365 protein-coding genes, 1 tRNA gene and 9 pseudogenes (2 of these 375 cut by a window edge) are annotated in these 461,373 nt (G+C 71.3%); 185 read left to right on the top strand and 190 right to left on the bottom strand.

Going from position 1 to position 461,373, the window contains the following annotated elements:
• Positions 1–278 carry the 5' end (the start) of a short-chain fatty acid transporter gene (locus tag WMF39_RS48620; RefSeq protein WP_437743248.1) on the bottom strand. It extends 1,060 nt beyond the left edge of the window, so 278 of the gene's 1,338 nt are visible here — the first part of the coding sequence; the start codon lies at positions 276–278; the stop codon falls past the left edge of the window.
• A gap of 121 nt (positions 279–399) precedes the next feature.
• Between WMF39_RS48620 and WMF39_RS48615 the strand changes: the two genes are divergently transcribed.
• Positions 400–1,053, top strand: a complete 654-nt coding sequence (locus WMF39_RS48615; RefSeq protein WP_437743247.1) for a DUF4291 domain-containing protein — start codon at positions 400–402, stop codon at positions 1,051–1,053.
• A 24-nt stretch (positions 1,054–1,077) separates the two neighbouring features.
• Here WMF39_RS48615 and WMF39_RS48610 read toward each other — a convergent pair whose 3' ends face one another.
• Positions 1,078–1,674, bottom strand: a complete 597-nt coding sequence (locus tag WMF39_RS48610; RefSeq protein ID WP_437743246.1) for a hypothetical protein — start codon at positions 1,672–1,674, stop codon at positions 1,078–1,080.
• Between the two features lie 339 nt (positions 1,675–2,013).
• On the opposite strand from WMF39_RS48610, the gene WMF39_RS48605 reads away from it, so the two are divergent.
• The 4 genes from WMF39_RS48605 (at position 2,014) to WMF39_RS48590 (ending at position 4,964) form a co-directional block, all read left to right on the top strand.
• The gene (locus WMF39_RS48605; RefSeq protein ID WP_437743245.1) at positions 2,014–2,937 is read left to right on the top strand and encodes a DMT family transporter; all 924 of its coding nucleotides are present in this window, start codon (positions 2,014–2,016) and stop codon (positions 2,935–2,937) included.
• A 270-nt stretch (positions 2,938–3,207) separates the two neighbouring features.
• Complete coding sequence (locus tag WMF39_RS48600; protein ID WP_437743244.1) at positions 3,208–3,927, top strand: hypothetical protein; 720 nt, start codon at positions 3,208–3,210, stop codon at positions 3,925–3,927.
• Between the two features lie 19 nt (positions 3,928–3,946).
• Positions 3,947–4,462, top strand: a complete 516-nt coding sequence (locus WMF39_RS48595) for a hypothetical protein (RefSeq protein WP_437743243.1) — start codon at positions 3,947–3,949, stop codon at positions 4,460–4,462.
• Between the two features lie 4 nt (positions 4,463–4,466).
• Entirely contained in the window at positions 4,467–4,964 is a 498-nt protein-coding gene (locus WMF39_RS48590; protein ID WP_437743242.1) for a hypothetical protein, read from the top strand.
• Between the two features lie 15 nt (positions 4,965–4,979).
• Here WMF39_RS48590 and WMF39_RS48585 read toward each other — a convergent pair whose 3' ends face one another.
• Positions 4,980–5,408: a MarR family winged helix-turn-helix transcriptional regulator gene (locus tag WMF39_RS48585; RefSeq protein WP_437743241.1), complete on the bottom strand. Its 429-nt coding sequence runs from the start codon at positions 5,406–5,408 to the stop codon at positions 4,980–4,982.
• Positions 5,409–5,501: 93 nt separating this feature from the next.
• Between WMF39_RS48585 and WMF39_RS48580 the strand changes: the two genes are divergently transcribed.
• The 9 genes from WMF39_RS48580 (at position 5,502) to WMF39_RS48540 (ending at position 15,526) form a co-directional block, all read left to right on the top strand.
• Positions 5,502–6,587: an aldo/keto reductase gene (locus WMF39_RS48580; protein ID WP_437743240.1), complete on the top strand. Its 1,086-nt coding sequence runs from the start codon at positions 5,502–5,504 to the stop codon at positions 6,585–6,587.
• 93 nt (positions 6,588–6,680) lie between these two features.
• Complete coding sequence (locus WMF39_RS48575; RefSeq protein ID WP_437743239.1) at positions 6,681–8,519, top strand: DUF459 domain-containing protein; 1,839 nt, start codon at positions 6,681–6,683, stop codon at positions 8,517–8,519.
• Between the two features lie 1,207 nt (positions 8,520–9,726).
• Positions 9,727–10,437, top strand: coding sequence for a hypothetical protein (locus tag WMF39_RS48570; protein WP_437743238.1), 711 nt, complete (start codon positions 9,727–9,729; stop codon positions 10,435–10,437).
• A gap of 123 nt (positions 10,438–10,560) precedes the next feature.
• A complete protein-coding gene (locus tag WMF39_RS48565) occupies positions 10,561–11,484 on the top strand; it encodes a hypothetical protein (RefSeq protein WP_437743237.1) in 924 nt (307 codons plus the stop codon).
• A complete protein-coding gene (locus WMF39_RS48560; protein WP_437743236.1) occupies positions 11,484–12,191 on the top strand; it encodes a class I SAM-dependent methyltransferase in 708 nt (235 codons plus the stop codon). Before WMF39_RS48565 ends, WMF39_RS48560 begins: the two co-directional genes overlap by 1 nt.
• Before the next feature lie 106 nt (positions 12,192–12,297).
• Entirely contained in the window at positions 12,298–13,053 is a 756-nt protein-coding gene (locus WMF39_RS48555; RefSeq protein WP_437743235.1) for an iron-containing redox enzyme family protein, read from the top strand.
• A gap of 1 nt (position 13,054) precedes the next feature.
• The gene (locus WMF39_RS48550) at positions 13,055–13,933 is read left to right on the top strand and encodes an NmrA/HSCARG family protein (protein WP_437743234.1); all 879 of its coding nucleotides are present in this window, start codon (positions 13,055–13,057) and stop codon (positions 13,931–13,933) included.
• A 254-nt stretch (positions 13,934–14,187) separates the two neighbouring features.
• The gene (locus WMF39_RS48545) at positions 14,188–14,802 is read left to right on the top strand and encodes an RNA polymerase sigma factor (protein WP_437296736.1); all 615 of its coding nucleotides are present in this window, start codon (positions 14,188–14,190) and stop codon (positions 14,800–14,802) included.
• Positions 14,789–15,526 carry a hypothetical protein gene (locus tag WMF39_RS48540; RefSeq protein WP_437743233.1) on the top strand — a complete coding sequence of 246 codons (738 nt, stop codon included), beginning with the start codon at positions 14,789–14,791 and terminating at the stop codon, positions 15,524–15,526. Before WMF39_RS48545 ends, WMF39_RS48540 begins: the two co-directional genes overlap by 14 nt.
• 121 nt (positions 15,527–15,647) lie before the next feature.
• Here WMF39_RS48540 and WMF39_RS48535 read toward each other — a convergent pair whose 3' ends face one another.
• The 3 genes and pseudogenes from WMF39_RS48535 to WMF39_RS48525 all read right to left on the bottom strand — a co-directional run.
• Positions 15,648–16,148: a VOC family protein gene (locus tag WMF39_RS48535; protein ID WP_437743232.1), complete on the bottom strand. Its 501-nt coding sequence runs from the start codon at positions 16,146–16,148 to the stop codon at positions 15,648–15,650.
• Between the two features lie 209 nt (positions 16,149–16,357).
• Positions 16,358–16,963 carry a Uma2 family endonuclease gene (locus WMF39_RS48530; protein ID WP_437743231.1) on the bottom strand — a complete coding sequence of 202 codons (606 nt, stop codon included), beginning with the start codon at positions 16,961–16,963 and terminating at the stop codon, positions 16,358–16,360.
• Positions 16,964–17,176: 213 nt separating this feature from the next.
• A pseudogene (locus tag WMF39_RS48525) lies at positions 17,177–17,314 on the bottom strand (transposase); the annotation flags it as partial.
• Between the two features lie 132 nt (positions 17,315–17,446).
• Here WMF39_RS48525 and WMF39_RS48520 point away from each other — a divergent pair.
• Positions 17,447–18,340 (top strand): annotated as a pseudogene (locus tag WMF39_RS48520) (PA4780 family RIO1-like protein kinase); the annotation flags it as partial.
• A 318-nt stretch (positions 18,341–18,658) separates the two neighbouring features.
• On the opposite strand, the gene WMF39_RS48515 reads toward WMF39_RS48520, so the two are convergent.
• From WMF39_RS48515 to WMF39_RS48500, 4 genes are all read right to left on the bottom strand, one after another.
• The gene (locus WMF39_RS48515; RefSeq protein WP_437743230.1) at positions 18,659–19,000 is read right to left on the bottom strand and encodes a hypothetical protein; all 342 of its coding nucleotides are present in this window, start codon (positions 18,998–19,000) and stop codon (positions 18,659–18,661) included.
• Positions 19,000–19,953, bottom strand: a complete 954-nt coding sequence (locus WMF39_RS48510; protein ID WP_437743229.1) for an esterase/lipase family protein — start codon at positions 19,951–19,953, stop codon at positions 19,000–19,002. The genes WMF39_RS48515 and WMF39_RS48510 overlap by 1 nt, the downstream gene beginning before the upstream one ends.
• 277 nt (positions 19,954–20,230) lie before the next feature.
• The gene (locus WMF39_RS48505) at positions 20,231–21,439 is read right to left on the bottom strand and encodes a winged helix-turn-helix domain-containing protein (protein WP_437743228.1); all 1,209 of its coding nucleotides are present in this window, start codon (positions 21,437–21,439) and stop codon (positions 20,231–20,233) included.
• A gap of 382 nt (positions 21,440–21,821) precedes the next feature.
• Complete coding sequence (locus tag WMF39_RS48500) at positions 21,822–22,136, bottom strand: hypothetical protein (protein ID WP_437743227.1); 315 nt, start codon at positions 22,134–22,136, stop codon at positions 21,822–21,824.
• 360 nt (positions 22,137–22,496) lie between these two features.
• Here WMF39_RS48500 and WMF39_RS48495 point away from each other — a divergent pair, with 360 nt between their 5' ends.
• The 3 genes and pseudogenes from WMF39_RS48495 to WMF39_RS48485 form a co-directional block, all read left to right on the top strand.
• Positions 22,497–22,691 (top strand): DNA-binding protein, encoded by a 195-nt coding sequence (locus WMF39_RS48495; protein ID WP_437743226.1) that lies wholly within the window; start codon positions 22,497–22,499, stop codon positions 22,689–22,691.
• A 2-nt stretch (positions 22,692–22,693) separates the two neighbouring features.
• Positions 22,694–23,089 carry a type II toxin-antitoxin system death-on-curing family toxin gene (locus WMF39_RS48490; RefSeq protein WP_437743225.1) on the top strand — a complete coding sequence of 132 codons (396 nt, stop codon included), beginning with the start codon at positions 22,694–22,696 and terminating at the stop codon, positions 23,087–23,089.
• A 132-nt stretch (positions 23,090–23,221) separates the two neighbouring features.
• Positions 23,222–23,869, top strand: a pseudogene (locus tag WMF39_RS48485) (hypothetical protein); the annotation flags it as partial.
• A 422-nt stretch (positions 23,870–24,291) separates the two neighbouring features.
• Here WMF39_RS48485 and WMF39_RS48480 read toward each other — a convergent pair.
• Entirely contained in the window at positions 24,292–25,488 is a 1,197-nt protein-coding gene (locus WMF39_RS48480) for a glycosyltransferase (protein ID WP_437743224.1), read from the bottom strand.
• 351 nt (positions 25,489–25,839) lie between these two features.
• Here WMF39_RS48480 and WMF39_RS48475 point away from each other — a divergent pair, with 351 nt between their 5' ends.
• Positions 25,840–26,952: a hypothetical protein gene (locus tag WMF39_RS48475; RefSeq protein WP_437743223.1), complete on the top strand. Its 1,113-nt coding sequence runs from the start codon at positions 25,840–25,842 to the stop codon at positions 26,950–26,952.
• Positions 26,953–27,253: 301 nt separating this feature from the next.
• On the opposite strand, the gene WMF39_RS48470 is transcribed toward WMF39_RS48475, so the two are convergent.
• A complete protein-coding gene (locus tag WMF39_RS48470; RefSeq protein WP_437743222.1) occupies positions 27,254–27,418 on the bottom strand; it encodes a hypothetical protein in 165 nt (54 codons plus the stop codon).
• Between the two features lie 248 nt (positions 27,419–27,666).
• Between WMF39_RS48470 and WMF39_RS48465 the strand changes: the two genes are divergently transcribed.
• Together WMF39_RS48465 and WMF39_RS48460 are read left to right on the top strand one after the other, a co-directional pair.
• Positions 27,667–28,515 (top strand): SDR family oxidoreductase, encoded by an 849-nt coding sequence (locus WMF39_RS48465; protein ID WP_437743221.1) that lies wholly within the window; start codon positions 27,667–27,669, stop codon positions 28,513–28,515.
• Between the two features lie 33 nt (positions 28,516–28,548).
• Positions 28,549–29,127: a hypothetical protein gene (locus tag WMF39_RS48460; protein WP_437743220.1), complete on the top strand. Its 579-nt coding sequence runs from the start codon at positions 28,549–28,551 to the stop codon at positions 29,125–29,127.
• A gap of 37 nt (positions 29,128–29,164) precedes the next feature.
• Here the strand turns inward: WMF39_RS48460 and WMF39_RS48455 are convergent, their stop codons facing one another.
• Positions 29,165–30,655, bottom strand: a complete 1,491-nt coding sequence (locus tag WMF39_RS48455) for a HEAT repeat domain-containing protein (RefSeq protein WP_437743219.1) — start codon at positions 30,653–30,655, stop codon at positions 29,165–29,167.
• A gap of 647 nt (positions 30,656–31,302) precedes the next feature.
• On the opposite strand from WMF39_RS48455, the gene WMF39_RS48450 reads away from it, so the two are divergent.
• Positions 31,303–32,340 (top strand): hypothetical protein, encoded by a 1,038-nt coding sequence (locus WMF39_RS48450; RefSeq protein WP_437743218.1) that lies wholly within the window; start codon positions 31,303–31,305, stop codon positions 32,338–32,340.
• A 62-nt stretch (positions 32,341–32,402) separates the two neighbouring features.
• Here the strand turns inward: WMF39_RS48450 and WMF39_RS48445 are convergent, their stop codons facing one another.
• Positions 32,403–33,815 carry a CotH kinase family protein gene (locus WMF39_RS48445; protein WP_437743217.1) on the bottom strand — a complete coding sequence of 471 codons (1,413 nt, stop codon included), beginning with the start codon at positions 33,813–33,815 and terminating at the stop codon, positions 32,403–32,405.
• Positions 33,816–34,030: 215 nt separating this feature from the next.
• Between WMF39_RS48445 and WMF39_RS48440 the strand changes: the two genes are divergently transcribed.
• Positions 34,031–35,716 (top strand): DEAD/DEAH box helicase, encoded by a 1,686-nt coding sequence (locus tag WMF39_RS48440; protein WP_437743216.1) that lies wholly within the window; start codon positions 34,031–34,033, stop codon positions 35,714–35,716.
• Positions 35,717–35,842: 126 nt separating this feature from the next.
• Positions 35,843–37,225: an AAA family ATPase gene (locus WMF39_RS48435; protein WP_437743215.1), complete on the top strand. Its 1,383-nt coding sequence runs from the start codon at positions 35,843–35,845 to the stop codon at positions 37,223–37,225.
• Between the two features lie 88 nt (positions 37,226–37,313).
• Here the strand turns inward: WMF39_RS48435 and WMF39_RS48430 are convergent, their stop codons facing one another.
• Positions 37,314–37,895: a hypothetical protein gene (locus tag WMF39_RS48430; protein WP_437743214.1), complete on the bottom strand. Its 582-nt coding sequence runs from the start codon at positions 37,893–37,895 to the stop codon at positions 37,314–37,316.
• 195 nt (positions 37,896–38,090) lie between these two features.
• On the opposite strand from WMF39_RS48430, the gene WMF39_RS48425 reads away from it, so the two are divergent.
• Positions 38,091–39,287, top strand: coding sequence for an FAD-dependent monooxygenase (locus WMF39_RS48425; RefSeq protein WP_437743213.1), 1,197 nt, complete (start codon positions 38,091–38,093; stop codon positions 39,285–39,287).
• 10 nt (positions 39,288–39,297) lie between these two features.
• On the opposite strand, the pseudogene WMF39_RS48420 reads toward WMF39_RS48425, so the two are convergent.
• A pseudogene (locus tag WMF39_RS48420) lies at positions 39,298–39,932 on the bottom strand (LLM class flavin-dependent oxidoreductase); the annotation flags it as partial.
• A 521-nt stretch (positions 39,933–40,453) separates the two neighbouring features.
• Between WMF39_RS48420 and WMF39_RS48415 the strand changes: the two are divergent.
• The gene (locus WMF39_RS48415; RefSeq protein WP_437743212.1) at positions 40,454–41,371 is read left to right on the top strand and encodes a class I SAM-dependent methyltransferase; all 918 of its coding nucleotides are present in this window, start codon (positions 40,454–40,456) and stop codon (positions 41,369–41,371) included.
• A gap of 352 nt (positions 41,372–41,723) precedes the next feature.
• Here WMF39_RS48415 and WMF39_RS48410 read toward each other — a convergent pair whose 3' ends face one another.
• Positions 41,724–44,168 (bottom strand): cellulose binding domain-containing protein, encoded by a 2,445-nt coding sequence (locus WMF39_RS48410; RefSeq protein WP_437743211.1) that lies wholly within the window; start codon positions 44,166–44,168, stop codon positions 41,724–41,726.
• 675 nt (positions 44,169–44,843) lie between these two features.
• Between WMF39_RS48410 and WMF39_RS48405 the strand changes: the two genes are divergently transcribed.
• Positions 44,844–45,200: a hypothetical protein gene (locus WMF39_RS48405; protein WP_437743210.1), complete on the top strand. Its 357-nt coding sequence runs from the start codon at positions 44,844–44,846 to the stop codon at positions 45,198–45,200.
• Between the two features lie 31 nt (positions 45,201–45,231).
• Here WMF39_RS48405 and WMF39_RS48400 read toward each other — a convergent pair whose 3' ends face one another.
• The gene (locus WMF39_RS48400; protein ID WP_437743209.1) at positions 45,232–46,479 is read right to left on the bottom strand and encodes an MFS transporter; all 1,248 of its coding nucleotides are present in this window, start codon (positions 46,477–46,479) and stop codon (positions 45,232–45,234) included.
• On the opposite strand from WMF39_RS48400, the gene WMF39_RS48395 reads away from it, so the two are divergent.
• From WMF39_RS48395 to WMF39_RS48360, 8 genes are all read left to right on the top strand, one after another.
• Positions 46,452–47,504 carry a LysR family transcriptional regulator gene (locus WMF39_RS48395; RefSeq protein WP_437743208.1) on the top strand — a complete coding sequence of 351 codons (1,053 nt, stop codon included), beginning with the start codon at positions 46,452–46,454 and terminating at the stop codon, positions 47,502–47,504. The two genes, WMF39_RS48400 and WMF39_RS48395, sit on opposite strands and share 28 nt — an antisense overlap.
• Before the next feature lie 646 nt (positions 47,505–48,150).
• Positions 48,151–49,119 carry a tetratricopeptide repeat protein gene (locus WMF39_RS48390; protein WP_437743207.1) on the top strand — a complete coding sequence of 323 codons (969 nt, stop codon included), beginning with the start codon at positions 48,151–48,153 and terminating at the stop codon, positions 49,117–49,119.
• Positions 49,120–49,414: 295 nt separating this feature from the next.
• Entirely contained in the window at positions 49,415–49,687 is a 273-nt protein-coding gene (locus tag WMF39_RS48385) for a hypothetical protein (protein ID WP_437743206.1), read from the top strand.
• 131 nt (positions 49,688–49,818) lie between these two features.
• Positions 49,819–50,658, top strand: coding sequence for an N-acetyltransferase (locus WMF39_RS48380; RefSeq protein WP_437743205.1), 840 nt, complete (start codon positions 49,819–49,821; stop codon positions 50,656–50,658).
• 58 nt (positions 50,659–50,716) lie between these two features.
• Entirely contained in the window at positions 50,717–51,313 is a 597-nt protein-coding gene (locus WMF39_RS48375) for a DUF4291 domain-containing protein (RefSeq protein ID WP_437743204.1), read from the top strand.
• Between the two features lie 138 nt (positions 51,314–51,451).
• The gene (locus WMF39_RS48370; protein ID WP_437743203.1) at positions 51,452–51,982 is read left to right on the top strand and encodes a hypothetical protein; all 531 of its coding nucleotides are present in this window, start codon (positions 51,452–51,454) and stop codon (positions 51,980–51,982) included.
• Between the two features lie 115 nt (positions 51,983–52,097).
• Complete coding sequence (locus WMF39_RS48365; protein WP_437743202.1) at positions 52,098–52,781, top strand: aspartate/glutamate racemase family protein; 684 nt, start codon at positions 52,098–52,100, stop codon at positions 52,779–52,781.
• Positions 52,778–53,836, top strand: coding sequence for an AraC family transcriptional regulator (locus WMF39_RS48360; protein WP_437743201.1), 1,059 nt, complete (start codon positions 52,778–52,780; stop codon positions 53,834–53,836). Before WMF39_RS48365 ends, WMF39_RS48360 begins: the two co-directional genes overlap by 4 nt.
• On the opposite strand, the gene WMF39_RS48355 is transcribed toward WMF39_RS48360, so the two are convergent.
• The 11 genes from WMF39_RS48355 to WMF39_RS48305 all read right to left on the bottom strand — a co-directional run bounded on the left by WMF39_RS48355 (position 53,812) and on the right by WMF39_RS48305 (position 70,283).
• Positions 53,812–55,107 carry a tyrosinase family protein gene (locus tag WMF39_RS48355; protein ID WP_437743200.1) on the bottom strand — a complete coding sequence of 432 codons (1,296 nt, stop codon included), beginning with the start codon at positions 55,105–55,107 and terminating at the stop codon, positions 53,812–53,814. The two genes, WMF39_RS48360 and WMF39_RS48355, sit on opposite strands and share 25 nt — an antisense overlap.
• Positions 55,108–55,333: 226 nt before the next feature.
• Complete coding sequence (locus WMF39_RS48350) at positions 55,334–56,164, bottom strand: DUF4328 domain-containing protein (RefSeq protein WP_437743199.1); 831 nt, start codon at positions 56,162–56,164, stop codon at positions 55,334–55,336.
• A gap of 126 nt (positions 56,165–56,290) precedes the next feature.
• Positions 56,291–57,301, bottom strand: coding sequence for a UDP-glucuronic acid decarboxylase family protein (locus WMF39_RS48345; RefSeq protein WP_437743198.1), 1,011 nt, complete (start codon positions 57,299–57,301; stop codon positions 56,291–56,293).
• A 69-nt stretch (positions 57,302–57,370) separates the two neighbouring features.
• A complete protein-coding gene (locus tag WMF39_RS48340; RefSeq protein ID WP_437743197.1) occupies positions 57,371–58,570 on the bottom strand; it encodes a CgeB family protein in 1,200 nt (399 codons plus the stop codon).
• Positions 58,561–59,751, bottom strand: a complete 1,191-nt coding sequence (locus tag WMF39_RS48335; protein WP_437743196.1) for a glycosyltransferase family 4 protein — start codon at positions 59,749–59,751, stop codon at positions 58,561–58,563. The genes WMF39_RS48340 and WMF39_RS48335 overlap by 10 nt, the downstream gene beginning before the upstream one ends.
• A complete protein-coding gene (locus tag WMF39_RS48330; protein WP_437743195.1) occupies positions 59,738–61,030 on the bottom strand; it encodes a TIGR04295 family B12-binding domain-containing radical SAM protein in 1,293 nt (430 codons plus the stop codon). Before WMF39_RS48330 ends, WMF39_RS48335 begins: the two co-directional genes overlap by 14 nt.
• Positions 61,027–62,115: an SDR family NAD(P)-dependent oxidoreductase gene (locus WMF39_RS48325; protein ID WP_437743194.1), complete on the bottom strand. Its 1,089-nt coding sequence runs from the start codon at positions 62,113–62,115 to the stop codon at positions 61,027–61,029. The genes WMF39_RS48330 and WMF39_RS48325 overlap by 4 nt, the downstream gene beginning before the upstream one ends.
• Before the next feature lie 641 nt (positions 62,116–62,756).
• Complete coding sequence (locus tag WMF39_RS48320) at positions 62,757–64,097, bottom strand: hypothetical protein (protein WP_437743193.1); 1,341 nt, start codon at positions 64,095–64,097, stop codon at positions 62,757–62,759.
• A gap of 288 nt (positions 64,098–64,385) precedes the next feature.
• Positions 64,386–65,486: a hypothetical protein gene (locus WMF39_RS48315; protein ID WP_437743192.1), complete on the bottom strand. Its 1,101-nt coding sequence runs from the start codon at positions 65,484–65,486 to the stop codon at positions 64,386–64,388.
• 116 nt (positions 65,487–65,602) lie between these two features.
• Positions 65,603–67,924, bottom strand: coding sequence for a substrate-binding domain-containing protein (locus WMF39_RS48310; protein WP_437743191.1), 2,322 nt, complete (start codon positions 67,922–67,924; stop codon positions 65,603–65,605).
• Positions 67,925–68,048: 124 nt separating this feature from the next.
• A complete protein-coding gene (locus WMF39_RS48305; RefSeq protein ID WP_437743190.1) occupies positions 68,049–70,283 on the bottom strand; it encodes a substrate-binding domain-containing protein in 2,235 nt (744 codons plus the stop codon).
• Positions 70,284–70,539: 256 nt separating this feature from the next.
• On the opposite strand from WMF39_RS48305, the gene WMF39_RS48300 reads away from it, so the two are divergent.
• Positions 70,540–71,733, top strand: a complete 1,194-nt coding sequence (locus tag WMF39_RS48300) for a hypothetical protein (RefSeq protein ID WP_437743189.1) — start codon at positions 70,540–70,542, stop codon at positions 71,731–71,733.
• Between the two features lie 485 nt (positions 71,734–72,218).
• Here WMF39_RS48300 and WMF39_RS48295 read toward each other — a convergent pair whose 3' ends face one another.
• Positions 72,219–72,551: a hypothetical protein gene (locus tag WMF39_RS48295; protein ID WP_437743188.1), complete on the bottom strand. Its 333-nt coding sequence runs from the start codon at positions 72,549–72,551 to the stop codon at positions 72,219–72,221.
• A 535-nt stretch (positions 72,552–73,086) separates the two neighbouring features.
• Between WMF39_RS48295 and WMF39_RS48290 the strand changes: the two genes are divergently transcribed.
• The gene (locus WMF39_RS48290) at positions 73,087–73,500 is read left to right on the top strand and encodes a hypothetical protein (protein WP_437743187.1); all 414 of its coding nucleotides are present in this window, start codon (positions 73,087–73,089) and stop codon (positions 73,498–73,500) included.
• A 9-nt stretch (positions 73,501–73,509) separates the two neighbouring features.
• Here the strand turns inward: WMF39_RS48290 and WMF39_RS48285 are convergent, their stop codons facing one another.
• Together WMF39_RS48285 and WMF39_RS48280 are read right to left on the bottom strand one after the other, a co-directional pair.
• The gene (locus WMF39_RS48285; RefSeq protein ID WP_437743186.1) at positions 73,510–74,175 is read right to left on the bottom strand and encodes a hypothetical protein; all 666 of its coding nucleotides are present in this window, start codon (positions 74,173–74,175) and stop codon (positions 73,510–73,512) included.
• Positions 74,172–74,636, bottom strand: coding sequence for a hypothetical protein (locus WMF39_RS48280; RefSeq protein WP_437743185.1), 465 nt, complete (start codon positions 74,634–74,636; stop codon positions 74,172–74,174). Before WMF39_RS48280 ends, WMF39_RS48285 begins: the two co-directional genes overlap by 4 nt.
• Before the next feature lie 725 nt (positions 74,637–75,361).
• Here WMF39_RS48280 and WMF39_RS48275 point away from each other — a divergent pair.
• The gene (locus WMF39_RS48275; RefSeq protein ID WP_437743184.1) at positions 75,362–76,273 is read left to right on the top strand and encodes a PAS domain S-box protein; all 912 of its coding nucleotides are present in this window, start codon (positions 75,362–75,364) and stop codon (positions 76,271–76,273) included.
• Between the two features lie 64 nt (positions 76,274–76,337).
• Here WMF39_RS48275 and WMF39_RS48270 read toward each other — a convergent pair whose 3' ends face one another.
• The gene (locus WMF39_RS48270) at positions 76,338–77,186 is read right to left on the bottom strand and encodes a DUF2267 domain-containing protein (RefSeq protein WP_437743183.1); all 849 of its coding nucleotides are present in this window, start codon (positions 77,184–77,186) and stop codon (positions 76,338–76,340) included.
• A 274-nt stretch (positions 77,187–77,460) separates the two neighbouring features.
• Here WMF39_RS48270 and WMF39_RS48265 point away from each other — a divergent pair, with 274 nt between their 5' ends.
• Both WMF39_RS48265 and WMF39_RS48260 read left to right on the top strand, forming a co-directional pair.
• Positions 77,461–78,141, top strand: coding sequence for a phosphoribosyltransferase (locus WMF39_RS48265; RefSeq protein WP_437743182.1), 681 nt, complete (start codon positions 77,461–77,463; stop codon positions 78,139–78,141).
• Positions 78,142–78,278: 137 nt separating this feature from the next.
• Entirely contained in the window at positions 78,279–78,686 is a 408-nt protein-coding gene (locus WMF39_RS48260; RefSeq protein ID WP_437743181.1) for a hypothetical protein, read from the top strand.
• Positions 78,687–78,829: 143 nt separating this feature from the next.
• On the opposite strand, the gene WMF39_RS48255 is transcribed toward WMF39_RS48260, so the two are convergent.
• Genes WMF39_RS48255 through WMF39_RS48245 form a run of 3 tightly spaced genes read right to left on the bottom strand, consistent with a single transcriptional unit; the run spans position 78,830 to position 80,939 of the window.
• Positions 78,830–79,231 (bottom strand): SPW repeat domain-containing protein, encoded by a 402-nt coding sequence (locus WMF39_RS48255; protein WP_437743180.1) that lies wholly within the window; start codon positions 79,229–79,231, stop codon positions 78,830–78,832.
• A complete protein-coding gene (locus tag WMF39_RS48250; RefSeq protein WP_437743179.1) occupies positions 79,231–79,863 on the bottom strand; it encodes a vitamin K epoxide reductase family protein in 633 nt (210 codons plus the stop codon). The genes WMF39_RS48255 and WMF39_RS48250 overlap by 1 nt, the downstream gene beginning before the upstream one ends.
• A complete protein-coding gene (locus tag WMF39_RS48245; protein ID WP_437743178.1) occupies positions 79,860–80,939 on the bottom strand; it encodes an NAD-dependent epimerase/dehydratase family protein in 1,080 nt (359 codons plus the stop codon). The genes WMF39_RS48250 and WMF39_RS48245 overlap by 4 nt, the downstream gene beginning before the upstream one ends.
• 183 nt (positions 80,940–81,122) lie before the next feature.
• Between WMF39_RS48245 and WMF39_RS48240 the strand changes: the two genes are divergently transcribed.
• Positions 81,123–81,815: a hypothetical protein gene (locus WMF39_RS48240; RefSeq protein WP_437743177.1), complete on the top strand. Its 693-nt coding sequence runs from the start codon at positions 81,123–81,125 to the stop codon at positions 81,813–81,815.
• A gap of 21 nt (positions 81,816–81,836) precedes the next feature.
• The gene (locus tag WMF39_RS48235) at positions 81,837–82,424 is read left to right on the top strand and encodes an archaemetzincin family Zn-dependent metalloprotease (protein WP_437743176.1); all 588 of its coding nucleotides are present in this window, start codon (positions 81,837–81,839) and stop codon (positions 82,422–82,424) included.
• A 315-nt stretch (positions 82,425–82,739) separates the two neighbouring features.
• On the opposite strand, the gene WMF39_RS48230 is transcribed toward WMF39_RS48235, so the two are convergent.
• Positions 82,740–83,216: a DUF6184 family natural product biosynthesis lipoprotein gene (locus WMF39_RS48230; protein ID WP_437743175.1), complete on the bottom strand. Its 477-nt coding sequence runs from the start codon at positions 83,214–83,216 to the stop codon at positions 82,740–82,742.
• A 690-nt stretch (positions 83,217–83,906) separates the two neighbouring features.
• Here WMF39_RS48230 and WMF39_RS48225 point away from each other — a divergent pair.
• Together WMF39_RS48225 and WMF39_RS48220 are read left to right on the top strand one after the other, a co-directional pair.
• A complete protein-coding gene (locus WMF39_RS48225; protein WP_437743174.1) occupies positions 83,907–85,169 on the top strand; it encodes a sodium:calcium antiporter in 1,263 nt (420 codons plus the stop codon).
• Positions 85,170–85,276: 107 nt separating this feature from the next.
• Complete coding sequence (locus WMF39_RS48220; protein ID WP_437743173.1) at positions 85,277–86,020, top strand: BON domain-containing protein; 744 nt, start codon at positions 85,277–85,279, stop codon at positions 86,018–86,020.
• A gap of 103 nt (positions 86,021–86,123) precedes the next feature.
• On the opposite strand, the gene WMF39_RS48215 is transcribed toward WMF39_RS48220, so the two are convergent.
• A complete protein-coding gene (locus WMF39_RS48215) occupies positions 86,124–86,618 on the bottom strand; it encodes a DUF2267 domain-containing protein (protein WP_437743172.1) in 495 nt (164 codons plus the stop codon).
• Positions 86,619–87,008: 390 nt separating this feature from the next.
• Here WMF39_RS48215 and WMF39_RS48210 point away from each other — a divergent pair, with 390 nt between their 5' ends.
• From WMF39_RS48210 to WMF39_RS48200, 3 genes are read left to right on the top strand one after another with little or no spacing between them, the layout of a single operon-like run.
• On the top strand, positions 87,009–87,533 hold the full coding sequence (locus WMF39_RS48210; RefSeq protein WP_437743171.1) for a dienelactone hydrolase family protein: 525 nt from the start codon (positions 87,009–87,011) through the stop codon (positions 87,531–87,533).
• Positions 87,530–88,657 (top strand): DUF2795 domain-containing protein, encoded by a 1,128-nt coding sequence (locus WMF39_RS48205; RefSeq protein WP_437743170.1) that lies wholly within the window; start codon positions 87,530–87,532, stop codon positions 88,655–88,657. The genes WMF39_RS48210 and WMF39_RS48205 overlap by 4 nt, the downstream gene beginning before the upstream one ends.
• 22 nt (positions 88,658–88,679) lie before the next feature.
• Positions 88,680–89,243, top strand: a complete 564-nt coding sequence (locus WMF39_RS48200; protein ID WP_437743169.1) for a DUF2795 domain-containing protein — start codon at positions 88,680–88,682, stop codon at positions 89,241–89,243.
• 140 nt (positions 89,244–89,383) lie between these two features.
• Here WMF39_RS48200 and WMF39_RS48195 read toward each other — a convergent pair whose 3' ends face one another.
• Complete coding sequence (locus tag WMF39_RS48195) at positions 89,384–89,593, bottom strand: hypothetical protein (RefSeq protein ID WP_437743168.1); 210 nt, start codon at positions 89,591–89,593, stop codon at positions 89,384–89,386.
• A gap of 408 nt (positions 89,594–90,001) precedes the next feature.
• Here WMF39_RS48195 and WMF39_RS48190 point away from each other — a divergent pair.
• The 3 genes and pseudogenes from WMF39_RS48190 to WMF39_RS48180 all read left to right on the top strand — a co-directional run.
• Positions 90,002–90,253, top strand: a pseudogene (locus WMF39_RS48190) (DUF3175 domain-containing protein); the annotation flags it as partial.
• Between the two features lie 203 nt (positions 90,254–90,456).
• Complete coding sequence (locus WMF39_RS48185) at positions 90,457–91,860, top strand: RNA polymerase sigma factor RpoD/SigA (RefSeq protein ID WP_437743167.1); 1,404 nt, start codon at positions 90,457–90,459, stop codon at positions 91,858–91,860.
• A 152-nt stretch (positions 91,861–92,012) separates the two neighbouring features.
• A complete protein-coding gene (locus WMF39_RS48180; protein ID WP_437743166.1) occupies positions 92,013–92,837 on the top strand; it encodes a hypothetical protein in 825 nt (274 codons plus the stop codon).
• Positions 92,838–93,073: 236 nt separating this feature from the next.
• Here the strand turns inward: WMF39_RS48180 and WMF39_RS48175 are convergent, their stop codons facing one another.
• Together WMF39_RS48175 and WMF39_RS48170 are read right to left on the bottom strand one after the other, a co-directional pair.
• On the bottom strand, positions 93,074–94,294 hold the full coding sequence (locus WMF39_RS48175; RefSeq protein ID WP_437743165.1) for a leucine-rich repeat domain-containing protein: 1,221 nt from the start codon (positions 94,292–94,294) through the stop codon (positions 93,074–93,076).
• 114 nt (positions 94,295–94,408) lie between these two features.
• Positions 94,409–95,242, bottom strand: coding sequence for an alpha/beta fold hydrolase (locus WMF39_RS48170; protein WP_437743164.1), 834 nt, complete (start codon positions 95,240–95,242; stop codon positions 94,409–94,411).
• 266 nt (positions 95,243–95,508) lie between these two features.
• On the opposite strand from WMF39_RS48170, the gene WMF39_RS48165 reads away from it, so the two are divergent.
• Together WMF39_RS48165 and WMF39_RS48160 are read left to right on the top strand one after the other, a co-directional pair.
• The gene (locus tag WMF39_RS48165) at positions 95,509–96,561 is read left to right on the top strand and encodes an alpha/beta hydrolase family esterase (RefSeq protein ID WP_437743163.1); all 1,053 of its coding nucleotides are present in this window, start codon (positions 95,509–95,511) and stop codon (positions 96,559–96,561) included.
• 77 nt (positions 96,562–96,638) lie between these two features.
• Positions 96,639–97,904, top strand: coding sequence for a DUF3237 domain-containing protein (locus tag WMF39_RS48160; protein ID WP_437743162.1), 1,266 nt, complete (start codon positions 96,639–96,641; stop codon positions 97,902–97,904).
• 80 nt (positions 97,905–97,984) lie between these two features.
• On the opposite strand, the gene WMF39_RS48155 is transcribed toward WMF39_RS48160, so the two are convergent.
• The 3 genes from WMF39_RS48155 to WMF39_RS48145 form a co-directional block, all read right to left on the bottom strand.
• The gene (locus WMF39_RS48155; RefSeq protein WP_437743161.1) at positions 97,985–99,016 is read right to left on the bottom strand and encodes a hypothetical protein; all 1,032 of its coding nucleotides are present in this window, start codon (positions 99,014–99,016) and stop codon (positions 97,985–97,987) included.
• Positions 99,013–99,681, bottom strand: a complete 669-nt coding sequence (locus WMF39_RS48150) for a hypothetical protein (protein ID WP_437743160.1) — start codon at positions 99,679–99,681, stop codon at positions 99,013–99,015. Before WMF39_RS48150 ends, WMF39_RS48155 begins: the two co-directional genes overlap by 4 nt.
• A gap of 236 nt (positions 99,682–99,917) precedes the next feature.
• A complete protein-coding gene (locus WMF39_RS48145; RefSeq protein ID WP_437743159.1) occupies positions 99,918–101,009 on the bottom strand; it encodes a phosphotransferase family protein in 1,092 nt (363 codons plus the stop codon).
• A 49-nt stretch (positions 101,010–101,058) separates the two neighbouring features.
• Here WMF39_RS48145 and WMF39_RS48140 point away from each other — a divergent pair, with 49 nt between their 5' ends.
• Complete coding sequence (locus tag WMF39_RS48140) at positions 101,059–102,258, top strand: acyl-CoA dehydrogenase family protein (protein WP_437743158.1); 1,200 nt, start codon at positions 101,059–101,061, stop codon at positions 102,256–102,258.
• A gap of 132 nt (positions 102,259–102,390) precedes the next feature.
• On the opposite strand, the gene WMF39_RS48135 is transcribed toward WMF39_RS48140, so the two are convergent.
• From WMF39_RS48135 to WMF39_RS48115, 5 genes are all read right to left on the bottom strand, one after another.
• Positions 102,391–104,025, bottom strand: a complete 1,635-nt coding sequence (locus WMF39_RS48135) for a DUF1592 domain-containing protein (RefSeq protein WP_437743157.1) — start codon at positions 104,023–104,025, stop codon at positions 102,391–102,393.
• Positions 104,022–105,410: a DUF1552 domain-containing protein gene (locus WMF39_RS48130; RefSeq protein WP_437743156.1), complete on the bottom strand. Its 1,389-nt coding sequence runs from the start codon at positions 105,408–105,410 to the stop codon at positions 104,022–104,024. Before WMF39_RS48130 ends, WMF39_RS48135 begins: the two co-directional genes overlap by 4 nt.
• A gap of 234 nt (positions 105,411–105,644) precedes the next feature.
• Entirely contained in the window at positions 105,645–106,820 is a 1,176-nt protein-coding gene (locus WMF39_RS48125; RefSeq protein ID WP_437743155.1) for a glycosyltransferase family 4 protein, read from the bottom strand.
• On the bottom strand, positions 106,817–108,187 hold the full coding sequence (locus WMF39_RS48120) for a phenylacetate--CoA ligase family protein (protein WP_437743154.1): 1,371 nt from the start codon (positions 108,185–108,187) through the stop codon (positions 106,817–106,819). The genes WMF39_RS48125 and WMF39_RS48120 overlap by 4 nt, the downstream gene beginning before the upstream one ends.
• A gap of 308 nt (positions 108,188–108,495) precedes the next feature.
• Positions 108,496–112,437 (bottom strand): protein kinase domain-containing protein, encoded by a 3,942-nt coding sequence (locus WMF39_RS48115; protein WP_437743153.1) that lies wholly within the window; start codon positions 112,435–112,437, stop codon positions 108,496–108,498.
• Between the two features lie 128 nt (positions 112,438–112,565).
• On the opposite strand from WMF39_RS48115, the gene hisC (WMF39_RS48110) reads away from it, so the two are divergent.
• Positions 112,566–113,648: a histidinol-phosphate transaminase gene (gene hisC, locus WMF39_RS48110; protein ID WP_437743152.1), complete on the top strand. Its 1,083-nt coding sequence runs from the start codon at positions 112,566–112,568 to the stop codon at positions 113,646–113,648.
• Positions 113,649–113,664: 16 nt separating this feature from the next.
• Here the strand turns inward: hisC (WMF39_RS48110) and WMF39_RS48105 are convergent, their stop codons facing one another.
• Positions 113,665–114,384: a hypothetical protein gene (locus WMF39_RS48105; RefSeq protein ID WP_437743151.1), complete on the bottom strand. Its 720-nt coding sequence runs from the start codon at positions 114,382–114,384 to the stop codon at positions 113,665–113,667.
• 502 nt (positions 114,385–114,886) lie between these two features.
• Between WMF39_RS48105 and WMF39_RS48100 the strand changes: the two genes are divergently transcribed.
• Positions 114,887–116,068 (top strand): hypothetical protein, encoded by a 1,182-nt coding sequence (locus WMF39_RS48100; RefSeq protein ID WP_437743150.1) that lies wholly within the window; start codon positions 114,887–114,889, stop codon positions 116,066–116,068.
• On the opposite strand, the gene WMF39_RS48095 is transcribed toward WMF39_RS48100, so the two are convergent.
• A complete protein-coding gene (locus WMF39_RS48095; protein ID WP_437743149.1) occupies positions 115,990–117,261 on the bottom strand; it encodes a cytochrome P450 in 1,272 nt (423 codons plus the stop codon). The genes WMF39_RS48100 and WMF39_RS48095 overlap by 79 nt on opposite strands.
• A gap of 42 nt (positions 117,262–117,303) precedes the next feature.
• On the opposite strand from WMF39_RS48095, the gene WMF39_RS48090 reads away from it, so the two are divergent.
• Together WMF39_RS48090 and WMF39_RS48085 are read left to right on the top strand one after the other, a co-directional pair.
• Positions 117,304–118,050 (top strand): helix-turn-helix domain-containing protein, encoded by a 747-nt coding sequence (locus WMF39_RS48090; RefSeq protein WP_437743148.1) that lies wholly within the window; start codon positions 117,304–117,306, stop codon positions 118,048–118,050.
• A gap of 100 nt (positions 118,051–118,150) precedes the next feature.
• The gene (locus WMF39_RS48085) at positions 118,151–119,323 is read left to right on the top strand and encodes an aminotransferase class V-fold PLP-dependent enzyme (RefSeq protein WP_437743147.1); all 1,173 of its coding nucleotides are present in this window, start codon (positions 118,151–118,153) and stop codon (positions 119,321–119,323) included.
• A gap of 61 nt (positions 119,324–119,384) precedes the next feature.
• Here the strand turns inward: WMF39_RS48085 and WMF39_RS48080 are convergent, their stop codons facing one another.
• The 7 genes from WMF39_RS48080 to WMF39_RS48050 all read right to left on the bottom strand — a co-directional run bounded on the left by WMF39_RS48080 (position 119,385) and on the right by WMF39_RS48050 (position 130,186).
• Entirely contained in the window at positions 119,385–120,425 is a 1,041-nt protein-coding gene (locus WMF39_RS48080) for a hypothetical protein (RefSeq protein WP_437743146.1), read from the bottom strand.
• 67 nt (positions 120,426–120,492) lie between these two features.
• Positions 120,493–121,764: a phosphatase domain-containing protein gene (locus tag WMF39_RS48075; protein WP_437743145.1), complete on the bottom strand. Its 1,272-nt coding sequence runs from the start codon at positions 121,762–121,764 to the stop codon at positions 120,493–120,495.
• A 210-nt stretch (positions 121,765–121,974) separates the two neighbouring features.
• Complete coding sequence (locus tag WMF39_RS48070; protein WP_437743144.1) at positions 121,975–123,315, bottom strand: PAS domain-containing protein; 1,341 nt, start codon at positions 123,313–123,315, stop codon at positions 121,975–121,977.
• A 194-nt stretch (positions 123,316–123,509) separates the two neighbouring features.
• Entirely contained in the window at positions 123,510–124,565 is a 1,056-nt protein-coding gene (locus WMF39_RS48065; RefSeq protein WP_437743143.1) for a poly(ethylene terephthalate) hydrolase family protein, read from the bottom strand.
• A 129-nt stretch (positions 124,566–124,694) separates the two neighbouring features.
• Positions 124,695–126,095, bottom strand: coding sequence for a c-type cytochrome (locus WMF39_RS48060; protein ID WP_437748129.1), 1,401 nt, complete (start codon positions 126,093–126,095; stop codon positions 124,695–124,697).
• Between the two features lie 5 nt (positions 126,096–126,100).
• Complete coding sequence (locus tag WMF39_RS48055; RefSeq protein WP_437743142.1) at positions 126,101–128,449, bottom strand: PKD domain-containing protein; 2,349 nt, start codon at positions 128,447–128,449, stop codon at positions 126,101–126,103.
• Positions 128,450–128,452: 3 nt separating this feature from the next.
• The gene (locus tag WMF39_RS48050) at positions 128,453–130,186 is read right to left on the bottom strand and encodes an Ig-like domain-containing protein (RefSeq protein ID WP_437743141.1); all 1,734 of its coding nucleotides are present in this window, start codon (positions 130,184–130,186) and stop codon (positions 128,453–128,455) included.
• A gap of 412 nt (positions 130,187–130,598) precedes the next feature.
• Here WMF39_RS48050 and WMF39_RS48045 point away from each other — a divergent pair, with 412 nt between their 5' ends.
• On the top strand, positions 130,599–131,918 hold the full coding sequence (locus WMF39_RS48045; RefSeq protein ID WP_437743140.1) for a glycoside hydrolase family 43 protein: 1,320 nt from the start codon (positions 130,599–130,601) through the stop codon (positions 131,916–131,918).
• 300 nt (positions 131,919–132,218) lie between these two features.
• Positions 132,219–133,319: a hypothetical protein gene (locus tag WMF39_RS48040; RefSeq protein WP_437743139.1), complete on the top strand. Its 1,101-nt coding sequence runs from the start codon at positions 132,219–132,221 to the stop codon at positions 133,317–133,319.
• Positions 133,320–133,457: 138 nt separating this feature from the next.
• On the opposite strand, the gene WMF39_RS48035 is transcribed toward WMF39_RS48040, so the two are convergent.
• From WMF39_RS48035 to WMF39_RS48025, 3 genes are all read right to left on the bottom strand, one after another.
• On the bottom strand, positions 133,458–134,405 hold the full coding sequence (locus tag WMF39_RS48035; protein ID WP_437743138.1) for a hypothetical protein: 948 nt from the start codon (positions 134,403–134,405) through the stop codon (positions 133,458–133,460).
• Entirely contained in the window at positions 134,402–134,992 is a 591-nt protein-coding gene (locus WMF39_RS48030) for an RNA polymerase sigma factor (protein ID WP_437743137.1), read from the bottom strand. The genes WMF39_RS48035 and WMF39_RS48030 overlap by 4 nt, the downstream gene beginning before the upstream one ends.
• Before the next feature lie 329 nt (positions 134,993–135,321).
• Positions 135,322–135,561: a helix-turn-helix transcriptional regulator gene (locus tag WMF39_RS48025; RefSeq protein ID WP_437743136.1), complete on the bottom strand. Its 240-nt coding sequence runs from the start codon at positions 135,559–135,561 to the stop codon at positions 135,322–135,324.
• A gap of 301 nt (positions 135,562–135,862) precedes the next feature.
• On the opposite strand from WMF39_RS48025, the gene WMF39_RS48020 reads away from it, so the two are divergent.
• Entirely contained in the window at positions 135,863–136,642 is a 780-nt protein-coding gene (locus WMF39_RS48020; protein ID WP_437743135.1) for an HAD family hydrolase, read from the top strand.
• Between the two features lie 99 nt (positions 136,643–136,741).
• Here the strand turns inward: WMF39_RS48020 and WMF39_RS48015 are convergent, their stop codons facing one another.
• Positions 136,742–137,371 (bottom strand): RNA polymerase sigma factor, encoded by a 630-nt coding sequence (locus tag WMF39_RS48015; protein ID WP_437743134.1) that lies wholly within the window; start codon positions 137,369–137,371, stop codon positions 136,742–136,744.
• A 372-nt stretch (positions 137,372–137,743) separates the two neighbouring features.
• Between WMF39_RS48015 and WMF39_RS48010 the strand changes: the two genes are divergently transcribed.
• Together WMF39_RS48010 and WMF39_RS48005 are read left to right on the top strand one after the other, a co-directional pair.
• Positions 137,744–139,039 carry an ATP phosphoribosyltransferase regulatory subunit gene (locus WMF39_RS48010; protein ID WP_437743133.1) on the top strand — a complete coding sequence of 432 codons (1,296 nt, stop codon included), beginning with the start codon at positions 137,744–137,746 and terminating at the stop codon, positions 139,037–139,039.
• A gap of 112 nt (positions 139,040–139,151) precedes the next feature.
• Positions 139,152–140,435 carry an adenylosuccinate synthase gene (locus WMF39_RS48005; RefSeq protein ID WP_012241506.1) on the top strand — a complete coding sequence of 428 codons (1,284 nt, stop codon included), beginning with the start codon at positions 139,152–139,154 and terminating at the stop codon, positions 140,433–140,435.
• An 85-nt stretch (positions 140,436–140,520) separates the two neighbouring features.
• Here WMF39_RS48005 and WMF39_RS48000 read toward each other — a convergent pair whose 3' ends face one another.
• A complete protein-coding gene (locus WMF39_RS48000; protein WP_437743132.1) occupies positions 140,521–141,072 on the bottom strand; it encodes a hypothetical protein in 552 nt (183 codons plus the stop codon).
• Between the two features lie 429 nt (positions 141,073–141,501).
• On the opposite strand from WMF39_RS48000, the gene WMF39_RS47995 reads away from it, so the two are divergent.
• From WMF39_RS47995 to WMF39_RS47985, 3 genes are all read left to right on the top strand, one after another.
• Positions 141,502–142,500: an SDR family oxidoreductase gene (locus tag WMF39_RS47995; protein ID WP_437743131.1), complete on the top strand. Its 999-nt coding sequence runs from the start codon at positions 141,502–141,504 to the stop codon at positions 142,498–142,500.
• 195 nt (positions 142,501–142,695) lie between these two features.
• Positions 142,696–143,499, top strand: a complete 804-nt coding sequence (locus tag WMF39_RS47990) for a class I SAM-dependent methyltransferase (RefSeq protein ID WP_437743130.1) — start codon at positions 142,696–142,698, stop codon at positions 143,497–143,499.
• A gap of 482 nt (positions 143,500–143,981) precedes the next feature.
• Complete coding sequence (locus WMF39_RS47985) at positions 143,982–144,827, top strand: DUF4142 domain-containing protein (protein ID WP_437743129.1); 846 nt, start codon at positions 143,982–143,984, stop codon at positions 144,825–144,827.
• An 18-nt stretch (positions 144,828–144,845) separates the two neighbouring features.
• Here WMF39_RS47985 and WMF39_RS47980 read toward each other — a convergent pair whose 3' ends face one another.
• Complete coding sequence (locus tag WMF39_RS47980; protein WP_437743128.1) at positions 144,846–145,514, bottom strand: hypothetical protein; 669 nt, start codon at positions 145,512–145,514, stop codon at positions 144,846–144,848.
• A gap of 186 nt (positions 145,515–145,700) precedes the next feature.
• Here WMF39_RS47980 and WMF39_RS47975 point away from each other — a divergent pair, with 186 nt between their 5' ends.
• The 4 genes from WMF39_RS47975 to WMF39_RS47960 all read left to right on the top strand — a co-directional run bounded on the left by WMF39_RS47975 (position 145,701) and on the right by WMF39_RS47960 (position 149,807).
• A complete protein-coding gene (locus tag WMF39_RS47975) occupies positions 145,701–146,864 on the top strand; it encodes a hypothetical protein (protein WP_437743127.1) in 1,164 nt (387 codons plus the stop codon).
• Positions 146,861–147,895, top strand: a complete 1,035-nt coding sequence (locus tag WMF39_RS47970) for a tetratricopeptide repeat protein (protein ID WP_437743126.1) — start codon at positions 146,861–146,863, stop codon at positions 147,893–147,895. Before WMF39_RS47975 ends, WMF39_RS47970 begins: the two co-directional genes overlap by 4 nt.
• Before the next feature lie 181 nt (positions 147,896–148,076).
• Positions 148,077–149,234 (top strand): hypothetical protein, encoded by a 1,158-nt coding sequence (locus WMF39_RS47965; RefSeq protein ID WP_437743125.1) that lies wholly within the window; start codon positions 148,077–148,079, stop codon positions 149,232–149,234.
• Between the two features lie 120 nt (positions 149,235–149,354).
• Positions 149,355–149,807 (top strand): hypothetical protein, encoded by a 453-nt coding sequence (locus WMF39_RS47960; RefSeq protein ID WP_437743124.1) that lies wholly within the window; start codon positions 149,355–149,357, stop codon positions 149,805–149,807.
• Positions 149,808–149,819: 12 nt separating this feature from the next.
• On the opposite strand, the gene WMF39_RS47955 is transcribed toward WMF39_RS47960, so the two are convergent.
• The gene (locus tag WMF39_RS47955; RefSeq protein WP_437743123.1) at positions 149,820–155,168 is read right to left on the bottom strand and encodes an AAA family ATPase; all 5,349 of its coding nucleotides are present in this window, start codon (positions 155,166–155,168) and stop codon (positions 149,820–149,822) included.
• Positions 155,169–155,409: 241 nt separating this feature from the next.
• Here WMF39_RS47955 and WMF39_RS47950 point away from each other — a divergent pair, with 241 nt between their 5' ends.
• Positions 155,410–158,052, top strand: coding sequence for a hypothetical protein (locus WMF39_RS47950; protein WP_437743122.1), 2,643 nt, complete (start codon positions 155,410–155,412; stop codon positions 158,050–158,052).
• A 28-nt stretch (positions 158,053–158,080) separates the two neighbouring features.
• Here WMF39_RS47950 and WMF39_RS47945 read toward each other — a convergent pair whose 3' ends face one another.
• The gene (locus WMF39_RS47945) at positions 158,081–160,033 is read right to left on the bottom strand and encodes a protein kinase domain-containing protein (protein WP_437743121.1); all 1,953 of its coding nucleotides are present in this window, start codon (positions 160,031–160,033) and stop codon (positions 158,081–158,083) included.
• A 77-nt stretch (positions 160,034–160,110) separates the two neighbouring features.
• Entirely contained in the window at positions 160,111–161,988 is a 1,878-nt protein-coding gene (locus WMF39_RS47940) for a sigma 54-interacting transcriptional regulator (RefSeq protein WP_437743120.1), read from the bottom strand.
• A 394-nt stretch (positions 161,989–162,382) separates the two neighbouring features.
• Here WMF39_RS47940 and WMF39_RS47935 point away from each other — a divergent pair, with 394 nt between their 5' ends.
• Positions 162,383–163,024 (top strand): mannan-binding protein, encoded by a 642-nt coding sequence (locus WMF39_RS47935; protein ID WP_437743119.1) that lies wholly within the window; start codon positions 162,383–162,385, stop codon positions 163,022–163,024.
• Between the two features lie 51 nt (positions 163,025–163,075).
• Here WMF39_RS47935 and WMF39_RS47930 read toward each other — a convergent pair whose 3' ends face one another.
• Complete coding sequence (locus tag WMF39_RS47930; RefSeq protein ID WP_437743118.1) at positions 163,076–163,918, bottom strand: Uma2 family endonuclease; 843 nt, start codon at positions 163,916–163,918, stop codon at positions 163,076–163,078.
• An 804-nt stretch (positions 163,919–164,722) separates the two neighbouring features.
• Here WMF39_RS47930 and WMF39_RS47925 point away from each other — a divergent pair.
• The gene (locus WMF39_RS47925) at positions 164,723–167,209 is read left to right on the top strand and encodes a beta-propeller domain-containing protein (protein ID WP_437743117.1); all 2,487 of its coding nucleotides are present in this window, start codon (positions 164,723–164,725) and stop codon (positions 167,207–167,209) included.
• Between the two features lie 64 nt (positions 167,210–167,273).
• Here the strand turns inward: WMF39_RS47925 and WMF39_RS47920 are convergent, their stop codons facing one another.
• Positions 167,274–168,002 (bottom strand): glutathione S-transferase C-terminal domain-containing protein, encoded by a 729-nt coding sequence (locus WMF39_RS47920; protein ID WP_437743116.1) that lies wholly within the window; start codon positions 168,000–168,002, stop codon positions 167,274–167,276.
• Positions 168,003–168,087: 85 nt separating this feature from the next.
• On the opposite strand from WMF39_RS47920, the gene WMF39_RS47915 reads away from it, so the two are divergent.
• Positions 168,088–168,816, top strand: coding sequence for a helix-turn-helix transcriptional regulator (locus tag WMF39_RS47915; RefSeq protein WP_437743115.1), 729 nt, complete (start codon positions 168,088–168,090; stop codon positions 168,814–168,816).
• Between the two features lie 304 nt (positions 168,817–169,120).
• Here WMF39_RS47915 and WMF39_RS47910 read toward each other — a convergent pair whose 3' ends face one another.
• The 4 genes from WMF39_RS47910 to WMF39_RS47895 form a co-directional block, all read right to left on the bottom strand.
• The gene (locus WMF39_RS47910) at positions 169,121–169,816 is read right to left on the bottom strand and encodes a hypothetical protein (RefSeq protein ID WP_437743114.1); all 696 of its coding nucleotides are present in this window, start codon (positions 169,814–169,816) and stop codon (positions 169,121–169,123) included.
• 429 nt (positions 169,817–170,245) lie between these two features.
• Positions 170,246–171,550, bottom strand: coding sequence for a DUF1552 domain-containing protein (locus WMF39_RS47905; protein WP_437743113.1), 1,305 nt, complete (start codon positions 171,548–171,550; stop codon positions 170,246–170,248).
• 9 nt (positions 171,551–171,559) lie between these two features.
• Positions 171,560–173,221, bottom strand: coding sequence for a DUF1592 domain-containing protein (locus WMF39_RS47900; RefSeq protein ID WP_437743112.1), 1,662 nt, complete (start codon positions 173,219–173,221; stop codon positions 171,560–171,562).
• A 621-nt stretch (positions 173,222–173,842) separates the two neighbouring features.
• Complete coding sequence (locus tag WMF39_RS47895; protein WP_437743111.1) at positions 173,843–174,313, bottom strand: hypothetical protein; 471 nt, start codon at positions 174,311–174,313, stop codon at positions 173,843–173,845.
• An 822-nt stretch (positions 174,314–175,135) separates the two neighbouring features.
• On the opposite strand from WMF39_RS47895, the gene WMF39_RS47890 reads away from it, so the two are divergent.
• The 3 genes from WMF39_RS47890 to WMF39_RS47880 all read left to right on the top strand — a co-directional run bounded on the left by WMF39_RS47890 (position 175,136) and on the right by WMF39_RS47880 (position 177,351).
• A complete protein-coding gene (locus tag WMF39_RS47890; protein ID WP_437743110.1) occupies positions 175,136–176,491 on the top strand; it encodes a hypothetical protein in 1,356 nt (451 codons plus the stop codon).
• A gap of 114 nt (positions 176,492–176,605) precedes the next feature.
• Positions 176,606–176,770 (top strand): hypothetical protein, encoded by a 165-nt coding sequence (locus WMF39_RS47885; RefSeq protein ID WP_437743109.1) that lies wholly within the window; start codon positions 176,606–176,608, stop codon positions 176,768–176,770.
• Complete coding sequence (locus tag WMF39_RS47880) at positions 176,767–177,351, top strand: transposase (protein WP_437743108.1); 585 nt, start codon at positions 176,767–176,769, stop codon at positions 177,349–177,351. The genes WMF39_RS47885 and WMF39_RS47880 overlap by 4 nt, the downstream gene beginning before the upstream one ends.
• Before the next feature lie 165 nt (positions 177,352–177,516).
• Here the strand turns inward: WMF39_RS47880 and WMF39_RS47875 are convergent, their stop codons facing one another.
• A complete protein-coding gene (locus WMF39_RS47875) occupies positions 177,517–178,380 on the bottom strand; it encodes a helix-turn-helix transcriptional regulator (RefSeq protein WP_437743107.1) in 864 nt (287 codons plus the stop codon).
• 158 nt (positions 178,381–178,538) lie between these two features.
• Here WMF39_RS47875 and WMF39_RS47870 point away from each other — a divergent pair, with 158 nt between their 5' ends.
• Entirely contained in the window at positions 178,539–179,303 is a 765-nt protein-coding gene (locus WMF39_RS47870; protein ID WP_437743106.1) for an SDR family oxidoreductase, read from the top strand.
• A gap of 54 nt (positions 179,304–179,357) precedes the next feature.
• On the opposite strand, the gene WMF39_RS47865 is transcribed toward WMF39_RS47870, so the two are convergent.
• A complete protein-coding gene (locus WMF39_RS47865) occupies positions 179,358–180,146 on the bottom strand; it encodes a Uma2 family endonuclease (RefSeq protein ID WP_437743105.1) in 789 nt (262 codons plus the stop codon).
• A gap of 120 nt (positions 180,147–180,266) precedes the next feature.
• On the opposite strand from WMF39_RS47865, the gene WMF39_RS47860 reads away from it, so the two are divergent.
• Entirely contained in the window at positions 180,267–181,052 is a 786-nt protein-coding gene (locus tag WMF39_RS47860) for an HAD family hydrolase (RefSeq protein ID WP_437743104.1), read from the top strand.
• Between the two features lie 18 nt (positions 181,053–181,070).
• Here WMF39_RS47860 and WMF39_RS47855 read toward each other — a convergent pair whose 3' ends face one another.
• Genes WMF39_RS47855 through WMF39_RS47845 form a run of 3 tightly spaced genes read right to left on the bottom strand, consistent with a single transcriptional unit; the run spans position 181,071 to position 182,874 of the window.
• A complete protein-coding gene (locus tag WMF39_RS47855; RefSeq protein ID WP_437743103.1) occupies positions 181,071–181,310 on the bottom strand; it encodes a hypothetical protein in 240 nt (79 codons plus the stop codon).
• Positions 181,311–181,340: 30 nt separating this feature from the next.
• Complete coding sequence (locus WMF39_RS47850; protein ID WP_437743102.1) at positions 181,341–182,282, bottom strand: hypothetical protein; 942 nt, start codon at positions 182,280–182,282, stop codon at positions 181,341–181,343.
• Positions 182,283–182,316: 34 nt separating this feature from the next.
• Positions 182,317–182,874: a glycine cleavage system protein R gene (locus WMF39_RS47845; RefSeq protein WP_437529497.1), complete on the bottom strand. Its 558-nt coding sequence runs from the start codon at positions 182,872–182,874 to the stop codon at positions 182,317–182,319.
• A gap of 220 nt (positions 182,875–183,094) precedes the next feature.
• Between WMF39_RS47845 and hisC (WMF39_RS47840) the strand changes: the two genes are divergently transcribed.
• The 3 genes from hisC (WMF39_RS47840) (at position 183,095) to WMF39_RS47830 (ending at position 186,931) form a co-directional block, all read left to right on the top strand.
• Positions 183,095–184,189, top strand: coding sequence for a histidinol-phosphate transaminase (hisC, locus tag WMF39_RS47840; protein ID WP_437743101.1), 1,095 nt, complete (start codon positions 183,095–183,097; stop codon positions 184,187–184,189).
• Positions 184,190–184,415: 226 nt separating this feature from the next.
• A complete protein-coding gene (locus WMF39_RS47835; protein ID WP_437743100.1) occupies positions 184,416–186,005 on the top strand; it encodes a DUF4832 domain-containing protein in 1,590 nt (529 codons plus the stop codon).
• A gap of 113 nt (positions 186,006–186,118) precedes the next feature.
• Positions 186,119–186,931 carry an alpha/beta hydrolase gene (locus WMF39_RS47830; protein ID WP_437743099.1) on the top strand — a complete coding sequence of 271 codons (813 nt, stop codon included), beginning with the start codon at positions 186,119–186,121 and terminating at the stop codon, positions 186,929–186,931.
• A 70-nt stretch (positions 186,932–187,001) separates the two neighbouring features.
• Here the strand turns inward: WMF39_RS47830 and WMF39_RS47825 are convergent, their stop codons facing one another.
• The gene (locus tag WMF39_RS47825; protein WP_437743098.1) at positions 187,002–187,934 is read right to left on the bottom strand and encodes a LysR family transcriptional regulator; all 933 of its coding nucleotides are present in this window, start codon (positions 187,932–187,934) and stop codon (positions 187,002–187,004) included.
• A 185-nt stretch (positions 187,935–188,119) separates the two neighbouring features.
• Here WMF39_RS47825 and WMF39_RS47820 point away from each other — a divergent pair, with 185 nt between their 5' ends.
• Positions 188,120–189,127, top strand: coding sequence for a zinc-binding dehydrogenase (locus WMF39_RS47820; protein WP_437743097.1), 1,008 nt, complete (start codon positions 188,120–188,122; stop codon positions 189,125–189,127).
• Here the strand turns inward: WMF39_RS47820 and WMF39_RS47815 are convergent.
• From WMF39_RS47815 to WMF39_RS47805, 3 genes are all read right to left on the bottom strand, one after another.
• Positions 189,066–189,845 (bottom strand): helix-turn-helix domain-containing protein, encoded by a 780-nt coding sequence (locus WMF39_RS47815; RefSeq protein WP_437743096.1) that lies wholly within the window; start codon positions 189,843–189,845, stop codon positions 189,066–189,068. The two genes, WMF39_RS47820 and WMF39_RS47815, sit on opposite strands and share 62 nt — an antisense overlap.
• Positions 189,846–189,920: 75 nt before the next feature.
• Positions 189,921–190,937, bottom strand: coding sequence for an aldo/keto reductase (locus WMF39_RS47810; protein ID WP_437743095.1), 1,017 nt, complete (start codon positions 190,935–190,937; stop codon positions 189,921–189,923).
• Positions 190,938–191,062: 125 nt separating this feature from the next.
• Positions 191,063–191,713: a glutathione S-transferase family protein gene (locus WMF39_RS47805; RefSeq protein ID WP_437748128.1), complete on the bottom strand. Its 651-nt coding sequence runs from the start codon at positions 191,711–191,713 to the stop codon at positions 191,063–191,065.
• 120 nt (positions 191,714–191,833) lie between these two features.
• On the opposite strand from WMF39_RS47805, the gene WMF39_RS47800 reads away from it, so the two are divergent.
• Positions 191,834–192,724: an AraC family transcriptional regulator gene (locus WMF39_RS47800; RefSeq protein WP_437743094.1), complete on the top strand. Its 891-nt coding sequence runs from the start codon at positions 191,834–191,836 to the stop codon at positions 192,722–192,724.
• Here the strand turns inward: WMF39_RS47800 and eutB are convergent.
• From eutB to WMF39_RS47785, 3 genes are all read right to left on the bottom strand, one after another.
• Positions 192,714–194,915 (bottom strand): ethanolamine ammonia-lyase subunit EutB, encoded by a 2,202-nt coding sequence (gene eutB / locus WMF39_RS47795; protein WP_437743093.1) that lies wholly within the window; start codon positions 194,913–194,915, stop codon positions 192,714–192,716. The genes WMF39_RS47800 and eutB overlap by 11 nt on opposite strands.
• 39 nt (positions 194,916–194,954) lie before the next feature.
• The gene (locus WMF39_RS47790; RefSeq protein WP_437748127.1) at positions 194,955–196,367 is read right to left on the bottom strand and encodes an ethanolamine ammonia-lyase reactivating factor EutA; all 1,413 of its coding nucleotides are present in this window, start codon (positions 196,365–196,367) and stop codon (positions 194,955–194,957) included.
• 79 nt (positions 196,368–196,446) lie between these two features.
• Positions 196,447–197,124: a DUF4336 domain-containing protein gene (locus WMF39_RS47785; RefSeq protein WP_437743092.1), complete on the bottom strand. Its 678-nt coding sequence runs from the start codon at positions 197,122–197,124 to the stop codon at positions 196,447–196,449.
• 50 nt (positions 197,125–197,174) lie between these two features.
• Between WMF39_RS47785 and WMF39_RS47780 the strand changes: the two genes are divergently transcribed.
• Complete coding sequence (locus WMF39_RS47780) at positions 197,175–197,681, top strand: MarR family winged helix-turn-helix transcriptional regulator (protein ID WP_437743091.1); 507 nt, start codon at positions 197,175–197,177, stop codon at positions 197,679–197,681.
• On the opposite strand, the gene WMF39_RS47775 is transcribed toward WMF39_RS47780, so the two are convergent.
• Entirely contained in the window at positions 197,617–198,270 is a 654-nt protein-coding gene (locus WMF39_RS47775) for an exonuclease domain-containing protein (protein WP_437743090.1), read from the bottom strand. The genes WMF39_RS47780 and WMF39_RS47775 overlap by 65 nt on opposite strands.
• Before the next feature lie 119 nt (positions 198,271–198,389).
• Here WMF39_RS47775 and WMF39_RS47770 point away from each other — a divergent pair, with 119 nt between their 5' ends.
• Positions 198,390–198,770, top strand: coding sequence for a hypothetical protein (locus WMF39_RS47770; RefSeq protein ID WP_437743089.1), 381 nt, complete (start codon positions 198,390–198,392; stop codon positions 198,768–198,770).
• A gap of 18 nt (positions 198,771–198,788) precedes the next feature.
• On the opposite strand, the gene tam is transcribed toward WMF39_RS47770, so the two are convergent.
• Complete coding sequence (tam, locus tag WMF39_RS47765; protein WP_437743088.1) at positions 198,789–199,559, bottom strand: trans-aconitate 2-methyltransferase; 771 nt, start codon at positions 199,557–199,559, stop codon at positions 198,789–198,791.
• Between the two features lie 185 nt (positions 199,560–199,744).
• Here tam and WMF39_RS47760 point away from each other — a divergent pair, with 185 nt between their 5' ends.
• Together WMF39_RS47760 and WMF39_RS47755 are read left to right on the top strand one after the other, a co-directional pair.
• Positions 199,745–200,662, top strand: coding sequence for a class I SAM-dependent methyltransferase (locus WMF39_RS47760; protein ID WP_437743087.1), 918 nt, complete (start codon positions 199,745–199,747; stop codon positions 200,660–200,662).
• The gene (locus WMF39_RS47755) at positions 200,659–201,186 is read left to right on the top strand and encodes a hypothetical protein (protein WP_437743086.1); all 528 of its coding nucleotides are present in this window, start codon (positions 200,659–200,661) and stop codon (positions 201,184–201,186) included. Before WMF39_RS47760 ends, WMF39_RS47755 begins: the two co-directional genes overlap by 4 nt.
• A gap of 27 nt (positions 201,187–201,213) precedes the next feature.
• On the opposite strand, the gene WMF39_RS47750 is transcribed toward WMF39_RS47755, so the two are convergent.
• Positions 201,214–203,550, bottom strand: coding sequence for a PAS domain S-box protein (locus WMF39_RS47750; protein WP_437743085.1), 2,337 nt, complete (start codon positions 203,548–203,550; stop codon positions 201,214–201,216).
• Positions 203,547–203,678, bottom strand: coding sequence for a hypothetical protein (locus WMF39_RS47745; RefSeq protein WP_437743084.1), 132 nt, complete (start codon positions 203,676–203,678; stop codon positions 203,547–203,549). Before WMF39_RS47745 ends, WMF39_RS47750 begins: the two co-directional genes overlap by 4 nt.
• Before the next feature lie 232 nt (positions 203,679–203,910).
• Between WMF39_RS47745 and WMF39_RS47740 the strand changes: the two genes are divergently transcribed.
• Both WMF39_RS47740 and WMF39_RS47735 read left to right on the top strand, forming a co-directional pair.
• Complete coding sequence (locus WMF39_RS47740; RefSeq protein ID WP_437743083.1) at positions 203,911–204,522, top strand: NADPH-dependent FMN reductase; 612 nt, start codon at positions 203,911–203,913, stop codon at positions 204,520–204,522.
• A gap of 35 nt (positions 204,523–204,557) precedes the next feature.
• Entirely contained in the window at positions 204,558–205,985 is a 1,428-nt protein-coding gene (locus WMF39_RS47735) for a sigma-54-dependent transcriptional regulator (RefSeq protein WP_437743082.1), read from the top strand.
• On the opposite strand, the gene WMF39_RS47730 is transcribed toward WMF39_RS47735, so the two are convergent.
• The 4 genes from WMF39_RS47730 to WMF39_RS47715 are packed head-to-tail and all read right to left on the bottom strand — an operon-like array spanning position 205,978 to position 210,483.
• A complete protein-coding gene (locus WMF39_RS47730; protein WP_437743081.1) occupies positions 205,978–207,312 on the bottom strand; it encodes a sensor histidine kinase in 1,335 nt (444 codons plus the stop codon). The two genes, WMF39_RS47735 and WMF39_RS47730, sit on opposite strands and share 8 nt — an antisense overlap.
• Positions 207,309–208,508 (bottom strand): FtsX-like permease family protein, encoded by a 1,200-nt coding sequence (locus WMF39_RS47725; protein WP_437743080.1) that lies wholly within the window; start codon positions 208,506–208,508, stop codon positions 207,309–207,311. Before WMF39_RS47725 ends, WMF39_RS47730 begins: the two co-directional genes overlap by 4 nt.
• On the bottom strand, positions 208,505–209,761 hold the full coding sequence (locus WMF39_RS47720; RefSeq protein ID WP_437743079.1) for an FtsX-like permease family protein: 1,257 nt from the start codon (positions 209,759–209,761) through the stop codon (positions 208,505–208,507). Before WMF39_RS47720 ends, WMF39_RS47725 begins: the two co-directional genes overlap by 4 nt.
• Complete coding sequence (locus WMF39_RS47715) at positions 209,758–210,483, bottom strand: ABC transporter ATP-binding protein (protein WP_437743078.1); 726 nt, start codon at positions 210,481–210,483, stop codon at positions 209,758–209,760. Before WMF39_RS47715 ends, WMF39_RS47720 begins: the two co-directional genes overlap by 4 nt.
• Positions 210,484–210,632: 149 nt before the next feature.
• On the opposite strand from WMF39_RS47715, the gene WMF39_RS47710 reads away from it, so the two are divergent.
• From WMF39_RS47710 to WMF39_RS47695, 4 genes are all read left to right on the top strand, one after another.
• Complete coding sequence (locus WMF39_RS47710; RefSeq protein WP_437743077.1) at positions 210,633–211,592, top strand: GlxA family transcriptional regulator; 960 nt, start codon at positions 210,633–210,635, stop codon at positions 211,590–211,592.
• A gap of 266 nt (positions 211,593–211,858) precedes the next feature.
• A complete protein-coding gene (locus WMF39_RS47705; protein ID WP_437743076.1) occupies positions 211,859–212,575 on the top strand; it encodes a DJ-1/PfpI family protein in 717 nt (238 codons plus the stop codon).
• Between the two features lie 336 nt (positions 212,576–212,911).
• Positions 212,912–213,226 carry a DUF3817 domain-containing protein gene (locus WMF39_RS47700; protein WP_437743075.1) on the top strand — a complete coding sequence of 105 codons (315 nt, stop codon included), beginning with the start codon at positions 212,912–212,914 and terminating at the stop codon, positions 213,224–213,226.
• 243 nt (positions 213,227–213,469) lie between these two features.
• Positions 213,470–215,389 (top strand): ATP-binding protein, encoded by a 1,920-nt coding sequence (locus WMF39_RS47695; RefSeq protein ID WP_437743074.1) that lies wholly within the window; start codon positions 213,470–213,472, stop codon positions 215,387–215,389.
• Positions 215,390–215,474: 85 nt separating this feature from the next.
• On the opposite strand, the pseudogene WMF39_RS47690 reads toward WMF39_RS47695, so the two are convergent.
• Positions 215,475–215,792 (bottom strand): annotated as a pseudogene (locus WMF39_RS47690) (glutathione S-transferase N-terminal domain-containing protein); the annotation flags it as partial.
• A 250-nt stretch (positions 215,793–216,042) separates the two neighbouring features.
• Between WMF39_RS47690 and WMF39_RS47685 the strand changes: the two are divergent.
• Both WMF39_RS47685 and WMF39_RS47680 read left to right on the top strand, forming a co-directional pair.
• The gene (locus WMF39_RS47685) at positions 216,043–217,419 is read left to right on the top strand and encodes a hypothetical protein (RefSeq protein WP_437743073.1); all 1,377 of its coding nucleotides are present in this window, start codon (positions 216,043–216,045) and stop codon (positions 217,417–217,419) included.
• Between the two features lie 10 nt (positions 217,420–217,429).
• The gene (locus WMF39_RS47680; RefSeq protein ID WP_437743072.1) at positions 217,430–218,740 is read left to right on the top strand and encodes a hypothetical protein; all 1,311 of its coding nucleotides are present in this window, start codon (positions 217,430–217,432) and stop codon (positions 218,738–218,740) included.
• A gap of 28 nt (positions 218,741–218,768) precedes the next feature.
• Here WMF39_RS47680 and WMF39_RS47675 read toward each other — a convergent pair whose 3' ends face one another.
• Positions 218,769–219,671 carry a PfkB family carbohydrate kinase gene (locus WMF39_RS47675; protein ID WP_437743071.1) on the bottom strand — a complete coding sequence of 301 codons (903 nt, stop codon included), beginning with the start codon at positions 219,669–219,671 and terminating at the stop codon, positions 218,769–218,771.
• Between the two features lie 391 nt (positions 219,672–220,062).
• On the opposite strand from WMF39_RS47675, the gene WMF39_RS47670 reads away from it, so the two are divergent.
• Positions 220,063–220,524, top strand: a complete 462-nt coding sequence (locus tag WMF39_RS47670) for a CoA-binding protein (protein WP_437743070.1) — start codon at positions 220,063–220,065, stop codon at positions 220,522–220,524.
• A gap of 27 nt (positions 220,525–220,551) precedes the next feature.
• Positions 220,552–221,175, top strand: a complete 624-nt coding sequence (locus tag WMF39_RS47665) for a DUF4389 domain-containing protein (RefSeq protein ID WP_437743069.1) — start codon at positions 220,552–220,554, stop codon at positions 221,173–221,175.
• Positions 221,176–221,218: 43 nt separating this feature from the next.
• Here the strand turns inward: WMF39_RS47665 and WMF39_RS47660 are convergent, their stop codons facing one another.
• On the bottom strand, positions 221,219–221,782 hold the full coding sequence (locus WMF39_RS47660; RefSeq protein WP_437743068.1) for a hypothetical protein: 564 nt from the start codon (positions 221,780–221,782) through the stop codon (positions 221,219–221,221).
• A gap of 311 nt (positions 221,783–222,093) precedes the next feature.
• Between WMF39_RS47660 and WMF39_RS47655 the strand changes: the two genes are divergently transcribed.
• Both WMF39_RS47655 and WMF39_RS47650 read left to right on the top strand, forming a co-directional pair.
• The gene (locus WMF39_RS47655) at positions 222,094–222,753 is read left to right on the top strand and encodes a siderophore-interacting protein (protein ID WP_437743067.1); all 660 of its coding nucleotides are present in this window, start codon (positions 222,094–222,096) and stop codon (positions 222,751–222,753) included.
• Positions 222,754–222,845: 92 nt separating this feature from the next.
• Positions 222,846–223,340, top strand: a complete 495-nt coding sequence (locus WMF39_RS47650) for a hypothetical protein (RefSeq protein ID WP_437743066.1) — start codon at positions 222,846–222,848, stop codon at positions 223,338–223,340.
• Positions 223,341–223,381: 41 nt separating this feature from the next.
• Here the strand turns inward: WMF39_RS47650 and WMF39_RS47645 are convergent, their stop codons facing one another.
• On the bottom strand, positions 223,382–223,780 hold the full coding sequence (locus WMF39_RS47645; protein WP_437743065.1) for a TetR/AcrR family transcriptional regulator C-terminal domain-containing protein: 399 nt from the start codon (positions 223,778–223,780) through the stop codon (positions 223,382–223,384).
• A 5-nt stretch (positions 223,781–223,785) separates the two neighbouring features.
• Between WMF39_RS47645 and WMF39_RS47640 the strand changes: the two are divergent.
• Positions 223,786–223,926 (top strand): annotated as a pseudogene (locus tag WMF39_RS47640) (VOC family protein); the annotation flags it as partial.
• 135 nt (positions 223,927–224,061) lie between these two features.
• Here the strand turns inward: WMF39_RS47640 and WMF39_RS47635 are convergent.
• The gene (locus tag WMF39_RS47635) at positions 224,062–225,711 is read right to left on the bottom strand and encodes a 5'-nucleotidase C-terminal domain-containing protein (protein ID WP_437743064.1); all 1,650 of its coding nucleotides are present in this window, start codon (positions 225,709–225,711) and stop codon (positions 224,062–224,064) included.
• A gap of 151 nt (positions 225,712–225,862) precedes the next feature.
• Positions 225,863–226,726, bottom strand: coding sequence for a LysR family transcriptional regulator (locus tag WMF39_RS47630; protein WP_437743063.1), 864 nt, complete (start codon positions 226,724–226,726; stop codon positions 225,863–225,865).
• Between the two features lie 83 nt (positions 226,727–226,809).
• Between WMF39_RS47630 and WMF39_RS47625 the strand changes: the two genes are divergently transcribed.
• Both WMF39_RS47625 and WMF39_RS47620 read left to right on the top strand, forming a co-directional pair.
• Entirely contained in the window at positions 226,810–227,613 is an 804-nt protein-coding gene (locus WMF39_RS47625) for a hypothetical protein (protein WP_437743062.1), read from the top strand.
• On the top strand, positions 227,600–228,406 hold the full coding sequence (locus tag WMF39_RS47620) for a hypothetical protein (RefSeq protein WP_437743061.1): 807 nt from the start codon (positions 227,600–227,602) through the stop codon (positions 228,404–228,406). Before WMF39_RS47625 ends, WMF39_RS47620 begins: the two co-directional genes overlap by 14 nt.
• A gap of 149 nt (positions 228,407–228,555) precedes the next feature.
• Here the strand turns inward: WMF39_RS47620 and WMF39_RS47615 are convergent, their stop codons facing one another.
• Both WMF39_RS47615 and WMF39_RS47610 read right to left on the bottom strand, forming a co-directional pair.
• Positions 228,556–229,533, bottom strand: a complete 978-nt coding sequence (locus WMF39_RS47615) for a hypothetical protein (RefSeq protein ID WP_437743060.1) — start codon at positions 229,531–229,533, stop codon at positions 228,556–228,558.
• A gap of 109 nt (positions 229,534–229,642) precedes the next feature.
• Positions 229,643–230,287, bottom strand: coding sequence for a glutathione S-transferase N-terminal domain-containing protein (locus WMF39_RS47610; protein WP_437743059.1), 645 nt, complete (start codon positions 230,285–230,287; stop codon positions 229,643–229,645).
• A 385-nt stretch (positions 230,288–230,672) separates the two neighbouring features.
• Here WMF39_RS47610 and WMF39_RS47605 point away from each other — a divergent pair, with 385 nt between their 5' ends.
• A complete protein-coding gene (locus tag WMF39_RS47605) occupies positions 230,673–232,817 on the top strand; it encodes a cytochrome C peroxidase (protein WP_437743058.1) in 2,145 nt (714 codons plus the stop codon).
• Between the two features lie 88 nt (positions 232,818–232,905).
• Here the strand turns inward: WMF39_RS47605 and WMF39_RS47600 are convergent, their stop codons facing one another.
• Positions 232,906–233,868, bottom strand: a complete 963-nt coding sequence (locus WMF39_RS47600) for a hypothetical protein (protein WP_437743057.1) — start codon at positions 233,866–233,868, stop codon at positions 232,906–232,908.
• 163 nt (positions 233,869–234,031) lie between these two features.
• Entirely contained in the window at positions 234,032–234,772 is a 741-nt protein-coding gene (locus WMF39_RS47595) for an SDR family NAD(P)-dependent oxidoreductase (RefSeq protein WP_437743056.1), read from the bottom strand.
• Between the two features lie 108 nt (positions 234,773–234,880).
• Here WMF39_RS47595 and WMF39_RS47590 point away from each other — a divergent pair, with 108 nt between their 5' ends.
• Positions 234,881–235,498, top strand: coding sequence for a TetR/AcrR family transcriptional regulator (locus WMF39_RS47590; protein WP_437743055.1), 618 nt, complete (start codon positions 234,881–234,883; stop codon positions 235,496–235,498).
• Between the two features lie 34 nt (positions 235,499–235,532).
• On the opposite strand, the gene WMF39_RS47585 is transcribed toward WMF39_RS47590, so the two are convergent.
• The 3 genes from WMF39_RS47585 to WMF39_RS47575 all read right to left on the bottom strand — a co-directional run bounded on the left by WMF39_RS47585 (position 235,533) and on the right by WMF39_RS47575 (position 238,232).
• On the bottom strand, positions 235,533–236,258 hold the full coding sequence (locus tag WMF39_RS47585) for an SDR family oxidoreductase (RefSeq protein ID WP_437743054.1): 726 nt from the start codon (positions 236,256–236,258) through the stop codon (positions 235,533–235,535).
• Positions 236,259–236,331: 73 nt separating this feature from the next.
• Complete coding sequence (locus WMF39_RS47580) at positions 236,332–236,877, bottom strand: hypothetical protein (protein WP_437743053.1); 546 nt, start codon at positions 236,875–236,877, stop codon at positions 236,332–236,334.
• Positions 236,877–238,232: an AAA family ATPase gene (locus WMF39_RS47575; RefSeq protein ID WP_437743052.1), complete on the bottom strand. Its 1,356-nt coding sequence runs from the start codon at positions 238,230–238,232 to the stop codon at positions 236,877–236,879. The genes WMF39_RS47580 and WMF39_RS47575 overlap by 1 nt, the downstream gene beginning before the upstream one ends.
• A gap of 122 nt (positions 238,233–238,354) precedes the next feature.
• Here WMF39_RS47575 and WMF39_RS47570 point away from each other — a divergent pair, with 122 nt between their 5' ends.
• The 3 genes from WMF39_RS47570 to WMF39_RS47560 all read left to right on the top strand — a co-directional run bounded on the left by WMF39_RS47570 (position 238,355) and on the right by WMF39_RS47560 (position 240,894).
• Positions 238,355–238,501, top strand: a complete 147-nt coding sequence (locus tag WMF39_RS47570; protein WP_437743051.1) for a hypothetical protein — start codon at positions 238,355–238,357, stop codon at positions 238,499–238,501.
• 12 nt (positions 238,502–238,513) lie between these two features.
• On the top strand, positions 238,514–239,665 hold the full coding sequence (locus tag WMF39_RS47565) for a methionine aminotransferase (protein ID WP_437743050.1): 1,152 nt from the start codon (positions 238,514–238,516) through the stop codon (positions 239,663–239,665).
• Between the two features lie 104 nt (positions 239,666–239,769).
• Positions 239,770–240,894, top strand: coding sequence for an acyl-CoA dehydrogenase family protein (locus WMF39_RS47560; RefSeq protein ID WP_437743049.1), 1,125 nt, complete (start codon positions 239,770–239,772; stop codon positions 240,892–240,894).
• A 63-nt stretch (positions 240,895–240,957) separates the two neighbouring features.
• Here WMF39_RS47560 and WMF39_RS47555 read toward each other — a convergent pair whose 3' ends face one another.
• From WMF39_RS47555 to WMF39_RS47535, 5 genes are all read right to left on the bottom strand, one after another.
• Positions 240,958–241,314 (bottom strand): response regulator, encoded by a 357-nt coding sequence (locus WMF39_RS47555; RefSeq protein ID WP_437743048.1) that lies wholly within the window; start codon positions 241,312–241,314, stop codon positions 240,958–240,960.
• Between the two features lie 88 nt (positions 241,315–241,402).
• The gene (locus WMF39_RS47550) at positions 241,403–242,137 is read right to left on the bottom strand and encodes a response regulator (RefSeq protein ID WP_437743047.1); all 735 of its coding nucleotides are present in this window, start codon (positions 242,135–242,137) and stop codon (positions 241,403–241,405) included.
• A 22-nt stretch (positions 242,138–242,159) separates the two neighbouring features.
• The gene (locus WMF39_RS47545) at positions 242,160–243,740 is read right to left on the bottom strand and encodes a sensor histidine kinase (RefSeq protein ID WP_437743046.1); all 1,581 of its coding nucleotides are present in this window, start codon (positions 243,738–243,740) and stop codon (positions 242,160–242,162) included.
• Between the two features lie 25 nt (positions 243,741–243,765).
• Positions 243,766–244,500 (bottom strand): sensor histidine kinase, encoded by a 735-nt coding sequence (locus tag WMF39_RS47540; RefSeq protein WP_437743045.1) that lies wholly within the window; start codon positions 244,498–244,500, stop codon positions 243,766–243,768.
• 46 nt (positions 244,501–244,546) lie between these two features.
• Positions 244,547–245,158 carry a response regulator transcription factor gene (locus tag WMF39_RS47535; RefSeq protein ID WP_437743044.1) on the bottom strand — a complete coding sequence of 204 codons (612 nt, stop codon included), beginning with the start codon at positions 245,156–245,158 and terminating at the stop codon, positions 244,547–244,549.
• Positions 245,159–245,872: 714 nt separating this feature from the next.
• On the opposite strand from WMF39_RS47535, the gene WMF39_RS47530 reads away from it, so the two are divergent.
• The 5 genes from WMF39_RS47530 to WMF39_RS47510 all read left to right on the top strand — a co-directional run bounded on the left by WMF39_RS47530 (position 245,873) and on the right by WMF39_RS47510 (position 249,039).
• Entirely contained in the window at positions 245,873–246,364 is a 492-nt protein-coding gene (locus WMF39_RS47530) for a GreA/GreB family elongation factor (RefSeq protein ID WP_437743043.1), read from the top strand.
• A 168-nt stretch (positions 246,365–246,532) separates the two neighbouring features.
• Positions 246,533–247,603, top strand: a complete 1,071-nt coding sequence (locus WMF39_RS47525) for a Spy/CpxP family protein refolding chaperone (RefSeq protein WP_437743042.1) — start codon at positions 246,533–246,535, stop codon at positions 247,601–247,603.
• A 29-nt stretch (positions 247,604–247,632) separates the two neighbouring features.
• Entirely contained in the window at positions 247,633–248,199 is a 567-nt protein-coding gene (locus WMF39_RS47520; RefSeq protein WP_437743041.1) for an RNA polymerase sigma factor, read from the top strand.
• On the top strand, positions 248,192–248,581 hold the full coding sequence (locus tag WMF39_RS47515) for a hypothetical protein (RefSeq protein ID WP_437743040.1): 390 nt from the start codon (positions 248,192–248,194) through the stop codon (positions 248,579–248,581). Before WMF39_RS47520 ends, WMF39_RS47515 begins: the two co-directional genes overlap by 8 nt.
• A complete protein-coding gene (locus tag WMF39_RS47510; protein ID WP_437743039.1) occupies positions 248,578–249,039 on the top strand; it encodes a hypothetical protein in 462 nt (153 codons plus the stop codon). The genes WMF39_RS47515 and WMF39_RS47510 overlap by 4 nt, the downstream gene beginning before the upstream one ends.
• Before the next feature lie 40 nt (positions 249,040–249,079).
• Here WMF39_RS47510 and WMF39_RS47505 read toward each other — a convergent pair whose 3' ends face one another.
• Entirely contained in the window at positions 249,080–250,003 is a 924-nt protein-coding gene (locus WMF39_RS47505) for an NAD(P)/FAD-dependent oxidoreductase (RefSeq protein ID WP_437743038.1), read from the bottom strand.
• Positions 250,004–250,127: 124 nt separating this feature from the next.
• Between WMF39_RS47505 and WMF39_RS47500 the strand changes: the two genes are divergently transcribed.
• The 3 genes from WMF39_RS47500 (at position 250,128) to WMF39_RS47490 (ending at position 254,230) form a co-directional block, all read left to right on the top strand.
• Positions 250,128–251,141 (top strand): DUF4349 domain-containing protein, encoded by a 1,014-nt coding sequence (locus WMF39_RS47500; RefSeq protein WP_437743037.1) that lies wholly within the window; start codon positions 250,128–250,130, stop codon positions 251,139–251,141.
• 446 nt (positions 251,142–251,587) lie between these two features.
• Positions 251,588–252,439: a hypothetical protein gene (locus WMF39_RS47495; RefSeq protein WP_437743036.1), complete on the top strand. Its 852-nt coding sequence runs from the start codon at positions 251,588–251,590 to the stop codon at positions 252,437–252,439.
• A gap of 447 nt (positions 252,440–252,886) precedes the next feature.
• A complete protein-coding gene (locus WMF39_RS47490; protein WP_437743035.1) occupies positions 252,887–254,230 on the top strand; it encodes a PAS domain-containing protein in 1,344 nt (447 codons plus the stop codon).
• A 1-nt stretch (position 254,231) separates the two neighbouring features.
• Here the strand turns inward: WMF39_RS47490 and WMF39_RS47485 are convergent, their stop codons facing one another.
• The 6 genes from WMF39_RS47485 to WMF39_RS47460 form a co-directional block, all read right to left on the bottom strand.
• The gene (locus WMF39_RS47485; RefSeq protein WP_437743034.1) at positions 254,232–255,251 is read right to left on the bottom strand and encodes a hypothetical protein; all 1,020 of its coding nucleotides are present in this window, start codon (positions 255,249–255,251) and stop codon (positions 254,232–254,234) included.
• A 26-nt stretch (positions 255,252–255,277) separates the two neighbouring features.
• A complete protein-coding gene (locus WMF39_RS47480; RefSeq protein ID WP_437743033.1) occupies positions 255,278–256,411 on the bottom strand; it encodes a tetratricopeptide repeat protein in 1,134 nt (377 codons plus the stop codon).
• Between the two features lie 31 nt (positions 256,412–256,442).
• Positions 256,443–258,008 carry a serine/threonine-protein kinase gene (locus tag WMF39_RS47475; protein ID WP_437743032.1) on the bottom strand — a complete coding sequence of 522 codons (1,566 nt, stop codon included), beginning with the start codon at positions 258,006–258,008 and terminating at the stop codon, positions 256,443–256,445.
• 330 nt (positions 258,009–258,338) lie between these two features.
• Positions 258,339–259,085, bottom strand: a complete 747-nt coding sequence (locus tag WMF39_RS47470; protein WP_437743031.1) for a cyclase family protein — start codon at positions 259,083–259,085, stop codon at positions 258,339–258,341.
• Positions 259,086–259,211: 126 nt separating this feature from the next.
• Positions 259,212–260,606 carry a pyridoxal-phosphate dependent enzyme gene (locus WMF39_RS47465; protein ID WP_437748126.1) on the bottom strand — a complete coding sequence of 465 codons (1,395 nt, stop codon included), beginning with the start codon at positions 260,604–260,606 and terminating at the stop codon, positions 259,212–259,214.
• A gap of 173 nt (positions 260,607–260,779) precedes the next feature.
• Complete coding sequence (locus tag WMF39_RS47460; protein WP_437743030.1) at positions 260,780–262,507, bottom strand: helix-hairpin-helix domain-containing protein; 1,728 nt, start codon at positions 262,505–262,507, stop codon at positions 260,780–260,782.
• A gap of 223 nt (positions 262,508–262,730) precedes the next feature.
• Between WMF39_RS47460 and WMF39_RS47455 the strand changes: the two genes are divergently transcribed.
• The gene (locus WMF39_RS47455; RefSeq protein ID WP_437743029.1) at positions 262,731–265,925 is read left to right on the top strand and encodes an esterase-like activity of phytase family protein; all 3,195 of its coding nucleotides are present in this window, start codon (positions 262,731–262,733) and stop codon (positions 265,923–265,925) included.
• Between the two features lie 134 nt (positions 265,926–266,059).
• On the opposite strand, the gene WMF39_RS47450 is transcribed toward WMF39_RS47455, so the two are convergent.
• On the bottom strand, positions 266,060–266,764 hold the full coding sequence (locus tag WMF39_RS47450; RefSeq protein WP_437743028.1) for a helix-turn-helix domain-containing protein: 705 nt from the start codon (positions 266,762–266,764) through the stop codon (positions 266,060–266,062).
• Between the two features lie 321 nt (positions 266,765–267,085).
• Here WMF39_RS47450 and WMF39_RS47445 point away from each other — a divergent pair, with 321 nt between their 5' ends.
• Positions 267,086–267,958: an NAD(P)-dependent oxidoreductase gene (locus WMF39_RS47445; RefSeq protein ID WP_437743027.1), complete on the top strand. Its 873-nt coding sequence runs from the start codon at positions 267,086–267,088 to the stop codon at positions 267,956–267,958.
• A 107-nt stretch (positions 267,959–268,065) separates the two neighbouring features.
• Here WMF39_RS47445 and WMF39_RS47440 read toward each other — a convergent pair whose 3' ends face one another.
• Positions 268,066–269,148, bottom strand: coding sequence for a formylglycine-generating enzyme family protein (locus tag WMF39_RS47440; RefSeq protein WP_437743026.1), 1,083 nt, complete (start codon positions 269,146–269,148; stop codon positions 268,066–268,068).
• 323 nt (positions 269,149–269,471) lie between these two features.
• Here WMF39_RS47440 and WMF39_RS47435 point away from each other — a divergent pair, with 323 nt between their 5' ends.
• From WMF39_RS47435 to WMF39_RS47405, 7 genes are all read left to right on the top strand, one after another.
• Positions 269,472–269,987 carry a hypothetical protein gene (locus tag WMF39_RS47435; RefSeq protein ID WP_437743025.1) on the top strand — a complete coding sequence of 172 codons (516 nt, stop codon included), beginning with the start codon at positions 269,472–269,474 and terminating at the stop codon, positions 269,985–269,987.
• Positions 269,987–270,709 (top strand): hypothetical protein, encoded by a 723-nt coding sequence (locus WMF39_RS47430; protein ID WP_437743024.1) that lies wholly within the window; start codon positions 269,987–269,989, stop codon positions 270,707–270,709. The genes WMF39_RS47435 and WMF39_RS47430 overlap by 1 nt, the downstream gene beginning before the upstream one ends.
• Positions 270,706–272,043 carry an SLC13 family permease gene (locus WMF39_RS47425; RefSeq protein WP_437743023.1) on the top strand — a complete coding sequence of 446 codons (1,338 nt, stop codon included), beginning with the start codon at positions 270,706–270,708 and terminating at the stop codon, positions 272,041–272,043. Before WMF39_RS47430 ends, WMF39_RS47425 begins: the two co-directional genes overlap by 4 nt.
• A gap of 1,216 nt (positions 272,044–273,259) precedes the next feature.
• Positions 273,260–273,556, top strand: a complete 297-nt coding sequence (locus WMF39_RS47420; protein ID WP_437743022.1) for a hypothetical protein — start codon at positions 273,260–273,262, stop codon at positions 273,554–273,556.
• A gap of 4 nt (positions 273,557–273,560) precedes the next feature.
• Positions 273,561–274,775, top strand: a complete 1,215-nt coding sequence (locus tag WMF39_RS47415; protein ID WP_437743021.1) for a YcaO-like family protein — start codon at positions 273,561–273,563, stop codon at positions 274,773–274,775.
• Positions 274,772–275,878 (top strand): TfuA-like protein, encoded by a 1,107-nt coding sequence (locus WMF39_RS47410; RefSeq protein WP_437743020.1) that lies wholly within the window; start codon positions 274,772–274,774, stop codon positions 275,876–275,878. The genes WMF39_RS47415 and WMF39_RS47410 overlap by 4 nt, the downstream gene beginning before the upstream one ends.
• Positions 275,868–276,659, top strand: coding sequence for a trypsin-like serine peptidase (locus tag WMF39_RS47405; protein WP_437743019.1), 792 nt, complete (start codon positions 275,868–275,870; stop codon positions 276,657–276,659). The genes WMF39_RS47410 and WMF39_RS47405 overlap by 11 nt, the downstream gene beginning before the upstream one ends.
• On the opposite strand, the gene WMF39_RS47400 is transcribed toward WMF39_RS47405, so the two are convergent.
• Complete coding sequence (locus WMF39_RS47400) at positions 276,586–276,783, bottom strand: hypothetical protein (RefSeq protein WP_437743018.1); 198 nt, start codon at positions 276,781–276,783, stop codon at positions 276,586–276,588. The genes WMF39_RS47405 and WMF39_RS47400 overlap by 74 nt on opposite strands.
• Before the next feature lie 25 nt (positions 276,784–276,808).
• Positions 276,809–277,519: a hypothetical protein gene (locus WMF39_RS47395; RefSeq protein ID WP_437743017.1), complete on the bottom strand. Its 711-nt coding sequence runs from the start codon at positions 277,517–277,519 to the stop codon at positions 276,809–276,811.
• Positions 277,520–277,814: 295 nt separating this feature from the next.
• On the opposite strand from WMF39_RS47395, the gene WMF39_RS47390 reads away from it, so the two are divergent.
• On the top strand, positions 277,815–279,635 hold the full coding sequence (locus tag WMF39_RS47390; protein ID WP_437743016.1) for a hypothetical protein: 1,821 nt from the start codon (positions 277,815–277,817) through the stop codon (positions 279,633–279,635).
• 66 nt (positions 279,636–279,701) lie between these two features.
• Here WMF39_RS47390 and WMF39_RS47385 read toward each other — a convergent pair whose 3' ends face one another.
• The 8 genes from WMF39_RS47385 to WMF39_RS47350 form a co-directional block, all read right to left on the bottom strand.
• The gene (locus tag WMF39_RS47385; protein WP_437743015.1) at positions 279,702–281,282 is read right to left on the bottom strand and encodes a hypothetical protein; all 1,581 of its coding nucleotides are present in this window, start codon (positions 281,280–281,282) and stop codon (positions 279,702–279,704) included.
• Positions 281,279–284,359 carry a hypothetical protein gene (locus WMF39_RS47380; protein WP_437743014.1) on the bottom strand — a complete coding sequence of 1,027 codons (3,081 nt, stop codon included), beginning with the start codon at positions 284,357–284,359 and terminating at the stop codon, positions 281,279–281,281. Before WMF39_RS47380 ends, WMF39_RS47385 begins: the two co-directional genes overlap by 4 nt.
• Before the next feature lie 116 nt (positions 284,360–284,475).
• Complete coding sequence (locus WMF39_RS47375; protein WP_437743013.1) at positions 284,476–284,907, bottom strand: hypothetical protein; 432 nt, start codon at positions 284,905–284,907, stop codon at positions 284,476–284,478.
• Positions 284,908–285,226: 319 nt separating this feature from the next.
• Positions 285,227–286,636, bottom strand: coding sequence for an SIR2 family protein (locus tag WMF39_RS47370; RefSeq protein WP_437743012.1), 1,410 nt, complete (start codon positions 286,634–286,636; stop codon positions 285,227–285,229).
• A gap of 69 nt (positions 286,637–286,705) precedes the next feature.
• A complete protein-coding gene (locus WMF39_RS47365) occupies positions 286,706–287,830 on the bottom strand; it encodes a hypothetical protein (RefSeq protein WP_437743011.1) in 1,125 nt (374 codons plus the stop codon).
• A gap of 205 nt (positions 287,831–288,035) precedes the next feature.
• Entirely contained in the window at positions 288,036–290,162 is a 2,127-nt protein-coding gene (locus tag WMF39_RS47360) for a biotin carboxylase N-terminal domain-containing protein (protein WP_437743010.1), read from the bottom strand.
• A gap of 217 nt (positions 290,163–290,379) precedes the next feature.
• A complete protein-coding gene (locus WMF39_RS47355; protein WP_437743009.1) occupies positions 290,380–291,693 on the bottom strand; it encodes a FecR domain-containing protein in 1,314 nt (437 codons plus the stop codon).
• Positions 291,690–292,442 (bottom strand): RNA polymerase sigma factor, encoded by a 753-nt coding sequence (locus WMF39_RS47350; RefSeq protein WP_437743008.1) that lies wholly within the window; start codon positions 292,440–292,442, stop codon positions 291,690–291,692. The genes WMF39_RS47355 and WMF39_RS47350 overlap by 4 nt, the downstream gene beginning before the upstream one ends.
• A 330-nt stretch (positions 292,443–292,772) precedes the next feature.
• Between WMF39_RS47350 and WMF39_RS47345 the strand changes: the two genes are divergently transcribed.
• Together WMF39_RS47345 and WMF39_RS47340 are read left to right on the top strand one after the other, a co-directional pair.
• Entirely contained in the window at positions 292,773–292,988 is a 216-nt protein-coding gene (locus WMF39_RS47345) for a hypothetical protein (RefSeq protein ID WP_437743007.1), read from the top strand.
• Positions 292,989–293,275: 287 nt separating this feature from the next.
• Positions 293,276–294,361 (top strand): hypothetical protein, encoded by a 1,086-nt coding sequence (locus WMF39_RS47340; protein WP_437743006.1) that lies wholly within the window; start codon positions 293,276–293,278, stop codon positions 294,359–294,361.
• A 66-nt stretch (positions 294,362–294,427) separates the two neighbouring features.
• On the opposite strand, the gene WMF39_RS47335 is transcribed toward WMF39_RS47340, so the two are convergent.
• Positions 294,428–295,582, bottom strand: coding sequence for a ferritin-like domain-containing protein (locus WMF39_RS47335; protein ID WP_437743005.1), 1,155 nt, complete (start codon positions 295,580–295,582; stop codon positions 294,428–294,430).
• Positions 295,583–295,833: 251 nt separating this feature from the next.
• Entirely contained in the window at positions 295,834–297,318 is a 1,485-nt protein-coding gene (locus WMF39_RS47330) for a serine/threonine protein kinase (protein WP_437743004.1), read from the bottom strand.
• 293 nt (positions 297,319–297,611) lie between these two features.
• On the opposite strand from WMF39_RS47330, the gene WMF39_RS47325 reads away from it, so the two are divergent.
• Positions 297,612–298,340 carry a hypothetical protein gene (locus WMF39_RS47325; RefSeq protein ID WP_437743003.1) on the top strand — a complete coding sequence of 243 codons (729 nt, stop codon included), beginning with the start codon at positions 297,612–297,614 and terminating at the stop codon, positions 298,338–298,340.
• Positions 298,341–298,347: 7 nt separating this feature from the next.
• Complete coding sequence (locus tag WMF39_RS47320; protein ID WP_437743002.1) at positions 298,348–302,622, top strand: serine/threonine-protein kinase; 4,275 nt, start codon at positions 298,348–298,350, stop codon at positions 302,620–302,622.
• Positions 302,623–302,650: 28 nt separating this feature from the next.
• On the opposite strand, the gene WMF39_RS47315 is transcribed toward WMF39_RS47320, so the two are convergent.
• From WMF39_RS47315 to aceB, 6 genes and pseudogenes are all read right to left on the bottom strand, one after another.
• Positions 302,651–306,598: a serine/threonine-protein kinase gene (locus WMF39_RS47315; RefSeq protein WP_437743001.1), complete on the bottom strand. Its 3,948-nt coding sequence runs from the start codon at positions 306,596–306,598 to the stop codon at positions 302,651–302,653.
• A gap of 11 nt (positions 306,599–306,609) precedes the next feature.
• The gene (locus tag WMF39_RS47310; RefSeq protein WP_437743000.1) at positions 306,610–307,344 is read right to left on the bottom strand and encodes a hypothetical protein; all 735 of its coding nucleotides are present in this window, start codon (positions 307,342–307,344) and stop codon (positions 306,610–306,612) included.
• Positions 307,345–307,637: 293 nt separating this feature from the next.
• Positions 307,638–308,044: pseudogene (locus WMF39_RS47305) on the bottom strand (hypothetical protein).
• Between the two features lie 58 nt (positions 308,045–308,102).
• On the bottom strand, positions 308,103–308,438 hold the full coding sequence (locus tag WMF39_RS47300) for a hypothetical protein (protein ID WP_437742999.1): 336 nt from the start codon (positions 308,436–308,438) through the stop codon (positions 308,103–308,105).
• Positions 308,439–308,528: 90 nt separating this feature from the next.
• Positions 308,529–309,827 carry an isocitrate lyase gene (gene aceA / locus WMF39_RS47295; protein WP_437547590.1) on the bottom strand — a complete coding sequence of 433 codons (1,299 nt, stop codon included), beginning with the start codon at positions 309,825–309,827 and terminating at the stop codon, positions 308,529–308,531.
• A gap of 75 nt (positions 309,828–309,902) precedes the next feature.
• Positions 309,903–311,525 carry a malate synthase A gene (gene aceB, locus WMF39_RS47290; protein ID WP_437742998.1) on the bottom strand — a complete coding sequence of 541 codons (1,623 nt, stop codon included), beginning with the start codon at positions 311,523–311,525 and terminating at the stop codon, positions 309,903–309,905.
• Positions 311,526–311,735: 210 nt separating this feature from the next.
• Between aceB and WMF39_RS47285 the strand changes: the two genes are divergently transcribed.
• A complete protein-coding gene (locus WMF39_RS47285; RefSeq protein WP_437296514.1) occupies positions 311,736–313,166 on the top strand; it encodes a helix-turn-helix domain-containing protein in 1,431 nt (476 codons plus the stop codon).
• A 72-nt stretch (positions 313,167–313,238) separates the two neighbouring features.
• Here the strand turns inward: WMF39_RS47285 and WMF39_RS47280 are convergent, their stop codons facing one another.
• Genes WMF39_RS47280 through WMF39_RS47270 form a run of 3 tightly spaced genes read right to left on the bottom strand, consistent with a single transcriptional unit; the run spans position 313,239 to position 315,767 of the window.
• Complete coding sequence (locus tag WMF39_RS47280; RefSeq protein ID WP_437529195.1) at positions 313,239–313,610, bottom strand: response regulator; 372 nt, start codon at positions 313,608–313,610, stop codon at positions 313,239–313,241.
• The gene (locus WMF39_RS47275; RefSeq protein ID WP_437742997.1) at positions 313,610–314,302 is read right to left on the bottom strand and encodes a histidine kinase; all 693 of its coding nucleotides are present in this window, start codon (positions 314,300–314,302) and stop codon (positions 313,610–313,612) included. The genes WMF39_RS47280 and WMF39_RS47275 overlap by 1 nt, the downstream gene beginning before the upstream one ends.
• Before the next feature lie 37 nt (positions 314,303–314,339).
• The gene (locus tag WMF39_RS47270) at positions 314,340–315,767 is read right to left on the bottom strand and encodes a sigma-54-dependent transcriptional regulator (RefSeq protein ID WP_437742996.1); all 1,428 of its coding nucleotides are present in this window, start codon (positions 315,765–315,767) and stop codon (positions 314,340–314,342) included.
• An 838-nt stretch (positions 315,768–316,605) separates the two neighbouring features.
• On the opposite strand from WMF39_RS47270, the gene WMF39_RS47265 reads away from it, so the two are divergent.
• Positions 316,606–317,085, top strand: a complete 480-nt coding sequence (locus WMF39_RS47265; protein WP_437742995.1) for a hemerythrin domain-containing protein — start codon at positions 316,606–316,608, stop codon at positions 317,083–317,085.
• A 236-nt stretch (positions 317,086–317,321) separates the two neighbouring features.
• On the opposite strand, the gene WMF39_RS47260 is transcribed toward WMF39_RS47265, so the two are convergent.
• From WMF39_RS47260 to WMF39_RS47245, 4 genes are all read right to left on the bottom strand, one after another.
• Positions 317,322–317,606: a hypothetical protein gene (locus WMF39_RS47260; RefSeq protein ID WP_437742994.1), complete on the bottom strand. Its 285-nt coding sequence runs from the start codon at positions 317,604–317,606 to the stop codon at positions 317,322–317,324.
• A gap of 15 nt (positions 317,607–317,621) precedes the next feature.
• Positions 317,622–317,840, bottom strand: a complete 219-nt coding sequence (locus WMF39_RS47255) for a hypothetical protein (protein WP_437742993.1) — start codon at positions 317,838–317,840, stop codon at positions 317,622–317,624.
• Positions 317,841–317,890: 50 nt separating this feature from the next.
• Positions 317,891–318,448 carry a hypothetical protein gene (locus WMF39_RS47250; protein WP_437742992.1) on the bottom strand — a complete coding sequence of 186 codons (558 nt, stop codon included), beginning with the start codon at positions 318,446–318,448 and terminating at the stop codon, positions 317,891–317,893.
• A gap of 228 nt (positions 318,449–318,676) precedes the next feature.
• Positions 318,677–318,841, bottom strand: coding sequence for a DUF1328 domain-containing protein (locus tag WMF39_RS47245; RefSeq protein ID WP_012241326.1), 165 nt, complete (start codon positions 318,839–318,841; stop codon positions 318,677–318,679).
• Positions 318,842–319,439: 598 nt separating this feature from the next.
• Here WMF39_RS47245 and WMF39_RS47240 point away from each other — a divergent pair.
• The 3 genes from WMF39_RS47240 (at position 319,440) to WMF39_RS47230 (ending at position 324,412) form a co-directional block, all read left to right on the top strand.
• On the top strand, positions 319,440–322,286 hold the full coding sequence (locus tag WMF39_RS47240) for a PAS domain-containing hybrid sensor histidine kinase/response regulator (protein ID WP_437742991.1): 2,847 nt from the start codon (positions 319,440–319,442) through the stop codon (positions 322,284–322,286).
• Between the two features lie 75 nt (positions 322,287–322,361).
• Positions 322,362–322,778 (top strand): response regulator, encoded by a 417-nt coding sequence (locus WMF39_RS47235; protein WP_437296506.1) that lies wholly within the window; start codon positions 322,362–322,364, stop codon positions 322,776–322,778.
• The gene (locus WMF39_RS47230; protein ID WP_437742990.1) at positions 322,775–324,412 is read left to right on the top strand and encodes an ATP-binding protein; all 1,638 of its coding nucleotides are present in this window, start codon (positions 322,775–322,777) and stop codon (positions 324,410–324,412) included. Before WMF39_RS47235 ends, WMF39_RS47230 begins: the two co-directional genes overlap by 4 nt.
• A gap of 6 nt (positions 324,413–324,418) precedes the next feature.
• Here the strand turns inward: WMF39_RS47230 and WMF39_RS47225 are convergent, their stop codons facing one another.
• The 11 genes from WMF39_RS47225 to WMF39_RS47175 all read right to left on the bottom strand — a co-directional run bounded on the left by WMF39_RS47225 (position 324,419) and on the right by WMF39_RS47175 (position 348,217).
• On the bottom strand, positions 324,419–325,042 hold the full coding sequence (locus tag WMF39_RS47225) for a methyltransferase (RefSeq protein ID WP_437742989.1): 624 nt from the start codon (positions 325,040–325,042) through the stop codon (positions 324,419–324,421).
• Positions 325,039–328,233 (bottom strand): efflux RND transporter permease subunit, encoded by a 3,195-nt coding sequence (locus WMF39_RS47220; RefSeq protein ID WP_437742988.1) that lies wholly within the window; start codon positions 328,231–328,233, stop codon positions 325,039–325,041. Before WMF39_RS47220 ends, WMF39_RS47225 begins: the two co-directional genes overlap by 4 nt.
• Positions 328,234–328,249: 16 nt before the next feature.
• Positions 328,250–329,659 carry an efflux RND transporter periplasmic adaptor subunit gene (locus WMF39_RS47215; RefSeq protein ID WP_437742987.1) on the bottom strand — a complete coding sequence of 470 codons (1,410 nt, stop codon included), beginning with the start codon at positions 329,657–329,659 and terminating at the stop codon, positions 328,250–328,252.
• On the bottom strand, positions 329,656–330,912 hold the full coding sequence (locus WMF39_RS47210) for a TolC family protein (protein WP_437742986.1): 1,257 nt from the start codon (positions 330,910–330,912) through the stop codon (positions 329,656–329,658). The genes WMF39_RS47215 and WMF39_RS47210 overlap by 4 nt, the downstream gene beginning before the upstream one ends.
• Before the next feature lie 164 nt (positions 330,913–331,076).
• Positions 331,077–331,466: a hypothetical protein gene (locus WMF39_RS47205; RefSeq protein ID WP_437742985.1), complete on the bottom strand. Its 390-nt coding sequence runs from the start codon at positions 331,464–331,466 to the stop codon at positions 331,077–331,079.
• Between the two features lie 765 nt (positions 331,467–332,231).
• Positions 332,232–332,313: transfer RNA gene (locus WMF39_RS47200), tRNA-Leu, on the bottom strand.
• 223 nt (positions 332,314–332,536) lie between these two features.
• Positions 332,537–333,772 carry an ATP-binding protein gene (locus WMF39_RS47195; RefSeq protein ID WP_437742984.1) on the bottom strand — a complete coding sequence of 412 codons (1,236 nt, stop codon included), beginning with the start codon at positions 333,770–333,772 and terminating at the stop codon, positions 332,537–332,539.
• Positions 333,773–333,829: 57 nt separating this feature from the next.
• Positions 333,830–335,605: a carboxypeptidase-like regulatory domain-containing protein gene (locus tag WMF39_RS47190; protein ID WP_437742983.1), complete on the bottom strand. Its 1,776-nt coding sequence runs from the start codon at positions 335,603–335,605 to the stop codon at positions 333,830–333,832.
• Between the two features lie 483 nt (positions 335,606–336,088).
• Positions 336,089–344,077, bottom strand: coding sequence for a hypothetical protein (locus WMF39_RS47185; RefSeq protein ID WP_437742982.1), 7,989 nt, complete (start codon positions 344,075–344,077; stop codon positions 336,089–336,091).
• A gap of 161 nt (positions 344,078–344,238) precedes the next feature.
• Entirely contained in the window at positions 344,239–346,098 is a 1,860-nt protein-coding gene (locus WMF39_RS47180; RefSeq protein ID WP_437742981.1) for a S49 family peptidase, read from the bottom strand.
• Positions 346,091–348,217 (bottom strand): zinc-ribbon domain-containing protein, encoded by a 2,127-nt coding sequence (locus WMF39_RS47175; RefSeq protein WP_437742980.1) that lies wholly within the window; start codon positions 348,215–348,217, stop codon positions 346,091–346,093. Before WMF39_RS47175 ends, WMF39_RS47180 begins: the two co-directional genes overlap by 8 nt.
• Positions 348,218–348,716: 499 nt before the next feature.
• On the opposite strand from WMF39_RS47175, the gene WMF39_RS47170 reads away from it, so the two are divergent.
• The 3 genes from WMF39_RS47170 (at position 348,717) to WMF39_RS47160 (ending at position 351,057) form a co-directional block, all read left to right on the top strand.
• Positions 348,717–349,844, top strand: a complete 1,128-nt coding sequence (locus tag WMF39_RS47170; protein WP_437742979.1) for a hypothetical protein — start codon at positions 348,717–348,719, stop codon at positions 349,842–349,844.
• A 190-nt stretch (positions 349,845–350,034) separates the two neighbouring features.
• Positions 350,035–350,352 carry a YtxH domain-containing protein gene (locus WMF39_RS47165; RefSeq protein WP_437742978.1) on the top strand — a complete coding sequence of 106 codons (318 nt, stop codon included), beginning with the start codon at positions 350,035–350,037 and terminating at the stop codon, positions 350,350–350,352.
• 294 nt (positions 350,353–350,646) lie between these two features.
• Positions 350,647–351,057, top strand: coding sequence for a hypothetical protein (locus WMF39_RS47160; protein ID WP_437742977.1), 411 nt, complete (start codon positions 350,647–350,649; stop codon positions 351,055–351,057).
• Positions 351,058–351,272: 215 nt separating this feature from the next.
• Here WMF39_RS47160 and WMF39_RS47155 read toward each other — a convergent pair whose 3' ends face one another.
• From WMF39_RS47155 to WMF39_RS47140, 4 genes are all read right to left on the bottom strand, one after another.
• Entirely contained in the window at positions 351,273–351,584 is a 312-nt protein-coding gene (locus WMF39_RS47155) for a hypothetical protein (RefSeq protein WP_437742976.1), read from the bottom strand.
• 10 nt (positions 351,585–351,594) lie between these two features.
• Positions 351,595–351,804 carry a hypothetical protein gene (locus WMF39_RS47150; protein ID WP_437742975.1) on the bottom strand — a complete coding sequence of 70 codons (210 nt, stop codon included), beginning with the start codon at positions 351,802–351,804 and terminating at the stop codon, positions 351,595–351,597.
• A gap of 302 nt (positions 351,805–352,106) precedes the next feature.
• Complete coding sequence (locus tag WMF39_RS47145) at positions 352,107–352,820, bottom strand: HAD family hydrolase (protein ID WP_437742974.1); 714 nt, start codon at positions 352,818–352,820, stop codon at positions 352,107–352,109.
• A gap of 3 nt (positions 352,821–352,823) precedes the next feature.
• A complete protein-coding gene (locus WMF39_RS47140; protein ID WP_437742973.1) occupies positions 352,824–354,602 on the bottom strand; it encodes an AMP-dependent synthetase/ligase in 1,779 nt (592 codons plus the stop codon).
• A 355-nt stretch (positions 354,603–354,957) separates the two neighbouring features.
• Here WMF39_RS47140 and WMF39_RS47135 point away from each other — a divergent pair, with 355 nt between their 5' ends.
• Entirely contained in the window at positions 354,958–356,928 is a 1,971-nt protein-coding gene (locus WMF39_RS47135; RefSeq protein ID WP_437742972.1) for a serine/threonine protein kinase, read from the top strand.
• A gap of 23 nt (positions 356,929–356,951) precedes the next feature.
• Here WMF39_RS47135 and WMF39_RS47130 read toward each other — a convergent pair whose 3' ends face one another.
• From WMF39_RS47130 to WMF39_RS47115, 4 genes are all read right to left on the bottom strand, one after another.
• Entirely contained in the window at positions 356,952–357,647 is a 696-nt protein-coding gene (locus WMF39_RS47130) for a hypothetical protein (RefSeq protein WP_437742971.1), read from the bottom strand.
• 117 nt (positions 357,648–357,764) lie between these two features.
• A complete protein-coding gene (locus WMF39_RS47125) occupies positions 357,765–358,124 on the bottom strand; it encodes a YXWGXW repeat-containing protein (protein ID WP_437742970.1) in 360 nt (119 codons plus the stop codon).
• Complete coding sequence (locus WMF39_RS47120; protein ID WP_437748125.1) at positions 358,121–359,083, bottom strand: prepilin peptidase; 963 nt, start codon at positions 359,081–359,083, stop codon at positions 358,121–358,123. Before WMF39_RS47120 ends, WMF39_RS47125 begins: the two co-directional genes overlap by 4 nt.
• A gap of 10 nt (positions 359,084–359,093) precedes the next feature.
• A complete protein-coding gene (locus tag WMF39_RS47115; RefSeq protein ID WP_437742969.1) occupies positions 359,094–359,369 on the bottom strand; it encodes a hypothetical protein in 276 nt (91 codons plus the stop codon).
• 74 nt (positions 359,370–359,443) lie between these two features.
• On the opposite strand from WMF39_RS47115, the gene WMF39_RS47110 reads away from it, so the two are divergent.
• Positions 359,444–360,730, top strand: a complete 1,287-nt coding sequence (locus WMF39_RS47110) for a formylglycine-generating enzyme family protein (protein ID WP_437742968.1) — start codon at positions 359,444–359,446, stop codon at positions 360,728–360,730.
• 42 nt (positions 360,731–360,772) lie between these two features.
• Here the strand turns inward: WMF39_RS47110 and WMF39_RS47105 are convergent, their stop codons facing one another.
• The 5 genes from WMF39_RS47105 to WMF39_RS47085 all read right to left on the bottom strand — a co-directional run bounded on the left by WMF39_RS47105 (position 360,773) and on the right by WMF39_RS47085 (position 365,955).
• Positions 360,773–361,258 carry a YbjN domain-containing protein gene (locus WMF39_RS47105; RefSeq protein ID WP_437742967.1) on the bottom strand — a complete coding sequence of 162 codons (486 nt, stop codon included), beginning with the start codon at positions 361,256–361,258 and terminating at the stop codon, positions 360,773–360,775.
• Between the two features lie 54 nt (positions 361,259–361,312).
• Complete coding sequence (locus WMF39_RS47100) at positions 361,313–362,503, bottom strand: hypothetical protein (RefSeq protein ID WP_437742966.1); 1,191 nt, start codon at positions 362,501–362,503, stop codon at positions 361,313–361,315.
• A complete protein-coding gene (locus WMF39_RS47095) occupies positions 362,500–363,564 on the bottom strand; it encodes an alpha/beta fold hydrolase (RefSeq protein WP_437742965.1) in 1,065 nt (354 codons plus the stop codon). The genes WMF39_RS47100 and WMF39_RS47095 overlap by 4 nt, the downstream gene beginning before the upstream one ends.
• Positions 363,565–363,607: 43 nt before the next feature.
• Entirely contained in the window at positions 363,608–363,838 is a 231-nt protein-coding gene (locus WMF39_RS47090) for a TIGR04563 family protein (RefSeq protein WP_012241296.1), read from the bottom strand.
• A gap of 134 nt (positions 363,839–363,972) precedes the next feature.
• Positions 363,973–365,955, bottom strand: coding sequence for an aconitase family protein (locus tag WMF39_RS47085; protein WP_437742964.1), 1,983 nt, complete (start codon positions 365,953–365,955; stop codon positions 363,973–363,975).
• Between the two features lie 250 nt (positions 365,956–366,205).
• On the opposite strand from WMF39_RS47085, the gene WMF39_RS47080 reads away from it, so the two are divergent.
• From WMF39_RS47080 to WMF39_RS47065, 4 genes are all read left to right on the top strand, one after another.
• Positions 366,206–367,543: a protoporphyrinogen/coproporphyrinogen oxidase gene (locus WMF39_RS47080; RefSeq protein WP_437742963.1), complete on the top strand. Its 1,338-nt coding sequence runs from the start codon at positions 366,206–366,208 to the stop codon at positions 367,541–367,543.
• A complete protein-coding gene (locus WMF39_RS47075) occupies positions 367,540–368,283 on the top strand; it encodes a glycosyltransferase (RefSeq protein WP_437742962.1) in 744 nt (247 codons plus the stop codon). The genes WMF39_RS47080 and WMF39_RS47075 overlap by 4 nt, the downstream gene beginning before the upstream one ends.
• A 94-nt stretch (positions 368,284–368,377) precedes the next feature.
• Positions 368,378–370,159, top strand: coding sequence for a glycerol-3-phosphate dehydrogenase/oxidase (locus WMF39_RS47070; RefSeq protein ID WP_437742961.1), 1,782 nt, complete (start codon positions 368,378–368,380; stop codon positions 370,157–370,159).
• Positions 370,138–371,385, top strand: a complete 1,248-nt coding sequence (locus WMF39_RS47065; RefSeq protein WP_437742960.1) for an FAD-binding protein — start codon at positions 370,138–370,140, stop codon at positions 371,383–371,385. Before WMF39_RS47070 ends, WMF39_RS47065 begins: the two co-directional genes overlap by 22 nt.
• 45 nt (positions 371,386–371,430) lie before the next feature.
• Here the strand turns inward: WMF39_RS47065 and WMF39_RS47060 are convergent, their stop codons facing one another.
• A complete protein-coding gene (locus WMF39_RS47060; protein WP_437742959.1) occupies positions 371,431–372,768 on the bottom strand; it encodes a S41 family peptidase in 1,338 nt (445 codons plus the stop codon).
• Between the two features lie 367 nt (positions 372,769–373,135).
• On the opposite strand from WMF39_RS47060, the gene WMF39_RS47055 reads away from it, so the two are divergent.
• The 4 genes from WMF39_RS47055 (at position 373,136) to rpsT (ending at position 375,786) form a co-directional block, all read left to right on the top strand.
• Positions 373,136–373,723, top strand: a complete 588-nt coding sequence (locus WMF39_RS47055) for an RNA polymerase sigma factor (RefSeq protein WP_437742958.1) — start codon at positions 373,136–373,138, stop codon at positions 373,721–373,723.
• Positions 373,720–375,225: a hypothetical protein gene (locus WMF39_RS47050; RefSeq protein WP_437742957.1), complete on the top strand. Its 1,506-nt coding sequence runs from the start codon at positions 373,720–373,722 to the stop codon at positions 375,223–375,225. The genes WMF39_RS47055 and WMF39_RS47050 overlap by 4 nt, the downstream gene beginning before the upstream one ends.
• 74 nt (positions 375,226–375,299) lie before the next feature.
• Positions 375,300–375,488: a hypothetical protein gene (locus WMF39_RS47045; RefSeq protein ID WP_044967265.1), complete on the top strand. Its 189-nt coding sequence runs from the start codon at positions 375,300–375,302 to the stop codon at positions 375,486–375,488.
• Positions 375,489–375,501: 13 nt separating this feature from the next.
• Positions 375,502–375,786 (top strand): 30S ribosomal protein S20, encoded by a 285-nt coding sequence (gene rpsT, locus WMF39_RS47040; protein ID WP_437742956.1) that lies wholly within the window; start codon positions 375,502–375,504, stop codon positions 375,784–375,786.
• A 300-nt stretch (positions 375,787–376,086) separates the two neighbouring features.
• Here rpsT and polA read toward each other — a convergent pair whose 3' ends face one another.
• From polA to WMF39_RS47010, 6 genes are all read right to left on the bottom strand, one after another.
• Positions 376,087–378,789 (bottom strand): DNA polymerase I, encoded by a 2,703-nt coding sequence (polA, locus tag WMF39_RS47035; protein WP_437742955.1) that lies wholly within the window; start codon positions 378,787–378,789, stop codon positions 376,087–376,089.
• Positions 378,790–378,822: 33 nt separating this feature from the next.
• Positions 378,823–380,160, bottom strand: coding sequence for a carboxypeptidase regulatory-like domain-containing protein (locus tag WMF39_RS47030; RefSeq protein WP_437742954.1), 1,338 nt, complete (start codon positions 380,158–380,160; stop codon positions 378,823–378,825).
• A 19-nt stretch (positions 380,161–380,179) separates the two neighbouring features.
• Positions 380,180–380,386 (bottom strand): hypothetical protein, encoded by a 207-nt coding sequence (locus WMF39_RS47025; protein ID WP_437742953.1) that lies wholly within the window; start codon positions 380,384–380,386, stop codon positions 380,180–380,182.
• 84 nt (positions 380,387–380,470) lie between these two features.
• Entirely contained in the window at positions 380,471–382,405 is a 1,935-nt protein-coding gene (locus WMF39_RS47020; protein WP_437742952.1) for a S8 family serine peptidase, read from the bottom strand.
• Between the two features lie 496 nt (positions 382,406–382,901).
• Entirely contained in the window at positions 382,902–384,437 is a 1,536-nt protein-coding gene (locus tag WMF39_RS47015; RefSeq protein WP_437742951.1) for an aminopeptidase P family protein, read from the bottom strand.
• 97 nt (positions 384,438–384,534) lie between these two features.
• Positions 384,535–385,275: an SDR family oxidoreductase gene (locus tag WMF39_RS47010; RefSeq protein ID WP_437742950.1), complete on the bottom strand. Its 741-nt coding sequence runs from the start codon at positions 385,273–385,275 to the stop codon at positions 384,535–384,537.
• 105 nt (positions 385,276–385,380) lie between these two features.
• On the opposite strand from WMF39_RS47010, the gene WMF39_RS47005 reads away from it, so the two are divergent.
• On the top strand, positions 385,381–386,229 hold the full coding sequence (locus WMF39_RS47005; protein ID WP_437742949.1) for a hypothetical protein: 849 nt from the start codon (positions 385,381–385,383) through the stop codon (positions 386,227–386,229).
• Between the two features lie 35 nt (positions 386,230–386,264).
• Here WMF39_RS47005 and WMF39_RS47000 read toward each other — a convergent pair whose 3' ends face one another.
• The 3 genes from WMF39_RS47000 to WMF39_RS46990 all read right to left on the bottom strand — a co-directional run bounded on the left by WMF39_RS47000 (position 386,265) and on the right by WMF39_RS46990 (position 390,156).
• Positions 386,265–386,810 (bottom strand): HdeD family acid-resistance protein, encoded by a 546-nt coding sequence (locus WMF39_RS47000; protein WP_437742948.1) that lies wholly within the window; start codon positions 386,808–386,810, stop codon positions 386,265–386,267.
• A gap of 252 nt (positions 386,811–387,062) precedes the next feature.
• The gene (locus WMF39_RS46995) at positions 387,063–388,409 is read right to left on the bottom strand and encodes a DUF1552 domain-containing protein (RefSeq protein WP_437742947.1); all 1,347 of its coding nucleotides are present in this window, start codon (positions 388,407–388,409) and stop codon (positions 387,063–387,065) included.
• Positions 388,410–388,452: 43 nt separating this feature from the next.
• Positions 388,453–390,156: a DUF1592 domain-containing protein gene (locus WMF39_RS46990; RefSeq protein ID WP_437742946.1), complete on the bottom strand. Its 1,704-nt coding sequence runs from the start codon at positions 390,154–390,156 to the stop codon at positions 388,453–388,455.
• A gap of 630 nt (positions 390,157–390,786) precedes the next feature.
• Between WMF39_RS46990 and WMF39_RS46985 the strand changes: the two genes are divergently transcribed.
• From WMF39_RS46985 to WMF39_RS46915, 15 genes are all read left to right on the top strand, one after another.
• Complete coding sequence (locus tag WMF39_RS46985; RefSeq protein ID WP_437742945.1) at positions 390,787–393,048, top strand: bifunctional salicylyl-CoA 5-hydroxylase/oxidoreductase; 2,262 nt, start codon at positions 390,787–390,789, stop codon at positions 393,046–393,048.
• Positions 393,049–393,211: 163 nt separating this feature from the next.
• Positions 393,212–393,931, top strand: coding sequence for a MerR family transcriptional regulator (locus tag WMF39_RS46980; protein WP_437742944.1), 720 nt, complete (start codon positions 393,212–393,214; stop codon positions 393,929–393,931).
• Between the two features lie 296 nt (positions 393,932–394,227).
• Positions 394,228–395,241: a YihY/virulence factor BrkB family protein gene (locus tag WMF39_RS46975; RefSeq protein WP_437742943.1), complete on the top strand. Its 1,014-nt coding sequence runs from the start codon at positions 394,228–394,230 to the stop codon at positions 395,239–395,241.
• Between the two features lie 71 nt (positions 395,242–395,312).
• Positions 395,313–395,651 (top strand): hypothetical protein, encoded by a 339-nt coding sequence (locus WMF39_RS46970; protein ID WP_437742942.1) that lies wholly within the window; start codon positions 395,313–395,315, stop codon positions 395,649–395,651.
• Between the two features lie 71 nt (positions 395,652–395,722).
• Positions 395,723–396,673: a diacylglycerol/lipid kinase family protein gene (locus WMF39_RS46965; RefSeq protein WP_437742941.1), complete on the top strand. Its 951-nt coding sequence runs from the start codon at positions 395,723–395,725 to the stop codon at positions 396,671–396,673.
• Between the two features lie 79 nt (positions 396,674–396,752).
• Complete coding sequence (locus tag WMF39_RS46960) at positions 396,753–397,934, top strand: AAA family ATPase (protein WP_437742940.1); 1,182 nt, start codon at positions 396,753–396,755, stop codon at positions 397,932–397,934.
• Entirely contained in the window at positions 397,931–398,632 is a 702-nt protein-coding gene (locus WMF39_RS46955; protein WP_437742939.1) for a hypothetical protein, read from the top strand. The genes WMF39_RS46960 and WMF39_RS46955 overlap by 4 nt, the downstream gene beginning before the upstream one ends.
• A gap of 157 nt (positions 398,633–398,789) precedes the next feature.
• Entirely contained in the window at positions 398,790–400,106 is a 1,317-nt protein-coding gene (locus WMF39_RS46950) for a ketopantoate reductase family protein (RefSeq protein WP_437742938.1), read from the top strand.
• Positions 400,107–400,320: 214 nt separating this feature from the next.
• Complete coding sequence (locus tag WMF39_RS46945; RefSeq protein ID WP_437742937.1) at positions 400,321–402,267, top strand: hypothetical protein; 1,947 nt, start codon at positions 400,321–400,323, stop codon at positions 402,265–402,267.
• Between the two features lie 2 nt (positions 402,268–402,269).
• Entirely contained in the window at positions 402,270–404,096 is a 1,827-nt protein-coding gene (locus WMF39_RS46940) for an acetyltransferase (RefSeq protein ID WP_437742936.1), read from the top strand.
• Between the two features lie 29 nt (positions 404,097–404,125).
• Entirely contained in the window at positions 404,126–405,613 is a 1,488-nt protein-coding gene (locus WMF39_RS46935) for an OmpP1/FadL family transporter (protein WP_437742935.1), read from the top strand.
• A 99-nt stretch (positions 405,614–405,712) separates the two neighbouring features.
• A complete protein-coding gene (locus tag WMF39_RS46930; RefSeq protein ID WP_437742934.1) occupies positions 405,713–409,585 on the top strand; it encodes a protein kinase domain-containing protein in 3,873 nt (1,290 codons plus the stop codon).
• Positions 409,586–410,044: 459 nt separating this feature from the next.
• Positions 410,045–410,326, top strand: a complete 282-nt coding sequence (locus WMF39_RS46925; protein WP_437742933.1) for a hypothetical protein — start codon at positions 410,045–410,047, stop codon at positions 410,324–410,326.
• A 194-nt stretch (positions 410,327–410,520) separates the two neighbouring features.
• On the top strand, positions 410,521–413,592 hold the full coding sequence (locus WMF39_RS46920) for a tetratricopeptide repeat protein (RefSeq protein WP_437742932.1): 3,072 nt from the start codon (positions 410,521–410,523) through the stop codon (positions 413,590–413,592).
• A 252-nt stretch (positions 413,593–413,844) separates the two neighbouring features.
• Entirely contained in the window at positions 413,845–416,775 is a 2,931-nt protein-coding gene (locus WMF39_RS46915; protein WP_437742931.1) for a Kelch repeat-containing protein, read from the top strand.
• 226 nt (positions 416,776–417,001) lie between these two features.
• On the opposite strand, the gene WMF39_RS46910 is transcribed toward WMF39_RS46915, so the two are convergent.
• The gene (locus tag WMF39_RS46910; RefSeq protein ID WP_437742930.1) at positions 417,002–418,531 is read right to left on the bottom strand and encodes a sigma-54-dependent Fis family transcriptional regulator; all 1,530 of its coding nucleotides are present in this window, start codon (positions 418,529–418,531) and stop codon (positions 417,002–417,004) included.
• Between the two features lie 593 nt (positions 418,532–419,124).
• On the opposite strand from WMF39_RS46910, the gene WMF39_RS46905 reads away from it, so the two are divergent.
• Complete coding sequence (locus tag WMF39_RS46905) at positions 419,125–421,599, top strand: AAA family ATPase (protein ID WP_437742929.1); 2,475 nt, start codon at positions 419,125–419,127, stop codon at positions 421,597–421,599.
• A 195-nt stretch (positions 421,600–421,794) separates the two neighbouring features.
• Here the strand turns inward: WMF39_RS46905 and WMF39_RS46900 are convergent, their stop codons facing one another.
• Positions 421,795–423,246: a peptidoglycan-binding domain-containing protein gene (locus tag WMF39_RS46900; protein ID WP_437742928.1), complete on the bottom strand. Its 1,452-nt coding sequence runs from the start codon at positions 423,244–423,246 to the stop codon at positions 421,795–421,797.
• Positions 423,247–423,755: 509 nt separating this feature from the next.
• Between WMF39_RS46900 and WMF39_RS46895 the strand changes: the two genes are divergently transcribed.
• Positions 423,756–424,856: an LLM class flavin-dependent oxidoreductase gene (locus WMF39_RS46895; protein ID WP_437742927.1), complete on the top strand. Its 1,101-nt coding sequence runs from the start codon at positions 423,756–423,758 to the stop codon at positions 424,854–424,856.
• A 185-nt stretch (positions 424,857–425,041) separates the two neighbouring features.
• On the opposite strand, the gene WMF39_RS46890 is transcribed toward WMF39_RS46895, so the two are convergent.
• On the bottom strand, positions 425,042–426,685 hold the full coding sequence (locus tag WMF39_RS46890; protein ID WP_437742926.1) for an ATP-binding protein: 1,644 nt from the start codon (positions 426,683–426,685) through the stop codon (positions 425,042–425,044).
• Between the two features lie 262 nt (positions 426,686–426,947).
• On the opposite strand from WMF39_RS46890, the gene WMF39_RS46885 reads away from it, so the two are divergent.
• The 7 genes from WMF39_RS46885 to WMF39_RS46855 all read left to right on the top strand — a co-directional run bounded on the left by WMF39_RS46885 (position 426,948) and on the right by WMF39_RS46855 (position 435,025).
• Positions 426,948–427,169, top strand: a complete 222-nt coding sequence (locus tag WMF39_RS46885) for a hypothetical protein (protein WP_437742925.1) — start codon at positions 426,948–426,950, stop codon at positions 427,167–427,169.
• Between the two features lie 248 nt (positions 427,170–427,417).
• A complete protein-coding gene (locus WMF39_RS46880) occupies positions 427,418–428,824 on the top strand; it encodes an endo-1,4-beta-xylanase (protein ID WP_437742924.1) in 1,407 nt (468 codons plus the stop codon).
• A 335-nt stretch (positions 428,825–429,159) separates the two neighbouring features.
• Positions 429,160–429,408 (top strand): AbrB/MazE/SpoVT family DNA-binding domain-containing protein, encoded by a 249-nt coding sequence (locus WMF39_RS46875; RefSeq protein ID WP_437742923.1) that lies wholly within the window; start codon positions 429,160–429,162, stop codon positions 429,406–429,408.
• Entirely contained in the window at positions 429,396–429,737 is a 342-nt protein-coding gene (locus tag WMF39_RS46870; RefSeq protein ID WP_276596792.1) for a type II toxin-antitoxin system PemK/MazF family toxin, read from the top strand. The genes WMF39_RS46875 and WMF39_RS46870 overlap by 13 nt, the downstream gene beginning before the upstream one ends.
• Positions 429,738–429,823: 86 nt before the next feature.
• Positions 429,824–430,588 (top strand): ABC transporter ATP-binding protein, encoded by a 765-nt coding sequence (locus WMF39_RS46865; protein WP_437742922.1) that lies wholly within the window; start codon positions 429,824–429,826, stop codon positions 430,586–430,588.
• On the top strand, positions 430,589–432,709 hold the full coding sequence (locus tag WMF39_RS46860) for an FtsX-like permease family protein (protein ID WP_437742921.1): 2,121 nt from the start codon (positions 430,589–430,591) through the stop codon (positions 432,707–432,709).
• 681 nt (positions 432,710–433,390) lie between these two features.
• Positions 433,391–435,025 carry a right-handed parallel beta-helix repeat-containing protein gene (locus WMF39_RS46855; RefSeq protein ID WP_437742920.1) on the top strand — a complete coding sequence of 545 codons (1,635 nt, stop codon included), beginning with the start codon at positions 433,391–433,393 and terminating at the stop codon, positions 435,023–435,025.
• A 29-nt stretch (positions 435,026–435,054) separates the two neighbouring features.
• On the opposite strand, the gene WMF39_RS46850 is transcribed toward WMF39_RS46855, so the two are convergent.
• The gene (locus tag WMF39_RS46850) at positions 435,055–435,771 is read right to left on the bottom strand and encodes an RNA polymerase sigma factor (protein WP_437742919.1); all 717 of its coding nucleotides are present in this window, start codon (positions 435,769–435,771) and stop codon (positions 435,055–435,057) included.
• Positions 435,772–436,235: 464 nt separating this feature from the next.
• Between WMF39_RS46850 and WMF39_RS46845 the strand changes: the two genes are divergently transcribed.
• Together WMF39_RS46845 and WMF39_RS46840 are read left to right on the top strand one after the other, a co-directional pair.
• Entirely contained in the window at positions 436,236–438,182 is a 1,947-nt protein-coding gene (locus WMF39_RS46845) for a YgiQ family radical SAM protein (protein WP_437742918.1), read from the top strand.
• Positions 438,157–439,389, top strand: coding sequence for an aminotransferase class V-fold PLP-dependent enzyme (locus WMF39_RS46840; protein ID WP_437742917.1), 1,233 nt, complete (start codon positions 438,157–438,159; stop codon positions 439,387–439,389). Before WMF39_RS46845 ends, WMF39_RS46840 begins: the two co-directional genes overlap by 26 nt.
• Positions 439,390–439,738: 349 nt before the next feature.
• Here WMF39_RS46840 and WMF39_RS46835 read toward each other — a convergent pair whose 3' ends face one another.
• Positions 439,739–441,139 (bottom strand): hypothetical protein, encoded by a 1,401-nt coding sequence (locus WMF39_RS46835; RefSeq protein WP_437742916.1) that lies wholly within the window; start codon positions 441,137–441,139, stop codon positions 439,739–439,741.
• 109 nt (positions 441,140–441,248) lie between these two features.
• Positions 441,249–441,947, bottom strand: a complete 699-nt coding sequence (locus tag WMF39_RS46830) for a hypothetical protein (RefSeq protein ID WP_437742915.1) — start codon at positions 441,945–441,947, stop codon at positions 441,249–441,251.
• Between the two features lie 1,383 nt (positions 441,948–443,330).
• Between WMF39_RS46830 and WMF39_RS46825 the strand changes: the two are divergent.
• The 4 genes and pseudogenes from WMF39_RS46825 to WMF39_RS46810 form a co-directional block, all read left to right on the top strand.
• Positions 443,331–444,329 (top strand): annotated as a pseudogene (locus tag WMF39_RS46825) (aminotransferase class V-fold PLP-dependent enzyme); the annotation flags it as partial.
• Between the two features lie 330 nt (positions 444,330–444,659).
• Entirely contained in the window at positions 444,660–444,845 is a 186-nt protein-coding gene (locus WMF39_RS46820) for a hypothetical protein (RefSeq protein WP_433930775.1), read from the top strand.
• Positions 444,842–445,261, top strand: a complete 420-nt coding sequence (locus tag WMF39_RS46815; protein WP_437742914.1) for a type II toxin-antitoxin system VapC family toxin — start codon at positions 444,842–444,844, stop codon at positions 445,259–445,261. Before WMF39_RS46820 ends, WMF39_RS46815 begins: the two co-directional genes overlap by 4 nt.
• 450 nt (positions 445,262–445,711) lie before the next feature.
• On the top strand, positions 445,712–448,294 hold the full coding sequence (locus WMF39_RS46810; protein WP_437742913.1) for a hypothetical protein: 2,583 nt from the start codon (positions 445,712–445,714) through the stop codon (positions 448,292–448,294).
• A gap of 6 nt (positions 448,295–448,300) precedes the next feature.
• On the opposite strand, the gene WMF39_RS46805 is transcribed toward WMF39_RS46810, so the two are convergent.
• Positions 448,301–448,882, bottom strand: a complete 582-nt coding sequence (locus WMF39_RS46805) for a hypothetical protein (protein ID WP_437742912.1) — start codon at positions 448,880–448,882, stop codon at positions 448,301–448,303.
• 39 nt (positions 448,883–448,921) lie between these two features.
• A complete protein-coding gene (locus WMF39_RS46800) occupies positions 448,922–449,800 on the bottom strand; it encodes a hypothetical protein (RefSeq protein ID WP_437742911.1) in 879 nt (292 codons plus the stop codon).
• A gap of 92 nt (positions 449,801–449,892) precedes the next feature.
• On the opposite strand from WMF39_RS46800, the gene WMF39_RS46795 reads away from it, so the two are divergent.
• From WMF39_RS46795 to WMF39_RS46780, 4 genes are all read left to right on the top strand, one after another.
• Positions 449,893–451,758, top strand: a complete 1,866-nt coding sequence (locus tag WMF39_RS46795; protein WP_437742910.1) for a bifunctional homocysteine S-methyltransferase/methylenetetrahydrofolate reductase — start codon at positions 449,893–449,895, stop codon at positions 451,756–451,758.
• Positions 451,759–451,833: 75 nt separating this feature from the next.
• Positions 451,834–454,497, top strand: a complete 2,664-nt coding sequence (locus WMF39_RS46790; RefSeq protein WP_437742909.1) for a M1 family aminopeptidase — start codon at positions 451,834–451,836, stop codon at positions 454,495–454,497.
• A gap of 44 nt (positions 454,498–454,541) precedes the next feature.
• Positions 454,542–455,330 carry an enoyl-CoA hydratase-related protein gene (locus WMF39_RS46785; RefSeq protein ID WP_437742908.1) on the top strand — a complete coding sequence of 263 codons (789 nt, stop codon included), beginning with the start codon at positions 454,542–454,544 and terminating at the stop codon, positions 455,328–455,330.
• Positions 455,331–455,443: 113 nt separating this feature from the next.
• Positions 455,444–456,319 carry a hypothetical protein gene (locus tag WMF39_RS46780; protein ID WP_437742907.1) on the top strand — a complete coding sequence of 292 codons (876 nt, stop codon included), beginning with the start codon at positions 455,444–455,446 and terminating at the stop codon, positions 456,317–456,319.
• Between the two features lie 81 nt (positions 456,320–456,400).
• On the opposite strand, the gene WMF39_RS46775 is transcribed toward WMF39_RS46780, so the two are convergent.
• Positions 456,401–456,604, bottom strand: a complete 204-nt coding sequence (locus WMF39_RS46775) for a hypothetical protein (protein ID WP_437742906.1) — start codon at positions 456,602–456,604, stop codon at positions 456,401–456,403.
• Between the two features lie 56 nt (positions 456,605–456,660).
• A complete protein-coding gene (locus tag WMF39_RS46770; protein WP_437742905.1) occupies positions 456,661–457,812 on the bottom strand; it encodes an FAD:protein FMN transferase in 1,152 nt (383 codons plus the stop codon).
• Positions 457,813–457,995: 183 nt separating this feature from the next.
• Here WMF39_RS46770 and WMF39_RS46765 point away from each other — a divergent pair, with 183 nt between their 5' ends.
• Positions 457,996–459,183 carry an amidohydrolase gene (locus WMF39_RS46765; RefSeq protein WP_437742904.1) on the top strand — a complete coding sequence of 396 codons (1,188 nt, stop codon included), beginning with the start codon at positions 457,996–457,998 and terminating at the stop codon, positions 459,181–459,183.
• A gap of 106 nt (positions 459,184–459,289) precedes the next feature.
• On the opposite strand, the gene WMF39_RS46760 is transcribed toward WMF39_RS46765, so the two are convergent.
• Positions 459,290–459,874, bottom strand: a complete 585-nt coding sequence (locus WMF39_RS46760; protein ID WP_437742903.1) for a hypothetical protein — start codon at positions 459,872–459,874, stop codon at positions 459,290–459,292.
• A gap of 227 nt (positions 459,875–460,101) precedes the next feature.
• Here WMF39_RS46760 and hemE point away from each other — a divergent pair, with 227 nt between their 5' ends.
• The gene (hemE, locus tag WMF39_RS46755; RefSeq protein WP_437547498.1) at positions 460,102–461,151 is read left to right on the top strand and encodes a uroporphyrinogen decarboxylase; all 1,050 of its coding nucleotides are present in this window, start codon (positions 460,102–460,104) and stop codon (positions 461,149–461,151) included.
• Between the two features lie 216 nt (positions 461,152–461,367).
• Positions 461,368–461,373 carry the beginning of a class II glutamine amidotransferase gene (locus WMF39_RS46750; RefSeq protein WP_272096333.1) on the top strand. Its footprint extends 780 nt past the window's final position, so only the first 6 of its 786 coding nucleotides appear in the window; it begins with the start codon at positions 461,368–461,370; its stop codon lies beyond the right edge, outside the window.

The raw sequence follows: 461,373 nt of genomic DNA, 5'->3' as shown, positions 1-461,373 counted from the left end.
GCGAGCGCGGCGATCTTCTCGAGCGCGGCGCGGACAGGGGCGGTGAGCGCCAGGAGATAGCCGCTGAACATCACGAGCGCCATCTGCATGGAGAACGAGAGCAGCTCCCAGAAGCCGCCGCCCCAGCCCTTCACGACCTCCATCGGCGCCGCGCCCGCCCACGTGAGCCCGAGCGCGAACGCGAGCAGCGTGAGCAGCACCGCGATGGCGAAGGCCGAGGGCACGTACCGCGCGCTGAATCGCCCCAGCGCGTCCGCGATGCGAACGAGGGTTTCCATGGGATCCTCCCCAGCCGGTCCGGTCTCCCTGCGGCGTAGCACGGGCGAGCTATGCTGGGGAAGGCCTCGGACAAGGGGAGCTGGCTCGAGTTGAGCCCGAGGAGGGAGCGATGGAGGAGCGATGAAGAAGCTGGAGCTCACGTCGTATGCTGCGCAGGCCGCCCGCTGGCCCGCCGCGGGGCGCCACATCCTCGCGCAGTTCGACGCCGAGACCATCGTGGTCTATCAGGCGTACCGCCCCTCGATCGCGCGGCACGCTGCCCTGCACCAGCGGCTCGGAGGGCCGGAGTTCAGCTTTGGCCGCATGAGCTGGATCAAGCCGAACTTCCTCTGGATGATGTTCCGCTCGGGCTGGGGCACGAAGCCCGACCAGGAGGCGGTGCTGGCCATCCGCATCCAGCGCGCGGGGTTCGACGCGATCCTGGCGGCCGCGGTGCCGTCGGGCTTCGTGCCCGAGCTGCACCCGAGCGAGGAGGCGTGGAAGAGCGATCTCCAGCGCTCGGACGTGCGGCTCCAGTGGGATCCGGACCACCATCCGTCGGGCGCGCCGGTCGCGCGGAGGGCGATCCAGCTTGGTCTGCGGGGCGCGATGCTGCGACGGTTCGCCGACGAGTGGACGGTGGGCGTGGAGGACATCTCGGAGCTCGTGGCGGAGCAGAGGGAGGTGCTGCGCGGCCGGGGTGTCGGAGAGCTCGAGATCCCGCGGGAGGAGGTGTATTGGCCGACAGCGGCGGAGGGAGCGAGGCGGGTTGGGATAGCGCGCTGGGGGGTGTAGCGGGACGGGTGCGCGCGCGAGCCCCTATGCGGCGCGCCGCACGAGGGCGCGGCGGCCGCGGTCGGTCAGGGCGAAGTGGCCATCGACGAGCCCCTCGGCGACGAGCTCGTGCGCCCAGCGCCAGGGCGGCTCAGCGCCCGGGCGCTCGACCCAGGCGCGCAGCGCGTCGAGCGCCTCGACGGGTAGCTCGAAGCGCTCACGGAAGGGCGGGAGCGTGCCGACCCGGAGCACGGCGCCCGCCCGATCGGCCGCGAGATCGAGGCCGGGGCGCCGATGGTAGACGGCGCCGTCGACCTCGATGTGCGTATCGCCGGCCTTCTCGCGCGCGACGACCTCGGATCCGACGTCGGATCGGCCGCGGAAGACCAGCGGCGACACCGGGGCCGGCTCGCTCGGCGCCGGCGCGCGCCAATGCAGGTGATCGCGCCAGGCTTGCCGGAGAGCCTCGTCGGAGATCACCTCGGCGAGCTCGCGCTCGAAACGCCCCTCGATCTCGAGCATGCGCGCCTCGAGCTTGCGCCGCACGGACTCGGCGGTGGCCCGCTGGTGCTCGTTATGCACGTGATTGTGCTCGTGGACGATCGCCAGCAGATCGTCGCGGCTGGGCGGTGGCTTGATCATGCGTGCCTCCGCTCCCCTCCCTGGGGCCGACGATCGCGCGGCGCGAGGGATGGATGCATGAGAGCAGGAGACGGAGGTTCCAGCATCCCTTGTGGCTCCAGCCTCCGTCGAAGCGCGGTGACGCGCTCACCGAGCGGGCCGCGCCGGCGGGCTCGCAGCGCGCATGGCGAGCGAGCGACCGCGAGGAGAGGAGATTGACCCGAGGATGCGCCATGTCGTGCCCGAGAGCCTCGGTGGCTTGCGGGCCGTCACGCACGGACGTCGTGCTCCGGACACGGCCCGGCGGCGTCAGGGGCAAGCCCTGGCCATGGTAGCGGCGCTTCCCTACCTTCCTCGCCAATGGCTTCCAGCTCTCTCGGCTTCGCCGAGTCCCGCCAGCAGCGCGTCGCCCACGTCCTGCTGTTCGTCACCCCGGCGCTGTTCACCACCAACATGCTGCTGGCGCGCGCCACGGCGGATTTCATCCCGCCCGTGGCGCTGGCGGAGCTTCGATGGTTGGGCGTCGCGCTGGTGCTGCTCCCCTTCTGCGGCCGTGAATTGTGGCGCAACCGCGCCGCGCTACGGCGCGACTGGGCCCGATATGCCCTGCTCGGCCTGCTGGGCATGGGCATCTGCGGCGCCGGCGTCTATTACGGCGCCGCCACCACCACGGCCACCAATATCGGCCTGATTTACGCCGTCTCGCCGGTGATCATCATCCTGCTGTCACGGGCCATGTTCGGAGAGCGGCTCAGCCGGCGCCAGGGCCTGGGCGCCGCGCTGGCGCTGACCGGCGTGCTGGTCATCGTGCTGCGCGGCGACCCGGCGGCGCTGCTGGCGCTCCGCTTCAGCACCGGTGACCTGATGATCCTTGGCGCGGCGATCTCCTGGGCGCTTTACACGGTGCTGCTGAAGCGATGGCCCGATCCGCTGGGGGTCCAGGCGCGGCTCACCGCGATCGCGCTGGCCGGGGCGATCCTCCTTTTGCCGCCGCTCGGCTGGGAGCTGGCCAGCCGCGGCGCGCCGCATTTCGACCTGCGCACCATCGCCACCGCGGTGACCCTGGTCCTGGTGCCAGGCGTCGGCGCCTATGCCACGTACAGCTATATCACCGAGCATCTCGGCCCCAGCCGCACTGGCCTGCTGCTCTACCTGTCGCCGGTCTATACCGCCGTGCTGGCGTGGCTGCTCCTCGGCGAGGCGTTTGCCCTCTACCATTGGCTCGGCGCGGCGCTCGTCTTGCCGGGCCTCTTCTTCGCCACGTACAAGCCGAAGACGACCTGAATACCCCGCGCTTGGCGACCCGACCCCTGCCCGAGCGGCTGCGCTCGGCCGAGCTGCCGCCGCCCGGCGGCCCCGGGGGTCGCTCCGGCCGGCGCGCGCGCTGACGCGTCGCGCCCTCCATGATCTTGCCGCGCCTTCCATGATCTTGCGGATCTTGCGTGGCGCCTCCTCGTGCGCAGGTTCTCTCCCGGCGTCTGCGGGCTCCCGGTGCTGGGCTCGGCGCCTGCTTGACAGAATCCTCCAACAGCACCAGACAGATTCCTCCAGATGATGACGAAGACCACCCTGCCCGTCGTGCTCCTGACAGCCCTCGCCGTCGCGACCGCCGGCTGCGATTCCAGCGGCAGCGGCGGGCGGTCCAGGGAGCGCTGGGCGACCACCGAGAATACCAGCGTCGAGCTCGACTTCGACAAGGTCAACGAAGCCTTCAAGGCGGCCGAGGGGCCCGAGGACTTCGAGCAGCGCGTCAACGAGATCTACCAGGGGAGCGAGGTCATCAGCGTCGCCGTACAGGACCTGGACGCCAAGACGCAGGTCGTCACCGGGTTCTTCGACAAGAACAGCGACGGCGGCGTGCAGGACCCCGAGAAGGTGTTCACGATCCGCCGTGACGTCTCGGGCGAAGGCGCCGCGCAGATCCAGACGTCCGGGTTCGGCCCCTACGGGTACTACCACTCGCCGGTGATGAGCCTGGCGTCGGGCATGCTCCTCGGCGCCATGGTGTCGTCGGCGCTGCGCCCGAATTACGTGCCGGTGTACACGCAGCCGTACACCACGCCGCCCGGCCGCGCGCCCGATCTGCGATCCCACCGCGAGGCGTACCGCGCCGCGAACCCGTCCAGCGTCGACCACAGCAAGTCGTCGCAGACCGGGCGGCGCTACAACAACGCCGGCGGCAGCCGCTTCGGGAGCGGCAAGTCCGGCGCCGGCTCGCGCTTCGGCGTCCGCCGCAGCGAGCGAGGCCGCAGGCCCGAGCGCCTGGTCGCGTAGCCGCGCGCCAGCCGCCGCGATGCAGCCCCTGCGAAGCATCTCCGAGCTCCCGTTCCGCTGCCGTCCCGCGCTGGAGCTGCTGAACCTCGAACAGCACCGCGACGAGCCGGACGTGGAGTCCACGCAGTTCGGCTGGTGCCGGGTGGACGCGCTCTGGCTGGATGGCCGCGCGGATCGAGGGCCGCTACGGCTGACCGACGCGCTCGTCGTGGCGGTGCACTCCGCGGACGAGCCGGAGGTGCTGCCCGATGACGTGGAGCTCGAGTTCTTCGTCGAGGAGGTCGCCGAGGACTACTCGGTGACCGTGCTCCTGTCGGCGTTCCTCGAGCGCTGGCTGCCGGCCGCGCTCTCCGGCGAGCGCGCCATCGTGCTCGCCATGTGCAACCCCCACGCCGCGCGCATCCGGCGGCCGGAGGCGGCGGGGCGCACCCCCGTGTATTATGCCGACGGCGACGTCGACGCGTGGCTCGACACCGACGCAGACGGTCGCCGGCATATCCGCCTCGAGGCAGAGGCCTGGCGCATCGCGGAGTGAGACGATGTTCGAAGGACGCAGACAGCCGATCGTGTCGCGCGAGCAGAAGCTGGTCTATGCCGGCATCTACGTGCTGAAGAAGATGGACCTGAAGCCCGCCGATGGAGGCATGGAGATGCCCCTCGTGCTGCCGTCCGAGCTGAGCCCGCTGGAGGACGTCCTGCAGGAGCTCGTGAACGCGGACCTCGTCGAGGTCAACCGCCGCAAGGCGCGGTTCGAGCTCACCAAGAAGGGGCTGGCCTACCTCGGCGAGATCATCGACGAGGCGGAGGCGCTTGTCGACGAGTTCGACGACGAGTCGCTCGAGGACGCGGTGGCCGAGCTCCGCAGGCGAAACGTGGACGTGCTGCGGGCCCGGTTTCTGTGGGGCTGGTACGACGGCGAGCTGGACGATCTGGTGCTCTTCCAGCAGCGCCGGGGCGCGACGCCGGTCGAGCAGTGGTGGGCAGACTACCTCATGAGCGACGCGTTCTACGAAGCGCTGAGGGGCGACTACGAGTGAGCGCGAGGGCGGCCGTCAGCGCGGGCGGGCACGCTCCCCCGTCAGCCGCGTGAGGAGCCGCGCCAGCTCGGCGCGCTCGCCTGCCGAGATCCGCGCGAGCCTTCGCCCGAAGGCGTCGTCGAGGATCGCCCGCGCCGCCTCCATCGCCTTGCGCCCCGAGCGGGTGAGCGTCAGCCGAAAGCGCCGCAGATCGCCCGCCTCCGTCTCACGCTGGACGAAGCCGGCCGCCTCCATCCGCTTCACCATGAAGGTGATCGAAGGCTTGGGCGTGATCAGCGCGCGCGCCAGCTCGGCAGGGTAAGGGTGGTCGTCGAGCTTGCCGAGGAGGAAGAACTCCTTCATCTCGAGCCCCAGCGCGCGCACCTCGGGCTCCACCTCGGCCATGACCGCCATGCTGAACTCGAAGTTCAGCGTCCAGAGCTCCCAGGGCGACGGCTTGTCCATGTTCTCTCTGCTCGCGCTTGACGATGGAGCGGTGCGGCGCTACTAGTTCAATATTGAACTGTTCGAAACGGAACAAGTTCCAGAGGTGATGCGATGCCGCTCGATCATTATGTCACGCTCGGTCGCTCAGGTCTGCGGGTGAGCCCCTTTTGCCTCGGCGCCATGACGTTCGGCGAAGACCTGGGCTGGGGGAGCAGCGTCAAGGACTCCGAAGCCATCCTCGACCGCTTCATCGAGCTCGGGGGGAACTTCATCGATACGGCGAACCTCTACACCAAAGGACACTCGGAGAAGATCATCGGGGATCACCTCGGCCACGACCGGCAGAAGCGCGACCGGCTGGTGATCGCCACGAAGTTCAGCGGAAACCTGTACGTCGGTGATCCCAACGGCGGCGGCTCGAACCGCAAATCGATCCTCGCCGCCTGCGAGCAGTCGCTCCGCCGGCTGCGCACCGACTACATCGATCTCTACTGGCTGCACAACTGGGACAAGTTCACGCCGATCGAGGAGACCATGGCGGCGCTCCACGATCTCGTCCAGTCGGGGAAGGTGCGTTATATCGGCGTGTCCGACACCCCTGCGTGGAAGGTGACGCAAGGGCAGCTGATCGCTCAGTTCCGCGGATGGGCGCCGTTCATCGGGCTGCAGATCGAGTATTCGCTCCTCGAGCGGACGGTCGAAGGGGAGCTGATCCCCATGGCCCAGGAGCTCGGGCTGGGGGTGACGCCGTGGTCGCCCTTGCGGAGCGGGATCCTGAGCGGCAAGTACACGCGGAGGAACGCCGCGACGGTCAAGCCGGAAGGGCGGCAGTGGGCCGCGGGCTACCTCGACGAGAGGAGCTACACGGTGATCGACGAGCTCGAGCGGATCGCCAAGCAGCTCGAGACCACCGTCGCGCGCGTCGCCCTCAGCTGGGTGCAGGCGCGCCCGACGGTGTCGTCCACGATCATCGGGGCGCGCACGCTGGCGCAGCTCGACGACAACGTGAGGGCGCTCGAGGTGAAGCTCACGCCGGAGCAGACGGCGGCGCTCGACGCGCTCACCGCTCCGAAGCTGAACTTCCCGGCCGAGTTCCTCGATCTGGCGCACATGATCCAGGCCGGGGGGACGACGATCAACGGTCAACCGTCGCAGCTCATCCCCTTCGGCGTCACGAAGAAGGGCGATCATTACTGACGAGTGACCTCGACCACGGCGCGATCCGCGTGACGCGAGCGCGCGGCAGGGGAGGCGCCGCCCGGGCGTTTTGATAGTCTCGCCCCTCGCCTCGTGGACACGCCCGCCCGTCGCCCGCTCTTCCCGCACCTGCCCGCGCTCGACGGGCTGCGCGGGCTCGCCCTGCTCGGCGTCCTCTTCTTCCACGCGAACGGGATGCTGCGCGGCGGCTTCCTCGGCGTCGATCTCTTCTTCGTCCTCTCGGGCTACCTCATCACGTCGCTCCTCCTCGCGGAGCACGAGGCGCGCGGCGTGATCTCGCTCAAGGACTTCTGGATCCGCCGCGCGCGCCGGCTCCTCCCGGCGCTCCTCGCGCTCGTCCCGGTGGTCGTGCTCCACGGGCGCCTCTTCGGGCCGCCGAGCGCGCTCGCTGGCCTCCGCGCCGACGTGCTCGCGACGCTCGGCTACGTCGCGAACTGGCGCGCCATCTACGCGCACAAGAGCTACTGGGAGATCTTCACGTCGCGCTCGCCGCTCGAGCACACGTGGAGCCTGGCGATCGAGGAGCAGTTCTACGTCGTCTGGCCGCTCGTCATCGTCTTCGTGCTCTCGCGGTGGTCGCGCCGCGGCGTGCTCGTCCTCACGCTGACGCTGGCCGCGCTCTCCGCGATCGCGATGCTCGTCCTCTTCGCGCCGGAGAGCACGACGCGCGTGTACATGGGCACGGACACGCGCGCCTCCGGCATCCTCCTCGGCGCCGCGCTCGCGACGGTGCTCACGCCGCGCGCCGAGCTCTCCGCGGGCGCGGTGCGCCTCCTCGACGGCGCCGGCGTCGCCTCGGCGATCGGCCTCGCGATCGCGTGGTCCGTGTTCGACGGCCAGTCGTGGCTCCTCTACCACGGCGGGTTCTGGCTCACGGAGCTCGGGGCCCTCGTCCTCATCGCGTGCGCGGTGCAGGGCTCGCGGAGCCTCGTCGCGCGCGCGCTCGCGTGGCGCCCGCTCGCGTGGGTCGGCACCATCAGCTACGGCGTCTACCTCTGGCACTGGCCGGTGCACGTGTTCGTGTCGAGCGATCGCCTGCACGGCCCCGCCCTCACCGCGCTCCGCTTCGCGATCACCTTCGCGGTCGCGCTCGTCTCCTACCGCTTCCTCGAGAGGCCGATCCGCGAGCGCGGGCTGCCGAAGGGGCGCTCGTTCTGGGCGGTGCCGGCCGGCGTCACGCTCGGTCTGCTCATCGCCGTCCGCGCGACCCACGCGCAGGACGGCGAGGCGCCGAAGGGCTCCGCGATGTTCAACGCGCTCGTCACCGCGGTCGTGAAGGACGACGTCACGTTCCGCGTCGTCGTCGTCGGCGACTCGACAGCGAACACGCTCGGCTGGGCGCTCCGCGGTCTGCACGAGCGCGGGCTCGCGGTGGACCTCCACGGGCGGGACGGCTGCACCATCATGGCGGACCTCTGCGGCATGACGGAGTGGCCCGCGCTCCTCGCGCAGGCGAAGCCCGACGCCGCGGTCCTCTACCTCGGCGGCGCCTTCATGCACGGCATCACGGCGAACGACGAGTGGACGAAGGCGTGCAAGCCGGCGTGGCACGAGCGCTTCGAGACGAACCTCGTCACGAACCTCGACAAGCTCCGGAACCCGCACGGGCGCGTCTGGATGGCGACCGTCCCCTACGCGCTCGGCGACTGGGAGACGAAGGACGTCCGCGAGCAGGTCACGTGCATCAACCGCTCGATCCGGAAGGTCGTCGCGACGCTGCCCGACGTCGCGCTCCTCGACCTCCAGGAGAACATCTGCCCCGGGGGCGAGTGCCGGCGCATGTACGAGGACGGCGCGATCCGACCCGACGGCGTGCATTTCACGATCGACGGGGCGCGCGGCGTGGCGCAGTGGACGCTCGCGGAGCTCCGCGCGAAGCCGCGTGCGGCGGCCCCCGGGCCGCCCCGCTGAGCGGGCAGACGCCCCGCCGACCACGAGCGCAGCGACCCCGCCGGGCACCGACCCGGCCATGACGACAGCGATCACGAGCGTGGCTGGCGCGGCTACGCGCTCCACCGGAAGACCGATCTGGAGCAGGTCAAGGCCGAGTTCACCGAGCTCAAGCACCGTGTTTACCGGCGCAAGAGCGAGAAGGTGCCGTCCATGGAGCGTGAGGTTCACCGCGGCAGGAAGAAGGATCCGTCGGAGTCACTCCGCGAGCGGCGCGAGAACGCGCTCGCGAAAGAGAGGCTCGTCGTCGATCAGCTGAAAGTCCACGTACCGACGCCGAGCGCTCCTGTCCTCACTACAAGCGATGCGACCTGCGCTTTGCCGGCGAGGGGAAGACATCGACGGGATGCGACCACGTAACTGGGCACTTCAGTGCGTCGCGTGACGGCATGTGAAACGCTCGCATGCTTACGCGGCGAGTACGTCGCCGTTTGCTTGGCTGGATGAGCACGCGGCTTTGGCTTGTACCCCTCGCGCCGCGCGAACTTCTCGGCACGCAGCCCGCTCCGTTCTCATCGCTCGACCCGCTCGGCCCACTCCGCCCTCGTCGCCGTCGCTTCTCCTTTGTCGCGATGGAATCAGGTAGCCGGCACCACGCGAACGATCGCGATGCCCTTGGCTGGTCGGATAGGGCTGCGAGACAACGGCCATTGACGCGGACACGCGCTCTTGCACCGCGCCACTCCAGGAGATCTTTGTGCCGAAGCATACCCGTCAGGGCCAGCAGCAAGCGGATGCGATCAAACGCCACACGAGCCAAGAGACTCACCTGGCACGCGATGTAGACGACGTGCGTCCCACCGACACGGTGACGTGCACCGCCACCTCGGATGCCCGGACAGCGGAGATGGCGGAGCGCGATCCTCGGATCGCGCTCCGCGACGCTGGCCATTTGTATATCCATGCGGATCTCCATTCGTCGATCGGGACGCCCGAGAGAGCGAGCCAGAGATGTAAGCAGGCCACCTCCCGCGAGAGCCTCGCGCGAGCGCTCGACCTCACGCTGCAGGGCTGCGAGCTCGCGCTTCAGCTCGCCGATCTCTCCACCTTCGTTCAGCTCGAAGCCGAGCACCACGACCGCGAGAGCATTCGGGCGGCCGACCTGCCGGGGTGCACGGCGCTCCTCCGCGACAGCGCCTCCGACCTCGCGGGGTGGTGCCGAGGTTACATGGAGATCGTCAGCGCGGCCACCCGCGGCCTCGTCGAAGTAACCCAGGACCGCTTCTCCCTCGCCGAAGGGCACCTGGCGCACGCGAGGCACCTGGCCGAGGAACAGGCCGACGTCGTACGCTCTGGCGTCCTTGCCGAGCTGCTCGATGGCCTACTCGAGCTCACTCGCGCCCGAAAGGCCCACGCCAGCGGGCAGGAAGTCGACGCTCGGGCGCACCATCGGGGAGCTCAGCAGCGCTTTGCTCGCCTCGTGCAGCTGCGCGAGGGCAAAGGCTCGCCGGCGGCCCGCCCCACCGGATCGGACGTCAAAGCCGAAGACACAGGCACGACTCCTCGCGCCAACGGACGCGCACCGGCGGCGCCCGCAGCCGAGTGGACTGCAGATCTCGAGCTGGGTCCCGACGGCATGTGGTTCCGCGCACACGGCGGAGCGAGGGTGAGCATGCGGCGGCGCCACGCCATGCGACGGATGCTCCTTCGCCTGGTGGAGCAGCTGGCCAGGACACCGGGACAGCCCGTCGCGACGTCGGCGCTGATCGAGGTCGGCTGGCCGGACGAGCGGATCCTCCCCGGCGCGGCGATGAACCGCCTCTACAACACGATCGCGGTGCTGCGCAGCCTGGGCCTCGGCGAGATGCTGCATACCGCCGAGAGAGGGTATGTGCTGGAGCCCTCGCTCTCGCTGAGCCTCCACCCACGCAAAGCCTGAGACAAACTAAGGAACTCTAAGATCCTCCCATGACGGATTGCCAATACCGTCGACTCCAGAGCGCCGAATAAGACCGGACTCGGCCGGTGGCCGTAGGTCTCGTGATGTGCGCCAAGGAGTTTCATGTCCACCCAGTGTCAGAGACTCATCTCGGACTCGATGCCACCGGACGTGAGCAGGTACATCGCTCCGCACCACGCGCTCGGCGACGACCGCGGAGCTTCCCGCGTGTGGCAGCGAACGATGGCAGCCCACACGGCGATGCTCGACGAGCTAAGGGACCACGTCGATCCGGCGTATCTGAGGGGGTTCGCTCGCCTCGACCTGGATCCCCTCCGGGTCCCGTCCATCCAGGAGATCAGCCGCCGCGTCGAGGAGATCGGGTGGACGGCGACCTGCGTGGACGGCTATGTCCCATCGCGCGTATACGCCACTCTCCTCGCGAGGAGAGTGTTTCCGATCGCCACCTTCATGCGCAGCGAGCACCACATCGATCACGCGCCGGCGCCCGACTTCGTGCACGACGTGCTGGGACACCTACCGATGTTGTTCTGCGCTGCGTACCGCACTTACCTGCAGCGCCTCGCGCAGATGATGATCGTGGCCGGCGGAAACGACTACGACCGCTGGCTCTACGAGGCGAACCGGCACATGTCCACGCTGATGAGCCAGTCGGCGTCGCCGGAGGAGATCGCCCTGGCAGAGGCGTCGGCCCGCCGCGCCGGGATGGCCGCGAGCGCGAATCCCTCGGAGCAGTCCGAGCTCAACCGAATCTTCTTGTGGAGCGTCGAGTTTGGCCTCCTCGGCACGTTCGACGAGTTCCGGCTGTTCGGCGCAGCGCTTCTCTCGTCGCACCGGGAGGGCCGCCTCGCGTGCAGGGGCGACGCGCAAATCCGCCCGTATTCGATGGATGTCATCGGATACGACATCGAGTTCTCCAGCCTGCAATCCATGTATTTCGTCGCCAGCGACTACGACGTTTTCCACGAGGTTCTTACCGGCTACGAGTCCCGCATGGCGTCCCGGCGCTCGGTGGAGCGCCTGTGATGCTACCTCGAATCCTGGAGCCAGAAGCGATGGACACCGAGGAGGACGCCGCCGAGTACGCGGCGATCTCCAACGACGTCGTCAACGAGGCCTTCGCTCGGCGCGCCGTCCAGCTCGCGCCCGCCCAGGGCCGGCTGATCGACATCGGCACCGGGCCTGGCGACATCGCGATCCGCATCGCCGAGCTGTCCAGCCTCGAGGTCACGGCGATCGACCTGGCCGAGGCGATGCTCGCGATCGCGCGGCGACGCGCTGGTGCGTCGCCTGCGCGCCGCCGCATCCAGGTCGCGCGCGGCGACGCGAAGGCCACGGGGTTTCCCGAGCGCGCCTTCGATGCCGTGGTGTCGAACAGCCTGGCTCATCACCTGGCGGACCCGACCACTCTGTTCGCAGAGGCACAGCGCGTGGGCAGGCAAGGCGCGGCCATCCTGATCAAGGACCTGCTGCGACCGGCGACCCTCGGGGACCTCGAGGACCTCGTCCAGCGCTATGCCGGCGGCGACACGCCCTACCAGCGCGCGCTGTTCCGGAACTCGCTGCACGCAGCGATGACGCTGGACGAGGTTCGCGCTTGCTGCCGAAGCGCTGGGCTCGCTGAGGTCGACATCGCCCAGGTGTCCGATCGCCACTGGGTGGTCGAGCGGGCATCTAGCCCTGAGCTGATCCAGAGCCGGGCTCACCCGCGTCTGGTGCAGTCTCCCGAATGATATAGACCGCCAAGGACGTCAGGAGGACCCAGGGGGTTCATCTCGGCGCACCTGGTGTGCTCGTATCACGCTCGTCTGAGCACCGCTCTGATGCAACAAGGAGAGCATGAACGTGACCAGTGCAATTGAAATACGTACCGAGGATACAACTCTTTTACCGGCCACACGCATCGTCGACGAATACGAGGCACGGGACGTCTCGGCGCACCCGCTGTTCGTGTCGCTCAGGGAGAACCCCGTCGATCTGCGGGCGATCTGGTTCCTGGTGGCGAACACCCACGCCGGCATCTCCCCCCATTTCGTCCGCTGGCTCGCCCAGACGATCGCCCGCATCGACGACCGCCGCATCGCCTCACTCATGGCGAAGCAGTTAAACGACGAGCTGGGCAACGGCGATTGCAAGAAGATCCACAGTGATCTCCTGGATCGGTTCGTGACTGGCCTCGATGGTTGGCGTCCGAGGGACGCCCGAGGCGACGTGCTCAGGCCCGGAAAACGCCTCGGTGAGCGATCCACGGCGCTGTTCGAGGCTGAAGATCCCTACGAGGCCGTGGGTGCGCTGATCGTCGCAGAGATCTTCGCGAAGAAGATGGATCGCTGCCTAGGCGACGAGATCCGGCGCCAGAGTGCGATCTCGCCGGACGCGCTCGCCTGGCTGACCATTCACGAGGTGCTCGAGGTCGATCACGCCGAGGATTCCGGCGCGCTCGCGGCGTTGGTCAAGGAGCGCGGCCCATCGCTCGCAGCCACATGGCGCGGAGCGATCGCGCAATGGGCCGCGCTGTGGGAGTTCCTCGACGGCGTGGCTGCGCTGGCCCTCCCCCGCAAGGCCGCTCAGGCGTATGGTCATGGAGGTGAATGACGTGGCTTGGAACCGTACTGGACTGACAGTGCTCGTCACGGGGGCGAGCGGGTGGCAGGGCGGCGCTGTCGCTCGAACCCTCCTCGCCCGAGGGCACCATGTGCGCGCGTTCACGAGGAGCGCCGATGGCCCCCAGGCCTCGCAGCTCCGCCAGCTCGGCGCGGAGCTCACGGTAGGGTCCTTCGACGATCAAGGATCGATCGAGCGCGCTGCAGCAGGTTGTGACGCCGTGTTCGCGATGGCCCCGTCCGAGGCGGGGGCCGACCTGGAGATCCGACAGGCGCGCGCGGTGCTCGACGCCGCCAAGGCCGCCAGGGTCGGACACGTCGTCTACTCCTCCGTCGCGAGCGCCGACCGTGGCACCGGCGTGCCGCTCTTCGACAGCAAGTTCCAGGTGGAGGGGCACCTGCGGTCGCTCGATGTCCCCTTCACCATCATCGGCCCGGCGTTCTTCATGGAGAACTTCTTGCGCGTCTTTCTCCTGCCCGGCCTCCGCGAGGGCAAGCTCCTCATCGCCATGTCAGGGACGCGGACGCTCCAGCAGATCGCGGTCGCCGACGTCGCCCTGTTCACCGCCTTGGTCCTCGAGCAGCGCGAGCCGTTCCTCGGCGTGCGAATCGACATCGCCTCGGACGAGGTCTGCGCGCTGGACGCAGCGGTGGCGATCACCCGCGCGTCCGGCAAGAAGATCCAGTACGTGGAGCTCCCGCTCGACGCCGTGCGCGCCGGCAGCGAGGCCATGGCCAGAATGTTCGCGTGGTACGAGCGCGCGGGCTTCTCGGCCGATATCGTCCGGCTCCGGCACGATTACCCCGAAGTCGGGTGGCATTCGTTCTCGACGTGGGCGGCGGAGCAGGACTGGACGGTGCTCGACACCTGAAGCACGGCGACGAGAAAGGGCCTCTTCCTCGGGACCCCTGGATCGAGAGATCCGATCGTCCGGGGGCTCGCGACGCCGCTCTTGCCGAGCGCCGACGGGGTGCTCGTCGACGCGCTCGATCCCGAACGGGCGAGCCGGACCATCAAGGCCTTGCTGGCGCGCCGTCGCCGAGCGGTCGCCCAGGGCCCCCGAGGAATCGACCGCTCGCCTGTCACCTTCTGGCGCCTCTGCCGTAGAGGAGGGTGAGCCCCGCGATGAGCTTCCTCTGGCCCTCCCGCGATGACCATCTCTGCGAGCTGATCGAGGCGTCCCGGCGCGGCGATCGCGGCGCGTTCCGGGCGCTCTACCAGGAGCTGTACGACCCGGTGGCGCGCTTCGTTTCGCGACGCGTGGGCCGGCGGGAGGACGCGGAGGATCTCGTCGCGCGGGTCTTCCACAGGCTGCTGGAGCGGCTGGGAGAGTTCGATCGGCGCAAGGGGACGCCGCGGATGTTCGTGCTGGCCATGGCCAGGAACCTGGTCATCGACCACGCGCGGGCGGCGCGGCACGAGGCGCCGATCGACGATCTCGCGGGCGTGCTCGCGGACGAGGCGGGGACGCCGCTCGACGCGCTCGTGCGGGGCGAGGAGCTCCGCGCGGTCAGGGACGCGCTGGAGGCGCTCGGGGCGGAGGCGAGGGAGGTGCTGGCGCTGCGGTACGGCGACGGGCTGAAACACCAGGAGATCGCGGAGCTCCTCGGGCTCCGTGCGGACGCGGTGAAGCAGCGGGCGTCGCGGGCGCTGCGCGAGCTGAAGGCGCGGCTCGAGGCGCGCGCCGAGCAGGACGCGGGCGAGTCCCGCGGAGAGGGTGTTTCCAATGCTGGGCTTTGAGGTGCGACGAAAGCTGCGCCGGCTGTTCGGGGAGCCGGCGCCGCTCAGGCCAGCGCACGCGCGCGAGCTCGAAGGCGAGCTGATGGCGGCGTTCGGCCAGCTCTACCCCGAGCAGGAGGTGGTCCCGATGAAGCGGCTCTGGTTGCGCAAGGCGCTGGTGGTGGCGGCGGCGGCAGCGGTGTGCGGGGCGGCGGCGTGCGTGGCGCCGGCGGACGTGGAGGTGCCCGTGGGACGGAGCATCCGCATCCAGGTGGCGGACGGCGCGGAGCTGCCCGAGCCCGAGGCGCTCATGGCGGCCGTGCGCGGCGAAGGGAAGACGGAGCGGAGGGCGCGGGTCCTGGTGCGGGGGCGGCGCGGGGACGGGGCGACGACGCTGACGCTCGACGTGTGGGGCGACGACGTGCCGGAGGGCGACGTGGCCGAGCGGATCCGGGCGGCGTTCCCGGCGCTCGCCGGCGCGGAGATCCGGGAGGACGTGCTGGCGGGGACCGTGCGCGGGACGCTGGGAGCAAAGCTCGGGCACGAGCTGCTCGATCTGGACGTGCTCGACAAGGACGACGTGGAGGCGGCGCGGCGGCAGGTGATGGAGCAGCTCGCGGCGCAAGGGGTCGAGGGGAAGGTCGACGTGCAGATCGAGGGGGACGGAGAGAAGCGGAAGGTGAAGGTGCAGATCAAGCTGGAGGGCCCCCCGCAGGACGAGGCGGAGATGGGGCCTCCGCCGTAGCCGAACGAGGCGGAGATGGCGCCGCCGTGCCCGAACGAGGCGGAGGGGGCGTCCGCGGAGCTCAGCAGCGCGCGAGGCAACGCGCTCGTCGCCTGATGAAGGCGGAGAAGACAGCGCCGCCTCACGCTTGCTCGGGCACGCCCCCCGGGACGCGCGCAGGCAGCGGAAGCTCGACGCCCTCGGACAGGTTGCCCTTGCCGGGGACGTGGTTGATCTCGAGCCGGATGCCGTCCGGATCCTCGAACACGATAGAGTAGTAACCTGCCGCCCACGCACCGTCCTGCGGCGCCTGCACGAGCTTGCCGCCGAGCGCGGCCAGCGTGCTCTCGAAGAACTCGTGGAATGCGTCGATATCCTCGCGGCTGCGGGCGCGGAAGCACAGGTGGTGCAGCCCGGGCTTGTACTGGTGAAAGCGGGCGCCGGCGTGCTCCGGGTTCACGGGGCGAATCAACAGGCCGGTCTTGCCGCCGATGTAATAGAGCATGGGCCGTTCGCTCTCGCTGCCCGGATCGTCGTACTGGCACTGCATCTCGAAGTGCTCGCACAGCGCGCGGTAAAACGCGCGGCTGCGCGGGAAGTCCGTGACCGAGAGCTGGATATGGGCGATTCCGGCGAGGTTCATGGCGATCACGGTAGCCCAGCTCCGGTCGTTCGAGCGCTCTTCGTGATCGGACAGCGCGTCTGCCCGTCCATTGTGTCGAGGCGGGCGAGGTCGACCTGGAGCTCCGGGGGCGCGTCGTCCCAGGCGGGGAGCAACCGAGGCTCAGCGCGCGCAGCACCACGGGCTCGATCGATGTCCACTCCCGATGGGACGCGCTGGCCTGCGATCGATCATCTGATCCAGATCGCCGCCAGATCGAGCTCCACCGCATCGAAGGGCTCGGCCCTCACCTTCGCGTCTTCCTCGTAGGTCTCGAGCAGCACCCACCGTCCGCCCTCGAGTCGGTACACCTCGAGCGTTCGCAGCAAGGGGCTGAGCAGCCACACGTGCCCGACACCTTCGCGCCGGTAAATCCGCATCTTCTTCCCCCGGTCGACGCGCTCTGTACGCGGCGAGATCACCTCGCACACCCAGTCCGGAGGGACGTCGTAGTGCGCCGGCGTGTCCTCGTCCCCGAGGGCGTCCGGCATGCGCTCCCGCTTCCACCCTGCGAGATCGGGCACCACCTTGTCAGGCCGCGGCCCAAGGTGGAGCTCCGGCTCATCCAGGAGCACCCAGCCGCCGGGCCCTCCATCGCCGAGATCGAAGGCGCTGCCGAGCTTCATCGTCAGGCGTGACGCGCTGCGCGTGTGGGGGCGACCGGGCCGCGGAAAGGTGAAGAGCTCCCCGTCGAGGATCTCTGCCACCTGCTCGGGCGGCACCGCCGCGAATGCTGCCTCGACCTCCGGTGCGTTGCGGGCGGGATCCAGGTGGTGCGGCAGCACGCCGGTGCTCATGGCCGACCCTACCACGAGAGCGCGGTTGCGGCCGGGGCGAGGGCCTGCTCCTGCGCCGTCCGAGGTCGGGCGCCTGGCTCACGATGCCGGGGCCCAGGTGAGGGCGAGGACGCCGGCACGCAGGCGGTCGCCGGATGCCGCGCGTGGGTGCAGGTCGGCAACTTCGCAGCTGTTGCCCCTGCTCCCCGCGATCGTCCTTGTTCGTCTTATCCCCTCCGCGCGCCTGATCCAGCCGCGCAGCGCCGTCTCGGTCAGGTCGAGGTCCGTCGCCACCTGGCCGATGCTCCGGTCGCCCACCTTCACCAGCCGTAACACCTCCGCCTTCGACTCGGGCGTGAACGCCCTCCTCTTTCACCGTCCCATTCCTGCTCCCTGGTGTGGTCCGGGGTGTCCGCGGAAGCGGGAGGACCAATCCAGTTGCGGCGTCCCAGGGGGTGTGGCTAAAAGGCCGCGAACGATCCCCGGCGGAGAAGCAAGAACGAGATGCGAATTCCCAGCAGCCTGATGTCTCTGGCCGACGAAGGGCTCATCGAGGAGGTCGTGCGCCCGCTGATGAGCGGCAAGGAAGCGGAGGTCTTCCTGGTGCGCTCCGGCGGCGAGCTTCGGGTGGCCAAGGTCTACAAAGAGGCGCAGGACCGGACCTTCAAGAACCGGGCGGAGTACACGGAGGGGCGCAAGGTGCGCAACAGCCGCGATCAGCGCGCGATCAACAAGCGCTCGCGCCACGGTCGCGCGCAGGACGAAGCCGCCTGGAGATCGACCGAGGTGGACATGATCTTCCGCCTGCGCGACGCGGGGGTGCGCGTCCCGGTACCCCACCATTTCATCGACGGTGTGCTGATCATGGAGCTCATCACCGGCGCCGACGGCAGCCCGGCCCCGCGGCTCGCCGAGGTGAGACTGAACCCCGACGACGCGGTGAGGGTCTTCGACCGATTGCTGGCAGAAGCGGTCCGGATGCTGAGCGCCGGGGTCGTGCACGGCGATCTGTCCGACTTCAACGTGCTGATGGGGGCGGACGGGCCGGTCATCATCGATTTCCCGCAGGCAGTGGACGCTTCCAGCAATCAGAACGCGCGAAAGCTGCTGCTGCGCGACGTCGACAACCTCCAGCGCTTCCTCTCTCGGTTCGCTCCCCATCGACAGCCCCGCCCTTACGCGCAGGAGATGTGGGAGCTCTACGCGTGCAGCCAGCTCACGCCCGAGACACGGCTGAGCGGCCGTTTCCGGGCGTCTTCGGGGCGGGTCGATACCGAAGCGGTCCTGGGGCTCATCAGCGATGCCAACCACGACGAGCGCCGCCGCCGTGAGACGCAGGGGCTGAGCATGCGGGGCGTGTCGTCCCAGCCTCGCAAGGTCGAGGTGGTGATTCTACCGAGCGGCCCGCGAGACCGCGCGCGCCGGAACGCTCAGGGAGCACAGGCGGGCGGCGCGGCGAACACGCGCCCAGCACAGGCGGGCGGCGCGGCGAACACTCGCCCAGCACAGGCGGGCGGCGCGGCGAACACTCGCCCAGCACAGGCGGGCGGCGCGGCGAACACTCGCCGGACTTGACGTCTTCGAGCCGCCTGCGGGTGTTCATGGCGAAAGCTCCCAGACCAGGTTCAATGTTAAGAACAGCTGCACCGGCATGATCTCGGCAAGCCGCGGGAGCTGGGTGAAGTTCGCCGGCGACATCCGCGTCCGATGCCGGGCTCAGATCACCTTGTCGTCCGAGCTCCCGGAGGGCGCGTCCGGCGTGGCGTCCGCGCTGCCGGCCGGCGACTCCCCCGGCCGTGCCTTCTGCTCCACGAGAAAGAGGGCCACATCCACCGCGCCCCCCACAGCGCGGTTGACGAGGCGGATCGCCCCGTGCACGCCGGACAGCGTCGTATCGTGGATGAGCCGGATCCCCCTCACGGGCGCCTTGATCGGGGGAATCTGCTCCAGCAGGTCGAAGGGCAGCTTCGCCGCGTGCTTCTGGAGGCGCTCCACGCGCCGGGAGCCGTGGTCGACCGCGTCCTCTACGAGGTCCTTCAAGCCGCGCCACCGGTCCATCACACCGCCTCCTCGCACCACGCGCGGATCTGCGCGTAGACGTCCGGGTCGTGCGCCAGGCGCAGGTGTCCGAGCGACGGCATGATCCGCGCGTGCTCCTGAGGGAAGGGCGAGCACCGGTCCTCGACGACCGCCCGCCCCGTGGCGCTCCGCAGCGAGACCATCGCGTCCCCGAACAGGAGGGAGAGCCTCGGGTCGGCCGTGAGCGCGCCGGCGATGAGATGATGGCGAATGTGGGGGAGCAGGGGCACGGGATGGCGACGATTCTGGAGCAGGGCGTTCGCGCTGGAGCCCTCCCAGTCCTCGCGGCGGAGATTGGCATACGCCAGGTCTTTCATCCCGCCGCTGCGGAGGTCGACGATGTCGGCGATGAGCTTCGTGTACGGATTGTCGATGCTCGCGAGCGCCCACGTGACCACGTTGCCAAAGCGCTCCAGCGGGGCGCCGAGGTGCGGTGTGCCGAGATAGAAGGCCCGCTTGACGAGGGGCAGCCACCGTCGATCCTTGTCGCTCGCCGCGTGCGCGGCGCTGCGCGCGACGAGGCCGCCCATGCTGTGGCCGATGAGGACCAGCTCCTCCACGGCAACAGGATAGGCGCAGACGAGCTGTTCGAGGAGGGCATCCAGGGCCTCGCCGTTCTCGGAGACACGGAGGCCGCTGTTGTACCGCACATAAAACGGCGTGTAGCCGATGTCGCGCGCAAGGAGCGATCCGTAGGTCTCGCCGTCCGGCATCGTCCAGACTTCCTCGGTGCTCATCAACCCGTGCACGAGCACGACGACGCGGGGCATGGCCTGGGCAGAGACGGCCGCGGGAAATGCCCTGGCAAGCGGCACGGGGTGCCCGTCGCGGACGAGCTGCATCGCGGTCGCGAGGCCGTTGCTTGTCCGCTTCAGGTAGTCGCCGAGGACGCCGTTGAGCACCCCGACGACCCGCTCCAGGTGGTTTCCCATGCGATGATCCGGCCGCATTCTGGCACGGATCGGCGCCGGGGGCGACGCCGGGCCCCGCTGCGCCGGACGGTGGCCCTCGGTGGCCGACATGCTGGGCGTGACGCTCCCGCGGCTGGCAGGGAAAGGACGGTCCCTGCCGCCACCGACGACGATCCGGCGGGGCGGTTCGTCCGCGACGTCGTGGCGAACGTCATCCGATCACTGGAGGGGGAGAGCGCAAAGCCGCTCGCCCGCTCCGGCGCGGTGAGGCGCACGCGGTGAAGGATGTTGTTCGTGGCTATCTGCCCGACAGCGCCCCCGCCAGCCGCTCGGCCAGGTCGCCTTTCGGCTCCACCCGCAGGCGCTCCAGCCCCAGCCACGCGGCCATGGTCCGCAGCTCGCCCGCCAGCCGCTCCGGCGTCTGCGCGCCCGCCCAGGGCTCGGCGTGGCTTGCCTGCACGATCAGCACGCCCGCCTTGCGATCGGCCTTCAGGTCCACCCGCGCGGTGATCGCGTCGCCCTCGAGGAACGGCAGCACGTAGTAGCCGTGGGTCCGCTTCGCCGCGGGGGTGTAGATCTCGAGCCGCACCCGCACGCCGAACATCCGCTCGGTGCGCTCGCGAAACCAGATCAGGTTGTCGAAGGGCGAGAGCAGCGCGCAGGCCTCGATCCGCCGCGGCCGCCGGGCGGCGGGATCGAGGAAGGCCGGCTCCCGCCAGCCCTTCACGCCCACGGGGATCAGCTCACCGGCCTCGGCGAGCTCGGTGACCCGCGCCTTCGTCTCGGCGACCCCCATGCGGAAATGGTCCCGCAGGTCCCGCTCGGTCGCCACGCCCAGGGCCCGGGCGGCGATGCGGATCAGCGCGCGCTGGGCGTCCTCGCGCGCAGGCGTCGGCGCCTCGATCACCGCGCTGGGCAGCACGCTCTCCGGCAGGCCATACACCCTCTCGAAGGTCCCCCGCCGGGTGGCGGTCGTCAGCTCGCCGATCCAGAACAGGCACTCGGCCGCCCGCTTGGCGTCGCTCCAGCCCCACCAGCCGCCCGGCCCCTTCTTGCCAATCTCGAGCTCGGAGGCGGCCAGCGGCCCGCGCTCGCGGATCTGTTCCAGCGCCCCGTCCACCACCGGCCGGTGCTCGCGCAGGAAGCGCGCCACACCCTTCCAGACGCCCACCCCGTCGTGCGCGTCGGCCATCCGCCAGCGCAGCAGCGGCTGGGTGGTGAGCGGCAACAGCGAGGCCTCGTGCGCCCAGTACTCGAACAGCGGCCGCTTCCTCGCCCACGCGAGCTCCTCCAGCATCGGCCGCGGATAGGCCCCCAGCCGCGAGAAGGCCGGCAGGTAATGGGTGCGCGAGACGACGTTGACGCTGTCGATCTGCACCACGCCCAGCCGCTCGATCAGCCGGGTCAGCTGCTGCTTCGTCGTCGCCGGCCCGGGTCGCTCCGCCCGGAAGCCCTGCGCCGCCAGCGCGATGCGCCGGGCCTCCGCCGCCGACAGGGTGTCCTTCATCCGCGCCTTCCGTCCGTTGAGGCCCGCACCCTAGCTGGCCCAGCTCACTTGGCAACAGATCATCGACCCCCTCCTGACATCTGATCCCGGTGCGTTCTTCCGCGTTCCGCTGGAGCTCACGCTGACCGTCGCCGACGAGCCGCGCTGGTCACCCTCGACGTCGCGGAAGGCGGCGAGCGCAGAGGGCCAGGGGCGCATATCTCGAGCTGGGGACGCTCTGGCTGTGTCTGGAGCTGGACGCGCGCGCCGCGCGGCAGGTCGACGACTCACACCTCGACGTTGAGATTCGACGCACGGCTTTGGCCGGGCGCTGGCGCGAGATCGGGTCGATCGCGCGCCAGCGCACCGCGGCCAACAGCCCGCGCTGACGTCCGGCGCTCGCTCAGCAGCGCCAGCAGATGACCCCGTAGTCCCCCGCCGTTCCGCAGCACAGCTTCACGCCAGGGGCATTGGGACGATCGGAGCGCGCGGCGGTGCTCATCAGAGAGGTGTCGTCGGCGTCGGTCACGTCACCACCGGAGCACGCCGCATCGTCCGCAGCGCCCCCGAGCTCCGCCGAGGCGTCCACGGCCGTGGACTCGAGCTGCACGGCGCTCGCGGCAGAGGTCGGGCCGGTGTCGGCCGCCGAGATCGCGGGGACGGCAAAGGCGGCGAGCATGAGGGGGAGAGAGCAGAGCGCGAATCGGATCGTCTTCATGGTCATTGTCTCCTTCGGGCCTCGTGGCCCACGTGAAGGCGCCAGGGGCGCCGGCCGAGCAAAGCCCGCTGCGGGCAGAAGCGCCCACAGCCAGGCGTCTCCCCGCGCCGCAGCGGTGAGCGGTACGCCTGCGAGCGACCCGTATGGCGCTGCTTTCGGCGTTGGCGGCGCGGAGATGCCACCTCTACGCGGCAGCGGGCGGGTGGTTTCACGGAAGCTCATCATCCCGTCGTTCGCCCTCCCATCGGCCGCTGCGCTCCCGGGACGGATGGGACCGCGTTTCTCCGCCGGGGCTCATCGCTCGCCGGCCACCCGTATGCCGGGTGACGAGCCAGGGTCGCCCGAGGTACACTGCGCCCCATGAAGCTCGCCATCGACCTGTCGCCCGCGCAAGCCGACCGCCTCCAGGAACGCGCAAAGAGCCTCGGCTTGCAGCCGGAAGAGCTGGCGCGGGCCGCCGTGGCGGATCTGCTGACGACGCCGGACGACGAGTTTCGCGCTGCAGCCGAGGCTGTCCTCGTGAAGAACGCAGAGCTGTACAGGCGGCTCGCCTGAGCGTGCGCTACTTGACCTTGGCGGAGGTCTTCTTCCTCCACGAGCGGGTTCTTGCGGCGAGCGGTGGCGCCGCAGGCGTTCGCGACCTCCGCGCCGTCGAGGCTGCTGTGGCCCAGCCGAAGGCGACCTTCGGAGGTGAAGAGCTCTATCCTACCGTGATCGCCAAGGCAGCAACTCTCTGCTTCTCGCTCGTGCAAGGCCACCCATTCATCGACGGTAACAAGCGTGTCGGTCATGCGGCGATGGAAGTCTTCCTGATGCTGAACGGCTACTCCCTTGATGCCCACGTCGATGTTCAAGAGCGCATCATGCTCTCGCTTGCTTCCGGCGCGCTCTCACGACACGAGCTCCTCGCTTGGCTCGAACAGCATGTCCGGCGACGGGAGCCCTCCGTCTAGCAGGAGTTTACGCACGCCGGTTATCAGACGCCCTCGCGCGCCGCGGCGCCCCTCGGGAATTCCGTCGTCGCGCCCCTGCAAAATTTCGCCCCCAATACAACAGCGAGCCAGAACGGCGCGACGGCGGCGTGCGTGGGCGGTTGCGACAGCGACGATCAGTGCCAGGTCGCCTGCAACGGCGAGACGCAGCGCTGCTCCCTCGACGAGGCGTGCGACAACGACGAGGACGACGACGGGGACGTCCTGCAGGACTGCGAGGAGCTCGACTGTTCCAAGCACGAAGCGTGCGTGGACGGCATTGCCGCGGCGTGCGCGGGGGCGATCGACGTGTCGGCGGGCGGCGCGTTCACGGGCAGCACCAAGGACGGCACGAACGTGTTCGCCACGATCTGCTCTGCCTCCAACGGCACATATGCGGTCGGCGTGGGTGTGAAGGAGAAGGTCTTCCGGTTCGTGGCGCCGGCCAAGGGGGCGGTCGTCTTCGCCCCGAGGTCCGCCGCGGGCGGCGGCTACGACTGGTACGTCCGGACGGGCTGCGACGACTCGTCGACGCTGCTCGGCTGCTCGGTCGCGCTCGGCCCGGATGAGCTTGCGGTCGAGCTCCTTGTCGAGGCCGGGGAGACGCGCTTCCTCTTCATCGATGACACCGGTGAAAGGGACCCGGAGTATGCGCTCGAGGTGACCTTCGCGGAGCAGGCCTGCCGCGATGGGGTGAGGGTGGGCACGGAGGAGTGCGACGACGGCAATGCCGCGGACGGCGACACGTGCTCGAGCGCGTGTGTGCTCGACCCGGAGGCGGCGTGCGCGGGCGCGGCGCCGGTGACGGCCGCGGCGGTGACGGGCGACACGTCCGAGGGCACGCGCGGCTTCACGGCGACATGCGCGGGCGACGGCCCGGAGCTCGTGTACCGCTATTCCCCCGAGGCGGACGGCAGCGCGACGATCACCGTGACGCCGACGGGATCCGCCGATCTCGTTCTCCACGTGCGGACGGACTGCGGCGAGAGCGCGACCGAGATCAACTGCCTGGACGCCGGCTACGCCGGAGACCCCGAGTCGGTCACGCTGGATGTGGCTGCGGGGACTCCGCTCGACATCTTCGTCGACAGCTACAACAATGTCTCTGCCGGCTCGTTCGAGCTGAGCATCACCCTGGGTCGACCTGCTGACACGGCCGGACGAACGCGGCCATCACCCGAGCTTCACATGGAAGCCCGCTCGATGAGGTCGGCGGCGACGGCCGTTCCATCCACCGCCACGGCGCCCGCGCTCGCGGCCGCGCGGGCAGCGACCCCGTGGTCGAGGGCGCCCTCCAGCGCGGCCAGAAGGGACTCCGCGCTCAGCGCTCCATGGGCCACGGACGTCCCGAGCCCGAGCGCCCGGACGCGCGAGGCCCAGTAGGGCTGATCGGCGAACATCGGGACGATCACCTGCGGGACGCCCGCGCGCGCCGCCGTCGTTGTCGTACCCGCCCCGCCGTGGTGCACCACCGCGGCGACCCTCGGGAACAGCGCCTGCTGGTTGACGTCGCCGATCGCGATGCCGTCGGGAGCGTCGTCGACGAGACCGAGCTCGGCCCACCCCTGCGACAGCACGACCCGGCGCCCCGCAGCCCGCACGGCCTCGATGACGACACGGCCCGTCTGCTGGTCGACAGGCATGCTGCCGAAGCCGATGTAGACGGGCGGCTCGCCGGCGGCGAGGAACGCTTCCAGCTCGGGTACGAGCGGTGCCTGGTCGGGAAGGAGCCAGGCTCCCGTCTGCGTGACCTGCAGGCCGGGCGTCGCCGGCAGCGGCCCAAGGACCGAGTCCGTCGCGAGCCACGGCGCCTTGCCCAGGATGTGGCTGAAGACGTCGCTCAGCGGACCCAGGCCAAGGCGCTCTCGATTGGCGTTGAGCCGCTCGAGGAGGCGCTCGTTCCAGCTCCGCGATTCGTCCTGCCAGCGTCGGAGGTTCGATTCCGGGTCGCCCCCGGGCTCACCGCCGGGCGCATGGTCCGGCGACGGCAGGACCACCGGCGCGTACACGGCGACCACGGACGGGATGCCCAGCAGTTCCGCGATGGACCGCGCGGCGTACTGGTGCGCTCCGCCGGCCACGATCACGTCGCACCCCTCGGCGGCCGACGCGGTCGCGTCGAACTGGTCTCTCGCGAGGTGCTCGACCAACGCGCGGACCTGCTCCGGCGTCGGCGGGGCGGCCGGCGCGGCGGCCCCGCTCGGTTGCCGCATCGCGATGCCTATCGGGGTCGCCGTGAAGCCCAGGCCGCCCACCCAGTCGATGAAGTTCGGCGGAACGCACAGCCTCACATCGTGCCCCCGACGCCGCATCTCGACGGCCAGGGCCACCACGGGTTGCACGTCACCGCGAGTCCCCACTCCCGTCAGCACTACTCGCATCGTCTCTCTCCTTCCACCACGCGGGCCGCGTGGATGACGGAGGCGACGATGGCACCGCAGACGCGTTTTTTCATCGTATCAACGCCTGAGTTCCGGTATACATGCTGAGACGGGAGGCAGGGCGAGGACGCCCATACAACGGATCATCCGTTCAGGCCCAGACGGCCGGGGCCTCCTGGAGCTGAGTTGGCTCGTCGAGCCGTGTGAGCGGAAGGTGCTCTCCTGCTCGGTGAGGGAGCAGGTGAATCCTTGTCGGCCCGACCAAGGCGATGGCCGATCTCGGCAGGGCTGCGAACGGGCTCGGCCTCGGCGCCCGCGGGGCGCGGAATGCATCTTGAACCGCCCTGATCCATGGGCGACGAGGCTGCGCATCCTGGTGACGCAGCGGGGGCCGCGGCGCTCCCGCTGAGCGAGGCGACGAGCGAAGCAGGCGTGCGCGGGCGCCCTGTCGATGCATGGCTCGAGGAGCTCTTGTCCCGCGCGGTGCGCCGCTACAACCGGCGGCCTCGCCCCGCGATCATCGCAGAGTCGACCGGCGTGACGGAGTCGACCGACGCGCGCGCGGTCATCCGGCGCGCCTGCATCCGCTCGGCGCTCGCGGGCGGCGCGACCGGGGCGCTCTCGACCGGCGCGGCCGTGGCCACGGCCGAGACCAACGGGCTCGGCGGGCTCGTCGCGATCCCTGCGGCCATGCTCGCGATCGGCGCTGAGACGGTGCTCCGGCTGCTCCTGCACGTGCAGATGCTCTGCGAGCTCGCGGATCTCTTCGGGCTCCGGTTCGATCCGGACGAGCCGGCCGACGTGTGGGCGCTTCTCGCCCTCGCGTTCGGCGTCGCGGAGCACCCCCAGGACACGGACGATCCAGCGGGCGTGCTCGTGCGCGCGGCGCGCGAGCGCGGCTCGGACGTGGCCAAGCAGCTGGCGGCGCGGCTCGCCGGCGAGAGCGTGGCGCGCAACCTGGTGCCCGTGCTCTCGGTCGCCTCGTCGTCGATCACGAGCTGGGTAGTCACCCGGCGCCTCGGGGATACCGCGCGTCGATACCTGCGTTACCGGTGCGCGCTCGACGAGGCGCTCTGCGACGAGACGCTGCGCCCGCACCTCGATCGGCTGTTCGACGGGCTCTGGTTCATCTTCACCGCCGACGGCCGCCTCACGCCGGAGGAGTCCGCGCTGCTCGCGGCCGTGCTGCGGCGGCTGCCGGCCCCGGCGCGCGCTGGCCTGAACGAGCGCCTCGCCGACGACATCACCTGGATCGAGCGCCTCCGCGACGTGCCGGAGGGCGCGCGCGCCCCGCTGCTGCGCGCGCTCGAGATCGCGGCGGCCGTGGACAAGGTCGCGTCGCTGCGGGAGCGGAAGCTCCTCGTCCACGCCGCGGCGGCGCTCGGCCTCCGCGTCGACGAGGGCGGGCTCGATCGGATGATCCGCGAGTTCGAGGAGATCGGCACCCTCGGTGTGGCCGCGTAGCGCGGGCCGCCCGTCGCCGCGCCGCGGGGCCTCGGTCCTCGACGCGAACCTTCGACCGCTTCGTCCGGCGGCTGGGCTGCACAGCCGCCGGCGCGCGCAGCGCGCTCGGGATCATTCGACTCGCGCCAGAACTCCAGGTACGAGGTGCGCTGCAAATCGGCGATGACGGCGATGCGGCCGCTCGTGGTCGGAAGCGCCACATCGAGGCTCCCCGCGAAGAGACGCGGCGCGGGCAGCGGCGCGCACGCGGCGAGCAGCGCGCTCGCGGCGGCGAGCAGCGCGGCCCGGAAAACCCGCCTGCTCACGGCCCTGGCGCTCGGCGGAGGGCGGGTCGGCCCTTCAGAAAGACGCCGACGAGGACGCCGAGGTCGAAGAGCGCGCCACAGGCGCCCGCGGCCAGCGCGCCAGCGAGGATGGCCAGGTACTCGCGAAGACGGGAGGGCGAGGCGGGTGGGCTAGGCCGCACGACGCCCACGATACGACAAACGGAGGTGATCGCGGCAAGCATGCCGGGCGATTGATCTCGGCCGACAGAGCACTTCCCGCTCGGAAGCGCACGGTGGGCAGGCGACAAACGAGCAGAGTTATTCCAACACATTGGCGTGAGATCCGACATACAGGAGGCTCCGTTGCACGCTGCTCTTCGGGCGCGGCCCGCCGACGAGGCGAGCGCGGTGCGCCATGGAAGGTGAACGCGATGAAAGGGAGCGGCAGATGATCCTGGTGACCGGAGCGACAGGGAATGTTGGCGGTGCGGTGCTCGAGCAGCTCGTCGAGGCGGGCCAGCCGGTCCGCGCGCTCGTGCGCGATCCGGCGAGGCTGGGGGCGCTCGGCGGCGACATCGCCGTCGTGAAGGGCGATCTCTCGAAGCCCGAGACGCTCGACGCCGCGTGCGCGGGCGCGGACAGGGCGTTCCTGGTCTGCGCGGGCGGCGACCTGCCGAACCTCGCCGGCAACGCGGCCGACGCGGCGAAGAGGGCGGGCGTGAAGCACATCGTGCTGCTCTCGTCGTCGAGCGTCGCCCGCGCGCCCGACGTCCAGATCGCCCGCTGGCACCGCGAGGCCGAGGCGAGGGTCAAGGCGTCGGGCGTCGCCTGGACGATGCTCCGGCCGGGAGGGTTCGCCTCGAACACGCTCCGGTGGGCCGCGTCCATCAAGGCGCAGGGCGCGGTGTTCCAGCCCCTGGGCGACGCCAGAACGAGACCCATCGACGAGCGCGACATCGCGGCGGTCGCGGTGAAGGCGCTGACCTCGCCGGGGCACGAAGGCAAGGAGTACGAGCTCACCGGGCCGGAGGCGCTGAGCGCAGCGGAGCAGGTGGCGAAGATCGGCGCCGCGATCGGCAGACCGCTCAGGTACGTCGACGTGAGCGAGGACGCCGCCCGCGAGGCGATGGTGAAGGCGAGGCTCCCCGAGGGCTTCATCCGCGCCTTGCTCGAGGCGTTCGCGTTGATCAGGTCCGGGAAGGGAGAGGAGCCGTCGTCCGCCGTCGAGCAGCTCCTCGGGCGCAGGGCGCGGACGTTCGACGAATGGCTGGAACGCCACGTGAAAGCGTTCCAGTAGGGCGCGGCGGCAGATCGCCAAGGAGGAAAGAGCATGGCATCGAGAGCGATCAGGATCCTCGTCATCGGCAAGAGGGCCGATATCCTCGAGCGGAGCGTGGCAGCGCTGAACAAGCAGGGGCACTCGGCTGTCGGCACGTTGAGCGCGTCGCCGGACACGGAGTTCCACGCCGGCGACTTCGACCTCATCACGCTCGGCGGCGGCGTGGACGGCGCCACCCGGGCGCGCCTCCACGCGCGCTTCAAGGAGCAGAACAAGGACGTGATGGTGCTGGACGTGTACGCCCCGATCGCCAGCCAGCAGATCGCCTGGGCGCTCAGGAGATCTTCCGTCGAGGGCGAGCTCGGGAGCGCCTTCTCGGTGACGGAGGCCAATGACACCTTCGTCGCGCGCGCGACGATCGAGCGCGCCTGCACGCTGCGCCTCGACATCTACAGCTACCCCGGCGGCGCCCTGGAGCCGGAGGTCGCGCGCATCGTCGACACCTCCGTCCCCCAGGGAACACACGAGCTCAGGATCGAGAAGCAGCTCGCGCGTGACGGGTTCATGGCGGTGCTGACCTTGAACGGCGAGGAGCACCACCTGCACCGCCTGCAGCAGCACCCGGGTTGAGCCTCCCCGGCCGCTTCGCGCCACGAAGCCGCGATCGCTACGCCTTGGCGCGGCGCTCGATCGCCTCGAGCGCCATCCGGGCCGTGTCGCACACGCGGTAAATGTTGGTGCGGGTGCCGGTCGCGGTGCGCTCGAACGGCTTGGTCTCGTCCTCGAGCAGCCGCTCGAGCGCCGGCCGCACCCGCGCGTCGCCGAGCTCACCCAGCGTGCGCGCGGCGTCCTGGCGCACGAACGGATCGGCGTGCCGCGTCAGCTCGGCCAGCGCATCGAAGCCCGCGGCGCGATCCTGCCGCACGAGCGCCCGGCACGCGCTCAGCCGGTGAGAGGGCTCCTCGCCGAGCGCGAACGCCCGCAGCCGCTCCACGAGCTCCGGCGCGTCCACGTGCGCGAGCACCTGCAGGCCGTGCATCGCCACGCGCGGCTCGGCGCGGTCGAGCATCGCCGTCGCGGCGGCGGCGAACACCGCCGCGTCCGCCGGCGACACGCCCCGGCCGGCCATCGCCGCGAGGCGCCGGCCCGCATCCGCCGCCACGCCCTGCCGCGCATCGCCCAGGCGCGGCAGGAGATCGGCCAGCGTCATCACCTTCGCGTCATCCAGGGCGCTGAGGGCCGCCGCTGCGATCGAGCCGTCGGCGTCGTCGAGCATGGCGCGGGCATCGGGGGCCCAGCGCGCCGTATCGCCCTTGCACACGCAATCCAGGGCCGCCCGGCGCGGCCCCGGCTCCGGATCACGCAAGAACGGCCGCGCCCGCGCCCCCGCATCGCCGTCGAAGTCCCCGAGCACATGGAGCGCCCCCTCCCGGACGCGAGCATCGGGGTGATCGAGCCGCGCGATCACCCGATCGAGCGTGCCCTCGCCGATCCGCGGTAGTCGCCTCATTGCCACCAGCGCATCCGCGATGCGCTCGCCCCGGCGCAGCGCATCGGCCAGCTCGGGCTCAAAGCCCGGCATGCTGGTGCCAAACCAATGGATCTTGCACCCGGCCAGGAGCTCGTCGAGCCACCGCTCGTACCAGTCGAGGAAGCCCGCGTTCTCCGGGAAGTACGGGCGCCCGCCGTCGAGGTCGATGTACACGACCCGCCCGCGCGCAGGCCCGGTGACCACGAGCTGCGTGTAGTAGCTGCAGCCCTGCGAGCCGAGGCTCAGCGTGCCCCACAGCGCGCGGTCCATCGCCTCCTCCTCGCCGGGCAAGAGCGCCTCGAGCCAGCCCTCGCCCGGAGGCAGCGTGTCGGGGTGCAGCGGACACTCGGCGTCGAGGTCGTCGAGCGCCTCGTACCGCGCGTCGTCCCATTTTGCGAGCGTCATGAGCCCGTAGAACGGCCCGGCCCCGCCGTGCCCCGCGTGCAGGAGAAACGCACGGTAGTCCTCGGGCAACCGCACCCGCCGCGCGGCCTCAAAGGCGGCGACCTCGGCCTCGGCGGCCGGCGGCCGCAGCTCGAAGCGATGGGCGTCGCTGCCGAAGCACTTGAGCCCCCGCTCACGAACGGCGGCCAGCTTGGCGATGATCGCGTCGAGGCGCTCGCGCATGGTCCCACGCTAGCACCCGCGCGCGGGCACTGTCGTGCGCCGCCGGAGCGCGGCGCCACGCACTCGTCCAGGTGGCTGTCCGACCGCCACGTCGCTGCGAGCGCACAGGGGTCGGGACGCAGCAGGCCGTCATGGGCCCCGGCCATCGTGGGGACGTAGCACCTGCATTGGCAGCGGAGAACCATTTTCATGCCTTCTTGCGCCCTTGCATTGAAATTCTCCTCCTCGCCGCCAGGCAGATCCCCGGCGCGCTCAACGTGCACGGGAACGAGCGGTCGCCCGGTGCAGGCGCTCGACCAGGTGGATCTCGAGCAATTCTACGGATATCTCTTCTCCCAATGGTCGAGATGACACAGGGCGGCCGGCACAGGTTGACACCACGGTCATGCGCGACACGCGCTGGGACCCACAAGGACCTCGCGGTGCTCGGGCGAGTCGCGGTCGGCACGGCGTCTGCATACCGGCGCGGTCCCTGCAAATGCCCGCGCGGAGCTGACCCGCGTCGGGTCGCTCGAGGAGGAACTTCGATGCCTTATTCTCGTTTCACCGCGTTGACTCTCGCCGTCATGGGAGGCCTTGGCGCTCTCGGTATCTCCCGTCCAAGCTCTGCCTGCACGCCTGTGCCGGACGGGCGCTATTTGTCCGGGGTGTTTGGCGTCGTGCCGATCGACGGGGTCATCGTGGCCCGGGTCAGCTGCTACTCCAACTGTCCGGAGAGCGCCCCCGTGCTTCTGGTGAAGGACAAGGACACGGGCGAGGCCATCAGCGGCACCCAGGAGGAGGTCGCCGACGTCGCCGTCGGCGAGCGCGAGAGCGTGCTCGCCTTTCGCCCCGCGGCCCCGCTCGTCGACGGCCACACCTACCAGGTCGAGATCGAGGGTCAGGACCTCAGCGCCGGCATCTCGGAGATCTACGCCAGCACCGCTGTCGACATGGACGTGGGCGCCATCCCTGTCCAGAGCCACGTCATCGTGCAAGAGCGCTGGCACGGCAAGATGAGCTGCTGCACCGTCGATCAGCTCCCGGGGACCTGCGGTCCGGAAGAGCGCTGCGTGGCGGAGGAAATGGAGCGTTATGTCACCGTCTTCCTCACTGTGAGCGGGGGAGTCGACGCCGGCGAGAGCCAGTACGTGCAAGTCGTCACCTTCTCGAGCCCGGACGGGGAGGAGCTCGGCAAGAAAACGGTCTGGAATGAGTCCCCGAGCCAGACGTACGACGTCGCGGCCACGGAGTACTGCTACCAGCTCACGTACAGGAACCTCATCGACGGCACGACCGTCGAGAAAGAGCGCACCTGCGTTCCGCACGGCGACGCGGGCGAGACGGCCGTCTTCCCGGCCGACCCGGCGCAGATCGCCGCGAACATCGCGGCGTGCTCTTCTCCGCCCCAGGGCTTCGAGGAGGCCTGGTGCAGCGCGAGGGCGGCGTTCTGCGAGGAGGCCCCCCACCTCTGCGCCGACAACGACGTGAGCTCCTGCGAGGCCCCCGATACGGGTGCCGGCGGCTCGGGGGGATCCGGGGCGGGTGGTGGCGGTGACTCTCCGGAGGACCCGGATGGCGATCACGTCAGCGTCGGCTGCTCGGTCGGCGCGGGCAGCGGCGCTTCGTCCGGCTGGGCGTTGCCCGCGATCGGGCTCGCTCTGTCCCTCGCGAGCCGCGCGCGGCGGCGTCGCGACCGCCGCTGAACGGACCAACCGCGCCGTCGCAATCGGCCCGGCGCGGCGCGAAGCCGCCCGATCCGGCGGCGTTACCTGGCCAGATCCGCGCGCAGCGCGTCCGGGCGCTCGCGGATGGTGTCGAGCAAGCTCTGGAAGCCCCGCTCGAACTCTCTCTGGGAGTATTCCTTGCGCGGGTCGGCGGCGACCTGCTCGCGGATCTGCTCGTAGTAGCTGTTGGCGAGCCCTTCGAGGTCGGCGCTCTCGTACGCCTCGATGATGCTCTCCACCGCGCCGCGATAGGCGGTCACGCAGCTTGGGCTCTCCAGGCAGCGCCGGAAGATGAGCCCCGTCGAGATCGCGCCGTTCGCGAGGTCCCCCTGGCGCGCGAGCTCGAACAGGGCGATGTGGGGCTTGCCCGAGTCGCGGAAGGGCTTCATCGAGAGGTCCATCCCCCACGGCAAGAAGACGAACTTCCCGGAGGCGGGGTCGTTGTAGATACGAAAGTTGTTCGGATAAAAGACCGTGTAGGCGTACATGTCCCACTGGTTCACCGCAGCCTCGGCCGCGGTGAAGCGCAGGAAGTGATCGGTGTCGAGCGAGCCGCCGATGTCCTCGAGGAACGTCGCGCGCTTCGCCGTGTCCACGGCGGCGATCAGCGCAGCGAGGTCCGTGCGGTCGTTCGCGGCCTCGTTGGTCTCGAGATCGAACTCCGCTTCGGCGCCCGGCACGAAGTCGACCTGCCCTTCCTCGTACAGGTTTCCGTCGTTGCTCGCGAACCAGCGCGAGAGAAAGGTCGTGTCCTCGGCTTCGACGTTCGCATACACGCCGTAGAACTCACCGTTGACAACCACGAGCGCGCTGTTGCAGCGCGGGGCGGGCAAGCCGGCGTGGCGGAAGAGGTCGTACGCCAGGCGCTCCGCGAGGAAAGACGGATCTTCGACCATGTTGTTGAGCGTCATGCGCTCGAGGCCGAGGAAGGTCTGGTCGTCCACGAACTCGTCGAACTTGAGCTTGAACGGCGCCTTCTCGTCGAGGCCGCGGAAGCTGCCTTCGCCCTTGATGCGCAGCCCGATGTTCGAAACGGTGACCGCCCCGTAGCGCAGCGTGGCCGAGACGTACTCGTCCTGGAGCGGATCGTCCGGGCCCGACACCTGCTGCAGGGCTTGAACCGACTCCGGGGGTAATTCGATGTCGAAGCGCGGCAGGTTGGTGCGGTCGTAGATCTCGGCGCTGAGATCAGGACCGCCTCCTGCTCCGCCCGACCCGTGCCCACCCGCCCCCGTCTGGCCCGTCCCGACGCCGGCCCCTCCGCTCGAGCCCGCCTGGCCCCCGCTGCCGCCCGTCGTCCCGCTGTCGCTGGCGCCAGCGCCGGCTCCGCTGCTCCCCTCTCCCGCTCCGGCCGCTCCGGGTCCCGCGGGCTCGGAGCAAGCGACGACAAGGCCGCACAGGGCCGACGCTAGCAGTGCTGTCGACTCACAGCCGACGAAGGTCTCGATGCGCATGACGACACATCCAGGGCGAAGACAAAGGAAACCGTTCGTGAAATGTGTTCGCTCACATGGTCGATGTCAATTCCAATCGGCCCGGCCGCGGGGCTCCTCGGGGGCGCCGCGTCGAGAGGGGGTTCCCTCGTTGCATGGCGTGCGGGAGCTGCCGATCGCCGAAGAGCACGGACAGGGGTTCCGGGCTATGGTGCGCGACGCCCGCGCGAGCGCTCATGACGACCACCACCACCACCGCCTCAGCACCGATGAGCCCCGGCGCGCCCGCCCTTCGCCCTTACCAGCGCGCCGCCGTCGACGCCGTCCTCGCGGCCCGCAGGCGCGGCATCCGGCGCATGGTCGTGTGCCTCCCCACCGGCGCTGGCAAGACGGTCATCTTCTCCCATCTCGCCCGCCTCGCCAGGCGGCAGGTCCTCGTCCTCGCCCACCGCGAAGAGCTCCTCTTCCAGGCCAAGGACAAGATCGAGCGCGCCCTCGCCGGACAGGCCATGGTCGCCGTCGAGCAGGGCGAGCTCCGCGCCCCGGCGGACGCGCGCGTCATCGTCTGTTCCATACGCTCCCTCCACGAGAAGCGGCTCGAGCAGGTCACCGGCGGCCGCGATATCGGCCTCGTGATCTACGACGAATGCCACCACGCCCCCGCCGACGACAACCGCCGCGTCCTCCGCCAGCTCGGCGCCTTCGACCCCGCGTGGACAGGCACCCTGCTCGGGTTCACCGCCACGACGGCCCGCGGCGACGGCAAAGGGCTCGACGATGTCTTCGAGGCGATCGTCTACAGCCGCTCCCTCACCGAGATGATCGCGGACGGCTACCTCGCCCCCCTCACCGGCTACCGCGTCGCCACCGCCACCGACCTCTCCCCCCTCGACGCCGGCGGCCTCGACTTCTCCACGGACGAGCTCGAGGAGGCCGTGGACCTGGAGGAGCGCAACGCGCTCGTCGCCCGCTCCATTCAAGAGCTCGCCCGCGACCGCCGCACCATCGCCTTCTGCGTCACGGTCGCGCACGCCAGGAACCTCTCGAAGGCGCTCAACCACCTCGGCGTCCGATCCGCCTATGTCCACGGCGACATGCCCTCCGACCTCCGCGGCCGGATCCTCGCCGATTTCCGGGAAGAGCGCGTCCAGGTCCTCACCAACGTCGCTGTCCTCACCGAGGGCTTCGACGACCCTGGCGTCTCTTGCATCGCGATGGCCCGCCCCACCCGCTCGGATGGGCTCTATGCCCAGTGCGTCGGGCGCGGCACGCGCCTCCATCCAGGCAAGAAGGATTGCCTCATCCTCGATTTCGTCGACCTCTCCTCGCTCCAGCTGTGCACGCTGCCCTCGCTCTTCGGCATGCCCCGCGACCTCGACCTCGAGGGCAGGGACGCCTCGGAGGCGAGCCGCTTCTTTCGGCAGGTGACCTTCGACTACCCCGGGTTCGAGGTCGAGGCGGGCCGCATCACGCTGCGCGAGATCCAGGAGCGCGCCGCGCACTTCGATCCGCTGAGCCTCCGCGTCGACCCCGAGGTGATGGCCATCTCGCGCAATGCGTGGGCCTCTCTCGGCCGCTTCGGCCTCGCGCTCCATTACGAGAGGAAGCCCGGCGCGATCAGCGAGGTCGTCGTCCTCGCCCGCGGCGGTCGGGGAAAGCGGTGGCACGTCCTGCTGGATGGCAAGCTGGTCGAGCGCTTCTCCACCCTCGAAGAGGCGGTGGCCGCGGTCGATTACGAGGTCGCGCGCCGCGGCCCCGCGGCCGGGGCCTCGGCGCGCCACGACGCGGCATGGCGCAGGGCAAAGGCCCCTGTGCCCCTGCCGGCCGAGCCCCCGAGGGGTTATCCCCCGCCGAGCACCATGGAACAGGTGATGATCCTCGCGGTGTGGGCGAGGGTCACCGCGCCGCGCGAGGAGCGCTGACCAGGAGCTGCATCGCGACGCCAAGATTCCCTCCTCGCCGTCGCGTTCCCGGCCCTCGTCGCCAGCGCCTCGCCCCATTTCCGCCTCGGCCTTTCAACGCCCGACGGCATGACGTAGCATGCGGTCATGTCATTCGGCATGAACGTCCTCCGGAAGCTCATCGAGCTCGCCCACGAGCGCGTCAGCAAGGACGAGTCCGTCCTGAGAAAGAAGCTTCGTGATCACTTCGAGCTGGACCCCGCGGCGCTTCCCATCGTGGAGGCGAGCTTTCCGGAGTACGACCGTCCGAACGTCCAGGTCGCGCTCGACGCGATGCTGGGAGAGGGGGGACGATCGCACGCGCTCCTCGGGCTCATCGGACGCGACTCCTACAACCGCATTCGGCTCGGGCAGCTCGCCACCGCGACGGAGTCGGGCCTGTTCGAGGGTGGTCCCACCATCGGCCCCGTCGAATACAAGACCGTCGATCTCGATGCAGGCCAGAAGGTCTCATGCCTGCGATGCGGCCTTCTCCTCGTACACACCCCCGAACGCCTCGCCGTGCTCGTCAGCGGCAGCGAGAGACCATGGGACGGTGGCCTCACGGTGAGCGTCATGGCGCCGGAGCGCGAAGCGGGAGAGCGCTTCCTCGCAATGCTCCGCCGGACGATGCTCGAACGCAACGTCTACCGCGGCAAGGTGGTGTCGCTCGACCAGGTGGACCGCAGCACCATCGAGGTGAGCTTCCGTCCGTTGCGAGAGGTCGGAGCAGGGGACCTCATCCTGCCGGGAGACCTGCTCCGGCGCATCGAGCGCTCCACGATTCGCATTTCAGAGCACGCGCGCCCCCTCCTCTCCGCTGGCCGGCACCTGAAGCGCGGCGTTCTGCTGCACGGGCCTCCGGGGACCGGGAAGACGCTCACAGCCATGTATCTCGCGAGCCGCATGGAGGGGCGGACGGTCATCTTGCTGACGGGCCGTTCCCAGGGCCTCATCCGGCAATCGTGCGCCATGGCGCGCTTCCTCCAACCCGCCACCGTGGTGCTCGAGGACGTGGATCTCGTCGCGGAAGATCGCACGCGGCCAGACCAGTCGTGCAATGGGGTGCTCTTCGAGCTCCTGAACGAGATGGATGGCCTCGGGGAAGACGCTGACGTCCTGTTCCTCCTGACCACGAACCGTCCGGATATCCTGGAGCCCGCGCTTGCATCTCGACCGGGCCGCGTCGATCTCGCCATCGAGGTGCCGCTGCCGGATGGCGAGGGCCGCCGCAGGATGTTCGAGCTCTACGGACGCGGGCTGACGCTCAAGGGGGTCGATCTGCCCCGGTGGATCGCGCGCACCGAGGGGGCGAGCGGCGCCTTCATCCGCGAGCTGCTTCGCAAGGCGGCGGTCTTCGCCGCTGAAGAGGGGCAGGAGATCGTGGTGGACGATCGGCACCTCGACGACGCGATCCGGGAGCTCGTGCTGTGCGGAGGCGGTCTCACGAAGAGCCTGCTCGCGGCGCAGAAGATGATCGAAGGAGGGTGATCGCCCAGCCATCGCCATGGGCACGGCCGCTCGCAGCTCGCGATGATGACCGACAGCTACCTGGCGAAGGAACTCGGGCCGCGGGCGCTCAAGATCCCCTCTTTGCGGTCGCCTTCTCGCCCCTCTTCGCTGCCGCCTTCTTCGCTGGCGCCTTCTTCGCCGGCGCCTTCTTCGCCGGCGCCTTCTTCACCGCCTTCTTCGCCGGTGCCTTCTTCGCCGCCGCCCTCTTCGCCGGCGCCTCGCCCCGCTTCCGCCGCTCTCCCGGCACCTTCCCGATGCGCGGATCGCCCGCCTCGATGAGCGCGCAGGCCCGCAGCGCGGCTTCCTCGAAATCGGGCGCCTCCGCCGGGAGCACCTGCCAGCCCGTCACCCCGCTCCCGAGCACCTCGATGCTTCGCATGCTCGGAAACTCAGGGCGCAGGGCCGCGTGGTGCTCCTCCGTCGTGGCGAGCCAGACGCCGTTGTCCTGCGCGGGCGCGGGCTTGTCGCGCAGGATGAGGACGATCTTGTCCTCCACATAGACCGCCAGGCAGCCGAACATCGGCCGCGTCTCGGGCCCGAGCGGGGCGAGCGCGTCGAGCACGAACTCGTGCGGTACCGGCTTGCGCTTCCTCGCGGCGAACACGTCGTCCGCCGGCGCGACTCGGCTGCTCCCGCTGCGCTTGATCATGGCGACCAGGATAGACGAAGCGGCGGCCGAACGCACCGCCAGGCCGGCGCCCGCACGACGCCCCGAGGATACCCGAGGGCTCGAGCCCCGCCGAGCGGACCGCGACGCGACAGCCCGGCGATGATCCAGCCGCGGTGAGGATCGGGTCGGACCGGACGGGGTTGACACCTGCCCCCGCCCGGTGACACTCCACCGGTGGAACATCGGACGGCCTTGATCTCGGGGGCGAGCATCGCCGGTCCCGCGCTCGCCTTCTGGCTTGCGCGCTACGGATTCCGACCCGTCGTCGTGGAACGCGCCGACGCACTCCGGCTCGGCGGGCAGAACATCGACGTCCAGGGCGCGGCGCGGAAGGTTGTGCGCCGCATGGGCATCGAGGGCGACATCCGAGCCGCCACGACGGGGGAGCTGGGACTCCGCTTCGTCGACGAGCACGACGTGACCAGGGCCGAGTTCCCCGCGGAGAGCTCGGACACCGGTGGGTTTACCAAGGAGCTCGAGATCCTCCGCGGTGACCTCGCCAGGATTCTCTACGACCGCACCCGAGACACGACGGAGTATGTTTTTGGTGACCAGATCACGGGCCTCCGGGACCACGGCGACCGGGTGACTGTCTCCTTCGAGCATGGCGCGGCGCGCGAGTTCGAACTCGTGGTCGCTGCCGATGGCATCCGCTCGCGAACCCGTACGCTCATCGTCGGCGATGAGCCGAGGATTCGCCCGCTCGACCTGTATGCCAGCTACTTCACGATTCCCCGCGGAGCATCCGACAGCGCCTGGGCTCGCTGGTATCACGCCCCCGGCGGGCGATCGATACTCCTGCGTCCAGACAATACGGGTACCACCCGGGCGTCGCTCTGGTTCCTGTCGCCCCCACGCGGCTATGAAAGGCTGAGCGTCGCGGAGCAGAAGGCGGTCATCGCGCGCGTCTATGCCGGCACCGGCTGGGAGTCGCCGCGGGTGCTCGCGGCGCTGGCAGACTCCGAGGACGTCTATTTCGACGCGGTCAGCCAGGTCATGGCGCCACGCTGGTCACACGGTCGCGCCGCGCTCGTGGGTGACGCTGCGTATTGCCCGTCGCCGGTCAGCGGGATGGGCGCGAGCCTCTCTCTCGTCGGCGCTTACGTGCTCGCGGGAGAGCTGTCGCGGCACGCCAGCCATCGAGACGCCTTCGTGGCCTATGAGAAGCTCATGCGCCCCTATATCGACCTGGCCCAGAAGCTCCCGCCAGGCGTCCCCTGGATCGCGCACCCGAAGTCGAGGCTCGGGATTTCGCTCCTCCACCGGGTCCTCTGGCTCGCTTCCACTCCCCTGTTGCAACGCCGCGAGGGGTGGTTCGGCTCCTCCGCGGCCGACAAGATCGAGCTCCCCGAGTACTCGAATGGAGGCTGACAGCCGCATGACCCTGGCGGCGCTCGGGGACCACCAGGGTGATGAAGTCGGTGAGCCCGCCGGGCAGGTGGGCGGCATCACGTTGAAGCCGTCGGCGGCGTCGTTCAACAGCCACTCTTCCGTCAGGTCGGCGATCGTCTCCGGGGTGCCCACGAGCTGCTTGTGCCCGCGTGCCCCGGCGATCCGGAGATAGAGCTGGCGGATGGTGAGGTCCTCGCGCCGGGCGAGTTCCAGGAGCAGGGCCTGACGGCTCTTGCCGCCGTTGCTGGCGGGGAGCTCCGGTATCGGCCCGTCGACAGGGTACTTCGAGAGGTCGAATCCCCCGATCATCCCCGACAGCAGCGCGAGCCCCACGGTCGGATGGACCAGGTCCTGGAGAGCGTCGAACTTCGCCTGCGCCTCGGCCTGGGTGCGCCCGACGACGGGGAAGAGGCCGGGCATGATCTTCAGGTGCTCGGGGCTGCGCCCGTACTTGGCCAGGCGTCCCTTCACGTCCGCATAGAAGGCCCGGGCGTCCGCGAGGGTCTGCTGGGCGGTGAAGATCACCTCCGCTGTGCGCGCCGCCAGCTCCTTGCCCGGCTCCGACGAGCCCACCTGCACGCGAACCGGGTACCCCTGCGGCGAGCGCGCCACGTTGAGTGGCGATGAGTCCGATATGCTCCGTGACCGACGAGAGGGCGGACAGGAGGATGATGGGCTCGAAGGGGACGTGGCTCTGGCGTCACGAGAGAGCGGCACGACGGGCGAGGCGCGACCAGGCCATGCTATCTCATGAGCGGAAACTTCAACGGAGGAATCAAGGCCACGAGCCGCAGCAATGGTTCTTCGGGCGAGCCATCGGGACACGCGGCGACGGGTGATTTCGAGCGCGCTCCAACCGCCGCGATCCGCATAGCGACTGTCCCATCCTACGGCCCGGCCGCATACGGTGTTTGGCGTACATAGCCCCGCGCCCCCCTCCTGGGGACGATCCTGAACACAAGCTTACCTCGGGGCAGGGCTGGCCCTCACTCCCCGACGTGAAGAGCCTCCGTGCTGGCGCAGACCGGAACTCCAGGTAATCTTCGTCGCTCGTGGTCGGGCGACCGGCGAAGTTTATGCCGATGGCGTACGCCGTGTCACCGCGCCAGTACGGAACATAACGCTCGAGGAAAAGGTCGAACGAAATGGATCTCCAGACTGAGCCAGGTGGCCTGAACCATCAGGCATGGCAAAACTTCTGTGCTCTGGTCCGCCGGGGCGCTGGCGTCTCGGACGAGGCGCAGGCCGACAGCAGCGACGTCCCGCCGCCTACCTGCGCGGACGCTGCGTTCCTGATGGGCCTCGTTGACCACCACCAGAGCAATATCATTCCGTTCTTGGTCGAGCGCTGCGGCATAGCAGGCAAGTCGGTGCTCGATTTCGGCTCCGGCACGGGCGGGCTCTCGCTCGCGATGATCGGGGCCGGCGCCGCTGCCGTCACGGGCGTCGAACCGAACCTCCTCAATCACGAGGCCAGCGACTGGCGCAGGCGCGCCCATCGCATGGACGGCCGCGTCCGCTTCCATTACGTACCGGACACCTCCCGGCTCCCATTCCGGAACGACAGCTTCGACATCTGCGTCTGCAACTCCGTCATGCAATACGTCCCCGATCGCCATCTGCGCCGGGTGTTGCTCACCGAGATGTACCGCGTGGTGAAGCCTGGCGGCAATATCATCGTCTCGGGCTCCGGCAATGGCATCTTCCCCTGCGGCCCCCACACCACCCGCTGGTGGTCCAACCTCGCGCCGGACCGCGCGGCGCGGCTCGGCCACAAGCGCGGCATCACCTTCTGGGAGGTCCAACGCACCCTCGCCCCTCTGGGCGCCACGCTCATCCCCCCTGCCGGCCGCGATGACCGCGCGCTCGCCCGCTGGCGCCAGCGCGTGCGCACGCGAGCCCTCGCGGGCCGGCGTGGCGGCGCTCATCAGCTCGTCTTCGCGGCGTATTCGTTATGCGAGGCTACCCTGTGCCGCTGGCTGGACACGCCCATCGAGGCCTTCCTGCCCTACGTCGAGATCGCACTCCGCAAGGATCCCCCTCGCACCGCCAGGGCAGCGTAGTACTACAGTTGTACTTACGGCGGCCGAGCACCACGGCGCCGGTAGTGACAGCTGCGCACCAGCGCCTGATGATGTCGCCGCTACCAGGACCAGCGCAGGACCGCGTCGGGATCGGCCGGCGCGGTCCACTGCAACGCGCCGCGCTTGGCGAGCGGCGAGCACGAGCTGTGCGCCATCAACGATGGCATCCGCTCAGGACGGCACTCTATCCGTCGCTGCCCGATATTGCGATGGCCCAGTGCCCGCATGGGCGACGAGAGCGACGACGTGGGAATGAGCCTCGGCGCGTGTGAAGTGGCGGCGGCGCGCCCCGGCTGGTCCTCGATGCGGGCCAGGGCGCGCCGTCGTCGGCTCAGGGAGCGAGCGCTGTCTTGTCGAGGTGCCCGAAGTCCCAGGCCACGGAGGAGCCTGGACCGTAGTCGACCCTCACCGGCTCCTGCGCGCCGAGGCGGTCGAAGGCGGCGCGCGGGAGCAGGAATTGAACGGTGTGGAGATCGCCGTTCGGATGGCGAGCCGCGGTGCTTCGCTCGGCGCCGACGGTGAGCACCAGGTTGGTGGCGCGGAGGTCGAAGAACTCGGCGCTGGTGAGCGTGAGCTCGACGGCGTCGGCCCCGCTGCGCCTCACGCTCTGGATGGCATTGCCCGCCGTGATCCGCCGCTGCTCGGGGAGGGTCGCGCCGGCGGCGCGCTCACGGGCGCTGGGCGGCGCCGCGCTCGACGCGACGGAGGCGAGCTGCCCCGAAGCCGCCAGGGCCTCGGTGGTGGCACGGGTGGCGCGGATGTTCGCCAGGTACAGGCTGTTTCCGTTGAGCGGGGTGGTGAAGGTCAGACGAACCCCGCGCACCGACGCGAGCGTGGCGCCGCTGAACGAGGACAGCGGAATGCGCGCGGTCGGCAGCGTGGTGCCGGCGCGCGGCGGTGGACCGAGCTCCAGGAATTCATCGATGGCGACGGCGCTCGACCGGGTATCGTCGGCGTTCACGAGCTCCACAAGGAACGACGCCTCGGTCGGGTCGGAGCCCCAGCCGCGGTCGGCGCGAAGATCGAGGGTGTCGTACCCCGTGAGATCGAAGCCCGTGCCGGCGGCGGACCAGTTCGACTGGAAGAACGTCGCGCTGCCCGCGGCCACGTCGTGGATCCAGGCGCCCGAGAGCGAAGGGTCGTGCCCGCTCAGGGCCGTGTGCTCCACCGAGAGGGTGCCGCCGGTGGTGTTCGGCAGGCCGTAGGAGCTCGTGCCCGTCGGATTGATGAAATCCTCGAGCAGCAGGCTGTCGGCGGCGTCTCCGCCCGGATGGTAGCCGCGGCGGACGCGGTACGGGACGTCCGGAAAGGGGAAGGCGGGGTCGAACAGGGCGTTCGCGGCCTCGTCGCGCTCCGCGCCCACATTGGCGGTGAAGAACTGAACGGCCGCCAGGCGACCCGTCTCGCGCTGCGCCGGCGAGCCGTACTCCAGCGGATCGAAGAGCTCCTCATGGTCGATGCAGCCCTGGATCCCGCCGCTGTTCCCGTCCGCGATCTGCCACTCGCTGTTGTAGTAATTGTGATTGGCGCCCCACACATGATAGAAGGACTTGGAGAGGGGCTCCGGCTCGGCGATGCTCATCATGCGATCGAACGGGCGCATCCCGGGCAGATCGCTCAGGTCCCAGTCGCAGGCCGGCAGGATCACGTTCCAGGCCGTCTGGTCAGCGTTCAGGTGCTGGCCGTTCTGGCCCTGATCGGTCGGACCGATCTCGAAGATCCCGCGGATGCCCACCGGGCTCTCTATCAGCGCAGGCCAGGGGCTGCCGCTCCGGCGGTACTCGTTGTAGGCGAACCGCACGGCCTCGCCGCCGCGCGAGTGCCCCAGCAGGCCCACCTGATCGAAATCGATGCGATCGAGCAGATCCACGCCGAGCTCCGGGGGCGTCGGCTCGGCGCCGCTGTCCCAGCGGCTCAGCCGCTCCAGGTGGCGGAGCAGCAGGCGTCCGCGTGGCCCGATGACGAACTCGTCGCTGGGCGAGCCCGACGCGGCATGGATACCCCGGTTCGTGTTGATGGACACCACGAAATAGCCGCGCGCGGCGAGGTCCTCGGCCATGTAGTCGTAGCCGCGATGGTTGGGGACGACGACATAGTTCGCCGGGCACGTCCCCGTCGTGGCATACTGGTTGTTGTTGTCCGTACGAGGATTCACGCCCGTGCCACACGTCGGGTGGTTCCCGTGCATGAACACGAGCAGCGGATACTGCCTGCCGGCCTCGAGGCTCGCCGGGCGGTAGAAGGACGCCCAGAGCTCGGTCGCGTAGTCAGGGCTGACCATCGCGTCGATCGCGGCCGGGAGCTTGTACTCCGCGATCGCCACGCCGCTGCCCATCGGCGGCAGGTCGCTGCTGACCGACAGCACGACCGGCTCGATTCCCTGGCTCGGGATGCTGGCGCAGAACCCGAACTGGCGGCTCTCCGACGGGGGGATCGCCGCATTGCTGCCTTGAGGCGTGACCGTGATCTGACCCGTGCTCCCGCTGAACGTGCCATCCCAGGACGAGAAGATGGCGCCCGGGCCGACGTCGAGCGCGACGCTCCACGTCCCCGTCGTGGCGCTCGGGTGCTGGTTGCTCACGACGATGTGCGCGCAGTACCCCTGAGCCCACTGCGAATCCATCACGCGATCCGCGCTGATCCCGTTCGCGCCCTGCAGCGCGGCCTGCGATGTGCCGACCGGCTCCGCCGAGCCGTCGCTGCATGCCGGCAGCAGCGCCAGCGCTGCTGCGGCCGCCCACATGTCCCATCTGCTCTGGAAGCTGAAGTTGTGCATAGATCTTACCCAAGTTGGTGATGAAGCGTCCTATCGTCGCGCCTCGTTCGGCAGGGCGACGAACCACCCCGTGCGCCACGCAGATCTGCTGACACTCGAACCGATCTAGCGTCCGGATTCATGGCCTGGCAAGCGCTGGGGATGACCCGATGCGCATGCGCGATGCCGTGATTCGGCGGTGATGCCGGGGCACACACCTGACGACGCACGCCGCGCGCTCGTACCGGCGCGGCGGGCGGTCGCTCTCGGTGTGACGAACGCTATTGGCAAACAAAGGAGCCTTGTCAAGCTCAGCAGTACGAAATCATTTCTCCCATCGCCGGACGGCCGATGACGGCGCATTGCATAGTCGCTTTTCGACGCCTGCGCCAGTAGGGTTCTTCCGGACTTCAGCACGGATCCTCATGCGCCTGGCGCACCACCCACCCTCGGCGACATGGCTCCACGTGCGAGGAGAACTCTCGTTGTTTAATTTCGAAAACTATCGTGTGAAGTAATGTAAAAAAGCATGAAGCTCATTGCGTCCGGGCGTCTGCCGGCGGCGCGACGCGCCGTGAAGGGGCGAGGCCGCGCCGGGGCTCGGCGCTCGCCCTCCCCGCACCTGTCCGTCGACCGGGTGCTCCGAGAGATCGAGCACTCCCGCACGGGCCCGTTGTCGCCTATGCTGCCGGAGCCATGGCGATCGGGGACATCAACCACGTGACCCTCGCGGTTCGAGCTCTCGACCGACGCCGGCGCAGTGAAGGCGCGCACCGGCGCGATCGCGACGATCAGGATCTGGAGGCAGCGATGAGCCGAAAGTCGATTCAGGTGAGCGTTCTGAGGCAGGTCGTGGCAAGCGCCGGCCAACACTTCTCTACCAATGACATTTCGGAGGACGACCGGATGCTCGCGGCCCACCCTGAGCTCGCGAGCCACAGCCACTATCACGCGTTCGTCGGCGGCGCGCTGAGCGATCACCACGTGGCGCTCGCCATTGTCGAGGTACAGAAGGGGACGTCGCGCGGATCACGCTGGCAGAAGCAGGGCTGAAGGAGAGGAGCACGTCGACTGTCGTGAGCCGTCACGCGCTCGGAGACGGGCGCGTCGCGGGCCAGAGTCGGACGAGGAGCGCGCTGGCCGCCGCCGACGAGGCGAGGGCCGTCACCGCCAGCCAGCCCCACCGGGCGAAGAGCACGCTGCCCAGCGCGGCGCCGGAGGCCATACCGACGAACATGCCGACGACGAGCACGGCATTGACACGGCTGCGCGCGCCGGGCTCGATGCCATAAACGATGGTCTGATGCGCCACCAGCGCGGCCTGGATGCCGAGGTCGAAGGCGACGGCGCTGGCGCCGAGCAGCCACAGCCGTCCATGCGCCGACAGCATGGGTGACAGCGCCATGGCGGCGAAGGCCACGAACGAAAGGGCGGCGCCCATGCGCGTCACCCGTTCGGGCCCGCTGCGGTCGGCGATGCGGCCGGCCAGGGGCGCCGCCACCGCGCCGGCCGCCCCGGCCAGGCCGAAGGCGCCCGCCACCGCGCTGCCGAGGTGGAACGGCGCGCCGTGCAACATCACGGCGAGCGTGGACCAGAACGCGCTGAACCCCACCGACAGCAGCCCCTGGGCCAGCGTCGCGCGGCGCAGGGCGCCGTGGCGCTTCCACAGCTCGGCCAGGGAGCCGAGCAGCGCGGCGTAGCTCAGCTGCGTGGTCGGCTCGAAGCGCGGCAGGCTGCGCCACATCGCCGCGCCGAGCAGGGCGATGCTGGCCGCGGCGGCGACGAACACCGCGCGCCAGCCGAAATTCTCCGCCACGAAGCCGCTGATCACGCGGGACAGCAGGATGCCCAGCAAGAGGCCGGTCATCACGGTGCCGACCACCTTGCCCCGATGCGCCTCCGGGGCCAGCGTCGCGGCGGCGGGCACGATGTCCTGCGCCAGGGTCGCGGCCAGGCCGGTGACCAGGCTGGCAACCAGCAGCGTGCCGATCGCGTGCGCGGCGCCGCCGAGCAGCAGCGCGGCCGCCAGCAGGGCAGCCTTGGCCAGGATGATGCGCCGCCGGTCGTAGCGGTCGCCGAGCGGCGCGAGCAGCAGGATGCCCAGCGCATAGCCCAGCTGCGTGAGCGTGGGCACGAGGCCGAGCGCGCGGTCGGAGGCGCCGATCTCGGCCCCCAGCACGCCGAGCATGGGCTGGCTGTAGTAGATCGAGGCGACGGCCAGGCCCGCGCCGGTGGCCAGCAGCAGCACCAGGGCGGCGGGCAGGGGCGGCGCGGACGCGGCGGGCAGCGGCTGGGTGGCGGGGGGTGTATGCGTCAACGGAATGGCGTGCATGGTACACCGAGGTTGGGAAGCATCGCTCCAGCGCTGTAGTGGCATGGAGCGCACGATGGTTATACCTTCGGCGTATGACCAGGCCGGCACCTCCTTCGCCCTCGTCGCTGGACGACATCGGCTTGCTGCAGACCTTCGTGAAGATCGTCGAGGCCGGCAGCCTGTCGGCGGCGGCCACCCTGCTGGGGACGACGCAGCCCACCGTGAGCCGGCGCTTGCAGGCGCTGGAGCGCTCGCTGGGCCTGCCGCTGCTGCAGCGCTCCACGCACACGATGAAGCTGACCGAGGACGGCGAACGGTGCTTCGAGCGCGCCAAGGCGCTGCTGGCCAGCCTGGAGGCGTTCGCGTCGGACATGCGAGGCGACCGCGACCAGCCCGACGGGACGCTCCGCGTGGTCGTGCCGCACGCGTTCGGCCAGCACCAGCTGGTCAAGCCGCTGGCCGACTACCTGCGCCGCTACCCGCGCGTCTCGGTCGAGTGGCTGCTGCACGACAGGCAGCCGAACTTCATCGCCGACGGCATCGACTGCGCGATCCTGGTCGGCGCGGTCGCCGATCCGGCCGTGGTGGCGATCCGCCTGACCGAGGTGCCGCGCATCGTGGCCGCCGCGCCCTCGGTGCTGGGCCGGGCCGCGCGGCCGGCTCATCCATCGGACCTGGCCGACATGCCCTGGCTGGCCTTGCGCACCTACTACCGCGACACGATCACGCTGACCCACGCGTCGGGCGGCGAGCGGGTCGAGCTCGCGATCCGCCCGCGCATGAGCACCGACAGCCTGTATGCCCTGCGCAGCGCCGCGCTGATGGGGCTGGGCGTCTGCGTGGCCTCGTCCTGGCTGTTGACTGACGACCTGGCGCAGCGGCGGCTGCTGCACCTCGCGCCGTCGTGGCAGGCGGATCCGCTGCCGGTCCACCTGGTGTATCCTCATGCCCGCTTCTATCCGGCCCGGCTGCGTCGCTTCATCGAGGTGATGCGGGAGTCCGTGCCGGCGGTGGTCGACGGCGCGGCGGCGCGGCGCGGCTGATCGATCGGTGCGTGCCCAGGCCCGAGCGTCGAGCAGGCTGCCCTCGCGCGTCGATCAGTCGCGGGTCTCTGCACGCGGCGACCTTGGAGCGACGGGTTGGCCATGGCCTCCGAGCAAAAGTCACCACCGGTGTATTCACCTGACACCGCCGAACAAGCCGATGAAACTGACCCGAACGAAGTAGAAGACACGCGGGAAGCCGGAGATAGGCCATGCGCCACGCTCGATCGCGACGCTCGGCCGACGAGCACGGATGCGATCTTGCCGTGCCGCACGGGCAGAGGTAACAGGTCCACCACGTCCTCTCCTTCGTCCCCGTCGAGCCCTGTCGTCGAGACACTCCTTTATGCCCTCATTGATCTCACTCTGGAGTCGCGTTCTTGCCGCTTTCGGCATTTACACGAGCACGGGAGACGTCGCGTTCGAGGAGGACCGAGTTATCCTGCGAAATCTCCATCGTGCGAAGGCGTTTCCGCAGGAGCCGAGAGAGCCAGGCCGCAGGGAGATAGCGGCATGCGAGCGGTGCGACAGGCCGCTCCGTCAGGTGGTGTTCACGACCGCGGGTCGTGGTGCTCAGGCCGAGATCTGGCGAAAGTACCCGCTGGCTATCGATGGGTGGATGTGCCGAGGGTGCGGGTGGTCGGCGATGCCGCGGTTCCTCAGCGCCGAAGAGTCAGTCCAGTATGGGCGAGAGGCGGCAGCCCACGCGTCGAACGGGCAGTTCGACGACGCGGAGTTCTGGCTCCGGCGAATCATCGGCTCATGGCCAGGCTGCGCGCCAGGCTACGCAGAGCTGGGTCAACTCTCGTCCGCGCGCGCCGAGGCGGCTACAGGTCCGGAAGCAAAGGAACGCCATCGGTCTGAGGCCGAAACCTGGTTTCGGCGCGCGGTGCTTGCCGACCCCGACCGCAAGCTCGCAGGAGTGCGCGTTCCTCTGGCGCGGACCCTCGCTCTCAACGGCAAGGAGCGCGACGCGTTCGAGGTGCTGGACGGGCTCCTGTGCGACGCGGCGCTTCCAGCGTCGGTCCGCACCGAAGCGGAGACGCTCGCGACCGATCTCCGCGACGGAAAGGCGCTCTTCTCCCGGGCTGCCGAGATGAGTCGATGCCTCGTGCTCGAACCGCCATCAAAACCCCTGACAACGGCGGATCGAGACGCTCTGGAGCGAGCCCGGGCGCTGCTCCGGCAGGCGGTCGAGCGAAAAAGCACGTTTCCGACGCTCTGGTTTCTCGGGAAGGTCGAGATGCGACTGGGCGATATGGACGCCACGCTTGCCGCCTTTCAGCGCGCGCACGCGATCGATCCCGAGCAGCCGGACGGATGTCGCGAGCTCGGCGCCGTCTACCTGGAGCTCGATCGCGCGCACGACGCCCTGCCGGTCGCCCGACGCGCGATCGAGCTCCGGCCCGATGATGCCGGACTGCACTGCAACCTCGCCCTGATCCTCCTGCTGACAGGAGACGTCGAGGGCGCGCTCGCCAAAGCGACCTCCGCACTGTCGCTCGATCCCACCGACGCCATCACGCGTGACCTGCTGAAGCTGATCGACGACGTCGTCACGGGTCGCCGCCAGCGACCGCGCTCCCTCGCAGAAGCAGAAGGCCGAAAGCGGTGAACAGCTCATCCGTGACGCGAAAGCCCGGCGGTGATCCAGCCGCGGAGAGCATGCGGGCGGGACCAGCCGGGGTTGACACCCGTCCTCCCCGGCGACACTCGATCTGACCTACGACAACAACCCGAGTACCGCCTCACACGACCGAACCGTCAGGGAGGAATCCAGAACGTGGGTAGCTGGAGCGTCGTGGGTGTTCTAGGATGTTCCGCGCCTCCGAGAGGTTCGCTCTATGTCCAAGCTTCGCCTTGTAGCGCACGTTGGTCCCCTGCGGGGTGAGCCTGGCACTTGCCACGCCATGGGCACGCTCGGAGGCGCAGGCCACCTCATGCCACCGGCTGAAGTCGTCTTGATGGAGGTCCTCGACGACGGACCAGCGCTCCTCTACCGCTTCACACGGGACGGCGTCTTCGCTGGCGACACATGGCACGAATGCCGGGAGAACGCTGAAGACCAGCTAGCGTTCGAGGTTGGCGATGCAGTCGGCGCCTGGACTGCTGTGCCTTTGGACGTGGAGGATGCCCAGGCCTATGCGGTCAACTGGGCACAGCGCACGCATCCAGAGCGCTGAACGTACACCTCTGACGCGGAGCGCTCGATCGAGGTCGTCGAGGTCCTGTTCGGGCGAACCAGCACGATGCCGCCGAACCGCCGGGCCGCAGTGAGCGTCCGCGCCGCCGTCTCCGGCGCTATCCTTCCCGCATGACGCCCCGACCCGTCTTCGTCGATCAGGCCCTGTCCGCCCGGCTCGAGGCCACCGAGGCCGCGAAAATCGAGGCGCTTGCGCGCGAGGTCGCCGCGCGGGTCCCGGCCCGGCGCGCCGCCGTCGCCTCCATCGCCGGCGGTCGCGCCGCGTTCGTCGCCCCGCACGCCCGGCTCTCGCGCGCGGTCGGCCTCGGGTTGAGCGGCCCGGTCGAGGCGCGCGACGTCGAGGCCCTCGAGGACTTCTTCGCCTCGCGAGGCACCGCGGCGCGCATCCTGGTCTCTCCCTTTGCCCACCCTTCGCTGCTCGCGCGGCTCGGGGAGCGCGGCTTCCGCCTGGACTCGCTCGACACCGTGCTCGTGCGCCACCTCGCCCCCGCCGTCGACGTCCACGCGCCTGAGCCGGCCGCGCACGGCGGCGTGGTCGTGCGGCGCGCCGAGCGCGAGGAGGCCTCGGCGTGGGTCGCGGCCTCGCTCTCCGCCTTCGCCGCACCGGGTGAGCCTCCGTCCGATCGGGCCGACATCTTCGAGGCGGGCTTCCACGTGCCGGGGGCGGCGTACTTCCTGGCATCGTCAGCCGCCGGCGCCGTCGCCGGCGTCGGCGCGGTCTACGTGCACGAGCGAGTCGCCCTCCTGTTCGCGGGCGGCACGCTCGCGGCCCACCGCGGCCGGGGCGTGCAGCGCGCCCTCATCGACGCCCGCCTCCCGTACGCCCGCGACGCGGGGTGCGACCTCGCCTACTCGGTGGCCGAGGCAGGGAGCACCTCGCAGCGTAACCTGGAGCGCGCGGGCCTCGTGGCCATCTACTCGCAGGCGACGCTCATCAAGTCCTTCGCCTGAGCGCCGTCTTCGGGGGTAGCCTCCCGTCAGATCCTACCGATCGCGAAGAGTGGACCGCATGCCGAAGCTTCACGAGATCCGAGCGGACTACGACGCGGAAACCATCGTCATGTACCAGGCCTACGCGCCGGCCATCGCCGAGCCGGTGCTCGCTGCCCAGCGCTTCGTCGCCCCGTTCTCGTTCGGTCGCATGACATGGATCAAGCCGTCGTTTCTCTGGCTCATGCACCGCAGCAACTGGGGGCGCAAGGCCGGGCAGGAGCGGATCCTCGCCGTCCGCATCCGGCGGACAGGCTGGGAGCAGGCGCTCTCCCTCGCCGTCCTCACCTCGCCGGAAGCGACGGTGTTTCGCTCGCCGGACGAGTGGAGCAAGGCGTTTGCCGAAGCCAAGGTCCACATTCAATGGGATACCGAGCGGAACCTGCGAGGCGGCCCGCTGCCTTGCTACAGCATCCAGGTCGGCGTCGGCCGCGATCTCATTCGCGAGTACGCAGAGCGCTGGGTCGTCGCCATCGAGGATCGAACTCCCCTGGTCCGGAAGATGTACCAGCAGATTCAGGCCGGCCACGCGGACAGCGCGGCGAAGTCGCTGCCGCGTGAGAGGCCCTACGCCGTTGACGAGAGGATTGCCAGGCGGCTGCTCATCGACCCATGACGACACACGCCGCCGAGCAAGGCAACGCAGCCGACGCGTGCTATGCCAAGCGAACCAGGCCTGCGCACGCGCCATGGATGAACTGGATCATCGAGCGAACGGGAGAGCCGGATGGATTGGCGAGCGGAGCACCAGATCTTGATCGACGCGGGTGTCACGATTGCCCCCGGTCTGACGGAACCCGAGATCGACCGAGCCGAGTCCGTCATCGGCGCCAGGTTTCCGCCTGATCTGTGCTCCTTTCTCTCGGAAGGGCTCCCGGTGGGCGAGCGCTTTCCCGACTGGCGGGAGCCAGACTCGACGGAGGTTCGTCGGCGGCTCGACTGGCCCTTCGAAGGCATCGCGTTCGACATCGAGCACAACGTGTTCTGGTTGGATGCGTGGGGCGCTCGTCCTTCAGAGCTACCAGAAGCGTTACAGATCGCTAGGACCGCGGTCGCAGAGGCGCCCCGCCTGATTCCAGTCGCGGGCCACCGCTACATTCCAGCGGAGCCGGCGCTCGCCGGAAACCCCGTCTTCTCGGTCTACCAGACCGACATCATTTACTACGGCGACGATCTCGCGACCTACCTGCGCCGCGAGTTTCGCCGACCGCCTCGCGTCGACGCCGTCAGCGGAGGAGCGCGCAGGATCCGGTTCTGGAGCGAGCTCGTCGATGCCAACGGATAGCGGGCCGCCAACGCCGGACGGCGTGACGTTCCAGCAGCGGGATGTACTGGCTGCTCATCCACGAACACGGGTCCCTCGGGCAAGCGAGCCCTGGACCTTCCGGACACCGAGAAACATGCTCGCATTTCTTCATACAGCCCACGTCCACGTCAAGACGTTCAGCCGTCTTGTCCAGGACGTAGACCACGCGATTCCGGTCCGGCATGAGGTTCAGGAGAGCCTCCTTGCGGATGCGCTTGCGGCCGGTGGGATCACGGACGGCATCCGCTCGGCCACTGCCACGGTCGTTCAGGCGCTCGCGAACGAGGGCGCGAGGGTCATCGTGTGCACCTGCTCGACCCTCGGCGGCGTCGCGGAGGCGGTCGCCGTCTCGGACTGTCTCGTGATGCGGATCGATCGCCCGATGGCCGAGCAAGCCGTCGCGAGCGGCCGCCGGATCCTCGTCGTGGCCGCGCTCCAGAGCACCTTTCAGCCCACCGGGGCGCTGCTGCGTCAGATAGCCTCCGACGCGGGTCGCTCGATCGATGTCGTCGAGGTCCTGTGCGGGCGAGCATGGCGGCTCTTCGAGAGGGGTGACTCTCCTGGCTATGCCGGCGAGATCGCCAGGACGATCGAGGCGACGGCGCTCCCGGGCGATCTCGTGCTTCTGGCCCAGGCGTCGATGGCCCCCGCGGCCGAGCTGGTCCGCCACCTCGGGATCCCCGTTCTGAGCAGCTCGAGATCAGGCGTGGAGGCTGCCGTGTCGAGGTATCGTTCGAGAACGCAACTCGATGCCACCCAGCTCCGCGGAGAGCCATGAGCGACATCTCCGTGAAGGTCTTCCAGGCCGTCGTCGCGGGCGCGGCGGCCGACGGCGTGGCGCCCGCGGAGCTGCTCGCCGCCGCCGGGGTCGATCCGGGGGACCTCGCCGATCCGGACATGCGCTTTCCGCGGGCAATCGAGGCCCGGCTCTGGAGCGAAGCCGCCCGGCTCGTCCGCGACGACGGCTTCGGCCTGCGCCTCGCGCAGAGGCTGCCGGTGGGCAGCCTCGGAGCGCTCGGGTTCGCGGTGCGGAGCAGCGCCACCCTCGGGGAAGCCTACGCGCGCGTGGCTCGCTACCTCCGCGTCGTGGCCATCGGCCCCTCCCTCGAGATCCAGATCGACGGCGATGTCGCCCGCCTCCGCCACGAGCCGCCCCGGAGCAGCCCGGCGCCCTCACGCCACGCCGTCGAGTTCTTCCTTGGCAACCTCGTCGTCCTCGCGAGGCGGGGCGCGGACCCGGCGTTCACCCCGCGCGCGGCGCGGTTTCGCCACGCCGCGCCCGCGCGCGTCGACGAGCACCGCCGCCTCTTCGGCGCCGGCCTGCGCTTCGGGGAGGCCCACGACGAGCTGGTGATCGAGCGCGCTTTCCTCGCGAGGCCCCAGGCGCACGCCGAGCCCCTGCTCTGCGAGGTGCTCGACCAGCACCTCGCCTCGCTCGCCGCCGCGCTGCCGGCCGAGGCGAGCTTCCTCGCGCGCGCGCGCGCCGCGATCGCGGCCGAGCTCGCCCACGGCGAGCCGGCGCTGCCGGCGATCGCGGCGCGACTGCGCATGAGCCCGCGCAGCCTCCAGCGGCGGCTCAAGGAGGAGGGCACATCGCTCTCGTCCGTGCTCGATCGGCTGCGCGCCGATCTCGCCGCGCGCTACCTGAGCGAGTCGCGCGACGCGATCTCGGAGATCGCGTTCCTGCTCGGGTTCTCCGAGGTGAGCACGTTCCACCGCGCCTTCAAGCGCTGGACCGGCGTGACGCCGGCCGCCTACCGCCGCGGCGCGGGGCGCCCGCCGCGAGAGCTCCCCCGCGCGGCGACGCGTCACCCGTCGAACAGCACATCGTAAACGTACGGCAGCGCGTCGTGCGCGGTGAGATCGTCGAGCGTGTACGTCGTTCCGCCGCCGTACCAGGCGCCCTCGCTCGCGGTGAGCGGGTTGAAGCTCCGGTCGTCGCCCTGGAGCGGCGGCGCGTCCGCGTGCGTCTTCTCCCATGTGTACCAATAACGATCGAGCTCGCCGTGGAGCATCCAGAACACGGGATCGACCGTCAGCTCGTTGAAATACGTCACGGTGCCGCGCACGTCCGCGTTCGCAGGATCGAGCCCGCCCGCCCACAGGTGCATCCGGACGTGGGGCATGAAGTTGAAGAGGCCATAGACATCCTTGACGGCGCCGACGAGCTCGGTGTCGGGCGCCGCCTTCTGCGCCTCGACGGCTCCGATCCAGCCGATCTCGAAGAGGGCGTTGGTCGTCTCCGCGCCCTGCTGCGAGCTGCTCGGAGATCCGCCGAAGGCATCGACGAGCGTCTGTACGGCCGCGCTGTCCGGCAGCTTCGCCTCCAGCACCTCCAGCGCCGACAGCGCCTTTGGATAGTTCTCGATGCGGAGCTCGGGGGTGACGTCGAGCGCATCGTAGAAATCGGCGAACGTGCGTTCGGCAAGGATGCGCCCGACGTGATCGGGCGCCTGCAGCGTATCGAAGACCAGGTTCTTGCCCGGCCAGCGCCCGAAGACGATGTCGTAGCGCTCGCCCACCGCCTTGCCGTACCCGGCGTGCCCCTTGGGCAGGCCGGGCGGCACGACGGCCGTCCCGCCCTTGGGCTCGAAGCCGTGGACCCAGTGCGGCAGGTCCTGATCGTGCGCCGCGTCCCAGTACGGAATGAACAGGAGATCGGCTTCGCTCGGGTCGACGCCCTCTTCCTGGTCTCGCTGGCGGAGGGCAGCGCGGAGCATCTGCTCCGCCTCGAGGAGGAAGGCGCGGTGCCAGGGCAGGAGCCGGTGTCCCGACGTTTCGTCCATGACCAGGACGGTCATCGGCGAGGTGGCCTGGAGGTCGGCGCCGTGGTGGCGATGCCGGTGGTGATCGTAGTGCTCGTCGTTGAAGACGTCGAAGAAGCCGTTCGCGACGGCGTACTCGTAGGCTCGCTTGAACCTGTCGATCTCTTCGCCGGTCATCGCCGACGCGCTCCTGCGGACGATCCGCTGGGCTTCCGGGCTCGCGTCGCCGGCGTCCACCGGGGTGTCGGCGCCGCAGCCGAGCGAGAGCCCGAGCCACGCCGCCGACGCCGCCGCGATGATCCCACGCACGAACGCTCGTCGATGCAACTCACGTGTCATGTCCTGCCTCCTTCGGACGGGAGCTCCGTCGTTCATGAGGCTTTTATAAAGACGCGAGCGCGCCCTCACATTGGCCGAGCGCGACGAAAGCGTTGACCTACCGCGCCAGCGGGCGGTCACGTCGCCGCGTGGGCGCGTCGTGCTCTCTCGAACGAGCAAATCGAATGGATAGATGGTCGCCGACGGCCAGCACGCCGAGAGAGATCTCGGCCAGGAGGCGCGGGCCCTACTCGGGATCGTCGAAGTCGGCGATCTTCGCCATGTCCCGCCGCAGCTGGAGATCACGCTCCACGAGGAGCTGGTCGAGCTCCTCTTCGGAAGCGTACGCCAGCCGTCGATGGCGCTCCGCGACCCGGCTGTCGATCGCCCGGATCATCCGCACCGCGAGCCACGCAGCAGCGATCGACGCCGCGTCGGACGCAATGAACGCAACCCGGGACCGGATGAACTCCGCCACGGTCAGATCCGGCATGGTAGAGGCCAGCCACCCGAGGCCGCGGCTCGCGACATAACACCCCCACCACGCGCCGAGCGCGGCATGGTGCACCGCGCCCGCCCGCGGGGCGTGCGCCATCTCGACGCGCCGGTAACCACCCCCGCCGTCGAGGAGAGGGCGCGGCGCAGGCTCGGGCACGCCCTCCGGGGCAAAGCCGTCATGGAGATCGCGCAACACCCTGTACGGCTGCACCAGGTTCACGACGGGAATGAAGAATCCCAGGACCGCCTCGGACGGCGTCCAGGAAAACCCCCGCACGGGATCGAGCTCACCCGCCAGCGCGACCGCCCGGGCGAGCCAGCGCAGGAACACAACGCCAGCAACGAGCCCGAGCCCCAGCTCGAGCAACCCCCCGACCTCACGGAGCGTGTTGGCAAGCCGCCACGTCGATGCCGAGACGTCCGTCGAGCCGAGCAACACAATGTGCCAGGCGCCGGTCAGCGCCGTGAACGCCGCCACCGCCCCCATCGCGATCAGCCCGGCAATCGCCACGCGAGCGCGCCGGCGCACGACGCGGACGTCGCGGCTCCACCCCTCCCGAGCTTCGGCCCAACCGCTCACGACGAGCGAGGCTATCAGCGCAACACGCCGCATCGCAAGCGACGTGGCCGAGGAGCACACGTGGCAATCGTGCGCTTCGAGGCGCCCGCTCCGCCCCCGACAGCGCGATCGCAGGGCGGCAATCCGTCAGCTCGCCATCGCCGGCTCCCCTCGCCGCGCGCATTCGTCGAGCCCCGCCAGCGCGCGCCGGAAGCTCTGGATCGTCGCATAGAGCCCCTTCCGGAGCGGCACCCGCGGCTCGAACCCCAGCGCCCGCCGCGCCAGATCGATCGCCGGGCGCCGCCGCATCGGATCGCCCTCCGGCAGCGGGCGGTACGCGATCCGGCTCGCGCTCCCCGTGAGCCGCGCGATCTCCTGCGCCAGCTCGAGCACCGTCACCTCCACCGGATTCCCCAGGTTGACGGGCCCCACCTCCGACGGGTGCTCCATCAGCCGCAAACACCCCTCCACCAGGTCGTCGACGTGACAGAAGCTCCGCGCCTGCGACCCATTCCCGTAGACCGTCAGCTCCTCTCCCCGGAGCGCCTGGGCGATGAAATTGCTCACCACGCGCCCGTCGTCGATCGCCATCCGCGGCCCGTACGTGTTGAAGATCCGCGCGATCCGAACCGACGCCCGCCCCTGGCGGTGAAAGGCCATCACCAGCGACTCTGCGCAGCGCTTGCCCTCGTCGTAACAGGCGCGCACCCCGACCGGGTCCACCCGCCCGAGGTAGCTCTCCGGCTGCGGGTCGACGTCGGGATCGCCATACACGTCGCTCGACGACGCCAGCAAGAGCCGCGCGCCGTGCCGCTCGGCGCACAGGAGCGCGTGCAGCGTGCCCATCACGTTCGTGATCGTGGAGCGCACCGGATCGCCCCGCCAGCGCGCAGGGCTCGCCGGCGACGCCAGGTGGTAGACCCTGTCGACCTCGTAATCGAACGGCAGGGCCACGTCGTGCTCGACCAGCCAGAACCGGCTGCTGCGCATCAAGTGAGCCACGTTGGCCGGCGAGCCCGTCGAGAAATCGTCGAGCGCAATGACCTCGTGGCCGTCCGCGAGGAGCCGCTCGCACAGGTGCGAGCCGATGAAGCCGGCGCCCCCCGCCACCAGGACGCGCATTCCGCTCCCCACCGTCCTCCCGTTCGCGTCACCCATCGGAACACCTCCGTCGTCGCAACACCGCGCCTCGTGAACCGCCGAGACCCCCCCGCGCCGCGCAGCACCTCACGCGAGCGGGCTCCGGTAGCGGCCCGGGTCGCGGCGGCGAACGCCGGACGCAGGGCCGCTCCGCTCCACGTCGTCCTCCGCCGCCTCGCCGAGCCGGTAGCACGGCCGCAAGAGCAGCTCGTCGATCAGGTCGAGGAGCGTGTCCACGCGGTGCGCGCACGTGTGGCGCGCGAGCACCGTCCGGCGCCCGTGCTCGGCGACGCCGCGCGCGAACTCCGGGTCCGCAAGCAGCGCGCGGAGGTGCTCCGTCATCTCCGCGCCCGTGCGCGCGACGAGGTAGTCCCGGCCAGGCGAGAAGAGGCGCTCGACGTCGGTCCACGGCGCGCTCACGAGCGGGATCCCGCACGCGAGCGCCTCGAACGGCCGGATCGTGGGGATGCCGGGGAGCCACGCGGCGTACGGCCGCCGCGGGACGTGCACCGTGATCCGGGCGCGCGCGTAGGCGTCCGGGACGCGGTGGTTGGGGAGCCAGCCGGCGTACTCGATGCCGGCGTCCGCGAGCGCCGAGAGCGCGCGATCGGGGTAACGCACGCCGTGGACCCGCGCGCGGAGCCCGAGCGCCCTCACGGGCTCGACGAGGAACTCGTGGAGCTCCGCCGTGCGCTCGCCGTCCCCCCAGTTGCCGATCCACACGAGATCACGCTCCTTCTCGACCTCGGGCAGCGGCCGGAACAGGCGCGCGTCCGCGGCCTCGTGCCACACCACCGCGCGCCGCGCGACGCCGCGGCTCAGGTAGAGATCGCAAACGCTCTTTCCAAAGCCGAGCACGCAGTCGTACCCCGAGAGATCGCGCCGCACGATCGCGGCCGGATCGGTGATGAGCCCGTGGTGCGTGTCGTGGAAGAAGAGGCGATAACGATCCGCGCGCGCGCGGTGCTCGCCGAGCCGCCGCACGAGCTCCGGGTCGCTCCGCTCGTGGACGAGCACGACGTCGACCCCCGCGAGCGCGGCGTCGAGGTCCAGCGTGGAGAGCGCGTAACGGCGCGGGCGGAGGCGCGGATAGACGGCGGCGGCCTCGCGCAGCGCGTCCGGGCCGTACGCGGCGACGAGGCCCAGGGCGCTCCAGGCGTCCTCGGGCTCGAAGGCGAGGACGTCATGGCCGCGCGCGTCGAGCTCGGCCGCGATCCCGCGGAGGAAGTGCGCGTCCGCGTGATCCCAGTCGGAGAGCAAGGAGTGGCAGAAGAGGGCTATTCGCATGGTGTCCCGCAGGGTGAAGGCGACGAAGGAGGGCAGACCCGCCGGGGGGCCGGCGGGCGGGCGGCGAGCGCGAGGGCGTAGACGTCGAGGTAGCGGCGGGCCATGGCGCGCGGGCTGAAGCGCACCGCGCGCCGGCGGGCGAGCGCGCCGAGCGCCTCGCGGCGCGCGACGTCCCGGATGAGGTGGTCGAGCGCGGCGTGGAGCGCGCGCGGATCGTCCGCGGGGACGTAGAGGGCGGCGTCGCGCCAGACCTCGCGCAGGCTCGGCAGATCGCCGAGCACGAGCGCGCAGCCGGAGAGGGCGGCCTCCAGGGTGGCCATGCCGAACGGCGCGTACCGCGCCGGGGAGGCGTAGATCGCGGCGCGCGACATCCACCACGTGAGCTCCGGCTCGTCCACCCACCCGAGGGAGCAGAGGCTCTCCCCGGCGCGGCGGCCGACGCCGCCCGCCGCGACGTCGCTCCCGGCCACGAGCACGGGCCACGCGAGGTGGGGCGCGACCTTCTCGAGCGCCGCGAGGTTCTTGGCCTCGTCCCAGAGCCGGCCGGCCGCGAAGACGAACGGCTCCTTCGGCGCCGGCGCGAACCGCCTGCGGTCGCGCGCGTGCGGGATGACATGGCCGCGGCCGAGGCCGAGCGCGCCATACTCGCCCGCGAGGGCGCTCAGCATCGCCGCGCTCGGCGCGACCACAGCGTCCGCGGCCCGGAGCCCCTCGGCGACCCGCGCGCGGTAGCGCTCGTAGCGGACCGGCGCCGGCCGGCGGTGCACCGCGCGCCACCACGACAGCACGCAGGCGTGCGCCACGACGACGCGGGGCGCCCGGAACGGCAGGGCCGCGTGGCAGTAGCCGTTCAGGTGGACGAGGTCCGGCCGCGCCCGCTCCTCGAGGTCGAGCAGCCAGTCGCCGGCGGCCGCGACGTCGTCCCACGGGTCATCCATCCATTCGAGCCGGTAGGCGCTCTCGACGAGCTCGAGGCCCGGCACCGCGGCGGCCGCCGCGCGCGCCGCGGGCGACAGGGGCCCGCCCATGATCGCGAGCACCGTGGCCACGCCGGCGCGGGAGAGCGCGCCTGCGAGCTCGAGCGCGACCGTCCACACGCCGCCCTGCGTGTCGGCCGTCATCAGCACCCGGCCGGGCCGCGGCGCCGCGGCGCCCGGGGATCCGCGGTCAACGCGCGCCATGCTCGAGCTCCGTGAGCGGCAGCGGCCGGCTGTCTGGCAGGTCCCCGAACGTCCGGTGCTCGGCGATATAGTGGGCGTGCGCCCGCTCCCAGGCGCCGTCGTCCGGCGCCCCCCATCGCCGGGTGTACGCGGGCGAGCCAGGGTACGGGAACGCCGGGACAGGCTCGTTGGCCCACACGCCGAGCCCGAGGAGGCGCTGCCGCCACGACGCCGCCTCGGCCGGATCGCCGGGGCCCGCGTCGCTCAGGTTGGCCTGCACGAAGGGCACGCTGCGCCGGGCGTGGACGAGCAGCGCGGTGAGCTCCTCGGCCGACGCGCTGCACCGCCTGGCGAGCGCGTCCATCCCCTCGATCGACGGGCGCTCGACGCTGGCCTCGATCGAGACGCAGCCAGCGCGGCCGAGGAGATCGAGCATCTCGCGCGACCAGCTGTCGATCCTGAGCTGGACGCCGAACACCACGTCCCGCGCCCAGAGCTCCTCGAGCAGGGCCCGGTCGGGCAGGAAGCGCTCGTCGATGAAATAGACGTGGCGCACGCCCTCGGCGAGGAGCGCGTCGAGCTCCTCGAGCACCGTCGCGAGCGGGCGCTTCCGGAGCCTGTCGCGCGCGCCGTCCCTGGCGCAGGAGGCGCAGCGGCAGGGGCTGCCGCGCGAGGTCTCCATCTCGGCGCTCGGCCCCTCGGGCACGGCGTCGAAGCGGTGGTGGTGGTGGACGTGCCGCGCGATCGTCGCGCCGTCCCACCGCAGGGCCGGCAGCGTCCTCAGGCAGGCGGCGTAAGGGCCTCCTTGCACGTGGTCGATGCCGTTCCTGCGGTAGGCGATCGAGGGGATCTGCCAGAAGCGCGACTCGGTCGCGCCGGCGAGCATGACGAGGATCTCCTCGCACTCGCCGAGGACGACGACGTCCACGCCGAGCTTGCGGAGCGCCGCGCGCGGGGTCGCGGAGCCGTGGGGCCCGACGGCGACGAGGAGGCCGCCGTGGCCCCGCAGCGCGGCGACCGCCGCCATGGGCACGCGCAGCTCGGGCGGGGGGCTGCGCCAGGAGAGGTAGCTCGGCGCCGTGGCGATCACCGTCATGGCCGGGCGGAGCGCCGCGACCTCGTCGCGCAGCGCGATGAGGTCGATCCCGCGCGCCTGGGCGTCGATGAGGGCGGCCTCGTGGCCCGCGCGCTCGAGCAGCGCCCTGGCGTACCCGAGCTCGATCGGCAGGTGCGGCTCGCGGCAGCCGAGGTAGACGCTGCCGTGGAAGGTCCAGGGCGGGTTGACGAGCGCGACCTTCACGAGGCGGCCTCCAGCCGGTCCATCCGGACAGACGAGGGGATGTCGGCGTAGACGGCCCCGAGTCGCGCCTCGACGCCGAGGCGCCATTGATAGAGCGCGCGCAGCCCGTCGCGCAGGGCGACCCGCGGCGCCCAGCCGGTGAGCGCCTGGAAGGCGCGGCAGTCGGAGACGTAGTACCGCGGATCGCCCCGCCTCCACGCGGCGAGCGAGACGACCGGGCGGCGCCCGTCGAGCTCCTCGAGCAGATCGAGCAGCTCGACGAGGCTCACCGCCGTGTCCGGGCCGCCCCCGATGTTGAAGGCGCGGCCCGAGGCGGGCTTGAGCGCGCGCCGCGCGCGCAGGAGGGCGTCGACGAGGTCCTCGATGAACAGCGCGTCGCGGACCTGCAGCCCGTCGCCGTAGAGGGTGATCGGGTCGCGGCGGATGGCGCGCGCGACGAAGTGGGCGATCCACCCCTGGTCCTCGTTGCCGAACTGCGGGGGGCCGTAGACGCAGCTCACCCGGAGCACCACGGCGTGGAGGCCGAAGGTGCGGGCGTAATCGAGGACGTACTGGTCGGCGGCGCCCCGCGAGCACCCGTAGGGGCCCCGGAGATCGAGCGGCTGACTCTCGGAGATGCCGTGCTCGCGCGCGCTCTCGCACAGGGGTCGATACCGCTCCTCGCCGCGCTCGATCGGCAGATCGGGCAGCGCGCCATAGACCTTGCTGGTGGAGGCGAAGAGGAGCGGCGGAGGGCGGTCGAGCCGCCGGAGCGCCTCGAGCACGTTCAGCGTGCCGCGCGCGTTCACCTCGAAGTCGAGCGCCGGGTCGGCGACGCTCCTCGCGATGGCGACCTGCGCGGCGAGGTGGAAGACGAACGAGGCGCGCCGCACGGCGTCGCTCACGGCCTGCTCGTCCCGGACGTCGCACACCCGGACCTCCACGCCAGCGCCGTGACGCCCCTTGAGGCGCTCGACGTTGCGCTCGACGAACCCGCGCGAGAGGTTGTCGAGGACGAGGACCGGCTCCCCCTTTCGGAGCAGCTCGTCGGCCAGGTGAGAGCCGATGAACCCGGCTCCCCCCGTGATCAGGACATGGTCAGGCATAGGATGCTCCGTTCCGGTCTGGACGAGCGGCGGGCGAGCGGGTGATGAGAGAGAGCGCCTCGCGAGCGGACGGCGCACGACGGCGCAGCGCGGCAGGCAGACCGAACGCCCGCCCGCCGCGCGATGTCCCCCCCGGCTCCGCGCCTCGCTGCGCGGGAGTCCCTGAGGAGACACCGATTAACATGCGATCTGGAGAGCCGCAATCGATCGAAGGAGCTTTGTTTGACGATCGGTATCGCGCCTTCCGCGCCTCCTGGAGAGGGTACGGCGCCGCCGGATGGCAGCGGAGACTCGATGTGTCGCAAAGGGGGTTTGTGGCGAGGAGCGCCGCTCGGACAGGCGATGAGAGCGGTCGGGGACGGGGGTGAGAAGGGAGGGGCGCGCTCGGCGCGGGGCGGAAATGGAGGGGGGAGAGGGAGGTCTGAAGCTTCTCCTCGAATTCTTCGGAGAAATTCACAGGGAGGCGTGGAGACGGGGAGGAAAATCCCACCAATCTCCCCGCCTCCCCGCCTCCCTGTTCAATCTCCCGCTAAAATGAGGGGATCTGCCAGGCGGGAGATGCGAGGCGGCGCGACGATGGCGCGCGGGAGGGGCTCGGCTTGCAGGGAGGAGGGCAGCGCGGGAGCGCGCCCTCGGGAGGCTCAGCTCGCGGTCGGCTGGCCCGTCAGACGCAGGTAGATGAACGCAAGCCCGATGGCGGCGACCGGCGCGGCCACGAGCGTGCCGAGGCAGCAGGCGAGCACGCCCGCCAGCACGAGCGCGCAGGCGAGCAGGGCATAGACGAGGAGGCCCCCCTTGTGGCCGGTCGTGATTCGCCAGCTCTCCTTCATGGCGTCGATGGCGCCCAGGTTCTTATCGACGATGCACAGCGTCGTCATGCTCAGGCCGAGCGCGACGATGACGCCGGGGACGATCAAGAGGAGCATGCCGGCGCCGACAGCGAGACCGGTCAGGAGCTGGGCGCCCAGGATGGACAGGAACCACCGCCCGCCGCCAAGGACGTCGCTGAAGGAGTACGGCTCGCCGCGCGCGACCTTCAGGAGGAGGTTGTTCATGCCTCCGGCGAAGTAGGCGCCGACCACGAGCGCGACGGCCTGCATCAGCAACTGGATGGCCGCCCCCGCGGAGGGCGCGTCCTTCGCGAGCGCCGCCTGGATGCCTCCGCCGATGCCGTTGGGGACGCTCGACGCAAGCCCGACGACGACCATGGCGCCGATGAGGACAGCCGGGTCGCGCTTCAGGCGCTCCCAGCCGAAGGACGCCGCATCTCCCGCTCCCCACGGCGCCGCGACGCCCGTGCCCGGGGGTGAGCCATAGCCCGCGCCGCCGCCCGGGGGCTGGTAGGGGTTGGCCCCACCCCAGCCGGCGCCGCCACCCGGAGGCGGGCCGTAGCCGCCGCCACCGCCCGGAGGCTGGCCCCAGCCGCCGCCTCCTCCCGGGGGCGGGCCGTAGCCGCCGCCGCCCGGAGGCTGCCCCGGAGGCTGGCCCCAGCCGCCACCGCCCGGCGGCTGCCCCGGCGGCTGGCCATAGCCGCCGCCCGGCGGCTGCCCCGGCGGCTGGCCGTAGCCGCCGCCCGGCGGCTGCCCCGGCGGCTGGCCATAGCTGCCGCCCGGAGGCTGCCCCGGCGGCTGACCGTAGCTGCCGCCCGGAGGCTGCCCCGGCGGCTGACCGTAGCTGCCGCCCGGAGGCTGCCCCGGCGGCTGACCGTAGCTGCCGCCCGGCGGCTGACCGTAACCGCCGCCCGGAGGCTGCCCGTAACCACCGCCCGGCGGCTGTCCCGGAGGCTGGCCGTAACCACCACCCGGCGGCTGTCCCGGAGGCTGGCCGTAACCACCACCCGGCGGTTGACCAGGGCCAGCGCCCCCGGGTGGCTGTCCGTAACCACCGCCCGGCGGCGGGCCGTAGCCACCCCCCGGCGGTTGCCCGTAACCACCACCGCCCTGACCGCCCCCTGATCCCCCGCCCCAGCCACCTTGGCTCATCTTGTCTCCACTGGGTGTGAATACCGACTACCCCCAACCAACTACCCCCCACTATACGTGGAGGGCGCCGGCACGGAACAACTAACTTCCGGCGCGCGGCGCCCCCGTGCGCGCTCGCACCGCGCCGCCGCGCGCCGCGCGCCGCGCAGAGGAGCGACGGCCGAACGCCGCGCGCGCTCCGCGATTGCGGACAGCGCAGCAATCGCGGAGCCCGCGCCGAATGCGGCGATCAACAGCGATTGAGCGCTCGACGTCCATTGCCGGACGCGGGCGCGAAACACGCGCAGATCACCTCGGCGGCGGGCCGCTCAGGCACAGGCCGGCGATGCTGCTCGTGAACGACGTCCCCTCCTCGCGCCGGACCTCGACGGAGTTGCCCGTGAGCGGCGACGAGAACACCCCCTGAACGACGCCTTCCCCCTGCTTCGCCGTCACGGAGCGGCCGACGAGGGACCCGGGCGACACGGCCTCGATCGGCGCTCCCGGCGCGATCGCCTGCTCCTCGGGCAGCTCCGCGCGCCGGAACCCGCCGAACCGCACCGCCGTGCCGCCGCCCTTTCCCGGCATGATCTTTCCGATGCACTGCCCGAGCGGCGTGCCGACGACCGCGTACGTCACGGCGGCGTCCACCGGCGACCGCCTCGATTCGCCCACCAGGGTGACGGCGACGGCGAGGACGAACGAGGCGACCGGGACCGCGAGCGCGGTCGCCACGACGACCGCGGCGGCGCCGGACGTCGCCCGGCCGAACGAGGCGAGCTCGGCGCTCACGGCCTGCTCGAACGACCGCAGGATCACGACCTGGCGCGCGCGCACCCGCTCGAGGACGGCCGCGGCGACCAGGTTGTCGGCGGCGCAGAAGCCGCACCGCGCGATCGCGCCGTCACCCGCGCCGAGCGGCGCGCCGCACACGTGGCACGCCGCCGGCTCGCCCGGGGCCGCCGGGGGGCGCGCGGCGCACGCCTCCTCGAGCCGCCGCTGCCTGCTGCGCATGACCGCGAGCACGGCCGCGCCGGTCCCGACGGTGCCGAGCCACGCCGCCACCGTCATGCCGCCGGTGATGACGTTCCCCTCGGTGTCGGGGCTGACCCAGACCCCCAGCACGATGAGCGCGCCGAGCAGGGTGATCGGCACCGACGCGAGCGCGAACACGACAAGCAGCCGCGCGTGCCGCTGGGACGCCGTGACCAGCCTCCGCCGCAGCGCCTCCGAGAGCTGGCGGCGGCGCACGTCGGTCTGGAAGACCACGTGCGCCGCGGCGCGCAGGCCCTGCGCCGCCTCCCCGGGCAGCGGGCCGCGGTACTGGCACGCCGCGCAGGCCATGAGATCCGGGCTGGCGAGGGACACAGGCGCGGGTCGCCCGCAGCGCGGGCAATGCACGGCGAGCATGGACCGATTCTACGCCAGCCGCGTCTCGGCAGGTCAAGGCGCCTCGCCGCGCGCCACTTCTTCCACACCGGCGCGAACGACAGGCGCCCGTGCCTACGAGGCAGCCTCGTCGCGGCTCACCGCGCCCCCCGCCTCGCCTTGCGCGCGCGCCGCCCCGCCGGCGCGAGCTCGTGGAGCGCCGCCGACAGCGAGGAGAACGTGCTCAGGACGCCGAGGTCGACGCCGACCAGGCTCATCGCGATCTCGGGGCGCACGCCGACCAGATAGACCCGCGCCCCGAGCAGCGCGGACGCGCGGCTGGTCATGCCCACCGTCTCGGCGACCCGGGCGTCCACGAACGGCACGCCCGTGAGATCGAGCAGCACGGAAGATGCTCTGTGCCGGCTCACCCCCTCAGACACCTTCTCGAGCACCTGCCTGGCACGGCCACCGTCGATCATCCCGATCAGCGGCACGAGCAGCACGCCGGGCAGGAGCGGGATGAGCGGACAGCCCAGCTCGCGCACCGTCTCCGAGAGCGCGCGCTCGATCTCGTACGCCTTCTGAAGGTCGGCGTGCTGCGACGACAGCGACTCCACCAGCGCGTCGCGCTCCAGGGCCGCACCGAGCAGCGTCCCCCAGATCGCGACCGTCCCCTCGTCTCCGGCCATGGCAACGAGGGTCGGGCCGACGAGCACCAGGATCCCCCAGTCGCGCCGGGCAGAGCGTATCGGCAAGAGCAGCACCATGTGCGTGCCGTCCTCGGCCGACGGCGGCAGCGTCGCCGCCGGCAGAAACGCCTCCGGCCGACAGCGGCGGCCGATCGGCGGGGTCGGGCTGCCGTCGCGGCTGTAGGCGCCGGCGACGACGAGGCGGGAGCGCGCCTGCGGGTCATCCCACAGCGCGAGGCAGCCCCAGACCACCGTGGTCGTCTCGAGCCACGAGAGCGACCGCGTCGCCTGCTGGGTGCCGCCGAGCAGGGCAAAGCTCACATCGTAATTCGTCCTCGCGAGCACCCCGAGCTGGCGGACATACTGGCTCTCGGCCTCGAGCCGGGCCCGCGCGATCGCGAGGCGCACGAGCTCCAGGAACGCGTCCACCCGCCGCCTGGCCGTGTCGTCCAGGGACGCGCCGCGCCGCTCGTGAAACTGGCCCAGCAGGCGGATCGTCGCCAGCAACGTCCCCACATCCATCGTGATGTCGACCGCCTGCCGGCAGGCGCCCCCGAGCTCGGTCGCCGAAGGCAGCGCGGCGCCCCGAAGCGCCGCGAAATAGCCGTCGATCAACGACGTGACCGCCGGCCATACCTCGGTCGGCGGGAGGCCGGGCGGGAGCGGCTGGGGCAGGAGCAGGAGCTCGACCATCTGCCGGGCCAGGGCGCCGCCGGCGTCCTCCTCGGGCACCGCGTCCTCCCTGTCGAGAAACTCCTGGATCGTGTTGCACCCGCACGAGCTCCGCACGGCGAGGGAGTTGGCCGTGCGCACGCCCTCGGCCGGGAAGGCCTCGCCGGCGATCATCGACGCAAGGAGATCGCACGCGGCGCTCCCCATCATCTCGAACCGCTGGCGCACCGTGGTCAGCGGCGGATCGGCGCCCTCCGCGTCCGCGATGTCGTCGAAGCCGATGATGGCGAGATCCTCGGGGATGCGGACGCCCGCCGCCTTCAGCAGGGGCATCATCCCGAGCGCGTTCTTGTCGGTCCCGAAGACCGCCGCCGTGCACCCAGGCAGCTGCGCGAGGAGCGCCGGCGCGGCGCCCTGGCCGCCGCTGTACCAGTTGTTGTCGCTCCGGATGACCAGATCGGGGTCGAAGGGGATGCCCGCCTCGGCGAGCGTGTCCTTGTAGGACGCGAAGCGCTCGCGCACGTCGTACGCGTCGAAGTAGCCGACGAACGCGATGCGCCGGTGCCCGTGCTCGATCAGGTGGCGCACCGCGCTCCGCATCCCGCCGTGGTTGTCCGGGATCACGGCTGGACAGGCGACATCGGCGGCGCGCGTGCCGACGGTGATGAACGGGACCCGGCCGCGCGCGAGCGCCTCGATGCCATGCAGCTCGATCAGGACGAGCCACCCATCCACCTGCTCCCCGGCGAGCGACGGCGCGTGGACCTCGAACGGCGTACCGCGCAGCACCAGCGTGCGAAACCCGCGCTGCTGGGCCGAGTCATGGATGCCGAGCAGGACAGGGTTCCAGAACGAGCCGTCGAGAAAGGGGGAGATCACCCCGAGGGTGCGAGGGCGGGCCGCGGCGCCGGCTGCCGGGACATGGAGCGGCGGGGCGTCGGTGCGGCGCGCCGGAGGCAGAGAAGAGCGGCGCCCCGGTGGGAAAGATGAGCGGCGCCCCGGTGGGAAAGAAGAGCCGGTGCTGCGCCCCGAGCCCGCCGCCTGCCCCGGTGCGCCGGAAAGCTCGCCCCACTGCTCCGGCACCACGATGCCGCTGTCCCGGCGCCCCTGACCCATCCTCGCGCTCCCTCCCGCCCTGCTCGCCCACGTCCGGCCGAGCCTCGCCACTTCCGTGGCCAGCGCCATCCTTAATCGATTTCGGGCCGGAGGTGAGGAAAGCGACAGTGCCCCGGCGCGCCCATCACCTCGCCCTGTGCGCGCCCCCCGCCGCCGGCGCGAGCTCGAGGAGCGCCATCGCGAGCGAGGAGAACGTGGCCAGCTCGCCGAGATCGACGTCGACGAGGCTCTCCGCCATCTCGGGGCGCACGCCGACCAGGTAGACCCGCGCGCCGAGCAGGGCAGCCGCGCGGCTGGTCATGCCCAGGAAATGGGCGACCTGGATGTCCACGAACGGAACGCCCGTGAGATCGAGCAGCACGGACAGCGCCTCGTGCCGGCTCACCCCCTCGGCCACCTTCTCGAGCACCTGCTGGGCGCGGCCGCCGTCGAGCATCCCGATCAGCGGCACGAGCAGCACGCCGGAGAGGAGCGGGATGATCGGGCAGCCCAGCTCCCGCACCGTCTGCGACAGCGCGCGCTCGCTCGCGAACGCCTGCTGCAGGTCGGCGTGCCGCGCCGACAGCGACGCCAGCAGCGCGTCGCGCTCGAGGGCCGCCCCGAGCAGCGTCCCCCAGATCGCGACCGTGCCCTCGTCCCCGGTCATCGCGACGACGGCCGGGCCGATGAGCACGAGGATCCCCCAGTCGCGCTCCACGGAGCGTATCGGCAGGAGCAGCACCATGTACGTGCCGTCCGCGGCCGAGGGCGGCAGCATCTCCGCCGGCGGGAACGCCTCCAGCCGATGGCGGCTCCCTTTCGGGGGGACCGGGCTGCCGTCGCGGCTGTAGGCGCCCGCGACGACGAGGCCCGCGCGCTCCGCCGGATCATCCCATAACGCGAGGCAACCCCAGACCATCGTGGTCGTCTCGAGCCACGAGAGCGACCGGTACTCCTGCTGGGTGCCGCCGAGCAGGGCGAAGCTCACGTCGTAGTTGGTCCTCGCGAGCACCCCGAGCTGGTGGACGGAGCGGGTCTCGGCGTCGAGCCGCGCCCGCGCGCACGCGAGGCGCGCCAGCTCCACGAAGTCCTGGACCCGCCGCCTGGCCGCGGCGTCCAGGGCCATGCGGCGCCGCTCGGGGAGCTGATCCATCAGGCGGGCCGTCGACAGCAGGGCCCCCAGATCGGGCGTGATGGCGACGGCCTGGCGGTAGGCTCGCTCGAGCTCGGCCGCCGGGGCGGACGCGGAGCCCCGGAGCGCCGCGAAATACATGTCGACCACCCGCGTGACCGCCGGCCAGACCGCGGCCGGCGGGGTATCCGGCGGGAGCGGGCGCGGCAGGAGCAGCTGCTCGACCATCTGCCGGGCCAGGGTGTCGCCGGCGTCCTCCTCGGACGCCGCGTCCTCCGTGTCGAGGAAGTTCTGGACCACATTGCAGCCACACGAGCTCCGCAGGACGAGCGCGTTGGCCGTGCGCACGCCCTCGGGCGGGAAGGGCTCGCCGGCGATCATCGACGCGAGCAGCTCGCACGCCGCGCTCCCCATCATCTCGAACCGCTGGCGCACCGTGGTCAGCGGCGGGTCGGCGCTCTGCGCCTCCACGACATCGTCGAAGCCGATGATCGCGAAATCCTCGGGGATACGGACGCCCGCCGCCTTCAGCTCGGACATCGTCCCGAGCGCGTTCTTGTCGGTCCCGAAGACCGCCGCCGTGCACGCGGGCAGCTGCGCGAGGAGCAGCGGCGCGGCGGCCCGGCCTCCGCTGTACATGTTGTTGTCGCACGGGATGACCAGATCGGGGTCGAAAGGGATCCCGGCCTCGGCGAGCGTGCTGATGTAGGCGTCGCGGCGCTCGCGCACGTCGTATGCGGCGAAGTTGCCGACGAACGCGATGCGCCGGTGCCCGTGCTCGATCAGGTGGAGCACCGCGTTCCGGATGCCGCCGTGGTTGTCCGGGACCACCGCGGGACAGCGAAAGCCGGCGGGGCGGGCGCCGAGCGTGATGAACGGGACCCCCGCATCGGCGAGCGCCTCGAGGCCGCCGAACTCGATGATGACGAGCCACCCGTCCACCTGCTCTCTGGCGAGCGAGGGGGCCAGGACCTCGGATGGCGTGCCGCGCAGCACCAGCGTGCGGATCCCGCGCCGCTGGGCCGACTCATGGATGCCGAGCAGGACAGGGCCCCAGAACGCGCCGGAGAGAAACGGGGCGACGACGCCGAGGGTGGGAGGGCGGGCCGCCGCGTGCGCGCCCTCGGACCGGCGCGGATCAGGGCCGGAGACGCCGGCCTTTCCCCTGGCCTTCCGCTCCGCTGCGCCAGGCAGCTCGCCCCACTGCTCCGGCAACGGTACCGAACTGCCCTGGCGACCCTGACCCATTCCCGACGGCCTCCTGCTCCACAACCTGACCGCCTTTCCCACGGCCGCTGCGGACCGGCTACATCGTATACGCTGCGCCGCCGGCCCGGGCGAGAAGTCTCGTGTCCTGCCGTGGAATCCGGAGCGTAGCGTCAGACTGCGGACATGGCCGCCCCACACGCGGCGTGTGTGTCGACGCGCTTCGACGCGCTCCGACGACCGGCGCGCCGCCGGCGCCTGGCGTCGCTGGCGAGCTGGTCGGTGGTATCGTCGAGCAATGCAATACCGCGACGAACGAGACGCGCTGCGGGGGCGTGTGGACAGCCTCGAGGAGCAGCTCGCGGCGGCCAGGAAGGAGCTCGAGGAGCACCGCGACGACGATCGGGCCGCGCGGGTCGAGCAGATCGAGCGCCAGATGGCGGAGGCCCGCCGCGTGCTCGACCAGCTCGGCCGGGAGCTCGCCGCGGTGCGCGGCCGGCCGAAGCGGTCGTCGGCGGTGCCGCTCCTGGTGACGATGGCGGGCGTGGGGCTCTGCGCGATGATCGCGAGCTACCTGCTGGCGCGGCCCGCGCGCGAGACGATGGCGATCGTCCAGCAGCCGGCCCTGCCCCCGCCTGCCCCTCCCCTCCCGGAGCTGCCGGCGCCGGTCCCCGAGCCAGCGCAAGCGCCGCCGGAGCCGGCCGCGCCTGCGCGCGAGGCGCCGTCGCGGACCGCGACCGCGACCTGGAGGGCGACCGTCACGCGCGCCACGGGGCTCCCCCTCGCGGCCGGCGCGGCGTGCACGGTCGAGGCGGAGCTCGCGAGCTCGGGCGACGACATCCGCGTGCCCGCGCTCCGGATCCTCTGCGGCGGCAAGCCGATCTACCGGTCGAGCGATCCGCTGAACGGCATGTCGATGTTCAGCAGCGGCGTGGAGGAGGACTCCGGTCCTGAGCCTGGCACCTATGTTTATGCCCTCTCGTACCAGGACAAGGGCTCGCGCGCCGGGGAGCGGGCCGAGGTCTCGCTCGACAGCATCCGCAAGGCGGGCGCCGTCTGGCGCGACTCGGCGCCCGCGTACCGCGTCGAGTTCACGCTGGCTTACCAGAGCCTGCCCGTCGCGGGGGAGGCGCTCCTCGACGCGACCCGGAAAGCGCTGCGCCGGTCCGCGCGCGTCACCGAGTCCACGGGACCGAGCCCGGTGAAGGTGGGCCAGAGGTGCGCGCTGCTCGTCTCGCCGCTCCCGCGCGGCGGCAAGTGCCTCACGCGCCTCGCGTGCGCCGGCCGCATGCTCTACGGCGCGGGCACGACCGGCGTCTCCGAGTGCACGGTGGAGGGAGACAAGGTCGTCCGCGTCCACGACGGGAACACGACCCCGAACGGCGGAGACCCGGCGCTCGAGCTCGACGCCGCGACGGGGCGCATCACCGTGAAGGACGACGTGGGCGGAGCCGCGTGGACCGTCGGCGTGCAGCTCGATCCGAGCGGCTAGAACAGCGCACGCCCTGAAGGAGGCAGGGTCGGCCGAGGCGGCAACCTTGTACAAATTGAGGCGCCCAGGGTCGGCCGAGGCGGCAACCTTGTACAAATTGAGGCGCCCAGGGTCGGTCGGAGGCGCCAACCTTGTACAAATCGAAGGCGCCCGGGGTCGGCCGAGGCGGCAACCTTGTGCAAATTCGAGGCGTCCGGGTCGGCCGAGCCCCTCATCCCGGCTGAGCCGACCAGGAGCCGGTCCTCCGCGTCGGTGATCCTGAACGAGCCGAAGGGATCCGAGGTCGTCCAAGGCCTCAACCCGGGTGGCGCTGAGCTGGTGGACCCGGAGAGTGCGGCGGGAAGGGCTGGAAGGGCGGCGGGCCCTGGAGGCGCCAGCATCGGGATCGATGCACCAGGGCTCGACCGGCCTTCACCCTGCGAGCGCTGCTGCGGCGGCCACGAGCAAGAGCGAGCGGCGCCGCCGGCTCCGTTCGAACGGGGCGGCTACTGCGGCACGTCCGGGACCGGCGCGTCGGGCTCGATCTCGGGGAGCGCCTCCTCGTCGTCGTTCTCGGCGGGCTCGCCCTTGCCGCTCTTGCCGGCCGCCCGCCGGGCGGCGGCCTGGCGCAGGCGGTCCAGCGGGGCGAGCGCCGCGCGCGCCGACTGGACCGTCTCCGGCCTCTCGCGATCGACGCTGGCCACGACCTGAAGCAGGTAATCGCCGATCGCGCTCACGAGCTCCCGGAGCGGCTCGCGCAGGGCCGCCACGTCCGCCGGTGTCTCGTGCGCCTTCGTGATCCCCAGGACCTCGCCATAGGCCTCATGGGCGGCGCGCACCTCGGCCAAGAACTCAGGACCCGCGATGGCGACAAGGTCCTTGCCGAGCGCGTCGTCCTCGGCGATCCGGCCGAGTAGGGCGTTGCTCTCGGCCCACTCGAGATCCTACGCAGTTGACGTACAGCTCCAGGGGGCTCGCGCTCGCGACCTCGATGCCGCGGCCCCGGAGCTCGACCAGGCGGACGCCGGCGCGCATCTCACGCCGCGCCCACGCTGGAGCGAAGGGGGCCGCGCCGAGGTCGCCCTGCTCGGGCGTCATGTAGCGTGGGCCGACCCGGTGCTGGGTGCGCCGCCGTCCGCCTGGTCGAGCTCGCGCTCAGCGAGCGGCTCGGCGTGTCCGCGGCCGTTCTGCGCCCTGTGGCCGCTCGCCTGAGGGGCCGCGGAGCAGCAGCCGGCACGCGCCTCAAGGCCACGGGGGGGGCGACGCGAGCTGACCTCACGCCCTCACCGCTGGCTGCGTTCACGGGGGCGCCTGGCGACGTGGTCCCGGCTCCCCCCGCTGACAGCCCCTAGGAACGGAAGTACAGTCCATGCCATGACCGACGAGGAGCGGACCGACGCGGAAGAAGACCTGGAAGAAGAGCTCGCATGGGCGGTCTATGCCCAGGTCTACGCCCTTGGCTATACCTATCTTCTTGCCTGTGCGCTGAAGCGCGGCGACGCCGATCTTGGGGTTGATTCATGCGCGTGGGAGAACACTATGGGCGCCGCCGAGTGGGCGATGATGGAGCATGTAGCCGGGCGCATTCAGGGCCCCACAACCATCACCGTGGAGGACGTCGAGCGGATACGCCGGCTTCACACGGTGGGCTCCGCAGCGCTGGCCGGAGGAAAGCGGCCGCCGGAGCTATACAATCTATCGATCCAGTGCATGGAGAGTCTGTTCGGCTCGGATTGGGAACGAGCCGCGCAAGAAGCTCTTCGCGGCTTGGGTGATCCCGGTCAATAACCTTCGCCATCAGTCGTTATCAATGCGACAAAACGACCTCCACAGGACGAAGACACAAAACTGGCCATTGGGGTAGTAATACCAACAACTGCCGACAGCGCCTAACGTTCTGCACTGCCCGAGCTCTCCGTATCCGACGTCGCGGTCTTCGGGATGAGGTCGCTTCGACGCACACGAGATCCCAGCGTTTGCACACTGCTTCATGCATGGAATGCCACGGTCGGCTTTCTTGCAGCGGATGATTTTGAGACTACCGATTGCATCCGCCGATTCTTCCACGGATTCGTCCATAGCCTCGCCGTCCATCATCTCGTCCGCATCTGGAACGCTCGTGACGCCTTCCTCCGATCGCGCCATCACGGCAGCTTCCGGCTCGTCCGCGTGCGTTCGGTCTCCGGAATCGCCTCCGATGGTGGCATCCAGCATGAGGCGACACAGAGAGCGAGCCACGGGAGCGAAGCAACCGCGGAAATGAGCCGACCGATTTGCATGGCTTCCGAGCGTGCGAGCCGCATGCCAAATCCGGTTGAGCGTGGGTGGACCACGCGGTGGTAGTTCCGGGAATTCGGCGATGAGCACTTCGAACTCGAGGTAGGACTGCCATTCTCCTGGATCCTTGGTCATGAACAGGCTGGACCCAAGGACCGCCTCGTGCACGGCGATCTCAGGTCTCATCGATGATCGCCGCCCGTGGGGGCCGTGGATTGACCGCCCGTGGGGATCGGTCCTGCCGCTTCGTCTGATCCATCCCACGTATCCCAGATTTCGTCCCGCGGGTCGGGGAAGCCGAGCCCAGCGAGGAAGCGCCGTGACTCCTCCGCGATCTCGGGCGGAACGTCGAGGGACGGTGTCCATTCGCTGAAGAGCTCGCGAAGCCTCACGGCATGTACCCACGACATCGTCTTTTTAGGTTGCGGCCCAGGCTCTCTCGTATCGTGTTCCCGTGCAATCGGCAGATAGGCGTCCAGATGATGGAGGACGTGCACGCGGGTCGGCGCGCCAGTCGCTTTCGCCCTGAGTTTAGGGAAAGCACAGAATGACGCGATCTCCATCAGGCACATGAGGTGCATCACGAAGTTCTTCATGGCAGCTTGCCCGGAGGGGTCCGACTCGTCGCTGCTCAACTGCGTGTCCATTCCCATCCATATACTTCAACGAAATCTGAAACCCACGCAAGGCCGTCCATCGTGCTCCCCGCCAGACAGGCGGAGACGAGCATCGAGGATTCCAGCTACTCGGGGAACCGCAGCGTCTGGGCGACGGTGCCCTCCTCGCCCGTGAGCTCCTCTTGCCCCGAGTTCAGTCACCCCGCCCAAACGCACCTGCGCGCCGCAATCGAGGTCGACCCGGATGGACGCGATCGTCGCGTCCTGGAGCTTTCCGCCCGGAGGCATCGCGCCCTCCGAGACCACCGCGTAGATCTCGGCCTTGCCACCGCGCACATGGTCGAGGTCGTCAACGTTGATGCCTTCGAGTGCGCCGCCGCGCGCATCGCCGGTCTTGGTCGTGGTGCGACAGGCGGCGCAGCTCTGCTGGAGCGACTGGGCCCCTTCCGCCTGCTGCGCGCTGGAGTCGGGCGGGCATTCCCCGAGATCGCCCTCGTCATCGCCGCACCCTGGGAATGCGCCGAGGGTCTCGTGCCCGGCCGCCCGAATCCGCCGATCGGAATCGCTGGGAGATCTCGAACTGCCGCGACGGCGGGACGTGCTGGGCGCTCGAGGGGTCCGGCGCACCGCGCGTCCGTCGGATCGACCTATGCTAACCTACCCTGCGGGAGGGCCCGAGATCCTCAGGGGCGGCGCGGCCGCGTGGCCAGCCCGGGGGGAGCATGGTTCTACAAGCGCTGCGGATCACCGTCGCCGTGCTCGCAGCCTTGGAGTTCCGCGCGTGGTACGCCCGCGCGCAGGCGGCGCGCGTCGAGGCCGATCGGGCGCTGCTCCGGCTGCGCCAGGTGGAGGAGGCGCTCCGGCACGAGCGGGACTTCAGCGCCGCGGTGCTCAATACGGTGGCCGCGTTGATCGTCGTCCTCGACCGGGAGGGCCGGGTGGTGCGCTTCAATCGGGCCTGCGAAAAGCTCACCGGCCTCTGCTTCGACGAGGTGCGCGGCCACGTGTTCTGGGACCTGTATCTCGCGACGGAGCAGAAGGCGAGCCTGCTGGCGACGTTCGCGAAGAGCAAGAGGGGCGAGCCGCTGCCGTACCACGAGAACGACTGGATCGCGAAGGACGGCAGCAAGCGCCGCGTCGTCTGGGCGCATGCGTTCCTGTACGACGAGGACGGGGAGGTGGAGTTCATCATCGGCACGGGCATCGACGTGACCGAGACCCGCGAGGCCGAGGCTGACAGGACGCGGCTGTACCACGAGGCGCTCGACGCGGTGCGGCTGCGCGACGAGTTCCTCTCCATCGCCTCCCACGAGCTCAGCACGCCGCTCACCCCGCTCGAGCTGCAGGTCGGCAGCGTGCAGCGGGCGCTGCGCGGCGACGCGGCGCCCCTGCCGCCCGAGCGGCTGCTGGACAAGATGGACGTGGTCGCGCGGCAGGTGGAGCGGCTGAAGCGGCTCGTGGACGATCTGCTCGACGTCTCGCGCATCACCGCGGGCAAGGTCCAGCTTCGCCACGAGCAGGTGGATGTCGCGGCCGCGGCGCGGGACACGGCGCTCCGGTTCCGCGAGCGGCGGCACCATCCGGGTCGAGAGCGCGCCGGACCGGGGCTCGACGTTCACCGTCGAGCTGCCGCGCCGCGCGCATGCGCCCGGCGTGGAGCGGCCTGAGTTTCAGGTGCAATGAGCGTGGATCCGATGCCCCCCTGCCTCGAAGCGCCGATTCGAGCGAGCGTCAGGCTGCCCGGCGGTGGCGACCCCAGAGATCCTTCAGATCGCCCGGGAGCTGCACCTCGACCGCCGTCACCTCGTCCATCGGCATCTCCGCCTCGACGGCGGCGAAGACGGCGCGCGCCAGCGCTTCGGCCTGCTCGCTCGACGTCTGGAGGTGCTGCGCCAACACCTGCACGAACTCGCCGCGGCCGAAGGTGTCCGGCAGCTCGGCCCGGTGCAGCGCGCACGGCTCGACGATCTCCCTGAGCGTCGGCGGCAGGGCGCCCGCCATGTCCCGCGCCTCGCCGCCGCTCACCCGCAGCGACAGCACGCACAGCACGGCGCCGACCGCCTCCGGGGCGCGCAGATCCTTCGGCAGCGCCCCGCTCTGCTCGATCCGCCGGAAGACGCGCTCGGACTTCACGTCGATCGGCCTCGCTTCGCGCGCCGGCTCGGCCCCGGGCGCCGCTGGGGCTTCCCGCATGGCCGTCGCGCGCAGCAATCCCGCGGCCCTGTCATCGGGCTCGCTCCTGGCGATGTCGGAGAGGCTGATCACGCCGACCAGGCGTCCCTGCGCGTCGGTGCACATGATGCGCGACTTCTGGGCCTGCCGCATCCGCTCCTCCGCCTGCTGGATGTCCTCGTCCGCCCCGCAAGCGACCACCTCGCACGTCATCACGTCGGCGACCCGGATCGTGGCGGGGAGAGCCTTCGCCACGACGCGGATAGCAATATCCCGGTCCGTCAGCGCACCGAGCGCCTTGCCCGAGACGTCGCAGACGGGGAGAAATCCGATGTTCTCGTCGCCCATGCGCTGCGCCGCCGTCTGCACGGTGGTGTCTGGCAGCACGCAAACGGGCTCACTCTTCATCAGCTGGCTACAGAGCATGTCGCGCCTCCGTTGCTTTTCGCAGTGCTTTTCGTTGGGTCGAATTTCCCCATGGCAATGGGGCGGCGCATCGAGAGTCCACCGGGCCCCGTTCGGCTGCTCATCCGTATGCCGTCGTTCCTGGGCTCTTGAATCCACTACAATTCTACTATCGGCTGGTAGGGGACTGACGCTTTCGAGGACCCTCCCGTACATTTCGAGCGAACAAATTTCGAGCGGACAAGAGGTCCGTCCCCGCAGCCTGGCAGGAGGGCTCATGTTGTTCCATGACCGTTTCCATGACCGTTCGGATGCAGGCGAGCGCCTTGGAGCGCAACTCGACCACTACGCCCGTCGAGCGGACGTTGTGGTGCTGGGGTTACCGCGGGGAGGCGTCCCGGTGGCGTTCGAGGTTGCCCGCCGGTTGGGGGCGCCGTGCGACGTCTTCGTCGTGCGCAAGCTCGGCGTTCCCGGGCAGGAAGAGCTTGCGATGGGGGCGATCGCTTCGGGCGGCGTGCGCGTGCTCAACGAGGATGTCGTCGACGCGCTCGGGTTCACGGAAAGGGAGATCGCCGACGCCGAGCTGCTGGAGCGGGAGGAGCTGGAACGTCGCGAGCGCGAATATCGCGGCGGCCGGCCTCCGCTCGACATCCGCGGTCGCGTGGTCATCCTCGTGGACGACGGCCTGGCGACGGGCGCGACCATGCGGGCGGCAGTGAAGGCTCTGCGGCGCCTGTCGCCCGCTCGAATCGTCGTGGCCGTCCCCGTCGCGGCCCCCCCGACATGCGAGGCCCTTCAGGGGGAGGCGGACGAGGTCGTCTGCGCCGTCACGCCGGAGCCCTTCGTGGCCGTCGGGCTCTGGTACCAGGACTTCTCGCAGACCACGGATGAGGAGGTCCGGGCCCTTTTGGAGCGCGCCGCGAGGCCGACGTCGCGTAACGCGCAAGAGGCCGCTTGACGGGTCGGTGCAGTGGCGCTCCGGCTCATCCCTCTCAGGCAACCGGGGCCGACATCGGACGCGCGCTGGTGGGGCCCCGCGTGGGAACGCGGCGCCGCACACTCCCGGTGCCGGATCGCCCGACGCAAGCTGAGCTCATGGAGACGGCCAAGAAGACCCTGACGTGGGCCAAGGAGCGGGTCGATCGTATCGTCCGGCGCCTCGCCGGGTTGCGGTGGATCCGACGTTCACGCGTGCTCCGCGGTGTCCGGAGCCTGCGCGATCGCGTTCGACCCGAGATCGCACCCCCGCGGCGCAGGCCCCCAGAGCACGCCGACGAGCGCACGATGCGCAGGACGGCCGAGCGGGACGCCGGCGGAACGAGCTCGGCCGAGAGCGCGGCGCGCTATGCCGGCGGCGCTCACTTGGGCGGCACGCACGGTGGCGAGGCCGTGCCCCGCGAAGGCCCCGAGCACCAGCGGCCCGAGCTGGAGGAGCCGCAGGCACGAAGAGAGCGGACGCCGGGCGGCGAGGACCACATCCCGGAGAAGCGGAGCGGCGCGTAGCCACGACTCGGCCGGAACGGTCCGCGGCGCGATCGAGGTCTCGGCGAAGGATGCGAGGGTCACGCTCGGCTGCTCGGTGCGGCCGAGCTCGCCCCGGCGCACGCACCACGCGGCCTGGCGGTTGGGGGACCGGATCGAGGGACTCACGAATCGGAAGCAGGCCGCTGAATCGACGCCGCGCCGAGATCTCCAGCGATGGCCCTTTCCCTCGCGCGCCTCCACGGGGTCGGCGGTTGAGACGCGTCGTTCGGGACGATCGCAAACATGAGGAGCAGTAGCCCCGTCAGGATGTCATTCTGAGCGGCGGCGGGCGGCGGAGAGCCGCACCGGAAGTAGCCGAACGCCACGAGCCAGATGGCGACCACGGCGATTCCACCATGCGCGTAGCGCATCGGACGCCAGAACGAGGCGAGCGCGAGGGTCATCACGATCGCGGCGCACCCGAGATCGCTGACCCACAGCTCTGTTCGGCTTCCGTGACGAAAGATGAAGGGGCTCACCGCCAGCCAGCACGCGAGCATCACCTCGACGACGCGCGCCCACATCATGCCCTCCCGCCGATCAGCGCCGCGTCGTCCCCCCCAGGCGACGGACGCCCCCAGAACGTGCGGGACACGGCGCGACGCTGGTGCGTGTGACGCCAGACCCTCACGAGATAGGAGAGACTGGACCAGACCTCGTCGTACGCGAGGAGGATGAGTACCAGCGAGACGATGGCGGTGGCGATACAGAGCGAGCACCACGCTCCAACGACCGTGCCTTGGAGCACGACGAGGACGACGCTGACCGCGCCGAGCGGGATGACGTCGAGCCCGAAGAGCACGACCAGCCACGGCCGGTACTGCCACCGACGCGTGCAGCCCGCTAGACCGAATATCGCGTCGCCCAGATAGGCGATCGCGCCGAGCGCGGCGTCGGGAACACCGAACCAGCGACGCATCTGGTGGGACACGTCTGAATCGAGCACGCGCAGCGTCTGTTCACCGAAGAACGGATCCCACACGCTCGAGATGAGGCGCCATTGGTAGAGCGCCATGTACGACGAGAGGACGAAGCCCACGGCCGCGAGGAGACAGATCGGCACGCGCTGCCCCCAGGAGGACGGGTTGTAATGCCACGGCGGCGCGGGGACATTCAGGCTCGTCGGATCGGAGGCGAGGTGGGTGCGAGGCGTCATGCGGCGCTCGCCTTCCCCTCGGGGAACGGGAGCTTGTTTTTCGCATACCAGCCCTTCGGGTCGTCCTTCAGCCTGCGAACCATCTCGCCCAGCGTGTCGCGCAGTCTCCGCACGGGATTCCAGCCGAGCCGGCCCTGAGCATGCTTGATATCGACGGCGTACTGAGCATCCGCGAGATCGATCATCCACGGCTTGATGAATGCGCCCTTGCCGCCCTTGAGCTTGACCTGGACCCATGCACCGGCCTTGGCAATCGGCTTCGGGACGACGATGGTGGGCCACTCCTTGCCGTGGATCAGCGCCCCCAACACGTCCTGCAGCTCCGCGTAGCTCATGACGTCCGGCTCGGCGATCAGGAACACCTCGTCGCGAGCGAGCTGGTCGCGAAGCTGGACCACCCTGCGGAAGCACGCCACGAGATCATCCATGTGCACGAAGGCCTGGCCGTGGGACGGATCCCCCGGGAAGAAGTAGCTCTCGAAGCTCTTCTCGTAGATGCGTCGAATCTGCTGGGCGATCGGAATCGACTCGCAGTCTTCCGTGTAGACGCCGGCGATGCGCAGCAGCACCGCGGGAATGTCTCGATGCTGCTCACGAATGAGCTCTTCCGCCTCGAGCTTCGAGCGGGGATAGTCCCACGATGCTTCTGTGGCCGATGATTCTTCGATTCGCTCTCCCTCTTCCGCCGGCTTCATCACGAGGAGGCTGCCCGAGAAGACGAGCTGCTCGACCCGAAAGTCCCGGAGAGCATCGAGAAGGTGCTCGGTTCCCCCGAGCGTGAGGTCGTGGTACAGCGGGCTCGGCTCGCCAGCGAAGTCGTAGTACGCCGCGAGATGGAGGACACTGGCGAGCTCGCTCCCTTCTCGCTCTCGCACGGCGCTGAGCGACTCCTGCACGCTCCCCCGGTCTGTCAGGTCGCATTCAAGGAACCGGGTCCCGGCCGGGACTTGGGTCGGGGTCTTCTGATCCATGCCAAGGACGGCGTAGTCGGAGGCGAATGCCTCGACGAGCTTGGATCCGATGAGCCCGCTACTGCCCGTGATGAGGACGACCGGTTTTTTCGTCTCGTTTCCCATGGATCACCGCGGTCGAGTGAGGCAAAGGGCACGCCACGCCGGGTGCACCGCACCCATTGCGGAGGAGCGAGCACAGCGCTGTTCTTCTTCTTCAATGCTCGGTGCAGCGCGTGCGCCAGTGCGTGCGCGTGCGACGGCGCGACGAACTTGCGCCTCGGTCCTCGGCGTCCCAGGTTCATGCGCATGGCGGTAGAAGTTCGGCTGGTAGAGAAGGGTCGCAAAGAGCCACGGCACGGCCTTGTCGAACAGGGGCGCGTACACATGGAGCTCGCGCGGCGGTTCTCGGCAGAGCTGGCTGACAATGGTTGGGCGCGAGACAAGACGCTCGCGCTCGAGCAGACGGTCGCGGAGCTATCCGCGTCGCCCGGGCCAGCCATTTCGCAAGGAGAGGCGCGCGACGCCGACGCCGCGGAGTGGAGCGCCATCGGCCGGGCGAAGGCCTTGCTGCGGCGATTGCGAAACGCGGTGCCAATGGCGCTGCGCGAGACAGCGGCCACCTGGCCGTCCTCTGTGCCGCTGCACACGGGACCGCTCGGTCGATCTGCCGCGGGGCTGTCGGCCCACTTGAGCCAGCTCCGCCCAGGCGTTATCGCTCTGGACGGGGCGCTCCGAAAGTACTTCAAGAGCCGAAGCGCCGCAGAAGAGCTCGATGCCGTGCAGCGCGAGCTCGACGCCGCCAGCGCCCGCGAGCAGGCACAATTGGGCGATCTGCCTGAAGACGCGCTCTTCGTGAGCGAGGCAAAGGGGCGGCTGCTCGAGCTGATCGAGGACCTGAACCGTGTGGGGCGGATCGCGTTCGACGGGCACGCCGAGATCATGTGGCAGTTCAACAAGGATGTTCTCCTGAGGGCGAGAGCGGTGGGAGGGCCCGGCTGAAGCATCACCGGACGGGTCATCTTGATCTTCGGCATTCTGCGCGCAACCGAGGACGGGGCGACGGAGCCGCCGCCCTCGGCGGTCATCGCGGTCGCACCGTTGGGTTCGGTCGAGCCGGGGGCGATCGCCAGGCTGATACCGCTGCTGGGGGGCGCATTTCGGTCGGAGGTGGTCGTGGTGTCGCCCCTGCCGCTCCCCGATCGTGGCTGGAACGCGCGCCGCCGGCAGCACCTGTCGACCGCGATCCTCGATGAACTGGCGCCCGCCCGCCGGCCGGAATGGGAACGGCTGCTCGGCGTCTGCGACGTGGACCTCTACGCCCCGGACCTGAACTTCGTCTTCGGCCAGGCCGACGCCGCTCGCCAGGTCGCCGTGTTCTCGCTGCGGCGGATCCATCCGGACGGAGCTGGCACCGAGGCGCAACAGCTCTTCGAACGTCGAGCGGCCACCGAGGCGATCCATGAGCTGGGACATACGTACGGCCTCGGCCACTGCGACGACCCGCGCTGCGTGATGTGGTTCTCGAACACGCTCGCCGAGAGCGACCGTAAGGGAACCGGCTTCTGCTCGCGGCATGCCGTGGCGCTGGCTCGCGCCCGAGGCCCATGACGCCGCTGCGCCCTTCGGTTCGCGGAGAGCAGTGTACGACCCGCGGGGCACGCGCGTAGCCTCGCGGGTCGATGGAGCCTTCGATACCGCTCATCCGCAAGATCCTCGTTCCGATGCGCTCAGCGGCCTGTTCGATCGCCGCGCTCGAGTGCAAGAGCAGGCTCGACAGACCGGCCCGCGTGGCACAGCCCGGACGATGACGATGGGGCGATCAAGGTCATGATGACCGGCTCCGCGTCCGCCCCGTCGCACTGGCAGCCTCACATCCCATGACCGCTCTGCGTGCCCCGCTCGCCTCCGCGCGCGAAAGCGCAGCTATTGAGTGGCTTGGCAGAGGTCGCTCGAGCGGCAAGCGACGATCCGGCCGAGGGTGTCGAACGGATTGTTGCAGTCGTCATTTCGGATTTCCTGCAGGCACTCGGTCAGCTCCTTGGAATCGATGCCGCCTGGGCACTCGGCGAAGTTGAGGTCGTCACGCCATTCGGCTCGAATCCTGGTGGCGCAGGCCTCCTGGCTCGCATATTCCCGGTCGGCGCCGATATTGTTGCACCGTGCCTCGCGGTCACACCGCGCCGCCACGATGCTGTCAACCGCGCTGACGGTCGTCGCCCGCGGTTCGACCTGAGGGGCGCCCGGCGGGGGCGTGGTCCCGAGCGCCCTCTCTTCTCGCGTGCACGCCGCCATGAGCAGGGGCACCCCCGCCGCGAGGAGGAGGCCCATCATCGATCTCCCATGGTTCGTTCGCATCATCTCTTCCTCCCGATCAGCCCGATCGTGCAGATCGGGCGCCATCCAACGCGCCTAGGTCGCGCGATGGGCGTCGCCCTCGACCGTCTCGCCGTCGGCTGCGTCGAACACCGACCGGCCCGGCACGCGGATCGGAACGTCCGCGTGCTGTCTTCTCGCAAGTTGCCCCAACACCCTTGCGATTAACGTGCCTCTGCCGGCGCCGTGCTCGGCTGTCATCGCGCCGGACACCGCGGTGCGATCTGCGGGGCAGGGATCGACCGGCAGGGGGCGCCGGACCGCGGACGCCGCCACAGCCTCGAACTGCGATGAGGTATGTGCCTCCGTTGCCGCCATGCAAGCCGGGCGTGACGAGCGACGGAGCGATGCTGCAAGCGGGAGATGCTCCCCCGATGACGACGTAGTCAGACGCCAATGCCTCGACGAGCTGGATCCGATGAGCCCGCTGCTACCCGTGATGAGGACGACCGTTTCTTGCGCTTCGTTTCCCATGGAGCACCGCGGTTGAGTGAAGCAAAGGACGCGCCGCGCCGGGTACCCCCCATTGCGGAGAGGCGGGCACGGCGCTGTTCGAGGCTCGGTGCGGTGAGCGCGATGGCGTGACGAGCTTGCGCCTCGGCCCTGGGCGTCCGAGGTTGATGCGCGTGGCGGTGGCCGCACGGCTTTCGGGCGAGCGAGGCGGGAGGGCCCGGCTGAAGCACCACCGGACGGGTCGTCTCGCGACGCAGAGGCGCGATGGATCTGCGAAACCTCCAGCACAACCCCGTGGGGTTCAACTTCGCGCTGTTCGCTCTGAGCGCGGCGGTCGTGTGGCTCGCCGGCACGCGCCTAGCGCGCTACGGCAAGATCATCGCCGAACGAACCGGCGCGGGACAGGCGCTGGTTGGGGTCGTCCTCCTCGGCGGCACCGTCTCCCTGCCCGAGCTCACGACGACGGTCACGGCGACTTCGATGATGAAGAGCGCGCCGCTGGCGATCACCACCCTGCTCGGTGGGATCACCTTCACGATGGCTTCGCTCGCCGTGACCGATGCCGCTGTCGGCTCCGAGCCGCTGTCGATGGACGTCAGAAAACCGGTCGTCCTCGTACAGGGCGCGCTGGTCACCCTCGTGCTCACAGTCACCGCTCTGGGGTTGGCCGTCGGCGATATCGCCGTGTACGGCGTCGGCGCCTGGACGACGGCGCTCCTTGCGCTCTACTCGTATTCAGTCGTGCTCATCAAGCGCTCTCAATACAAGGAGCCGTGGCATCCCGAGCTCCCGCGTGTTCAAGCTTCAGACTCCGTGCGTCGCGAAGTCCCCCCGGACCCCCGCGATGGCCGTCGCGCAGAGCACAAGTCGACCCGCGCGATCGCTCTCTCCACGATCGGTTCCGGGGCGGCGATTTTGGTCGCTGGATTCATGCTGACGCGGACCGCCGATGCCCTCGGCTCGCAAACGGGCGCTGGCGCCAGCTTCGCCGGCCTGCTTCTCGGTGGTCTCGCAACATCGCTGCCTGAGATCAGCTCAACTATCTCCGCCGCCCGCTTGGGACAGTACGAGATGGCGTTCTCCGACGCGTTCGGAACGAACCTCTTCTCGACGATGCTCGTTTTTGTCGCCGACGCGATCTATCCCGGCGGGCCCGTGCTCAATGAGGCGCCACGATTCTCGCTCGTTGCCACCTTGCTGGCGATCGTCGTGACGTCGATATACATGGTTGGGCTCCTCCAGCGATCGAAGCGGTCGATCGCGCGGATGGGCCTCGATTCCATCGCGGTGCTTCTCGTGACGATCGCCGGATTCGGGCTCCTCTATCGGCTCAAGGAACCGCACGCGCGAGGCTCTTCTGGGAGTCAGGCAGCCCGCGTCGAGGAGTCAAGGCCGCATGTGTCCCCTCTGCGCATGCGTCCGCTCTGCACGATGGTGGCTGGCCCGGGCGTGGGGGGCACGATCGCGCACATCGCCGTCCTCGGCCGGTGCGTTCGGCGCGACCGTTGCCTCTCCCGGAGAAGGTGATCTGCGACGAAAACCAAGCTGATCCATGATGGCCGGCAGAAATTGTTCTGAACGCGGCGCTGACCGGAGGCCGACGGCCGCCGTGATGTGATGAGGAGCGGAGGAGCATGAACGACGACAAAAGGCGGCTTGCGCAGGTCCGCGCCGCCCTCGGCAGAGCGCTGCGCTGCGACCCCGATCGCTTCGCGATCCGCATCGAGGACGTTGACGGCGTGCTCACCTTGCAGGGCGAGGTCCCGGACATCGCAGCGAAGAAGCGTGCTCTGAAGGAAGCCGCGGCGGTGACCGGGGTCCGCTGGGTGGACGACCAGCTCCGCGTCCGGCCCGCCGCGCACATGAACGATGACGCGATCCGCGTTCACGTGAAGGACGCGATGCTCGCAGAGTGCGCGTTCGAGGAGTGTGCCGTACGCACCCGCGAGGGGGTTGTCGTCGAGACCGCGCGCATCCCGGCCGGAACGGCCCGCGGCACGATCGAGGCATCGGCGAAGGATGCGGTGGTGACGCTCGACGGCTCGGTGCCGAGTCTGGCCCACAAGCGCCTCGCCGGGCTACTCGCGTGGTGGGTGCCGGGCAGCCGCGACGTGGTCAATGCCCTCGAGGTCGTTCCGCCGGAGGAGGACAACGACGATCAGATCACCGAGGCGATCCGGCTCGCGCACGAGCGGGATCCTCTCGTTGATGCCGTCGCGATCGGCGCCAGGACGCAGAGCTCGGTCGTGACGCTGTACGGCACGGCGGCGAGTGAGGCGCAGAAGTCTGCGGCGGAGCGCGACGCCTGGTGCATGCTGGGCGTGGAGGACGTCGAAAACCAGATTCAAGTCGTCCCGCCCTCCGCCCTCGTGCCGTAGACCCTCCGCGACTCCATGGATCCCGTGGGAGGCCCCCCATACGGCCGTGCCCGACCTCTGCTGTCTTCCACGCCTTCGCGTCGCAGGGCACCGGCATCGGACTTCAGGCCGCGCGGTTCCCGGCCGGGTTGTGCTTGCGTCGCGCCGGCCCCGCTCTCCAGATGTTCTTCAGGTCGTGCGGCAGCTGCGACTCGACCTGCGCGACCTCCTCGTTGGATAACGTGCGGTGCACGGCGGCGATCACGCCGCCGGCGACCTGCCGGGCCTCGTCAGGGGTTACGCGGAGGCGGTCGCCGATGCGCCGGAAGAGTTCGTCCGCGCCGAACGCCTCACCCTCCTCGCCCCGGCTCGACATTGCCGGCTCGAACCGACGGCGGACGGACTCGGGGAACGTGGCGAGCAGGGCCCGAGCTTGGCCGCGGCTCAGCCGGGCGAGCAGCGGCTCGAAGACGGCCTGGAGCGCGTCCGACACGTCAATCGCCGGCGCGAGCTCGGTCACGTCGACGATCTCTCGCAACAGGCGTTGCTCCGCGCTGTCCAGGGGTGCGTTGCCCTTCGCGTCGATGGGGGGAGCGGCAGTGGGTTCTCGGCTGGACACGACAAACCTCCTTTCGATCACAGGTCACATGAGGCACAGGTCACATGAGGCTGTCCCGAGGGGGCGTCATCCCGGGCCGTGCCGATTTCGAGGGTGCGCTCGCGCCGTCCGGGCCATCGATGAGTCGGGCGGCGGCGGCCGCAGCAAACCTTGGCGAGCGGGCTTGCGTTCCAGGGCGTTGGGTCCAGGTAGGGCAGAGGGCAGAGGACGGAGGGAACCATGAAGACGAGCTCAGACGGCGATGCGCTCGAGAGGGAGGTCGTCATCCTGGCCGGCGGGGCGACACTCGCCGGGAGCTGGAGCGTCCCTCCAGACGCTCGTGGCGCCGTACTGTTCGCGCATGGCAGCGGGAGCAGCCGGTTCAGTCCGCGCAACCGCTTCGTCGCCGCGGTGCTGCGCGACGGCGGGCTGGCGACGCTGCTTCTCGACCTGCTCACCCCGGCGGAGGAGGAGGTCGACGAGGAGACGGCGCACCTGCGCTTCGATATCGGCTTCCTCGCGAACCGCCTGCTCGGCGCGGCCAGATGGCTTCGCCAGGATGCCGAGGGGAGCCGTTTGCCTTTCGGCTACTTCGGCGCCAGCACCGGGGCCGCGGCTGCCTTGGTCGCGGCAGCCGAGGACCCCGATCTCGTGCGGGCCATCGTCTCCCGTGGCGGTCGGCCCGACTTGGCGGGCCCGGCGCTGGCGAGCGTACACGCGCCGACGCTGCTCATCGTCGGGGGGCGTGACAACATGGTGATCGAGCTCAACCGCCGAGCCTCGGCCGAGCTCGCCTGTGAGAAGCGGCTGGAGATCGTGCCTGGTGCCACCCACCTCTTCGAGGAGCCGGGCGCGCTCGATCGGGTGGCCAAGCTCGCGCGCGATTGGTTCGGGCAGCACTTGGCGCGGGAGCGCATCGAGCGCGCCGCCTCATGATCGATTCGGCGGCTACGCCTTCCAGAGCAGGCGCCCACATCCTGGAGCAGGGCGACATCTTCTTCTTCTACCGGCCGCGCGTGGGGGCTGAAGAAGTGCGGGGCCGCGGCGACGTCCAGCGGTTCTACATGGTGCTCGCGCCCGAGCGGCCGAGGAGGGTCTACCGGCTCTTCGTCGTGGGGAGCAAGAGGCTGCCCGAGATGGAGCGGGGCGCGCGGCACCCGCGCGGGCGCAACTGGGCGTTGAACGTCCTCACGTCGAAGAATCCCCAGGACATCCGGCGCGGGCTCGGCGCCGTCGAATATGCGAGCGAGACACGCGGCGAGCGGGTCGTCGGCGCGGCCACCCCCGTGGGCGAGGGCAAGTACCAGCTCCTCAAGTACAAACGCCACACCGAGCTCGCCTATGCGCTCGAGCTGCCGAAAGAGCCGGGTCCTGCCCAGGAAGAGTTCGAGATCAAAGAAGAGGCAGGTTACGTCGTTGCGGTCAAGAACCCCGAGGTCGCGACGCCCGGAGCTCCGTCGGCGCACGCGCCTCCTGCGTACCCGAAGCACCTTCGAGGCAAGTTCGGGGCGCGGCGGTGGATCGACGTCGAAGAACCGGCGCTCCTCGACTATGAAAACACGCAGATCCTGCTCCTCGCCGCCCATGCCGAGGACGTCGAGGAGGAGCTCGGCGTCCGGATTGACACCGAGGACAAGAAGCTGAGTACGGCCGAGGTCTGCCGGGAGCTCCGGCTCCACTGCGAGCGCGAGCGCGTGAAGCCGCTGCTCACGGGCGATTTCCCTTCGATGGTCGATGTGCCACCCGCTGAGACGGGGGACGGCGGGGAGCGCGCGGGCGGCGAGGAGGTGCGCCGGCTGCCGCCTTCGACGTCACCCTCCAAGGCCGGCAAGCGCGGCGGTGCCGCAGCGGCGAAGCGCGCGCCCTCCGCGGCGGCCATCACCAAGCTGCTCGCCGGGATCGACTTCCCGAAGAACCGGGCCGGCATCGTCGCGTACGCCCGACAGCACGGCGATCGGATCGACAACCCCGAAGAGGCGATCGCGGTCCTGAGCCATCTCCCTGATCGCCGGTACGAGAAGATGGCGGACGTCGCCGCTGGCCTCGGCCGGGTTCGCTGACCGCGCTTGAAGGAGGTCTCCAATGGCCCAGTTCGTCTGCAAGCTGTGCGGCGAGGGCTTCGAGCAGAAGTCCCGCTACGAGCGGCACATGGCCGCCTCCCACCCGCCCCGCGCGACGAGCGCAGCCGATCTCGAAGAGGCGCTCACGGGCATCGAGTTCCCCAAGCCGAAGCCCGAGCTCCTTGCGTACGCCTCGCAGCGACTCCCTCCGGGGTCGGCGGTGCTGGACGCCCTCGCTATCCTCCCTGACCGCGTCTACCGGGACGCCGCCGAGGTCGGGGTGGCTTTCGGAGAGGCCATGGCGCCGGGACGTCCCCGGTCGGCCGAAGACGTTGCTGCGTCGGAGCCACCCGGGCGACGCGGCGGGCGCGCGGCTGCGACCGAGGCCGTCTCCGCGGCGGCGGTGGCGAAGATGCTCGGGGGCATCGATTTCCCGAAATCCAAGGCCGAGCTGCTCGCACACGCCGAGCACAACCACTCCCGCCTCGCCGATCCCGAGGGGATCCTGCGGGTTCTCCAAAAGCTCCCACAGCGTCGCTACACGAACATGGCAGATGTCGAAATGGAGGTCGGGAAGATCCTGTAGCGCCACCCAAGCGTTATCCACCTCGATCGGATGCCGAGCCGTCCATGTCGGAATGGATCGGGTGTGGGCACGGGGAACGGACACGGCGGAGGAACATCGGAAACGTGGCCGGGAAATCCCCTGGGCAGCGCTCCAGCCGTTCAGCCGGACCGGAGCGCGACGACGACCAGCCCGAGCTTCTGCTCCAAACCCGTCAGGCACTCGATCTGGCTCGGCGTGAGCTCGGTCGGGGTCACGTCGCGCCGCTCGAAAGCGAGGAGCACTCCGCTGTTCAGCGCCCCCTCCGCCTCCTTGAGCAGCCGCTCCTGTTCAGGAGTCAGGCTCGCCAGGGTCCAGATCGCCTGTTGCATCGGAATCGCCTTCGCACCAAGATCTCATGTCGAGCATCCGCCGTGCCAGATCCGACCTCGTCGAATCGTGAGCCTGCTCGGTGCTGCTTCGGCGCCGTCCCTCGGTCCGGTCGCGCCCGCCGCGCGGCTCTTGCTCACCCTGAGGCGCCCCTTTGGGCACGTGGGTCGATCTCTCGCCGGGCGGCGCGGGCGAGCGGTCCTTCTCGGCCTTCGGCATCTGCTCTCGATCATCCCGCGCAGGCACACCCTGGGAGGGCTCGGCGCAACGTCTCTCAGAGGGCTGCGTAGGTGCTTTGGCCGTCTCTTCTCGGGCGGCTTGGCGGCCTCTTGCGCCATGGCTGCACCTGACGCTGCCGTTTGATGCAAGCAGGGCGCCACCGCGCACGAAGCTTGCGCCTGGCGACGACGATGGCAGTCAAGTCGACCCGCAGAACGCAATCATCGAGCGGCCCGACGCGTGCACCAGCTCATCGGTGGTCACGCCGGGTGACCGAGACCAGCCACGCGCTCGATCTCGAACCCGGTGTCTTCAAGAAGCGCAGCCCGCGTGCGATTGCCGAATCGTTGAAGCGCTCCGCGGACCGGAGCCGCCGTCGCAAGGCGGACCCGTTCCGCTCGGCGATGGCCATGCTCACGTTCTACATCAACCGCGCGGGCAGGGCGCCTCGTCCCATTGCCATCCGAGGACCTGACCCCCAGAAACGACCTTGGGGGTGCTGGGGGTGCGCGGTGTTGTGGCCGTCCGCTTGCGCAGCGGTCGCCGCACACCTCGCTCGCGCCCACCGCGCAGGGGCCTTTCGCGAGGCGTTCACGTGGTTATCATGCATTGCGGCGTAGAGCGTCGGACGAGAGAGAGCCCGCGCATGCTCCGCCGCAACCTCGACGCTGCGCATGCGTGCAAACTACCCACGATGAGACAGCCCGTTTCCATTTTCGACACCGACAACAGCCGTATCCGACGTATCCGACGTGAAGCATCCGGCGAGCCGCGCCGACGCACCCCCGCCGCGCCGCGCTCGCGAAGCACCATGGATGTGGCCCGGCCGCGCCGCGCCATGACGCCCTCGCGCGAGGGCGCGAGCCTCTATCTCGGCGGCTTCGGCAGGCGTGCCGCCCTCACGCGCGAGGACGAGGTCGCGCTCGCCCGCCGTATCGAGGAGGGGGAGGCAGTCATCCTGCGTGCGCTGGTGGGTTCGTCCGTCGCGCTCCGCGAGCTCGCCAGGATCGGCGAGGAGCTCGCAGCGCACAAGCTGCGCACGCACAACGTCCTCCGCACCGCCGACGAGGAGGAGGACGCCGCCAGCGAGCAGACCGGGCCCTGGCTCGCCGCCCTGATCGAGCGCGCCGGCACGCTTGCCAAGGAGCTCGAGGCTGGCCGGTCGCGACAGCGCGACCGCAATGCGCTCGCCTCCGGGCTCGAGCGCGCTCGGCTGCGCCGCCGTGTCCTCGACCGGGTCGTCGGCGCCCTCCGGGCAGCCCCGGCGACGGGCGGGGCCGGGCGTGCCCCCCTCGAAGCCATCGAGGAGGGTCGGCGGATGGCCGACTTCGCCAGGGCCGAGCTGGTCGCGTCGTGCCTGCCGCTCGTGGTCAAGCTCGCGACCAGGTACCCGCACGCGGGCCTGTCGCTCCACGACCTCATCCAGGAGGGCAACATCGGCCTGATTCGCGCGGCCGATAAGTTCGACTTTCGCCGCGGCGTCCGGTTCTGCACCTACGCCGCGTGGTGGATCAAGCAGCAGCTGGCGCGTGCGATCTCCGATCAGGCGCAGACCATCCGCGTGCCGGTGCACATGGAGGAGAGCCGCCGGAAGCTCCTCCGCGCGCGGCGCGCGCTCGTCCAGGAGCACGGATGCGAGCCCGAGAGCGATGAGCTGCTCGAGCGGACCGGCCTCTCGCGGGCGAGGATCGAGCTCGTCGACGGGCTCGCGCCCGCGCCGATCAGCCTCGACGCCCCCGCCGGTGAGGACCGCGACACGTGCGTCGGCGACTTCGTCCCCGACCCGAGCGCGCCGGCGCCTGACGAGCAGGTCGCCGAGAGCCGGATGCGCGCGCAGACGACGGAGCTGCTCGACGAGCTCACGCCGCGCGAGCAGGACGTGCTCCGGCGCCGGTTCGGGCTCGACGGCGCGCCCGAGCTCACTCTCGCGGAGATCGGCGCGTCGATGTCGCTGTCGCGCGAGCGCATCCGCCAGATCGAGGCGAACGCGCTGCGCAAGCTCAAGGCCAGGTCGAAGGAGAGGCAGCTCGGATGCTATCTCGCCCAGTGAGGATCGGGGCGCACGGCCTCTGACACGGGGGGGGCCGACAACGGCGCTCCGGGCCGGTGTTGTCATGCCGTGACGCGCTGCGGTCGTGCGCCTCTCGCAGCGGTCGGCAAACCTCCTGTTCGGACACCACCCTCCGGCGGAGCGCGCGTCGGGTGCCCGAGCCAGCGCAGGCGCCGCCGGAGCCGGCCGCGCCGGCTCGCGAGGCGCCGGCGCGGGCCGCGACCGCGACCTGGAAGGCGACCGTCACGCGCGCCACGGGGCTCCCCCTCGCGGCCGGCGCGGCGTGCACCGTCGAGGCGGAGCTCGCGAGCTCGGGCGACGACATCCGCGTGCCCGCGCTCCGGGTCCTCTGCGGCGGCAAGCCCATCTACCGGTCGAGCGATCCGCTGAACGGCATGTCGATGTTCAGCGCCGGCGTGGAGGACGACTCCGGCCCTGAGCCTGGCACCTATGCTTATGCCCTCTCGTACCAGGACAAGGGCTCGCGCGCCGGGGAGCGGGCCGAGGTCTCGCTCGACAGCATCCGCAAGGCGGGCGCCGTCTGGCGCGACTCGGCGCCCGCGTACCGCGTCGAGTTCACGCTGGCTTACCAGAGCCTGCCCGTCGCGGGGGAGGCGCTCCTCGACGCGACCCGGAAAGCGCTGCGCCGGTCCGCGCTCGTCACCGAGTCCACGGGACCGAGCCCGGTGAAGGTGGGCCAGAGGTGCGCGCTGCTCGTCTCGCCGCTCCCGCGCGGCGGCAAGTGCCTCACGCGCCTCGCGTGCGCCGGCCGCATGCTCTACGGCGCGGGCACGACCGGCGTCTCGGAGTGCACGGTGGAGGGGGACCAGGTCGTCCGCGTCCACGACGGGAACACGACCTCGAACGGCGGCGATCCGGCGCTCGAGCTCGACGCCGCGACGGGGCGCATCACCGTGAAGGACGAGGTGGGCGGCGCCGCGTGGACCGTCGGCGTGCAGCTCGATCCGAGCGGCTAGGAGTGAGCTGTTCGATGTGAAGGGTCACACGACCTGCAGCGTCGGCTTCCCTCGCTTTCGCACGGCTTCTGGGATCTGCGCGAGCTGCTCACCATCCAGGTGAAGCCACGCTCGCTTCGAAAGAGCCCATAACTCTTCGGGCAGAACCGAAAACGGATTGTCGACTTCGCCAGGTCCTATCTCTCATCGGCCCCGAGCGCGACGGCGATCTGGCGGCCTCCCCGCTTCGCGCGCCCTCAACACCACTGCCCGCCTCGAGCGACCGCGCGATACACGGGGTTGCCGAACCACACCTCGCCCACGGGCGGCAGCCTCGCGATCTGGCCACGCACCGACGCGCCCGTGAGCGCGCCCTGCGGGAGCTCCAGCCGGGAGAGCCTCGAGAGCGCGCTCAGGTCCGCCGGCAGCCTCTCGAGCGGGTTGCCCGTCACGTCGAGCCGCTCGAGCCTCGTCAGCGCGTTCACGCCCGCGGGCAGCTCGGAGATCCGGTTGTTCATCAAGAACAGCCTGCGCAGCGAGGTCATCGCGAACACCGCGGAAGGCACGTGGTCGAACGCGTTGCTCTCCAGGCGCAGCTCCTCCATGCCGGTGAGCGCGGCCATCTCCGGCGGCAGCGACGTGAGCGCGTTCTTCTCGAGCTCGAGCAGCGTCAGGCGCGTGAGCCCGCCGAGCCAGGAGGGGACCTCGGTGAGCTTCGCGCCCCACAGGTACAGCGTTCGAAGGCTCGTGAGCGGACGGATCGCCCCCGGTACCCGAGGAAACGGGTTGTTCCCGACCGCGAGCACCTCGAGCCGGTCGAGCTTCGCGAGGCTCGCGGGCAGGTCGGCGAGCTTGCAGCTGCGCAGGCCGAGGGTGCGCAGCGCGGAGAGCTCTCCCGCGGGCGCTGCGTCGATGCGCGCGTTCTTGTCGAGCGCCAGCGCGTCGAGCGCGGCGAGGCGGCCGAGCTCGCGAGGCAGCGCGGTCAACCGGTTGGTCTCGAGGGACAGGTCACGCAGCTTCGGCAGGCGGGTGATCTCGTCGGGGAGAGCGCCGAGCAGGTTGTTGCCGGCGGACAGCGTCTCCAGCGAGGCGAGCTCGGAGATCTCGGCGGGGAGCGAGGTGAGCGCGTTGCCGTCGACGTAGAGCGAGTCGAGGCGCGGGAGTTGACCTATCTCGCGCGGCAGCGCGGCGATGCGGTGACCGCGGACGTCGAGCTTCTTCAGCCCCGCGCAATTCGCGATCTCGGGCGGCAGGCCGGTGATCGAGCGGCCGCCCACGGTCAGGTGCGTGAGCCCCGGGATCCGGAAGACCTCGCGCGGGATCTCCTCACCGGTGACGGAGATCTCGAGGAGCACGAGGTCCGGCAGGCGCGAGATCCCCGCGACGTCGGCGTCGCCCGAGACCTTGGTGAGCTTGAGGCTCCGGACCCCGGAGGGGCTCTTCAACGCCGCGCGCAGCGACTTCGCGATGCCTGCCATCGGCCGCGATGGTACCGCGGACCGAACCGCTGGAGATCAACCGCGCGGACGAAGCCGCTGCACGAAGGTCGAAGGCGCCTCGTGCGCGTCCTCCCTCTCGCTGCGCCGTCCCCGTCAGGGATGCGCCATGGTCCCGCTCACCCGCTCCATCCACTCCTTCACGGCCGCCTCGAACAGCGCCGGCTGCTCGGTCTGCAGGTTATGGCCGGCCAGGTCGAGCAGCACGAACGACGCCCGCGGGTACGCCTCGAGGATACCCCAGAGATCGCGGTAGCCGACCACGCAGTCCTGGCGCCCCACCAGCATCAGGGTCGGCCCGGGGAACGGCACCTCCAGGCGGTCGACCGCGAAGCTGAAGGGGACCTTCCGGCTGAGGTGCTGCTCCAGGAAGACCGTGTCGGCCGCGCGCAGGCCGGGGAGGATCTCGTCCTGGAACCGCTCCCAGACGGCGTGCACCTGGCGCACGTGGATCGCCTCGAACGCGCGACGGTCCTCGCCGGACAGGGTCCCGAGGAACGCCTCGTCGCGCTCCAGCACCCGCAGCGGGGGCGCGTTGGCCTCCCGCGTCTCCTGCACGGCCACCGGGCACACGAGCAGCAGGCCCGCGACGCTCCGCGGCCGCTCGTGGACCACGCCCCGGGCCAGATAGCCGCCGTACGACTCGCCGGCGACCAGGAACCGCTCGCCGGGGAGCACCTGATCGATGATCCCGAGCACCACCTCCAGCATGCGGTCCGACCCGTCGATCCACGGTCGCCCCGGGGTCCTTCCCATGCCCGGCAGGTCGAAATAGATGCGCCTCCAGCTCCCCGGCGCCGACCGGAACACCGGCTCCATGCACCCCTTCATCAGCCTGTGGTCGGGCCCCCAGCCGTGGAGCATCAGGATGGGCGTCCCGGAGCCGATCTCCTCGACCTCGATCTCGAGGTCCTTCACCTTGCATCGCATGGGCGCACTCTAGCCACGCCACCCCGCGCCCTCCACGTCGGCCTGCGCCTCCGCGGCCGGAGGCCGGCCGCGCTGGTCTGGACGCTTCCAATTCGACCCTCGCCCGCGTCGTCCAGTCCACCAATCCGGGCGCGACGCCTCGCATCAAGGCATAGGCAAATATGCCTATGCCTCGCGCCAGAGGCCTCGGATACGACGTCGTTGCGGTCACCATCACCGGTGATGCGAGGACGGACGGCGATCTTGGAACAGAGAGGCGAGGACGAATGAAAACGCTTCGCAATTTCGGCGCGATCGCTCCAGGGCTCGTTGCGCTCGCGGCGTTCGCGGCGCTGGGCTGCTCCAGCCAGGGAGAAGCAACGACCGAGGCATCTTCCGGCGGCAGCGCCGGAGGGCCCGCTGGGCCCGGATCCAGCGCCTCCGGCGCCACGGGGAGCACGTCGGCAACCGGTGGCTCGTCGGCAACCGGCAGCTCGTCGGGGGCGGTCAGCGGCGCCGGCGGCAGCGGCGGGCGCCCGGACTCGGGGGAAACTGGCGCGGGCGGCGGGGGCGCAGCCGGCTCCGGCTCGAGCGGCGCTGGAGGAGAGGCGCAGAGCGCCGGCTGCGGCAGCGCGACCGCGCCGAAGAGCGGCCGTTTCAGCGTCGATGTCGGGGGCACGACGCGCGAGTACATCCTCGCCGTGCCGGACAACTACGATTCGGGCCGCCCTTACCGGCTGATCTTCACCTGGCATCCCCGCGGCGGCTCGGCCGAGCAGGTCGCGACCGGGTTCGGCGGCGGCTACTACGGGCTCCAGAGCCGCGCCAACGGCTCGGCGATCTTCGTCTCGCCCGAGGGCCTCGACCAGGGCTGGGCGAACACGGGGGGCCGCGACATCGCGTTCCTCCGCGCCATGCTCGACCGCTTCCGCGGCGAGCTCTGCATCGACGAGAGCAGGATCTTTTCGACGGGGTTCAGCTACGGCGGCATGATGTCCTACGCGATCGGCTGCGCGATGGGCGACGACTTCCGCGCCATCGCCTCCATGTCCGGCGCGATCTACAGCGGCTGCGAGGACGGCGACCATCCCGTGGCCATGTGGGGCGCCCACGGCAAGAGCGACAACGTGGTTCCGCTCGAGAACGGTCAGAGCGCTCGCGATGTCTTCCTCGAGCGAAACCACTGCGGTCAGCAGACCACACCGGTCGAGCCGAGCCCCTGCGTCAGCTACGAGGGCTGCGACGCGGGCTATCCCGTCGTCTGGTGCGAGTTCGACGGGGGCCACGCCCCGCAGAACAACTCCGGCGAGTCGATCTGGAGCTTCTTCTCGCAGTTCTGAATCGGGCGTTGCTTGAACCAGCGCCACGTTTCAGGGTGCATCGAATCGCAGCATGGATTGAATGGATGGGTCCGGCGATGGTGTTCAAAAATCTGCCAGCGAAGCTCTTGATAACTGGAATCCTGGGCATCTGCTCTGGAGGGTGTGGTTCGTCGACCGACGATACCAGCGGAGGGACGACGAGCAGCAGCTCCGGCGGCGCGGCGTCGAGCGGTTCCGTCGGAGCGACCGGCACGGGCGGCGACGCCGGCACGGGCGGCGCGGGCAGCGGAACCACCGCGGGCAGCGGAACCACGGGAGCCGGCGGCGCTGAGGAGACGGGCAGCGGCGGCGGCGGCGGCGCAGGCGGGACGCCCGGCACCGGCGGCGGCAACAACGGCAGCGACGAGGCGACGATCGTCCCCGATCCGTCGTGGACCTGCGGGATGCCGGACGGCATTCCGATCCCCACGCGCGGCGAGCTCGTCTTTCGGGCGACGCTCCAGCTCGGCGAGACCCACGATGTCGGGACCACCCAGTTCGGACACCGCCGCCTCCTCGACGTGAAAGGGGGCACGCTCACGGGCGACGAGATCCAGGCCACGTTCCTCACGGGCGGCATGGACCTCGAGCTCACGCTGTCGAACGGATCCGTCGAGCTCGAGGAGATCAACATCCTGAAGGCGAGCGACGGCAGCTCCATCTTGCTGCGGACCTGCGGCGTCGCCGCCGCCGGCGATGACGTCGTCCGGATCGTCCCGGACTTCGAGGTCGCCACCTCGAGCTCGCTCGCGTGGCTCAACACCGGGAAGTTCGCGGGCACCCGTGTCGTCGACGCCGCGGCGGGCACGATCCAGCTCGACGTCTACGACATCAGCAAGGTGGACGCCGGAGAGCCGAAGATCCAGCTCAAGGATCCCGCGGGCGTCCCGAACCAATCGTGGGAGTGCTCGAAGGCGACCGGGGCGAGGGGCTCGAGCGTGTTCACCGAGTCCGTCACGCTCGGCTCTTCGGTGTCTGTCGGCGCGAGCAAGCGCGGCACGCGCAACATCATTCCCATCACCGGGGGCACGGTCACCGGCGGAATGCTGCTGAGCGGCCTGTCGGGCTCGGTGCTCCCCGGAGGCGCGGATTACCAGCTCATCGGGTCGACCACGGTGCTGGACGCCCGGTACGCGCTGTCCTCGAAGGACGGCGAGGTCATCGTGGTGAGGAACTGCGGACCGTTCGGCGCGCTCATTCCTGTCTTCGAGACGCGCGCGGACGGCCCCTATGCGATCCTCAACACGAAGTCCTATGTGAGCTCCGACCCGGGTGGCGCGGCGGGGGGCGGGGTGAGCCTCACCTTCTACGAGCGCAAATAGAACAGCAGAGCCGCGGTGACGCCGGCGCCTCCGGGTTGCAGGGGCCACGACGACCACGGCGCCGGGCGTCTCGGGTAAAGCTACCAGGGCCTCGGGATGTGGTCGGCCATCTCCGCCAACGTCTTTCGCGCGGCGCGGACCGCCGCAAGCCAGTGGACCTGGTTCGGGTCGCCGTCCCACGGCGGCACCTCGCGCCAGCGCGCGTCCCAGTACTCGCGCGCGGCCGCCTCGGCCGTCGCGAGCTCGCTCTCGTCCTCGGGCGCGTCCTCGACGCGATCCGCGAAGGCCAGCCATGGTTCCGCGTCGTCGTGCAATGGCCGCAGCGAGGGTGGCGCAGGCTTCCCGTCGAGGAGTCCGTCGCTGCTCCGGAGATAGGCCTCGTAGGCGCTCTGCGCCACCGCGTCGCGCCGGTGGACGGTGACCCAGTGCGCGCACGACTCGCGGTACGCCTCGGCCCACGCGCGATCCTCCTCAGGCACATCATCGCGCCAGGCGCTCGCGTGGAGCTCGCGCAGTGCTCGCTGGCTCGCCTCCACGTCCTCGCGACTCGCGCCGCTCGCGCGCCATGCGGCCACGAGGGCTCGCTCGCGAGCTGCGCTCGGTCCCAGCAAATTCGCCTCCGCCTGCTGGCGGTACCAGTGATAGGGAGGATCCACCATCCGGGGGATGTTCCTCTTCGTGGAGAAGGGTCTCTCGCTTCGTCCCAGCCGGAAGCCCCGCTGGAAGGCGCGGAGCGCCTCGGGGCCGTGGCCCTGGGCCACATCGTCGGCCGTCAGCAGCTTCCAGAGATAGGTCGTGTCCAGGCGCGCGAGCGCCTCGGCCTCCGTGGGGGGCTTTCGCGCGAGAGCCCCATAGCCGGCAACGAACGCGCGCTTCACGGCGGCGATCAGCATCGGCCACGGCGGGGCGGCTCTGCCGTCGACCCAGTGGTTGAACTCTTTCCGGTGCGCCTCGGCCCACGCGCGATCCTCCTCCTCTGACAGATCGTCTCGCCATGCCGTGCCGCATACCTTGCCCAGATTCTGGAGGTAGGACTTCCATTTTCGTGGATCCTTGGTCGTGAACATGACCGACCCATTGCCCGCCTCGTGCACGACGAGATAACGTTTCACGGTTGATCCCCGCCAGGAGGGTCTGTGGGCTCTCCGCCCGTAGGGAACGAGTCGGACGGTCTGGGAGGGCATCCCCAGCCCTCCCCTGCGCCAAGCGGGCAGAGGAGCGGCGCGAACCGAGGAATGGCCCACCCTGGAGGCGGCCCCGGAAGGGTGATCATGGCTTGGATGATATCATCCGACTCGATCGCATCTATATCGACCATCTTCGGATCCACCTTCTCGGGGTCGTATCGAAAATCCCACACGTACTTGCACTCGATGTCGGTGTACGCGGGCAGCAACTTCTCGATCTCCTTCTTCGCGTCAGGGACGACCCACGACGCAAATTCTTCAGCGCAAAAGAGATAGCTCGGCAGGTTGGCCTTCTTTCTGAGACAGGTAAGCATATCGTCCACGGTGATGTACTTATTCGGACGATCGTACCATCCGCTCCATAGCCCCCCCTCGTTGTCGCGGCACACTACCTTGCCCACCTGGTCGTTCTCGTCCCTTGTCAGCAACCATTCCTTCGCCAGCTCGTGCATGGTCCAGCGCTTCATCTCCGTCAGATTGTCGTTCGGCAGCATCGCGATCTGACGTCTCAGCTCCGCGCGATCTTCTGGGTCCAGGATCGAGCAGCCGACGACCAGCGGAACGAGCACGGCGACACGCAGACGTCTCATACGCCTCCCCCTCCTGAGCGTGACGCACGCTACACCGCGCCGCGTCGCCGGACAAGACGTCCCCCGGGGCCGTGGAGCACGACCGACAAGGCATCCCGTGTGCATGGCGTCCGCAACGTCGACCCTCGTGGTTCTCTCCCTTGCGGCGACGACGGCAATCACCAGGCTCAGCGGCGGGTCATCCCAGCGCACCACAGCCACTGCTTATCGCAGGGACGAAATCGAAATTCGAGCGTTCACCTGGCCTTGCGCGGAGAGATCCCCGCAATACCGCAGGCGAGCTCCGAGAGCACGGTCACGGCCGCGCCGTACCCGCCGGCGTCCTCGGAGCTCGCGTTGCCCTGCAGGCTCCGCCGGTAGACACCCTGAGCGATCGCGGCGAGACGAAAGACGCCGAAGGCCATGAAGTACGGCCACGCATCGATGCCGCTGCGACCGGAGAGCTCGCAGTAGGAGGCGACCATCTCGTCCTCGGTCGGGATCCCGAGCGACGCGACATCGACCCCGGCAAGGCCGCCACGGCCAGGGAGGTTGATGCGGTAACCCATGCAAGCGTACGCGAGATCGCTCACCGGATGTCCGAGCGTCGAGAGCTCCCAGTCGATCGTCGCGATCGCCTCGGGCGCAGCGCCGGTCGAAAAGATGATGTTGTCGATGCGGTAGTCGCCATGGACGAGCGTCGTCTCGTCGTTCGCCGGGACATTCGCGGAGAGCCAGCGCATGAGCGCCTCCATCGCCGGCACCTCGCCCGTGCGCGACGCCTCGTATTGCTTCGACCAGCGGTCGACCTGTCGCGCGACGAAGCCGCCCACCTTGCCGTAGTCCGCGAGCCCCACGGCGGCGTAGTCGACGCGATGGAGCGCCGCGAGGAGACGGATGTACGCTGCATAGATCGCGCGGCGCTCTTCGGAGGTCCCGAGCTCAGGCAACGTCGGATCCCAGAAGATCCGTCCGGCGGCGTACCGCATGACGAAGAACGGCGCGCCGAGCACGGAGCCGTCCTCGCAGAGGGCGAGCGCGTCCGGGACGGGCACCTCGGTGTCGCGGAGTGCGCGCATGACCCGGTACTCGCGCTCGACGGCGTGCGCGGAGGGAAGGAGCTTGCCGGGCGGCTTCTTCCGCAAGACGAGCTCGAGATCTCCGCCGGCTCCGCCGTCGACGCCCACCCAGTATGTCGGGTTCGACTGACCGCCCTTGAACTGGGCGACGGTCACGGCGCCTCCCGCGCAGCCTTCGACGTGCGCGGTGAGCCAGCGGCCGAGGGCCGCTTCGTCGATCCGGTGCGCCTCGCGGGGCGCGCGTGTGTTGGTCGGCGGCGTGAGGGCCATCGCAGGTCAGACGCTATCACGCAGCCCTTCGGCCTCCTATACTGCCGCTGTGACGATCTCCTTCGATCTGCCCCCCGATCTGGCCGATCTCCGCGGCCGCGTACGCGCGTTCGTCGACGCGCATGTCATTCCGAACGAGACGTCGATCCTCGACGAGGATCGCGCGGGACGGAGGGATACGCTCACGGCGCTCCGCGAGCGCGCGCGGGCCGAGGGGCTGTTCGTCCCGCACCTGCCCGCGGAGCACGGCGGGCTGGGGCTCGGCGTCATGGGCATGTGCGCGCTCTTTCGCGAGATGGGCCGCTCTCCGCTCGGCGCGGCCTGCTTCAACTGCGACGCGCCGGACCAGGGCAACATGGACCTCCTGCACAAGGCGGCGTCGCCCGCGATCCGCGCGAAATACCTCGCGCCGCTCGCCCGGGCCGAGATCTCGAGCGCCTTCTCGATGACCGAGCCCGCCCCCGGCGCCGGCGCGGATCCATCGAATCTGCGCACGAGGGCGGCCAGGGTCGGCGGCGGCTGGATGATCGATGGCCACAAGTGGTATACGACCGGCGGCGGTGAGGCGGCGTTCCTCATCGTGATGGCGCGGACGTCCGACGATCCTCGCACCGGCGCGACGTTGTTCGTCGTCGATCGTCACGCCGAAGGCGTCGAGCACGTGCGCGACATCCCCGTGATGAGCCCGCCAATGCTCCAGCACCGCGAGGCCGAGCTCCGCTTCCACGCCGTGCGCGTCGGCGACGACGCGGTCCTCGGCGGCGTCGGCGAGGGGTTCCTCCTCGCGCAGCGGCGCCTCGTGCCGGCGCGCCTCACGCACTGCATGCGCTGGCTCGGCTGGGCCGACCGCGCGCTCGGGATGTGCCGCGACTACGTCCTCACGCGGGAGAGCTTCGGCAAGACGCTCGCTCACCACCAGATGATCCAGAAGAAGATCGCCGACGCAGCGTCGGGCATCCACGCCGGCAACCTGATGACGCTGCACTGCGCGGCGATGCTCGAGCAAGGCAAGGAGAAGGAGGCGCGCCCCTACTCCTCGATGGCGAAGAACCACGTCGCCCGGCTCCTCTGCCAGGTGCTCGACGACGCGATCCAGATGCACGGCTCGCTCGGATACAGCGAAGACATGCCGTTCTCGCTCTGGTACCGATTCGCCAGGTCCGCTCGCATCGCCGATGGTCCGGACGAGGTGCACGACGTCGTTGTCGCGCGCGACTTCTTGCGAGGGGCGCTGACGACGCTGATCTGAGCGGGCGCCCGCTGAGAGGCATCCGAGCGGCCTCAAGCGAGCCCTCCGCCCTCGCCCTGCTCACGACCCCTCGACTCCTCCGCCGGGCTGCCGGCCTGAGGAGGCGACAGCTCCTCTGACACGGGGGGCGATTTACTCGCGGCGGACGCGGGCGCGCATGTGCTCGGTGCCCGCGAGGCGTGCGAAGAACTCGAGCAGGCCGATCTGCCCGCTCATCAGGCTCTGCTGGACCTCCTCGATGGCGCACTCGGCCCCGAGCGCCCCGCCGTACGTATACGTCGAGCCGAGCTTGCTCACGCACTCGGTCACCTCGGGCGCGCTGGCGAGCGCCTCGGCCAGGCCCTTCGCGCCGGTGACAGGCCGCTTCTCGCCCGCGACGGCGATGTAGCCCGAGTCGTCGATGGGGAGGCCCCCCTCGTCGGCACGGTAGCGCCCCATCTCGTCGAAGTGCTCCAGCGCGAAGCCCGTGGGATCGAAGCTCGCGTGGCACGTGTTGCAGCCGTCGGCCGAGATGTGGATCTGCTCGTAGCGCGCGCGTGTGGTCGTCTGCCCCGGATCGGGCTTGGTGATCGCCGGAATGTTCGCCGGCGGCGGGGGGATATAGCCGCAGAGGAGCCGCTCGAAGACGAGCAGGCCACGGTGGGTCGGCGACGAGCTGTCCATGCGCGAGTTCCCGGCGAGGACGGAGCCCTGGGCGAGCAGCCCGACGCCCCAGTCCAGAGGCCGCTCCACGCGCTGGAAGCCCTGTCCGGTGACGCCGCCGTATCCGTAGAACGTCGAGAGCTGGGCGTTCAGGAAGGTGGTTGGCGCGGTCAAGAGCTCGGTGACGCCGGCGCCGCGCGTGTAGATGACCTCCTCGAGGAAGAGGCGCGTCTCCTCCTGCATGAGGGCGCCATACGTGCTGAAGTCGGGGATCTTCTCCTTGGCGATCCCGTTCACCTTCCCGTAGCGGAGCCACTGCTGCAAGAAGCGGCTCATCGCCTCGTGGCCGCGCGGCGTGCTCAGGAGCGCGCGCGCCTCCTCGACGAGCGCCTCCGGCGAGCTGAGCTCCCCGCGCGCCGCCTTGTCGAGCAGCTCGGGCGTGGGCGTCGAGCCCGTGGTGTTGTAGGCCAGCGCCGTCGCGATCTCGTGCTGTGTCAGCTCGTAGCGCCCGGCGCTCGGCGCGCCGATCTCCGAGCGGTAGAACGCCTGGGGCGACTGGATCATCGACACAAGCGTCCACTTGAGCCCGACGCGGAAGTCGGACTTTCCGCTCACCGAGGTGTGGAGCGCCAGGAGCTCGCCCTTCTCCTCCTCGGTCACCGGGCGGCGGAACAGCCGCAGCCCGTGCCGCGTGACGAACTCGGCAGCGCACTCGGGGCCGGGCTGGGCCGCTGCGCACGGGAGCGAGGCGGCCAGCGCGGCGTCGGCGGTCACGATGTCAGCGACCTCCTCCGCCGTGCTCAGGAGCTCTTTCGCGGTCTGGGCGCCGACCTGCAGCGCCTGCGCGTCGTTGGTGAAGCCGAGCTCCGATGTCGGGTCCGTGCCCAGCCGGACCCCGGACCAGGCCGCCGTGCCGAGCTCGGGGAAGACGTCGCGGAGGCTGTTTTCCAGCTCCAGGGCGGAGAGCCGCCGCAGCACCGGAGCGCCGACCTGAGCCTGCTCGCACGAGCTGCCGTCGATGACCGGACCTTTCACGGGGTCGTCCTCACCGCCGATGCTGCCCGCGCCGCACGCGAGGAGCGAGGACGAGAGCCCGGCGAGCGCCCACGTTTGCCAGCGCTTCATGACTTCAGCTCCTGGATCGGCTGCGCGCTTCGCGCGCCGAACCTGTTGATCGAGACGCCCATGGCGTCGCCGAGCGTGGCCAGCATGTTGACGTGGTCGGTGTCGACGTCGACGACGCCGCGGCTCGCGATGCGGCCGCCGGCGTTGCCGATCAGGATCGCCGGGAGGTACGAGTGGACGATCTGGCTCCCGAGATAGACGTCGTGGACGTTGGAGTTGTGATCCGCGCCGTCGCCGATCTCGCTGCACACATAGATGAGCGAGTTGTGGAGGACGGTGTTGCCGGGATCGAGCGGATCCGGCTGGTCGAGGAGGGTGAGCAGCTTCTCCGCGAGCCGCGCGAAGAACCAGCTCTGGACGGTCGCGAACTCCATGCGACCCGGCGGCTCGCGGGAGTGGGACGTGGCCCCGTGGTAGGGGCTCGCGCTCCCAGGGCCATCGGTGAAGTCCATGGGGAGATCGCAGTTGACCCACAGGTTCTGCATCGTGACGACGCGCGCCGTGCCGCACACCATGGCGTTCGCGGCGACCTCGAGGTGCGCGTCGACGACGCGCCGCAGGTTCTCTTGCTCGAACACGCTCTTGCCCGCCAGCGCGTCGAGCGCCGGCAGCGCCGGCTTGCTGCTGCAGCCGTTCATGACCGGCCTGTCGGCCGCGGCCTTGATCGAGCGCACCGACTCGAGGTGTACGGCGAGCTTGTTCTGCTCCTTCGTGAGGCCCGAGAGCGAGCGCTGCATCCTCTCCAGCTGGCGCTCGGTGAGCCCCAGCGCCTCGTTGCGGAACGCAGCCTCGTCGGCCTCTGGCCCGCTCCCGCCGCCCTGCTGCCCGCCGCCGACGGCCCCGAGCATGGCCGCCGCCGCGGCCGCGGGGTCCTCCGTGGGGCGCACCCACACGCCCCCGTGCTGGATCAGGTACGAGTTCTTGTCGAACCCGGTCCCGTCCTGGTTCCTCGGATAGGGGTTGGCGCCAAGGTTGTAGGCCTCGACACCCAGCGCCTGCGCGATGGTGTGATCCACCGAGTCGACCCCGGCGCCGTCCTTGACGCCGGTGAGCACGCCGGAGACCGCCTCGTGGTTGTTGAAGCCGTTGATGCCGAGCCCGCGGCAGACATTGATGTACTTGCCGAAGGGCGCGAGCGGCGAGAGGACCGTGGAGCCTTTCAGGAAGTCCGCTCCCGATCCGTAGGGCTCGGCATACTCCATGGGCATGCCATGGGGGACGAAGTAGATGAACAGCCGGACCGGCGCGGAGCTCGGCTCGGCCAGCGCCAGGTTGCTCATCCGGAAGGCCAGCGGCGCCGCGATGCCGGCGCCGAGCGCCTTCAAGAAGATGCGCCGTCCCAGCGCGAGCTCTCTCTTTTTGTACCCAGTCTCAAGAAAACGCATCTCGTCCCTCCATTCGGGTAAGCAAGCACGCCCCGTGGATGACCGTCGTAGTCTTGCTATGTTGTTGCTTCGTCAAGCAAGCAAGCGTGGTATCCCGAATTATCTCACAGCTGGCATACGAAGCAACCCACGACGAGCGGGCGCGATACACCAGCCGCTGCTCGTCGCGGGGACGTAATCGAAGACCGAGCCTTCACATGGGGAACCGACGTTCGCTGTCGTGCGCCGCGGGGGCTACCGCCCGAGCACCTCGTCATAGAGGTCCTCGTACGCGCGCGCCATGCGGTCGATCCCGAACCGCTCCATCACCCGCGCCCGCCCGCGCAATCCCATCTCCGCGCGATCGTCCCGCACTGCCACCGCCTCGAGCGCGGCCGCCAGGGTCTCCTGCGCTGCAGGCGGCACCAGCAGCCCTGTCTCGCCATCCACCACGATCTCCGGATTGCCCCCCACCCGCGTCGCGACGATCGGCAACCCCGCCGCCGCCGCCTCGATGAGCGTCAGCGAGATCCCCTCCGTCAACGACGCGAGCGCGAACACATCGAACGCCGGCAAGAGCTCCGCCACGTCCCCGCGCGTCCCCGTGAACGTCACCGCCCCGCCGAGCCCGAGCCGCGCCGCCTGCGCCTCGAGCGCAGGCCGCCGCGGGCCGTCGCCGATCAGCGTCAGATGCGCGTCGGGCCGCGTCGCGCGGAGCCGCGCGAAGGCGTCGAGCAGCGTCGCGTGATCCTTCTCCGGAGACAGCCGCGCGACACACCCCACGTGGTAGCCCGTCGCCGGCACCCCGAGCCGCGCGCGCGCCGCGCCGGCGTCGCCCGGCCGGAACACGTCCGTGTCCACGCCGTTCAAGATCGTCACGACCTTGGCCGGGTCGACATGCTCCACCTCGAGCGCGACCGCCCGCGTGTCGTCGCTCACCGCCACCACCCGGTCCGTGAGCGCCGCGGCCAGCCGGTTGACCAGCACCTTCCGCTTCTGCTTCGGGTAGTTGCGCCCGTGCTTCGTGTGGATGACGCGCGGCCCGCCTCCGCCAGGGAGCGCCGCCGCCCGCAGGAGGCCCGCCGCGAGCGCGCCATAGAGGTGCGGCCCCGGGTTGTGCGTGTGCACGAGCCCGATCCCCTCGCGCCGCAGCCACGCCGAGAGCCGCAACGGCAGGCCCGGGTCGAGGCCGGGCTTCCGCGAGAGCACCACGAGCGGCACGCCGAGCCGCGCCAGCTCCTCGGCCAGCGCGCCGGGCTCCTGGAGCGCGCACACCACCGGCGCGAACCGGTCGCGCGCCATCCTGTCGAGCAGCCGGAGCACCACCCGCTCGAGCCCACCCACGTTGAGCGAGAGCACCACGTGGGCGACCTTCGCGGGCCGGCCCGGCGCGGCGGACGGCGCCGGCCGGACCCCGGGCGCTCCGATCATGCCGCGGCCCCGCGGCCGAACTCGATCGGCACCTCGGTCATGGTGAAGCGGAACTTCCCCCCCGAGGTGACCGGGATGTCGCTGACGAGCTGCACCCGGATGTCCGCCCGCTCCCCGAGGAACCGGCGCAGATCGCGCTCGATGGCCTGCGACGTCTCCGGCCCGTACCCCTCGCCAGGGATGATCTTGATCGTGATCGCCCGCGTCTTGTCCTGGTGGACCTGATACCGCTCCACCGTCGGGTTGTCCTTGAAGAAGTAGGGGAAGAACACGGACGAGAGGAGCTGGCCGTCCGTCCCGACGATCATGTCGAGCACCCGCCCCTCGACCGAGGCGAGCAGCGGCAACCCGCGGCCGCACGAGCAGGCCTTGTCGGCCGCGACCACCACATCCTCGTTCTTGTAACGCAGCAGCGGCATCGACCGGCACACGAGATCGCTCAGGATCACCTCGCCCGGCTCGCCGGGCCGCGCATGCCGGCCGCCGCGCACCACCTCGAGGAAGACGTTCTCGATGTTGAGGTGCTTGCCCTCGTGGCGCTCACACTCCGCGCCGATCAGCATCATCTCCCTGCACCCATAGCGGTCGTAGACCGGCGCCTGGAACGCCCGCTCGATCACCTCGCGCTGGTGAGGGAAGAGCCGCTCCGCCGTCGCGATGATCCCCCTCGGCGTGGGCAGCCGGTGCCCCGTCTCGAGCGCGTAGCGCGCCGTGTAGTAGAGAGGGCTCGTGTACCCCACGACGAGGTTCGGCTGGTAGCGCCGGATCTCGTCCACCACCCCCGCGAGCCGCTCCTCCGCCAGGTTCCACGCGCTGACCGTCTTCTTCCGGATCAGCGCCTCGTGCAGCGTGCGCTTCGCCTTCTTCCAGCGGGGCTCCAGGGTCGGAATCCCCCAGATGTACAGCTCCTTGTCCCCGATCCGGCCGCCGGCCCACGCGTCGGAGCGCAGGGCCGCGGCGCTTCTACACTCGTACGTCGCGTGATCGTAAAAGAAGCGCGCCGGCTCTCCGGTCGATCCGCCCGTACCGCTCCTGAAGAGCTTGCCGCGCCACCCATCCGCGATGAGCTCGCTGCCGTGCGCGCGGAGATCGGCTTTGGTCAACACCGGAAAGCGCGCGAGATCCTCGGGCGCGTGCACGTCCTTGACCCGCACCCCGTATTCGGCGAAGCGGCGCCGGTAGAAGGGCACGCTCTGCTCGGCAAAGCGGAGGGCCGCCAGCATCTTTCTCCAGTTGAGCTCCCTGAGCTCGCGCTCCGGACGCCACTGGGACCGCTCCAGCTCCCCCAGGTAGGCCAGCGTGGCTCTCCCTCGGAGTTTCGTCTCGTAGAACGGAAAGAGGACGTTCCGAAAGAGGGCTGAATACATGGCTGCTGAGGATTCTTTCGAACCTCGGCCACACAGTCAAGCAGCCGCGGCCGGGTCGCCGCTTCCCCACGCACGCGCCACCCACGCCCCCCATGTTGCGCACGCCCCGCCACCCGCGGCCACGATTGGTTACCGCGGAGATGGCGTGAGTGAACTCCTCATGACAGCGGCGCGGCTCAGCTCGATCCGCTCACCGCGGCGCGGTGACACGCGCGCTGCGCATCCCCCTCGCCCTCGCCCGCCGGCGCAGCCGGGCGAGCCAGCACACATGAGCTCTTCCGTCCGCAGCGCGGCCGCGACTCGGCGCCTCACTGCAGCGTCGGCTCCGCTTCTTGCTGCCAGAGCGCCGCCAGCGCGAACGTCTTGGCGTTCTCCGGCACGGCCTGGCAAAAGCTCTGCCGCCGCGCCGGGTCCTGAATCCATTGCGCCCGCGCGACGAGCCGCTGCATCGCCACCGTGATCGCCTCGCGCGCCGCCTCGTGGTGGCCGCAGGCGCGGAGCGACTCGGCATACACGAGCCGGATCTGCGCCTCGCCCTCCTCGGTCCCGCCGACCGACACGAGCAGCCCGAGCCCGCGCCGGGCCGCCTCGAGCGCCTCCTCTGCCCGGCCTTGCTCGAGAAGCACCCGCGCGCGCACCGAGAGCGCGTGCGCCTGGAGCGTCGGCACGTGCGCCAGCATCGCCACGGCCGCGCCCGCCTCGTTGTCCGCCGCGTCGAGGTCGCCGAGCCGCGTCAGGATCGCGGCGAGGTACGCCCGCGACCGCGCCTCCTGCCGCCGGTTCGCCTGCGCCACGAAGGCGTCGATCGCCTCGGCCGTGGCCGCGCGCGCCGCGCCGAGATCGCCCTGCTGGATCCAGAGCAGGCCCTGGTTCTGCTTGGCGAACGCCGCCACGTTGTAGAGCCCGAGCCGCCCCGCCTCCGCGAGCGCGTCGCGCAGCTCGGCCTCGGCGCGGCCGTAGACCCCGAGCTGGAGCAGGCAGTGCGCCGCGTTCACGCGGCTCAGGCACGCGTTCCTGAGATCGCCGGTCTGGAGGTAGGCGGGGATGCTCTGCTCCGTGCACGCGAGCGACGCCGCAGGGTCGCCGTAGCAGAGCGCCCGCGACGCCCGGAGCGCGTGGATGCGCGCGGCCACCGCCGCGTCGCGCTCGGCGAGCGGCATCGCCACCCGGGAGAGCTCCTGCACGATCTCCTCCGCCGCGGCGTACTGGCCCCCGTGCAGGAGCGACCCGGCGATGCGCGCCAGCGCGCTCACGGAGGCGCCGGTCGCCTCCGCGACGTCGACCCACGAGCCGCGGTCCCCGCTGCCCGGGCCGGCCCCCCGGAGCTCCTCGACGAGATCCGCGAGCCGGTCGCCCATGCCGAGGCGCACGCGCATCGACGCGGCCTCCCCGGCCGCCGCGTACCAGAGCGCGCTCTTCCGGGGGAAGCCCCGCATCGCCATGACGGCGCACCGCTCGGCCTGGGAGGCCTCGCCGAGCCACTTGTGCGCCTCGGCCTGGACGAGGCGCAGCGCCGCGAAGAACTCCCCGTCCACGTCGGCGCTCGCGGCCCCCTGCTCGGCCCGCTGGATCGCGGCGCGGAAGTCGTTCGCCCCGAGCGCCTGCTCCGCCGCGCGCCGGAACCAGACGACCGCGCGCTCGGCGTCGCCGCCGCGCTCGAAGTGGTCCGCCAGCAGCGCCGCGTCGCGCTCGCCGGCCGCGTCCAGCCACTCGCCGGCGAGCAGGTGGCCGAGCGCGCGATCCTCGTCCGTGAGCGTCGCGTACGCCGCCTCGCGCACGAGCGCATGCCGGAACGCGTACTCGTGCTCGCTCCGGAACTTGCCCTCGCCCCGCCGCGCGATGAGCTCGCGATCGACCAGCACCGCGAGCCACCCGTCCACCTGGGGGGCGCGGCGCTCGCCGCCGAGCAGCGCCATCAGCCCGCCGCGCCAGAACTTCTGGCCGAACACGCTCGCGGCCCGGAGCACCCGCCGCGCCTCGCCGTCGAGCGACTCGAGGCGGGCCTGCACCATCGACAGCACCGTCTCGGGGAGCGCCTCGGTCCGGCCCGAGGCGGCGGCGCGGATGAGCTCTTCCAGGTAGAACGCATTGCCCCCTGCCCGCTCGCACAGGCGCGCGCAGAGGTCGGGCGTCACGGCGTCGCCGAGCACCTCGCGGACGAGCCGCTCGCTCCCCCGCCGCCCGATCTCGCGCAGCCGGAGCTCCTGGACGCCGCGCGAGACCCACACCTTCGGGAAGATGGTCTCGACCTCCGGCCGCGCCAGCGCGAGCACCATGAGCGGCTGGTCGCGGAGCGCGAGGGCCGCGTCGATGAGCTTCACCGTGGGCACGTCGCCCCACTGGAGATCCTCGAGCACGAGGAGCACCGGCTCGGCCCGGCACTCGGCGAGCACGAAGTCCTCGAAGGCGCGGCGGATCTGGTCGCCCATGAGCATCGGGTCGCTCCGCGCGGCGCGCAGCTCCACCCGGCCCTCGTCGGAGAAGCGGATCCGCGCCACCTCGCCGAGGAACTCGGTCACGCGGTCGAGGTCGGCGCCGTTCAGGTACCGGCCCACGCGGGCGCGGAGGCGCTGCTCGCGGACCTCCTGCGGCTCGCCGCCCGAGAGCCCGGCCTCGCGGCGGAGCATCTGGCGCAGCATCCCGAAGGGCGACCCGGCGCTCATCGGGTCGGCGTGGCCGAGCCAGACCTGCACCCGCTCCTTGCGCTCCTCGACGCGGCGCAGAAACTCGTAGCGCAGCCGGCTCTTGCCGAGCCCCGCGGGCGCCGTGATGAGCACCGCGCGCGCCGTCGGCTCGGAGAGGCACTCGTCGAGCACGGCGTCGAGGATGGCGAGCTCGTGGTCGCGCCCGACGAACGGCGTCGTGCGCCCGAGCAGCGTCCGCGCGGCCTCGACGAGATCGCGCTCGGCGCGGAGCACGAGGCCTGTCGCGTCGCCGCCGACCTCGAAGCGGGCGTCGAGCAGGCCGGCCATCACCTCGTCGAGGCGGATCGACCCGCCGTCGGCGCGGTCGAGCAGCCGCACGGCGCGGTCGATGGTGGGCCCCATCGGGAGCTGGTCGTCGGCGGAGCCGCGGCCGGCGACCAGCGCCATCTGCATGCCGGGCAGGAGGTCCCGCACCTCGAGCGCGCACCGCGCCGCGCGGGCGGCCTGGTCCGTGATGAGGCCGCGCCCCTCGAGCGTGATGAGCAGGAGCCCGTCCGCGAGCGTCTGGAGCGCCCCGCCGAAGCGCGACGCCACGCGCTTCACCTCGTCCTCCGGGACGGTGCGCGCGAGGGGCATCGTCATCGGGAGCGTCATCGGCATGGTGGGCCCCTGCCACGAGGGGACCTCCGGCGCGCCCACGCGCGCGAGCATCAGGCACAGCGTGCGCCGCTCGCCGGTCGTGAGCGCGCTCGCGCGCCGGCTCGCGGGCGCGGGGGGGGTGCTCTTGATCTCGCCGACGCGGAGCAGCTCGAGGGCCACGGCGGCGCCGTTCGCGGGCCGGTCCGCCGGGGCCTTGGCGAGCATGCGCGCCACGGCGATGTCGACGTTCTCGGGGACGTCGGCGCGCAGGTCGCGGAGGCGCGGCGCCTCGTCGAGCACGACGCGGAGGAGGGCTGTGTGGATGTCGTCGCCGACGAACGGCGGGCGGCCGGTGAGGCAGTGGAACAGGACGCAGCCGAGCGCGAACACGTCGGCCTGGGCGCCGACGTCGCGCTCGCCGCGCGCCTGCTCCGGCGCCATGTAGAACGGCGTGCCCATCACGACGCCCGTCATCGTGAGGGGCGCGAGCGACGTGAGGCGGGCGATGCCGAAGTCGAGGAGCTTGACCTGCTCGGCCGACTTGTCGACGAGGTACAGGTTGCTCGGCTTGAGGTCGCGGTGGACGACGTTGTGGCGGTGCGCCTCGGCGAGCGCCTCGGCGACCCGGAGGCCGAGCGTGACGCTCTCGGCGATGGTGAGCCCGCGCCGGCGCAGCCGGTCGCCGAGGCTCTCGCCCTCGAGCCACTCGAGCGCGAGCCAGGGCTCGCCGCTCTCCGTGGCGCCCTGCGCGATGTACCGGACGATGCCGGGGTGCCGCAGCTCGGCGAGCACCTGCGCCTCGCGCGCGAAGCGCTCGCCGTGCTCGAGGCCGCGGCCCGACATGACCTTGAGCGCCGCCGTCTCGCCCGTGTGCCGGTCGAGGGCGCGGTAGACGGAGCCCATCCCGCCCGACCCGGCGAGGCGCTCGATCAAGAAGCGGTCGGCGACGATGTCCCCGGGTTTCATCGGGACGGCGAGTATCACACGGAGCCCCGTGGGAGAGGCCAGATCCCGGCAATCCCGGCGACGAACCGCGGCAGGGCGCCGGCGAGCCGGCTCACTCCCCACGGCCAAGGTGTGATAGGGTGCGCGCTATGTCTGCGCTAGTTCTGCCCTCCGTCGAGCTGCTTTCGCCGTACGAGACGGGGAAGCCGCTCGATGAGCTCGCGCGCGAGCTCGGCGTGACGGACGCCGTGAAGCTCGCCTCGAACGAGAACCCGCTCGGCCCGAGCCCGCGCGCCCTCGAGGCGGCGCGCCAGGCGCTCGCGAACGTGCACCTCTACCCGGACGGGGCGGCGTACCGGCTCCGCGAGCGGCTCGCGGCGGTCCACGGCGTCACGATGGAGGAGATCGTCCAGGGAAACGGCTCGAACGAGCTCCTCGACCTGATCGTGCACACGTTCGCGACGCCCGGGTCGCACATCGTGTTCGCCGACCCGGCCTTCGTGATCTACAAGCTCGCCGCGCTCGCCTACGGCGTCCCGTTCACGGCCGTGCCGCTGCGCGACCTGCGGCACGACCTCGAGGCCATGGCCGCGGCCGTCACGCCGAAGACGCGCCTCCTGTTCATCGCGAACCCGAACAACCCGACGGGCACGCACGTGGGCCGCGCCGCGGTCGAGCGCCTGCTCAAGGAGGTCCCGCCCGAGGTCATCGTGGTCATGGACGAGGCGTACATCCAGTACGCGGACGCGGCGGACTTCCCGGACTCCATGCGCCTCCGCGGCCTCCGCGAGCGGCTGCTCGTGCTCCGCACCTTCTCGAAGATCTACGGCCTGGCGGGCTTCCGCGTCGGCTACGCCGTGGGCCCGACCCAGCTCATCGACTACCTGAACCGGGTGCGCGCGCCGTTCAACGTGAGCGCGCTGGCGCAGGCGGCCGCCGTCGCGGCGCTCGACGACGCCGAGCACGTCGAGAAGAGCCGCGCGCTGAACCTCCGCGAGCGCGACCGGCTCACGCGCGAGCTCACGCGGCTCGGGCTCTCGGTGGCGCCGAGCCAGGCGAACTTCGTGCTCGTGGACGTCGGGCGGCCGGCGCGCCCGGTGTACGACGCCTTGCTCCGGAAGGGCGTCATCGTGCGGCCCTTCGGCAACCTGCCGACCAGCCTTCGGGTCACCATCGGCACCGAGCGCGAGAACCAGCGATTCCTCGACAGCCTGTCCGCAGTGCTGGGCTGACCCGGCGAGCGGCGCGCTACCAGCGCCTCGCCTCCGGCGGTGCGCAGCGCGCTGCGGCGCGCAGCATGCCGCCGAGGCGCAGCGGCACGAGCGTGATGAGCTCGCGCTCCTCCGCGGCGCCGGGGCGCGCCGATGGGTTCTCGTAGACGTGCAGGAAGTCGCAGCCGCCCGCCGGCTCGGCCGCCGTCTGCCCGACCTCGAAGACGAACGGGCTACCTCGATCGTTCACCTCCGGGTCGAATGAGGAGGCGAGCCTGGACATGAGCTCGTCCGCGCCCTCCGGCGGGCTCGTGCGCGCGATGTCAACGAAGCGCGAGAACAGCGCATAGCTCGACGGGTGAGCCATCGAGCACAGGCAAAACACGGGTCGACCCGGGTGGGCGAGCATGTACCGGATCAGGCGCAAAAGGACGTGGCGGAGGACGACATCGTCGCCGACGTGCTCGCCGAGCGCCCCGGACTCGCCGCGGAAGATCGCGATCTGCGCGCCGGAAGGCTCCGGATCCATGATCTGAGCCGCGAAATAGCCGGTGATCTGGCCGCCAGCGCCCCTGTGGACCACGACGGCGCCGTGCTCCGCGCCAGCGTCGATGACGTGGGTGGCGAAGCTCTTCTCCCTCTGCGCGCCCTCGAAGATCACGCGGCGTAAGCCATAGAGCTCGTCGATGAGGCGCTGTCTCTGATCCGGCGACATCTCACGTGGAACAAGAACCTCGACGGAGGTCTGGTCATTCATCGAATCCTCCATGCCTGCCCATCCCGATCGCCCACCAGGGCCGCGGGACGGCGGTCCGCTGGGCGCCGTCGGCGTCGTTCATGCGGTCGGCGCCATCAGCGCCATCAGCGCCATCAGCGCCATCAGCGCCATCCCTTTCAGCAATGGTGGTGCCACCGGTGCGAGGAGCGGCGATGACGCCACGGTCCTCCCCTCACCGCCGGCCGTGCGCCACGCGCGACGCGCCAGCCCGGCCCCGACGGGCTCGTCGGCGCGGCGCCGCCGCGAACCTGACGGTCGATCGCGGCGCGTCCGCTGGCTTCGCCGGACCGCACAGCGGGACGGGTGAGGCAGGCGGGCATCAGTCCAGCAGGCATCACGAACGCCGGATGACCGCGCGACCGAGCGATCCATGCCACGAGACGCTCGCGGCGCGCGCCGCCCTCAGCGCCTCGTGCCACGCGGCCGCGAGCGCGATTGCCCGCTGGCAAACGGTGCTTTACGGTCGCGCTCCATGCGCCGCATGCGTCGAGCCCGCCTCTCCCGCCTTCCCTCCGCGCTCGCGCTCGCCTGCGGAGCCCTCCTCGCCTGCGCCGCGTGCTCCGGCAGCGGCGGCGCGCCGGTCAAGGCGCCGGCCAGAGCGCAGGGCGAGGCGCCCGCGCCGCAGCGCGAGGCGCCCATCGCGCCGACCCAGGCCTCGCCGGGGCCCGCAGCGCCCTCGCCCGACTTTCTGGGCAAGCGGCCGGCCACCTCGCTGCTCTCGGGTCGCCTCGCGGTGCGGCTGCCCGAGGGGGCGCGGATCGAGGCGCGCGCGCGCTCGATCATGGCCGCGGCGGAGCCGGACGAAGAGGAGACCCGCGTGGTGCTCGACGCCGGCGACGAGCGCTTCGTGATGATGGCCTCCGAGCTCTTCGCGCTTGGCGGCAAGGATCCCGAGGGCGGCGTGCGCGCCGCGATGGCCGCGGACTTCCCCGGGGGCAGCGCCACGGCGGAGCCGCTCCGCCTGTCCGACGAGCAGCTCAGGGCCTGGGCCGTGTTCCCTGGGAGCACGAATCGCGGCAGCGTCGCGATCCCGGTGCTCGGCCTGTACGTCCTGCACCCGGACGGCTTCGTTCAGAGGCTCGCCTTCTACGTGAATCCTCCGGCCGCGAAGGACGCGGCGGGCTGCAGCGCGCTCGCGGCCGGCGCGGGCGATCTGCCGGAGGCTCCCGGCGAGCTGCCCCGCTGCACGGCCTTCGCGCGCGCGATCGCCGCCACCGTGAGCGCGGGACCGCGGCGCATCGACGCGGGCGGAGGAGAGCGCGCCATCAAGGGACAGGGCAGCGAGGACAGCTTCCTCGTGAAGGTCCCGGCAGGCGCGAGCACCGCCCTGCAGCGCGGCCCGGACTTCACGGTGCACCGCGTGCGATTGCCCGCGGAGCTCGGCGCGCCGCAGTCCGCGATAGGCATCTATGTCGGTGACCACCCGTCGTTCCAGTACAACCAGAACGAGGCGAAGGTGACCCCCACGCTCAGGCCAGGCAAGGTGTTCGGAAAGGCGATGAGCTGGCAAGTCTGGCCCATGAGCCCCACGCGCGTCATGGCGGAGGCGATCGTGCCGCACCCGAAGATCAAGGGCCTGATGGTTCACCTCTTCGCCGGCGCCGCGGACGACAAGGCGCTCGCGCCGCTGCTCGACGTCGCCGCCTCGCTGCGGGCGCCCTGACGGCCCGGGGCGCCGCCGAGGCGCGGCCCCGGCGTGAAGCGGATCGGCAGGCGGGTCGGGCCGTGCACGTGGATCGCCCGGCGCGGCTCCCACGGCGCGTCGCTCGCGAGCTCGAGGCCGCCGAGCCGCGCGACGAGATCCGCCAGCGCTACCCTGGCTTCGAGGCGCGAGAGCGGCGCCCCGATACAGAAGTGAATGCCGTGCCCGAACGCGATGTGCGGGTTGGGATCGCGCGCGATGTCGAAGCGGTCGGGGTCGCAGAATTGCTGCGAATCTCGGTTGGCTGAGCCGATCATCGCCAGCACCGCCTTGCCGGCCGGGATCACCTGGCCGTGCATCGGGACATCGCGCCTCGTCACGCGGAACATCGCCTGGACTGGCGAGCGGTAGCGCAGGACCTCCTCGATCGCGGAGGGCAGCAGATCGGGCGCGGCCCGGAGGCGGGCGAGCTCGTCCGGATTCTCGAGGAAACACAGCATCGCATTGCCGATCAGGTTCGTTGTCGTCTCGTGGCCGGCCACGAGGAGGAGCTGGAAGAAGCCCAGGATCTCGTCCTCGTTCAGCCGCTCTCCGTCCACCTCGGCCTCGACGAGCCTGGTCAGGAGGTCATCCTCGGGCGCCGCCCGCCGCTGCTCGATGAGGCCTCTCAGGTAGGCCTGCATCTCGGCCGTCACCGCGGTGAACTCGTCGAGCGCCCGGGCCGCCTGCTCGCTGCCGGAGACCGTGGTGCTGAGGTCCAGGATCGCGTCGCTCCAGCGCTTGAACCGCGGCTGGTCCGCTACGGGGGCGCCGAGCATCTCGGCGATCATCAGGAGGGGGAGCGGGACCGTGTAGTCCTCGGCGAGGTCCATCTGGCCGCTCTCGATCGTCCGGTCCAGGAGCTCGCGCGACAGCCGGCGGATGCGCGGCTCGAGCCCCGCGACCGCGCGCGGGGTGAAGGCCCGCATGACGATTGCGCGCAGCTTGGTGTGGCGCGGAGGGTCCGAGAAGATGAGCCACTCGGCGGTCCTGGTGCCCGGCGGCGACACGACCGAGCTGAACGCCTCGTGATCGTGGAGCGCCCGCTTCACGCCGTCGTAATCGAAGATCATCCACGCGTCGGACGGCGGGTAGTGGAGCACGGGAGAGCGGCTCCGGAGCTGGTCGTACACGGGGTAAGGGTTGCGGCGCATCTCTTCCGAGAACAGGTTCATCGCTCACGACCTCCAGCGGGGGCCAGGGTAGGATCAGGGCACGTGGGCCGCTTGAACGAATCCCGGATCGGCGCCGTGATCGCGGACGCCTTCGCGGTGCGCGCCTCGACGGCGATGAGGTCGACCCTCCACGCCGAGCACGGCGCGGCGATCCTGGTGGGGATCGAGCGCGAGGTGACAGTGACCGAGCCGGGCGGCGCGGTCGTGCGCGGGCGCGCGGTCGTGGTGCCCCCCGACCTGTGGCACGCCGCCGCGAGCCCCGGACCGACGCTCGGGTTCCTGTACGACCCCCAGGAGATGCCGCACGTGGCGGCTCAGGCGCGCTTGCGCGGCGGCCCCTGTCCGCTCGAAGGCCGGCTCCTCTCGCGCCTCGACGGGGCCGTGGCGGCGCACCGCGCGTCCCTGTCGCGCCCCGACGTGCTCGGCGGCCTCGCGCGCGAGGTCGCGTCCTGGCTCGCGAGGGAGTCGCCGCGCATCGCCCTGGATGGGCGGGTCGCCCGCGTCCTCGAGGCCCTGCGCGATCCGGCCGCGGACCGGCGCCTCGCGTTCTCGCGCGCCGGGGTCTCCGAGGCGCACCTGCAGGCGCTGTTCGTGCGCGACGTGGGGCTGCCCATCCGCACCTTCCAGCTATGGCGCCGGCTGCTCGTCGCGCTCGGGGCGTTCGCGCGCCTCGACGCGACCGGCGCCGCCCACGCCGCGGGCTTCGCCGACCTCGCGCACTTCTCGCGGACCTGCCGCCGCATGCTCGGCTACTCCCCGAGCGAGCTGCGCAGCGGGCTGATGGAATAGCCCTCACCGCGCTTCACCGGCGAGCTGCCGCCGGCGGCCGCCGCGATTGACGTGGAGCTGCCCAGCCGGCAGCGTGTCGGCCTCTCCAGGAGACGACGTCATGACGATGGATATCGCCGCGCTGCGCCGCGACACCCCAGCCTGCGCCAGCGTCCTTCACTTCAACAACGCGGGTTCCTCGCTGCCTCCGGCCGTGGTGGTCGACACGGTGGTCGAGCACCTGCGCCGCGAGGCGACCCTCGGCGGCTACGAGGCCGAGGCGGAGGCGGGCGAGCGGCTCGAGGCGGTCTACGGCGCGATCGCCCGGCTGATCGGCGCGGCGCCCGGCGAGATCGCGCTGGTCGAGAACGCCACGCGCGCCTGGGACATGGCGTTCTACTCGCTCCGCTTCGGCCCTGGCGATCGCATCCTGACCGCGCGGACCGAGTACGCCTCGAACTACATCGCGTTCCTGCAGGTCGCGCGGCGCACCGGCGCGGAGATCGTCCCTGTCCCGAGCGACGAGCGCGGCGCGGTATCGCTGCCCGCGCTCGATCGCCTGCTCGACGAGCGGGTCAAGCTGATCGCCATCACCCACGTCCCCACGAACGGCGGGCTGGTCAATCCGGCGGAGGAGATCGGCCGCCGCGCCCGGTCGGCGGGCGTGCCCTTCCTGCTCGATGCTTGCCAGTCGGTGGGGCAGCTGCCGATCGACGTCGAGGCGATCGGCTGCGATCTCCTGTCGGCGACCGGGCGCAAGTACCTGCGCGGGCCGCGCGGCACCGGCTTTCTCTATGTCCGGCGCGCGCTGCTCGACCGGCTGGAGCCGCCGTTCCTCGATCTCCACGCGGCGCGCTGGACGGCGCCGGATCGCTACGAGCTGCGGCCCGACGCCCGGCGCTTCGAGAACTGGGAGAGTTATGTGGCCGGCCGGCTCGGGCTCGGCGCGGCCGCGGAGTATGCGCTCCGGCTGGGCCTGCCCGCGATCCGCGACCGGGTGGGTGCGCTGGCCGAGCGCCTGCGCGCGCGGCTCTCCGAGATCCCCGGGGTCACCGTGCGCGACCTCGGCGAGCAGCGCTGCGGCATCGTGACCTTCACCCGGGCCTGCGAGGACGCCACGGCCATCAAGGAGCGGCTCGGCGCGCAGGCGATCCATGTCAGCGTATCGACCGCCGCGGGGACGCTGCTCGACTTCGAGGATCGCGGGATTCCCGATCTGGTGCGCGCCTCGGTCCATTATTACAACGACGACTCCGAGATCGACCGCTTCGTCGCCGCGCTCGCCGCGGCCTGAGCGAGGGGGAGGCTCGGGGCGGTCCTTCGCGCGGCCTCCGCGAGGGCGACGCGGCCCGGGATCAGCCAGCCTGCGACGCGCCGCCGCCGAGCGCCTTCGCCAGGGCCGCGAGGACGCCCTCCAGCCGCGGGGCCGCGCCGCGGATCGCGCGAAAGAAGGTCACCACATCGCGCGCGAGCAAGAGCGGAGGGGAGCCATAGGCCTCGTCCGTCAGGTAGATCTCCGCCGTTCCGACGCGGAACGCGAGATACAGGTTCACGGTGAACTCGACGCCGCGCTCGGACTCCCTGGGCAGCATGCGCTCTGGCAGCCGGGCAAGCACGAGGAGCTGCATCTCGCCCATCGCGCTCGATGAGCTCGATTTGCGGACGGCGCTCGCCCACGCGAGCGGCGACACGAGGACAAGCGCCCCCGGCGGGAGAGCGGCGGGCCACGGCACCCGGGACGGCGGAGAGGCCGAATCAAGGAGCGCCAGGCCGTCGATGGCGGCGTAGAGCGCCTCGATCTGCGGGTGAAATGCCCCGTGGCGCGCCTCGACCTCGGCCACGTCGCGAAGGCGATCCGGAGAGGGGGTCTTCACCGCGACGGAGCGGCCGGCGCACGGCGAGGAGGCGTCCCGCAGCGCCATGGCGCCACGGAGCGTGTCGCCGAGCCGGTCGTCCGCGGGCGCCGCGCCCGGCCCGTCGGCGCGCGGCGCGGCGTGGCGCGGGTCGAGGCAGGCGTCGATGAGCCCCGCGAGCGCCTCGTCGACGCCCGCGTCGGCGCGGAGGGGGCCGCGGTCGAGGAACGGCGTGTAGCGGAGTGCGGCGGCGATACGGGCGACCTCCTGGCGCCCGCGCGCGCCATGACGTCGCTCGAAGTACGCGCGCCAGGCCAGCGCCGCGTCCGTGAGCGCCGGGAGCGCAGCGCGCACGACCGCATCGGCGTGCTCGCCGGAGAGCACCCACCCGAACACCATCCCGCCGCCGCGCTCCACTGCGATGAGGCCCTTCAGCACCGAAGTGAAGTTCGCCTGTGCTTCTGTGAACGAGAGCGCGTCGTCCGGCTGATGGCGCGCCATGGCCTCGAAGAACCACGCAAGCAGACGTCCCTCGCCGCCCATGATGCCCGTCAGTCTACCATTTCGAGGCCCGGGCGGCTCTCGGCGCGGCTAGCCGGATACCCTCGCTTCACGGCTGTCCTGTCCGCAGCGAAGGCGGCAGCGCCTCGTTCAGCCGCGCGACGTCGCGCACCATCTCGAGGCGGCGCGGCTCCTGGTCCGCGTGCGACGGGAACGGGATCGCGGCGAGCGCCGCGAGCGTGGCCTCGGCCACGCGCGCCGCGCCCTCGGGGCCGACGAGGCCGAGCTCGAGGGCCACGAGCGCGGCGCCGATGTACGTATCGAACAGGTGAACGCCGGAGGTCGCGAGCTCCCTCCGCGCGAGATCGGGTGTCGCGACCACGTCGTGGATGAAGATCGCCCTGACCACTTCCGGCGCGAGCTCGAGCATGCGCTGGCCGAAGTGGATGTCGCCCTGCCCGCTGTCGCCGACGAAGACGAAATCGTACTCCGGGTACAGCCGCCGGTACTCGAGGAAGTTCTCGAGCTTCTTCTCCGCGATCGTGCGGTTGCCGATGAGGCGGGTGAACGAGCCCGCGAGCACGGTCGCGGTGAGCTGACCGCGCTCGGCGAGCGCCTTGATCGTCGCGTCCTCCACGAGGCCGAGGCGGTCGCCCGGCCGGGCGGTGACGAAGGTCAGATCGCCGGCTCGCCCGGGCACGGGGCCAGGGCCGCGGTCGAGCTCCGCATAGAACTGCAGGACGCCGGGATAGACGGTCTTCTTCGGGTACCGGGCGTCCTTCCAGTTCGCGTAGAACGTATCGTCGATATCGGACAGGACCTTCACCTCGCGCACCGAGACGGAACCTGAACCCGAAAGGGAGCCAGACGCCGAGACCGCCTCTCGCGCGAAGTGCGCGAGGAGCTCCTCGCGCAGGGAGTCGTCGTCGATATCGTGGTAGAAGAGCTGGTGAAGGTCGCGGTAGCCGCCGCGGCCGTCGAGCGCGTTCTTGAGCCGCGTGACGTCCGCGCCGCGCGTGCCGAGCCAGAGGCGGCGCAGCGCCTGCTCGTCGAGGCTACCCGTCCGGCCGCGCTGCAGCGCCGAGATGAGCGCCGCGCGCGCCGGGATCCCGAGGTCGCCGAGGCGCTCGGCGGTCAGGAGATCGAGCAGCGCCGTACGGTTGTCGGGGCCGATGAGGCGATCGTCGATGTCTCCGAGCAGCGCGGGCAGATCGAGCTGGAGGAGCAGCTGGTCGAGCTCGACGACGGTCGAGCCCGCGAGGATCTCCAGGACCCGCCGCTCGTCGTCCCGATCGGTGTGGGAGGCCATGCGCTGCCGGATCTCGTCGAGCTTCGACAGCACCGACGGGATGGGCGCGTCGGGAGAGGTGTCGATCGTCATGGGGTCCTGACAACGTAACCGATCCGGCGGGCGCTGGTAGCCTCCCGGCCAGCTCCCGCCGACCGACCACGCGCATTGCCGCCCGCCCCTCCGGCGGCGTCCGCGCAGCAGCCTACATCGCACTGCGCGTTCACCTCGACGGTCGCACCATGGCTCCAGACGACGCGCACGGCTGCCAGGCGGTCCGAGCTACTGCTCTTTCCGACGGACTCAACCCGCTGACCGCTGGTGCCCAGAGTGGCGGAGGGCGTGCGCGATGCCGCTTTGCAGGGTGCCCAGGGTGGTGATACCGGACAGATCCACGCCGAGGGTGACCAGCGTCTGCGCCACCTCCGAGCGCACGCCGGTGAGCACAACGCGCGTGCCGAGCAGCTGGGCGGCGCGCGCGGTCCGCGTCAGCGCATCGGCGACGTGCGCGTCGACCGCGCGCACGCCGGTGACGTCCAGGATCGCGGTGTGTGCGCTCTGACTGCTGATGCCGGAGAGCAACGTCTCCATGATCTGCGCTGCGCGCGCGCTGTCGATCGTCCCTACGAGCGGCATCGCCACCACCCGGTCGGCGATCGGGATGAGCGGCGTGGACAGCTCCCGGAGGGCCGCCTGCTGGGCGACGATGATCTTCTCCTGCAGCGCGGCCCGCTCGGCCTCCGCGTGCCTCAGCGAGGTGGTGTTGGTGACGACGCCGCCGAGGCCGATCGGCTCGCCACGCCCGTCGAGGATCGGGAACTTGACGGTGGAGAAATGAATACTCGTGTCGCCGAGCAGCAGGACCTCTTCGTACTGCATCGCCTTTCCCCCGGCCATCACGTCGTGCTCTCTCGCCACGAGCTCCTCGATGGCCTCGGGGGCCAGGGGGCTCAACTCGTATTCATCCTTGCCGATGACCTCGAAGACGTGCCTCTGGAGGACCTCCGCGTGAGCTCGGTTGACGAAGACGTAGCGACCGCCTGTGTCCTTGACGAAGATGGAATTGCGCGAGTGGTCCAGCAGCTGAAGGAGCAGCTGAAGCCGCCCGAGCAGCACGTGCTCCCTCCACGGGGGGTCGCCGGCGTCCTCGACGATCGCCGCGATCTCACGCGCGCCGCCGCGGTCGTCGCGCAGCACCGCGTGGGTCCACCGGAAGAGGCGCGCCTGCCCGTCTTTCGTCCTGCCCTCGCTCGTGGCCGAGGCGAACCGGTTCTCCGTCCAGTCGAGCATGAGCGCACGCACCGCGTCCGGGGACACGGGATCTGCGCCCACGAGCTCGGAGAGCCTGCGGCCGACGGCCTCGCCCTCGCTCCAGCCGAAGACACGTTCGGCGCCATCGCTCCAGCGCGTCACCATGCCATCGGGACGCCAGTGGATCAGCGCCGGCGCCGGTGTGAGCAGCCACGCGAGCGCGCCGAAGGCGGCGTGAGCGTCCGCGCTCACCGCGTCGGGCCGCGCTGCTCCCTCGGCCGCGCCGCCGCTCGACCGCTCCGCCAGCGCGCTCTCCAGCTCCTCGACGCGCGCGTGCAGCGCTGCGATCTCTGCCCTGAGCCGCCCGATCTCCCCCGATCCCTCATCTATCATTCGCTAGATGCTGGACTGTATCCGGAGCGCGCCCGGGATTGCAAGGTCGACATCCCCGAAGAGTACGCGAGATCCGTACGCCGGCACACTACGACGCTGTGAATCGCGACGTTCCCCGATTGACCAACGGGATGGGCGCGGGGCTGCACGTCTCCGATGGTGGATGGGGTCGTGCCGTCTCCCTCAGCGCGAGGTCATTCCCAGTTCTTGCGCTGGGGATTCACCCAGGGGGAGGTGCACATCACGCAATCATCTCCGTAGAAATAGTGTTTCCCGCCGGCGTCCTGGTAGATCCAGTAACGGAGCCAGGCCACGATCGCTGGCCGCTCGACGCCTCCCACGTCGCGCGTGATGTACCCATGATCCGCGCCCATCACCGTCGCCAGGAATGTCTGGGTCTGGGACATGTCGTACGTTTTTTGCTGCATCGGAAGCCCGATCGTGTCCTGCGTTCCGCTGGTCTGCAGCATGGGCCCGTGCAGGGCCGCCGTCGCGATGTGGCCGTGAATGGAGACGACGGTGGCCACGGCCTCGTGGCCGCCGATCTCCACGGCGGCGGTACCGCCGACCGAGTAGCCCATGGAAACGGCATGCTCCACGTCGATCTTGCCCTCGTAGATGCTGCCCCCCTCGCTGTTTTGCTCGATGATCCAGTCGAGCCCCTCGAGCATGGCCGCGCGATTGTTCGGGGCGTTGGGGCCGCCCGTGAGGAGATTGGCGCCCACCACCACGAAGCCGTGAGATGCGAAGTTCGACAGGAGAGCCGTGTAGCTGGTCACCTGCGTGTTGATCCCGGGGCCGAAGATGATCGGCGCGTGCAGGAAGCCGTCCTCACCCAGGCGTTCAGGCCTGAAGATCGTGTAGTTTCCGCTGGGCCCCGCGCTCCGCTCCACGGTCGTCGCGAACGGCCCCTCGGCAGAGTAATCGGTGATCGGCGGGAGCGGCGAGCCACCGGCTCCGCCCGCTCCGGCGCCGCCGTCACCTGCTCCGCCCGCGCCTGCTCCGCCCGCGCCCGCGCCTGCTCCGCCCATTCCGCCGTCGCTCACGTCGGCGCCGCCGCTGCCGCTGACAGCGCCACCTGACCCGGCGGTCACGCCGGTCGACGCCCCGCTGGCGGCTGACACGCTCGAGCTGCCCGAGCCCGCGGATTGCGCCGCGCCGCCGCTCTCTTCGCCGCACGCCAGCATCGCGACGCTCGAGAGCAAGCAGAAGACATGGAAGCGCCTGACGGCTTTCTTTTCGTGGTACACGATGCCTCGCGGGTTACGTCACGGCAGCGCGAAGCGGGCAAGGCAATGCAGGTCCTGGAGCGTCAAATGTGAACGCTCACATTGCTGGCGTTAATCACAAACTGGCGCGCTGCGGTCACGCGGACGGCGCTACTTGGCCAGCTCTTCGATGGCCGCGGCGAGCTCCGCGGGGGGCAGCTCGTCGGCGGCGCGCCACGGCGGCATGCGCAGCGGCGAGGTCGCGGGCTCCTGCAAGCGAAAGATGGCCTTGTCCTTCGTCTCTCGGGACATGCCGTCCAGGTTCTTCACGTTGAACCTGGCGCGGTTCAGCGCCGGGTTCCCGCGACCGTCGTGGCAGCGCGAGCAGAGCTGCGTGAGCACGGCGCGCCCGCTCGCCCCCGGCGGCGGCACCAGGCCGAGCTTCACCTTCGCGTCTGCGGAGAAGAGGTCGCGCAAATCGAGCAGGGATTGTCGCGGGGCCGCGCCCGTCACCACGTCGAGGTAGGACCGGGCCCGCTCCGCGCGGAGCGCGGGATCCGTCACGTCCACGAGCGGGTAAGGCACCGAGATCGAATCACCCGCCTGCGACAAGGCGAACTGCTTCTCCCAGATCGAGCTCGACGAGCCGGCCTTGGCCTCGGCCTCGATGCGCGGGTCGAACGCGTTCGGCTGCGCCGCCTGGCCTTCGGCGACGAGCAACGCCTCGAGCTGCGCGCCGCTGCCCTCGTCGATGGCATTCTGGATGGTCGTGGTGGGGATGCCGCCGTACTGCGCGTCCGCTGCGTGGGCTTCCAGGAACTGCGCCGTGAGCACCCGATCGGACTCCGTCCGCTGCACGAAGCGCTGCGGGAACCAGTGCATCCAGGGGAACTCCAGCTCCTGCATGCGCAAGATCTTCTTCGTGCCATAGCCGCCGGGCTGGTGGCACGAGCGACAGTCGAACGACGTGTTCTCGATGTCTTCTTCGCTGTAAATGCTGAACGCTGTCCAGCCGTGCTCTATCTCTTCGGTGAGCAGGCTCGCCAGATCGCAGCTGCCGTCGTAATCACACGGCCGCTCGAACGTGAACAGGTAGAAATTGTAGTCACCGGTCGAGAGGTCGCGGCTCACGATCTCGACGAAGGGCTCGCCGCGAACGAAGCCGAGCGCGGTCATCTCAGCCGGCCTCTCGCGCATCTCGGTCACGCGCGGAAAGACGATGAGGCGCGGATTGACCGCAGAGACGGCGCCCTTCACGAGCGAGGTGGAGTTGCCGGTGAGCGCGAAGGCGCGATCTTCGTCGAGCTTGGCGACGCCGAGCAAGCTGGCGAAGTCGGTGATGTCCGGGCGGGGCGTGGCGCACACCGCCTGCCAGAAGCTGTCGCCGCGCGGCGTCGCGCACAGGGCGCGGTGCTGCGCATCGCGCCTGGGTAGGCCCGACAGCTCCGGGTCGGGAGCATTCACGGACGGCAGCGTGTCCCAGTCGGTCGTCGCCTCGTCCGTCGCAACGCCCCCGCCGATCTCGCCGACGCACGCCGCCAGCAGCAGCGAAACCAGGCACAGGCTCTGCATGCGCCTCACGCGGGCCTCCCTCGGCGGGCGCCGAACGTCATCAACCCCGCCACGAGCGCGAACCCGAGGAGCGGCGCGTGGCGGTCGCCGCGCCCGCCCGCCACGCTGCAGCCAAAAAGGCCCTCCTCGCTCGGCTCCTCCCCCGCGCCGTCACCCTCGCTCGGCTCCAGGTCGACGGTGCCGTCCAGCTGCTGCACGTAGGCGATGAGCTGCCCGAGCTCGGGTTCGCTGAGCGCGCTGGTGAAGGCGTGACGATCTTCGGGGTTGGCCGTGACGAGGACATCGCGCAGCGTTGGCGCGGAGCCGTCGTGCAAGTACGGCGCCGTCTCCCAGACGCCGTTCAAGGTCGGCGTGTCGATGCCGAACAGCGGCTCACCCGCGCGCATACCAGACGACGCCTTCACGGTGCCGACGTCGTGCAGCTTGCCGCCCGCGCTGTCGGTCCCGTCGGGACCCGTGTGGCAGAAGCCGCAACCCAGGCGCTTGAAGATGGCGCGACCCGCGACGCCGTCCTCGGTGAGCGAGCCGTCCGGGTCGCGAAAGGGGCTCGGCCGGTACGTGTCGAGCGAGCCGAGGAACGCCGCCAGCGCGTCGAGCTCGGGGCTCAGGCCGGCCTTCTTGTCTCCGCGCGGCGTGCCGACCGTCCCCACAGCGAGCTGCTCGGCGGTCAGGAAGCCCTTCCCGCCGAACAGGTGGCGGATGTTGTCGTCCGAGTCCTGGATCTCGTCGAAGCTGCCGCTCCAGTTGACGTTGCCGTGGCCCGTGCCGCGCCGCCCCAGCAGCGAGACGGTGTTGCGGAGCCCCTCCCCCGCGCTGCCGAAGTCCCAGACTCGCCCGTCCTCCGCGCCGTCGAAGTGGCACGACGCGCAGCTGATGTAGCCCTGGTCGCTCATGCGGATATCGGCCGAGTTGAAGAACAGCTGCTTGCCGCGCAAGACCTGCGGGTCGAGCTTCTCGACGGCGACCGTCGGGATCTCGGCCAGCTTCTTGGTGATGAGGTCGTGCGAGCTGACGATGTCGGCGACGTCGTAGACCGTCACCGTGCGGCTGAGCGACGCGTGCACGAACAGCTTGTCGGTCTCGGTCAGCGCCAGGCCGCGCGGCGCGAAGCCCGCCTCTTTCAGCGCGGTCACGAACTCGCCCGTGTAGGCGTCGCGGACCTCCACCAGGGCCGAGCCGGCGACGCTGATGAACGCGTAGTCGCCGAGCGGCGTGAACACGACCTGGTTCGGCAGGTTGCGATCGTCCAGATCGATGCGCCGCGCGACGTCCTCAGCGCCCTCCGCGAGGTTCAGCAGCGCCACGAGCGGACGTACCGTGTTGTCGTCGGTGAGGTCGAGCCCATCGCGAAATGGACCACGAAAGATGTTGTCCTTCTTGCCCGGCACCCACGCGAACGAGCCGTCGGGCGAGAGCCCCACCGAGAACAGGTAGTTCGGCAGGCCGCGCCCTTGTTGGTCCGTGTCCTCCGTCGTGGTGTCCGCGGCGAGCGCGAAGCGCGTGCTCACCTGGAAGGTCGCCGCGTCGATGCGCGCCACCTCGCCGTGGCTGTCCTCGGAGAGGAAGCGCGTGACGTAGATCTGCGAGCCGTCGTGCGACACCGAGACGCCCCGCGGCGTACCGCCGAGCGAAAGCTCGGCCACGACGGCGCCGCTCGCCACGTCCAGCTTCAGCACCTTGCCGACCGCCATCAGCGTCACGTACGCGGCGTCCCCGGTCGGGCTGATCGCGAGGCCCATCGGTTGCGACGCGTACGGCAGCGCGATCTCGCGCTCCACCGAGAGCGACGCGGTGTCGAGGATGGAGACTGAGTGCGCATCCCGGTGCAGCACCCACAGCGTGCCTTGCGCCGTGAGCGCGAGCCCGACCGGGCCGCGCGCCACCGGCACCTCCGCGACCTTGGTCAGCGCGCTCGCGTCGAGCACGCTCACGCTGTCGTTCTCGTAATTGGCCGTGTAGACCTTCGCGTTCGGCGGGTCGTACACGAGGTCGGTCGAGCCCGCCGCGCTGCCCGTGACGAGCGGCCGGTGCGCCGTGTGCACGAAGGCGACGCTGGTGAACCCGACATCGTCTTTCACCGTCACGAGCACCGGGTAGTGGCCGGGAGCGGCGTAGGTGTGGACCTGCTGCACGTCGTCGACCATGAACTCGGTGCGCGTCTCGTCTCCCATGTCCCAGCGCACCTGAACGGGGCCGACCGCGTCGCCGATCGTCAGGTCGAACGTGACGGCCTCGCCGGCGAGCGAGGGCGCGCGCACGGGGACGCTGGCCGTGACGGCGCGCGCCTCGGCCGGCCAGGCCGCCGCCGCGCAGATGCCTCCGAGCAGGCCGAGGAGCTTCGGGAGCGAGCGCATGGCTCAGGGACCGGTCGTGAACGTCGACTTGAACTCAGCCGCGATGCCGTTGCCGACGAGATCCTTCATGCCGTCCTTCGGCAGGACGATCTCGTAGGTCGTGTTCGGCATCAGGTCCTCGTCGGGATCGAAGCTGACGATGCCCATGTACAGGCCAAAGCTCCCCTTCAACGGCTGCCCGCCCATCGGCCTTACGATGAAGCTGCCGTTGTGAACCGTGGCGATCTCGACGTTGTCGGTGAGGCTGAGGCCGATGCGCGACTTCCTGGACAGCCCCGTCGCCCCGTTCTTCGGCAGCACCGTGTCGACCGCCGGGGGCGTGGTGTCCGGCTCGGTCGAGTGCGCGGCGATGACCATGCCGCGGTAGGGCAGCTCGTCGTCGGCCAGCACCAGCAGGCTGCCGACCGGGATCGAGAACTGGTCGTCGCCGTTCGTGAACTCGAGCCGCCCCCAGACCCGGCTCTTGATCGACATCTTGTGGATGTCGCGCACGTCGATCTTGGAGACGCCGGCGTCCGGCCGCAGGTGACCGAGGAACAGGGTGCCGTCGGAGAAGCTCATGTACTCGGACCCGGCGGGGTAGCCCATGGCCCTGAACGCCGAGTCGGGCAGCGTGGCGATGGGTGAATTGGCCGAGCCGATGTCGGTGGGGTCGGTCAGCACGTCCCACACGCGCAGCGGCGACTGCACGTAGATGTGCTTGCCGTACAGACCGCAGATGTAGCTCTTGCTCGGGGTGATGAAGTCGAGCGCGACCGGGTTCATCGGATCGCTGATGTCCATCGTCGCGATGCCGCCGTTGTCCTTGGGCGTCGTGATGACCAGCGTATTGCCCACGGCCCACAGCGGACCGGCGCTCACGCCGCCGAACTGCGAGATCGGGATCTTCTTGACGAACTTCACGTCCTCGGGATCCGCGGCGTCCAGGATGTGCAGGCCCGTGTTGGTGCCGCCGACGTAGATGACGCTGCCCTGCCAGTACATGCCCCAGACGGAGTCGGTGAAGTCCCCGTAGTTGATGCCGTCGAGCTTGACGAGCCTCACGTGACGAGGCGCGCGGGCGTCGGTGACGTCCCAGATGTCGACGCCGGTGCCCGAGGTGGTGACCTGGTAGAACTTGTCGCCATAGCGGCCGAGCGACGTCTGGTGCGACTCCGCCTCGCCGACGCCCTTGGGCCCTCCCCTGGGATCGAAGCCAGGGCTCTGGATGCGCGAGAGCATCTTCGGGTTGGCCGGATCGGCGATGTCGTAGAAGACGATCTCGGCGTTGCCGGCGCCCTGAACGTATCCGTTGATGACGATCGGCTGGTTCTGGTGATGGCCCGCCTCGAGCGTCGGCGACACCAGGCCGTCTCGCCAGCTGTTGCGCGGCAAGTTGATCTTGTTCGCCGGCATGGGCATGTTCGGGATCTTGCCTTCCGGGGCGGTGATCGTGTCCGGGTCGATTCCGCCCGCGCCGCCGCTCCCGGTCGTGGCGGCTCCACCCGAGCCGCTCGTGGCGCCGCTGCTCGTGGCGCTGCTGCTCGTGGCCCCGCTGCTCGTGGCGCCGCTGCTCGTGGCTCCTGCCGCCGGCGTTGGGGCTGCGCCGCCGCTGCCCACCACCACGGAGGTGGTGTCACCGGAGCTGCCGCCGTCATTTCCTTCCGGTGAGTTGAGGTCCCCGCCGGAACACGCCGCGAGCACGGCGGCCAACGAAGGAAAGCCGAGCCAACGTAGTCCCATCCTCGTCGAACGCATGCCTGACCTCTTCTGTAGCGTGTGAATCATGATAGGTGGCCATCCCAACGGAAGGTGGAGCCGACAGCCCCCACCGCGATCGCGCCGGCACACGGGCACACGGGCACACGGGCACACGGGCACACGGGCACACGGGCACACGAACGCGCCCCCAAAATGAATCGGTTAAGATGAAGCCAAATGTGAGCGTTCACATTCGGAATGTCAAGCGCGATCGGCCGCACGCATTTTGACGCGATCCGGCGGCTTGACGCTGCAGGCCAATGAACGCCGGTTTTCGATTGACGCTATAAATGTGAACGCTCACATTCGGTGCCCGGGTACTGGACGTCCGAACGGCGCAGCTTGGCGTGGTGGTGCTCACCGTCGCCATGGTCGTCGTGTTCGATAGGCTGATGAGGAGGTGCTCGACATGGACTACGCTCGTTCGAAGCGGATTGCTGGTCTTCTACTTTCGGCATGGCTCGGGGCCTGCGACGGTGGTGAGGCGAAGCCGGACACGGCGGCCTCTGGCCCAGGAACGTCGTCATCGAGCTCCAGCAATAGCTCGAGCAGCAGCGGCGCAGGCGGCAGCGGCGGTGAGGGCGTCAGCAGTGGCACGGTGGGCAGCGGCGGCGCGACGGGCAGCGGCGGCGCAGGCGGCAGCGGCGGCGCAGGCGGCAGCGGCGGCGCAGGCGGCAGCGGCGGCGCGGAAAACGGCGGGGGCGGCGCAGGCAGCACGCCGCCCCCGACAGAGTTCGACAATCCCATCATCAAGTACGATGCGCCAGATCCGACCAGCGGCCCCGGAGACTACGTCTTTACAGCGGACGGCGCGGCCATGGCCTGGAACAACAAGGTCTACCTCTATACCGGCCATGACGAGCAGGCCGAGGGTGCAGAGGGCTACCGCATGTTCGACTGGCGGCTCTGGACATCGTCCGACATGATCCACTGGGAGAACAAGGGCGCGGTGATGCGCTACAATGTGTTCTCCTGGGCTCGCGGCGGCGACTCGACGGGCAACGCCAATGCGGGTCAGGTGGTCGAACGCGACGACGAGGACGGCAACCCGAAGTTCTACTTCTACGCGCCGGTGGAGGGCGGCCAGTCCGGCTACGGGATCTCGATCGGTGTCGCGGTCGCGGACAAGCCGGAAGGGCCGTTCAAGGACGCACGGGGGATCCCGCTCATCTTCCTGGCCGACACCGACGGCACGGCGGACCATTCGTGGCGAAACCTCGATCCGACGGTGCTCGTCGACGACGACGGCCGGGCCTACATGTACTGGGGGAATGGGGTCTTGTACTGGGTCGAGCTCGAGGACGACATGATCCACCTGAAGGGTGAGACCTACACGACCGACGGCAGCGGGAAGATGCAGAACCGCAGCATCAGCGGCGTCCAGATCCACGTGCTCAAGAACATCCCCAGCTACACCGAGGCGCCTTATCTGTCCAGGCACGGCGGCCTCTATTACTTGACCTACGCTTCGGGGTTCCCGGAGAGCATCTCCTACGCGACCAGCACGTCACCGGAGGGGCCGTGGCAGCATCGAGGCGTCATCCTGGATCCGGTGCCGAACAGCAGCACCATTCACCAGTCGCTCTTCGAGTTCAAAGGGGCCAGCTACCTCACGTACCACAACGCCGCGCTGCCGACCGGCGGTAGCTATCGGCGATCCACGTGCGTCGATCGCGCCTACTACAACGACGACGGAACGATCCGGAAGATCGTCCCGACACACAGGTGATCTGCACAGCGCATGAAGCGCTGACTCCAGAGCAGCTGCTCGTCGCCAGCATCGAGCTGCCGGATCCGCTCGCTGGATAGGAGCTCGCGGTGGCCGCGGAGCGGCCGCGCACGGTCACGGGGACAGGCGTCGATGCCGTGATCCTCGCGAGGCGCGTGTCGTAATCGGTCGTGATCGGTCGTGATCGGTCGCGATCGGTCGTAATCGGTCGTAATCGGTCGTAATCGGTCGTGATCGGTCGTGATCGGCCGTCCGACGATCTCACTTCTCCTGCGCGAGGGTCTCTGATATGAAGTCATCATGAGATATTTGCGCCAGTTCTTCGCATGTTCCGTCCTCGCGGCTCTTGCGATGCAGGTGGGTTGTGGAGCGGAGGCGCCGGACGGCGTCGAGCAGGCGTCGGAGGTCGGCTCGATCAGCCTCGCCCTCGTCGGGACCAGCGTCACGGGCGCGACGTACCGCCTGTCGAACGCCTGGTTCAGCATCCACGGTCCGACGAACCGGCGCGTCGATGGCTCGACCGAGACGCCCGTGATCACGGAGGTGCTTCCGGTCGGCCACTATGACGTCTACCTCGAGCCCTCCTGGGTCCTCGAGCGGTGGACCGGCGCCGGTTACCAGTCCGTTCAGGCGGTCCTGACGTCGCCGAATCCGCTGCAGGTCCTCATCGACGAAGGCACGACATCGACGGTCGTGTTCCAGTTCCGCGCCGACGACGACATCGTCTCCGTCGGCCAGGGGAGCATCGACATCGTCGTCGGCGTCGACGACACGGCGGCCCCGCGCGAGGACACCGACGCGGCCTGCGGCAACGGCTACGATGACGATGAGGACGGGCTCGCGGATTGCGCCGATCCGGAGTGTCAGGGGCTGCCCCTCTGCGCGCCGCCGAGCATCGCGGCGCAGTTCACCGACACGCTCGGCGATGACATCCCCGCCATGTGGCCTGCTGTCGTGCTCGCGGATGCGACAGACGCGGACGACATCGTGCTGGAATGCAGAGAATGTGCAGACTGCGGGACGTCGCGGTGGAGCCTCGCGAGCGTGGGCTTCAGCCAAGAGCAGATCAGCGAGATGACCTATTACTTCACGACCAAGGAAGAGGTCGTGGACGGGGCAGAGGACATCATGCAGTGGTCAGCTGGCTGCGTCGACTGCTTCGGGACCTCTTGTTACCCGCAATACAACTTCTTGTACTGGAGCGCGGGCAGCGGCCTGGCGCACTTCCATCTGACCGAGACTGCAGCGGACTGCAGCTCCTCGGTGTGGAACGTCATGGGACCGCGGGATACGAACGGCGCCGAAGGAAACCTGTGCGGGCCCGGTGTCGTCGGAGGCATATCCCAGTATTCCGGCAAGGTGGGCGAGTGGTTCCAGATTTCGATCGTGAACCCGCGGTAGGGGACCAACCAAGGTCGGGTGCCCCCTGACCATCCACCGCCGGATGGGCGCTCCGAGCGACGGGCAGCGAGCGCGTCGAGGAGCGGCAGCGCGTGGGGCGCGGCCTTCCGCCATGCCACGGCGATGCCTCTTTTCGTATCACTCTGCGGGTCCGTTCCTCCGCTTCACGGCTCCTTTGCGCGCGTCGAGCCCGGCGGCCGACTCGACGCGATCGGCGTGAGGGCTGCCCGGGTGTGCCTCGAGGAAGCGCCGCGCCGCCGCGTGTGCGCCCGCGCGATCCCCCTTGCTCGCCAGCGCCTCGACGCGGATCGCGGCGGCCTCGTCGGAGAGCTGAGCGCTCGGGAACTCGCGCGCGTGGCGAGCCAGGAGCGCGAGGGCGGCCGCCGGATCGCCGCGTCGCAGCGCGCGCCGCGCGGTGTCGAGCAGCGCCAGCTCGGAGGCCAGCGTCGGCGCGTTCCTTTCGCGTGCGCGCGGGCTGTTCACCGCCGTGGCGGCAGGCGCCGTGGCGGCGGGCGCGGCCATGGGCGGAGCGTCGTCCGTTCGCTCCTCCGGGGCGCGCTCGTGCAGCTCCACCTCGGCCGCGCCAGGTGCGCGCGGCGCGGCGAGCGCAGCCGGCGCGCTGGACGCCTCCCGAGCGCGCCTCGCGGGCATCGGCGCGTCGACGTGCGTCCATTCCGCGACCCCGAGCGTGAGGACCCCCGCGAGCGCGCCGATCCCGAGCGCGCTCAAGATCCCGCTCCCGCCCGCCACACTCGCCACCTTCAGCGCGGCGCTCGCCCCCGCCGCGGCCGCGCCCCCCGTCGCGGCCGCGCCCCCCGCCCCCGCGGCCGCGCCCCCTGCCACGACCGCGCCCCCCGCCCCCGCGGTCGCGCCCCCTGCCGCGCCCGCGCCCCCCGCCCCCGCGGCCGCGCCCCCCGTCGCCGCCACGGCCGCGCCCCCCGTCCCCGTCACGGCGGCGCCGACGCCGACCGCGACGAGCATTCGCCGGGTCAAGCCGCTCGGCGGACTCTCGTCGAGCGCCGCGCGGAGGAGCGTCGTTCGCAGAGCACTCCCCTTCTGGTCCAGAAGGCGCTCGGGATCGGTCATGGCGATTCACCTCGGAAATGGGCCCGCGCCTCTATCCGCCTCACGGCGGCCTGGAAGTGCTCGCGCGCCCGGCGGAGGCGAGACGCGACCGTGCCTGCCGGAAGATCGAGCAGCGCCGCGATGTTCGCCGTCGTCATCTGCTCCAGCTCGAACAGCACGAAGACAGCGCGCTGCTCGAGGGGCATCGTGTCGAGGATGGCATCGAGCGTCGCGCGGGCGCGAGCGCGATCCATCATCTCCTCGGGGTCCGGCGCCGGGTCGACGCGCTCGCAGGGCGCTTCCTCCAGCACCTCCCGGCGCCGCTGCTGGGTTCTCCGCGCGCGCGAGGCGATCCGCAGCGCCGTGCTGAACAGGAACGCGGCCTCCCGGCCCGATTCGATGTCCCCGAGCCGCCGGGCCGCCACGAGGAAGACCTGCTGCGCCGCGTCCTCCGCGTCGGCGCGCGGCACGCCGAGCCGCACCAGCGAGCGCCAGACGAACGCCGAATGCTCCATCACGAGCCCGGTGAGGCGCCCGGCCGCCGCCCGGCTGTCGGGCGGAACTGCGGCGGGGAGCTGCATCAGGGTCAGCGCTTCACCACGGCTCACGCCTTGTGCAATCTCCGGATCGAGACAACTCGATCACAAAATCGACAAGCCAGCACGGAGCAGCAGCATCTGGTGACCGCGGGCACTTCGTGGATGAGCTGCGCCGAGCGTTCGAACAAGCATGAACGCCGCGCCAGCGGAAATTGCGGTCCTTATTGCACGTCGACGCGCACAAGCGCGCTGGGCGTGGGCTCCCCGTACTGCATCCGCGTCGCCTCACGCATCGAGCACGACCGCGCGCGCAGCGCCTTCGTCGTCGCCGGCGCTCGCGGTCACGACGACGCTTCCTTTCTTGTGCCCTTGTTCGACACGGGCAAGCACCGTTGTTCTCAACCCCGCTCGCCCGACGCGTCACCTTTCCACTGAAAGACGTGCTCGAGCGGCGCGCCGAAGGCCGCCGCGATGCGGAAGGCGACCTCGAGGGAGGGCGAGTAACGGCCCTGCTCGATGGCGACGATGGTTTGACGGGTGACGCCGACCTTCTCGGCCAGCTCCGCCTGTGTCATCTCGCCCGCCTGAAACCTCAGCGTGCGGATGACGTTCGTGATCCGAGGTTGCCCCTTGCCCATGCCGCGTTCCATTCCTTGAACGTCATCTCGCCCTCCGAGGCAGCGCGTCCTTCCCCATCCGCAGGAGGCGAGCTCCGCCTGCCACACATCCGGCCGCGGATGGCCGGACGTCTGCGCCGCTTCACGCGCGCGGCCACGGCTCTGTTTCCTCGCGGTTTCGCCCCGCTCCGCGCCCCGGCGCCCGCTCCGCGGCCGCGCTGGTTCGAGGCGTCAGCGATCCCTGGAGGGATCGCTGACACCTCGAACCAGGTAACTGACCGGCGAACCAATGTCAATTATTTGATACATGGAGTCGAAATTAATGGACACAGAGTCCAGTTTCTACGACATCAGGGTGCTCGCCGTACCTTCCGTCAGCGAGGGCGCCATCGTAGGCTCTCTGGCGATGCTCACTCCCACGGTGGTCGTGTTCGACCTGGACGGTACGTTGATCGACAGTCGGGGCGACATCGTGGCGGCGGTGAACCATGCGCTGGTGGCGACGGGCCGGGCCCCGCTGCCAGGGCAGGTGATCGTCCGGTACGTGGGCGACGGCGCGCGTGCGCTGTGTGCGCGCGCGGCCAGGCTCCCCGAGACATCCGAGAGCGTCGAGGACGTCCTCCGCCACTTCCTCGACTACTACGCGCGGCACCCGCTCGACTTCACCCGCTGGATGCCCGGCGCGCAGGAGATGCTCGAGAGGCTCTCGGACCTCGGCGATCTCGCGCTCTGCGTCTGCACGAACAAGCCGCGCTCGACCACCGACGCGGTGCTCGCCGCGCTCGGGGTCGGCGCGCGCTTCCGCGCGGTGGTCGCGGGCGGCGACGTCGCCACCAAGAAGCCGGATCCCGCGCCGCTGCTCCACCTCGCGGCGCGCGTCGGCGTCCAGCCGCACAAGATGGTGATGGTCGGCGACGGCCCCCAGGACATCGAGTGCGCTCGCCGCGCAGGCGCGCGGTCGATCGCCGTCCTCGGCGGCTTCGCATCGCAGGACGAGCTCCTCGACGCCCACCCCGACGTGCTCCTCCGTACCATGGGAGAGCTCTGGGACGTCCTCCGCCGCTGGCGCGACGCGACGGTCAGGCTCTCCACCGTTCGTTAGCTGCACACCCGCGCGCGTCGGATCTGCGCGCGCGGCCGGCCTGCACGCGCGGCCAGCCTCCCTCCCCGCACGCGCAGGACGTCGCCGCCTGCGCGCCGCTCAGGCCGCGACGCCCTCGGCGATCTCGCGCCCGAACGCTGTCGCGTTGAGGATCGCGCGCAGGCGCACGCGCGCCCGGTGGAGCCGCGAGCGGACGGCGCTCTCGCTCACGGCGAGCTTCTGCGCGATCTCCTGGAGGCCGAGGTCCTCGTGGTAGTGCGCGAGCACCACGTCGCGGTAATCATCCGGCAGCTCGCAGAGCGCCTCGCGGACGTACGCCTCCCGCTCCGCCGCGGACGCGGCGTCGTCCTCGCCGATCGTGCTGCGCATCGTCGGCAAGAGGCCGAGCTCCTCGAAGTCGAGACCCTCGACGATGCGCGCGCGCTGCCGCCGCTGCGACCGCATCAGCATGAGCGCCTCGTTCGCCGTCACGCGGAAGAGCCACGTCGTGAAGCTCGATTCGCCGCGGAACGAGCGGATCGTCCGCACCACCTGCAGCAGCGTCGACTGCACGAGGTCGAGCCGATCCTCGTCGGACACGGGGTAGCGCGCGAGCTGCCGCTCCACGTGCGGGCGGATGAGCCGCGTGAGCTCGTCGAGCGACTCCCGATCGCCGTCCTTCGCCCGGCAGATGACCTCGGCTAACGGGCCCGCGCTCGCGGCGCGGGGCGAGGGGCGCGACCCGACCACGCCGGGCGGGGTGAGACCGCAGGGCGCCAGAGGAGTCTCAGGCCTCGTGCTGGCGCTCGGTACATCGGTCGGAACGGCGGTCAGAGCCATGAGCCATCTCTCCGTCGAGGGCGCCGCGTGCGCTTCCGGCCCACGGGCCCGGTGGTGCGCTCCGACCAGCAAAGGCCTTGCCACGGCAAGCTCAACGGACGTGCGCGCCGCGTGCGCACCGCGTGCTCAGCCGGTATAAGCGGGGCCACGATGTCCAGCGACGCTCCGCGATGGGAAGCCCCCCGAGGGCGAAACAGCCAAGTTCCGACGCCCGGGGTGGAGCGGCCAGCGCCGTCCGCCTCCGCACCGCAGCGCGAGTACGGGCACCCGCTGCCCGCCGGTATGCGCGATCTCCTCCCCGAGGAGGCGCGGCGCCGGCGCGCCCTCGCCAAGCGTGTGCTCGATCACTTCGTTCTGTACGGCTACCAGCCGGTCTCGCTGCCCGCGTTCGAGTTCGCCGAGGTGCTCGAGCGCGGGCTCGGCACGCTCGACGCCGCGGACGTGCTGCGCTTCATCGAGCCCGAGTCGGGCGAGGTGGCGGCGCTCCGCCCGGACATGACCCCGCAGATCGCGCGGCTCGTGGCCACGCGGCTCGCGGACGCGCCCCGCCCCATCCGCCTCTGCTACGAGGGCACGGTCCTCCGCCGCCGCCAGGGGCGGGCGCGGCGCGATCGGCAGATCCCGCAGGCCGGCGTCGAGCTCTACGGCGTCGGCACGCTCGCGGGCGACCTCGAGATCCTCCGCCTCGCCGCCTCCGCGGTGCGGGAGGCTGGCCTCGATCACTTCGTGGTGGACCTCGGCCACGGGATGATCGCGCGCGCGCTGCTCGACGCCGTCCCGGCGGCGCTCGCGTACGAGCTCTCGGAGGTGATCGAGCTGAAGGACGCCTCCCGCCTCGCCGCGGTGCTCGCGAGCCCGAAGGCCGCCGACGTCCCGCGCCGCATCGTCGCGGCCATCGCCGCGCTGCCGGACCTCGCGGGCGGCGGCACGGCTGACCCGGACGGCGCCGCGGTCTTCGACCGCGCCACGCGCCTGCTCACCGGCACGCCCGCCGAGGCGCCGCTCGCCGAGCTCCGCGCGCTCTGGGACGCGGCGAGGGCAAGCCCCGAGCTCGGCCCGGCGCTCCGGGTCGACCTCGGCGAGCTCCGCGGTCTGGCGTACTATACGGGTGCAATTTTCCACGTGTTGGCCGATGGCCCCGGGGAGGCGATCGCGGCGGGCGGGCGCTACGACATGCTGCTGTCCCGCTTCGGCCTGCCGATGCCGGCCGTCGGCTTCGCGCTGAACCTCGACGCGATTGCCTGGGCGCGCGACGTCGCGGGCGCGGCGGACGAGCCGGCGCTGCGGGTGCTCGTCGCTGTGCGGCCGGAGCGCGCCGCGTCGCTCGCGGCGGCGCTGCGGGGGCTGGGCCTCCCGGCCGTGACGCACGCGCCGGACCAGGATCCGGAGGGGTACGCGCTGTCCTGGCGGTTCTCTCACCTGGTGCGGGAGCGGGACGGGGCGCTTGTGGTCGAGGCGACATCCGGCGGCGGCGAGGCCGCGACGAGCGCGAGCGCCGTTCCGGCGGCCCTCGACGACGCCGCGGCGGCCCAGGCGATCGTGCTGAAGACGGGGGCAGGACGTCCGGGCGGCAAGTAGACGCTCGCTCGGCAAGCGAGCCTGGGGTAAAGGCGAACCTGGACCCGGACGGAGCCGCTCGGAGTGACGAGCGGGCCGAGGCCGGGCCACGTGATCCAAGAGGAGCTTCGGAATGACCGCGATCGTGATCGTCGGCGCACAGTGGGGCGACGAGGGCAAGGGCAAGGTCGTCGACCTTTATACGGAGAGCGCCGACCTCGTGGTGCGCTACGCCGGCGGGCCCAACGCCGGCCACACGCTGGTGGTGGGCGGGGAGAAGCTCATCGTTCGGCTCATCCCGAGCGGCATCCTCCGCTCGAACGCCCGCTGCGTGATGGCGCAGGGCATGGTGGTCGATCCCGGGGTGCTCGTCTCCGAGATCGACGCGGTGGAGGCGCGGGGCTGCTCGACGCAGGGGCGGCTGTTCGTGTCGGATCGCGCGCACCTGATCTTGCCGTTCCACCCGCTCGTCGACTCGCTCCGCGAGGCGGCGGCGGCGGACGGCGTGCGGCTCGGGACGACCAAGCGCGGCATCGGCCCCTGCTACGAGGACAAGGCGTCGCGGCGCGGGGCGCGGCTCGGCGATCTGCGCGACATGAAGCGGCTCGCGCAGCTCGTGTCGCGCTCGCTCGAGGCGTGGACGCCGACGCTGCGCGCGCTGGGCGGCGAGCCGCCGTCGCTCGACGCGATCCTCGACGAGCTCACGCCGCTGGCGAAGCGCATCACGCCGCTGCTCGCCGACACGTCGCAGCTCATCGACGGCGCGCTCCGCCGCGGCGAGCGCGTGCTCCTCGAGGGGGCGCAGGGGACGTTGCTCGACATCGATCACGGCACGTTCCCGTTCGTGACGTCGTCGTCGGCGATCGCGGGGGGCGCGTGCGTCGGCGCCGGGGTCGGCCCGACGCGCATCCGCCGCGTGCTCGGCCTGGCGAAGGCGTACTGCACGCGCGTGGGCGAGGGGCCGTTCCCGACCGAGCTCGACGGCCCGCTCGGCGAGCGGCTCCGGTCGGTGGGCGGCGAGTACGGCTCGGTGACGGGCCGGCCGCGGCGGACCGGGTGGCTGGACCTGCCGGCGCTGCGCTACGCGGCGCGGGTGAACGGCCTCGACGGGATCGCGCTCACCAAGCTCGACGTGCTGACCGGCATGCCGGAGCTCAAGGTCTGCGTCGCCTACGACACGCCGTCGGGCCGCACGCGCGAGTTCCCGATCGACGACATCGCGACCGCCAAGCCGGTGCTCGAGACGGTGGCCGAGTGGAGCGAGCCGATCGACGCCGCCCGCTCCATGACCGAGCTGCCCGCGGCGGCGCGGCACTATGTGGAGATGGTCGAGAAGGAGACCGGCGTGCCGGTCGACGTCGTCTCGGTCGGCGCGGACCGCGAGGCGACCATCGTCCGGCGCAACGCGTTCGCCTGAGCGGCGGGACCTCGGCTCACCGCAGCTGGCGATGAGCCGCCGTCTCGTCCAGCGGGACGGTCGTCCGGACGTGCAGCTTCGATAATTACTGGCCCGAGCCGCCGTTCTTGCCACCGCCGCCGGGCGTGCCGCCCCGCTGGCCGCTGCCGCCCGGCGTGGTGGTCCCGCCCGGCGCGCCGGTTCCACCGCCCGGCGGCGCGAGAGACCCGCCGCCCGGCGTACCGCCGGTCCCGCCGCCCGGCGTACCGCCGGTCCCGCCGCCCGGCGTACCGCCGGTGCCCGGCGTACCGCCAGTGCCCGGCGTGCCGCCCGGCGTACCGCCAGTGCCCGGCGTGCCGCCCGGCGTGCCGCCCGTGCCGCTGCCCGGTTTGCGCTGGGTGCCGCTGCCCCACTCCTGCGTGCCGCCCTGGGTGCCTGGCTCGCCCTGGGCGCCTGCGCCCGGCTCTCCCAGCTCTCCTCCAGGTCCAGGCATCGTACCCGCGCCGGGCGTTCCGCTCTCGGGCGCTCCTGGGGCTCCAGGCGCGCCGGGGGTCTCTCCGGTCGGCGCGGGCGCCGGCGAGGCCGCCTCTCCGCCTCGATTGCCCCCACAGGCCATGAGCGGCAGCGCGGTCAGGACTACCAGAAACATGCTTCGCATGATGTGTCTCCCAGGTCGTTTGCGTTTGCGGCTCGTGCCGAGCCGCCGGCGATGCGGACGCGCCCGTGCGCGCGAAGGCCGCCTCCAGAGCCTGGCGGCGTAGCGTCCCGCGCTCGACATGCTGGGGCCGGATCCGGCCCTCGGGATCGAGACGACGCTGGAACGGCGCATCGGGCCGCTCCCGATCGAGAGCCGTTATCCTCTCAGGACACGAACAACGCCTGACGCCGGCCGGCGCGCGCTCGACGACAGGCGCTCAGCCGGTCACGCAGCGAGCGAATCGATCCACACGCGCCACACGCGGCGCGCAAACCGCCCTCTCCGCGGCTCGCCCGGCGATTGCATGGCGAAAGGACCACCTGTGACCGCGGAGCACGCCGCGCCCGCGCGCGGCCGCTCGCAGCGCGGCGCACGTCGGAGGGGTGAGGCATGCGCGAGAAGTTCATGGAACCAGTCGTCGTGATCACGGGCGCCTCGAGCGGCATCGGCCGCGCGACAGCGCTGGAGTTCGCCAGGCGCGGAGCCGCCGTGACGCTGGCGGCCAGGCGAGAGCAGCCGCTGCGCGAGCTCGCCGCCGCGTGCGAGCAGGCCGGCGGCAAGGCCCTCGTCGTGCCCGCCGACGTCACGAACGAGGCGGCCGTCATGGAGGTCGCGCGGCGCGCCACGGAGGCCTTCGGCCGGATCGACGTGTGGGTCAACAACGCGGCGGTGACGCTCTTCGGGCTGTTCGAACAGACGCCCTCCGAACCTTACCGGCGCGTCATCGAGACCAACCTGTTCGGCACCATCCACGGCGCCCGGGCCGCGCTGGCCCAGTTCCGGCGGCAGGGCAGCGGCGTGCTCATCAACGTCGCCTCGATGGCGGCCAGGCTCCCCGAACCCTATGTCAGCGCCTACGTCGCCTCGAAGCACGCGATTCGCGGGCTCTCCCAGAGCCTGAGGCAGGAGCTCAGGCTGCTGCGGGCCCGCGACATCCATGTCTCCACCGTCCTGCCGGCGACGGTCGACACCCCGCTCTTTCAGCACGCAGGCAACTACGCGGGGCGCACGCCCAGGGCCATGCCCCCGATCGTCTCACCTGAACGCGTGGCGCGCGCCATCGTTCGCCTGGCACGGAAGCCTCGGCGAGAGATCTTCGTGGGCAGCGCGGGCCCACAGCTCGCCTTGCTGTCTCTCCTCGCGCCGGGCCTCGCCGAACGCCTGCTCGCGCGGCGCGTCGACAGGCTGCATCTCCTGAACGACCGGACCGCCTACGCGACGAACGGCAACCTGTTCGCGCCCCTGCCGGAAGGAACCACCGTGACCGGCGGATGGAAACAGAAGCCGCGCGGGAACAGGCGCCTCCTGCGCGCCGCGGTCCTCGGGCTCGCGGCCCTCGCGCCCGCCGCGCTAGGCCTCTTGTGGCTCCGCCCAAGGCTGCTCGCGTAGACGCGCGGCGGTGACGGCGCGCTCCCTCGAAGGCGTCTGGACATATCGTCGGCACAAGCACGCTTTACAGCCCGGGCCGAACAGCTCACCCGCTGTGCGCCGCTCGACAGCCGATGCCCCTGCAAGAAGGTCGGGCGAAGTCAGAAGAGAGAAGTTCGCTTTTCCTCCAGGGGATGGACTATTCTGTCCATTCCTATGGCCGAGAACAGCTACGTGTTTGCGGGTTCGGAGCGTGCGCGAGAGCTGGAGCGCCTGCGGCGGATCGAGGGCTTCTTCGACCCCGGCAGCCGGCGCCTTCTCAAGGCGTCCGGGATGGGGCCCGGCTGGAGCTGCCTCGAGGTCGGGGCCGGCGCCGGGTCGATCGCCTGCTGGATGGCAGAGCGCGTGGGCCTTGAGGGCGAGGTGGTCGCGGTCGACCTCGATGTCGGGTTCATGGACGCTTCTCCGCCGCCGGGCGTCCGGATCATCGAGGGCGACATCCGCCAGCTCAATTTCCACGCGGCGCGCTTCGATCTGGTGCACGCCCGCTACGTGCTCGTCCACAACGCGGATTTCCAGGATCTCCTCGACGCCATGCTCGCAGCGCTGAAGCCCGGCGGCCACCTGGTGCTCGAGGAGCCGGACTTCACCGCGGCGAGGGGCGCCTCCGGTCCGGATATCGAGGCTTTCGATCGGGTCAATCGGTCGATCCTCACGATGTTCGAGGCCGACGGCAAGGACCCCGGCCTCGGCCTGCGCCTGCCCGCGATCCTGACGTCGCGAGGGCTCGCCATCGAGGCCGTCGAGAACGAGGTGCCGCTGTGCCCGGGCGGTCACCCGCTGTCCGAGATCATGAGCCTCTCAGCCACCCAGCTCCAGCACAGGCACCTCGCGACAGGGCGGGTCAGCGCGGAGGATCTCGCCGGCTACGCCCGGTTCGCGGCCGATCCGTCGGCGTGGGGTGTCTACTATGGCACCGTCGGCGTCCTGGCCCGCAAACCGGCCAGGATCTCCGACTGACGTCCTTCTCCCGCCCGGGCGGCCAGGTGACGGTGCCAGGTGACGGTGCCAGGTGACGATGACCGAGAGCCCGACTCCGGGCCCATCCTCCAGCAAAGCGGCAAACTCCGTCCTGCGCTCTCTGTCGAGCCCGGACATGGCACCACGCTGATCCTCCGACAGCGCCGCTCCCGGCCCCCGCCCGCCCTCGCGCAGGGATTCCAGCGCCGCCGCCCGGGCAGGTGCCCGCGTCCGTTCATCGACGTCGAGAGGTGGCATCTCTGCGCCGGTCCGTCGCGCGGCACGGACGATTCAGCCGATCCTGCGCGCTGGTGAGAATTGCCTATTTGATGTTCTCGCGGCTTGCGTCTCCCAACAACAGTTCAAGATACGTGACGGGGCGGGCCAGGCATCACCGCCGAGCGCTCCAGCGCCGGCCCCGCTTCCGTCAATGACATGGGGGAATTATGAACATTCGAGTCGACTCTCTTCGTTTTGCATGGATGGCAGCCCTCGCGCTCGCGGGGACCAGCGCTTGCTCCGTCGCGGCGGGAGACGGTGTTCTGGTGGCGGCGGACGAGGACAGCTCGGAGGAGGCGGTCGAGTCCACCTCACAGGCCTTCTCGCTCACCATGCCGCAGCTCGCCGCGGTGCTCGCCGCCTTCAACGCGCTCGAGCTCAGCGACGCGCAGATGGCCCGAGCCAAGGCGTCGGACGCGCACGTCTTGGAGCTCGCCCAGACGCTGTTCGATCATCACACCGCCGCGAGCCAGCAGCTCGGGCTCGCGCTCACGCAGATGGGCATGGCGCCGGTGGACAACGAGATCAGCCTGGCGCTGATCGAGCAGGGCGCGGCGGATCAGCAGCAGCTCACGGGGCTCGCGGGGCCCAGCTTCGACTGGACGTTCGTCAATGTTCAGATCTATCGACACCGGGAGTTCCTCGCCCATCTCCAGGAGCAGATGGCCATCGTGGGGCCCGAGCTGCACCCGGGGCTCTCTCACCTCGTCCCGGAGGTCCTGAGCGCCACGAAGCGGAACCTCTCGTTCGCCACGTCGCTCCTCGCGCTCATCGGCAGCCCGTACATTCCGGAGGGCGGCTATCCGCCTGGCGTCCCCTATTTCGGCAATTACGGCACCTACGGCAGCTACATCGACTACGGCAATTACGGTAACTACGGCAATTACGGTAACTACGGCGGCGGCTTCGCCAACAACGGGCCTTCCTACGGCCCCGTCTACTTCGGCGCCAACGGGCCCTACTCGCCCGCCGTCTCCCCCTACTACGGGGTTTACGGCCGCAGCGCGCCGTCTGGCTTCGGCGCGCCCAGCCCGTACCCCCGCCCGTGAGCCGAGGGGCGCGGCGCGCTACAGGCGGCGCCGTGCCCGGCCGCGATCCGGGATGACCGCGTGGATCTCCGCCTCGCTGAAGCCAGCCGCCCTGTAGAGACGCTTCAGGTGCACCAGCTCGATGTGCGCGCTCTTCGCCACCGAGGCGCGGATGCGGTCGAGCACGCTCAGCCGCTCCAGCGGCAGCCGGGTCGCCTCGACCGTCGAGCGCACCGCCGCCGCCGCCGACTTCACCTCGGCCGCCGCGGCCTGCGCCTTGTCCAGGCTGAGCTTCGGGTGGATCCCCGAGCCGAGCAGCTGCGCGAGCACCTCCAGCCGATCCGGCTGCCCCGTGAGATCGCCGTCCTCGTCGTCGGCGAAGTAGGCCACGCCGCCCGGGAACAGGATCGACAGCGCAGGATCCGCGGAGGGGCGCCCCACGGCGTTCCAGACGTCGTCGGCGACCTTGCCGAGCGCGTCGTCGGCGCGCGCGGACTCCGCCTCGACCTTGGCGAGCAGCGGCTCCGCCTCGGAGCGCGCGGCGTTGCGCTGGGCCTCCACCCCGTCGAAGAGCGTCAGCACGGGCACGAGCCGCTGCTCGGCGAGCTCCCGGAGGGGCCCGCCCTTCGCGGAAGCGCTCTGGAGCGTCGCGCGCACGTCACCGATGATGTCGTCCGCTGGCGCATCCTTGCGAATCACCTCGCCCATGATGTCGATCCTCCTCAGGCTCCAAGGCTGCGGAGTCCAGCGAAACACGACCCGCGAACGCCCCCCGTCGACGCTGTCACCTCGGGCACCATAACGGACCAACGCCCACCCGATCAACCGGATCGCAGCCCTGCGCCGTCGGCCCCGGCGTGAGCCTCCAGCGCGCCTCCCTGGTACACTCTCGCCGTGCACCTCGGCCCGCTTCTGCTCACGGCCCTGCTCGTCCTCCCGCTCGCCGCGCATGCCGGACAGGCTGGCGATCTGGTCGCCGCCGCGGCGGCCGCGGGGCGTCCGCCCGAGTGCTCGGCGCGATCCGGCCGGGCCATCGCGCGGGGGCCCACGGTCTGGGAGCGCGCGCGGGCGCCTGAGCTCCCGCGCTACTGCGACCTGCTCGCGCGCGGTCAGGCGCAGCTCGGCGGCGACGCCGAGGCGGCGCGCGAGTCGGCGCGCCTCGCCGACCAGCTCCTCCCGGGGCACGCCGCGCCGCAGGTCCTGCTCGCCCGCGCGGCCCTCGCGCTCGGCTCGCCCGAGGACGCCGCGCGCGCCTTCGAGCGGGCGCGGAGCGTCGATCCCCGCAGCGTCGAGGATCCGCAGACGATGCACGACCTCGCGCGCTCGCTCGCCCGCACCGGCAAGCGCGGCGAGGCGATCGCGATCTACCGCGCGCTCGTCCCGCGGATCGATCTGCTCGGGACCGCGGACCAGCGCGCGCTCGTGCTGCTCGAGGCGGCGCACCTGTCGATGGCCACCGCGGGCGCGGCGTCCGTCGCCGACGCGAGCGCGAGGCCGCCCGCCGGCGCGCACGGAGAGGCGGCCGCCCGCGGGGACCTCGACGAGGCGATCGCCTACCTGCGCGAGGCGCGCCTGCGCGCGCAGACGCAGCTCGCCCGCGACGTCACGCTGTCGCTCGCGCTCGCGCTGGACCGCTCCGGCGACAAGGCCCAGGCGGACGCCGCGCTCGAAGGCGACGCGACCGCGCTGGAGGCCGCGCGCCCGCGCGGGGAGGGTGCGCGCGGGCGCGCGGAGGACCGAAGCGCCGGCGCGGCAGCGCGCGAGCGGACCGCGGACGACCTCGCCAGCGCGGCGGCGCGCCTGCGCACCGTCGAGTACCTCGCGGTCCCGGAGGACAGGCTCGCCCTCGAGGCGCTCGCGCTGGAGCGGGCCATGACGGCGGCCGCGATCGCGCGCTGGGAGGCGTACCTGTCGGGCGCCGGCGGCCAGGGGCCATGGGCCCCGGCGGCGCGCGCGCGCCTCGACGCGCTCCGGCGAGGCGCAGGCGGCGGGGGGCGCGCGCGCGCCCCGCAGGAGCGGAGCGCGGCGCCGCGGCCAAGCGCGGGAGGGGCGCGGTGACGCGGTCATCGCTCCCGCCCCGGCGGTCGCCCCTGCCGTGGCGCTCGCGCCTGCCGGGCATCGCGGCGCTCCTCGCGTCCGCGCTCGCGGCGGGGCCCCTCCACGCAGCGCCGACCGTCTGGTCCCGCGCGCTCGATCCGGCGGCCGACGAGCGAGAGGAGCTCATCTCCCAGGCGGACGCGCTCCTCGCGCGGTACGACCAGCTCCGGCGCTCGCCGCTCCTGGAGCGGGTCGAGGAGATCGGCCCGCTCTGGCTGCGCGAGGCGCGCGCCCTGTACGAGCGCGCCGGCGCGGCGACGTCGCGCACCCCTTCGGTGCGGCTGCGCTACGCCGACATCCTGGAGCACCTCGGCGACGTGCAGGGCGCCGTCGCGACGCTCGAGGGGCTCCTGCGGCTCCAGCCTCCGGCGCCTTTCCGGGCCGACGCGTGGCACGCGCTGGCGGTCTGCTACGCGCGGCTCGGCAGGTACACGGACGAGATCGAGGCGTACGACGAGGCGCTGGTGCTCGAGCCGCACGCGGTCTCGCGGGCGCTGCTGCTGGCCAACCAGGCCGAGGCCTACATGGCGCTCGGCGACATCACGTCGGCGGTCGAGGGGTACCGCGCCTCGCTCTCGACCCTCGGGTCGCTCGATATGGTCCGTTACGGCGTGACCACGCTCTGGGGGCTCGCGGTGGCGCTCGACCGGTCCGGCGACCTGGAGGGAGGCATCGAGAACATCCGGCTCGCGAGGACCTACGACCGGGCCGATCAGCAGATCAACGGCGCCGGCTGGTTCTACGTGCCTGCCCACGACGAGGCCTGGTACGCGGCGCTCGGCCACTGGGCCGCGGCGCGGAGCGCCGAGCTCGGCGCCGCGCGCGCGGAGGCCTACCTGCAGGCCGTCACCGCGTGGGAGTCCTACATCGCCCGGGCTCCGGGGAACGATCACTGGCTGCCGCTGGCGAAGGCGCGGCGGGCGCAGTGCGAGAGGGAATCGGAACAGACCCTGAAGCGCCTGCGCAAGCTCGCGGCGCCACAGCGGCGCTGAGCCGAGGCGGCGCGCGCTTCAGCGTCTGGACGGCCGCGCGCCGCTTCCGCCCGCTCCGGCGACGCACGGCGAAGGACGGCCGCGCGTGCGCGTGGTTACCGATGGCGCTCTGGTCGTACAGCGTACAGCGGGCGATGGCGAGAGCCCCCTTTACGACCCCGGCCGGCGGGTTCACCTTAACGTGGTCGCCCTCGCGCGCGAGGGCGGCGCCGGCCAGCTCACCCCGGACGGAGGATCCATCGAGATGCGTGACTCGGTGTTCGATGAGCATGTGCTCTGGTCCGGACGCCCCAAGGTCGTCGCGACGCCGATGCTCTACCTCGTGGGCGCGGCGGTCTGCGGCGTGACCTCCGCGATCAGCACCGCGTCCGCCATCGTCGTGAGCAAGGCGCTCGACGCGTCGCCGAACCAGCTGCTCGCCTTCGCGGCCTGGATGGCGAGCCTCGCGGTGGCGTTCAGCTACCTGCCGCGCTGGTGGCGCTCGGAGCTGGAGTACATGCTCACCGATCGGCACATCGTCGTGCAGCGCGGGAAGCTCCGGCGCTCCATCGAGCGGCGGTCGATCAGCTACGCGCGCATCCACTGGAACCCGAAGCACCCCGGCGTCGGCGACCTCGAGCTCGTCAGGGCGGTGCCGACCGGCGCCCTCCGGCGGCGGCTGTCGATCGTGCTGACCGGGGTCGTGGCCCCGGATCGCGTCTGGGCGATCCTCCGGGGCGTGGTCCCGTCGGCGCCCGCGGGCGACGGTCACCGCCTGCTCTCGCAGCGCCTCGACGAGGGCGAGCGGGTGCTCTGGTCGGCGCACCCGGCCGACGGCTGGCACAAGTGGCTCCCGAACGGCCTGCGCGGCGTCGGCTCGGTGCTGCTCGGCGTGCTCCTCGGCGGCTTCGCGGTGGTCACGGCGATGCACGCCGTGCGCAGCATCCGCATCGTGACCGCGGCGGGCATGGATCCGGAGAGCGTCTCCTTCGTGGCGCTCGTCGCGTCCCTCTCGCTCACGATCGTGCTGCTCGTCGCCGCGGGCGCGGCGATGCTCTACATGTCGGTGGTGCGCCCCGCGCGGCTCTCGGCGCGGACGCGGTACCTCATCACCGACCGGCGCGTGCTCATCCAGCGGGGCGACGAGGAGCTGCACCTCGATCGCTCGCGCATCGTCGACGTGATCGACGCGCCGGGCGCCGGGGGCCTGAGGGACGTGTTCCTCGTGCTCGACGGCCCGCGCGCCCGCGCCGTCGCCGCGAGCGGCGCCTTCGGTGAGGCCCCGGGCGCCGGGCTCCAGCCGGTGCTGCACCGGGTCACGGACGTGGACTCGGTGCGGCAGATCCTGCGACCGGCGTAATCCGCTGTGCGGTGCCGTTCAGACTGGATCTCGAGCGCTGCCTCACACGCGAGCCCCGATCCTGCGCCTCCGAGCTGAGCAGTGTACCCCGCGCACGCTGGATCAGGGTAAGGAGCCCCCATGCCGATCGTTCAGATCTCCGATCCGCAGCAGCCGGCGCCGACGAGCTGCGGCGTCATCGTCTTCCGCCTCGATCTCCAGACGGGCAACGTCGACGGCACCTTCGCCCTCGCCCTCTACGAGGGTGAGCTCGCGCGCGAGACCGGAACCAAAATCAGCGGCCCGCCCGGAAATTTCGAGGGCGAATACTCGGTCACCACCCTGCGCCCCGACGGGACCACCTTCGCCCAAGGCCGCATGATCGCTCAGCGGCTCGGCGCGCAGGGCGTCTACCTGGTCCGCTGGGAACTCGAGCCGGTCCCGGAGGCGCTCCAGGATCTCGGCTATGTCCCGGGGACGCGGCTCATCTACGAGGCGATAGGGATGACGCTCAGAGGCGGCGCGGAGATCGCGGTCGCCTGGGACAACAACGTCTTCGCGCGGCGCTGGCCCCAGGGATCCGCCCCGCAATAGCGAGCCCGGGTCTCAGCCAGGCAACACGACGATGAACGTCGCGCCCTCGCCTTCCTTTCCATCGACCCGGATCGTGCCCCGGTGGGCCTGGACGATGTCATAGCTCAGCGACAGCCCGAGCCCCGTGCCCTGGCCCGTGGGCTTCGTCGTGAAGAACGGGTGGAAGATCTTGTCCCGCAGCGCCTCGGGGACGCCGACCCCGTTGTCGCGCACCCGGATCTCGACCTCGCGCCCGAGCCGCCGCGTGCTCACCATCAGCGTCGGCACGTACGGACCGGCCGCCGAGCGCTGCTTCTCTCGCAGCGCGTGGAAGGCGTTCGTCAGGAGGTTCACGAACACCCGCCCGATCTCCTGCGGCACCAGCTCGATCGCGCCCACCGCCCCGTCGTAATCGCGCTCGATGATCACGTTGAGATCGAGCTTCTGGGCCCGCATCCCGTGGTAGGCGAGGCTCACGTACTGATCGAGCAGCCCGTTCAGCCCGACGCTCTGGCGCTCCCCCGTGCCGCCGCTCGCGTGCTGCATCATCCCCCGCACGATCCCGTCGGTGCGCCGCCCGTTCTCGGCGATCTTCTCGGCGCTCTGCTTCAGGCTCACCACCAGATCCTCGATCTCGGCGACCCGGAGATCCCGGTTCGACGCGAGCCCGTCCAGGATCTCGGCGGTGATATCGACGTTCGCCTCGGCGAAGTTGTTGATGAAGTTGAGCGGGTTCTTGATCTCGTGCGCGATGCCCGCGGTGAGCTGCCCGAGCGAGGCCATCTTCTCCGATTGCACGAGCTGGAACTGCGTCGCCTTGAGGTGATGCAGCGCCTCCTCGAGGTCGGCGTTCTTCTTCCGCAGCTCCGCCGTCCGCTCCCCGACCCGCTGCTCGAGCTGCCCGTAGAGCACCGCGTTCTCGATGGACACGGCCATCTGGGCCGAGAGCAGCCGCAAGACCTCCAGCCGCTCCTGCGTGAACGCGCCCGTGGCCAGGTTGTTCTCGAGATAGAGCACGCCGATGAGCTTGCCCTGGTTGAGGAGCGGCATGCACAGGACCGACCGCGTCTGGTTCCGGGTGATGTAGGGGCTCTGGGTGAAATCGCCCTCGTGCGCCGCGTCGCCGAGCAGCACGCTCTCGCGGGTCCGCTCCACGTAGACCGCGATGCTCTCCGCGAACTGCCCCCCCTCCACGGACGACACCAGATCCAGCTCCGTGACCGCAGGGGCGGCCCGCGGGTCGGCCGGATCCACGCGCGCCTCCACGCTGGGGATGAGCTCCTCGCCCTGCGCGAGCAGCAAGACGCCGCGCTCGGCCCCCGCGTTCTCGATGACGATGGTCATCAGCTTGGTGAGCAGCCGCTCCAGCACGAGCTCGCTGGCGATCGCCTGCGACGCCTTGAGCACGCTGCCCAGATCGAGCACCCGGGACGTCTGCTGCCGGGTGCTCGTGGTGGTGAGCGTCGTCCGGTCGAGGGGCGCCTCGGCCAGCGGCTGCGGCGGGTTGAGCTCCGCGTCGAGCAGCGCCACCTTGCGCCGCGCGCCCCAGAGCTCGAAGCCATAACGCGCGTCGGCAAGGTAATCCCTGCCGAGCCGCTCCTTCCCGCGCCGGAGCCAGAACCTGCCGTAGAGCTCGCTCGCGAGCGCCTCGTCCTGGAGGAACCCGTGAGCCCTCGCCGCGGTGATGGCGCGCTCGTAGAGCTCGATGGCCTCCCCGGTCTCGCCCGCGAGCCGCGCCAGCTCGGCCCCGACCAGCGCGTGCATGTGCGAGAACGTCTCCGGGCAGACCTCCGCCCAGCGCCCCAGTTGATCGCGCCTCGCCGCGGCGGCCTCCTGGAAGGCCCGCCGCTCGTCCGCCCCGGCGCCGTCGGCCAGCGCCGCGAGGCACAGCGCATGATGAAACTGGTGCTCCGCCGACGCCACGTTGCCGGTGACGGCGGAGATGAGCGCCTCGGCCCTCGTCGCCGCGGCGCGCGCCCCCGCCAGATCGCCGTGCAGGTACAACGTCTGCGTCTTCAGGATGTGATGGTAACAGAGCGCCATCACGCTCTGGTTCGCCTCGCATGCGGCCAGGTAGTCGGCCTCGGCGGCGGGATCCGGCGCGGCGCCCCCGGCCCTGTCCGAGAGGTCCGCGAGCGCGAGCTCCAGCCCGCGGATGATGTCGATCGCGATCTGGTTCTTGCTCTTCTGGTTGAAGTGCAAAAACTCCGGCAGATCCGCGAGCACCTGGGCGAGGGGCCTGCCCTCGTACAGCTGGTTGAACAGCTTGTAGATGAGGATATACCCCGCGTACCGCAGCTCCCCGGCCTCGAGCCCCGCCTTGTACCCAGCGTCGTTGACCGCCTGGGCCGCCGGCAGGTGCTTCACCCACGGCAGAAGGAAATTGCCGAGGGCGAAGCAGCTGTTGCAGACGTCGCCGGGGCTGTTGAACCGCTCGCCGAGCCGCACCGCGAGCACCCCCATCTCGTAGCCCGCGAGCTGCTGGCCCCGGAACCCCGAGAGCACGATCCCGTAGAACGCGAAGATCGAGCAGGCGCCGGGGGCGAGCCCGTACTGGAGGCTCAGGCCGACCGACTTCGTGACGGTGAACGCGTAGAGCTGCCGGTCCACGTAGAACGTCGCCGAGAGCACGTTCGAGAGCAGCTTGAGCGCGGCCTTGCCGGCGGGGTCCTCCACGGCGGGCGCCTCCAGCAGCGAGTCGAGGGGGCGATCGCCGAGCCGGCGGTCGACGTCCGCGAGCTCCGCCTCGAGCGCCGCGCCGAGATCCCGCTCGGGCAGGTCGATGCCGAGCAGGGCGAGCCCGCGCCGGGCCACGTCGATGGCCTCCGCGTACCGCCCGACCATGGTGCAATGGCTGACGAGCGCGTCGTAGACGCTGGCCTGCTCGAGCGGCGTCCGCGCGTGATCGAGCAGCGCCCGGGCGAGCGTCTCGGCGCGCGCGTGGTTGCCGTTGAGCCCCTCGGCCTCCGCGAGCGCGCGGTGGAGATCCGCGGTGAGATCGTGGTGCTCTCCCCAGGAGCCCTCGGGCAGGAGCGCGAGCCCCGCGGCGAGGTACTCCCGCGCCGCGGCATAGGCGGTGGAGCTCTTCGCCCGCTTCCCGGCCTCCAGGTTCAGCCGGGCGATCTCGAGCCGCTCGACCGGATCCGTGACGAGGCCCCGCCCCTGGTTCAGGTGCGTCGCGAGCTGGAAGATCCGCTCGGCCCGCTCCGGCCCGCTGATCTTCGAGAGGAGCAGCCGCCCGATCCTGAGGTGCACCGCGGGCCGCTCCGCCTCCTCGACGAGCGCATACGCCGCCTGCTGCACCCGGTCGTGCAAGAACCGGTAATGCCGCACGAGCAGCGAGGGATTTGTCGAGTCCTGGACCACCTCGAGCTCGGAGGCCGGGAGCAGGAGCCCCTCCAGCGCCGCCGCGAACAGCGCCTGGGACAGCGCCTCCTCGGACCTGCCCGCCACCAGCGAGAGCGCGCGCCCGTCGATCTCGCTGCCCATGCAGGCGCCGAGGCTGAGCGCCTGCTGGGTCGCGGCCGGCAGGCTGCGGATCTTGCCGATCATGAGATCGATGATGCCGTCGGTGACGCCCTTCGCCTCGATCCGGCCGAGGTCCCATTGCCACCGCCCCCGCTGCCGGTCGAAGGCGATGAAGCCTTCCTTGTGCACCGCCTTCAGCAGCTCGCTCACGAACAGCGGGTTGCCCTCGGTCTTGCGCACGATGAGCTCCGCCAGCGGGCGGACCCGCTCCGGCTCCGCGTGCATGGCCTGGCCGAGCAGCTCCTCCACGTGCTCGCGCGCGAGCGGCCCGAGGTGGATCTCGCGCACCGCCGTCCCGTACGCGCGGATGGCCGCGAGCGTCATCGTGAGCGGGTGAGCCGGCCCGACCTCGTTGTCCCTGTAGGCCCCGATCAGGAAGAGGTGCGCCAGTCGCTCCTCCCCGAGCACCCGCTCGAGCAGCCGCAGGCTGGCCGCGTCGGCCCATTGCAGGTCGTCGAGGAAGATCACGAGCGGGTGCTCCCGCTTCGCGAAGACGCGCAGGAAGCGCTCGAGCACCAGGTTGAAGCGGTTCTGCGTCTCCGTCGGCCCGAGCTCGGGCACCGGCGGCTGCGGCCCGAGGATCGCCTCCACCTCGGGGATCACGTCGAGGATGACCTGCCCGTTCTGGCCGAGCGCGCCGCGCAGCGCCTCCTGCCACCCCGCGAGCCGCGCCTGGCTCTCCCCGAGGATCTGCCGCACCAGCGACCGGAACGCCGCCACCACGGCCGCGTAGGGCGTCGCCCGCTGGAGCTGGTCGTATTTCCCGCCGATGAAGTACCCCCGCCGCCGCGTGATCGGCTCGTACAGCTCGCGCACGAGCGCGCTCTTGCCGATGCCCGAGGAGCCGGTCACGAGGAGCAGCTCGGCCGCCCCGCGCGCCCCCTCGACGGCGCTCCGCGCGCCCTGCGCGACCCGCTCGAAGGTCGAGAGCAGCGCCTCCACCTCGCGCTCCCTGCCGTAGAGCCGCTGGGGGATCTGGAACCGCTCCGGCACGTCGCGCGCCCCGAGGTCGATCGCCCCCACCGCGCCCGTCTCGCGGAGCGCCGCGATGCACGCCGCGAGATCCGCCTTGATGCCGTACGTGCTCTGGTATCTCGCCTCGGGCGCCTTCTCCAGGAGCCGCATCACGACGTCCGACACCGCCCTCGGCACGCCTTTCGCCCGCGCGTGAGGAGGCGCCGGGAGCCTCGCCAGGTGGCAATGCACGAGCTCCATCGCGTCCTGCGCCGGGAAGGGGAGCGCCCCGGTGAAGAGCTCGTAGAGGGTGACGCCGAGCGAGTAGAAGTCGGTGCGGTAATCGATCGCCCGGTTGGTCCGGCCGGTCTGCTCGGGGGCGATGTACATGAGCGTCCCGTCGAGCACGTCCGGGCTCTTGAGGACGGGGTTCTCCCGCGAGAGCACGGTGGAGATGCCAAAGTCGATGATGGCGAGCCGCTCCCGCTCCGCGCTCCAGACGATGTTCGAGGGGTTGATGTCCTTGTGGATGATGCGCTGCTCGTGGAGCTGCCCGAGCGCGTCCACGACACGGACGGCGATGTCCAGCGCCTCGGCGAGCGGCGGCGTCCCCCGGCGCAGCAGCCTGTCCAGCGACTCCCCGCCGAAGTCCTCGATAGCCATGGTCCAGCCCTGCAGCTCGAGCCCGAGGCCATAGGCCCGGGGGACGCAGGGCAGCTCGATCCCGCGCTGCATATCGTATTCGCGCTGGAACCAGGCGAGCCGCTCGGGAGACGGGCGGAGCGGCTTCAGGATCTTGAGGATGAGGGGCTCCCCGTCCGCCTTGCGCAGGGCGCGGCAGACGCGGGTGTTGGTGCTGTCGTAGACCTGAGCCTGTATCTCGTACCCGGGCAGGACCATGCTGGATCTAGCCTCGAAGCGCCGCGGGGCAGCGGGGCGAGTGGCGGAGGGCGGCGCTCATGGGTGCGGATTGGACCACGGTCCGCGGGACAAAGCCATGTCCCCGCCGGGCCGGCGCTCCTTCGACGCGCCTTCGACGCTCCTTTGACCGAACGCGCGCGCGGAGCCTCCTCCCGCCGGAGGTGGCCGCGAGGCGGCCCACATTGACGCCCGTATTGCGGTGCTGATAACAAGACCCCTCATGCTCCGCTCAATGGGGGGAAAGGTCCTCGCGCCGTGGATCCTGCTGGTGGGCCTCGGAGGTTGTTCCAAGCCGCCCCCGTGCGCGCCCGTCCAGATCCACGAGCGGAAGCACCCGTTCATCGCCTTCGATCGCCACGACATCCCCGCCCTGCGCCAGCGGGTCACCCAGGACCCTTACAAGACCTGGATGGACGATGTCCGCCGCGGCCCGCCGGGGCAGGGCCACCCGTGCGGGGCCCCCTCCACGAATACGGACGTAAAAGAATTCCAGCTCTCCAACTGCGCGCTGTACGGGGCCCTCTCCTGGGTGATCGAGCAGCGCGGCGACGCGTTGAAGGCGGCGCGCGACGCGCTGCTGAAGGCGGGCGACACCGCCACCGGCTGGAACCAGACGCCTGGCGCCTGGTACTGGGGCGGAAGCCTGCTCAACTACGCCTACACCTACGACCTCGTGCAGCCGGCGCTGAGCGCGGACGACGACGCGGCCATCCGCGACAAGCTCGAGGACGCGCTCGGGAAGACGATGGATGTGTACGAAGAGTTCAACACAACGTACGTCACCAACTTCCGCTATCGCGTGGGCAGCGGCGCGGCCACGCTGAGCTACACCCTGGGCGAGCACGATCACGCCTGCACCGTCGAGCGCGATCTCTTCGGCGACGCGCCGCTGGAGTCGCTCTTCGCCCTCCGCTCCTACGGCCCTTACGTGCAAGCCTGCCTCACCCAGGACGGCACCTACGTCGAGGGCCCGAGCTACCAGGACGACGTGTTCTCGGTGATGCTGCCCTACCTCCAGGCCATGAAGCGGCTCTCCGGGGGGGCGCACGACGGCCGGGATTACATCAACGCGGTGAACACGCCCGCTGCCTGGGGCAATGACACCCGCATCGCCCGCATGCTCCGCTACGGGGCCGCCCTCTCCATGCCGGACGGCAACGCGGCCACCATCGAGACCGGATGGCGCGAGCCCCTGCAGCTGAGCAGCATCGCCGCCAGCATGCTCAGCGAGAAAGAGGGGCGCCGCGACGCGAAGGGCTTCTATGGCTGGCTCAGCGCGAAGGGCAAGGCCGCCGTCAACAACCCGGTCTACAGCATCCTCTATACCGATCCCGACATCGCCAAGGCCGCCGCCGGGGGGCAGGAGCTCAAGGAGCCCTCGTACACCTCGATCGTCACCTCGGACATGACCTCGCTGCGCTCCGGCTGGAGCGCGGACGCGGTTCACCTGCTGATGACCACCGAGCACGAGTACCGGCCGTCCTCGCACAGCCAGCCCGACCAGACGAGCTTCCTCCTGCACGCGAAGGGGCAATACCTGATCATCGATCCGGGCGACGGCCGCAACTACGATCCCGCGGGCAGCTCCCACACCTCGCTGTTCTACTGGGTCAACTTCAGCCCGGAGTCGCACAACCTGGTCACCGTCGACAGCTTCAAGGGGATCCGGGACACTTACCAGACGCCCGCGTGGCGCCAGCTCGGTGTCTTCAGCGATCTGACCCGGCCCGTGGACGATCCGGCGATCCTGCGGGCCTCGTTCCTGACCGGGGAGCTCGACTCCTCGACGGTCACGATCGACGACTACGTCAACGTGCCCGACGTGTCCACGCGGCGGACGGCGGCGCTCGCGCGGAGGAGCTACGTGGTCGTCTTCGATCACATGATCTCCTCGGGCGTCGGCTCGGCCCAACCGATGCTCCACTATTACGACACCCACCTCCATTACAGCGGTCGGCTGGGCTGCCGGCCGGGCGCGCCCGCCATCTGCACCGACTACGCCACCGCGAGGCCCACCTCGTCCAGCACCCAGGTGGACTGCGGCGACGTCTGCGGCGAGGTCCGGATGGCCAGCGACCTGGCGGCGGAGGCAGCGACCGGGCTCGCCCCGAGCGCGCCGATCCCGCCGGACGCTGCCGGCCGCGCTCCGTCCGCTCCCACGGCGGGCCGGCTGGTGTGGGCAACGCGGACCGACGACGGCAAGCGCGAGCTCGAGCTCGACGTGGTCTACGTCCCCCGACCTGACGCCTTCTCGGTCGATCGAAGCGGCTTCACCAACTTCTTCCCGAACATGACCTTCCGGCACCCGTTCTCGGTGGCGCGCTACATCGCCTCCAGCACGCAATGGCTGACCGTGCTCTACCCGCGCGACCTCACCGCGGGCGAGCCGAAGCCGGCGGTCGAGGCGCTCAAGGTGAGCGGCGGGAGCGGCTCGGCCGCGCTGGTCTCCATCGCGGAGCAAGACACGCAGGATCTCGCGCTGGTCTCCGACGGCGCGCAGCCGGTGGAGGTCGGCGACGGTCCGCGCGTGCCCTCCGCGAAGCTGCAGGGTCGCAGCGCGCTGCTGCTCCTGCGCCACAGGGCGCTCGAGCGCGCCCAGGTCGACGCCGGCACCTCGCTGAGCGTCGGCGGCCGCGCCCTGCTGCTCGCCACGTCGCCCGTGTCCGCGTCGCTCCGGCCCGAGGGCGCCGGCGTCGCCGCGGAGCTGGTGCTCTCGAGCGCGGCGCAGGTCGGCATCGCCGTCTCCCAGAAGGACGCGCAGCTCACCCTCGACGGCAAGCCCGCGCCGACGCGCTACGACGCTGCCAGCGGCACGGCCTCGACGAGCGTGCCCCAGGGCCGCCACCGCCTCGCGGCGCGCTGAGGCGCTTCGAGCCAGCGCCTTCGCGACCTCATCGCATGGTGGTCGTCGAGTGGACTCCGACGGTCGGCTCGCACCCTGCGATGACGTCGACCGGAACGCGCTTGACCAGGTTGAAGACGCTGACGGGAGGGGCCCCCGGCAGCAGGCTCCTCGCGCCGACCTCTTCGAAATCGAAGAGCTGCTGCGCGGCCTCGCGGACCGTCGCTTCGACGAGGATCTCCCCGGGCCGCGACGCCCTGGCGAGGTGCGCGGCGGCGTTGACCACCTCGCCGAGCACGGTGTAGTCGAGCCGGCCGTACGCCTGAGATCCGACGCTGCCGGAGAGGACCTGCCCCGTGGAGAGCCCGACGCAGATCCCCTGCGTATACGGCGAGCCCTCGCCGGCGCGGCGCGCCACCGCCGCCATCTGCGCGCGGACGGCCACGCACGCGCTGAGCGCCCGCGACAGGTGATCCGGCCCCTGGAACACCGTCATCACCGCGTCGCCGAGGAACTTGTCGACGACCCCCCCCTTGGCGACGAGCTCCGGGACGATCACCTCGAAGTTGGCCCTGAGCAGCCTCATGGCCTCGCCGGGCAGCCTCTCCCTGGTCACGGGCGTGAACTGGAAGATGTCGATGAACGCCACCGTGGCCATGACCGCCTCGCTCGCGAGCGCGATCGCGGGGCCCATCTCCCGGATCCGCTCGATCAACGCCGCGCTCGTGAACTGCCGGAGGATCTTGTTCTCCTCGTCCGAGCGGGCGTTCCTCCGCAGCTCCGCGACGTGCTTGATGGTCTTGTCGATGGTCGCCTCGAGATCGCCGCGCTGGATCGGCTTGAGCAGGAAATCGAACGCGCCCTGGTTCATCGCGCTCCGGATGTTCCCCATGTCGCCGTAGGCGGACATCATCACCGTCCTCGCAAAGGGGCTCACCTCGGGGACGCGTCCGAGGAACGTGAGGCCATCCATCACAGGCATGTTGATATCGGTGACGACGACGTCGATGTCGGGGTGGCGCCGGAGCTCGTCGAGGGCGTTCTCGCCGTTGTCAGCGAAGATGAACTCGTAGACCCGGTCGCGGATCTTCTGCCGGAAGAGCAGCTTCATCATGAGCGCCACGTCGGGCTCATCGTCGGCGATGAGGATCTTGGCGGGGCCCCCGCTGGCATCGATCACCGCCGCGAACGCCGCCACGAAATCGGCCGCGGACTGGAACCGCTGCGCCGGGTCCTTCGCCAGCGCGTGCTCGAAGAAGCGGTCGAAGCCGGGCAGCAGGCCGGGCACGAGGCTCGACGGCGCCGGGAACGGATCGGTACAGATGCTGATGAGCAGCTCCCCGATCCCGCTCGCCGCGAAGGGGAGCCGGCCCGTGAGGGCCCTGTAGGTGATGACGCCGAGCGACCAGAGATCGCTCAGGTGATCCGGCACGACGGCGCGCACCTGCTCGGGGCTTATGTACGACGGCGTGCCGACGACCCTGCCGAACGAGCCCTGCTGTTCCTCGTCCGACTCGAAGACCGTCCACACCACGCCGAAATCGAGGAGCTTCACGCACTCTCCTGGCTCCTTCCGCGCCAGGAAGACGTTCGCCGGCTTGAGATCGCGGTGGATGATCCCCGCGGAGCTCGCCACCTGCAGGCCAATGGCGATCTGCCGGAGCAGGGCGAGCGTCGCCGACGGCGAGAGCTGCCGCTCCCGGGTGAGCCTGGCCTCGAGGTCCTCCCCTTCGAGCAGCTCCATGACGATGTACGGGCAATCTTCGTCGATGCCGTAGTCGTGTATCTGGATGATGTGCTCGTTCTGGAGCCGCGCGATCGCCATCGCCTCTCGCTCGAATCGGCGTCGCGCCGAGTCCGAGCTGACATGCTCGGGCGTCATCACCTTGAGCGCCACGGGGCGCCGGAGCACCTGATCGAACGCCTCCCAGATGACGCCCATCCCGCCGCGTCCGATCTCTCGTCTCAGCGCGTACTTCCGCGCGATCGTGCGATTCAGCATGGTCAGCGCAGTGTAGCGAGCTCCCAGCGCGCTTGCTCAGGTTCGAGACGCGGGCGCTCGCCGACGACGGCTGCGCATCATCGAGGAGACGGCCGCTTCACCCCCAGGACCTTCATGCGGTAGGACAGCGTGCGCACCGGGATCCCCAGCCGGCGCGCGGCCTCGGTCCGGTTCCAGCCCGCGGTTTCGAGCATGTCCTGGAGCAGCTTGGCCTCGTACTGCTGCACCTTCCCCCGGACCTGCCCGCCCTCGGGGGGCGCCTCCTTCGGGGCGGACGGCGTGGGGCAGAACACGGCCACGTCCGGCGGAGCGCCGCCGAGCTCCGCGTCCGTCCCCCGGTCCGCGGGGCGCTCCGACTCGCCGCGCGCCGCCGCCGCGCGCACCCTCGGGGGCAGATCCTCGAGGCCGACGAGCGCGCCGGGCGTCACCACCACCGCGCGCTCGATCACGTTGCGCAGCTCGCGCACGTTGCCAGGCCACGCGTACGCGCAGAGCAGGGCGAGCGCCTCGGGGGTGATGCCCTCGACATGCCGCCCGTTGGCCGCGCTGGCCGCGCGCAAGAAATGCCGCGCGAGCGGCTCGATCTCGTCCGTTCGAGCGCGCAGCGGCGGGATGTCGATCACGACGCCGCCGAGCCGATAGTACAGATCGGCCCGGAACGCGCCCGACGCGGCCATCGCCTCGAGATCCCGGTGCGTCGCCGCGACGACGCGCACGTCGACCTCGATCTCGCGGCTCGAGCCGACGCGGCTGAACGACCCCGACTCGAGCACGCGGAGCAGCGCGGCCTGGGCCGGCGGCGGCAGCTCGCCGATCTCGTCCAGGAACACCGTGCCGCCGTCGGCCTCCTCGAACACGCCCTTCTGCTGCTGCAGCGCGCCCGTGAACGCCCCGCGCTCGTGGCCGAACAGGGTGCTCTCCACGAGGTCCTTCGGGATCGCGCCGCAGTTGACGCGCACCACGCGCCGCCCCTGGCGCGGGCCGCCCTCGTGGATCATCCGCGCGACGACCTCCTTGCCGGTCCCCGTCTCGCCGTGAAGGATGACCGGGATGCGCGAGGCGCCCACGCGCCTCGCCGTCTCGATCACCTCGCGCATCTGCTGGCCGGCGATGATCCCCCCTTCCTCCGGCTCCTCGCGCGCGAGCACCGAGGTCGCGGCGGGGCCGCACGCCACCGGGCGCTCGGGCGAGGCGTGGCGGGCCGCCTCGCGGGCGGCCGCGAAGACCTCGTCCGCGGTGCTGCCGGCGTCCGGGTAGAGGGCGAGGCCGACGAGGAGCCGGGCGTCGCTGCCCACGAAGGAGGCCGCGATGGCCTGCGCGGTGCGGCTCGCCTCCTCGGCGCCGGCCTCGGGCAGCAGCACCTGGGCAGCGCAGGTGCCGTAGAGCGCCACGCGGTGCACGGGCTGAAGGCAGGCGCGCACGGCGCTGATCCAGCCCTCCGCCGTCACCGCCGCGCTCATGCGCACGTGGAGCAGGGCGAAGGGGCGGCGAAAATGCCGGGCGCGCGTCAGCTCGTCCTCCACGCGGCGCAGGAGCTTCTCCTCTCCCTCGAGATCGAGGGACTCGCCCCCGGCGCCGAACGCCTGCACCCGCAGCGCGACGCTGCCGAGCACGACCTCATCCCCTATCGCGATCCCGGCGCGGGAGACGCGGCGGCCGTCGAGGAACGTGCCGTTCTTGGATCCCAGGTCATCGACCCACACCCGCCCGCGCGAGAGGAGGAAGCGGGCGTGCTCCCGCGACAGGGTACGATCGTCGATGCAGAGCGCGGCAGGCGCGGCGCGCCCCACGACAAGCGGCGTGTCGGGCGAGAGCAAACGTCTCTCCGTCTTTCCGGCGTATTGCCAGACGAGGGCGATGCCCAGCGCCGCGGTCTGCTGAACGGCAGAGATCGACCTCCCCGCCAGGGTCCAGGTCTTCGCCGCGTCGTCCTGCACCGACTTGCCTGTCCGCATGCACTCCGCCTCGCTGGTCTCTATATCAGGCTCCTTCGGGAGGTCCAAGAGCCACCGCGGACCCGGTCGCTCATGAGTCTCCGCCGCGCTGTAGCCGGAAGGACACCTCGATTACGTTCGGCCCATCCTCGCCGGCAACCTCTTGCCGGGCAACTCGCGACGGCGATCTCTTGCGGGCAAGGTCTTGCCGAGGCGGCCGTCGGCGGGCGCGCCGCGCCCCCGGAAACGCGCGGGCGCCGCTCGCATTCTGCCCGCTGACAGAGAGGGCCTGGCGCTTCCGAGGAGAGCGCGCCCTGGTGGCACGCACGCTGCAAACAACCGAAACCAGAAGCTGACGGGCGGCGAACATCGCGACCCAAGACATCCACCGGACCGACCACTCCAGGAGCCGACCATGAACACGAAACACATCCTCTCCGGACTCTTCACCTCCAGCGCGCTCGGCATCATGCTCATCGCGGGTTGCAGCGTGCCGATGGAGGAAGGCGACTCCGAGCAGGCGTTTGCGGACGAGGAGACCGTCGAGGAGGCGTCGCAGGCGCTCGGCCCTGCGTGCGTCGCCAAGAACCTCGCGCTGGAGGCCGGGCCCATCTGGAACACCAGCGATGCCCAGACCAAATGCCCGAACGTCTGCAACCCCCAGAACATGAACTGGAACGGGCAGTGGTGGACCACCGTTCCGGGCGCGATGTCGGTCTGCGAATGCAGCCCGCGCCCTGCCGCCGTCGTGCAGGCCGGCCCCATCTGGAGCAACACCCACGCTCAGACGCAGTGTCCGAACACCTGCGCCGCGTACAGCAGCGCGACGAAGTGGAACGGGCAATGGTGGACGACCGTCCCGGGCCAGATGTCCGTCTGCGAGTGCGCATTCACCCCGCCGGCCACGGTGTCGCTCGAGGCCGGGCCCATCTGGAGCAACGCCGACGCCCCGAGCAAGTGCCCGGCCGCCTGCGGCACGAGCCGCGCCTGGAATGGGCAGTGGAGCACGAGCGTCTCGGGCCAGATGTCCGTCTGCGGATGCGCTTGCACGCCCTGACGTCACGACGACCCGCTCGGCGGCGCGCACCCATCCACCGGCGCACCGCGCTCACCTCCGGGTCACGCGGGCCTCCAGGTCGCGCACCCGCGCCTCGAGCTCGCGGACCCGCGCCTCGGCGGCGGCGCGGGCGCGCTGCTCCGCGACGCGGGCGCGCTGCTCCAGGGCGCGCGCCTCGCCCTCGGCGCGGAGGGCCTCCTCCTCGGCCGGCACGAGATCCGTCGCGCGGGAGGTCCGCGCGACGCGCAACGTCGGGTGCGGGCCGTCCTTCAACACGACGAGGTGCGCGTCGAGCGCCTCGATCCAGACGGGATCGCCGCTTCCGTGGACCCGCAGGTAGGTGCCGTCCGCGTCCCGCCGGTACAGCTGGAGAGGCACCCGCTCCTCCGCGAGCGGCGCGAGGGCGGCAGCCGCCTCGGGATCGAAGAGCAGGAGCTCGGGACAGCCGAGCTGCCAGTACTTCGCCGGCGCGTCGTCGTAAGCACGGCGCCAGTCGCCCGCGACCACCTCCAGCGCGAACCGCGGCGGACGATGGCCCGGCAGCCAGGTCTGCCACTGCCGCGGGATGGGCGGCAACGGGCGATGATCGAGGACGTAGAGGTCCGGCAGGACGCGCACGAACGGCTCGCTCCGCACCCACGCGAAGAGGTGCCCGGTACCAGCGTACAAGTCGGCCCAGCCACGCTCGCGCGCGAGCTGCGCGATCACCGACAGCAGCAGGCGGACGACCTCGGACCGCTCGGCCTTGTCAGGGCGCTCCGCGTCATCGGGCAGAACCCAGCCGGACCAGTCGATCGCGGCGCCGGCCTCCTCCGGCGACAGATCGCGGAGCACGAGCGCGCGGGGAGAACGCCGAGGGGTAAGGGGGAACCCGATGCGATTCGGCGATGCCACGCGAGGAAACTAGCACCCCGACAGGCCCCGCGGGGCAGCAGAGACAACGGACGCAACGGACGCAAGCGCGGCAACAAAGCCACGCGACGTGCCCCTGCCGGACGCTTGACAGGGACATGGGGCCATGCCTCCTACCCGCTCGAACCTTTCTTCACATCGGCAACGGCGGCAGCCTCGCGCAGAGCGATCTCGCGATCCGCTGCTGGTGCCCCCCGAGGCCCGGCGCGAGGATCGTCCTCGCCCAGGGTTCGTCCGGCGGCTCGGACACCATGAACCATGGTCTGGCTCGGGCCACCCAAGATGTCACCCGCGCATTTCTCCGACGGAGACCGGATCTTCGTCACCTCCTGTGGCCGAGACGAGGGCAGCGTCTGAGATGGCCAGTCGCACGAATCCAAGGCAGCTGACCTCAATGGTCACCCGAGGCCACCACCGTCGACGGCAAGACCTCGTCTTATTGGCATCGATAGCGGGGATTTGAACAGGGAGACGGGGAGACAGGGAGATCAGTGGATTGTTCTCCGCGTCTCCTCGCCTCCCTGTTCCATTTTCTCGGAATTCAAGGGACGTTTCAGAGAGCACACCCCACAAGGTGTGCTTCCGGGTCCCATGAACGTCGGCATCATCCCGCACTGACGGAAACCAACAGTCCTGCCATCCGTCTGGCACACGTGTGCCAAGCGGCCTGCGGCCAGTGCTTGCATGTCGTGCTCTCCGCGGCGCGACAGGCGCGGCGCGCGAGCGAAGCGCGGTGAATCGAGCGAGCGGGCGGCTGGCGCGGGCCTTGCGAACGCAGCAGACACCATGCGAACCCACCGCACCCATTCCTCCCTCTGGCTCCTCCTGGCAACAGGCCTCCTCGCCGTCGGATGCGAGACGGCATCAACGCCTGGCGAGCCTGTCGACTCTCAGCGGGCGGCGCTCCACCGGGCTCAGTCCTGCGACGACCTCGAAGCGCTGCTGAAGCAGGACGCGCTCGCCAAGATGAACGCCCAGATCGACGCCACGATCGCGAGCTACTCGGCGTACGGCTACCCCCGCGGCGCCGCCGTTGGCGGCGTCGACAACGGCAGCGTCGGCGTCCCCGGAGGGGCCGAGGATCCCACGGACACGCCCGCCCCGGTGCCGCCCACAGCAGACGACGGGGGAACCGGCCAGGAGGCCTCGGGGGAAGACAGCGGCAGCGGCGCCGACCCTGCCCACTCCGAGACGAACACCCAGGTCGCCGGCGTCGATGAGGCGGATATCATCAAGACCGACGGCAACAACATCTACGTGCTCCACGGCCAGAGCTTCTACACCCTGACGGCGTGGCCGGCGTCGTCGCTCGCGGTGGGCAGCTCGCTCGCGATCGAGGGCTCGCCCCTCGAGATGTTCGTGGCAGGCGACAAGGTCGTCGTCTATTCGTCGGTCAACGGGGCGGCGATCTACGAGCAGGCAGGCGTCACGCCGCGGCCGGGGTATTACGACTACCTGCTCATCGACACCATGATCGGCGGCGGCGGCGTCGCGCCGACGCCAGGAGACCCCAGCGCGCCGAGCGGCGCGCCGGGGACCCCCGCCAACGGCGGAGACGCGAAGCCGCTGCCGCCGGACAACACCGAGCCACCGTCCGGCGGTGATACGCCGTCGGAAGACGACACGCCCCCCGACGCCGAGGCGCCGTCCGGCGGCGAAGCGCCGGCGCCCCCGCCTCCGGACGGCGGCGGGGCCGATGAGCCGCCGCCCGACGAGCCGAGCATCGACGTGCCCGGCTCGGGCGACGTCTGGGCGCCGCTCACGAAGATCACCGTCCTGAGCCTCGCCGGCGGCGCACCCAGCGTGGTCAAGGAGGTGTACTTCGAGGGGGGCTACAGCTCGGCGCGGCGCACCGGCCCGAACGTGCGCACGGTGCTGACCGGCGGCGCTCACGGCCCCGCGCTCCGCTACTGGCCCTCAGGCCTGACCGAGTACCCCGAGACCGCCGAGGCGTGGACCGCGGCGTTCGAGCAGCTCCGCACCGAGAACGCGGCGATCATCGAGGACGCGCCGCTCTCGACGTGGCTGCCGTACCGCTTCGAGAAGCAGGGAGAGGCGGTCACGCTGCTCGACGCGAGCTGCTCGGACTTCTATGTTCCGGACGCCGGCACGACGTCGTACGGCCTGACGCAGATCGAGTCGCTCGACCTCGCCGACCTCGCCGCGGCGCCGGAGTCGACCTCGATCGTCGGCGCGACCGACACCGTGTACGCGAGCCACGACGCGCTCTACGTCGCCGCGCGCTCCTGGCAGGAGCAGGCGGCGCCGGGCGAGATGTTCGTCGGCACGAACCTCACCCATCTGCACAAGTTCGATCTGATCGCCGACCCGAGCCAGCCCGGGTACGTCGCGTCAGGCTCGGTGCCCGGCCACATCATCAACCAGTTCTCGCTCGATGAGCACAACGGCAAGCTCCGCGTCTCGACGACCTCGCAAGTGCAGGCGGAGCCCAGGTGGACGACCAGCAACAACGTGTTCGTCCTCGAGGCGCAAGGGACCGATCTCGAGAAGATCGGCGCCGTCACCGACCTTGCCCCCGGCGAGACCATCCAGTCCACCCGGTTCGTCGGGGATCGCGGCTATGTCGTGACGTTCCGCCGGGTCGATCCGCTGTTCGTGATCGATCTCGCGGACCCGGCGTCCCCCTCCGTTGCGGGTGAGCTCAAGATCCCCGGCTTCAGCGAGTACATGCACCCGCTCGACGATGGGCACCTCCTGACGATCGGCAGGGATGGCGAGGAGGACGGCACGGTGACCGGCCTTGCTCTTCAGATCTTCGACGTCACGAACGCGTCGGCGCCCGCGCTCCTGCACAAGGAGGCGCTCGACGGGGCGGAGTACATGCACTCCGAGGCCGAGTACAACCACAAGGCGTTCACGTACTACGGCGAGCTCGGCGTGCTCGCCTTCCCGCTCGTGAGCTTCGACGGGCAGACCGGCGCGATGTCGAGCACGCTGGAGCTGTTCAACGTCGATGTCGAGGACGGGTTCAGCCGGCTCGGCGCTGTCGACCACAGCGGCTTCTTCAGCAGCGTGCCGTCGGGGTGCACCTACGGCGGGGCCGCCGTGCAGCGCGGCCTGTTCATCGAGGACTACGTCTACTCGTACTCCCAGGGCGGCGTGCTCGTGAACGCGCTCGACGACCTCGCGACGCCGGTGGCGTCGCTGCCCCTGCCCACCCCGGACTCGGTCGGGTACGCGTGCGCCGGCGTCGACGGCGGCGTCGCGGAGCCCGCGCCGGCGCCCGAGCCGGCGCCCACCCCCGAGGAGTAGCGCCAACCAGGCCGCGATCTGCCGCAGCGCCGCCGCCCCGTCCGGGCCGGCGGCGCTGCGCCGCTCAGGCGCCCGGCCGCGCCGCCTCCCACGGGTGATCCGGGTAAAACTCCTTCATGAGCCGCGCGGTGTACGCGGTGAGGTTCGCGAACCCCTCGGCCCTGCGCCGCAGCGGCGAGTCGAAGAACGGCGTGAGGAGGCCCGCCAGCACCGCGAACGCCGTCGCGTCGACGCCCGCCGGGCGCGCTCCGAAGAGGTACGGCTTGTCCCCGAGCAGCACGGAGAGCGCGGAGAGCGAGCGCGCGCCGAGCTCGACGATCTCCTCGTCCGAGTGCCGCCCGATGCCCATCGCGCGGAAGTTCTCGCGGACGCGCGCGAGGAGCTCCTCGCGCAGCTTCGGTCGCACTTCCTCCGGCGCGCCGTTGACGAAATTCGCCGGTCCCTTCGCGAAGTTCTCCGGGATGAGCCAGCGCGCGCAGCCCGAGGCCGCGGCGAGCTGGTTCTCGATCATGCGCTCGATGGCCCACGCCTCGGCGCGCTGCCGGGCGTCGAGGCCGGCGTCGAGATCCTTGCCGTGCTTCTTCTCGAGGTGCTCGCGGATGAAGTGCGAGTCGGCGATGCGCGCGCCTCCCTCGTCGATGAAGGGGAGCTGCCCCTTCGGCGACTGATCGGGCCGCGCGCGCTCCTTCGTGTAGGGCAGGCCCAGCAGCTTGAGCTGGACCTCGGTCTTGGTGACGTAGGGGCTGGCCTCCGGCAAGCCGAACATGGGGCCGAAGCTGTGGAGCGTGATCATGTGCAATCTCCGAGCGGTTGTGGGTGCGCCGTGGACAGCGCTTGATGTAGCCCTGCCCTGCTGACAACCTGGTGTCAGCATCCCCGTGCGACGCGCCGATCGCCTGTTCCAGATCCTGCAGATCCTGCGCCGGCAGCGGGCGCCGATCACGGCGGCGGCGCTCGCCGAGGAGCTCGAGACGTCGAAGCGCACCGTGTACCGCGACGTCGCGGACCTCCTGGCCCAGCGCGTCCCGATCCGCGGCGAGGCCGGCACGGGGTACGTGCTCGATCGCGGCTTCGACATGCCGCCGCTGATGCTGACGCCCGACGAGATCGAGGTCGCTGTCCTCGGCGCGCAGTGGGTCGCCCAGCGCGGGGACGTCGCCCTGCAGCGGGCGGCGAAGGACCTCATCGCGAAGATCGCCGCGGCGGTCCCCGAGCGGCTGCGGCCCTTCGTGTTCGAGCCGGCGACGGGCGTGCCGGTCGGGGAAGACCAGGCGCCCGACGCGCTCGACCTGGCCGAGGTGCGGGCGTCGATCCGCGCCGGCACGAAGATCGCGCTTCGCTACCGCGACGAGACGGGGAGCGAGAGCGAGCGCGTCGTGTGGCCCGTGATCGTGGGCTATCTCGAGTCGACGCGGCTCCTCGCGGCGTGGTGCGAGCTCCGCCAGGACTTCCGCCACTTCCGCACGGACCGCGTGACAGGCGCCAGGTTCCTCGACGAGCGCTACGCCGAGAAGCCGAGCGCCCTCCGCGCGCGGTGGCTCGCGCACATGCGCGCGCGTGGCAAGCTGCGAGAGCGCGCCGGCGCGACGTCGACCAGGGCGCGCTAGATCGGCGTGTCAGCAATCGCGCCAGAAAAGCCGCTCGATGACGAGCGGTCGCTGGAAACAGTAGCGATTCTCATGGCTTCCGCCTGTTTCGCCGCCGAGGGCGGCTCCGGTGTGGCCCAACGGGGCGCCCTCCGCCGTCGCGTCGCCCGCGGTGAAGGGCCCGCGGCATCACCAGTCCCACCGTACGGCCACGCTGCACGGCGCGGCGCTCCGCCCCGCCGGGGCTCGCACCAGAGGAAGACGACGGCGAGGAACCCGAGGTTCGCGAGGACGTCGATCGCGAACAGGATCCAGACTCGACCGTCTACGATCGCAGAGAGGATCCGGTGAGGGCCATGTCCGCACAACGCGGCTCGGCCGAGCGTGACCGAGATTCTCTCCGCGCCCCACGCCGACGGGGGCGGATGGTGTCCGCGACGCGGAGCTCCTCTTCCAGCCAGCGGCACTTCTCGGGCCCTCCTGCGATGGCCACCACATGCGCCCCGAGGATCCTCGCGATCTGGACCGCGGCCGAGCCTGTCGCGCCCGCGGCGGTCGAGACCACCACGGTGTCATTTTCGCGCATCGCAGCCGTCTCGACCAGGCCGAGGTGAGCGGTCACTCCGTTGATGCCGGCCACACCCAGCCGACAGCCGAGCGGGATGTCGTCCGGCACCTTGCGAAGAGGCAGGATGCCCTCTCCATCAGAGAGCGCGTAATCCTGCCATCCAAGGGTCCCCCACACGCGATCGCCTGGCCGAAAGCGAGGGTGGCGCGACTCCACCACATGGCCCGCACACCACGCCCTCATGACCTGACCGGCAGCAATACGAGGCGCACACGAGCATCCGCCGAACAGCCAGGCGACCTGCGTGTGATCACAGGACATGATCGGATTCCGGACCAGCACCTCCCCCTGGCGCGGACGCGGTATGGGCGCGCTGCGCAGCTCGAACAGCTCGGGACCGAACGGCTGATCCGCGCGGGGCGCCAAGACCAGCTCGCGGCTGACCGCGCTCATGACCGCCGCGCCGCAAGGCTCAGGTCGCGTGCGAGAGAAACCATGTGCTCCTCCTTGGGTGGGCCGCTTCCCGCTCCGTCGGGCCCGGAGAATCACGATGGCGTGGACGCGTGACGAGTCGCAGCAGGGTGACGGCGTCTTTTGGCGGAAGAGGCGTCCCTGCACGCCTCCCGGCAGGGACTCGTACTCGATCGGTGGGGTGATGTGCTAAACCATGTTCCGCAGCTCACACGCCTGCGCGATGGGGACGTGCATGTCATCGAGCGCTTCGATGATGTCCATCAGCGCTCGTCGTCGGTCGTGAGGTTGGATGTTGGCACAGAGGGAAGGGGGCCGCCCTCAGTCCACAGCCTGCGGGGCTCGGTCAAGGGATTGGGAACCCGCGAAGCGGCACGGCACTGCCGTTGCCGCGCCGCGATCGGCCGCCAGCTATGCGATGAGCGGACCTCGACACCAGTTAGCGCGGCCGACAGACGTCACGTCCATGCCGATCGCCCGAGCAATGCTGACATAAACGTCGTTGTGATTGCGCCCGCCGGCGTCGAGCAGGCGCCCGGTCGTCCAAGCACCTCCACAGCTGCCGGCAACCACGAAAGGTGCGTGTTGGGGCGGGTGGTCGGTCTCGGCGAAGTTCTGGGCGGAGCCCAACTGGCTGCTGCCGTTCTGGGTGCAAAGAACCGCTGCGGTGTTGTCGAGCAGCGAGAACTCGCCGTCGGAAATGCCTTTCAGCTTTTCGACGAAATAGCGGAACTCTCCCGCAAAATAGGCCTGGAGCCGAGTGATTTGTTGTCCCGGAGCGCCGTCCGGATCGCCGTGTGAGACGGAGTGCCAGGCTGAGATATCGATGTCACCGAATTTGACGGCTTCGTTGTTTTCACCGCCGCCCCACATCATGGTCGCCACGCGAGTGATGTTGCAGGCGAAAGCCATCGCCATGATGTCGAGATACAGCCGGCTGTGCTCCGGCATGTCGTTCATCATGGTGTCCTTGCTGAGCAGCGGCGACTCGATCTCCTTGCACGAGCTCTCTCTGGGGATGCTGCCGCCTACACCGCGTTCGAGCGTGCGCAGCGACTCGAGGTAGAAGTCCATCTTGACGGCTTCCTCCGGCCCGAGCCGCCCGCGAAAGGACCGGACATCGTCCTTGATGAAGTCGAGCACGCTCTGACGGCGGAGCAGTGCCTGCTCGGCAGCGCTCGGCGTGCTCATGGACATGCCGCCCCCGCTGATGCGGTCGGCGATGCGCTGATACGCAGCCAGCGGGTTTCTCACGCTGGGGATGAACCTGCCATCGACCTGAGACAGTCCGGGGATGACGCCGCCGTCGCCGGACGTCTGACCGACCGCGATCTCCAGCGATGCCAGCGGGGTCGTGTCCTTGAGGAACTTGGCGAATTCCTGATCGATGCTGGTCGGCGCGCCGAGGCCGAACACCGAATACGACGCCGAGCGGTGCGCGTTACCGGGGTCGCGTGCGAGCGTCAGGTTCTTGAACACCAGGATGTCGTCGCGCACGGCTTCGAGCGGCGCCATGTGCGGCTTGAGCACGAAGTTTCTTTCGCCCCCGGTTGGCTCCGCTTGATACTGAGAGCCATTCGCGTAACCGAACATGGCGACGCGCGTGATTCGCGGAACGGTTTGGGCGTAGAGGTTGTCGGCCAGCCCAGAACAAAAGATCGTTCCGTAGCCGAGGCCACGAAGCATCGCACGCCGGGAAAATTTCACGTTGCGCATGGCGAACTCCTAGTTCCTCCGGTCGATGAAGCTCGGCGATGCGATCACGCTCAGCACCAGCTGATCGATCGCGTGCTGTGAGCGTGCAAAGTCGTCCGCGAGGCGCTCCTTCTCACAGGCGTCGAGCTCCGGCAAGTCGTATCCTGAAGCGTAGGCGGCGAACTGCTGGGCGAAGCAGCCGTAGACATCCGGCTTTTGCGCCAACTCGTCCACCATCTCCACGAAGTTGGAAAACACGATTCCGGGAAGCGCATTCTCCTCGCTCGGCAGCGGCAGACTGCCGCTCGCATCGATCACCTGCCCCTGATCCATCGTTCTGTAGCGACCGATAGCATCGTAGCTTTCGAGCGCAAACCCGATGCCGTCGAACAGGTTGTGACAGACGGCGCAGCCCGGACTCGCATGAATGCCGAGTCTTTGCCGACCCGTGGCGCCCGGCTCGGCAAATTGGCCAGCATTTGGAACACCGCCGGGCGGCAGCGGCACGCGGTGGCATAGGACCTCTGCGCGGACGTAGGCGCCGCGCCCGACGAGGTTCGTATCTTCGCTGTGCGCGTGGCCCCAGAGAAACGGTAGCGAGGTGAAGATGCCTCGGCGTTCCGTCGGATTGAGCTCGCGACGCACCATGGCGTTGCCGGTCACCCCGCTCAAACCGTAGAGCGGAGCGGTGCGCTCGTTCACGAACGCGTACGTGCTCGTGAACAGCGAGTCGAAGCGACGATCCGCTCCCGCGTCGAAGAGTACGCTGTTCGTGAACAGGCGCAGCTCTTCTTTCAAATCGGCGGTGAGCTCGGGCGTTGCCATCGGAAAGATGCTGGCCTCTTTCACCGAATTCGGGAGATTCTCGAGCTCCAGCCACTGCTCGAAGAAGTGGTTCATGGCCGGCGCCGCCTTATCGCGCGCCTCGAACAGGCGCTTGGCCTGGGCCAAGAGCACTGTACGGTCGCGCAGCTCCCCCTGATCTGCGAGCGCGGTGAGCTCAGCATCCGGCGCGCTGTCCCAAAGCAGGTACGAGAGCGCCGAAGCGATCTCGTGGTCCGTCAACGGTGTCACCGCTCGTGAATCCTTCACCGTGCCGAGCTCCGTGCGGTGCAGGCTGTTCGGCGACATGAACAGCGCCTGCACGACGCTCTTGACACCTCCGGCAGGACCTTCGCCCTGCGCGGCGGTCTTGGCGAAGAGCGCGCTGAAGGAGGTGACTTCAGTCGCCGAGAGCGGGCGGCGCCAGAGCTTTTGCCCCGTTTTGGTGACGAAACCGTCCAGGCAAGGGCCAGGCGCCAAGCTGGCGACGTCGCAAGCGATCCCAAACTTGTCGGGGTTCTGCAGCGCGTGCGCCCCGAGCTCCTCGCCGACGGCGAAATATACGTCCGCGAGGAGCGGCGCGATTCGCAGGTCTGAGGCCTGGTTGGCGAAGCCGTCGAGCCTGGCCTCGTTCGGCAAGTTCGCAAGCGCTGCCGGCTGGATGTCGAACTCGTCGCGCAAGGTGTTGGCAAGCTGGGTGTTGGTCAACCGCCAGATGCGCGGTTTGGCCAGCGCAGGGGCGGCGCCACACTCGGCCGCCGGCACCGTCTCGGCCGCCGGCGCCGCGTCGCCCTCGGGTCCCAAGACGCCCGTGCACCCGCTGGCCACGACGACCGCGAGCGGCGCCGCGAGGCGAGACGAGCGGCTCATGAGTGAACCTAGTACACCGATTCGTTCTGCGATTGGCATGGAACGCTCTTGCTAGGATGAGATGTTGGAGGGAAGCTGGGTGAGGCTAGGGAATCCAAGCGCGATCCGAATATCGAGATCCTTGTAGTTCCGTCTCCGTTTATTGTTACAATGGCGGCGTTCGTGATCAAAATCGATGTCGCCCCCGGCGTTCAGCGCGGGTAACCGCGCCACAGCCAGAGCAGCGTCTCGGGGAGCGTCTGCGGCTCTGGATCCGACGAGCCGCATCCCACCAGGCTCAATCCAGCGAGAGCGACGATTTGCCGCTATATATGAACGCACGGCAGCCTCGACGATGTTGGTTGTGTACGGCTGAAAGCTGAGTGAACCGGTGCGTGTGCGGATCGCAGGTGAGGCCTCGCGCTCAGAGCGCGGCATGGCGCGAGCGATGCGCCCGCGAACGCGCCGCTGCACGCGTGCTCGACGACCGAACGAACGTACCCGGTGCCGAGATCGATCCCGATCCCGGGGACGAAGGGCCGGCGCGCACGACGGCCTGTCCAGGGCAAAGCAGAACGACACCCCGACAAGGGATTGTGAGCGTTCACATTGTCGGTGTCAACCAGAAATGGAGCGGCGTGCCTAGGGCTCAAGAAAGCGAACGGCATCACGACGGTTGCCCACGAAGGCTGCCATCGTCATCGGCCTGACCATGAACAGAAATCGGTGCACCACGGCACAGGAGCTCACGATGACCACTCCGTTTGGCGGACCCGCTCGAACGGAGCTGCCGTCGATATCGCCCTTCTTGGCCTTTTCCGCGCCATCCTTCGAGATCGCGACCCACTTGCGCATCCCGGGCGACGGCTTCGGCGCCACGTATTCCAGCGCCGACGCGATCTTCGCGCCGTCGCCTCTCGTGGTCGCCGACTGCATCACCGCCTTCATCCAGCCCTGCATCGGACAGGCCTTCTGTCCTTTTGCACCGCAGCCAAAATTCTTCCCCTCGGCAACAGAACCGGGGACCTCCGCGGTCCCGCTCGCGGCCCATGCTGCGCCCGCAAAGCCAATGCCGACGCTCATCAACACCGCACTCATCAGCTTCATGCTCATCGACATCCCAGGCGCCGGCGGGCTCGCAGCGTCGAGCGCCAACCGTCGATGCGCTGCTCGGCTTCGAGCGCGTCGGGCGGGCCGGCGATCAACGCGGTCCGGCGTCCGCCCATGTTGACGCGGCGCGCCGGAGGAGCCCCGCCAGCCTTGCCCTCCCTCGGGCTCGGGGATACGCCCGCGGGCCTATCAATTGGCGTTGACATCGACCATGTGAACGTTCACATTCCGCTCGACAGGCATCCATTTGCTTCGCCTCGGGTGGGCCGTCATGCGCACCGAGACCTTCGTCATTTGATCGGTCTCGGCACCGATTCCGTTCGGTCGGGCACCGCGGAAGCGATCGCCGATCGATGGTGCTTGGGTCTTGCCAATTTCAATGCACTGGAGACCACGACAACCCTCGCTTCGGCTGTCGTGAGTTCCATAGTATTTCCCACCGGAATTCTCTGAGGTCCGGCAAGGCGGCCGGATGGCAACTTCGGGTGCTGCGTGACTTATGTTGCGGCGGGCTCTGCTCAGCCCCTCTTCGGGCGCACGGTGTCATCACATCGGCCCCGTCCGGGATCAGGTGCTCCAGGTTCCATCACACTGCGGGACCTGCTCTGGGTTGACAGACAAATTCTCTCTACGATCCACCCCTGGAAAGCGACGCTATGCCAGCAACTTATCCATGCATCGAAGGGGCCGCCTGAACGAAGCAGCCTGCGGGAGCTCGTCCAGGTCCCCTGCAGGCTCACGCGCGTGCAAGCCCCGGTTGACGTCTCTGCCGCTAGCGAGAGGCCCGTGCGCAAACCCACCAGAACCACAACACTGTTCCTTTCCATGAGCCTCTGCGGGCGGATCCTGCTCGGGCTCTCCGCCGCGACCGCCGCGACGTTCGCGCTCGCGCCCGCCACGCTCGCCGCCCCCAAGGCGTCGAAGTCGATCGCGGTGCGCATCGAAGGCCCCAACGCGGATGACATCCGCGAGGACATCCTCGCCATCGTACCGGAGACGCTGGGGGTCGTGGACCCTGACGCGTTCTTGAAGTCGCTGAAGAGCGCCGGCCAGACCAAGCCCGTCGGGGACACGCTCGTGTCGAAGGCCCAGCGCAAGAAGGCCATCGACCGCATCCGCAAGGCGGGCAAGGCCGCGAAGGCGGAAGGGGTCATCTACGGCGTCTCGCGGACGAACAAGAAGAAGAAGAAAGAGGTCCACCTCGTCTACGTCGACGAGAACGCCGGCGACCTCGCCGTGGACAGCGCGGTGCCGGTGACCGGCTCGCGCGACGACCGCAAGAAGGCGCTGGAAGAGCTGCTCGGCCCGACGCTGGCGCAGATCGCGCCGCCGCCCGCCGAGGAGGACGAGGCGAAGGGCGACCGGGAAGGCGAAGGCGAGGATGACGACGGGGGGGACGAGGAGAAGGACGAAGGCGGCGAGGAGAGGGACGCCGACGAGGGCGGGAAGGGCGGCAAGCGCGAGCCGCACGAGGCCGGGTCGGCGCTCTTCTCGGTCGAGCTCGGCGTCGAGTTCATCGGCCGCTGGTTCGACTACTCCGATCCGCGCACGCAGAACCTCCGGCCCTACAGCGTCTTCGGGCAGCCCGCGCTGTCGATCGCGGGCGAGGTGTACCCGCTCGCGTCGACGGACATCGCGGTGCTCAAGGGCCTCGGGATCACCGCGAGCTACGCGCGGGCGCTCGGCCTCAACTCGGCGGTGGGCGACGGCGACCCGATCAGCACCACCTACCAGCGCATCAACCTGGGCCTCCGGGAGCGGCTGTCGATCGGCGACGCGTCCCAGCTCGGGATCTCCGCCGGGCTCCGGTTCCTGACCTTCGATATCGAGGCGCCGGCGGATCTCGCCAGGACGGTGCCCAATGTCTCCTACACCCTGTTCCGGGCCGGCCTCGACGGCCGCTTCCCGGTCGGCCCGGTCGCGCTGACGCTGGGCGCCGAGTACCTCCTGCCGCTCTCGTCAGGCGCCGTCTACGAGCGGTTCAAGGGGCCGAGCGTGCAGGGCATCGGCGCGATGGCCGGGGTGATGGTCCCCATCGCGACCGGCATCGAGGCGCGCGTGCTCGCCGAGTACGCCCGGTTCTTCTCGTCGTTCCAGCCCGAGCAGGGCGACGCCTACATCGCGGGCGGGGCCATCGACCAATACCTGGGACTGCGGCTCGCCGGAGCCTACGTCTATTGAGAGAGAGGTAGCACGTGACGTTCATGACTTCCCTTTACGGGCGCGCCGCGCCCTCGCGCCAACGGGCCGCGACCGAAGATCGACGGGCAAGCGCTGGATGACCTGAGGTCGCTCGTGGCGACGTCCTCCGACGCGACCCTGGACGATTTGGCTGACCAGCTCGCGCGCCGTGATCACATCGTAGCCAGCCGCCATACCGTCGGCCGGGCGTTGCGGCGGCTGAACATCACCCGGAAAAAAAAGCGCTCCACGCAGCCGAGCGCGACACGGAAGATGTGACAGCGGCTCGCCAGGCCTTCGCGAAGAAGCTCGCTCGACTCAATCCACAAGAATTGGTTTTTATTGACGAATTTGGGACCAATCTGGGCATGACGCGGAGGCATGCATGGGCGCCACGGGGAGTCCGTGCCCACGGTGCGGTGCCGATCAACACTGACCCCACGATCACGCTCACGATCGGGCTGGGCCTCGACGGTGTCGTCGCTCCCTTCGCGTTCGAGGGCACGATGGACGGCGTAGCCTTCCGCCCGTACGTCGAGGGGCAGCTCGTGCCCGCGCTGAGGCCAGGCCAGGTCGTCATCGCGGACAACCTCGGGTCACACCGCACGCGGGGCGTTCGCGAAGCGATCGAAAGCGCTGGCGCGAAGCTGATGTACCTGCCGCCCTACTCCCCGGACTTTTCACCGGTCGAGAATTGTGGTTCCAAGATCAAAGAGTCGATCCGAGCGGATGCACCTCGAACGCCCTCAGCCGTCTACAAGTCGATGGGCCACGCGATCGGAGCGATCACTCCGACGGACGCACGCGGCTGGTTCAACCACTGCGGGTACTGTATCCCTCGGACCTGCTCCCCGCTCTAGTGACTGCATTCTTCCTTCTCGTTGCGTCCTCCCGGAGGGAGCGCTGTGAAGCGGGGTTCCGCTTCACATTGTCCGCGATGTATGGATTCCGCGCGCGTGGGGCCGGGATAGAAAACTCCCAGCCGACGGTCGGGGAGCTCCAGTACGACCATTTCTGCGCCCCATTCATCCGCTGTCGGCCCCGCACAGCGCCGCGAGGCGGCGCTCGTCCTCGGGCCCTCCCGCCGCGCGCGCCGTGTAGTAGACGAGCTGCTGGCGGCTCGACGTCGTCGAGGCGAGCGTGTGCCACTCGAGGACGAGCGGCCCGGCGTCGCCGGCGTCGCGGCCACCCGCGCCCTCGGCCTCGACGCGGAAGGCCTTCGCGCCGCTCACCTTGGCGCGGACCTCGTGGCGCGCCCAGATCACCCGGAACGCCTCGCTCGTCTCGAGCAGCTCGGCAACGAGCGCGTCGAACTCCGGATCTCCCACGTGCGAGCTCGCGCTGAAGCGGAACGCGGCCACGACCTCCCGCTCGATCACGCCGATCTCCGCGTAGCGCGCGCGGTAGGCCGCATGGCGGAAGGTCATCCAGAGAAGGTTGCGCCTTCGCGGGGAGACGTCGCCGAAGTCCACGAGCAGGCGGCGCGCGGCGCCGTTCGACGCGAGCACGTCGAATCGGGGGCTGAAGACGAGCGCCGGGACGCGCATCGCCTCGAGCGCGCGCGCCATCGCCGGCTCGGCCCTCTCCTGGCGCGCCGCGGCCCGCGCGGGCTCGGGCCGCGCCAGGTAGAACAGGTGACCTCGCTCGTCGTCGTCGAGCTTCAGCACGCGCGCGATCGCCTCGAGCGTCTCGCGCGACGGGTTCACGTCACGCCCTTGCTCGAGCCGGGTGTACCAGTCGACGCTGAGCCCGGCGAGCTGCGCGATCTCCTCGCGCCTGAGGCCCGGCGTGCGCCGCCGCTTCCCCGCGAACGCGCCGCCCGCGATCGGCGCCGCGCGCATCCGCCTCCCTCGGAGGAAATCCGCCAGCTCGCTCCGCCTGTCGCTCACGATCGCGCGCGCCCCGGGCACGCATCGAAAGATGCCCTGTTCGCGCTCCTCTATCCAGGGATTGCGAATCCTAGGTTCGCGGCACGTCTGCCTAACCTCGACGCGGAGCTCCAGATTGCGGGCACCCCCGAGCGGGGACCCAACCAGGAGCTGGCACCATGTCTCAACATCTTCCTCTCGCAGGTCGCATCGCCGTCGTCACCGGGGCCTCCAGCGGCATCGGTGAGGCCACCGCGCGCAAGCTCGCAGCGCAGGGCGCCGCCGTCGCGCTCGTCGCGCGTCGCAAGGACCGCCTCGATTCACTGGCCGAGGGCATCCGCGCCGCGGGCGGGCGCGCGCTCGCGCTCTCCGCCGACGCCAGGGACAGGACCGCCGTCGCCGGCGCCGCGCGGTCGATCGCGGCCGAGCTCGGCCCCGTCGACCTCGTGATCAACAACGCCGGCGTCATGTTGCCGTCCGGCGTCGAGGAGCATCGGATCGCCGATTTCGAGCAGATGATCGAGGTCAACCTCACCGGCGCGATGCGGGTCGTCGACGCGTTCATCGATCCGCTGGTCGCGGCCGCGAAGCGGGGCGGCCCGTCGGACCTCATCAACATCTCGTCGATCGGCGCGCACGGCGTCTTTCCGACGTTCGCCGTGTACTGCGCCACCAAGGCCGCTGTCACCCACCTCTCGCGCAACCTGCGCGCCGAGCTCGGACCGAAGCACGTCCGCGTCTCGGTCATCGAGCCTGGGTTCGTCAACACGGAGCTCCAGAGCCACATGACCGACGAGGCCGCCAAGGCGTGGATCGCCAAGGCGAGGCAGCAGATCACGTGGCTCACGGCGGACGACCTGGCGAGCACCATCGCCTTCACGGCCGCCCTCCCGCGGCACGTCAACCTGGCGCACGTCACCCTCATGCCGACCCAGCAGGTGTGACCGGCGCCTCCTCGCGACCGGAAACGCTCGCGGCGCCGTGACGCGCGCCGTGCGCTACCCGTGATCCAGCTGCTCCAGCTCGCGCACGCGCGCCTCCAGCTCGCGCACGCGCGCCTCGGCCGCCTCCCTCGCGCGGGCCTCGATCGCCGCGGCTTCCTCCTGGGTGGGCACGAGCTCGCCCTTGCCGCCGGGGCGCGTGAGGCGGAGCCGGGACTCGGCCCCGCCGCCGATCACGCAGAGCCAGCTGTCGAGCGCGGGGCTCCACACGCGCCCTGCGCCGGCGTACACGCGGACATACGCGCCGTCGGGGTCGCGCCGGTAGGCCTGGAGCGCCACGCGCCCCGCCGGCGGCCGGTGCGTGGCGGCCAGCGGATCGAAGATCGCGAGCTCCGGGCAGCCGAGCTGGCAGTACTTGAGCGGGACGTCCTCGTAGGCCTTCTGCCAGTCGGTCGCCACGATCTCCAGGGCGAAGCGCGGGGGCCGGTGTCCGGGCAGCCAGGTCTGCCACTGCTTGGGCAGCGGCGGCGCGGGGCGGTGATCGAGGAGGTAGACGTCCGGCGAGACGCGCACGAGCGGCTCCTCGCGCACCCAGGCGAAGAACCGATCCGTGCCGGCGTGGTGGTCGGTCCAGCCGCGCTCGCGCGCGAGCTGCGCGATCGACGAGAGGAGCAGGCGGGAGATCTCGTCGTGCTCGCCCCACGCGCCGATGCCGTCCGCGTCGTCCAGGTACCAGTCCGACCAGTCGATGGTCGCACGGAGCTCCTCGGGCTCCGGGTCGCGGACGACGAGCGCGCGCGGCAGGCGCGTCGCAGGGGGAGCGGCTCCGGAACGGGCAGGCAGCACGAGCCCACACGGTAGCACCCCGAGCGGAGCGGCGGGAGCCACAGGCGGGCGCGACCGCGCGTGGCGTCGCCGAGGCGCCGTGGGGCTCCCGATCCGGCGCGCCGGCGCCATGTCGGCGGCATGCGTTCTCTCGGGGGAGTGCTCTTCGACGTGGATGGGGTGGTTGTCGACTCGCCGCATGAGCGCGCCTGGCAGGAGGCGCTGGAGGCGCTGATGGCGACCGAGTGGCGCGCGATCGCGCCCGAGACACGCTACGCGCCCGAGCGGTTCACGACGGCCGTCTACCAGAGCGAGGTCGCCGGCAAGGCGCGCGAGAGCGGCGCGCGCGCGGCGCTCGATTACTTCGGCGTGCCCGACGCGGCGGAGCGCGCCGGGGTCTACGCCGAGCGCAAGCAGGCGGTGCTGCTCCGGAAGATCGCGGCGGGGAAGTTCGTCGTGTTCCCTGACGCGACGCGGCTGATCCTGGAGCTCAAGGCGCGCGGCGTGCTCCTCGCGGCGGCGTCGTCGTCCAGGAACGCCAGCGAGCTCCTCCGCAGGATCCGCGTCGACGCCTTCGTCGAGCACCAGAACCCCCGCCGCGCGCCGGTCTCCCTGGGCGCGACGCTGCTCGATCTGTTCGACGCCGACCTCTGCGGCGTCGCGGTGGCGCGCGGAAAGCCGGCGCCGGACCTGTTCCTGGCCGCCGCGCGCGCGCTCGGTGTCCCGCCGCCGCGCTGCCTCGTGATCGAGGACGCGCCCTCCGGGGTGCAGGCCGCGAAGGCGGCCGGGATGACCTCGATCGGCGTGGCGCGGCTCGCCGACGAGGCGCTGCTGGCGGCCGCGGGGGCGGATCGCGTCGTGACGACGCTCGACCAGCTCGATCCGGACGCGCTGGTCGACGGGCGGATCGCAGCGCGCGCGGCGTGAGCCGCGGTGAGGACGGCGTCACGACGCGCGAGCACGGAGGCGAGCAAGCACCTCGTCGGCGTCGAGCGTGTCTCCTGCGTCGTCCTGCGCAATGCCCTCAGCGAGCGCGGCGTGGAGGGCCCCCCGCTCCTCGTCATCGAGCTCATCGAGCGCGTCTCCCCCCACCGCGACCAGATCCACGACGGCCCCCTCTGGCAATTCGGTGGGCTCGTCGAGCACGATGTGGCCGTTCCGCACGGTGGCTTTCAGCGAGAGCACCGTAGGGTCATAGCACCGTGCGGCGCCCCCTCAGCCGCCCTGCTTGCGGACGATCGCCAGGCTCCAGATCTCCCCGGCGCTCGTCCCGACCCACAGCGTCGGCGATCCCTTGCCGGCGACCGCGAGCACGGCCGGCTCGCCGCGGGCGCCGAGCGTGACGCTCGCCGTCGGCGCGAGCGGCGCGCCGGACGCGGCCTCGATGGCGGCGCCGTCGAACAGCGCGACGCGGCCGTCCGCCAAGGCCGCGAAGAGGCTCGACTCGAGGACGGCGACGTCGGCGACGGGATCGGCGAACGCGAGCATCTTGGCCGCGAGCTTGCCGGACGACCTCACGACCGCGCAGACCGCGCTCGCGCCGCGCTTGTACACCGCCGTCAGCTTGGGGCCGCCGCGCACGCGATCGAGGTTCTGGGCCGCGCGCGGCAGCGAGGCGCGGAGCGTCGGGCCCGGCTCGGGCGTCGCGCCGGGGTGGACGCGGAGCTCGCCGCCCTCCCCCGCGCCGTCCATCACCACGTGCGCCTCGGTCTCGGTCAGATCGAACGCCCGCGCGGAGCCGCGCACCGCGAAGGTGCGGCCGTTCACCTCGGTCTTGTCGAGCTTGAGCTCCGTCGCGCTGCCGTCCCAGCCGAGCGCGAGCGCCGTCTCGCCCGACGACCGCGTGGCGAGCTGCCGCGCGTCCCGGCCGACCTGATCGAGCTTCGGGCCGTGCGTGATGCCGAGCAGCGCCCACACCGCGTCGTCGCCGCTCCGCACCACGGCGACGTCCTTCGACAGGAGCGCCACGTCGTGCGCCGAGGACAGCGACAGGTTCGTCGTCTTCGCGCCGGAGCCGCCGACCGGGCAGACGCCGAGGCGCACCGGATCGGTCGAGACCATCGCGACGAGCCCGGGGCTCGCGAGGACCGCGGCGCCTCGGATCTCCGCGTCCAGGCCGTGCACCTTGCGGGGGGAGCTCAGATTGCTGAAGGGCATGGCCGGCTAGGATACCGGTTCTCGCGCGGCGCGGTCAGCCCTTGATGAGCGAGCGGACGTCGATGTCGAGGTTCTCGGACTCCGCGACCGCATCCATCGCCTTGCGGAGCTGGGTGACGGTCACCCCGGCGGGGACGTCGACGCGGGCCTCCATCCGGAAGAGCTGCGAGCCGGTGACAGGCGCCTCGTAGGCCGAGGTCTCGAGCGAGACGATGTTGACGCCGACGCCGTGGAGCGCGCGCGACACCGCGCGCACGATGCCCTCGTGATCGAGCGCGTCGACGGAGATGACGCAAGGGATGGTCGCCGCGCGCCGGTGCGACTCGGGGCTCTTGGTCCTGCGGCTCTGCACCGTGAGCCCCGTCGCCCGGGTGAGCGACTCCGTCTCGCGCTCGACCGCCTCGATCGCGCCGGGGGGCCCCGACGCGAGCAGGAGGATGCCGAACTCGCCGCCGAGCACCGCCATCCGGCTGTCCTCCACGTTGGCGCCGCGCTCCGTCAGGTAGTGGGTCACCTCCGCGACGATGCCCGTCCGATCAGGGCCGAGGCAGGAGAGGACCAGGAAGACTTCAGGCTCGGACGTCGTCGTCATGCGGCGCATCTTAGTCCGATCCGCGCAGCCAGCGCACCTCGCCGCGGGCGCGCGGGGCGCGCGTCCCGGACGACGAGCGCCCGGGCAACGCCGTCCGTGTCCTCCGGCCGAGCTCCCCCGAGAGCGGCGGGATCGAGCGCCGCGCGCGCGTCCGCGCGCGCCATGCCGACGACGAGGCGCTTGTCTCCGGCGGGCCAGTGGGCGAGAGACGGCCATCCCCATGCTGTACGAACGCGACAACATCCATCGACTCACGCCCTACACGCCAGGTGAGCAGCCGCAGCGGGCCGACGTGGTCAAGCTCAACACGAACGAGAACCCGTACCCGCCGCCGGCCGCCGTGCTCGAGGCGATCCGGGACGTCTCGGCCGATCAGCTCCGCCGGTACCCGCCGCCCCGGGCGCAGCAGTTCCGCGAGACCGCGGCGCGGCTCCATGGCCTGTCGCCCGAGCAGGTGATCGCCACGAACGGCGGCGACGAGCTGCTTCGCATGGCCATGACGGTGTTCTGCGAGCCCGGCGGCCGCGGCATCGGCGAGACGTACCCGACCTACTCGCTCTACGACGTGCTCGCGGAGATCCACGGCACGACGATCACCCAGGTCCCCCTCGCCGAGGACTGGTCGGTCCCGGAGGATTTCGCGCAGCGCCTGAACGAGCACGGCTGCCGGCTCGCGCTCCTCGTCAACCCGCACGCGCCGTCGGGGCGGCAGGAGCCGCTCGACAAGCTCGAGCGCGTCGCGCGGGCGTTCCGCGGCGTGCTCCTCATCGACGAGGCGTACGTCGACTTCGCGGAGTTCGACGCGACGCCGCTGCTCGACCCGGCGCGAGGGCTCGACAACGTTCTTCTGCTGCGGACCCTGAGCAAGGGATACTCGCTCGCGGGGCTCAGGTTCGGGTATGGGCTCGGGCACCCGCGGCTCATCGAGACGCTCGACAAGGCCCGCGACAGCTACAACACCGATATCCTCTCGCAGGCCGCGGCCACCGCGGCGCTCTCCGCGCGGGACGAGGCGAGGAAGAGCTGGGAGAAGGTGATCGCCGAGCGCGCCCGGCTCACCGGGGCGCTCCGGCAAAAGGGGTTCACGGTGGCGCCGAGCCAGAGCAACTTCGTCCTGGCGAGTCCGCCGGGAGGAGGGCTGTCGGCGCAGGCGATGTACCGGGCGCTCTACGACCGCGCCATCTTCGTGCGCTACTGGGACGCGCCGCGCATCCAGGACAGGCTGCGGATCACGGTGGGCACGCCGGAGCAGAACGACGCGCTGCTTGGCGCGATCGACGAGCTGTCGCGCGCCGCCGGGGGCGCGAGCGCGTGATGAGCTGAGCCGCCGTGGCGGCCGGGGCGCCATGCGCCGTCGCGCGCCGTCCGCTTCGTGCGCACGTGTACGATCCTTGCGCAGCCTCTGGCCTCAGCGCTTCGCGTGGCGGCGGGCCGCGCCGGTGGCATCGGCCCTGCAATCCCCTCGACCATTCACTGCACAGCGTGCCCCACAGGTCGGGTCCTAACGCCTCGTCGATCCACGGCGGGAGAGGAGATTGCTCATGCGTCAGCAGCGTCACCAGCGTCACCAGCATCACCAGAGCAGCCGGTCATCGTCCCATGTCCTGTCGCGCCTGTTTCGCAGCGGCGGCGTCCCCTGTCTTTCCCTGGCGCTCGCGACGGCATGCGGTGCTGGCTCCGGCGGCAGCCCGGTCGACTCGCTGACGTCCAGCGCGACCGCGGAGGGCTCCGGCAGCGGCGGCAGTGATAGCAATGGCGGCAGCGGCGGCAGCTCCGGCAGCGGCACCGGCGGCAGCTCCGGCAGCGGCGGCGGCGCGGTCGCCCCGCCCGGCAGCTGCGGCGCGAGCGGCGCCACCGTGAGGCGCACCTACGCGCCCTGGCTGTTCACGGCGGGCGCGGATCCCTCCGGCGATGCCGAGTGCCAGGGCGTGCTCAACCCCGAGCGCGGCGTCTTCCATTTCAGGGATCTTCGAAGCCTGGGATCTGTCGCTGGCCTTCGAGACGAGGGGTACACGCTGATCTACGGTCAGGCGCTCATCGACGATTACCGCGCGCGGGACATCGATCAGCCCCTCATCGACCAGCTCAACGAGAGCTTCGCCGCCGTGCGCTCGGCGGGGCTCAAGGTGCTCCCCCGCTTCTACTACGCGACGGACATCGGCGAGGACGACGCGCCGCTCGGCCGCGTGCTGTCCCACATCGACCAGCTCAAGCCCGTCCTGGAGGCGAACGCCGACGTCATCGCCGTGCTGCACCCTGGCTTCGTCGGCGCCTGGGGCGAGTGGCACGCCTCGACGAACGATCTCACCCGTCCAGACAGCCGCAAGCAGATCTTCGACGCGCTGCTTCAGGCGCTGCCCGCGAGCCGGATGACGCTTGCGCGCCGCCCCTCGCACAAGCTCGAGGCGTACGGCGGCCCGCTGACCGAGGAGACGGCGTTCTCCGGAGCGCCGCTCTCGCGCGTCGGCCACCTGAACGACTGCTTCCTCGCGAGCGAAGACGACGTCGGCACCTACCAGCTCCCCGGCGAGAAGGCCTATGCCGCCGCGGACTCGGCGTTCACGCCCGTCGGAGGCGAGACCTGCGGCCGCAACCCGCCGCGCAGCGAGTGCGCCTCGGCGCTCGCCGAGCTGTCGGCGCACCACTTCAGCTTCATCAACACCGACTATCATCCTGACGTGCTCGATGACTGGCGATCCGGGGGCTGCTTCGAGACGATCGCCTGCCGCCTCGGATACCGCTTCGTCGTGATGGATCACGAGTCACCCGAGCAGATCGCGCGCGGGCAGCCCCTGTCCCTCCGGCTGCGCGTGTTCAACGACGGGTACGCCCGGGCCTATAACCCGCGACCGGTCTACCTCGTGCTCCAGCAGGGCGAAGCGCGGCGCGTGGCCGAGGTCGACGCCGATCCGCGCCGCTGGGCTCCTGGCGAGGAGAGCGAGATGTGCCTCGAGGCAAAGATTCCGGCCGATCTCCCGCCGGGCGACTACCAGCTCGGCCTGTGGCTGCCCGACGCATCCGAGCGCCTGCGCGACGACCCGCGCTACGCGATCCGGCTCTCGAGCGGCGCGGCGTGGGACGGCGCCAGCGGCGTCAACCTGCTCGACGCTGCTGTCCGGGTGGTCGAGTGACCGGCCAGGTGGCCCCGCCGCGCGCGAGCGGCCGCACCCACGGCCCAGGCTGATCCGGCGGCCGTCAGGCGCTGAGCTTCGTCGTGCTAGATCACAGCGAGGGAGACGCACAGATGAGCCAAGAATCCGAGCGAGACAAGATGATGAAGAAGACGGCCGTCCTCGAGATCCCCGGCATGGATGCCGTCATCCTCCGCAGGGATATCGGGTACCAGGCGACCGACGCAGGCGCCCTGACCTTCGACCTCTACGCTCCACCAACCTCGGTGGCCGTGGCGCGGGCGCCTGCCGTCGTCTTCGTGTCCGGCTATCCGGATCCGGGGTTCGAGTCGGTGTTCGGCTGCAAACGCAAGGAGATAGGGCAGTCCACGTCGTGGGGACGGCTGGTGGCCGCATCTGGTTTCGTGGGCATCAATTACACGAACCGCGAGCCGTCCGATCTCCATGCGCTGCTCGAGCACCTCCGGCAGAACGCCGCCTCGCTCGGGATCGACGAGCGCCGGATCGGCCTGTGGGCCTGCTCCGGCAACGTCCCCATGGCCCTGTCGGCGCTGATGCGGGGAGCGAGCGGCTCGCTCCGGTGCGCCGCCCTCTGCTACGGCTTCATGCTCGATCTCGGTGCGTCCACCCGCGTCGCGGAGGCGGCGGCGCAGTTCCGGTTCGTCAACCCGTGCGCCGGGAAGTCAATCGACGACCTCCCTCCGGACCTGCCCCTGTTCATCGCCAGGGCAGGACAGGACAGGATGCCTCACCTCAACGAGACGATCGATGACTTCATTGCCGGGGCGCTGGCCCGCAACCTGCCAGTTACGCTCGTGAACCACGCCACGGCGCCGCACGCGTTCGATCTGCTCGACGACAGCGAGGCTTCGCGAGAGACGATGAGGAGCCTCCTTGGGTTCCTGCGGTTCCATCTCCTGGGGTAACGCGATCCGGCCTGCGCGCTCGGCTCACCGGGCGCCGCCGGCGGGCGACGCCGCGAGCCCTCGCTCGGCGTCACGCTCTGACGGACGACGGCTCGGCCGCGCCGCGCACCGCGTCGCGGAACCACTGCTGCGCCGGATCGCGGTGGTGGCGCTCGTGCCAGTACATGCGCACCTCGAAGCCGGGGAGCTTCACCGGCGGATCGACAACGCGCAAGGGGAGGATCTCCGCGAAGGCCTCGGCCACGCGCGCGCCGACGGTGACGACCAGGTCGGAGCCGGCGACCACGTGCGGCGCGAGGAGGAAGTGCGGCACCGCCAGCGCCACGCGACGGCGCTTCCCGAGCTGCGCCAGCGTCTCGTCGACGACGCCGCCGGGCGTGCCGCGCGGGGCGATGAAGACGTGGCGCATCGACGTCCAGGAGGCGAGGTCGATGCCCTTCTTCACCAGCGGGTGCCCCTTGCGCACGAGGCAGACGAAGCGCTCGCGGTAGAGCGGGCGCGACCGGATGCCAGCGGGGAGCCCGTCGCTGCGCGCCGGGGCCACCACCACGTCGGCGTCGCCGCGGGCGAGCTGCTCCTCGAAGGAGGCGTCGAGCGCGCGGAGCCAGAGATCGACGTTCGGCGCCTCGCGCCCGAGGCGATCGAGGAGCTTCGGCGCGAGGACGAAGGAGCCGTAGTCGGCGGTGGCGACGCTGAAGCTGCGGGCGGCGCTCGCGGCGACGAACGGCTCCTCGGCGCGGAAGCAGCGATCGAGAGCGCGCATCGCCTCGCGCACCGGCTCCGCCAGCTCCTGCGCGCGCGCCGTCGGGGCGAGGCCGCGCGAGGTGCGGACGAAGAGCGGATCGCCGAAGAGGCGCCGGAGCCGGCCGAGCGCATGGCTCGTCGCCGACTGGGTGAGGCCGAGCCGCTTGCCCGCGCGCGTGAGGTGCCGCTCGTCGAGGAGCGCGCCGAGCACCCGCACGAGGTTGAGATCGACCGTGGCCACGTCATGAAGGGCAGGCATGATGAGTATGTCTATCATGCAGTGGATCGATGCGCCGAGCGGGCGCATCTTCTCCCTGTCGACGGCGCGTTCGCCGTGAAAACAAGGAGCACGCACATGGACCACGCCATCGCGGGGGTTCGGGGGACACGGGCTCGGTCGTCGCCGACACGGCGCCAACGCAACAATCGCCTGGAGGATTCAGCATGAAGGCCGCAGTCGTACATGCGCTCGGTGTCCCGCCGTCCTATGGCGATTTCCGTGAGCCGGAGCCCGGCGACGGTGAGACCGTGGTGACCGTACACGCCGCTCCGCTCAGCCCCATCGTCAAAGGCCTGGCCTCGGGCAGGCACTATGCGAGCGGAAAGAGCGGCGGCTTCGTCCCGGGCGTCGATGGCGTCGGCACGGACGCTGCGGGGAGGCGCGTCTACTTCCTGTTCCCGAAGGCGCCTTTCGGCTCGATGGCCGAGAGGTCGCTCGCCATGGACAGCATGATTGTGCCGGTGCCCGACGCGCTGTCCGATGAGCAGGCCGCGGCGATCGCGACCGCGGGGCTCGCCTCCTGGATTGCGCTGTCACGCCGGGCGCTCCTCCAGAAGGGCGACACGGTGCTCGTGAACGGCGCGACGGGCGCGGCGGGGGGCATGGCGATTCAAACCGCCCGTCACTTCGGAGCGAGCAGAGTGATCGCTGTCGGTCGTGACAAGGTGAAGCTCGACCGGCTCGACGCCGACGTGAAAATTGCCTTTGACGATGGCGCGGATCGATCATTGCGGGATCAATTCGATCGAGGCGTCGACGTCGTGCTCGACTTCGTGTGGGGCGAGCCGGCCGTCCGCGTTCTCCGGGCAGCGACGAAGGACCGTGGGTCCAGGGCCGGCGAGCCACGCCTGCGCTTTGTTCAGCTGGGTACCGTGGCTGGCGACGAGATCCCGATCCGAGGTGACATGCTGCGCAGCACGGGGCTCGAGCTCATCGGTAGCGGTATCGGAAGCGTTCCGGTGAAGGAGCTGCTGGCCGGGGCCGGCGAGCTCTTGGCAGCGGCCCCGGCGGCCGGCTTTCGTGCACCGTTCAAGGGTCTGCCGCTCAGCGCTGTGACCGATGCCTGGAACGAGGAGCCCAATGTGCGGTGCCTTCTCCTGCCGAAGAGGCCTAAGGTCGATCCTCAGCCTGCATGCAAGGAGAACTGGTCATCCGGCCGCCCGCGCGTTTGAAGAACGCGCCCGGTGTGAGCCCGACGAGCTGACGGAAGTCGGCGATGAGGTGGGCCTGGTCATAATAGCCCGCGTCTGCGGCGATACGCGCCCAGTCGCACGAGGTCGCTGCCATTCGCACCGCGCGTTGCAGGCGGACGGTCCGCGCGAACTCCTTCGGGCCGATGCCGACGTTCTCGATGAAAGCGCGGCGAAGATGCCGCGCCGTGACGCCGAGCCGATCGGCGACACGCTCCACCCGGACCTCGCCCCCTTCGAGCAAGCGAACCGCACGGCGAGCGAGCTGCCCTGATGCCGTCTCGAAGGGTTGGCCGGCGCGAAGGGCGAGCGCCCGGGCGACGCGGTCGATCACGTCCGCGCGGCTCCTCGCGGCGAGTAGCTCACCGCAGAGCTCGCGCCCGGCGCGGCCCCACACGTCCTCCAGCGGGACGAGCCGGTCCGTGAGCTCGCTCGCTGCCACGCCGAGCAGCGGAACCGACCAACCAGGCTTGAACCGAAGAGTGACCGTCCGCGCGAGGCCGGTCTTGCTCTTGAATATCGCGCGCGTTCGGGGGCCCGCGACCCACACGTCCCCCTCGCGTCCCCCCTCGAGCGCTCGAAAAAAGAGGCCCGTTCTGCCGTCGGGAAGCCACTGGACGTCGAACACCTGACCGGGGGGTGCCGCGACATCACGGACGTCCTCGACGAAGCGCGGGAGCGCGAGGGTAGGGAGATCCATCGCTGCGGCCACGTTCGTCACTCTTACGCCTCTCGTGCGGCCGTTCAAGCCGACACGGGTGCCCGCGTCGATCGGCTACCGCTCGCTGTCGAGCGCCTTCATGTGCTGGGCGGGGTAGCGCGTGCCGCCGATCGCGTCCGCTGGCACGAGGCTCTCGAGCGCCGCGACGTCGCTCGCCGACAGCGGCTTGTCGAGGGCCACGAGGGCGTCGTCGAGCTGGGCTCGCGTACGGGCCCCGACGATCGGCACCAGCGTGGGCTGCTTCGCCAGCACCCACGCGAGCGCGACCTGAGCCGGCGTCATCCCGCGCTCGCCGGCGAAGGCGTGGAGCTTCTCGACGACGCTCGCGTTCTTTGCCCCCTGTTCGCCTGCGAAGCGTGGCATGTACTGCCGGAAGTCCCCCTTTCCCGAGGGCTTGCTGCCGGTGAGCAGCCCCCGCGCAAAAACCCCGTAGAGCGTCGCGCTCATCCCGAGCTCTGCGAGCGCGGGGAAGATGGACGCCTCGGGCCCGCGCGTCGCGATCGCGTACTCGATCTGCAGGTCCACGATCGGGTGCACCTTGCTCGCGCGCCGGATCGTCTCGCCCCCCACCTCGGACAGCCCGACATGCCGGACGAAGCCGGCCTTGATGAGGTCGGCGATCGCCCCGACGGTGTCCTCGATGGGCACTTGCGGGTCGAGGCGCGCGGGGCGGTACACATCGATGACCTCCACGCCCAGCCGATGCAGGCTGTACGCCGCGAAGTTCTTCACGGCCGCCGGGCGGGTGTCGATGCCCAGCGCGGCGCCGTCCGGGCCGCGCATCGCGCCGAACTTCACCGACAGCTGGACCTTGTCGCGCACCCCCTCGATCGCGCGCCGGATGAGGAGCTCGTTGTGCCCGTTGCCGTAGAAGTCTCCGGTGTCGATCAGGGTGATCCCTCGCTCGATGGCGTGGCGGATCGTCGCCACGCTCTCGGCGTCCTCGGCCGGGCCGTAGGCGCCGGACATCGCCATGCAGCCGAGGCCGACGGGAAAGACGCTGGGCCCGGTCTTGCCCAGCGGAGTCGATCGGAGCGGGGAGCGGCTCATCGTGGCGTCGAGGTGGGTCATGTGGTGTTCATGCCACGCGCCCGAGGCTTCCGATTGGAAAAACCGGACATTCGAGGACCCCGGCACCTCGTTCCAACCGGGCACCAGACCCGTGGATCGAGCCCGCGGCCGACCGCCCCCCTCGGTCATGGAATGGCCCCGAGCAACGGCGTCATGTCCGGATCCGCCTTCTGCATCGCGCGCCGATACGCGGGGCGCGCGCCGATCCGCTGCAGATAAGCCAGAATGTTCGGCCACGGCGAGAGATCGTACGGCTTGAACAGCCGCATGGTGGTCAGCGAGAACACCGTCATGATGTCCGCCGCCGTCAGCTCCGGACCGGCGAGATAAGGCGCCTCACCCAGACGCTGCTCCACCGTGGAGAAGATCAGGTTGAACCGATCCTTCGCCGCCTGCAGCGCCGCATTCTTCTCGGACGCATCGACGCGCTCCAGAGACCACACCCGCAAGACGGCCGGCTGCAAGGTCCCGTTGGCGAAGTGGAACCAATAGAGATAGTCGGCGAACCCGGGCTGGCCGTGCTTCACGGCGAGCCGCCCCTCGCCATGGGTTGCGATCAGATACTCGGCGATCGCCCCGGATTCGCCGAGCACCAGCTGCCCGTCGGTGAGGATCGGCGCCGTCCCCATCGGGTGCAGCGCCTTGTATTCCGGCGGCGCCAGCCTGTTGTCCTTCCGGCGCTCGTACCGTCTCAGCTCATAGTCGAGCCCAAGCTCCTCGCAGAGCCAGACAATCCGCTCCGACTGGGAACGCCCGAGGTGATGCACGGTCAGCACGTTGTTCGCCATGAGCTCAATGTACGACCGCACGTCGCGGGGTGCTTGCCGGTAGCTCTCTGCTTCTTGCTCGATCCTCTCGCCGGAGACACAAAAGCGCGATGGTGCTACGCTCGCCACATGAACCTGGCGGCGCTCGCCGAGCTCGCTGCAAGCCAGCTCCCTCGCCCGAAGGACCGCGCTAGCCAGTACGTGCGACCGCTGAAGAACCTCGGCATCCTCCGGCACCACCAGCCGACATCGTTCGAAGCCGCGGTCTACGAGCCGGTCATGGGCCTTGTGCTCCAGGGGCGAAAAGAGACGGTGCTGGGAGCCGATTCGTTTCCGATGAGCGTTGGCGAGTGTCTGCTCATCAGCCACGACCTTCCGGTGATCGCACGCGTCACGAAGGCCCCGTACCTCGTGCTGCTCTTCGATGTCGAGCTGGATACGCTGCGCGACCTGTACGAAGCGATGTCCGACTCGCTTCCCTCTGCCGCACAGCCTCGCTCGCTCGCGGTCCACACCTGCGATGCCAGGCTCGTCGACGCGCTCCATCGCTATCTCGCGCTCGCGGGCGCGCGGACGGACGCAGCGGTGCTTGGTCCGCTCGTCTCGCGCGAGATCCACTACCGGCTCGCGACGGCACCGTTTGGCGGCATGCTGCGCGACCTGATCCGCCATGACAGCCACGCCAGCGCGATCGCGCGCGCGATCGCACAGCTGCGGCGTGACTTTCGCTCGCCCGTCGAGATCCCGAAGCTCGCGCGCAGCGTCGGGATGAGCGCGTCTTCATTTCACAAGCACTTCAAGGCGATCACGGCGTCGTCACCGCTCCAGTATCGAAAGAGCCTGCAGCTCATCGAGGCCCGCCGCCTGTTGCGCGCCGGCGCGATCTCGGTCTCCGCGGCGGCGTTCGACGTCGGCTACGAGAGCGCGGCGCAGTTCAGCCGCGATTACACGCGCAAGTTCGGCGTATCGCCGAAGCACGACATCCCGGCAGGATTGCTGGCCCGCGGCGCTAGCCGGTGAGCGAGGCCTCCAGCCGGTTACCTGCCGCGCGGTGGCCGAGCACCGCCACTACCTTCTCGACGATCACGCCCCCCGCCTCCGCGGCGGGCAGCCCGCCGGCGTGGATGTTGGAGATCACCGTGTATTCGAAGCCGATGGCAGGATTGCCGCTGAAGGCGGCGGCCGCCTCCTGGTCCGCGCCGGGCGTGAGGCGGTAGGCGAGGTAGGCCGAGAGGCTGCTCGACGCCTGCTCGCCGCTCCCCGGGCGCTCGCCGAGCAGCACGATGACCAGCCGCGCCGCGAGCCGCTCGGCGACGGCCTCCGCGAGCTTCACCCGGCCGTAACGCGCGAGCAGCGGCTGGCCGACGGTCACGCCGCGCGCCCCGAGGCCGTCCAGCAGGACCGGGAGCAGGTCAGGGATGTTGCGGTGGACGGCCTCGGCGCTCAGGCCGTCCGACACCACGATCTGCACCTCGGCCTCCTCCGGCGCGAGCCGGGCGGCGCTCTCCGGGGAGAGGCGCGCCCCCGCGTCGCCGGAGCCGAGGTGCTCTCCCTTGCTGGCCGCCGTCGTGGCGATGAGGCGGAACGCGGCGACGCGGGCCAGCTCGTCCTCGCGCAGCTCGGTGGCGAGCGCCGCCCGCGCCATGGCCTCGTCGCGGCGACCGCGGCGGCTCACCGCGTTGGCCGGGCGCGGGCCGGCGGTGGCGAAGCCATAGGCGGCGGGCGTGGCCGCGAGCAGCTCGGCGAGCTCGGCCTCGTCCGGGCAGAACTGCCGCACATCGCCGAAGCGCGGCCCGCGGGTGATCGCGCCCTCCTCGCCCTGCCCCTCCCCCGCGCGCGCCAGGATGCCCCGCGCGAGGGCCCACTCCAGGAACTCGCCGCCGGGCGCGCGGCCATGGATCTCCCGCAACGTCTGCACGTCATGCCCGCTCGTGTCGAAATAGGCGAGCATGCGATCGGTGTTGAGACAGACATCCATGTAGTAGTTGGCGCCCGCGGCGGTGAGGAGCTGCGTCGCCATCTGCTGGCCCTCCAGCGTGACGTGGGCGTGGAGGGTGTAACAAGGGGCCATGCCCATGGGCACGCCGAGGAGCTTGCCCATGAAATGGTCCTGGAGGTTCGCGAGGATCATCTCGCGGTCGTCGAGGTGCGTCTCCGGGCCGATGAAGCCGGTGACGTTGTTGAGCATGAACGGGTCCCAGCGGCGGGCGAGGCCGTAACAGAGCGCCTCGGCCGTGGCCATGTCGATGCCTTCGTGCTTGCCGTACGTGAGCTCGCTGCCCTGGCCGGTCTCGAAATACATGAACTGCTCGGCCTGGCCCGCCAGCGGGCCGCGCGCGGCCATGCGGCGATAACCCTCGTCGATGAGATCCACGGTGACGTCGAACTCGGTGACACAGCAGGACTCGGTGCCGGCCAGGCTCTGAAAGAGGATCTCCACGGGCGCGCCCTGGTCGAGCGCGGCGAGCTGCACCTTGAGGTGAGACAGGCAGCAGATCTGCGTGGGGACGCCGGTCGCGCGGCGGATGCAGTCGAGGTGGCGGAGGATCGCGGCGGTGGTCTCCACCGTGCCGGACGCGGGGTTGACGCCGAGCAGCGCGTCGCCGGCGCCGATGGAAAGGCCCCAGTAGAGCAGCAGGGTGATGCCCCGGAGATCGTCGGTGGGGTGGTTCGGCTGGAGGCGCGAGGCGAGCGTGCCCGGGGCGCCGAGGAGCGTGCGGGCGCGGGTCGGGCGGCTGATCTTGCGGGCGAGGTACACGAGCTCGTGCACGTCGCAGAGCTTGGCGAGCGCCGCGGCCATGACCCCGGTCAGGGCGCGGCCGAGGCGCGCCACCTCCGGGCCGGGCGCGCGGAGCAGGTGGTCCTTGAGCTCGCCGAGGCGCAGCGAGGCGATCCGGGCGAAGGCGTCTCGGTCGATGTCGTAGTTGACGCGCATCACCGCGTCGATCTCGCCCCGCGCGTCGGTGAGCGGGTGATCGTGGAGGTGCTCCAGGGTCAGCTCGCCGAGCAGCTCCCGCGCGGCTTCCCGCGCCGCGTCGTCGCTCGCCGCGAGGCCTGCCTGGCGATCGCCGGCCTTGCTGCAGTCGGCGGCGCCGAGGAGCCGCTTCAAGCCGCGGAACGAGCCGCCGTGGCCAGGCAGGCGGGCCGCATAGACAACGTCGGTCCGGGGGCGAGGGACCTCGATCCGATCGAGCGGGGTCGGTTCCTTCACGGCGCGCTCCTCCCTTCACGGAAGGTTCGCCGAGCGACGTCATGGCGTCATCCCGTAGAACGAGACGGGCAGGACCTGATCGCACAGGCGGCCGACCTGGACGAACTGGGCGCCGTGCGCCTGCACCTCGTCGATGACGATGAGGTCGACCGGCAGCGCGCCCCAGCCGGTCACGTAGCCGCCGAGCGCCTTGCCCGCGTTCTGCGCGGTGAGCAGCACGAGGGGGTGCTCCGGGATCGCCCCGCCCTGGCGCAGCGCGTCGGCGAGGCGCGCGCCGAGGCGCTTGAGGGTCGTCGCCGAGACGTCGTCGAAGGCGATCTCCAGGCAGCCGCCGCGGGTGCTCCAGCGGAAGAGGTCCATGGCGTGATCGAGCTCGGCGTCGGAAGAGGCCGGCGAGATGCGCGCCAGGATGGGCACGTCGCGCAGGGGCAAGCGCTCGGGGCGCGGGAGGAACAGCGTCGCGCCGGAGAGCTGGGTGGCGTGGCGCAGCAGGCCGTACGCCGTGGCCCGGCCCATGCTGGCCGGCGTCGCCACCCGCGCGCTCAGCCGAGGTGACGCGAGGATCGCTCGGGCGAGGTCCACGCCGAGATCGCCGTGGTGAGCGGGCTCGGGCAGGGGGCGCCCGGCCAGGCCGGCGTAGATCAGCTCGCCCACGCCCCCGGAGAAGGTGAGGGTGGGCGCGGCGATCCCCTCCGGCAGCGCGAAGGGCACCTGCACGTGGCGCGCGGCCGCGGGCGCGGCGAAGGCGCCGGCGCGCCCCGTGATCGCCGCCTCGAGCAGATCCACGTAGAAGGCGACGACGGCGTCGGCCTCGGCCTGCGAGAGCACCTCGCCCGGGCCGCGGCGGACCCCGAGGTGGTCGAAGGCGGCGCGGGCCTCGGGCGAGAGCGCGCGGAGGCAGCGCGAGCGCGGGTCGAGCGCGACGTGGCGCGCGCCGACGAGGAGGCAGCCGGTGCGCTGGACCTCGCCGGCCAGGCCGAGCGCGAGGCTCGTGGTGCCGCCGCCGATGTCCAGGTTGATGAGGGGCTCGCCGGGGCGCGCGCGCGACAGGGGAGCGGCGCTGCCCATGAAGGCCATCCAGGACTCGAGGCAAGGGTCCTCGGCGACGGCGAGCAGCGCCTCGCCGACGCGCGCGCGGATCAGCGCCGCGAGCGCGTCGGCGTTGCTCCGGCGCGCGGCGAGGCCGGTGATGATCGCCCCGCCGCCGAAGAGGGCCCCGGGCGCCACGCCCGCCTCGGCGAGCCAGCGATCGAGGAGCGCCGCCGCGGCGTCGAGATCGAGGGCGTCGCCGGCGAGGGGCGTCGGCGCCATCTCCGATCGGTACCGCTCCTCCAGCGCGCCGAGCTCCACCCGTCCGCTGCCCGCGGCGCGCGTGAGCGTCGCCGAGGCGGCCACGGCGCAGCTCGTGGTGGAGCCGAAATCCAGGCCGAGCAGGGTGACCTGGGCGCCCATCACCGGACCTTCCTTATCTTCATGGCCAGGCCCCAGTCCTACCGCACCGGCGCCCGCGCGCCGCTCCACGTCAAGGACGTCAGAGCACCCGCTCGAACGCGCCCTGCAGCGCGGCCCGACCGCCGCGCTCGACGACGTCGCCGTGCGCCACAACGATGCGCTCCGGCGCCCACGCGAGCATCCGCTCCACCGAGGCGCGCACCGCCGCGCGATCGCGCATCATCGAGCGCGCGATGCGCGACGGGCCGAACCTCCCGTAGGCGCCGTTCAGGCGCATGAAGAGGCGCGTCGGGAGGTGCTCGCTCTGCGCGATGTGAAAGCAGAGATCCCAGACGAAGAGGGTCCTGCTCGGCCGGTGGAAGAAGACCGTCTCCTCGAGCTTCGGCATCCCGCCGACCGCCACCTGGTCGATCTCGGCCGACCAGAGCGGGTCCGGCGCGCCGTCGAGCGCGCCGGTGAACGTCACGTCAGGGCGCTTCTCGCGGAGCCCCCGCGCGCCGACCAGCCGCGCCCCCGGGAACAGCCGCGCCGCCGGCGAGAGGCCGAGGTGGTGCAGCAGGTTCGGCGCCACGATCGCCCGCACCTCGCCGAGCGCGCGGATCTCGTCCGCCTCCCGCTCCACGCTCGGGAGCGGCGAGAACAGCAGCAGCCCGCCGTCCTCGAGGCGCACGATCGGAGATCGCACCGGAAACCGGAGAAACCCCACCTTCAACGTGTCTTCCGCAACCCAGAGGGATTGATCGAGCCGTCGCAGCATGCTCCAATTGGTAAATCAGCTTGACCATTTGGTCAAGCAAATTGACTATCATGAACAAACACGACCTCGATCCATGCGACGTCGCCGAGCTCGAGCGGCGCAAGCGCGCGAGCCTCGGGCAGCTCCTGCTCCGCTCGGCGCGGCTGCTCGACGAGCGGGCGGTGGCGCGCGTCGCCCGGCGCGGCGCGACCGGGGTGCGCCGGGCGCACACGGCGCTCATGCCGTACATCGACCTCGAGGGCACGCGGCAGATCGACCTGGCGGAGCGCGCCGGCGTGACGAAGCAGGCGGTGGGTCAGCTCGTGGAGGAGCTCGAGGCGGCGGGCGTGGTGGAGCGGACGCCCGATCCGGACGACCGGCGGGCGAAGCGGGTGCGGTTCACGCCGCACGGGCTGAAGATGCTCCTTTACGGGCTCGGGGTGCTGCAGGAGCTGGAGGAGGAGCTCACGCGAGCCCTGGGGGAGAAGCAGATGGCCTCGCTGAAGAAGGGGCTCACCGCGCTCCTCGCGGCGCTGGAGGCGCCGGAGGCCCCGGAGACGCCGCCGGAGGGCCGGTGAGCGCCGGCGCGGCGGGGCTCCCGGGAGCGCCCGCAGGGTGAGGCTCGAGGCCCAGCGCGTGCGGCAGGAGCCGCGCGATGTTGCGCGCGTCGTCGATGGCGCGGTGCTGCGTCCCCTGAAACGAGAGGCCGACCCGGCGCAGGGCCTGCCCCACGCCGAGCTCGCGCTCGGCGCCGAGGCGGCGGGCAAAGGCCCGCTTGAGGTTGAGGTGATCGCCGCCGAAGGGCAGCGCCACCCCGTGGCGGCGAGCGTCGCGCTCGAGCTGCCGCTTGTCGTAGCCGCCCCAGGAGCAGAAGAGCGCCTGTCTTCCGCGCACCAGCTCCCTCAGCCGCGCCGCCGCCGCGGGGAAGCGCGGCGCGGCGTCGACGTCGGCCTGGCGGATGCTCGTCAGCCGCATGCAGAACGCCGAGAGGCGCGGGTGTCGGATCGGGCGCACGAAGCACTGCAGCTCGGCGGCGGGTCGCAGGGTGCCGGCATCGACGAGCACGGCGCCGACCTCGATGATCTCCATCTCGTCGCGGGGGAAGGCGGGGTCGTCGCTGCAGGTCGCCTCGAGATCGATGACCAGGTAGTGAGTGAGGGAAGACATCGGCGTTCTCCTTGAATTCGTTGCGGGTAGTCTGCGGTCGCGATGACCGGAGGACCCGGACACGATTCCGGACACGCCGAGGGCTTCCCGTGGCGGCGCCGCCGCGATAGGACAGCGCCGTGACACGCACCATCACACGGTGGATACCCCTCCTCGCAGCGCTCTCCGCCGGGTGCGCCCCGGCGCCGCCCCCCGCGGCCCCGACGGCCGAAGAGGTCACCGCGAAGAAGGCCGCCGGCGTGGCGCTCACCGCGCTGTTGAACCGCAAGTTCGACGTCCAGGGCTGCGACGCCTCCGAGGCGCGCGTGGTGCAGGAGGCCGAAGCGCGCGCGGGCGCGCCCCAGGGCGAGCGCTGCGCCATCTTCGTCGCGCGCAGGAGCGACCGGACATGGCTCGTCGCCGTCCGCTCCTCGCTCTCGTCAGCCTCCGTCGGCGCGCAGGCGCTCGTGACCGTGCTCCCCGAGGCCGAAGGCGTCGGCGCCATCGAGTACACGCCCTGATCCGCGCGGAGGCGGCGCTCACCGCGCCGTGGCGACGACGAACAACCGCCGGAACGGAAACGGCGTCTTCCCGTCCGCCGCCTTCGGATACGCCGCCGCCACCCGCCCGCCGTACTCCTCCAGGAACTCGGCCCGCTCGTGCTCATCGAGCGCCGCGAGCAGCGGCCGCAGCGCCGTCCCCTTGGTCCACTCGACGACCGGATTCGCGCCCTCGAGGACGTGCAGATACTCCGTCTCCCAAATCTCGAGCCGCGCCGCGTGCGGCGCCAGCATCCCGTAATACACCGCCGGCGCCGCGACCGGGCTCTCCCTCACCACCGCCGCCAGCCTGTCGCGGAAGCGAGGCAACCGGCTCGCCTCCACCATCGCCATGTGCGACGGCGCGCCGTGGTTCCTCGGCATCTGCACCGCCAGCGCGCCGCCGGCCGTGAGCCGCCCGAGCAGCGCCGGGAACAGCGCCTGGTGGTCGTCGAGCCAGTGCAGCGCGGCGTTGCTGAAGATCAGCGCGGGCGGCGCGGACGGCGCGAAGCGCGCGATATCGCCCTCGACGAACCGCGCCCCGGGCAGCGCGGCGCGCGCCTGCGCCAGCATCTCCGGAGAGCTGTCGACCCCGAGGATCCCCCGGCCCGGGAAGCGCTGCGCCACGAGGCGGGTGATGTTGCCGGCCCCGCACCCGAGATCGACGATGTCGCCCGGCGCGGTGAGGTCGACCCGGCCGAGCAGGTCAATCGCAGGACGCGCCCTCTGGTCCTCGAACTTCAGGTACTGCGCAGGATCCCAGTCCGCCATTGCGCCCTCCACCGATCCAGCGCGGCAGAGCGTGAGCCCACCCGCCGCCGTTTCCTTTCCCTACTTCCAGCAGATCCGGGCGCGCCTGTCGACGCAGAAACCGAGGACGACCCCGGCGGCGACAGCGCAGGAGCCGCCGAGCGCCGCGCTGGACATCCCCGCACGGGAGCGGCACCCTCGCGCCGGTGGATGCTCCGGAGATCTCCGATCTCCTCGTCGACTACGATCCCGACACCCTCGCGCGCCTGCCCGTGCGCCGGAGCGCGGTGGTCGAGCGCCTCCGCGCCGCAGGCCGCCCCGGCGCAGCCCGGCTCGCCGCGCGGCTGCCGGCGCGGGACGATCTCCTCGACGAGGCCGCCGTCGACGCGCTCCTGCTCCGCGTCCACGCCGAGCTGCAGCGCCTGTCCGAGGAGTTCGACCAGGGAGCGCGCGTCCGCTTCGTGCTCGCGCCGCTGCTCGACGCGCTTCGCGCCGCCGGCGCGCCCCGCCCCCTGCGCGTCGTCGACGTGGGCTGCGGGCTCGGCTACGTCGTCCGCTGGCTCGCCGCCCGCGGGGCGCTGGGCGCCGACGTCGAGCTCGTGGGCTGCGATTACAACCGCGCGCTGATCGACAATGCGCGCGCGGCGGCCAGCGACGAGGGCCTCCCGTGCCGCTTCCACGTGGCCAACGCGTTCACGCTGCGCGAGCCCGCCACCGTCTTCCTGTCCACCGGCGTCGTCCACCATTTCCGCGGCGACGCCCTCGTGTCGTTCTTCCGCGAGCAGGCCAGGGCCGGCGCCCTCGCGTTCCTCCACTTCGACATCAAGCCGAGCCACCTGTCTCCCCTCGGCGCCTGGATATTCCACCAGGCCCGCATGCGCGAGCCGCTCTCCCGCCACGACGGCGTCCTCTCCGCCCTCCGCGCCCACGCCGGCGACGCGCTCCTCGCCGCGGCGCGCGCGGGCGCCGAGGGCCTCTCCTCCGCGCTGTTCGACGGCCACGTCGGGCCCTTTCCCGTCCTGCGCATCATGCACGCGGTGATCGGCCTCCGCCCCGACCTGCGCGCGCCCTTCGCCGAGCAGCTCGGCCCGCGCGCCGGCCGCCGGCTCGGGGCGTTCTCGTGATCCCCGCGCTGCTCGCCCTGCTCGCCCTGGTCGACGCGGCGTTCTGCGGCTTTCGCGACGCCGCCGGCCGCAACCCGCGCATCGAGAAGCGCGCCTATTTCCTCCGCGCCGTCCGCCGCGGCACCCTCGCAGGGCTCCTCGCCGTCGCCGCGCTCGCGGCCCTCACCTTCGCCGTGCTCGGGCTCGCGCCCGACCCCGCGGGCCTCTGGATCGATCTGCTCGCGGCCGGACGGCGCCTGATCCTCGTCTACGGCGCCTACGCCACCCTCGTCTGCACCGCCCTGCTCGCCTACGCGCTGCCCGTCCACGAGGCGCGCGTGCTCGCCAGCGTGACGATCCTGGGCCCGCTCACCATGGTGCGCCCCTGGGTCCTCGCCGCAGGCGCGCTCCTCGCCGCGCTGGCCGCCGCGCGCGCGGAGACGGCCGCCCTGACGCTCGCCTCGGCGCTGGCGATCGGCCTCATCGAGCGGCTCCTCGGGCGCGGCTGGCGCCGCGGCCGGCCCGTCCCCTTCCAGCCTTCGTAAACGGTCCTCCTCAAGCGGCTCCGGCCGCTACCCCTCGCCGCGCGCGAGGTGCGCGAGCAGCACGTCGGGAGCGATCGGCTTGACCAGGTGGGCGTCGCACCCGGCCTCCCTCGATCTGCGCAGATCGTCCGGCTGGCCGTAACCGGTGAACGCGATGATCTTCAGCTCCCTCGCGCCCGGCCAGCGCCGCATCCTCCGGGCGACCTCGTAGCCGTCCATCTCCGGCAGGCCGATGTCGAGCAGGACCACGTCGGGCGCGAAGCTGCGCGCCATCTCCAGCGCCGAGGCCCCGTCGTGCGCCAGCCCGATCGCGTGGCCAGCCTGCTCCAGGAGCATCGCCAGGGCGAACGCGTGGTCGCGGTTGTCGTCCACGATGAGGACCCGCCGCGGGCGCGCGCTCGGGGCCGGCTCGGCGGCCTCCGCGGGCTCGGCCGCCGCCTCGACGGCCGGCAGGCGGACCGTGAACTCGCTGCCGCGGCCGTCGCCGTCGCTCGCGGCCGACACCGAGCCCCGGTGCATCTCGACGAGCCGCTTCACGAGCGTGAGCCCGAGCCCGAGCCCGCCGCGCGCGCGGTCGAGCGTCGGGTGCGCCTGCTCGAACAGGCCGAAGATCCGCGGCAGCATCTCCGCCGGGATGCCGACCCCGGTGTCCTTCACCCGGACCACGATCTCCGCCTCCTCCTGGCCCGCGGAGAGCCAGATGCGCCCGCCCTCGTGGGTGTACTTCGCGGCGTTCGTGAGGAGGTTGACGATCACCTGCTCCAGGCGCGCGGAGTCTCCGAACACCGGGAGCGGCCGCGGGCCGACGTCGAGCGAGAGCTCGTGCTTCGAGGCGTCGATCAGCGGCGCGGCCGCCGCCACCGCCTGGCGGACGACGTCGCGGAGATCGAGCGGCGCCTGCTGCAGCGCGATCTTGCCGCGCGTGATCCGCGAGACGTCGAGCAGATCGTCGACCATGCGGCCGAGCTGGCACAGCTGCCGCTGCATGACCGACCGCGCCCACGCACGCCGCGGCTCGGGGACCGAGGGCATCTGCGAGACGCTGAGCGAGAACTGGATGGCCGAGAGCGGGTTCCGGAGCTCGTGCGCCAGCATCGCGAGGAACTCGTCCTTGCGGCGATCGGCCTCCAGGAGCGCCTGCTCGGCCTGCTTGCGCGCGGTGATGTCATGGCAGGAGACGGCCACGCCGTCGCCGACCTTCACGGCCATGTTGCGCACCCACACGCGGTGCCCGCCGGCCGTGAGCTCGACCTCGGTGTCGTGCGGCTCGCCGGTCTCGACGGCCCGCGCGTAGAGCGGGAACATCGCCGCCCGCTGATCGGGCATCACGTCGAGGAGCCGACGGCCGATGAGCGCGTCCAGGGGCACGCAGTGGAGCCGCCCGGCCGCCGGGTTCGCAAAATCGAACAGGAAATCGACGATCTGGCCCCCGGCGTCGCGCACCGCCCGGAGCACGACGAACGCGTCGAGCGAGAGCTCCTGGGCCGCGCGGAAGCGCTCCTCGGTCTGGCGCCGGTCGGTGATGTCGATGTTCATCCCGACCCACTCGCGCACGCGCCCCTCCGCATCGAGCAGCGGCACCGCCCGGGCCTGCGTCCGCCGGTAGCTGCCGTCGGCGGCCCGGATCCGGTATTCGACCTCGTAGCGCGCCTTCGCCTGGACGGCGCGGGTCCAGGTCTGCATCGTCCGCTCCCGATCGTCCGGGTGAACGACGGCCAGCCACCCGACCCCGAGCATCTCCTCGGGCCTCTGGCCGGTGACGGAGCACCAGTGCGGCGAGTGCTGCTGCGTGAGCCCCTCCGGCGTCGTCGTCCACACGACCTCCTCGGTGGCCTCGACGAGGCCGCGGTAACGGTCCTCGCTCCAGCGCCGCGTCTCCTCGGCCTGCTTGCGCTCGGTGATGTCCTTGACCACGCCGATCGTCCGCACCGGCTTGCCGCGCTCGTCCCTGATCACCGTGCCGCGCACCACCGCCCAGCAGACGCGGCCGTCCTTGCGGATGTAGCGCTTCTCGCTGCGCCACTCGAGGTGCCCGCCGTTCAGGGCCTGCAGGCAGGTGGCGGCGTCCCGCGGGCGATCGTCAGGGTGCGTGAGGTCGGCGAAGGGGCGATCGAGGAGCTCCGCCTCGGAGTAGCCCGTCAGCTCGCAGAACGTCCGGTTGCACCCCACGATCCGCGCCGTCACCGGATCTCCCATGACGAGGGGCACGCCGGCGAGCTCGATCGCCTGGAGCAGGTCGCGCACGCTCACGAGGTCCGCGCAGATCCCGCTCGCGCCCGGGCGCGTCCCCCCCGACCCAGGGCTTCCCCCCTCGGGGAGCGCTGCGCTCGCCGCGCCCTCCAGCTCTTCTTGAGTCGATATCACCCGTCCCCCGCGACGCCCCCGAGATCGCCGGCCTGCGTACCGGCCACCAGGCACGCGGCGTCGCGGGCATCGTAGAGCAACGGCGCGCCCCCCGGCAGCTCGCGAATCGAGCCGGCTCGGCCCTTCACAGCGGCTCTGGCGCGGCGCGCGACAGCGCCACGTGGACAGGAGTCGCCTCTCGCGCCCCCTCGATACGAGGCCTCTCACCGCGGCGCCTCGCGCGGAGCGGCGCGGGGCCGAGGGTCACCCGCGCCGACGAACCCCTCGACCCTCCGCGCGAGCGCGGGGTAGCATCGCGCCACAATCCACCGATCACCGAGGAGCGCCGCGCGATCCGTCGCCGGCCGCACGCAAGACCCTATGAAGCTCGCTGTCATCTCAGGCAGTCACCGCAACGGCTCCGAATCGGGGAAGATCGCCCGCCACGTGCAGCAACAGCTGTCGTCGTCGACGGACGTCTCCTCCACGTACACGCTCGATCTCGCCGACAACCCGCTTCCGCTCTGGGACCCGGAGGTATGGCAGCCGTCCGAGAAATGGGAGCGCGTCTGGGCCCCCATCTCCGCCGAGCTCAAGACGTCCGACGCCTTCGTGATCATCGCGCCGGAGTGGGGCGGCATGGTCCCCGCCGGACTGAAGAACTTCTTCCTCCTCTGCTCCCGGGGCGAGCTCGCGCACAAGCCCGCGCTCATCGTCGGGGTCTCCGCGAGCGCGGGCGGCGCCTACCCGATCGCGGAGCTGCGCATGAGCAGCTACAAGAACACGTACCTTTGCTACATCCCGGACCACGTGATCGTGCGCAACGTCCGCGGCCTCCTCAACGACCCGGAGGCGCCGCAGTCCCCCGACGACGAGCGGATTCGCGAGCGGCTCCGCTACGCGCTGGGCATGCTCCTCCAGTACGGGAGAGCCCTGCAGCAGGTCCGCGCGAGCGGCGTGATCGACCTGGCCAAATACCCCTACGGGATGTGACGGGCCCCCGGGGGCGAACACGCTAGTCTCGCCGGGTGCCGAAGATCCTCGTCATCGACGATCAGCCCGCCGTCTGCGTCGCGCTGACGACGCTGTTCGAGCTGCACGGGCACGAGGTCCGCGTCGCCGCCACGCCCGACGAGGCGATGGCGGCGGTGCTCGGCGACGAGCTCGGCGCCGTGGTCCAGGACATGAACTTCCGGCAGAGCGCCACCTCGGGCGAAGAGGGGATGGAGCTGCTCCGCCGGATCAAGGCCGTCGACCCCGAGCTGCCCGTCGTGGCCATGACCGCGTTCACGTCGATCGCGGGCGCGGTCGAGCTGATCAAGGCCGGGGCGAGCGACTACGTGCCCAAGCCGTGGGACGACCAGAAGCTCGTCGCCACCGTGGGCAACCTCGCGCGGCTGCGGGCGCTCGAGCAGGAGAACGCGCGCCTCCTGGCCCAGCGCGGGCGCGCGCGGCACCGGCTCGCCGAGCGCCACGACCTGGCCGGGCTCGTGTACGCGAGCGACGCGATGCACGAGGTCGTGAGCCTCGCCGTCAAGGTCGCGCCCGCCGACGTGCCCGTCCTCATCACCGGGCCGAACGGGACCGGGAAGGAGCTCCTCGCCGCCATCGTCCAGGCCAACTCGCGGCGGCGGGGCCGGCCGTTCGTCAAGGTGAACGCCGGGGCCCTCCCCGACGAGCTCGTCGAGGCGGAGCTGTTCGGCGCGGAGCCAGGCGCGTTCACCGGCGCGACCCGCCTCCGCGCCGGCCGCTTCGAGGAGGCCGACGGCGGCACCCTCTTCCTCGACGAGATCGGCACGCTGTCGCTGAACGGCCAGAAGAAGCTGCTGCGCGTCCTCCAGACCGGCGAGTACCAGCGGCTCGGGAGCAGCGTCACCCGCAAGGCCGACGTGCGCGTGCTGAGCGCGACCAACCGCGATCTCCCGCGGGCGATCGCCGAGGGATCCTTCCGCGAAGACCTGTACTTCAGGCTCAACGTCATCGAGTTGACGATCCCCGCGCTGCGCGATCGCCCCGAGGACATCGTGCCGATCGCGAGCCACCTGCTCGATCGCCTCGCCGCGCGCGCGGCGGGCGGCGAGCGGGTGACGCTCGGCCCGCGCGCGCGCCACGCGCTCGCCGAGCACGACTGGCCGGGCAACGTCCGCGAGCTCGAGAACCGGCTCACGCGCGCGGCGCTGGTGCGCAAGGGCGAGACGATCGAGCCGCACGACCTGGGGCTCGACGCGGTCGCGCGCGCGCCGCCGGCGCCCATCGCGACCGGCGCCGCGCCCGCGGCGCACGCCGGGTCGTCCGCGCCTTCCGCGACCTCCTCCGAGCGCCTCGAGATCGAGCGCGCGCTCGTCGAGGCGCGGGGCGTCGTCGCCAAGGCCGCGGCGTCGCTCGGCCTGAGCCGGCAGGGGCTCTACCGGCGCATGGACCGGCTCGGGATCCAGATCGAGCGGAAGCTCAAGTAGCGCGCTCGTCCGGCGGCGGCGGCAGGCGGCACTCCGCCTCGGCCCCGCCCCCCTCGCGGCGCCGCAGCGCGAGCGCGCCGCCGTGCGCGGTCGCGATCTCGCGGCAGAGCGCGAGGCCGAGCCCGCGGCCCTGCTGCTTCGTCGAGTAGAAGGGCAGGAGCGCCTTGCCCGGGGCGTCGTCCGGCAGCCCGTGGCCGCGGTCGGCCACCGTGAGCGCGAGCTCGCCCGTCGAGAGGCGCCGCACCGAGACCTCGATCTGGCCGGGCGGGCTCCCGGCCTCGACCGCGTTCTTGAGCAGGTTCAGGAGGAGCTGCTGGATCTGCGCTGGATCGAAGAAGCCTGGCTCGTCCGGCGCGTCGCCCAGCGTGAAGGGCGCGAGCCCGCGCAGCCGCTCGAGGAAGGGGCGCCACGGGACCCGCTCGGGGGCGGGCGGCGGGAGGCGCGCGAGCTCGGCGTACGCGGCGAGGAAGCGGGCGAGGTGCGCGCTCCGCTCCTCGATGGTGTCGAAGACCACGCCGAGGCGCTCCCGCTGCTCCGGGCGATCGAGCAGGAGGCGGCCCGAGTGGAGGAGCGAGGAGATCGGCGCGAGGGAGTTGTTGAGCTCGTGGCTGATCAACCGGATCGCGTTCCTGTGGAGCTCCGCCTCCCGGCGCGAGATCTCGCGCGTGAGCGACCGGACCGAGACGAGGACGTGCGCCTGGGTGTTCAGGCGGAACGCGCGGCGGGCGACGTACAGCGTCTCGATCTCGCCCCGGCGCTCGACGGACACGAGGGCGTCCCGCCCGGCGACCATCGCGGCGCGGAGCTCCTCGGGCTCCCCCGCGAGCAGCGCGGAGAGCGTCCTCTGGCCGACGCGCTCGCCCGCGGCGAAGAGGGCGCGCGCGGCGCCGTTGCCGTACACGATCCGGCCCGCCTCGTCGTGGAGCACCATCGCGACGGGCGTGGCGTCGAGCGCCGTCTCGAGCAGGAGCTCCTTCTGGTAGAGGTCGTCGCGCTGCGCCCGCAGGGCGTCGCCGAGGCGGTTGTGGCGCTCGACGAGATCCCCGAGCTCGTCCCGGCGGTCGTGCCGGACGCGCTGCGTGTAGTCGGACTCGGCGAAGCTCGAGAGGCCATCGGTCACCGCGCGGAGCAGGCCGACCGCGCGCCCGAGCAGCGCGCGGGAGGCGAGCGCGCCGGCGACCAGGGCGAGCCCGAGCCCCGCAAGAGCGGACACGGGCAGGGACGCCTGCGCCTGCGCCGCGGCCAGGCTCCCGGCGCAGGCGGCGGCGGAGCTCAGGAACACCACCGCGGCGTGGCGTACCCGGAGCGGCGCGCGGATCGGCCTCATGATCGCGACGCCTCGGCGGGGGAGACGGCGCTCGCGCGGAGCGCGGGCAGGAGCGCCGCCGCCATGCCGGCGAACCACACGGCCACGGCGACCAGGGCGGCCGCGCGCAGATCCAGCGGCAGGTCGAGCTCGGGGACGGCCGCGCGCGCCGCGGCCCGGAGCCCGGCGAGGGCGGCGGCACCCGCGGCGAGGCCAGCGGTCGTGAGCAGCGCGTTCTCCACGAGGATGAGGCGCTCCACGTCGGCGCGGGTCGCGCCCAGGGCGCGGCGGATGCCGAGGGCCTGGCGGCGCTCTGACACGAGCAGCGACGCCATCCCGATGCGCCCCAGGAAGACGACGACGAGCATCATCCCGATCAGCGTGAGGGCGAGGGCGCCGGCGCCGCGGTTCGTGTGGGTGTCGAGGACGACGCCCTCGTCGAGCGCGCGCACGAGCACGACGCGGCGCGGATCGGCGCGCTCGAGAGCCTCGCGCACCCGCGCGCCGGCGCGGTCGTCGCCGTCCTCACCGTCCGATTCGACCCGGATCAGGTAAGAGAGCGTGCGGCCGAGCGGCGGCCCCTCGGCCGCGAAGAGCACGCTGTCGGCGTCGGGCCCCAGGGCGGCGCGGAACGGCGAAACGACGCCGACGATGGCGAGCGGCTTCTGCCGGGCGCTCCGGCGCACGATCTGCCCGATGGCGCGGCCGTCCGGGAAGAGGCGCGCCGCGAGCGCCTGCGTGACGACGGCGGGCGTCGCCGCCGCGTCCGCGGCGTCCCCGGGGGCGATCAGGCGCCCTTCGAGCGGAGCCAGGCCGAGGACGGCCGCGACGCCGCCGCGGTCGTCCAGCATCCACGCGATCGCGCTCGGACCGCCCGGGGAGGTCGTCTCGACGAGCTCCCGGTGGGTGATGTTGAACGGCGCCGAGCTCGCCTCCGCGGCGCCGCGGACGCCGACGACACGCGAGAGGGCCTCGGTGTCGCGGCGGACCGCGGCCTCGCGCTCGCCGCGGGACGCGAAGCTCGGTCCGTCGCGCTCCGTCATGGCGAGGAGCAGCGACCGCGTGTCGATGCCGCGCGGCGCGGCGGCGGCGCGGGCGTAGTGGAGGGCGAGCCCCGAGGCGTGCACGGCGACAGCGAAGCCGAAGGCGGTCTCGAGCACCATCAGGAGCGCGGGGATCTTCTGGCGGGCGAGCGCCCTGACGATGGGGCCGATCACGAGCGCCGGAGCCCTTCGGCCGGGGGTTGCCTCGCCGCGCGCCACGCCGGGTACCCCCCGGCGAGGAGGCCCAGGACGAGCGCGGCAGCGACCGTCGCGGCCGAGGTCGGCGCGTCCAGGTGGTAGTCGATCGGCCGGAGGTGGATGACGCGGTTGACGAGGGCGAGCGCGGCCACGGCGACGCCGAGGGCGAGCGCGGCGCTGCCGACGGCCACGAGCATCGCCTCGAGCAGGAGCTCGAGGAAGACAGCGCGGGAGCTCGCCCCGAACGCGCGGTAGATGGCGATCTCGGCGCGCTTTGCGCGGAATTTCCCCTCGAGGAGCCGCGCGGCGTTGAGGGTGCAGGCCCCGAGGAGCACGTCGGCGAGCAAGGCGAAGAGCGTCGTGCCCGGATCGTCCACGCGGAGCGCGTGCACTTGCTCGCGCGGCACGAGGTCGGCCTCGAGGACGCGCCGGCCACGGGCGCGCTCGCGGGCCACGTGGGCGTCGAGCTCGGCCTGGAACGCGGCCCGACGGGCCTCGTCGGGGAGCTCCACCAGGAGCTCCAGCCAGCCGTTGTCGGAGGCCGCGAGCGCGTCGAAGCCCCCGCTCGGGTCCTCGCGCTCGTGGATCAGCGGCGGCCGGACGCCGAGCGCGATGCCCACGGCGCTCGGCGCGAAGACGATGGGATGAAGCGAGGCTCGCGCTCCGGGAGGGGCCGGGATGGCGACGACGCCCGCGACCCGGAAAGACTCTCCGAACAGGCGCAGCGTGCGCCCGAGGCCGCTCGCCCCACCGAACAGCGTGCGCTCGGCCGCCTCGGTGAGCACGACCGGGCGATCCTCCCCGGCGCCCTCCGCCAGCGACCAGAGCGCGCCGCTCCGGACCGGAATCCCGAACATCCCGAACAGATCGTGGGTACAGAATGCCACCACGACCGGAACGAGCGGACCTCCGTCGGCGCTGCCGGCGGCCATGGCCGCGAAGAGGTCGGTCTTGCGCGAGGGATGGGGGCTTCCGAGGAGGATGCGGTCGCGCAGGCTCGGGGGATGGATCGCGCCAGGCGCCACAGGCGCGCCGCCCTCGTGCGGGACGGAGACGAGGTAGACATCGCGCGCGGACGCCAGCGGGTCGGACGTGCGCTCGTGGAGGACCGCGCGCGCCGTCGTCCACACCGCGAGGCCGAGCGTGAACGCCAGCAGCAGGATCGCGGTATGGCCCGGCTGCCGCCCGAGGCTCCTCCGGGCCAGCCAGAGCGCGTGGCCAAACGTCATTCGCGGCTCGCCGCCGTCGCCGGCGCCTCCGCGCGCGCGCCGGGGTCCGAGGGCGCCCACGGATCGATGAGCTTGCCGTCGAGCACGTGCACCTTGCGGCGCGCCCGCGCCGCCAGCTCGGGGTCGTGCGTGGTCATGACGATCGTCGTGCCGCCGGCGTGGATGCGCTCGAGCAGATCGAGGATCTGCCGCGCCGAGCGGGAGTCGAGGTTGCCGGTGGGCTCGTCGGCCAGGAGGAGCGAGGGCTCACCGACCAGCGCGCGCGCGATCGCGACGCGCTGCTGCTGGCCGCCCGAGAGCTCGCTGGGCCGGTGGTGGAGCCGCGCGCTCAGGCCGACGTCCTCGAGCGCGCGCAAGGCGCGCTCGCGCCTTGCGCGCGCGCCCATGCCGCGGACCCGCAGCGGCACGTCCACGTTGTCGAGCACGTCGAGGTCGGCGATGAGCTGGAAGCTCTGGAACACGAAGCCGATCTTCCGGTTCCGGATCGCGCTCGCAGGGGCATCCGAGAGGCCCTGCATCGGCTCCCCGTCGAGCAGGTACTCGCCCTCGTCGAAGGGATCGAGCAACCCGGCGACATTGAGGAACGTCGTCTTTCCGGAGCCGGAGGGGCCCATCACGGCGAGGAACTCGCCGCGCGCGACGTGCAGCGTGAACCCGGCGAGCGCGTGGGTCTCGAACAGGCCGCGCCGGTAGACCTTGGTGACGTTCGTCATCCGTATCATGTCGGTCTCTTTGGCAGGAAATGCAGGTACTTTATCTTCACGGCCACCGGCCAGCCAGCTACCGTCGTCGCGTGAAGCGGCTGTCTGCATCGAAATCCGCTCCCTCTGCCGCGCCGCGCGCGCATCGCCATGGACCGACGCGCAGGGTCGTGGCCGTGGCCTACGACGGCGCGAGCGCCATCGACGTGGTGGGGCCCACCGACGTATTCGCCCTGGCCTCGGAGATCGCGAGAGCGAAGGTGCCCGGCGCTCCCCCCGCCTATGCGGTCGAGATCGCGGCCGTGAACGGCGGCGTGATCCGGACGCTGTCGGGGGTGCAGATCGTCGCCCACAAGGCGCTCGCGGATCTGGCGCCCGGCATCGATACGGTGCTTGTCGCCGGGGGCGAGACCCGTGAAGCGACGCGGGATGCCCGGCTGCTCGCCTGGCTGCGCGCGACGACGCCCGAGGTGCGGCGCATGGGCGCCGTCTGCACCGGCGCCTTCCTCCTCGCCGCCGCGGGGCTGCTCGCGGGGCGCCGGGCGGCCACCCACTGGCATTCCGCGGCAGCGCTCGCGCGCGAGTTTCCCGGCGTCGAGGTCGACCCCGACGCCATCTTCGTGCGGTCCGGGAAGATCTACACGTCGGCGGGCATGACAGCGGGCATCGACCTCGCGCTCTCGATGGTGGAGGAGGATCTCGGATACGACATGGCGCTCCAGGTGGCGCGGGGGCTCGTGGTGTTCCTCAAGCGCCCGGGTGGACAGTCCCAGTTCAGCCGCCCGCTCCTCGCGCAGACGGTCGCCGCGGGCCCGCTTCAGGGCGTGATCGACTGGGTGCTCCGGCACCTCGACGCCGACCTGCGCGTCGAGGCGCTGGCGGAGAGGGCCGGGATGAGCCCGCGCAACTTCGCGCGGACGTTCACCCGGGCCATGCGGATGACCCCCGCGAAGTTCGTCGAGTCGGCCAGGCTGGAGCAGGCGCGCTCCTGCCTCGAGGGAGGCCGAGCCTCGATGAAGCAGCTCGCGCGCGACTGCGGCTTCGGCACGGACGAGCGGATGCGGCGCGCGTTCCAGCGCACCCTGCAGGTCACGCCGGAGGACTACCGGAGGCGCTTCGGTCGAGCGTGAGCGGACGCCGGGCGCTCGGCCGAGCGCCGTCGTCGCTCGCCGGATCCTTCGCGCGACGAGGCGCGCGGGGCCCTGCGCCTGCGTGTCCTGAAAGCAGGGGACGATGTCCTTTCCGCCGCGGCCGGCGCCGCTCAAAGTCAGGCCTGCGAAGCGCGCTCAGCCGCGCTCGGGAGCGCCAGGCCCGGGGCCGCGTCGAGACGAAGCCCCGCCATCGAGGCGATCATCGGCAGATGACGAAACGAAACGAAAGGGTTCAGGGACGAACGATGACGGACACCTATGACATCAAGCTGCCAGATCCTCAGCCGCCGCTCCGGGTCGGCATGGTGCTCTACCCGGGCCTCACGGCGCTGGATCTGATCGGCCCGCAAAGCGTGCTGACCGCTCACGCGACGACGTATCTGCTCTGGAAGACGCGCGACCTGGTCATGTCCGACTCGGGGGTTCCTATCCAGCCGACGGCGACCTTCAGCGACTGTCCGGACGACCTGGACATCCTGTTCGTGCCGGGCGGCATGGGCACCCCCGACGCCATGGTGGATCAGGAGGTCCTTCGGTTCCTGAGGGATCGGGGCGCCCGCTCCAGGTACGTGACCTCCGTGTGCACAGGGTCGCTCATCCTGGCCGCGGCAGGTTTGCTGCAAGGATACAAGGCCACGACACACTGGTCCACGCGCCACATCCTGGAGGCGTTCGGCGTGGAGTGTGTCCGGGCGCGCGTCGTGGTCGATCGCAGCCGGATCTCGGGCGGCGGGGTGACCGCAGGCATCGATTTCGGGCTGACGCTGCTGGCGCTGCTGCGCGGAGACGATGCCGCGAAGCTGACGCAGCTCATGCTGGAATACGACCCCGCCCCGCCCTTCAACGCCGGGGTGCCCGAAGCTGCGGGACCCGAGCTGACGCAGCGCATATTGAGCGTCCTCGACCCGTACGATCAGCGGATGCGGAAGATCGCCGCCGAGAGGAGCAACAGAGCGCGCTGAGGCGCGCCGGGCGCGCAGCCGCGATGGCCCGCAGGATCATGCCAGCGTTCGTCGCCGCATCCCTCGTCGATCGTGAGCGCGCCGCCCACGCCGCGGCCTCCCGGGGGCTGGTCGTCACGTGGATCGCGGGATACCTCTTGACCGCGCTGCGACAACTCCCCATGACAGAGCTCGGGATCGCTGCGGCGATCACCCGTCGCTGGCTTCGCAGCTCGCCCTCGTCCACAGCGCCGCGCGCGATCGACGGACGGTCGGCGCGTTCGTAACGACCTTTACCCATCTCTTCGTGGTGCTGCTGATGATGGTCTTTCCCCCCACCTGGTCTGGTGTCGAACGATGAGCGCGCTCCGCGCCCTGCGCCTCGTCGGCTTGCTGGAAGGGCTGTCCTTCCTGGTCCTCCTCGGCGTCGCGATGCCGCTCAAGTACCTCTTTGATCTGCCGATCGCCGTGCGGATCGTCGGCAGCGCCCACGGGCTCCTCTTCCTGCTGTTCGTCGGCGCGCTGATTCGCGTGGCCAGCGAGCGCGACTGGCCGCATCGCCGCTCCCTCGCGGCGCTCGTCGCGTCGCTCGTCCCCTTCGGGACGTTCGTGCTGGATCGCGCCCTGAAGCGCGAGATCGAGGGCGACACGCAGGCGGCCGTCGATGGCTGACGCTGGCGCGTCGAGTCCACGTCACGCGCGCCGGCGCTGCGCGCGCCGCGCGCGGATGCGGCTCAAGGACACGGGCGTGATGCCCAGGTACGACGGACAGGCCAGGACTGGCTGAACTTGCGAGGCGGTTGCGTTCGAATCGCCCCGGCACGCTCGCCTGCTTTCGAAGCCGCTCGCCCGCCTCGCGGTCGCGACGCGCCGACAGCGCCGATCGCGCCGGTGCGCTATAGGGTGTCGTCGCGGATGAAGCAGCAGCAAGAGCAGCTGTGGCTCGACGACGTCATCGGAGGGCTCCCCCTCCCCGTCCTCGTGCTGAGCCCGGCTGGTGTCGCGATCCACGAGAACCCGGCGTATCGAGCGAGGTTCGGCCCGAGCGCCGACGACCGCCACGAGATCGCGTCCGCGCTGCGGGGCGGGCACTCCTCGGCGCTTCGCGCGGCGCTCGACGGCGTCTCGCGCGCCGTACCGCTCGGCTCGATCAGCGGCGCGCCGTTCACCGGGCACTATTTCCCGATCCGCGACGCTTCAGGCGCCGTGGCGTTCGTCGGGATCCTGTTCGTCGAGGAGCGCGCCGCCCCGGTGCCGGCCGCTCCAGCGCTGACCTCGGAGACCCACGACATCCCGGAGGTCGAGCGCAGCCTTCGCCGCATCCTCGACATGATGCCGCAGCTCGTCTGGTCGACGCGGCCCGACGGTTATCACGATTTCTACAACCGCCGCTGGTACGACTACACCGGCGAGACGCCCGACGCCACGCGCGGCGCCGGCTGGAACGACCAGCTGCACCCGGACGATCAGCAACGCGCCTGGGAGCGGTGGATTCGCTCCCTCGAGACGGGGGAAGACTACCAGATCGAGTACCGCTTCCGGCGCGCCGACGGCGTATACCGCTGGTTCCTGGGCCGCGCGCTGCCGATGCGTGACGACGCAGGGCGCATCCTCCGCTGGTTCGGCACCTGCACCGATGTCGACGATCAGAAGCGCCTCGAGCAGCAGCGGGCCGAGGTCCTGGCGGAGGCCGAGGAGACCAGCCGGCTGAAGGACGAGTTCCTCGCGATCGTCTCCCACGAGCTCCGCACGCCCCTGACCGCGATCCTCGGGTGGGCGCGCATGCAGCGTTCGCGGCCGGAGCTCGCGCCCAAGGCGATGGAGGTCATCGAACGCAACGCCGAGGCGCAGGCCAGGCTCATCGAGGAGATCCTCGAGAGCTCGCGCATCGTGACCGGGAAGATCCGCCTCTACGCCAGGAACGCGAGCGTGAACGAGCTCGTCCGCGCCGCGGTCGACGCCATCCGGCCGGCCGCCGACGCGAAGGCCATCGGCCTCGAGGTCAGGCTCGATCCCGGTGTCGGGGAGATCGTCTGTGATCCCGATCGCCTCCAGCAGGTGGTCACGAATCTGCTGGTCAACGCCGTGAAGTTCACGCCGGGCGGCGGGCAGGTCGGACTCCAGACGGCGCTCCATCCGGGCGGCGTCGAGGTGACGGTGACGGATAGCGGGAAAGGCATTTCGCCCACCTTTCTTCCGCACGTGTTCGAGCGGTTCCGCCAGGCAGAGGCGGCCACCACACGGCAGCACGGCGGACTCGGTCTCGGGCTGGCGATCGTCAAATACCTCGTCGAGCTCCATGGCGGCACCGTCCGCGCGCGGAGCGACGGCGAGGGGAAAGGGGCGTCCTTCAGCGTGCGCTTGCCGGTGCGGGCCGTGGCCCTGGCGGAGAGAGAGAGCTCCGAGGTCTCGTCCGAGATCGAGCATCCCTCGGCCGGGACGATCCCCCGGCTCGACGGGCTGCGCGTGCTCGTCGTCGACGACGAGCCGGACGCGCGGGAGCTCGTCACCATGGTGCTGCGCGAGGCAGGCGCCCAGGCGGACGAGACCGGCTCGGCCTCGGCCGCGCTGGAGATGATGAGTCGCGCTCGGCCCGACGTGCTCGTCAGCGACATCGCCATGCCGGAGCAGGACGGCTACGCCCTCCTTCGCGAGCTCCGATCCCGCGCTCCGGACCTCGGTGGCTCCGTGCCGGCGCTGGCGCTCACCGCCTTCGCCCGGCGCGAGGACATCGTTCAGGCCCGGGACGCCGGGTTCGAGCTCCACCTCGCCAAGCCGGTCCAGCCGGGCGAGCTCGTGGCGGCGGTCCATCGGCTCGCGCGCAAAGGCGCCTGATACGAACCAGGCGCAGAAGCGGGGAGAATTCACGGGGAGGCAGGGAGACGGGGAGCTCTTCAAAGACTCCCTGTTTCCAGCGGACGAACACCACCATCCAGTAGAACGCCTCTTCGAGCATGCGCCGGATCACATGGCCTCGAGCGCGCGCCTCCGCGGTGAGGTGGGCGTCGAGCTTGTCGCCGTGGGCGCGCTCCAGCTGCTCGATGATGAGCTGCGAGTCGCCCATGGTACAGCCGTCGATGTCGGCATACGGGATCTTGCCCTTCGGCGCGCGGCGCGGGTCGGCGGAGCGCACCTCGTAGGGGAGGCCGGCCATGCGCAGCCAGGTCTCGAGCTTGACGCAGAAGGGGCTGATGTTCGGGATGCCCCACGCGGCGGGGGCCTGATAGAGGGTGATCATCTCGGCGCTCCTCGTTGAAGTTCCAGCACGTCATGTCATCTCCCCGAGGAGCGGCGCGGCGTCCACGTCGACGGATGAAGGACGGAATCCCTCGCTCGTCCCCCGCAAGAAACCGGCGCCGGACCTCGGGCGCACGACACCTGTCCGCCGCCCCCGCGGACACCTGTCCGGACGCGGACACGCGCCCTCGCGCGCCGCCCGCCGATTGCGGCCAATCCTCTCGGGCACGCCCGCTGCTTGGGCGCCCCGCATGCGTCTTCTCATCCACTTCGTTTTGCCCTCCGCCACGGCGCTCCTCCTCGGTTGTTCTGCCGAGGCGGCGCCGGGCGCGAGCACCCCGACATTCCACAGGGACATCGAGCCGCTGCTCCAGAAGAGCTGCCTCGGCTGCCACGCGCAGGGCGGCACCGCGCCGGTGAGCCTGGCCTCCTACGAGAGCGCGAAGGCGCTCGCGCCGGTCATCGCCGACGAGACCGAGGCGCGGCGGATGCCGCCGTGGGGCGCCCTGCCGACCGACGAGTGCGCGCCCCCTCGCCCGTTCCGGGGGGACCTGCACCTCTCCCTCGACGAGATCGCCCTGCTCCGCGCCTGGAGCGACGCCGGCGCCCCCGAGGGTGATCCCGCGGACGCCCCGGCCCCCACCACCCCCGTCGCGGCGGGCCTGTCGCGCACGGACCTCGAGCTCTCGCCCAAGGCCCCCTTCGCCGCGGCGGAGGGCTCCGACAGCTTCCGCTGCTTCGTCCTCGATCCGGGGCTCACGGAGCAGGCGTGGGTCCAGGGCTACGACGTGCTGCCGGGCAACCGCGCCGTGGTGCACCACGCGCTGCTCTTCATCGACGCGAAACGCGAGGGCGAGGCGCTCGGCGGCGAGAGCGGCAGCTACGAGTGCTTCGGCGACGCGCGCCTCTCCGAGACGTCGCTGCTCGGCGCCTGGGCGCCCGGCACGCAGGCGTTCGAGCTGCCGCCGGACATCGGCATCTCGGTGCCAGCGAACGCGCTGCTCGTGATGCAGGTCCACTACCACCCGAAGCCGGGCGAGGCGCCCTCGCCCGACGCGACCCGGGTCGCGCTCCGCCTCGCGGACGAGAAGCCGAGCCGCGCGCTCTCGAACCTCGCGCTCGGCAACGCGGAGGCGCCGTTCCGGGACGGCACCGGGCTCCTGCCCGGGCCGGGCGATCGCGGGAGCGTCGAGTTCCGGATCCCGGCCGGCGCCCGGGGGCACGTCGAGCGGATGCGGTACGTCATCGACTTCCCGATCCCCGAGATCTCGATCTACGGCGCCGGCGTCCACATGCACCGGGCCGGCGTCGACCTCAAGGTCGACCAGATCCGCGCCGAGCCGCGGGGCGGCGAGGCCAACCGCGCGTGCCTCGTCCAGACGCCGGCGTGGGACTACAACTGGCAGCGGCTCTACAGCTACGACGCGCCGATCGACGAGCTGCCCACGCTGCGGTCGGGCGACACGATCGAGCTGCGCTGCACGTACGACAACACAACGGAGAACCCGGCGCTCGCGGCGCAGCTCATCGAGGAGCGCCTGCCCGCGCCGCAGGACATCGTCCTCGGCGAGTCGACGCTCGACGAGATGTGCGTGGCGTTCCTGCCTGTCGTCCACCCGAACCTCTGAGGAGACGCCGATGCCTTCGAACCCCTGTCACGCACTGTTCGGTCTCGGCGCGCTCCTGCTCGCCGCCTGCTCTTCACCGCCGAGCGCCGCGCCGCCCGGGCCCACGGCGCCGCGCGAGGATCTCTGCCCGGAAGGCTTCGCCGATTGCGACGGCGACAGCGACAACGGCTGCGAGGCCGCCCTGCTGACGAGCGTCGAGAGCTGCGGCGCGTGCGGCGCGCGCTGCGCGGGCGGCGACGGCGCGACGACGCTCTGCGCGGCGGGCGCCTGCACCCTCGCGTGCGACGCCGGACGAGCCGACTGCGACGGCGACGGCGGCAACGGCTGCGAGGTCCTCGTCGCGGAGGATCCGCGCCATTGCGGCGCCTGCGGCGTGACCTGCGCCGACGCTTGCTGGAACGGCACCTGCGACGCCGCCGTGCTCGCCGGCGAGCTCCGGCTGCCCACGTTCCTCGGGATGGACGCGACCGGGCTCTACTGGACGAACCAGGGCTCGGGCGACGCGCCGGACGGGAGCGTCATGCGCCTCGATCCGGGCGGCGGGACGCCGGCGGTGCTCGCGCCGGAGCAGGAGCTCCCGGGCCCGCTCGCGCTCGGCGAGGCCGCTGTGTACTTCGCGCACGCGCGCGGCCTCGCGGCCGTCCCGAAGGCCGGCGGCGAGGTGACCGAGCTCGCGCCCGACGCCCGCGGCGTCACGGCGCTCGCTGTCGACCAGGGCGCGCTCTACTGGGTCGAGGCCGGGACGCCGCCGGCGTTCGAGGACGGCGGGCTGTTCACGCTGCCGCTCGGCGCCGAGCCCGGCGCGGCGAAGGTGATGCTCGCGGCCATCCCGGGCGCCGCCAGCGGGGTGGCGCTCGACGCCGGCCATGTGTACGTGACCGCGCGGGGCACCGGCGCGGCCGACGGCGCGATCTACCGGGTGGCGCGCGACGCGGCGCCGCCGAGCGCGCCGGAGAGGCTGCACGAGACGCTGGTCGCCCCGCGCGCGCTCGTGGCGCGCGGCGGCGCGCTGTGGCTCATCGAGGGGCGCGGGATCGCCACGTTCTCGCCCGGGAGCCCGCTTCGCAGGGTCGTCCCGGATCTGCCGCAGATCCCCGCGCAGCTCGCGTTCGACGACGCGCGCGTCTTCTGGACGACCGCGCGGGAGGCCGACGGCCAGGTGCAGAGCGCGCGGCTCGACGGGAGCGATCTCGCGACGCACGCGCGCAACCTGAGCTACCCGTGGGGCGTCGCCGTGGACGGGACCAACGTCTACTTCAGCCTCGCGTGGGACGGCGGGCCCGCGACGGGGGCGCTGGTGCGCGGGCCGAAGGGACCGTGACCGGGCTCTACGCCGGGGGAGCCCGGCCTCAACGCCGGCCGACCTTCGCGCTCGCCGCGGCGTGACCGCGCTGGATCGCGCGGGTCCAGAGGTCGGGGCGCTCCGGGCCGTGGTCGCCGGCGCGGGCGATCTCGGCGCAGATCGCGGCGGTGAACGCGTCGCCCGCGCCGGCCGCGCGGGTCTCGGCCACGACGGGCGGGGCGAGCGCGATCTCGCCGAAGGGGCCGGCGGCGCGCGCTGCGCCTGCGCCCTGGGTGAGCACCAGGGTCGCGCTCGGCCGCATGGCGGCGCGCACCTGGGCGTCGTCGAGGCCGAGCCCGGCGAGGTCCGCCGCGCTGCACCGCACCACGTCGGCCTCGCGGAGCAGGGCGTGGAGCACGCGCGGATCGCGCCCGGCCCAGAGGCGCCACCGCGCGTTGAGATCGACGACGACGACGGTGCCCGTGCGGCGCGCGGCCCGCGCGGCCCGGCAGAGCGCGGCGATCGGCGCGAGCGCCGGAGAGATCCCCGAGAGCAGCAGCACCGGCGCCGCCCACCCCTCGGGCACCGAGAGGGGCAGATCGTCCTCTGCGCGGTGGGCGACCATGTGCCGCGCCCCGCCGGTGTCCTCCAGCACGATGAGCCCCTGGCGGGTCGGGATCAGCGCCACACCCGCGACGTCGACGCCGGCCGCCGCGACCCTCGCCAGGAGCGCCCGGCCCGGGGCGTCGTCGCCGAGCGCCGCCGCGAGCCCGACGCGGAGCCCGCTCCGCGCGAGCGCGACCGCGGCGTTCACCGCGCCGCCGCCCGGACGGAACCGCAGCGAGGCCCCGCCCGGAGCCGCGAGATCCCAGAGTGCCTCACCGGCGCAGATGACGTCCAGGGTCAACCCCCGCGACGGCGCGACCCGCGCCGCGGTAACCCGCCCGGCGCTCGCAAACCTCGATGCCATGGGGATCCCCATCTTACACCACGGGGCTCGCGGCAGCGCGCCGTAACTCGGTCGTCCCCACAGACGTCGAGCTGATTCTGCTCCACTCGTGGACCTTCGGCGGACGGAGGGTCGCGCTCTTCGACGCGCGCGCGAACCACGGACGCCGGAGGGGGGACCGTCGCAGCGCTCCCCGCTGTCCGGGACTTCGAGGCAGCGGCACGCGGCGCGGCTCAGCACGACCTGCACCGCAGGCGCACGTGTTGCGCCGCAGAGGACAGGCTCTCCGGCCTGCGCCGCGCCTGCGTCGGCCGGCACGAGCCGTGCAATCGTCGATCATCGTCGATCGTCGTCGATCATCGGTCGTGACGAGCGCACGAGCGGAGCGCGGGAGGCCCCAATGCGGAACAGGATGGAAGACGTCAATGAATTCCTCTCCCACCGGCGGGTGGCCCTGGTGGGCGCATCGCATGACGACAAGGACTTCAGCCGGATGGTGATGCGGGAGCTCATCGATCGGGGTTACGACGTCGTTCCGGTGAACCCGGGGGGCGGCGTGATCGAAGGCCGCGCAGCGTACGCCGAGGTCGGCGCGATCGATCCCCCGGTCGAGGGGGCGATCGTGATGACCCCGTCCCAGGTCACCGAGCAGATCGTGCGGGCGTGCGCCGCTGCCGGCATCGAGCGCGTGTGGCTGCACCGGGGGGTCGGTCAGGGTGCAGTGAGCGCGCCTGCCGTGCAAGCCTGTCAGGAGCTCGGGATCCGCGTGGTCGCGGGCGAGTGCCCGCTGATGTTCCTCCCGAACGCGGGCTTCGTCCACCGGCTCCATCGATTCACCAAGAAGATCGCGGGGAGTTACCCGGCGCGCGCGTGAAGCGCCATGAACCTGGGAGATCTCGAGATGACATCGTATCCTGTCACCTTCACCGTCACGCGCCCCTGGAAAGTCGATCGCGTCCAGCTCCTCGCGCGTGTCCTCCTGCTCGCGGCGCTCTCGATTGCCGGCGTCACGGTGGGGTTCGTCATGATGCTTGTCTATTTGGCCCTGCCCGCCGTGGCGGCCGCGCTGGTGGCTCAGAAGGGATCGGCCCGGTTCCTGGCCGAGGACGGCCCGAGGCTGACGCGCGCGCTCGTGTGGCTACAGGCCGCGTTCGCTTATCTCTTCCTGCTCACCGACAGGCTCCCGCTCGATCGCCCCGCCGAGACCGCGCGCCTCGACATCGATCCGACCGGCGCGCCGACAGCGAAGGGCGCGCTCCTGCGCCTCTTCACGAGCCTCCCCTCGGCCATCGTCCTCGCGCTGCTCTCCTGCGTCGCCTATCTGGCGTGGCTCGTCTCGGCGGTCGCGGTCCTCTTCACCGAGCGCGTCCCGACGGCCATCTACGATTTCCAGTGCGGCGTGCTCCGGTGGCAGGCGCGGCTCCTCGCCCATCATGCGTCGCTGGTCGACCAGTACCCGCCGTTCGCGTTCGATCCGGGTCCCGTGGACGGCACTCGGCGCGATCACGCGGGCACGTTCGCCTGAGGCGTCCTCTCGGCGTCCGTGTCCTTGCCGCCGGAGGGAGCCGTCACAGGTCGACCACGCAGACGACGCTCGTGGTCGTGTCCTCGCCATACTCCGTGACCTCGATCTGGATCTTCGAGGTTGCCTCGTCCGCTCCGGTGCCAAAGCGAGCCGTGAAGTCCAGCTCGTACCAGGTCTCGATCGAGATCGGATCGGACACCTTCCACGCGAGCTGCTCGAAGCCGCCGATCGACGTGTGATCGAAGACGAAGATCGTGTCGTCGGGAGCGGTGTGCGAGACAGAAAGCGAGGGGCTCGTGAACTCGTAGGCGCCGGCCTCGCCGAGCTCGAGGCTGCAGGCCTCGCCCGAAGGCGTGGTCCCCTCGTAGGTGCCGACCAGGCAGGCGCTCGCGCTGGGATCGCTCGTCAGGGAGAGGTCGGGACAGGCGGCGAGGCGCTCTTCGAGCGCCGAGAGGCTCGGGCTCGATCCGCCCGAGCCTGAGCTCGAGTCGCCCGACCCGTCGTCGTCGCCTCCGCAGGCCACCACCAGGCCGAGGGTGAGCACGGGAACGAAAGCCAGGTAAGAGCGCCGTCGAGCGGGGTTCATGCCATGGGAGGATGAGGTCATCTGACAGAGGCTAGTGGAGACGCCAGCGCTCGACCAGCTGTCAGATCTGACAGGGGGCTCCGCAAGAGCCGGAGCAGCATCGCTTTCGCGACGGCGCGATGCGCGCCGCCGTGCCCCGCCCAGCGCTCGCCAGCATGGATGCCATGGGGTTCCCCATCTTGCACCACGGGGCTCGCAGCGGCGCGCCGGCTGCGCCGCCGGCCGTCGCAACCACCCTGGTAGGAGCGGCAGCCCTGCTGCCCTGGCACACGCCAGGCAGCCTTCACGCTTTTTCACGCAGCGGCGCGGTCGCCCTGACTACGCTGACCCCCATGGCATCCGGAAAAGGTCGCTTGCTCGGGCTCCTCGGCGGGCTGGTGCTGACCGAGGCGAAGGTGCAGGCCGTGGGCACGCCCCACCCGCTCTACCGGCGCGTGGTGCTCGAGGGCGAGGGGCTGCGCACGAGCAGCTGGCAGCCCGGCGACAAGATCCAGGTGCTCCTCCCCTCGAACGACGTGCGGACGTACACCCCGATCGACTGGGCGGAGGGTCGGACCACGCTGCTCCTCCACGCGCACGGGAGCGCGCCGGGCGCGCGGTGGACGGAGGCCGTCCGCCCGGGCGACGTCGTGCGGTTCGTCGGCCCGCAACGCTCCCTCCGTCTGGGAGGCGTGGGCCTCCTGACCGGCGACGAGACCTCGCTCGGCGTGGCGGCCTCGGCGCGCCGCCTCGGCGCCCACGCCGTCCTCCGGGTGACGAACGTCCCCGCGGCGGAGGCGGCGGCGCGATCGCTCGACGTCTCCGTGGACCTCGCGGGGTCCGACGAGGAGGCCGCCACTTTGCTCCGCGAGCGCGCGGCGGGCGTCGCCACGGCGGTGGCCTGCGGCGGCGGCGCGTGGGTCCAGCAGGCCCGGGAGGTGCTCCGGGCGGCCGGGGTGCGGGAGGTGCGCGCCAAGGCCTACTGGATCGCGGGGAAGACCGGGATCGACTGACCCTCTCTGCACACCGGCGAGCGCTGGACGGGTGGTTTGTTGGCCATCCTCGCGCATCCTGATAGCCCCTCCGATCGAGGTGGTCGGGATCGATGATGCAGCTCGGACGCTGGGCGCTCGCCGTCGCGCTACTCACGCTCTCCGCTGACGCCCGTCCGGACCCGCGGAGCGGCGTCGCCGAGGCGCCGCGCGCCCGCGCCGGCGTCACGCTCGCCGAGACGCGGAGCCGCGTGCATCCCGCCGCCACGCGGCTCGGTGACGTGGTCCCTCTCCTGAGGCAGGACGCGTCCGCCGAGATCTCGGCGATCGACTGGAGCCCGCTCCGGCTCACCCGCCGCTACGGGGTCGCCGCCACCGTGGTGCGCCTCGACACGAAGCGCACCGGGGAGCGAACCCTGACGGCGGCCTGCGTGGTGTCGGCGGCCGTGCGCGAGCTCGACACGGGCAACATCCTCTTCGTGGTCGAGGGCCGCGCGCGGGTCGAGGACAGCGCGGCGGCCGACGAGCGCGCCCAGCGCGACGCTCTCCGGGCCGCCATCCAGAGCGCGGTGCGCGCGGTGCCGGACGGCCTGCGCCGCTCGCGGTGAGCGAGAGGCGCAGGCTCACCCCTGAGCGACACCAATGACGCTCATCGCCGCGCCCTCCGCGGCGCTCCGGCGCTCGGCCTCGGCTTGTGCTTCGCGCGCGCGTCGATGAGGGCGCCGAGCCCGTCGAGGAGCCGCTCCAGGCCGAACGTGTACGCGTGAGCCGCGCTGTAGGCCCCGCGTTGGGCCGCGCCTGCGGCGGCGCCGACGCGTGCGGCGGTGGGGTATTTCGCGGCGTCGAAGACCCTCGCGAGCAGGGGCGCGTTCTCGGCCCACCATTGCTCGTCGCTCATCGCGCTCTCGCGCTGCGAGGCGCGCGCGCTCGTGGCCGCGCGCGCGCAGGACTCCACGAAGCCGAGCAGGAACGTCAGGGCAGCGTCCATTTCGACGTCATCGAGCCCTAGCCCGTCGAGCGCCTGGAGCTCGTGCTCGTATTTGGCCATGAGGGGAGGCCCGCCTGCGCAGCGAGGGGGTCGAGATCACCATGCCGCTGCGGGAGGAGCCGTGGGGCGAGCGCCTGTTCCAGGTGACGGATCCCAACGGCGTCGTCATCGAGCTCGTCGAGTGGGCCACGCCGAGCGCGCCGTGAGCGGCCGATCGCCCTGGCGCGATCGCGGGAAGTGGGAAGTGGGAAGTGGGAAGTGGGAAGTGGGAAGTGGGAAGGAGCGCGAACCGCGATGACCCCCATGGCGCCAAGAAAAGAGGAGAATGGAGGGAAATCCCCTCACGGCTCGGATCGATCGCGCCCCCCCGCGCCCGCGGGCGGCGGGGAGGACAGCGCGTCGACCTCGCCGCGCGTCACGCGCTTGTCGCCGTCGCGGTCGAGCGCCTTCATCATCTCGCCGACGACCACCTCGGACGGCGTCTCGGAGCTCGCCCTCGACGCGGCGGCCCTGAGCTCCTCGGCCGAGACGCGGCCGTCCCCGTCGGCGTCGATCGCCTCGAACGCCCCGAGCTGGCGGACGAGGTCCGCGGCGAACGACTCCACAAGGACGAGCTTCGGATCGCGCCCGCTGTCCGCCGGCGGCACCTTCTCCGGGCGCTCCTCGGCGAAGCGGACAAGCGGCGCGATGTCATCCATGCCGCCGAGGAGCCCGCGCGGGAGGGCGATCCGGTACTCGCGCTCGTCGACCAGCGGGAGGCCGTCGATCGCGCTCAGGACGCCTCGGGCGTCCGTCGCCATCCGGTCGTCGATCTGGAGGTAACCGCCGTGCTGGGCGGGGGCGCGCGACCGCGACGCGGCGACGGCCTCGCGGACGACGCGGCCAGGCAGGAGGGTCACGACCACCTCGTTGCTGAAGGGCACCTCGGCCTTGAGATCCCCGTAGGTGAAGCGCTCCCGGTACGCGCGACCACCGCGGATGCCGCCGCCGTTGAAGAGGCACCCGTCCGCCCCGAAGGCGTCGCGGATCCGCGAGCAGAGCAGCGCGCCGAGCGACGTCTGCTGGACCCGCGTCCCGACGGACGAGAGCTCGCTCCCCGGCGGGAGCCGGAGGAGGGTGGCCGCGTCGAGGTCGCGCACGATCTGCATGTGGCGGTCGACGCGCGCGCGCATCGCCGGATCCTCGGGGTGGGCGCCGACCTCCTCGATCCGGACGGTGACCGCGGGCAGGTCGGGCACCCCGGCAGGCGGCGCCATGGCCGGCCACACGAGGTCGATGATGGCGGCGCTCTCCGCGTCCGTGCCGGCCTTCACGACCCAGCAGCCGTCCACGTCGTCGAGGATCACCTCGTGCTCGTGGCCGCCGAGGATCACGGGAAAGCGCGGATCGCGCTGCGCCCGCGCGAGCTCGAGGTCCTGGTCGCGGCTCTGGTGCGTGATCGGGATCACGCACGCGCACCCCTCGTCGCGGAGGAGCCGGCGGGTCCAGCGGAGGGCCGCCTCGTTCGCCGGCTCGATGTCGATCCCCCCGAACGCATCCCGCCGGTACAGGCCCTTCACGTGCACGAGCAGGCCGAGGAGGCCGATCCGGACAGCGCGCCCGCCGGGGCTCGAGACGTCGAGGATCTCGTGCGTCGGCAGCGCCGGGGCGAACGAGGGCATGTTGGTGTTGAGCCACGTGCCCTGGAACTCCTGCACCCGCGCCCTGAGCTCCGGCAGCTCGACGTCGGCCTCGTGGTTGCCGAAGATGGTGTGGGTGATCGGCAGCGCGTTCATGCAGTCGACCATGCCCCTGCCGTGATCGAGGCTCGACAGCAGGCTCGGCGCGAGGAAGTCGCCGGCCATCACCACAAGGAAGCGATCCGCGGGCGCGGCGGCGTGGCGCCGCACGAGCGTCGCGAGGCGCGGCAGGTTGTCGAGCAAGTACACGTCGTTCACGCAGACGATCCGCAGAGAGGGGCCTCTGGGCAGGGCGTGTGCGGCGGCGGTCATCGCCATCGAACATAGCCCAGCCCGCGGGCGCGCGACGCCGTCAGCGCCGAGCGCCCCTCGCCTTCGGCGGGCGCCACGCGCGCAGGCTCTCCGCAAGCGGCTCGAGCACCGCGCGCACCCGCTGTGAGCATCGGCCCTTCCCGGCGGGCGCTCATCCGTCGGAGGTGAGCTCCTTCTGGAGGTGCCGCTCCAGCCGCTCCAGCACCTGGCGCGCCACGCGCCGGAGCCGCCGGGGGTAGACGACGACGAGGGGCGGGCTCGGCAGCGGGAGCCTGGGCAGGAGCCGGATCAAGCGCCCCTCCTGGACCCGGCGCGCGACCAGCCAGCGCGGGAGCACGCTCACGCCGAGCCCTGCCTCCACCGCCCTGAGGTTCGTCTCGATGTCGTCGGTCGTGAGCCTGACGGTGAGCCCCAGCTTCTCGAGCTCGCGCACCCCGCCGCTCGCCACGACCCGCACCGCGGCGAGCTCCGACATGGATGTCGGCGCCGGCTTGCCCGCGAACAGGCCGGCGCTGCCGACGAGCCACTGGGGCGAGGTCCCCAGCGTTCGCTCGATGAACGACGGCTCGCTGCGGACGCCGACGCGAAGCGCGAAATCGAACGCGCCTGCCACGAGGTCGACCCGCTGATCGGTGAGCGCGGCGTCCACGACGAGCCCCGGCGATTCATGCATGATCCGAACGAGCTCCGGCAAGAGGAGGCGGCGGCCGAGCGCCCCGGGCGCCGAGAGCTTCACGCGGCCCGCGAGGTCCCCGAAGCCGGCGGCGGCGCGGAGCTCCGCGTCCTCGAGCGCGCGCACGTGCTCGTCGATCTGCTCGTAGTACGCGCGCCCCTCCAGGGTGAGCGCGACGCGCCGGGTGGTGCGCTCGAACAGCCGGATGCCCAGCCGCGACTCCAGATCGGCGATCCCGCGGCTCGCGGCCGATTGCGTCATGGAGAGCTCGCGCGCCGCCCGCGAGAAGCTGCCGCTGTCCGCCACCTTGCAGAACACGCGCAGCGCGAGGAACCGATCCATGGCTCAATTTATTCTGAATTGAAATAACTGTAAGCCGCATTCTATCGCTACCGGCATGAGCGGGCGCTGACCATCCTGCGTGCATGCTCGTACGCCGCACGTTCGATGGGCCGAGGCGGGGCCGTCTGCTCCGCCTCCTCGCGTTCTTGAGCGCGCTGCTGCCGCCTCTGGGCGCCCGCGCAGCCGAGGCCACGGCGGCATCCCCGCCGCCGGAGGTCGCGCCCCGCGACGCCGATTCCGCGGGTCCGGGGCCCGCGGAGGCTCGCCTCGTCCTCGGATCACGCCTCGTGGGCAGGGACACGGGCGGCGGCCTGGAGCTCGACGGCCGCGTGCGCCTCGCGGGTGGGGCGCAGCTCGGAGCCGCTGCCTCCTTCTGGGCCCTCGAGCGAGCGTACATGGGGGGGCGAACGGTGCCAGGCGCGAGCGGCGCCTCGGGCGCTGCGGTCTTCCTGATGCCGCTCGTGACGCACGGCCCGCTCGAGCTCGATCTGCGCCTCAGGACGGGGTTCCTGGCGCTCCGGGATGTCGGAGGCGGCAACGGGGGAGGCAGCTCCGGGGGAGGCGGCGACGCACCCGCGTCGGCGCTCCGGCACATCAACGAGCTATCGATGGTCGCTCACGTCGCGCTCGGCGAGGCGTGGCTGCTCCGCGCCGGGGCCGCCGTCGGCTTCGAGCTGGAGCTCGATCCCACCACGGAGCTGGCCGACCTGGCGCAGGTCCTGACGGCGGGCGCCGGCTACGCCGTGTCCGAGCACGTTCTCCTCACCCTCGACGCCAGCGCGGGAGGCAGCTTTGGATTCAACGGCGACAACGGCAAGTTCCTGCTCGAGGGCGCCTTCGGAGCGCGCTTCGCTTTCGGACAAGGAGGCTCCCGTGTCGCTCACTGACCGCCGCGGCCACCGCCTTCACCTCATGACGCTCGCGTCGAGCGCGTGCCTCGCGCTCCTGCTCGGGGCCGCGCGGGCCGACGCGCAGGCTCCGGACGCCCGGTCCGGTGCCGCCGAGCGCGCCGGCGCGGGCGCCTTCGATGCCGGGCCGCCCGGGGCTGCGGACGCGCGCGGCGCGCGCCGGCCCGCGCCGGACGTCCCGGTAGGCGGCTTCGTCGACCTCGAGTGGCGCGTGATGGGCCTGGGAGGACACGTGTCGCACGGGCCGGCGTTCGCCGCCGGCGTGACCTTCGCCAACGGCCTGGTGCGCCTCGGCCTGGGTGGGCTCGGGCGGCCGGGGCCCATGAATCCGGCCACCTTCGAGGTCGCGCTGCCCGGAGGGCAGACCTACAAGGGGCAACGCACGCTCGAGCTCAAGTCCGACGGATCCATGCTGGGCGCGCACGTGGGGCTCTCGTTCCGGCTGCCCTTCGCGCAAGCGCTGACGGTCCAGATCCCGATCACGGTCGGCTACGGCGGGTTCGGCTTCTACTTGCAGGGGAACGATCGCAAGACGCCCGACGGGCGCCGCGTGAGCGCGTGGGAGGACGAGCTCTTCGCGGGCAAGGACTCCTCCCTCGGCTTGGTCGTCGATACGGGGCTGCGCCTCGGGTACCAGCCGGACGACGCGCCGTGGTTCAGGCCCTACGTGGGCGCGAGCTTCACGGCGGTCCCCGGCTTCGACACGGTGGTGCGAGACGATTACCTCGGGTTCAGCGGGGTCCTCGGCGTGGAGCTCGGCCACGGCATCTGAGCGGGCGCCTTCGCCGGTGTCGTCGGCCGGTCAACGCGGCCCCGACGCGCAAGCGCGCTCGACGAACGCGCTGTCGGGGTTTCCGTTGGCCCCCGACCCGACTCCCATCTTCTGCGGGACAGACCGGCTCGCCATGCTCCTTCGGGAGCTCAGGAGCTCCGCACCGGCTCCGCGAGCCAGCGAATCAGCGCCTCGCTCTCGAGATCGAGCAAAGCATCCTCGACCTCGCCCGGGCCGCTCGCGCGGGCTCGCTCGAGGATCGAGCGCTCTTCTTCCGCCGTCGGCCGTCGACCGATCCGCCGCGCGAAGAGGCGACCGAGCAGCTCCGCGATCGCCTTCTCCTCCCCGCGCTGCTCGCCCCTTCGCTCGCCTCGCTGCTCCCCGCGTTGCTCTCCTCGTTGCTCCCCTCGTCGCTCGGCCTCGATGATCAGCTCCCCGATGATCGGCGTGCGCCGGAGCAGCCCCTCTTCCTTGTCCTCCACCATGTCGACGAGCTCCTTCATCAGATTATGCCCCCAGGGATCGATGGCCGCCATCACCAGCAGCGCTGTATACAGCTCGGCCCGCTCCGCAGCCGTCGCCGCCCCGGCGTGCATCTCCGCGACGACGTCCCGCAGCGCCGCCGCGGTCGCGTCCCGCGCCAGCGGGGCGAACACCAGCCAGAGCACGCTGCCGCGCGCCCGGAGCTCGCCGATCGTGTGCTGGTAGACGGCGTCGATCCTGAAATGCGCGCCGCTGAACGGCCGCCCCGGCCAAGCGGTAGAGCGCTGGCCCGTCGCGGGCAGGCGCCGCCTTCTGCCAGAGAGGACCACGACGACGCTCTCGATCGGCGGCACAGGCTCGCCGGGGGCTTCGAGGCGGAGCGCGGTGAAGAGGAAGCCGAGGTATTCGAAGATGCGATCCGGTACGTCGTCACGGAGCGCGAAGCAGAACTCGATGTGCAGCACCCGCGGCTCGCCGTCGATCCGTAGGCGCAGGGCCTTGTCGACGCGGCGCTCGATGGTCGTGACCTGGCTGTCGATCCAGCCGAGGACCTCGGTGCAATGGCCCTCGGGGACGAAGGCGCGCACCAGGTCCCCGGGCCTCCTCCGTGCGAGGTGGCGCAAGGTGATGTCGGCGTCTCCCATGCGTGGCGTCCCCGGCAGATCGCATGCCAGGGAGGAGGAGGCCGAAATCACGGGCTTCCCGCATGAGGTATGCGCGTCGGTCGGGTGGCGGCGCCATGGCGGGCTGCGCTCAGGGGTCGAACCGGTAGGTGGTCTCGCCGGCGGACGCCCGCGCCGCGAACTCTCGACAGAAGCCGTTCAGCGCCGGATAGGGCTCTGTCGGCAGGACGCGCCGGAACTCCAGATGCGTGACGAGGCAGAACAGCGCGACCTCCAGGTAGCTCAGATCCCGGTCCGACGGGAGCGCGGCGAGCGCGTGACTCGCGTTGTCCTCCAGCCATGACATGGTGTCGACAAGGCTCTTTCGCTGCTTGGCGTGGTGCGCGCTTCCGTCGCCGGCCCCGGCGGCGCCGGCCATGATCAGCGCGACCTCCGTCGCCATCGCATGAACGACGAGCTCCTGGGCGTTCGCGAGAAGGGGTTGGTCGAGGTCCTCCGGCCATACCGTGCGGACCGCGCGCTTCGACTGCCGCGACAGCTCGCGGCAGATATTGAGCGCGCCGAACCACACCCCATGGCGCGTCCGGAGAGCCGGCATCTTGAGCGCGGGGTTGCCCCCGTAGTCCGCCGCGTTGGACGACATGAGGTCCCGCACGACCTCGAGCGAACAGTCGACCCCCATCTCCGCGGCGAAGATCCGCGTGACCCGCGTGAAGTGCGAGCTGGAACGGCCGACGATGACGGGCTTGACGAGCTCTCCTAGAGCATCTGACATGCTTGCTTCTCCGATCCGGGAACCGTTCTGTGTCGATGCGGGTCCGACGCGTGGAGCGCCTTGAGCTCCAACCCTGCCCCGTCGTGCCGCTCCCACGCATCGTGGAGAGGCAGCGTACCGGACGTCGAACCCGCGCTGTCAAGCGTCCCAGGCAGCATCCCAATCGGTCGCCCAGGTCCCCGAATCCAGGATCTCCGCGCGTTCACCTGCTCTACCGAACGCGCTTCCTAGCAGCGATCTCGCCGGCCTCCGGCCCATCGGCGAGAGCAGGCCGGCTCACCCCCGCCTGTCCGGCGCTCCAGCCCGGCCCGGCCAGGCCAGGCGAGCGACGACCCCGCGGCGACGCCTCGGTCACACTCTCGCCCGCCGGGCCGATGGTCCGGGCATGAGAGCCGCCGCTCCGACCGCCCTCGCCCTCCTCGCCCTCGCCTGCACCCCCTCCCCGTGCGACCCGGCCCCGGCGCCGCCGCCCAGCCGTCCCGCCGCGGCGGAGGCGCCGCCGCCGCCCCTCTGCGCCCGGCGCGCGGTGGGCGCCGCGCCCACGCCCCTCGACGCGACCCACGCCGGCTCCGGCGTCGCCCTCGCGGAGCTCGGCGGGCGCACCCTCGCCTTCGTCGCCGACGAGGACGACGCTGCCCTCCACACCGTCGACATCGACGCACGCGCCGCGCTCGCGCGCACGCCGCTCGCGGGCCGGCCCGCCCAGGTGATCGTGCTGGGCGACGGCCGCGTCGTGGCCTCGCTGCGCGACCGCGCCCTGCTCGAGGTGCTGGAGCCGGTGGGCCCTGCCGCCCCGCTCGAGCGAAGGTGCCTGGTGCCCGTGGCGAGCGAGCCGGTGGGCCTCGCGATGACGCCGGACCGCGCCACGCTGCTCGTCGCGAGCCGCTGGGGCCACGCGCTCACCAGCCTCGCGACCGCCGACCTCCGGCGCACCGGGGAGCTCCCGCTCGCCCGGGATCCCAGCGCGGTCGTCGCGTCGAGCGACGGCCGGCGCGCGTTCGTCTCCCACGCGGTCGGCGGCCGCATCAGCGTCGTGACGCTCGGCGAAGGCGGCGCGCCGACCGGCGCGCGGGAGCTGTCGACCGACGGGGTGGAGCGGCGCGCCCCGAGATCGACGTCGAAGCTCGCCAAGCCTTTCCCCCGCAGCTCGAGCGGGCCCTCGCGGAAAGTGCCCTTCGATTTCGAGGACGGGACGCCGTTCCTGATGCGCCGCCCGACGGTGAACGTGGATCGCCGCGGCTCCCAGGGCTTCGCGCTGGCGCGCGCGTCGAGCGGCGCGGTCTTCGCGCCCATCGCGCTCGTCGATCCGGGGCCCGCGACGGGCGGCGGCGGTTACGGCAGCGCGCTCGTCCACACCGTGATCGAGCACATCGCGGTCGTCGACGCGATGGGCGAACGAGCGGACGTCCCGCCGGTCTCGGCCCACCTCGGGCTCCGTGGCTGCCGGCTCCCGCGGGCGGCAGCGATCGAGCCCGGGGACGAGGTCCTGCTCGTCGCGCGCCTCGGCCACGACGAGGTGATCGCCTACGACGCCCGCGCCCAGCTCCCCGGCAAGCCGCCGCGGCCCGGATCGGTGCGGGATCGCGAGCTCTTCCGCGCCCGCGTGGGCGCCGGGCCCACCGCCATCGCGGTCGACGGAGCGCGCCGGCGCGCCGTGGTCTTCTCCCGCTTCGACGGCGCGCTGACGATCCTTCCCGCCGCGCGCGACCCGGGGCCGACCGCGATCGGCGCCGTCGGCAAGGAGCTCGCGGGTGAGCTGCCGGTCATCGCCCTGCCACGCGCGTCGCGCCTCGACGAGCAGCGCGCGGAGGGCCAGCGGCTCTTCCACGCGGCCGGCGGCCGTCGCGTCGCGTTCGACGGCCGCGCCTGCGCCAGCTGCCACCCGGACGGCCGCGACGACGCGCTCACCTGGTCGACGCCGGAGGGCCCGCGCCAGACGCCGATGCTCATGGGGCGGCTCGACGGCACCGCGCCGTACGGCTGGGAGGGCGGCAAGAAGGACCTGGAGAGCCACTTCGCCCGCACCATGTCCCGGCTCGCGGGCACCGGCCTGGGCGCGAAGGAGCGCGACGCCATCTTCGCGTACCTCCGCGGCATGGATCCGCCCGCCGAGGCGGCGGTCCTCACGGCCGAGGAGCGCGCCGCGCTCGTGGCGGCGCCGGCCGGCGCCGCAGAAGCGGCAGCCGCAGAGCCGGCAGCCGCGGCGGCCGGCGCCCGCGCGGCCCTCGCCGCGCGCGGCGAGGAGGTCTTCCACGCCAGCGAGGCGGGCTGCTCGAGCTGCCATGTCGGCGACGAGCTGACCACCGACGGCGCGCGGCACGACGTGCGGAGCGCGACGCGCTTCGAGACGGAGCGCTCCTTCGAGACACCCTCGCTGCGCTTCGTCGGCCGGTCCGCGCCGTACTACCACGACGGCCGCTACCCGACGCTGCTCGCGCTGGTCGAGGGGGTGGACGGCTCCATGGGCCACACGGCCCACCTGTCGGCCGGTGATAGGCGCGCCCTGGTCGCTTACCTGGAGTCGCTCTGAGGGTGGCGCGGCCGGCCTGATACGCGTCGTCCCGAGCGGGGCGACGCTCGACGACCACGCGCCCGGTCTCCGCGCCTCTCGCGGGAGCTCACGAGCGTCGAATCGGCTCCGCGAGCCAGCGAACCAGCGCCTCGCCCTCGAGATCGAGCAAGGCATCCGTGACCTCACCCGGGCCGTTCGCGCGGGCTCGCTCGAGGATCGAACGCGCTTCGTCAGCCGTCGGCCGTCGCCCGATCCGCCGCGCGAAGAGGCGGCCGAGCAGCTCTGCAATCGCCTCCTGCGCTCGTTCTTCGCCACGAAGCTCGCCTCGTTGCTCGCCCCGCAGCTCGCCTCGTCGCTCGGCCTCGATGATCATCTCTCCGATGATCGGCGTGCGCCGGAGCAGCCCCTCTTCCTTGTCCTCCACCATGTCGACGAGCTCCTTCCGCAGATTATGCCCCCAGGGATCGATGGCGGCCATCACCAGGAGCGCCGTGTACAGCTCGGCCCGCTCCGCCGCGGCCTTTGCCCCCGCGTGGATCTCTGCGACGACCTCCCGCAGCGCCGCCGCGGTCGCGTCCCGCGCCAGCGGGGTGAACACCAGCCAGAGCACGCTGCCGCGCGCCCGGAGCTCCGCGACCGTGCGCTGGTAGACGGCGTCCACGCGGAAGTGCGTCCCGCTGAACGGCCGACCCGGCCACGCGGTAGAGCGCTGGCCCGTCGCGCGCAAGCGCCGCTTCCTGCCCGAGAGAACCACGACGACGCTCTCGATCGGCGGCACAGGCTCACCGGGGGCTTCGAGGCGGAGCGCGGCGAAGAGGAAGCCGAGGTATTCGAGGACGCGATCCGGTATGTCGTCACGGAGCGCAAAGCAGAACTCGACATGCAGCACCCGCGGCTCGCCGTCGACCTGCAGGCGCAGCGCCTTGTCGAGGCGGCGCTCGATGTTCGTGACCTGGCTGTCCACCCAGCCGACGACCTCGGTGCGATGGCCCTCCGGGACGAAGGCGCGCGCCAGGTCCCCGGGGCGCCTGCGGGCGAGGTGGCGCAAGGTGATGTCCGCGTCTCCCATGCATGGCACCCACGGCAGATCGCGTGCCAGCGAGGAGAAGGACGAATTACGGGATACCCGCGTGAGTCATGCACATCGGGCGGGTGGCGGCGCCATGGCGGGCTGCGCTCGGAGTCAACGATGGCCCGCGCGACCGGCGCCCAGCGCGGGCCGCGCGGCCCCCTCAGGCCGTGAACCCGCCGTCGATGGTGATCGTCGCTCCGGTGATGAAGCGCCCGCCTTCGCCGGCAAGGTGAGCGACCGTGGCGGCGATGTCGTCTGTGTTGCCGTAGTGACCGAGCGCGAGCATGCTCCGCTGCATATCCGCTCCAGCGCCATTGGCCGGGTTCATGTCCGTGTCGATCGGGCCGGGCTGGATGAGGTTGGCGGTGATGCCGCGCGGCCCGAGATCGCGGGCGAGGCCCTTCGTGAGGCCGACCAGCGCGGTCTTGCTCATGGAGTACAGCGTGATTCCCGGCCCCGGCACCCGGTCGGCGAGGCAGCTGCCGATGCTGACGATGCGCCCGCCAGCGCCCATGTGCCGCGCCGCGGCCTGCGAGGCGAGGAAGACGCCCCGCACATGGATCCCCAGCGTCTTGTCCAGGTCCGCGAGCGTCACAGCCTCGATCGGCGCCATGATGGCGACACCGGCGTTGTTGACGAGGATGTCCAGCCTGCCGAGCTCGGCCACCGTCCGCTCGACCGCGGCGACGATCGCAGCCGGATCCGCGGTGTCCGCCGCGATCGCCATCCCCCGCCGACCCGCCGCCTCGACGTCGGCGATGACCGAGCGCCCCTTGTCCGCGGCGCTCACGTACGTCAGCGCCACATCCGCCCCGCCCCGCGCCAGCCGCTTGACGATCGCCGCGCCAATCCCACGGCTGCCCCCGGTCACCAGCGCCACCTTGCCTGCAAACTCCGCCATCACTACCTCTTTTCTGTACAGATCGATACAGAATATATACGTTGTCCCGTGACCGGTGGTCAATCGGTTTTTTATCGATCGTCACAGAAATACAGAAAGGTCTCGATGATGGTCGGACGGGGTCGCCCTCGCAGCTTCGATCGGGACGCCGCCTTGCGGCGGGCGATGGAGGTGTTCTGGGAGCGGGGCTACGAGGGCACATCGCTCAGCGATCTCACGGCCGCGATGGGCATCAACTCGCCGAGCCTCTACGCCGCGTTCGGCTGCAAGGAGGCGCTGTTTCGCGAGGCCGTGGCGCTCTACAGCGAGGTCGAGGGCGCGGCGACGAACCGGGCCATGAGCGACGAGCCGACGGCGCGCAGGGCGGTCGAGGCGATGCTGCGCGGCAACGTGGAGGGGTACGCGACGCCGGGCAAGCCGAGCGGCTGCATGATCGTGCTCGCCGCGACGCTCGGCACGCCGGAGAACGAGCGCGTGCGCGCCTACCTCGCCGGGTGCCGGCGGGCGGCGCTCGACGCGCTCCGGAGCCGGCTGGATCGCGGCGTCGTCGAGGGTGACGTGCCGGCGGGCACCGACACGGCGGCGCTCGCCGCCTTCTACACCACCGTGCTCCAGGGCCTCTCCCTGCAGGCTCGCGACGGCGCCTCGCGCGAGGCGCTCCAGGCGATCGTCGACTGCGCGATGGCGGCATGGGAGACGCTGGCGAGGCCGCGCGCCGCGGTCTGAGCGCGCGAGGCGGCGCGCGAGGCGAGCCTGCGCGCTACGTGGCTTCGTTCATCGGCCGCATGACGATCTGCACGATGCGCGAGCGGTCCCGCGGCAGCGCGGCGAGCACCACGGCCTCGGCCACGTCCTCCGGCGTGGAGAAGCCGCGCATGCGCTCCGAGCCGGCGGTTCGCCCGTCGCCGAGGGCGAAGTGCGTCTCGACGCCGCCCGGACAGACGGCGCTCACCTTGATGTTGTCCTGCCAGAACTCGCGATCGAGCGCCTGGGTCAGGCCCATCTGCGCGAACTTGGAGGCGCAGTAGATGGCCTCGTTCGGATAGCCCTGCAGGCCGGCGACGCTGGCGACGTTGATGATGTGGCCGCCGCCCTGGCGGCGCATGTGGGGGATCACCTCGCGGCAGAACAGCCATGTCCCCTTCACGTTCGTCGCCATGATGCGGTCGTAGTCGTCCTCCGACCACTCGAGGAAGGGCCGGTATCCGCCGATGCCCGCGTTGTTGACGAGGATGTCGACCCTCTCGAGCTCGCGGACCGCCCGCTCCACGCACGCGGCGACGGACGCGGCGCGGGTGACGTCGGCCTCGATCATCAGCCCGCGGCCGCCCGCCTCGCGGAGCTCCCGCTCGAGCGCGGCCAGATCGTCCGTGGTGCGCGCCACGCCGACCACGACGGCCCCCTCCCGGCTCAGCGCGAGCGCGCTGGCCTTCCCGATTCCCCTGCTCGCCCCGGTGATGAGCGCGATCTTGTCCTTCAGCCGCACGGTGTCCCCCTCTCTCTCCGCCGCGCGCACAGGAACGGAGCGCCGCCCCCCCGCGCCGGCGGCAGGCACGCTATCACGGGCGCGGCGCGCGCGCGGGGAGCCGGTAGCCGGCCTCGGGTGGAGCGCCGGCCTCGAGCCAGGCCAAAGCGCGGTCGCCCTCGGCCCCCGGGTTGACCCACACGATCGTCCGGAGCGCACGGACACGCCGCGACGCGCCGGCGAACAGGCCTCGCGCCGTGTCGTCCAGGGAGAGGATCGTCCGATCTGCGGCCTGCGCCGCCTCGACCAGGTGGACATCCTTCAGCATCGCCTCGCGGCCCGGCTCGGTCGCCGGGGCGGTCTCGATCTCCCTGCGCAGCGAGGGATCCGCGGGCACGTCCTCCAAGAGCAGCTTCTTGCGGGCGACCATGGCGACCCGCCACTGGGTCGCGAACACCGACTGGTGCTTGTTCCACTCCTCGCGGATCGCCGAGGGCATCACTGCCCGGTGACAGACGTCGAGCACTGTCTTCAGGGCGTCGCGACACTGCTTGGACAGCGGGTATGTCGCGCCCGCACCGCCCGCCGCACGGGCCACCGAAGCGTCGATGACGAGGCGCCGAGACGTCTTCGCGCGCATCAGCGCCTGGCCACCCGGGCTTCGGCGGCGTCCAGATACCGGCTCTGCGCGGCGAGTGTGACGTCGGCGAAATCTTCGGGCCAGTCCCCGAACGCGCCCGCGTCGTCGAGGCCAGCGCTCCGAACCTCGGTTGCACCATCATCGTTCTGAGAGAACCAGTGGAGCGCCACCAGCTCCGGGGAGAGCGCGCCTTCGGCGACGAGCGATTGCACGCCGAGGAGAAGCAGGGAGCTGTGCGTCTCCACGACCACGCGGACGCCGCGGAGCGCGGCGTCCGCCAGGATCTGCGCGAGGGCGACCTGCGCTCGTGGGTGCAAGTGGATCTCCGGCTCCTCGAGATAGACAAGCTTTCCGGGGCGCGCGGCGAGAAGCGCCACGATCACGGGCAGACACTGGGACAGACCGAAGCCGACATCGGCGATGCTGACCAGATCCTCGACACCGCCGCGCCCGGCCCGGCGGAGACGTCCAACACGCAATTCGACCTGCGTATCGTCGACGCGCGCCGTCTCGACCTTCCATGTGAGCCCGAGCTTCTCCAGCGCCGCGCCGAGCTGCTTCTGGCGGACGTCCTTCGCGACCTGCCATTGATGAATAATGCTGGCGACATAGGGCTCGAATGTGCCAGGGAAGTCGGTGCCCACAGCCGTGGTCTTGTATGTACGCGTCGGATTCCCACGCAACGCAGGAACGTGAACGATACCCAGAACTTGTTCAGCAACAGGGTGCAGTGGGTTTCTCCATATACCGGCCATGGATTCACCCCTACCTTTTTCAAATGCTTCAACCACAAGAAAGCAGCGTTCCCGACCGACAGCAATATACTGAAAGGACCTCTCCAAAATCTCCTTTATCTTCTTTTGGTTCGCGGGCAACACATCTACAATCTTCTCGCGGGACATGCCGGGCCGGATAGTAACGAGCGGTTCGCCCGGTCGTGCGGCAGACATCTCCGTGACGTCGAACCCCATCCCGGGTTGCTGCTCGAAGTGCACCGTAACCTCGGCGCCGTCGCTCACCGCGACGGTGACCGCGAAGCAGTCGGCGAGGCGCCTCTTCCCGCTGCGCGAGAGGAGCTGGTCAGCCGCGGTGAACCGGACATGCGGCCCATCGAGCAGGAGCGCGCCGGGATCGTAGGGCGCCTCGAGGGTCTGCTTGAGCAGGAGCGGCGCCTGCATCACGCTCGACTTGCCGGAACTGTTCGCGCCGGCGAGGAGCGTCAACGGACGTATCGCGACCTCCGTCCGCTGCCGCAGCGACTTGTACCCCTCGACCGCGACGGCGCTGATGCCGGCGGCTGGCGGAGCCGGCTTTGACTGCGGGGAGGCCTTCTTCGTCCGCTCGTCCTTCGCCATCTTGCCGGGCGCACTGTCCCATACCGCGCCCCCGCGGTCCAGATTCACCGACCCGGGCGGACCGCACCTGCCCGACGGACCGCCGCCGCCCCGCCCCTCCCTCGAGCGGTTACTCCAAAGGCATGCGGCAGAACGTCGTCCTCACCCTCTCGCAGACCAAGCGCGCCGGCGCCCTGTCCTGGCTCCTGCTCCAGGCCGTCGGCCTGGCCTCGACGTCGGCCGTCGCCGCGCTCGCGCGGCCGGGGAGCGCGGCCGCGCAGAAGGGGTGATATAAGCCTGCCATGGCCACGCCCGCGCTCCCATCGAAGCTGCCGTCGACCGGCGTCAGCATCTTCACGGTGATGACGCGGCTCGCGAACGAGCACGGCGCCATCAACCTGTCGCAGGGCTTCCCGGATTTCGACTGCGCGCCGGAGCTGGTGGAGGCCGTCGCCCGCCACATGCGCGCCGGCCACAACCAGTATGCCCCCATGCCGGGCGCGCTGGCCCTGCGCGAGGCGCTCGCGATGAAGATCGAGCGGCTCTATGGCCGCCGCTACGATCCGGCGACCGAGATCACGATCACCTCGGGCGCCACCGAGGGCATCTTCAGCACGATCACGGCGTTCGTCCGCCAGGGGGACGAGGTCATCCTGTTCCAGCCCTGCTATGACTCGTACGCGCCGGCCGTGCAGCTGAACGGCGGAACGCCCGTGTTCGTCACGCTCCGCTTTCCGGAGTACCGCGTCGACTGGGACGAGGTGCGGCGCGCGATCACCCCGCGCACGCGGCTCCTGCTCATCAACTCACCGCACAACCCGACCGGAACGATGCTGTCGGCCGACGACATGCGCGAGCTCGGGCGGGTGCTGGAAGGGACCGACGCCCTCGTCGTCGGTGACGAGGTGTACGAGCACATCCTCTTCGACGGGCGCCGGCACGAGAGCCTCGCGCGGTATCCGGAGCTGGCCGACCGCTCCGTGGTCATCAGCTCGTTCGGGAAGACGTACCACACGACCGGCTGGAAGGTGGGCTATTGCGCGGCGCCGCAGGCGCTCTCGGCCGAGATCCAGCGGGTGCACCAGTTCGTGACGTTCGCGGTGAACGGCGCCATCCAGCACGCGTATGCCGAGGTCGTGGCGCGCGATCCGCTCGCCGCCGATCTCGCCCCCTTCTACCAGGCAAAGCGCGACCGGTTCCTGAAGCTCATCGAGGGCTCGCGGCTGCGCCCCCTGCCGTGCGAGGGCACGTATTTCCAGCTCGTTGACTATTCCGAGATCACGACGGAGCGAGACGCCGATTTCGCGCTGCGCCTCATCCGCGAGCACAGCGTCGCCTCGATCCCGATCTCCCCGTTCCTGTCCGGCGTGGAGCCCGGGCCCGTCCTGCGGTTCTGCTTCGCCAAGCGGGACGAGACGCTCGAGCGCGCGGCGGAGCGGCTGCGCCGGGTCTGAGGGCCCGCCGCGGCGGACCTCCGGGGCGCCACCTTCCGTCCACCCGGCTTCGTCGACAGCCGGGCGAACTCAATGCCTCGCAGCCACAGAGGAACGACCTCATCATGAATGCAGAGAAGAACGACGCATGTCAGGCCCACGAGCTCCTCGCCGAGGCCGAGCGGATCTCGGCGCTCCTCGCCGAGCACGCGGCCCGGCACGACCGGGACGCCACCTTCCCGATCGAGGGGCTGGCCGCCACGATCCGCTCACCGATCAACACAGCGCTGCTCGGCGGGGCCGCCGGCGACGACGCCGCCCGCGCGCCCTGCTCGTGGCTCACCTTCGGCCGCATCGTCGCCATCCTCGCGCGGGGCGACGCGTCGTTCGCCACGGCGTGGCTCATGCACCAGGGCGCCATGTCGGTGTACCGCGCCCTCGTCGACCCCGGCGAGCGGTCTCGCTTCGAGCAGACGATCCGCCGCGGCGCGTGGGTCGGCAACGCGCTCTCCGAGCCCACCAGCGGCAACATGTTCCTCGTGCCGCGCCAGGTGGCCCAGAAGGCCGAGGGCGGCTATCGCCTGACCGGCGAGAAGCGCTTCGTCACCGGGTGCGAGCACGCGGACTTCTTCTTCACGGCCGCGGTCTGCGACGGCCAGCCCGCGTTCTTCCTCCTCGAGAGGGACGACTCGATCGCCATCGAGCCCGTCTGGGACACGCTCGGCATGCGGGCCACGCGCAGCCAGATCGTCCGCTTCCAGGGCACGCCCCTGCCCGAGTCGCGGCGGCTCGCGGTCGATCCCACGGCGCCCAACCCCATCCCCAACGGCCTCGGCTGGCTCTCCGTTGGCATCGCCGAGGCCGCCATGGCCGCGGCCGTCGCCTACGCCAAGGAGCGGGTCCTGCCGCCGGGCGACCGGCCCATCGCCGAGCTGCAATGGGTGCAGTTCGCCGTGGCCGACATGAGCCTGCGCCTCGAGGCCGCGCGCGCCCTCGCCATGCGCACCGCCGCCGCCCTGGACGCGGGCGACCCGAGCTACGGCCTCCTGCAGCTGCAATCCAAGGTGGTGGCCAACGAGGCCGCGGTGGCCATCGCCACCTCGGCCCTGGAGATCGCCGGCGGCGCCGGGTACATGCGCAGCCGCCCCATCGAGCGCCACCTGCGCGACGCGATGAGCGGCCCCATCATGGCCCTGTCCGGCCCCGCGATCCGCGACATCGTGGGCAAGGCCCTGCTCGGCGTCGCCTGACGCCGCGCGTGCGGCCATCTGCGCGAGCCCGCGCGGCGTCGGAGCGCACGGCGCCTACGCGCGTCAGCCGAGCAGCTGCCGGATCCGATCGAGCAGATCCGGAAAGCCGATCCCCTTCGAGAGCACCGCGTCCGGCGGGGGCGCATCGCCGAGGGCCTCGTCGCCGCTGCCGCTGATCAGCACCGCCTTCGCGCGCGGCAGGCGCGCCCGCAGCACCGCCACGAGATCGGTGCCGTGGCCGTCGCCGAGGTTCTGATCGAGCAACGCGAGGTCGTACCGCGCGCCCTCCGCCGCGATCTTCCGCCCGGCCTCGGCGAACGAGCCGGCCTCCTCCACCTGGAAGCCCTCGTCCTCCAGGAGCGTCGCGAGCACGAACCGGGACGACGCGTCGTCGTCGACGAGGAGCACGGTCACGCTCACGCCGCCCTCCTCCGCCCGCGCGGCCGGCGCGGTCGCGGCCAGGCAGGGCGCAGCGCCCGCCCCTCCCCGGCGCCATGTCCCCCGGCCCTCAGCACGTCCCCGGGTCGCTCCGGGCGCGCGCGATCGTGTGCATCAGCTCGCGCACCTCGAACGGTTTGTGGAGGCAGGCGTACCCGCCCTGGCTCGTGAACGCGTGGATCATCTCCGGCGTCGCGTGGCCGGTCATCGCGATCACCGTGATCTGGCGGCTCAGCCGCCGGATCTGCTCGTGGGTCCTCACGCCGTCCAGCGACGGCATCCGGAGGTCGAGCACGCACACGTCGACCGCCGCGTCCCGCGCGCGCTGGATGGCCGTGTGCCCGTCGTACACGGCCTCCGCGCGCAGCCCGGCCGCCTTGAGCCCCGCGACGATCGACTCCGCGACCGCGGGGAGATCGTCCACCACGAGCACGCCGCGCGAGGAGAGGGCCCGCGCGATGATCCGCATGAGGTGCTCCATCGAGAAGGGCTTGTAGATGACCGCATAGACGCCCTCGCCGATGCCCTGCTCGATGAGCTGCTCGCGCGCGAAGCCGGTCATCAGCACCACCGTGAGCTCCGGCTGGAGCCGCTTGATCTCCCGGAACGTCGCGACGCCGTCGAGGCCGGGCATCCTCACGTCGCTCAGCACGAGCGCGAAGCGCCGCTGCCTCACGAGCTCGAGCGCGTGCGCCCCGTCCCGCGCCTCGACGACCTCATACCCCTCGAGCTCGAGGTTCGCGGCGAGCGTGGCGCGCATCCCTTCCTCGTCGTCCACCACGAGCACCGGTCCGGTCCCTTGCATCGACGGCCGTCTCCCTCCGCTGTCACGCGGGCTGCACGGAGGAGTGTACCTCCGGCGCCGCGGCGCGCGGTAACCGGATGGTGAACGTCGTCCCCGCGCCGGGCGCGCTCTCCACCGCGATCGTGCCGCCGTGCAGGCGGACGATCCCGGCGGTGATGGCGAGCCCGAGGCCCGTCCCCTTCAGCTTCGTGCTGAAGAGCGGCTCGAAGATCTTCGCGAGGTGCTCCTCCTCGATCCCCTCCCCGTTGTCGGCCACCACGAGGCTCACGGCCTCGTCACATACACGTCCAACCACACGCACCCACCCTTCGCGTTCGACCGGGATCGCCTCGGCCGCATTCTGGATCAGGTTCACGAGCACCTGCCGGAACTGGTCCTTGTCGAGGCTCGGCACCGGCAGCGCCGCCGGCACGAGGTTCTCCAGGCGCACGTGCGCGGGCGGCGCGACGACCGACATGGCGTCGTCCACCAGGGGCGCGAGCGGGCAGGCGGTGCGGCGGAGCCTGCGCTCACGCGCGAAGTCCAGGAGATCGCCGATGATCCGGTTGCACGAGAGCAGCTCCTTCTCCATCAGACCGAGGAACCGGGCGACGCGCGGCTCCGCGCCGACGTCGGTCCCGGCGAGGCGCTTCTTGAGGTAGTGCGTCGCGTTCCGGATGGCGCCGAGCGGGTTGCGGAGCTCGTGCCCGACGCTCGCCGCGAGCTGCCCTATCGCCGCGAGCCGCTCGACGCGCACGCTCGACGCCTGGGCCTCGCGCAGGCTCTCGGCCATGTGGCGGAGCGCCGTGCCCATGCGCCCGAACTCGTGCTTTCCCAGGTCGGGCAGCGGGTAATCGAGGTCGCCTCCGGCGATGCGCCGCGAGCACTCCGCGAGCGCGCCGAACCCGCGCGCCATCGAGCGCAGGAGCCCGCCGAGGAGGACGACGAGGAGCACGAGCGCCGCCGTCATCAGGGCGATGCTCGCGATCCTGATCCTGGCGCCTGCGCGGCCCGCCTCCTCCGCGTTCCGCGCGACGTCGCGCCGCGCGTCGGCGATGGCCGCGTCGATCTGGGGCACGAACCCCTCCTCGTACTCGGCCTCGGGGCGCTCCACGAACCTCCGGTAGGCCGCCAGATCCCCGGCGCTCGCCATGCGGGACACGTGGTCGACACCCCCGGCGATCGCCGCGAAGCTCGCGCGCATCCGGCGCAGGCGCTCGTCGCCCTCCTGCGCCTCGCGCAGCGCCTCGGGGGCGCGCTCGCCCTCGATCAGCGCCCGCTCGAGCGGCTCCCACGCCCGCTCGAACGGCTCCCGCGCCCGCTCAAGCGGCTCCCGCGTCCGCTCGAGCGCCTCCGCCGCGGCCAGGTCCCGCGCGACGAGCCCGGCCAGGTAATGGAGCTCCTCGGTGTCGCCGCCGCCGAGGGAGATCTCCGCGGCTTCCCGCATGTAGCGGCCGGCGTGGTTGGCGAGCGTGACATGGCGGGTGAGATCCTCGTACGACAGCTCGGCGCGCCGCTGGAGCCGCGTCATGCTGGCGGACGTGACGTGGAGCGCGCCGGTCGCGAGCAGCACGACGGCCGCGGCCACGGCGAAGATCAGCGAGAGGGCGGCCCGGATGCTCATCGCGGCGCCTCGGCCGCGCGCGCCGTCACAGCCGCTCCTCGGCGCCCGCGCCGGGCGGCTCGGGCGCTACCGCGAGGGGCAGCTCGATGCAGGCCAGCGTGCCCGAGGGCGCGCCGCGGCCGAGGGTGAGCGCCCCGAAATAGCGGCGCGCCACGCGCCCGGCGATGTTGAGCCCGAGGCCGAGGCGGCCCGGCTTGGTGGTGTAGAACGGGCGCGTGATCGCCTCCCGCTCCTCCTCGGGCACGCCCGTCCCCGCGTCGCCGACCTCGATGCGGTAACGCGCGCCCACCACGCTCCCGCGCAGCGTGACCACCCCGCCCCCGGGCATCGACTCCGCCGCGTTCTCGACGAGGCACCGGACCGCCAGGGCGAGCTCGGCCGGATCGAGCTCGACCACGCCCTCCGCCGCGTCGACGTCGACGCGGATCCCCGGCTCGGCGATGCGCGCGCAGGCCGCCGCCGTGAGGACACACTCGCGGGCGCTCGCGCTCACCGGCCGCCGCCTGAGGCTCGGGTTCGCGTCGACGGCGCCGTCGACGAGCGCGCTCGCCGCGATCGCCTCCTCGTCGATGACGTCGAGGAACTGCTCCACCCGCGGGTCGTCCCGAAAGGCCTGCTCCCGGGCGACCTTGCGCCGGATGAAGAACGCCGCATTGCGGATCGTCCCGAAGCAATTGCGCAGATCGTGGCGCAGCGTGGCCACGATCTCCTCGGCCGTCGCGGTCTGCTCCACCGCGCCGAGCGGATCTCGGCTCGTCATCGTGGGGGATGGCCTCCTCGGGTGCCGCGTTCGCCGCCGCGGGCGATCACTTGAGGGTCCGGGCCGGGAGCCCAGCGTCTCCGACCCGCACCGTGTCCAGGTAGCTCGACGCCGCGCGGGAGGACGGGGGCGGGTACGAGCTCACCCGCTCGCGCTGCGAGGACGCCGGCGCGTCCTGGGCCTCCCGCGGCCTGAGCGACGGCGCGGCCCTCCTCGTCTTCGAGGCGGGCGCGGCGGCCTCGCGCGCCGAGGAGGCGCCCGCGCCGGCGTCCGCGGACCGCCTCGCGCGGGCGAGGCGCGCGAGCTCCAGGACGATCCGGGTGACCCGGGCGGGCTCGAACGGCTTGAGGATGACGTAGTGGCGGCCCGCCTCGCCGGAGCGGATGTACTCCTCGTCGCCGGTGATCAGCAGGCAGCTCGTGTAGAACGGCAGGCCGGCGACCCGCTTGAGGAGCTCGTCTCCGTTCATCCCGGGCATCTTGTAGTCGGAGCAGACCACGTGGAACTGGCCTGTCTGCAGCAGCTCGAGCGCCCGGTGGGCGGACGTGCAGGTCTCGACATCGACGTCGTCGTCGAGGACGGCCGCGATGCTGTCCAGCATCCTCCGCTCGTCGTCGACGACGAGCACGCGCAGCCGCTCCTGGGCATACAGGCTCACGATTCTCCTCTTGTGTGCTCGTGCAGTGATCTGGACGCAGCCCGGGCGAGCGGCGGCAGGACGCCTCGCGTCATGTCGCGCGCGCTCGGCCCGCGCGCTCCAGGCTGTGCGTCGGCGCCGCATCGACACCCATGCTCTCGTGTCGATGCGTTCCAGCCCGGAGCAGCGGCGCAGCAGATTAGGAATCTACACTACTCACCCTTCCCCGGCAACGAAGATTCCTGAACGATTCCTGAGCGGTTCTCCGGCTCGCCGTTGTGGGGCGTCTTCGCGGGTCTTCGCGGGTCTTCGCGGGTCTTTGCGCGTCTTCGTGCTTCCAAGTCACCGTCTTGAAACATCCGATTCACACGAACGATAAGCGCGTCGGCAGTCCGCCGCGCGCGACGCGCATGGATTGCACATCTGCAAGGAGCGGGGAGATCTCGACGCGAAAAGGCGCCATGAGCTGCGACTCTGTGCGAGAGGCATCCATTACAGAGCTGCAATCAGCGCAGGTGTGCGCTCGGCGCTGCTCGCCGGCGGGCAGGCGCGCGGCGCGCGGCCTTCCCGGAGGAGCCGGGCCGCCTCCCGTCTCCTCCTCTGCGACCGGCGGAGACGGACGCGCGCCGGGCGGCGCCGAGGACGGCTGCGCCGCTCGGCTGTCTTCAGCGCCGCGCGGCGCCTGACGACCGTGGAGTGACCTCCGCGATCCCGTCTGGTAAGATGTGCGTGTCCATGCCACCGGCCATCGACAAACGCGCGTTGCTTGCGGCCCTGAAGGATCAGCTCGCCCGTGAGCTCGAGCGCTTCACCGAGCGGGCGCGCGACGCCGCGAGCGCCGTGACGCACGAGGAGAACCGCGCCGAGGGCGACAAGGACATGCGCGCCACCGAGGCGTCCTACGTGGCGCGAGGTCACAGCGAGCGCGTGCTCCAGATCGAGCAGGCGCTCGCCAGGCTGGGCGCCGTCACGGTGCGCGAGTTCGGCCCTGGCGCGGGCATCGAGAGCTCGGCGCTGGTGGAGCTGGAGAGCGGAAAGCGGCGCGCGCTCTACTTCGTCCTGCCGGCCGCGGGCGGCGAGCGCATCCAGTTCCAGGGGGTCGAGCTGCAGACCCTCGCCACGACGAGCCCCCTCGGCGCGTCCCTGCTGGGCCTGTCGGAGGGCGACGAGGCCGAGGTCGCCACACCGCAGGGGACGCGCACCCACCTGATCGCCAGCGTGCGGTAAGGCCGGGCCCGATCCCGCCCGCGTTGGCCTCTCCCGGCTGGCAGCGGAGCGTGCTCGAGAGCCCGCCTCAGAAAAAGTAGCTCACCCTCGTAGGGCCCCCCTCCCCGCCGGCGTCACAGGGATGAACGACCCGCTCGGCACGACGCGGGCGACCCAGGAGAAGAGTCCATGACGCAGTCTCGTTGGTGGAGGCTTGGTGGGATATTGCCGCTCGTCGGCGCGCTCGTCGGCGCGGCCGGTTGCACGGCGGAGCCGGGGCAGGGCGACACGTCCCCGAGCGAGGAGGCCGCCGAGGCGGCGCTCGCTCAGGGGCCGTCGAAGGGGGACCGCCCCGGCGGCCACCGGAAGGGCTTCGGCGGCCACCACGGCCCGGAGCACCTCCTGCGCGCAGCGCTCCACGAGCTCGACCTCTCGGACGCGCAGAAGGCGACGATTAAGGGTGCCCTCGAGGGCCTGCACGACGGCGCGAAGGAGCACCCGGACCACGGGGCCGTCCTCGCGGCGCTCGCCGAGGGCGTGCGCGCAGGCAAGATCGATCGGGCCGCGATCGAGGCGAAGCTCCCGGACGCCGGCCCAGTGCCCGAGGAGCACCGTGCGCGCGTCGCCGGGGCGCTGAGCACCCTGCACGCCACGCTCACGAAGGAGCAGCGCCGAAAGCTCGTCGACGCGATCGCCGCGAGGATGGATGAGCGAGGAGAGAGGGGCGACCGCGGCCCGCGCGGCGAGCGCGCCGGGATGCACGGCCCCGGCATGATGCACGGCCCCGGCATGAGGGGCGGTCCGCTGGGCCACCTCCTCCACGGCCTCAACCTCAGCGACCAGCAGCGCGCGCAGCTCGACAAGGCCCTCGAGAGCCTGCGACCGAGCGACGCTGACGTGGACGCGAGGCATGCGGCGAAGCGCGCCGAGATGCGCGCGCGGCTCGAGACGTTCGCCGCGGACCGCTTCGACGCGAACGCGTTCCTGCCGGCCGCGGACGCGGAGATGGGCCCACGGGCGCACCTGGGCCACATGATCGACATGCTGGGCGCGATCGTCCCGATCCTCGACGTCGCGCAGCGCAACGCCCTAGCCGCTCGCCTCGGGAGGGGCCCGACCGCGGGCAGGCCGGACCACGGCCCCGGGCACGGCGACCACGGCCCCGGGCACGGCGACCACGGCCCCCGGCACGGCGACCACGGCCCCCGGCACGGCGACCACGGCCCCCGGCACGGCGACCACGGCCCCGAGCGCCGCTGAGCGCCGGTCCCGGTGGCACGCGCGGTGCGATGGGCGCAGAATCGCGAGGGCTCGTGATCGTCGACCTCAGGCTCGTCGCAGCGCGCGTCGCCGGGGGCGATGACGCGGCCTTCCGGCAGATCGTCGAGCACACGCGCGCGCCGATGTACCGCCTCGCCGCGCGCCTCGTCGGCGACCTCGCGGAGGCCGAGGACGCCCTTCAGGAGGCGTTCGTCGACGCCTACCGCGCCCTGCGCGAGGGGCGCTACGACGGGAGATCGAAGGTGGAGACCTGGCTGTACCGCATCGTGACGAACGCCTCCCTCGACGCCCTCCGGCGCCGCCGCGACACCCCGCGCGAGGCGCCCGCCGAGCCGCGCTTCGACGGCCTCGTCTCCGCCGAGGCGCGCGTCGCGCTGCGCGAGCTCGACGCCCTGCTCGCCGCGCTGCCGCCCCAGGAGCGCGCCGCGCTCGTCCTCGTCGCCGTCGAGGGGCTGCCCGCGAAGGAGGCCGCGGCCGCGCTCGGTTGCTCCGAGGGCGCCGTTGAGCAACGTTTGGTCCGCGCCCGCGCGGCGCTCCGCGCGCGGCAGACCGAGAAGGAGGCGCCTCATGCCTGACCGCGACGACGACCGGACAGAGCTCGATCGGGATCTCGCGCGCCTCGCGGCCGCGACCGACCGCCTCGACGCCGACGACCGCTTCACCGCGGCCGTGCTGCGCGCCGCGGCGGCGCCCGACGACCCGCTCGCCCGCATCGCCCGCGCCACCGAGGCCATCGCGCCGGACGCCGCCTTCACCGAGGCCGTGCTCCGCGCCGCGACGGCCGCTCCCCTGCCCGCGCGCGTCGCGGTGGCTGACGGCATCGTCCGTTCGGGTCGCGCCGCGATCGTCGTCACCGCCCTCGCGGCGGCCGCGAGCGTCCTCTTCTTCCTGCACACGCAGCGCGACGTCGACAGCGCGATCATGGCCTCCGTCGAGACCGTCGAGGCGAGCGAATGACCCTGCGCCCCGCGCCCCCGCCTGCCCCGGCGCGCTGGAAGCCCCTGGCCGTGCTCGCCGCCGTCTTCCTCTTCGGCCACGTCGCAGGCGTGGCCTTCGGTCACGTCACGGCCCTGCACGAGCTCGAGGCCACCTTCCGGGGCCCTCCGACCGAGGCGCGCGCCCAGTTCCGCCTCAAGGCGATGCGCCGCCACCTCGACCTCACCGACCGCCAGGTGCGCGAGCTCAGGGCGACCCTCGCCGAGGCCGAGGCCGAGCGGGACCGGCTCCTCTCCGAGTGCCGCCCCGCGCTCGACGCCCTCCGCGATCGCACCGACGCGCGCGTGAAGGGCGTGCTCACGCCCGAGCAGCTCACCCGCTACGAGGAGCTCGAGGCCGAGCGGCGGCGGCGCCCGGGCCCGCCGCCGTTCGGGCCGGGGCCTGGCCGCGGGCGCGGGCCGGGCGGTCGGGGCGACTGAGCGCCTGTCCGGGCAGCGCCGACGAGGGCGCGCTGCCCCGCTACGCGAGCTCCTCGTCTTGCAGCGCGCAGTTGATCCCGAACGCCGCGGCGGCTCCCTCGGCGGCGGCCATGATGGCGAGCAGCACCTCCTTCGAGGCGTCCCCGGCGACGAAGACCCCTTCGCGGGTCGTCTCCTCGTGCTCGGCGACCGTCTCGACGCCCCGCTCCTCCGTGACCGTGCAGCGGAGCCGCTCGGCCAGATCCGACCCCTGCTCCTGCTTCGCCTTGAGGAAGAGCGAGCGGCGCTCCACCGCGCTGCCGTCCTCGAGCACCACGCGCTCCAGCATCCCGTCCCTGCCCTCGAGCCGGACGACACGCTCCTCGCGCACGCCGATCCGGTGGCGCGCGAGCCGATCCGCGTCCGATCTCGACAGGGACGCTGGCCCGTCCGTGAACAGGACCACGTCATCGCTCCACGTCTTCATGTTCACGGCGAGCGAGACCCCGGTGCTGCCCTGTCCGTAGACGCCGATCGCCTGATCGCGCGCCTCCCATCCATCGCAGTAGGGGCAGTGGTGCGCGCTCTTGCCGTACATCGCGGGGAGCCCCGGCAGCTCCGGCAGCCGGTCGACGAGCCCGGTGGCGAGCAGCAGCTTGCGGCAGCGCAGGCGCTCGCCGCCTTCCAGCGTCACCTCGAAGCGCCTCGCTCCGCGGCGGACGTCGGTGACGGCGGCCTCGCGGATCTCGACGCCGTACGGCGCCAGCTGTTCGCGCGCTATCCGCCGGAGCTCGGACGGCGCGATCCCGTCGCGCGACAGGAAGCCGTGCATTTCGCGCGCCGTGTGGTTGCGGTACTGCCCCGAGTCGCACACGAGGACGCGCCTCCGGCAGCGCCCCAGGATGAGCGCCGCGCTGAGGCCGGCCGGCCCTCCGCCGACGATGATCGCGTCGTATCCCGGGATATCCTCTTCGCGTGTCGACATGGTCGGCGCCCGCCTCGCAACGGGCGGGCCCGCCACCGGCGCGCACGGCGTGTCCGCGTCCTCGCCCGGGGTGGGCTCGCGGGCGCCGCTCGCGGGCGCTCGCTCGAACCGCTATGGTCACCTCATGCGCTCCTGCATGAGGCTGCCTGCCGTGCTGCTCCTGGCGGTGACGCTGACGAGCGCCTGCGCCAGAGGGGACCATTCCGGGTCGGCCCCGCCCGCGCAGGCCGCGGCGCTGGATCAGCGAGCGCCGAGGCCATCCCCCGCGGCGCCGCTCGCCGGGCGGGCGATGCGGATCACCGTCGAGACCGCGATCCTTGTCGACGCCTTCGAGCCGGCGATGCAGCGGCTGCGGACCGCGGTCGAGGAGCACGGCGGCTACGTGAGCGAGGCCCGGGTGCACGGCGGCCCGCACCGGAGCGCGTCGCTCGAGGCGCGGGTCCCCTCGGCGAAGGTCGGCGCGTTCCGCGCCGCGGTGGCGTCGGTCGGCGAGGTGGTCGACGACGCGGAGAAGGCCGAGGACGTGACCGAGCAGCGCGCGGACATCGGCGCGCGGCTGCGGAACGCCCGCGCCCAGGAGAAGCGGCTGCTCGACCTGCTCTCCGACAGGACGGGGAGCCTCGCGGACGTTGTCGCCGTCGAGAAGCAGCTCGGGAGCGTGCGTGAGACGATCGAGCAGATCGAGGCGCAGGAGCGGTTGCTGGAGGGGCAGATCGCCTATGCGACCGTGAAGATGTCGATCACGGCGCGCGGCGAGGAGCAGACATTGGGCGCCGGCGGCAAGATCGCCCGCGCGGCCAGCGAGGGAATCGAGAACGCAGGGGTCGTCGCCGTGAAAACCGCGGTCCTCGCCGCCTCGATCGGCCCCACGTTGCTGCTCCTGGCGGCGTTCTTCGCGGCGCTCTACTACGCCCTTCGCGCGATCGTCCGGCGGCAGCGGCGCACGACAGCCAGCTTCCGTCCACCCTTCCAGGCGGGCCCGATGCACGCTTACCCGAGCGGCGCGCCGCCGGTGCAGGGTGCGCAGCCTTACCCGATCGCCGCGCCGCCGGCGCAGGGCGCGCAGCCTTCCCCGGAACCGACCTCGCCGCCTCCGGCGCAGGGCCCGCGCGGCGACGGCGAGATCGACCCCGGGTGAGCCGGATCGCAGACCCGAGCAGCTCGATCACCACCTGCTCGGCCCCCGCGCACGAGACCCCCTGACAGCGCCTGCCGGGGCGCTCGGCGGCGCGCTCGTCAGCGGCGTGCCTCGCGCCATTGCCCCCGGCCCCGCGCACGCTCCTATCGCCACACTGCACATCGCAACGACACACAGACCGCTCGTTGCCCTTCTGTCGAGCCTTCATGCAATGTGAGATTTCGATCATCCACGCTCCTTGCTGGGTGTCAGACGGCGCGCGACGAACACGACACGCGGTCTCGCGCTCGCCCGGCACGCCGTGGACAGAGCACCCCTGACTCCAACGACTTCAGATTTCTACACAAATCGCCTGTTGAGTACTGGACATGATGGCTAGTCATCGGTACACCCCATGTGACCTTCGACGAGGGCACGAAGGGACGAACCCGGGGGGGGGAACGACGATGTACCGGATCAGCATCGCTGATTTCGCAGCGCTTTTGCTCGTGTCTTTGGTCGGCTGCGTCGCAGTTCAGGAAGAGGAGGAGGACTCCTTAGGAGTTGCCCTTAGCGCGCTCGAGTTCGTCAACGCCCTCAACCCCAACGCCCTCAACCCCAACGCCCTCAACCCCAACGCCCTCAACCCCAACGCCCTCAACCCCAACGCCCTCAACCCCAACGCATTGAGCCCGGCGGCCCTGAGCGCGATCCGGGATCCGGGCGCGGCCGGCGATCTCTCGCGCCAGCTCCTCAGCTATGTGGTCGGCTGTGCGTTCCTCCCCTCGCAGTCGTTCAGCTTCTCGTGGACCGACGGCTCGGGCACGGTGCACAACGAGCAGTACTGGGGGATCATCGGCCTCGTGCCGGACTGGAGCACCAAGCCGCTCGGCCTGATGGACCAGCAGTGGATCTCGGCGTGCCTCGCGTCGCGGACGAACTGGTACGGCGTCTCCGTGACGATCTCCTCGCGGGGCACCCCCTCGGCCATCGACAAGACCGGTACCCTCGAGCTCACGACCTACACGCATCTGGAAGGCGCCTTCTGGGGCAATCTGTTTGCCCCCTCTCCGTACCTGAACGCCTGCTACGACGAGGCGAATCGCGGCCATTCACGGTCGCTCTTGCGGGACTGCGCCGCCGGTCACCTCACCAGCGGCGGGGCCGTCCAGCAGTGCGGGATGCTCAGCATCCGCGGGTCGTGCGCCGCCTACTGCCAGCAGCTCAACACGAACGGCATGTACTACCCGAGCTGCGTCAACAACCTCACCGGCATCCCGGAGTCGACCACCCGTGTGATCACCGTCTTTCTTCCCTAGCCACGGACGGCGAGCCCGAGCCGCGGAACCTGCCCCTGGTCGACAGGACATTCTCCGGGAACAGGAGCCACGCAAACACGAAGCGGCGTCCGTCCGGATCGAAGGTGTCTTTCGCCGTGTCGATAGCGCCTCCGAGATGCTCCGATGTACGAGGCGGCGAGCGCGAAGGGCAGGTCCCGGTCGGTGGTGCGCGGGGCTGCGATGAGGGCGAGTCGGTCGTGCGTGGGAGTACCGCTGTCGACGCGCCAGCCCGCGAGAACGAGCCAGCCCCGGCCGATTCAGTACTTCACGGGGCCGGCCTGATGGTGCACCATTTCAGCGCAGAAGAACTCCGGGGCGGCCGCGGGCGGAGAGCGGCGCGCAGGGCTCAGGGGGGCTGAGCGCGCTCTCCTCGGCGGCGAGCGGCCGCACGTGAGGTCGCAGATCGGGCAGGGCTCAGGGGGAACGATGGAGATCGATCGGCAGAGCGACGAGCGAATCAAGGCAGAGAACGCGCGGCTCCGGGCTCGCGTGGAGGAGCTGGAGCGAAGGCTCAGCTCGGGCGCGGCGCCGCGCGACGCGCAGCGCGAGCTCGCGGACAGCGTGCCTTACCGCGCGCTCTTCGATGCGGTGACCGTACCGCTGGTGGTCCACCGCGCGGACGGGCTCCTCGTCGCGATCAACCGGGCCGACTGCGCGCGGTGGCGCATCAGCCCCGAGCAGATCATCGGCAAGTACAACGCTCTCGAGGATCCGCAGGCGGTGAAGACGGGCCACGCCGAGGCCTTCCGCCGAGCGCTCGCCGGGGAGGTGGTCACGCTGCCCCCGGTCCCCTACGACACCGAGCCGGGCGAGCTCTACAAGGAGCGGCGTCGGCTCTGGACCGAGCCGAGCTACGTTGCGTTCGAGGACGCGAGCGGGAACCGCTTCGTGGCGGTGGTGACCATCGACGTCACCGCGCGCGTGGAGTCCGAGGCGCAGAGGCGCCGGGGCGCCGCGCTGCTGGAGGCCTTCATTCAGAACGCGCCGATGCTCATGTTCGCGCGGGACAGCGAGGGCCGCCACACGCTGCTGAACCCGCCGGTCGAGGCGCTCCTCGGCAAGCCCCGCGAGGAGCTGATGGGGAAGACCCAGCACGACCTGTTCCCCGCGGAGATCGCCGACCGGTTCGCGACGCAGGACCGGGCGGCGATGGCGTCGTCCGAGCCCATCACCTCCGAGGACGAGATGGAGCTGGCCGACGGGACGCACGTGTACATGAGCACCAGGTTCGCGCTCCGCGACGAGGAGGGCAGGGTCTCCGGATGCGGGGCGATCGCGGTGGACATCACCGAGCGGGTGCGGGCCGAGGCGAGGACCCGGCAGCTGCGGGAGAAGATGCTGCTCGTGCAGCAGGAGACGATACGGGCGATCTCAACGCCGCTGTTGCCCATTGCGGACGGGGTGCTGGTGGCGCCGCTGGTCGGCGAGCTGACCCGCGAGCGGGGCGCGCAGTTCACCGAGACGCTGCTGGACGGGATCTCCCGCCAGCGCGCCCGGATCACCATCCTCGACGTGACGGGGGTGCCGCAGGCGGGGCCGGAGGTGGCGGACGCGCTGATCCGGGCGGCGCGGAGCGCGCGGCTGCTCGGGGCCGAGGTGGTGCTCACCGGGATCCGGCCGAGCGTGGCGCAGGCGCTCGTGGAGCTGGGGGCCGATCTGGGGGGGATCGTGACGCGGGGGACGCTGGAGCGCGGGGTGACCTATGCGCTCTCCGGCCGCGAGGGGGCGCGGGCGCCAGCGCGAACCCGGAGCGGGCGCGGCGCGCACTAGCTCACATCCCGGGGCCATCGTCGCTCTTCGCCAGCGTCGCGGCGTTGGCCTTCACCTGCCCGGGGGTCAACGGCTCGCCGTACACCGCGGCATACTGGATCGAGCCGCGAAGAGCGCGCCCGGCCTTCCGCGTGTTTCCGAGCACGAGATACCACGTCGGCTCCGCCCACGTGAAGACATAGTCGGCGGGCGGCCGCTCCAGGATCTCGTTCGTTCGCACATCACCGTTCACGTAGAGATCGACGACGCCCTCGGCGGCGTTCAGCACGAGGTGCAGGACGCACGGCCGCTCCATCTCCTCGAGGGGAATGAACCATTGACCCACGAACAGCGTCTGGGAGCTGGCGTAGATGTGGAACTGCAGCTCTCGGTTTCCCATCCCGTCGGGGTCGCCCGCGCTCAGCGAGTACTTCCCGAACTCTCCTGTATCGGTCCCGAGGTACAGGATGCGAGCCGGCACGCCCTCGACCGCCGCGTCCGTCACGCTCACCACGGTCTCGAGCGTGAGCGCCGCCTTCGACACGAGGAGCTTGCTCGGGGGCGTGGCGGTCGAAGAAAACGCGGCCTCCACGCGCGCGTTGCCGCCCAGGGTCGTCCAGCGGAGGCCCACGCGCCCCGCCTCGCCTTCCAGCGTCAGCCTCTCTCCGTCAGGCACCACGTCGAGCGGGAGCCCCGGCTCCGGTCCCGAGTCGACGAGCTTGCCATCGGCGTCATACGCGTCGAGGAAATACCGCGCGAGCAAGCCGTCATCGACAAGGCAAGTCGAGACATGGCTCCCCGGCCCATCGCAGCCCTCCGGGGGCGCCCCGCCGCAGCCGCCACCCCCTTGCCCACAAGGCTCCACGGTGCCACCGGCGCTGGCGCTCGTTCCGCTCGTTTCGCCTGTTCCGCCTGTTCCGCCCGTGCCGGGGACGACATCCTCGTAGCTGTAAAAGACGCAGCTACCCCCGGTGAGCGCGACCAGCGGGACGATCGTCGAGAGCGCCCGGCCCATCCACGTCCAAGATTCGATGCGCACCATCGGGACGATCCCTCTCTTCGGAAACCTCACCAGCGCTTGCTGATCACGAGCCCGCCCGGCATGGGGCTCACCGAAAGGCCGGTCGCCGTCGCGTCCCGCGCGTCGGGCTGCCCTGTCAGGAGGACGTACGCCGCCGTGCCGAGCCCCGCCGCGCCCGCGGCCAGGAAGCTCCAGACCGCCGCGTTCGCGAGGTCCGCCTTGGCGTGTCCCAGGTCGTTGTACTCGCGCAGGTCGAGCCCGGGGCAGCGCGCAGGGTCCGTGCAGGCCGGCTCCAGGAGGCGCTGCTGCGAGCTCGCCTTCCCGTTCGAGAGGAACACGAACGCGACGCCGAGCCCCGTCCCCGCGGCCGTCGCGGCGAGCCCCGTGAACACGACCGCGCTGCTGCGCGGGCCCGGACGTCCATCCGCCGCGTCACCGCCCTCCTGGGCGCTGCCGTCGGCCGCACCCTGCCCAGGGCCGAGCGGCCCGCCGCCCTCGTGGGCGCTGCCGTCGGCCGCACCCTGCCCAGGGCCGAGCGGCTGCGGCTCGCCGCCCGGGTCGCGCCCGGTCCTGTCGCTCTCGATCCGCACCTTACCGGCCTCGAGATCGACCTCGACCTTGGCCCTCATCCCCTCCTTGAGGACGATCTCCTTCGTCAGCCCGCGTCGTCCAGGCGCCCCCACGGCGAGCGTGTGGCTGCCCGGATCGCGCGCGACGGGCGTCGACGGCGGCACGTCCAGCCCGCCGAGCGCCACCTGCGCGCCCCCCGAGCCCGCGCCCGTCACGGTGATCTCCACGGTCGGGATGCGCGACGAGACGGCCTCGAGCTCCGTCCTCGCCTCGGCCTGCGCCTGCCGGAACGCCTGCGAGGCGTCGGCCGGGAGCTGTTCGTCGACGATGACCTGGTAGACCGAGCGCGCCTCGGTCAGGCGGCCGAGCTTGTGGCAGGAGCGCGCGACCATGATCAGGAAGGTCGGCGCATGCACCGTGGCCTCGGCTCGGCGGAAGGCCTGGAGCGCGTCCCGGTACCGGCGCGCTCGGTAGGCCGTCCACCCCTGGTTGGCGTACGCGACGGCCGCCTGCCGCGCCTTCGCCGACGGGGGCGGCGCCTGCGCGGACGCCTCCGCGCCGGCGAGCGCGACAAGGAGGAACGCACCCATCACCGCCGCTCGGAAGCGCATTCCTGCTCTCTGGGGACGCGGAGCCACCCGGCTAGAGCCCCCAGTCCGGCCTGCTGCTGGACTTCTTGCGAGGACCCGGTAGTGCCTTGCGCGGCGCCGCTGTCGACGCGGTCCGAGCGGTGGCCGGAGACGCGGGGCGCGCGGGCGCGGCGCTTCGCGCCGCCGCCGCGGAGGGGACGGCGGATGCCTGGGCCGGCGCCAGGGAGGCCGCGCCCGGCGCGCCCGCGCCCGGGTCGAGCGGCAGCGGGGCCGGCACCACCGCGGGAGTCGCCGCGGCGCGCGCCTCGGGAGCGCTCGCGATGGCGGGGACCGCGGCGAGCCCGGCCGGCGCGCCGCTCGACGGCGCGGCGGGCGCGGGCGCTGCGGCGGCCGCGGACGCCTGGGTCGTGGTCTGGTCGCCGTCGGTCGATGCGCCCCTGAGCGTGGCGATGAACAGGCCGCCCCCCACGGCGACGATCGTCGCCCCGATGGCGACGCGCCCCGCGACCCGCGCGATGGCGCCGCGCGCCGTGTGCGGCGCCGACAGGTTGATCGCGCCGGTCAAGGTGCCCGGCAGCGATTGCGGGTTCGGCGTCGAGGCGCGGACATCGTTCGGGTCCGAGCGCCGCTGGATGGGCATCGTCGTCAGCTGCGCCACCGGCGGCGTGCCGGGGTCGGCGAGCCCGGGCTCCCCGCCGGGGCCCCGCCATGACCACCCGGTGCCCAGCGAGGTGTCCCCCACGAGCGAGAAGAACGGCGGCGCGCCCGCGACGCGCGCGAGCTCGTTGACCATGTCGCGCACGTTCTGGAACCGCTTGTCCCGATCGCGCGCCAGCGCCCGCGCGAAGAACGCGTCGATGCCGCTGGGCAGATCGGGGGCGAGCTCGCGCGCCGACGGCACCGTGCCGAGGATCACCTTCGTGACCACGCGCCCGATCGCGTCGCCCGGGAACGGCAGCTGCCCCGTGAGCATCTTGAACAGGATGACCCCGAGCGACCAGAGATCGCTGCGCGCGTCCACGTCCCGCTCGCCATAGAACTGCTCCGGGCTCATGTAGTTGGGCGAGCCCATCACCTCGCCCGTGGCCGAGATATCGGCCGCGAGCACAGCCGAGACGTCCTTCGCGATCCCGAAGTCGAGCAGCTTCACGATCTCGCCGTCCTCGCCGTCGACGCGCGCCAGGAAGAAGTTGGCGGGCTTGAGGTCGCGGTGCACGAACCCCGCTTCATGGACGCTGCGGAGCGCCTTCCCGGCCTGGACGATGATGTTCAGCGTCTCCGGGAGCGAGAGGCGGCCGCACCGCTGGAGGCGCTTGCTGAGATCCTCGCCTTGCAGGAGCTCCATGACGAGGTAGGGCACCTCGTCCTCCTCCTCGAAGCCGAAATCGTGGACCTGCACGATATGAGGGCTCTTGAGCTGCGCGGCGGCGCGCGCCTCCCGCTCGAAGCGCGCCCGGAGCACCGGCAGCCGCGAAAACGAGTCGCGCATGAACTTGACCGCGACGAGCGTGCCGAGCTGTACGTGCTGCGCCACCCAGATCGAGCCCATCCCGCCGTGCGATAGCTCTCGCTCCAGGCGGAATTTGCCGGCCAGAAGGACGTCTTTTTCAAACTTCATACGCCCGGACACCTCCCGAGGGGGGAGTCGAGAGGATACCGAATCCCAGGCAGGACGCGAAGCTCCGTGTGGTCGCTCCGGCGCGGGGAGCAGCACCTCGTACGACCGTCGCGGGGGGCGGTATGCAAACAGGCGACACGGCGCCAGAGCAGGGCGACGAGGCCAGGACGACGCCGAGCTGCGCCCGCAGGCGTGCCTGCGCCGATCCGTACCCTGGGCGGAAGGTGACGCGACGCGTGCGGCAGGTCAGGAAGCAGCCAGGGGCGCTGGCGCGCTGCAATGCGCAACGCCACAGCCGCCGCCCGATCCCGCCCGGGGATGCGCGCCGCGCTAGCTCGCCGGGCCGCCGGAGGCCGGCACCAGCGCCAGCACCCGGGCCGGCGCGCCGCTGCCGCGCGCGAGCGGGAGCGGCGCGACCACCACGATCGCCCCGGCCTCCGGCAGCTGCTCCAGATTGGCCAGGTTCTCGATGTGGTAGCCGCCGGCGCCCAGGAAGGCCCTGTGCTGCTCGAATGTCTCGCTCTGCCCCGGGTCGGTCGACAGCGTATCGATACCGATGCAGCGCACGCCGCGCTCGCGCAGGTAGCGGCTCGCCTCCACGGACACCCCGGGAAAGTGCATGACGCCCTGGGGGTCCTGGTTCAGGTACCTCGCCGGATCGGACCAGCGAGCCCCCCAGCCCGTCCGGATCAGCACGATATGCCTCGCGCCGAGCGCGCCGTGCCGCGCCTCCCAGCTCCGGAGATCGTCCACCGTGACCCGGTGGTCCGGGCTCGCCGCCACGGCCGCCGTCACGTCCACGACCGCCGCTGCCCCGACGAGCTGCTCGGGCGCGATCTGCTCGACGGTCGCCGCCCCGGCCGTGAAGTGCGCCGGCGCGTCCACGTGGGTGCCCGCGTGCTCGGCCATCGAGAACCGATTGGAGCAATACGCGTCCTTCTCGATGGTGCTGAGCGTCTCCGGCGCATAGGGCTCGTCGCCGGGAAACAGCGGCATCTCCGGGGTGATCGGGTGCGTCAGATCGACCACCCGCGCCGTGGCGAGGTCGATCACGAAAGCTCCGTGCGCCTCCTGCATGGCGCGCAGCTCACCACAAGCCCGCTGCCCGCACAAGGCACGCCGACGGGCGCTCGCGGCGCGCCCGCCCGACGCGACGGCCGGGCGGGAATCGCCTGCGCGCGGGCCCATGGCCCCGCGCGCGGCTCACACCTCGTGCAGCTTCACCCGGCGTCGCAGGTAGTTGATCAGGTCGATGCGGGTGACCAGCCCGACGAACTCGTCACCATCGGTCACGATCGGCACGAGCCCCGCGTCGAACATCGGAAGGAGCTCCCGGATCGGCGTCCGCACGTCGACCGTCCGGAGCCGCGTCGTCATCGCGGCCTCGACCGACTGGCGGAAGCGCGTCACGTCGTCGACGGCCGCGAGGAGGAGGTCGGACTCGTCCAGGATGCCGATGATCTTGCCGTCCTCCAGGACGGGCAGCTGCGACACGTCGTAGAGCTTCATCCTCGCATAGGCCACGAGGAGCGCGTCCGACCGCTGCACCGTGACCACCGCCCTGTCGGCGTGGCGGCGCGTGATCACGTCGCGCAGATCCCCTGTCGGCGCGCGGTCGGTGAAGCCCTGATCGGCCATCCAGAAATCGTTGTACATCTTCGACAGGTACTTGTTGCCGCTGTCGCAGACGAGGGTACAGACGCGCTTCGGCGACGACTGCTCGCGGCAATAACGCAGGGCCGCCGCGAGCAGCGTCCCGGACGACGAGCCGGCGAGGATGCCCGTCCTGGAGAGCAGCAGCCGCGCCGTCTCCAGGCTCTCCCGGTCGGAGATCGTATAAGCGAGCTTGACGCGGGAGAGGTCGAGGATCGAGGGGAGGAAGTCCTCGCCGATGCCCTCCACGAGCCATGAGCCCGCCTTGCCGAGCTTGCCGGTCTTGACGTAGCCCGCCAGCACCGAGCCCTCCGGATCGGCGAGCACCATCTCGCAGCGCGGCTGCGCCTTGGCGAAGTAGCGCGAGAGCCCTGTCATGGTGCCGCCGGAGCCGACGCCGCACACCATCGCGTCGATCCTTCGATCGAGCTGCGCGTCGATCTCGGGGCCCGTCCCGATCTCGTGAGCGAGCGCGTTCGCCGGGTTCTCGAACTGGTTCACGTAGAACGCGCCCTCCTCGCGCGCGATGCGGGCGGCCAGGTCCTGGTAATAGCTCGGGTGGCCCTTCTCGACGTCGGAGCGCGTCATCACCACCTGCGCGCCGAGCGCCTTCAGGTGGAACACCTTCTCCTGGCTCATCTTGTCCGGGATCACGAGCGTGAGCCGGTAGCCCTTCTGCGCCGCGACGAGCGCCAGGCCGAGCCCGGTGTTGCCCGCCGTCGCCTCGACCACGTGGCGCCGCTCGCCCCCGAGCTGGCCGGCGCGCTCGGCCGCCTCGATCATCGACAGGCCGATGCGATCCTTGATGCTGCCGCCCGGGTTCTGGCTCTCCATCTTGAGGAAGAGCTCGCACGGGCCGGCGTCGAGCTGAGTCACCTGGATCATCGGGGTGTGCCCGATGAGAGCGACGATGTTCTCTGCGGGCGCAGGGGTCGGCAGGGGCATTGGCATGACAGCTCAACGGTCACACGACGCGCACCGTCTGTCGAGGTGGTGCCAGCGATGACGCGCGCGTCACGCGCGTCGCATGGATGGCGTGGGTCGCGCAGGGTTGCCGCGGACGGCCGACCTCTGGACCGAAGCGGCCTTCGCGGCGTCCGGGCCGCATGCCGACGCGATCAGGCGGGCCGGACCGCCTTCTGGAACGCGGCCGGGCCGAGCGCGTTCAGCACCTCGCCCCGGCGGAGGCCACCTCGCCGCGCGGTCCCCACGCCGAACCGCAGGTTGTGGAGCGCGCGCGTCGAGTGTGCGTCCGTCGAGATCACGAAGCGGATACCGCGCTTGCGCGCCTCCTTGATCCACCGGGGCTCCATGTCGAGGCGGTACGGGTCCCCGTTCACCTCGACGGCGGCCCTCGACTCGGCCACGGCGTCGAGCACCTCCTCGACGCGGCACGCGAACGGCTCGCGCCGCTGGATGAGCCGGCCGAGCGCGTGCCCCCAGATCTTGAAGACCGGCAGCCGCATGGCGCTGACCAGCCTGCGCGTCATCTGGTCCGCGTCCATCTTCATGCGCGAGTGGATGCTCGCGATGACCACGTCGAGCTGCTCCAGGATCGCGTCCGGATAATCGAGCCTCCCCGACTCGAGGATATCCGACTCGGTGCCTCGGAGGAGCTTCACGCTCACGCGCTCCTGGACGCGGGCGATCTCGTCCCACTGCTGCTTCAGCCGGTCGAGGCCGACGCCGTTCGCGTAATGGGCGGCGGGCGAGTGATCGGTGATGGTGACGTATTTCATCCCCATCGCCTCGGCCTCCAGGGCCATCTCCTCGATCGTGTTCTTGCCGTCCGAGTACACCGTGTGGCAGTGCACCATCCCCTGGATATCACCCTCCTCGACGAGCTCGCCCGCGCGGCCCGCCCGCGCGGCGCGCTCCACGGCAGCGACGATGTCCTCCGCGCTCTCGCGGAGCTCGGGCGCGATGTACGGGACGCCGATGTGCTCGTAGAGGTCCTCTTCGGTCTTCACGGAGAGGCGCTTCTTGCCCCGCGAGAGCCCTCTCTCGTCGAGCGTGAGCCCCAGCTCGCGCGCTAGCGCGCCGAGCGCCGAGAGGTATTCGGGCGCCCCCGTCCGGTGGTGAAGCGCGGCCGCGTAGTCCCGGGGCGGCACGCAGAGGAGCTCGCCGCGCAGGCCGCCCGAGAGCCTCACCCTGCAACGCGCCTCGCCGCGCTCCTCGACCTCGGCGACCTGCGGGGACCGGACGAAGCAGTCGATCACCTGCGCGGCGTCGTCCGCCGCGGCCACGAGGTCGATGGCCGTCACCGTCTCTTCCCAGCGCCGGATCGAGCCCGCGAGATCGGCCTGCTCGGTCGCCTCGCAGCCGCGCACGTGGGCGAGGAGCGGCTCGGCCGCCTCGAGCGCGTCGACGAGCAGGACGCGCTCGTCGCGCGCCTCGTGGCGGGCTATCCCCTCGAGCAGGCTCGCCTCGGTCTTTGCCCCGAAGCCCTTCACCGCCCGGACCTTCCCGGCGAGACAGGCCCGCTTCAGCTCCTCCACGCTGCCGATGCCGAGCGCCTCGTGGAGCGCCTTCATCCGCTTGAGGCTCATGCCCGGCACCTGGGCGAGCTCCAGCACGCCGCTGGGGAGCTCGGCGCGGAGCTCCTCGAGCTGCCCGGAGCGCCCCGTCTGGTAGAGCTCGGCAATCTGGGCGGCGAGCGCCGGGCCGATGCCCTTGATGCCGGTGAGCTTCTTGCCCCGGACGAGCGCGCCGAGGTCGTCCGTGAGCTGCTCCAGCGCCTCGGCCCCCGTCTCGTAAGCGCGCGCTCTGAACGGGTTCTCCCCCTTGATCAGGAGGAGCGTGCCCGTCTCGCGGAGGGCGCGGGCGATGTCGAGCTTGTCGAGCATGGATGACGGCAACTCTAGCACTCGCGGGCCGCCGGAGTTCCTGCCGCAAGGCCCCGTGCAGCGGGGCAGTTTGCCACAGCGCCACCGGCGGAGGCATCGGCGGCCGCTCCCGGCCGGGAGCATCGAAGTACATGGATTTGCAATAAAATTTTCAAGCAGCTGTCGCGTCGCCGGCGATCGCCTCGGGCACTGTGGGCGGCTTCAGCAAGGAGGACGTGACGTGATGCTGCGCAGTCTCACCTGGATCGGCCTCGGCGCCGCGGCGCTGGCGCTTTCGGGGTGTTCCGACGATGGAGGCGAGGTACCGAGCGGCGGCCAGAGGGGCGGCGCCATCCTGGGCTTCAGCGACGAGCCGGCCGGCGACCGCTGCGAGAACGGCGGCACCCGGGTCGACTCCGGCCGCGATCTCAACGACAACGGCCAGATCGAGGAGGGAGAGGTCGAGGCGACCACCTACCTGTGCAACGGGCTCGACGGCAAGGCGGGAGCGGATGGCCCCAAGGGCGAGCCTGGCGACGACGGCGCCAAAGGTGCCAACGGCGCTGATGGCGAGGACGGCGCTGACGGCGCTGACGGCGCCGACGGCAACGACGGCGCCGACGCCCAGCAGGTGCTCATCGACCTCGCACCCGAGCCGAGCGGACCGAACTGCGCGAATGGCGGGCAGAAGGTGGCCAGCGGGCTCGACGCCGACGACGATGGGATGCTCGATGAAGGCGAGATCTCCGACACCGCCTATGTCTGCCACGGCGAGGACGGCGGGCGCGGCGTCGCGGGGTTCCAGCTCGTGGCCCAATACACGGCCCCCGGCGGTCCGATCGCCGAGATCGTGGCCGCCTCTCCGGACGGCAACGTGCTGGCTTACACGAGCAGCGTCACCCACACCGTGGGGTTCGTGGATATCTCGGATCCAAGCAGCCCTGCGCTCCTCGGCACGGTCGACATCGCCGGCACCGTGGGCAACGGCAACAGCGAAGCCACCGCCGTCGCGATCACGCCGGATGGCCGGTATGCGATCGCGGCGGTGAAGGACACGACGGATCCGATCCACAACGCCGATCCCGGCGCCCTGGTCTTCATCGATCTCGCGACCCGGGCGATCGCCGGCTCGGTGGCGGTCGGCGTCGGCCCCGACAGCCTCAAGATCACGCCGGACGGCGCCCGGGTGGTGGTCGCCATCGAGGACGAGGAGAACGCCGATGACAACGCGGTCGCCCAGGCGCGCCCCGGAAGCGTCCAGATCGTCACCATCGATGAGAGTAACCCTTCGGCGTCGACCGTAGCCACGATCGCCCTCACGCCCGGAGTCGGCAACATCCCTGGCGATCCGCAGCCGGAGTACGTCGACATCACGAGTGACGGCAGGACGGCGATCGTGTCGCTGCAGGAGAACAACCTCATCGCGATCATCGACATCGCCTCCGCGACGGTCACCCGTTATATCGAGGCCGGCACGTCCACACACGCTCGCGCCGATCTCGCGTCGAACGGCGAGATCGAGCTCGCGAGCTCGGGCTTCACCGGGCTGCTCGAGCCGGACTCGGTGTGTCTGCTCGCGGATGGCCGGCACTTCGTGACGGCCAACGAGGGAGACACACCGAACGAGGCGACAGCCGCCGGCCTGTGGTCGGGCGGCCGGGGATTCTCGGTCTTCGACCTCGACGGCGCCCGCGTCTACGACAGCGGCGACGCCGTCGAGCGGCTCGCGGCGCGCGCCGGCGCCTACCCGGAAGGGCGCTCCGGCGACCGGGGCATCGAGATCGAGGGCTGCGCGACCGGGGTGTTCGGCGGCGACGACTACGCCTTCTTGCTGGGCGAGCGCAACGCGACGCTGCTCGTCGTCGACGTGAGCGCCCCCGCGGCGCCGGTGCTGAAGCAGCTGCTCGGCGCCCCGATGAGGCCCGAGGGCGCGGTCGCGATCCCGTCGCGCAACCTCGTGGCGGTCAGCGGCGAGGGCGACGACGGCGTTGGCGGCGGCATCTGGCTGTATCGCTCGGTCACGGATCCGGCCGAGGTCGGCCACGGCCCCGACGTCTACGATGCACGCTCGGGGGGCCTGGGCTTTGGCGCGCTCGGCGCCCTCGCGTACGAGCCGGCCACCGGCTTCCTGCTCGCGACGCCCGACAACGCCTTCGCGCGCCAGCGCATCTGGTCGTTCTGGCCCGATCATGGGGAGCGGCGCATGCAGCTCGTCCGCGAGCTGATCCTGAAGGACAGCGCCGGCGCCGAGCTCGTGGGCTACGATCCCGAGGGCATCTCGGTGAACCCCGAGGGCGGTTATATCCTCGCCAGCGAGGGTGTCGCCGGCAACGGCGGCAGCGCGACCTGCGTTGGCTCGGAGGTCAGCAACCGACTCCTGTTCGTCGACGAGCGCGGCCAGCTCGACCCCGGCTACGGCGACGGAGGCATCGTGGATCTCCCGTGCGGCAGCGACGCGAACGCGATCGACTGGTCGACGGTGCGAGCCAACGGCTTCGAGGGCATCGCCGTGGTCGACAGCGCGCCGTCTGCTTCAGGCGGCCTCAAGGTCTATGTGGCCATGCAGCGCGCGCTCACGACGGAGGGCCAGAACACCCGCCTCGGCGCGTACGACGTCGATACAGGCGCGTGGAGCTGGTACTTCTATCCGCTCGACGCGAACCCCGGCGGATCGCGTGGCAACACGTTCCTGAGCGAGCTCATTCACGTGGGCGGCGACACGTTCGCGGTGGTCGAGCGCGACCAGGGCTGGGCAGGCGAGGCGGGGAACAAGACGATCCGCACCTTCGCGCTGTCGAGCGGCACACCGAACGACATCGCGGATCCGGTGGACAAGGCGCTCGCCTGCGATCTCCTGGAGCACGCGTTCCGCTTCGATCAGGAGAAGATCGAGGGGCTCGCGCTCGGCGCCGGCGGCCTGTGGGTCACGAACGACAACGACGGCGGAGAGGCGATGAGCTTCTTCGTCCGGCTCGACGCCTCGATGCTGGGCATCCAGGGCGGAGACGGGGAGCCGGAGGAGCCAGGCGATCCCGAGGAGCCAGGCGATCCAGGTGGAGAGACCCTGGTCATCAACGAGGTGCGCTCGGCCGGCGAGGACTTCGTCGAGCTCCACAACCGTGGCGCATCGAACGTCGATGTCGGCGGCTATCGGCTCACGGACAGCGATCCATCGCACGAGCTCGTGCTGCCCGCGGGCACGGTGGTGCCTGCCGGGGGATACCTACTGATCCGCGGAGAGAGCAGCGGGGAGCCGCTCAGGCTCACCTTCGGGCTCGGCTCGGGGGACTCGGCCATCCTGTACACGCCTGGCGGCGTCGTGATCGACGAGCACAGCTGGACAGGCCACGTCGATACGGCGAGCCGCTGCCCCGACGGGACGGGCGCGTTCATCGCGCCCGCGCCGGCGACCCCGGGCGCGGCCAACGGCTGCCCCTGAGGGCGGATCGCCGCGCCGGCCCCCCCGCCGGCGCTGCTCAGGGCTGTCCGCGCATATCCTCTCCTGTTTATTTCGCTGGTCTCTTGGCGCCCTTGGCGTCATCGCGGCTCGCCTTGGCGGCTGTTTTCTCTGGTTTAGCGCGCGCTGGCTGCCACCTTTGCCGGCGTCACGCCGAGGACGCGGCGCATGCACCTCGCCATGTGGCTCTGGTGCGAGAACCCGGCCTCGATCGCCACCTGGCTGGCGGGCAGGTCGCCGCGCAGGAGCAGCGCCTTCGCGCGCTCCACCCGGCGCTGGATCACGTACTCGTGGACCGGCACGCCGGTCGACCGCTTGAACAGCGTCTTGAGGTGGGACGCGCTGACCCCGGCGACGCCGGCCAGCCGATCGAGCGACAGGTCGTGATCGAGGTGCTCCTCGATGTACGCCGTCACGCGCCGTAGCTGCGGCGCAGACAGCCCTCGCCGCAGGCGGCCCGGCGCCTTGTAACGGCCGAGCAGGTGCGCGGCGAGCGCGACGCCGAGGCTCTCCCTGTAGAGAAGCCCGGTCGGATCCCCGGCCCTGCGCTCGGCGTCGAGCGCCCAGGCGATGTGCTCGATCTGCGGGTCCCTGACCTGGTGGCGCGGCTCCAGGCCGGCTTTGTCGGGATCGAGCCCTATGTCCGCTGCGACCCGGCGCAGCAGCGAAGGGGACAGCGACAGGATGAGCGAGGTGCCCGCGTCGTCCTCCTGCCAGACGTCCGAGGCTCCGGCGGGGATCAGGTCCACGTCGCCGCGCGTGTAGACGAACCGATCGGCGCGGCAGGCCCCGCGTACCGGCGCGCCCGCATGGATCTTCACCCGATGATCCTGCGAGGCCTCGAGCGCGATCACGCCAGGCTGGGTCGAGTGAACGCCGACATGTACCCCGACGTATGGGCGCGGCGCGCCCGCGGGCGGCTCCAGTCGGATGGGAGCTCGGGTCTGTCCGATGACCTGCATCCCCGCCAGTATCCACCGCCGCCGAGCGGCGCGCCACGGGGCGGCTCCGCGCTCGCCGCCGTCCGAACGTGCTCTCCGGGCGTCCGATCGTGCGCGACGGCCCGGGCCGCAGGCCCCCACCTTGGCCGGCACGAAGGCGCGCCCGTCATCGGCAGACGGGCCGCAAACGAAGGAGCTCACATGCGTGAAGTCACGGTCATCGGTCTGGGTCTCATGGGCACCGCGCTCGCTCGGGAATTGCTCCGCAGCGGCTCTCGCGTCACCGTCTGGAACCGCTCGATCGCGAAGGCCGCGCCGCTCGTCGCGGAGGGAGCGGTGCTGGCCCCGAGCGCGGCCGCAGCGGCGCAGGCGAGCGAGATCGTGATCACCTGCATCACCGACTACCGCGCGACGTACGGCGTGCTGGAGGGGCGCGACGTGGTCTCCTCCCTCGCCGGCAAGGTGCTCGTCCAGCTCAGCACGGGCAGCCCCGAGGACGCGCGTACCCTCGAAGCGTGGGCGAAGCAGCGCGGCATCGACTACCTCGACGGCGCCATCCTGGCCACCCCGAGCCAGATGGGGAAGCCGGAGAGCAGCCTCCTCGTCTCGGGCTCGGGCTCGGCTTACGAGAAGAGCAAGCCGCTGCTCGAGAGCACGGCCGGGGCCGTGAGCTACCTCGGGGAGAAGGTCGGCTGGGCAGCGGCCATGGACCTGGCGTTCCTGTCGCACCTGTTCGCGGGGCTCCTCGGCTTCTACCACGGCGCCCGCATCTGCGAGGCCGAAGGGATCCGCGTGGCCGACTTCGGGGCCATGGCCGCCGTCGTCGCTCCGGCCATCGGTGGGATGGTCAAGCACGACGCGGACTCCATCCAGTCCGGAGCGTACGAGGCCTCGGAGGCCACGCTGGAGATCTGCGCGCAGGCCGTCGAGCTCATCCAGCGGCACGCGCGGGAAGCGCGGATCAACGCCGAGCTCCCCGCGTTCGCCGCGGCGCTCTTCAGGAAGGGAGTTGCCGCGGGCCACGGGGCGGAGTCGTCGGCCGCGCTCATCAAGGTGTTTCGCGAGAGCGCTTGAAGGTGGCGATGCGCGCGCACGCGGGCAGAGGAGCCCCGAGGCGCGCCTCGTCAGAAATAGGAACGTAAGCCCTCTGCGACGCTGCCGGCGAGGGCCGCGCGGAGGGCTCACGGCCCTGGCAGGTCGCGCGCGCACATCGCCGATACGTAGTAGTGGCGGCCATTGGTCTCGTAGGGTGCGCGATAGGTCGTCGTCTGCCGATATCCGGCGGCGACGAAGCTCCCGCCGTGCGTGACGCGCAGGGCAGCGTGGTTGTCCAGCCGGGAGCAATCGGCGCACGGCACGAGCGGGCGGTCGTCGTCGGCGGCGTCGCGCGTGACCTTGTAGGCCTCGCCGGCGAGATCGAGCTGGCCCCAGCGCCCCGCTCCCCTGGGAAAGGAGCCGACGGGCGCGAGATCGTCCGTGGTGCAGTGGATGAGGCTCCACGGGGGAAACGCGTCCTCGCAGGGCAGCGACGTCGAGCCTTCGCCCTGGCAGCAGTAGGCCGCGTCTTCGGAGGTGATGGGGGAAGTGCCCCACGGATACAGCCGCTGCTCGTCGCCGCCTGCAGCCGCGTAGTTCATCTCGGCCTGGGTCGGCAGGCGCCCGCCGTCCCACGCGCAGAACGCGAACAGCTCGAGCCATGTCGCGCACACGATGGGTTTGTCCTCGTTCGCGGCCGCAGCGTCGGTCCACGTCGGCCAGCCGTAAGGATCGCAGACGAGCGCCCGCTTCATCTCGGCCGTGGTCGCCGGGAGCATCGTGTTCCAGGCCGGGTCCCACCCGCTGTCCGGGATCTTCGGGTGCGCCCCTGCGCCGGCCGGCGGCGGGCTCGCCTGCGTCGGGCCGCCGGTCTCTTCCAGGTAGCGGCGAAACCGCCCGACCGTGACCATGTACTTGTCGAGGTGGAAGCTGCTCACGCTCGCGGGATACCGCGGGTCGTTGAGCCGGTTGAACGTCCCACCGGGTACGAGCAGGCTGGCGCAGCAGTCGTCGTCATGGCCGAGGCCGCAGCGGTCGTCGGCGCCGGGCGTGACGCCGGCGCAGCTCGGCGGAGGCGCCTGCGCGCGATCGCGCCCGGTGTGAACGGAAGCGCCCGCGTCCTGCTCCGCAGCGCCGCCGCTGTACGCGTGGCCGGATCCCAGGATCGCCGCGAGCGTGCAGAGGGCGAGGAGGGTCGAGAGCGGCTGTCGAGGCGGTCGCGTGGCCATTTGAGCGGTTAGGTGCGAGCGCCGCCGCTCTGGTTGTGCGACACGGCGGAAGGCCAGCGCGAGGCGGCTCGGGCGCCCAGGCGCACGGGAACCAGCGAGCTCCTCCTCCGCGCTTTCCTGGCTTCCTGCGATGTCGTCAGAGCCGTTGAAGGCCGCACCCGTCGACTGGACCGATCGAACCACGGGCCCGTTCGCCGTCGCCAGCCGCGGGGCGTCACGCTGCATCGCCTGAGGTGGCGCGCGCGCGCGTCCGCACGGGGCGCTGGCGCGCGAGATCAGGCCTGGATCCGGGCCCTTCCGGGCAGCTACGCTGAAGTGCCCTCATGCCTCCGCCCCGACCGCCTCGCGACCCCGGCCATCGCTACCCTTCATTGCCCTCGTCCGTGGTGTCCGCGTTCATCCGCCCCGCGAGGCTCGACGCGCTGCTCGCCCCCTGGATGCCCGACGCGGAGGAGCGCGCCTTCGTCGTCCGGTGCATCGTCGGGGAGGGCCCGGTCCATCACCGCGGCGCGAGCTACACGCTGGTCTGCCTGCTCGGTCTCCTGCTCGAGGAGCTCGGTCCGCCGGAGGGCGGCGCGCCGAGCGGCGAGTCGCTGCCCGTCCCGATCCGCCTGCCGCCGCACCTCGCGCGCGGCAGCGAGCACGATTACCCGCTGGCCATCCCGCTCGCGCCGCTGACGCGCCTCGCCCCAAAGGGCTCGCCGGAGCTCGCGGCGCTCGTCGACTGCCTGACCGACGGCCCGCCGCACCACGCGCTCGCCAACGCCGCAATGGTCTGCCTGCTCGACGCCCTCTTCGCGCGCGCCGAGCGCGCCCGCGCCGGGGCGGAGCCGGCCTGATGGCGCTGCCGCCGGCGCTCGGACAGGCGTTCCGGATGGTGGCCGCCGAGCTGGGCATGCGCTCGGCGGCGCGGCTGTTCCTGCGCGAGCTGGTGGGCGAAGGCGGCGCCCCGCTCGCGCGCGAGGCCCGCGACCAGCTCGGGCGCGAGTTCCCCGTCCTCGACTTCGTCGCCGAGCAGTGGCTCTCGGGCGGCGCCGAGGCGCCGCTCGACCTCGCGGGCGTCCTCGACGCGCTCCGCGGCGTGACCCGGCTGCTCGTCGTGGGGCTGGAGGCCGACTGCCTCGACGCGCTCGTGCCGCGGCTCTCCGGCGTCGAGGCGGGCCTCGTCACCGACGCGGGCGGGCTCGACACGGACTTCGGCCGTGTGCTCGCGAACTACGACGGGCTCATCGAGCCGGTGGGTCTGTCCGAGCTCCACCGCTGGGCCGGGCGGAGGAGCGCGCTGCTCACGTTCGTCTACGGCACCGACGGGCACGCGGCGCACGTGAGCCCCTCGTGGCTGCGCGTCTCGGGCCCCGACGTGCGGACCCAGTTCCGCTCGCTGATCGGCTGGGACATCCTCGGCCGGCCCATGACGGTGTACCCGCGCTGGATGGTCGAGACGAGCTCGGCCGATTTCTCATGCCTCGTCGGGCCGGCCCCGCGCGGCCCCGCGCCCGAGGTCGCCGCCGCCGGCGCGGGCGACCCGCGCGCGCTCGCGCCGGCGATCGAGGCGACGTGACGGCCCCCCAGGCCGCGCTCTTCGCCGTCCTGCTCGGGACGCTGCTGCTCCAGGCGCTCCTGCCGTCGCGCCGCGTGCTCATCGTGACGGGCGGCGCGGGCCTCGCCTGCCTCGCGTCGACGCTGCTCGGGGTCGCGACCACGCCGCGCCTGCTCGCCGAGGTGCCGTGGGACGTGCTCGTCATCCTCGTGACGCTGGGGCTCCTGTCCCAGCTCTTCGCCGCCTCGCGGCTCTTCGATCGCCTCGCCGTCGCGGCGACGCGGCTGAGCGGCGCCGAGCCCTTCCGCGTCCTCGTGGTGTTCTCGGTCGCGATGTACGTCGTGAGCGGCATCGTCAACAACCTCACGGCGCTCGTGCTCGTCCTGCCGGTGCTGCACGTCCTGCTCAAGCTGATGGGCACGCGGCAGCGGTACGTCTCCTGGCTGCTCGGCCTGCTGCTCGTCGCGTGCAACCTCGGCGGGGCCGCCACGCCGATCGGCGATTTCCCGGCCATCCTGCTGCTCGGCCGGGGCAGCATGACGTTCGGGGCCTACCTCTCGCGCGCCGCGCCGGCGACGCTCTGCGCGCTCGCCGTGCTGCTCGTCGTCGTGCGCGCCGTGGTGCGCCCGGCCGCGGGCGTGCCGCGCGATCCGGTCTCGGCGCGGCTCACGCGCGCGGCCATGGAGGCGCTGCACCGGCGGGTGCGGGCCGACCGGCGCCTCCTCGTGCCGGCGGCGGCGTCGCTCGGCGCGATGGTGGTCGCGTGGCTGTTCCTGCCCGCGGAGCTCGGCGTCGGCCCCGAGCTCGTGTGCTGGCTCGGCACCGGCGCGGCGCTGCTCGCGTCGCGCAGGCTCGGCGAGCGGCTCGCGCGGACGGGGCTCGACATCGAGGCGGTGCTCTTCCTGCTCTCGCTCTTCGTGATGGTCGCGGCGGTGCGGCGCACCGGCCTGTTCGAGGAGGTCTCGCGCTCGCTGGCGCGGCTCCCGGTCGCCCCGTCGCTGCAGCTCGTCGCGTTCCTCGTCCTCGCCGGCGTGCTCACCGGGCTGTTCTCGGCGGGCCCCAGCATGGCGGCGCTGCTCGACGTGGCCGAGTCGCTCGCCGAGCGGCTGCCCGCGCCCGCCGTGTATGTCGGCCTCGCCCTGTCCGTCTGCGCGGGCAGCTCGCTCTTCCTGACCGCCGCGACGTCGGGCCCGCTCGCGCAGGCGCTCACCGAGCGAGCCGACCTGCGGGACGTCGACGGCAGGCCCATCCGGTTCGGCTTCTTCGATTTCCTGCCGACCGGGCTCCTGAGCTTCGCGGTCATCCAGGCCGTGGCGATCGCGTACGCGCTCCTCGCCATCTGGGCGGCGCGATGAGATCGCCCGCCGGGGGCAGGAGCTGGCTCGCCCATGCGGGAGATGGGTGGCACCCGCGTCCGGGTGAATGCGCCTCGAGCATGAAGACGGGTCGCATCCATCTCCGGCTGGCTCCCCCTCCAGCATGAAGACGGGTCGCACCCGTCTCCGGCTGGCCCCCCTCCAGCATGAAGACGGGTCGCACCCGTCTCCCGCTGGCTCCCCCTCCAGCATGAAGACGGGTCGCACCCGTCTCCCGCTGGACGTGCCTCCACAAAAAGATGAGTCGCACTCGTCTCCCGCTGGACGTGCCTCCACAAAAAGATGAGTCGCACTCGTCTCCCGCTGGACGTGCCTCCACAAAAAGATGAGTCGCACTCGTCTCCCGCTGGACGTGCCTCCACAAAAAGATGGATCGGGCCTTATGCGATCAGGCAGGTTTTCCACGCCTGAAACGCCTGGGATTACCGCGACGTAGCACCAGGCGGAAGGCATCCTACCGTATAGCTGTACCCTACTGGCGCGCGAGAACACCTCTGGCGCGCGAGAACACCTCCTCGCCTCGCTCCTCGCGGTCGATTCGCACCTCCGGTAGATCGTGGCCCATCCACGCCGGTGGACTACCAGGGCTCCACCCTCGACCAGGGGCGCCGCGGCTTCGCTCTCGGCGTGCGCCCATCGACCGATGCGCGATGCACGCGTGGGTCATGTCACACTGCGATTCGTGACATGTCACGCTGCAATCCGTGACATGTCACGCTGGGATCCGTGTCATGCGACGTTGCAGTCCGTGACATGTCACAGAGAAATGGGCCACATTTCACGGCAGGCGACTGATCCTGCCGGCACATGGAACGCGACATCTCGAGACATCGAGCGCCCTCTGCCCCTGGCACACGGCGTGCGTTGAGCGCTCCAAGCGGACCTAGCAGCGTCGAGCTCTCGGGCTCGGCATCACGATGCGCCTGACCGCGAATCGACGCGGGTGGGCTTCTTTGTCTCGGAGAGAAGAAGATGGGATTGAGAAGCACTTGGATGATGGTGCCGCTCATGCTCATGAGAGGGGCCTGCATCGGCGTGAACGAGGACGACCAGCCCGCGCTCGATCCCCTGTCCGGCTAGGACGACAAACCGGTCCATCTCGTGCGGTCGAGTCGGTGCGCCGGCGGTGGCGCGAGTTCTGCGCCGTCGCCGAGCGATGTGGAGAAGTTCCAACGCGTTTCTCAGGAGGGATGACATGAAGAAGATGACGGATGATCCGTTCACGCTCGTCGTGATCAACGGCAAGGCAGATGGCTACTACGTGATCGACAGCAGAGACCTCGGGCCGCCGAAGCGGCCGCTCGAGCCGATCTGCAAGGAGCTCGTCGAGCAGCGCGTCGCGACCCAGCACGTGCCGTACGCGGATGCGCCGCCGGCCCGCCGTCTCGTCGAGCAGGAGCTGGCGCGCGGCGGCGCCGCCGAGGAGGTCGGGCCCGCCGAGTTCTGCGGCACGTTCTACTTCAACCTGAACGCGTTCAAGCCGCAGGACTAGCGCCGTGCCCTGCACCGAGAAGGCGTACTGGCGCGGCACGCAGCGCCGGACCAGTCCGGCCGATACGCTCGCCCGGGTCCGGCCGCTGCTGCGGCGACTCGGCATCACGCGGATCGCGGATGTCACCGGGCTCGACTCGATCGGCATCCCGGTCGTGATGGTGTGCCGGCCGAACGCACGCTCGATCTCGGTCTCGCAGGGCAAGGGGCTCGACCTCGAGGCGGCGCGCGCGTCGGGCGTGATGGAGTCGATCGAGCAGTGGCATGCCGAGCACATCCTGCGACCGATGGTGTTCGGCACCGCTGCCGAGCTCGCCGCGACGCGCCGTCTCGTCGATCTCGCCGGGCTGCCGCGGCTCGCGATCGGGGCGTTCCAGCCTCATCGCAAGCTGCTGTGGCTCGACGGTGTCGACCTGTTCGACGGCGCGCCGCGCGCGGTGCCGCTCGAGGTGGTCACCACCGACTACACCTCGCCGCGCCCGCCGGGCAGCGGCTGCTTCTTGACCACGTCGACCGGGCTCGCGTCGGGCAACGACGCGCTCGAGGCGACGCTGCACGGGCTGTACGAGGTGATCGAGCGCGACGCGGTCGCGATCTGGCGCGCCGGCGGCGCCGAGGTCCGGCGGCGCACCCGGATCGCGCTCGACACCGTCGACGACCTCGACTGCCGCGCGCTGCTCCGGCGGTTCGAGCGCGCCGGCGTCGCGGTCGGTGCGTGGGACGCGACCAGCGACCTCGGGCTGCCGGTCGTGGTCGCCGAGATCGCGGATCGCGATCCGGACCCGTTCCACGCGCTGTGCGTGAGCGGCGGCCAGGGCTGTCACCGATCGCGCGCGATCGCGCTCGCCCGCGCGCTCACCGAGGCCGCGCAGAGCCGGCTGACCGCGATCTCCGGCGCGCGCGACGACATCGTGGAGCCGTCGTTCCAGCGCGTCCGCGCGGCGGACCGGATCGCGGCGGCGCTCGTCGAGCTCGAGGCGCCCGCCGCGCGCTCGTTCGCAGAGCTGCCCGATGCGGCGAGCGACTCGTTCGACGACGACCTCGCCGCGGTGCTCGGCGCGCTGCGCGGCGCGGGGCTCGACCAGGCCGTCGCGGTCGATCTGTCCCGGCCCGAGCTCGGCGTCGCGGTGGTCCGCGTCGTCGTGCCGGGGCTCGAGAGCATGTGGAACGCACCCGGCTACGCGCCCGGTCCGCGGGCGCAGCGAGCGAGGCCATCGTGATCGTGCTGTTCACCGGACCGAGCCTGCCGCCGGCCGACGTGCCGGCGGTGCCCGACCTGCGCGTGCTGCCACCGGCGGCCCAGGGCGACGTCTACCGGGCCGCGCGCGAGCGGCCGTGGGGCATCGGCCTCGTCGACGGGTTCTTCGAGCACGCGCCGGCGGTGTGGCACAAGGAGATCCTGTGGGCGATGGCCGAGGGCGTGCACGTGTTCGGAGCGTCGAGCATGGGCGCGCTGCGCGCGGCCGAGCTCGCCGACTTCGGCATGGTCGGCGTCGGCTGGGTGTTCGAGCAGTTTCGCGCGGGCGCGCTCGACGCCGACGACGAGGTCGCGCTGACCCACCTCGCGGCCGACCACGGCTATCGCCATGTCTCGGAGGCGCTGGTCGACATCCGCGCCACGCTCGACGCGGCGGTCGCCGCCGGCGCGTGCACCCGCGCGGCGGCCGATCGGCTGGTCGCGCTCGCGAAGCAGCGGTTCTATCCCGACCGCCGGTGGCCCGAGCTGCTCGCCGAGGCGCACGCCACCGGCTGCGACGTCGCCGCGCTCGAGCGCTGGCTGCCCGGCGGCCGCGTCGACCAGAAGCGCCGCGATGCGCTCGCGCTCGTCGACGCGATGCAGGCCGCGCGCGCCGCCGGCGCCGCACCGAAGCGCGTCGACTACGCGTTTGAGCGCACCGACGCGTGGGACCATGCGCTGCCGCGGATGCGCGCGGCGCGCGGCGCGACCGCGGCGCCGCTGCTCGACGCGCTGCGCGCGCTCGGCGACGCGTCGCTGTACGCGAGCGCGGTCCAGGGCGCGCTCGCCCGCGCGCTCGCCGAGGACGCGGCGGCGCGCCAGGGCCTGTCGGTCAGCGCCGAGCTCGTCGAGCGCACCGCGCAGCAGTTCCGCCGCGAGCACGGCCTGTACACCGCCGCCGAGACCCGGGCGTGGCTCGCCGAGCAAGAGCTCGACCCGGCCGCGTTCCTCGAGCTGATGCGCCGCGAGGCGGTCGTGCGCTGCGCGCAGGCCGCGACCGAGCCCGAGCTCGATCACCACCTCGCCGATCAGCTGCGCGCGATGAGCTGCTACGGGCGCGTGCGCCGGAGGCGCGGTGCGGAGTGAGCCGGTCGAGCACTGCCCGCCGCCGCTGCGCACGTTCGCGGCCGCGCACGAGGGTGCGGTCGGCCAGCTGCGCTGGAACGCCGACCTCGCACGCCGCTACGCCCGGCCCGGCACCGCGAGCGGCGTCGCGTGGGGCTCGGGCACGCTGATCGCGCGCGACCTGTTCCTCACCGCGGGGCACTGCTTCGACCGCACCGGCGGCCGCTGGCTGCGCCCGCTCGACGACCGCACCGGCGACGTGATCGGCTCCGCGGAGATCGCCACGAACATGCACGTCGCGTTCAACTACCAGCTCGATCCCGCGGGCGAGCTGCGGCCGACGCGCTGCTACCGGATCGTCGAGCTCGTCGAGCACCGCGCGGGCGAGCTCGATTTCGCGATCGTGCGGCTCGCCGGCGCGCCCGGCGCCGCGTGGGGCGTCGCCGAGCTCGCGCCGACCGGCGCGCGCCCGGGCGAGGCGGTGTGCCTGATCGGCCACCCGCTCGGCTTCACGAAGCACCTGGTCGCGGGCCGGTGCGTGGCCGCGGGCGGCACCGCGCTCCGCTACCTCGGCGCGGCGACGTTCGAGGGCAGCTCGGGCTCGGGCGTGCTGCGGATCTCCGACGGCCGCCTGGTCGGCGTCCACACGAACGGCCGGAGCAGCGCGGGCACGAGCTCCGGCGTGTGCGCGAGCGCGCTGCTCGCGCGATCGCCGACGCTCCAGCTGGTTAGCCGGGCGGCGGCAGCAGGCGGAGCAGCGGCGCGTCCTTGCTCTGCGCCGCGGTCGCGACGCAGCCCTTGAGGTCGGCGAGCGCGCGGATCGCGGTCTCGGCGAGCATGCGGCCGTCGTCGCGGCGGCGCGGCGCCTCGGGGATCGAGCCGACGTACTTCACGAACTCGTCGTACTTCTCGTCAAGCGGCGGCACCGCCTCCGGTTGTCCGGTCCGGTCATCACGCGCGAGGCATCGCGGCGACGTATCGCCGCTGCCACGCGCGGCGCTCCTCCTCCGTCGACGCGGTGATGAGCTCGATGTAGGGCTCGAAGGCGAGCGGCATGGGGAGATCGAAGAGCAGGTGCTTCTCCGGATCGACGCTCTTCCCCGCGCCATGACAGAGGAACAGCCGCTCCTGGAGGAGCGGGAAGACGGCGAGCGAGGTGAGCTCGTGCCGCTCGATCGTCTCGATGTCGGCGATCGACGGCTCGAGGACCTCATCGAACACGCCGCTCGGATGCTTGAAGGGACCTCCGGCGTGATGGTTCACGTCCTTGCGCACGAGCGCCCCGCCGCGACCGATCGTGATGAACGAGCGCTCATGAGGCGTGCCCTCCCAGACCGTCACCCGCCGGCTCGTCGCGTCGGGGTGGATCCACACGGTCGGGAGGTCGACGTTCAACGGCTCCACGCCCTTGACCCGGCCAATCACGCTCGACGTGAGGAGCTGCCGGGTGACGGACGTGCAGAAGAGGACGTCCGCCGGAGCGAGCCGTGTCCCCCGCCAATCGCGATCGCGGCGGAAGTGACGGAAGAAGACCAGGTAGGGAGACCTGCTCATCTGCGCGAGGACGAAGAGCCCCCGGCGGGTCTCGAGGTCGATCACGTTGCCAACGCCCCAGGTGACGCGCCCCATCGAGACACCACGGCGCATCGAATTCATGTTCATGGTCATTCTCCTCCAACATGGTTTGAGCGTGGGCTCCCGCCCGCGCGGCGGCCGGCGCGCCATGCGCCCTCGATCACGACACCTGCGGCGTGTTCGCAGGACACCCCGCGGGGCGGTCGATTCGTCAGCGCGTCGCGCCGGCCTTCGCCACGGGACATGGCGTGCGTGAACGCCACCGATGTGCAGGGTCTCGGATCACGCTGCCAGACGCGGCTCGCCAGAGCGTAATTTTCCACATCGCGATTGCCGCGCACGCAGGGCCGATGATAGCGTCTCCTGATTGCCTGGGGGTGCCATGCCTGTACGACATGTCCTGTTCAATGCGCTGCCCGATCCCGTCCGCGATCGGCTCGTTCGGTGCCTCGATGGTCAGGGCCCGCCCAGGCCGATCCTCTCCGCGCCGGCGAACGCAGGCGCGGGGATCCTCGGATGGAGCTTCCTCGCGCTGGCCGCCGCCGCCGTGACCCTGGTGCTCGTCTGCAATCATTTTGGATCGCTTTGGTCAGGCGTTCAGGGCACGGGGCACCTTCTCGGCTACGCCGGCAGCATCTTCCTGCTCTTCGTGTCGACCCTGATGGCCATCAAGCGGCTCAGGTTCAAGTCGACCCTCCCGTTCAGGGCGGGCCGGTATCTGTTGCCGGCGGACTACGTCGACGCGACAGGGCCCAAGCTGACGATGCTCCCGATGTCGGATCTCGTGAACGTCGGCGCGGTACACCACCACACGAACGGGGTCTACTCCCACTCGCTCATCACCTTCAGCTTCCAGGGGAACGTCAGCCAGTCGTTCGTCGTTCGTTCGCAGGCAGAGGTCCAGGCCAAGGTCGGCGAGCTCGAGTGGTCCAGGCAGGCGCTCCGGGCCGCGTTCGCGTCGAGGGACGTGCAGCAGCTCATCGCGCTGGATCCGTTCTTCGAGGTCCGGCGCGACGACGCCTGGGACAGGCTCGTGGCCGTCGATCCACCGCACGCAGCGGGCGGCCACGCGCCGCGTGTGGGCACGATGCCGTCGTTCCTCCACCCCGGCTTCATCGCGGGCGCCTCGACGCTGGTGGCCGTGATCCTCGCGCTGCCCTTGTGGTACGTGCGCAACCTCCTGAGCGACGAGGCGATGTTCCGTAGCGCCAAGGAGGTAGGGAGCGAGTTCGCCTACGAGGGCTATATCCATTCAGGCCGCAGGCACCTCGATGAAGTGAAGAACAGCTTGCTCCCCCGGGCCGCGCTCACGGAAGCAAAGCGCGAGGGCAGCGTCACCGCGCTGCGCGCCGTCCTCAAGAAGTACCCGGGATCGGTGGTGGAGGGAGAGACGCGCGCCGCGGTCCATGCGCTCTTCTCGAAGACGCTGGCCGACTTTCGAGCGCAAGCCTCGACATCGGACCCGGTCATGCTGAGCTTCATGGAGAAGCTGATCTCGTATCTGGAGAAGAGCGAGCGGTCGACCGTCGAGGTCCGCTTCGACCCGCCCGCCACCGACATGCTCGCGAAGCTGGATGCGGTCTTGCAGCAGAAGGCGCAGGCCCTCCGCCCGCGGGGCGCGGGCGTGGCGCCCGTCGCGAAGCATTTCGATGCTGAGCACTCCCTTCCTCGCGAGGCGGCCATCGTGAACAACCTGGCGGCCGGCTTCAAGCGGGTCTTCCCGACGGACATCCTCGAGCTCAAGCAGGGAGAGCGCCTGATCGACAACGCCGGTGCAGCCAGGGTCGCTCCGAACGTTCCGACGATCTACATCCATTATGATGTCGGCTGGTCCGGCACCATGTACTCGGGCGAGCGCAGCGAACGAGCGTTCGTCGGCATCCTGGTCGATTTCGACGGGACCATGCGGATCCCCGGAGAGCGCGACGCGTTCGACTTCAAGCTGAAGGTGATGCCCCCGGACGAGTTCACCGTGGAGTACACGAGCACGGCAGGGCTGGGGGCCAACCTCGCGAGCGCGCCTCCCGATGACCGGGTCTACGAGGTGATGGCGCTCCGCGCCTTCGACCAGCTCGCGGGCAAGCTCTGGAGCATCTTCTTCAAGCCTGGGAGCATGGCGCTCCAGGGGGCGGACGAGAGCGGCCCGGCGCAGGGGGGCTCGTCCCCCGACGCGCGCCCGCTCGGGCGCTCCCCGCGCCAGTGACCGGCTGAGCACGCGCGGGCGGTCGCCCTCGAGGTGGCGGAGACTCCGCGACACGCGGCCGTAGCGCTAGTTGCACCCCAGCCGGCACACCATGGCCGCCGTGTAGGAGCACCCGTGGTCACCCCACAAGGACGAGCTCGGCCCCGTGCACCGGAACGCGCACCCCCGCCCGTCCGCGGTCGCCTCGGCCGTCAGCCGGTATCCCTCGGCGTTGCAGCTCCCCGTCGATGACAGGCAGCTCGCCAGCTGCGGCTCGCATTGCTCGACCACGTAGCCGGCCGGGCACGTCCAGTCCACGCTCGCCCGGGCGTAGTCCGGCGACCGCCCCGTCTCGGTCGCGATCGGCTCGTGCTTCGAGAAGGTCGGCATCCCCGTCGTGACCTGGAGCGGCACCACGACGGCCCGCTCGCGCGGCACCACCGGGGCGGACGCGTCCTTCGGCTGCACGACGAACGTGTCCCGCCGCGTCTGCCGCTCGCAGCCGGCCGTCGCGCCCTCCGGCGTCCACGAGAACGTGAGCTCCGCGCTCCCGTGCGCGGGCACCTCGACCGTGCGCTCGCCGTGGGTCACCCGGACGTCGACCTGCGCCCGGTTCGTGATGAGCGCCTGCGCCGTCCCCGCGGCGCCGTACGGCACCACGCCGAGGTCGACGGGCAGCGGCGCGATCTCCGGCTCGGCGAGCGAGAAGCGGCACACGTCCGCCACCGGGTAGATCGCGTACGCCAGCGGCACCGCCTTCTTGACCTCCATCCGCAGCGCGCCGAACGCCTGCCCGCCTCCCTTGGCGCCCGCGACCGGCGCGCCCTCGACGCCCTCGATGGCCAGCTCCCCGACCGAGGTCATCGTCACCCGGCGGTCCCCCGCCTCGATCCGGGCCTTGAACAGGCCGAGCGCCGTGCCGTGCGCCTCGCCGGCCGTCACGTCCGTCTCGTAGGCGACCATCGCGCCGCGCTTCACGGCCCCGATGAAGTGCGTCGCGCGGCCGCAGGCGCAGCCGCCGCCCGCCGCCGGCACCACGCTCTCGGTCGGCTCGAAGAACTGCGGATCCTCGTCCGCGACCAGCGCCATCGCGACCAGCCGCAGCCGGCGCCGGTCGAGCGTCCCTCCGGCGCTGAAGTACGCCGGCAGATCGACGTCGGCGCCGACGAGGACCGAGTCGACGGCGATGCCGACGTAGCGGAAGTCGATCGCGCGCTCGCCCGGCGCCGGCGCGGGTGCGCCCGGCGCCGCCGTCGCCGCGGGCGCCGCCGTGATCGCGGCCACCGTCTGCGCCGCGGGCGCTGCCGTCGCCGCGGGCGCTGCCGGCTCCGCCTTCGGACGGGCGCAAGCAAGGCCGACCGGCGAGAACGCGCCCGCCGCGCTCCTCGACAGCCCGCGGCCCGGCACCATGGCGCTCGATGTGTCGAGGAGGTAGTCGTGCCGCACGTCGCTGAACGCCCGCGCGGCCGCGAGCAGCGCCCCGGCCTGAGAGCAGCCGCTCTCCTTGCAGGCCGGCAACGCCGCCGCGCCGGCCGGCTTGCGCGGCGGCGGCACCGGCACCTCCGGCGGCCCAGGGCAGCCGAGCGCGGAGGCCAGCGCTCCGAGGAGGAGCCAGCCCGCGCGCAGCGGCGCGGCGCGCCGCCGGCGAGCGCGATCTGCGCCGCTCACGGCCATGCGATCGTCATCCACCGGACGCGCCCCGAGCCGCTCACCGAGTCGTCCGCAAAGAACAGCGAGGCGCCGGACCGCCCCGCGAACGCCGGCGACACGTCCTGCGACGCGCCCCCGGTCAGCCACACCAGCGGCTTCAGGGAGGGCGCCGACACGTCGCCGGGCGCCAGCGTGAAGGCGTTCAGCTCCACCGAGTCCCCCGGGGCCGACGCGAGCACGCCGCGGCAGACCTTGTCGCACGCGAGCGCGAGCGACGACACCGCCGCGCCGTCCGGGCCGCTCACCACGACGGGCGGGCCCTGCACCGCGCCGTTGCCGTCGACCCGCACGAGACGCGCGCGCCCGCCGGCCCCCGCGCCCCCGCCGGCCTCGTCGGCCGGCTCGTCGACCCAGCCGACGAAGAGCCCGCCTTCGAGCGGCGCGAGCACCGGGCTGCGCGAGTGCTCCGAGGATTCATGGAGGCGCGACTCGTCGCCGATCCGCTGCAGCGTCTTCGCGTCGAGCCGCGCGAGGAAGATGTCGCCGCCGGGCTCATCGCCCTGGCCAGCCGCGCCGCCCGCAGCCGCGCCGCCGCTCGCAACCGCGCCGCCCTGGCCAGCCGCTCCGGCTCCCGCAGCCGCGCCGCCGCCCGCGGCCGCGCCGCCCGCAGCCCCGCCGCCGCCCGCGGCCGCGGCCGCGCCGCCGGTCGTGCGCGCGTCGGACCACACGAGCCACACCTCCTGGCCGCGCACCGCGATCTGCACCTCGGCCGCGTCGAGCGGCGCGTTCGTGATGCGGCGGTCCGGCGCCGTCCGGTTCAGCGCGCGGTCCACCCGCGCCGCGTACACCTCGGCGTTGCCGTCGCGCGTGTCGATCCACGCGACGATGAAGCCCCCCGCGCCGTCGTAGGCGATCGCCACGTCGGACGCCTCGCTCGCGGCGCCGCCCTGCTTCTTCCGCAGCGCCGTGGTGAGCTTCTTCTGCGCGACCTTCGCGCCCGTCGCGTCGACCTTGGTCAGGTACACCTGCGTCTCGCCCCGCTCGCGCGCGACCCACGCGATCACGCTCTCGCCCTGCGCCGCGCCCTTGCCCTTCGCGTCGGCCGGGAGCGGCGGCGCCGCCGCGATCGCGACGCCGCCGAGCGACGACGCCTTCTGCGAGAGGACGCTCAGCTTGCCGAGGCCGCCCGGGGACACGGCGCGCACCGCGAGCGTCGCGGAGACCTCCTGCCCGCGGGGCGCGGCGTCCGACGCGCCCTCGACGAAGTACGTGACCCACGCCGAGAGCGCCGCGCCGCCGTCGAGCTCGACCGCCGCGACCTTGGCGATGGGGTCGCCCTCGGCGAGGGCGCGCACCGCGGTCGCGCGCGGCGGCGGGTCCTTGTCCTCCCGGAACGCGGGCGCGCGCCACGCGCTCTCGCGCACCGGGAGCGACACCAGCGCGAGCGGCGCCCGCGCGCCCGCCGCGCCCGCCGCGCCCGCCGCGCCGCCAGGCTGCGGACCGGGCGCGGCGCTCGCCAGCGTCGCGCACGCGCCCGCGTGGCACGTCAGCCCGCGCACGAGGTACGGCACGCCGTCCGTCGCCGCGAACGGCGCGGCGCGCACCGGCTCTGCCGCCCGCACCGAGAGATCCGGGCCGAAGCGCACGAACGTCGGCCACACCGGCGGCGCGGCCGCCCCGTCGCGCGCCATCTTGAGCGTGGCGGGCGCGAGCGTCACCGCGGCGAAGCCGTCGCCGTCGGCCGCGATGTCGGGCGGCCCGCTCGCGCTGAAGACGAGCGCCGCCCGCTCCGCGCCGAGCGTCCCGTCCGGGCCGACCGACGCGAGGTGGATGAGGCGCCCCGGCTCGCGCGCGCCCGCGCCACCGGCCTCGCCGCCGCGGGCGCGCAGCAGGTCCTCCCACGCGAGCAGCGCCCGTCCGCCTCCGCCCTGGGAGGGCGCGACGAGCGACACGAGCGCCTGCTCGCCGGACGGCGGCGTCGCCTGCCGCGGCGCCACCACCACCTTGCCGCCCGGCTCGACCGCCGCGAGGTAGACGGCGCCGTCGATGTCCCGCTCGTCGGTCCAGGTGAGCAGGTAACGCCCACCGAGGGAGGCGATCTCGAGATCGATCTGCGCGGTCGGCTCGGGGCTGACGACCACCGGCGCCGACACCTTCCCGGCCGCATCGATCTCCAGGAGCGCGATGGATCCGAGCTTCCCGTCCTCTGCGGCGTCCTCCGCCTCCGCCTTGCGCGCGGGCTTGCCCTCGCCTCGGCCGCGCGGCGCGGCCGGCGGGAGCACGAGGGCGACCGCCGCGCCCCGCTCGGTGGCGACCGCGTGCCACCCGAGCACCTCGCGCGCGACCGACGCGGGCGCCGTCGGCTTGATCGCGGCGCCCTTGCCCTGCGCCACGACCGTCATGACCACGTCGACGCGGTCGACGCCGGGATGGGCAACGCCGGGGTGGGCGACGCCGGCGCGGGCCGCGTCGCCCTGGGCCTCGCGCGGCATCTCCCACAGCACGAGCGCGCCCTGCGCGTTCGGGAGCACGTCGAGCCACGAGATCTCCTCGGCCGTCTGCGCGACGAGGCTCGCCGGGGCGCTCGGCTTGCCGGCGGGGTCGAGCGCGAGCACGCGCACCGCGCGGCTCCCCTCGATCTGCTCGATCCAGGCGGCGAGGTAGCCCTGCGGCGTGGCGCGCAGCGCGGCGACGGGCACGTCGGCGGCGACGGGGCCCGCGTCCACGGTGTCCCCGCGCGGCGCGCCGTCCGCGCCGAGGAGGCGCGTCCTCCAGCGCCCTCCCGCGGCGTGGAGCAGCAGCGCCTCGTCGCCGCGCCGGGCGAAGTAGGGCGTCGCGTCCTCGTCGAGCTCCGCGATCACGCGGGCCGGCAGGAGCGGCGGCCCTTCCGGCGCCTTCGGCTGCGCGGGCGGCGTCTTCACGACCGGCGCCGGGCGCGCGACGGGGGCCGGCGATGCGCCGGAGCACCCGAGCGAGAGGGCGAGCGCGGCGCCGAGCAGCGCTGGCGCGCGGCGCCCGAGCGCGGGGCCGGTCAGGCGGCGTGCGTCGCGCCGCGGACCGCGTGGAACCCAGGAGAGAGCGCTGCGGACGAGCATGGCGGCGACCATGCCAGAAGCGAAGAGCCCCCGCTACAGGGCGCCGCGCAAGCGGAGCGCTCGCCCCGGTCGTACCCGCGCGCGGGCCATCCTGGCCGGACCCCTGGCGGGTGGAACTAGAACGCGAGCAGGCGCCCGAGCAGCGATCTGTACCTGCGCAGCGCGAGCCGGAGCTCCTCCGTCGACGCCTCCGCTCGCCCGGGCTCGCCGTCGACGAGGCGCTGCAGCGCGGCGCGCTCCTCCCGGAAGCTCTGCGCGACCCGCTGGATCACCTCGTTCACGAGCGAGTCGGCCTGCTCGACCGAGAGGCGGGGCGCTTCGATGAAGCCCGCCTGGATCGCGCTCCAGCGCTCGGACAGCTCGCGCGCCTCTTCCGGCGTGAGCACGGGCGCGCGCTCCGGCCAGGGCTCTCCGGTGGGCCCGCCGCGCGCCGTGTAGACGGCCGGCTGGCGGCCCGACTCGGGCGGGATCTCTTCGTCGGCGAACCGCGCCTCGGGTTGGCCGCTCTCGCGCGCCGTCACCATCCGTTCTCTGTGCAATGGGCTCACGATGGCCACCTCTCCGCTAGTTCGCGCTGTGCGCCCAGCGGGCATAGCAAGGCGCATGCGCGTCCCGATGTGCATCCGCGCCCGCTGCGGCGCGCGCAGCGCGACAAGGCCAGAGGCCCGGAAGAGCGCGAGAAAACCCAGAGAGCCCTCCGGGAACGCCGGGCTACCCGGCGCCGATCACGCGGAGCGGCGATCCTTCACGAGCCGATGAGGCGGAAGAGTACGGAATACACCCGGCGCCGGCCGAGCCGCCGCTCGCGCGTCACAGAGCCGCCGCCCGAGCGCGGCAGGGTCGCAGCTCGGGCGAGGGCGCGCAGATTCACCTCAGCGACGGGCGCAGCTTCGTCACGACCGCGCGGATCTCCCGCACCACCTGGAGGAACGCCTCGTCCTCATCGGGCCACTTGGTCACGGGCTTCTTGTCCCGCGGCACCGCCTGGAGCTCGGCGAAGCGCGTCGTCTCCCAGTCGCAGGGGCGGAGCAGGATCGGAACGACCACGGCCTGCCCCGCCGCGCGCCGCTCCATCGCGCGCGCCACCTGCGCGTCGCCCTGCTCGGACGCGAGGTAGCTCGCGCTCACCAGGAGGAGGATGAGGTCGGCCGCCTCGAGCTGCTCGCCGATCGCGCGCTCCGTGTCCTCGCCCGCGCCGATCTTCCCGCTGTGCCACAGCGCGATCAGCCCCTCCCGCCTGAGCGGGGCCATCTGCGCCTCGAGGCGCGCGAGGAGCTCCTCATCGCGCGAGGCGTAGGAGAAGAAGACGCGCACCGGCCGCGGCGCCGCCGTCGCGCCCACACCCGGCGCGTGTGGCGCCACGGGCGAGGACGGCAACGTGGGCGACGACGGCTGCGCAGCCCGCGGCGCAGCGGCCTGCGGCGGCGCAGCGGCCTGCGGCGGCGCAGCGGCGTGAGGCGGAGGCGCCGCGCCCGGCTCCAGGCCGAGGAGGACCTGGGTGACCTCCGCGTGATCGCCCGCCTGGTTCTCGTAGACGATGAGCCGGACGCCCGACTCCTCGAGCAGCCGGCGGCGGAACGGCGGCACCCCCTTCGGGAGCAGCGCGAAATGCATCGGCGGCTGCCCGCCGGAGAGCGCGCGCACGCGGGCGAGCGTCTGGTCGATGTTGTCGTCGGCGAGGCCGAAGCCCACGAACAGGATGGAGTGCGTGCGGTAGAGGGCCCCGAACGCGTCCTGCAGCAGGGGCGAGCCGAAGATCGCCCGGTCGTACTGGTCGCGCGAGAACACCCAGGTGTCCCACGCCCGCAGCGTGCCGTGCAGCTTCAGGATGAAGCACCTGTCCATGGCGACGTCGCCCGCCGGCCGATCGACCATGCGCCACTCGCCCTGGAACGCGCGCTCCAGGAAGCGGTCGATGTTCGTGGTGAGCACGGCCTTGAGCTTCGGCTTGAGCGCGGCGATCGCCCGCGCCAGCTCCGGCACGTCGCGGCCGGTGTCGTCGAGCTCCTTGTCGACCGTCCAGTTGAAGTCCTGCGGCCCGAGCGCGAGCCTCGCCGCGGAGAGCGCGTTGATGAGCTGGTTCGAGGAGATGTACTGCTGGATCTCGTCGATGACCGCCGGGTCCGCGCTCCGCCGCCGCGCGCGGTCGCGCAGCTTCTCGGCGAGCTGCTTCCAGGTGGGCATGCCCGCAGCCGCCGAGACGCCGGCGCCTGCGAAGACGATCAGATTCCCTGACGTGTAGCGCTCACGCAGCTGCTCGAGGATCTCTTCATCCATCAGCGATCACGATACCGCGGATCTGCGCCAGCGGGCGGCGCCCGGCCGCACCCTCACCGCGCCGCCCCCTCACCGCGGCGGCGCGGAGCGCCGCTCGGTGGAGAGCGAGAGGCCGACCCCCAGCCAGGCCCCCTCGACGGCGCCCGCCTCCCCGCGGGCGCCCTCGTAGGGCGCAGGCCGGAGCACGATCCCCGGGTCCAGCGTCAGCCCGAGCCACACCGGGCCGCCCAGCCGGGTCTCCACGCCGAGCCCGAGGCCGGCGCGTGCGGACCACGTGTCGCGCTCGCCCGCGATGCCATCGACGGAGACGGCGGCGGGCAGCCTGAGCGATGCGACGGAGGCGGTAGCGCCGATCGAGAGGCGCCACGAGGCCGCCAGCCAGAAGCGGTAGTCGCCCGAGAAGCCCGCCTCGAGCCAGCGCAGCGGCTCGCCGCCGGACGGCGCGGCGAGCAGGCGGGCGAACAGCGACTCCGTGAGCCGCAGGCGCCGCAGGCCGAGCGCGAGGCCGGCCCCGCCGAGCACCCGCGGCCCCCCGGAGACGACCGCCGCGTAAGGCCCGGCCGAGACGGACAGGGTGTCGAGATCGCGCGAGGCGAGCTCGACCTCGTCCTGCGTGGGGCGCCGCGGCGACGGCGGCCGCCGCGGGGCGCGCGCGCGGCGCATCTCGGCGACGATCATCTCGGAGGCGGCGATCGCGACGAGCCGCGCGGCCACGTCCGAGGTGAGGCCGGAGACGGCGATCTGCCGTCGCACGACGGCGCGGCCGTCGAGGCGGACCTGGATCTCGAGGCGCGCCGCGGTGGGCCGGTCGACCCACACGGTCGCGACGCGGTCGCCGAGCGGGCCGACCGGCTCGGCGGCCAGCGCCGCGCCGTCCGGGAGCTCGATCTCGAGCAGGCGCCGCACGCGGACGCTGGAGACCTCCTCCGCCGCGCCGCGCGACAGGGCGACGCGCACCTCGATGGGCGCCGCCGCGTCGGGCAGCCGCGGCGCGACGGGCGCGGCGGCGCGGCCGGCGATCGCCACGACGGCGCGCGGCTCGGCGGCCGCGGCCGGGAGGGCCAGGCTCAGCTGGACGACGACCGCGGAGGCGGCGAGCGCGGGAAGATCCCAGCGCGGGGCGCGCGCCGGAGGCAGGCGGCCAAGGCCCGTCCTCTGCGGCGGCGTCCGCGCCGGAGATGATCCGCTGGGCATCCTCGCACGGGCCATCGGGGTACTTGGCCACATACCCTGTTGCGATCTGAATTGCCTCTTTCTTGTGGTCCGAGACCACCTCACCGAGGCTGCTCTGGCCGGACGAATCCACCGCGACGCGCTCTCGAGCGAGAACGGCCGCGCGTTCGCGGATTATTTCGCTGCCAGCGCTCACCCCACAGGGGAGCGCGGCGGCCTGCCCGGCTCACGCCTCCTGGCGGAACGCGGCCACGAGCCAGTTGACGTGACGTCCGGTGTCGTCGTCGCTCGAATGGCGCTTGAACAGCGGCATCCTCAGGATGCGCACGTGATCCTGGAGGTTCGTCTTGAAGGGCGAGCCCTGGATGGGCGTCCCGTCGGGCCGCACCTGCCGCCCCTCGATCTTCATCTTCTTCAGCACCTCGAGGGACGCGAGCCGCAGGAGCTCATAGGCCCTGTCCGGGTCCTTGCTGCTCACGGAGACGATGAGCTTGCCGAACGTGGGGTCCTTGTTCACGAGGACGTCCCCCGCCTCGAAGCCGCAGTCGAAGCGGACCTTCAGGTCGGTGAGGCCCTTCTCCTCGAGCGCCTCGCGGATCGCGTCGGTGTCGGGGAGCGCGATGCGATCGAAGATACCCGCGTTGGGCAAGAACAGCCCTTTGCCGCCGTCCCGCGAGTCCCTGAGATCGGGATTCCAGCTCTCCGCGTTGATGCGGAACTCGCGGCTACAGTGGGTCTGCACCACGTGGTCCTGCTCGAAATCGATGGGTTGCCCGTCCGCGATGCGCATCTGCCACGCGACGAGGTTCACGGGGACGCGGCTGCGCTTCCGCTTGATGGCGTAGCTCTCCTCGCTGACGGGGTGCTCCACCTGGATCCGCGTGTTCATCTCCAGGAAGTAGAACTTCCCTTCCTTGAACATCAGCTCGACGGTGCCCGCGCCCACGTAGCCCACGCGGTCCGCGATCTGCACGGCGAGCCCGCAGATGCGGTCTTCCAGGCCCGGGTACCGCCGGAGCAGGGCCGGCGGCGCCTCTTCCTGGATCTTCTGGCTCGCGCGCTGCTCGCTGCAGTCGCGCATGCCGAAGTGCCGCGCGTTGCCGTAGCGATCCCGCAGCACCTGCACCTCGAGGTGGATCGTCTCCGGGATGTTCTGCTCGAACATCACGCCCGGCTGCCAGTTGTACGCCTTGATCTCGCCAAGGACCTTCTGGATGGCCTGAGGCACCTGCTCCACCGTCGGGATGACGGCCTGCCCGCGGCCGCCGCCGCCGTTGGCGGCCTTCAGCCGCCCCGGGAACGTGAAGCGCCCGGCCGCGTGGGCCTCGAGGACTATCCGCTGGATCTCGCCCGGATCGTCGCTGTCGATGACGATGCCCGGCGTCACCGCGGTCGGGTCGAAATCCTGGGCCATCAGGCGGAATTTGCGCTTGTCGCCGGCGCTCTCCACCACGTCCTGCATCGGGCCGACGAAGACGATGTTCTTCTGGCGGAAGTGCCGGATGGCCGCGGCGTTCTCCGCCAGCGGGCCGTACCCGGGGTAGAGCCCCGCGCGCGACAGCTCCTCCTGCGAGCCGTCGCCGAAGCGCCGCTCGAACTCGGCCCTCACCTTGTCCGCGATCTGGATGAAGTTCGCGTAGCTCTCGCGGAAGCTCCCCTCGAGCCCCACCCCGAACCCGCCGCCCTCCCGCGCGATCCGCAGCTGCAGCGCGTTCGCGTCGTCCTGCAGGCTGTAGAGGACCACGGGGATCTTGCCGAGCGCGATCGCCTCCCGCGTCGCCCGCACGCCCATCTCGCCCTTGTCCGCGACGAGGATGTACTTGAGCTGGCCCGCGCTCACCGTCGTGGCGGGGTAGCTGTCCAGGCGATGCACGGCGGCGTACAGGAGATCCAGCACCTGCGCGTCCTCCCGCAGGAGGTCGCCGGCCCGGGAGCGCAGGAGCTCCGCCGCCTGGTCGCGGAGCGAAGGCTCGTCCTGCTCCAGGATCAGGAACTTGAGGAGCCGCTCGTCGTCGAATTCACGGCGCTTCAGCGCCCGGAGCAGCCCGCCCTCCAGGTAGCGAGCGAACCCGTCGCGGTCCGCGGCCGTGATCGATGCGCGCGCGTCCCGGATCCGCGCGAGCAGGCCCTCCGCCGCCGCGAGGAGCTCCTGCACCCGCTCCTCGTCGAGGAGCGCCCTGCGCAGCGCAGCTTCCAGGGGGCGCTGCCAGCCGAAGTGCGTCCTCCACACCTCGCCGTTCGCGATGAGGTACCGCAGCCCGAGGAGGCGGTGCGCGTCCTGGCCGCCGGCCAGCGTGCCCAGATCGAGCAGCACGAAGCCAGGGACGCCCATCGCCGTGGTGAACGCCTCCATCGAGGACACATAGCCGCCTCGGGGCAACACCAACTTCCACGACGGGAGCGATTGAACGTCGTTGCGAGCGGGTAGAGAGCTGGTGCGGACGGCGGTGGTCATCCTGAGCGGTTCTCCGGCGCGGCGAGCGACCAAGCAAGCGCAGAACCACCAGGGGTGTCAAGCATGTCCACCGCGCTCGGCGGAGCGCGATCGACGTGGACGGGCGCCCCCCGCTCTACGGGGTCGGGCTCACGTCCGGGGCCGGCGGAGGCTGGGGCGGCGGGGCCGCGTGCTCCTCTTGCTCGGCCGCCTCCTCACCGGACTCGCCGGAGACGATCCGCTGGACGTCCTCGCACCGGCCGTCCGGGTAGTTGGCCACGTACTCCTTGGCCATCTGAGAGGCCTCTTCCTTGTGGCCGGCGACCACCTCGGCGCGGATGCGCTTGCAGAACGAGTCCTCCGCGAGGTTGCCCTCGGGCGACAGCGAGCGCGCCTGCTCGTAGTACCTCGCCGCCAGCGCCTGCTCACCCATGCTCGCGTGCATGTCGCCGAGCTTGTAGGCCGCGATCGGCGCGTTCGCGTCGCTCGGGAAGCCCTCGACCACGCGCGCGAACGCGCGCATCGCCGCGGCGCGATCGCCGCCCTTCCCGCGCAAGAGGTCGCTGAGGTCCATCAGCTCCCTCGCCGTCTTCGCGGAGGCGATGGCGCCGTCGATGCCGCCGCTCTGCTGCTGCAGGCTCTGCAGCGCCTCGGCGACGTTGCCCGCGTTGTACCGCGCGCGCCAGTCCGGCGCGGCGGCGGAGGCGGCCGGCGCGGCGGCCGGCGGCGGCTCGATCGGCGCCACCTCCGCGCTCGAGCGCGGGAGCGACGAGGCGCGGGCGCGCCGGGGCTCCGGCGGCGCCACGACCGCGATCCGCTGCCGGATCGGCACGCCCTCCTCGGCGTCGCCGCGCCCGAGCTCCCGCGAGCCGGCCGGCGACGTGAGCTTGACCGAGCCATCCGCGACGTTGACGTCGATCGCGTCGACGTTGTGCTTCACGCGCAGCACGCTGCCCGCCGCCGCCGCGAGGCGGGCCTCGCCGGCGACGATCGCGAGCGCCGCCGTGCGCGTCCCGCTCACGGTGTCGAGCCACGCCTCGCCCTGCACGAGCCGCAGCGTCAGCGCGCCGCCGTCCGCCTGCTCGACCTCGACGGTCGTGCCCGCCGTCAGCGAGATCCTCCCGCCGCCCGGCAGCTGGAAGGTGCGCCCCTGCGAGCCCGCGGCGAACACGTCGACGAGCGACGGCGCGTCGTCGGCCGGCGTCACGGCGGTGAGCGCGGGCGCCGCGCGCTCGTCGCTCCAGATCGCCTTGCCGAGCCACAGGCCGCCGCCGAACGCCGCGAACGTCGCCGCCGCGAGCATCGCGGCCATGCCCGCGCGCCGCGGCGACGAGCGCTCGCGCGCCCCGAGGTCGTGCTCGATGCGGTCCCAGACGCGCGCGATCCGCTCCTCGGTCGCGTGGTCGCGGAGATCTGCCGGGGCGATCCGGGGTAGCCCTCGCCGGCTCATGATGAGGCCTCGCTGCTGGTTGAATCTACAAAATGACCGTCGAGGAACTGTTGCGCCCGCGAAATCCGCCGCTTGACGGTCGCGAGCGAGCAGTCCGTCATCTGCGCGACCGTCTCGAGATCGTGCCCCTCCACCGAGCGGAGGATCCACGCGATCCGGTCGTCCGCCGGCAACGTCTGGAGCAGGGCGTAGATCTGCGCGATCTGCGCGCGCGCGTGGGGCGACGCGGCCGGGCTCGCCAGGGCGTCGAGATCGACCGGCTCGCTCGACTTGCCCATCCCGAGCACGCCGAGCAGCCGCGCGCGCCGCATCCGCGAGCGGACCTTGTGGACGATGATCGACCCGAGCCAGGCGCGGAACGCGGCAGGATCCACGAGGTCGTCGAGGCGCTCGTAGGCGCGGAGGAACGCGTCGTGGACGATGTCCTCCACGTCGCGCGCAGAGCCCTCGATGCGCGTCGCGAGGTGGATGGCGAAGGCGACGTGCCGCCGGTAGAGCTGCTCGAGCGCGCCCACGTCCCCGCGGGCGCCGAGCACCACGAGCTGCGCGTCCGGAAGCTCCGCGAGGCCCGTTCCGCGCTCGGCCGGCCCGGTCGCGGCGGAGGACCGCCGGTCCTGCGCGCGCGCCCCCCCGAACCGGCCATCGCCGCGGCCGCGCTCCTCCGGAGCGAACGCGGGCCCGGCGTCGCCCATGTCCTCCTGGGCCTCCGCGGCCGGGGCAGCCGGGGCGGCCGGTTCGACAAGGCGCAAGCGCCCTCGCTGAGGTCTCAGAGCCATGCGTTCGTACCAGGGGACATGACTGGAAATGTACAGCAGACGGTGATCGTGATGCCCTCGCGGGAGTCGAGGCAGCGGCCCGGGCGGAGCGCCGAGCCCTGGGCTCCTGTCCAGAGCGGCATCAGGAGCGCCCCGAGTTTCCCACACCTTTCTAGACGCCTGGTCGGGCCCGGGCGGCTCATCGAAAAAACTGTGAGCCGTTCTGGCTCCCCTCGGCGTCTGGGTGGTGGCCGCCGGATTTGCGTGCGGTTCACACGCCTGTTGGTTGAGGGTGGTCTACCCGCCCCATTTTCGGAGGATTCCATGAAGAAGCTCGTTCTTGCGCTCGTCGCCGTCTCGTCCCTCGTCGTCGCCTGCGGCGGCAGCGCCCCGGCCCCGACCGACCCGGGCGCGGCTCCGGCGGCTGACCCGGCGGCGGCTCCGGCGGCTGACCCGGCGGCGGCCCCCGCGGCTGACCCGGCGGCGGCCCCCGCGGCCGACCCGGCGGCGGCCCCCGCGCCGGCCGACGCCCCCAAGTGAGCTCTCTGCGCGGCGCGTCGCTTCCTGGGTGAAGCGCGCATCGCGGAGCGCTTTGGGCGACGCCTCTCCGGAGGCGCCGCCCTCTTTTATTTTGTGCCGCTCGGTCGCCCCTGGCCCGCGGCTCCAGCGCCGGCGCGCCTGTGCTTTGGCGCCATCCGCGGGGCGTCTCCATGTATGTTCCGTCCGCGCGCGTTCCCGTGGACGGCTCATCGCGGCGCCGCTGCAGCCCGCGAGCCGGTCCCGCTCCTTCTGACAACCCGACCTCTCGTGTCCCCGGGGCTGATCGTATGGGTACCACAAGCCGGCTGAGCTTCCTGCTGCGGTCCGGGCGGCATCGCCCTGGCTTCCTCTCCTCGCGCGCCTTCGCCTGGTCTGCGCTCGTCGCCCTCGCGGGGGCCTCGCTCGGGGCGGGCTGCGGCCGCACCGAGACGTGGGAGTACGACAGCTCGTCCGGCGCCGAGCCCCCGGCGTGCGGCGACGGCGCCTGCAACGGCGCGGAGGACTGCCGCTCCTGCGCCCCCGACTGCGGCCCGTGCCAGGGCCAGGGGTGCGGCGACGGCGCCTGCTCGGGGACGGAGACGTGCTCGAGCTGCGCGAGCGACTGCGGCCCGTGCGGGGGGTGCGGCGACGGCGCCTGCAACGGCGCAGAGGACTGCGGCAGCTGCGCCGAGGACTGCGGCCTCTGTCCGCGCTGCGGCGACGCCGCCTGCGATCCGGCGAGCGAGTCGTGCTCGACGTGCCCGGGCGACTGCGGGGTGTGTCCAAACTGCGGCGACGGCGTGTGCAGCGGCGCCGAGACGTGCGCGACGTGCGCGGGCGACTGCGGCGTCTGCCAGGGCTGCGGCGACGGCGTCTGCTCGCCGCGGGAGGACTGCCGCTCATGCGCCCCCGACTGCGGCGTCTGCGAGGCCTGCGGCAACGGCGTGTGCAACGGTGGGATCGAGAGCTGCTTCTCTTGCCCGGACGACTGCGGCGCCTGCGCCACGTGCGGCGACGGCATCTGCTCGGGGACGGAGACGTGCGCGTCCTGCCGGCGCGACTGCGGCGTGTGCTCGGTGTGCTCGAACGGCGTCTGCGAGAGCTTCGAGACCTGCGGCATCTGCCCCCAGGACTGCGGCGCGTGCGAGCCCGTGGACTGCGAGGAGGTGGTCACCTGCGCCGCCCGGTGCATCGACAGGGAGCGGATGCCGCCGGAGTTCAGCGTCGCGTGCGTCTCGAGCTGCGTCTCGCGGGGCTGCCCCAACGCTCAGTTTTTCGCCGATCAGGTCCTTTCGTGCGCCTTCAGGTCGCTCGCCGCCTGCAACGGCGACTTCGGCTGCATCCAGAGGCAGTGCGGCGTCGAGCTCTCGGCCTGCGTCCGGTCCACCTGCTGATCTCTCCCCGGGGCCGGCGCGGGCGTCCGCTTCTTTCGCCCTCGGACGCCCTCGGACGCCCTCGCCTCACGCGTCGTCGAGCAGCTCCTTGGCCGTCAGCTCGCTTGCCGCCCGCCCGTGCTCGTACTCGAGCAGGCCGAGCGAGGCGTAGCGCGGCCGCATCCGCGCGGACAAAAGGCCGATCCGCTTCAGGTTCGGGACGATCCGCCTGAACATCGTCCGGCGGAAGAACCCCATCAGGTCGCTCTGGAGCATGAGCTCGTCCCACGCGCAGCGCGTCATGCGGTGAGCGTAGAACTCGTCGTAGAACTCGTGCGCCAGGAAGCGGTTGCGCAGGAGCACCGACAGGTCGAACGCCCAGTCCTCACGCTCCCTCCGCGCCCGCTCGTCGATGCCATCGCGGTAGAACCTGCTCAGCGCGAGCACCCCGAAGTGGACGTGACGCGCCTCGTCGGTGATCACCGACCGGAGGACGTCCTTGAGGAGCGGCTCGCTCGTCACCTGTCGAATCGAGCCGAACGCGCCGAGCGCCAGGCCCTCGATCATGATCTGCATGCCGAGGAACTTCATGTCCCACCGGCCGTCGCTCATGATCGCGTCGATGACGACATAGAGGTTGTCGTTGATCTCGTAGAGCTTCTCCAGCTTCTGCGTCAGGTAGGCGTGGAACACCTCGACGTGGCGCCCCTCGTCGGCGACCTGCGTGCTCCCGTAGAGCTTCGCGTCGAGCGACGGCACGCACTCCGTGATCTGCGACGCCGCGAACAAGGCGCCCTGCTCGCCGTGCAGGAACTGGCTCAGCATCCAGGAGAGCAGCCCGTGGCGCTGCGTCGCGCGCTCCCGCTCGGAGAGCCTGCGCCAGGCGGGCAGCTTGGACGGCGGCATCCAGCTGTCGGGCAAGAGCGGCATTGCCGGGTCGAGCCAGTCGACGCTCCGCGACCAGTCGAGGTCTGTCGCAGCGTCCCACTGGGACGTCTTGGCGAGGTGGTAGAGCCTCGCCATGTCGGGGTCGTCCCGCCCGTAACTCCAGTTAAAGCTGGCCTCGTATCCAACCGAGATATCGGTCGAGACCACGCCCTTGCCCCGCCGCTGGACGAAGCCGCGGAAGGCGGGCCCGAGGAGCGAGGCGAGCACACGGACGTTACCGCTGCTCGATGCGTCGCGAAGGAGAGGGGCGGAATCGAGGAGGGTCTGGAGTGCTTGCTGGAGGCGCATGGACATGAGAGCTTTCTGGAGCGGCGAGGCGCGGGCGTGAGGTAGAGCGCCCCGCGGGCGGCCCTTATAATGGCACCTATCATCGAGCGGCAATCGCCCCTCGCTCGTTTTTACGTCGTCATATCGACTCCGGGAGCTCCCGAGTCGGCCAGGGGGTCCACGCCGAGCGCGCGCCCGTCGCCCACCTGACGTCGCGCGTCGCGGGGGCGCGGCGCGCGCATCGCTGAAGGGCCGACGCCGGCCGCGCGCCCTCCGCGTCAGAGCGCGCGGCACCGCAGCGTCGGCGCCGGCGAGGAGCAGTGCCCGGAGAGCTCGCCGATCAGCAGGAGCCCGGGCGGCCCCGCGGAGAGCTCGAGTCCGCCGATCCCGCGGACCGCCGCCTCCGTCGCGCAGAGCGCGTGCACCGCGTCGACGGGCGCCCACGCCCCGACCCGGGCCAGGTCGCCGCCGATGATCTCCGGGTGGTTCGCCGAGCGCACCACGACCTGCCCGGCGTGCAGGCACAGGTTCGTGTGCACGCGCGTGTCCGGGCCGCTCCTCAGCGCGATCTCCTCGTGGAGCGAGGCGGCGATCTCGATCACCGCCGCGCGCTCCAGCAGCGACTCCCGCAGCTCGCTGGAGAGGAGGCGCACGGCGAGGATCTCGCTGCCGGTCACGGAGACCAGCGTGAGCCCGGCGTCCCGGAGGCGCTCCTCCGCGAGGTCGAGCACGAGGCCGAGCTCCTCGGCGAGCGCGTCGTCGAGATCGTCGGCGTCGGTGCGCACCCGGAGATCGAGGTAGATCGCGATCGCGTCGGTCTGGAGCTCCGGCATGCTGCTCCGCCCCGACGTCGGCTCGCCGACCGCCTCGCGCAGCGTGTGGAGGAAGCTCTTCACCGAAGGATAGCGGTGCTCCGGCTGCTTCTCCATGCAGCGCAGCACCACCGCGTCGAGCGCGGGCGGCAGCGGGGTCCGCCGGCTCGGGCGCGGCGCGGGCTCCTCCAGGTGCTGCCGGAGCAGCTCGGTCGCGTCCGGCGAGTAGAACGGGAGCTTGCCCGTGAGGAGCCTGTGCAGCAGGACGCCGAGCGCATACACGTCCACGCGCGCGTCGAGGACGCCGCCGAGGATCTGCTCGGGCGCCATGATCGTGAGGGTGCCAGGCGCCCTCCCCGCCGTGGTGAAGCCGCTCGCCCCCTCGTCCGGCTCCATCAGCTTGGCGATCCCGAAATCGAGGAGCTTGACCGCCCGCGGGGTGCCCCGCGAGACGAAGATGTTGCTGCCCTTCACGTCGCGATGGATGATCCCGGCCGCGTGCGCCGCGTCGAGCGCCGAGCAGACCGGCTCGAGCAGCTCGAGCGCCTGCTCCGGCGAGAGCCGCCCCTCCTGCCGGAGGAGCACGTCGAGCGTCACCCCGTCGAGGTGCTCCATCATATAAAATGGCCGGCCGTCCGCGAGCTCGCCCGCGTCATGAATCTCGACGATCCCGGGGTGATTGAGCAGCCGCACCACCTCGATCTCGCGCAGGAAGCGCTTCACCATCTTCGGCGACGCGGCGAGCGTCCCGTGGAGCACCTTCATCGCCACGCGCTCGCCGGTCCGGAGGTGAATGGCCTCGTACACGGCCCCACATCCGCCCCGGGCGATGGGCGACACAACGGTGTACTCACCCGCCCGCGTGCCGCACGGCAGCTCGCCTCGGGAAAAGGACCTCTCCTCCAGTGAAAATGCCCGCGTCTCGTTATCTCGTGTCGCCAAAGCATCCATCGTCATAACCCCCCCGATGCGACTAAGGACTCACCCGAGCGAGGATTTTCTCCGCGCCAGACGGCCGGGTTGGCGCTACACGCCGCTTCGCCAAGTGGTACAGTAAATCCATCGTTATCCTTACGGTAGCCTATTCCATCTGCTAGCAGAACGGGCGCGGAGGGGGACAGATGAAGAGGCGAATCCGAGCTCTGTGCGCACACACATTTCTGTTGGCTTCATTGCCGTGCTGCGGTGGCAGCGACGGATTTCCCGCGGAGTGGGGGTCGGTCGACGAGGTCTCAAGTGCGCTCGTGAATCACAACGCGCTGAACCCGAACGCCCTCAACCCGAACGCCCTCAACCCGAACGCCCTCGACCCGATTGCGCTCGCCCCGAACAGACTCGCCTCGAACGCCCTCTCGGCGGCGGTCCGCGCCGCCATCACCCGCCCAGGGGAGCTCGGCGCGATGTCCAGGCAGCTCCTTCAATACATCGTCGGCTGCGCGCTGACCCCGTCGCAATCGTTCAGGTTCTCGTGGCGCGACGAGCGCGGCGAGCTGCGCGAGGAGGTCTACCCGGGTTACCTCGGGCTCGCGGCGAGCTGGGCCATCGCGCCGCTGAACGAGTCCCGGGAGCAGTGGGTCTCGGCCTGCGTGGCGTCGCGCGCCAACCGGGCCGGCGTCTCCGTGATGATCTCGTCGCGCGCGGCGCACCTCGCCCTCAGGCACCCGGACGCGAGCGAGGTCGAGTCGTATCCGATGGAGGAAGGCGCGTTCTGGGGCGATCTGTTCGCGACCCCGCCCCGCCTCTATGCCTGCTACAACGAATCCAACGTGGAGAGCTCTCGGGCCCTCAGCAGGGACTGCGCCGCGGGGCTCCCCGAGCCCGGAGGGGGCGTCCGGGAATGCCCGAACATTCACATCGTGGGCTCATGCGATCTCGCGTGTGACGCGCTCGGCGCGGCCGACGGCTATCGCCCGAGCTGCACCGACGATCGGGGCGAGTCGTGGCCCGCGGTGATTACGACGTTCCTGCCATGAGGCCCCCATGTTGCCCGATGCTCGTCGAGGCGGAAGCGCGGCTCGCTCCGGGGCGCCCACCGCGCGGTGCAAGGAGTGCGGCAAGCGCGTCGCGCACGCGGATCCGGGGTGTCCGGAGCACGGGCCCGTTGTGCGGCAGGCCAGCCCGGAGCCCGGCGCGCCCGGCGGCGCGGACGAGTCCAGCGGCAGCTGGCTCAGCGCGACCGCTCCGCCCAGCATCGAAGGCTACCGGGGCGTCCGGCTCGCCGGCGCAGGCGGGTTCGGGGCCGTGTTCGCGGCCGAGCCCGAGGAGGGCGGGCCGACCGTGGCGATCAAGGTCGCGCGCGCCGACCAGCCGGACGCGAGCGCGCGCCTCGTCAAGGAGATGCGGGCCCTCTACGATGTCGGGCCGCCCCACGTGCCCGCCGTCTACGGGTGCGGCCAGCTCGCCTCGGGCGCGCCGTACTTCGTCATGGAGTACCTCGACGGCCCCACGCTCGCCGACCGCCTCGTGGCGCGCGGGGTCGCCGGGCCGATGCCGGCGCGCGAGGCGTGCGCCCTCGCGCGCTCCGCGCTCCGGGCCCTCGAGGCGATCCACGCGCGCGGCTACGTGCACCGCGACGTCAAGCCGGAGAACATCTTCGTCTCCGGCGCGCCGCTCGCCGCGCGCGCCGGGGTCGGCGGGCACCGCGCCACCATCATCGATCTCGGCCTCGCCGCGGGGCACCGCGAGCCGTCGCCCCGCCTCACCGCCGGCAGCGACGCGCCCGGCACCGCCGAGTACATGGCCCCCGAGCAGTGCGACGGCCGCGACGACGTCGACGCGCGCGCGGACGTGTACGCCCTCGGCGCCGTGCTGTTCGAGCTGCTCACCGGCAAGCCGCCCTTCTGGGGACCTCCCGCCCTGGTGCGGCAGGACCACCTCAGCCGCCGCCCCCCGCGGCCCTCCCAGATCGCGCCGATCTCGCGCTCGCTCGAGGAGATCGTGCTCCGGTGCCTCGCGAAGGACAGGGGCCAGCGCTTCGCGAGCGCCGCGGCGCTCATCGCCGCCCTGGAGAGCTTCGAGCGCGGCCAGGAGCGCCGCCCCTCGCGCCTCAGGGGCCCCACCACCGATCCGCCGCCGCCGAGCGCCCGCAGCGTCGAGCGGCGCGCCGTCGCGCTCCTCTTCTTCGAGGCCGAGCTCGACGTCGTGGCCCTCCAGCGGAGGCTCAGCGCGCTGGGCGGCGAGCTCGCCCACGCCGCGGGCGGCCGCTTCGTCGCCGTCTTCGATCACGCGGACGGCGCGAGCCCGCTGCGCCGCGCGGTGCACGCCGGCCGCGAGCTCGAGCAGCAGCGCGTCCTCTCCCGCGGGCTGCTCGACCTCGCGACCGTGTCCGTCCAGCCGCGGCCCGACGGCACGCGGCGGTTCCTGAGCCCGCTCTTCCGCCGGGCGGACCGGCTCGCGGCGGGCGGCCCTCTGGGCCTCACCCTGTCGCCGGCGGCCGCGGCGGCGCTCGGCGACGACGCCTCCCAGGCCCAGGGCGACGGCCTCCCCCCGCCAGGACCGACCTCCGCCCGGCCCGGGCCGGCCGCCGCCCAGCCCGACGCCGACACCGCGTTCGACTCGAGCTCCCAGCCGCTGTTCGGCCGGAGCGACGTGCTCGACGCGCTGGTCGCGGGCGCGCGCGACGCCGTGGCGACCGCGACGCCCACCATCGCCAGCGTCATCGGCGTGGCCGGCCACGGCAAGAGCCGCCTCGCCGGCGCGCTCGCGCAGCGGCTGCGCGCGCTCGAGGGGCGCGCCGAGGTGATCGAGCTCCGGACCGGCGAGCCGGTCGCTGGCGGGGCCGATCGCGTCGTCCGGGAGATCCTGCAGCGGGCGCTCGCGCTGCCGTCGTCCCCTCCGGCGGACGGCGGCAGCGCGCTCCTCCGGCGCCGCCTCGCGGGCGCGCAGCAGGCGCGGCTCGGGGCCGCCGTGGCGCTCGCGCTCGGCTGGATCAGCGACGACCCGCTCGCCGAGGAGCGCTACCCGGAGCTCCGCGCGCTCTCCGCGGCGCCCGGCGCGCTCCGCGCCGCGCTCTCCGTGGCCGCCGGCGAGGCCCTCCGCCGGCGATCGCGCCGGACGCCGCTCTTCGTGGTGCTCGACGACGCGCACGTGGCCGACGACGCGGCGCTCGCCGCGCTCGAGTACGCGGCGCTCGCCGAGGCGCAGGCGCCGCTCTTCATCTGCGCGTTCGGGCGGCCGAGCTTCGAGAGCGCGCGCCCCTCCTTCGGCGAGCGCGCCGCGCGCCGCGAGACCTACCGGCTCGAGGCGCTCGACCGCGAGAGCGCGATCGCCCTGTGCCGGCGGCTGCTCCTGCCCGCGGAGGACGTGCCCGAGCCCGCGGTCGCGCACCTCGTCGAGCGCGCGCAGGGCGTCCCGCTCCTCCTCATCGAGCTCGTGCGCGGCCTCAAGCGGGGGGGCGTCGTGCGCCGGCACCCGCGGGGCGACGCGTGGTACCTCGCCACCGACGAGCTCGATCGGCTCCCCGACATGCCGCTCCTCGACTGGCTGGCCCTCGGCGAGATCGACGCGCTCCCGCCCGCGCTGCAGGCGCACGCGCGGCTCATCGCGCTGCTCGGCCCCGACGTCGCGGTCGCCGAGGTGGCCGGCGTGCTCCACCGGCTCGACGAGCACGGCGAGGCCGACGACCTGCCGCTCGACGCCGCGGTCGCCGTGAAGCGCCTGATCGCCGCGGGCCTCCTCGTCCAGGACCGGCGGGGCCGCATCGGCTTCCGCCACGCGCTGGTCCGCGAGGCGGTGGCCCGCGGCGCGCCCGAGCCGCTCCGCCGGCGCGTCCACCTCGCGGCCTTCAAGCTGCACCGCGACGCCGCGAGCGACGAGGCCGGCGAGCGCGACGCGCCGCACCTCAAGGACGCGCGCCTCATCCCGTTCGCGTACCACGCCGCCCAGGCGGGCCTCGGCGAGATCGCGGAGATCGCCTACCTCACCCTGGCGGAGCGCGCGCGCGCCCGGCACGCCTACCTCGACGCGGAGACGCTCTACACCCGCGCCCTGGAGCAGCCGATCGAGCCGACGGCCCCGGGCGGAGGCCCGCCCAGCCGCCGCGCGCCGGGCGGGGTGCGCCCCGACCGCGCGGCCGCGCACCGGGGCCGCGGCCTCATGCGCTACCGCCTGGGCCGCTACCACGACGCGCTCGCCGACTTCGCCAGCGCGCGGGCCATCGCGCGGGCGCGCGGCGACATCCCGGCGCAGATCGACATCCTGCTCGACGAGGCCACGGCGCTCGACTGGATGGACGAGTTCAAGAGCTCCGAGGAGCGCGTCGAGGAGGCGGGCGTGCTCGCCGACGAGATCACGCTGTCGCCGGCGCTCACCGCGCGCCTCGCGCTCGGCGCCGGGCGCACGCTCCACCGCTTCAGCCGGGAGGAAGAGGCGACCGCCGCGCTCGAGCGCGCGGCGGAGTCGGCCGCCTCGCTCGGCGACGACGGGTACGAGACGCTCGTCATCTCGCTGCTCATGCTCGGCTTCGTCCTCCAGGGGCTCGGCCGGCTCGACGACGCCGAGGACGCGCTCGGCCGCGCGATCGCGCTCTGCGAGGCGCACCACGACACGCTGCACCTCTGCGTCGTGACGAACAACCGCGCGCTCCTCTGGGCGTGCCGCGGCGACAAGGCCCGGATGATCGCCGACCTCGAGCGGGTGCTCGCGCTCGCGCGCGACCTCGGCCAGGGCGCGCTGGAGCGGGTCGGCGAGTACAACCTCGGCGAGTACCTCTACCTCATGGACGACCTCGCGGCGGCGGGGCCGCACATCGATCGCGCGCTCGAGATCGAGCGGCACCGGTTCTGCGGGGCGTGCCGGCCTGTCGCCCTGCTCCTCAAGACCCGGTTCCTCTTCTTTTGCGGCGAGCAGGCCGAGGCGCGCGCGCTGTTCGAGCAGATGCGCGAGATGCAGGAGCGCGCCCGCGCCGAGGGCCAGGCCGACGCGCTGATGGTCCCCTCGGAGGAGGTGCTCTGCGCCATGATCGATCTGGCCACGCAGGACAGGGGCGCCGCGGACGACGCAGCGTGGGACGCGCTCGTGGACCGCTCGGCGCAGAGCTCCGTGGGCCAGGAGCACATCGAGGTCCTCGAGATCCGCGCGGTGACCGCGCTGCGCCGCGGCCGGCTCGCCGCCGCGCGCGGCGCGCTCTCGGCCGCGCTCGAGGCCGCGGAGCGCATCCCGAACGTGATGGGCGACCGGCTGCGCCGCCACGCCGCCGCCATCGCCGAGCGCGAAGCGGCGGAGGCCGCCCTGGATCAGCCGACGCAGCCGGCGTAGGCAAGCCGCGCCGCCGCCCCGTGAAATGTCACTCGGCGGCGGCGAGCGCGAGGGTCTTCGCGTTGTCGGGTACGCACGTCAAGAACCGCTCCCGCCAGGCCGCGTCGCTGATCTTCGCCGCGCGGTCGAGCAGGTGCTGGCGCGCGACGGCGAGCGCCTCCGCCGCCTCGCGCGCGGCGCCCGCCGCCGCGAGCGCCTCGGCGTAGGCGAGCCGCACGAGCGACTCGCCCTCCTCGAGCGAGCCCGCCTCCTCGAGCTGCACGAACGCCTCGCGCGCGGCCGGCAGCGCCTCTTCCGGGCGGCCCTGCGCGAGCAGCGCGCGCGAGAGCACCGCCACGGCGGCGGCGCGGAGCGGAGGCGCCACCACCAGCGCCTCGACCGCGGCGCGCGCCTCGCGCTCGGCGGCCACGGGATCGCCCGACAGGAGCATGATCTTCGCCATGTACGTCAGCGTCACGCCCTCCATGCGCCGGTCGCCCTGCTGCTGGAACGTCGCGGCGGCGCGCTGCTCGAGGAGCTTCGCCTCCTCGAGCTGCCCCAGGTGGGCGATGACGTAGCCGAGGTTCTGGAGCGCGGCCGTCTCCAGGTCGTCGAGGCCCATGCGCTGCGCCGCGGCGAGCGCCGTCCGGAGCTCCGACTCGGCCACCTCGAAGTCGCCGAGCTCACCGTACAAGAAGCCCAGGTTCGAGCGCGCCGCGCAGGCGTTCCGGCGGTCGCCGGCCTGCTCGAACGCCGCGCTCGCCGCCGTGAACCCGCTCAGCGCGGCCCCGGTGTCGCCCCTCGTCTGCGCCCGGACCGCACGCGCCTGCTGGTAGAGCCCCGCCGCCTGCGGCTCGAGCCCGGCGGGCTCGCTCGCGACCGCCTCGAGCATCTGGATCAGCGCGTCGGCCGCCGCGTAGCGGCCGCCGAAGCTCAGGAACGTCGCGGCGTCGCACAGGCACATGATCCGCGCGCTGATCGCGCCCGCCGCCTCGGCCGCCCGCGTCGCCCACGCCTCGACGCGATCGAAGTGACCGAGCTTCCCCTCCGCGATGATCACCTGCCCGATGGCGCGGAACCACGGCGAGCTGCCGGTCCGGACGAGGCTCGCCGCCTCGGTGCCGCGCTGCGCGGCGAGCACCACCTCTCCCTGCCACAGGCCGATCTCGGCCTCCACGAGCCGCAGCCGTCCGAGCTCCTCGTCGGCCGCCCCGCACTGGACGCCCATCTCGGCGCGCGCGAGCGCGCTCGCCAGATCGTTCGCCTCGAGCGCCTGCTCCGCGGCCCTCCGGTACCACCGCACCGCGCGCGCCGGCTCGCCGCCGCGACGGAAGTGCTCCGCGAGCGCCATCGCGTCGGTGTGCCCGCTGCGCTCGAGCCACTCGCCGGCCAGCTTGTGGCCGAGGGCGCGGTCCGGCTCCGTGAGCATCGCGTACGCGGCCTCGCGCACGATCGCGTGGCGGAACACGTAGTCCGTCGGGATGAGCCACCCCGGCGTCGAGACCGGGGCGATGAGCTCCCGCGCCGCGAGCGCGTCGAGCCACGTCTCGGTCTCCTTCACGCGCGTCGCGCCGCCGAGCAGCGCCGCCACCGCGAGCTTCGAGAAGCGGTCGCCGAAGATGCTCGCGGCCCGCAGCACGCGCTTCGCCTCGTGCCCCTCGGCGTCGAGCCGCGCCTCGACCGTGCCCAGCACCGAGTCGGGCAGCACGTCCCCCTTGCCCGTCGCGACCGCGCGGATGAGCTCCTCCAGGTAGAACGGGTTGCCGTCGGCCCGGTCCACGACCCGGGCCACCGTCTCCGCGGGCGTGTCTTCGCCGAGCGCGCTCCGCACCATGCGCTCGCTCGCCTTGGCGGGCAGCGGCCCGAGCTTGATCGTCTGCACCTCCCGGTCGGTCCACAGCCCGGGGAACTGCTTGCTCACCTCGGGCCGGGCCAGCGCGAGCAGCATGAGCGGCAGGTCCCGGAGGTTCCGGAGCGTCTGATCGATGAGGCGCACGGTCGCCGGATCGCCGAAGTGCAGGTCCTCGAGCACGAGCAGCACCGGCTGCGCCGCGCACTCGGCGGCGAGCCAGTCCTCCCACGCCGCGCGCGTCGCGTCGGCCATGAGCATCGCGTTGTCGCGCGCCGCGCGCAGCCCGCTCGTCTCGCCGTCGGGGAACGGCGTCCGCGAGAGCTCGCCCAGGAAGGCCGCGATCCGGCTCAGCGCCTCGCCGCTCAGGTGGCGCCCTAGCCGGCGCGTCAGCTTGCGCCGCCGGGCCTCCACGGGCTCGCCCTCGCGCATCCCCGCCGCCTTGTGGATCGCATCGGCGATGAGCCCGAACGGGGACCCCGCGGCCATCGACTCGGCCCGCCCGGAGAGGATCTCCACCGACCCGAACTGGCGCCGCGCCCGGGTGAGGAACTCCAGGCGGAGCCTCGACTTCCCGGACCCCGCCGCGCCGATCACGAGCACCGCGCTCGCCAGCGACTCGCTGACGCACCCGGAGAACACGCCCTCCAGCATGGACAGCTCGCGGATGCGGCCGACCCAGACGCTCGGCTTGCCGAGGAGCACGGGGACGCTCTCGTCGGCCGCCGTCTCGGTCGCAAGGAACGGCCCGTTCTCGTCGGTCTCCACCTTGAGCCGGCCGCCGACCACGCTGGCCGTCACGTCGTCGAGCCGGACCGCCCCGGCGTGCGCGGCCCGCAGGGCGCGCACCCCCCGGTCGATGACGTCGCCCTCGATGAGCTTCGCCGACGACACCCCGCGCCCCGTGGCGACGGCGAGCGGAATGCCGGGGAACCGCGCGCGCAGCGCGAGCGCGCACCGCGCCGCCCGCTCGGCCCGGTCCACGGCGCTCCCGGCGCCGGCGAGGATCGCGATGAGCGAACCTCGCGAGATCTCCGTGATGTGGGCGCCGTAGGGCTCCACCGCCGCCCGCACCTCCGAGCGCGGCACCGCGGAGCCCGGGCCCTCGCTCGAGAGCTCCTGCAGCACGCTCGAGACGTCCGAGGCGCTGGGCACGCCGCCGGCCGCCGCGACGCTCATCTGCACGTCGTCCGGCTCGCCGGCGAGCACGAGGGACACGAGCCGCTGCTCGCTGCGCGTGAGGAAGCCATCGGGCCGCGCCGAGCGCATGGTCGCGTCGCGCGGGGAGGCCAGCGTGGCGGGCCGCGGCGAGGCCCAGGCGTCGAGCACCTCCGCGATGTGCGCGAGCTCGACCCCGACGTCGCCGCAGTCGCGCGGCCGATCCTCGGGGTTCTTCGCCATCATCCGGTCCATGAGGCGCTCCAGCGGCTCCGGGACGTCCGCGCGGACGTCGCGCAGCCGGGGCGTCTGCTGGAACAGGAGCTTGGCGAGCGCCGCCATGACGTGCGCCCCCTCGAAGGCCGGGCGGCCCGCGACGCACTCGTAGTAGACGCACGCGAGCGAGAACACGTCCGCCCGCGCGTCGAGCGCGCCCCCGCCCTCGATCTGCTCGGGCGCGATGTACCCCGGCGTCCCGAGGATGCCGCCCGTGTAGGTGAGCCGCCGCGACTCCCCGTCGGGGCGCGCGATCCCGAAGTCGACGAGCTTGAGCTGGCCGACGTCACCGGCGACGAGGAAGATGTTGCTCGGCTTGACGTCGCGGTGGATGATCCCGCGCGAGTGCGCGAAGGCGAGCGCGTCCGCCGTCCTGCGCAGCACCGCGAGGCTCTCGGCGAGCGCGAGCTGCCGACGCGCGAGGCACGCCGCCAGGTCCTCGCCCTCCAGCCACTCCATGGCGAGGTAGTGGTCCCCGGCGCTGGTTCGCCCGTGCGCGACGTACCGCACGATCCCCGGGTGGCTCAGCTCAGCGAGGATCTGCGACTCGCGCTCGAACCGCTCGACGTCGAATGCTTCGCGGCTGTGCAGGACCTTGATGGCGACCGGGCGGGCGTCGAGGCGGTCGTGCGCGCGATAGACCGTCCCCATCCCCCCTGCTGCGACCTGCTGCTCGACGACGAAGCGGCTCGCGAGGACTACGCCGGAATCCACACGGCTCGATGCTACTCGAGGAAGACGGAGACCGAAGCCTTGTAGCGGTCGGTGCCGCGCGGAAAGACGCGGGGGCCGCACGGAAGGTCGAGCGGCTCACGATCGCGGCAGTTCAAGAAGCTGCCGTCCGATCTCGGCCCATCGCACACATCCTCACATTCGCCCACGACATCGATCGGGCAGTCGTCAATCGAGGGCCCGCAGACGCGCGGGATCTGCCTCTTGCCCGGCGCGAGGCAGGCGAAGCGGCGCTGCGGCTTCTGGAAGACGTTGCCGAAGTAGGTCGCCTCCGGGATGTCGTAGCTCGCCCGCTCCCGCTTCGTGGACGAGAGCGCTTCGTGCTTTCCGCGGAGCGAGATCATGACGTGCTCGCCCCGGTAGTTCACGCGCGCGAGCAGGCACGCGGAGACCCACTCCTGGCAGTCTTCATCGCACGAGCCGCGCTTCGAGCCCCACTCGGGCGCGAGGCCGAGATCCCCCTCGAAGCTGTAGGAGACCCCATCAATCTTGACGTTGAGGCGGGCATCCTCGGGGAGAGCGCAGCTCACAATGAAGCTGAGGAGCTCCCTCGACTCTGGATCACGGAGCGCTTCCCTTGTCAGCGCGTTGGCGACCAACGCGTTGGCCGTCATCGCGTTGGCCGTCATCGCGTTGGCGACCAACGCGTTGGCCGTCATCGCGTTGGCCGTCATCGCGTTGGCCGTCATCGCGTTGTGAATCGTGACCTCCTGCTGGACCTCCGCCACCCCCTCCTCATCCCCATCGAGCTCGGCAGACGCTACACAAGCGACCTGCGAGAACGACACAGCCACGCAAGCGAGGAGAGCGAACTGGCGTGCAGATTCCATAGTACCAATCAGATCTACACCACTCCAGCTATCAAGTTCAATTATTTTATGGACATTTTTCTGGACATGTTTCTGCACACCGCCACGACACGCATCACCTAGTCAGGTGCCGGGAGTGGGATAACGCAGAGCGCAGCACTCGGGCGCACCCCGCGTCGGGGGGGAAGCGAAACAGCGCGTGGGTGGGAGATTTACGCCAGCTTCCTGGTCAGCAGCGTAGTGACCAGGTCGGGGCTCGCCTTGCCGCCGGAAGCCTTCATGACCTGACCGACGAAGAGCCCGATCCGCTTCGAATTCGCCGCGCGGAAGCGGGAAGCCTCGCCTGGATGGCCGGCGATGATCTGGTCGACGACGCGCTCCAGGGCGACCTGCCGGAGCCCTCGCTGCGCGACGATCGCCTTCGGACTACCGCCCTGCTGCATTATCTCAGCGAGGACATCTCTTGCAATCTTCCCGGAATCGTCCCGTCATCGATCAGCGCCAGGGGCTCGCCGAGCTGCGCGCCCGAGACGGGGAGGTCGCCTGTCTTCCTGTCCTTCAGCTCGCGGGCGAGCGAGTGGATGACCCAGTTGGCGGCGCCCCGGGGGTTGTCGTGCACGGCGGCCGTCTCCTCGAAGGGCCGGAGGAGGCCGTCGTCGTCGGCCAGGATCACCGCGTCATCGCCAGGTATCCCACGTGGTTCGATGAGGCGTCTGGCCTTCTCGGCTCAGGGCAACCAGCAAACCGGGACTCAAGCTCTCCAGGAAATCCCTTCCCTCTTCGACCGCGTCGGGCCGCTCGGCCGCGAAGAGCCGGTCGTGGAGCCGGACCTCGGCGGTGAGCGCATGGGCGGCCGGAACCCAGTGCGACGCTCCCTTCGGCTTGCGGCCGTCGGGCGCGTCACCGCGCTTCGTGGGGCGATCGTACGTGCAGCGGAGCTCGACGACCTCTCCTGTGGCCTCGTCTCTCACCACGTCGCGACAGGTGATGAACCCGGCGTAGCCGAGCCGCACCTGCTCAGACGGCGGGAGGCCGGCGGCGGGCGGCGCCGCGGCGGACAGGCGCGGGCGTGCGCGACGGACGGCGCACGCCCGCGCGGGCGCTCAGAACTGGGCGGCCTCGGTGGACTCGTGGAGGGCCAGCGTGGACGCAGCGCCGCCCGAGATCACCTGGGCGACCTCGTCGAAGTAGCCCGTCCCGACCTCGCGCTGGTGGCGGGTCGCGCTGTAGCCGAACTGCTCGCCGGCGAACTCGGCCTGCTGGAGCTCGGAGTACGCCGCCATCCCCCGGCGCTGGTACTGGCGGGCGAGCTCGAACATGCTGTGGTTCAGCGAGTGGAACCCGGCGAGGGTCACGAACTGGAACTTGTACCCCATCGCGCCGAGCTCGCGCTGGAACCGGGCGATCGTCGCGTCGTCGAGGTGCTTCTTCCAGTTGAACGAAGGCGAGCAGTTGTAGGCGAGCAGCTTGCCCGGGAACTGCTTGTGGATCCCCTCCGCGAAGCGCTTCGCCTGATCGAGGTCCGGCGTCGAGGTCTCGCACCAGACGAGGTCCGCGTAGGGCGCGTACGCGAGCCCGCGCGCGATGGCCGCCTCGAGGCCGCCCTTCAGCACGAAGAAGCCCTCGGGCGTGCGCTCGCCCGTGACGAACGGCTTGTCGCGCGGGTCGACGTCGGACGTGATCAGCTTGGCGCTGTCGGCGTCCGTGCGGGCCACGAGGACGGTCGGTACGCCCATGACGTCGCTGGCGAGGCGGGCCGCGATCAGGGTGCGGATGAACTGGCTGGTCGGGACGAGGACCTTGCCGCCCATGTGCCCGCACTTCTTCTCGGAGGCGAGCTGATCCTCGAAGTGAACGCCCGATGCGCCCGCCTCGATCATGGCCTTCATCAGCTCGAACGCGTTGAGCGGCCCGCCGAAGCCCGCCTCCGCGTCGGCCATGATGGGCGCGAGCCAGTAGCGCCCCGCCTTGCCCTCGGCGTTCTCGATCTGGTCGGCGCGGAGGAGCGCCTGGTTGATGCGGCGCACGAGCGTCGGGACGCTGTTCGCCGGATACAGGCTCTGGTCGGGGTACATGGTCCCGGCCTCGTTGTTGTCGGCCGCCACCTGCCACCCGCTCAGGTAGATGGCCTTGAGCCCGGCCCGGACCTGCTGCATCGCCTGGTTGCCGGTGAGGGCGCCGAGCGCCGCCACGTAGGGCTCGGAGTGCATGAGGTTCCAGAGCCGCTTGGCGCCGAGGGTCGCGAGCGTGTAGTCGATACGGACGGTGCCGCGGAGGCGCGCGACGTCCGCCTCGGAGTACGGCCGGACGACGCCGCTCCACCGGCCCGGGACGGTGTCGCTCGGCGGCGCGTGCAGGGAGTCGGCGGAGATCGGCGTGTTCAGCGGGAAAGCAGCGGACATGACTGGGCTCCTAATGCGTTGGGGTTGGGGGCGGCAGCGGCCGCTGTGTCGACGTCAAACGAAGCGCGCCGGGCGTCACGAGCGCCGCTCTCCGGCGCTGGAGATCAAGAGCTCGTAAGCAGGCAGCGTGAGGAACTCCTCGAAGGTCTCTCCGATCGACAGACGCTCGAACAGCGCACGCGCCTCGGCGAAGCGGCCGCCGTCGAAGCGCGCCGGGCCGAGCGCGCCGCGGAGCGCGGCCATCTCGCTGTCCACCGCCGCGCGGAAGCGCTCCACGGTGAGCGGCAGGCCGTCGTCGAGCGTCGCCCCGTGGCGGATCCATTGCCAGACCTGGGTGCGGGAGATCTCCGCGGTGGCCGCGTCCTCCATCAGGTTGTAGAGCGGGACGCAGCCGAGGCCGCTGATCCACGCCTCGAGGTACTGGACGCCGACCCGGATGTTATGGCGCAGGCCGGCCTCGGTGCGCGCGCCCTCCGGGACGCGCAGCAGGTCGGCCGCCGAGACGCGGACGTCCTCGCGCTTCCGCTCGATCTGGTTCGCAGCGGGCATGTGCGCGTCGAACACCTCGCGCGCGAGCGGCACGAGCCCCGGGTGCGCGACCCAGGTGCCGTCGTGCCCGTCCTTCACCTCGCGCAGCTTGTCGGCGCGCACCTTGTCGAGCGCCGCGCGGTTCGCCTCGGGGTCGCTCTTGATCGGGATCTGCGCCGCCATGCCGCCCATCGCGTGGACGCCGCGGCGGTGGCACGTCTTCACGAGCAGCTGCGTGTACGAGCGCAGGAAATGCTGCTCCATCGTCACCTGCGAGCGGTCCGGCATCACGCAGGCGGGGTCGTTCCGGAGCTTCTTGATGAAGCTGAAGATGTAGTCCCAGCGACCGCAGTTGAGGCCGGCCGAGTGCTGCCGGAGCTCGTGGAGGATCTCGTCCATCTCGAACGCCGCGGGCAGCGTCTCGATGAGGACCGTGGCCTTGATCGTGCCGATGGGGAGGCCCAGCGCCTCTTGCGCGAACACGAAGACGTCGTTCCAGAGGCGCGCCTCCAGGTGACTCTCCATCTTCGGCAGATAGAAGTAAGGCCCGGTACCGCGGCGGACGAGCTCACGCGCGTTGTGAAAGAAATAGAGTCCGAAATCGAAGAGCCCGCCTGGCAGCGGCTTGCCGTCGAGCTCGACGTGCTTCTCGGGGAGGTGCCAGCCGCGCGGGCGCACGAGCAGGGTCGCCACCCTCTCTCCGAGGGCGTAACGCTTGCCGGTCGCCGGGTCCTCGTAACGGAGCTCGCGCCGCGCCGCGAGCCTCAGCGCCGCTTGCCCCTCGATGAGGTTCTTCCACGTGGGCGACGTGGCGTCCTCGAAATCGGCCATGAACACGCTCGCGCCCGAGTTCAGCGCGTTGATGATCATCTTGGGATCGACCGGACCCGTGATCTCCACGCGCCGGTCGAGCAGGTCCTCGGGCAGCGGCGCCACCGTCCAGTCGCCCCCGCGCACATCCCGCGTCTCGGGGAGAAAATCGAACCGCTCGCCCGCGTCCAGCCGCTCTTGCACGGCGCGCCGCCGGGCGAGCAGGGCGGGTACCCGGTCAGCGAACTTGCGCCCAAGACCGGAGAGGAAGCGAAGGGCCTCTGGCGTGAGGACGGACTCGTCGCCCCCGACCCGAGGAGCGAGCAAGCGGACGCTTGCGGTCTCATGATTCTGGCTCATCCACATCTCCTGCAACGCTGCGCGTCGTTACAAGCAACCTATGTTTGTCGACGAGGTTTCAGCGTCAACTTCGCTCTGAAATGCAGGCGGATAACGATGTAGACGAAAGGGCTTTACAGCGTGTTAACGTGTAAACTATTGTAAATTTCCACCAGGCGAGCTGCGCCTACATTTCATCCAGGTTGTCCTGGTCACGTCGGGAGGGTCCCCATGGCCGATGCACCTCTTCTCGGAGCCAAGGTCCGCGCGCTCCGGCGTCGCGAGCACATGACGCAGGTCGATCTGGCGGAGCGCCTCGGTGTCTCGGCGAGCTATCTGAACTTGATAGAGAACAACCGGCGTCCGCTGACTGCGCCGCTGCTCATCCGGCTCGCCCAGATATTCCAGCTCGACCTCCAGAACTTCGCGTCGGAAGAGGACGTCCGGCTCACGGCCGATCTCCACGAGGTGTTCGGCGATCCCATCTTCGAGAGCCACGGGCTGACGAACGCGGATCTGCGCGAGCTCGTCGCGGCGTCCCCGAACGTCGCGCGCGCGGTGCTCACGCTCTACCGGACCTACGCGACGACGCGCGAATCGCTGGATACGCTGGGAGAGCGGCTGGCGGGGGACGGGTTCGTCGCGGTCGACAACTCGCGGCTACCGTCCGAGGAGGTCAGCGATCTCATCCAGCGCCGGATGAACCATTTCGCGGAGCTCGAGGAAGGCGCCGAGGCGCTCTGGCGCGAGGCGGAGCTCGACGCGGACGACGTCTACCGCGGCCTCGTCCGGTACCTCCACGCGACGCGCGGCATCGAGGTGCGCATCGTCCGGGTCGCGGACGAGCGCCAGGCGATGCGGCGATATGACCCCGACAGGCGCGTGCTGAGCATCTCCGAGGTGCTGCCGCCCCGGAGCCGCAGGTTCCAGCTCGCGCACCAGCTCGGCCTCTTGACGCAATCGACGGCCATCGACCGCATCCTGCGCGACGAGAACCTCACGACCCCGGAGTCCCGCGCGCTCGCCCGCGTCGCGCTGGCCAACTACTTCGCCGCCGCGATCCTCATGCCGTATCAGCCGTTCCTGGAGGCGGCGCGCGCCGAGCGCTACGACATCGAGCTCCTCGCGCACCGGTTCGGCACGAGCTTCGAGCAGGTGTGCCACCGGCTGACGACGCTCCGCCGCCCGGGCGCCGAGGGGGTGCCGATGCACATGGTCCGCATCGACATCGCGGGCAACATCTCGAAGCGCTTCAGCGGCTCCGGCATACGGTTCGCGCGGTTCAGCGGCGCGTGTCCCCGCTGGAACGTCCACGCCGCCCTGATGACGCCCGGCATGATCCGGATCCAGCTCTCGCAGATGCCCGACGGCGCCGTCTACTTCTGCATCGCGCGCACCGTGCGCAGCGACCGCGGCGGCTACCACGTCCCCCACACGGTGCAGTCGATCGGCATGGGCTGCGACGTCCGCTATGCCCGCGAGCTCGTCTATGCCGACGGGATCGACCTGGACAACATCGGCGCGGCCGTGCCCGTCGGCGTCACGTGCCGGACCTGCGAGCGCCTCGACTGCGCCCAGCGCGCGCTGCCGGCGCTGCAGCACCCGCTCCGCCTCGACGAGAACCGGCGGGGCGTCTCGTTCTACGCGTCGGTCGACAAGTGAGGCGAGCCCGCGGCCGCCCTGCTCCGCGCGCCGGCGTGGCCAGCGCGCGGCGCGGGATCGCCGGCCGCCCGCTCAGCTGGGCCGCCCGAGCAGCTCGTTGAGCGTGGCCACGAGCCGGGCCACGTCGATGGGCTTGACCATGTGCGCGTGAGCGCCGGCCGTCCGGCTCTTCTCGCGATCGTCGTCCCCGCCGAATCCGCTCACCACGATCACCGCCCGTGGCCTGTCCGCGAGCGACGCGACCAGCTCGACGCCGCTGCCGTCGGGGAGCGACACGTCCGTCACCAGGGCGTCGACCGCGCTCCCGGCGAGCATCGAGCGCCCTTCCTCGCACGAGCGCGCCACGAGCACGCGGAAGCCGCGGCGGCGGAGCGCCATGCCGAGCAGCGCCGCCGTGTCGTCGTCGTCGTCGAGCACCAGCACCTGCGGCAGCTCCGCGCTCATCAGGCCCCCGCCTTGCGGTCGGCCGCGTTCAGCGGCCACTCCAGGGTGATCTGCGTCTCCGCGCCGACGCGGTCGGCCCGCGCCTCGCCGCCGTGCGCCTTGAGCACGCCGTCGATCACCCGGACGGGCAGCCCGCCGTCGGCGAGCGGATCCGCGTCCGGCGCGAGCGCCGCCTCGAAGAGCTTCTCCACCGAGGCCGCGCTCGAGTCGCTCGTCATCACCACCCGCGCGCGATCGCCATGGGCCGCGAGCGCCACGACGACCCGCGCGCGGGCGACGTTCAGGGCGAGCATGAGCGCGTCCGAGAGCGCCGCGGTCATCGACGCGGCGTGCGCGAAGCCGCGCACAGGGGCGAGGTCGAGCGCCACCGTGACGTCGCGCCGCCCGTAGACGAACGACGCCTCCGCGACGGCCTTCTGGACGAGCGCCTCGAGGTCGAGCGGCTGCGCCGGGGCGTCGAGCTGCCGCGACAGCTCGGACGCGGCGGTGTAGCGGTCGGCGAGGCGCAGCAGGCGGCGCACGCCCCGCCGCGCCATGGTGAAGTACGCCGCGTTCTGGGCGGTGGCCTCGCCCCCGAGGACGCTCTCCAGCTCGTTGAGCGCCGTGGCCACGACCCCGGCGGGCCCGCGCACGTCGTGCCCCGCGCGCGCGAACAGCTTGTAAATCGAGTCGGACAGCGCCTTTTCGCTCATTCGTTACGCCTCGCCTCGCCTCGCCTCGCGCCCCGCCTCAGCTCAACGAGGAGCTCGCCGAGCCCGGCGAAGAGGCCGCCTTGTCTGGGCCCTCGTCCCCGCCCGAGCCGTCCTGCTCCCCGTAGCGCTCCAGCTTGCGGTAGAGCGTCCGCCGGTCGAACCCGAGCATCTGGGCGGCGCGCGACTTGTTGCCGCCGACGAGCGCGAGCACGCGCTTGATGTAGCGCTTCTCGAGCTCGTCCATCGTCATGATCTCCGCCGGCTCATCGACGGCGACGACGAAGCGGTCGGGCCGGTAGGCCTGGACCTTGTCCGGCAGGTCCTCGACCGTGATCTGCTCGAAGCGGGCCAGCGCCACCGCGCGCTCGATGCTGTTCTCGAGCTCGCGCACGTTGCCCGGCCAGTTGTACGCCGTGAGCTTCTCCGCGGCCGCGGTCGAGAGCGAGAGCACGCCCTTGCTGCTGCGGGACGAGAACTTCTCGAGGAAGTGCATCGCGAGGTGGAGCACGTCGGTGCCGCGCTCGCGCAGGGGCGGCAGGTCGATCTTCACGACGTTGACCCGGTAGTAGAGGTCCTCGCGGAACCGCTTCTCGTACACCTCGGTCTCGAGGTCGCGGTTCGTCGCCGTCACGATGCGGGCGTCGAAGGGGATCTCGGCGTTCGAGCCCACCGGCCGCACCTTGCGCTCCTGCAGCGCGCGGAGCAGCTTCGGCTGGACCTCGAGCGGCATCTCGCCGATCTCGTCGAGGAAGATGGTGCCGCCGCTGGCCTCCAGGAACAGGCCGGTGCGCTGGGTCTTGGCGTCGGTGAAGGCGCCGCGCGCGTGGCCGAAGAGCTCGCTCTCGAGGAGCGCCTGAGGCACCGCGGCGCAGTTGACCGCCACGAAGGGGCCGGACCGGCCGCTGGCCTCGTGGATCGCCCGCGCGATGAGCTCCTTGCCGGTGCCCGTCTCGCCGTGCACGAGGACCGAGGCGTCGCTCCGCGCGACGCGCCCGATCAGATCGTAGACGCGCTTCATCGCAGGGCTGCGCCCGACGAGGCCCTTGGTCTGCTGGACGTCGTGGGCCGCCTCGCGCAGGCGCTTCACCTCCGAGCGGAGGCGCCGATGCTGGACGGCGCGCGAGACCGTCAGGCCGAGGAGGTTCGCGTCGAGCGGCTTCGTGACGAAGTCGAACGCCCCGGCGCGCATGGAGGAGATGGCGGTCTCCATGCTCCCGAGCGCCGTCATAACGATGACGAGCATGTCGGGGCGCGCGCCGAGGATGCGCTCGCAGAGCTCCAGGCCGCTCATCTCGCTCATGCCGACGTCGGTCAACACGACGTCGAAATCGTCATCGCTCACCAGCTCGAGCGCGCTCTTGGCCGAAGTGCGCGCCGCGACGGAGAACTCCTGCCTCTTGAGGAGGGCTTCGACCAGATCGCACGTCGCTTCGTCGTCGTCGACGACGAGTATCCTGCCGCTCATCGCGTGTCCTTCCCCGGCAGCTCTTCTAAAGGTCGACCGCTGCCTGCAGTTGCAGGGAACGTGCCACGGAGAGTTCGCGCCATCAAGCCCAGTCCGCTCCTCGCCGACGTCCCTCCAACGTGACGTTTCGCCACAGGTGCGCGTTCTTGCCCCATCCTGGATGGCACCGGCCGCGCGCAGCGGCCAAGCGGTCCGCCGCCGACGGGGGCCAGCCAGCGCCGCCGCGCCCGAAGCGCCACGGCCGGTAGGGGGCTCACCGACCCGCCGTTCCTCCACGGATCGGCGCGGGCCGGCAGCGCGCCTCGTCGCGGCGCGTGTCGCGCCTCCGACGGGCCACGCGGGCGAGGGGCCGCCACCGAGGCATCGCCGCGGTCCCCCGCGGACGCCCGGCGCCTCTCTCGATCAGACGGCGCCACCTGTCAGCAACAGCCAGACGGCGCCGCCTGCCGGCAACAGCCGAGTTCGCCCGCGCTCCGGGAGCCATGGCGAGAGGCGAAATTCCACATCGATATTCCCTGTCCGGCGTCCAGCGTCTCTTCGCATCCGGAATAAACCCCAATCGGCACGGTGATTGCTTGAGTGCGCCTCATGCAGAAGAGGGGGCGGGAGGGGGGCACGCGCGCTCGCGGGCCTTGCCGCTGACGCTGCGCGCGCTGCGCGACGGCGCGATGTCACCCCGCTGAAGGCTCGGCGCGTCGCCGCGGGCCCTCGGCCGAGGCCGCTGCGTGAGCTGGTCGCTAGCGAGCGAGCGCGACGAGCTCCTTTCCCCCTCGATGAACGGCAGCCCAGCCACCTCGATGAACAACAACCTGACGTCCGGTCCTTGAGAGGAGAATGCATGAAGGCGACACAGCTCTTGAAGGGGCAACACCGCGAAGCCGAGAGGCTGTTCGATCTGGCCCTCTCGACCACAGGCGATGTCCGGGGAGCGACGGACGAGCTGACCAAGCACCTCCTCGCCCACATGCTCGCCGAGCAGGTGGTCCTCTTCCCGGAGCTGCTCGCCGTCGAGCCGGACCTCGTCGGCGGAGCCTGCGAAGAGCATACGGTCACGCGGTTCGAGATCCGCCGCGTCGTCGGCACGGCGCCGGAGGACCCGAGCTTCAAGGCCAGGCTCGCCACCCTGAGGGAGCTCGTCACGCACCACGCCGAGGAGGAGGAGCGGGACCTCTTGCCGAGGATCGAGGCGGAGCTGACCGAGGACACGAACGAGCGCCTCGGCCGGCAGATGCTGGAGCTCTTCGAGGCGCTCATCGCCCACTCCCGCCGCCCCCACGCCTCGAGCCACGCCCCGCTCCGCACAGCGAGGGCGGCCTGACGGCCAGCGCCCTCCCTCCGGCGGGTGGTTGGTCAACGTTGCCCGAGAAGGATCACAGGGAGACGGGGAGACAGGGAGATTTGCTGAGTTTTTCCTCCTTGCCTCCCCATCTCCCTGTTCCAATTTGACCAGCGCTCTCCGGCGTCCCGTCGTTCGCCCACTGCTCTCCAGCGGCCGCCACAGGCGCTCTGCGAGCGCGCCCGCGGCGCCCTGCGCGCGAAGTGAGCTCGGTTGGATCAGGGGTCGGTCGCGGGCGCGTCGCCGGGGCCCGTCGGGCCGCCGTGCGCGGGTCCGTATCCATGGGACTCGCCGTAGCCGAGATCCTCGGGGACCATGGGGTCCGCCGGGCTCGACGGAGCGGTCGAGGCCGGGCTCCGCGCGTCGTTCGTGACGAGCTCGTAAACGCCGCGCTCGAGCTCCACCTCGTCGAGGGCCGAGCCGCAGGCCCGGCAGGGCGTGGCCGCCGTCGATACGAAGACGTACCGGCGGCCACAGGCTTTGCATCGGAGCTCGCGGATCATCGCTGCTCACCCGGTTCAGTTGGGTTGACCTCGCCGCGCCGCTTCCTCGGCTTCGCGCAGCTCGTCGCCCTCGGGTCCGTCGAGCGCGCGGGCGGCCTCCTCGGCGTGCTCCTTGATCTTGCCGGCCTTCACCGACTTCTCCACCCCTTCTCGGTAACGCCGATCGGCCGTGCGGTTGCCCTCTCCCTCGATGTCCGCCGATGGGGTCTGCTGAGTCGCCTTCTGATTCGCCATCATGTCCTCCTCGTGTCGAGCTTTGCTGGGCCCAGGCGAGCGAGCTTGCATCAAACGCGCCGCTTCACCGCCTGGATCGCGCGATCCAGCTCCTCCACACGCTGGTAGACGCCTTGTTTCACCCGGTCGAGGGTCTCGCCGGTCGCCGCGTCGAGGTCGCGCAGGCTCCTGCGGACGGCCTCCGACTTGTCCTCCACGTCCTTCATCAGCCTGCCGACCTCGTCCTTGGGCAGCTTCTTCTCGGCCTTTTCGCGGAGCTCGACGGCTTCCTTCTCGAGGTCCTCGATCCTGCGCGACGTGGACGCGCGCACGTCCGCGCGCGCCTTCACCAGCTCCGCCTCGGCCTCCGCGGTCTTCTCCTGGGCCTCGACGGCGGCGTTGTTGAGCTTCTCCGCGGCCTCGCGGAGCGCGTCGTCGGTGGCCCGCTCGGCCTTCTGGTCGATCTCGGCGACCTTCTTGTCGAGCTCGGTGGCGACCTCCGCCGCCTTCTGCTGCGCCTCGCGCTGCGCGCGCTCGGCCTTGGTTTGCGCGTCCGCCGTGGGGGACTCGCAGCCCACGACGGCGCTCATGACGATGGCGATAGGCAGGAATGTTCGGACGGTCAACATGATGATCTCCTCTGGTCTGCGGTCGACGCGCGACCTCGCGTCCGGGCGAGCGCCCGGCGCGACACGGACGCCTTATCGACGCCGCCCGGGATGGGCCTCATGGCGCGATAGATGGGTCGATCCGCGGGTATTGCGACAGACGTGCCATGCGGAAGCACGGATACCGCTCGGCCCGACGAGGCATGTCGCCCCGATCGTGGCCTCCGAACACGTGCGATCGGCATGGCGTCAGGTCGGGGCGCGTCGGCCGAGCGCGAGGGAGACGACCGCCAGGACGAGAAAGATGACGAAGAGCAGCTTCGCCACCGAGGCGGCGCTCGCCGCGAGGCCGCCGAAGCCGAGGATCGCGGCGATGATCGCCACGACGAAGAACGCGACACTCCAACTGAGCATGATAACCTCCTCATCGGGTGAATCACTGGGTGAATCGGTGTTCCAGCGCTTCGATGCTGCGTTGTTGCAGCGATTGCAGCGGTTACGTCGTTACGTCGTTACGTCGCTACGTCATTGCAGCCGACGTGCCGCGACATCGCGAGTTCCCCGGATCGCGGAGCGCCCGGGTGCCCCGGCGGCTCGCTGCAGATGCCGCTGCACGACACGGGCGGGCGGGGTAACTGCGACAAATTGCCTCACTCGTGACGTCGCGCACCGCGCATCATCTCGTTCATCGGCTGGCCGATCTCGGCACAACGCTTGCTCGCGCCTGGGCTTGTGCTGGCGAGGTGGAAGTCAGGCTCAGCTCAAGGCCGGTGTCGAGATCGCCGACGGAGAGCCGGCCGCGGCCGTCTCAGGAGGGTGGCGGCCGGCCGTCCGAGGCCGGGTGAGCCGCGCTGGCGGTGCGCCTTGTGGCGCTCGGTCAGCTCTCCGAAGATACCGTGCTCGCCGATGCCACCCGCGCCGCCGATCGCCCACCATCGCTCGCCGCTCGCTGTCCAGGCCCCCTGACGGCGACGTCTGCCGAGGTCGGGCTCCCGACGCGAACGATCCGATCATGACGATCCCGCTCTCCACGCTCATCAGGACCCGCCGCGAGGCCATCATCGAGCGGTTCGTGGGCGAGCTGCGCAAGCGGAGCGCGGCGGTGCGCAACATGCCGAAGCCGCTCATCATCAACTCGCTGCCGAGCTTCCTCGACGAGGTGGCCGCCAGCCTGGAGCAACGCGCGTCGACGGCCGGCAGCAAGGAGGCCGCGCGCGAGCACGGCGAGATGCGCTGGGAGAACGGGCTCGACCTGGGCGTGATGGTCCGCGAGTACGGCGTCCTCCGGCAATCCATCCTCCGCGAGCTGGAGGAGGCGGGGATCACGCCGGATCTGCGGGAGATCGAGGCGCTCTCCGAGCGCGTGGACGCGGGCATCGCCCAGGCGGTAAGCGAGCACACGAGGCTCCAGCTGGAGGCGATCGAGACCGAGCGCAGGCGCACCGAGATCGAGCGAGGCAGGAGCGGCTCGCTGCTCGCGCAGGCGCCCGCGCCGATCTGCTTCCTCAAGGGCGCGGCGCTCGTGTTCGAGCTCGCGAACCCGCTCTTCTGCCGCATGGTCGGCCGCGACGATCTCCTCGGCAAGCCGCTCGTCGAGGCGGTCCCGGAGCTGCGCGGGCAGCCGCTGCACGCGCAGCTCGAGGCCGTCCTGGCGAGCGGCGAGCCGAGCGTGGCGAGCGAGATCCCGGTGCGGATCACGCGCTGGACCGGCGAGACGGTCGAGCGGCTGTACAACGTCCTGTGCAAGCCGGTGCACGACGTGAGCGGCGCCGTGGAGGGCGTCATGGTGACGGCGTTCGACGTGACCGAGCAGATCGGCGCGCGCCGGAAGGCCGAGCGGCTCGCGCTCGAGCTCCAGCAGAGCGTGGCCCAGCGCCTGCGCGCGGAGCAGGCGCTCCGCGTGAACGAGGAGCGCTTCCGCAAGGCGCTCCGGGGGTCGCCGGTCATGGTGTTCACCCAGGACCGGGACCTGCGCTACACGTGGATGCACAACTCGTTCGGCAAGTCCGAGCGCGAGGTGCTCGGGAAGACCGACGGGGAGGTGCTGGAGGACCCGGAGGCCGCGAGGTCGCTCGATCGGACGAAGCGCGACGTGCTCGCCAGCGGCGTCGGCCAGCGGCGCGAGATCGCGGTGCACGCCGGCGGGCGCACCCAGCACATCGACGTCTCGATCGAGCCGCTGGCCGATGACACGGGCGAGATCATCGGCATCACCTGCACGGCGACGGACATCACGGAGCGGAAGTCGATCGAGCAGGCGCTGCGGGCGAGCGAGGCGAGGTTCCGCACCGTGCAGGAGGCGTCGCCCGACGGGTTCATGATGCTGCGCAGCGTGCGCGACGCGTCCGGGGCGATCTCCGACTTCGAGTGGGTCTACGTGAACCCGGCCACGGGGCCGATCGTCGGGGGCCGGGGCAAGGATCTGGAGGGCAAGCGGCTCTTGATCGAGGTCCCCGGCAGCGCGCTCGCGAGCGCGTTCGACGCGTGCGCGCGCGTCGTGGAGACCGGGGAGCCCGCGCGGGTCGAGCTCTTCTGCGCGCACGAGGGCGCTCCGCGGACGTTCCGCGCCATCGCCGTGGCGCTGGGCGACGGCGTCGGCCTCTCGTTCCACGACATCACGGAGCAGAAGCGCACCGACGCCGAGCGCGCCCAGCTCCTCGATCAGGAGCAGCGCGCGCGCCAGCACGCCGAGCAGCTGAACCGGCTCAAGGACGAGTTCCTCGCGACGGTGTCGCACGAGCTCAGGACGCCGCTCCAGTCGATCCTGGGCTGGGCGCGGATCCTCCGGACGGGCGAGGTGGACGCCGAGTCGCTCGAGCGGGGGCTCGCCACGATCGAGCGCAACGCGAAGGCGCAGTCGCAGCTCATCGAGGACGTCCTCGACGCCTCGACGATCATCGCGGGGAAGCTGCAGCTCCGGACCGATCCGGTCGACGTGCGGCAGGTGCTCGCCACGGCGCTCGACCTGGTGCGCCCGGCGGCGCTGGCGAAGGGCGTCGCGGTCGACACCTCCGTCGCCGACGACGTGGGCATCTTCCTCGGCGACGCGGAGAGGCTCCAGCAGGTCGTCTGGAACCTGCTCACGAACGCGGTGAAGTTCACGCCGTCCGGGGGCCGGGTGCGGGCCCTCGCCCGGCGCGTCGAGGCGACGCTCGAGGTCGAGGTGGAGGACAACGGCGAGGGCATCCCGAAGAGCTTCCTGCCGTTCCTGTTCGAGCGGTTCCGGCAGGCGGACGGGGGGATGACCCGGGCCCACGGCGGGCTCGGGCTCGGCCTCGCCATCGTGCGTCACCTGGCGGAGGCGCAGGGCGGCAGCGTGCACGCCGAGAGCGACGGAGAGGGCAAGGGCGCGCGCTTCCGGGTCCGGCTGCCGATCCGCGCCGATGCACCCGCGGCGCCGCCGTCCCCGCAGCGCCGGGGCGGCGAGGCGCCGGGGGGCGCCGCGCGGCGCGTGCTCGAGGGCATCCGGGTCCTCGTGGTCGACGACGAGACCGACGCCCGCGAGCTGCTCGGCATCATCTTCGTGCGCGCCGGCGCGACGGTGAGCGAAGCGGCCTCAGCAGGCGCGGCGCTCGAGGCCCTCCACATGGGCGAGTTCGACGTGCTCGTGAGCGACATCGGCATGCCGGGCGAGGACGGTTACGCGATGATGCGGCGGCTGCGCGCCCTGGGGACCGACGTCCCCGCGAGCGGCATACCGGCGCTCGCGCTCACCGCGTACACGCGCATGGAGGACCGCCGCCAGGCGATCGCCGCCGGCTTCCAGATGCACCTGGCCAAGCCCATCGAGCCGAACAGCCTGGTGACCGCGGTCGCGCACCTCGTCGGCCGCGCGGGCAAGCGTGGTAGCTGGCCGTAGCGCCGTAGCCCCTGCGCGCGGCCTCTGGTTGATGCTATCAACGAGCCTCCGCTTTGCCCCTCCACGAGGACGAGGATGGACGGTAAATTCCTGAATATTATCCTGGTCGAGGACGACACCGTCGACGTGATGAACGTCCGGAGGGCGTTCGAGAGGGGCAAGATCACGAACCCGCTCTGGGTGGCGGGCGACGGCGTGGAGGGGCTCGATCTGCTGCGCGGCAACCAGGTGCCCAGGGATCGGCGCCTCGTCCTGCTCGACCTGAACATGCCCAGGATGAACGGCATCGAGTTCCTCCGCGAGCTCCGGGCCGACGTCTCGCTGCGGGCGACGCCCGTCGTCGTGCTGACGACCTCGAACGACGATCGGGACAAGGTGGACGCGTACGATCTGAACGTCGCGGGCTACCTGCTCAAGCCGGTGACGTTCATGAGCTTCGTCGAGCTCATGACGGCGCTGAACCGGTACTGGACGCTCGTGGAGATGCCTTGACCCCGAGGTCGGTTCGCCTCCTCGTCGTCGACGACGACACGGTCGATCGGATCGCGATCTTGCGTGCGCTGCGGAGCGGCCGCGTCGACGCCGAGATCAGGGAGGCCGATTCCGTCGATTCGGCGCTCGCGGTGCTGTACGAGCAGCAGGTCGACTGCGTGCTGCTCGACTATTACCTCCCCGGGGGCGACGGGCTCGCGGTGATCGAGGCGGCGCGCAAGGCGAAGCTCACGGCGCCGTTCATCATGCTGACCGGGCAGGGTGACGAGTCGCTCGCGGTCGATCTGATGAAGCGGGGCGCGGCGGACTACGTGCCGAAGAACCTGCTGACGCCCGAGCGGCTGGTGCAGAGCCTGCGCCACGTCCTGCGGCTGAGCGAGGCGGAGCGCCGCGAGGAGGAGGCGCGCAGGGCGCTCGCCCGCCACGCGAACCAGCTCGCGCAGCTCACCGAGGCGACGCTGCGCATCCACCGGTCGCTCTCGCTGAACGAGCTGATCCAGCGCACCACCGACGAGGCGCGCGCGCTGCTCGACGCGGGCGTCGCGGCCTCGCGGCTTTCGGCGCGGGGCGTGGAGCAGCGGCCTCTGACGGGCATCTCGCTGTCCGAGGAGTACGCCGCGCGGGAGGACCGCGACGGCATCCGCGAGGTCGCGCTCGGCCTGATCGAGCGGAGGAGCACCGGCGTCCGGCTGACGGGCGACGAGATCGCGAGCGATCCGACGTGCGCCGACGTGCTCTCGCGCGCGCCGGCCGAGCTCCACCCGCGCTCGCTCCTCGCGGCGCCGCTGCGCGGCCGGGACGGCCAGTGCATCGGGAGCATCCAGCTGCTCGATCGGCGCGACGGCCCCTTCGTGGAGAGCGACGAGGTGCTGCTGACCCAGCTCGCGCAGTCGGCGTCCGTCGCCCTGGAGAACGCGCGGCTCTACAACGAGGCGCAGGCCGCGACGCGCGCCCGGGACGACCTCCTGGCGATCGTGTCGCACGATCTCCGGAACCCGCTCAACACGATCGCGATCACGGCGTCGCTGCTGCGGAGCGATCTGCTCCAGCGGAAGGACGGCGACGACGACGACGCCGTCCAGCTCGTCGACCGCATGGACCGCGGCATCCAGAGCATGACGCGGCTCATCGAGGATCTGCTCGACGCGTCGCGCATCGAGGCGGGGCGGCTCGTTGTGTCGCCGAGGGTGGAGCGGGGCGGGACGCTCGTCCGCGAGGCGCTCGACGCCGCCGCGTCGCTCGCGGAGGCGAAGGGCTGCCGGGTGACGCAGGGGCCGCTCGACGCGGGCCTGGAGGTCCTCGCCGACCGGGATCGCGTGCTCCAGGTCTTCTCGAACCTGCTCGGCAACGCGCTGAAGTTCACGCCGAGGGGCGGCGTCGTGAGCGTGTCGCTCTGCCGGGTCGCTGACAGCGCGCGCTTCTCGGTGGCCGATACGGGCCCGGGCATCCCTCCCGAGCACCAGCCGCACCTCTTCGATCGCTACTGGAAGGCCGCGCAGGAGTCGCGCACCGGGGCGGGGCTGGGCCTCTACATCGCGCGCGGCATCGTCGAGGCGCACCACGGGACCATGGCGGTCGAGAGCGCCCCGGGCCAGGGGACGACGATCCACTTCTCGCTGCCCCTGGCGAGCTGAGGGGCGTCAGGGCGACGGCGGCGCGCTCCCTCGGCCGATCCCGGGCAGGAAGCGGCCGACCTTCGCGCAGTAGGCCGCGTACGCGCCGCCGTGGGTGCGCAGGAGGTACGGCTCCTCGACGAGGCGGACCTGCAGCTCGATCGCGATGACCAGCGCGACGAGCGAGGCGAGCGCGGCCGCGTTCGGGAGGATCAGCAGCAGCCCGAGCGCGGCCAGCATCATGAAGCTGAAGACGGGGTTCCGCACCACCGCGAACGGGCCTCCGGTGACGAGGCCCGTGCGCTCCGCCTCGCGGACGCCGACGCGCCAGGACGCGCCCATCGCGCCCTGGGACCAGAGCGTGCCGAGCGTCCCCGAGATCGTCATGGCCGCGCCGAGGCCGACGAGGGGCGAGCCGGGATCGGCGAGGGGCCCGATCCAGGCCGCGAGCTCCGCGACGGGGGCCAGCGCTCCCAGGACGAGCGCGATCACGAAGAGCACGCCGCCGAGCCACGGCAGCGACCCGGGTGGCCCCGAGATGCCACGGAAGCCCGCCGATCCCGTCGCGCGGAGCTGCCTGAGCGAGCGCCATCCGAACGCGAGCGCAAGGTAGATCCCGTAGAGAACGAGGGCGAGCCAGGGTCGGTTCATGTCGAGCTTTCCTGTCGATGGGTCAGCCGGTAGAGGACCGGCAGGACGACGAGCGTGAGCGTCGTGGACGAGAGGATCCCGCCGATGACGACCGTCGCGAGCGGGCGCTGCACCTCGGAGCCGGTGCCGGTGGCGAGCGCCATCGGGACGAAGCCGAGCGCCGCGACGAGCGCCGTCATGAGCACGGGGCGGAGCCGCGCGATCGAGCCGTGGAGCACGGCGTCGTCGAGCGCCTCGCCGCGCTGCCGCAGGTTCTCGATGAACGTCACCATCACGAGCCCGTTCAGCACGGCGACGCCCGAGAGCGCGATGAAGCCCACGGCCGCCGAGATCGAGAGCGGGAGCCCGCGGCCCCAGAGCGCGAGGACGCCGCCGGTGAGCGCGAGCGGGACGCCGGTGAAGATCAGCGCGGCGTTCCTGAGCGTCCCGACGGAGAGGAAGAGCAGGCCGAAGATCAGCCCGAGCGCCCCAGGGACCACCACGGCGAGGCGCCGCTGGGCGGCGAGCATGTTCTCGAACTGGCCGCCCCAGGACATCCAGTAGCCCGGCGGGAGCTTGATCTCGGCGTCGATCCGCGCCTCGGCGTCGGCGACGAAGCCGCCGAGGTCGCGCCCGCGCACGTTGCACTGGACGACGACGCGGCGCTTGCCGCTCTCCCGGCTGACCTGGTTCGGGCCCTCTTCCACGCCGATCTTCGCCACCGCGCCGAGCGGCACGAACGCCGCCCGCTCGAGCGCGCCGGCCGCGGCGGCGATGGTGGGGCCGCTCGGCCCGGTCGCGTGGCTCCCCTTGCTCCGGAGCGGGATCGGGAGCCGCTCGAGGGCCCCGATGTCGCGGCGGATGGAGTCGGGCAGCCGGAGCACCAGATCGAAGCGCTTGTCCCCCTCGAAGACCTCGCCGGCGCTCACGCCCCCGATCGCTGCCTCGACGACCGCCTGCACGTCGGCGACGTTGAGCCCGTAGCGGGCCACCATGCGCCGATCCACGTCGATGGTCAGCACCGGCAGGCCCGTGACCTGCTCCACCTTGACGTCGGCGGCGCCCGGCGTCGCCCCGAGGAGCGCGCCGATCCTGCTGGCCTCCTTGAGCATCACGTCGAGGTCGTCGCCGAAGACCTTGACCGCGACGTCGCTCCGCACGCCGCTGATGAGCTCATTGAACCGGAGCTCGATCGGCTGGCTGAACTCGTAGTTCTGCCCTGGCAGCTCGTGGATCACCGCCTCGATGGCCTCGGCGAGCTCCTCCTGCGTCTTCGCCTTCTTCCACGCGCTCCGCGGCCGCAGCATCAGGTAGGTGTCGGAGACGTTCGGGCCCATCGGATCGGTCGCGACCTCGGCCGTCCCGGTCCTCGCGAAGACGTGCTCGATCTCGTCCGGGAACCGCTCCCTGAGGAGGCGCTCGAGCTGCGCCTGCATGGCCACGCTCGTCGTGAGGCTGATCGACGGGATGCGCGCCGGCTGGAGCGCGAGCGCCCCCTCGCTCAGCTTGGGGGCGAACTCGCTGCCGAGCCCCGCGGCGACCAGGCCGGAGGCGGCGAGGACGACGCCCGCGATGGCGACCACGATCGGCCTGTGGGACAGCGCCCAGGCGAGCGCCCTCCCGTAGGCGCGCTTCGCGTGGTGAAAGAGGAGGTTCTCCTTCTCCGACACGTTGCCCTTGAGGAGCAGCGCCACGAGCGCCGGGATGAACGTCATCGACAGGATCGTCGCCCCCGCGAGCGCCAGGACGACGGTCTGCGCCATCGGCCGGAACATCTTCCCCTCGATGCCGGTCAGCGTGAGGATGGGCAGGTAGACGATCGCGATGATGAGCTCACCGAAGATCGTCGCCTGACGGACCTCCTGGGACGCCTCGTAGGCGAGGTCGAGCCGCTCTTCCCGGGTGAGCACGCGCCCGAGCCGGCGCTGCTCCTCGGCGAAGCGCCGCACGCAGTTCTCGACGATGATCACCGAGCCGTCGACGATGAGCCCGAAGTCGATGGCGCCGAGGCTCATCAGGTTGCCGCTGATCTTGCTCTCGACCATGCCGGTGACGGCGATCAGCATCGAGAACGGGATCGCGAGCGCGGCGATGAGCGCGGCCCGGAGGTTGCCGAGCAGGAGGAAGAGCACCACGACGACCAGCGCCGCCCCTTCGAGAAGGCTGTTCCTGACGGTGCTCAGGGTGGCGTCGACGAGGTACGTGCGGTCGTAGACGGTCTTGACCGTCACGCCCGCGGGCAGCGACTTGTTGACCGCCTTGATCTGGTCGTCCACCCGCCTGGAGACGGCGCGGCCGTTCTCCCCGACGAGCATGATGGCCGTGCCGATGACCGCTTCTTCTCCGTCCTCGGTGGCCGCCCCCGTGCGGAGCTCCTGGCCGACGCTGACCTCGGCGACGTCCTCGATCCGGATCGGCGCCTCGCGGTGGTTGCCGACGACGATGCCCCGGATGTCGTCCTCGCTCTGCACGAGGCCCGTGGCGCGGACGAGGTACTGCTCGCCCTTGTGCTCGATGTACCCTCCGCCCGCGTTGGCGTTGTTGCCCGCGAGGGCCTCGAGCACGTCGCGGAACGAGAGCCCGTAGCCGACGAGCTTCGCCGGATCCGGCGAGACCTGGTACAGCCGCTCGTGGCCGCCGATCGAGTTGACCTCCGTCACCCCAGGCACGGTCCGGACCTGCGGCCGCACGATCCAGTCCTGGATCGTGCGTAGGTCGGTGAGGTCGTACGGCTTGCCGTCGGGCCGCCTGGCGTCCGGCGCGGCCTCGAGGGTCCACATGTAGATCTCGCCGAGGCCGGTCGCGATGGGGCCCAGCTGCGGCTCGCCGAGCCCTGGCGGCAGGCTCTCCTTCGCGGCGCCCAGGCGCTCGGCCACGAGCTGCCTCGCCCAGTAGATGTCGGTGCCGTCCTCGAAGATCACCGTCACCTGGGAGAGCCCGTAACGGGACAGCGAGCGCACCTGCTGGACGCCCGGGATCCCGCCCATGGCCCACTCGATGGGGAAGGTGATCTGGCGCTCGACCTCCACGGGGGAGAGCGCCTTGACCGACGTGTTGATCTGCACCTGGACGTTGGTGATGTCCGGGACCGCGTCGATCGGCAGGCGGGTGAAGTTGTAGGCCCCGAGCGCGCCGACCGCGAGGGTGATGGCGACGACGAGGAAGCGATGGCGGATCGAGACGGACAGGAGCCGCGAGAGCAAGGTGAGCATGGGGTCCTCGCGCTCCTCAGTGCTGGTGTCCGGCCTCGGATTTGCCGAGCTCCGCCTTGAGGATGAAGCTGTTCTTGCCGACGTAGCGCTCGCCGGCCGCGACGCCGGCCTCGATCTCGACGACCGGCGCGCCGCGCCGCGGTTCGACGGCGGGGGCCGCGGGCCGCCCGCCTGCGCCCTCCGGTTCGGCGTTCGGGGCTCCGGGTCGCCTATCGGCGCCCTGCGCCCCGAACCCCACCCCGCTCGTGCCACGGCGCCCGATCTTCACGGGGCGGGCCTCGAAGGCGTCGCCCTCCTCGACGAAGACGACGTCCTTGCCCTCGACCCGCTGGATGGCCTCCTCGGAGACGACCACGGGCGCGGCCGCCTCCTCGACGGCGATGTCGGCGGTCGCGAAGAGCCCGGGGCGCCACGCAGCGCCCGGGCTCTGGAGGACGACGCGGGCCACGGCGGAGCGGCTCTGCTCATCGACGACCTGCCCGAGGTACGCCAGCGTGCCCTGCGCGCTCTGCTCGATCCCCTCGGCCTTGACCCAGGCCGTCTGGCCGATCCGCGCGCGGCTGAGGTCCTTGGCGTAGACGGTGACGTTGACCCAGATGGTGGACAGGTCGGCGATCACGAAGACCTGGGTGTCTTCCTTGAGCACCTCGCCGATGGCGATGTGCTTCTCGATGATGGTGCCGTCGATGGGGGCGACCAGCGCGTAACCGCTGCCCTTGCCCGCGCCCGAGCCTGCGGCGGCGTTGAGCTTCTGGGCGGCGCTGCGGTGCTCGATCCGCGCCTCGGCGACGGCCTGCCTGGCCGCGAGGTACTCCTTCTCGGCCGAGATGCGCTCCTTCCAGAGCGCCTCGTGGCGCGTGAAGCTCGCCTCGGCGAGGGAGAGGCGCTCCTTGGCCGCCAGGAGCTCGCGCTGGAGCTCGGCGAGCTCGCGGCTATCGAGCACGGCGAGCACCTCTCCTCGCGTGACCGTGTCGCCCAGCTGCTTCTTCACCTCTCGCGCCGTCCCCGGCACGCGGGGCGTGACGTGCGCGATGGCCTCCGCGTTGAGCGCGACCTCGCCGGGGAGGGTGAACGTCACCGCGACGTTGCCCGGTCCGGCGGTGAGCATCTCCAGCCCGGCGTTCTGGATCATCGCGGGCGACAGCTTGAGCCTGTCGCCGTGGGCGTGCGCTTCCCCGGGCTCGTCCGGCGCGTGCTTCTCCGCGTGGTCGTGATCGCGGTCGTGGCCATCGCCGTGCGCTCCCTCCTCCTCGCCGTGCTGATGCCCGTCGTGCTCCTCGTGGCCGGCCTCGCGGTCGTGCCCGTGGCGTCCATGCTCGACGCGCACCGTGATGGCGACGGCCGCGACGACGAGCGCCAGGGCCGCGGCGGCGATCGCGGCGATCACCTTCGGGGAAAGCTCTATCTTCCGCGGAGGAGCGCTCATCGGGGCGCCCTCCCCGCGGCGACCAGGAGCTCGATCTTGGCCGCCGCGTGGGCGTGCTCGGCCTCCAGCAGCGCCGCCTCGGCGTCGATGACCTCACGCCGCACCAGGAGGACGCTCGCGAGATCTTTCTCGCCGAGCTCGTACCCTCGCGCCGAGATCGCGGCCGCCTGTTCCATCAGGGTGGCCGTCGGTGTCAGCGCGTGGAGGGCCTCTTTCGTCGCCTTGTAACGCGCGTAGAGCTGGGTGATGTGGCCCGCGGCGCCGGTCCGCGCGGCCTCGGCGCGGGCCTGGGCGACATCGATCTCCGCGGCGGCGGTCGCGGCGCCGGCGCGGTTGGCGTTGAGGATCGGCAGCGGGATCGCGAGGCCGAGCATGCCGATGTTCGCGCCGTCGTCGCGCTCGACCTGGGCGACGACGTTGACGGTGGGCCACCCGGCCGCCCGCTCGCGCTCCGCCCTGGCCCGCGCGGCGTCGACCGAAGCCTCGGCGGCCCCGACATCGGGGCGCCGTCCCAGGTCGCCGAGGATCGACGCGAGCGGCGGCGGATCGTCAGGCGGCACGAGGGGCCCCTCCACCGGGGGCAGCTGCTGCGCTGCTCGCAAGGGGAGGCCGAGCAGGCCGAGGAGCGCCGCCTCGTCGGCGTCGCGTGTGCCTTCCGCCGCCTTCGCGGCCGCCTGGTCGCGCCCCTTCTGGAGCGACGCCAGGGCGACATCGACCTCCGGCACCTCGCCTGCCTTGCGCTGGCGCTCCGCGGCGGCGTGGAGCCGCTCTGCGAGCGCGACGCGGGCGCGGGCGAGCTGCACCTGCCGCTCGCCCCGGAGCACGAGGGCGTGCTGGAGCAGGGCGGCGAGCAGGACGCGGCGCCGGCCGTCCTCGGCGCCGATCTCGGCGGCGCGCTGCTCGGCCTTCGCGGCTGCGATGCGCTCGCCTCGCTGGCCGCCGAGCTCGATCGGCCACGCGAGGGACGCCGAAACGGCCACTGGCTTGCTCCCGTCGGGGTTGAGCCGAACGCCGCCCATGCCGGTCAGCACGGGGTTCTCGAGGGAGATCGCGCCAGCGGCCGAGGTCGCGGCGCGGGCGACGCCGGCCTCCGCCGTGGCCACGCGCGCGCTCGGGGCTGCGCGGGCGAGGTCGGCGACGCGGGCGCGGGTGAGGGGCGGCTCTGCGGCGAGGGCCGCCGGAGGCGCGATCGACAGGAGGTGCAGGGCGAGCGAGGTAGCGACGAACAGACGACGCACGGGGGGACGGAACATGGACGGACAGCCCTCGAGCGCGTGGAGCGCTCGCGCGAAGAACCGCGGTTGTGCCCGGTCAGGATCGCGTGAGAGGGCCGAGCTCACGGCGGCGCGGCGCAGGGGCGCTCAAACGCCTGTGCGCTGCTGCCGTGCTCGCGGGTGCGACACCTGACGAGGGCGCCTCAGGCGCGCGGGTGTCGGGGTGGCCGTTCGAGGCGGTGAGGGAGGCTGCGCCCTGGCATTTCCGGCAGCGTCGACGCGGCGATCTCGTACGCCTCCAGGAGGATGTAGGGCAGCGCGGCGCCGACGGACAGCGTCATGGGGATACGACCACAAGCGCAGTCGTTGCAGCCGGGCGGACAGTCCTCGTGGGAGCTGTCCGGCGCCGCGTCCTCCTCGTGATGGGCCGACGACGCCTCGAGCATCGGGTGCTCGCAAGCGATCGCCATGCCGAGCGCCTGGAGGGTGTGGCCCTGCGCCAGGAGACCGACGACGAGCAGCACCGGGAGCGCGGCGCGGATCCAGCGAAGGATCGCGCTGCGGTCACGATGGGGTCGCCGGAGGCGGAACATCCGATGCGAGCGTGGGGGAGGACCAGACGGGCGTCAAGGAAGGCGTTCGATCGAGCCCGACCAGGCCGCTCGGCGACCGATGCAAGCCTGTGCACGCCGTCGACGCGCGCCCGAACGGAGGATTGAGCAGGAATGCGCACGACACGGCCATCGTGGCCCCCTGGACTCCACGCTGGAACATGCTGAGTGGACCCTCCACGAACAGCATGGGTCCGCGTTCAAAGCGCCCCTGCCGCGGACACCCCGCGCGCACAACCGATGGATCGATTGGCGTCAACGCCAGTGCGATAGGGACATGCACCATCGTCCGTCTCGAGCGAGTCTGCGAGGATCACCAGGACCCGACAGCCAGCGAGAAGCCTCGGGGGCAGCCACCGAAACAACACGTCGGCCAACCGCTCGGAGGAGCCCTGAGGGCTCCCAGGCGCGCTCTCCTGTGCATCCCCGGCGCGAGCTCGTGTGCATCCCCGGCGCGAGCTCGTGTGACATTCGCCCCGAACAGGCGGTCTGTCGCACGCCCCCCGGAGCGCCACTCCCCACGCGGCATGTGCTGCCCGCATGCATCACCCTGCGTCCAGCTGGGCGCAGACGAGCGCTCAGCGGTGCCAGGGCAAGCCGTCGAGACTCAGACGCGCGCTCCGAAACCGGGCGGCCCCGTCAAGACACAAGGGCAGCGTCACCGGTACCGCACACAAGCCGAGGCAATGCGCTCAGCCATGTGTGCACAAGGAGTGGAGAACGAGGCGTCGAGAGAGAGACAGGGAGTGCGAAGGGGGGGACTTGAACCCCCACGGTGTTACCCGCTAGCACCTCAAGCTAGTGCGTCTGCCAATTCCGCCACCTTCGCGAGTGCGGTTGCGGGACGGAACCTACCCAGCTGGCCGGGGAAGTCAAGCTAATCCTCACAACGTCGTCACACGGCGCAGCGCCCGCGCTGATCAGCCCGGCGCGGCGGCCTCGCGGCCTCGACCGATCGCCGGTTGCCACGGCTGCGCGCGCGACCGGAGCGCGCACCCGAGGAGCACGCCCGCACCGCGCGGAGCGCTGCGCGCACCTCGCCCGCGGGCTCTTCAGCGGACGAGCGCCTCGACGATCTCGCGGATCTCGAACGGCTTGCGCACCCAGGAGACGCCGGCGTTCGCAGGGAGAGGATCGGCGCCGGCGCTGCCGGACATGACCACGAGCCGCACGTCCGGGTTGGCCCTGCGCACGGCGGAGACGGTGCCGAGGATGTCCTGCTGGATGGGCGAGATGTCGAGCAGCGCAGCCTGGAACGGCCCGGAGGCGAGGGCCCCCGGGAGCTCGACCGCGCTCTGCACGCTGACGATGCTCGCGCCGCGCGCGGTGAGCGCCGTGTCGAGCAGATCCACCACCGCGTCGTCGTCCTCGACCACCAGGATCCTGACGCCATCAAGGATCGTCCCGTGCTGCGGCGGCGACGTCATCATGTTCCGCGGCACAGGCGGCTTTTCCTCGGCTCCTGCTTCGCCGGGCGGGGCGTCGGCGGGCGGCGTGTCCTCGGCGGGCCAGCGCAGCTCGAAGCGAGCGCCTTCCTCCGAAGGCACGAGCGCGAGCGCGCCGCCGGCAGCGCTCGCCAGCGCTGCGGAGTGGCGGAGACCGATGCCCGCTCCGCCAGGCCGCGTCGAGACGCCGGAGCTCAGCAGCGTCGCTCGGCGCGACAGCGGGACGCCGGGCCCCTGGTCCGCGACGCCGATGACGACCGCGGCGCCCTCCAGCCTGGCATCGACACGGACGGACGAGCCGCGGGGCGACAGCGCCACGGCGTTGAGCAGGAGGTTCGTCAAGATCTGCACGACCGCAGCGCCGTTGCTCACGCCGGTGCGCGCGACCGCGGGCTCGATCACCGCGCGGAGCGCGATCGCCGAGCGGCGCGCCTCGGGCTCGAGCCCCATCACGGCGTCGTCGATGACGTCGGCGATCAGGCGCGCCGGCTCCCCCAGCGGCCTCGACGCGACCTCGCCGTCGCCGGCCGGACGCCCCTCGGCGCCGATGGCCCGCCGGATCAGGCGGCGAGCGTCGCGGGCGCGGGACGCGGCGACGCCGAGCGCGCGGCCCAGCTCGGGGCCTTGCTCGCCCTGCGCGCGCTCGATGCACCCCACGATGACCGTGAGCGCGTTGGAGACCTCGTGCAGCGCGATCGCGAGCTCCTGCGCAGACGGAAGCGAGGTCCCGGTCGCGCGCTCCTCGTCGGCGCGCTGGCCCAGGTCGCCGCGCAGAGGAGGCGCGAGGGTCAGGCCATCCTCGGTTGAAGGCTCCGATGTCCCACCGCGCGTCGGCTGCGCCACGGGCGTTAGCCTATCTCGCTCCGCGCTGAGCTGGTACCGCCCTTTTTCGCTCCGACTTCACCGGGACATCGATGGGGGGAGCGGCAGTACATAGGAGCCATCGGCCGCCGACCGGGTCTCGCCGATCTGGATGCCCCTCGTCTCCGGCGCTGTCGCGCCCTGGACCGGCAGCCAGGCCACGACCGTGGCGTCGCCGAGCCGGGCGCCCGACGCGTCGCGGACGACGCCCTGGAGCACGGCCGGGAACGAGATGGCGAGCTCGAGGTCGGTGACCGCGGCGTCCATCGCAGAGACCGTTAGGCGCGGCCTGACGAGCCACGGGAAGGCGGAGCCGGGCGTCGGGCGGACCGAGAAGTCGAACTCCCCTGGGTCGATGCCGATCGAGAACGCGCCCTCACGGAGGACCCCGGACGCCTGCCGGGGCAGCAGCGGCCCGGGCGTCAGCACCTGGCCGATGTAGGGCGTGACCTGGCCGCGGGCAGGGACCGCGAACACGCTGGCGCCGTCCATCAACTCGCCCATGGGCCCCTGGACGCGGCCGCGCAGCGTCCCGGCCTCGGGGATGACGACCGACTGACCGCAGTAGCAGTCGTCGCCGGCGGCGAACTTGAGCGGCTGCTTGACGGCCGCCTTGGTGGTGTCGTTGATCGGCTGCGCGAAGAGGACGTACTCGCCTGGCGGGAGATCGGCACGGAAGAGGCCGTTCGCGTCGGTCTCGGTGTCCAGCTTGTAGGCGGCGGTGGGCGCCCTGTCGATGATGGCGCTCTGGATACGGACGGCGGAGAGCACCGGGTTGCCGTTCACGTCGAGCGTCTGACCTTCCACGCGGCGCGCCGCCGCGTCGAGCTGGAGGAGCGACAGGTCCAGGTTCCCCGTGGAGCCCTGGAGCGCGAGCGCAGCGAGCTCCCAGTAGACCGTGGGCCTCGGCACGCCGTCCTTCGGACGCAGCCGGATGAGCGGACTCCTGTCCTTGTCGGTCCAGTAGAACTTCACGCTGAACCCGACCTGCGTCGCGGTCGCCGGCGGGTCGGGCTCGGCCTGTTCGAGGAGGCCTACCTGGGAGAGGACGCTGCCTGTCACCGGGTCGACGAGATCGAGCTTCCACCCGTCGACGCGCACGCCCTCAGGCACCTGCAAGCTGCCCTGGAGCACGGCGGGCGCCTCGGCGTTGATGCCGAGCGTCCACTGCTCGGGGACCACCTGGTTCGGCAGGAAGATCGGCGGGGGGATGTCGTCGAGGCAGTCGGCGCGCGCCTGCGGCATCAACGAGATGTGGTAGTCGCCTGCGGGGATCGAGAGCTGGAATCTCTGGCCGTCGATGCCGTCCGGCTCCGAGAGCGTCGAGTAGCTCTGGGTGGGCAGGCCCAGGATCGGCGCGATGCGCCGGAACTCGACCTTCACGGGGAACTGCCCGCCGGTCAGGGGAGGCAGCCCGCCGGTGCGGTTCTCGCAATAGGAGCCGCCGAGGCGCACCGTGGCCTTCACGCTCGCGGGCATGGGGATCGTGAGATCGACGGAATGCACCTGCCCGCCAGGGTCCTGAGGAGGGAAGCCGCTCGCTGCATCGATGGCGAGGAGATGGGAGACCTCCGCGCCCAGCTCGGGCGAGGCGCGCGGCCGGATCTCGAGGATGAGCCCGTCGAGGTTCGCGCTCGTCGAGACGCACGCGCGTTGCCCGCTGACATCGGCGCAGGTCGCCCCCGGGCCGCACTCGACCGACCTGTCGCAGGCGTTCAAGGGGGCGGAGTCCGCCATTTCGAGGGGAATGCCGCAGGCCACCGAGGTCGGTAGGCAGGCGAGCAGCGCGGCGCACACGACGTGTCGCGCGCTCACGACGCCCTCCTCGCCAAGGACGCAGCGCGCGCAGCGCGGAGCAGAAACCGCCCCCGTGGCGGTGCGGCGGGAGAGCGCCGCGGCTCCGCGGAGACGCCGGCGACCGGTGGCCGCCGAGCTGAGGAGAGCGACGCGCGGAGCCCGAACGGGTCCGCACCCGAGCAGGCGCAGGGGAAAATCACACCCGAACGAGAAGGCGATGTTCGTGCCAACCGACAGACGGCGTTCCGGGCAGCGTGTGGCATGCATCCGCTCGACAGGGCGCCGCGCAACCAGCGGCGGCGCTGTGACAACGCTGTCGCGTCGAGACGGATGCGCCGATGCGGCCACCCCGCACTCATCGCAAAAAGGCGAAGCGCGGACATGCACACGGGAAAGCTCGGGTGAGACGGGATACGAACGGGCTCCGGTCGGCGCTGCGGGGGCGCGAGGTCTGCGAGGAACATGACGCCACCGACGTCCGCGCAGCGGGTGCCGCGGCGCCTATGTGCCTGCACGGAAGCGCGAGCTTCCCGTGTCGACCCGCCGGAGTGAAGGCACCGTACCAGGCTGCCATCGCGCTTCGGCGTACTCCATCCGCGTCGCGAGGCGTACGAGATCGGCGATCTCGGGGACCGCCGCGCAGGCCGCGGCGAGCCCTTCGGGGTCGGAGAGCGGGACCGCCAGCTCCAGGCCGCGCTCCTTGAGGGTCGCGCGCACGGCCGTGGCGACGTTGCCCGCGGCGAAGAGGCCAGCGCGGCGCATCGCGGTGCGGGTCGTCTTGACGGCCCCCTCGTAGGTGATCTTGTCGGCGCTGTCGCAGATCTCGCGGAGGCGACGCTCTGCGCGCGGGGGGATGAGCTGCCAGAGGTTCTGCTCGAGCCGCACCACGGCCGGATTGCCGCGGGCGCTGTGCGCGGTGGCCTCCAGGGGCCCGAACGCGGCGACGATGGCGGAGAGCAGCGTGCGGAGCTCATCCTCCGAGCTGGTGTTCACCAGGACATGGTCGGGCATGGCGCCAGCGAGCTGAGCGCCGAGCAGGTAACGCAGCTCGGGGGTGTCCTCGCGGACCTCGCCCCGCAGCAGCACGGCCGGCGGGTTGACCCGGACGACCTGCCCCTCCGGCGGCGACGGAGCAGGCAAGGGCGCGCGCTGGTGGAAGAGCGCGGTGCGCAAGAGGCCGAGGTGAGCGGCCATGACGCCGTAGATCTCCCCGAGGAGGGTGGGCGATGTCGGCTGGATCCGCTCGGAGGGGACGAGCCCGGACTGGCCTGCGTCGCGGCGGTAGAGGCCCGTCTCCCAGACGATCGCGAGCGCCTCGTTGACCGGCGATTCCAGATCGCGGAAGAGCAGCGCGCTCACGAGCTCCGGCGCGTCGCGCTGCGCGGCGAGGGGCGGCGGCGTGACGACGCCCTCGCCGGGCCGATCGGACGGCTCGTCACCGTCGAAGGCGCGCAGCACGTGCTCGATGGCGCGGGCGTAGGTCATGTTCTTGTCGGTGATCGCGGCCGCCTGGAGGCGCTCCAGGGTGCCCCGATCGCCGAGGCGCAGGTGGGCCTGCATCCGTCGGACCGCCAGCGCCTCCCGGGAGCGATCGTCGCGCGGAGCGAAGCTCTTGATGAGCCGCTCGCCAGCGTCGTACGAGCCCGCGGCGAGCTCGCGGAAGAGCGCTGCCTCCTCGAAGCTCTCGGCCGCGGACGGCGACCACGCGGCCACGAGCCGCGTCGCGGAGGAGGGCGGCTGGATCGACGCCGGGGCGGAGACCGGAGGCCCGGGCTGCGGCGCGCCGGCGCTGGAGCGGCCCGACGCGGCGCCGCCGCGCGCGGCGTTGCTCTCCGCGGCACCTGACACGGCGCTCGGTGACGGCGCCGGCGAGGCGGCGGTGCTCGCCGTCCCGTCGAGCAGATCGTCGTCCGACACCGCGGGAGAGGTGGATTGCGACGGGTCGTCGGCGATCAACCCCTCGTCGAGCGGATCGTTGAGCTCGACGAGATCGAGGTGCGGGTTGCTCGAGGCCGGCGCGCCGCCGCTCGACGGCGCGCGGCTGCTCGCCGGCCCGACCCCGCTCGACGGCGCGCGGCTGCTCGCCGGCCCGACCCCGCTCGACGGCGCGCGGCTGCTCGCCGGTCCGACCCCGCCCGACGGAGCGCGGCTGCTCGCCGGTCCGACCCCGCTCGACGGCGTACGGCTGCTCGCCGGTCCGACCCCGCCCGACGGAGCGCGGCTGCTCGCCGGCCCGACCCCGCTCGACGGCGTACGGCTGCTCGCGGGTCCGGCGCCGTTCGCCGCCGACGCAGCGCTGGGCGGCGCCTCTGGTGCCGCCTGGACCGGCTCCGCCGCGGCTGTCCGGAGCGTCGCAGCCTGGGGCACGTCCTCGGGAGGCAGGGTCGCCCGCTCGCTGGCCAGCTCGGCGTTCAGCTCGGCGATCTTCAGCCCCAGCGAGCGATCCGAGCCCGCGAGCACTGTGGCCTGCGAGAGGATCTTCGCTGCGCGATCCGGGTCGCTCGACACGTGCAGGCGCGCGAGCTGCATCAGCGCGCGCGCGCGATCGATCCCCGAGCTCTGCGCGGCGAGCTCTTCGAGCGCCTTCCGGGCGGCCTCGGGCTCACCTCGCGCAGCCGTGAGCTCCAGCTGGCGGCGCAGCGCCAGCGTGCGCGTCTCCGGCTCCGCCGCGGCCTCCTCGAGCAGGCGCGCGGCCGCCTCGAGATCGCCGGCGTTCTGAGCGGTCTCGGCGGCGGCGAGCGCGACCCGGCCGCGCGCGCGCATCCCCTGGAGATCGCCGCCGAGCGCACGATCGAACAGCGGGAGGGCGGCAGAGAAGTTCCGCTTCAGGGCCAGGCGCTCCGCCATGCCGAGCGCGACCAGCGTGCTCGGGCCGACCTCGGCGTGGCGCCGGGTCAGCTCCCGCATACCGGCGCCGTGGCCCTGGATGACGTCGAGCGTCTCGGCGAGCAGGAACGCGTGCAGGTCGACGTGCGCCGGGCGCAGGCGCGGCGCGATGCGGCCGAGCTCCTCCACCGCGGCCTGCGCGTCGCGCGGCGTCCCGGTCCCGCGCAGCCGATACTCGATGCGGCGCGCCTCGAGGACGGCGTCGGGCGACTCCGGGGCGAGCTTCACGGCGCGGCGAGCGCGCTCGAGCGCCGTCGCGTCGTCCCCGAGCATCGAGGTGGCGCGCGCCGCCTCGACCAGCAGCTGCGCGCGCCGGTCGGGGACGTCGCGCGACGCGCTGGCGAGCTGATCGAGCGCCGCGGCGAGCGCGTGGCCGTCCCCCTCCCGGCGGGCGATCTCGACGCGGAGCTCGATCACGGCCTCGCGCGGCGCGATGCGAGCGACGCTCTCCAGCGTGTCCTTCGCGGACTCGACGTCCCCGCCGCCGAGGTAGCTGCTGCACGCGCGGAGGCTGTACTCGGCCCGCTCGTCGGTGGTCGTCGCGAGATCGCCCAGCCTGCACCAGAGCGGGGCGGCGCGGAGCGGCGTCCCGAGCCGCTCGTGGATGTCCGCGAGGAACCTCAGCGCGCTCACGTCGTCCGGTGACGCCGCGAGCAGGGCCTCCAGCTCGGCGCACGCCTCGTCGAGGAGGCCGAGGCGCTGCTCGAGCAGGGCGGCGCGCCGGAGCCGCAGCGCGCGCCGCGTGTCCGGCAGCGGGGCCGCCTCGATGCGGCGCGCGAGGAGGGCGGCGACCGCGGCGTGATCGCCGCGGTCGCTCGCGTCCTGCTCGACGACCTCGACGGCGTGCATGTCGGTGAGATCCAGCCGGGCGATCGCCTCGTAGAGCGCCACCGCAGCGCCGCGATCGCCGAGCTCCTGGGCCAGCGGCGCGAGCTCACGGAGCACGACCAGCCGCTCCTCGTCGCCGCTCAGGATGCCCTGGAGGCGCGTGAGCACGTCGAAGAGCCGCTGGCGATCGTCGGTGCTCCGCGCGAGCCGGATGAGCTCGTCGATGTGCGCCTTGTCGAAGGGCGTCCTCTGGGCGGCCTCCATGAGGAGCTCCACCGCGCCATGGAGATCGCCGCCGGCGGCGAGGATGCCGGCGTGCTCGCGCGTCAACCCGAGGCGGACGGCATCCGGCAGATCGATGCGCGCGAGCTCGGACTGGACGAGCGTCTCGAGATCGGCGCTGCGACGTTCGGCCGCGTACAGCCGGCGCAGCCGGGTGACGACCTCGTTGCGCGTCTCGCCCACGAGCTGCCCGCCGGCGAGCGCCCGCTCCAGGGCGACGGTGGCCTCGGCGCGCTGGCCCTCGCGCTCGTGTTTGTCGGCGAGGTGCAGCAGCGCCTCGAGTCGCCGCGCGACCGGCAAGGCGTCGTCCAGCGAGCGCTTCAGCGCCTCGTCCCCGCTGGCCTCGACGGCCCCCTCCGCCTCGTACGCGAGCGCGTCGTCCTCCGGCGCGCGCCGGGCGGCCTCCACGAGCAGCGCCGCGGCGACCGGCGGCACGTTCAGGGCGCCAGCGAGCTTGCTCGCCCACCTGAGCAGGCCCGGACCGACGCTCGAGTGCGGCCTCATCGCTGCGGCGTACACCGCCGCGACGAGGTGCGACGCCGGCTCGGTCTGCCGCGCGAGCTCGCCCACGATGTCGAGGAGCGTCTGGAACTCGTCGACGTCGCCGTCGGCGAGCATCGCGCGCTCGATCGCGGCGAGCGCGAGCGCGGGCGAGTCGAGGACGGCGACGGCGATGCGCGCCATCGCGAGCCCCGCGCGGGCCCCCTCGGGGCCGTCGAGCTTCGCGATGCTCGCCTTGACCGCGCGGTCGAAGCGGATGGCCTCGACCTCCGGCTGCCCCGTGCACGCGATGAGATCGCGGATGGCCGCGCCGACGTCCTCGACGAGCGCCGCATCCGGGCGTACGACCAACGCGCGGAGCAGGATGTCGAGGCGCAGCCGGAGGCCCTCCTCCGTGCGGCCGGTGAGGGCCGCGGCGCGCTTCAACCACGCATTGCGCGACGCCGGATCGGCCGTCGTCGCCACCCGCTCGAGCGCGCGCACGGCGTCCGACGGCTCGCCGACGTGCTCGGCGAGCCGAGCGAGCAGCACGTACGAGGTGCCCTCGGTCGGGACCGCCTCGAAGCTGGCCACGGCGTGCGCGAGCGCGAGCTCGAACGCGCCGCGCCTCTCCAGCTGCCGCGCCGCGCGGTAATGGGCGGCGCGGCGGCCGTAGCAGCCCAGGGCCGCGTCGGCGAGCAGCCGGTAGGTCTTGTCGAGGACGACGACGCCGCCGTCGGCGTCCGCCGATTTCTCGACCAGCGCGACGGCGTCCGCGCGGAGGGGATCGAGCTCGATCGCGCTCGCCGCCGCGGAGAGCGCGCGCTCGGGCAGGCCGTGCTCGTGCGCCAGGTTGGCGGCCTCGATCAGCAGGTTGGCGCGCCTGCGCCGCTCGGGCCCGACGTCGCCCGACCACCTGTTCTCGTCCGCGGCGGGCTGCGCTCCCCTCTCGCTCCGCGCCTCCGCGGCGCGCGCGACGATCGCCTCGATCGCCGCCTCGACGCCCGCGAACTCGCACATGTCCCGCGCGTAACGCTCGGTGCCGCCGCTCGGCGCGAGCTCGCTCGCGCGGAAGAACGCCTCCTCGGCGCCCCGGTGATCCTCCGCCAGGTCCCAGCGCAGGCTGCCGAGCTCACGCCACGCGGCCGCGGCCTCCGCCGCCGCGCCGGCGCCCTGCGCGGTGAACGCCCGGGCCTTCGCCTCGGCCAGCGCGATGGCGCCGTCGGAGCTGAGCCCCTTCGCGTCGAGCAGCGACGACTCGAGGCGCTGGACCCGCGCGAGGATCTCGTGAGGATCCGCCTGCACCGCGGCTGCGCGCGCGAGCTCCTGCGCTGCCCCGTCCGGATCGCCGCCGTCGAGCCGGCAATCGGTGAGCATGAACATCAGCTCGGGGGCGTGCGCTGCAGTGATCTCGACGGCCAGCCACCGCTCGAGCACGGTCACCGCGAGGTGAGGGTCGCCCGCCCGGCGCGCGAGCTCCAGCAGCCGCTCGCGCAAGAGCGGGTTCTGCGGGCCGAAGACGTCGAGCGAGCGCCTCGCGAGCGCCGTGCCGCGCTCGGGATCGAGGTCGTAGAGGGCGTGCAGCGCGCTCGCCAGCGCCGCCGCCATCTCGCCGAGCGGCTTGGGCTGCGCCAGGATCCACGCGAGCGCGTCCGAGAGCCGGGCCGCGTCGCCGGCGGCCGCGGCGCGGCGGATGAGCTCCGCGGTCGCCTGGGGGCACCCTGGCCGCAGCGCGAGCCAGCGCTGGGTCCACGCGAGCGCGAGCGGCAGCTCGCCCAGCGCCTCCAGCGCCCTCGCGAGGCCGTCGCAGAGCGCGCCGCGCGGGAACACCGTGGTGATGGAGCGCTCGATCGCGGCCGCCACCGCCCGGTCGACCTCGAACGGAGGCGCCTCGCCGGCCTCCGCGGCGGCGGCGAGATCTGCCGTGAGGATGGAGGCGAGCGTGGCCACGGCGCGCGCGGACGACGGATCGGCCTCGCAGGCGAGCAGCGCGACCTCGCGCGAGGGCGCCGCCTCGCGCGCCCGCTGCGTCCGGTGGTAGAGCGCCGCGGCGATCGAGAGCAGCACCGCGCGCAGCGCCGGCCAGACCGGCGCGGCGAGCTGCACGAGCGCGTCGGCGCGCTCCCGCAGGCGCCCGGTCCGCGTGGCCAGCACGAGCGCGGCGCTCGCCGCGCCGCGGTGCCCCGGGGCCTCGCCGAGCAGCGGCAACACCTCGTCCAGGGCGCGGGCGTCCTGGCCTTGCCGCCGGGCGATCGCCGACAGGAGGAGCCTTACGCGCACCAGCTCGACCCGCGTCAGCGAGGCCGCGCGGATCGCCTCGGACCTCGCGGAGCGCGCGCCCTCGGCCTCCGAGGACGCCCGCGTCGCCTCGGCCAGCCGCGCGCGGAGCAGGGCGTCGAGCGCGGCGCCTCCCCCGGTCCGCCGGCTCAGCCGATCGAGCGCCAGCAGGCAGCCGCGGTCGGCCGGCAGCGCCCGCGAGAGCCCCACGAGCGCCTCCTCGTAGGCCGCGCGCTCCTTCGGGCGGCCGCGGTAAATCACGACGAGCCGGCGGAGCGCGTCGATCCGCCCCTCGGCGGTGTCCGCGCCGCGGAGCGCGCGCTGCGCCGCGGCGAGCGCCTCGTCCTGCCCCTTGAGCCGATCGGCGATCCGCTGGAGCCCTGCCTCGGCGTGCGTCGGGTCGCCGCCGACGTCTCTCAGCGCCTCGAGCGCCCAGCGCGCGAGGCCGGGGTCGCCGATCTTCTCTTCCGCAAGGCGCGCGAGCTCCGAGAGCGCGTCGATCCGCCCCGCCGCGTCCTCCGTCGCCCTCGCGTCCGAGCCCTCGCCGATGCGGATGAGCGCCTCGACGAGGGGCGCCATGTCGTGCAGCGTCGCCGCGTGGTCGCGCAGCGCGGAGCGCGCGGCGGCGCTGCCGGAGTCGCTCGCCGCGGCCTCGATCCAGGCCTCCACGGCGCGATCGGGGCTCGCGAGCGGGCCAGCGTGGAGCCGCGCGAGCGCCACGTACGCCTCGGCCCTCGACGCCCCGACCCGCTGCTCCGCCCTGAGCTCGATCCGCGCGGCCACGAGCTCGTAGAGCCCCGCCTGCTCGAGCACCTCGTCGATCGCGCGGGCGGCGTCGCCGTCGATCGCCCCGTCGAGGCCCGCGTCGAGCACGCACCCGACGGCGCGCGCCCAGTCGCCCTCGCTCGTCGCGCCCTGGAGCCGGTGGCCGTGCACCTCCATCGCGCGTCGCAGGGCGGAGGGGCCAGGGGCCTCGCCCTCGCCGCGAGGCGCCCGCGCCGCGAGCGCGTCGGCGTGCGTCCGGAGCACCTCGTCGGCCGCGCCCTGCCGGCTGCGCAAAAACAGCGCGGCCGCCATGGCCTTGGCGGCCATGTCGTCGTGAGGCGCAATCTCGAAGGCGCGCAGGCGATCCTCGAACGCCGCCTCCCGCTCCCGCGCGGCTTCGCGCCGCTTGGCCGCCTCCAGGTACGCCTTCGCCGCGGCCGCGGGGAACACCTCGTCCGACGCCCAGGCCGCGATCGTGCCGAGCAGCTCGCTCGCCATCGCGTCGTCCGGGGCGAGCTCGCTCGCCTCTTCGAGCGCGTCGACCGCGCCCGCGACGTCGCTGGCGCGCGCGAGGAGCACGGCGATCTTCACCAGCATCCGCGCCGTCGCGCCGGGCGGCTGCGCGTCGTCGCGGAGGCCGCGCAGCGCCGCGGCGGCCAGGGCTGGCTCGCCCAGCCCGGCCAGCCAGCCGGCGAGCTCGCTCCTCATCGCCGGGTCGTCGCCCAGCGAGAGCGCCCGGCGCGCCAGCACCGTCGCCTGGTCCAGCTCGACGCCGCGCGCGGCGAGGATCCTCGCGAGGGCGAGGGCTGCCTCGCGCTCCCCTTGCGCGTCGCCGGCGGCGCGGCGCTCGTCCACCCGCGCGCGCCAGTAGGCCTCTTCAGCCCGCGGGCCGCGGTGGCGCGACACCGGCGCGATCGCCCGGGCCCCTGCGAGGACCAGCTGCCCCGCAGAGGCGGGCCCGGCAGGATCCATCAGCTCCGGCGAATGCAGCGACCTCCTCGCGCCCGACGCTGATGCTGCCCGATCCGGAGGTGAAGAGCTCATTTCGGCGACCCGCTTCGGGTATGCTGAACCCGCCCAGCCTACCAGAACGACCGAGGTACAAGGCCAATCTTCCGGCGCAATCTCGCGCTTTACCGGAGCGTCACCGCGAACGGTAACACCGTGAGCGCCCTCTCTCCGGCCAGGAGAGGCGCCATGGAGGCGGCGAAGGTCCCGACCTCCGGCGCGACGCCGAGCCACTCCGGCAGGAGGACGGAAGCCATCGCCTCCCGCGCGCGCTCCTTGAGCGCTGCACGGTCGGGAGCCCGAGCGCTGCCCTCGTTGGCTTCGTCGCCGGTCGCCAGGAGCTCCAGCAGCCCGCCGTCGTCCTGCTCGATCTCGACCGGCGCGTCCGTCGGCAGCTCCGCCAGCTCACGCGCGAGCGCGATCGCTCGCTCCAGGCCGCCGAGCTCATCGACGAGCGAGCGCCCTGCAGCCTCGACCCCGCCGAAGATCCGTCCCTCCGCCGACGGCGCGATCGTCTCCAACGGGAGGTTCCGTCCCGCCGTGATGCGCTTCAGGAACAGATCGTAAACCGCCTCCATGGAGGCGAGCACACGGGCGCGTGTGGGCTCGTCCCAGGGTGTGAGCGCCGACATGTACGCGGCGCGCGCTGCCCGCTGAGGATCCGGGTTGGCCGCGACCGTCTCTGCGTTGATCCCGATGTCCGCAAGCGCCTTCCCGACGGCGAACTTGCCGCCCACGACGCCTATCGAGCCGATGATGCTCGTCCGCTCGGCGACGATCTTGGTGCCAGCGCAGGCGAGGTAGTAGCCGCCGCTCGCGGCCATCCCGCCGATCGAGACGACCAGCGGCTTCTGCTGCCGCAGCCGCATCAGCTTCTGCCAGAGCAGATCCGAGGCCAGCGCCGAGCCGCCGGGCGAGTCGATCCGGAGCACGACCGCCTTCGCGCTCTGATCCTCGGTGAGGCGCGTGATCGTTTGCCCGAGCTCGCGCTCGCCGATCCCGTCCGACGAGCCGATGGGCATCCCCTTGGCGCTCATGGTGATGCCGCCGATCGCCGGGACGACCGCCACATGCGGCGTCCCCAGCGAGCTCGCCCCGGAGACCGAGCGGAACACGTCCACGAGGCTCCGGGAGAAGCTCGCATCGCGCGGCGCGCCGCCGAACCGAGGCACGGAGCGCTCGGTGCCAGCGAGCTTCTTCGCGTCCTCGGTCGCGGACTCGAGATCGCCGATCTCGTCCACGAGCGCCCTCGCCTTCGCCTCTTCAGGCGCGAACGGGCCGTCCTCGAGGGCCTCCCGGAGCTCCTCCTTGCCGCGCCCCTCCACGATGGCCGACAGCCACGCCGCGCGGACCCCGCCGAGCGCGGACTCGAGCGATCGACGTGCCTCGGGGCTCGCCCCTTCCCGCGTGAACGGCTCGCTCGCGCCCTTGAACTTCCCCACCTGGAGGAAGTCGACATCCACGTTGAGCTTGTCGAGGAGCCCCTTCGCGAACACCAGCTGCGCCGCGATCCCCACCGTGTCGACCTGCCCGGCAGGGCTGAGCCAGAGCTTGCTGCAGGCGATGGACGCCAGCAGCATGGTCGCGTTGTTGTACTCGTCCGCGTGGCACACGACAGGTCGCCCCGCCGCGCGGACATCGCCGAGGATCCGGCCGATCTCGTGGGCCCGCGCGAACGCGAGGCGCGCGCTCCCGAGCCGCACGAGGAACCCCTTCGCGCTCGCGGACTCGGAGAGCGCTCGCAGCGACTGCACGAGCTGCGCGTGGGTCCTGCCGCTCGGCGGGCCGAAGAGCGACGCGGACGCGCTCTCGGGGAGCCCGCGCGAGAGATCGATCTCGATGACCGCCGGCTCGTCGAGGCCCGCCGCGGCGGGCGCCGGCAGCGCCGCCGCCCGCTCTCTCCCGGTGCACCCAGCCATCGATGCCGCCACGGCGAGGGCGCCGACGCCGGTCCACCGCACCCCTCGAGCTCGGCGCTTATTCATGCTTCATTCCAGGCAGATCCGAGGTGTCGATCGGCGGCGCCGTCGCTCCAGGCGCGGCGGTCGGCGGCGGATGCACGCCGGGCAGATCGCTCGTATCGATGGTGCCGCCCGGGGCGACGTAGTCGTCGGGCACGCGGCCGTCGTCCGGCGCCGCCTCCGGCCCGCGCCGAGGGCGCCCCGGCGCGGCCGGCGGGCTCGCGGGAGGAGCGCTCGCCGCGGCCTGTGGGCTCGGCGGAGGAGCGCCCGCCTGCGGGCTCTCCGCGTGCGCGCTCGACGCCGGCTCGGTGACGCCTCCTGGCTCGCCCTGCGCCTTTTCGAGCCGGTCGATGAAGGCCCGGAGCGGGCGCGCGAGCGGGTGCGGCCGGCTCGTCGCCAGCAGGCGCTCGTTCTCGGCGCGCGCGGCCGCGGGATCGCCGGACCTCGCGAGCGCATAAACGAGGAGCGCCCGCGCTCGCCCGGGGCTCTGCTCGATGCTCGCCGCCGTCCGGAGCCGCTCGACGACGGCGGCCCAGCTCGGATGAGCCTCGGCGAGATCGAGCGCGGCCAGCGTCAGCGCGCTCTCCGGCTGCGCGCTCTCGGCCGAGATCGCGCCGACGAGCTTCCGCGCGGAGGCGAGGTCGCCCCGCATGCGGAGCAGATCGATCGCCGCGCGGGTCACCTCGGCGTTCGCCGGCGCGACGCGCCGCGCGTGCTCGACCGCCTTGCGGGCGCGCTCGATCGCGATGTCGAGCTCGTGCCGCACCGTGTCCAGATCCGCGTCCCCTGCGGCGAGCAGCTGCAGCCGCAGCCACCGCACGTCCGCGTTCACCGTCTCGACCCGGGCCAGCGCCGCCGCGACGCGCGGGTCGTCCTCGGCGAGCGCGCTCGCCTTGACGAGCTTGTCCCTCGCCGTCTCCGGATCCCCTTCGGCCAGGCTCCTCTCGCCCTCGGCGAGCAGCGCCGAGACGCGATCGTCGCTCGCCGCAGGCCGGGCCTGGACGGCCGGCTTGAGGTACTTCGGCCCGAGGGTCGCCGCGCTCACCACCATGAGGCCGACGACGATGAGGCCGACCACCCACCGCGCGATCCCCGTCCTCCTCGAGGGCAGCGACGTGATCCCCGCGTCGCCGTCCCCCTCGTCGACATAGGAGGGACGCCCCTCGGGCTCCGCGGGCGCGGTCGGCGACCCCGACGTCGCTGCCCGCCGCGACGCGTGGTCCTCGCTCGCCGCGCGCGACGCCCCGCGCCTCGCCACGGGGGCTTCTTCTCCCGGGCTGTCGGCGCGCTCGATGCGCGGCGGTGGGACGCTGTTCGGCATCCGCAGCGGAACGGCGCCTGCGGCGCGCCCCTGCCCCTCGCCGCCGGCGTCCGCGGGCCCGGGCCTGATGCTGCCCTGGCGCGCATCGGCGACCCCCGCGCCGCGGAGGGTCCGCGGCTCCTGCCGGCGCGCGGGGTGCCCGTCCGGCAGCGGCGGCGCCTCTTCCGGCGGCACCACGACCCCGGGCAGCGCGCCCGGCTTCGTCATCGCCCGCGCGGGGGCGCTGGCCTCGGAGTCGTAGCCCGCGGTCTGCGCCCCGCGGCGCGGCGACGGGCGCTCCCTGCCCGACTGGACCTCCCGCACGTCCCGAACGACCGTCTCTGCGTCGTGGATGGACTCGGGGGCGGCGTCCGCGTCGCTCTCCGCCCGCGGGAGCGGGATCGCGACCGAGCCCTCGGTCTGCGCCGGCGCCGGACCGCCGAGCCCTGGAGGCGTCAGCGACCTCGAGCGGCCAGGGAACGGCGAGGGCCCGCCGATGCCCAGCGCGGTCCCGGCCATCACGATGCTGCCCGGCCCCTTGAAGAACGGCTCCAGCTCCGCGATCGACCCGAGCCGCCGCGGCCTCGCGTTGCCGCGCGAGATCACGTCGTCGCGGGTGATCTGGCCCTGGGTGATCGCCGCCTGGAGCTCCCGGAGCATCTTGAACTCGAGCTCCCGGCCGCCGAGCGTGCGCACCACCCACTTCTCGGGGAGCGCGCCGTCGGTGCGGCGGACCTTGAACTGGAAGCCGCAGTTCGTGCACTTGACCGTCGTGCCGCGCTCCGACACGAGCGCGTCGTCGAACTCGTACTCGGTGCTGCAACGCTCGCAGGTGACATCCATCTGCTCGACCGGTCCCCGTGTCCTCGCAAACGGCTGGCCCCCCAGGCGCGAGCCTGCCGGGGTTCCTCGTTCGGAGGTAGCCGCCCGGAACTCGGCGGAACGGTAGCACGGGTTCCCCTGTGCGCCCCAAAGCGTCGCGCCGCGCCGCGCCGTCCTCCGCTTTCCTGCGCGGTTCAGGGTTCGCGGTCCCCTGCGGTCCCCCCTCCCCTGCGGTTCCCCCTCCCCTGCGTCCCCCCGCCCCCCGATGTCGCGGCCGCCGCCGCGTGACCTCCGCGAGGCACGGCACATCGGGGCCGGGCCGCGCCTCGCCTCGCCACACGCGGGCCACATGCCAACGTGAACGCGGCTTCACGGCGAGCGCGCGATCGACCGAAATGCGCCGCGACTTGCCAGGCTTGTGTGGGGCATGTCGCTTGCTACGCTCGTCCGGTCGCGACCGTCACGCGCGAGGGCGCGGCTCCTCGACGCCGGGCGGCCGAATGCTTTCGGGAGACGGTGAATGAAGCGACTTACTCTGCTGGGTCTCGCGAGCGTGCTGGCGCCCCTCCTCGCGGGTTGCCCCATCTACGACGACGACGCCGACAGCCCCTTCTGTGATGCAGTCGTCGAGGACTGCACGCCTGGCATCCCGAGCGGCTGTGACGGGCCAGCCGACTGCTGGATCAACGAGACCTGTGGCGAAGACAACAAATGCCACATCGGCGACTGCACGACCTGGGGGTGTAGCCGGGGCTTCGAGTGCGTCATCGCCGACGACCACACCGCCGCCTGCGTCGCGAGCGGCTCCTCCGGGGAGGGGGGCAGCGGCGGGGCCCCCGGCGGCGTCGTGTACTGCGGCAACCCGGACGACTGCGCCGATGGCGAGACCTGCGCGCCGGATGGCACGTGTCAGCCCGGCAGCTGCGATCAGGTCCTTCCGAGCGGCGAGCCGCTCGGCTGCATCCACGGCTATGTCTGCGAGGGCGACGAGGCCGATGCGACCTGCGTGCCGGCGACCCCGGCCGCGTGCGGCGCCGACGCCGACTGCGCCCGCCTCGGCGCGGACTACCTCTGCGTCAGCGGCATCTGCACCGCGCCTCAGGACCAGTGCTTCGATCAGACGCAGTGTCCGGTCAACAACAAGTGCGTCGAGGGCAAATGCACGCCCGCCTGCAGCGAGGACGCGGACTGCCCCAGCAGCTACCGTTGCGACGCCACCCTCGGCATCTGCTCCCGCCCTGCGCAGCCCTGCGTCATCACCGACGACTGCGGCGGCCCCTCCGCCGTCTGCGTCGACGGCGCCTGTGTTCCGAGGAGCGACGGCGCCGCCTGCCCCGAGGGCGACGTCTGGGTCGAGAACGGCTGCATCCCGAATCAGTCGAGCAACTTCGTGTGCGGCGAGGATGGAGCGCAGGACGTCTGCGCGCCGGGGTCGATCTGTCTGCATCACAGCTGCTACATCTCGTGCGACCAGCCGAACCCGAACGCCTGCGACAACCAGCCGCCCTCGCTGAGCGAGTGCAGGACGGTGGCGACGTTCTCCGGCGAGCACCAGGTCTGCGGGTCGAGCGACAACCTCGGCGGCGACTGCGATCCCGAGACGCCCTGCAGCGAAGGCAAGATCTGCATCGACGGCTTCTGCCGGTAACGCCGCGGCGCTCCTCCGCCGCGATCGCTCCTCGGGGCAGGGCAGCCCCCTGCCCTGCCCCCTCCGTGCGCAATATGCCCTTGGCATGCGCGCTGCCTCACGTCCCGCCGGTCACTGTTCCAGCCACGTGAATCCACGCTGAGGGATACGCGTTACGCGCCCCCACGCGATACGAACCGACGGAGCCACAATGAAGGCAAACGATCTCGTCAATTACATGGCCGACATGTTCCCCTACAGGAGAAGGAGCTCACTCGATTGGATCGTTCCCCTGTCGGTCGGGCTCGGCCTCGGCGTCGCCATGGGCGTCGGGGTTGGCGTCCTGGTCGCGCCGACGTCAGGTGACGAGGCTCGCCGCCGGCTGCGCGACAGCACGAGCCGGCTGCGCGAGCGCGCGGAGAGGGCCAAGGAGCGCGCCCTGGGCGCTGCGCAGCGGACCCAGGACCAGATCCAGGAGAAGCTCCAGGAGAGCACCGGCTCGTACTCCAACGAGCTCGGCGCCCGCTGAGCGAGCTCCAGGGGGGCGCGAAGGCGCCGCACCGCCCACGCGCGGAGCGGCGCCTTCCATCATTTCCCGGGATGTGCTCCAGCAGCCGAGCGACATCTGCGCAGCCGGAGCGGCACAAGCGATGCTTTTCCGAGAGCAGATGGATTGAACGAGACACCTCGCGAACCGCGGCACAGGGGCACTCGTCGAATGATGTATTACCGGACGCTCACTGCATTCTTCCCAGGTCGCACGGAAGCCGCGGGCGCACTTGGCCGCCTCCTCGCCTTGGGCGTCGCGGCCGAGGACATCAGCATGGTGCCCAGGCAGCACTCCCGTCTGGACGAGATCGAGCTCACGATCCACAGCAAGGCGTCCGAAGGGGCCGCCCTGGGCGCTGTGATCGGAGGGCTCGTCGGGGGCACGCTCGCGGCGATCATGGCAGGAGGCGCGCTGATCATTCCGCGGCTCGACGCGTTCCTGGCGGGGCCCATCGTCGCGTGCCTCGCGGGAGCGGGCGCCGCTGGCGCTGCCGGCACCCTGCTCGGCGCCGTCCTCGGCGCGCGCCTGCCCGAGTACGAGGCGCGCCGGCTCGACGACGGCAGCGCCGGCGGCGGCGCGTTGCTCTCCGTGCGGTGCTTGCCCGACGTTTCCCGCAGCGTTGAAGAGGTGCTGAGCGAGAGCGGCGGTCGCCGCATCCGCAAGACCTGCAGCCGCAGGACCTGAAGGAGGACCCTGCGCCCGGCGTGGCGTGGCCCAGCGATCTTGCGAACGAGCAACGATCGAGCCGCGATCCACGTGCGGACGCGGCCGGGACGCGCCTGTGGTGAAACCGCCAATCCGCCAAGGGCGCCTAGAAAAACCTCAACAATCTTGGCGTCCTTGGCGGTTCAAACGACCCCACCTTCAACCAAGGTAACGCGCAGCAGGTGCCTGCTGGATCACGGCGACGAGCCGGGATGGCTCTGGGACCGCGTCTGCTCATCGAGGACGAGCTCGACCGCCTGGGCCAGCGCGCTCTTGACGTAGCTGCGCGTCGCGAGCGACCCGAGCCTGCTGAGCACGCGCGGCGTCAGGCCCCCGCCGAGCAGGAACCCCAGCCCAGCCGCCGCTGCGATCGCCACGTGCGGGTTGTCCCGCGCGAACGCCGAGACCGCCCGCGTGACCTCCGCCGCGTCGAGCCGGCTGAGCGCGTCGTTCACCACCTCTCGCGCGTCGCGCTCCCGTTCGACCTCGACCTCGCGTGCCGTCATGATGACCTCCTCAACTCAACCGTGTAACGACCCGCCCGATCAGGTAGCCCACGGCGGCCACCGCGAGGAGCGTGGCCACAGGGCGCTCTTGCACGAGCGAGACGAGCCGCTCGTCCGCGCGGCGGACCTCGCCGAAGAGGCGAGGGACGGCGGCGGGAATGTTCGCTCGCCGCTCCCGGCGTCCGGACTCTTGTTCGATGTCTGCATCGTTGGCGATCATCGTGAACCGGTCTCCAGCAATGCCCGAACCACCGCGCGACGTGCATCGGCTGCACGATCCGGAGACCGACCCACCGGCGCGGGGCAGCAGGACGAGGAGAGCCAGCGGAGAAGCGCGCGCGACGAGCGCGGGGCGGAGCGCCTTCCGGGACGTTCGTGCTCACGGACGGAAGGGCGAGCGCGCGACGCGCGTGTGGACCTCGCGACCTCGCGCGCGAGCGCCGCGCTTGCGGGCCGCGCTCGCCAGGTGACGGGCTCATGGAGATCGCTGACCGCACGACGGCGCGCGGCGCAGCGCACGCGCTAGAAGCGGACGCCGAACGCCCGGAGCGCGCGGCGCAGCGTCTCCGCGCCGTCGCACACCGCCACCCGCTCGGCCTGGGACACCTCCGCAGCCCGCGTCGGGTCCCCCTTGAACCAGACGGCCCGCATCCCTGCCGCGAGGGCGCCGCCGACGTCGGCGGCGAAGGAATCGCCGACGTGGACCACCGCGGCGAGCGGCGCACCGAGGCGCTCGGCCGTCCATGCGAAGATCTCCCTGCCCGGCTTCTCGAACCCGAGCCGCCCCGAGTCCGCCACCGCCACGAAGTGCGCCGACCAGCCGAGCTCTTCGATCAGCTCCTCGAGCCGGCCCTCCGAGTTCGACAGCACCGCGACCGGCACGCCGGCCTGCCGGAGCTCGATCACGACGTCGATCATCCCCGCGATCGGCCGGCGCCAGAGGTTCTTCCGGGGCTGCTCCGTCCAGAGCCAGTCGACCGCCGCGTCGAGCGCGCTGGCCTCGACGCCGCCCGCCTCGAGCAGGCGGCGCATCATGATCTTCCACGGGTGGCCGCCGAGCCCGCGCTGGATCGCCTCGTTGTACGCGCGCCAGCCCTCGTCCACCGCCCCGTCCAGCCGCTCCCGAGGCGCGGCGATCCCCCGCTCGGCGAGGCGGGCGGAGAGCAGCCCCGTGTCGAGCTCCACCAGGGTCTGGCCGAAGTCGAAGGAGACGGCTGTAGCAGGCTCGTTGCGCATGAATTACTCGGCGTACATCGCCTCGATCTCGCGCGCAAAATTCTGGCTCACATTGCGCCGCTTGATCTTGAGCGTCGGCGTCAGCTCGCCGTCCTCGATGGTGAAGCCGCGCGGCAGGATCGAGAACTTCTTGATCGTCTCGACCTGCGCGAGCTCGCCGTTCACCTCGTCGACGGCCCGCTGCACGGCCTCCCTGATCTCGGGCGACGCGTGCGAGAGCTCGCGGCCGAGCCCGCGCTCGGCCGAGAGGCGCTTCACCGCGTCGGGGGCCAGCACGAGCAGGGCCGTGAGGAACTTGCGCCCATCGCCGACGACCACCGCCTCGGCGATGAGGTCGTGGCGCTTGAGCGCCTCCTCGATGTTCTTGGGCGAGATGTTCTTTCCGCCGGCCGTGATGAGGATCTCCTTCTTCCGCCCGGTGATGTGGAGGAACCCTTCCTCGTCGAATCGGCCGAGATCCCCCGAATGGAGCCAGCCGTCGACCAGGGCCTGCGCGGTCGCCTCGGGATCCTTGTAGTAGCCGAGGAACACGGTCGGCCCCTTCACGAGGATCTCGCCGTCGTCCGCGATCTTCACGTCCATGCCTGGCACCGACGGCCCCACGGAGCCGAGCTTCGTCCTGCCCGGCAGGTTGTAGCTCGTCGCGCCGGTCACCTCGGACTGGCCGTAGACCTCGGTGATCAGGATGTCGAGCGACGCGAAGAAATCGAGGACCTCCTTCGCGATGGGGGCCGCGCCGCTGCTGAACGCGTGCGCCCGGCCGAGCCCCACGGCCGCCTTCACCTTCGCGTAGACCAGCGTGTCGAAGGCGCGGTGCTGCAGCGCGAGCAGCGGCCCCGGCTGCTCGCCTCGGGCGCGGAGCTCGCTGTGCTGGAGCCCGACGCGCCTCGCCTGATCGAGCATGATTTTCTGCAACCCCCTCGCGCCGGAGAGCTTCGCGTCGATCCCGTCCCTCAGCTTCTCCCAGACGCGCGGGACCCCGAAGAAGGCGGTAGGCCGCACCTCCTTGAGGTTGTCGGCGAGCGCCGCCATCGACTCGGCGAAGTACACGGCCGCGCCGACCGAGGCCGGGATGTGGATCGTGAACATCTGCTCGGCGACGTGCGAAAGAGGCAGGTAGGAGAGCGCGATGTCCCGGGACGAGCACGGGATGAGGCGCGCCGCCATGTCCGCCGAGCGCGTGAGGTTCTCATGGCTCAGCATGACGCCCTTCGGCGGCCCCACCGTCCCGGAGGTGTAGAGCAGCGTCGCGAGGCCGTTCGGCTCGAGCGCGTCGAGCCGCTGCTCGAGCAGCGCGTCCGAGACGCGGTCGCCCCGCGCGAGGAACTCATCCCAGGCCAGGATCCGCGGATCGCCCGCGGGCTCCGCGCCCCGCATCAGCACCACCCACGAGAGCCGCGGCAGCCGATTCCACTGGCTCAGCACCTTCTCCAGCTGGGCCCTGTCCTCGACCAGCACCACCTGCGACCCCGCATGGCGCACGACGTGGCGCACCTCCTCGGGCGAGCACGTCGTGTAGATGCCCGCGGGAGCGCCTCCGATCGCCATGCAAGCCACGTGGAGCACCACCCACTCGGGCCGGTTGAAGCCGAGGAGGCTGACCGTGGCGCCGGGCTCGAGGCCGAGCGCGAGGAGCGCCTTGCCGGCGCGCCGCGCCTCGCCCGCGTACTCCCGGAAGCTGGTCATCCTCCAGAAGCCCCCCTCCTTGACGTAGTGGGCAGGAGCCTCGGGACGCGCCTTCGCCTGGCCTAGCAGGCGCCGCGGTATCGAGTCACAGGGCATCGGGCTACCTCGTTCAGGGGCAAACGTGCGCAATCACAGGCGAATTTTCCTGCACCCGCCCGGGGTCCGGGACCGCCTGGGGGCGTGGCGTCCCGCACAGTAGCAGCAGACGCCGCGGCGTTCTGAGCGTGAAACGTTCCCGCCGGGCGCTTCTGTCCGGCGGCGCTCCGAGCGCACGCTCGGCGGATCGCGCGCTGGAGCAGGCCGAGCGCGCGGCGGTCCTCGCTGCGGTTACGGGCGGGACGCCGGCTCGCCGTCACGGGCGAGCCGCTCGTCCTCCGCCCGCTGCCGCGCAAACGCTGGCCCGCGCTGTCGTCAGCTTGACTGCACGTCTTTGGATCAGGACCATTCGGCGGTGGGCGAGCGCAAAGGGACGATCGAGGAGGCTGACTGGGCGGCGGACTCCGCCCGCAGCAACGAGCTCGCCGCCTCGGGCCCGCCGGAGCGCGTGCGGGCAGCGATCGACGGCGGGACCCTGGTCTCCAGGCAGGGGCTCGTCCCCGCGCCCGAGCCCCCGCCCACCGTCCAGGTGCGGCGCCCGGATCGCGACGCCACGACCACGGTCGGCCGGGACGCGCCGCCGGACGCGCAGGCGTCGCCCTCGGATCGGCACGCGCGGAGCTTCGGAAAATACCGGTTCATCGCGACGCTCGGGCACGGGGGCATGGCGGACGTGCACCTGGCGGTCGCGGTGGGGCCGGCGGGCTTCAGCAAGCTGCAGGTCATCAAGCGCCTCCGGCCCAACATCGCCGACGAGCCCGAGTTCCGGGACATGCTGCTCGACGAGGCCCGCCTCGCCGCCCGCCTGAACCACCGCAACGTGGTGCAGACCAACGAGGTCGGCCTCGCGGACGGCGAGTACTTCATCGCCATGGAGTACCTCGACGGGCAGCCGCTGAGCCGGGTGATCTCCCGCGCGCGAGAGCAAGCCCGGGCGATCCCGTTCGCCATCCAGTTCTGGATCCTCAGCGAGGTGCTGGCCGGCCTCCACTACGCCCACGAGCTCGTCGACTACGACGGGACGCCGCTCAACGTCGTTCACCGCGACATCAGCCCCCACAACATCTTCGTCACCTACGACGGGCAGGTGAAGATCGTCGACTTCGGGATCGCGCTCGCCGCGCACCGCCTCGTCGAGACGCAGACCGGCACGATGAAGGGCAAGGTCGCGTACATGGCGCCGGAGCAGGCGTTCTCGCACTCTTCCCAGATCGATCGGCGCGCGGACGTCTTCTCGGCCGGCGTCATCCTCTGGGAGATGCTCGCCGGCCGCCGCCTCTGGCGTGGGCTGTCGGATCCGCAGATCATCTCGCGCCTGATGCGGGACATCCCGGACCTGCGGTCCGCGCGCCCCGAGGTGCCCGTCGAGCTCGCGCGCATCTGCGCCAAGGCGCTCGCGCACTCGCCCGACCAGCGCTATTCGACGGCCGCCGCCTTTCGCGCGGAGCTCGCTCGCTACACGGAACGCCTGGAAGAGCAGGTGACAGCCGAGCAGCTCGGCGCGCTCATGCGCGAGCTGTTCACCGGCGAGCGGTCCGAGATCCGGGCGATCATCGATCGCCAGCTCAAGCAGCTGCAGGAGCACGGCGCGGAGGCGGGGAGCGCGGGGCTCGCCGGCCGCGCGCCGAGGCTGCCGTCGCTGCCAGGGCGCGAGCCGCTCGACTCGGATCCTCCCGCGCAGGAGGAGGGCGCGACCACGGGCTCGTCGCCGTCGGCGCCCACGCGCGCCCTCCACCGCTCGAGCCCCCCGCAGGCGACGCTCCACGCCGTCGTGCGGACCGAGCCGGCCACGGCCGTTCAGCCCGCGCCGGCGCCGCGGCGCTCCCGGTTGCCGCTCGTCGCGTTCGCAGCGGTCATCGCGCTGGTCGGCGCCGCGACGCTGTACCTGAAGCTGCGCGATCCGGTCCCGCAGAGCCTCCGCGTGGCCCCGCCGCCGGCCCAGAGCGCGCTGCCCGCGCCGGAGCCCTCCCCGCCATCCGCCGCGAGCAGCGCTCCACGCGAGCAGACCGACGCGTCGCTCCTCCGCGCATCGATCAAGGCGAGCCCCGCCAGCGCGAAGATCTTCGTCGACGGGGTGGAGCTCCCCTCGAACCCGTTCGACGGCAAGCTCATCAAGGACGGCGCGGCGCACCGGATCGAGGTCTCCGCGCCAGGCCACGCCGCGCAACGACGGATGCTCGTGTTCGACCGGGACATCGAGCTCGAGGTGACGCTCTCCCACGCGCAGCGAGGGCCGGCCCCCGCGGCCACGGCGACCCCGAAGATCGTCAAGCCCCCCGCCGAGGCGGATCCCATCGTCCCGCCGCCGAAGCCCGATCCCTACTGACGCGCGGGGCCCGCGGGCGGCCGTTACAGATCCTGGTAACCGATCGGCGGCTCGACGAGCTTCGCCGCCTTGGCGACGCCGCGGAACACGTAGTCGGAGTAGCTGTAAGGCCCGTCCGACCACACGAGGAAATCGTCCGCGAGCACCCCGTTGGGCGCTCCCTCGCAGAGCTCCGGCGCCGCCACGACGGGCCCTTCGTTGTAGATCGGCGCCGACGCGTTGACCGCCTCCTCGGCCTCTTCCATGGCGGCCAGCGCGCCGGCGTGCCGGTCGGCGTCGAGCTCGTCGACGGGGTAGAGCTCCCAGTCGAGCATCACGAGCTCCGGGTGCGGGGGCTCGTTCGGGGCCGACGCGAAGGGGGCGTGCGTGGCCTCGGGGAGGCCCGTCCGCGCGAGCGCCTCGATCAGGCGGCTCCGGTAGCGCAGCGCCGCGTCATCCGGCGTCCAGAACGCCGTGAGGGCCGCGATCACGTCCTCGGTCTTCGCCTCGCGCCACAGCGAAGGGTCGCGCGAGCCGAGATCGAGCGCGCGCTCCTTCCGGAGGCGCGCTTGGAAGGCCGACGCGTGCGGCGCGAACTCCGGCAGCTCGGCCAGGGCGTGATCGACGGACCAGTGGAGCCGATGATCGACCTCGCGCACGTACCGGTGCTTGCCGAGGGCGCGGAGGAGTCGGGCGATTTCGTCGGGTGTGCGCGCTGCGAACGACCAGGCAAGCATCATGGGGCAAGGCTCATCGATCCGTGCAGGGGATGGCACGCCGAGCTGGCTCGCCGATGCCGATCGGGCGGCGGGCACCTCGGCACGGGGTGAATTCCCATCGCTCGGACGCGGTGTCGATCACTTCTTGCCGGGGAGGTGCCACACGCCGGCGAACCACACCAGGGATCCGTCTGCGCGGCGCACGGTGGTGGCAGGCGCGAAGTACGCGCCCGGCGGGACGGGCTCCCATCGTCCCTGCTGCCACGCCCAGCGGCGGCTCCGCCACTGCCACTCGCCGTCGATCCACACGTCGCCCGGCCGCTCGGACGGCGAGATGATCTCGACCCGCGCAGGCGGCGGAGGGTACGGCACGACCACCGTCGCCTCGCTCGGCAGGTGCGGGCCGGTCGGAGGCAGCGGGAGCGAGCTGCCGCAGCCCGCGAGCACGAGGAGCGACGCGAGCGAGATCCCGAGCGCGCGGCGCAGAGCGGCGTTCATCCTGCGTCGATCCAGGAGAGATACGCGTCCAGGACGTCGCGGCCGACGAGCAGGCACTCCAGCGTCGCGAGCGCGAGGAACGGGCCGAACGCGATGCGGGCCTGGCCGAACCCTTCGCGAGGCTCCTCCGCGAGCGGATCTTGCGCAAGCTCTTCCTCGGCGGCGGCCCGCTCCTCGGGGGACATGGCCGCGAGCTCGACGCGGATCTGCTCCCGCTCGAGGCGCACCGCCTCGGGCTCCTCGATGCTCCCGCGCAGGAGCAGCATGGCGATCGCCATGATCGATCCCTGGATGGCGCCGGCGCCGAGCACGAACAGGGCGCCCCCCCAGCCGAACCACGCGCCCGCCAGCATGAGGAGCTTGGCGTCGCCGAGGCCCATGCCGACGCGGCCGCCGCGGATCCGCGGGTAGATCACGACGAACGGGAGCCAGACGATGCCGAAGCCGACCGCCGCGCCGACGAGGGCGTCGACGAAGCCCATCGACCGCAGCGACGCGGTCGCGACGCCGAGCACCGCGCCGCCGATGGTGATCGAGTCGGGGATGAACATGTGCTCGAGGTCGATGAACGTCGCCGCGAGCAGCCCGAGCGCGAGCGCCAGGTCGGCGGTGTACGTGGCGAGCGCGTGGAGGGCCGGCGTCGTCCCGGGGAGCCGGAGGAGGATGACCTCGATGATCGCGAGCGAGAGCAAACCGCCCGCCGCCTCCACCAGGGGATACCGAGGTGACACGGGCGCACCGCAGCAGCGAGCGCGGCCGCGCAGCAGCAGGTAGCTGAGGACGGGGATGTTGTCGTAGGCGCGGATCGGCGCGCCGCACGCCGGGCAGCACGAGCCCGGACGGACGACGCTGAGCTCGCGCGGGACGCGATGGATGACGACGTTGAGGAAGCTGCCCCAGAGCAGGCCGAAGCAGAGCCCGAAGGCGCGCAGGAACCACGGAGAGAAATCGGCGAGCATCACCTGGGGCTCACGTCCTCGGGCTCGACGCGGCGAGCCGGAGCATCATCGTGAGCGCCTGCTCGAGCTCCGCGATCGTGGGTTGCACGGGGTTCTCGGCGAGCGCCGCCTTGAGGTCGACGAGGCGGCCGCCGAGCTCCTGGTAGTGACGGCGCACACCCTCGGTCGGCGCCTCGGCGACCCACCGCCTCACGACCTCGCGCAGCTCGTCGAGATCGCTGCCAGCGAGGAGCTGCGCCATCTGCGAGGCCATCGGATCCGGTGCGCCGCTCACGCCCTGCCCCATCCCGGCCAGCATAGCGCGGGCACTTTGACGGGCGAGGGGTCCTGCGACATAAGGCGAGGCGCTCACGAGGAACCGTGCCGACGAGGACGCCTGCCGTTGCCCTGATCCTGCTGGCCGCCGGCATCGCCGGAGGGGCCGGCTGCAGCCGCGCCGAGCAGCGAGAGCCCGGGGAGAAGCGCGCGGACGGAGGCGCCCCCCAGGCGCCCGCGCCCCAGGGGAAGGTGCTCGAGGCGGCCGAGAACGAGTCGCCCGCCGCGAGCGCGACGCCGCGGGCCGGCGCCGCGGCGGCCGGGCCCGCGCGGATCGAGATCCCTGCTGGAAAGCTCGTCGCGGGCAGCACGCCCGGGGACAAGGGGCGCGATCCGACGCTCGAGCCGGCGTTGCTCGACGTCGAGCTGGGCGGCTTCACCGTCGATCGCGCCCTGTACCCGAACGATCCTGCGCAGGCTCCGCTCACCGGGGTGACGCGGGCGCGCGCCTCGGAGCTCTGCCAGCAGGCCGGCGGGAGGCTGTGCACCGAGCTCGAGTGGGAGCGCGCCTGCAAGGGCCCCGAGGGGACGCCCTACGCGGGCGGCGCGGCGTGGGACCCGGCGTGCGCCAAGGCGCCCGCGTCGTGCGCATCCGGGTTCGGCGTCGTCGGGATGGGCGCTGCGCTGCGCGAGTGGACCGCGAGCGACATCGCGCCGATCGAGAACCTCCAGCCCAAGGCCGCCGCCGTGCGCGGGGCCACGGCGAGCGCGAGCGCCGTGGATCACCGGTGCGCGCGCCGCGCGGCGGTCGATCCGGCGGTGACGGGCGACGACATCGGCTTCCGGTGCTGCCACGGGGCGCCGAACGCGGCGTCGATCCCGTCGCCGCAGTGGCAGCAGACGTTCCGGCGCGCGGAGATCGGGCCGCAGCAGGTCGCAGAGCTGCTCGCGTCGGTGCCGCAGCTGCGCGACCTCGGCGGGCAGATCTCCTTCTTCAAGGAGCCCGACGACGCGAACGCCGTGCTCAGCCGGGGCCGGACGCGGCTCTCGCCGAGCGGCGCTCCGGCGAGCCAGCCCGAGGCGGGCCCGCCCCCGAACACCACGCTCACGACGTCTCCGCTGCTCTGGAACCCGGTCCCGGGCGAGGAGGTGCTCGTCGTGACGGGAAAGGCCGACGACGACGCGTTCATCGTCGCGTTCCTGAAGCTCCCTGGAGACCGCTACCGCATCGCGTCGTCGCTGCTGCTCAAGGACGATCCGGGGCCGCTCGCGCTCGGGTTCAACGGCTACGTGCGGCGACGGCTCGCGTGGGCGACCTGCTGGGACTGCCGCGGCGAGTCCGGCAACATCACCTACCGGGACGACAACCGCGTGGTGATCACGCAGAAGTGACCCCGCCGCGGCGCGGACCGGACATCGACGCGCCCCGGCGCCTCAGGTGTCGGCGCCAAGCAGGGTGTGCTGGTAGGTCGTGCCGTATTCGATGATCCGCTCGACCGCGTCGACGAACTCCGAGCGGTCGAGCGACTCGGTGGGCAGCTCGGCGCACAGCAGGATCTCGTTCCGATCATCGAGGGCGAACTTGGCGACGCGCATGTCGCGGTTGGCCTCGAGCAGATGACGGAGCAAGCCGAGCACCTGGCCGGTGTCCTCGGCCAGGGTCGGCATCGCAGCGCCGCCCTGGGCGTCGCATCGCGCGTCGAGCAGATCGAGCACGCCGAACATCGAGAGCACGACCCAGTTCTCGGTGCACTGGACGTAGAACGGAGGGAGCTCGACGACCCCTTCCTCGCGCGGACGGATGCGCAGGGTCGACGGCTTCGTCAGCTCGGCGCTGTAGCCGATCTCGTCCGTCCAGCGCTGCAGGGTCTCCACGTCGATCACGGGTGACGTGATCGCCCTGCCGCCGCCGGAGATCAAGATGCGGCGCGCTGGAAGCCCCCTCGCAGGGGCAAGCGACGAAGGCGAGGGGCGCTAGAGGCTGAGGACGGCGTCCTCTCCCCGGTCGGCGAGCTTCGCCGCGATCAGGCTGAGCAGCGCTTGCCTCCGCTCCTCGAGCTCGACGAGCGCGCGCGGCGGCACCAGCTCCTCCTCGATGCCGCCGGGGCGCAGCGCCGCGGCGGCCTCCTCGGGGCCGAAGCGCGCGAGCGCATCGCGGAGGGCCCGGGGGAACCGCACCGCTTCCACGAGGCGCTCGAGCTGCCGATCGAGCTCGTGCGCCTTCACGTGCAGCGGGAAGGCGCTCGCGTTGGCCTCCAGGCTGAGCGCTCCCGCGTGCACGTCGATGACGATCTCCTTCCGGAGCCCGTTGCCCGCCAGGTAATCGAGCACCAGCACCTCCAGGTAGTCGCGGAGGATGACCGCGCGCTCGCCGCGGACAGGCGACGGCGACCGAGCCCAGCGCGCCCACACGTCGAGCTCGGGCGCGTCGTCGAAGCGTACGGGCCGCCGGCGAGGCGAGAGCCAGCGCGGGCCGGGCGGACCGGGAGCGGGCGCGAGGACCAGCGCGTCGACCGTCCCGTCGTTCATGACGGCGAGGCGACGCAGCAGCTTGCGTGCGTTCGGCTCTCGGCCGAGGAGCGCCGCGAGCTCGCCGATGCCGATGCGTCGCGCCGCTGCCGCGGGCACGACATGCGCGCCGAGCGCCCTCGCCATGCGGTAGAACGCGAGCGGGCGCCGGAACGCGAGCGGGGCCTTCTTCTGCGCCGGCGCGAGCTTCACCTTCACCTCGCGCGGGGCCGCTCCTTCCGCGGGTGCGGCCAGCGAGAGCGTCGCCTCGAACCGGCCGTCGGCCACCTTGCCCGTGAGCCGCAGCGCGCGCAGGGGAGAGCGCTGGAGGGCGCGCGCGACGCGCGCTTCCCCCGCGGCCCAGGCGCTCGACGCGGGAGGCGAGCGCTGCTCGGCCGGCGAGCGCGCATCGGCTGGCGGGCGCGCATCGGCCGGCGAGCGCGCCGTGGGCGCGCCGATCGCAGGCGCGCTCTCCTCGTCGACGAGCGCAGCGATCGCGCCGACGGACCCGTCGCTGCGCTCGGACGACGGTCGCGCGCACGAGACCGCGAGCAGCGCCGCCGCGACGAGCATGCGCGGCGCCCCCACGCCGCCGAGGCGCCGCAGCGGTCCGCGCGCCGATCCGGGGGCGCGCAGGTAGCGCGCGCACCGGCTCATCCGTCCTTCGCGAGCCCGCGCGGATGGTCCGGCGAGGACCCGCCCTCGGCTAGACGCTGCGACGACGCCTCCTCGGCCAGCGACCGCGAGCGCCCGTCATCCGTCGCAGCCTGCGAGCCTGACGCCCGCGCGCTCGCCCCGAGCGACGCGCCGCCGATGACGCGCTCCAGGAGGAACTGCTCCACGCGCTCGATGACCATCTTCTTGCGCTCCAGCGGGACGACGTGCGTGCCGCCGTTCACCATCATCAGCTCTCCGCGCGGCAGCGCCGCCGCCATCTCCTCTGCGAGCCGAGGCGGGGTGAACGTGTCGCGATCGCCCGCGATCACGAGCGCGGGCACGTCGATCTGCGGGAGAAGATCGAGCGTCGAGTGCTCGCCGGCGCTGCGCAGCATGTGGAGGAACATCGAGAAATCGATGTCGACCATGTGCCGCATGTACGGCAGCAGATCCGCCGGCGTGACCGCGCTCGCGTCGACCTCCCGCGTGAGCAGCGCGATCCGCAGCGCCATCGGCGCGGGCACGCGACTCCAGATCGCGCGCGCGATGTGCGGGTACGCGTCGACCTGCTCGATCAGCCGCGGCAGGAGCTGCGCGAGCACGTCCGTGCCCTTGAAATGGTGCGTGATCCTGCCGGACGAGCCGCAGATCAGCACGAGCCCGCGCACCCCCTCGCGGTGGGTCCGCAGGTGCTCCAGGACGACCTGGCAGCCCATCGAGTGCCCGAAGAGCACGACGGGGCCATCGCCGATCGACGCGCGCACCGCAGCCAGATCGCTGGCGTGATCGCGCAGCTCGACCGCCTGCGGATCACCAGGCAAGCTGCTGCGACCGTGGCCGCGATAGTTCCAGTGGGCGACGTTGACCGTACGGGCCAGGTCGTCCCAGAGGTACTTCCAGATGAAGCCGTCGCACGCGATGCCGTCACAGAGCACCGCGGTGAGGCGTCCCGAGCCCGCCCCGACCCCGCTGGCCAAGCTTCCGCTGCCGCCGGGACCTTCCCGGTAGCGGACGTAAATCCGCGTACCGTCCTTCCCGGCGGCGAAAAGCTCTCGACCCATCGATCCCCGAGCGACGCGGCTTTACGCGAGGCTCGCGGCGATGTTAGTCGCCGCTGTCCTCGTCGTCAGCCACGTCATTGACACTCGGAAGCTTTTTGATGTCTATCCGCGCCAGCTTCCACGCGCGCTGCACAACCCAAGAAAGCGAGCGATCGAGCCGCGCCGCTTCCTCCTTGATTTCCTGCAGCATCGACTCCGGAAAGTAGAGGCTCTGCTTCCGCTTGTCCGTCTTCGAGGCTTCGTTGTTTTTCGCCAGCGTGTCCTTGTCGGTCATACGCTCTTGGGGCTCCTCCCGATCCGCCACAGAAGAGCACCTTAGCGTACGGTGCACTTCCGTGGAAAGCATTCGTTTTTCCATGATGCCGATTGCGGCCACTATGTGTGTATTGCCGCGATAGGCGCTCTGCGTCATGATTCCGGGAATGCGATCTTCCCCGCAATCGCGCTCGCCGCGACGATGAGGGGACTGGCCAGGTAGACCTGGCCGGGCCCGCTTCGCCCCGGGAAGTTCCGGTTGATGGCCGAGACCGTGACCTGTTCCTTGCGGTCGGATACACCGGGACCGGCCTTGATGCACGCGCCGCAGGAGGGGTCGACGAGCTCGGCGCCGGCTTTCTCGAAGATCTCGAGGTAGCCCTTGGCCTCGGCGTAGCGGCGGATGTCCTGCGATCCGAACTGGATGTAGAGGTGCACGCCGTCAGCGACGCGCTTGCCCCGCTCGACCGCCTGGCGCAGCACGGACGCGTACATGTCCATGTCGGCCTTCTTGCCGCCCGTGCACGAGCCTCCGTACGCGATGTCGATCTTCACCGGACCGCCGGCGGCCTCATCGAGCGACCGCAGCGGCACGCCGTTCCTCGGATCGCCCGGGGTCGCGACCATCGGCTCGACCGACGCGAGATCGACGTCGAACGTCGCCATGTACTCCGCGCCGGGATCCGCGCGCACGATGCGCGCGCGCACGTCCTCCGCGGCGAGCCCGCGCTGCTCGACGAGGTAGCGCACGATCTCCTCGTCGGCCTCGATGATCCCCGTGAAGCCGCCCGCCTCGACCGCCATGTTGGTGAGCGTCGCCCGCTCGTCGAGCCCCATCGCGCGGACGCCATCGCCCGCGAACTCGAGCACCTTGCCGATGCCCTGGCCCGTCTTCCAGAACGGCCGCGAGAGCAGGAACAGCATCACGTCCTTCGCCGTGACCCCCGGCCCGAGCCGCCCGGTCAGGTTGAAGCGCACCGACTGCGGCACCGCGACGCGGACGTCGCGCGTGAGCCACGCGTTCGCCATGTCCGTCGAGCCGACGCCGAACGCGAAGCACCCGAGCGCCCCCGCCATGCAGGTGTGCGAGTCGGTCCCCGCCACGATCTGCCCTGGCAGCGCGAGCTCCTCGATCACCTTGTTGTGGCAGATGGCCTCCGAGCCCACGGTCCTGCCGTCGCGCTCGACCTCGCCGTACAGCTTGATCCCGTGCCGCTCGGTGAAGGCCTGCTGCACCGTCGCGAGCGAGGCCGCCTGCTCCCGCAAGCCGAGCCTGAGGTGCGCCTCCGGCATCACGCGATCGAGGAACGTCAGGTGATCCCGGAAGGCGAAGACGCTCTCCGGCTCGGTCACGACCGCGTCCGGCCCGACGCCCGCCCGGAAGAGCGACTCGGCCATCGGTGTGACGTATTCGTGCGAGAAGCGCACGTCGATGCGGGCGAAGAGCGCGTCTCCAGGCTTCACCGCGGGGACGCCGATCTTCCCTGCCCGGGCGTCCACGATCGCGTGCGCCGCGATGATCTTCTCGCACAGCGTCATCGGCCGCGGCGGCGTGGCCAGGGTGGGCGGCGAGACCTCGCCGGCCATCCGCGCCTTGTTGTAGGCGAAGAGGCCACCGTACTCGACGACATCGGCGCTGATCGGGTCGAGCCCGCGGGTGAACTCGCCGATCGGGATCTCGTCGCCCCGCGCGATCCGGTCGAGGAGCGAGAAATCGGTCGTCGTGAGCAGCCCGATGTTCTGGCAGTTCTGGCCGTAGATCTTCTCGATGCTCCTCGCGACGACGATCTGGATCCCCGCCTCGCGCTCCGAGTACGGCGCCGTCTCGCGCGAGCTGCCGCACCCCTTCGAGCGCCCGCTGACGATGACGCCGAAGCCGCCGTTCTTGATGGCGTCGCGCTCGATGTGCCCGCCGCGCAGCCCGACCAGGCAGTAACGGGCGAGCGTCTCGTCGTAGTAGTAACAGACCCATCCCGGCGTGAGCTCGTCGGTCGAGATGTTGTCGATCAGCGCGTGCTGCTCGGGATCGAAGCGAAGCTCGCCGCCCGCCAGCTGCTGCTTCAGGAGCGCCGGGTCCTCGGTCAGGTAGAGGGTCCTCCCGGTGACTTGAACGGACTTCCGGCGGGGGATCGGCATCTGCACCTCGGACGCCCCGGGACGCGCGGCGCGCGCTGGGACCTCTCCACACCTAGTCGCTCTGGGCGGAGGCGCCAACGGCGGTCTTTGCCAGCGCGCGCGGAGCTCCGCGCGGCTTACGTCAAATTACGTCGAAGGCAGGAAATCCAGCATGAGCCGAGGAGCGCCTGGACGGCAGCGTGCCTTGACGACGCACCAGGGAGATGGTGTCTTCGCGGCCGCGGCCGGGCCGCGAGCGATGACCCGACCCATGATCTCCAGCGTTCCCGTCGCGATCCTCGGCGCCGGCCTGACGGGCATGGCAGCGGCGTACCACCTGGGACGGGCCGGCGTGCCGCACCGGGTATTCGAGCGCCTGCCGCGCCCGGGCGGCCACGCGATCACGCTCGAGGACGCCGGCTTCCGCTTCGACCGAACAGGGCACCTCCTCCACCTGCGCGACCCCGCGACCCGGGAGCTCGCGCTGAGCTGGCTGGGCCCCGACCCGCTCGAGATCGAGCGACGTTCGATGATCTGGTCGAACGGCACGTACACCCGCTATCCGTTCCAGGCGAACACCTTCGGCCTGCCGCCCGCGGTGGCCTACGACTGCCTCCGCGGCTTCATCGAGGCGCACTTCGCCAAGGACAGACCTCAGCCAAGGAACTTCGAGGAGTTCTGTCTGGCGCACTTCGGCGAGGGGATCAGCCGCCACTTCATGATCCCCTACAACAGCCGCCTCTGGGGCGTGCACCCGAGCGAGATCACCGCCGACTGGTGCTCCCGCTTCGTCCCGATACCGAAGCTGGAGGACGTGCTCGCCGGGGCGGTCGGGCTGAACGACCGGGAGCTCGGCTACAACGCGAGGTTCCTCTACCCGCGGCTCGGCATCGGGCAGCTGACGCACGGGCTCGCGCGAGCGCTCGCCGAGCAGCGGCCGCGGGACGCGGGAACGCCTGCGCTCGAGCTCAGCCGCTCTCCCAGGTCGATCGACTGGCGCGCGCGCGAGCTCGTGTTCGACGACGAGATCGTCCGGTACGACGTGCTCGTCTCGTCCGCGCCGCTGCCCGCGCTCGTGAGGCTCCTCTCGGACGCGCCTCGCGCCGTCGTCGAGGCGGCTTCCCGGCTGCGCTGCACGCACCTCTACTACCTCGATGTGGCGCTCGACACCCCGTGCGGGCAGCCGCTGCACTGGGTGTACGTCCCGGAGGCGAAGTACCCGTTCTACCGCGTGGGCTGCTACTCCCACTTCTCCGCCGCCATGGCCCCGCCAGGCAAGGCCGGCCTCTACGTCGAGCTCGCCGATCGCGCCGAGCCCGATCTCGCGGCGCTGCTCCCCCGCGTCGCCGACGGCCTCGTCGAGATGGGCCTCATCCCCGCCCCGAGCGCCATCCGCTTCGCCCGCCTGCGCCGCATCGATCACGCGTACGTCGTGTTCGATCACAGCTACTTCGGCTCGCTCGAGGCGGTGCGGCCGTTCCTCGAGGGCCAGCGCGTCCTCTCGTGCGGACGCTACGGCGGCTGGAACTACTCCTCGATGGAGGACGCGCTCCACTTCGGGCGCGACGCGGCGCACCGCGCGCAGGCGCTCCTCGGAGGCGCGCCGTGAGCACAGCCGAGCCTGATCGCGAGGATGCAGGCGGATCGCCGGAGATCTCCATCGTCATCCCCGTTTACAACGAGGAGGCGATCCTCCACGCCGCCGTCGTGGATCTGCGCGAGCGGCTCTCGCCGTTCGGCTGGCGCTGGGAGCTCGTGCTCGCCGAGAACGGCTCGTACGACGGGACCCTCGGCATCGCCGGCGAGCTCGAGCGCAAGTACCCGGAGGTGCGGCACTTCTCGATCGGCGAGCCGAACTACGGGGCCGCGCTCCGCGCGGGCATCGAGCGGGCGCGCGGGCGCTTCGTGCTCTGTGACGAAATCGACCTCTGCGACGTGGATTTCCACCGCCGCGCCATCGCGATGCTGCGGACAGGCGGCGTCGACATGGTGATCGGGTCCAAGCTCATCCAGGGGGCGCGCGACGATCGCCCGTGGGCGCGGCACGCGGCGAGCCAGGTGTACAACGGGCTCCTCCGCGCCACGCTCGGCTTCCGTGGGACGGACACGCACGGGCTCAAGGCGTTCCTGCGCGAGCCGCTCCTCGGGGTCACGCGCGACTGCGTCGTGGACAAGGACGTCTTCGCCAGCGAGCTCGTCATCCGCGCTTACCGCGCTGGCCTGCGGATCGAGGAGATCCCCGTCCGCGTGCTGGAGAAGCGGCGCCCCTCGATCAACCTCACCCGCCGCGTCCCGAACGTGCTGCGCAGCCTCGCGAAGCTGACCTGGGCCATCCGGGTCCGCGGCTGACGGCCGGCTCCGCCAGCCTTCGCGCACCATTCGCAGCGCCGCGCGCGAGGCCGGGCCCGCTCGTGGAAAAATTCTGGCATGCTATACGCCGCAGGTGACGATCCTCCTCTCGAGCGCCGCAAGACCGGCTCGCCGCGCGGACACCGACGTCGACGTCGTGGTCATCGGCGGCGGCGTGAACGGCGTGGGGGTCGCGCGGGACGCTTCGCAGCGGGGCCTGAGGGTCGCCCTCTTCGAGCGCAACGATCTCGCGTTCGGCGCGAGCGGCAACTCGAGCGGCATGATCCACGGCGGGCTCAGGTACCTGACCAGCGATCCGCAGGTGACAGAGAAATCGTGCCGCGACTCGGGCCACATCCAGGCGATCGCGCCGCACTTGCTCTTCCGGATCCCCTTCCTCGTCCCGTTCGAGAACGCGCGGCACGGGCGCCTCCTCTACCCGCTCGCGGACGCCTTCTTCGAGGCGTACGACAACTACCAGCCGCTCAAGCGCGGCAAGCCGCACGCGCGCCTCTCGCCCGACGAGCTCCGCCGGCTCGAGCCGGGGTTGCACGGTGACCTGGTCGGCGGCTTCAGCTTCGACGAGTGGGGGATCGACGGCGCGCGGCTCTGCGTCGCCAACGCGGTCGACGCGATCGAGCGCGGGGCCAAGGTCTACGTGGGGCACACGGTCGAGCGGATCGAGCGCCGCGAGGACACCGGCGAGGTCGTCGCCGTCCGTTACCGGGACCGCACGACGGGGGAAGGCGGGCGGCTCCGCACGAGCACGGTCGTGAACGCGACGGGCGCGTGGTCGCCGATCACATCGTCCCTCGCCGGCCTCCCCGCCGCGAGCTCGCGCGTGCGGCCCGGCAAGGGCGTGCACGTCGTGTTCGACCGGCGCCTCACCAATTACGCGATCATGGCGAGGACGATCGACGGCCGTCAGATCTTCCTCGAGCCGTGGGAGAACATGAGCGTCATCGGCACGACCGACGACGACTTCTACGGCGATCTCGATCAGGTCCGCGCGACGAGCGAGGAGGTCAGGTACCTGGTCCAGGGCATCGCCCGCGTGTTCCCGCAGATCCACGAGGCGCGCGCGATCGGCACGTTCGCGGGCGTGCGGCCCACGCTCTACGCGTTCGGGCCCACCGAGGACGCCCTCTCGCGCGAGCACCAGATCGTCGATCACGCGGCGCACGGCGCGCCGGGCCTCTACTCGATGATCGGCGGCAAGCTGGCCAGCTTCCGGCTCTTCGCCGAGGAGATGACCGATGTCCTCTCGCGGCGCTTCGACCTCGGCGCCCGCTGCGTGACGCACACGACCGCGCTGCCCGGCGGCGATCGCGCGGTGGACGCGCTCGCGCTCTCGCGGCGGATGGAGATCGACGCGGTGGCCGCCCGGCGGCTCGTGTACCGGCACGGCTCGCGCGCGCTCCGGATCGAGGAGCGCGTGCGGCAGCGGCCGCGCGAGGCCGCGACGGTGTGCCCCTGCGAGCCCGTGATCGAGGCCGAGGTGCGTTATGTCCTCCGGCACGAGCTCGCCCGGAGCGTCGCCGACGTCGCGCGCCGAACGCGCCTCGGCCTGGGCGCGTGCGGGGGCATGCGCTGCGCGGCGCGGTGCGGGCAGATCGTGGCGCAGGAGCTCTCGCTCCCGCCGCGCGACGGGATGCGGCAGGCGGCGGCGTTCCTCTCGCGGCAGGCGGTGACCCGCGCGGTCGCGCTCGGCCCGGAGCAGGCGCGGCAGGAGGCCCTCGCGATCGCCAGCGTCCGGTCGGAGCTCGGCGCGCCCGCGGACGACGAGGCGGCGGCGGCTTGCGAGGACGCCGATCGTCGCTCGCAGCGCGCCGCGCGGGAGCCGGAGGAGAGGGCGTGGCGCGATCGATCCTCGTGATCGGCGCCGGCGTCGCCGGGCTCGCCGCCGCGTGGAGCGCGCGGCGGCGCGGGGCCCGGGTCGCGGTGATCTCCGCGGGCGTCGGCGAGACGGCGCTCGCGGGCGGCGCGGTGGACGACGTGCCGTGGGAGCAGATCGAGCGGGCGTCGCGGCTGCTCGGCAGCGACCTGCCCGCGAGCGATCTCGCGCCGGCGGCGAGGCAGTTCGCGGCGGAGCTCGGCCTGTGGGAGCTGCCGCAGGCGGCGGGCGTGCGCCTCGCGACCATCGCGGGGCGGATCCGCCCCGCCCGCGGCAGGGATCGCGCGCTGCTCGACCTCGGCCCGCTCCGCCGCACGCGCGTCCTCGTCCCGCGCGCGGCGCGCGGCGCGTGGGACGCGGACGCGCTCGCGGAGGCGCTCACGGACGAGCCGTTCGCCCGGGCGCGGGGGCTCCGCTTCCTGCCGGTCGACGCGCCGGTCCTGCGCTTCGACGACGAGCGGCACATCGCCGACGGCGATCTCGCGGCCCGGCACGACGACCCGGCGCGGCTCTCCTGGCTCCTCGATCGGCTCCGCCAGGCGCTCGAGGGCGCGGGCGGCGCGGGGGCGATCCTGCTCGGCCCGTGGCTCGGCGCGAGCGCTCCGCGGGCCGAGGCGCTCGCGGCGCGCCTCGGCGTCCCGGTGGGCGAGGCGCTGATGGGCGCCGGCTCGCCGGCGGGGCTGCGCTTCGAGGCGGCGCGCGACGCGCTGCTCGCGGCGATCGGGGCGGCTCAGCGCCACGGCCGCGTGCGCGCGGTGGGCGGCGGGCACCCGGGACCGGGGGCGCCCGACGAAGGCGTCACGATCCACGTCGAGGGGGAGGACGTGCCGCTCGCGGCGGACGGGGTGGTCCTGGCGATCGGCGGCCTCGCCGGCGGCGGGATCGCGTACACGCCGCCCGAGAGCGGCGCCGGCGCCGATTTCCCGGCGCGCGGCGCCGCGCCGTTCGCGCTCTCGATCGCGGCGCCCGTCACGATGGGCGACGATCGCGGCGCGTTCGGCGTGGTGAGCTCCATGCAAGGCCCGGAGCTCGACGTCGTCGCGTGGCCCCGCGGCGAGCGCCTCGGCGCGCTGGAGGCGGTGGGGGTGCGGTGCGAGGGCGTCCGCGCCGCGCCCGGGATCCTGGCGGCCGGGGCGACCATCGCGGGGAGGGCGCGCACCGTGCTCGACGCGGTGACGACCGGGCTCCGCGCCGGCGCCGAGGCCTGACGCGCGTCGAGCGGCGCCCGGCGCAGGTCGCTCGACGCGCGATCCTCAGCGCTGGCGGATCGCCGGGATGGCGCGGAGGAGCTGCTGGTACCCGACGGCGAGCGCGAAGTCGCTCCCGCGGGTGGGATCGGAGGGCATGTCGCCCTCGGGGCCGGCCGCCGCGGCCGCCTCGGCGCGCTTCTCCACGAGCACGGCCCTCGGCGAACGGTCGCCGATCGCCCCTTCGGCGGGGAGGTGTCCCTCGAGATCCTGCTCGCGGAGGATCGCGGCCGGGACCTGCTGCGCCGCGCTCTCGATGACGACATCCGGCCGGATGCCCTGGGCCTGGATCGAGCGCCCGTTCGGCGTGTAGTAGCGCATCGTCGTGAGCCTCACCCCGGCGCCGCCGGGCAGCTCGTAGATGGTCTGCACCGATCCCTTGCCGAAGGTCCTCGCGCCGACGAGCACGGCGCGCCCGCTGTCCTGCAGGGCGCCCGCGACGAGCTCGGCGGCGCTCGCCGAGTACTCGTTCACGAGCGCGACGATGGGCAGCGAGGCGAACGCGCCGCCGTCGTGCGCCTTCGCCTCGTCGACGACCTGGTTGCGCTGGCGCGTCGAGTAGATCGTCCCCGAGGAGAGGAGCTCGTCGGCCACGGCCTCCGCCTCGTTGACGAGGCCTCCCGGGTTGTTGCGCAGGTCCAGGATGACGCCGGCCAGCGGCGCCTTCGATGCGGCGCGCAGCTTCGCCGCGGCGCGGAGCATCTCTTCGTGGGTGCCGTCCTGGAACTGCTTCACGCGGACGTACGCGATGTCCCGGTCGAGGCGCTTCGCCGCGATGCTCGTGACGTGGATCTGCTCCCGCGTGAGGTCGAACGAGAGGGGCTCAGGCACGCCCTGCCGGCGGATCGTGAGCTTCACCCGGGAGCCGGGCGCCCCGCGCATGATCTTCACGAGCTTGTCGAGGCGCTCGCCGCGGACGGGGCGGCCGTCGATCGCGAGGATCTGATCGCCGGAGCGGATGCCCGCCCGCGCCGCCGGCGAGCCCTCGATCGGCGCGATGACGGTGATGTTGTCGTCCTTGGCGTCGACCTCGATGCCGACGCCGCCGAACGTCCCCCCCGTCTCTTCCTGGAACTGGGCGAACTCCGAGGAGTTCATGTACGCCGAGTGCGGGTCGAGCTCCGCGACCATCCCCTTGATGGCGCCGTCGAGGATCTTGCTGCGCTGCGCCGGCTCGACGTAGTTGTTCTCCACGAGCACGAGCACGCGCGCGAGCTGCTCGAGCGGGGCGTAGGGGCTCTGCGCCTGTGTGCTCGCGCCCGCGAGGTGGGAAGTCGCCGCCCCTCCTGCGAAGGCCGCAGCGATGAGCCCCAGGGTGCGCATCCAGCTCGAGAAGCGTTGCATCCGCCGACCATAGCAGCGGTACGGGCGGCGGCGCGGTGCGCCGGCGACGGCCGCGCTCGTTCACACGCCTGCGCGGCGCCGCGCAGGTTTTTCGATGCGCCAGCGCGGGCATATCGCCCGCCAGTCGACGAGGTCATCACGGCGCCCAAGCTCCGGGCGCATGGTTTGTCCTAAGAGGAGTGTTCGGCTATCTTCGCGCGCCTGAACGTGGAACTTGCCTCCTCATCGCCCGGCTTCGCGTTCGCGAAGCGGGGCTCGCCGCGAGGGGCTTCTCTCGCCGAGACGGTCGGGGGCCGTCGCGAGGAGGTGTCCGCGGCTGCGCTGTCGTCCGTGCGCGGGAGACAACTCGCACCCCGAGGCGGCTAGGATGGCCAAACCCACCGATCGTGAGCTCGTCGATCAAGCCCGGAGCGGAGATGCCCAGGCGTTCGGGGTGCTGGTTCGTCGATATCAGAAGCGCATCTTCCGGCTGGCGTTCCACCTTGTCCGCTCGGGCGCGGAGGCAGAGGACGTGACGCAGGAGACCTTCGTCCGGGCCTACCAGGCGCTCGACCGGTTCGACGGCCGGAGCGAACCATTCACCTGGCTCTACCGGATCGCCGTGAACCTCTCGCTCAACATGATCCGGGCCCGCAAGCCGAGCAAGAACTCGACCCCCGCGGACGATCCGCGGATCGAGGCGCTGCTGCTCGAGACGCGCCCGAGCCACGGCGGCGATCCGGCCGCGTCGACCCAGCGGCGCGAGCTCGCGGCCGCGCTCTGCGACGGCATCGACGCGCTCTCGGACACGCTGCGCACGACGCTCATCCTCGTCTGCATCGACGGCGTGCCCCACGAGGACGCCTCCAGGATCCTGGGTTGTCCGGAAGGAACAGTCGCCTGGCGCGTCCACGAGGCGCGCCGCAAGCTCCGCGCATACCTCGCGGAGCGCGGTTTCGGAGGGGACGCCGAATGAACGTCACCGACAAGCTCGACCTCGACGGGATGCTCAACGATTGGCCTGCCCCCGCGCCCTCGACGAACGACGAGGAGGCGTGGGAGACGCGGGCCGCTCACATCGTCGAGGCCGCCATCTCCCGGCGCTCGGAGGACACCGCGGCGGCAGCCGACCTCCTCGCCCCCCCCGACCTCACCGCAGCGCCAGGCGAGGAGCAGACGGAGGACCCTTCGCGCGAAGAACGCGCATCAGGAGAACGCAGCACCATGGGGGACGGATCACAAGCAGCCAGGGCCTCGAAGCCTGAGAGCCTGTCGGGCGGCACCTTGTCGCGGCCGCCGGAGAAAAGACGCCAGTCGCTGAAGGAGATCGCCGAGCGGGTCAGCCAGGCGCCGGGTCGCGCGAGCGGTATGCCCGCGATGAGCGGCTCTGCGCTCTCGACGCCGCTGCCGGCTTCGGGACGCAGCTCGGCGCCGCCAGGGCGTGTGTCCCCGCTGCCGGGGCGCGGCTCGCTCTCCGGCGGCGCCCGCGCGTCGTCGCCGTCCCTGCGGCCGGCGGAGGGGGTGCCCGAGGACTCCGGGGTCATCGATCTGAACCGGCTCAACGCGTCGGCGCCCTCGGAGGTGGAGGCCTCCGAAACGGCGCAGCACGGCGCGGCGGATCGGTTCGGGGATACGAAGGCGGCAGCGGTGATGCCGGTGGCGGCGCGCCGCGCCCCGTCCGCGCCCGTGGCCTCGGCTCCAGCGAAGAAGCGATCCGGCGGGATGATCGCCGGCGCGGCCGTGGCGGCCCTGGGGCTGGCCGCGGCGGTCACCGTCATGGTGAAGACGACGGCGCCGCCGCAGCAGGAGATCGCGGCGACTGCAGCGCCCGCGCCGACCACCGTCGCGGCGCCCGCCGCGCCGCGCGGCGACACGCGGGTGGAGCCGGCTGCTCCGGTCGCCGCGGCGCCGGAGCAGCGCGCCGTGGTCGAGCAGCCCGTGCAAGCGGAGGAGAAGCTCGCCGCGGCGCCCAAGGCGCCAGCCGCCCCGGCTGGCGGCGGCGCTCCTGCGCCGGCGGCCGTCGAGGCGCCGGCCACGCCTGCCGTGTCGCCGAAGCCCGAGCAGGGAAAGATGGCGGCTGCGCCGGCGGCGGCTGGCAAGCCGGGGGACCTCCCCTCGGCCATGCAGGCGGCCGTGGGCGACAACGCGGAGCGACAGCCCTCGGTCGTCTCGGAGGCGCCGGTGCCGGCGTCGGGTCCGCTCCGGCAGCAGAACATCCCCGAACAGCCGTCGCAGGGCTCGGTCCAGGCCGCGCTCGGCTCGGTCATGGGCAGCGCCAAGGCGTGCGTCGCGGGCGCGGACGACGTGTCGCGCGCGCAGATCACGTTCTCGTCGACAGGCCAGGTGAGCAAGGTCAGCGTCAGCGGGTGGGCGGCGTCGAACGGCCAGTCGAGCTGCGTGCAGTCCGCGCTCAAGGGCGCCAACGTGGGTCCTTTCTCCAAGCCGTTTTTCTCGGTCAGCGCGACGATCCGACCCTAGCCAGGGGCGCCTCGCGGAGGACAGCAAACCTCCGGGTTGACACAGCCCCCCCCGTGGGTAGAATGCGCGCCCCCATGGTTTCCGCGACTCAGCAAACCCAGCGCATCCGCCGGCGCAAGGCGCGCACGGCGGGCACCCGCCGCAAGCGCTTCGAGCGCGCACACGGCACCCCCGCGTTCCCGATCCATCCGGCGGGTTACGACCAGAACGCGCCGGACGCCCTGCGCGCTGCCACGCCCGCCGAGGCGCAGGCGAAGAAGTAGGAGAGCTTTTCTCATGGCCAATCACGCATCCGCCGACAAGCGCAACCGCCAGCGCATCACGAGGACGGCGCGCAATCGCGCCATCAAGTCGGAGCTCCGCACGACCGTCAAGAAGGCGCGCACCGCGCTGAAGGGCGTGTCGCAAGAGTCCGCCGCGCCGGTGACCGCCGCGGTGAGCGCGCTCGATCGCGCCGCGTCGAAGGGGACGATCCCCGCCAAGCGCGCGTCGCGCGTGAAGAGCCGCCTCGCCCTCGCCCTTCACAAGGCGAGCGTCGCTGCCAAGACCGCCGCGAGCTGAGAACAACCCTTCCGCACGTACGTCCCGCTCACCGCAAGGTGAAGCGGGCGTCGTCGTTTTGTCTCCCCGGAACGCCGTACGCCCCCGTTGCCGTAGACCTTCGCTGCCGTTCCGCCGCCACCGTCACAGCCACAGAGAGCGCGTCTCTTCTCCGTCCCTCTCCCAACCCATGACGCCAGCGGCGGGCACCCGCACAGGAGACGGGTCCAGATCGGCGTTTTCGGCGCGGAAGCGTACTCCGGTACGCTGAGCACCGAAAACGCCGAGATGGGCCCGTATCCGCAGCGGGTGCCCGCCCCTTCAATGAGCGTCGGCCCAGGTGGGTCCGTGACCTACGTCGACGACGAGCGGGACGTCGAGCGGGAAGACCGACTCCATGGCCTCCCGCACCTTCGCCTTGGCCTCGTCCACGGCCGCGGCCGGCACCTCGAACGCGAGCTCGTCGTGCACCGTGAGCACCATGCGCGCGCCGGGGACGACGGGGCGCGGGACGCGCACCATCGCGAGCTTCAGGAGATCCGCCGCCGTCCCCTGGATCGGGGTGTTCTGGGCGATGCGCTCCGCCTGAGCGCGGCGCATGCGGTCGCTGCTGCGCAGATCCGGGAGCAAGCGGCGCCGGCCGAGCAGCGTCCGCACCGACTCGGAGCGCTTCGCCTCGGCCATCGTCCCCTCCATGAACTCGTGCACGCCGCGGTAGCGCGCGAAGTAGGCGTCGATGAAGCGCGCCGCCTCCGCCCGCGAGATGTCGAGCCGCTTGGCGAGCGCCGACTCGCCCATGCCGTAGATCACGCCGAAGTTGATCGTCTTGCTCCGGCGGCGCATCTCGGCGGTGACCCCTGCCTGATCCACGCCGAAGATCTCCATGGCCGTGCGCACGTGCACGTCCTGCCCGGTGCGGAAGGCGTCGACGAGCACCGGGTCCTTCGAGAGGTGCGCGAGGACGCGCAGCTCGATCTGGGAGTAGTCGGCGCTCACGATCACGCTCCCGGGCGGCGCGACGAACGCGCGCCGGATCATCCGGCCGAGCTCCGTGCGGATCGGGATGTTCTGCAGGTTCGGGTCCTGCGACGAGAGCCGCCCGGTCGCGGCCACGGCCTGGCCCCAGCGCGTGTGGATCCGGCCCGTGCCCGGGTGCACGAGGCGCGGCAGCGCGTCGACGTACGTGCCCTTGAGCTTGGCGATGGCGCGGTGCTCGAGGACCACCCCGGGGAACGGGTGCTCCTCCGAGAGCGCCTCGAGCACGTCGGCGTCGGTCGAGCGGCCGGTCTTCGTCTTGCGCTGGGAGCGCAGCTTGAGCTCGTCGAACAGGACCGCCTCGAGCTGCTTCGGCGACGCCAGGTTGATGTCGTGCCCCACGATCTCGCGCGCCTTCTGCTCCAGCGCGGCGAGCTCGGTCGTCATCTGCGCGCCGAGCTGCGCGAGCGCCTGCGGGTCGACGAGGACGCCCGTGAGCTCCATCTCCGCGAGCACGGCGGAGAGGGGCAGCTCGATCTGCACGAGCAGGTCCTCGAGCTTCTCGGCGCGGAGCCGAGGGCGCAGCCGATCGGTGAGCGAGAGCGCGACGTCGGCGAACGCGGCCCCGTAGCTCGACGCCTCGCCGAGCTCGATCTCGTCGAGGGCGCGCTGCGCCTGACCGCGGCGCTTCGGGGCCACCTCGTCGAGGGTCTGCATCTTGGCGCCGAGCTCGCGCTCGGCGAGCTCGTGGAGCTGGTTCTTCCCCTCGGGATCGAGCAGGTAGCTCGCCAGCATCGTGTCGAAGGAGACGCCCACGAGCCCGATGCGGTGCCGCAGGAGGATCACCTCGCAGAACTTGACGTCGTGGCCGACCTTCGGGAGCTCGGGGTCGGCGAGCAGCGGGCCCATCACCGCGTCGATGTCGCTCATCGAGAGCTGGGCCGGCGCGCCGAGGTAGCGGTGGCCAAGCGGGACGTACACGGCTTGCCCCGGCTCGCAGGCGAGCGCGACGCCGCAGACGTGGGCGCTCATCGGCTCGCGGCTCGTCGCGAGCACGTCGAGGGCGAGGCGGCCGGACGCGCGCGCCGACCTGGCGAAGCCCTCGAGCTCCTCGCGCGTCGTCAGGACCCGGTAGGTCGCCGCGCGCGCGGTCGGCTCGGGCGCGCGGACCGCCTTCAGGAAGCGCGAGAAGCCGAGCTCGGTGAAGAGCTCGCGGAGCCTGCCGGTGTCCGCGCCGCCGTAGCGCAGCGTCTCGAGGTCGAGCGACACGGGCGCGCCGCCGTCGAGCGTCACGAGCTTCTGCGAGAGGCGCGCGTCGGCCTCGTTCTGCTGGAGCGACTCCCGGATGCGAGGCTTCTTGACCTCGCCGATGCGCTCGTAGATCGCCGAGAGCGAGCCGAACTGCGCGAGCAGCTCGGCGGCCGTCTTCAAGCCCACGCCGGGGACGCCAGGGACGTTGTCCGAGGTGTCGCCGACGAGCGCGAGCAGGTCGCGCACCTGCTCCGGCGGCACCCCGAACTTCGCGACGACCTCGGGGTTCCCGTAGACCTTGTCGCGCATCGCGTCCCAGAGCATCACCTGCTCGCCGTCGACGAGCTGCATCAGATCCTTGTCGCTCGACGCGATGACGACGCGCAGCCCCCGCTCCTTGGCCCGCGCGACGGCGACGGCGACGAGATCGTCCGCCTCGAGCCCCTCCTGGATGAAGATCGGGATGCGGTACGCCTCGACGATCTCCCGGCACCGGCTCATCTGCACCCCGAGGTCGGGCGGCGGCGGCGGCCGGTGCGCCTTGTAGCGGGGGTCGAGCTCGTCGCGAAACGTCTTGCCCGGGGAGTCCATCGCCACGCCCAGGTACGCGGGCTTCCGCTCGTCCACGAGCTTCGTGAGCATCGCGACGGTGCCGTACGTCGCGTGGGTCGGCTCGCCGCTCGGGCTCGAGAGCGGGCTGATCGCGTGGTAGGCGCGGAAGACGTAGCCCGACAGGTCGACGAGGTAGAGGACATCCGGAGCTCCGGCCGGGGGAAGCGCGGTAGGGCGCGTGGACATGGACCGACCCTTAGCACCTCGGCGCGCGGCCGTTCACCGAACCACGACGTCGCGCCGTATCGTCACGTCGAGGGTGCGCCCTTCCCGCTCCACGCCGACGGTGACGACCGTCCCCGCCGGGCCGCGGAGGCGCTGGATGCAGTCGGCGAGCTCCAGCTCCGTCGTGGGCCGGCCGTCGATGCGGGCGATGACGTCGCCCGCCAGGAGCCCGGCGGACGCCGCAGGCCCCCCCTCGACGACGCCTGCGATGATCACGCGGCCCGAGGAGAGCGAGAGCATCGCGCCGATGCCCGTGAGCTCCTCGCGCGCCCCGCCGTCGTCCAGCTGGCGGAGCTCGACGTCGACGCGCGTCGACTGCGCGCCGCGCGCGTCGAGGCCGGACACGATCTTGGCCATGTACTGCTGATGGCGCACGCGCACCGAGAACGGGCCGCTGGCCGGCACCCCTTCGAGCTCGTAGTCGCCGTTCGCGTCGGTGAGCGCGAGCGAGATCGCGTTCGCGCCCGACGAGGTCGCGGAGTCGAGCTCGACCTGGGCCTCGACGACCGGCGCGCGCGACGCGGCGTCGACGACCCTGCCCCTCAGCGTCGCGCCCTGCGGCAGCACGATCCGCACGCGTTCGGCGGCGCGGCCCGCCTCGACGTCGACGGCCCGGCTCCGCGCAGGCGGGCGTCCGGCCGAGCTCGCCGTCAGCACGTAGCGGCCCGGGGCGAGCGCGTCCCACCGGAAGGCGCCGCCCGGATCCGACACCTTGCGCGCGCGGCCGTTCACGCCCGCGTGCGCGCCGGACCCGGCCGGCGTGAACGACTCGATCGCCAGGAGGTACGCCTCGACGGGCCTGCCCGATGGATCCACGACCTCTCCCACGATCGCGCCCGCGGCGAGCAGGCGAAGGACGTTATCGCGGCCCGCGGCGACGCGCGTGGGCTCGGCGTCGCCGTACGGAGGCTGCGCGGCGGTGGCGGTACAACCGTCGGCCTCGGCCGGCAGCTCGAAGCGCCCCTCGGCGTCGGCGCTCGCAGAGTTGCCCGGCGGTTCGCGGCAGCTGACCACGGCGCCGGCGCTGGGATGCCCCTCCGGATCCAGCACGACGCCGCGGACCGGCCCCACGCTCGCGGCCGTGATCTCGCGCGGCGGCGGCGCAGGTGGCGCCGGCGGCGCGGGTGGTGCCTCGACCTCGCGCGGCGCCGTGAGCTCCGGCTGCGGTGGAGGGAGCAGCGCGGCGGCCGGCTCGCGCCGGGCCGGCATCACGGGGCTGGGGCGCGGCAGGAGCAGCCAGACGAGGAGCGGCATGACCAGCAGCGCGACGGAGAGCAGCGCAGCGGAGAGCCAGGCCCTCCGCTGCGCGCCTGCCGTCCGGATGTCCGCCATGCCATCCTCCGCCGCCGGTTCACCGGCCGGCGTCGGCCTCGTCCGCCGAGCCTTCGCCCGCGCCTTGAGGGGCCGCGCTCGAGTTGGCCGGCCCGTCCGGCGACGCCTCGTCCGTGGGACCGAGCGCGGGGCCCCGTGGCTCGGCGGGCCACGGCGTCTCGCTGGAGGAGCCGCCGCACGCCCCGAGGAGCAGCGTGAAAGGTAGGAGCAAGGTGCCGGACCGCATGCCGGCATCCTAGCTCGTTTTTGCAGGGTGGTCATGACGGCCGGGCGCACCGCCGGCCATGGAGCGAGCGCGGCAGGCGCCGGCTCAGCGCGTGGACAGGTTCGTCCGGGCGATCCAGAGGCAGGCCGCGGCGTTGACCGCGCACCACACGACGAGGGCCATCCGGCCGAAGGGACCGGCGGCCTCGCCGAGCAGGACGACCGACGTGAGGTAGGCCGCCGTGCCGACGGCGAAGCCCGCGATCGCCGGCCGGAGCCTCTTCACGCCGAAGAAGAGCGCCGTGAGGCCGAGCGGGACGAGCGCGTTGGCGAGCGGCAGCCAGCGGTGGACCGAGGCGCCGATCAGCAGGTCGAGGTCGGCGATCGGCCGGGCCAGCACGTCGACGGCGAGCTCCACGCGCGGCAGGAGCCACGGCGCGAAGAAGAACAGCCCCGGCCCTGCCGCGAGCGCCGGCAGGAGGAAGCTCGCCCGCCACGGGCTCGTGGCTGTCGCGTCCTTCTTGCGGGCGCGGCGCGCGACCCACGTCGCGAGCACCAGCAGCGCGAGCAGCCGCGCGACGATGTGGCTCTGCGTCACGCGCACGACCGAGCTCGCTGCGTCGAGGATGCCGGCCCCGTAGAGGAGCTTGCCGCCGTCGGAGTCGTCGACGACGCGCGCGCCTGCGCGGAGCGCGTCCTCGACCGCGCGCGGGTCCGTCACGCCGAGGCTCACGAGCAGCGCCGCCGCGCCGGCCACGTGGGGCGCGGCCATCGAGGTGCCGCTGTACGCGTAGAAATTCTGGCACTTGTCGCGCCCGCGGTTGCAGATGGTCTGCTGGGTGACGTTCACCCCGGGTGCGGCGACGTCGACGCCCTGGCCGCGCGAGGAGAACCGCGCGATCTTGTCGTTCACGTCGGTGGCGCTCACGCCGATGACGCCATCGGAGGCGCCGGGGAACTGCACGCGCCCGCCGGTGTTGCCGGCCGCCGCGACGACGACCGCGCCGCGCGCGACCGCGTCGTCGATCGCGCTCTGGAGCACCTTGGAGTTGCGGGGGCCGCCGAGGCTCAGGTTGATGACCTGGGCGCCGTGCTCGGCCGCCCACCGGATGCCGTCGGCCACGTCGGCGGTCGTGCCCCAGCCGCTCTCGTTCAGCACCTTGACCGGCATGAGCCGCGCGTGGAACGCGAGCCCCACGGCGCCGAGGCCGTTGTTGGTCGATTGCGCGATCGTCCCGGCGACGTGCGTGCCGTGCCCCTGGTCGTCGTTCGCGTGGTTCGTCTTGGTGACGAAGTTCCATCCCTCCACGCACTCGGTCGAGGCCAGGTCGGTCCCCTTGGTGAAGGGCCCGTGGTCCTCGCACGCGATGCCCGTATCGACGACGGCGACGGTGACGCCGCGGCCGGAGGCGAAGTCCCACGCGCGCTCGGCGCCCACGCGCGCCATGTGCCACTGGTCCTTCATCAGCGGGTCGTTCGCGACGAACGAGGCGCGCACCCAGGCGAGCGGCTCCGCCGCCTCCACGCGCGGATCGCGCGCGAGCCGCTCCAGCGTCGCGCTGACCGGCCCGTCCACCGTGGCGATCTGGATCCTGGTCTGTGACGTGAGCGCCGTCGGCAGCACGCGCAGCGAGAAGTCGCGCACGAGGTCCGCGAGCGAGGCGTCGTCGAGGTCGTCGCGCGCGTCGACGACGATCTGCCCGGGGATGTCGTAGCTGGTCTCGTCGAGCTCGGAGGCCATGCCGTGCAGCGGCTCGCCCGCGGTCGCGACCGGTTCGACCAGGAGGTCCGGGCCGCGCAGCGACGGGCCGACGTCGACGGGCAGCGCAGGGTTGACGTACCCAGGGAGGCGAGGCTCGAGCATCCCCGGCGAGCGCGCGGCGAGGACGGCCCCGGCGCCTTGGCCGTCCGTCCCATCCTCGGCCCTGGCCGCGCCCGCCGCTGCGACCACCGCTGCCGCGGCGAGCAGCGACGTCGCGAGCGCGCGTCCGGTTCGGAGATTTGCGGTCCCTGGCCAACGCAGAAGGCGAGACGTGTGCATGCGGGTCTCCTCATCGGCAGGGTAGCGCCGCCGCCCGCGAGCAGCCATCGATCCAGCATCCTCGCGCCGCGCCCATTGCGTCCGTGCGCCAGCCCCCCTTTCGCGCCCCTCGCCGTGTCCCGAGGCATCAACCGCCATCCTCAACCACGGACTTCCTGGAACACCCGACACCGCCCCACCGCATCCCCTCAAGGCCGAGCTCAACCGCCCAAGCTCCCGCCACCGCTCCCCACGGCAGAGCCGCCGGTGGAGGGTGGGGCCGCGCGGGAGGGCGGCGGGGGTGGGCCCCACAAACCCGAGCGCCGGCCCGCATCGAAGCGAGTCGCCCCCGGCCCCACCCCACCCCCCTGTGTGGCAACAGCCCCCCAAAAGGCGCGAGTTTGTGGGGGGACCCCCGCCGCCCTCCCGCGCGGCTCCACCCTCCACCGGCGGCCCCCGCGTCTGGGGACGCCCTCCAACTCGCTCGCCTGGGCCGTTCCCCCGCCCGCCGTTCAGTTCACTGCGGCGTGGCCCAGAGTCCCGCCATCCACGCTTCCACGTCGCTCACGGACCTCGGAATATCGCTCGACAGGTTCCGATACCCCGTCTCCGTGACGAGGATATCGTCCTCGATGCGCACTCCGATACCGCGGTACCTGGCCGGGACGGTCTCGTCATCGAGCTGGAAATAAAGCCCTGGCTCGACCGTGAGCACCATGCCCGCCTTGAGCTTGCCGAACTTGTAGACCTGCTGCCGCGCCTGCGCGCAGTCGTGCACGTCGAGGCCCAGCATGTGGCTGACGTTGTGGAGCGAATACCGGCGGTAGAGCTGCCTGTCTTCCTTGAGCGCCTCCTCGGCGGAGACGTGGAGGATGCCGAGCCGCTCGAGCCCCCGGGCGAGCACCCGCATCGCCGCCCGGTTCGGCTCCATGAAGTCGTTGCCCGGCTTCACCTCGCGGATCGCCGCCTCCTGCGCCTCGAGCACGAGCTCGTAGATCTCGCGCTGCTCCCTGGAGAACTTCCCGTTGATCGGCAGGGTCCTGGTGATGTCGGCCGTGTAGAGCGCGTTGCCCTCGACGCCGGCGTCGACCAGGAGGAGCTTGCCCGGCTCCAGCGCGCCGTCGTTCCTCGTCCAGTGCAGGATGCACGCGTGGTGGCCCGACGCGGCGATGGTCCCGTAACCGACGTCGTTGCCCTCGACCCGGGCGCGCAGGTTGAAGGTGCCCTCCACCTCTCGCTCGCTCCGCGCGCGGGGGAGCGCGCGGATGACGTCCTCGAAGCCCCGCTTCGTCGACGCGACGACCGCCTCGAGCTCCTGCACCTCGAGGGCGTCCTTGAGGAGGCGCATCTCCGAGAGCGCCTCGCCGAGCTGCTTGTCGCGATCGTGCCGGGCGAGGAGCTTGTCGACGCGCTCGGACATGCCGCGGAGCACGCGGTGGGGGCGCGTCACGGTGCCGACGAGGCCGCTCAGGTACGCGTCCAGCTCGGGGAGCCCGCGGCACTCGTCGACGCCGAAGTGCGCGCGGCTCTGCTCGACGCCGAGGCGGGGGCCGACCCAGAGCTCGCCCTTGGCGCGATCGGTGAAGAACGTCTTGTCGCTGCGCCCGGGGTTCGGCTCGACGAAGAGGATGTCCCGGTGCCCGCCCCCCTCCTGCGGCTGCAGCACGAGCACGCAGTCAGGCTCGAGGTTGCCCGTCAGGTAGAAGAAGTCCGAGCCCGGGCGAAAGCGGTAGTGCGTGTCGTTGGCGCGCACCTTCTCGTGCCCGGTGGGGATGATGAGCGTCTCCGCCGGGAAGAGCTTCGACAGGGAGCGGCGGCGGGCAGCGAACACCTCCGCGTGCGCGATCGCCTGCGGGAGCTCCCCGGACGCCGGCGTCCAGCGCTCCAGCATGAACGCGATCAGCGCCTCCGGCAGCGTCGAGTCGTGGCTCGCCGGCTTGACCTCGGCGCCGGGAGCCGCAGCCGCGGGCGACTCGGCCGGGCCGCCGGCGGGCGCGCTGTGGGCAGGATCTGCCTGGAGGGGGGCGGCGCTGGTCTCGGGCGTGTGGCTCATGAGGCTCGAACTATGGGTCGATCAGGTGAGGTCGTTCAAGCCAAAGCGCGCCCCCGTTCACGCTGGGGCGGATCGACCCGCGCGGCAAGGCGGCGCGTCACGCGACCGAGGCGCCGCCGTCGACCGCGAGGATCTGGCCGGTGATGAAGTCGTTTTCAGCAAGGAACACCACGGCGCGGGCGACGTCTTCCGCCTCGCCGATGCGCTGGAGCGGGATGCGCTCGCGGAGGCGAGCGAGCGTGGCCTCGTCGTAGGAGGATGGCGGCAGCACCGTCCCGGGTGCGACGCCGTTCACGCGCACCTCCGGCGCCAGCCCCACGGCGAGGCCGCGGACCAGGTGCGCGAGCGCGGCCTTCGACACGGAGTACGGAATGTAATTTTTCCAGGGGCGCTCGGCGCTCACACAGACCATCGCGACGACGCTGCCGCGGCAGGCGCGGAGCGCGGGGGCGAGCTCGAGCGTGAGCAGGTACGGCGCGGTCGCGTTGAGCGCCATGGCGCGATCCCACGCGTCGGCGGAGAGCTCGGCCGGCGGGACCCGATCGAAGTTCGCCGCGTTGTGGACCAGGAGGTCGAGCCGGCCAGACGACCAGTCGAGCACCGCGCGGGCGAGCGCGGCGAGCGCTCCCCGGTCGTGGAGGTCCGCCTGGAACGCGGCGGCGCGGCGGCCGAGGGAGCGCACCTCGTCGACGACGACCTCCGCGCCGGCGGCGCTCGTGGCGTAGTGGACGGCCAGGTCGACGCCTGCGGCCGCGAGCGCGCGGGCCGTCGCGGCGCCGAGGCGGGTGCCGGCGCCGGTCACGAGGGCGATACGGCCGGTCAGGGGAGCATGGGGCATGAGGAGGTGTGTAGTCGATGCGGGGCCCCGCGCGTCGAGTCGGTGGACGTCGCGCGCCGCCGTTTTTTTCGCCCGCGCCGCGCGCCATGGCACGCTGGACCGGCTTTGCCGACGCCTCCGACACGCCGAGCAGCCGCACAGGAACGCTCCCTGGAGCCGCCGCGCCGCCTGCGCGCCCTCGCCGCAGCGCTGCTTTGCGCGGCTGGATGCAGGGAGCGGCTCGAGTCGATCGATCTGCCCAGCATCGGCCTGCCGGGCCTCGATCCGCCCGGCGCGAGCGCCCCCGCGGCGCCGGCGAGCGCCGCGCCGCGGGCCCCGAGCGCGCCGCGCGCCGCCGGGACAGCCAGCGCCGCGCCGCGCGCCGCCGCGCCGGCGACCCGACCCGAGTGCGACGAGCTGCCGTCGGAGGAAGAGGAGCGGCGCGCGCAGCTGCCGCCCCTGACGGCGCTCGGGAAGGCCGTGCCCACGGAGCCGTGGGCCCCGCCGCCATACGAGGTGCTCCCGGGCGTGACGCTCCCGGCGAAGATCGCCGCGAAGATCGAGCAGATCGACCAGGGCTACGCGCGACGCACGCGCGAGCACCTCGTGATCACGAGCGGGACACGCGACGCAAACCGCCAGGCCAGGGCGATGTTCACGAAGCTCAGGCTCGGCGAGGACCTCCTCCAGCTCTACCGCAACAAGGCGGCGGTCCAGGAGATCAAGAAGGCTTATCAGGCGAACTCCCGCAAGCCGCCGGAGCAGGTGGTGTCGGCCATGGAGGCCGTGATCCAGGACCAGATCGACCGGGGGATCTACGTCTCCGCGCACCTGCGCAAAGGCGCCGTCGACGTGCGCAACAGGACCATGTCGCCCAAGGAAAAGCGAGCGTTCCTCGAGAGCACCGCGGAGGTTGGGGGCGTCCTGGTGCTCGAGGAGACGACGCCCGCGCACTACCACCTGCAGATCGATTGACGGGCGCGCTCCGCTCCATGGCGCCCCGCCGGGCGTCAGGGCATGCGCAGCGGCGCGACCATGCTCGGCACGCGGCGCAGGCGCAGCGAGAGCCCGATGAGCATCGCTCCCTCGGCGATCGCGAACGCTCCGATGAACCAGACGAGCGCCAGCACGCCGGCCGCCGGGAGCGCCACCATCATGACGCCGAAGATCACGAAGATGGCGCCGCTCAGCCCGAGCCAGATCTCGTTGGCGATCACGTGCCGGAGCTTCACCGCGCTGACGATCTTGAAGATGCCCATCACGATGGCCCACGCAGCGACCACGCCGTAGAGCGTGAGCGCGGTGATCATGGGCCGCCAGAACGTCAGCACCGCGATCCCGACGCCGAAGATGCCCTCGACCACGGAATACACGCCGCCGCGGCCGCTGATCGCGGACGCGAACGCGGCGCAGCCGTCGAACAACGCCCACACGCCGAACAGCAGCACGAGCGTGGCGAGCGATGGGATCGGCCACACGAAGAACAAGATCCCGAACAGGATCCCGACCACGCCCCTCAGGGCCAACAGCCACCAATACCGTCCCAGCGATTCCATGCCTCACCCCCTTCTCTGGCATCCACGTCGCGCACATCCGGCGGACGCGCGCGGCCTGAGCGCACGGCGCGTCCGCCGCTCGCGCGCGGAGAGCTGTGCCGCTCATGCCCGCACGGCGTCACATTGCCCGGGCTGGATGCACGTCCCCTGCCCGACCGCGGCGAGCGAGCTGCTCAGCAGCCGCGAGCAGGCGGGCCCATCGAAGGTCGAGCGCTGGTAGGTGTCACGCGCAGGCCTCGCGGCGCGCGAGGCTCACAGGCCGGCGATCGGCCCGCCCGCCGGGTCGCCGTACTCCGACAGCTCGACGCCGAAGTAGTTGATGATGGAGCAATGGAGCGCGCCGGTCGGGGGCTTGCTGGCCTTGATGGCGCGGCCTGTCTGGAACCCCCCCACGTGGCCGGCGAGCATGATGGGCATGTTGGTCCGACCGTGGGAGTCCCCGTCGCCGTTCTCTGACGTGTAGAGCACGAGCGACTCGTCGAGCAGGTTGCCTGTCGCCGTCTGGGCGGCCTTCATCGCGTTGAGCAGGTAGGCGAAGCGGCGCACCTTGAACCGCGAGGTCTGGACGACGCGGGCGTTCGCGATGCGCATCGCCTCCGCCTGCGGCAGCCCGTCGAGATCGGTCGCGCGGTCGCGATCGCCGAGCTTGTGGGAGATGAAGTGATCGCTCCAGTCCCCCACGCCGTCGGGCAGATCGTACCCGGCGAAGTCGAGGCCCCAGCTGTTCGAGTACTGCAGGACGAGCACCCGCGTCAGGTCGCAGGTGAGGGCGAGGAGCCCGAGATCGATCATCTGCTTGAACTTGCCGTGCAAGTTCTGCCCCTTCGTGGGCGCGCCGGGGACGGCGCAGCCCGACTGCGTCGTGGACTGGATCTGCTTCTCCAGCTCGAACACCGACTCGAGGTGCTGCTCCACGCGCGCCCGGTCCGCCGCGCCGAGGCGCAGGTTCAGGCGCCTCGCGTCCTCTCGCACCCAGTCGAGGACGCTGGCGCGGCGCCGCCGGATGTCGTCCATCTCCTCGCTGGGGCTGCCCATGTTGCTGAAGAGCGTGTCGAACACCTTCACCGGATCGCGGAAGGCATCCTCGACCTGACCGCCGTCCCTGAACGAGATGAAGCCCTGCGTGACCGCCGTGTCGCCCGTGGGGGACAGGTTGAGGCTGCGAAACGGGGTCTCGGCCGCGATGTGGTTGGCGAGGTACTGGTCGAGCGTGGCCTTGCGCGGGACGGCCGTCCCGCCGCCGTCGGTGTGGGCGCACAGCGCCATGGCCGGGCTGTGGATGTCGGAGCAGATCACCTGGTGGTCGACGCCGGACACCATGGTGACGTCGCGCCAGATCGCGTCTCCCGCCGGCCACTCGCGCTCGGCGTCGAAGCCGTTCATGTCGACGAGGCACGGCGGCAGCCCCTCCGCCGAGAGCGGCCCCTCCGTCTTCGGGTGCCACGCCCCGGGATCCGTGCCGTTCGGGACGAAGAACGCCACGAAGCGCTTCGGATCCGCCGGTGCAGCGCTGGCGCGCTGGGGCCGCATCACGTCGAGGAACGGCAGGGCGACCGCGACGCCCGCCCCGCGGAGCAGAGCTCTTCTCGAGATCTTCACTGGCGACACTCCTCTTCCGTCGGTCGAACCTTGTGCGAGCACATCACTCTGGCGCCCTCCGCAGCCGGAACTCCGGCGAGCGCACGATGGCGGTCAGGAAGGAGCGGAACCGGTTGCCGTCCTGCGTGAAGCTCCCCGCCGAGGCGTCGATCGCGCAGCGGTCCTCGGCCGCCGGCTCGCGCCCCTGGGTGTAGATGAACAGCTTCTCCGCGACGCAGGCGGCCAGATCGGGGCTCCGCCGCAGCTCCGCCGCCAGGGCAGCGAGCGAGTCGAACGACTCGTTGGCGGCGCCTTCCAGGCGCGGCTCCAGCCCGAACTCGTCGATACCGATGCTCCCATCGTACTTCCCCAGCTTGTCGTACTGGGCGAACCCGACGCCGATGGGATCGATGAGCGCATGACAGCCAGCGCACCCTTCCTGGGTGTTGCGCTTCTGGAGGACCTCGAGATAGGTCAGGCCGGAGAGCTCGCTCTCCAGCTGCTCGAGGAGCCCCGCGGGGATCGAGATCTTCTCGCAGAGGAAGGCCGCCCGGAGCCACTGGCCGCGCACGGCGATGAGATCACCGTCGTTCTTGGCGCTGATGAGGCTCGCGTGCGTGAGCAGCCCGGTGTTCGCCCGGTGGTGGCCGGCCGGGAACTCGACGCGGCTCACGCCGTCCCCCGGCACCTCGAGGCCGTAGAACTTGCCGAGCGCCGGGGTGACATACGTGTGGTTCGCGGTGAGCGCGTCGAAGAAGTCGACGTCAGGGGTGAACGCGTGCTCGCCGAGGACGAGCTCGCTCTCGGCGATCATGTCCTCGAGCAGCGCGGGCGTGAACGATGCGTCCGGGTTGACCGGCGCGCGGAGCTGCTCGAAGGTCAGCCACTGCTTGAAGAAGGCGTTGAAGAAGACCTGCGTCCGCTCGTCTCCGACCATCTCCTCCGCGACCGCGCGGAGGCCCTCGTCGCTGTCGAGCTCGCCGGACTCCGCCCGCTCGAGCAGCGCTGCGCTCGGGGACCGGCCCCACAGCGTGAACGACAGCCGCGACGCGAGCTCGAGCGGCGTCAAGGTCGACGTCTCCGCGCCGGCCGAGCCGACCTCGATCCTGAACAGGAAGCTGGGCGCGGTCAGCAGCGCCTCGATGACGAAGCGGAACGCATCCTCCCTGTCCCGCGCGACCTCGCTCGCCCGCGCGACCAGATCGCTCGCCTCCTCGGCCGAGAGCGGCCTTCGATACGCCAGCTTGCCGAAGCGCTGCACGAAGCGCTCGAGGCAATCGTCGGCCTCCGGCTCGCAGCCGAGCACCGTTGTCCGGCGCGCCTCGTCCGCCATGAGCTCCTGCCCGAGCGTCTCCGCGATCGCCAGGTAGGCGCGCAGGTGCTGATCCGACACGTTCTGGAGGGCGGCTATCGTCCGGAAGCCGCCCTGGCCGGTGTCCTCCGGGATGCTGTCCACGGCGGGCGGCTCGTCGAGCTGGAACAGGTCCTGAAGGGTCAGCTGGACCTCGACCTTGGACAGACGGCGCAGCACGCCGGGGCTCGTTCGGGCCTCTCTGCAGTCGTACGCGGCCGGCTTCCCGGTGGTCGGGTCGATGGGCCTGTCGTCGTCGATAGAGCTGCCCGAGCTGCCCGGGCTGCCATCGCCGAGCTGCCCGGTGCAGGCAGCCGCCGTCAGGCCGACGAGCCCCATCGCGAACATGCCCGCCGCGATGGAACGGCGGAGAAACGGTACCGATCGATCGGTGTCGGGCGGCGCTGTCTTGCTCATGGAGTGACCAGCCGTTCGGGTGGAATTCACCTGGCCCATGCCGAGGCGTGTCCCGGCGATGAGCCGCGACATGGCTAAGGAGAATATTTGAAGCAGAGCGGTACGTGCGCCCCGGCGTCACCTCGGGGCTCGGTCTATATTCCCGATGATCGCTCTTTTGATCCAGGCTTACCCTACTTCCGCCCGCCGACCAACCCCTTCGTCGTTCGCCCGGAGGCGCTCATGCAGAGGCATTCAGGGCGGAAGAAGCATTCCCTTCAATTTTCCGCTCCCCAATGCCAATCCATGAAGGGAATTGTCAGATGAAGCGGACCGATCTGCTCCAGCGCGCCGAATTCGCCCTCTGACCGTCGGGCTCGACACCCATGCTCGCGGCGCTCTCGGAGTCTCCATGAGATCGGGTGGGGTGGTCATCTCTGATAACTGCGTCGCCGGCCGCCTGTGCGAGCCGAGCGACGGCGCGGACTGCCGCGCTCGATCGCGCGATGATGCGAACCAGCTCTTGCGCGTCCCGGAAATCCCGTTCTTCGATCCTGTCCACCCTTGATTTCCACCGGAGCGGCGCTGTACCTCGGCGTTCTCGTGTAGGCTCCGGCGCGGGCGCAGACGCGGGAGCAGAGGAGCAGGGCGGTGAGGATCACATGCGTGGGCGGCGGGCCGGCGGGCCTCTATTTCGCCCTCCTGGCGAAGCAGGCAGACCCCCGGCGCGAGGTCGTCGTGGTGGAGCGGAATCGGCCCGATGACACCTTCGGCTTCGGGGTCGTGTTCTCGGACGCGACGCTCGACGGCCTCGCCGACGCGGATCGCCCGAGCTACGACGCGATCCGGAGCAGCCTCGCCCACTGGGACGAGCTCCACGCGCACTTCGGCGGGCGCGTCCTCGTGTCGAGGGGGCACGGCTTCAGCGGCCTCTCGCGCCAGAAGCTGCTCGCGATCCTGGGGGACCGGGCGCGCGAGCTCGGCGTCGTCCTGCGCTTCGAGGAGGAGGTGACGGATCCGGAGGAGGCCCTCACCGGGAGCGATCTCGTGGTCGCGGCCGACGGGGTGAACAGCCGGATCCGCGAGCGGTTCGCCGACCGGTTCGGGCCGCGCATCGACGTCCGCCCGAACCGGTTCGTGTGGCTCGGCACGACGTTCCCGTTCGACGCCTTCACCTTCTACTTCGAGGAGAACCGCCACGGCCTCTTCCGGGTCCACGCGTACCGCTACGAGCCGGAGCGCTCGACCTTCATCGTCGAATGCCGGGAAGAGACCTTCCGGCGCGCGGGCCTCGATCGCGCCACCGAGGACGAGACGATCGCGTACTTCGAGGAGCTCTTCGCCGAAAAGCTCCAGGGACACCGGCTGCTGAAGAACCGGAGCGTCTGGCGGAGCTTCCCCACGGTGCACAACGAGCGCTGGAGCGCGGGCAACGTGGTGCTGCTCGGGGACGCGGCGCACACGGCGCATTTCTCGATCGGCTCGGGGACGAAGCTCGCGCTCGAGGACGCGATCGCGCTCGTCGACAGCCTGGAGCAGCACCGGGGCGTGCCCGAGGCGCTCGCCGCCTACGAGGCGGAGCGCAAGCCCAAGGTGCTCGCGCTCCAGCGGGCCGCGCAGGTGAGCCTGCTGTGGTTCGAGAACACCGAGCGCTACATGGCGCTCGACCCGGTGGAGTTCATGTTCAGCCTGCTGACGCGGAGCCTGCGGGTGACGCACGAGGGCCTGAAGGCGCGCGACCCGGCGTTCGTGCGCGAGATCGACGCGCACGTGGCGCGCAAGGCGGAGGCGCAGGCGGGGGCGCGCCGCCTCGCCGGGGATGAGACGCCGCCGCCGCCGATGTTCACGCCGTTCCGGCTGCGATCGCTCGTGCTGGAGAACCGGGTCGTTGTGTCGCCCATGTGCCAGTACTCGGCCGAGGACGGGCAGATCGACGACTGGCACCTCGTCCACCTCGGCAGCCGGGCGCTCGGAGGCGCAGGGCTCGTCATCACGGAGATGACCGACGTCAGCGCGGAAGCGCGCATCACGCCGGGCTGCGCGGGGCTCTATCGCCCCGGCCACGTCGAGGGGTGGCGGCGCGTCGTCGGTTTCGTCCACGCGCGCTCCCGGGCCAAGATCGGCGTCCAGCTGGCCCACGCCGGGCGCAAGGGCGCGACGAGGCTGCTCTGGGAGGGCATGGATGTGCCGCTCGAGCGCGGCGCCTGGCCGCTGCTCAGCGCCTCCGCCATCCCGTACCTGGCGGAGAGCCAGGTCCCGAAGGCGATGGATCGCGGGGACATGGACCAGGTGACCTCGGACTTCGTGCAGGCGGCGAGGCGGGCGGACGAGGCCGGGTTCGACCTGATCGAGCTGCACTGCGCGCACGGCTACCTGCTCGCGAGCTTCATCTCGCCGCTCACGAACAGGCGCGACGACGCGTACGGCGGTCCTATCGAGAACCGGATGCGCTACCCGCTGGAGGTGTTCGACGCGGTGCGGGCCGCGTGGCCGGCGGAGAAGCCCATGAGCGTGCGCATCTCCGCCACCGACTGGGCGCCGGGCGGGCTCACGACGGACGATCTGATCGCGCTCTCGACGATGCTGCGAGAGCACGGCGCCGACATCATCCACGTCTCGGCAGGACAGACGGACCCGTCCAGCAAGCCGGAGCACGGCCGGCTGTTCCAGACGCCGCTCTCGGAGCTCGTGCGGCTGGAAGCCAACGTGCCGACGATCACGGTGGGCAACATCCAGAGCTACGCGGACGTGAACAGCATCGTCGCGGCCGGGAGAGCCGACCTGTGCGCGCTCGCGCGGGCGCACCTCTACGACCCGTACTGGACCCGGCACGCCGCCGCGGAGCAGGGCTTCGACATCGACTGGCCACCTCAGTACAGGTCGGTCGAGAGATACACGCTCCGCATGCGGTGACCCTGCGCGGGGCGAGGGAGAGGTCTTTCCCGCCCGAGCCGCTCCGCGCAGCGCCCCGGTCGAGCGAAAAAAGTGAAGGCGGGCCCTTGATCCTCACGCTACGTGAGGACCTAGCCTCCGGGGCATGGACGTGCTCACCCGCCCTGGAAACAGGGGTAACGCCATGCGTTCAGCACCGTTGAAAGTCGGCGATCTCGCCCGGCAGACCGGCCTCTCCGTCCGCACGCTCCACTATTACGAGGAGATCGGCCTGCTCGCCCCGTCGCATCGCACCGCGTCGGGGCACCGGATGTACTCGGCGGGCGACGTCGCCCGGCTCCAGCAGATCAAGTCGTTGCGCGAGCTCGGCTTCAGCCTGGAGCAGATCGCCGCATGCCTGGACCAGCCGGGGTTCTCTCCGCTCCAGACCGTCGAGCTCCACCTGTCGCGGCTGCGCGAGCAGATCGCGCTGGAGCAGCGGCTCTGCGCGCGGCTCGAGGGCCTGGCCCACGTCCTGCGGTCGGGAGAGGACGTCTCTGTGGAGCAGCTCCTTCAAACCATCGAGGTGATGACCATGATCGAGAAATACTACACCCCAGAGCAGCTCGAGGAGCTCAAGCAGCGCGCGGACGCGATGGGCCCCGAGAAGATGCGTGAGGCCGAGTCGGCGTGGAAGCAGATCTACGACGACATGCGGGCGGAGATGCAGAAGGGCTCCGACCCGAAGAGCGAGCCGGTGCAGCAGATCGTGAAGCGCATGCGGGAGCTCATCGACGCGTTCACGGGGAAGAACCCCGGGATCGAGCGATCGCTCAACACGATGTACCGGCAGGAGCCCTCGGTGAGGACCCAGCACGGGATGGATCCGGAGCTGCACGAGTTCATCGGCAAGGCGATGAGCTAGCTCGCAGCGCCGGCAGGCCGCCGGCGGAGCGCCCGGCCGCGCAGGGCGCCCGGCCGCGCGCTCCGCCGGCGGCCGTGGCCGTTCTGCCGTGTGGGGCAATTCGCGCCACGCGCGAGGATCGAGCCGCCTCTGCGCTCGGCCGGGGCCCCGCGCGCGAAAATCGCCGACCTGTCGGGGGAGCTGCAGCCGCAGGCCTGGCACCCGCGTTGCTTTTCATGACAGCGTACAGCGCCTCCGGGGCGAGCCGCCCCAGGAAGAACCCAGCAGCGCTCCACGCGCCCCACCGAAGGTCCATCATGCACCTGCCCGGAAGAGAGATCCCCTGGAAGGATTTCCTGAACGACATCAAGCAGGAATGTCTCAAGGACAAGATCGACACCGTCGCTGCTTCGCTGGCGTTCTTCGGTGTCCTCGCGATCTTCCCGTTCCTGCTGTTCGCGGTCGCCCTCGCCGGCCTGGTCATCGATCCTGCCGAGTCCGCGCAGCTGATGGGCGAATTGTACCAGGTGGCCCCGCCCGCCGTGGCCAACATCCTGGGCGAGCGCCTTCAGGCGCTCACCGGGGGCCAGAGCCCGGCGCTCCTGACGGTCGGCGCCCTCGGCGCGGTCTGGGCCGCCTCGGGCGGCGTCACCGCGCTGATGGACGCGCTCAACTCTGCCTATGGCGTCGAGGACAGGCGGTCCTACCTCAAGCGCCGCGGGATCGCCCTGCTGGTCACGATCGGCGGCGCCGTCCTGCTGACGGTCGCCTCGGCGATTGCGGTCGCCACGCCGGCGCTCGCCGCGCACCTCGGCCCCTTCGCGACGCTTGTCCTCTGGCTGCGCATGCCGGTGTCGGCGCTCATCGTGATGGCGGTCCTGGCAACCCTCTATTACTTGCTCCCCGACGTCGAGCAGAAGTTCAAGTTCATCACCCCGGGGTCGGTCGTGGCGGTCGTGATCTGGGTCATCGCGTCCCTCGGCTTCTCCTTTTATGTCAGCCGGTTCGGCAGCTACGAGGTGAGCTACGGCGCGCTGGGCGGCGTCATCATCCTCCTCCTCTGGATGTGGATCTCCTCGTTGGCGGTGCTCCTCGGGGCCGAGATCAACGCCATCATCGAGCACCGCTCGCCTGAGGGGAAGCGCACGGGCGCCAAGGACGCCAGCGATGCGGGGGCGGACCTGCCCAAGACTGCAAAGGAGGAGGCCCAGAGCGCCGCGCTCCCGGCCGGCGCCGCGCGCGCCCCGCGCGACGAGAGCTCGGGCAGCGACGCCGCGCTCCCCCACCCCGTCGGCTCGCGCCGGTCGGAGCTCCACCGAGGGAGGGCGTAAGCGACGCCCCTTCACCGCCGAGCCGCGCGGAGCGGGCCTATCTCTCCCACTGGGCCACTGGAGCCACCTTCATGCCAACTCGATACCTCCTCTCCTCGCCATCGCTGCTCGTGCTGCTCGGCTCGCTCGTCGCGGGTTGCCGCGGCGCCCCGAGCGGCGCGCCCGTGGCAGCTCCGCCGGCCGACAGCGCGAAGGGCGCGGAGACGGGGAGCGTGCGGGGCCCGGAGGGCGAGCCGACCGGCGCCGGCGGCGCGCCGGGCACGAGCAGCCCGCCTGGCTGCGGGACCGACAGCCCGATGCTCAAGTACGTCGGGCAGAGCCATGACGAGTGCGCCCGGATCCGCTTCGTGTGCGAGCCTGGCTGGAGCTACTTCAGCGACGACTGCGGCTGCGGCTGCACGAAGCAGTGACCGCCGCCGCGGGGCTCGCGACAAAAACACCTCGCCCTGGGCGGCCTGCGGCATCTAGCATCGGTGCCCGCATGCGCCCCCTCCTCATCGTGAACCCCCGGTCCAGCGGCGGAAAGACGGGCAGGCTCTTCGACGAGATGCTGACGCCCATCCGCCGCATCCTCGGCGACGTCGACATCGTGCGCACGGATCGCCCGCGCCACGCCGTCGATCTCGCGCGCGAAGCCGCGCTCGGCGGGCGCGAGACCGTCGTGGCGGTCGGCGGGGACGGCAGCATCAGCGAGGTGGTGAACGGCCTCATGCAGGCGAGGGACCGGGGCGCCACCGGCACGCGGCTCGGGATCATCGGCGCGGGCACCGGCAGCGATCTCTGCAAGACGCTGAAGCTCACCCGCCGGCTCGACAGCTTTTGCACCGCGATCGCGAGCGGCCACACGCGCCGGCTCGACGTGGGCCGCCTCTCGTACGAGACGCGCGACGGCCAGCGGGCCGACGCGTTCTTCGTCAACGTCCTCTCCACGGGGATGAGCGGCATCGTGGTCTCGCTCGTCAACGAGTCGTCGCGGGTGCTCGGTAACACGCTCGCCTACTCGATCGCCTCGCTCCGGGGCCTCGTCCGCAGCCGCGTCGGCCGGGTGCGTTGCGTGACGACGCTGCGCGGAGAGCGGCGCGAAGAGGAGATCTCGACGCGCATGCTGGGCATCTGCAACGGCCGCTTCTTCGGCGCGGGCATGCAGCTCGCGCCGATGGCGAAGCCCGACGACGGCGTGTTCGACGTCATCGACCTGGGCGCCGCGCCCCACCTCCGCTTCGCGGCCGTGTCGACCGGCATGTACACGGGCTCGCACATCCGCCACCCGGACGTGCGCCACTTCCGGTGCGATAGCATCGAGCTCACGCTCCTGAACCGCGACGTCGAGCAGGCGTTCTTCCTCGACGTGGACGGCGAGCCGCTCGGGAAGCTGCCGATCACGGTCACGCTGGAGCCGAAGGCGATCGAGGTGCTGGCGCCGGGCGATTGAGGGGGTCCGCGAGGGGAGGCGCTGCAGTCGAGCCGGCAGGGCTAGCCGGAATGGGGCAGGCGCGTAGACTGGCCGCCGTATGAGGATCCTGACCTTCGAGTTTCAGAGCGCTGGGCGTGGCTGGACGCTCGAGCCGATGGTGCTCAATGCGTTCAACCTGCTGGTCGGCGTGTCCGGGGCGGGCAAGACGCGGATTGTACGGGCGATCGAACAGGTCCGTGCCGTGGCGCTCGGGGAGAAGGAAGAGGATGAGCTGATCGATGCGATCCGCGGGGCCAGCTTCGCGATCGGCTTCGAGCACGAAGGGCTCACGTACCGCTGGGAAGCCGAGCTGGAGCCGCGCGTCGGGCGAGGGGCAGAAGAGCACGGCGCGCTGCACGCCGAGGAGCCGCCCCTCCTCCGGACCGAGCGCATCCTCCAGGGGGACCGGGCCATCGTGGAACGCTCGCCTGAGCGCTTCCTTCTGAATGGCCATGCACTCCCGAAGCTGGACCGGGCGCAGAGCGCAATTGCCGTCCTCAAGGAAGACCCGCAGATGGCTCCGCTTTACAAGGCCTTTTCGCGCTGCATTCCTCGATCAGCGCTCGAAACGTTGCCGAGCCATGGATTTACGACAGAGACTCACTTCGAGAATCGGCGGGGCAACTACCAATCCGCGGCAGATCTTGGTGCGGACTTCACGCTGCCGCTGCACCACAAGGCCGAGCTTCTCCAGGAGGTGTTTCCAGAGGCGTTCTCCGAGATAGAGGACGCGTTCCGGGAAGCGTTTCCCACTGTCGAGAAGCTCAAGGTCCAGCGCTACTACCCTTTGGGCTCTGAGGCGAGCAAGGAGTTAGGGGGTAGCTACAACCTCGCGCTCACGGCAGCCGAGTCGGGCGTCGATAGCTGGATCTCCTTTTACGACATGTCCTCTGGCATGCAGCGTTACCTCTCCTTCCTTATCCATCTCTCGTTCGCTCCGCCTGGTACGGTGGTGCTCATCGACGAGCTGGAGTCGAGCCTCGGCGTCAACTGTCTTCCTGCCGTGACACGCTTCCTCCTGAGCCGCGCGCCGGACCTCCAGCTCATCCTCACCAGCCACCACCCCTACATCATCGAGCAGATCCCGCCGAGCCACTGGAAGATCGTCACCCGGAAGGGCAGTCGCGTGCGGGTCCTCGACGCCGAGAAAATCCCGGCGATGGCAGAGGAGCGCTCGCACCTCGACCGCTTCACGCGCCTCATCAACCTGCCGGAGTACGAGCACGGGGTCCAGGGATGAACCTCGTCCTCCTCGTGGAGGGTGCCGAGACCGAGCCGAGGGTCTACGAGGCATGGCTCCGACATCGGCTCCCCGCGCTGCATCGCGTGCCCAACGTGGCCGACTTGATCGCCGACGGCTACGTCCTTGTGAGCGGCAAGGGCTATCCCTCCTGTTATCGCAGGATCGCCGGCCTCCTCCAGGACATCGAAGCCAACCCCGGTCGCGTGCAGGAATTCTGGATCTGCATCGACTCGGACGAGGATACATACGAGGCTCGCTACGCCGAGGTCCACCGCGCCGTGCAGGCCGAGCTCCAGGGCACCCGCATGGCGAGGACCAATCCCTCCCTCGAGATCCGCATCATCATCCAGCATTGCTGCATCGAGACCTGGTTTCTGGGGCACGACGGCTTCCTCCGCGCGGGCCCACAGTCACCCCAGCTCGTCGATTTCAAGCGCTTCTACGACGTGAGCGCGGACGATCCCGAGCGGATGGGGACCTATCCGGGCTACGTCACCCGCGCCAGCTTCCACCTGGCGTATCTCAAGGCCATGCTCATCGAGCGCAGTCATCGCTACACGAAGCAGCGCCCAGGCGTTGTGATCGAGCCGTCGTACTTCGACGCGCTGCGGGCGCGTTGCGCGCGCACGGGGCACATCCAGAGCTTCCGGCAACTGCTCTCAGCCTTCGAGGCAGCTGGGGACGCGGGGCTGTAACGCCCATGCGGGCCGCCCCTCGAGCCACCGCCGCATCACCCGCTCCTCACCCATGACGCGCTGCGGAAGCCGCCGTGGCTTCCGATACCCCTGCCCCCTTGTGCCGCTCCCCTCGAGCCCATCGAGCCCGCGCCGCAGCGGTGGTAATGGATCTTTCATGAGCTTCATCGATTCACCTGCCGAGCTTGCCCCGGGTGCCTCCGTGGCCCCCGCTTCCTCCGCCCCCCGGCTGCTCGTCGTCGGCTGCGGCGGCATCGGCGGCATCATCGCTGCGTACCTGTTCGAGCAGGGCCACGACGTCACGGCCTTCACGACGAACGCGCTCATCGCGGACGCCATCAACGCCATCGGCTTCCGGGTGCGCGGCGACGCGAGCCCTGGCACGGTCGGGGGCCGCGCGGTGCGGGAGCTCGGCCCGGACACCCGCCCCTTCGACTACATCCTCCTCGCGACGCAGCCGCCGCAGGTCGAGGAGGCCGCGCGGGACGCGGTCGCGCACCTCGCCCCGACGGGCGCCATGATCTGCCTCCAGAACGGCCTCTGCGAGGAGCGCATCGCGCGCATCGCCGGCCCGGAGCGCACCTTCGGGGGGATCGTCGCGTGGGGCGCCTCGATGGTGGAGCCTGGCGTGTACGACCGCACCTCGAGCGGCGGCTTCGTCCTCGGCCGGCTCGACGGGGCGAACGACCCGCGCCTCGATGAGCTCGCGCGCATCCTCGAGGCGATCGGACCGACGACCGTGACGGACAACCTCGCCGGGGCGCGCTGGTCGAAGCTCGCCATCAACTGCGCCATCTCGTCGCTCGGCACCGTCGGCGGCGATCGCCTGGGCGCGCTGCTCAGGCACCGCTTCGTCCGCCGCCTCGCGCTGGAGATCATGACCGAGACCGTGCAGGTCTCGCGCGCGCTCGGCGTGCGCCTCGAGAAGGTCGCAGGGACGCTCGATCTCGACTGGATCGCGCTCACGGACGCCGAGCGCTCCGCCGTGGGCTCGCCGGGGCTCTTCGCGAAGCACGCGCTGCTCCTCGCGGTGGGCGCGCGCTTCCGCCGCATGCGCTCCTCGATGCTCGCCGCCATCGAGCGAGGCCGCCCGCCGGCCGTCGACTTCCTGAACGGCGAGGTCATCGAGCGCGGCGCGGCGCTCGGCATCGCGACGCCGATCAACGCCGCGGTCCGCGAGGAGGTGCTCGCGATCGCGGCGGGCAAGCGCAAGCCGAGCCTCACGCTGTTGCGCGCGTTCTTCGACCGGACGCGCGAGCTCGTGGGAGCGCCGTCGTCCATGCGGCCCCCGCCGCCGGCGACGCCGGCCGAGCCGCCCGCGGCCGCGCCGTACGAGCCGCCCGCGGTCGCGACGAACGCACAGGCGGACGCGTCGGGCGAGCCGCTCGCGACCGCAACGAACGCACAGGCGGACGCGTCGGATGAGCCGTCCATGCCAGCAGCGAACGTCCAGAGCGATCTCAGGGACGCGTAGACAAGCACCGAGCAGCTCGGCGACAGAACACCGACAAGCAGACGAGCAGCCGAAGGACACCGACACGTGTCCTGGCGCGCCTGGCGTCGTCGCGGATCGAGCTCACCGCGCCGTCGCGGCACGAACTCTTTGTCGCGCCGCCGCGTCGAAGTTCGGTAGCATCGGGCGTCTCTTCCTGCGGATCCCGAGAGATCCCTCGACGAGGAACCCTCGCATGACGCACCTCTCCCTCGCCCTCTCCTCCCGGCGCGGCGCCGCGCTCCGCGGCGCTTCCCTCGTGCTGCTCGTCGCGCTCGCCGCGTGCGGCGACGACGGAGGCGGCGGCGGCAGCGGGGCCGCGGGCGGCGGCGGCGGCGGCGAGGGCGGCGGAGGCGGCGGCGTGGTCATCGAGGAGCCGAACCGATTCCGCCTGCGCATCGACGACGCCGAGGTCCCGTCCGTCGTGCTGGAGCTCGACAAGCAGAAGGCGCTCCAGGTCTTCGGCGAGGACGGCGCCAAGCAGATCACGATCCTCGACGTGGACACCACCGGGCTGCTCCGGAACGCGCTCGAGCAGATCCAGAACGCCTGTGGTACCTCGTGGCAGAACGACAGCCCGGACCCGGGCCATAACTGCTCGCTCACCGAGCTCGGCCAGAGCTTCGGGATCGAGTGGCAGAACTCCCCGGAGTTCGCGCTCGTCCGGCTGCTCAGCATGACGCCCGCCAACGCCAATGTGAAGGGGACGTCGCTCGAGGGGCTGCAGGCGATCTTCCAGGAGAATCCGGGCACCTTCGCGTTCGACTTCGCCGACGTCCTCGCCGACAGCATCACCCTCGATCTGGCGGTCCAGCCGGATCCGACGGCCGTGCGCAGCAACCGGACGGCCCCCTTCGTGCCGATACCCAAGCTCATCCTCGCCCTCCAGCAGCAGCTGCTCGGCACGCACCCGGCCATCGCCAGTCCAGATGGCTTGAGGATGCCTGTCAGCCTCTACGAGGCCCTGGTCGATCTCCAGCCGCTGTCCGAGAAGCTCGGCCCCAGCGGGGATCATCCAGGCGTGCTCGTGCGGGACGATGAGACGTTCACGACGAAGAGCGATGTCCTCCTGCCCGACTTCCAGATGCGCGTCGTCGCCGAGTCCGGCCTGCGCAGGGTCTCGGGGGTCGATCTCTCGAAGGGCGGCGGTGACATGTTCCTCCGGGACGGCGACGCGCCGCTCCGGTTCGACTTCACCGACCCGGAGAAGCTCCAGATCAGCGGCATCGCCGCGACACCGACGATCGATATGCGCATCTCGCTGCGCGAGCTGCCCGCCAAGGTGAAGGCGTGCATCGAGGCCGACGCGCCCGCCTGCAAGGAAAACCGTCCAGACATGCCGGTCGGCGCCGACACGGTATGGTCCACCCCTCCATTCATGATGGAGCACATCGTAGGCAAGGCGGCTTATCTCACGTATAGCGAGCGCGTGCCCTTCACAGGGTGCTACTTCCGCCTGAGCGGGACGTGCCGGGTGGGCGTGACCATCGGCCAGAACGGCGACCCGCGCGGCTGGACGGCCTTCACCGACCTGGTTTCCGACCAACCGCCCCCGATACCGCCGTCGCAGTTCTTCTGGGAGCTGCTCACCGAGGTCGGCCAGGTCGCCATCCACGATCCCACGGGCGACGGCAGCCCCGAGATCCCCGAAGGCGCCGCCCAGCCGGTCTTCGCGCTCCACAACGTCGGCATCGGCCTTACCGCCGACGAGATCGTGGCCGACCTCCGCCCGACCCTGCAGAGCCAGGCCAACGAGATCGCGGAGATCATCCTGGGCCGTTACTGGATCAACAACGACGGGCTCGACTTCTTCTACGGCCGCGGCGCGCCCGACGGCGCGCCCACCTTGTTCTTCGTCGCCGAGGACGACCTCCGGCCTTCGGATCAAAGCTCGGAGGCCCCTCGCGCCTACACCTACGAAAGTCCCGGCTTCTTCACGAGCCCGGATCTCAGCGAGGCGAGCAAGGTCTCGACGAAGGAGCTCGACGGCGTCGACGACACGACGCACGAGAAATACAGGCTGCCGACAGGCGAGACCACGCTGTACATGCAGGACGACGAGGGCGCCGTCTACGAGGTCCGCTTCTACGTGCCCGAGAGCGACGATCCGGTGGAGATCACCGCCGACGTGGAGAAGCTCTGATCATGGAAGCGCGAGACCGCACCCGCCCCGCCGCACCCGCCGCCCGCCGGCTCTCCCGGCTCGGCCCCCTGGTCGCCGCCGCGCTCTCCTCTGCGCTGCCCGGCTGCGTCGAGGCCGTCACGGTGGAGCAGGCGCCGCCCCCGCCGGCGCTCGGCATGAACGAGAGCCGCACCCTCACGCTCGAGTTCCTGCGGTTCGACGCGAGGGGCTTCGCCAAGACGCTCACGCTCGACGAGCTCAAGGCCATTCCGCGGCCCACCCTCGAGGGGATATGGCTGCTCGATCTCGACATCTCGACGCTCATCGAGAACGCGCTGCTCAAGGTCATGTACATGCCCCCCGCGGAGATCGCGGCGCTCCCGCCGGCGTCGCGGAACCTCGTCGGGCTCCTGAACATGACGCCGGAGAACGCCGACCTCCGCGGCACGAGCCTCGAGGGCCTGCTCGGGGTCGGCAACGCCGTCGGGCTCTCGACGTCGAAGATCCTCTCGGACCTCACGGGCGCGGCCGGCAACGAGCGGCTCATCCCCGTCCAGATCACCTCACAGGCCGTCCTGGAGAACCTGGTCAGCACCCACCCGAACACCCAGCACCGGAGAGGGCCGCCGAACGACGAGCACCCGGACGGCGTCTACCCCGTCGCGCCGCACTCCATCCCCGTCACGCTGTACGACGTCGTCACCGATTTCGCCGGCCTCGCCGCGCAGTTCGGCCCGACGCCGCTCGATCCCGACGACCCGGGCGGCGCGGAGCACCCCGGCTTCATCAAGGCCGCGTCGGGGGTGAAGGCGGCCCTCGACGACTTCACGATGACGGTCCGCGTCGACGTCAACGCCCTGCCGTACAAGGGGGTCGACGCCACGATGGCCGACGTCGCGAGCGTCAACAGCACGCCCGGCCAGATAGACACCCTGTTCGATTTCAGCCAGGAGGACTGGCTCGTTCTGGACAACCTCGCCAGGAACCTGAGCATCGGCGAGCTGACGCTGGCCATCCCCGAGAACGCGATGCTCCTGCCGGGCGGCACCAGCCGGGAGCCCGCGCCGCGCGGCAACTCGCCCGTGTGGGAACAGCCGCTCTGGGAGTTCGAGCACATCCTCGCCCGCGCGGGTGAGCTCAGGGCAGCGCAGATCGAGGATCACTGCTCCAGCTACGCGCCCGCGGGCACCTCGACGAGCGACTTCGAGGCCGTGAAGGTCTGCATCGACGAGAGCGGGTGGACCGAGATCAGCGTCGACGAGAGCGTCGTCCTGGAAGACCCGCCTCCGGCGCCGTCCTACTTCTGGGACATCCTCCTCGACGTGGCCCAGGCGCGGCTCCATGACGGCGGCCTCGCCGAGGGGGAGGCCGACCTCGAGGTGACCCTGCGCGACGTGCCGGTCGGCGTGAAGACCGAGGATCTCGTCGCGAGCATCAAGAAAAACCTGGCGAGCGATCCAGCGGTCCTCAAGGACATGGCGCTCGAGCTCAACAACAACGCCGCCGGCGACGCGGACTTCTATCTCTACCAGCCGAGCACCGAGAGCGGCGTCGCCGGCCAGCGGGATTACCTCTACTTCGTCGCGCCCGACGACATCCGCAAGGACGCGGACGGCGTGCGCGTGCGCGACTATGCGTACGAGAGCCCTGGCTTCTTCTCCGACCCCGCGCTCGAGAAGAAGGTGTCGACGACCGAGGAGATCGACGGCGACGCGCTCCACGAGAAGGTGGAGGTCAAGGCGGGAGATACGCTGTACTTCGCGGACGACGAGGGGCACCGCTACGAGATCAGGATCGGCGACAAGCCGAGCCCCCATCGCCTCTCGCTCACCCTCACCCGGATCCAGTGATCGGCCCCCCCACCGTGAGGACCCGTCTCATGCAAGGAGCTCTGCCGCCCCCGCGGCCCCGCGCCCGTGCGCGTCAACGAACACGACGTGAGCTCGCCGCGCTCTCGCTCGCGACAGGCCTCGTCTGCCTGACGGCGCGGGACGCGCACGCCTCGGGCATCGACGCGCCCTGGGTGACGAGCGGCCTCTCGGGCCCCACGACATCCGACGCCGCGGCGGTCTACTGGAACCCGGCCGAGCTCGCGGGTGTCCAGCGGCCGGAGCTCGTCCTGGGCGCGGGCCTCATCGTCGGCCACGCGACCTACCAGCGCGAGCGGCGCGGCACGTACCAGACGCCGGACACGCTTCAGTTCAAGCTCCCGCTCGATCCGGCGAACGTCGACGCCAGCAAGCGCGGCCGCGCCGAGGAGGTGTCGACGACGCCGATCGCGCCGACGGGCAACGCCTTCCTGGCGATCCCGGTCCTGCCGAACCGCCTGACCGTGGGCGTCGGCCTGTACGTGCCTTATGCCGCGGCGCTCAGCTTCCAGGACGGCGCGCAGCGCTGGCAGCTCCGGCAGGCGTTCATCGTCTCGACGTCGCTCACGGCGGCCGCCGGGCTCAAGCTGACCGACCAGGTCTCGCTCGGCGCCGGCGTGTCCTACGTCAGCGGCCTCGCGGAGCTCTCGAAGGTGCAGGACTTCGGGAGCCTCAAGGAGTTCCACGACGGCCTCGACTACCTCAAGCAGGACAACGACTTCGGCCCGAACACGCCGTCCGAGCTGCGCGAGCTCGACGTCCTCGCGCGATCCATCTCGATCAAGGAGGCCCTGTCGCACGGCGCCTCCTTCCACCTCGGGCTGGCCTTCAATCCCAACAAGGACCTTCGCTTCGGCCTCACGTACCAGCACAGCGCCGCGATGCGGTACAAGGGCAAGTTCGCCATCGACATGAACCACCCGTTCTTCACGCAGGACCTCGCCGAGCAGGGCCTGCGTTACAAGCCGCTGGTCGAGGGCGACGTGGAGCTCTCGTTCACGCTCCCCAAGCGGCTCACCGCCGGCGTCGGCTACCGGGTGAACGACAAGCTCAGCCTCGATGGGCTCCTCTCGTACGTGCTCTATTCGGACATCGAGGCGTTCGTCGTCGAGGCCTCCTCTCCGGACCTCGCCCAGCCGAAGCTCGGGATCACCGATCGCGTCACCGTGACGCTGCCGCGCAGGTGGAACGACACGGTGTGGGCGGAGATCGGCGCCAAGTACAAGCTGAGCGAGGCGCTTCTCGCGACGGCGTCGGTCGGGTATCAGTCGGCGGCCTCGCCGGACAGCACGATCGACGTGGCCTCGCCCGACAACCACCGGCTGATCGGGGACGTCGGGGGTGTCTTGAAGCTCAGCGATCGCGTGTCGCTCTCGGGCGACGTCCGCGTGCAGGGCATCCTGCCGCGCACGGTGACCGGCTCGGATTACGACCTCGGCAACGGGAAGTACTCGCTGGTGCTGGCGACGGTGGGCGGACACCTCAAGTTCGTGTTCTGACGGCGATTCGCTGACCACCGGCGGCACGACATCGTTGGGCAACGGCTCTGCGGCGCCGAACCGCTTTCAGGTGCCCGGCGCGAGTACATAGGAAGCGCCATGCACGTGCTGGACCTCGTCGAGGATCGGTTCGAAGTCGAGCGTTTCGCCGCCTCCGGCGGGATGGGGGACGTGTACCGCGCGCGCGATCGGCGGTCGGGAGAGGCGATCGCGCTCAAGGTCCTGCAGGGCGCCAGCGAGCGCGATCTGCGCCGGTTCGCGCGAGAGGCGGAGGCGCTCGTCACGCTGCGGTTGCCCGGCGTCGTGCAGTATGTCGCGCACGGCGTGACCGGCGCAGGGCAGCCGTACCTGGCCATGGAGTGGCTCGAAGGCGTCACCCTGGAGGAGCGGCTCGCCGAAGGACCGCTGACGTTCGACGAGAGCGTGACGCTGGCCGCGCGCGTGGCGGAAACGCTTGGCGCCGTCCATGGCCTCGGCATCGTTCACCGCGACCTCAAGCCGAGCAACCTGATGCTCGTCGATGGCGACGTCGAGCGCGTCACGCTGCTCGACTTCGGTATCGCGCGCAATCTCCGGATCGAGCTGAGCCTCACGTCGCCCGGAGCGCTCCTCGGAACGCCCGGGTACATCTCCCCCGAGCAGGCGCGCGGCGACTTGGCCGTCGACGCCCGCGCCGACGTGTTCGCGCTCGGATGCGTGCTGTTTCACTGCCTCGCCGGGCGCCCGCCGTTCCTGGGCGGCAGCGTGCTCGCGCTGCTCGTGAAGGTCGTCCTGGAAGATCCACCGCGGCTCGGGGAGCTCCGCGGCGACATCCCCGAGCCGCTCGAGCGCCTGGTGACGCGGATGCTGTCGAAGGAGGCAGCGCAGCGGCCGCGCGACGGCGCCGCCGTCGCAGCGGAGCTCGCGGCGCTGGCCGACGGGCGCCCCGGCGGAGCGGGCGCCGTCTCGGCGCCGTCCGCGTCGAGCGAGGCGATCACGACGGCCGAGCGCAGGGTCATGTGTGTCATTTTGACCGCCAACGGCACAGACGAGACAGACGCCACGCACTCGGACGCCGAGGGCGCCGCGCGGACCCAGGCGCTGCGGGACATCGTGGCGCGCCACGGCGGGAGCCTCGATGTGCTCCAATCGCGCTGGCTGCTCGTCGCGCTGTCGGGCGCCGAGTCCCCGACCGACCTCGCGGTGCGAGCGGCCCACTGCGCGCTCGCGCTCCGGACGGTGCTTGGCGGCGCACCGATGGCCGTCGCGACGGGGCTGGCGGAGATCGAGGGGAGGTTGCCTGTCGGCGAGCTCGTCGATCGCGTGGCGCAGCTCATCGCCGGGCGTGACGGCCCGCCGCCCTCGGGCATCCGGCTCGACGAAGCGACGGCGAGCCTGCTCGTGAGCCGCTTCGATACGGCGCGCGAGCCCGAAGGATGCTGGCTTCGCGGCCCCAAGGCGGAGCCGGACACTGTCCCCAGGTTGCTCGGGAAGCCGACGCCCTGTGTGGGGCGCGAGCGCGAGCTCTCTCAGCTCGCGGCCGAGTGGCGCCACTGCGTGGACGAGGGCTCCGCGAGCGCCGTGGTCGTCGTGGGCGCCCCCGGCCTTGGCAAGTCGCGCCTCGCCTGGGAGTTCCTCCGCGCCCTCGAGGAGCAGCGCGAGGCCGCCGAGATCTGGATCGGCAGGGCCGATCCGATGGCGGCCGGCTCGGCGTTTGGCCTGCTGTCCCAGGCGCTCCGCCGCGCCATGCGCATCCTCGACGGCGAGCCGCTGGAGGTGCGGCGGAGCAAGGTGCGCGACCGGGTCGAGCAGCTCGGGAGGCTCGGGGCCAAGCGCCCGCACGTCGCGGCGTTCCTCGGCGAGCTCGTCGGGACGGCGTTCCCCGACGAAGGCGACGTGCAGCTCAGCGCGGCGCGGCAGAACCCGATGCTGATGGGTGATCGCCTCCGCGAGGCGTTCGTGGACTTCGTCAAGGCCGAGTGCCAGCGGCAGCCGGTGCTCGTGGTGCTGGAGGACCTCCACTGGGGCGATCTGCCCACGGTGACCTTGATCGACGCCGCGCTCCGGCACGCCAGGGACCTGCCCTTGTTCGTCCTGGCGCTCGCTCGTCCTGAGGTCGACGAGCTCTTCCCGGCGCTCTGGAGCGAGCGCCACGGCCTCCGGCTCAGCCTCGCTCCGCTGCCCCGGCGCGCGGGTGAGCGGCTCGTGCGGGAGGTGCTCGGAGGAGGCATCGGCGCCGAGCAGATCGAGAGGCTCCTCTCCTGCGCCGAGGGCAACGCGTTCATGCTGGAGGAGCAGATCCGCGCGGTCGCCGAGGGCAGGAGCGCGGGCACGCCCGAGACGGCGCTCGCCATGGTGCAGGCGCGGCTCGAGGCGCTGGATGTCGAAGAGCGGCGCGTCCTGCGCGCGGCGAGCGTCTTCGGTGAGACGTTCTGGCAGGGTGGAATCGCCGCCCTCGTGGGGGGCGCGCCGGTGGCGCCGCGGCTGGGCGAGCTCGCGCGGCGGGAGCTCATCCTGCGGCGCCACGAGGCGCGTGTCGCAGGCGAGGTGGAGTACGGGTTCCGCCATGCGCTGGTCCGGGAAGCCGCGTATGGCATGCTCACCGAGCGTGACCGCCGTGTCGGCCACGCGCTCGCGGGCGACTGGCTGGAACGGACCGGCGGCGCAGACGCGATGGCGCTCGCGGAGCACTTCGAGCTCGGCGACGCGCCGGCGCGGGCGGCGGAGGCGTACCTGCGCGCCGCGGAAGAGGCGCTTCGCGGCAACGATCTGCGCACGGCGGTGGAGCGGGCCGACCGCGGCATCGGCTGCGGCGCCGCTGGAGAGACCGCGGGCAGGCTCCGCCGAGTTCAGGCCGAAGCGCATGTATGGAGCGGCGATTCCACGCTCGCCGTGGAGCGAGGCCTGGAGGCGATCGAGCGGGTCGAGCGAGGCTCGACCACATGGTTCTCAGCCATCGAGCAGCTGTGCCTGGCCTCGTCCAAGCAGGGATCGTTCGACGCGCTGGAGCGATGGCTGGCCATGGCGGCGGATGCGCCAGCCGCAGGCAACGCTCAGTGCGTCAAGCTCACGTGTCTCAGCGCCGGCGCGATGATGCTGACCATGAGTGGGCGTTATGCCGAAGGGGACGCTCTGATGGAGACCGTCGAGCGCGCTCTCGCAAGATCAGGGATACAGGACCTGGAGGTGATTGGACGCCTCCACGACGCGCGCGCGTGCTACGCGATGTGCACTGGTGACCTCAGCGCCGCCGCGAACCGCCTGGAGACCGCGCTGTCCGCCTTTGACCAGGCTGGCGATCGTCGCAATACCTGCAGCGCCCGAGCAAATCTCGGCTTTTTCTACGCGGAGCTCGGCGACTTCGAGAGGGCGGAGTCGTTGCTGCGCGCATCCAGGGACGAAACCGACCGGTTGCAGCTCTGGGATCTGAAGATCGTCGTGGAGTCGAACCTCGCGCAGATCCTCACGCATCGCGGGCAGCTGGCCGAGGCGCGGAGGCTCGCAGAAGCAGGCGCCACGCCGAGCCGGGAAGCGAGCGGCGCGCGTGTGGAGATGATGTCCCGCTGCTGCCTCGGGAGGATCGCCCTCGCCGCCGGCGATCTCGAGACCGCCGAGCGCGAAGCGCGCGCTGCCATCTCGCTCGCTCCCGGCATACCGACGCTCGGCGTGCAGGCCTTTGCGGTCCTCGCGCGCGCGCTGCTCGGACTCGGCCGCATCGACGACGCAGTCCGGACAGCAGCCGACGCCAACGCCACGCTGGAGTCGTTCGGAACCATCGAAGAGGGCGAGTCGTTCGTCCGCCTGACCTGCGCCGAGGTGCTCTCCGCGAGCGGTAGGCACGACGAGGCCGCCGCCGCGATCAGCGCGGCCAGGACGGCCCTGCTCGCGCGCGCCGAGAAGCTCGGCGACCCGGCCTGGCGCGAGCGCTTTCTCGAGCACGTCCCCGACAACGCCCGCACGCTCGAGCTCGCGCGGCGGTGGCTCGGCGGCTGATCCTCGCCGTGCAAGGCGTTTCTCTCTTGGTGGAGGGGAGTGGGGTTCAGGACGCTCTCATCGGATGATGAGTTCACGTCGTGGCTGTTCGCCGCGAGCCGGCGCGCTGTTCTCCGCGAGGAACAGGTGTCTCCTCCAGAGAGACAGGGGGCTCGGCAGCCTCGTGCTCAGCTCCGGAGACAGGGGAACGATACGCCTCGTTTTCGGCGCAAACGCGGGAGCTCGCCGACGGACACCCGGCCCGCTCGCCGTGGCATGGCATCTGCAAAACCTTTCGCCGGACGCTTCGTTTCTCGCCGACAGCGCCGCTTCAACCCACGGGCAATGCACGTTGCGCGCGGGTCGACGCGCAGAGGGCCGCTCGCCGTGAGCTCCTGTCGACGTCAACGACATCGCAGTTCCACCTGTCCGGTCACCATCGAGGAGAGTCGAATGTTCACTCACGTTGCAAAACGATCGATGTCCATCCTTCTCGCGTCGCTTTTCGCGAGCATCACCCTGCTCGGCTGTCAGGTCGAGGTCGCCGAGGAGCCATCCCCCGACGTCGAGGTGGGCGAGGCGAGCCAGGAGTTGATCAACTGCAAGGGCCGGTGCGTCAGGTTCTTCTTGGCCTGCATCCGGTCGAGCGAAGAACCCGAATTGTGCACCGCCGAGCGGGATGCCTGCCTGGCGGACTGCGACGAGCAGACCTGCGAGCCCGGGGAGCCCGGGTGCTGCCAGGGTCAGCCGACCTGCTGGTAGTCGCCTCTCCCCCGCCCTGCCGGGATGACGGAACCGCCAAGGCGCCATAAGACGCCAAGATGATTGGGATTATCCTTGGCGCCCTCGGCGCCTTGGCGGTTCAAAAGACCCACCGTCAGTCAAAGTACCCCACCACCCTGGAGAGGGCGACGCAGGGAACGCAGGCCGCGACGCGGCATGCTACACAGGGTCCTGTGAGCCTGGGCGAGAGCGTGATCATCTGCCCGGGGTGCAGCGCGGAGAACTCACCCTTCAACCCGCGTTGCACCCGCTGCGAGGCGCTGCTCTCGGAGGAGCCGCGGTCGCGCTCCACAACCGCCGACGAGCCCCCGTCGAGGCAGTCGACCTCCCGCGACGAGCACGTGTCCTCGAGCGTCACGATCGATCCGCTCGCAAGCACGGTTGTCGTCCCGGACGGGGGAGCGCCCGTGCCTCCGGCGCCGCCCGGGGCCGAGGCGTCGCTCGATCTGCGCCCGGGCACGAAGCTCGGCCGGTTCGAGGTGCTCGATCGCCTCGGCGAGGGCGGCATGGGCGTGGTGGTGCGAGCGCGCGATCACGTGCTCGGCCGCGACGTGGCGATCAAGGTGCTGCGGCCCGAGGTGCTGGGGCGATCGGGCGCGGCGACGGCGCTCGCGCGGCTCGTCCGCGAGGCGCAGGCCATGGCGAGGATCAAGCACCCCAACGTCGTCACGGTGCACGAAGTCGACGCCTCGGCCGGGCAGGTGCGCGTGGTGATGGAGCACGTCGACGGCCGGACGCTGCGCGCGTTCTGCGCGGAGAAGCGGCGGCCCGCCTCGGAGGTCGTGGCGGCCTTCCTCCAGGCGGGCAAAGGGCTGTCGCAGGTGCACCACGCGGGGCTCGTGCACCGCGATTTCAAGCCCGACAACGTCCTTGTCGGCGCCGACGGCCGCGTGCGCGTCACCGATTTCGGGCTCGCGGGGCTCGCGGAGGGCGAGGCCGGCGGCGGCGGCGCGGAGGCGGGGATCGAGGCCGCGCTCACGCGTTCGGGCTCGTTTCTGGGGACGCCCGTCTACATGGCGCCGGAGCAGCACCGGCGAGAGGCCGCGGATGCGCGGGCCGATCAGTATGCGTTCTGCGTGTCGCTGTGGGAGGCGCTCGCGGGCGAGCGTCCGTTCGCCGGCACGACCTACGACGAGCTGCGCGAGAACGTGGCGCTCGGGCGGGTGCGAGAGCCGCCGCGAGGGGCCGAGATGCCGGCGCGGATCCGCCGCTGTCTCGAGCGCGGGCTCTCCGTCGACCGGGACGCTCGATACCCCGACATGGACGGGCTGCTCGCCGATCTATCGAAGGATCCGGCGGCGGCGTGGAGGCGCGGGCTCGTCGCGGCGTCGGGCCTCGCGCTCGCGGGCCTGCTCGCGTTCGCTTTCGCGCGGCAGCCTGCGGACAGGCTCTGCAAGGGCGGCGAGGCGAGGCTCGCGGGCGTCTGGGACGAGGCGACGATGGCGAAGGTGCGGGCAGCGTTCGCCGGCACCGGGCGGCCGCACGCGGAGGACACGTACCGGCGCGTGGAGAAGGCGCTGGGCGATCGAGCGCGCGCGTGGGTCGCGATGTACGCCGACTCGTGCGAGGCCACGCATGTGAGGGGCGATCAGTCGGCCGGGCTGCTCGATCTCCGGACGCTGTGCCTGGAGCGCCGCCGCCAGGAGATGGGGGCGCTCACGGCGCTCTTCGCGCACGGGGCGGACGCCGAGGTGCTCGATCGATCGATCGAGGCGTCGCTCGCGCTCCCGGGCCTCGAGCGCTGCGCGGACGCGGGCGCGCTGACCGCGGCGATCCCGCCGCCCGCCGACGCCGCGGCGCGGGCCCGCATCGACGCGCTGCGGGGTCGCCTTGCCGAGGTCAGGGCCCTCGATGAGGCCGGCAAGTTCGGCGACGCGCTCGCGCTCGCGCGGCCGCTCGCCGACGAGGCCCGCGCGGCGGACCACGCCCAGATCGAGGCGGAGGCGCTGTTGATGCTCGGGCGCGCGGCGCGGGACGCGCACGACGCCCCGGCGGCGGAGGCGGCGCTCCGCGAGGCGCTGCGCGCGGCGGCGCGGGCCAGGGACGACGCCCTCGCGGCGGAGGCATGGCCGCAGCTCATCTACGTGGTCGGCTACCTGGGAGGCCGGCACGCCGACGCGCTCGCGCTGCAGCTGGCCGCCGAGGGCGCGGTCGAGCGGACGGGGGGCGACACGCTGGCGAGCGCGCGGCTGCTCGGCACGCTGGGCAGCGTGCTCGACGAGCAGGGGAAGTACGGCGAAGCAGCGCAGCACGTCGAGCGCGCCCTGGCCGGCCTCGAGAAGGCCCTTGGCCCGAGCCATCCCGAGGTCGGGGCGACGTGGAGCCGCCTGGGCACCGTCCTCCTCCACCTCGAGAGGTTCGATGACGCCGAGCGCGCCTACACGCGAGCGCTCGCCGTCCGAGAGGAGACGCTGGGCGCCTCTCATCCGAGCGTCGCGCTCACGCTCAACAGCCTGGGTCGCCTCTTCAACACCCAGGGCAAATACCGAGATGCGTTGCCCCGGATCGAGCGCGCCATCGCCATCCAGGAGAGGGCGCTCGGCCCCGATCACCCGTTTCTCGGGGCCTCCGTCAACAACCTCGGCAATGCGCTCGTCATGCTCGGCGAGACCGACGCTGCCAGGCGTGCTCACGAGCGGGTGCTCGCCATCCGGGAGAAGGCGCTCGGCCTCGATCACCCCGACGTGGCGTCATCGCTCAACAACATCGGGGCCGTCCTTGAGATGCAGCAGAAGTTCGCCGAGGCGACGCCCTATTACGAACGGTCGCTCGCGATCCGCGAGAAGGCGCTCGGCCCGGATCACGCGAACGTGGCCGCCTCGCTCGGCAACCTGGGGAGCGCGCTCGTCGCGCAGAAGAGGTATGCCGAGGGCCTGGTGCGCCTCGAGCGCGCCGCGGCGATCCAGGAGAAGGCCTTAGGCCCGAGCTCGCATGCGGTCGCGTCGATGCTCACCGGGATTGCCAGCGCCTACAACGAGAAGGGCGAGCCGGGAAAGGCGCGCCCGTTCGCCGAGCGGGCGCTCGCCATCTATGCGGCGAAAAGCGAGGGCGTCTCTCCGATCGAGCTCGCGGATACGCGCTTCCACGCGGCCCGGGCGCTCTGGGGCTCGGCGCGGGACCGGAAGCGGGCGGTCGAGCTCGCGACCCAGGCGCGCGACGCCTATGCGGCCGAAGAGGGGGAGTACGCGAAGCGCGCGCTCACGGCGGTAAACGGGTGGCTCGCGGAGCACGGCGGCGCTCGGTGAAAGGGGGGCCGCGCTCGGGGAGGAGCTCCCGAGCGGGCGGCAGGGGAACTCCCCTATCCTGCGCCCTCACCTACCCGCGGCTCTCGAATCTCGAGCTCGCGATCGCCATCGACTTTGGCGAGGTGAGAGTGAGGCAGGGTATCCATCGCGTGGTCAACGGACTGCGGGAATGACTTCACCCCTCTCCCTCAGATTCTACGGAGGAGCCCATTTTTCTTGACAGCCAGAACATCGAGATTGCTATCGTCGAGCATGCGTTCAGCCTTGTTCTTGCGCCGCTTCGCCCCCGTCATCCTCGTCGCGCCGCTCGCTGCGGCGCTCGGATGCGATGAGGCCGATACCCCGCGAAGCCGCGTGAAGGAGCAAGGCATCGGGGCGGCTGTCGCCGCGCTCACGGCGCCACGCTGGGACATGGCGCCGCCGATGAACGTCGCCCGGAGCAGGCACACGGCGACACGTTTGCTCGACGGGAAGGTCCTCGTGGCCGGCGGAGCGAGCGAGACGGCCGAGGTGTACGACCCCGCCACGAATACATGGGTGCTCGTCGCGCCGATGAGCACGCTGCACACCGGCCACACCGCGACGCTCCTTCCGGACGGCAGGGTCGTCGTGGCCGGCGGCGTGACCGAGGTCGTAGAGATCTACGACCCCGCCGCGGATGCATGGACGCTCGCCGCGCCGCTCGTCACGCCGCGCGAACGCCACACCGCGACGCTCCTGCCCGATGGCCGGATCCTCGTGGCCGCCGGCGAGTTCGAAGAGTGGGTGATGGGCTCGAGCGAGATCTACGATCCCGTCACGAATACGTGGACCGACGCGGGCCCCTTGGCGCAGGTGCGCTCCTCCCATACGGCCACGCTGCTGCCGAACGGCAAGGTCCTCGTGGTGGCCGGGGTGGACGCATCCGGCGACCCCATCGGCAGCGCGGAGATCTACGATCCGATTACGGGCACGTGGACCGCCGCGGGCTCGATCCAGAATCGGGAAGGGCACACCGCGACGCTCCTCGCGAATGGCAAGGTGCTCGTCGCCGGCGGCTACACCGATTATGGTGGTGAGGGGTTCTCCTCCACGAACCGCAGCGCGGCGCTCTACGATCCGGCGAGCGATACCTGGACGACCGCGACGCCGATGAACGTCACCCACCACAACCACACGGCCACGCCGCTCGCCGATGGCCGGGTGCTGGTCGCTGGCGGCGGCGCGCTCACGGAGGTCTACGATCCGGCGAGCGGGAGGTGGTCGCTCGGCAGGTACCTGAACATGGACCGGAGCCGCCACACCGCCACGGCGCTCGCAGGCGGGCGGGTGCTCGTGGCCGGCGGCGGGAGCGCGACCGTCGAGAGGCTCACCCTCGCGGCCCCGGGCGACTCCTGCCTCTTCGCGGGCGAATGCGCGAGCGGCTTCTGCGTCGACGGTGTCTGCTGCGATGCCGCGTGTGACGCGGGCTCGTGTGACGCGTGCGCGGTGAGCGCAGGCGCGTCGGCGAACGGCACCTGCACGCCGCTGAGCGGAGCCGTTTGCGGCAGCGCCGACGGCTGCACGGCGAACGGCGTCTGCCAGGCGGGCGCTTGCGTCGGGGCGTTGCCGGTCGGCTGCCAGTCCCCGTGGACGCCGGCCGGGAACATGCCCGTGCCGCGGCAAGACGGCACGTGGGCCGAGCTCGCCGATGGCCGCGTGCTCGTGGCCGGCGGGTACGACAACGACTGGAACGATACCCTGTCCGCGGACCTCTACGATCCGGCGACGAACGCCTGGAGCAGCGTCGCGTCGCTCTCGCAGGCGCGCCGCAAGCCCGCGTCGATCCGGGTCTCGACCGGCGAGATCCTCGTCGTGGGCGGTGATTCTCCGTCGACGGCCGAGGCATACGATCCGGCGAGCGATACGTGGATGCTCACCGGCGCCATGGTCGCGCACCACGATCCGAGCGTCGCTCTCTTGCGGCTCCCCGACGATCGTATCCTCGTCGTGGGCGGCGGGACGGCGGTCGCCGAGCTCTACGATCCGACGACGAAATCCTGGGACGCGACGGGCTCGCTCGGCGTCTCGCGCTCGGGGCACTCGGCGGTCCTCTTGCAAAACGGGAAGGTGCTGGTGAGCGGCGGCGCTGGCAATCCGGCGACGGCGGAGCTCTACGACCCGGCCACGGGGACGTTCTCCCCGGCGGGGACGCTGACCTTCGCGCATTCCGGGCACCAGGCGACGAGGCTGCTCGACGGCGGCGTGCTCGTGGTGAGCGGCAACGGCGCCGATCGGTATGACCCGGCCACGAACACCTGGACGCCGACGCAGGCGTTGCTCATGCCGCCCGCCGATTTCACGGCGACGCTGCTCGGTGATGGTCGGGTGCTGGTCATGGGCGCGCCGCACGTCGCGCACGCGCAGGTCTACGAGCCGGCGACGAATGACTGGACGGTGACCGGGCCCCTGGACGTCGCGCGCCGACGTCATACGGCCACGCTGCTCGGAAACGGAATGGTGCTCATCGCGGGCGGCACGGAATGGACGGGCGGCAGCCAGTGCGACCTCCGGAGCGCCGCGGTGTACGACCCCGGGACGAATGGCTGGTCGATGGTGCCGAACCTGAGCAGGCTACGCAGCTCTCCGTCGTCCGTGCTGCTCGATGGCAATCGCGTCCTGGTCTTCGGGGGGCTACTGGGAGGTTGCTCGTCCGGGGACGGCGACCCCGAGGCGCATGCAAGCACGGAGATTTACGAGGGCGGCGTCACCCCGGAGGGCAGCGGCGGAAGCGCAGGCGCGGGCGGGTCCGGCGGAATGGGCGGCTCCGGCGGCTCCGGCGGAAGCGCAGGCGACGGCGGGTCCGGCGGAATGGGCGGCTCCGGCGGCTCCGGCGGAAGCGCAGGCGACGGCGGAAGCGCAGGTGCGGGCGGAAGCGCAGGTGCGGGCGGAAGCGCAGGCGCGGGCGGAAGCGCAGGCGCGGGCGGAAGCGCAGGCGAGGGCGGAAGCGCGGGCGAGGGCGGAAGCGCAGGCAGCGCCGGTGGAATGGCCGGCTCCGGCGGTCAGGGCGGTATGGGTGGCGTGAGCGGCACCGGCGGCTCCGGCGACGGCGAAGAGCCGGGCGACGGCTGCCGCGCCGCACGCGGATCCGCGGAGAATAGCGGGAGCGGCTTCGCGGCCCTCGTGGCCCTGGGCGCCCTCTTCGCGCGCCGCCGCAGGCGCTGAAACGCGAGAAGGCTCTCGCAGGCTGTGGAGTGAAGGCGGCCCCTTCGATGCATGGGGAAGTGCCTCCTCAGAAGAATTTGTGGGTGAGCCATTCGGGCTCCGGCAGGTTCCCGAGCGTATGGTAGCTCTATTGCGGGAGGTCGGCCGGGGGAGCGAACCACCAGGCCGGACGCGCCGGTCAAGACCGGCGCATCCGGCTTGGCGGCTCAAAGGCCGGCGGCGTCCGTCACCCATCGAAGGCAGGGCGCCGGCCGCCTGCGCCGGCGACCCGGTGCTTCGCCAGGAGCTTCTGCAGGTAGGTCCGGTTGAACCCGGACTCCCGCGCCGCCTGCGACACGTTCCCCCCGTGCCGATCCATCAGCGCCACGAGGAACGCACGCTCCAGCTCGGCGACGCCCGCCTCGCGCGCCGCATCGAGCTCGTCGGCGGAGAGCCGCGAGAAGCGCGGCGCCAGGGGCCCGGGTCCTGCTGGCTGAGCCACATCGGACGGGAGCAGATCCACGTCGAGCTCCGGCCCCGTCGCCAGGATGCACGCGCGCTCCACCACGTGGGCGAGCTCGCGCACGTTGCCCGGATAAGCATGCTCGCGGAGCGCCCGCGCGGCGCGCTCCGTGAAGCGGGGCCGCTCGCCGGGGCGCTTCCAGCAGGTACGGAGGAAATGCTCGACGAGGAGCGGGACATCGCTCGCGCGCTCGCGCAGCGGCGGAATCTCGATCTCGATCACCTTGAGCCGGAAGTACAGGTCGCGCCGGAACTTCCCTGCCTCGACGAGCGCCGGCAGATCCTGGTGGGTCGCCGCGATCACGCGGACATCGACCTTGTCGGTCCGGTCGGAGCCCACGCGCTGGATCTCTCCGAACTGCAGGAAGCGCAGGAGCTTCGCCTGCACGTCGGGCGCGATCTCCGCGACCTCGTCGAGGAAGAGCGTGCCTCCCTGCGCCGACGCGACCCGCCCGACGCGGTCCCGGTCGGCCCCGGTGAACGCGCCTTTGACGTGGCCGAAGAGCTCCGACTCGAGGATGCTGCCCGGCAGCGCCGAGGTGTGCAGCGTGACGCAGGCCTTGCTGCGCCGCGGGCTGTTCACGTGGAGCGCGCGGGCGATGAGCTCCTTGCCGGTGCCCGTCTCCCCGCGGACGAGCACGGTCGCGTCCGAGTCGGCCACCTGCGCGACCGTCTTGAGGAGCGCGAGCATCCTGGCGTCCTGCGTGACGATGCCCTCGAAATCGTAGCGGGCGAAGAGATCGCGCTCGAGGCGCTGGCTCCGGCGGCGCAGCGCCTCGCGCTCGAGGGCCCGCTTGAGGAAGAGCCCTGCGAGCTCGGCGAACTCGGCGACGAAGCGGAGCGCCTCGGCGCTGGCGGCCCGGGACTTGTACTCCACGTAGACCGCGCCATAGACATCGGCGCCGTGGGCGAGGGGCGCCACGAGCGCGGCGGACGCGCCCGACTCCTCGAGGCTCTTGAGGAGCGAGGAGCGCGGCTCGTCGGCGTCCCTGGAGAGGTGGACGATCTGCCGCGTCTCGATGGCCTGCCGCACGAGGCCGCGGCTGAACTTGCGCTCCTTGTCGGAGATCTTCGCCTTGTCGAAGTGGACAGCGAACTTCTGCTCGTAGGAGCCGTCCTCACGGACGACGATGAAGCCGCGGTCGGCGCCGGTGGCCTCGAGGACGCGGCGGAGGACGAGCTCGGGGGCCTTCGCGTCGTCGTCCTCCGAGAGGAGGATCCTTACGATCTGAAGGAGCGAGGGGTAGAGATCCATGGCCGCAGCGCTCAGGGTACGATGAGGGGGGAAGGGTGCACAGAGCGATTTCCCGTGGCGTCGGCGGTTCCGCCGGGGAGCGTCGCGGCCAATGGCTGGTCGCCCGCGCGCGGCTTGGCCTGGCGCGAGTTGCTGGCCGGCGGCGTGGTCCGGGCTGCATCGGGTCGGGGCGGGGTCGCCTGCGCTGCCTGATACGGGGGCCCCGAGGATACCGCCGGAAGCGTCATGGAATCGTCCGGCAGACCAGAGATTGCGGGGTTAGCGCCTGCCACCGGCCGGTTCACGTCCTCCACGCATCAAAACTCACGGGAACCTGCCCGTTCGTGTCCTACTGCTCCCGGTTGACGGGTATTGCTGCGCACGCTCGCGATGGTCATCGATGAGATTGCTCGGCGGCGCATAACCCATCCTGAGCGCCAACACCTCTCGGCGAGCAGCCCGCCACGCACCACCTGAACATCCTTTCAACGCCAGACGATCATGACATATAGAACACCTGGTATTTCCATAAGTTAGACGACCCGATTCATCCGCGCACGTGTCGACGCCGAGAAAAGTAGACACCACCCTCTCAGCGCGCCTACCGTACACGTGTGAGATTGTCACAGGTTGCTATCAAACGATTCAAGTCGATCAAAGAGCTGTCGCTCACGATTCCTGCAAGAGATGAAAGGCGACAAGGATCAGCGGACTTCGTATCGATCGTTGGAGAAAACAACGTAGGCAAGTCGTCCATCCTTGAGGCGATTCGATTGGCATGCCCCGGCAGCAGCAAACCAACAATCGATCAGTTTCGGAACCTTGATCCATCGATCGGACCGATCGAAGTCGAATTGGAATTCGACAAACTCACCGAGGCCGACAAGGAAAAGCATGCCGTAAGGGCCCACCTATTCACAGATGGCGGCATCGAAAAATACCGAATAAAGAAGGTGTGGAGAGCACCCGGGGTGGCCCCCGAGTCCTTCGCATACAGCCCCAACGACAGGCAGTACCGATTTCGCGAGTGGCCCGAGCTGAAGTCAAAAGCAGAGTTCGCAAACCTGGGACCAGAATGGAATGCGATTGTTGACGCAGCAGATGCAGCAGGAGCAAAGAAACTATCTAGACCGAGCAAAGACAGTTACCTTCGTGCCGCGGTGCAGCTAAATTCGCCTCTCATCGAAGAGACAGAGCCATGGTCACCGAATCCGGGCGGAAACCTGTCAAATCTCGATTCTGTGCTTCCCACCGTGATATGGGTACCGGCGCTTCGTGAGACCGGAGCCGAAGCGAATGTTAGCGAGAAGCAGTCTGCCGTTCGAAAAATTGTCAATGCACTGTTCGAGCAGCAGCTCTCGAAGCACGAAAGAGTGATCCGATTTCGCCGAGCAGCAGAGGAACTCGAGCAGCTCTTTGCATCAGACGGCAAGCACAAGATCGTAGCGAGCGTAGAATCGCAGATCACTTCCAAACTTAAAGAGCTGATAGATATTTGTGCAGATCTGCGATTTATTGCACCGGATGTAACTTCAGACCTGGCGAGCAAAACCGAATTTCGGGTGCTCGATGGTAACATTTCGACCCGTCCAGAGCACCAGGGGCACGGTGCACAGCGCTCGATTGTGCTCGCTTTGCTTCAGATGTGGGCCGAACAGCTACGGGTCATTGGAAGCTCCGATGCCTCTAGAACACTATTTCTCATTGAAGAGCCTGAAATCTATCTACATCCCGAGATGTGCCGCCGGATGCGAGACGCATTGCTTAGAATTTCTCAAAGCGGTGTGGGCCAAGTAATCTGCACTACGCACTCGCCCGTTTTTCTCGACCTCGCCGATCGCCATGACGGCATTGTTATTGTCAAGAAGGGAATTGGCAGCCCAGCAACGATTCAGCTCGCAAGAGACATATTTGGCCAGGACGAAGGGAACAAAGAGCGACGCTCTAGGCTGCGAATGATTCTAAACTTCGACTCCGCCGCCAACGAGGTCTTCTTCACAAGCAAGGTCACATTGGTCGAGGGCGACTGCGAGATTGCAGCAATCGATGCCATTGCCAGAAGATTATGCCACATCGGAGAGATTCACTGGCCTACTTACCTTGCGGCACGCAGATCTGTTGCTGTCATCAACTGCAGGGGGAAGTGGACGATTCCCGCGTTTCAGATCATTCTGAATGAGTTCGGGATCAAGTACCGCGTGGTACATGATGAAGATGATACAGACGAGGCCACACGAGCAAACGACCAGATTGGAGCCCTTTTGCCCTTACAGGACTGTCGTCTTGTTCATCGACCGAACTTTGAGAAGCAAATGTTCGGCAAGAGCTGGACACGCGACAAGCCCTGGAAGGCCACTGTTGCGATCGAGTCCACTGAGGTCATTGACCAACCACTGCGCGAGTTCTTTGAGCATGTGTTACATGAAAAGATTGAGCGCCTATGTCCAACGAAAGACGACGTTGCCGTTGGCAACCTGGCGACCACGGCACTCCAGCAGGCACCAAAGCGCAATCTTCGAAACCAGCTAAGGAAGCTGAATGTTCCCGATCACGTAATTCAGGCAGCTCATCGGGTCGAGCAGATCTTTAGGCTACCTGCTGGACCGAATTTCTCCCCCGATATATCCGAAGCTGCCCAGTTGTTCCGCATAGAAGGATCGCGCGCGAGCGCATTCGCTATAGTGACAGGCGACTCAATGGAAGACACTCTGGCCAGTGGCGACGTTGTGGCCTTGGATTTTCTTGATTCGGTATACCTGGAACCCGTGAATGACAACAAGGACAAGATCACGAAAGACTCGTTCTGTTCCCGGGTTAAGCATGACGAAATATATGTCATAGCAATTAACGATGACATTGAGCTCAGGGCCTACACAATTAAGAGGGTCAGGGTGCACGAGTTGGTATCTGGTGGCTGGCTCTGTCAGATTTCGGCGGATAATCCAGAGAATCCGTGGGGCGAACGTGGTCATGTCGAGATTCGCAGAACGGATAGGGTCCACTTTGCGGCCAGGGTTGTCGGTATTGTCACTGCTTCGGAAGCGGCGGAGAAGCGCGAGACGGTGATCGTTCCGAGCACGCACGAGTGACCGTGGCCGATTCAATGGAGGCAATTCCCGCGTCGCAGACGGTTCCTGATGAAGGGCCTCGACCTCCGTGTTGTCGAGGTGGCTCATTTCCCGCTCCCCTCGAAAAGGCGACGCCATCACCACATCATCCACACGTCGAAGGCCCGCCTTCACTCCACCGCCTGCGAGTCTCCCCTCCCCGCGTCCCCTCGAGGTTCACCCCCTGATGGTCGCGCCATGGATATGCGCCGCAAGATCGGCGTACTTCATCCGAAACCGCCCGCACCCCTCCGGCAGCGGCGCGCGGGGCGGGATCCCCTGGCAGCTGTCCACCCCCGCAGGATTGCGCAGAATCACCGAGACAGGCGCGCCGTCGGACCCCCTCTCGATCTTCTCGCCCGCGACCCAGTGATACCCACCTTCCCATTTCATGAGAACCGGCACCTTCTCCCCGCGCCCCAGGGCCCCAGCGACATCGTCAGCGACGGACGCCCCGCTGCGCAGCAGCGCCGACACGCTCGTATAGCTGCCGCCCATGATGTCCTGGAACAGGCTCGTGAAATTGCCGAGCGGGACGCGCGAGTCGCCCCCCAGAGCAGCCCAGAACGAGTCGTTGTCCTCGGGGTTGTCGTAATCGAAGATCCAGCTCATCAGGGTCGCGTGGTTCATGAGCGCGGACTGGAACAGCCGGTCGATGTCGATGCGGCCCGAGGCGTCGCGCTGGATCGCGTTGCGCGGCATCCTGAGCACGCGGCCCGAGCGCAGCGTCACCTCGCCCGCCTCCCGCGTGATCCCGTCGAGGAGCCGCGTGAACTCGGCCGGATCGGCGCGCAGCAGGACGTACTCCATCGTTCCCGCGCCGCAGGTGCCGTGGCGCGCCCCCTGCTTGACGCGCAGCGGGTTGTCCGCGTGCCGGATCGCCTGCGCGAGCACGAGGTGCGGATCGATGCCGCCCTCGAGCACGAGCCTGCCATCGCGCCGGACGCCCGCCATGGTCGCGAGGTTCGGCAGGAGCGCCCCCGCGTGCAGCCGGCCCGCGGCGAGCAGCCTGTCGAGCGCGGCCAGCGCGCGCGCGTCGCCCCCGAGCGCGCGCCGGACCTCGTCGAGGCGCGCGCTCCGATCGGCGGCGAGCGCGCCGGCAGCGGTGGTCGCAAGCCCATCGCCGACGGAGTCCACGGCGGGCGGCGGCGAGTCCGGGTCCGGCTCGGCCCCGGGCACGACCCGCGGGAGCCTGTTCGCGTCCGTGAAATAGCCCTGATCGTGGCGCGAGGCCACGGCGGACGCCTGAACCGCGGACGGCTTGCGGCCGAGCGCCGCCACCTCCTCCGGGCTGAGCCCCGCGGCCCTGGCCATGGCCTCGTCGAGCGCCACCGTGCGCCGGGCTCCGAGGCGCCTGTCGAGGGCGGCGATCGTCGCGGCGTCCACGATGCCCGTCTGCGGCAGGCCCTCCGCGGCTTGCAGCGCGACGATGGCGGCGTGCGTCTTCGGCCCGAACGAGCCGTCGGCCTTCATCGCCTCGCCGATCTTGCCGAGCGCCTCTTGCAGGACGCGCACGCCGTCGCCGTGCGCCCCCTGCGCGAGCGTCGCCGCGCCCGCCGCGACCGCGCTCAACACCTCGTTCGACGCGAGCTCGGGGGCGCCGAGCCCTGTGTTCCCGCTGTCCCCCATGGGTCCCCTCCTGCGATCACCAGGCGCGCTGGATCCGTCCCAGGATACCACGCCGCGCCCGTCGGTGCGCGCGTCAGGCGGCGCTGCGGTGCGCGCTGGTTCGGCACCGCGAAGTCGCGCTCTCGATCGTGGGACTCCTTTCTATCTCTCTCCTCGGGTCGCGACGATCCGCCCGGTGCAAAGAGCCTTCAGCTCTTGCCGAGCGTCTGCTGGAGCTCACACGAGCGCAACAGCCGCCCTCTGTTCGGCGGGCAAGGCATCCAGCGCCCGCAGCGCATCCATGATCTGGCCTCTCGCAAAGACCTGAGTTTGACCACTGAACGGATTCAACGCCGCATTCCGTCCCGCCAGGAGCGCGCGCCCGAGCCCACACAGCACGTCGATATACCGGTCGTCCAGCGCGGATCAGGCTGGCAACGCGCTCGCGCGAGCTGCGCCGCGCTCGGCCGCATGTGCCCTCTTTCGCGCGCAGCGCAGGGCGTGAGACGATGCCGGCCGGAGGATCAGCCATGAAACCGATCGCAGGAGCAGCAGCGGAGGGCGGGCATCTGGAGCTAGGGATGTTCGGCCCGAACGGCACGGGCCACTCGATGTCGAAGGTCCCCGAGCGCTGGTATCCCACCTGGGAGAACAACCGCGACCTGGCGCTCGCAGCCGAGGCGGCGGGCCTGGATTTCCACATCCCATTCGCGCGCTGGAAGGGCTACGGCGGCGAATCCGACCCTCAGGGCGCCACGCTGGACCCCATCGTCTGGGCGGCGGGCATCCTCGCGATCACGAAGCGGATCAAGGTCTTCACGACCGTGCACACGCCCTTCGTGCACCCCATCGTCATGGCGAAGCACCTGGCCACGATGGACCACATCGGCCCCGGGCGCGTCGGCCTGAACATCGTCACCGGCTGGGACAAGGAAGAGTTCGAGATGTTCGGCATTCCCCTGCGCGAGCATGATGAGCGCTACGAGTACACGAAGGACTGGCTCGACGTGATGCGCGCGCTGTGGACGGCAAACGGGCCCGGCCATCATCGGGGCAAATTCTTCGACCTTCCCGGGCTCATCGGGGAGCCGAAGCCGCGTGGCAAGATCACCCTGATGAACGCGGGGACGTCCAGCGCCGGCCGGGCCTTCGCGATCGAGCGCTGCGATCTGCTGTTCAACATCCTCGTCTCTCCCGAGGCGTGCCGGGAGGAGGTCGCGACGGTCAAGGAGGCAGCGCGCCGCGCGGGTCGCTCCATCGACGTGTACACGACGGCCTGCATCGTCTGTCGTCCCACCCGGAAGCAGGCCGAGGAGTACCACGATTATTTCTCCCGCGAGATGGCCGACTGGCCCGCGACCGACAACCTCATGCAGCTGCTCGGGATGGGCTGTCAGTCCTTCTCCCCGGAGTTTTACGCCATGTTCCGGCAGCGATTCGCCGCGGCGCACGGGCACTACTCGATCGTCGGCGATCCGGGCCATGTGGCCGAGGAGATCCGGCGCATCCGTGACACGGGCGTCCGGGGCCTCACCCTCGGATTCATCGACTACACCAGCGAGTTCTCGTACTTCAAGGATGAAGTGATGCCACGCCTCGTCGACCTGGGCGTCCGCCGGCCGCCTGGCTGATCCCGCGGTCATGGTTCCTGGCCCGCTGAGCCCACGTCGAAGTGGCGCTCGGGCTCGGCATCGAGACATCCTGGCCAGGAAATCCGCTTGTGCTCGCTCGGCGAAGACACGCCCCGGCTTCACCTCCGAGAGCCGGCGTAGCTGGTTGCCTGTTCAAGGCGGCCGGCGGAGACAAGCAGAACGCCTCACGTGCAGCCCTGGGCCGGCCGCGCGTCCGCTGGCAGCCGCATCGTGAACGTCGTGCCGCGACCGGGAGCGCTGTCCACATGGACGCTCCCGCCGTGGGCTTCGGCGCAGGCGCGTACCAGCATCAGACCGAGGCCCCACCCGTGTGCGCCGTGCTCGCCTGCGGCGCGCGTGAACGGATCGAACAGCGTCTCTTGCGCCTCCGGCGGGATCGGCGCGCCCTCGTTGTGCACGCTCACCTCGACCCCGTCCCGCAGCTTCGTGATGGCGACGGCGATCGGCGCGTCCTTCGCGCCGTACTTCAGCGCATTCGAGATCAGGTTCCAGAGCGCGCGTCGCAGCTCCGAGGCACCCCAGATCCCTCGGACGCCGTCGTCTGCATGCAGCACGATGCGGCCAGGGTGATCGGCCGCGATTTCGTCGACGAGCTCGCGGCCGAGCTCGCTCAGGTTGCACTCCTCGAGCGTGACCGAGAGACGCCGGCCGGCGTGAATCCGATCGGCGTCGAGCAGATCGGTCACCATGCGGTCCGCCCGATCCAGGTTGCGGACGACGACCTCGACCCGCTTCGCGACGTCCGGCCCGCTCGCGTCCGGCTGCGCGGCGAGCAGCGTCGCAGCCATCCTCGCGGCCGAAAGCGGACCGCGGAGATCGTGCGCCAGGACCGAGACGAACTGGTTTCGTAGCTCGCGCGCGACGCGCAGGGCACCGAGCTGATCGAGCAGCTCCGTGTAGAGTCTGGCGTTATCGAGGTGGAGCGCGAGCCGCTCGCCGACCGCCGCGATGCGCCGCGCCTCACGGGCGGTGAACGTCCGCTTTTCACGGAGGCCGATGTACAGGACACCCATGAGAGAACGCTGCGGCGGAAGACGGATGCCGAGCAGCGAATGGATGCCGCTGTGCCGGAGTCTATCCGGCACGTCGAGCAACGTGGTCTCCACGTCGCGCATCGACATCGCATAGTCCTGCAAGGCGACGGCGCCTGCGAAGGACGATGCGTCGACGGCTCGCACGTACTCAACGAACGGCTCATCGGCCATGCCCACCGAAGCGACCATCTCCAGCTTCCCGGTCCCGATGTCGTGCAACAGCAGCGCAGCCGTGTCGGCGTCCATCGACGCCATGACGACCTCGAGGACCTTCCTCAAACGCCCCGACGACAGGGGCGCCTCTCCGCCGAAAGGCTGCAAGAACGGGTCATGGAGCAGCCGCAGGTAGCGCTTCTCGGTTTGCTCGTCCTCCAGGAGGTGTTGCCGGAACGCTTGCGCTATGAACACGGAACGGGCGTGGATCTCGGCGAAGAGGCGCTCGATCTCCTCCAAGCTCGGCTGCTCTTCGGCGGCTGCGGTGGACCAGGTGCGCGCGATCGCGCGCTGGAGGATGGCGAACTCTTCCAGCGCCTCCTCGAGGCTGAAGCCGGCACGCAAGCGGGAGGACAGATGGCTCTCGATGAGCTCGTTTCGCTCGCGGCGCACGTCCTCCCCGTCCCATCCACGCGCGAGCGACCGCACGTACTTGGGCAGCATGTTCGTCAGCTCGGGGCTCGCCAGCCCCCGCGCCGTCGCTGCCCTGTTCGCTTCGCTGGCCCACGTTTCGACGATCTCTGATGCGCGCGCCGCGATGATCTGTTTGATCGTCCGCATCGACACCCTCACATCCTTGTCGAGATGATCCTTAAGAGGCTCGACGGGGCTCCTGCCAGTGCGCGTCACCAGGCTCCGGATCACGCCACCCGAGCGCTTGGACGCCTTCCCAGATCTCCCGGTAAGCGAAACCCGCACGCACTCGGGCTCGCCCTGGTGATCGCGGTCGTAGCCCTGCCCCGGTCACCGCCCCGACCGGCGCGCCGACCTCGTCTGCTCTCACCGCCTTGCCTCGCCGCCCGCCCCCGGGCAGGCTTCGCCCATGGGCCGGCCCGCCGAGGAGCAGCGCCGCGCCACGTACGCCGACCTCGGCGCCGTCCCGCCGAACAAGGAGGCGGAGCTCGTCGGCGGCACCCTGCACGTGCTCCCCCGGCCGGCGCCGCGACGCTGGGGACCCGCGGCCGTCTACCGCGACGCCGCGCGCGTTCGCGTCGTGCCGTTCGAGGCCATCGAGCTCGACCTGTCCGTGCTCTGGGCGGAGTAGCAGGCTGCTGCGCCGTAAACGCCCGGCCATCGCTATGGGCACAACCGATTCTGGTATCCTGCGCGCCCCTCGCCCGGCCCGGGCGGGGCGAAAGCCCAGGACGCGCCAATGACCCATCCGCGCCGCGACATCGTGCTCCCCGACAGCCGGCCAGTCTTCCAGAACGAAGAGCGTAAGCGTCCCGCGAGATTCGGCGCTGCGCCGCGCGTTGTGAGCTTGGTGGCATGCCTCCTGATGGCGGGGGTTGCGTGCGGGGAAAACGACCCCGCTCCGGCTGCATCCGGGCAGGGCGGCGCTGGCGGAACCGGCGGCGACGCCGGCGCTGGTGGAACCGGCGGCCAGGGCGGTGCGGGTGGAGTCTGAAGTGGGGTCCGCTCGCGACGACCGCCGACAGCTACGCCTGGGCGGACGCCGACGAGATCGTCGCGTTCGCCGAGGAGCACGAGCAGGCCATCAAGGGCCACACCTTCGTCTGGCACCAGCAGACCCCGTCCTGGCTCAACGAGGACATGAGCGCGGACGAGCTGAGGGCCGCCTTGAAGAGCCACATCGAGACGACCCTGGCCCGCTACCGGGGCCGCATCCGCGCCTGGGATGTCGTCAATGAAGCCGTGGATATCAACAGCGGCTCCAAATACACCGAGAGCATCTTCTGGCGGAAGCTCGGGCCCACCTACATCGAGGACGCGTTCCGCTGGGCGCGCGCCGCCGATCCCGACGTCCTGCTCTTCTACAACGAGGTGGGCATCGAGCGCATCGGGCCCAAATCGGACTTCACCTACGAGATGATACGGGATCTCCTGGCGAGGGGCGTGCCCATCGACGGCATCGGCTTCCAGTCGCACATCTCGATTCATCGTTATCCGGCGGAGAGCAACCTCCGCGCGAACATCCGCCGCTTCGCGGACCTGGGCTTGAAGGTCAACATCAGCGAGCTCGACGCGCGCACCCTCCTGTTGCCCGGCACGCGCGACAGCCGCTGGCAGGCGCAGCGCGTGGCCTTTCAGCAGATCGTGGGCGCCTGCGTGGCCGAGCCCGCCTGCGAGGCGGTGACGTTCTGGGGCTTCACCGACAAGCACTCCTGGATCAACGACGACGGCGACCCCGACGACGCGCTCTTGTACGACCGAGAGTATGTGGCCAAGCCGGCCTACGAGGGCACGCTGGACGGGCTGCGCGGTCTGCGCTCCGTCGTGGGAGACAATGTCCTCGAGAACGGAGATTTCGCGAGCGGCGACGCAAGCTGGGCGGCGACGGGCGGGGAGCTCAGCGTGGGCGCCGCGCGCGAGCGCGAAGGTGCTGCAGCCTGCGTGAGCGGACGGACCGAGGCGAGCCACGGGCTCCGCCAGGAAGCCCTGGTGGAGCCGCTCTCCGCAGGGGGCCCGTTCACGTTCTCCAGCTGGATACGTGTGGGCGGCGCCAGCGGCCAGACCGTCAATGCCGCCCTGACGATCACCGAGGAAGGGCAAGCGCCGCGAGACCTCTCGCTCGCCACCATCGTGGCCGCCGACGGGCGCTGGATCGAGCTCGCGGGCAACTTCGGCCTCGGCTTCGACGCGGCGCCTGCCGCCGTCGAGCTCAAGCTTTACGGACCATCGGCTGACGTGGAGCTGTGCGTGGCCGACGTGAAGATCCAGCCCTTGTCCGCGCGCTGACCCAAGTGTCGGTGAATGAGGCGCGCCGCGAGAGGTTGACCGCGTCCTGACGAATCCCGGCATTTTGTTCGCATTTTTAGCGAAAAATTGAACAGGGAGACGGGTAGATTGGTGGGATTTAACTCCCCGTCTCCCCGCCTCCCTGTGAATTTTCCCGAAAATTCGAGGGGATGCTTCAGGTCGGCGTCGCGAGGGGCAGCGCTCGCGCCTCGCCCTACACGAGCGGCGCTCCCTGGACGGATCGGCGAGTCCTCCGGCTGCGCACGAGCGGCGCAGTCCGGGTTGCCTTGACGGCGCCTGCCTCGGTAGGTACGTTGTGATCACGTAGGCTGAACATGAAAACCCGCCTAGTCCGCATCGGCAATTCCAAGGGAGTCCGGCTCCCGAAGCCCCTCATCGAGCAAGCAGGCTTGACCGAGGAGGTCGAGCTCCAGGTGCGTGGCAATACCATCATCATTGCCGCACGAAAGTCGCCTCGAAGCGGCTGGGCGGAAGCCGCTCAGCGGTTGCATGCCGAGGACGGCGACCCGATGCTCGACGCTCCCACGCCGACACGCTTCGACGAGGCCGAATGGCAGTGGTAGGCGTGAAACCGGTCCGTCGCGGGGATGTCTTCCTCATCGATCTGGACCCGACCCGCGGAAGCGAGATCCAGAAGACGCGCCCCTGCGTCGTGGTCTCGCCGGACGAGCTCAACGCGCATCTGCGCACGGTCATCGTGGCGCCGCTCACGACAGGAGGGCAGCCTTACCCGTTCCGCGTCGCGTGCCGCTTCTCGAACAAGAGCGGGCACGTCGTCATCGATCAGCTTCGCACCGTCGACCGGGAGCGTCTCGTCCGCCATCTTGGTCGCATATCGCCGGCGACCTTCACGCGCATCCTGGCCGTCCTTCAGGAAATGTTCTCTCCCTGAGCGGAGGAACGCGCACCGCCGAACACCACAGAGATAGAATGGGTTCTGACACTCGGCACGTGACGAGCCCGGCACCGCGCACGCCCATGAGCACCCCCTCGACCCCTGCCTCCGACGAGGCCGTCCTCCGCGTCCGCAACCTCCACAAGTCCCACGCGCTCGGCGCGACGCCCATCGAGGTGCTCCGCGGCGTCGACCTCGACATCCACGCCGGCGAGATGTGCGCGATCATGGGCCCCTCCGGCGTCGGCAAGAGCACGCTGCTCTCGTGCGTCGCGGGCCTCGAGTCGCCCGATCGCGGCGAGATCCGCGTGCTCGGCGAGGACATGGCCGCCCTCGACGAGCACGGGCGGACGCTCCTGCGCCGCCGCCGCGTCGGCATCGTCTACCAGTTCTTCAACCTCGTCCCGACCCTCACCGGCTACGAGAACATCGTCCTCCCCTACCTCATCGACGGCGCCGCCCCCGACCACGACGCCGCGTCGCGCATGCTCGATCGCGTCGGCATGCGCGCCCGCGCCGAGCACCTGCCGTCGCAGATGTCCGGCGGCGAGATGCAGCTCATCTCCATCGCCCGCGCCCTCGTCCGCCGCCCCGCGCTCGTGCTCGCCGACGAGCCGACCGGCAACGTCAACGTCGCGACCGGCCGCCGCATCATGGCGCTGCTCGCCGACGCCCTCCGCGACGCCGGCAGCGCCATGCTCCTCGTCACGCACAACGCCGAGGACGCCGCCCGCGCCCACCGCGTCGTCTTCATGCGCGACGGCCTGCTCCTGCACGACGCCGCCCTCGCGGGCCCCGACGTCACCTCGGCCGCCGTCCACGATCGGCTGAAAGAGCTCGGCATCTGAATGCTGCTCCTCCTCCGCGCCCTCTTCCAGCCGCTCGTCCGCATCCTCGCCCTGCGCAACCTGCGCGCCGACCGCTTCGGCGCCATGGCCGCCGTGCTCGGCGTCGCCCTCGGCACGGCCACGGTCAACGTCGTCCTCATCCTCGACGTCGGGACGCGCGCCGTCGAGGCGAGGAGCGCCGTCACCAACCCCGACCTCCCCGTCTTCACCGATCAGACCATCACCCTGCGCGGCCTCCGCCCCGACGGGCAGCCCATCGACGCGGAGGACGCCCAGGAGGAGACCCACGAGGACTACGAGATCATGCGGTCCGCGATCCGCCTCGGCTCGCTCTCCGCGTTCCTCGTCGGCGCCCTCATCGTCTTCTTCACCTTCAACGTCGCCGTCGAGCGCCGCCGCCGCGAGATCGCCCTGCTGCGCAGCGCCGGCGCGCTGCCGCCGCAGGTCGCGGCGGTCTTCGTCCTCGAGGCCTTGCTGCTCGGCGTCGGCGGCGCCGCGCTCGGCCTGCTCGGGTCGATCCCGCTCGCGTACCTCGCCGCGAAGGCGGGCATCACGACGACGGGCCGCGCGCGCATTCCGCTCAACGCCATCGTCCTGCCCTGGAGCGCGATGCTGCTCGTCTGCGGCACCGGCGCCCTCACCGCGCTGCTCGGCGTCCTGCGCCCGGTGCGCGACGCGCTCCGCCTCGACATCGCGCGCGCCCTGCGCCCGCGCTTCGTCGAGGGCGGGGCCGAGCAGCGGCGGCGCATGCGCGGCGTCACGCTGCTCGCGCTGCCGTTCATGGTGCTCGTCTATGGCCTGCTGCGCCCGTTCTTCCAGGAGTCCGTCCCGCTGTTCGCCTTCTTCGTCCTCGAGGCGGGCCTCGCGTGCGCGGCGTTCCTCGCCGCCATCGTCTTCGTCCCGGACCTCGTCGCGCGCCTCGGCGCGCTCGCCGTCCGCCTCGCGCCGCGCCGCTGGGCCGCCGAGCGGCTCCTCCTGCGGCGCCGGGTCGAGCACAGCGGCCACGAGCTCGCCTGGAGCGTCGGCGGCGTGATGATGGTGTTCGCCCTCCTGCTCGCGCTGCACATCGCCACGGCGGCGCTCAAGCAGGAGGTCTCGGCCTGGGCCGGCCGCGCCCTCGCGCCCTACGCGTTCCTCTACCCGGACGAGCCGCTCGGCCACGCCGAGCGCCTGCTGCCGCGGTTGCCCGAGCGCCTCGTCGCGGCGCGCTTCTCGAGCCGCACCCCGTGGCCCAACGTCGCCTACGCCGTCCCCGCCGACGAGCTCCTCGCGCTCGCCGACGCCACGGGCCGCGCCGAGCCGATCGCGCTCGCCCGCCGCTTCGGCCCGGGCAAGGCGCTCGTCTCCACGATGATGGCCCGCCGCTTCGGCGTCGGCCCCGGCGACCTGCTCGAGGTGGGCGGCCGCGCCGGCGCGCGCCGCCTCGAGGTCGTCGGCATCACCGACGAGCTCGGCTACGTCCACGCGGCCGGCGCGTACCGCAACCTGCGCACGTACGCGGTCATCGACGCGTCCGACTTCCCGGTCATCTCCCCGTACGCGACCGCGATCGGCCACACCATCGCCCTCGCCGATCCCCGGACCGGCGCCGCGGCGGCGCGCGGCGGCTCGGCGACGCCGCCCTGGGCCGAGCTCCTCGCCGACGTGCCGCGCGCGCGCGACGTCCGGATGCAGACGGGGGCCGAGATCGAGGTCATCCGCCGGAAGGCGACGGGGCGCGACTTCGTGATCTTCGACATGATCCTCGGCTTCACGACCCTGCTCGCGGCGATCGGCGTCGCGAACCAGATGGTCCTGGCGCTGCACGCGCGGCGCCGGGAGCTCGCGCTGCACCGCGTGCTCGGCATGACGGCGGGGCAGGTCCGCCGGATGGTCCTGATGGAGGGCGCGCTGGTGGGCGCGCTGGGCGGCGCGCTGGCCGTGCTGCTCGGGATCCCCCTGGGCTCCGCGGCGCTCGGCGCGCTGCGCACGGTGTCGACCTTCGAGGTCGAGTTCCATATCCCGCCGGAGTACGGCCTGTTCACGGCGCTCGGCGCGACCGCGGTGGCGCTCTTCGCGTCGCTCTATCCCGCGCGGAGCGCGGGGCGGAGCAACGCGGCGGAGTCGGTCCACTACGAGTGACCACGAGCAGGAGCGCGCGCCCGTCCTTCACGAAACTCGCCCGGCCGTCGCGGGCTCTTCTCCCCCGATCGCCCTCGGCGGGACGCCGCGAAGCGCTCGGACGCGGCGCTTGCGCAGAGGCGTTCAGCATGACAAGCCACGTGGCATATCGTGGGCGCGACCACATCCCCGCGGGCATGTGCGACGGTGCTTCCGGCGCGTTCACCGCAACGGGCATGTCGCTCTCGAAAATAACTGTCACGGACAGCCTCGCTAGCCGTTGACGGCGAGCCAGCGCGCTCAGCGTCCCTGGCGTTGACGTGCGCTCTCCGCGCCCGCCGGGATGGGCCGCCGCGCCGCGCGGCGCGCCCGCTCATGAAAATCGCTCAGGCCGGACACGGAGAGCGGGACATCGGTGTGCTCGCGTCGCGGCGACCCCGGAGGAGGTGAGCCTCTCCTTGGCACAGCGGTGCTCCGCTCGACTTCTGCGCTCGCTCCTTGCTCCTGGTGGTGACTGACAGCGACGGATCGACCCTCGTCCGAGAGGAGGAATGTGTGTTATTGGACCAGCGGTTTTTGCAGATCTGGATCGGAGCCCTGCTCGCGCTCGCCTCCGCTCCAGCCGGAGCGACGCTGCCCCCGGCCAGCACCGCCCGCTCCGAGGCGGGCTGGGGATATCACCCTCCTCCGGAGGAGCGCGCAGTGTCCTCCCAGGGTTTCTGCAGCCTTGATCTACCCTACACCGAGCCGCCCTTCCTGGCAGACCAGACGACCGGCATCGCCTGCCCCGGTTACGCCACGCAGTCGCCGATCTGCACGGGGCCTTTCTGCCCAGCCAGCGGCGTTTGCCCGGGGACGAGGACGCTGCACGAGGACCTGAATGCTTGCCAGGGGGCGGCCTGCTGCCTGCCAGGCTCCGTCGACCCGGACGGCGTGGTCGACGTCCTGCCCTACCTGGCGAGGCCGGCGGAATCGCCCTTCTCCGCCGACGCATCCGTCGACCGCAGCACGAACGTCGACGACAGCCCGGGCATCGCGACGGCCATCGAGTGCGCGGCGTCGCTGAGCGCCAGCAGGCGCACCGTGGCTTTCGCTGCCGGGCGTTACGTGCTGCGCACCCCGCTGCGGCCTCACCATGACGCGCTCACCCTGGAGGGGCCGGAGCTGTCTCCCGAGGCCAGCCCGGGCGATCCCCGGACCGCGACCCTCGTGGCGATCCCCTGCAATCCGGAGCAGTACCCCGGGGCCATCCAGGTCACCAGGGTCGTCAAGCCGGACGGGACCATCATCAGCGCGGTCCGGGGGCTCTGGATCCGCAATCTGCAGATCGCGGTCACGGAGGGGCCACGCAGGACGGCGAACAGCGGCATCCAGCTGAACACCTGCTCGGACTGCAAGGTGGAGAACGTCATCATGCGCTACTCGCCCCTTGTTCCCCAGCTACCTTCCTGCAAGCCGAGCAACCTGGAGGGCATCGGCTTCACCTGGGGCTCCGGGGGCGTCATCCGGAACGTGCTCGTGGATGGCTTCTCGAAGAGCGGCATCTACCTGTCATCCATCGCCGGGTACCACGACACGCCGCCCATCCTCGTGGAGAACTGCGAGATCAGGAACATCAACGGCCCGATCGGCGCCAGCGGGATCAAGATCGTCACCGCCAACGTGACCGTGCGAAACTGCCATGTCCACCACAACATGATCCATCCCGGCGACGGCTCCACCTCGGTCAGCGGCGGGCATGGCCTCTGGATCTCCACCCAGATCTCCCCTGGGCCCGGGATCCCGAGCCCGGTGCCGGATAACGTCGTGGTCAAGGACAGCTACTTTCATCACAACGGCGGCGCCGGCGTCGTGCTCGCGAGCCCCATCGAGGACGAACGTCCGACGGGGATCCTGATCAAGAGGGTCAAGTTCGCTTACAACGGGAGCCATGGCGTCCACGTGCAGGCAGGCGCCGGCGTGGCGTTCTGGGACGTCTGGTCCTGGGGAAACGCGCTCTACGGCGTGCTCCTGAGCTCGCGGACGACGCTGCCCGCGACCTCGGCCCGGGTAGAGGATGTGACCCTGGAGAACCTGCTCGTCTTCGACAACGCCCTGCGCTTCGCGTCGGGCTCCTTTCCCGGCATCAGGATCGAGGCCAGCGACGTCACGATCCGCGGCGGCACGGTGGCTCGCTGCGAGCCCTGGCGCGGGATGCAGTCGCGATCCATCCAGCAGCAATGCTGGCTGTCGGGGCCGGCCGGCGCGCAGGTGCTCTTTCAGCCGGAAGAGAACGTCATCTCGGACGTGAGCACCTACGGCACGAGCGCGCCGGAAGTGCTGGCGTGCCCTTATTGACGAGCGGCGGGGGCCCGCGCTGCGCCGCCTCACTTCCCTCGCCTGCGCCGGCGGGGGGCCGGCCGGCGGCGCGTCGTCGCCTCGGCGGCGAACGGCCTGTCGCCGAGGCGCAGCGCGCTCCGCTGCTCCGGGTCGAGCCGCTTCACCGCCGCCCGGAAGTCCTCCCGGGCCAGCCGTAGCCGGTTCTGCCCCGTGTTCTCGTTGATCTGGAGCTCCCGGGCGATGTCCACCACCGGGATGTCCAGCATGTCGTGCATCACCAGCATGACCCGCCGCTGCGGGTCGAGGCTGGCGAGCAGCGCGTCGACCACCTCGGCCCGCTCCATCGCCTCCAGCCGCTGCTCCAGACGGGGCCGGCTGTCGACGCCGGCGGAGATCGCGGTGAGCCGCAGGCCGTCCGGGATCTCGCGGCGCCGATAGGCCCGGTCGCGGTAGTGGCTGACCTGCCGCCACGCGATCCCGTAGAGCCACCGGTAGAGCGAGTCCCACACCCGCCGCGGCTGCCCCTCCCCGATCCACGGGAGCACCGCGCTGAGCGGCACCGGCTCGTGGTCCTCGTCCTCGAAGTCGTCCTCGAAGAAGTCGTCCTCGTCGCGCCGCCCCTGCAACGCGCGCAGCAGGCGGCTCGCGTCGAAGGTCTCCAGATTGCGGTAAGCGGCGAGGAGGACGTCGTGCAGCACGTCCTCGCGATCGTTCGCCCCCACGCCAACCCCCCGGAGCAACCCGCGGAGGAAGGGAACGCCCACCTCGTGCACCACAGCGAAGCTGAGATGTTTGGCGCGGAGGTCATCCTCTGATCGTGATTCCACATATTATTTTTACTGACCCTCTTTCCGGGTCGTTTTGGAACCCTCCCCCGCGCGCCAAAACCTCTTATTTTGAAGCGTTTTTTGATGAGCTCACCAGCGACTGACGCGGTGTGAAACGCCGCGGCCCGCCGCGGTGGTGCGTGGTGCGCGCCAGCCCTCATGTCGCGTCCGGAGATCCGATGCTCCGTGACCAGAAGCCGTGACCTGCTGGCCGGGTATCGTGCAAGTTGTGCGTTTCTCCCGAGAAAACGCGGGCTGCGCCCTCCCGCCGGCCCCCCGCGCGCCGGCCTCGGCCGCGGCCCCGCGGGGCTTCCCCGGCGCCGTCACGCGGTCACCCGTCGCTCCCCCGCCGGGGCCGCCCCCTTGCCGCCCGCTCTCCCGGCCCGTAGGGTGACGGCGCCGTGCCCCTCACCCAGCTCCGCCGAAGCGCCGGCGCCGCCCCCCGCGACCTGACCGCCTTCCTGCCGACGACCCGGGAGGAGATGCGCGCGCGGGGCTGGGACGCGCTCGACATCCTGCTCGTCAACGGCGACGCTTACGTCGACCACCCCGCGTTCGGCGCCGCGATCATCGGCCGCTTCCTCGAGGGGCGCGGCTTCCGGGTCGGCATCGTCTCCCAGCCCCGCTACCAGGACACGAGCGACCTCCTGCGGATGGGCGTACCCCGGCTCATGGTCGGGGTCACCGCCGGCAACCTGGACTCGATGCTGAACAAGCTCACCGCGCAGAAGAAGGTCCGCAGCGAGGACCAGTACTCGCCGGGCGGGCAGGTGGGCCTCCGCCCCAACCGGGCCTCGATCGTCTACGCGAACCTCTGCCGCCAGGCGTTCCCCGGCGTCCCCATCGTCCTCGGCGGCATCGAGGCGTCGCTCCGGCGCATCGCGCACTACGACTACTGGTCCGACCAGGTCCGCCGCTCGGTCCTGCTCGACGCCAAGGCCGACATGCTCATCTTCGGCATGGGCGAGAAGGCCGTCTGGGAGGTCGCCGATCGCCTCCGGCGCGGCGAGCCCGTCCGGTCGATCCGCGACGTCAGGGGCACCGCCGTCCCCCTGCGCAAGGGCGAGTGGGAGCACATCGAGGGCTCGCGCTACGTCGCCGACGGCAAGACGGTGATCCTCCCGAGCTACGAGGAGGTGGCCGCGGACAGGGGCGCCTTCGCGGAGATGTCGCGCGCGTTCCAGTTCGAGACGAACCCCGGCAACGCCCGCCCGCTGCTCCAGGCGCACGGCGCCGAGGCGGTGTACTTCAACCCGCCCGCGTTCCCGCTGGAGACGGGCCAGATGGACGCGCTCTACGACCTGCCGTTCACGCGGGTGCCGCACTGGTCGTACGACGCGCCGATCCCCGCGTACGAGACGGTGAAGCACTCGGTCGTCACGATGCGCGGCTGCTTCGGCGGCTGCACGTTCTGCTCGATCACCGAGCACGAGGGGCGGGTCATCCAGTCGCGCTCGGCGGACAGCATCCTGCGCGAGGTGCGGGCGCTGCGGCGCATGGACGGCTTCCGCGGCGTGCTCAGCGACCTCGGCGGGCCGACCGCGAACATGTACCAGATGCGGTGCAAGGACGAGGCGATCGAGAACGCCTGCCGGCGGCTCTCGTGCGTCTTCCCGGAGGTCTGCGAGAACCTGAACACCGACCACGGCCCGCTGCTCAAGCTGATGAAGGCGGTGCGCGAGGAGCAGGGGATCAAGAAGGTCTTCATCGCCTCCGGCGTGCGCTACGACCTCGCGGAGCGGTCGCCCGAGTTCATCGAGGAGCTCGCCGCGCACCACACGGGGGGCCAGCTCTCGGTCGCCCCGGAGCACAACAAGAAGGACGTGCTCGACAAGATGAAGAAGCCGGGCATCGAGAGCTACGAGCGCTTCGCCGAGCAGTTCCGGTGCGCGAGCGAGGAGGCCGGCAAGAACCAGTTCCTCGTGCCCTACTTCATCTCGGGGCACCCCGGCTCGACGCTGCGGGACATGGTCGACCTCGCGATCTACCTGAAGAAGAGCGGGATGAGGCCGCGCCAGGTGCAGGATTTCATCCCGACGCCGATGTCGATGGCGGCCTGCATGTACCACACGGGGATCGACCCGCTCACGCGGGAGCCGGTGTACACGGCCAAGGACCTGCGCGAGAAGAAGCTCCAGAAGGCGCTGCTCCTCTACTGGGACCCGGCGCACCACGACGAGGCGCGGGAGGCCTTGATCAAGGCGGGCCGCGGGGATCTCATCGGCACGAAGCCGCACTGCCTCGTGCCGCCGGCGGCCGGCAAGGGGGCGCCGCCGCGCTACCTCGCCAAGGTCCGCGGGGAGCGCCGGGGGAAGCCAGCCGATGCGACACACCGCCGAAATCGATAGGGATCGGGCGTTCACCGCGAAGCTCGGCGATCGCGGCCTGTTCCCGCACCTCGCGCCGCTCGTCTACGTGAACCACGCGGGGATCTCGCCGCCGTCGCGGCCGGTGCGCCTCGCGATGATGGCGCTGCTCGACGACTACGCCGCGCAGGGGGCGGCCGCGTTCCCGGCGTGGTACGCGCAGCGGCTCCGCCTGCGGGAGAAGCTCGGCCGGCTCATCGGCGCCGACGCGCCAGGTGACGACATCGCGCTGGTCCAGAGCACGACGCGCGGGCTCACGGACATCGCGCTGTGCCTCCCCTGGCGGCCGCGCGACCGGGTGATCCTCTTCGAGGGGGAGTTCCCGGCCAACGTGACCCCGTGGCAGCGCGCGGCCGCGATCTTCGGCCTGGAGGTCGTCTTCCTGCCGCTCGGCGGCTTCGCGGACGGCAGCGGCTCGGGCCTCGCCCGGCTGGAGGGCGAGCTCAAGCGCGGGGCGCGGCTCGTCGCGGTGAGCGCTGTGCAGTTCCAGACCGGGCTCAGGATGCCGCTCGAGGCGATCGGCGCGCTCTGCCGCGCGCACGGCGCCGAGCTCTGCGTGGACGCCGTGCAGGCGGTCGGCGCGACGCCGGTGGACGTGGAGGCGGCCGGGGTCGATTACCTCGCGTGCGGCGGCCACAAGTGGCTGATGGGGCTGGAGGGCACGGGCTTCCTCTACATCCGCCGCGAGCGCCTGCCGTCGCTGCGCCCCGCGGTGGCGGGCTGGCTGAGCCACGAGGACGCCGTGAGCTTCCTGCTCCAGGGCCCGGGCAAGCTCCGGTACGACCGGCCGATCCGGCAGCGCGCCGACTTCGTCGAGGGCGGCAACCTCAATGCTGCGGGCTTCGCCGGGCTCGAGGCGGCGGTGGACCTGATCCTGCAGATCGGGGTCGAGCGGATCCACGAGCATGCGAACCGGTTCCTCGACCCGCTCGAGGAGGCGCTCCGGGAGCGCGGATGGGAGAGCCTGCGGCCGGGAGATCCGGCGCTGCGGGGTTGCTCGCTCGGGGTGAGGCCGCCAGGCGGCGCCCCGGTGGTCGAGCTGTACCGCGAGCTCACCCGCCTCGGGATCGCCTGCGCGATCCCGGACGGCGTGCTGCGCTTCTCGCCGCACTGGCCCAACGCGCTCGACGAGTGGGAGCAGGTGCTGCTGTCGGTCGACGAGGCGCTCGGGCGGATCGCGAAGGGGTGAATCGCGGATCGGCAGTTCGCTGAAGCGCGGCTGGGCGTGCCAGGCAGCCGCCGCCCTTCTGTCTTGCCGCCTTGCCCACCTCGTCGAGGTCGCTGACGTCCCTGGCTGCGAGCGGCAGGCCGAGGTGCGCATGCAGGGCTGCGTCGGAAGATGGCGCCGCTAGCTCGGCAACCCGGTCTCCTTGAACGTGACCCCGGTGGCGGCCATCGCTATTCCATCGATCTTACGCCGGACCCGTCCACCAAGATCCACTGCGTCACCTGTGTAGTCGAGCACGACGTTGATATGTGATTCATCGCTGCGTGAACACCGTCTCACGCAATGCTCTTGATACCCACCGGTTACCGCGTCAAGGCTCGACCTCGTCGCCCCGCTTCGACTCCTCGGATTCGATCCACTCTGCCAGTACTCTGACCAGCAGTGCCTGGGTGGAATCACCTTGTCGACGTGTAATTACGCTGAGACTTTGCCACAGGCTGGCTGACCGCGGATTGATTAGGATCGCACGCTCGATTGCAGCAAGCGCCGCATCGAGTTCGTCCGCACGGTCGAGGGCGATTGCGAGCTCTTGATGAACGAACTCGTTCCAGGGATATCTGACGACGGCATCGACTGCGATGCGACGAGCTCGTTGGGTGTCGCCTCCAGCATTTGCCTCGACCAAACGATAAAGAACGGCGCGGAGCTGCTCCGGGTCGGCCTCCTCCTCGCTTGTATCCAGGAAGCGCAGCTGGGGCTCGCGAAAAATTGCATTAGCGACGAGAACTGCTGTCTCCGCAGACAGAAAACTCCAACCCTTGGGAAGCACACCTTCGTTGCGCGACGCAAGCCACACGCGCAATGCGGCCGGCACAGCCCTCGTGTCGATTAGCTGCCTAATCTCACCTCCATCACTGGCACGGCTAACGAGCATCATCGCCTCAAAGATCGCAGGGTTGAACGCAAAAGGATGTCGAAATCTGGCTCGCAGTAGACGACTGTACCCCCCGGCGTCCGCCCGTATTTCTTCCAACGCTTCGGCAAGCGCCCTCGACGCTAGTCCCGACGCGCGTCGCCAAGCTACCGCGCAATGGTTGCAGAACGCGTCCAGAACGGTCTTCAGCTCGTACTGCGACATCAGCCAATCATCGTACCGGACAGCTTGTCGGGCAGCATCAACTCGGCCCATAACAGCGCTTGCGATCACGGCCATGATGTCGCGCGTCGCCCTGGAGGGCGTTGGACGCGGAACATTAATAGACTCGCCAACGATCTCCGGCGCAGACAGCTCGATCTTGCTCCACGGCTCTGTCGATTGCAAGTCGCGCCCCACAACCTGTGCGGGCACGGAATCAACGTTCTCGGTCAGCGTGGAGCTTGCCAAGATCCATTCCAACACCAACGCCAGACATGCCGGGTGGTTAACATATCCGTACTGCACAAGATCGAACACGTAATGTATTGCTCGCTCTACTCCATGCACTTTGGAAACGTGGAGCCATCCGCGCATGACGCGCTCCGCCATTGTGTACGGATTTTTCTTTGTCAACGACCAGGCTGCAACGGACGATGCAACGATCTGGGACGGCAGCAAGTATCCAGCAACATCGACGACGTAGCCACCAGCAAGTTCGCTCGATGGCCAATTTGCAGTGTTATACAAAAAAAGGAACTCGGCAGTCTTCAGGCGAAAAGCGTAGGCCGACAGTCGCCGATGACTCCATCGCCTCCAAATAGGATTTTGTAAAACCAACGATCTTAATGGCTTCATCGTTCGATACAGGATCAGTATCCAGAACTCCGATCTTTGTGGTTCTCCAAAGGAGGTTTTCGGCTATCCGAACAAGGCTCGGCGCCCGACATTTCAGACCGAGCACCGGCTATTTCCCCTTCACGAATCGATCGATGACAGCGGCAACGAGATCGGTCTTGAATTGGGCGAGTCCAAAGAAAGCGTTCTTTACATGTTCCCGCATCTCTGTGCGACCGCCTCGCGTATACAAGATTCCTCTACCAGCCACGGTGCTAGCAAGCGCGGACGAGAACTCTGGCGTCCGCGATGCGACGCGTGCGCTGTCGAAGAGCAGCTGCATTCGCCGGGTCAAGCCGATGAGATCGGTGCAGTCCGCACAACTCACGAACACCGGCTCGCAAGGGCTCGCGATTCGAGTAAAAAACAGAATTCCTGGGAAATGCGGTAGCGCTTTTTGAGGGAAGCATGCACGCGCCAGAGCAATCGCCGGATGCAAGGATGTGTTGAGGCACAGTCCGCCGATATCTGTCATCGCGTCGGCGGGCTTTGGCCATCGTGCGCCGTCATCGGCGATAAAGAGTGCCAGGGTTTCATGCCCGGCATCCGTCGCCAATGCGTCGGAGGCAATATAGGACTTCATCACCTCGTCACGCGATGGCAAGAAGCAGAGAAATGCATAGACGCCGTCGTGCGCTCGATCGAGCCGCTCAAGCACCTCCGGACGGAAGAAATTTTCCCAACTGTCGACCTGACCGGCAAAATTCCGTCCTCCTCGTTCGTCAACGTCAGCATTCTCAGCCAGCGTGCGCAATGAAACTACGGACATGGTATCCTCCCTACACGACGACGCACCATCGTACGAGAGTATGGTACTTCACCGCAAGTTCTGCAGACGCCAGAATCGCTGAGCCCTGACATGCAGCACTTCTGCTCACTGCCATCGGGCGGCGAGGACCCCAACCTGGGTCGATCCACGTCCTCGACCTCAGTCGGGTCGCAGTCGTTGCACTCACACGCCCGAAGTCCTCACCGGGGGAAGCCAGCCGATGGACATACCGCCGAAACCGATAGGGGTCGGGCCTTCGCCGCGAAGCTGGGTGCCCGCAGCCTGTTCCTGCATCTGGCGCCGCTCGTGTACGTGAACCACGCGGAGATCTCGCCGCTGTCGCGGCCGGTGCGCCTCGCGATGATGGCGCTGCTCGACGACTACGCCGCAAGGGGGCGGCCGCGTTCCCGGCGTGGAGCGCGTAGCGGCTCCGCCTGAGGGAGAAGCTCGGCCTTTCGTGCTCCGTCGCGCGCCGGAAGGCTTCGTACCCGCGCCGAGAAGTCTCGAACGCGCGCCGGACGCTGTCTTCGTAGAACCGCCGCAGCACCTCGAGCGAGCCGGCCCCACGGGATCCGCATGCAGCTTGAGGTTGCGCTCGGCCGGCAATCCGTAGAACTCCACCACGATCCCGCTCGCTATCCAGGCGACCGGGTCGACGCTGAGCTGTCGCAGCACCGCGTCTTTGGCCTCTAGCTCGATCGCGGCGTCCGCGCGGCGGAGCTCCACGAGGGTGCGCTCCCTGCCGTCGCCAGCCGAGCGCCCACAAACGTCGCGATGCGGCGGCGCCCGCTCACCGCTCCCGCTCGTAATGGAGCCTGGCCCTCTCCACGACGTCCCAGTCCCGCTCGGTCTCGGCCGCGAGATCCGCGGTGAACAGCGTGAGCCCCAGATGCCGTTGTCGCGCCTGCGGAACGGGTACCGCGTGCCGCGCGGCGTCTCGACCGTGGCCCGCTCGCCCGTCACCTCGACCTTCCCGATGCCGGACAGGTCGCGCCGGAGGCGCGCGTCGAAGCCCTGCTTCGTGGCCATGTCGACCCACACGTCGCCCCCGTCTTCGGCCAACGCGTGCACGCGCGACTGCTCCAGCAGGCGCGCGCACTCCGGCTCCGGGTAGCTCGCCTCGACCCGCTCGCGCGCCTTCCGTCGGTAGTCCCGGATAGTGTAGGCCGCGTGCTGCGCCCGGTCCTCAAGGTACGAGAAGCACGCGCGCGGGTCGCTGACGCCGATGCTGTACACGAAATCGATAGGGATCGGGCGTTCGCGCCGCGAAGCTCGGCGATCGCGGCCTGTTCCCGCACCTCGCGCCGCTCGTCTACGTGAACCACGCGGGGATCTCGCCGCCGTCGCGGCCGGTGCGCCTCGCGATGATGGCGGGAGAAGCTCGGCCGGCTCATCGGCGCCGCGGCGGCTGACGACATCGCGCTGGTCCAGAGCACGACGCGCGGGCTCACGGACATCGCGCTGTGCCTCCCCTGGCGGCCGCGCGACCGGGTGATCCTCTTCGAGGGGGAGTTCCCGGCCAACGTGACCCCGTGGCAGCGCGCGGCCGCGATCTTCGGCCTGGAGGTCGTCTTCCTGCCGCTCGGCGGCTTCGCGGACGGCAGCGGCTCGGGCCTCGCCCAGCTGGAGGGCGAGCTCAAGCGCGGCGCGCGGCTCGTCGCGGTGAGCGCTGTGCAGTTCCAGACCGGGCTCAGGATGCCACTCGCGGCGATCGGCGCGCTCTGCCGCGCGCACGGCGCCGAGCTCTGCGTGGACGCCGTGCAGGCGGTCGGCGCGACGCCGGTGGACGTCGAGGCGGCCGGGGTCGATTACCTCGTGTGCGGCGGCCACAAGTGGCTGATGGGGCTGGAGGGCACGGGCTTCCTCTACATCCGCCGCGAGCGCCTGCCGTCGCTGCGCCCCGCGGTGGCGGGCTGGCTGAGCCACGAGGACGCCGTGAGCTTCCTGCTCCAGGGCCCGCGCAAGCTCCGGTACGACCGGCCGCTCCGGCAGCGCGCCGACTTCGTCGAGGGCGGCAACCTCAACGCCGCGGGCTTCGCCGGGCTCGAGGCGGCGGTGGACCTGATCCTGCAGATCGGGATCGAGCGGATCCACGAGCATGCGAACCGGTTCCTCGACCCGCTCGAGGAGGCGCTCCGGGAGCGCGGATGGGAGAGCCTGCGGCCAGGAGATCCGGCGCTGCGGGGTTGCTCGCTCGGGGTGAGGCCGCCGGGCGGCGCCTCGGTGGTCGAGCTGTACCGCGAGCTCACCCGCCTCGGGATCGCCTGCGCGATCCCGGACGGCGTGCTGCGCTTCTCGCCGCACTGGCCCAACGCGCTCGACGAGTGGGAGCAGGTGCTGCTGTCGGTCGACGAGACGCACGGGCGGATCGCGACGAGGTGAGTCGGCGTCGCTCGCGGTGCGTCGGGCGATGCCGCCGCGATGAGACCTGAGAAAGCCGTGCGCCGAGACGCTGCAGCGCATGGCTCTCTCAGGTTTCATCGCGATGAGCGCGGTCAGGACCTCCTCGACGCGCTCTCCTGTGCTGACTGGCCGTGACGGCAGAATGCGCCTTTCAGGTGCTGTGGCCGGGTCAGCGATGGTGAGGGAGATCCTCACGCGGCTGAGCCTCCCACTGGAAGCTCCGGAATACCGAGCCCGTGAACCTACGGAAGGGCTTGAAATCAGCTTGCTGGCGGGCCGGGGATGTTCACGCTAGCCTGAAGCATGAACATGACGCGGCACAAGCACCTCAAGCTGGACCAGTCCAAGATTGATCGAGCCAAAAAGCTCCTCGGCGCGAAGACGGAGCAGGAGACGATCGAGCGGGCGCTCGATCTCGTCCTCGGCGAGGAACCGATCCTGAAGGTCCACCGGCGCGTCAAGGCGGTCGGCGGCTTCGAAGACGCTCTTCGATGATCCTCCGCAAGGTCCTCCTCGATACGAACCTGTACATCGGCTGGCTGAACCGGGGGATCCACGAGGACCTGATGATAGGGCCGGGACTCGTCCGGTATCTCTCCGCCGTCGTGCAGATGGAGCTCCGCGCCGGCGCCACGACCCTCCCGGCGCGGCGGGCCGTCGATCATCTCTGCCGCGCGTACAGGGGCGCCGGACGGATCGTCGCCCCAGACGCCGAGGTCTTCGACCATGCCGGACGAACGTTGCGGCGGCTCCGCGAGGCGGGGCGTGAGGTGCGCCGAGCCTCGCTGGTCAATGACGTGTTGATCGCGCTCTCGGCACGTTCTCTCGGCGCCACCGTCCTGACAGCCGACGAGGACTACGATGCGATTCGGGCCGTCCTCGACTTCAAGCTGGAGCGGATCGTCACCTGAGCGCGCCTCGGCGGCGCTGCCCGCTGAGACCCTCACCCACACCGTCACGCCCGGGGATGTCGTTATCCGTTCTGTCGACATGTCGCATTCAGTGCTGCGGCTGTCTGACATCCACGCATTGCAGGGCCCCCCTTCACACCACGGCCTATCGAGGTGGCGCCTTCCCTCAACGCCATCGATGTTCGCCCTCCTTGACACGCGCGAAACCGAAGCGGACGATGAGAACGGCAAATAAGGACGGGACCGTCCTTCACGTGACCTAACCATCCGCGTGCGCTCGTGCGCTGGCGGGCTCCGCAAGGCGCTCGACAGCAGCGAGCCGCTGTGGACCGCCTTCCAATCCAAGCTCGGGTCATTGGCTCCGGCGCCGCACACGCCGCCGGTCCGTCAGGGTCTACCACCGACAGGGAGAGCCACATGCCGCGTCATAGAACATCCATTCATGCACTCTTGTTTTGCATCACCGCCGTCACGTCGTGCAGCGCGGAGGTTGATCCAGCGAGCACGGACAGCGCCGAGGAAACTCGGCCTCACGGGCAGCAGGGGCCCGACGCCGCGTCCCTGGAGCGCCGCGCGGCGTTCATCGCGACAGTTCAGAGACAGGCGTCTTCTGCGTACAATGTAAGCCTCAACACGGCGGGCGCGCGCGCCGGGGTGAGCGCTCTGAATCCGGCGCACGGCCTCGTCTCCGAGTTCACGTCGGCCGGCGTCGCCGTGACCCGCGAGAGCTCGGTGAGCGCGGGTCGAATCACGATGAAGCTCGCGCGTTATGGCTGCGAGGGGGAGCTCGTCCCCCTGGACGTCGCGGCCGAACCGCGCGGATCAAACAACCGCGTCGAGCTCAGGCACCTAGCCCGGTCCGCGGGCCTGAGCGTCACGGAGTGGTACCTGAACGGCCCCCTCGGGCTGGAGCAGGGCTTCTCCCTGGATTCGCCGCCTCCATGCCGTCGCGACGGCGAAGGCAAGGTGGAGCTCGAGATCGCGCTCGGGGGGGATCTCTCGCCGGAGCTATCGGAGGACGGCCAGTCGGTGGCGCTTTTGGACGAGGCCGGCGCGGCCGTGCTGCGGTATGCCGATCTCGTCGTTCAGGACGCGCGCGGGAGCGTGCTTCCGGCGGAGATCAAGCTGAGCGACGCGAGCCTCTCGATCGTGGTGGACGACACCGGCGCGGCCTATCCGCTCGAGGTCGACCCGCTCATCGCCACCGAGCAACAGGTGCTCTACGCCAGCAATGCTGCGAGCAACGACGGTTTCGGGTGGTCCGTGGCCATCTCGGGGAACACCGCGGTGGTTGGCAGCCTGGACGCCGAAGCAGCCTACGTGTTCGTGCGCGACGGCGCGTCGTGGACCCAGGCGGCCGTGCTCACGCCCAGCGATGGTCTGCCGGGCGATCGCTTCGGCGCGTCCGTCGCCATCGACGGGGATACGATCGTCGTCGGAACCTTCTCTTATCCGGCGAATCACGGCGCTGCGTACGTGTTCGCACGCAGCGGCAACGTGTGGCAGGAGCAGCAAAAGCTCGTCGCGCAGGACAACCCGCGCCGCGACAACTGGTTCGGATATGCCGTCGCCATATCGGGCAGCACGATCATGGTCGGGGCGCCCTACGACAGCGGCCTGACGCATGATGGTCCCGGCGCTGCGTACATCTTCGCCCGGAGCGGGGCCGCGTGGGCGCAGCAGGCCAAGCTCGTACCCAGCACCGACACCTTCGACCAAGGCTCGACCGTCGCCCTGGACGGCGACACCGCGGCCACGGGTGGAGAATGCGATGATGGGGTTGACTTCAACGCGGGCTGGGATCGTCCGTGTCAGGTTCACGTATTTGCCCGTGCCGGCAACACCTGGTCCGAACAAGCCGTTCTTTACCCGCCGATAGGAGCGACACCACACTACAGGTTCGGCGCCTCGCTCTCGTTGAGCGCGGAGACGCTGGCGGTCGGCACCACCGTCTACGATGAGCGCGGCCCCGACAGGACAGCCGCCGTTGTCTTCGCGCGCAGCGAGGGCGCGTGGACCCAGCAGGCCATGCTGTACCGCAACGAGGTCGACACGCCGGACTATGGCGGCTGGGGTCGCAGCGCCAGCGTCGCCGTGTCCGGGGACAGGTTGATCCTGGGCGGAAGTCACGACGGCGGGCAGGGACCGAGGATCTTCGCCAGGACCGGCGGCGTATGGACGCCGCAGAGCAAGGTCGAGAGCTCCACGTGGAACACGTGGGATGTTCGTGTAGCGCTCTCGGGAGACACGCTGATCGCCGGTACATGGGCCGATGGCGTTCGCGGCGAGGGCGCAGGCGCCGCTCACGTCTTCCAGGTGAAAGAGGTTCTGCCGGCTCACCTCGTGGGAGCCCGCGCGTTCGTCGAACATGCCGCCGACACGCCGTTCGTGCTCGACGCCCTCGACACCAACAGGTTCGCGACGCCGAGCAGCATCAACTGGACGAACTTCACCGGGGCCACGCAGGGCGCGTCGCTGTTCACCCTGTCCCTCTTGCACGAGGATCCCACGCTGACGACCTCGATCGTCCGCGGCTGGTGGGGATCCACGAGCCCCACGTCCGCGAGCCTGTACGGCCACGTGGTCGCAGGGAACCACTTCAAGCGGATCTCGAAGATCGGCGACATTCTGCCTGGCGATCTGCTGGTCATCAACTACACGGACGGCGGCTCGGGACACACGGCGATCGTCGATGCGTACCCGACCGCCATCGCGCCGGCCATCGAGCCCGCCGTCTCCGGCACGACCCAGTATTCGCTCCGGGTCATCGACTCGACAAGCACCGCCCACGGGTGCGCCACGGACCCGAGCACGGGAGACACGCGATGGGTGCCGGCCGATCCCACCAAGCCGTGCCGCGGCGGGAGCACGGATGGCGGGGCGGGCAGGGGCACCATGCGTCTTTACGCCGTCTCCCCGGGCCAGGCGAACGCCGGGGACCTCACCGGGTACAGCTGGAGTCTCACGTCGGGCTCCGCGTACTTCCCGCAGACCGGCGCGCGGCCCCACGCGTTCGGGCGGCTCGTCCGCTAACCTCGCTCACCGCCCTCGCTCGTAATCGAGCGCGGCCTTCTCCACGACGTCCCAGTCGCGCGCGGCCCGCTCGGCCTCGGCCACGAGGTCCGCGGTGAACAGCGTGAGCCCCCAGATGCCGTTGTCTCTCCGCCGGAACGGGTACCGCGTGCCGCGCGCCGTCTCGACCGTGGCCCGCTCGCCCGTCACCTCCACCTTCCCGATGCCGGACAGGTCGCGCCGGAGGCGCGCGATGAAGCCCTGCTTCGTGGCCATGTCGACCCACACGTCCGCCCCGTCCTCGGCCATCGCGTGCGCGCGGTACTGCTCCAGCAGGCGCGCGCGCTCCGGCTCCGGGTAGCTCGCCTCGATCCGCTCGCTCGCCTTCCGCCGGTAGTCGCGGATGGTGTACGCCGCGTGCTGCGCCCGGTCCTCGAGGTACGAGAAGCACGCGCGCGGATCGCTGACGCCGATGCTGTACGCGATGCGGAGATAGGCGCCCTCGGGCGTCGTGTCCGGCGGAAATCGGTTGAGCCTGATCACGACGAGCACGAGGGCCAGCACGCCGACGGCGGCGGCGCCCCAGGCGATGGCACGGCGACGGGTCATGTCCGGCTCATCTCTCGCTCTCTCGAACCGGCCGGCACGCTAGTCGATGTGCCCGCCGAACTGCAGATAGAGGGACGTTACCCGCCCCCGGTCGAACGCGGGCCCGAGCGGCTCGTCCAGCGCGAAGAGCAGGCCGGCCCGCATGAAGAAGGTCTTCTGGCTGTCGTACACGAAATACGGCAGCAGCGAGACCTGCCCCTGGTCGTCGTAGACCGACGACGGCACCCACACCGTCTGGAGCGCCACGCCGCCGCCGAAGCCGGAGCGGCTCTGGAGCTCGGGCTCGACCTTGGCCTGGAACACCGCCTCGAGATCGTCGGAGTCGTCGATGAAGCCGCGCCGGACGCCGTCCCCCACCGGGATGAAGAACGTGAGGTCCCCGCCCGCCCGGAGCACGAAGGACCTCCCGAAGCGGTACTCGATGCCGCCCAGGCCGCCGACCGGGAGCGCGTTCGCCGCCCAGAGGTGCAGATCGTAATAGGCCATCGCCGACGCGCTGAAGCCCCTGGCCACGTGCCAGTCGTAGCCGTCGACCGCGCCGAGCGGCAGCCCGGCGCGGCCGCCCGCGTACCACGTGAGCTTGCGGGCAATGTCCGAGTAGTAGAGCGTGAACGTCGGGTTGCCGAGCGCGGCGCGCGACTGGCGGCCCGGATCCTCGAAGTCCCCCGGGCCGTCGAACGAGAGCGCCAGCGGGAACTTCAGGTTGATGAACAGATCCGGCGACGGCTCGAACTGCACGAACGGGACGGCGGCGAGCGAGGTGCCGAGATCACGGGCGCTCCACAGGTAGAGATCCACGCCCGCGTCCGAGCGGTGCACCGGCGGATGCCAGGCGTGCGCCTCGGAAGGGACGGCGAGGAGCGGAGCAGCGGCGGAGACCGCCAGGGCGAATGCTTGAAGCCATCGGGGCGTGCTCATCTCGAGAACTGCCCTACCGAGATCCTCGCCGCGCCGTCAACCGGGTCGAGCCCCCCTTCCTGAGAAGCCGGAGCGCCCCTACGATGCGCCCCATGTCCCGCACGAGACCAGAGGCCCCGTTCCTCGACGCGCTCCGGCGTTCGATCCTCGTGTTCGACGGCGCGATGGGCTCGCTGCTCTACGAGCGCGGGGTGTTCGTCACCCAGAACTTCGAGCAGCTGAACGTCGCGCGCCCCGATCTCGTGAAGAAGATCCACGCCGAGTACGTCGCGGCGGGCGCGAACGTCATCGAGACGAACACCTTCGGCGCGAACAGGTTCCGGCTCGAGCGGTACGGGCTCGTCAACGAGGTCCGCAACTTCAACCTCGCGGGCGCGCGCCTCGCGCGCGAGATCGCGGGCGGCGACGCGTACGTCGCCGGCTCGATCGGCCCGACGGGGCTCGTGCCCGGCGTCGCCACGCGCGACGACCTCGCCGCCGCGTCCGCCACGTTCGCCGAGCAGGCCGGCGCGCTCGCCGAGGGCGGCGCGGACCTCCTGATCCTTGAAACATTTCGCCATCTTGACGAGATCAAGCTCGCCATCGACGCGGCGCGGTCGGCCGCGCCGGGGCTCCCGGTCCTCGCGTCGATGACGTTCGACACGAGCGGCGTCGCGGCGGACGGCAGCGAGCCGGAGCGCGTCGCGCGGACGCTGCGGGACTGGGGGGTCGAGCTGCTCGGCGTCAACTGCGGCGACGGCCCGCAGCTGTCGCTCGCGATGGCGGAGCGGATGGCGACCGCGGGGCTCCCGCTCTGCGTGCAGCCGAACGCGGGCTTGCCCCGCACGGTCGACGGCCGCCAGCTCTACATGGCGACGCCCGAGTACTTCGACGTCTTCGCCCGCCGCATGATCCAGGCCGGCGCGGCGATGATCGGGGGCTGCTGCGGGACCACGCCGGAGCACGTCCGGTGGATGGCCAAGTCGGCCCGCATGCTCCGGGGCGGCGCCGCGCCCGAGGTCGCCGCGCGCCCGCACATCACGATGGACGCGCCCACGGGGCTCGAGCCCACGCCGCTCGGCGAGCGGAGCCCCCTCGCGGCGAAGATCGCCGCGGGCAAGTTCGTGGTCTCCGTCGAGGTGAACCCGGCGCCGGGCCTGAACCCCGAGAGCGCGCTGAGCGCCGCGAAGATGCTCATCGACAGCGGCGTCGACGTCGTGAACGTCGCCGACGGCCCGCGCGCCACGGCGCGGATGACGAACCTCGCCTTCTGCTCGCTCTTGGTCCAGCGCTACGGCATCGAGCCGATCCTGCACGTCTGCGGCCGCGACCGGAACCTCATCGGCCAGATGGCGCACCTGCTCGGCGCCCACGCGATCGGCATCAAGAACCTCGTCATCATCACGGGCGATCCGCCGAAGGTCGGCGACTACCCGGAGGCGACCGCCGTCTACGACCTCGACTCCATCGGGCTGCTCCACATGGCGAGCACGATGAACCGCGGCCTCGACCCGGCCGGCAAGCCGATCCCGGGCGGCAAGACGTCGTTCCTGCTCGCCACGGGGCTCGAGCCCGGCGCCCAGGACCTCGACAAGGAGATCGCGCGTCTGGAACGGAAGCGCGCGGCGGGCGCCGACATCATCATGACCCAGCCGGTCTTCCACCAGGATCTGCTCGAGAAGGTGCTGCGGCGCATCGATCACCTGGGGATGCCGGTGCTCGTCGGCGTGCTGCCGCTGGTCAGCCACAAGAACGCCGAGTTCCTCCACAACGAGGTGCCCGGCATGCAGATCCCGGAGGAGATCCGCGAGCGCATGCGCAAGGTGCCGGCCGGCCCCGAGGCGCGCAAGGAGGGGGTGAAGATCGCCCGCGAGATGCTCTTTTCGGTGCGCGACCGGGTGCAGGGGGCCTACCTGATGCCGCCCCTCGGCAAGTACGAGCTGGCGCTCGAGGTGCTCGACGGCCTCAAGACGGGCTGATCTGCCCGGCGGCCCGCCCCCGCGCACGAGTTCTTGCTTGCAGCGCCGGGCGCCGCGCGGGGAAACTCCGCGGAGATGTCCATAGAGTACCGGCTCCACTCGCGCTGCGCCTGCGGCTCCGTGCTGTCGTCGTCCGAGTTCGCGGCCGCGTCGCGGCCCTTCACGCTGGCCGGGACGAGGCGCGTCTACGAGCGCTCGCGCCCCTTCACGATCCGGCACATCGCCCTCGATCTCGCCCTCGACGTCGAGGCGCGCTCGATCCGCGGCACGGCGCGGCTCGACGCGGTCCGCGTGGACCCCGGCGCGCGCGAGATCGCGCTCGACGCGATCGGCTTCGACCTCGAGGCGGTCGAGATCAGCGCCGGGGCCGGCCGCGCCGCGAAGCCCAAGCGCGGCGCGGGCAAGGCGGCGAGCGGCGCGTTCCACCCGGCCGAGCACACGTACGACGGCGAGACGATCCGCGTCGCCGTGCCGCTCGACGAGGCCGAGGTGTCGATCCTGGTCCGGTACCGGGCGACGCCGCGCCGGGGGATCTATTTCCTCCAGCCGGACGAGCACGTCCCCGACCGCCCGCGCCAGGTCTGGACGCAGTGTCAGGACGAGGACGCGCGCCACATCTTCCCGTGCATCGACAAGCCCCATATCAAGCAGACGACCGAGCTCCGCGCGCAGGTGCCGCCGGGCTGGTACTGCCTGTCGAACGGCGAGCTCGCGAGCGACGCGAGATCGCAGAAGGAGGGCGTCTATCACTACCGGCTGGACGAGCCTCACCCGAGCTACCTGTTCACGCTCGTGGCGGGCGAGTTCGCCCGCATCGACGACGCGGCGCTCGACGTCCCGCTCGCGTACTTCGTGCCGAAGGGGCGCGAGGAGGACGGCCGCCGCACGTTCGCGCGCACGCCGGACATGATCCACCACTTCAGCGAGAAGCTCGGCGTCAAGTATCCCTTCCGCCGCTACGCGCAGGTGGTGGTGAGCGACTTCATCTTCGGAGGGATGGAGAACACGACCGCCACCACGATGTACGAGCACATCCTGCTCGACGAGCGGGCGGCGCTCGACATCTCGTCGGACGATCTCATCGCCCACGAGCTCGCGCACCAGTGGTTCGGCGATCTGGTGACCTGCCGCGACTGGTCGCACGGCTGGCTCAACGAGGGATTCGCGACGTTCATGGAGCACGTCTATCGGGAGCACCACCTCGGCGCCGACGAGTACGATCACGGCCTGAAGGCCGATCTCGACTCGTACCTTGGCGAGGCGCGCGGGCGTTACCGGCGGCCCATCGTCTGTCAGGACTACGACGCGCCGCTCGACGTCTTCGATCGACACCTCTACGAGAAGGGCGGGCTCGTGCTCCACCTGCTCCGCCGGGAGCTCGGAGACGAGCTCTTCTGGCGCGGGGTGAGCACCTACCTGGCGCGCCACGCGCGCGGGGTCGTGGAGACACGGGATCTCGCCCGCGCGCTCGAGGACGTGAGCGGCAAATCGCTGGAGCGCTTCTTCGAGCAGTGGGTCTTCCGCGCCGGGCACCCCGAGCTCGACGTGAAGATCGAGATCGAGGGCGACCAGTGCACCGTGACGGTGAAGCAGGCGCAGGCGGCCGGGCAGCCCAGCCGGGAGCACGCGCTCCAGCCGGACGCCTCGACGCCGCCCGTCTTCGCGTTCGACCTGGTGCTCGATTTCGGCTTCACGGAGGGCAAGGGCTCGATCACGCGGCGCGAGGTGCGGCGCGTGGATCAGGCGGCGCACACCTTCGTCATCCCGCTGCCGCGGCGGCCTCGCTTCGTGGTGGTGGATCCGGACCTCAGGATCCTGGGCGAGGTCCGGGTCGACGCGCCCGGCGATCTCCTGCGGGCGCAGCTCGCCCACGCGCCCACGGCGCGCGGCCGCATGCTCGCCGCGAAGCCGCTCTCTCGGCGGGACGACCCGCCGACGGCGCGGGCGCTCGGGCAGTCGCTCTCGGACGCGAGCGAGTTCTGGGGGGTGCGCGCCGCGGCTGCGGCCGCGCTCGGCGCGCTCCAGTCGAGCGCGGCGTTCGCGCTGCTCGAGGGCAGCGCGGGTGTGGAGCACCCGAAGGTGCGCCGGGCGGTCGCGAGCGCGCTCGGCAGCTTCCGGTCGGCCAAGGCGGCGGAGGTCCTCGGCAAGCTCGCCCTGCGCGACGCGAGCTACCTGGTGCAGGCCGAGGCGGCGCGCGCGCTCGGGGCCACGCGGCAGAGCTCGGGGTTCGAGACGCTGGTCGATCTCCTGGATCGCCCCTCGTGGGGCGAGGTCATCCGCTGCGGCGTGATCGACGGGCTGGCCAACCTGCGGGACGAGCGCGCCGTGCCGCACCTGACGGCCCGCACGCGCTACGGCGTCCCGACGCGGGGGCGGCGGGCGGCGATCATGGCGTTGCCGAAGCTCTCCAGCGATCGGCGGACGCGCGAGCTCCTCGAGGAGCTCCTCGATCAGCCGGATCCGTACCTCCGGGTCGACGTCGCGCGGGCGCTGGGCGATCTCGGCGACGGCCGGGCGCGTGGCGCGCTCCAGCGGCAGCTCGACCGCGATCTCGACGGGCGGGTGCGGCGTCGGATCCGCGAGGTGCTCCGCGACCTGGGCGGGGCGGGCAAGCGCGAGCTCGACCGGCTGCGGGACGAGCTCGAGGCGCTGCGCCGCGACAACGCGGAGATCAGGGCGCGGCTTGGCAAGCTCGAGGCGGCGAGCACCAAGGCCAAGAAGGCGGCCGACGCCAAGTGAGCGAGCCTCTTTGCCGCGCCGCCGCGGTCGGCTAGGCAGGCTCCATGTCGGAAGCCACTCCCGTGAAGCTCGACCGGCGCGGCGCGGTCGCGGTGCTCACCATCGATCGGGCAGATCGCCGCAACGCGCTCTCCCGGGACGCGCTGCTCGCCTTCGGCCGCCTCGGGCGCGAGCTCGTGGACGACCCGGAGGTGCGCGCGATCGTGATCACGGGCGCCGGTGACAAGGCGTTCTGCGCGGGCGCCGATCTGAAGGAGCGGCAGGGCATGAGCCCCGACGACGTCCGTCGCCAGGTGGGCCTGTACCGGACCGACCTCGGGGTGCTCGCGCGGAGCCCGAAGCCGGTGATCGCGGCGATCAACGGCGTCGCGTTCGGCGGGGGGCTGGAGCTCGCGCTGATCTGCGATCTCCGGGTGGCGGCGCCGCACGCCGAGCTCGCGCTGCCGGAGACGTCGCTCGGCATCATCCCGGGCGCGGGCGGCACGCAGCGGCTGCCGCGGGTCGTCGGCGAGGCGCGGGCGAAGGAGATGATCCTGCTCGGCAGGAAGCTCACCGCGCCCGAGGCGCTCGCCTGGGGCCTCGTGAACCGGGTGTCGCCCGAGGGGACGCCGGTGGTCGACGACGCGATCGCGTGGATCGAGCCGATCGCGAGCGGCGCGCCCATCGCGCAGGCCGCGGCGCTCGGGGCGATCGACGACGGCTATGACGTGCCGCTCTCGCTCGGGCTCGAGATCGAGCGGGTCCACTACGACGAGACGCTGCGCAGCGAGGATCGGCTGGAGGCGCTGCGCGCGTTCGCCGAGAAGCGGAAGCCGGTCTACAAGGGGCGGTGAGGGCAGCGACCGGCGGTGACGGCGCGCCTCTGCTCGCTCTGGGAGCGGCCCCGCGGCGCGCGCTGGCCCGGCGGCGAAGCTCGTGTGACTGCCTTCGTGCTAGCCTTGTCCGCATGGATCCCAAGCCGACCGGCGCCGCGCTCCTGCTCGCCCCGGCCGCCCGGGGCGGCGCGGCGGTGAGGCTCCCGCCCGCGGAGCCGCAGCGGGCGCATTTCCCGGCCGTCGATGAGCACCTCGTGGCGCCCGAGGTGACGCGCGACGAGCTGATCCGTGGGCGCAAGGTCGTCGCGGCGCCTGCGCTCGAGCCGCACGCCGAGCAGCAGGTGCGGCTGGATTTCCTGATCGCGCCGCACCTTCGGCCCGGCTACATCGGCGCGGCCGATCTCATCACCCGCGTCGCCGAGGGCTCGGATTTCGCCACCGACCTCTCCATTCGCAGGGCGGGGACCGATCCGGCGACCGGGCGCCGGTATCTGGAGGAGCTCTCGTTCGAGATCGTCAACGAGCAGTCGATGCGGGACGCGCGCGAGAAGGCCGAGGATCTCGTCGCCCGGGGCGTGCGCCGCGTCTTCGTCATCTTCGTCAAGCGTGACGAGATCGCAGAGTGGTCGGCGGCTGAGGGGCGGTTCGTGCCGCTCGCGCCTGACGCGACCATCGAGGATCCGTGCTTGATCCGTCCGGTCCCCGTCCGCGCGTTGCTCGACGGCGCGGCGGCCGAGCGCGAGGTCGTCCGCGCGCTGGAGCGCAAGGGCAATCCTGAAATCGAGGCCATCAAGGCCCGCGAGCGAAAGGCAGCGCTCGATGAGGGGCGGCGCGCGGGGCTCGACGAGGGCCAGCGAGCCGTGCTGCTGCGCCAACTCCGGGCGCGGTTCGGAGAAGTGCCCGAGGCGAGGCGGGAGCAGGTCCTCGCTGCGTCCGGGGAGCGGCTCGCGGTATGGGCCGAGCGGATCCTGACGGCCGGGACACTGGACGAGCTCTTCGAAGGCTGAAACGCGGCACATCGCAGGCGGCTCCTGCGCCTGAACCCGTGCGCGTGGAGGCGCTCGCCAAGGCGGCGGCCGCATCCGGGATCAGATCGGGCTCGTCGAGGCGCTCTGCTGCATAGCGACGATTATCGCTTCGCGGCACCTGGCATCTGCAAAAACACAATATCCAGCAGATGCATCGACATCTCCCTCGTTGAGAAGGGCAATTGCAACATTGAATTCGCCTTGATGTTGGATGGCCCGAAGCTCCTCGGAAAGCGCGCGCACGCCGCAAGTTTCCGAGAGCACGATTGGCTCCACACGCAAAGCGCAACACCTGAAACCTGGCCTCAGGGCCGAGACCACTACAGCCCATCGGTCGGCTGCCGCAGCACCTCGACCTTGCCCTCCAGCCGCTTCGACACCCACACCTTGTTGTTCCGGTCGACGATCACCGCGCCGCAGTCCTCGATCGACTCGACGAGCGCGAGCCCCTTCTCGGCCCCCAGGATGAACGCCGCATCATCGACGGCGTCCGCTGTCAGCGCGTCCTTTGCCCAGATGGTCACGCTCCGGCTCCCGGTCGCCGGGAATCCGGTCCGCGGATCGATGATGTGGTGATAGCGCCTGCCGTCCTTGATGAAGCTCCGCTCGTAGTCGCCCGCCGTGGAGAAGGCGTGGTCCTCCACCTCGATCATCGCGAAGTGGTCGTTCGCGTCCTTGCCGCGCGGGTCCCGCACCCCTGCCCTCCACGGCGACCCGTCCGGCTTCTTTCCGGCGATGTACAGGTCACCGCCGGCCTGCACGAAGAACGACGTCAGCCCCTCCACGCGCAGCACCCGCGCCGCGGCGTCGACGGCGTAGCCCTTCGCGATCCCGCCGAGGCTCATCCGCATCCCGGGCTTCCCGAGCATCACCGTGCGCCGCGCGCGATCGATCTTGATCTGCCTGTGATCGATGAGCGCGCGCGCCCGCTCGACGTCTTCCTTGCGCGGCACGTTGTCGTCGATGTCCTCGTCGAACTTCCAGAGCCCGTGCATCGCCTCGAAGGTGACGTCGAAGACCCCCTCGGAGCGCTCGCTGATCCAGAGGCTCTTCTCGATCACGGCAAGAGACTCCGGGCTCACCTCCACCGCGCCCTTCCCGGCCGCCGCGTTGACCCGCGACAGCTCGCTGTCCGGCCGCCAGGTCGTCATGAGCCCCTCGAGCCTGCGGATCTCGGCGATCGCCTTGTCCAGCCGGGCCCTGATCGCCGCCTCATCCATCGCCTCGCTCGTGTAGGCGGCGAGGAGCAGGCTCGTGCCCATCGCCCTCGCCTCGACCGCGACGCGGGCGGGCCCGGCCTGCGGCGGAGCGGCCTGGGCCGGCAGAGGCGCTGCGCTCGAGGCGGCCGGCCCGGCCTCCTGGCGCGCGCGTGGGGCCGCGTCGCAGGCAGCGAGCGCGAGCGCCGCCGCGAGGCAGGGGCAGAAGCAGAAGCAGAAGCAGAAGAGGAGCGGAGAACAGCGCGGTCCGTGCATTCGAGGGTCCTGGCTCCATGAGAAGTCCCGACAGCGTGGCGGCGCGCGAGCGCGCGAGCGCGCGAGCGCGCGAGCGCGCGAGCGCGCGAGCGTCACCACCGGGCGGCGTCGGCGGAGCTCCTCCGCCAGCGCCACCATGGCCCGGGCGAGCCGCGCGGATCCAGAGTAGTATCGCTCGCCGCTATGAACCTCGACCCGAGCCGCATCCAGCGTGACATCGACGACCTCTCCCCGGACCTCCGCGAGATCGCCGCGCGCATCCACGCGAACCCCGAGCTCCGCTTCGAGGAGCACAGGGCCGCGGCCTGGCTCGCCGAGGCCGTCGAGAAGCGCGGCATCCAGGTCGAGCGGGGGCTCGCCGGCATGCCCACCTCGCTCCGCGCGCGCATCGGGCGCGGCGGGGGTCCCCACCTCGCCATCCTCGCCGAGTACGACGCGCTCCCGGAGATCGGCCACGCTTGCGGGCACAACCTGATCGCGGCGGGTGCGCTGGGCGCGTTCCTCGCGCTGGCGCGGCAGAAGGACGCCGTGGCCGGCACCATCGATCTGGTCGGGACGCCCGCCGAGGAGGGGGGCGGCGGCAAGATCAGGCTGCTCGAGGCGGGCGCCTTCGAGGGCGTCGACGCCGCGATGATGTTCCACCCGTTCGACCGCGACCTGCTCGCGCACGACACGCTGGCCAGCGCCTGGCTCGAGCTCCAGTTCCGCGGCAAGCCCTCGCACGCCGCGCTCGCGCCGTGGGACGGCAACAGCGCGCTCACGGCCTGCCTCGACACCTTCCGGCTGATCGACGGCCAGCGCGTCCACTTCCGCGACGGCGTGCGGGTGCACGGGTTCATCAAGAACGGCGGTCAGGCGGTCAACATCATCCCGGAGCTCGCCGTCGCCGAGTTCTCGGTCCGCGCCCTCGACACCGAGGAGCTCGCCCGCGTGCGGGCGATCGTGGAGCGCTGCGCCCGCGGCGCGGCCATGGCGAGCGGGACCGAGCTCACGCTCGTCGATCAGGGGGGCTACAAGAACATGGTCAACAACCGGAAGATGGCGCGCCGCTTCGGCGAGCACCTGCGCGCCCTCGGCCGCTCGCCGCTCGAGATGGACCCCGCCGTCGGCACCGGCTCGACCGACATGGGCGACGTGTCCCACGCGCTCCCCGCCATCCATCCGTGGATCGCGATCTGCGGCAAGGGAGAGACGACCTGCCATCAGCACGCGTTCGCCGCGCGCGCCGCGAGCCCCGCCGGCCAGGACTCGATGCTGATCGCCGCCAAGGCCATGGCGATGACGTGCGCGGATCTCCTGCTCGATCCCGAGCTGCGGCAGGGCGTGCGCGAGGAGTTCGCGCAGCGGAAGGCCGGGGCGAGCGCGCGCTAGTTCCCTCGGGGCTCCGCCCCGAACCCCGGCGTCCGCTTCGCGGCCGCCCTGTTTCTGCGCGTCAGCAATCCCTGGCGGGATTTCTGACGCGCAGAAACAGGCGCGTTCAGCCGTCGTCCTGAAGGGGGTTCCCGAGGTCGTCCATCAGCCCGGTCCCCCCCTCGATCGGGATCGCCCGCGCCAGGGCGACCCGCTCCAGCATCACCGACAGCGCGATCTTGTCTCCGACGTCCGGCAGCCAGGTGCGGGACCCATCCCAGAGATCGAGCCGGATGTTGCTCGCCGGCACGGTCCCGCTGACCGCCGCCGCGCCGCCGGCGCTCGCCTGCGCGGAGGGCACCGCCATCCGGTCGATCTGCGACCAGGCGAAGCGCCGCACGCGCGGCACGCCGAAGGTGAGCAGCTCGCGCAGCTCGATCCCTTCCGGGTGCACGACGACCCCCCGCATCTGCTCGCGCAGCACCATCGCCAGCGCGCTCGCGCACAGGACGATGGCGCACACGCTGGAGGAGACGAGCCGGTGGCGATCGCCCTCGACGACGTACTGGAAGATCCGGGAGCTCGAGGGAGCGTTCTGGCCGTAGAAGATCACCGCCGAGACGCCGAGGGCGAAGGTCAGGTAAAGCAGCGCCGGGAGGCGCTCCTTCAGCGGCGGCCCGAACGCGATGCGCTTCTCGGGCCTGTACGTCATGTCAAAGCCGGGAGGTCGGGAGGGACGCGCCATAGACTCCTAGTCTACACGGCGGGGGAGCCGACGCTTGGGTCCGCCCCCTCGACCGGGCCGCCTCGTGCCGGGCCGCGCCGCGCTCCCGGCGACCCACGTGCGGGCGAAGGGCTGAAACCCATTGCCGGGCGATGGCTGAACGGACATGAAGGGGCGTCCCGACGGCGTCCCGTCGGCCCCTCCTGGAGCCTTCCATGCACGATCGCTTCCTGCGCGCCTGCCGGCGAGAGCCGACCGATGTCACGCCCGTGTGGTTCATGCGCCAGGCCGGCCGGTACATGGCCGAGTACCGGGAGCTCAGGAAGAAGTACACGCTCCTCGAGATCTGCAAGACGCCCGAGCTCGCGCTCGAGGTGACGCTCCAGCCGCTGCGGCTCGGGATGGACGCGGCGATCCTCTTCGCGGACATCCTGCTGCCGCTCGAGCCGATGGGCGCCCCCTTCGAGTTCGCGAAGGGCGAGGGCCCGGTGATCCACGAGCCCGTGCGCGATCGGGCCGGCATCGAGCGGCTGCGGGTGTTCGAGCCCGAGGAGGGCCTCGGCTACGTGCTCGACGCCGTGCGCCTCATCCGCAAGGAGCTGGACGGCAAGACGCCGCTCATCGGCTTCGCCGGCGCGCCGTTCACCATGGCGAGCTACCTGGTCGAGGGGGGCAAGTCGAGCGACTACCGGCTCACGAAGCAGCTGATGTGGAGCGACCCCGAGGCGTGGTCGGCGCTGATGGGCAAGATCTCGGAGGTCGTCCGCCGCCTGTTGCGCGCTCAGGTCGCCGCGGGCGCCCAGGCGGTGCAGCTGTTCGACTCGTGGGTCGGCTCGCTCTCGATCGACGACTACCGCGAGCACGTGCAGCCGCACGTGCGGCACATCCTCCGCGACCTCGAGGCGACCGGGGTCCCGGTCATCCACTTCGGCACGAACACGGGGGCGCTCCTGGAGGCGCAGCGCGACGCCGGCGGCACGGTGATCGGCGTCGACTGGCGCACGCCGCTCGACAAGGCGTGGCAGCGCATCGGGTACGATCGTGCGGTGCAGGGCAACCTCGATCCGCTGCTGCTCTGCGCGCCGCGCGCCGTCGCCGAGCGCCGCGCGCGCGCGGTGCTCGCGGAGGCCGGCGGGCGCGCCGGGCACATCTTCAACCTCGGCCACGGCATCATCCCGGAGACGCCGGTCGATACGGTCAAGGCGGTCATCGATCTCGTCCACTCCATCCCGCGCGCGTCGCTCCAGGGCGAGCCGGATCGCTGACGCCGCGCATCGCGCCGCGGCGTCGACCGGGATCGCGCGTCGGGCGCCAGGCTGCGCCGACGCATCGCGCCGCGCCAGCGCATCGCGCCGCTGACCAGGATCGTGCGGCGAGGAGCGAGGCCGCGCCGCCGCCTGGCCCTGATGAAGAAGCCGCATCGGCGCCTCACCGTCGAGATCTCAGACCCCCTCCCGGGGTGATATGGTCCAGCCGCGAGCATGTGC

The sequence above is a fragment of the Sorangium sp. So ce1504 genome (assembly GCF_051521635.1).
Classification (GTDB): Bacteria; Myxococcota_A; Polyangia; order Polyangiales; family Polyangiaceae; genus Sorangium; species Sorangium cellulosum_B.
The sequence above is the reverse complement of the archived record's forward strand: the minus strand, read 5'-3'. Positions and strand labels throughout refer to the sequence as shown.

Excerpts from the sequence above, each read along its gene's own strand:
- WMF39_RS48560 (WP_437743236.1), top strand. The coding sequence starts at position 11,484 with ATGCTACCTCGAATCCTGGAGCCAGAAGCGATGGACACCGAGGAGGAC.
- WMF39_RS47355 (WP_437743009.1), bottom strand. The coding sequence starts at position 291,693 with ATGAGCCGGCGAGGGCTACCCCGGATCGCCCCGGCAGATCTCCGCGAC.
- WMF39_RS46965 (WP_437742941.1), top strand. The coding sequence starts at position 395,723 with ATGCGCCCCCTCCTCATCGTGAACCCCCGGTCCAGCGGCGGAAAGACG.
- WMF39_RS47625 (WP_437743062.1), top strand. The coding sequence starts at position 226,810 with ATGCTCGTACGCCGCACGTTCGATGGGCCGAGGCGGGGCCGTCTGCTC.
- WMF39_RS48005 (WP_012241506.1), top strand. The coding sequence starts at position 139,152 with ATGACCGCGATCGTGATCGTCGGCGCACAGTGGGGCGACGAGGGCAAG.
- WMF39_RS48025 (WP_437743136.1), bottom strand. The coding sequence starts at position 135,561 with ATGGGCAAGGGGCAACCTCGGATCACGAACGTCATCCGCACGCTGAGG.
- WMF39_RS48205 (WP_437743170.1), top strand. The coding sequence starts at position 87,530 with ATGATCGATTCGGCGGCTACGCCTTCCAGAGCAGGCGCCCACATCCTG.
- WMF39_RS47950 (WP_437743122.1), top strand. The coding sequence starts at position 155,410 with ATGCTCCGCTCAATGGGGGGAAAGGTCCTCGCGCCGTGGATCCTGCTG.
- WMF39_RS47120 (WP_437748125.1), bottom strand. The coding sequence starts at position 359,083 with ATGCTCGCCGATTTCTCTCCGTGGTTCCTGCGCGCCTTCGGGCTCTGC.
- WMF39_RS46900 (WP_437742928.1), bottom strand. The coding sequence starts at position 423,246 with ATGGGGGACAGCGGGAACACAGGGCTCGGCGCCCCCGAGCTCGCGTCG.
- WMF39_RS47395 (WP_437743017.1), bottom strand. The coding sequence starts at position 277,519 with ATGAACATGAATTCGATGCGCCGTGGTGTCTCGATGGGGCGCGTCACC.
- WMF39_RS47845 (WP_437529497.1), bottom strand. The coding sequence starts at position 182,874 with ATGACGACGACGTCCGAGCCTGAAGTCTTCCTGGTCCTCTCCTGCCTC.
- WMF39_RS47115 (WP_437742969.1), bottom strand. The coding sequence starts at position 359,369 with ATGGGGCAGGGCGTGAGCGGCGCACCGGATCCGATGGCCTCGCAGATG.
- WMF39_RS48590 (WP_437743242.1), top strand. The coding sequence starts at position 4,467 with ATGTTCGAAGGACGCAGACAGCCGATCGTGTCGCGCGAGCAGAAGCTG.
- WMF39_RS47850 (WP_437743102.1), bottom strand. The coding sequence starts at position 182,282 with ATGCCCTTCAGCAATCTGAGCTCCCCCCGCAAGGTGCACGGCCTGGAC.
- WMF39_RS47630 (WP_437743063.1), bottom strand. The coding sequence starts at position 226,726 with ATGGATCGGTTCCTCGCGCTGCGCGTGTTCTGCAAGGTGGCGGACAGC.
- WMF39_RS48440 (WP_437743216.1), top strand. The coding sequence starts at position 34,031 with ATGACGACCACCACCACCACCGCCTCAGCACCGATGAGCCCCGGCGCG.
- WMF39_RS47345 (WP_437743007.1), top strand. The coding sequence starts at position 292,773 with ATGAAGAAGCTCGTTCTTGCGCTCGTCGCCGTCTCGTCCCTCGTCGTC.
- WMF39_RS47240 (WP_437742991.1), top strand. The coding sequence starts at position 319,440 with ATGACGATCCCGCTCTCCACGCTCATCAGGACCCGCCGCGAGGCCATC.
- WMF39_RS47435 (WP_437743025.1), top strand. The coding sequence starts at position 269,472 with ATGCCTCCGCCCCGACCGCCTCGCGACCCCGGCCATCGCTACCCTTCA.
- WMF39_RS47990 (WP_437743130.1), top strand. The coding sequence starts at position 142,696 with ATGGCCGAGAACAGCTACGTGTTTGCGGGTTCGGAGCGTGCGCGAGAG.
- WMF39_RS48390 (WP_437743207.1), top strand. The coding sequence starts at position 48,151 with ATGCCGCGGTTCCTCAGCGCCGAAGAGTCAGTCCAGTATGGGCGAGAG.
- WMF39_RS47660 (WP_437743068.1), bottom strand. The coding sequence starts at position 221,782 with ATGACCTCATCCTCCCATGGCATGAACCCCGCTCGACGGCGCTCTTAC.
- aceB (WP_437742998.1), bottom strand. The coding sequence starts at position 311,525 with ATGAGCCAGAATCATGAGACCGCAAGCGTCCGCTTGCTCGCTCCTCGG.
- WMF39_RS47340 (WP_437743006.1), top strand. The coding sequence starts at position 293,276 with ATGGGTACCACAAGCCGGCTGAGCTTCCTGCTGCGGTCCGGGCGGCAT.
- WMF39_RS48455 (WP_437743219.1), bottom strand. The coding sequence starts at position 30,655 with ATGCGCGAGCGCCTCGACGCGATCATCGCCAAGCTGGCCGCCGTTCGT.
- WMF39_RS48585 (WP_437743241.1), bottom strand. The coding sequence starts at position 5,408 with ATGGACAAGCCGTCGCCCTGGGAGCTCTGGACGCTGAACTTCGAGTTC.
- WMF39_RS47140 (WP_437742973.1), bottom strand. The coding sequence starts at position 354,602 with ATGCCCTGTGACTCGATACCGCGGCGCCTGCTAGGCCAGGCGAAGGCG.
- WMF39_RS47985 (WP_437743129.1), top strand. The coding sequence starts at position 143,982 with ATGGCAGCCCTCGCGCTCGCGGGGACCAGCGCTTGCTCCGTCGCGGCG.
- WMF39_RS47670 (WP_437743070.1), top strand. The coding sequence starts at position 220,063 with ATGGAAGACGTCAATGAATTCCTCTCCCACCGGCGGGTGGCCCTGGTG.
- WMF39_RS46840 (WP_437742917.1), top strand. The coding sequence starts at position 438,157 with ATGCGACACACCGCCGAAATCGATAGGGATCGGGCGTTCACCGCGAAG.
- WMF39_RS47270 (WP_437742996.1), bottom strand. The coding sequence starts at position 315,767 with ATGAGCGGCAGGATACTCGTCGTCGACGACGACGAAGCGACGTGCGAT.
- WMF39_RS47360 (WP_437743010.1), bottom strand. The coding sequence starts at position 290,162 with ATGGAGGCGTTCACCACGGCGATGGGCGTCCCTGGCTTCGTGCTGCTC.
- WMF39_RS46935 (WP_437742935.1), top strand. The coding sequence starts at position 404,126 with ATGCAAGGAGCTCTGCCGCCCCCGCGGCCCCGCGCCCGTGCGCGTCAA.
- WMF39_RS47365 (WP_437743011.1), bottom strand. The coding sequence starts at position 287,830 with ATGCCCAGCGGATCATCTCCGGCGCGGACGCCGCCGCAGAGGACGGGC.
- WMF39_RS48105 (WP_437743151.1), bottom strand. The coding sequence starts at position 114,384 with ATGAATGACCAGACCTCCGTCGAGGTTCTTGTTCCACGTGAGATGTCG.
- hisC (WP_437743101.1), top strand. The coding sequence starts at position 183,095 with ATGCTGTACGAACGCGACAACATCCATCGACTCACGCCCTACACGCCA.
- WMF39_RS48515 (WP_437743230.1), bottom strand. The coding sequence starts at position 19,000 with ATGGACCGGTGGCGCGGCTTGAAGGACCTCGTAGAGGACGCGGTCGAC.
- WMF39_RS47590 (WP_437743055.1), top strand. The coding sequence starts at position 234,881 with ATGGTCGGACGGGGTCGCCCTCGCAGCTTCGATCGGGACGCCGCCTTG.
- WMF39_RS46765 (WP_437742904.1), top strand. The coding sequence starts at position 457,996 with ATGAACCTCGACCCGAGCCGCATCCAGCGTGACATCGACGACCTCTCC.
- WMF39_RS48000 (WP_437743132.1), bottom strand. The coding sequence starts at position 141,072 with ATGCGAAGCATGTTTCTGGTAGTCCTGACCGCGCTGCCGCTCATGGCC.
- WMF39_RS48480 (WP_437743224.1), bottom strand. The coding sequence starts at position 25,488 with ATGCGAGTAGTGCTGACGGGAGTGGGGACTCGCGGTGACGTGCAACCC.
- WMF39_RS46885 (WP_437742925.1), top strand. The coding sequence starts at position 426,948 with ATGGGCCGGCCCGCCGAGGAGCAGCGCCGCGCCACGTACGCCGACCTC.
- WMF39_RS48335 (WP_437743196.1), bottom strand. The coding sequence starts at position 59,751 with ATGGCGCGCGTTGACCGCGGATCCCCGGGCGCCGCGGCGCCGCGGCCC.
- WMF39_RS47335 (WP_437743005.1), bottom strand. The coding sequence starts at position 295,582 with ATGTCCATGCGCCTCCAGCAAGCACTCCAGACCCTCCTCGATTCCGCC.
- WMF39_RS47815 (WP_437743096.1), bottom strand. The coding sequence starts at position 189,845 with ATGGATCTCCCTACCCTCGCGCTCCCGCGCTTCGTCGAGGACGTCCGT.
- WMF39_RS48385 (WP_437743206.1), top strand. The coding sequence starts at position 49,415 with ATGGGCACGCTCGGAGGCGCAGGCCACCTCATGCCACCGGCTGAAGTC.
- WMF39_RS48600 (WP_437743244.1), top strand. The coding sequence starts at position 3,208 with ATGACGAAGACCACCCTGCCCGTCGTGCTCCTGACAGCCCTCGCCGTC.
- WMF39_RS47265 (WP_437742995.1), top strand. The coding sequence starts at position 316,606 with ATGAAGGCGACACAGCTCTTGAAGGGGCAACACCGCGAAGCCGAGAGG.
- WMF39_RS48100 (WP_437743150.1), top strand. The coding sequence starts at position 114,887 with ATGCGTCGAGCCCGCCTCTCCCGCCTTCCCTCCGCGCTCGCGCTCGCC.
- WMF39_RS47680 (WP_437743072.1), top strand. The coding sequence starts at position 217,430 with ATGCCTTCGAACCCCTGTCACGCACTGTTCGGTCTCGGCGCGCTCCTG.
- WMF39_RS47910 (WP_437743114.1), bottom strand. The coding sequence starts at position 169,816 with ATGAGCGCGGTCAGCCGCGAGCTGGTCTTGGCGCCCCGCGCGGATCAG.
- WMF39_RS47900 (WP_437743112.1), bottom strand. The coding sequence starts at position 173,221 with ATGAGCCGCTCGTCTCGCCTCGCGGCGCCGCTCGCGGTCGTCGTGGCC.
- WMF39_RS48365 (WP_437743202.1), top strand. The coding sequence starts at position 52,098 with ATGCTCGCATTTCTTCATACAGCCCACGTCCACGTCAAGACGTTCAGC.
- WMF39_RS47890 (WP_437743110.1), top strand. The coding sequence starts at position 175,136 with ATGAGCCTCTGCGGGCGGATCCTGCTCGGGCTCTCCGCCGCGACCGCC.
- WMF39_RS47285 (WP_437296514.1), top strand. The coding sequence starts at position 311,736 with ATGGCCGATGCACCTCTTCTCGGAGCCAAGGTCCGCGCGCTCCGGCGT.
- WMF39_RS46860 (WP_437742921.1), top strand. The coding sequence starts at position 430,589 with ATGCTGCTCCTCCTCCGCGCCCTCTTCCAGCCGCTCGTCCGCATCCTC.
- WMF39_RS48035 (WP_437743138.1), bottom strand. The coding sequence starts at position 134,405 with ATGACCGATCCCGAGCGCCTTCTGGACCAGAAGGGGAGTGCTCTGCGA.
- WMF39_RS48415 (WP_437743212.1), top strand. The coding sequence starts at position 40,454 with ATGGATCTCCAGACTGAGCCAGGTGGCCTGAACCATCAGGCATGGCAA.
- WMF39_RS47925 (WP_437743117.1), top strand. The coding sequence starts at position 164,723 with ATGCGAACCCACCGCACCCATTCCTCCCTCTGGCTCCTCCTGGCAACA.
- WMF39_RS46770 (WP_437742905.1), bottom strand. The coding sequence starts at position 457,812 with ATGCACGGACCGCGCTGTTCTCCGCTCCTCTTCTGCTTCTGCTTCTGC.
- rpsT (WP_437742956.1), top strand. The coding sequence starts at position 375,502 with ATGGCCAATCACGCATCCGCCGACAAGCGCAACCGCCAGCGCATCACG.
- WMF39_RS48130 (WP_437743156.1), bottom strand. The coding sequence starts at position 105,410 with ATGCGTTTTCTTGAGACTGGGTACAAAAAGAGAGAGCTCGCGCTGGGA.
- WMF39_RS47695 (WP_437743074.1), top strand. The coding sequence starts at position 213,470 with ATGAAGCAGCAGCAAGAGCAGCTGTGGCTCGACGACGTCATCGGAGGG.
- WMF39_RS47540 (WP_437743045.1), bottom strand. The coding sequence starts at position 244,500 with ATGACGAGCCGAGATCCGCTCGGCGCGGTGGAGCAGACCGCGACGGCC.
- WMF39_RS48310 (WP_437743191.1), bottom strand. The coding sequence starts at position 67,924 with ATGGGTCAGGGGCGCCGGGACAGCGGCATCGTGGTGCCGGAGCAGTGG.
- WMF39_RS47225 (WP_437742989.1), bottom strand. The coding sequence starts at position 325,042 with ATGAACCGACCCTGGCTCGCCCTCGTTCTCTACGGGATCTACCTTGCG.
- WMF39_RS46895 (WP_437742927.1), top strand. The coding sequence starts at position 423,756 with ATGAAACCGATCGCAGGAGCAGCAGCGGAGGGCGGGCATCTGGAGCTA.
- WMF39_RS46875 (WP_437742923.1), top strand. The coding sequence starts at position 429,160 with ATGAAAACCCGCCTAGTCCGCATCGGCAATTCCAAGGGAGTCCGGCTC.
- WMF39_RS47960 (WP_437743124.1), top strand. The coding sequence starts at position 149,355 with ATGCCGATCGTTCAGATCTCCGATCCGCAGCAGCCGGCGCCGACGAGC.
- WMF39_RS47165 (WP_437742978.1), top strand. The coding sequence starts at position 350,035 with ATGAAGGCAAACGATCTCGTCAATTACATGGCCGACATGTTCCCCTAC.
- WMF39_RS48010 (WP_437743133.1), top strand. The coding sequence starts at position 137,744 with ATGCGCGATCTCCTCCCCGAGGAGGCGCGGCGCCGGCGCGCCCTCGCC.
- WMF39_RS48320 (WP_437743193.1), bottom strand. The coding sequence starts at position 64,097 with ATGAGCCAAGGTGGCTGGGGCGGGGGATCAGGGGGCGGTCAGGGCGGT.
- WMF39_RS48160 (WP_437743162.1), top strand. The coding sequence starts at position 96,639 with ATGGTGTTCAAAAATCTGCCAGCGAAGCTCTTGATAACTGGAATCCTG.
- WMF39_RS47780 (WP_437743091.1), top strand. The coding sequence starts at position 197,175 with ATGAACAAACACGACCTCGATCCATGCGACGTCGCCGAGCTCGAGCGG.
- WMF39_RS48410 (WP_437743211.1), bottom strand. The coding sequence starts at position 44,168 with ATGCACAACTTCAGCTTCCAGAGCAGATGGGACATGTGGGCGGCCGCA.
- WMF39_RS47775 (WP_437743090.1), bottom strand. The coding sequence starts at position 198,270 with ATGTCTTCCCTCACTCACTACCTGGTCATCGATCTCGAGGCGACCTGC.
- WMF39_RS48580 (WP_437743240.1), top strand. The coding sequence starts at position 5,502 with ATGCCGCTCGATCATTATGTCACGCTCGGTCGCTCAGGTCTGCGGGTG.
- WMF39_RS48070 (WP_437743144.1), bottom strand. The coding sequence starts at position 123,315 with ATGATAGATGAGGGATCGGGGGAGATCGGGCGGCTCAGGGCAGAGATC.
- WMF39_RS46760 (WP_437742903.1), bottom strand. The coding sequence starts at position 459,874 with ATGACGTACAGGCCCGAGAAGCGCATCGCGTTCGGGCCGCCGCTGAAG.
- WMF39_RS47210 (WP_437742986.1), bottom strand. The coding sequence starts at position 330,912 with ATGTTCCGTCCCCCCGTGCGTCGTCTGTTCGTCGCTACCTCGCTCGCC.
- WMF39_RS47470 (WP_437743031.1), bottom strand. The coding sequence starts at position 259,085 with ATGCAGGAGGCGCACGGAGCTTTCGTGATCGACCTCGCCACGGCGCGG.
- WMF39_RS47480 (WP_437743033.1), bottom strand. The coding sequence starts at position 256,411 with ATGCGCTTCCGAGCGGCGGTGATGGGTGCGTTCCTCCTTGTCGCGCTC.
- WMF39_RS47215 (WP_437742987.1), bottom strand. The coding sequence starts at position 329,659 with ATGAGCGCTCCTCCGCGGAAGATAGAGCTTTCCCCGAAGGTGATCGCC.
- WMF39_RS48045 (WP_437743140.1), top strand. The coding sequence starts at position 130,599 with ATGGACTACGCTCGTTCGAAGCGGATTGCTGGTCTTCTACTTTCGGCA.
- WMF39_RS47945 (WP_437743121.1), bottom strand. The coding sequence starts at position 160,033 with ATGCTGAATCGCACGATCGCGCGGAAGTACGCGCTGAGACGAGAGATC.
- WMF39_RS48265 (WP_437743182.1), top strand. The coding sequence starts at position 77,461 with ATGTTGTTCCATGACCGTTTCCATGACCGTTCGGATGCAGGCGAGCGC.
- WMF39_RS48565 (WP_437743237.1), top strand. The coding sequence starts at position 10,561 with ATGTCCACCCAGTGTCAGAGACTCATCTCGGACTCGATGCCACCGGAC.
- WMF39_RS47525 (WP_437743042.1), top strand. The coding sequence starts at position 246,533 with ATGACGCAGTCTCGTTGGTGGAGGCTTGGTGGGATATTGCCGCTCGTC.
- WMF39_RS47995 (WP_437743131.1), top strand. The coding sequence starts at position 141,502 with ATGCGCGAGAAGTTCATGGAACCAGTCGTCGTGATCACGGGCGCCTCG.
- WMF39_RS48285 (WP_437743186.1), bottom strand. The coding sequence starts at position 74,175 with ATGAGACCTGAGATCGCCGTGCACGAGGCGGTCCTTGGGTCCAGCCTG.
- WMF39_RS48300 (WP_437743189.1), top strand. The coding sequence starts at position 70,540 with ATGCAATACCGCGACGAACGAGACGCGCTGCGGGGGCGTGTGGACAGC.
- WMF39_RS48465 (WP_437743221.1), top strand. The coding sequence starts at position 27,667 with ATGATCCTGGTGACCGGAGCGACAGGGAATGTTGGCGGTGCGGTGCTC.
- WMF39_RS48610 (WP_437743246.1), bottom strand. The coding sequence starts at position 1,674 with ATGATCAAGCCACCGCCCAGCCGCGACGATCTGCTGGCGATCGTCCAC.
- WMF39_RS47570 (WP_437743051.1), top strand. The coding sequence starts at position 238,355 with ATGCGGCAGAACGTCGTCCTCACCCTCTCGCAGACCAAGCGCGCCGGC.
- WMF39_RS47665 (WP_437743069.1), top strand. The coding sequence starts at position 220,552 with ATGACATCGTATCCTGTCACCTTCACCGTCACGCGCCCCTGGAAAGTC.
- WMF39_RS47810 (WP_437743095.1), bottom strand. The coding sequence starts at position 190,937 with ATGACCCACCTCGACGCCACGATGAGCCGCTCCCCGCTCCGATCGACT.
- WMF39_RS47145 (WP_437742974.1), bottom strand. The coding sequence starts at position 352,820 with ATGCGCAACGAGCCTGCTACAGCCGTCTCCTTCGACTTCGGCCAGACC.
- WMF39_RS48510 (WP_437743229.1), bottom strand. The coding sequence starts at position 19,953 with ATGGGAAACCACCTGGAGCGGGTCGTCGGGGTGCTCAACGGCGTCCTC.
- WMF39_RS48185 (WP_437743167.1), top strand. The coding sequence starts at position 90,457 with ATGCTCCGCCGCAACCTCGACGCTGCGCATGCGTGCAAACTACCCACG.
- WMF39_RS47420 (WP_437743022.1), top strand. The coding sequence starts at position 273,260 with ATGAAGAAGATGACGGATGATCCGTTCACGCTCGTCGTGATCAACGGC.
- WMF39_RS48120 (WP_437743154.1), bottom strand. The coding sequence starts at position 108,187 with ATGTATTCAGCCCTCTTTCGGAACGTCCTCTTTCCGTTCTACGAGACG.
- WMF39_RS48240 (WP_437743177.1), top strand. The coding sequence starts at position 81,123 with ATGGCGGTAGAAGTTCGGCTGGTAGAGAAGGGTCGCAAAGAGCCACGG.
- WMF39_RS47520 (WP_437743041.1), top strand. The coding sequence starts at position 247,633 with ATGGGCGCAGAATCGCGAGGGCTCGTGATCGTCGACCTCAGGCTCGTC.
- WMF39_RS47790 (WP_437748127.1), bottom strand. The coding sequence starts at position 196,367 with ATGGGCGCCCAGGTCACCCTGCTCGGCCTGGATTTCGGCTCCACCACG.
- WMF39_RS47685 (WP_437743073.1), top strand. The coding sequence starts at position 216,043 with ATGCGTCTTCTCATCCACTTCGTTTTGCCCTCCGCCACGGCGCTCCTC.
- WMF39_RS48615 (WP_437743247.1), top strand. The coding sequence starts at position 400 with ATGAAGAAGCTGGAGCTCACGTCGTATGCTGCGCAGGCCGCCCGCTGG.
- WMF39_RS48435 (WP_437743215.1), top strand. The coding sequence starts at position 35,843 with ATGTCATTCGGCATGAACGTCCTCCGGAAGCTCATCGAGCTCGCCCAC.
- WMF39_RS47010 (WP_437742950.1), bottom strand. The coding sequence starts at position 385,275 with ATGCCCCATGCTCCCCTGACCGGCCGTATCGCCCTCGTGACCGGCGCC.
- WMF39_RS47580 (WP_437743053.1), bottom strand. The coding sequence starts at position 236,877 with ATGCGCGCGAAGACGTCTCGGCGCCTCGTCATCGACGCTTCGGTGGCC.
- tam (WP_437743088.1), bottom strand. The coding sequence starts at position 199,559 with ATGGCGGACTGGGATCCTGCGCAGTACCTGAAGTTCGAGGACCAGAGG.
- WMF39_RS47655 (WP_437743067.1), top strand. The coding sequence starts at position 222,094 with ATGGCATCCGGAAAAGGTCGCTTGCTCGGGCTCCTCGGCGGGCTGGTG.
- WMF39_RS48325 (WP_437743194.1), bottom strand. The coding sequence starts at position 62,115 with ATGCCTGACCATGTCCTGATCACGGGGGGAGCCGGGTTCATCGGCTCT.
- WMF39_RS46890 (WP_437742926.1), bottom strand. The coding sequence starts at position 426,685 with ATGCGGACGATCAAACAGATCATCGCGGCGCGCGCATCAGAGATCGTC.
- WMF39_RS47280 (WP_437529195.1), bottom strand. The coding sequence starts at position 313,610 with ATGAGCGCGGAGCTGCCGCAGGTGCTGGTGCTCGACGACGACGACGAC.
- WMF39_RS47000 (WP_437742948.1), bottom strand. The coding sequence starts at position 386,810 with ATGGAATCGCTGGGACGGTATTGGTGGCTGTTGGCCCTGAGGGGCGTG.
- WMF39_RS47955 (WP_437743123.1), bottom strand. The coding sequence starts at position 155,168 with ATGGTCCTGCCCGGGTACGAGATACAGGCTCAGGTCTACGACAGCACC.
- WMF39_RS47455 (WP_437743029.1), top strand. The coding sequence starts at position 262,731 with ATGCTGCGCAGTCTCACCTGGATCGGCCTCGGCGCCGCGGCGCTGGCG.
- WMF39_RS47720 (WP_437743079.1), bottom strand. The coding sequence starts at position 209,761 with ATGACGTTTGGCCACGCGCTCTGGCTGGCCCGGAGGAGCCTCGGGCGG.
- WMF39_RS48570 (WP_437743238.1), top strand. The coding sequence starts at position 9,727 with ATGGAGATCGTCAGCGCGGCCACCCGCGGCCTCGTCGAAGTAACCCAG.
- WMF39_RS47160 (WP_437742977.1), top strand. The coding sequence starts at position 350,647 with ATGGTGCCCAGGCAGCACTCCCGTCTGGACGAGATCGAGCTCACGATC.
- WMF39_RS47090 (WP_012241296.1), bottom strand. The coding sequence starts at position 363,838 with ATGACCGACAAGGACACGCTGGCGAAAAACAACGAAGCCTCGAAGACG.
- WMF39_RS48305 (WP_437743190.1), bottom strand. The coding sequence starts at position 70,283 with ATGGGTCAGGGTCGCCAGGGCAGTTCGGTACCGTTGCCGGAGCAGTGG.
- WMF39_RS47860 (WP_437743104.1), top strand. The coding sequence starts at position 180,267 with ATGCGTTCTCTCGGGGGAGTGCTCTTCGACGTGGATGGGGTGGTTGTC.
- WMF39_RS47575 (WP_437743052.1), bottom strand. The coding sequence starts at position 238,232 with ATGGCGAAGGACGAGCGGACGAAGAAGGCCTCCCCGCAGTCAAAGCCG.
- WMF39_RS47180 (WP_437742981.1), bottom strand. The coding sequence starts at position 346,098 with ATGAATAAGCGCCGAGCTCGAGGGGTGCGGTGGACCGGCGTCGGCGCC.
- WMF39_RS47485 (WP_437743034.1), bottom strand. The coding sequence starts at position 255,251 with ATGGTGCGCATCGAATCTTGGACGTGGATGGGCCGGGCGCTCTCGACG.
- WMF39_RS46915 (WP_437742931.1), top strand. The coding sequence starts at position 413,845 with ATGCGTTCAGCCTTGTTCTTGCGCCGCTTCGCCCCCGTCATCCTCGTC.
- WMF39_RS48495 (WP_437743226.1), top strand. The coding sequence starts at position 22,497 with ATGAAGCTCGCCATCGACCTGTCGCCCGCGCAAGCCGACCGCCTCCAG.
- WMF39_RS47205 (WP_437742985.1), bottom strand. The coding sequence starts at position 331,466 with ATGTTCCGCCTCCGGCGACCCCATCGTGACCGCAGCGCGATCCTTCGC.
- WMF39_RS47730 (WP_437743081.1), bottom strand. The coding sequence starts at position 207,312 with ATGAGGCCGATCCGCGCGCCGCTCCGGGTACGCCACGCCGCGGTGGTG.
- WMF39_RS47505 (WP_437743038.1), bottom strand. The coding sequence starts at position 250,003 with ATGTCGACACGCGAAGAGGATATCCCGGGATACGACGCGATCATCGTC.
- WMF39_RS47800 (WP_437743094.1), top strand. The coding sequence starts at position 191,834 with ATGAACCTGGCGGCGCTCGCCGAGCTCGCTGCAAGCCAGCTCCCTCGC.
- WMF39_RS47905 (WP_437743113.1), bottom strand. The coding sequence starts at position 171,550 with ATGCGCAACGTGAAATTTTCCCGGCGTGCGATGCTTCGTGGCCTCGGC.
- WMF39_RS48540 (WP_437743233.1), top strand. The coding sequence starts at position 14,789 with ATGCTGGGCTTTGAGGTGCGACGAAAGCTGCGCCGGCTGTTCGGGGAG.
- WMF39_RS46980 (WP_437742944.1), top strand. The coding sequence starts at position 393,212 with ATGCGTTCAGCACCGTTGAAAGTCGGCGATCTCGCCCGGCAGACCGGC.
- WMF39_RS48260 (WP_437743181.1), top strand. The coding sequence starts at position 78,279 with ATGGAGACGGCCAAGAAGACCCTGACGTGGGCCAAGGAGCGGGTCGAT.
- WMF39_RS47675 (WP_437743071.1), bottom strand. The coding sequence starts at position 219,671 with ATGGCATCGAGGTTTGCGAGCGCCGGGCGGGTTACCGCGGCGCGGGTC.
- WMF39_RS47460 (WP_437743030.1), bottom strand. The coding sequence starts at position 262,507 with ATGCTCGACAAGCTCGACATCGCCCGCGCCCTCCGCGAGACGGGCACG.
- aceA (WP_437547590.1), bottom strand. The coding sequence starts at position 309,827 with ATGTCCGCTGCTTTCCCGCTGAACACGCCGATCTCCGCCGACTCCCTG.
- WMF39_RS47615 (WP_437743060.1), bottom strand. The coding sequence starts at position 229,533 with ATGGGAGACGCCGACATCACCTTGCGCCACCTCGCACGGAGGAGGCCC.
- WMF39_RS46910 (WP_437742930.1), bottom strand. The coding sequence starts at position 418,531 with ATGGATCTCTACCCCTCGCTCCTTCAGATCGTAAGGATCCTCCTCTCG.
- WMF39_RS46830 (WP_437742915.1), bottom strand. The coding sequence starts at position 441,947 with ATGTCCGTAGTTTCATTGCGCACGCTGGCTGAGAATGCTGACGTTGAC.
- WMF39_RS47255 (WP_437742993.1), bottom strand. The coding sequence starts at position 317,840 with ATGGCGAATCAGAAGGCGACTCAGCAGACCCCATCGGCGGACATCGAG.
- WMF39_RS48445 (WP_437743217.1), bottom strand. The coding sequence starts at position 33,815 with ATGCGCATCGAGACCTTCGTCGGCTGTGAGTCGACAGCACTGCTAGCG.
- WMF39_RS47785 (WP_437743092.1), bottom strand. The coding sequence starts at position 197,124 with ATGCTGCGACGGCTCGATCAATCCCTCTGGGTTGCGGAAGACACGTTG.
- WMF39_RS47095 (WP_437742965.1), bottom strand. The coding sequence starts at position 363,564 with ATGGGTCGAGAGCTTTTCGCCGCCGGGAAGGACGGTACGCGGATTTAC.
- WMF39_RS46945 (WP_437742937.1), top strand. The coding sequence starts at position 400,321 with ATGACGCACCTCTCCCTCGCCCTCTCCTCCCGGCGCGGCGCCGCGCTC.
- WMF39_RS48535 (WP_437743232.1), bottom strand. The coding sequence starts at position 16,148 with ATGAACCTCGCCGGAATCGCCCATATCCAGCTCTCGGTCACGGACTTC.
- WMF39_RS48380 (WP_437743205.1), top strand. The coding sequence starts at position 49,819 with ATGACGCCCCGACCCGTCTTCGTCGATCAGGCCCTGTCCGCCCGGCTC.
- WMF39_RS48195 (WP_437743168.1), bottom strand. The coding sequence starts at position 89,593 with ATGCAACAGGCGATCTGGACCCTGGCGAGCCTGACTCCTGAACAGGAG.
- WMF39_RS47920 (WP_437743116.1), bottom strand. The coding sequence starts at position 168,002 with ATGATCACGCTCCACAGCTTCGGCCCCATGTTCGGCTTGCCGGAGGCC.
- WMF39_RS47025 (WP_437742953.1), bottom strand. The coding sequence starts at position 380,386 with ATGCGGTCCGGCACCTTGCTCCTACCTTTCACGCTGCTCCTCGGGGCG.
- WMF39_RS48405 (WP_437743210.1), top strand. The coding sequence starts at position 44,844 with ATGGCGATCGGGGACATCAACCACGTGACCCTCGCGGTTCGAGCTCTC.
- WMF39_RS48460 (WP_437743220.1), top strand. The coding sequence starts at position 28,549 with ATGGCATCGAGAGCGATCAGGATCCTCGTCATCGGCAAGAGGGCCGAT.
- WMF39_RS48145 (WP_437743159.1), bottom strand. The coding sequence starts at position 101,009 with ATGGCCCTCACGCCGCCGACCAACACACGCGCGCCCCGCGAGGCGCAC.
- WMF39_RS47500 (WP_437743037.1), top strand. The coding sequence starts at position 250,128 with ATGCGCTCCTGCATGAGGCTGCCTGCCGTGCTGCTCCTGGCGGTGACG.
- WMF39_RS48165 (WP_437743163.1), top strand. The coding sequence starts at position 95,509 with ATGAAAACGCTTCGCAATTTCGGCGCGATCGCTCCAGGGCTCGTTGCG.
- WMF39_RS48220 (WP_437743173.1), top strand. The coding sequence starts at position 85,277 with ATGAACGACGACAAAAGGCGGCTTGCGCAGGTCCGCGCCGCCCTCGGC.
- WMF39_RS46865 (WP_437742922.1), top strand. The coding sequence starts at position 429,824 with ATGAGCACCCCCTCGACCCCTGCCTCCGACGAGGCCGTCCTCCGCGTC.
- WMF39_RS48040 (WP_437743139.1), top strand. The coding sequence starts at position 132,219 with ATGAGATATTTGCGCCAGTTCTTCGCATGTTCCGTCCTCGCGGCTCTT.
- WMF39_RS48255 (WP_437743180.1), bottom strand. The coding sequence starts at position 79,231 with ATGTGGGCGCGCGTCGTCGAGGTGATGCTCGCGTGCTGGCTGGCGGTG.
- WMF39_RS48475 (WP_437743223.1), top strand. The coding sequence starts at position 25,840 with ATGGGCGACGAGGCTGCGCATCCTGGTGACGCAGCGGGGGCCGCGGCG.
- WMF39_RS46790 (WP_437742909.1), top strand. The coding sequence starts at position 451,834 with ATGTCCATAGAGTACCGGCTCCACTCGCGCTGCGCCTGCGGCTCCGTG.
- WMF39_RS46925 (WP_437742933.1), top strand. The coding sequence starts at position 410,045 with ATGTCCATCCTTCTCGCGTCGCTTTTCGCGAGCATCACCCTGCTCGGC.
- WMF39_RS48115 (WP_437743153.1), bottom strand. The coding sequence starts at position 112,437 with ATGAAACCCGGGGACATCGTCGCCGACCGCTTCTTGATCGAGCGCCTC.
- WMF39_RS47495 (WP_437743036.1), top strand. The coding sequence starts at position 251,588 with ATGTACCGGATCAGCATCGCTGATTTCGCAGCGCTTTTGCTCGTGTCT.
- WMF39_RS47600 (WP_437743057.1), bottom strand. The coding sequence starts at position 233,868 with ATGGGAGACGCGGACATCACCTTGCGCCACCTCGCCCGCAGGCGCCCC.
- WMF39_RS46940 (WP_437742936.1), top strand. The coding sequence starts at position 402,270 with ATGGAAGCGCGAGACCGCACCCGCCCCGCCGCACCCGCCGCCCGCCGG.
- WMF39_RS47125 (WP_437742970.1), bottom strand. The coding sequence starts at position 358,124 with ATGAACGCCGCTCTGCGCCGCGCGCTCGGGATCTCGCTCGCGTCGCTC.
- WMF39_RS47045 (WP_044967265.1), top strand. The coding sequence starts at position 375,300 with ATGGTTTCCGCGACTCAGCAAACCCAGCGCATCCGCCGGCGCAAGGCG.
- WMF39_RS47530 (WP_437743043.1), top strand. The coding sequence starts at position 245,873 with ATGCCACCGGCCATCGACAAACGCGCGTTGCTTGCGGCCCTGAAGGAT.
- polA (WP_437742955.1), bottom strand. The coding sequence starts at position 378,789 with ATGTCCACGCGCCCTACCGCGCTTCCCCCGGCCGGAGCTCCGGATGTC.
- WMF39_RS46970 (WP_437742942.1), top strand. The coding sequence starts at position 395,313 with ATGCCAACTCGATACCTCCTCTCCTCGCCATCGCTGCTCGTGCTGCTC.
- WMF39_RS48020 (WP_437743135.1), top strand. The coding sequence starts at position 135,863 with ATGGACACAGAGTCCAGTTTCTACGACATCAGGGTGCTCGCCGTACCT.
- WMF39_RS46820 (WP_433930775.1), top strand. The coding sequence starts at position 444,660 with ATGACGCGGCACAAGCACCTCAAGCTGGACCAGTCCAAGATTGATCGA.
- WMF39_RS46960 (WP_437742940.1), top strand. The coding sequence starts at position 396,753 with ATGAGGATCCTGACCTTCGAGTTTCAGAGCGCTGGGCGTGGCTGGACG.
- WMF39_RS48245 (WP_437743178.1), bottom strand. The coding sequence starts at position 80,939 with ATGGGAAACGAGACGAAAAAACCGGTCGTCCTCATCACGGGCAGTAGC.
- WMF39_RS47595 (WP_437743056.1), bottom strand. The coding sequence starts at position 234,772 with ATGGCGGAGTTTGCAGGCAAGGTGGCGCTGGTGACCGGGGGCAGCCGT.
- WMF39_RS47185 (WP_437742982.1), bottom strand. The coding sequence starts at position 344,077 with ATGGATCCTGCCGGGCCCGCCTCTGCGGGGCAGCTGGTCCTCGCAGGG.
- WMF39_RS48595 (WP_437743243.1), top strand. The coding sequence starts at position 3,947 with ATGCAGCCCCTGCGAAGCATCTCCGAGCTCCCGTTCCGCTGCCGTCCC.
- WMF39_RS47235 (WP_437296506.1), top strand. The coding sequence starts at position 322,362 with ATGGACGGTAAATTCCTGAATATTATCCTGGTCGAGGACGACACCGTC.
- WMF39_RS48355 (WP_437743200.1), bottom strand. The coding sequence starts at position 55,107 with ATGACACGTGAGTTGCATCGACGAGCGTTCGTGCGTGGGATCATCGCG.
- WMF39_RS47175 (WP_437742980.1), bottom strand. The coding sequence starts at position 348,217 with ATGGATGTCACCTGCGAGCGTTGCAGCACCGAGTACGAGTTCGACGAC.
- WMF39_RS48360 (WP_437743201.1), top strand. The coding sequence starts at position 52,778 with ATGAGCGACATCTCCGTGAAGGTCTTCCAGGCCGTCGTCGCGGGCGCG.
- WMF39_RS48555 (WP_437743235.1), top strand. The coding sequence starts at position 12,298 with ATGAACGTGACCAGTGCAATTGAAATACGTACCGAGGATACAACTCTT.
- WMF39_RS47430 (WP_437743024.1), top strand. The coding sequence starts at position 269,987 with ATGGCGCTGCCGCCGGCGCTCGGACAGGCGTTCCGGATGGTGGCCGCC.
- WMF39_RS48340 (WP_437743197.1), bottom strand. The coding sequence starts at position 58,570 with ATGCGAATAGCCCTCTTCTGCCACTCCTTGCTCTCCGACTGGGATCAC.
- WMF39_RS47700 (WP_437743075.1), top strand. The coding sequence starts at position 212,912 with ATGAGCGCGCTCCGCGCCCTGCGCCTCGTCGGCTTGCTGGAAGGGCTG.
- WMF39_RS47510 (WP_437743039.1), top strand. The coding sequence starts at position 248,578 with ATGACCCTGCGCCCCGCGCCCCCGCCTGCCCCGGCGCGCTGGAAGCCC.
- WMF39_RS47565 (WP_437743050.1), top strand. The coding sequence starts at position 238,514 with ATGGCCACGCCCGCGCTCCCATCGAAGCTGCCGTCGACCGGCGTCAGC.
- WMF39_RS48150 (WP_437743160.1), bottom strand. The coding sequence starts at position 99,681 with ATGAGACGTCTGCGTGTCGCCGTGCTCGTTCCGCTGGTCGTCGGCTGC.
- WMF39_RS47835 (WP_437743100.1), top strand. The coding sequence starts at position 184,416 with ATGCGTCAGCAGCGTCACCAGCGTCACCAGCATCACCAGAGCAGCCGG.
- WMF39_RS48055 (WP_437743142.1), bottom strand. The coding sequence starts at position 128,449 with ATGCGCTCGCTCCCGAAGCTCCTCGGCCTGCTCGGAGGCATCTGCGCG.
- WMF39_RS47635 (WP_437743064.1), bottom strand. The coding sequence starts at position 225,711 with ATGACCGCCGCCGCACACGCCCTGCCCAGAGGCCCCTCTCTGCGGATC.
- WMF39_RS47380 (WP_437743014.1), bottom strand. The coding sequence starts at position 284,359 with ATGCTCGTCCGCAGCGCTCTCTCCTGGGTTCCACGCGGTCCGCGGCGC.
- WMF39_RS47465 (WP_437748126.1), bottom strand. The coding sequence starts at position 260,606 with ATGCCCCTGCCGACCCCTGCGCCCGCAGAGAACATCGTCGCTCTCATC.
- WMF39_RS48345 (WP_437743198.1), bottom strand. The coding sequence starts at position 57,301 with ATGGGTGACGCGAACGGGAGGACGGTGGGGAGCGGAATGCGCGTCCTG.
- WMF39_RS48545 (WP_437296736.1), top strand. The coding sequence starts at position 14,188 with ATGAGCTTCCTCTGGCCCTCCCGCGATGACCATCTCTGCGAGCTGATC.
- WMF39_RS47940 (WP_437743120.1), bottom strand. The coding sequence starts at position 161,988 with ATGCGGACAGGCAAGTCGGTGCAGGACGACGCGGCGAAGACCTGGACC.
- WMF39_RS48400 (WP_437743209.1), bottom strand. The coding sequence starts at position 46,479 with ATGCACGCCATTCCGTTGACGCATACACCCCCCGCCACCCAGCCGCTG.
- WMF39_RS47825 (WP_437743098.1), bottom strand. The coding sequence starts at position 187,934 with ATGCCTGCCCTTCATGACGTGGCCACGGTCGATCTCAACCTCGTGCGG.
- WMF39_RS47150 (WP_437742975.1), bottom strand. The coding sequence starts at position 351,804 with ATGATCGCCAACGATGCAGACATCGAACAAGAGTCCGGACGCCGGGAG.
- WMF39_RS46975 (WP_437742943.1), top strand. The coding sequence starts at position 394,228 with ATGCACCTGCCCGGAAGAGAGATCCCCTGGAAGGATTTCCTGAACGAC.
- WMF39_RS47610 (WP_437743059.1), bottom strand. The coding sequence starts at position 230,287 with ATGTCAGATGCTCTAGGAGAGCTCGTCAAGCCCGTCATCGTCGGCCGT.
- WMF39_RS48200 (WP_437743169.1), top strand. The coding sequence starts at position 88,680 with ATGGCCCAGTTCGTCTGCAAGCTGTGCGGCGAGGGCTTCGAGCAGAAG.
- WMF39_RS47250 (WP_437742992.1), bottom strand. The coding sequence starts at position 318,448 with ATGTTGACCGTCCGAACATTCCTGCCTATCGCCATCGTCATGAGCGCC.
- WMF39_RS47935 (WP_437743119.1), top strand. The coding sequence starts at position 162,383 with ATGAACACGAAACACATCCTCTCCGGACTCTTCACCTCCAGCGCGCTC.
- WMF39_RS48315 (WP_437743192.1), bottom strand. The coding sequence starts at position 65,486 with ATGCTCGCCGTGCATTGCCCGCGCTGCGGGCGACCCGCGCCTGTGTCC.
- hisC (WP_437743152.1), top strand. The coding sequence starts at position 112,566 with ATGTCTGCGCTAGTTCTGCCCTCCGTCGAGCTGCTTTCGCCGTACGAG.
- WMF39_RS47055 (WP_437742958.1), top strand. The coding sequence starts at position 373,136 with ATGGCCAAACCCACCGATCGTGAGCTCGTCGATCAAGCCCGGAGCGGA.
- WMF39_RS47050 (WP_437742957.1), top strand. The coding sequence starts at position 373,720 with ATGAACGTCACCGACAAGCTCGACCTCGACGGGATGCTCAACGATTGG.
- WMF39_RS47490 (WP_437743035.1), top strand. The coding sequence starts at position 252,887 with ATGGAGATCGATCGGCAGAGCGACGAGCGAATCAAGGCAGAGAACGCG.
- WMF39_RS47245 (WP_012241326.1), bottom strand. The coding sequence starts at position 318,841 with ATGCTCAGTTGGAGTGTCGCGTTCTTCGTCGTGGCGATCATCGCCGCG.
- WMF39_RS47170 (WP_437742979.1), top strand. The coding sequence starts at position 348,717 with ATGAAGCGACTTACTCTGCTGGGTCTCGCGAGCGTGCTGGCGCCCCTC.
- WMF39_RS48530 (WP_437743231.1), bottom strand. The coding sequence starts at position 16,963 with ATGAGCACCGGCGTGCTGCCGCACCACCTGGATCCCGCCCGCAACGCA.
- WMF39_RS48085 (WP_437743147.1), top strand. The coding sequence starts at position 118,151 with ATGACGATGGATATCGCCGCGCTGCGCCGCGACACCCCAGCCTGCGCC.
- WMF39_RS47515 (WP_437743040.1), top strand. The coding sequence starts at position 248,192 with ATGCCTGACCGCGACGACGACCGGACAGAGCTCGATCGGGATCTCGCG.
- WMF39_RS48290 (WP_437743187.1), top strand. The coding sequence starts at position 73,087 with ATGACCGACGAGGAGCGGACCGACGCGGAAGAAGACCTGGAAGAAGAG.
- WMF39_RS48095 (WP_437743149.1), bottom strand. The coding sequence starts at position 117,261 with ATGAACCTGTTCTCGGAAGAGATGCGCCGCAACCCTTACCCCGTGTAC.
- WMF39_RS48075 (WP_437743145.1), bottom strand. The coding sequence starts at position 121,764 with ATGACGATCGACACCTCTCCCGACGCGCCCATCCCGTCGGTGCTGTCG.
- WMF39_RS47020 (WP_437742952.1), bottom strand. The coding sequence starts at position 382,405 with ATGCACACGTCTCGCCTTCTGCGTTGGCCAGGGACCGCAAATCTCCGA.
- WMF39_RS47445 (WP_437743027.1), top strand. The coding sequence starts at position 267,086 with ATGCGTGAAGTCACGGTCATCGGTCTGGGTCTCATGGGCACCGCGCTC.
- WMF39_RS47130 (WP_437742971.1), bottom strand. The coding sequence starts at position 357,647 with ATGATGCTTGCCTGGTCGTTCGCAGCGCGCACACCCGACGAAATCGCC.
- WMF39_RS46990 (WP_437742946.1), bottom strand. The coding sequence starts at position 390,156 with ATGAGCAAGACAGCGCCGCCCGACACCGATCGATCGGTACCGTTTCTC.
- WMF39_RS47650 (WP_437743066.1), top strand. The coding sequence starts at position 222,846 with ATGATGCAGCTCGGACGCTGGGCGCTCGCCGTCGCGCTACTCACGCTC.
- WMF39_RS47545 (WP_437743046.1), bottom strand. The coding sequence starts at position 243,740 with ATGAGCATCCGGGCCGCCCTCTCGCTGATCTTCGCCGTGGCCGCGGCC.
- WMF39_RS47715 (WP_437743078.1), bottom strand. The coding sequence starts at position 210,483 with ATGATACGGATGACGAACGTCACCAAGGTCTACCGGCGCGGCCTGTTC.
- WMF39_RS47605 (WP_437743058.1), top strand. The coding sequence starts at position 230,673 with ATGAGAGCCGCCGCTCCGACCGCCCTCGCCCTCCTCGCCCTCGCCTGC.
- WMF39_RS48050 (WP_437743141.1), bottom strand. The coding sequence starts at position 130,186 with ATGCGTTCGACGAGGATGGGACTACGTTGGCTCGGCTTTCCTTCGTTG.
- WMF39_RS47870 (WP_437743106.1), top strand. The coding sequence starts at position 178,539 with ATGTCTCAACATCTTCCTCTCGCAGGTCGCATCGCCGTCGTCACCGGG.
- WMF39_RS47220 (WP_437742988.1), bottom strand. The coding sequence starts at position 328,233 with ATGCTCACCTTGCTCTCGCGGCTCCTGTCCGTCTCGATCCGCCATCGC.
- WMF39_RS46785 (WP_437742908.1), top strand. The coding sequence starts at position 454,542 with ATGTCGGAAGCCACTCCCGTGAAGCTCGACCGGCGCGGCGCGGTCGCG.
- WMF39_RS47015 (WP_437742951.1), bottom strand. The coding sequence starts at position 384,437 with ATGAGCCACACGCCCGAGACCAGCGCCGCCCCCCTCCAGGCAGATCCT.
- WMF39_RS47060 (WP_437742959.1), bottom strand. The coding sequence starts at position 372,768 with ATGCAACGCTTCTCGAGCTGGATGCGCACCCTGGGGCTCATCGCTGCG.
- WMF39_RS48125 (WP_437743155.1), bottom strand. The coding sequence starts at position 106,820 with ATGATCGGAGCGCCCGGGGTCCGGCCGGCGCCGTCCGCCGCGCCGGGC.
- WMF39_RS48135 (WP_437743157.1), bottom strand. The coding sequence starts at position 104,025 with ATGAAGCGCTGGCAAACGTGGGCGCTCGCCGGGCTCTCGTCCTCGCTC.
- WMF39_RS47705 (WP_437743076.1), top strand. The coding sequence starts at position 211,859 with ATGACGGACACCTATGACATCAAGCTGCCAGATCCTCAGCCGCCGCTC.
- WMF39_RS48170 (WP_437743164.1), bottom strand. The coding sequence starts at position 95,242 with ATGCGATGCAAGGTGAAGGACCTCGAGATCGAGGTCGAGGAGATCGGC.
- WMF39_RS47080 (WP_437742963.1), top strand. The coding sequence starts at position 366,206 with ATGATCTCCAGCGTTCCCGTCGCGATCCTCGGCGCCGGCCTGACGGGC.
- WMF39_RS47560 (WP_437743049.1), top strand. The coding sequence starts at position 239,770 with ATGAATGCAGAGAAGAACGACGCATGTCAGGCCCACGAGCTCCTCGCC.
- WMF39_RS47100 (WP_437742966.1), bottom strand. The coding sequence starts at position 362,503 with ATGAGCCGGTGCGCGCGCTACCTGCGCGCCCCCGGATCGGCGCGCGGA.
- WMF39_RS48375 (WP_437743204.1), top strand. The coding sequence starts at position 50,717 with ATGCCGAAGCTTCACGAGATCCGAGCGGACTACGACGCGGAAACCATC.
- hemE (WP_437547498.1), top strand. The coding sequence starts at position 460,102 with ATGCACGATCGCTTCCTGCGCGCCTGCCGGCGAGAGCCGACCGATGTC.
- WMF39_RS48500 (WP_437743227.1), bottom strand. The coding sequence starts at position 22,136 with ATGAAGACGATCCGATTCGCGCTCTGCTCTCTCCCCCTCATGCTCGCC.
- WMF39_RS47030 (WP_437742954.1), bottom strand. The coding sequence starts at position 380,160 with ATGGCGGACATCCGGACGGCAGGCGCGCAGCGGAGGGCCTGGCTCTCC.
- WMF39_RS48060 (WP_437748129.1), bottom strand. The coding sequence starts at position 126,095 with ATGCAGAGCCTGTGCCTGGTTTCGCTGCTGCTGGCGGCGTGCGTCGGC.
- WMF39_RS47830 (WP_437743099.1), top strand. The coding sequence starts at position 186,119 with ATGAGCCAAGAATCCGAGCGAGACAAGATGATGAAGAAGACGGCCGTC.
- WMF39_RS46950 (WP_437742938.1), top strand. The coding sequence starts at position 398,790 with ATGAGCTTCATCGATTCACCTGCCGAGCTTGCCCCGGGTGCCTCCGTG.
- WMF39_RS48225 (WP_437743174.1), top strand. The coding sequence starts at position 83,907 with ATGGATCTGCGAAACCTCCAGCACAACCCCGTGGGGTTCAACTTCGCG.
- WMF39_RS48250 (WP_437743179.1), bottom strand. The coding sequence starts at position 79,863 with ATGACGCCTCGCACCCACCTCGCCTCCGATCCGACGAGCCTGAATGTC.
- WMF39_RS46800 (WP_437742911.1), bottom strand. The coding sequence starts at position 449,800 with ATGAGCACGCCCCGATGGCTTCAAGCATTCGCCCTGGCGGTCTCCGCC.
- WMF39_RS46780 (WP_437742907.1), top strand. The coding sequence starts at position 455,444 with ATGGATCCCAAGCCGACCGGCGCCGCGCTCCTGCTCGCCCCGGCCGCC.
- WMF39_RS48430 (WP_437743214.1), bottom strand. The coding sequence starts at position 37,895 with ATGATCAAGCGCAGCGGGAGCAGCCGAGTCGCGCCGGCGGACGACGTG.
- WMF39_RS46930 (WP_437742934.1), top strand. The coding sequence starts at position 405,713 with ATGCACGTGCTGGACCTCGTCGAGGATCGGTTCGAAGTCGAGCGTTTC.
- WMF39_RS47820 (WP_437743097.1), top strand. The coding sequence starts at position 188,120 with ATGAAGGCCGCAGTCGTACATGCGCTCGGTGTCCCGCCGTCCTATGGC.
- WMF39_RS47275 (WP_437742997.1), bottom strand. The coding sequence starts at position 314,302 with ATGAGCGAAAAGGCGCTGTCCGACTCGATTTACAAGCTGTTCGCGCGC.
- WMF39_RS47320 (WP_437743002.1), top strand. The coding sequence starts at position 298,348 with ATGTTGCCCGATGCTCGTCGAGGCGGAAGCGCGGCTCGCTCCGGGGCG.
- WMF39_RS46870 (WP_276596792.1), top strand. The coding sequence starts at position 429,396 with ATGGCAGTGGTAGGCGTGAAACCGGTCCGTCGCGGGGATGTCTTCCTC.
- WMF39_RS47895 (WP_437743111.1), bottom strand. The coding sequence starts at position 174,313 with ATGAGCATGAAGCTGATGAGTGCGGTGTTGATGAGCGTCGGCATTGGC.
- WMF39_RS48605 (WP_437743245.1), top strand. The coding sequence starts at position 2,014 with ATGGCTTCCAGCTCTCTCGGCTTCGCCGAGTCCCGCCAGCAGCGCGTC.
- WMF39_RS47550 (WP_437743047.1), bottom strand. The coding sequence starts at position 242,137 with ATGCAAGGGACCGGACCGGTGCTCGTGGTGGACGACGAGGAAGGGATG.
- WMF39_RS47155 (WP_437742976.1), bottom strand. The coding sequence starts at position 351,584 with ATGACGGCACGCGAGGTCGAGGTCGAACGGGAGCGCGACGCGCGAGAG.
- WMF39_RS46955 (WP_437742939.1), top strand. The coding sequence starts at position 397,931 with ATGAACCTCGTCCTCCTCGTGGAGGGTGCCGAGACCGAGCCGAGGGTC.
- WMF39_RS48080 (WP_437743146.1), bottom strand. The coding sequence starts at position 120,425 with ATGGGCGGCGAGGGACGTCTGCTTGCGTGGTTCTTCGAGGCCATGGCG.
- WMF39_RS47085 (WP_437742964.1), bottom strand. The coding sequence starts at position 365,955 with ATGCCGATCCCCCGCCGGAAGTCCGTTCAAGTCACCGGGAGGACCCTC.
- WMF39_RS46835 (WP_437742916.1), bottom strand. The coding sequence starts at position 441,139 with ATGAAGCCATTAAGATCGTTGGTTTTACAAAATCCTATTTGGAGGCGA.
- WMF39_RS47260 (WP_437742994.1), bottom strand. The coding sequence starts at position 317,606 with ATGATCCGCGAGCTCCGATGCAAAGCCTGTGGCCGCCGGTACGTCTTC.
- WMF39_RS46795 (WP_437742910.1), top strand. The coding sequence starts at position 449,893 with ATGTCCCGCACGAGACCAGAGGCCCCGTTCCTCGACGCGCTCCGGCGT.
- WMF39_RS48230 (WP_437743175.1), bottom strand. The coding sequence starts at position 83,216 with ATGGCGCCCGATCTGCACGATCGGGCTGATCGGGAGGAAGAGATGATG.
- WMF39_RS47440 (WP_437743026.1), bottom strand. The coding sequence starts at position 269,148 with ATGGCCACGCGACCGCCTCGACAGCCGCTCTCGACCCTCCTCGCCCTC.
- WMF39_RS46805 (WP_437742912.1), bottom strand. The coding sequence starts at position 448,882 with ATGACCCGTCGCCGTGCCATCGCCTGGGGCGCCGCCGCCGTCGGCGTG.
- WMF39_RS47475 (WP_437743032.1), bottom strand. The coding sequence starts at position 258,008 with ATGAAGTTTGAAAAAGACGTCCTTCTGGCCGGCAAATTCCGCCTGGAG.
- WMF39_RS47370 (WP_437743012.1), bottom strand. The coding sequence starts at position 286,636 with ATGGATGAAGAGATCCTCGAGCAGCTGCGTGAGCGCTACACGTCAGGG.
- WMF39_RS46815 (WP_437742914.1), top strand. The coding sequence starts at position 444,842 with ATGATCCTCCGCAAGGTCCTCCTCGATACGAACCTGTACATCGGCTGG.
- WMF39_RS47740 (WP_437743083.1), top strand. The coding sequence starts at position 203,911 with ATGAAGCTCGCTGTCATCTCAGGCAGTCACCGCAACGGCTCCGAATCG.
- WMF39_RS48175 (WP_437743165.1), bottom strand. The coding sequence starts at position 94,294 with ATGGCAGGCATCGCGAAGTCGCTGCGCGCGGCGTTGAAGAGCCCCTCC.
- WMF39_RS48280 (WP_437743185.1), bottom strand. The coding sequence starts at position 74,636 with ATGGACACGCAGTTGAGCAGCGACGAGTCGGACCCCTCCGGGCAAGCT.
- WMF39_RS47390 (WP_437743016.1), top strand. The coding sequence starts at position 277,815 with ATGCCTGTACGACATGTCCTGTTCAATGCGCTGCCCGATCCCGTCCGC.
- WMF39_RS47330 (WP_437743004.1), bottom strand. The coding sequence starts at position 297,318 with ATGGATGCTTTGGCGACACGAGATAACGAGACGCGGGCATTTTCACTG.
- WMF39_RS48505 (WP_437743228.1), bottom strand. The coding sequence starts at position 21,439 with ATGAAGGACACCCTGTCGGCGGCGGAGGCCCGGCGCATCGCGCTGGCG.
- WMF39_RS47980 (WP_437743128.1), bottom strand. The coding sequence starts at position 145,514 with ATGGGCGAGGTGATTCGCAAGGATGCGCCAGCGGACGACATCATCGGT.
- WMF39_RS47645 (WP_437743065.1), bottom strand. The coding sequence starts at position 223,780 with ATGGCCAAATACGAGCACGAGCTCCAGGCGCTCGACGGGCTAGGGCTC.
- WMF39_RS48270 (WP_437743183.1), bottom strand. The coding sequence starts at position 77,186 with ATGAAGAGTGAGCCCGTTTGCGTGCTGCCAGACACCACCGTGCAGACG.